Consider the following 461373-nt stretch of genomic DNA (forward strand, 5'->3'; position numbering starts at 1 on the left):
CTCTTCAATATTAGTAATTAAATAGCAGATATTAAAAAATAATCGCTAAAACAAACCTTAAAAACTCGCCATTAAAATACCGATTCAAAGGCGCCCAACTCTACTTGGATAGACTTAGTTTGAGTATAGTGCTCAAGGGTTTGCATGCCGTTCTCACGGCCGATTCCTGAATGTTTGTAGCCACCTACTGGCATTTGTGCTGCTGACTCACCCCAGGTATTTAACCAGCAGATACCCGCTTCAATCTGAGCAATCACACGATGCGCCCGCGTTAAATCAGCAGTCACTACCCCTGCTGCCAAACCATACTCGGTAGCATTAGCACGGCGAATGACTTCTTCTTCGGTCTCATAAGTCAATATCGACATGACCGGACCAAAGATTTCTTCTTTGACAATGCTCATGTCATCAGTGCAATCGCTAAAGACGGTCGGTGCAACGTAGGCTCCGTTAGCAAGTGCTCCTTCCGTTACTCGCTCGCCGCCACACAATAACCGAGCACCGCTAGCCTTACCTTGCTCCATATAGCCAAGCACTCTTTCCATATGCGGGAAGCTTACCAATGGCCCCATGGTGACGCTCTCATCCATAGGATCGCCTAACTTGATTCGCTGGACACGCTCTAGAATGGCTTGCTCAAATTTGGCTTGTAAAGTCTTGGGAACGAACACGCGCGTACCATTGGTACATACCTGACCAGTGCTATAGAAGTTTGCCATCATAGCGATATCAGCGGCAGTATCAAGGTCGGCATCGTCAAATATGATCAACGGCGACTTACCACCAAGCTCAAGCGTGACGTCTTTAAGCGATGATGTTGCCGCGCTAGACATGACTTTTTTACCAGTCGGTACGCCGCCAGTAAACGATACTTTAGCAATATCAGGATGCTGAGTAAGCGCTTCGCCCACCTCATAATTACCCTGTACGACGTTAAAGACCCCATCCGGTAAGCCAGCTTCAGTGAATATTTCTGCCAGTTTTAGGACTGATAAAGGCGTCATCTCAGAAGGTTTAAAAATCATTGCATTACCAGCGGCTAACGCAGGTGCCGCTTTCCACATGGCGATTTGAATCGGATAGTTCCAGGCGCCAATGCCTGCGATAACGCCTAATGGCTCCTGACGGGTATAAACAAAACTAGTATCCCGCAGTGGAATCTGACGGCCTTCAATAGTTGGCGCAAGCCCCGCATAATATTCAATGACATCGGCACCAGTGACAATATCGACATATTTAGTCTCAGAGATTGCTTTGCCGGTATCCATAGTTTCAAGCATCGCAAGCTCGTCATTACGTTCGCGTAATATTGCAACTGCTTGCAACAAAATGCGACTACGCTCAACAGGAGTCATGGCTGCCCATACTTTCTGACCTTTTTGCGCTGCTATGACGGCTTGGTCAATTTGCGCAGTAGTCGTCTGTTGAATGGTCGTTAATACTTCACCAGTCACAGGATTAATGCTATCAAATGTCGATGTCGCCTCGTCTACCGCAAGATAGCTGCCATTAATATAAGCAGTCTGTATTTGGTCAAAATCAATAGTGTTTTTCATATTAGTTGAATCAGTCATGATTGCTCCTTATGACAACCGGCAAAAAAAGGGCTATAGCAAGCCCTTTACACCTAATAAATTGTCGTTTTTATAAATGGTTAAAATGAATAAAGCTATATTTTACTGCTGCTCACTCTGGGTCATTTGTATTAAGCGGTGACGCAGTGACTTTTTATCAGGAATGCTAATACCCGAAAAATCAGAGAGCCAAATGCCATCAGCTACCAGACGCACCATACATAATGTTTCGGTATTGTCCGTTTGTTCATGCTTCCGTAATTGCTCATTAGACCAATGGGCCCAAACCTCGCGAAGGTCTCTATCCCCTAGCATCAGTACATACAAGGTTGCTTGGTGATTAAATTCTTCCTGCCCTTTTTCGCCTAGGCTGATGGTGGCATCTATATATGCGCGCGTAAAAGAACCATAACTCACTGGGTCTTTGGCCATTGCATCATTTACTTCTGATTCAAACTTTGCCATGGCATCGTTGAATACCGCAAGAACAAGCACGTCTTTAGTAGCAAAGTGATGCATCACCCCGCCTTTGGTCACCCCTACCACATCAGCGACTGCCTGAAAGGTAACTTTAGACAACCCTTGCTCTACCGTAATTCGTGACGCTTGCTCAAGCAGAGCACGGCGAACCAGCTCCGGCTGTTTTTTGCGTTTATAAGCATTATCTATCATTTAATGTCCCACAGAATTGGAGAGTACATTCATTACCACCACACCACCGACGATCATAGCAATGCCGACCACTGCGGGAGTATCCAGATTTTGTTTAAATACTATGATGCCAATAATAGAGGTTAGAACAATACCCAGTCCTCCCCACATGGCATAAGCAATGCCCAATGGCAACGTTTTTAGCGTGTGCGTTAGCAGGTAAAACGATAATACATACAGCACACCCATAATAAGGGTCGGAACTAAGCGGGTAAACTGTTCTGACTTGACCAAAAACGTCGTGCCAATCACCTCACAGATAATAGCCATGCCAAGATAAAAGTAAGCAATAGTGGTAGGACTCATAGTTAAGGGGCTCATGTTAGTTACAGCGCTATCAATTAAAACGCTATTAGCTGAAGCGATATTAATAAATGATTATAAAGAAACCATACGGAAGGTATCTTATAGCCTTTCATGGAAGATTGGAAGAGATAGTTTGTCCCTGTATCATTATAGGCTAACAAGATATTTTCTTATTGACTTGTAACATATGCATGTTAATCTAAGCGTTCTTTGGGGAGTAGCCTGCTTTCGTTCTACGAAAGAGTTCGTGTCAACATGCTTGGCCATATGCCATGGTGCGAACACCTCTCGGTTGGCGAGACCATCGATATATTCACACTGCAGGTCGGGGGTGTGAGTATGTCGTGGACTCTATACTCGACCTGAGAAAATAAAAATGAACCCTGTAGCCCTTCTGTTACTTGCTCTCTCTATGTCTACTGATGCCTTCTCTGTGGCAATTAGTAAAGGCGCAAGCCTTAAAAACCCCCGTTTTACCGAAGCCTTAAGAATAGGCCTTATTTTTGGCACTGTTGAAGCTATCACGCCCATTATTGGTTGGTTCATCGGCCATTCAGCAGCCTCTTTTGTCGAATCATGGGATCATTGGATAGCGTTCACTATACTCGTCGTTCTCGGTCTGCATATGATTTATGAAGGTTTAAAGCCAAGCAGTGAGAGGGAAGAAGCGCCGTCGAGACATTCTTTCTTCAAACTTGCTTTGACTGCATTCGGTACCAGCATTGATGCGATGGCTATAGGTATTAGCCTGGCGTTTATAGAGGTCAATATTTTACTGGCGGCGGGTCTTATTGGCCTAGCTACTACAATAATGGTCACTTTAGGTGTCATGCTGGGGAAAGTATTGGGTTCACTACTCGGTCATAAGACTGAAATATTTGGTGGCTTAACTCTAATTGCTATCGGTGCGTGGATTCTGTCAAACCATCTTTAATCGGTAGGTTGGTGCTTCTATATATAGGCACTGTATAGCATAGCTATTCATTCTACAGTGCCTACCAAACATTATTAACAGGCATAAAAAAAGCCTTATTTAGGCTTTAATTTTTAAAGTAGTTTTCGTCCAAATAGATTAGATAAGATGCTAGACAGCATCGAGTTAAATTGAAGTATAATTTCAGCTGCCAGTCCAACAATCAAAATGCAGGTTGCTATTGCTCGTAGTATAAATCTATTAATTTTCATAGATTACTTCTCAAGTCGTCCGTCAACTATAACAATTCTTGCGTCTTAATGTTTTTTAACTATCGTCTGTCACTAATCAACGTCATGTCACCTAATGGTTAAACTTTCAAATCAGCTCGAAAACTCCCTCACAAGTACACTATTAAGTACACTTAGCAAAGTCTGTTATCTAAAATATGCCTGTGATCATTAATATGCCTGTGATCATTGATGTCATTAGGTTTTAATGTTTGACCATGGTACCTCACTAGGAGACCAAACCACAGGAGCAACGTTATTACCCATAAGTATTTGGTCAGCTAGAATCTCCTTCTGAATAATCCAGATTGATTGTGCCACTACAGCGTCGAATTAGGCGTGTTTTATTTACAAGAACAACAACCCTAAACCAATCACAACGCCACTGACAACCAACACAATGAGACAAAAGCCCATGATGTCTTTGGCTTTCAGTCCAGCGATTGCCAGTGCTGGTAATGCCCAGAATGGCTGAATCATGTTTGTCCAAGCATCGCCCCATGCAACACCCATGGCAACTTTCGCCGGGTCACTGCCAAGCATTTCCGCAGCTTCTAACATAATCGGCGCTTGAACTGCCCATTGTCCACCACCTGAAGGGACGAAGAAGTTGACAAGTCCTGCACTTAGGAATGCGAAAAGTGGGAGCGTGTCCGCTGTCGAAACGCTGACGAATGCTTCTGACATAACTCCTGCCAAACCGGATGCCGTCATCATTCCCATAATTCCTGCATAAAACGGAAATTGAACGATGATGGCGCCTGCTCCTTTGACGGCTTCTTGAACGGCAATCAAATAGTTGCGAGGCGTTCCGTGGAATATAATTCCAAGGAACAAGAACATGAAGTTAACCAAGTCGAGCGTTAACGCAAATCCATTTTGTACGAAATAATAAACGACAAAGGCAATCCCCATTGCGCCAATGACCATCGATAAAATCCAGCTGTTTTCCAAACGCTCTGCTGGTGTCATATTCGATTTTGCCGGAAGTTCCTCAATGACCGGATCAACTAGAACTTTTGGATCCACTGTGACCGTATCTTCTTTGCTCGGCATCATCAAACGGTTTAACAAAGGCACAATAATAACTAATGCCGCAATGATGATTAAGTTATAACTAGCAAAAATGGTTGCACTGGTTGGAATGATACCAATTTTATCAACGAACGGATGTCCTTCTGTCGCAATTGACAGCGGAATCGATCCAGAAAATCCGGCATGCCAAATTATAAATCCAGAATAAGCACTGGCAATCAGCAAACGGTAATCGACATGTTGAACACGCTTCGCTAATTCTTTTGCGAATAACGCACCGATAACCAGCCCAAATCCCCAGTTGATCCAGCTTGCTGCAAGTGACACTACGGTTACCCATATAATCGCACTACCTGGCGAATTTGCGAAACTCGCAAGTTTGCCTAACCCTTTTTTAAATATTGGGCTGCTTGCCAATACAAAACCAGTTACTAGCACCAACACCATTTGCATCGAGAACGCGAGTAACGCCCAGAACCCTTCACCCCAAAACGCCACCATCTGTACAGGTGAAGAATCCGTTAAACCTAAGCCCAGCCCAAAAATGACTACTGTTAAGATAATGACGAATAAAAACGGGTCCGGTAAATACTTCTCCATCAAGTTATTCGAAAAACGTGTGATTCCTTTCATTTTCTAACTCCCTTTTTATCTAAATTTGTACTTCATTTCTGATGCTACCTCATTCTTCCTTTTTTATTCTTATTTCTTTTCCCAGAGATAGCTTATAAAACCGTGCTAGGTACGCGATTAGTATATAGTTAAACAGAGAGATAAATTCCGTAAAAAGGAAGTTACTACTGCCTCATCAATCTATCCAACCTGAGGTTGTATCCTTTGTACACCGACCATTAGCTATATCGGGAGTTTAGAATTATGAACAGAGGTACTCGAACTCGCAACGCTTTTAGCTTTGGTGTTTTGGTTGCCCATGTTACCCAGCGTTTAAATCACTCTCATCTCACATAAAACTGGGCTAATAATATCAGAACTCTTGGTAGAAGCTCGATAAAATTAACCCAGTGTTTTTTTACTATATTTACTCAATAAATATACCGTTCTAGCAATTAACCAGTATTACGTAGACCTGCTGCTAAAGCATTGATACTACGGATTAATGGATCTTCAACTTCAAGGTCACCATGGCTGACATCGCCTGTAACGTCTTGTTGTCTGGCACGTTTTAACAGCTCTATTTGAATATAGTTAATCGGATCTAAATAAGCGTTTCGCCATTGAAGGGAAGCGGCAAGATTTTGCTGATTAGACAATAAGGATTTTTGATTAAGCAAAGAATTTAAGCCTGAATAAGTCAGTTTGTGTTCATCAGTCACCGCTGTCATAATTTTTTCACGTAACGTGTCATCTTCACATAATTGGCTATAGGCATGAGCTATACTCATTTCAGATTTGGTGAAAGCCATTTCGATATTGCTAATAAACACGCTAAAAAATGGCCAGCAGCTGTTCATTTCCTTCATCAAATCTTCGTCTTCTTTAACACTATGCAAAGCACTACCTACACCATACCAAGCAGGTAAGGTAAAGCGTGCTAGTGACCAGCCAAATACCCAAGGAATCGCACGCAAAGTGGATTTGCTTGGTAAGCCTTTTTTACGATGCGCTGGGCGTGAGCCAATGTTCAATAAAGAGATTTCTTCCACAGGGGTCGCTTGTGAGTAGAACTTATAAAACCCTTCAGTACGATCAGTAAGTTCGCGATAACGCTCCTCACCGGCATCTGCTAAACGCGCAAAGAGCGCTTCGTAATTTGGCAACTCGGGCGGTTGTACCACGAATCTTGAAGAGCAGGCTTTAAGGGTACCCGTGATGCCCATGGTGAGCTCAAACACAGCAGTATCAGTGTTGGCATATTTGGCATAAAGTACTTCACCTTGTTCGGTTACTTTAATCTGTCCATGCAGTGTACCCGCTGGCTGAGCCGCGATTGCTTTATGGGTTGACCCACCGCCACGACTCACTGACCCACCACGCCCATGAAACAACCGGGTTTTGATACCATATTGCTCAGCGATACGGTTAATGGTTTGCTGCGCGCTATAAAGCTGCCATGCAGAAGTAATAATGCCGCCATCTTTCGATGAATCTGAATAGCCTAGCATGATTTCTTGCGTGTTATCTGAGTGCTGTAGCAAGCCTCGATAAAGCGGGTTATCCAAAACCGCAGGTAGGATCTTGTCTATATTTTTAAGGTCTTCGATGGTTTCAAACAAGGGGGCTACGGGTAAATCAGCAGACAATTGACCCTTATCATTGATCTTGCATAAGCCCGCGAACCGCATTAATAGCAACACTTCCAATAATTGACTGGCGTTGTTGGTCATCGAAATAACATAGCTGCCGAAAGTATCTTGCCCAACCAGTTTCCGCAAGGTCGCCACAGAGTTCATCAAGGCTAATTGTTCGCGGGTTTTATCCGTTAAGTTGTCGGTATAAATTAGTGGTGTACCGGGCTTTTCAAGCAAGCGCGTGAGCCACTCTTGCCGCTCTATTTCATTGAGCGTTTGGTAATCTGGCAAATTAGAGGCACTGGCAAAAATATCGGCAATTACTTCGCTATGGTAAGACGACTCTTGACGAATATCGAGCGCTGCCAAATGAAAGCCACAAGTTTTTACCAGGCGAATCATATCAAGCAATAATCCTTCTGCATGTACCGTATCATGGGCATTCACACTATGACGGATAATGCGTAAATCTTCCAACAGCTCTTGTGGATTGGGGTAAGCATCTTTTTCAGCCTCACTATCACTGCCTTTACTTTGAATAAGGCGGTTAGTGGCTTTGACTTTATTAAGAATTAAGGAAAGTAATCTACGATAAGGCTCATTGCCGTAATCATCGAGATTGTAATCAAATACCCGTTGATCAAGTTCATCGTAGCTTTTAATTTTTGCATAAACTTCGGGTGCGACATTAACCGTCGTATCGCTATGAATGAGCTGGCGGCGCAACTTTTTGAGTAGTACTTGATAATGACGCAACACGGTATCAGCATGCATTAATACGGCAAGTTCTGTGGTCTCAAAAGTCACAAAAGGGTTGCCGTCTCTATCGCCACCTATCCAAGAACCAAAACTCATAAATGCCGGTAATGGATACTCTGCTAACTCTGGGTAAATATCGACAATGGCCGCTTTGATATTGCGATAGACCTTGGGAATGGCATCAAATAAACTGGCATTAAAATAGTGCAGACCATTATTTATCTCGTCGTAGACCAGAGGCTTACGCGTACGCACTTCATCAGATGACCATAACAAATCAATCGTTTGCGCTGTATGTTCTTTAGCTTGCTCGTAGGCAAAACTGTTTTCAGTAAGGTTGTTTAAGGCGTCGCTATCAGCAAATAGACTTTGCAAGATATTCATCGTCGTACGGCGGCGCGCTTCAGTAGGATGCGCAGTAAATACAGGAATAAATTTCAGTTGCTCAATGAGCTCTTGCATTTGGGCAGGCTCAATATTGCGTTCACGACACTCAAGCAAGGTGCGGCGAAATGATCCTTCCCAGCTCTGTTCAGACTGCACACGCAAGGCATGACGTTGCTCACGTAAGTAATTTTCTTCACTTAAATTGGCAAGGAAAAAGTAGATAGAAAAGCCACGTATGACATTCTTTAATGTTTGATTGTCTAAAGAGGCAATGAAGTCAATGAGCTGCTGCTTGTGTGTTTCGTTAGGCTCGCGGCGTTGTTGAATAAAACCTTTACGCAGGGTCTCAATAGTATGGACCGTTTGTTCACCAGATTGGCGAGAAATCGCATCGCCTAAAAATGAACCCAATAAGCTGATGCGTTCACGTAATACGTCGTTATCTATAGTCATCCTTAACCTTCTCATCAAATTAGTTGGCAAAATAGTGGTACTATTTAAGGATAGTCTATCTACAGCTTTTTGCAACAAAAGTCTGATACTATATTCAGCAGCAGCAATGTATCAAATTGTGGGTGGTTTACATCAGATAATGGACAAAATATGCGCAGCATTAAGTATTAATGTCGGTGATTTATAGACTTACATTGCCAATAAATAACATAAAAAAAGCACTCTAAAATGGATTTCTAGAGTGCTTTTTTTATGTGTTTAAGAGTGATAAATAGTTTTAGTTGTCTCCACTGGTGTAAGTACAATACTTTCTGTGACAGTGATGATGTCGACAGCAGGGCAACATGTCATCGTATTGTCATCTTTCCTTAATCAAAATGTAATAATTGCTAGCTACACTGCTGACCCATGCAAGACAAGTAATTAAATTTTCAATTATAAGTGATTGGGTTGGTTGATATGTTGGAGCTCAGAGGTGTTACCAAAAAATATGATGATAAAGTTATATTCGAGGATATTTCACTCAAAATTAATAAGGGTGAGATTGTCTCAATATTAGGCCCCTCTGGGTGTGGTAAAACCACTTTATTACATATTATTTTAGGTTTAACTGATATCAATGAGGGTCGGCTGGCTTATAACGGGGAAGATATTACCCGAGTACCCATGAAGAAAAGAGGCTTTAATATCGTTTTTCAGGATTATGCCTTATTTCCAAATCTCAATGTCAAAAAAAATATCGAGTACGGTCTGCGTAACAATCCTAATATCAGCACTCAAAAAGAAGTCGATGAATTAGTTGATTTACTTGATATTAAAGCCCACCTATATAAGCGCATCAGCCAGCTGTCTGGTGGCCAAAAGCAGCGGGTAGCATTGGCTCGTACCTTAGTAATGAAACCTAAAATCCTATTACTAGATGAACCATTATCTGCCCTAGATGGTGTCCTTAAAGAGACCATCAAAGAACGCATTCGCGAGATTGCCGTTCGCTATCAGCTGACCACCTTAATTGTGACTCACGATCCAGAAGAGGCCATGACCCTATCTGATCGTATCTTACTGTTATCGGATGGCAAAGTAGCACAATTCGCCAAACCCACTGAGATCATTCGCAACCCTGCCAACGATTTTGTCAAAAACTTCATTCTCGATCAGCTCAACATTAAGCGTCGCAATATTTTAGGGCTGTTTGAAGACGCCGCGCCTCACGTTGATCCAATAAGTAAGTATACCCAAATCCAACCTTATGGGCAGGATGACGCCATTACCAGCCATGGTTACGCTGATACCTGTGATAGCAGTGTTCCCAATAATAGCGGTGATACTAATAAGGAAAAACAAAAAGATGTGGCCATAGGGTGATCTTGACTTAAAGCGTGTTGACTTAAAATACAGTGAATTAAAAAAGTGAATTATTTGATAGTCTTGGGTATTTATGAAACTTAGCAATCTCTCACAAGTAAAAGCAATCTGGTTATTCGTCACCATTTTATTCATCGCCTTTATGTTTGTGCCATTAGTGAAAATGTTGGCACTATCCTTTAATGTCGGTGACGGGTTGGGATTGGGAAACTACACCAGTATCGTCATGAGTAATGACTTTAAGCAAGTCATGCTGAACAGCTTCTTTGTAGCGACGCTCAGTGCGCTCAGCGCCACACTGCTCGCATTCATTTTGGCTTATACCGTGCACTGGACTAATTTACCCAAAGGTTTTAAACAAGTTATTAAGCTGGCTTCTTTATTCCCCATGTTATTACCAACGGTGACCTACGGTTTTGCAATCATTTATACTTTTGGTAAACAAGGTTTGCTGACACAGATTCTCGGTTTTCAGCTCTTTGAAAGTATCTATGGCTTCTATGGTATGTGGCTTGGCTATACCATCTACACCTTGCCCATTGCCTTTTTATTACTCAATAACACCTTCCAGTATTTAGATAAAAAATTCGTCATTGTCTCAGAACTGATGGGCGATTCTCATCTTCGCCAATTTGATATGACAGTGATTCGTCCTTTAATTGGCACCTTTGCCGCAGCATTAATCCAATGCTTCTTTTTAGCGTTTACTGATTTTGGTATTCCAGCTTCAATAGGCGGGCAATACAAGGTAATCGCAACCGAGCTATATACCCAGATACTAGGCGCCTCCCCTTCATTTGAAAAAGGGGCAGTAATCGCTCTATTCATGCTCATTCCATCAGTATTAAGTATTTTACTATTATGGTATGTATCACGTTTTAACATCCGCTACGATTCGGTTGAAAACATTAATATACCCACCTCAAAAATAAAAGACCGCATCTTAGCTCTATTATCGAGCGTTATTTTATTCTCAATATTATTAGTATTCGCTGTCATATTTATCATCCCTTGGATTAAAGCATGGCCCTACCAGATGGAATTCAGCACTGAAACGGTGAGCAATGTATTAGAGTCTACTAATCTTATGAGAGTTTATAAAAACTCCTTAATCGTTGCGCTATTAACCGCTGTCTTCGGCACCCTAATTACCTATTTCTCTGCCCTACTATACGAGCGCTCCAGCTTATTTAAAATCGGCAAGTTCAGTATCGAAAGCTCGGCATTGGTAACTAATACTGTGCCAGGAATGGTCGTGGGTATTGCCTACCTCATGATATTTTCGGGCTCAGCAATAGCCAATACTATTTTTATTATCGTGATAAGTAACATCATTCATTATTTCTCTACCCCCTATCTCATGAGTAAAAATGCGCTGTCTAAAATGAACTTAGGCTGGGAGACCACAGCGGGTTTACTGGGCGATTCATGGTTTACAGCATTGCGCCGTATTGTGATTCCTAATTCATTTTTTACTTTAATTGAAGTCGCTTCTTTCTACTTCATTAGTGCCATGGTCACTATTAGCGCGGTCATCTTTATCTCTGGTGCGAGAACCATGGTATTAACGACCAAAATTGTCGAATTACAGCATTTTGCGCGCTTTGATGAGATTTTTATCTTATCGCTCATGATATTGGTGACCAATATTTGCGCGCTGATAGTGTTTGCCATCATTCGTCACATCCATAGCAAACGGCTCTACGGGTCCAAAAAGGCAACAAATGAGACATTTATTGCACCAACGGCCGCTTAAGAATAGCGATAGATAACAACCGATTATATAAGTAACTTTCTAATAGCCAGATTTCTAATAGCTAATTTTTCAATGATTGGCTTTCTAACAGCCAGCTTTTTAATGATTAAAACATCAACACAATAAATAGGATAAATAATGTTTTCATTCAAAACGTTAATGATTGGTCTTACCTGCGGGTTTATGTTGGCAGGGTGCAGTTCGGCTTCTTCAGACGGAAGTAATAGCAGTAATGTGGAAGAAGTCGTCATTTATAGTAATGCCGACCAAGAAGCTGTCCAAGTCATCCAGGATGTCTTAAATGAAGCAGGATATGAAGGACAGTATGTCTTTCAGTCCTTTGGAACCGGCCAGCTGGGTGGTCGTTTATTGGCCGAAAGCAATAGTATAGAAGCAGATCTGGTTACTATGAGCTCGTTTTATCTAGAAAGTGCTCAGGCCAAGCATCCGATGTTTAAAGAATTAACCTTTGAGGTAACACCACAAATAGCCGTTCCAAATTACTATGCGCCAATATTAGGTTTCACTGGGGCAATCATCTTAAATACTAAAGAGATGGCCGCCCAAAATCTACCTAAACCTACCAGTGCCAAAGATCTAGGAAACCCAGTTTATAAAAATAAAATTGCCATGGTGGATCCCAATGGCTCATCGACTGGTTGGTTGTTCATTCAGGATATCGCCGCTGAATACGGGATGGATGCTGAAGGTCAAAAAATAATGAACCGTATTCGTACCAATGCGGGGCCAAACTTAGAGTTGTCAGGGTCCGGTCCGATAAAAAAAGTCATGGCGGGTGAAGTGGCGATTGGTTTTGGCTTGCGTCATCAAGCAATAGCCAGCAAGGCCGAAGGGTTACCCATTGATTATGTCGATCCTAGTGAAGGCAACTACACGTTAACTGAGTCGATTGCGGTGATCGATAAAGGCACTAAAACCAATCCAAATGCTATGAAAATGGCTGAAATTATCGTTAAGAATGCGCGATCCAATCTGCTAAAAATATATCCAAACGTGGTCTATGATGGCGAAACCGTCTCAGCTGAGAACCAAATTACAAACAGTAAAACTTACGACGAACCGCTAACGGTTGAATTACTGGATAAGCACCGGGCGTTCTTTCATGGGCAAACGGTTCAGTAAAACCCGCTATTAGAAATTACTGTTTAAGTAAGATATTTACTCCTATTTATATATCCTTTTTAAGCACTTTATAAATAACGCTTACCCTTACAACATAACTTTCAAGAAGAATATTTGCTATGAAATTAATGACTGAACTATCGGACAAACATTATGATGTGGTCGTCGTCGGTGGCGGCATTGTCGGTCTTGCCAGTGCCTATGCGGCGGTTAAAAAAGGGCTTAGCGTGGCGCTAGTAGAGCGTGAGTCACAAAATAAAGATGCGTCAGTTCGCAACTTTGGTTTTGTAACCATCAGTGGCCAACGCAGTGGCGAGCATTGGCAACGGGCCATATATTCACGCAATATTTGGGCAGATATTGCCCCAAAAGCAGGTATCGAGGTCGAGCATACCGGCCTACATATGCTCATCCAGCGCCCTGAAGCCATGAACGTCGCTGAAGCGTTTTTAAAGACAGAAATGGGCGAATCGTGCCACTTATTGAGCCAAGCAGAGATAAATGAACAAGCCCCTTATCTCAAAGATAGCTTGGGCGTTCTGTATAGTCCTCATGAGCTTAGAGTCGAGTCCAATACTGCTATTGGTAAATTAGCCCACTGGTTAAACCAATCGCAAGGTGTTGATTTTTATAATAAAACAGCCGTTCATTCTATCGAGTTACCCTCGGTCCATACCAGTCGCGGTACGCTGCATGCCGAGCATTGTGTCGTCTGCCCGGGATCTGATTTAAATAGCTTATATCCGGATACCTTAGCGCAGGCCAATGCTCAACTCTGCACCCTCAATATGATGCGCGTTATGCCTAAGACATCCTTTAAATTAAATGCTGCAGTCATGTCAGACTTAAGTTTTGCTCGTTATGATGGCTTTGCACAGCTACCAGAAGCGCAGGAGCTCATTACACTGCTTGATAAAGTCCAATCAGCCGAGCGTAACTCTGGCGTGCATTTAATCGTGGTTCAATCAAATGACGGATCACTTATCATTGGTGACAGCCACGACTATAGCGATAAAGAACTGCCTTTTAGAGACACTTATCAGAACGATTTAATTATCAAAGAGTTTCATCAAGTAATGAATGTTGATGAGGTAGACATCATTCAGCATTGGTCAGGGGTCTACCCCAGTGCAGAAAACGTAGTATTTAAAGCCTCTCCAGAAAAAGGCGTCGTCGTCGGTAGCATCACTAGCGGCACAGGCGCATCGACGGGATTCGCCTTTGGTGAAGAGTTAATCAACTTAGTATTGGAGTCAAAACAATGAGCACAGATATTAAAAGTATTAAAGAACCATTCGACACTATAAAGCTATGTGTCTTTGACATGGCAGGCACTACCGTCAATGAAGACAACCTAGTCTACAAGACCGTACGTGATGCCATCAATCACACCTTAAAAGAATTGGGTCAAACGGACACTCAAGTGGATCTTGATGTGTGCCTAGAGTTTGGCGCTGGCAAAGAAAAGCGGCAAGCGATTAACGATATACTGAGTGAAATACTAAAAAACAAAAATACGGCTGATCTCCCTATAGAAGAATGGATTGATTCTGCTTTTCAGACATTTAAAGAAGCGTTGTCAAAAGCCTATCATCAAGACACCGTAGCAACTTTCGATGGCATGCTGGATTTCTTTGCCAAGTTAAAAGACTCTGGTAGAAAAGTCGTTCTTAACACAGGCTATGATACCAAAACCGCCAATAAAATTTTGGCGATTTTAGGGTGGTCAGTGGGTAATGAAATTGATGCGTTAATTACAGCAGATGATGTCAACAATGCGCGTCCTGCACCAGATATGATTACCCTTGCAATGGCCAAGTGTGGCATTGAAAATCCACAGCACGTGTTAAAAGCAGGTGATAGTGGTATCGATATCGAGGAAGGCAAAAATGCCAACTGTAGTCTATGTATTGGGGTGCTAACAGGAGCTCAAACCAAAGAGCAACTTGAGAAATATGCACCCGATATCGTATTAGACAAACTGACGGATTTGGCTGAATTAATTTAAAAGTAGCAAGATTTAGTTTACTTTACTGAACTCACTACATAACGGCTGATTTTTTAAAAGATTCTGAACGGAACATAAACAATGAAGGGTTACACGCTGATGTAACCCTTTTTGTATTTTAGGTTTATTGTTTTATGGGTTTTTAGTCTTTTTTGTATTCCTTGCTGACATTGAATAAGCTGGTTAATCAAACTCAAATGGAGCTACTCCAATATTGTCGCAGATTCATTAATCTGAGAAAGTAAAGAAACAGGTATACGCTGAAGCATATTAATCGAACTTATCAAGCGATTACTCTATGGAAATTGATGCTTATAGCTTATTAAATAATACCTACTACAGCTACCATATATTTGACTTCCTCCCCTCCCTAAAAGCGAAGGGGATTCCTACTAAAGACGGTCAAGCCCGACCGCGAGTATGTTCTTTGCTCCATTAACATCTCTGCTATGGGTAGTTTTACAAGAACTACAGAACCACACTCTTATACCAAGACCCGCTCTACCTTTCGGACTGTCTTGGCGAGAGCCGCAACACGAGCAGGTTTGGGTGGTGTACGCTTCATTAACTTCAATATAGTGGCAACCTGCGTTCGCGCATTTGTAATCAACTGGGGCATAGCCCTACGCCTTGCACTCGGGCAAAGCAGTGCTTTGCTTTATCCTCGCTCATGCCGCTTAATTTCAAACCAACCAGCGTCATAGACGGATTTGGCTAGATTTGTTGAAGTAAATGATTTAGATTTTATTTTTCCAACAACGATTAGACTGTTAGCTTTGACCAGTTTATTGGTGAATTTATGAATGAGGTCTTGGCGAGTGTTTTTTATTTTGGCATGAATCGCCTTAACCCTATTTTTATTCTTAGCGCGCCCCGCAATGGCTAATTTTTCAGCGTATTTATAGGTCAGCTTAGTGGTCAGTACATCGCCATCACTGGTGACTGCTGAATCTTTACAGCCCAAATCAATACCAATTTTACCGTCACCACAAACTGTTTTTGGAAATTCTTTAACCGTAATACAGGCGTACCAATGACCGCGAGAATCCTGTACCAATTCACAGGTGTTAATGGTGTAAAGCGGATTGATTACACAATAGGTCTAGGAGGGTGACTACTGACTGTCCTAGACTTAACTGTACTAGGGCGTGTCATCATTTAACAAAATTAACGTCTAATGGGCTAAAAATGGCTATATTTCCGCCACTCTTGGAAAATTTATAGACAATATGTTCATATTCTCTGCAAAATTTACTTTGATTGACGAAAATCTATCTCATTTTTATCCTCATTACTTAATTGATGACACGCCCTAGAGAAACTTTCGATAAATCTACGAAAAAAATTCTCAAGTCAAATGATAGCCAGCAGCCCATGAGGAATACTATGAAAAATTCAGACAAACCACTACAAATAGACATCGTATCGGATGTTGTTTGCCCTTGGTGCATTATCGGCTATCGGCAGCTGGCCAAGGCATTGAAGGACACCAATACCGCGCATGAGATACATTGGCACCCGTTCGAGCTGAACCCTAACATGCCAGCCGAGGGACAAAATCTACGTGAGCATATCATCGAAAAATATGGCAGCAGCGTACAAGAGTCGAATGATAGCCGAACTAGGATGACCGAAGCAGGAGCAGACGTTGGGTTCGAATTTCACTTCACTGATGATACGAGAATGCACAACACCTTTAATTTGCACCAACTGCTACATTGGGCCGATCAACAAGATCGCATGCACGATTTAAAACAGGCTTTATTCACCGCCCATTTTACCAATAATCGGAATATTTCTGATAACGGTGTGCTCGCGGATATAGCATCGGAAATCGGCTTAGATCGTGCCGAAGCGTTAGCGGTTCTTGAAGATCAGCGCTTTGCCAAAGACGTTCGCGAGGCAGAACAGCGTTCAGCGGAACAAGGTATTCAAGGTGTACCAGCAGTTATCTTTAATGGTCGTCATCTGGTCAGCGGTGCCCAAGGTGTAGAAAACTTTACCAGAATTCTGGAACAGCTGGCCGAAAATCCCGACTAAACGACCTTTTTAAATCAGTTTTCTAACTCCCCTATCTGTTGGGCTTCAGTTGAGCACTCTATAAAGTGCTCTTCCAGATTTAGTGGTATCAGATCTGACCTCATGTACTGAGCAAATTGTTTTCAGTAGTTAAGCTTGAGGGATAGGATACACTTTGTCATAGACTAAGTTATAGACAAAGGCATATACCACATAGAAGCAGGCCATAGCGATATCTATTATAAAGGCTTCCCATATCGTGATACCCAGGTACCAAGCGATCATCGGCATGAATAATAACAGCAGCCCGCCCTCGAATAACAGGGCATGAAACACTCGTATCAACATTGTCTTATGGACATCTCCACGCAGTTTTAGCATAGCATGATCGAAAAAAAGGTTATAAAAATAGTTCCATACCGTGGCGATAGTGGAGGCGGCGATAGCTATGACCCCCATCATACTTAGGTCGTAGCCGAATACCAAGCTTGCCAACGGGGCTAAGATGATCAAACCTATTACCTCAAAGCCTAAGGTATGGCGAATACGATCTTTAGTGGTGCGCATTAAGCTCCCTAATTAATTTATTCATTTATTTATTTATTTATTGACCAATTTTATCTTTTAAACTCTCGTGTCAAAGTTAGATCTGCTGTTTCTGCTGATAAAAACAAGCAGTTGGGCAACTAAAAAATTATGATTTGTCTAAAAATAGTTTATTAGCTAAATCCCGTACGAAATAATGTGCCAACAATGACGAAGCTTACTGACAATAGAGTCACCAAAATAATATTTATCGAAAACGCGTTAAGCGTCTTGGCTGATAAGGTTGGGATAACCCGAAAGCGGGCGTGTAATGCTACTATAATAGTCGCTAGCAACAGCAATAACTTAAGACTGATTAGGATGCTAAGGTCATTATCAAATGTGAACCAGGCGCTTATATCCGGGATTAATCTGTATGACATCCACAGCCCCGTTATTATTTGAACCGCTAAAGCTGGCATACCGACCTTTTCAAAATGCTGCTCGAACTGTAGCAGCACATCGATATCACGCGATGACAGTACTTTGGGCAAAATAACTAGCGCTAAGATTAAATGACCACCTGTCCAGATAGTCGCCCCTAATAAATGCGCGATTAGTATATAGTTGAGCATAACACTGAATTCCGTAACGTTGAATTCTATAAAAAAGGAGATTAAGTATGAAACGTGCCAATCAATTACAGCCATTATCTCGCCAGCATCATCTTGGACTACATGTGGGCCATCACGCTAAAGAATGCGCTGACAATCCGCAAGAGATTACCGAACATTGGCAAGCGCTGTCCTCTTATATGAGTGATATGCGCAACCATTTCCAAATTGAAGACAATCTAATCGTTGATGCCCTACTTGCTCATCAATCTACCCAGCCTGACGTGGCGTCCGCACTTGAAACATTGGAAGAGCAGCATAAGCAGCTGAACGCACTAACGGCAGAAATTAAAGCCTCTCAAGAAAATAAAAATGTGGTCACTGTAGACCAAGTCAGACAACTTGCTAATCTGCTATATGATCATGTTCGTTTTGAAGAACGCGAGCTCTTTCCTATCGTTGAAAAGTATCTGACAGAGGATGAGCTGAATGCTGTTTATAATGCGAGCCCAGATAATATTAAACATTTAGATGAGCAGCGCTAGATTGCACGATGCTTGAATACTATAATCGATTCAAAATAAAAGAAATGCTCTTGTAGCAACGTGCTACTGGTATAAGTTTCTCTAGCGTGCTGTTAGCCAGCGTGACAGAGGCTGTAAAAATTCATTCCAGTAGTACTGTGTTTTTTTAAATTGGATTAAATATATCTCACATAAACTATTTTATGGGCGTTGATTTAGCTTATTAACGCTGGCGATTAAAGCGACCATTATCATGCCCATTACAATCAGAATAATGGACATCGTATGGGCAGCCTCATAATTAAGGGCCTCTACTTGCTCATAGATAGCAATGGAGACCACTTTGGTTTCACCTGAGATGCTGCCCCCTATCATTAATACCACGCCAAACTCGCCAATAGTATGCGCAAAGCTAATTAGACTGCCAAGAACAATACCAACCCTAGCTTGCGGTAACGCCACTCTTATAAAACGTTTCAGTCGATTGGGCTCTAATAATTCAGCGACTTCCATCACGCTTCTTGGAATGCGTAAAAACTGTGCATAGACAGGCTGCACATAAAAAGGCAGCGAATAAATAATAGACCCTATCACTAAGCCTTCAAAAGTAAATATAAATGGGCTGATGTTATGCTCGGCAAGCCATTTTCCGATGCCGAAATTTGGACTCATGAGTAGTAATAAATAAAAACCAATCACCGTAGGCGGTAACACCAGTGGCATGGCAATGACGCCCATTAATAATATCTTAAGACGCCCGACGACGTTGCCTCGGCTGGGCTTAGCCAACCAGTAAGCCAAAGGTGTCGCAAACAATAACAAACACAAGGTTGTCACACCGGCAAGCTTAATACTTACCCAGATTGGGCTGAGCATGTCTGATACAAGGGTTTCAGATATCATAGCGTCACTGTTTACTCACCGTTATCTAGCGTGTTATTCATCATACCGTTCATTATGCAATCTACAATAACCCTAAAGCTTGTTAATAATAAGGCGTGCCAGCAACGATATTTAAAATCTCATTGCTAACACGCCCTAGTCTATAGAACTAACAGAAAGATTATCCATTAATTATTTAACAGCTAAATAACCTGCTTTTGAAAAGTACGCTTGGCCTGCAGGAGAGCGCAGATAATCCGTGAAGTCTGTCGCGGTAGCACTAGCAGTGATTACCATACCGTCTTGTAAGATAGGGGGATAAGAATCCGGTGGTAAAATATAAAATTGTTCAGGTATGGCCTCAATCGCTGTGACTTGTGATTGCGCGACGAACCCATAATCGACACTCCCAGTATGAGCGTACTGAAAGGCTTGGCCAATATTCTCAGCTTGTATTATACGTTTTTGCTCATTTAGTGAATCATAGATATTTTGTGATTGTAGATACGCTTTTGCAGACTCGCCATAAGGGGCAAGCTCGGGATTGGCTATCGTTATTTTACTATTCGGGTTGGTCGTAAACAAATCTACCAATGTCGCTTGGTTAAAGCCATTCATAGGCTTAGTGACACTGTATAGCGCCAATTGACCTTGAGTATAAGTGAATGGTTTATAAGTCTTTTCACTTTCAGGGCTTTTATTAGCTAACTCGTCCGCCAACTTTGCAGGGAACGTTTGGTTGGCGGATAAGAATATATCATAAGGGGCGCCTGCCGTTATTTGCGCATATAGCTTACCAGAAGAAGCAAAAGTGACCTCTATGTCTTGGGCAGGCAATTTTCTATCTACTTTATAAGCTTCAACAATATCAGGCAATACATCAGATAAATTAGCAGCAGCGGCAATCCGTAGCGTTTCGGTCTGCGCGGTCGTATCATTAGTCCCAGCTTGCGCCGTATTCGTGGTACTTTCTTTAGTACAAGACGTTAGTGTTAACGCTAGACAAGTAAACGCACTAACCATTGATAAGGCTTTAGATACGGTTGTAAAATGCTGCATTAAAGTTTTAGTACCGCGACCACTTAACGTATTAATTTTCATAGCCTACCATCTGTAGAAGCCAATTTTTATTTGGCATATCTTGCTAAAACGACTAAGCAAAAACAGTCCTATGACCCTTCTTATTTAGCCGTTATTACTTGATCATTTTTTACTTAGCTACTGTCACTCAACCATTGCTACTTAACCATTGTTACTTAACCATTTAGAGGAGTCATCCTCGTAGTATTCTTGCTTCCAAACGGGAATATCAGCCTTAATAGTATCCAGTATCCAACGACAGGCATCAAATGCCGGATAGCGATGCGCAGAAACCACTCCAATCCATACGGCTATATCACCTATCTCTAATTCCCCGATGCGATGAATAGCAATAGCATGGGTGATATCAAATTTATTTTTTGCCTTTTCGATGATTTGCCGGCCTTGATTAACGGCTAATTCTTCGTAGCCGTAATAACTTAAGCGATCGACGCTACTGGCATTATTGTGATTACGCACGCGTCCTTCAAAGCTTACGAAAGCGCCGCAACTGTCATCATCAAGCATATTCCTGAGTCTACTCTCATCAATGGCAATATCTAGTAAAGCAAAGCCATCACGCTCAGCGACCATATAGGCCTCATCGACGCTACGGCTTATGTGCATTGATTGGCTATGCACCTCTTTTTTATCGTTCTCTACTTTATGGTTCTCTACGTCAGCATCTGTATTATTATTCACGCTATCTTTCATTTCTAATCTCTACTTATATAGTCTCTATTTATACGTTCTTTATTTATATGCTCTTTATTTATACAGTCTCTGATTGTCGTATTCATTCTATCCATTCACGCATTAAACGCGCTATCAGCCACCGGCTACCGGTAGGATAAAGACTACATTATCGCCATCATAAATGGCTTCATTCCATTTAACGAAATAATCATTTACCGCGACCCGCAATTGGGACTGAGGTCGGCTGAAACGATGCTTTTGACTTAAGTGTTCATACAAACCAGTGAGTGACAGTGACTGCTGAACGGTGACCTTTTCCTCATGACACTTGGCTTCATCAGCCAAACCAGCAAAGTATAAAATATTAATAGCCATAGTGGCATCTGTAGTGCTCATAGAGGTCTCCCTGATTGGCTGACTGTCTAACTAAATATCTAAATATTGAATCGAACTAAGGATTAAATCGAAGGACCGTTATAATCCGATTTGCCACCCGTTTTAGTAATAAGGCGAATATCATCAATAACAATGTCATGCGACAATGCTTTGGTCATATCATATAGGGTTAAACAGGCAATACTAACCGCGGTTAAGGCTTCCATTTCTACGCCTGTTTTATGAGTCACTTTCACCGTTGCCGTTACTGTAATCGCATGAATGCTATCATCATAATCAAAGGTTAAACCAATTTTATCTAAAGGTAGCGGATGGCAAAGCGGAATAAGCTCATGAGTACGCTTGGCCGCCATAATACCGGCAATATGCGCGGTTTGAGTAATACTACCCTTCTTGGTCATGCCATCGGCAGCTTTGATTTGCGTATAGATACCTTCTGGAAAACGTACTTGCCCTGTGGCGTGGGCCTCCCTAGTAGTTACTGTTTTGCCACTCACATCGACCATGTTAATATCGCCATCACTGTCTAGATGGGATAAACCAGATGCGGTTGAATCAGTTTGCGTGTTCTGTTCAATATTGTTGTTGGCATTCATCGGCATAGTCTCGTTACTCTATTAACAGTCTCGTTATTTTATAAATCATATAAAGCGACACAGGCGCGTTTAAAGTCTTCAGGGGTATTAAAGTTGGTTAGTGGCTGCCATTCTTTTACAATTGGAATAGCCTGAGTCATAGGTTTAATAAACGCCATAACTTGCCGTTCTCCACTATCAATATAAGTCTTTAAATCAGGCTCAATACTCAAATCATAAAGCCCTAACAGCGGATATAGATGCGTCTCATCTGTTAAACAAATTACTTTTTTATCTGGCATTTGACCAGTCTGCTGAGCTTTTTTTATATCGTTATCGGTTAATGCTCTAGTATACGGTTGTAGCTTTTGCCATAAATCAGAGGCTGGAATTAAGCTATCACAACTAATGACCATCAACCATGATGATTGCTCATTCTTTAGCGTGCCTGCGTCAGTTGTGTTTGCTAACGGCTGTTTTACTAATGATTGCTTTACTAATAGCTGTTTTTTTAATGACTGGAGCGCTGACTCAATCGCGACTAATGCCCCACCTGTAACTGTATCGCTATCATCGCCAATCGTCGTTGTAGAGCCATAATCAGCAACATAAGAAATAGACGACTCTGAACTATTTAAAAGCAATTCTGGCGTTACGGTAAAACCGCGCTCATTATCTGCAATGATGATAGGCACTTTTAAACCAATAGCGTATCGCACATGATAATCCAGTAGGCTCTCGTTAGTAGGCAGCGTCAGCTTGGCTTTGGGAGTACCCATACGCCTGGACGCCCCTCCCGCCAAAATCACGACACCGGCTAAGCCAGTCAAGCTATCTAAGCTATTCAAACCCTGTAAGCTATCCAAACCATCAGTCATGGCTAGGATTGGTACGCATAAAATGGGGTACAAAATTGCAAGGACGGGTGCGGCTATCGAACTGATCTTTTAATATGCCTTCCCAACCAGTACGGCAAGCCCCTGATGATCCAGGCAAGCAGAAAATACCGGTGCCGTTTGCCATTCCTGCAACCGCCCGCGACTGTACGGTAGACATGCCAATATCGTCTTTTGAAATCAAGCGAAACATCTCGCCGAAACCATCAATAGACTTATCAAATAACACATTAACCGCTTCTGGCATGCTGTCTCTAATATAAAAACCAGTACCGCCGGTGGTGATAATCGCATGGACATTGGGATCTGCAATCCAGCCACTGATAACAGCTCGAATACGATAAATATCATCAGTAATAAGCTGGCGATCTGCTAACTGATGCCCCGCTGCCGTTAGTTGATCGACCAGATATTGACCTGAAGTGTCTTGTGCTAAGGTGCGAGAGTCAGAAACAGTTAAGACAGCAATATTAAGCGGGATAAATTCTGCAGCGGGCTTGGACATAAATTTTCCTTAACGAAAGCAAATATATAAAAGGTTTAGGATTGGTTATAAAAGAGGCTAACCACCAATCATTGATAAATTGTTCATCATGCCACTATTAGAGTCATGCAAGTGATGATGCTCAGGCTTAATAGGCATAAAGCTTTGTAGCGTGGCCATCAGACCTTCCACATCATTCTGACGTAGGTGCTCACGAATGTCATAGTTACCTTCGTCAAATAAGCACAGATGTACCTTGCCTAGGCTACTGACCCGCAGACGGTTACAGTTGTCACAAAAGTGCGCCGCATACGGGGCAATCATACCAATACGTCCAAGATATTCTGGATGACTGTATTCGATTGCTGGGCCATCAGCGCTACCACGATCGTTGGTCTGCCAGCCATGCTCCAATAGATAATCAGTAATGGTGCCGGCATGGGCATGCTGAGCAAAAAACAAATCGCTGTTGTCACTGGTCTGCATAAACTCGATAAAGCGGTAAGTCACCGGACGATTTTTCACATAGTCCATCGCCGTTATCAGATTTTGAAAAGCGGTTTCTGCCATCAAGACACTGTTTATTTTCAGCTTAATATCCGTGGTTTCTAACAGCTGATCCATATCCGCCATTAACTGCGGCAACATATTAAAGCCGGTCATCTTATGAAAGGTATCGGGATCGAAGCTATCCATACTGATATTAATCTGATTCAGTCCAGCAGCTTGCCAATTGGCCAAATGCTTGCCGAGCTTGTAACCATTACTGGTCATCGCTACGGTTTCAATGCCAGGCGTTTGCTTTATAGTCTGGATAATGTCCACGACATCACGGCGAATAGAAGGCTCACCGCCTGTGATCCGCACCTTTCGTGTCCCTACTTGGGCAAAGCCACGAATCAACGTAGCAATCTCAGACACACTCAATTCATTATCAGGACGCTTGCCCTGATAGCCATTAGGCAAACAGTATTCACAACGGAAGTTACAAAAATCAGTGATGGATAAACGCAGGTAAGTTAATTGGCGTGCAAAATTATCTGTTAAGGGCTGATAGAGGCTGATAGAGGAATCATTAGGCATAGTTACTACCGACGTTGCTGTGTGATCACCAATATCAAGGCTAGCAGGTGTTGAGACAGGTGAATACAATTGAGCATTCCCTATTGTGGGGCTGTGATTAGTCATATGTCGTTACCGCCAATATTGTGGTCTGTAAGCGTTGCCTCAGGTTATGAGTTGATAAAGGTCTATTGTCTATTTATTATGACAGATTGAGGTCAGATAGCAATTAACCCTAGGAGCCCTAATATCTACCACTTTAGTAGTACATATTAAGGCGCTTAGGGTTAAATTAATAGGGTTAAATTAACTATTAGATAGTTTTACTACGTATGCAGCCAAGGAAAGGGTTGGACGTTTACGATATCACCTGATGTCACGTTACCACTATCTTGGTCTAAAACGATAAAGCAGTTGGCGTGGCTCAGCTGCTTTATTCTATGAGAGTCTTGTTTAGAGGAACACTCAACTTGATAGCTACCATGTGTGTCCTGTGACAATACGCCGCGTTGAAAATCAGTACGACCGACTGATTTTTTTATGTCATTTATGAGCGTGGCTTTTACGGTCAGTTGCATGGGCTGCTCTGATACTGAAACCCCTGACATCTGCCATAATGCTGGAATCACAAATTGCAAAGCCCCTACTACCGTTGATAAAGGATTGCCTGGTAAGCCAAAGAACAATACAGGCTTGTCGATACCTTTATTCAATTCACCAAAAACAAAAGGTTTGCCAGGTTTCATCGCTACTTTATAGTGGTTTATTTGCCCTAAATCTTCAATCACTGTAGTCAGGAAATCATAATCTCCGACAGAGACCCCAGCAGTAGAAATCAGCACATCACACTCTTTCATGGCTTTAGTAACGGCTTTGGTGGTCTTATTTAGGTCGTCAGGTATGATGCCATAGTCATTAATAACGATCGGTAACGACTCTAACAAGCTCTTCATAGTGGGTGTATTAGAGTTATATATTTGCGCCAAACTTTTTAATTTACCACCAAGCGCCACCAGTTCATCACCGGTCGCTACAAGGCCTACCGTAAGCGGCTTAAATACTTTTACTTTATCAATACCTAGATTGGCAAGCAAGCTAATATCAGCAGGGTTTATGCGTTTGCCTTGTTGTAAGACCAGCTCGTTGTGTTGTATCTCTTCGCCTTGCTTACGGATATTGGCATCTACATCTGCCGCCTTTGCTAAAATAATCTCATAAGGCTGCGTTTTATCGATATTGTCTTTTATATAAGCAAAATTGGTGTTTTCTTGCATAATAACCGTATCACAACTGTCCGGCACCACAGCACCGGTAAATATACGGATACCTTGGCCTTTTTTAACAGCGCTCGTGTAAGGACTTCCTGCTTGCGACTCACCAATAATCTCAATAATGCTGCCTTTTGAGAGTGTGCTACCCTTAGCAATAGCGTAACCATCCATCGCCGATATATTCTGTCTTGGCACCGCAAAGGGCGAAATAATATATTCAGCCAGTATGTGGTTACGGCTGTCTAATAGCGCGCAAGTTTGCGTCGCTCTTTTTTGCAAGGGCGAATCGATTTGATTGTAGCTGTCTACACGTTTTGTAATTGCAGACCGCAACTGCTCTGTAGTAATCATAAGCGTACACTCGTTTTATTAATGATAAATGTTCAGTTTATTTACCAGTGATAAGTTTATTAGTGCTAAGTTAATCAATGACTGGCATTCAGTCAACGAAAAAATAGACGGCTGCTCATTTAGTTGGCAACAGCGTCTACTTGCTAGGGTGTGTTGAACATTCACAAATAAGCACTGCTGATAGCTAAAACTGTTCCAGACAAGAGGCAAATTGACGATAATGCAGATGCCTTAGCTAGATTTGCTACACACTGCTCATGAATAGCTGGGGGGGCAGTTTTAGCATCAGCCCTGAGGACGGAGTAAGCAAAGCACTGCTTTGCCCGTCCGCAAGACAAGAGCTATGCTCGCAGTTGGACAGGACTCTTTTTTGCCGTTACTTTGCCAAAACTATCCGCTTAGAATGACTAAACTAGATACTTTTGACTCTGAATCGCCTAAAAAATAGTCGCTGTCAGTGCTATGGTCGAATGTTCAACACGCCCTAACATCATATACCTTTACTAGCCGCGATATATATTTTCTTGTGCCAGCACCATCTCGATCCCTTCTATCTGTGCTTCATCAGCTAAGGTAAATAAGTAATCACAAAGCGACTGATGAAAGGCTTGTTGACTCAGCTTATTGGCTATCGCAGCGCCTACTTGCTCATAACTCATTTGTATTCCGGGCTGTTTATTTAGCACCTCAACAACGTGAAAGCCATATCTGCTTTCGATAGGACTAGGGGCTATACCAGTCTCTAACTTAAATAACACGCTTTCAAACTCTGGTACGGTTTGTCCTTTACTGATGACACCCAGACCGCCCCCTTCTTCTTTTGAGGGACAAGCAGAGTGCTGACGCGCTAACTCAATAAATGCCGCAGTAGGATTGCTATCGGCCTTAATTTGCTCAATCATGTCGTAAGCGGTCTTTTTGAGTTTCAGTCTTTCGTCACCATCTTCAGGCAAGCAAGCCAATAATATATGGCGAGCAGTCATAATAGGATCAGTCTTAAAGTCATTTATATTCTGATCATAATAACGCTCGCAGGTTGCACTGTTCGGTGTGGTCGCTTTTACGTTTTTATCGATCAAGCTAGAGATGGCTTTTTCTTCATCCTCTTCCCATACCGATTCGCCTAAATCGCTGTCACTTAAAACGGCAAGCCTTAACAATTCACGAACCACCAACGCCTGAGTCGCTAAGAATACTGCGTCCTCTTTAGTTTCTGCGGGATGATATTGTAGCTCTTGAGCGATAGCGGTCCTATCGATCATCACGCCGTTGACCAGTACAGAGGGCAGCTCATCACGGCTAGAGGCGATTAGGTTCTTATGGTTGCTTCGCTCTTCTGCCATTGCTTTTTCGATGAACTCTTGATCAGAATGCGGCTTTTTTAGATCCGTTAAGGTTGGCATAAAATGAACGATATCATCCTTGTTTTTTGTTGTCGCAGTTTCTATTACCCTCTCATCTGCTACAGTAGAAGAATTAGGGGCATGATTATCACAATTAACGTGGTCGGCGGGGTTATAGGTACTGACTGTCATAGTTAGTGCTCCGCTAAGAATTCGTGTAATAGACATTTAGAAAATGCTGTGTTTAAAAAGATGGTATTTAAATACAGCATTGAGATCATTAATTTAAGTCGGGCTAAATGTTGCAAAAGACCTCTTATTGAGAGCTCTTTTGCCTGACAATCTGATAGCGGCGGCCAAGATACCAAACAGGTGCACTGACAATATGGATGAGTCGAGTAAACGGAAAAATCATAATAAGGGTAATACCTAGTGCCATATGCAGCTGATATATTAGATCAGCCTGCTCGATACGTGCTGCTGCTTGTATAGGTCTCAAGAGTGTAATGTCTTGTGCCCAACCTGCATAGTTCAACATAGTCAACCCATCTAAATGCTGCACAGAAGTAAAGATAGACGCTAAACCCAAGTTAAGCTGAATAAATAACAGTACCAGTATGAGCTTGTCTGAGAACGATGAGGTATTGGAGATACGATCATCAGTGAAACGTCGCCACATGAGCATGACCAAACCAATCCAGCAAAAGACCCCCGCGATACCGCCAACGACTACCGCTACCACTTGTTTGCGTCCCGCACTGATAAAGGATTCATAAAGAAAGTGCGGGGTTAACATGCCGAATAAATGTCCCAGTAGCACGACGATAATACCCACATGGAATAGATTACTGGCCCAGCGCATATTCTTGCTTCTTAGCATCTGCGTAGATCCGGTCTTCCACGAGTACTGAGACAAGTCAAAACGTACCCAGGTACCAACGATAGCGACGGTCAATGCAATGTAGGGATAAATACCGAAAGTGAATATTTGCAGCCAATTTAGATTGGCTAAAGTCTGTATACCAGGATCTGCAATATTCATATCTTCTCTCCTTGTTATTGTTTGACCGAGGGGTTTTGTTTAAAGTCCACCCAGTGCACAGGGGCATCAACAGCATTTTTTGTTTTGACAGGTCTAACGCCAGCTTTTGCAGCTAGATTCTGAGTACTGGTCTCTGAAGGACAGCGCTCTTCTTGCTGGGCACCCAAGAAGTCGACTACTTCTTCTTCCCACTCTTTATCTAACGCTTCAAAGCTATCATCTCGCGTCTCTTTACTGATTTTTTCCTGAAAGTCGTCAACCATCTCAAGGGTTTTTCCGGCAATCTGTAATAGCGCATTGAAACAACCTTGATATAAGCTTTTTCGGTCACCGAGTCGGGCGGCCAGTAACGCAATAATATGACTCACATCGGCAATATCCATACGAATCTGAATATCATCTTCAATAACAGTGGCTTGATAGGCCAAGAATTCTAGATATAAAGGCAGAAAGTCTGGTAACTCTTTAACACCAATCTCAAAACCCGCTTCTTCATACTGACCCATCAGATCGACCATAGCTTGACCACGGTCACGAGACTCGCCATGGACATGTTCAAACAACCATAGCGACAATGAACGACCACGCTCAAACAGACCATCATAACGAGATTGCGCCTCAAGAGCTCCGGTCTCAATTAAGTCGTCAATTAAGTCAACTATTTGGCCACGCACTTGTGGACTAATCAATGTTGATGTCGTCACGATCTGCTTACACTGAGCAAAAACATCGTCTTCAAAGAGCTCGTTACTCGGATAATCTATAAGTAAGCTCAACACTTTTAATAACTTTAATTCTGAATCGCCAATTTTAGGTAGCGGGTCCAAATGACTGGTTGGATCTGGATTATAAGACTGAGAGGTTTGCATATTATGATTCCCACTTTTGGACAGTATCAATAAAGTCGCGACGGTTGGTTTTACGTTGGCCGAACATACTATTATCAGTAGACCCTGAACAGCCGTCACCAAAGGTGAAGCCACAGCCACCACGCTCAGCAAAAGCATCACTCAACGCTTCTTCGCGATGTGCGGTTGGGATGACAAAGCGGTCTTCATAGTTGGCAATCGCCAGATAACGATACATCTCTTCAACCTGAAGTTTGGTCAGACCCACATCGTCCAATATGCTTTGAACTTCTTGCTTTTCGACCAGCTGCATGCGTTTGTAGCTACGCATAGCAAGCAGACGTTTTAGAGCAAGACGAACGGGCTCTTCATCACCGGCGGTCAGTAGATTGGCTAAATAACGCAGCGGTATACGTAAGCTGTCCACATCTGGAATAAGTCCATCCATGCCTACCTTGCCGGCTTCAGCCGCATTTTGAATGGGAGAAAGTGGCGGCACATACCAAACCATCGGTAAGGTGCGATACTCAGGATGTAGCGGTAAAGCAAGCTTCCAATCCACGGCAAGCTTATATACCGGTGAGCGCTGCGCAGAATCGATAACTGATTGCGGTACGCCATCTTTTAATGCTTGTTCAATCACTAGCGGATCATTAGGATCTAAAAATAAATCCAATTGCGCCGGGTAGATATCTTTTTCGTTTGGCGTACTGGCTGCCTCGGCGATTTTGTCAGCGTCATATAACAGCACACCTAGATAGCGGATACGGCCTACACAGGTTTCTGAACAGACTGTCGGTAAACCGGCTTCAATACGCGGATAGCAGAAGGTACATTTTTCAGATTTTCCTGACTTCCAGTTATAGTAAATCTTTTTATACGGGCAGCCGGAGATACACATCCGCCAGCCGCGACATTTGTCTTGATCAATCAGTACAATACCGTCTTCTTCACGCTTGTAGATAGCACCACTAGGGCACGCCGCCACACAGGTAGGGTTCAAGCAATGCTCACAAAGACGCGGTAGATACATCATGAATGTATTCTCGTACTCTCCGTAAATATCCGCTTGGATATTATCGAAGTTTTTGTCTTTGCGTCTTTTTTCAAACTCTGTGCCTAGAATTTCTTCCCAGTTAGGGCCCCATTCTATCTTTTGCATGCGCTTGCCAGAAATCAATGAGCGCGGGCGAGCAATAGGCTGGTGGTTACTGATAGGCGCGGTATGAAGATGCTGATAATCAAAATCAAACGGTTCATAATAATCATCAATCTCTGGTAAATCAGGGTTGGCAAAAATATTAGCCAACACTCTGAACTTACCACCAATGCGTGGGTTGATAGTGCCGTTAGCGTTGCGTATCCAACCGCCATTCCATTTGTTTTGGTTTTCCCACTCTTTGGGATAACCAATACCGGGCTTGGACTCAACGTTATTAAACCACGCATATTCCATGCCTTCACGGCTGGTCCAAACGTTTTTACAGGTGACTGAACAGGTGTGACAACCGATGCATTTATCAAGGTTAAGCACCATGCCGACTTGCGAACGAATTTTCATGGGTGTGCTCCGAGTATGGATAGAAAGAAGTGACTTTACCCTTCAATGCTGGTGGGCAATGGACGAGGTAATGAATCATCTGGCTTGTCTTCTAACCAGTCAATTTTTGACATTTTACGGATAACAACAAACTCATCACGGTTACAACCCACCGTTCCATAATAGTTGAAGCCATAAGATTGCTGAGCATAGCTGCCAATCATATGGGTAGGCTTCAAGATAGTACGAGTCATTGAGTTGTGAATGCCGCCACGAGTACCGGTCTGCTCAGAACCAGGGATATTGACCAGTTTTTCCTGAGCGTGATACATCATGGTCATACCTTCTTTGACCCGCTGACTGACGATGGCACGAGCGGTGAGAGCGCCGTTAGCATTGAACAGCTCAATCCAATCGTTATCGACGATACCTGCTTTTGCCGCATCAACTTCTGACATCCAGACACAGGGACCACCACGGCTCAAGGTCAGCATCAATAAGTTGTCAGAATACGTACTATGGATACCCCACTTTTGATGCGGTGTTAAAAAGTTAAGGACAATTTCTTTATTACCATTGGGCTTAGCGTTTTTGACTATTTCAGTGGTTTTGGTATCAATCGGGGGACGATACTGTTGCATTTGTTCCCCAAATGCCTGCATCCAAGGATGATCTTGATAAAACTGCTGACGGCCGGTAAGCGTACGCCAAGGAATGAGCTCATGAACGTTGGTATAACCGGCGTTATAGCTCACTTCATCGGACTCGATACCCGACCACGTTGGACTTGAGATAATTTTACGCGGTTGCGCCACGATGTCTTTAAAGCGAATTTTTGTATGCTCACTAGATTTGGCAAGATGCTCATGTTCGCGACCGGTAAACTCAGATAATGCCTGCCAGCCTTTAACAGCAACATGACCGTTGGTTTCTGGGGCGAGCATTAAGATAGTTTCGGACGCATGGACTGCCGTACTGATACGTGGTCGACCTTCAGAAACGCCGGGTTCAGTCACGCGGTAATTGAGATCACCAAGTTGTTTGACTTCGGTTTTGACGTCCCAATTTAGACCTTTTGAGCCATTGCCTAGTTTTTCTAAAGCAGGGCCTAGAGAGATGAACTTAGCATAGGTACTTGGATAATCACGCTCAACAATCTTAATCATTGGACAGTTCTTACCCGGAACGGGTTTTTCGCCAGCGGTTTTCCAGTCTGTGCCGCCAAATGGCTGAGCCAATTCGCCCGGGGTGTCATGTTGCATCGGATAAGTCACGACGTCAGTCTCAACCCCTAGATGGCCTTTTGATACTTCAGAGAAGCTCTTAGCGATACCTTTATAGATTTCCCAATCCGTTTTAGATTCCCAAGCAGGGTCTGTTGCTGCCGTTAGAGGATGGATAAAAGGATGCATATCTGAGGTATTCATGTCATCTTTTTCATACCAAGTCGCAGTCGGCAGCACGATATCAGAATACATACAAGTAGAAGACATACGGAAGTCTAAAGTAACCACCAGATCCAGCTTGCCAGTCGGGCCTTTTTCTACCCAATCGACTTCTTTGGGTTGCAGATGACCCGCAGGGTTTTCTTCGTTTAATAGGCCGTTTTTGGTACCCAAGAAATACTTGAGCATATATTCATGCCCTTTACCTGATGAGCCTAAAAGGTTTGAGCGCCAGATAAACATATTACGCGGGAAGTTGACGGGGTTGTCCGGTGCTTCACAGGCAAAACGCATACTGCCGTCTTCCAGAGAATCCACCACATAATCCTCAATCTCTTTGCCACTCGCTTTTGCTTGCTCAGCAATGATTAGCGGGTTGCGATCGAGTTGCGGCGCTGAAGGTAACCAGCCGGCGCGTTCCGCCTGAATATTGTAATCAAGCATATGCTCAGGGAAATGGGTTTTATTGGCATGCGGTGAGAGAATCTCATGTGCAGAAATGGTCTCATGACGCCACTGCGAGCTATGATTATAGAAGAAGCTAGTACCGGCCATTTGGCGTGGTGGGCGATGCCAATCAAGCGCAAAGGCTAATGGCAACCAACCGGTCTGTGGGCGTAGTTTTTCTTGACCCACATAATGCGCCCAGCCGCCACCTGATTTGCCGATACAACCGCACAGCATGAGCATGTTAATCGCACCACGATAGTTCATGTCGAGGTGATACCAGTGGTTCATACCCGCACCGATGATAATCATCGATTTGCCTTTAGTCTTATGCGCGTTTTCTGCAAACTCACGGCCCACTTGGATGACACGCTCACGACTGAGTCCAGTGATCACTTCCTGCCACGCCGGCGTACCTGGGACACTAGCATCGTTATAGTCATCGGTGACGTGATCGCCTCCAACCCCATTATCGACCCCAAGATTGGCAACCGTTAAGTCAAATACGGTCGCTACTATAGCGGTGGTGCCGTCGGCAAGGGTAACGGTTTTACAAGGGACGGTCTTTTGCTGTAACGCTTCGCCTGGTACGCATTCAAAGTGTGGATGTTTAACATGACCAAAGTAGTCAAATGCGACTATGCAAGTCTCAGCGCTGTCTTTTAAGGTTAGCGTCAGGTCAATCGCTTCGCCTGTTGTACCGTTCTTTTGCTCAATGTTCCACTTACCCTTTTCGCCCCAGCGATAACCAATAGAGCCTTGTGGAGAAACCAACTCGCCATCATTATTCAGGCCGATGGTTTTCCATTCTGGATTGTTTTCTTGACCTAAGTTATCAACCAAGTCAGAAGCACGAAGGTAGCGACCAGGGCGACGCGAGCCTTCTGCGCCTTCTATCATGACCAAGATTGGCATATCGGTATAGCGCTTGGCGTAGTCTAGAAAATACTCGCTAGGATGCTTTAGGTAAAACTCTTTAATAATGACATGACAAAAAGCTTGAGCTACTGCCGCATCCGTCCCTTGCTTGGGATTCAGCCATAAATCAGTTAACTTGGATATCTCCGCATAATCGGGAGTAATAGAAACGGTTTTAGTGCCTTTATAACGGACTTCAGTGAAGAAATGCGCATCGGGTGTGCGAGTTTGCGGGACGTTTGAACCCCAAGCGATAATATAATCAGAGTTATACCAATCGGCGGATTCAGGAACATCCGTTTGCTCACCCCAAGTCATTGGAGACGCAGGCGGCAGGTCACAGTACCAATCGTAGAAAGATAAGTTAGCGCCACCAATCAAGGACAAATAACGACTACCAGCAGCGTAGCTGACCATCGACATGGCCGGAATAGGAGAGAAACCGACAATACGGTCAGGGCCATAAACTTTGGCAGTATAGACGTTACTCGCGGCAATAATCTCGTTGACCTCTGCCCAAGTTGAGCGGATAAAGCCCCCTAAACCGCGCTTAGATTTATACTGTTCCGCTTTGATTGGATCTTCGACGATACTTCCCCAAGCATCGACTGGGTCTGGAAATTCTCCCTTGGCTTCGCGCCATAATTTTAATAAAGGCTTACGTACTTTAGGATATTTTACCCGGTTGGCAGAATACATATACCAGCTGTAGCTTGCGCCACGAGGACAGCCTCGAGGTTCGTGGTTGGGTAAGTCTGGACGAGTTTCTGGATAGTCAGTTTGCTGAGTTTCCCAAGTTACCAGTCCGTTTTTAACATAGATTTTCCATGAGCAAGAACCCGTACAGTTAACGCCATGGGTTGAGCGCACGACTTTGTCATACTGCCAACGGCTGCGATAAGCATTTTCCCACTCACGCGACTCATCACGGGTCTCGCCGTGTCCATCAGCGAACTCACCTTTTTTGCGTTTAAAAAAACGGAATTGATCGAGTAAATGGCTCATTTCACTATCCCTTATGTTGCTGCCTATGGTGTATTTAGAACTGGGCTTAGAGTGATTTAAGGAGTGCTTTGAGTAGCTTTTCTATGCCCAAAAATTAGTAACTACTGTTTCGATATCATCATTTTAAGTAAACTACAAAGGTCTTACTATTATCTAACATGAGCACAGCACTACTCCCTTAGTAGTAGCGGTTATAAAAATACTGTCGTCAAAAACCAATCAATAAGAGAGAAAACAGGCGACAGAAGACTACACAAGATTGAATAAGCAAAAAAAATACTACTCACCTAAGTAAGTAGCACGATTGAAAAGCTTTGATATTGTAGTTTTAACACCGATATATTCTTAGTACGGATTACAGCTAGCAAGGATATTCAGCATTTCCGCGACTGTAATACCACCAGGTCAATACGATACAAATGATATAGAAAACAATCAAAGCGATAAAAGTACCGAAGACCCCTAAGCCCGACCCAAACATTTTAGGTATAAAGAAAGCACCGTAAGCCGCGATAGCCGAGGTAAAGCCAACGACCGCTGCTGACTCTTTACGTATTTTTACGAACAGTCCTTCTTGCCCAATTTTCTCTGGTTCAAGTCTCTCATGCAACGTTCTAAAAATAACCGGAATCATGGTAAAAGTAGAGCCATTACCAATGCCCGTGGTAATAAATAACACCATAAATGAGATAAAGTACCCAACAAAACTGCCTTCAGTGCTCTCATTGGGTAAAAAGTACATGACAGCCAGTACAGCCAACACCATCACAATATAATTCCAAAACGTCACTCTAGCGCCGCCCACTTTGTCAGATATCCAACCGCCTAATGGACGAAACAGGGCGCCTACTAAGGGGCCTAAAAAGGCAAACTTCAGGGCATCTATTGCTGGGAATGAATTCTTAATCAACATAGGAAATGCGGCAGAGAAACCAATAAATGAACCAAAGGTTGCCATATAAAGAATACACATAATCCAGTTGTGCTTACGCTTAAAGATAATGGATTGATCTTTAAAAGAGGCTTTAGAAGTCGCGATATCATTCATTCCAAACCAAGCCAACACTGAGAATAAAAGGATAAAAGGCACCCAAATAAAGCCCGCATTTTGTAGATAAAACAGTTGGCCCGAACCAGAAATCTGTGGATCGCCACCTAAGCTACCGAATGCCGCGAACAGGATGACCACCGGCACGACGAACTGCATGACAGATACGCCTAAATTACCGAGACCGGCGTTGAGGCCAAGGGCGGTACCTTGTTCAGATTTTGGAAAAAAGAATGAGATATTGGACATAGAAGAGGCAAAGTTGCCCCCACCGAAGCCGCAAAGTAACGCAATAATGGCGAATATAATGAACGGGGTATCAGGGTTTTGAACCGCAAACCCCATCCATAATGCTGGAATTAATAATGATGCAGTCGAAATAGCGGTCCAGCGCCGACCACCAAAAATAGGCACCATAAAAGAATAAAAAATCCGCAGCGTCGCCCCTGATAAACCGGGCAAAGCGGCCAACCAAAACAGCTGCCCACTATCAAAATCAAAACCTATCTCTGGCAGGCGAACAATGACTGCACTCCATACCATCCATACCGCAAAAGCCAGTAGTAAGGCGGGTATAGATATCCATAAATTGCGACGGGCGACTTTTTTGCCGCTACTTTCCCAAAATTCTTCTATTTCGGGACGCCAGTCAGTGATGAGCTTACCACCTTTAAAATCGTCATTACTGCCCATGCTGTTCCTCACTTAATATCGTCTATACAGTTAAGCCGTTATAAAAATAGGCAGTAGGAAGTAAGCGTTTAGAAGTATTTACAGACCTTAAACAGCGTACTACCCTTGCTTGTTGGCTTTATTATTCACTTGAGACACTAATAACAAATGATAACTAACGGTACTTGGTTATCACCGTTATTAGTATTAATACATAGTGGTATACTGATGGCTTAAAGAGGTATATTGAAGACCGACTCATTGATGGCAGTAATGACAGGTTTGCATTTTGGTTTACACGCTGAAATTTTTTAAATCTGCAGTTGCCAATAAAGTGAAGTTCCTGAAGTTGAATTTCTTGATAGGTAAAAGCTTATTAATTATGAATAGTAACCGACGACATTCTCTACCCCTTCATGCTTGGGGCGCTATCTTCACTATTTCTATCCTATGCTTTATATCTGCATTGGGTAGTGGCATGCTAGCTTGGGTATCAGAATCAGATGCGCAAGCCATTAACACCGCAGGCTCGATACGGATGGCCACTTACCGTATTAGCTTTCAGCTGGCGACTGACTTTGCTGAAGAACATCCTTTTGATTTAAACATTGGTCTTAATCAAAAGAACTTAGAAGGTCAGAATAATGTTGAGAATGAGAAAAAGATTAGAGAACAGGATGAATTAAATTCTGTCTCTCTAAGAGAGTCTGAAGAAGTACGCCTCCTCGTTGAAGACATGCAAAATAGGCTCACAAAATTAAATGAATATTTATCAGAGAATGCAAACCAGAGTAAGATAATTAGCGATCAGTTCCAAGGCATTGAGACAACATGGCTTCAAGATTTAAAGCCTTCATTATTGGCACAGGACAAACAAACATTTTATAATGACTCACTGCAATTTGTTAAAGATGTAGATGAACTGGTCAATGAGTTGCAATATCGGAATGAGCAGCGACAACTATGGCAACAGATATTACAAATCTCTTTTTTGATTCTGACCATTGTTATTATGCTTATTGGTATGCATGAGCTGCGTCAAAATGTACTGACACCCGTACAACAACTTATTAAAGCCAATTATAAATTTAAGCAGGGCAAACGCAATACGAGAGTGTCTATATCAGGCTATACAGAGTTCAATAAACTTGGGGATTCTTTTAATGATATGGCCAGTACCATTGAGACTCATCAGCGTTCACTTGAGAGTGAGGTACAGATAAAAACCCAACATCTAGTGAAAGCCAACCAAGTGCTGTCGCTGTTTTATGATTTTTCTAAATCCCTAACCACCAGTCAAGTGAGTTTATATAGGCTTGATACTTTAATTACAGATTTTGGCAAAATCCTTCCGCATTTAGAGTTCACTTTATGCATCCAGAATAAATTTATAAATAATAAGAACGCCATCATCTTACACGGTGAAAAAATGAAAGAGCTGTGTAAGAAGCTAAACTGTGATAATTGTTTAACTAAAGAAGGCGCATATACCAAATCCTACCCTATCGCCCACCAAAAAATCGAATTCGGCGAGTTAAAAGTCAGACCAAAATCGGTGCTACTTATCAATAGCATACTGTCGCCAGATGATAATGACGGCAGTACGAAATCCTCACAGCGTATTCAGATTGCAAAAGAAGGTAGAAACTTTTTCGAGTCTGAAATAGGTTCTGAGCTAGATTTTGAAAACAATGAGCTGATTGTAGCGCTCACTAACCTCATCAGTACTGCTCTGTCACTACGTAAACAAAGACAACAGGAGCATCAGCTCATCTTGTTTGAAGAGAGATCCACTATTGCTAGAGAGTTGCATGATTCTTTGGCTCAGTCCCTGTCTTATCTAAAAATTCAAGTCAGTGTGTTAGAACGGCATCTTAAAAATGGGTCTGACGAACAAAATGAAGCCTCCGTCCGGCAGCATATTGATCAAATAAAGCTAGGCCTTAGCTCCGCCTATCAACAGCTAAGAGATTTATTAATTACCTTTCGGCTTACTATTGATAATGATAATTTTGATGAAGCATTACACGAAGCTGCCAATGAATTTGCCTTAAAGGGTAAGTTTGATATTACGGTGAGTAATCGAGTGATGACTCTGAATTTAAGTGCCACTGAACAAATTGATTTGATCCAAATTGCCAGAGAGGCGTTGTCAAATATTAGCAGGCATGCCCAAGCTGAAAGTGTAGACATTGAACTGGGATATGATGATGAGGACAAATATATTGTTATGACCATCGTAGATGATGGTGTTGGTATATCAGGCACCGTAGATCAGACTCAGCATCATGGTTTAATGATTATGAAAGAGCGCGCCCATAACTTAGGTGGGGAATTGATCGTCTCTAATAATCAGCCACAGGGCACTACAATAACCGCTAAGTTTGCGCCCAATTTCTTTGACGAAAGCACCATCGAAGAAGCTTATCTATAATTTAGTAAAAATAACCCGTGTAACCTGTTAGCTTGTCGTTTTTTAAGATTTAGAACGCTTATTTTGTAGCATTTTTAATATGTGAGTATGTTATGAGTACCAAAGTTTATACCTCCGCTTCTCCCGCTCGGTTGTTATTAGTAGATGATCATCCTATGTTACGTCGAGGTGTAGCAGAATTACTGAATCTTGAGAGCGATGTCAAAGTCGTTGGTGAAGCGAGTAATGGACAAGAGGCGCTAGAATTCTTAGCAAATAATGAGGTCGATTTGGTCATTCTAGATCATAAGATGCCTGTACTAACCGGTATGGAAACTTTAAAAGAAATTAAAGCGAGAAACATTAAGACCAAAACCGTATTATTTACGGTTTCTGATAGCGGTGAAGATGTACAAGATGCCTTAAAGTTGGGCGTAGATGGCTATCTATTAAAAGATATGGAACCTGATTTAATCATTATTGATATTAGAAAAATATTGCGCGGCGAACTGGTTATCAGTCCAAACCTAGCGTCAATATTGGCTCAAACCTTACGTACCCCCAGTATTCAAGATATTGCAGGCAATCTGACGGGTAGGGAGTTACAAGTGATTCAAATGATAGCGGAAGGGCTCAGTAATAAAATGATCGCCAATAAGCTCGATATTGCAGAGTCAACGGTAAAAGTACACGTGAAGCATATCCTTAACAAGACCGGTCTGCGTACGCGGGTAGATGCTGCCGTTTGGACAGTCAATCATTTGTCGAAATAACTTGTTATCAAGACTGATAAATGAAAAGCCACCTAACTATAAAATTAGGTGGCTTTTTTTATAGGAAGAACAGTTATAAGAAAGACAATATCGTCAATGCTAAATAAAAGCGATACGTAGATAAATGCGTGCAGCTGGTAAAAATTTTCTAGCGTGCTGTGCGCTTCGCCAGACAGAGGCTGCAAAAATTTCTACCAGCCACACTGTCTCTTTTTTAAAGTGTACCGACTATACTAACCGTTATATTCTTTGGCAATCTGAATATCTACAGATGACATTTTATACTCATCACCAAAGGCGTCTTCAGGTTCTTTTAACCAGAAGAAACAAAGTACCCAAGCAATAAAGGCGCCTATAGCAATAATAAAAAAGAACTGGTTGGGCTCAACTAAGGTAAATACAAACAAGTAGAATACTGCACCTACGTTGCCATAAGCGCCTGCCAAACCTGATATCTGACCAGTGAGACGCCGCTTAATGGATGGAATAACGCCAAAGGTCGCCCCTTCTGCGCCTTGTACAAACACTGAGCATAAAATAGTAAAGACCACCGCAATAAACAACGGCCACTCTGCATTCAATAATCCCATTAGCGCAAATCCGATACCAATGCCGAACATATATACCAACATAACCAGACGGCGATTGCCTACTCGATCGGAGATATATCCTCCTAGCGGGCGCGCCCATAAGTTAACAAAAGCAAAAGTTGAGGCAACCAGCCCGGCTACCGTAGGATCAAGGGTCCAGGTCGCGGCAAAGAACATCGGTAGCATAGATACCACTGCCAGCTCTGCGCCAAAATTAGCAAAGTAAGTCACGTTTAGAGCAGCAACGGAGGTAAACGGATACTTATCATCTTCAGGAATCCCCGCCTTAATAATAGGAACGTTAACCCTAATGGCTTTATAGATTTGATACAGCACCATTAACCCGATAACGCCATAGCATACCCAAGCGCCAGTAGCGCCTAAAAACCCCATTCCTTGAGTACGATAGACTAGTAATGACAGTACTCCGTATAAAGGAATAATAAACAAACAGTATAATAAAAGATCTTTCCAAGTAGACACCTCTAAAGCGCCAGCCGAGCGTGCTTTTTTATGGGTATCAGCCGTTGGACCATCGGTAATAAGAAACCAATAGGCCACACCGTAAACGGCCATAATTAAGCCAGACAATGCAATGGCCCAGCGCCAACCATCATCGCCACCGAAGAACTGTAAGGCAATGGTTGGAATAGTAATAGCCGCTGCTGCTGAGCCAAAATTGCCCCATCCTGCGTAAAAGCCTTCAGCAAAGCCAATATCTTTCGGTTTAAACCATAGCGCGGTCATATGTATACCGACTACAAAACCGGCACCAACGATAGACATAAATAATCGCGCAACGAACAGTTGCATGGCAGAAGTACCAAAGGCAAAAAACCAGGTCGGTATCGCCATAACCACCATTAATATCGAGAATACCCGTCTGGGTCCAAAACGATCTAAAGCCATTCCTACGACCACTCGCCCAGGAATCGTTAAAGCCACGTTTGCAATTAGGAACAACTTAATATGATCTGGCGTCAAATAGCTTTCTGTCTGTAGCATAGAAGTGGCTAGCGGCGCCATATTGAACCAAACATAGAAGGTAAGAAAAAAAGCGATCCACGTATAGTGAAGCGCTTTTATTTCCCGGCGTTCCAGCTCAAGTAGCTCTTTTGCTTGCATAGTAAATACCCCTACCGTAAATTTTCACAGTTGTAATAGGGGCAATATACCAATAAATAATGAAGCTAACTATTGAGCGAAAGCAGTATAAATTTTGCTTTCAATACTACTTAATAGGCACTAATTAATAGGCACTAAAAAGTGGTATTAACGGGAGTAGTAGGATGATATTAAACAGCGGCTAAACATGATTTTATCTTGTGCAAAGCTTATTTGTTTACAAAAGCAATCTTAGTCAAACCCGCATTACTCGCGGCAGCCAGCACTTGTGCGACCATGTCGTAACGGGTGTCTTTATCCGCCCGCAGGTGAATATTCGGATTACGCCCCTCTTTTGCTGCTTGCTCAAACCGTACTTGCAATTGCTCTAACGTCAGCGCCTCTTCATCCCAGAATAAGCCACTGTCTTTATCAATACTGACTTGCAACACCTCATCAGGCAAGTCACTAACCGTGGCACTGGTCTCGGGTAGCTCCAAAGGTACAGTTGGATTCATCACTGTGGCCGTGACCAAAAAGATAATCATCAGCACCAGCATAATATCGATGAGTGGAATTAGATTCATCCCGCTTATGCCTTGGGTCTCTTCATCGCCTAGATGAAACGCCATAACTGCCTCCTTCTTTTTTTCTTTATTAGGGCGTGGATTGCCATTGCTTATACTTTAATATCAGCTACTTTGTCATCGGTTGCTTTAATTTCTGTTGTCATGGCCGGTCGCATTGATTCGCCCAATAGACCATGCGCGATATCGTTGGCCATGTGCAAAATCCGGCGATTCATACGCGTAATAATGTTGTAAAAGATCACCGCGGGAATTGCTACCGCAAGACCGAGACCAGTCATAATAAGCGCTTCTCCTACCGGACCCGCCACTTGCGCCAGTCCCGCCTGCCCGCTTTCGCCTATGCTACGCAGCGCATGGAATATTCCCCACACTGTCCCGAATAGCCCAATAAAGGGCGCAATAGCAGCGGTCGTGCCAAGCAGTGGCAACCCTTGCTCGCTCTGATAACGGTAGCGACCGATCTGCTGTAACAACGTCTGTTCGGTGAGGAGCCTGCGCTCTTCTGGGCTGGCTTGCAAAGTATGCGGTACCTGACTGCGTACTTGCTGCGCTAAGTCAGCAACGACCGTTTTAGCCAACTGGCGGCTATAATGCAGTCGCAAGATACCCGTAACCCAAGAAGCGATCGATAACACAAATAGCGCAAAAAACAAAAACTTAGTAATAATATCTGTGTATTGCCAATAATCGGTAAAATCCATATAGACTCCTTAGAGCAGTTGAGTAGCACTATAGGCTGTGTTTTCCCTTAAGTGATCAGCTGCTTTATTCGTTTTTTTACTGGTGCCTAGTTGCTTAAGTTAAGGCCGCTCATACGTTAATGACATTGGTACAATGCCATTAACGGTCAGCCCGTTTTTTTGGAACGGCTTGAGTTGTCGCTTCGAGATCTGGCTTTGCTGGTAGATATAGACCCAAACCGAGACAGTCAGGTCAGTTGGGCGGAGGTTAAGTCACAGACAACGCTCATAAAACAGCTAATCGCAGCCCAAGTGACATTAGAGGCGGGTACCCAATCTTGCCAAATGACAAATTTTGCGCCACTGGCAATCAATACGCGTGGTGGGTTTAATTATTTATATACAAATTTTAAGCTGGAGTGCGCAACACCTATCTCCGGGCTGAACTACCAGATACTAGCAGGTATCGATGCCAACCACCGCTTGATCCTGACTCAAGTCGATGATGACTTGCCTGTTCAAGTGTTGGCCGTAGGACAAAGTCCGCTAGGTGCAGATGCAGACTCCAGCTTGCTCGCCACTTCGCTAAACTTCTTAAAAAGTGGGATACATCACTTGCTGATTGGCTGGGATCATCTATTGTTTTTGTTTGTCCTTCTGATCCCTGCCGTTTACATACGCAAGCAAAAACAGTTGGTTGCCGTTGCCAAACCGCGAGCCGCACTGCTTGAAGTCTTTTGGATCGCAACCTCGTTCACGCTAGCGCACTCAGTTACCTTAAGTTTAGCGGCCCTCGGGATCGTCAGTATCCCTGCCCGCTTTATCGAATCCTTAATTGCCTAGTCCATAGCATTCGCGGCACTAAATAACTTAGTACCAATGCTACGGGTACGAGCCGTCTATCTGGCTTTTATTTTTGGACTGATTCACGGTTTTGGCTTTGCCAACGTGCTAGTAGATTTACCATTAGCGACCAGTGAGCGCGTGCTAGCACTATTGAGCTTCAACGTAGGGATTGAGCTGGGACAGCTGGTATTTATCGTCTTAGTATTTCCGATAGCGCTGTTGCTACGTCACACGCGTTTTTACAAATCAGTCATATTTTATGCAGGTTCTCTGATCAGTATTGTCATTGCCTTGTGGTGGTTTTTTGAGCGGATAATGTGATCCCGCTTTAGAGCTTAATAACAGTCCTTTAGCAAATAGGTCGCTGTTTATACCTCTCAAACCTACAAAAAAGCAGCCTCCTAAATGATATCTAGGAGGCTGCTTTTTTATTATTATTGATATTTTAAAGGTCTAGGTACTGTGAGTTTTATTACGCTTAACTGCACTGACAGCATTTCGAACACATATCACATTTTTCACAAGTTGAAGGACTGGTACAGCCACATTTTGTACAGCTACAACTAGAATTATAATGGATAGAAGATACCAATGAGTGCCGTTTATTTTTAGAAATACATTTCATAATAAATCCTTATTCATGACAATAGATGACTTATTGTTGCAATTATTAGTAAAGTATTCAGTTACTTTATTGTCAATTAGTAGTATCAGGCTTGTGGAAATCAGACAGCTATACAATCAGACTATGACTATTTATCTAGTTACGATAACAAACTTTGACTCTCATTCTAAAGAACGCTATTGAAAGTATGCGATGTTTGAGTCTATTAAGTAGTTTTGAATAGATCTTGAACAAAAAATAGAAGTCATTAAAATCCAGTTATTCAATAACCTCAACATTAATGGCTTGAGCCCAATCGTCACATTCACAACGTGCACAAGTCTGATTCGGCTTAGAGATATTATCGATATAGCCGCAATGCATACAAGCATAGCAAGTTCCCGAATCTATCTGCTTGACTGCCTGATACTGATGGGGAAACAAGGGTAGGCTCATCCATGGTCATCTTTTTGGTAGGTTCTGGCTGAGATATTGACTGAAATAATACCATGATTATGCTCCCTTGCCCGCTAATGCGCGCTGAATGACTTGTTTTAGTAGGCGACGTGTTAACGGTATTTTGAAGTCGTTTTGGCCGCTGCCTTTGGCATCTTTCAATAATAAATCTGCTGCTTGCGTGATAACGTCGTTGTTACCATCAGTATCCGTCAATAACACCTCAACGTCTTCGTTACGCCACGGCTCGGTACCGATACCACCAAACGCCAAGCGCACTGTCGTCAAGCTTCCATTATTATCAATATCTATTATCGCGGCACAAGATACCAATGCAAACGCATAAGAGGCGCGGTCACGGACTTTGTCATAAGTATGCATCCCTTTGATAGGGGCAGGTAAGAAGACATGAGTAATCAGCTCGCCGGTCTCTAGGACAGTCTCAATATGCGGAGTGTCTTTTGGCAAACAATAAAAGTATTCAATCGCAATCTTGCGAGTAGAACCATCGGCCTTTATAGTCTCAACAGTGGCACCTAGCAAACGCATAGCGACCGCCATGTCAGAGGGATGCTGGGCAATACAAGCTTCACTCGTTCCTAAGATAGCAAGCGTACGGTTTTCACCATTAATGGCTGGACAGCCAGAACCCGGCTCGCGCTTATTACAAGGGCTGTCCGTCTGATAAAAATAATAGCAACGGGTCCGCTGTAATAGATTACCGCCTGTCGTGGCTCTGTTACGCAGCTGTCTAGTTGCCCCTGCCAAAATCGCCCGTGATAACACGGAATAATTTTTAATAACGTCAGGGTGCGCCGCCAAATCACTGTTGGTCACGAGCGTACCGATACGTAGACCACCATCAGCGGCCGTTTCAACTTGTTGTAATTCTAATCGAGTAACATCAACCAGTTTGAGTGGGGTTTCAATCTCCAACTTCATCAAATCTAGTAAATTGGTGCCACCAGCAATAAATGAGGCATCGGTAGGGCTGGCAGAAGTCGCTGCTTGCTCTGGTGTACTGGCACGGCTATATTCAAAGCACTTCATGAGCGACCTCCTGATGTACTACTGGCAGTGTTATTTTTATTTTTTGCTGATTGACTACCCAGCTGCGTCTCACTCGGGGGTGGCGACCAAATCCCGCTTACGGTTGACTGTTGTGTTAATTGCTCAGTAGATGTCGTAGCCTGCTCTGTTATTTGACTCTCTAGTACTTGTGAGATGGCTTTAATGATGTTGGGATAGGCTGAGCAACGACAGATATTACCGCTCATGCGCTCAGCAATTGCTTGTACTAGCAGTCCATTAGGATTCTGCAAATCAGTAGTTACATGACTGGGCCACTGTTGTTTGACCTCTTCTATCAATGCCGTCGCTGAACAAATCTGTCCGGGCGTGCAATAACCACACTGAAACGCATCAGGCTCCTTAAAGGCTTGTTGCAGCTCCGATAGCGATTCAGGCATACCAATGCCTTCGATCGTCGTAATCTCATCACCATCGTGCATGACTGCTAGTGTCAAACAAGAATTGACTCGCCGTCCGTTGATGAGCATATAGTTGAGCCACTTTAAAACGAACACCGTATGGCTGGGAGAAATTTTCGAAGCCTCTGGAGTGACGCAGTCACACAGCAAGCTAGAAAAATTTCTGCCAGTTATACGAAACCATGTTTGTATCTATTTTATTTGGTACTGACTATAGTACAAGCCCCACACTGCCCATGGTCGCAGCCCTTTTTTGGTCCGGTAATGTGTAGATGGTGACGACAGACATCAAGCAGGGTCGTTCGCGTATCAAGAGTATCAAATTCATAATCCTGCTGATTGATTGTTAACGTCAAGGTAGACATGCTGGCTTCTCCCTGGCAGATGATAATAAAATTTTAGATGAGGTGTTATGGCTAGTCTGTAGATTAAATGTTAATTAATTTCTTCTGACTTATAAAAGGGTTTTATTGTATTTTTCTTGGTCGCTCTTAGCTTTTAACTTTTAAAATAAGACGTCAAATCAATGAATTGAAGTAGCATATATCATTTGTGACTACTCAATACGTCCTCTACTTCTATCAACATCATTTTTATTTGATATAAATAATATACCTAGCAAAGGTATTCGATTAAATAGCTTTTTAAGTCCATAAAAGAGTTTTTCTATGATGTTATGTAATTTATCGGTTCTGCTAGTAGTAGAACGCAAATCAAAAATAGCGGAGGTAATACGTATGACAGGAATCAGTCCACCAAATAAAGCGCAAAAAAAAGGCAGTCAAAGTTAGAGTAACTTGACTGCCTTTCGTATTTAACTGCTTCTCGTGTTTAACTGCTTTTAGTTATGCTACCCAATAAGAGTGACGTTCCCATAAAAGAAACTTAGAGAGTTAAAAGGGTTAAAAAGTATTAACTGTTAACTTCTTGCTTAACTGGATCGGCCTTACTAATAGTAATCCCAGTAAAGCCAAATAGTAAAGTCAGTAGTAGCGACAGATAACAGAAGAAGGCATAAGGTAGATACTCAAGTACTGGCACGCCTAAAGCTTGACTGATAAACACACCGCACACACTCCAAGGTACCAATGGGTTGATTACTGTGCCCGCATCTTCGATAGTGCGAGATAAGTTTTTGGGGTGTAAGTTCAAGCGCTCAAAGGTTGGACGGAATGCTGTACCTGATAGCAAGATACTCAAATACTGCTCGCCGATTAGCACGTTGATACTTAGTGCCGACATGGCAGCGACAAAGATTGCTCGCCCTGAAGTGGTCAACGACTCTCTTATTCCGGATAGTAACGCCGGCAAAACACCTAAAGCTCTAAGCAGTCCACCGAGGCTTAATGCCAATATCACAATAGCTTGAGTAAAGAACATGCTTTGCATGCCGCCACGAGATATCAGACCACCAACTTCGCCTAAATCTAAGGTCTCGGCTGGCTTGTAGCCTCCGAATAAATAGCCACCCAATTGCTCAATGCTTGGTGTGCTATGCAGATAAGTGACTATCAAGGCTGTGACGATGGTGCAAATGATAGTGTAAACGGCATTGACCCGAAACACTGCTAAGCCCACCAATACCACAAAAGGCAACACCGCATAACCATGTACCAAGCCACTGTCAATAAGCTGTGCTTGCAAAGCGGTTACTTGGCTTAAGTCAGAATTGACCGTATCCCCAGTAAAGAACCAAAACAGTATGACTGTCAGTATCCACGCTGGTACCGTGGTGTACATCATATTGCGAATGTGCTCAAACAAATCAATGCCCACGACCGATGAAGCAAGCGTACAAGTATCGGATAAAGGTGACATCTTATCAGCAAAGAACGCGCCTGAGACTATAGCACCTGCAGCGATAGCGACGTTGGCATCGAAGGCATTACTCATGCCAATAAAGGCCACGCCTATAGTCGCTGCCGTGGTCAAACTACTGCCCAGCGCTACCCCGATAATTGAGGTCAAGACAAAGGCAGAGATATAATAAAACTGCGGAGATATCAGCTCAAAGCCGAAATACATCAGTGTCGGTATGGCGCCCGACATCATTAAGGCGGCGACTAGCAAACCAATAAAGAAAAACAGATATATCGCACTGATACCCAACATCACACCGGAGGCCATTTGCGATTGCATATCGTCAAAGGTAAGACCTTTAAAAATACCAATGGCCAGTAGCACACAGATAGCGAGTATTAAAGATATATGAGGCACCCAACCGAAGCCAATCATGGTAATTCCCATAATGGCGATGATAATGGCAGAAATGATAAACGCCAGTTTGGGGGAAAACTGGGTAAGTATTTGTGGAGGCATAACACATCCTTATGTTGCCAATTTGGTTTGGATTCTTAGAATTTTATTTAGTTGTTATAATTCAGGAGCTATATTTTACGGACTATATTTTACAGGCTCTAATTGATTTAGAGCCTGTAAAATATAATTTAGAGACTAGGATTATCTATCAAGCAATTTATCTGTCTTTGCTGCCATGATAAAGTCGTTGCTATGCAGGCCTTTGATGCTGTGCGACCACCACGTAACCGTCACTTTGCCCCATTCCACTAACATGCCAGGGTGATGCCCTTCCTCTTCGGCAATATCTCCCAGTCGATTGGCAAATGCCATAGCCGTAACAAAGTTTTTAAATTTATATTTACGTTGTAGTTGGTTGATACCATCCACCTTAAGTAATGACCAATCAGGGATTTGTTGTAATAACTCGTTTGCTTCTGCATCGCTGACTTTTGGCGCGCCAATACGGCAGACTTCACAGCTGGCTTGCGATAATTCGGACATAATAATCTCCTTGGTTTAAATTTATTCTATTGATAATTTATTTGATGACTAATTTATAGAAGCAATGTTTTAAGTGATAGACAACGATAGGCACAAAGTAGCTCAAAAACGTACTAATGCTTATGGTCTTTATTGTATGCGGTATCAATACTCATGCCAGTTAAGCCAATGACAGCTAGGCTAATAAAAGCCAGAATTTCTATATATATAAATAGCTTTATGCATAAGTAGCGTCAAATAGCCCAAGGCTCATAGCCTTTTTGACATAACCCATGATGTCGCTATTCAAGATATCAAACAGCGTGTCTAAATCGTCGATGGCGTAATAGATGGGCTGGATGTGATCAATACGATAAGGGGTGCGTAAAACATCCAACAAATCAAATTCCCGGCACTCTGGTTGATGTTGGGGCTCATCACTTAGGGCATAGACGGTCTCAGAGGGAGAGCTTAATATACCGCCGCCATAAATTCTACGGGATTCCTTGCCTTGGTCACTGCTTTGTCCAACCAAACCAAACTCGATGGTAAACCAGTATAACCGGGCCAGACACATCCGCTCTTCTTTACTGGCATTTAATCCCAGCTTGCCATAAGTCTCGTTAAAGGCAGCAAAAGCAGGGTGGGTAAGCAGCGGACAGTGCCCGACGATTTCATGAAAAATATCAGGCTCTTCGATATAGTTCATGTCCTCAGAACGACGGATAAAGGTGGCTACCGGGAAGCGTTTATTTGCTAAAAGTTTAAAAAACTTGCCAAAGCTAATCAATGCAGGCACAGCGGCAGTCTGCCAGTCAGTGGTGTCTTGTAGTACCGTGTCAATATCATAAAGTTGCGGGATCTGAGTCTTAGGAAGGTTTAGCTTGTCCAGCCCTATTAGATACTCTGAGCAAGCACGATTGGGTATTTTTGTGGCTTGACGAGCAAGCAGCGCTTGCCACATAGCATGTTCATCGTCACTATAATCAATGTGACCATGGGCATCGATTTGATGCGACACATAGGGTTGCTTTTCGTTGCTAGTCTGGTCGCTGCTAATCTTGGCGCTATTAGTCTTGACGCTATTAACATTGAGGGTTTGAGTAGTAGAAGCTGTGCTTTCCATGCCTGCTTTCCTTCTGAAGTAAGTCCACTGTAGTGGTACTACGGTGTCATCCTCGCTAGACGTATGAGTGCTACCGTCTTCGTTTGGTTTCCTTGCCGTAGTTCTATATTGGACTCATTATTATTTTGTTCTGAATTTGGGGGTGTTTATTAGCGATGCTTTATTCGCAATATTTTGATAGTGATACCTTAATAGTGGCAGGACAAACTCCTTTCTGTCCTGCCCATTACTGTTACTGTTACTGACTGATCTATTTACTGTGCTTCAGTTTCAACTTGACCAATGACTCCGCGGTTGATTTGGTCTCGTTCTATCGATTCAAATAGTGCTTTAAAGTTACCTTCACCAAAGCCGTCTTCATAATCGCCTTTACGCTGGATAAATTCGAAGAATACTGGGCTACCAAGGATGGTTTCAGAGAAAATCTGTAGCAGTAGCCGTGGCGTACCACCTTCTGTTGTGCCATCTAGCAAGATACCGCGCATCTGTAGGTCAGAGATATTCTCACCATGACCCGGTAGACGCTCATCAAGCATTTTATAATAAGTATCGGTTGGCGCTGTCATTAACGGAATACCGGCGTCTCTAAGCTTATCAATACTGGCAAATAAGTCGTCACTTGCTAAGGCAATGTGCTGAATACCTTCGCCATTAAAGTGCATCAAATACTCTTCGATTTGTCCACCGCCTTGCTTGGATTCTTCATTCAATGGAATACGGATTTTGCCATCAGGAGCGGTCATCGCTTTACTGGTCAGCCCGGTGTGTTCCCCTTTTATATCGAAAAAGCGGATTTCACGGAAGTTGAATATGCGCTCGTAAAAAGTGGCCCAATAGGCCATACGACCACGGTAAACGTTGTGCGTGAGATGATCGATGACTTTAAAACCATGGCCAATCGGACGTCTATCAACTTCTGGAAGAAACTCAAAATCGACATCGTAAATAGATTCACCATCTTTAAAACGATCTATCAGATAAATCAGTGAGCCACCGATACCTTTGATAGCGGGTAGTCTAAGCTCCATAACACCAGTCGGTACGTCTACTGGCTGGGCACCGTTTTCAACAGCTAACTCGTAGGCTTTTTTGGCATCTTTAACTCGAAATCCCATGCTACTAGCCCCAGCTCCATGCTCTTCAACAAAATAACTGGCTTGGCTTTTAGGTTCACGGTTTAGTATGAGGTTGATGTCACCTTGACGGTATAAAGCAACATCTTTAGATCTATGGTTGGCAACATGAGTAAAACCCAGCTGCTCAAAAAGCGCGGATACCGCTTCAGGTTCAGGTGAGGCGAATTCAACGAAATCAAACCCGTTTAGACCCATTGGGTTTTCAAATAAATCTGCCATTGCAATCATCCTTAATTTCAATTGGTGGTATAAAAGTGTTATGAATCAATAATTCTTATTGACGATGCGTTCATATTAGATTAGCTTGATTTATAAGACTAATTGTTTTTTATGATTTATTTATCAGGTTTACTTATGAATATTAGTATTCGCCAACTAGATGCTTTTATCAAAGTCGCTGACAACGGTAGCTTTACCCGTGCCAGTGAGCAGATGCATTTGACCCAGTCTGCCGTCAGCGGATTGATTAAAGAGTTAGAGACCAACCTCGAAATAGTATTTTTTGATCGCACTACCCGGCAGCTGTCGTTGTCTACAGTGGGACGAAATCTGCTGCCGCAAGCTCGTAGAGTGCTCAATGAAATGCACTTGTTTGTCAATGAAGCAAGCAGTTTGACTAGCCTTGCGCAAGGACAAGTACGCTTGGCGGTATCGCAATTTGCCGCTTCATCCATGCCTGCGGTGGTAGCACAATTTACTAAAGAGTATCCCGATATTAGCGTGTCGTTGTTAGATTGCTCAGCAGAGAACGTGCTTGAATACATTCAAAACATTGAAGTAGATTTGGGTGTAGGAGCAGAGCTTAGCTTTATGGAGGCAGACGATGACGTCAGTGCTGATTTGTTATATCAGTTGCCGTTTTGCGTGGTGATGCCTGATAATCATGAACTGGCGCATCAAAGCGAGGTCACTTGGCAGCAGCTGCTAGGAACCCCGCTCATTACTCTAAACGGTCCTATCAACGAGCAAGTAACGGCTGAGCTGGATGAGGCCGTTGCCACCCATATACAGCAGGCACGCTATAAAGTGAACTTTATGTCCACTGCGCTTGAGATGACCCGCCAAGGCTTTGGTATTACCTTGTGTCTACCCTATATGCCTGAGGTTATTGATTGGGTGAGCGCAAATGGGTTACAAATGCGACCGCTATCACGACCCGTGAAAATGCGACGGTTTTTTATCTATCAGCGCTCCTCTCGAGGGTTATCGCCTGCCAGTATTATTTTTAAACAGTTTTTGCAGACCTATTTTGATAGCTATTCTTTTGAAAACCACTTTAACGATTTACAGAGTTTTTAAGAAAGGTTTAAAAAGTATTTTAATAGTTAAATGAATGAATTAACGGGTTGCGGGGAAATCTAACGTTGAGTTAATAATCAAACTGGTCTATGCTTTTTGGCGGCTCGATTTATATTTTGTTGTATAAAGAAGATAAGGAAAATAACATGTTTGAACGTATCGACTATTACGCTGGTGACCCGATTTTAGGGCTTATGGAAAAATTTTTGGCAGATAGTAATCCTAAAAAAGTAAATTTAGGCATTGGTATTTATTACGATGAAGCCGGTGAATTACCGGTACTCGACTGTGTAAAAACGGCCGAACAGCGCATTGCCGATCCTATTTCCCCTAGACCTTACTTACCTATGGCAGGACTGCCTGGGCATCGCAAAGGTTGTCAGGAGCTATTATTTGGTAAAGACGCTCCCGTCTTGCAAGAAAATCGCGTTGCTACCATCGCCACCATTGGTGGTTCTGGCGCATTAAAAGTAGGCGCTGAGTTTATTCATCGATGGTTCCCGCAGTCCAAGTGCTATGTTAGTGATCCTACCTGGGGCAATCACATTGCCATCTTTGAAGGGTCAGATGTCGAAGTGGGCACTTACCCTTACTACGACAAAGCCACCAGTAGTGTCAGATTCGATGATATGGTCAGCTTTATTGAAAAGCTAAATAAAAATGATGTGGTGTTATTACACCCTTGCTGTCATAACCCAACCGGCTTGGACTTGACCCAAACGCAATGGGACACAGTACTGGAGGTCATTAAGCAACGTGAACTGATCCCATTTATGGACATCGCTTATCAAGGTTTTGGCGAAGATATGGACAGCGATGCTTATGCTATTCGTAAAGCCGTTGATATGGGTTTGCCAGTATTTGTCAGTAACTCATTTTCTAAAAACTTATCGTTATATGGCGAGCGTGTCGGCGGTCTCTCAGTCGTTTGTCCTACCGCAGATGAGGCCGAGCGAGTCTTCGGTCAGCTTAACTTTATAGTCCGTTGTATCTACTCAAGCCCACCATCGCATGGTGGACGTGTGGTCGATATTGTTATGAATGACGAGCAATTACACCAGCAGTGGGTTGGCGAAGTTTATGGCATGCGTGACCGTATCAAAGCCATGCGTATCAAGCTCAAATCAGTGCTAGAAGCCAATCTTCCTGAACACGACTTTGACTACATCACCCGTCAAAACGGCATGTTTAGCTTTACCGGATTGACGCCTGAGCAAGTCGAACGGCTACAAAGCGAGTTTGGCATCTACATGGTATCCAACTCACGTATGTGTGTGGCAGGCCTCAATGTCAGTAACATTGATTATGTTGCTAATGCGATGGTAAAAGTCTTAAAAGACTGATTGTCGATTGATTTAAATAAACAAACTGATGTTAAAAAGAGCTGGGCGATTGCTCAGCTTTTTTATTTAAAAAGACTTTCTATTCTGAGGCAATTTATTCCGGGATAAGTCATGCTAAAGCAACCTATTATGAAATAAGCTGACGGAAACAAGACTGATTTATACGACGCCAGATAGCAAACCAGATAGCAAAACAGTTACCAAAACTCCTTGCAATATGACTGGTTATAAATTACATTATTCGTAAGCAGTTAACTATAGCGTAATTTATTGCACTGTTTTTTATTATACTAACTAAGCAACTATTACCTTAATTAAGCCACTTATACTAATTTAGCAAGGAGCATTTCATGTCAACGATTGACAAAAACCTCACTTCATTTATCGATATCGCTAGCGATTCTGATTTCTCAATTCATAACCTTCCTTATGGCATCTTCAGTGAGACTGAAGACACTACTGGCAATAACAAGCGCCGTGCCGGTGTCGCTATTGGCGATCAAGTGTTGGACTTATCAGTACTTGAAACTGAAGGTCTGCTAACGCTAGAGGGTGGCCCCTATTTTGATCAGTCCACGCTAAATCCTTTTATCGAATCCGGTCGTGACAACTGGACAAAAGCGCGCAACACTATCCAAACCCTACTCTCTACCAACAGCAAAGATTTAGGTGACAACCAAGAGTTGCAGAAAAAAGCGCTGTTTAAGCAAGCAGACGTCACCATGCATTTGCCAGTACGCGTTCCCGGCTACACTGACTTTTATTCTTCTAAAGAACATGCCACCAACGTCGGCACCATGTTCCGCGATCCTGACAATGCCTTATTGCCTAACTGGAAAGAGATGCCTGTGGCTTATAACGGTCGCGCCAGCACCGTCATCGTCAGTGGTACCGACATTGTCCGTCCTTCAGGCCAGCTAAAACCTAGCCCTGATGAGCGTCCTATTTTCTCACCTTGTAAGCGTCTCGATTTCGAACTTGAGACCGCATTTATCGTCGGTCAACCTAACAAAATTGGTCAACCTATCGCTATCGAAAACGCCTGGGATCATATCTTTGGCATGGTGTTATTTAACGACTGGTCAGCTCGTGATATTCAAAAATGGGAATATGTGCCCTTAGGTCCGTTTAATGCCAAAACCTTTGCTTCTGAGATTTCACCTTGGATTGTTACTTTAGACGCCCTGCAACCTTTTAAAACTTCAATCCCTACTCAAGATCCTCAGCCGCTGGCCTACTTACGTGAAAAAACGAGCGATAACAGCTTCGATATTAACTTGTCAGTAGAGCTGCTACCAGCAAATGCTGCCAGTACTGATAGTGCAACGGTTCTTTGTGAAAGTAACTTTAAATATATGTATTGGTCAATGACCCAGCAACTTACCCACCACACCATCTCTGGCTGTAAGGTAGAAGTTGGTGACATGATGGGTTCAGGTACGATTTCAGGGCCAACGCCAGACACTTTCGGCTCAATGCTAGAGCTGGCTTGGAACGCAACCAAACCAGTTAAACTTAATAATGGTGAAACGCGCAGCTTTATTGAAGATGGTGACACCGTAATCCTAAAAGGCCATGCCAAAAAAGAGGGCATTCGTGTGGGCTTCGGTGAGGTACGCAGTAAGGTATTACCCGCTTTAGACTTTAATTTTTCTGACTAACAGTCCTTTAGATAACAGTCGTCTAAATAAAAGCTCTAGATAACAGCTAAAGCACCGTATGAATCGTCATCCAGCTCAGTTTAGCTTAGTTCAGTTCAACCCAGTCACGGTAAAGCAGCCATTTTATTTTTATGGTGGTTAAACCACTTTTACTGTGACTGCCCTCTTTTAACTATTTATCAGAAGGATATTGATAATGACTTTTAAAATAGAACAAATCCATCACGTCGCTTATCGTTGTAAAGACACGAAAGAGACCGTCGAATGGTATAAAAAACACCTTCATATGGACTTCATCTTGGCATTTGCTGAAGATCATGTGCCCTCTACTCATGCCTTTGATCCGTATATGCACGTCTTTTTAGATGCCGGTAACGGTAACGTATTGGCATTTTTTGAAGTGCCCAATCAACCTGAGATGGGCTTTGACCCCAACACCCCAGACTGGGTGCAGCATCTAGCGATGAAAGTAAAAGACCGTGATACCTTAATAGCTGCTAAAAAGCATTTAGAAGAAGGCGGTATTGAGGTTATCGGGGTTACCAATCATGGTATTTTCCATTCTATCTATTTCTTCGATCCTAATGGTCATCGCATGGAACTGACCTACGATGATATTACTTCAGAAGAAAAAGTCTCGATGATTACTGAAGAAATAAAGAAAGATATGCTTGATGAATGGACGCGTACCAAACGTGCCCCAGGCCATACTCACTTTTTGCATGCTGAAGAGCTTGCCGAAGCAAAAGAGCAGGTTCCTGTTGGAGAGTAATGAAAAATAAGGCGTGCTTTATTAAATGAGCTAGCATTTAATAAGGCGGCTAAAGATTGCCATCAACTAGATTATGAAGCTCAAAATAAGTATATGGTCTAATTGATGACATTCATACTTATGCAATTTGATAACGTTGAGCTATCGCCCGTACTTTGTCAGCCACTTCATGCTGCTGACTCATTGGTAGCTGTTCTGAAGTACCGATAATAGTAATGGCATAGTCTAATGGCACCTCTTTAATAAGGGCATCTGTAGCATGAGTAAGTTTCGGCAAAAGTACCGGGATAGTAATAGCGTTGATGCCCATTAACATATCACCGGTGACCGTCGCATAACCTTGTGTGCGGATATCGGTTTGTAGCTGGGTAAAGTGTAGCCATTTATCTGATATTTCAGCGCTGCTTAGTGGCTTAGTGCTATCAGCTTTGCTCTGCCATTCTGCCATTACCAAAGGTTCGATGACCGCATCTGGTTGATAGCTGGCAAATAACTGCCCTGTGGCAGAAGTTGTCAGTGGCATGCGTGAGCCGATACGCGTGATGATACTTATCGGGCTATCCGGCTCAACGGATTGAATAATAATAGGTCCTTCACTAAACCACTTGGCGATTTGCACCCCGCAGTTTAGAGCATCTTTAATGTCATTGGCAGCCGTAGTCAGTCGCTGTAAGATGTTATTTTGGTTGAGACCTGTATGACCTAAAGCTGCTAATGCTCCTAGAGCATCAACTCGCTCTCCCAGTCCATAGCGTCCATCATCGAGCTTACGGGCATAGCCTTTACGAATCAGGCTAACCAAGTAACGATGGGATTTGGCTGGATGCATCTGCATCGCTTGTGCAATGTCTTTTAGCATCATAGGCTCGTTATAAGCTATGAGGACATCTAATATCGATAATCCAATCTCAAGTGACTGCACGCCCCCTTGGTTCTTGTTCGATGTTAAAGAATTATTTAAGGTTGAAGCGTTATCTGATGATGACATTATTTGCTCAGTGGCCTGTTTTTTGCTCAGTTAAATAAAGATACGACTTGATGCTTATATCTAACCGTTTGAAATAAGCTAGATTTCACTTTTAAGGTTATCAGTTTAAGCGCATTGGTCTAAAAAAATTAGCTTGCGACGACTCATAACACCTTATTAAGTTTAGCAGATTTATGATTGTGACTGATTATATACATAATGATGAGCGTTTGATACCTGCCCAAAAAGGAGAATAATGATGATGCAGCTTTATAATTACTTTCGCAGTAGTACCTCTTACCGTACTCGTATTGCCATGAATCTTAAAGGTTTGGATTATGACTATATCGCGGTTAATTTGGCCCAAGACAAACAGTTGGAGTCGGCATTTAAATCTATCAATCCGCAAGGATTGGTGCCCGTCCTACAGACCGATGACTTATTGCTCTATCAAAGTCCGGCTATTTTAGAATGGTTAGAGGAAACTTATATACAAAATCCTCTATTGCCTAAAGATGCGGCGGGCCGTATGCAAGTACGCGCACTTAGCGCCATGATTGGCTGTGATATCCATCCCCTTAATAATCGTCGCATCTTACAGTATCTGCGCAATGAGTTAACAATTGGCAAAAATGAGGTCATGACCTGGTGCCAGCACTGGATGGACGAGGGCTTTGCTGCTTTAGAAAAACTATTGGCAGAAGACAAATCACGTGGAAAGTTTTGCTATGGCGACAGTCCAACGTTTGCAGATTGCTATTTAATACCGCAGGTCTCCTCCGCCCGTCGTTTCAAAGTAGACTTAACCCCTTATCCCAATATCGTCGCTATTGATGAGCATTGCCGATCGCTTAAAGCCTTTGATGATGCTGACCCTTCAAAACAACCCGATGCACCAGAAGCTTAATCTATATGATTGAAAGTTATCAAAAGCTGTCAAAAGTTATTAAATGAAGTGGAATTGAAGTAAAACTCTGATTTTCACTTTATTTTAGCTAAATAAAAATGATAGAAGCGGCAACCCAGACATATAGCTGGTCTAAAAATATTTGAGGCCTAATAATTTCTTACATAAAAGAAAAAATAGTTTTAACACTTTGATAATAATAACTTTATTACAGGAAATTAAGCACATAATTGATAGTTTAAAGCGCATCGTAGGCTGGTAATTGTAAAATCAGTGTGCAACTGTGCACAGATAATGTTACATTTGGTTTGCAAGCTAGAAATACTCTTAGTTTGTAAAGGAACAAAATCAGGTAGCCTCAGGTAAGTACCCTATACCAGTGGGTTCGAGATTGCGAAATGACGTGATTTCCGCTGTCTAGCACGATAAATGCACAGTATTTATTCGATTGCTGCCCTTTAAATCACCTAAATGCTAAAAAATCCAAACCTATGGAGAATTACCATGACATTTAACAAAAACCTACTTACCGCTGCGCTACTAACTGTTGGTGGCTTTGCCGCTATGTCTAGTGCCAATGCGGCGGAGCCTAACCCTGCCACTAGCAGTTTTGACACTACGCTTGAAGTCCAGTCTATATGTACCATAAGCGCAGCTCCTATAGATGTCGATCTTTCGAACATTCAGGCAGGCTTGGCGACTACGGCTGTAACAGGAACCACTAACCTCACTGTGAACTGCTCTAAGAGTGACGTTGCTACTATTAGCTTGACACCTGTATCAACCACCAGCCCCGACGGCACTGGCACCCTGCTCGGAGGAGTTGACACACTCGAAGAAGTTGCTTATAAATTGACTTCCGGCTCAGCTAGTGGCAGCGCTTGGGGTTCTACTACGGGCACTGAGGGCACGGGCAACACTGTGTCCACAGCAGCAGCAACTGATTACGCTACCGATATTACCACTGCTATATATCTCACAGTGACTGATGACGCCGATGTTACACCTGGTACTTATAACGATACCATTACCGTTTCTGTAGCTTACTAATATCTATGTTAAGTCTCTGGTTACGCCGTGTTGCGAGACCTGCTATTATCTTTAGCTTGCTCTTATCTAGTAGTGGAGCAATGGCGAGTGGCCTACAGGTCTCTCCCATCTCCTTAAACTTACAAGCTAGAGAAAACGCCAGTGGCCTGACCCTTAGTAACTCGAGTGACGAAGTGATAAACGCGCAAGTGCGCGTTTATCAGTGGTCACAGGACGAAAACGGCGATCAGCTCACCCCATCACGAGGGTTATTGGCCAGTCCGCCAATAATTAAGCTTAACTCCGGTGAAAAACAACTGGTCCGAATTATCCGCGCTAAGGCACCGCAGCAAGGCGCAGCAGCTGTGGAAGATACCTACCGAATTTTGGTTAACGAACTGCCTGTTAAGTCTACTGATCAAAAAAGTGGTTTACAGTTTGCAATAAGCTACTCTCTACCGGTATTTGTGCAACCGATTGGTGTTGTCAAGACCAGCCCAAAGTTACAATGGCGATATAACTTGCTACCAGATAGTAAGCAGATGAAATTAAGTATCAGCAATAGCGGCAATGGCCATGCTAAATTAGTTGGTCTGAGCATTATGGACGCTGCGGATAATAGCATTGATATACATCAAGGTTTACTGGGTTATGTTTTACCAGGCGCTACCATGCACTGGACACTGAAAATACCGCCCTCCGCCCTACCGATAGGGACAACAACCGGTAAATTCAAGGTAACAATCAATGGAACTCAGACGACACAGGACGTCACACTGGACAATTCCATTCGCTAAAGTAATTTTACTGCAGAGTATGACGGTATCGGTCAGCCATGCCGTGGAACTGAATGACGTTGCTGCTACAAATGTCGTTGCTAAAGACGTTACTTCTACAGTCATTGATGATACTAGACTTGCCCAGCTCGACCTAGACAGCTACAACCCTGACAATGATACTGGCCTCGATTTGTATCTGGACGTCACTCTAAATGGCGCCAGTGCGGGCTTGGTTCACTTCGTCTACCGTGAAGATCAACTTTGGGCAAGTCCTGCCATACTGCAACAGCTCGGTTTTATATTACCTCCTGATACCATCGAACCAATCCCACTAAGTAGCCTACTCGACGTCAAGATTAATTATGACGCCCGTCGACAAACGGTAAGCATTATTGCCCCGCTAAATCTACTCAATCTAGACACCACCATACGTAGCACTCGTAGTAATAAACGCCCGAAACCTACCGCATCGCCCGGCATGTTATTAAACTATGATCTCTATGGCACGCAAACAGAAAATAATGCCACCAGTCTAAGTGCCTATACGGAACTTCGTGCGTTTAACTCCCTTGGCGTAATAAGCTCCACTGCACTGACAACCGGAAATCGCCTTTCTGACAGCGGCAATAACAGCAGTGACTGGGACGGTCGTACGGTACGGCTGGATACCAGCTGGAGCAAATCATTCCCTGACAAGCTGCTTACGGTTCGTGCGGGCGACATCCTCACAGGCGCGCTGTCATGGACACGTTCCACGCGCTTAGGAGGTCTACAGTTTGGCACTAATTTTGATCTGCAACCCTATCTAACCACCGCCCCATTGCCTTCGTTTTTTGGCTCTGCCACCTTGCCCTCAGCAGTAGAGCTGTATGTGAATGGCCTCAAGCAATACAGCGGCGATGTACCCGCCGGCCCATTTGAGCTCAATACCGCTCCTAGCTTCAGTGGCGCAGGCACAGCTCAACTCGTGCTGACCGATGCACTAGGACAAAGCTCTACCGTCAATTTTTCACTTTACGACGCCCATCGTTTGCTACAGCCAGGGCTTTCCGACTGGTCAGTAGAGCTCGGCGCCGTGCGCGAAAACTATGGCATCAAATCCTTTGATTACGGCAACGATATCGCCGCCAGTGGCACTTGGCGTTATGGGGTTAGCGACCGCTTTACCGCAGAAACCCATGCCGAAGTGACCAATGGTCTCAGTAATGCCGGAGTCGGTGGTACTTGGTTGCTAGGTAGCGCAGGTGGTATCTTGTTCGCATCATTGGCCGGCAGCGAGAGCCAAGGTCAGAGCGGCGCGCAATATAGCGCCAGCTACTCTTGGAATAATAGCCGTTTCAATGTCGGCCTCAGTGCTAGGGGCACCCACGGTGATTACCGTGACGTCGGCACACAGTACGGATCTGCCCCTACCAGTCGAAGTGAGCAATTCTCAACCGGTTACAGTACTCAGTCTCTAGGCCGTTTTGGCGTGAGCTATAACCAAGTGGCTTATGCGGAGCAGGAGACTACCCAGTTTGCCAGTGCCTATTGGTCTAAGTCTTTTGGGCGGCGCTTGAGACTGAACGCCAATTATAATCACGATATCAACGACTCTGCTAATAACAGTGTCTCTATTGGCGCATCCCTATCGCTGGATGGTAATATGTCAGTTAGCAGTAGTTTAAGACACACAGAAGCCCGCGACGTCTTGGTAGCTGATGTGTCGCAGTCCGCTCCCAGTGCAGGTGGCATAGGTTGGCGCGCACAGGCACAACACAGCGTAGATAATACTGCGAATAAAAATGACAGCACGGGCGGCATGGCGGAAATTAATTACCTCGGTCGCTATGGACAAGGTCAAGTGGGTATCAGAGGCAATGATGGTAATTACAGCACCTCTGCCAGTGTCACAGGCGCGCTGGTCAAGATGGGCGGCGGAATATTTGCCGCCCGCCAAATCAATAATGGTTTTGCCGTGGTTTCCACTGACGGTATCGCCAATGTGCCGGTGTTACTGCAAAACAGTGCCATCGGTACCACCAATAGCCGGGGGCTGTTGCTGGTGTCACCGCTGAACGCTTACCAAGATAACAAGGTCAGCATCGACCCCATGGACTTACCGGCGGATCTGCGTATTGATAAAATCAACATTGAAGCCACGCCCACAGACCGCGCGGGTGTACTGATCGCCTTTGGCATCACACCGGTGCGCTCTGCCTCTATTATTCTGACAGACAGCGACAACCAACCAATAGAGTTGGGCAGTCAGGTAAGGTTGCTCACCAACCAGAATCTGCCATCAACAATCGTTGGTTTTGATGGCATGGTGTATCTGGACACACTGGATGAGCGTAATGTGCTAGAGGTAATTACCCCCTCTGGTGATATTTGCAATGTTAGCTTTGACTATGCCAAGCAAGGTGATGGCATCCCACTAATTGGCCCCCTCATCTGTCAGAAGGTACGGAAATAATGACACTATTTAAAACGATATTTAAAACAATATTTAAAATGAAACTGTTCCAGTGGCGTTACAGCCTATTGCTGCTGCCTATAGCGTTGTGGTTACCGATGGGTAATGCGCAAGCGCTTACTTGCAAAGTGGATAGCTTTGTTTCACCCAATCTTGGTACCATTACCCTCGCCAATGCTGACAATGCTAGCGTTGAGCAATTGCTGACCTATAGTTGCACAAACACCTCTGATACTACCGAGTGGGCATCCGTGTGCATTGGAGCCGATGGTGGCAATAATAATCCTTCCCAAATCAATCCCCGTTATCTACCTCTATTTGGTAGTGGTAGTTCTGAATTAAATTTCAACATGACACTTAATGACAGAAGTGGTGCTACATGGGGCCCACGCAACGGCAAGGGAACAGAAGAGTTCATAGATTTCGTTAGTGTAACTCCAGGTCTTACCACAACCAAATCCACGATTATTAAAGTATCTTTGGTACCTGATAATCACGCTGCCACAGCAGGCGACTACACTACTAACTTCACAAGTGTCAATACAGCATTGACGTTTATAACAGTCGGTTCCAATACTGACAATCAACAATGCTCTTCACCAGAAATTCAAGGAACCAGTCCACTCTCGTTTACTGTCCAAGCTACCGTTGACCCCCAGTGTACAATCAACACTACTTCCGACGTCAACTTGGGCCATTATTCAGCAAGCCAGACCGATATCACTGGTAGCAATAACAATGCAATTGGTGTGACCTGCACAAATGACGCATCCTATAATATTGGTTTGACCCCTTCCAACGACAACACTAATGGTGCGGGCGTTATGAAGGGTTCCGGTAGCAATACTGACAAGGTGCCTTATCAATTATTTTCTGATATTAGTAGAACCACTAAATGGGGCAATAATGGCAGCACCTATGACACTTTAACCAACGGCTTTATTGGTAAAGGCAGTGGAACCAGTGAAGCACAGACTGTATATGTCACTGTCCCTAACGCTGACTTCAAACCAGACAACTATTCCGACACCGTGACTATTAGAGTGAATTACTGACAGCCTCGCTATTTCCATCATACCTAAATGCTTGTTGGATGACTTATTATCCAAACGGGGTAACGAGTATTCAACCATTTACCAACAACCAATCTATCCATTATCAATGAAATTATTATTAATTTAGTACCGACAACCGCTCGCGATCATGCGGTGCGTTAAAGTCGATATCAGGACCAACAGGTATTATAAATGTTGGATTAATGGTGTCATGGCTGCCGTAATAATGCATTTTTATATACTCTATTGCCACTGTGTCGGCGATACCCGGCACCTGATATAAATCGCGTAAATAGCCCCAAAGGTTGGGGTAATCTACGATACGATGTAAGTTGCATTTAAAATGACCCACGTAAACGGCATCAAAACGTACTAAAGTGGTAAACAGTCGCCAATCCGCTTCGGTAAGAGTGCTACCAAGCAAATAACGACTATTTCCCAAACGTCTTTCTAAGGTATCCAGCGCATTAAACACCTCACCCACCGCTTCTTCGTAAGCGTCTTGGGTAGTGGCAAAACCAGCTCGATACACACCGTTATTAATCGCCGGATAAATGAACTCATTTAATGCATCGATTTCTGCCAACAACTCTGGCGGTGAAAAATCTCCTGCTAATGCGCCAACTTCATCAAATGCCGTATTAAACATGCGAATAATCTCAGACGATTCATTACTGACAATGGTGTTGGTTTTTTTATCCCATAAAATGGGCACGGTAACGCGTCCGGTATAATCGGCTTGAGCGGCAGTATAAATATTATATAAATGAGTGGCATTAAAAATCGGATCAGCTACAACGCCTTTGCCAGGATTAAATGTCCAGCCTTCATCACCCATAAAGGCATTGACTACCGACATGGTAATCATATCTTCTAAGCCTTTTAGCTTACGATAGATAAGAGTACGGTGCGCCCAAGGACACGCTAAAGAGACATATAAGTGATAACGATTAGGCTCAGCTTTAAACCCGCCAATACCTGAGGGTCCGGCGCTACCGTCTGTGGTTACCCAATTTCTAAAGCTAGAATCTTTACGTTCAAAACGGCCGCCGCTCGATTTTGTGTCATACCATTTATTTTGCCATTGACCGTCAACTAATAAGCCCACGTTGTTCTCCTGTTTATTTTAGTTTTGATTGCTGGTTTGATCCAAAAATTACCGCGATTAAAATCGTTGAAAGCCGGTAATAAGTCAGTTTTGGTGTTAGTCAAAAAGAGTCTACCACATGGGGCAGATTCATCTATGAGTGTTCGGCAATCAACAAGAAACACGCACTATCATCAGCGCTAGATGCCAAAATCCAGTTACCCTTTGTTAGTACCACCATATTTTTTGCTTTTAGGATGAGTCGCTGCGTCTATTAGAATAATAACTCATCATTCTAATAAAAAAGACTTGCAAAGTTGTAAAAACTTGCTAAAATGCATGTCCTAAATAGGCGTATAGCTCAGTTGGTTAGAGCGCTACCTTGACATGGTAGAGGTCAGCAGTTCGAGTCTGCTTATGCCTACCAGATTCTAAAAGCCCCAGTTTAACGACTGGGGCTTTTTTTGTCTGTTTTTCAGGGAGTTACGTTGACAGATATGTAGGATGATTAAGAAGATGTCAAACTGTTAGCTACGCCCTTAAATTCCTTGTGCCCAACTTGTGCCTCACATTAATTTTGAGACTGTAAAAAGATATTAGACCTCTTTCCAAACTAAGCTAACTCTAAGTTATAAATAGCAGCAATCAAATTAAACCGCAGCCCGAAACGCTTTCTTCGATTGCGATTGCGACAAGATAAGATTCTAAAACGTTTTAAGACACCGATAACATGCTCATTAGTAATGCGTTCAGCCGCAAGCTTCCTATTTTCTCTCTTCTGCTCTTGCGTTAATGGATGCTTCTTACTGTTTTTTTGAGGTGATACGCTGTTGCTATGCTGTTTTTGGATGCCTTGATAGCCTGAGTCTACTTTAATCGTTATGTCTTCGTTTATGGTTAGTTTTGAGTGACGAAAGAGTGTGAAATCATGACATCTACCGGTACTGAAATGAGTGCAGATAATACTTTTATCCGCTTTGTTGACCACTATCTGAGCCTTTAGGGTATGTCGTTTCTTTTTACCGGAGTAGCCTTGTTTTTGCTTTTTTTGGGACGCTCTATGGCCACTTCGGTGGCATCAATGAGTACGGTGTCCATGTGAGGGTCTTGCCATAGGGCTTTTTTACTCGGTAATGCAAAGTCTGGATGTTTTATAAGCGCGGGCTCTACCCAGTGAATACTTTTACATACCGCACTTTCTGATATACCAAAGTCTTGAGCAATATGAAACTGGGTTCGGTATTCTCGATAATAAGTAAGTGTTATGAGTAGTTTGTTTTCTACGCTGATGCTACTGTGACGCCCACCTTTTTTATGCTTGACTTGATAGCTTTGATGACATATTTGGATCATTTTATCGAAGGTGTCTTTGTTGACGCCTATGTACCGTTTGAAGTGGTGCGCTGGTAGTTTGATAAGTTCGTTGTATGTCATGATGAGGGCGTCTGTTAGTTAATTTGTTGGTTAATTTAACATGTTTTCTGGTTTGGAAAGAGGTCTATTATAGGACAGAATTGATTTTTAGAACTATCCATTAATTTTAATTTAAATATATTTTAAGTTACTTAAAGCCAGATAATCTTCGGAATATCTGGCTTTTGTTTGTTATATTAACGACAGCTGTTGTCGTCGTAACTCATATCTATGTCATATCTATATTGTTACTTTGGTTAGATTACGATATGGTTAAGTGAGCAAATATAAAAACTTTGTTTGGAGTAATAACCAATAGTGAAAAGCGTAGATCAGCAAAATGAGCCACTAAATACAGCTAATCAAAATTTTATTGCGCATGTTCGTGCCAGCGACGGCAGTGAGCAGTTATTGTATGACCATTTAACCGGCACAGCGCAAATATCTAAAGCATTGGCGACCAAGATTGGTTTGCCATTAGCGGGTGAGTTGATCGGCTTGGTACATGATTTAGGTAAGTATAGCCAAGCATTTCAGGAGTATATTAGAGCATGTGTCGCTCATGATAAAGCTAAGGCAGGGAATAGAACGGTAGATGATGATTGTGAAGCTTTAGAGCTACAAGGAAAGCCTGCAAGGGGATCTGTGGATCACTCTACCGCTGGAGCAATTTATCTGTACAAACGGTTTAAAGAGTTAAGCAGCAGTCAAGTAGATAATCAAAGTAAGAAAAAGACAAAAGTAGAGCAAGGCCAATTACTTGCCGATATTTTATTTATTTGTATCGCATCACATCATAGTGGTTTGGTGAATGTGGTGGATAAATCAGGAAAAGCTTATCTTAGCCAACGTAAACAAAAACCAGAAGACGCTAGCCATTATGTAGAAGCTGGTAAAAATGCTCTAGCGAATGATTTGTTCAATCACTTAGATAAAAATATAATATCAGCAACGCTAAAAGAATTTATACGAGCCTATCAGCCGATTAAAAACAATTCATCCTTAGAGAATAAACAAAAAGACTTTTATATTGGTTTCTATACTCGTTTGCTATTTAGTTGTTTAATTGATGCCGACCGTAGCAACAGCATTGCCTTTGAACACCCTAATCAAGCATGCCTTTTAACCTATCATCAGCCAAATTGGCAGACGGCCATTGATAAGCTAGAGGCTGTTTATAAAGCGTTTAGTGATAAATCTCAAAGTAATCCTTCCAATCCTATTAACGAGCAACGCGACCGTATCGCTCAAACTTGTTTTGATACTGGGCAGAAAAACCAAGGGATATATTCACTGACCGTGCCTACAGGTGGCGGTAAGACCCTAGCTAGCCTGCGTTTCGCTCTCCAACATGCCAAGCGGCATAACCTCGACCGAATCATTTATATTATTCCTTTTACCAGTATCATTGAGCAAAATGCTGCTGAGATTCGAAAAATTTTAGAAGAAAAACTGACTGATGGTAGTTATGTAGGCGATTGGGTATTAGAGCAGCATTCTAATTTAGAGCCTGATGTACAGACATGGCAAAGCAAGCTAATAATGGACAACTGGAACGCTCCTATTGTATTTACTACCATGGTGCAGTTTTTGGAAAGCTGCTTCGGTGGAGGCACTAAAGGTGTCAGACGGCTACATCAACTGAGTCGAGCCGTACTCATCTTTGATGAAATTCAAACCCTACCTATTAACTGCTATTACCTTTTTTGCAATACCATTAATTTCTTAACTGGCTACGCTAATAGCACCGCCGTGCTTTGTACAGCTACACAGCCTGTGTTAGATAACCTACCTAATAAAAAAAATGGGACGTTAAACACTCCTACGGAAATCATCGGTGAGCGGCAAGATTTGAGCCTATTATTTGATACATTAAAGCGAGTAGATATTCACGACCATACTCAACCTGATAAAGATTTGGATAGTCTAACCAGCTATATAATAGATAACTTTACAACGTTTGAGAGCACACTCGTTATTGTTAATACCAAAGTATGGGCAAGCCAGCTGTATCAAACTTTGTCAGAACAGTTTAAAAATACAGCAACAGAATTATCAGCACTATTTCATCTAAGTACGGGGCAATGTGCTAGGCATCGAAAAGATTTATTGTCTGAGATTAGAAGCCGATTAAAGCAAGGACTACCTACCCTAGTCATCTCAACGCAATTAATTGAGGCCGGTGTAGATGTCTCATTTAAGTCAGTTATTCGGTTTTTGGCAGGGCTTGATAGTATTGCACAAGCAGCAGGGCGCTGTAACCGTCATGGTGAGATGGTTGATGATACGGGCGAACCAGTTAAAGGACAGGTATTTATCGTAAGACCTGATAAGGAAAATCTAAGCAAACTGCCTACCATCGAGCTGGGTAGAAATAAAATGGTCGATATCCTTTACAGTTTAAGCTTACCTGAGAATCAGGACAAGCATCTGCTCGACCCCGATATTATGACCAGCTATTTTGAATACTTTTATACCGAGTCTACTATTGAGCAGCAGATGGCATATCCCGTGAAAGGTTTGGATTCAAAACAGAGCGGCGGTGATACGATTTACGGTTGGCTTAGTAGCAATCCTACTAATGAATATGTTGCTAATGATAATTCTACAAGATTAAAAAATAAGCAGTTTCCGAAACTATGGCAGTCATTTATGGATGCAGGACGAGCGTTTAAGGCTATTGATGCGCCTACTCAGGCCATTGTCGTGCCGTATGGTGAAGCAGGTCGTGAGTTAATTAATGATTTACACGGTACAGAGGTGAGCGATAAAGACTTTTATAAGCTAGTCCGCGAAGCGCAGCAATATAGCGTGAATGTATTTCCTTATATGCTACAACAATTACAGGATGTTAAGGCAATTGCTATGGTCAGAGACACAGGTATTTTGACGTTAGATGAACAGTTTTATGATGACAAGATGGGACTGGATATTTCGGGAAGTGGGGAATTAGATTTTTTAGGTGGGTTTTAAGCCAAAGTAACTATTTTTAAGAAATAGCTTTAATAAAATAAAATGGCAATGACTGTGGTTAGATAGCCATTGCCGAGTCAATATACTCATCTTTTCCTTTACATTTCAATCCACAGCAGACTTGTTTATAAAAATAGCTTGCTGAAGTCAATTATTATACGCTATGATTAACTTAAAATATATTTAACCATATTTTCATCTTTTCCTTTACGAAAAAATTTATTAAATATATAAATAAAACTCTTAGATGGATAGACGTTAGACTAAAAAGGGACAACTTATGACAGAAAATATAAAACCAAAAAATTCTATCGAATTTCTACTCACAGGTCGTAACGCTTTATTTACTGACCCCATCACGCGTATCGGTGGTGAGAAGACTAGCTACCATCTGCCAACTTATGAGGCACTAAAAGGAATATGTAAAAGCATTTATTGGAAACCTACTATTATTTGGTACATTGATAAAGTTCGTGTAATCAATCCCATTCGTACGCAGACTAAGGGAATGAAGCCAATTAAATTCCATAAAGATGGAAATGACTTAGCCTATTATACCTATCTTCATGATGTTGCTTATCAAGTCCAAGCACATTTTGAGTGGAATATGCACCGTCCTGAACTAAAAGCTGACCGCATTGATGGTAAGCACTACAGCATCGCTCAGCGTATGGTTGATAAGGGTGGACGGCAAGATATATTCTTAGGTGCTAGAGAGTGCCAAGGTTATATCGAACCTTGCGAATACGGTAGCGGACAAGGTTTTTATGATGAAATTGATCAGCTTAGCTATGGCCTCATGTTTCATAGCTTTGCTTATCCTGATGAAACGGGTATAGATGAGCTGCACAGTCGCTTTTGGCAGGCAGTCATGCGTTATGGCGTTTTGGAATTTCCCAAACCCACAGATGATCTTGCAGCCGATGCTAATAACGGTATGCCAAATCGTTTTGTACGGGAGATGACGGCTAAAGTATTTGAGCTTGATGACAATATACAGCCGGTCACTCAAACGGAGGATATGCTATGAGTTGGTTACAACGACTATATCAAACCTATGAGCAGGCCAGCCAAAATGAGGAAGTCCAGTCTCAAGAAACTCAGTTGATGCCTTATTATCATGTTAATCAGAACGTTCAAATTATCGTTACTATTAATGATAAAGGTGACTTCGTCAAAGCCGAGATATGTAGAGACAATGGTGAGCGCGGAACAGGCAAAGTAAAATCAAGCTATCTAGCTATTCCTGCAACTAATGATTCCGCAACTCGTGCAGGCCAAATACCACCTCCACATCCATTATCAGATAAGGTTCAGTATTTAGCTAAAGACTATTTTGAACATTATGCAGTCGACCCTAAACGCAACTTCTATGAACCTTACATTGAAATACTAAGTTTTTGGTGTAATTCAGAGTATGCCCATCCAAAAGCACAGGCAGTGCTCAGATACGTACAGAAAGGCACAGTAGTAAAAGACTTATTAAAAGCCAATGTCCTTATTGCTGACCCTATTGATAATGACAAACTGGCTTATCCCACGCAGGCAGGAGACTATCCGGACAGTATTTTATCTTCATTAAATAAACATCCAGATAAAGGGACCTTTGATCAAGGAGCTGCATTTATAGCATGGAAAATAACGCTCAGTGATATCACTAATATGGCAAAAGGTGGCCCTGCTGAAACATGGAAAGATACTAGTTTGTTTGAATCATGGCAACAGTTTTATGCGACGCTTGATAGCACCGATGGCTTTTGTTATGTCACAGGAGAGACGCGTCCTCTTGCCAGTAAACATCCGAACCGTATTTTACGTAGTGCTACCAATGCCAAGCTGATTTCTGCCAATGATATGTCCAGCTTTACCTTTTTGGGTCGGTTTACTGATGATAAAAAATCCATTGCGGCCAATGGTCTGCAAGGCGCAAATATCAGTGCGGTGGTCACTGAAAAAGCGCATGCGGCGTTGTCATGGTTATTAGCTCGCCAAGGACGTGAAGATGCAGGGCAAGCAGTGGTAGCTTGGGCAATATCTGCTCAAAAAGTTATTCAACCTACGCAAGATATGGCAGAGGCTGTAGGGTTTAATGTAGCAGATAATATCGATAGCCAAAATGACGGTATTGATATCAATAATGACAACAACAGGGAATCTATCGATGATGAGGATTTCGGTTTAGAGAATAGCACTGGCTTTGATAATACTGAGTTTGAGAATGATAATTATGACGACGATGACGATAGTATAGCTTCTACCGACAGCCTTGCCTCAACCGTTGAATCTAAGCCTTTCTCGCCTCGTCCTAACCATGATAAAAATCTAGGTATTAACTTTGCCAAGTGTTTAAACAATACCATGCAAGGTTACCGTCAGAATCTCGATGCTCACGACCAGATTTCCGTCATTACTCTAGATGCTGCTACCCCTGGGAGAATGGCCGTTACCTACTATCATGAAAGCATGCCCGATGCGTATATTGATGCGCTAGAGTCGTGGTATCGCCAGTTCTCATGGTACTTCTATTACAAAGACCAAGAGAGTAATGAGTCTAAACTCACCATTAAAGCGCCAACACCTAAGCAAATTGCCCAAGTGGCTTACGGGTCTCGTCTCTCCGACACCTTAAAAAAGCAGGTCGTCTCGCAAGTCCTGCCCTGTATCGTTGAGGGAGAAGTAAGGCAGCTACCGTGGCAACTGGTTGAGCTAACTATCAAACGTGCCTGCAATCCATTAGTGTTAGAAAATTGGGAATGGGATCAAGCCATTAGCGTGGCTTGCGCATTATTCCGTGGTTATTATCAGCGTCATTCAAAACAAAGGAGCTACACCGTGGCACTACAAACCGATTATACCAGCCGTGACTATTTATATGGACGCTTGCTAGCTATTGCAGATGATATCGAAAGTCTGGCGTTATATATTGCAGGCGAAAAGCGTAACACGACTGCCCAGCGTTATATGCAACAGTTCGCCAATCGTCCCTTTAGTACTTGGCGTAATATCGAGCTGGCACTCAAACCGTATGAGAATCGTCTAAAGTCTAAACGTGGTGGTTATCTAGCCAACATGCAGTCTATGATTGATCAAATTATGAGTTCATTTGAAATAGAAGACTTTAATAATGACTCAGCCTTGTCAGGCGAATTTTTATTAGGTTATCACAGCCAAAAAATGCAATTGAAACTAGATAAACAACAAGCCAAAAAAGTTCGTGAAAATGAAAAAGTAACAGAGCAGCAAGACAACTCTGCGGACGAATAAAGCTATAAATTGTAGGACAGCTATTGTCTTCCTAATATACTTATTAATATTCTGAATTTAAAACAAGGAAATAATTATGACTGCTACTACTCACAATTCTATCAATAATAAAATCGACTTCGCCATCATTATGGGCGTAAGCAATGCCAATCCCAATGGTGACCCGCTAAATGGCAACCGTCCCCGTACTGACTTCGAAGGTAACGGTGAAATCACCGACGTTTGCCTCAAGCGTAAAATTCGTGATCGTCTGCAAGAATCAGGCGAAGAGATATTCATCCAGTCTGATGAGAAAAAAACCGATAGCATGACCAGCCTAAAAAACCGTGCTTATGATGAAGAAGTAGGCTTGGGTAAAAATGCCTTTGAAGCCAATAAAAAAGAGAATATCGAAGCCAAACGTGATGAGACCGCTAAAAAGGCCTGTGATAAATGGTTTGATGTGCGTGCGTTTGGTCAGGTATTTGCTTTTAAAGCCGATACCAAAGGCGCAGATGGCGTGTCTATTCCTATTCGCGGCCCTGTCACGATTCAGTCGGCTTTTAGCCTGCAACCTGTCGATATTACCAGTACGCAAATTACCAAAAGTGTTAGCGGTGAAGGCGATGGCAGCAAAAAGGGTAGCGATACGATGGGTATGAAGCACCGTGTAGACGAAGGTATTTACGTGACTTATGGCGCTATCACACCACAATTAGCCGAGCGGACAGGCTTTAGTGATGCTGATGCTGAAAAGATAAAGGAAATTCTACCTAAATTGTTTGAAGGTGATGCCTCATCGGCACGTCCTGAAGGCAGTATGCAAGTTAAGAAGGTAGTTTGGTGGCCACACAGCAGTAAGTCAGGACAGTACTCATCAGCGAAAGTACATCGTAGCTTAAAAGAGCTGTTGGATGATAATGGGCAGTTTGATGAGTCAGCGTTAAAGTTGGCACTTAAAGGATTAACACCTGAGATTATTGAAGGGTTCTAAACTTTAATTAATTTTTCATTATTTGAGCAAATTTTACCTATTAAGGTTTGCTCAAACCTTATTATTTAATGAAGAGTAACCACTATGCAAACTCTCTACCTATCCCGCTTACAGCATTATTTATTTTGTCCGCGTCAGTTCGCCCTGATAGAGCTGGAATGCGCGTGGGAGGAGAACTTGTTCACCGCCGAAGGCCAAGTCATGCATGAAAAGGTCAACTCTGGTGGGCATGATACGCGCGGCAATATCAAAACCGTTCGCACCTTAGCATTGGGTCATAAAGCGTTAGGCTTGGAAGGTATCGCTGATGTCGTTGAATATCATACTGATGAAGATGGTACTCAAGTACCCTTCCCCATTGAATATAAGCGTGGTAAACCGAAATCGCACCGCGCCGATGAGGTACAGCTGTGCGCCCAAGCTTTATGCTTGGAAGATATGCACGATTGCGTCGTACCGAGAGGGGCACTGTTTTATGGTAAGACTCGTCGCCGTCACGCGATAGATTTTGACACTGAACTTCGGCAAATTACCTTAGATGCTATTGACGACTGCCGACATATTATAGAAAGTGGACAGACGCCAAAGCCTGTCTATAGCACTAGCAAATGCCGCAATTGCTCACTCAAAGACCACTGCCATCCCAAGATATTTAATAAGAATGCCAAGGCATGGCTTACTAAACATATTGTTGCTAGCTTAGATGAGCCCAATCATTAATTAACAGGCTAATCAATGGAAAATATTAGTCTTCTTTTTGAGTCTGGGCATCATTTTTAGGCTCTTGTGAATTTAGCTGCTTGCCTTTATTACCTTGATTCTGATCGTAAGCGTCATTGGTACCTGAAGTACCTTTATTTGCATTTTCTGTATCCGCTTCATGATTACTCATATTACTACTCCTTTATCGATATTGAATAGTAGTGATTTAATTTAGCATAATTTAAAGTTATCTTCAAAAAGGATTTTCAATCCAATCGTCAGAGTTACCTACCTTTATTAGGAATTAATATGCGCCCGTTAAAAAACACTCTATTCGTTCAGACTCAAGGCGCATGGATGAATAAACAAGGTGAGAATGTGGTCATGAATATTGATCATGAAGTCAAAGGTCGTGTGCCTATTCATAAGTTGGATGCTATCGTTTGCTTTGGACAAGTTTCTATATCACCAGCGCTGATGGCGCATTGTACGGATAACGCCATCACTATCACTCACCTGAATCGCTATGGTAAGTTTCAAGCCCGTATTGAGGGCGCGGTCAGTGGCAACGTGCTATTACGCCGTGAGCAATATCGAATCAGCGATGACCCTGAGCGGGTTCAGCCGATTTGTCATAGTATTATTTTGGGTAAAGTCCACAATCAGCGCCAAGTCATTCGTCGTTACCTTCGTGATTATAAAGATCAGCTTGATGACGCGACTATCAATAGTTTAGACTCCGCGCAAAAACGCTTGGAGCATGGTCTTGGTAAAATTCTTGCCACTCAAAACCTGCCAGATTTGCTAGGCCGTGAAGGTGAGATGGCAAGCACTTACTTTAGCGTGTTTCCGCATCTCATTCGTAATCCTGATTTTCATTTTGCTAAACGCACCCGTAATCCGCCGACTGACGCTATGAATGCGCTGTTGTCTTTTACTTATACACTGATGACCCATGATTGCCGAAGTGCGCTTGAAACGGTTGGGCTTGATCCTGCTTGCGGAGTGTTTCATCAATTGCGTCCCGGTCGCCCTTCTCTAGCCCTTGATTTGGTAGAAGAATTTAGACCTATCGTTGATCGTTTTGTCCTCGCGCTGGTAAATAAAAAGCAACTGAGTAGATCAGACTTTAAGCAAGAGCCTAATGGGGCCGTTTGGCTCAAAGACGATGCGCGTCAGACATTTTTTAAGGCATGGCATGACCGCAAGCAGCAAACCATCTATCATGACTGGTTTGAGGAAACCGTACCGTTCGGCTTACTCCCGCATTTACAGGCTACTATTATGGCACGTCACATTAGAGGTGATATTGATGCTTATATTCCCTTTTTGTGGAAGTAGATAGCGCTTATCATTAATCTTAATTAATAACGCGATAGAAGAAAATAAGCTTGCATTAAAAAATGATAGCTAGATTAGCAATTAAGGATTTATATCATGATGGTACTGGTCACTTATGACATTAGCTCAGAGGGCGCGTCAAGTGCCAAACGTCTGCGTCACGTTGCTAAGCACTGCCTGAATTATGGGCAACGGGTGCAATACTCTGTGTTCGAAATCGAAGTCAATCCGGCTCAGTGGACGACACTCAAAGCCACGCTTGAGGATATCATTAATCATGATATTGACAGTTTGCGCTATTATCACCTCGGTAAAAATTGGCAGCATAAAGTGGAACACGTCGGCGCAAAACCTGTGATAGACTTGAATGATGTATTGCTATTTTAGACATTATAATAAACCGTAAAATGTATTATTCGACTGTAAAAGGTCGTTGCGAGCCTGTAGCATACATAAAATCTCTAGGAGATTCGCAAAGGGGACGCAATGCTATTTAACAAATTGATTTTATTACTTTTATTTTTTAGAAATAAAACTCTGGTGAGTGCCCTACTTGCCAGATTCGCTCATGGTTTAGACGTTCGCAAATTCCAAGGTTTTTTCTCAACCTTATTAGTGACTTAAACTATGGGCTGTCGCACCTTTCACGGGTGCGTGGATTGAAACCTCTTGATAGGCGCTGTTATCGCGGTCGTTATGTCGCACCTTTCACGGGTGCGTGGATTGAAACATGGCAACACTGGCAACAATAGCGCCTAGTATGTCGCACCTTTCACGGGTGCGTGGATTGAAACAATGTTGGTTATGTTAACTTTAATATTTTCCATTGTCGCACCTTTCACGGGTGCGTGGATTGAAACGCATACAATGAGTCAATGATTATTTGTAATTTAGTCGCACCTTTCACGGGTGCGTGGATTGAAACATCTTCTTCAGCGTCTGTTAAGTCAATCATATAGTCGCACCTTTCACGGGTGCGTGGATTGAAACTTTTCAACCGCCTTTGGAGGTTGGGTTAAGTCGGTCGCACCTTTCACGGGTGCGTGGATTGAAACTTTGCTGGCGCGTGTACTAGCATAGTAGCCATCTAGTCGCACCTTTCACGGGTGCGTGGATTGAAACGTGTATAAAATTATTCATCTTTACCCACTCAGCAGTCGCACCTTTCACGGGTGCGTGGATTGAAACAACATAATACTGTTGTCTATTTTAAAAACAAGGTCGCACCTTTCACGGGTGCGTGGATTGAAACTGTGACCACATCGGCAATATTGAGCGCATACAGTCGCACCTTTCACGGGTGCGTGGATTGAAACAACTCCACTTGGATCACTTGTGTAATGGCTGGGGGTCGCACCTTTCACGGGTGCGTGGATTGAAACAATATCACTCATCACCCTCTCCTTGCTCAAATCGTCGCACCTTTCACGGGTGCGTGGATTGAAACTGTACCGTTGATGCTATGTACAGATTTAATAAGGTCGCACCTTTCACGGGTGCGTGGATTGAAACTAGTTTGGGTGATAATAGTCAGACAACAATAAGGTCGCACCTTTCACGGGTGCGTGGATTGAAACGGCTATGATTTGGCGGGTGGCCATTAACCATAACGTCGCACCTTTCACGGGTGCGTGGATTGAAACCGGGCAGCGAGTTTATGTTCTACGGCTTATGGGTCGCACCTTTCACGGGTGCGTGGATTGAAACTTGCATTTTAAATAAGACGATTAGCACAAGCGGTCGCACCTTTCACGGGTGCGTGGATTGAAACTTATTGTCCTGAATAGTCTTGATGGCTTGCTTGTCGCACCTTTCACGGGTGCGTGGATTGAAACCATGCGTTAGACTTGGCTTGTGCTGCCTGTGCGTCGCACCTTTCACGGGTGCGTGGATTGAAACAATATGGGTATAGCGGCCATTAGTGCTTGGTGGTGTCGCACCTTTCACGGGTGCGTGGATTGAAACTGCTAGCTCATCTAAATCCGCAGTAGATTCAGGTCGCACCTTTCACGGGTGCGTGGATTGAAACATTTAGCACAGAAACGCTTATTAAAAATGCGCTGGTCGCACCTTTCACGGGTGCGTGGATTGAAACTAACATGGGTATTTCTGGTATGACTGACGCTCACGTCGCACCTTTCACGGGTGCGTGGATTGAAACGTTGGATGACCTGAAAGGATTGGATGATAACGGTCGCACCTTTCACGGGTGCGTGGATTGAAACATCATAATTGATATGTCTGACAATCGTGTCAGGTGTCGCACCTTTCACGGGTGCGTGGATTGAAACCATGGGTAACGCAAAATGATAATCCATAACTTGGTCGCACCTTTCACGGGTGCGTGGATTGAAACTATCACAAATGCAATGCGGAAAAATACCAATGGTCGCACCTTTCACGGGTGCGTGGATTGAAACGGCCTAATGCGGTATGGCTGATTAATCAATCAAGTCGCACCTTTCACGGGTGCGTGGATTGAAACAAAACCGAATTGTCTGCAATAGATGTAATGAGGAGTCGCACCTTTCACGGGTGCGTGGATTGAAACCCCATGCAATGGTAGCTTAATGGGTTACATGATGTCGCACCTTTCACGGGTGCGTGGATTGAAACACCTTTACTTTGCATAAGAGTAATGTGAGATATGTCGCACCTTTCACGGGTGCGTGGATTGAAACACTTAATTCGTGGGCTTGAGTAAAAACTAGCTTGTCGCACCTTTCACGGGTGCGTGGATTGAAACAATGCTAGGCTTATAAGCGCAGTTAAGATAAATAGTCGCACCTTTCACGGGTGCGTGGATTGAAACACCTTATTTAGTTATACTTTTTGTGCATAGTCTGTCGCACCTTTCACGGGTGCGTGGATTGAAACACAGAGTGGGTTTTGAGCCAAGAGTTTTATAAGGTCGCACCTTTCACGGGTGCGTGGATTGAAACTATGAGCATCGTTAAATAGTTTACTGTTAGTCAGTCGCACCTTTCACGGGTGCGTGGATTGAAACATTCTATAACTGGATGTCATTTATTAAAAAGCCGTCGCACCTTTCACGGGTGCGTGGATTGAAACTTTTGCGTTGATTGAAATAGTCATAATCTTATCGTCGCACCTTTCACGGGTGCGTGGATTGAAACAAAAAGTATGAAGTATTAAAAAACATTATTAACGTCGCACCTTTCACGGGTGCGTGGATTGAAACTTGCCACTGCGTACAGTGGTCAAAGACTAAGAAGTCGCACCTTTCACGGGTGCGTGGATTGAAACCTGTGGCTTGGGTAATTTGTGCTGATACATTGAGTCGCACCTTTCACGGGTGCGTGGATTGAAACTTTATCAGTGATATCGACAGTGCGCGAGTTGACAGTCGCACCTTTCACGGGTGCGTGGATTGAAACCTCAAGTATCGCTACTAGGTCTAGCTTCTGTCCGTCGCACCTTTCACGGGTGCGTGGATTGAAACAAGCAAGGTGAGTTGTGAGGTGTGCGCGCTAATGTCGCACCTTTCACGGGTGCGTGGATTGAAACAAAAAAAGAAGATGTAAAAATGGTCAGGACGGTGTCGCACCTTTCACGGGTGCGTGGATTGAAACACGATAGCAACTTAATCCTTTGCGCAGTATCAGAGTCGCACCTTTCACGGGTGCGTGGATTGAAACATCATCAAGATATATAGGCCACTTATTGCTCGTGTCGCACCTTTCACGGGTGCGTGGATTGAAACTTTTACTGGTGACGACTGGTGGTTTTTGGGTTTGTCGCACCTTTCACGGGTGCGTGGATTGAAACTATCCATGCCAGCTCACTATCGGAATAGGCGATGTCGCACCTTTCACGGGTGCGTGGATTGAAACTTAAATATTTAGGTGGGTTACATGGATATTACGTCGCACCTTTCACGGGTGCGTGGATTGAAACGAAAGTTGACACCCTCATCAATAACATGAGGGTAGTCGCACCTTTCACGGGTGCGTGGATTGAAACATAGACATAGAGGTTTCGATTTTTATTTCATTGTCGCACCTTTCACGGGTGCGTGGATTGAAACTTGTCCTGCAAATTTTGAAGTCAATAGCTCCATTGTCGCACCTTTCACGGGTGCGTGGATTGAAACAATTAAAAGTAATAATTTAAGGCCACGAGACCAGTCGCACCTTTCACGGGTGCGTGGATTGAAACATAGCAACACTGGCAACAATAGCGCCTAGTATTAGTCGCACCTTTCACGGGTGCGTGGATTGAAACATGGCAGTAGAACCCGAACCTTTAAACGCGGTAATGTCGCACCTTTCACGGGTGCGTGGATTGAAACAATTAAAAGTAATAATTTAAGGCCACGAGACCAGTCGCACCTTTCACGGGTGCGTGGATTGAAACTTTTGGTTTTCTGTCGCCCCATAAGTAATGGAGGTCGCACCTTTCACGGGTGCGTGGATTGAAACTAAGAATACTTTTTACCGCTATCGTAGAAAGTGTCGCACCTTTCACGGGTGCGTGGATTGAAACTAGAAAGGTGGTACAAAAGGGATGGGGGGGGGTAAGTCGCACCTTTCACGGGTGCGTGGATTGAAACTCGGCAAGTCTTGTCTGGTTGCCTGCTTTTTTTGTCGCACCTTTCACGGGTGCGTGGATTGAAACAGGCCATGATTTAAAACAAGTTATAACTATTCGTCGCACCTTTCACGGGTGCGTGGATTGAAACTGGTCAAAACACTAACAACAATACCCGTGTTTTTGTCGCACCTTTCACGGGTGCGTGGATTGAAACAACCATGTCTGACTGAACATCATATCTGTCTAGTCGCACCTTTCACGGGTGCGTGGATTGAAACAAAAGAGTGGCACAATCGGAAGAACTGATATTGTCGCACCTTTCACGGGTGCGTGGATTGAAACTCAGAATATCGATCAGACTCAGAAGCAGCATGGTCGCACCTTTCACGGGTGCGTGGATTGAAACAAATCTTGCATATGCTTAGCGTTATCATTGTCGTCGCACCTTTCACGGGTGCGTGGATTGAAACCTCAAAGTCAAGTCATATATACAATCAATAGACAGTCGCACCTTTCACGGGTGCGTGGATTGAAACACCATTAACAGGAATACGCATGGAAACCTCGCGTCGCACCTTTCACGGGTGCGTGGATTGAAACATGATCTATCAGGGCATTGGCTCTTTTAAATCTGTCGCACCTTTCACGGGTGCGTGGATTGAAACTAATAAATCGATCATAACCACCCGTCTCGCTGTGTCGCACCTTTCACGGGTGCGTGGATTGAAACTATAGAAAGCAGGGCGTAATGCTCGTCACTGGTGTCGCACCTTTCACGGGTGCGTGGATTGAAACGGTAGTGATAGCTAGCTCATCGAGCACGGACGGTGTCGCACCTTTCACGGGTGCGTGGATTGAAACATGACGCTTCCAGTCGCCTAAATGTTGCACATTGGTCGCACCTTTCACGGGTGCGTGGATTGAAACGGAACTGATGATTTAGAGCTTTGCGTTACAGAAGTCGCACCTTTCACGGGTGCGTGGATTGAAACTCCTGTTGTGTCTACCTTACAAACAAATAAATAAGTCGCACCTTTCACGGGTGCGTGGATTGAAACTCGGGCAATAAGTCGTGGCTCGCTCAAGTTTTAGGTCGCACCTTTCACGGGTGCGTGGATTGAAACATGACATATTGACTTTTACCGTGTCTTGGCTGGTCGCACCTTTCACGGGTGCGTGGATTGAAACCATCCGTTGAGCTAAGGGGTGTTACGGTAATAGGTCGCACCTTTCACGGGTGCGTGGATTGAAACTAGCTATCTATTTCGCGTCTACCGCCATACATAGTCGCACCTTTCACGGGTGCGTGGATTGAAACATATTTGGATAGCATCCCTGTGGTGTCTTTTATGTCGCACCTTTCACGGGTGCGTGGATTGAAACGTGAGCTTTGCACCGATAGCATCATGCTTTAAGTCGCACCTTTCACGGGTGCGTGGATTGAAACCAGCCGTAAGAGGTCCCGCTATCAACAGGGTCAGTCGCACCTTTCACGGGTGCGTGGATTGAAACTTCGACAGTGAAGTCGGGTAGCATAGGCGTGGGGTCGCACCTTTCACGGGTGCGTGGATTGAAACAATGTCATCATGTGCTAGGTCAATGCGTGTGAGTCGCACCTTTCACGGGTGCGTGGATTGAAACCAGTAACAAGTGACCACACCCATGTAAGCGCAGTCGCACCTTTCACGGGTGCGTGGATTGAAACTTTTGTCTACACAGCAGTCATAGTTCTTGAAGGTCGCACATTTCACGGGTGCGTGGATTGAAACATTAACATCATGCATAATAATTTCCTAAAAATAGTCGCACCTTTCACGGGTGCGTGGATTGAAACAATGTCGTCAGCTCGTTGGCTGCAGATTTGTTGTCGCACCTTTCACGGGTGCGTGGATTGAAACGTGATGACATGGCGACGCATGATGTGCAAGAGGGTCTGTAGTGGTCAACTAATTTAGGACACCTGACAAGAGGTTTTGGTTAAAGTAGCGTCTCTCTTTTTCAGCTGGTGACAGATGATCATTGAAGCTGTGCGGTCTCACGGTTTGATAGTAGCCCCAAATATAATTACTAATGGCGCTCGATGCTTCAGCGATATCCTCGTAACCACCCTTTGGCATCCACTCGGTTTTGAAACTTCTAAAGAACCTTTCAGTAGGTGCGTTATCCCAACAGTTACCTTTTCGGCTCATACTCTGCGTCATACCCTTACAGTCAGCTATGGCTTCAGCGAATTTCTCACTGGTGTAGTGCGTGCCTTGGTCTGAATGGAACAGTATGTTGCTCGGTTTAAATCTGGTGTGATACGCCATCTGTAGTGCTGAGCTTGTCAATATGCTATCAGGAGAGTCTGATATGCTAAAGCCTACGATACGACGCGCAAACAGATCTAGAACCACAGCCAAATAGCACCAGCCCCCTTTGATACGAATATAAGTCACGTCCCCCGTCCATACTTGGTTCGGTGCTGCTGGGCTAAAGTTGCGATCTAAGATATTGTCATGGATTCTATGTATTTGATCACAGTGCTTGTACTTGTGTGTCTTTAACTGGCAACTGATGAGCCCCATTTGCTTCATAAGCTTAGCAGTTAGGTAACGTGTCAGCTTAATACCATGCTCATTAACCAATATAGCGATAACAGTGCGAGCCCCTGCTGATTGCTTTGAGTCGTTGAATATTTGACGTATCAAAGCCTTTAGTTTGACACGTTCTACATCAATGGGCTTAGTCTGTATGCCATAGTAGTAGCTGCTTCTCACTACATCAAACAAATCACACAGCTTACGCTTGCTTAATCGTTTGTCCTGCTCTGCAAGCTTGCTTATCAGTAGTAGCCTTTTAGACTGTCCGATGCCAACAGAGCTGAAGCCTTTTTTAAAATATCACGCTCCATTCTTAGACGCTTATTCTCTTTGCGCAGCTGTTGCAACTCTCGCTGCTCATCTGTTAAAGCCAAGCCTTGGGTTGGGGCAACGCCTCGCTGCTCTAGTCGATACTTTCGTACCCAGTTGTCTAGGGTCGATACACCAATCCCTAGCGACTCTGCCACTTCTGCAACCTTGCGCTTGTGATCAATCACTAAGCTGATGGCTTCTAATTTGAATTCTCGGGTGTATTCTCTGCGTTTGGTAGTCATACTAATGTCCTCTTTGAGTTAGTATAACCTCTTAAACACTGTCCAATTTTATTATGCCACTACAGTCGCACCTTTCACGGGTGCGTGGATTGAAACTTTATCGATGCGGTGGTGGTGATGGCGCTTACCAGTCGCACCTTTCACGGGTGCGTGGATTGAAACTCGGCTGGACTTATTAAGCGCAGCTCGATAGCTTGTCGCACCTTTCACGGGTGCGTGGATTGAAACTAAATACAGATAAACATAATACCCAACAGGTATAGTCGCACCTTTCACGGGTGCGTGGATTGAAACAGATAAGGTGGCTGGAATAACTGGGGCGTTGGTGTCGCACCTTTCACGGGTGCGTGGATTGAAACTTCATAAGCTCGTCACTTTTTACGGAGAGCTAAGTCGCACCTTTCACGGGTGCGTGGATTGAAACAATCCCGATATGTCACCCTTTGTTAGCTTGTAGGTCGCACCTTTCACGGGTGCGTGGATTGAAACCTTGGTGGACAACGTACTGTCATCGTCATTAAGGTCGCACCTTTCACGGGTGCGTGGATTGAAACAGCTGTGTTCAGTGGCACAACCAACAGTCCAGACGTCGCACCTTTCACGGGTGCGTGGATTGAAACAATACCGCAGTCTAATGAAGCCAATGCCTTTTGGAGTCGCACCTTTCACGGGTGCGTGGATTGAAACCAAAACTATCTCCTTTGTTAATTTGATAAATAGTCGCACCTTTCACGGGTGCGTGGATTGAAACTCGGGCAATAAGTCGTGGCTCGCTCAAGTTTTGTCGCACCTTTCACGGGTGCGTGGATTGAAACAAAAAATTTTAGCTGGAGGGTGAAGGGGTTCAGGTGTCGCACCTTTCACGGGTGCGTGGATTGAAACCCAGTTTGGGTCAAAAGAAACTACTTTTCAATAGTCGCACCTTTCACGGGTGCGTGGATTGAAACTCTATCGGCATTGGTGCTGTTGATGTACCAATGGGTCGCACCTTTCACGGGTGCGTGGATTGAAACTGATGGTATGGATGGTTCAGATGGTGCAATTGGGTCGCACCTTTCACGGGTGCGTGGATTGAAACAAAAAGGGGTTGGCATTTATACTATTAAGGATTTGTCGCACCTTTCACGGGTGCGTGGATTGAAACCTGTCTTTTGTTCTTGGGCATCTAAAGTTTGCGAGTCGCACCTTTCACGGGTGCGTGGATTGAAACATCGCAAGCAAGCAGTAATGGTAGGCCTAACAATGTCGCACCTTTCACGGGTGCGTGGATTGAAACAGCTACAAGTGGGTAGGTAACTTATTTAAAGGGTCGCACCTTTCACGGGTGCGTGGATTGAAACTAAAAAGAAGGTAATGCAGAAAGCATTAAACGCTGGTCGCACCTTTCACGGGTGCGTGGATTGAAACTAGTTTATACAGTATTAAATACTAACCCTGTAAGTCGCACCTTTCACGGGTGCGTGGATTGAAACTTTAAAAGTAGCTGGTAATTTTGAATCAGCTATGTCGCACCTTTCACGGGTGCGTGGATTGAAACTATAGAATATGATTTAGCTATGACAAATAATAAGTCGCACCTTTCACGGGTGCGTGGATTGAAACAGACCGTTGCTGATGATCCATGCAATAGCTGTAGTCGCACCTTTCACGGGTGCGTGGATTGAAACCGTCACCGATAAATACTGCTGCGTGGTTCACAGTCGCACCTTTCACGGGTGCGTGGATTGAAACATCTTCCCTAGATTGTTCATTGGCTTTGATTATGTCGCACCTTTCACGGGTGCGTGGATTGAAACACTTTGTCAGCGTCCATCAAGGCGTATGTTGTAGTCGCACCTTTCACGGGTGCGTGGATTGAAACGGGTAACTCCTCCAAACATTTACACGCCATATCTGTCGCACCTTTCACGGGTGCGTGGATTGAAACCTTATCTTTGCGAAAACCGCCATTTGCCGGATGGTCGCACCTTTCACGGGTGCGTGGATTGAAACTGAGCAATCATCCACAAGTTGACCTCTATTGCTGTCGCACCTTTCACGGGTGCGTGGATTGAAACTGCTGCGAGCTGTGCGTCGATGTTGTTGGCGTGTCGCACCTTTCACGGGTGCGTGGATTGAAACTTGAAATAAGACGCCATCAGATACGATGACGCGTCGCACCTTTCACGGGTGCGTGGATTGAAACTGTTGCATTAAACTGATAACCCTCAGCTTGCAATGTCGCACCTTTCACGGGTGCGTGGATTGAAACTTATCGCTTGCACTACCGAACGCGACAACGGCAGTCGCACCTTTCACGGGTGCGTGGATTGAAACAAGTAAAGTCGATGCTATTATTGAATCGTTAAATGTCGCACCTTTCACGGGTGCGTGGATTGAAACACTACCTGATGGTGAATTTACCAATGTTATTATCGTCGCACCTTTCACGGGTGCGTGGATTGAAACAGAATCAAAATGTCGTGATATTGAAAAACCAACCAGTCGCACCTTTCACGGGTGCGTGGATTGAAACTGCCAGGGCCGCCGGGTCTAATTCCGTCAGGTGTCGCACCTTTCACGGGTGCGTGGATTGAAACTTTTGGAACAATGATACCGACAAAGGCAGTGGTGTCGCACCTTTCACGGGTGCGTGGATTGAAACTTGACAAACCATAGTCATGTTATTGCCGCCTGTCGTCGCACCTTTCACGGGTGCGTGGATTGAAACTCGGCTCGGCGCAGAATCCCCGCGCAAGCTTTGGTCGCACCTTTCACGGGTGCGTGGATTGAAACATTAAAGAAAACACCTTCACCCATAAGCTGATTGTCGCACCTTTCACGGGTGCGTGGATTGAAACAAAGGAGCGCGTAACGTATGACAAAATACTATTGTCGCACCTTTCACGGGTGCGTGGATTGAAACTTTTGTGGTTTGGTCTGCTGCATCACGCCCACCGTCGCACCTTTCACGGGTGCGTGGATTGAAACAATCTATTAGAATCAATAGAACCATCGTTAATGTCGCACCTTTCACGGGTGCGTGGATTGAAACAAAGACAAAAGAAACAATATAAATCAGTTGAATGTCGCACCTTTCACGGGTGCGTGGATTGAAACGCTCCTACATCAGGGAACGGAATCCAACCGCCTGGTCGCACCTTTCACGGGTGCGTGGATTGAAACGCAGTGGCAGCGTTATCATTACGGACGAGGGGGAGGTCGCACCTTTCACGGGTGCGTGGATTGAAACCTGTGGGGCTCCGACTATGACCGTCAAGCGGAGGGTCGCACCTTTCACGGGTGCGTGGATTGAAACGAGCCTAACGAGCGCTTTGGAGCTAAACAGCTGTCGCACCTTTCACGGGTGCGTGGATTGAAACGCAATACGTTGTGTATCATCTTTTACCTCACTAGTCGCACCTTTCACGGGTGCGTGGATTGAAACACAGAGGGGCGTCATATCAAAAGACATGGGCAGTCGCACCTTTCACGGGTGCGTGGATTGAAACCGTCCCGTACCAGGTCGGCGGCGGATTGCTGGGCGGGTCGCACCTTTCACGGGTGCGTGGATTGAAACTAAGCCTGGCTTACAATCTTAAAGATGGCCTAGTCGCACCTTTCACGGGTGCGTGGATTGAAACAGTAGATGCGATATTTAGAGCAGTGGACCGCATCGTCGCACCTTTCACGGGTGCGTGGATTGAAACGCCCGCCAGCGCCGCAAGTACCACCGCCTCGAGTCGCACCTTTCACGGGTGCGTGGATTGAAACTCACCCACCCCCAGCGTATATATGTCCACAGTGGTCGCACCTTTCACGGGTGCGTGGATTGAAACAAGTTCAGCTATGGTCGCAATACCACCCATTCGTCGCACCTTTCACGGGTGCGTGGATTGAAACATGCCCTCGCTTATTACCGTCAATGTCAAAGATGTCGCACCTTTCACGGGTGCGTGGATTGAAACATTGCTACCAAATGAATCACTGCGACTAGTGTGGTCGCACCTTTCACGGGTGCGTGGATTGAAACTTGCTCTTGGTTGTCGCAATCCCAATCAACATCGTCGCACCTTTCACGGGTGCGTGGATTGAAACGCAAGAAGGTTTGAACCAAACTGGTAACTTTGAAGTCGCACCTTTCACGGGTGCGTGGATTGAAACAGTACCAGCGCCATCAACTCAAAAATAGAAGAGGTCGCACCTTTCACGGGTGCGTGGATTGAAACCTCACTTGGCACTTGTGGCGCTTGAGCTGCTTGAGTCGCACCTTTCACGGGTGCGTGGATTGAAACACAAATGGCTTACGTTCGCAGATGGAAAGAAGGTCGCACCTTTCACGGGTGCGTGGATTGAAACTAAGAACTTACCAACACGTCCACCGGTAGTAAGTCGCACCTTTCACGGGTGCGTGGATTGAAACTTGTACTGAGCGCTCGACCTCTTGGCTGATACGTCGCACCTTTCACGGGTGCGTGGATTGAAACAAACCGATAGTAATGATATGGGAGAACTAGCAGTCGCACCTTTCACGGGTGCGTGGATTGAAACCCTGACCATAAAGAGATGATAATGACGATTGGGTCGCACCTTTCACGGGTGCGTGGATTGAAACGTGACATGAAGTATGCGCAAGACTCATTGAATAGTCGCACCTTTCACGGGTGCGTGGATTGAAACTAGTATTAGCGACAAGAAATCCAACGGACTACGGTCTGTAGTGGTCAACTAATTTAGGACACCTGATAAGAGGTTTTTGTTAAAGTATCGTTTCTCTTTTTCTGCTGGTGGTAAATAATCATTGAAAGTATGCGGTCTCACGGTTTGATAGTAGCCCCAAATATAATCAATAATGGCGGTCGATGCTTCAGCGATATCCTTGTAGCCGCCCTTTAGCATCCATTCAGTTTTAAAACTCCTGAAGAAGCGCTCAGTGGGTGCATTGTCCCAACAATTTCCACGACGGCTCATACTCTGCTTCATACCCTCACAATCAGCTACTGATTCAGCAAATGTATGACTGGTGTAATGTGATCCTTGATCAGAATGGAATAGCACACCGCTTGGCATTAAGCGCGTGTGATACGCCATTTGTAGAGCACTAGCGGTCAGCACACTATCAGGGGAATCTGATACAGCAAAGCCCACCACACGACGGGCATATAGATCTAGTACAACAGCAAGGTAACACCAGCCGCCTTTGATGCGGACATAAGTCACATCACCCGTCCAAACTTGGTTCGGTGCTGATGGGCTAAAGTTGCGATCTAAAAGGTTGTCATGCGTTCTATGTTCTTGATCAGCGTGCTTATACTTGTGTGTCTTTTGCTGACAGCTTTTAAGTCCCATTTGCTTCATAAGTTTACCTGCCAGATAGCGGGTCAGCTTGATGTTATGCTCATTCATTAGTATGGCAACGATGCTGCGAGCGCCAGCCGATTGATTGGAGTCATTGAATATTTGACGAATCAAAGCTTTGAGTGTCACCCTCTCAAGGCTAATTGGCTTTGGCTTCAAGCCATAGTAGTAACTGCTTCTGACCGCGCCAAATAGGTCACATAACTTACGCTTACTCAATCGTTTGTCCTGCTCTGCAAGCTTGCTTATCAGTAGTAGCCTTTTAGACTGTCCGATGCCAACAGAGCTGAAGCCTTTTTTAGGATGTCGCGCTCCATTCTTAGACGCTTATTCTCTTTGCGTAAGTGTTGCAACTCTCGCTGCTCATCAGTTAACGCCAGTCCTTGAGTTGGTGCAACGCCTTGTTGCTCTAATCGATACTTGCGTACCCAGTTGTCTAGGGTAGATGTGCCAATCCCTAAAGACTCTGCTACTTCAGCTATTTTTCGCTTGTGATCAATCACTAAGCTGATGGCCTCTAACTTAAATTCTCGGGTATATTCTCTACGTTTGTTAGTCATACTAGTTTCCTTCTTTGAGTTAGTATAACCTCTTAAACACTGTCCAATTTAATTATGCCACTACAGTCGCACCTTTCACGGGTGCGTGGATTGAAACTTGGTGGGCATCACTATGTCAGTGATAGTGGGTGGTCGCACCTTTCACGGGTGCGTGGATTGAAACGCATATATAGTTTTGAACGTCTGCATATCATGGGTCGCACCTTTCACGGGTGCGTGGATTGAAACTCAATGTGATTTACAGACCATCGGCCGGACTCTTGTCGCACCTTTCACGGGTGCGTGGATTGAAACCCGCTACGAACGTGCTGCTCAATTACTTGCGCGTCGCACCTTTCACGGGTGCGTGGATTGAAACCCTGAGACCCGGACCCATCGCCCCCGGACTGGTCGTCGCACCTTTCACGGGTGCGTGGATTGAAACTGCTAGGACAATCTCAGCGGCGTGCAGGCGCATGTCGCACCTTTCACGGGTGCGTGGATTGAAACAGTGCCTAATGTTTGCATCATATAGCGGGGTGTGTCGCACCTTTCACGGGTGCGTGGATTGAAACAAATCAGGCGGGTACACTGGCAACGGTGGTGCAGGTCGCACCTTTCACGGGTGCGTGGATTGAAACCTTTATTCCATGTGTCGCTCATTTTGTCCGGCAGTCGCACCTTTCACGGGTGCGTGGATTGAAACGACAGTGTAGATATCAGTACTGAAGAGATGATCGTCGCACCTTTCACGGGTGCGTGGATTGAAACTTAATGCGTTTTGTGCGTAGTCAGCAGCAGCGTGTGGTCGCACCTTTCACGGGTGCGTGGATTGAAACTACGGTGCCGTGAATAACGATGCCGAGATTGATGAGTCGCACCTTTCACGGGTGCGTGGATTGAAACCTGCTCCCGCATTGCACTTAATCCTACCAATCTAGTCGCACCTTTCACGGGTGCGTGGATTGAAACGTCTAACGGTTCGTTCGATATTTCGACTACATCGTCGCACCTTTCACGGGTGCGTGGATTGAAACGGTTGCCTGGTGTGCCGCCCATATTTGCAGTAGTCGCACCTTTCACGGGTGCGTGGATTGAAACTATTTGCATATTTACGATTTATAATATGAACGTTGTCGCACCTTTCACGGGTGCGTGGATTGAAACTGACAACTGCAAGCGCTTCGGAATGTTCCATTGTCGCACCTTTCACGGGTGCGTGGATTGAAACCTTTATTCCATGTGTCGCTCATTTTGTCCGGCAGTCGCACCTTTCACGGGTGCGTGGATTGAAACAGTGCCTAATGTTTGCATCATATAGCGGGGTGTGTCGCACCTTTCACGGGTGCGTGGATTGAAACAAATCAGGCGGGTACACTGGCAACGGTGGTGCAGGTCGCACCTTTCACGGGTGCGTGGATTGAAACCAACGTCCATGCGTGGAAATAAAGTGCTTTGCGGTCGCACCTTTCACGGGTGCGTGGATTGAAACACATAGGGGCAGAATATCCCTAACCGTTTGAAGTCGCACCTTTCACGGGTGCGTGGATTGAAACTGTATAGTCATTTTATTAATCCTTATGCGGTTGTCGCACCTTTCACGGGTGCGTGGATTGAAACCGTTGTCTTGATAATGCACGTAACGGTTATCGAGTCGCACCTTTCACGGGTGCGTGGATTGAAACAAGTTTTCATAGCGTTGATGGAAAGAAAGGGGGTGTCGCACCTTTCACGGGTGCGTGGATTGAAACTTACGGTGTGGATATACCCGCTGGGGATTATGCGGTCGCACCTTTCACGGGTGCGTGGATTGAAACTTCTGAACAATATGATCTTTATATGGCCTAGATTAACACACCAAGTGCAACGCTAAGTAATGGAATAGAACACCTGGTTTGGTGTCCTAAATCCCAATCGTTTTCTTGGTCTGTTGTTTATTCTATCCTCAATAGCCTGTACCTCATCATCGGATACTTGTCTGAAGTCACAGCCTTTAGGCAGGTACTCTCTGATTAAACCATTGGTATTCTCGTTTGTTTCTCGTTGCCATGAGGCATAAGCATCAGCAAAGTAGAACTTACTATAAAGCCTCTGTTTAACGGTTTTGTGCTCAGCAAACTCCTTACCATTGTCGGAGGTAATCGTCTTAACTTGTAGTCTAACTGGGGTCAGTAGATTTACCATAGCATCCGCCACCAGATGAGCGCTCTTTTTAGTGACCCGTTTCATCTTAACCAAACCTGTCTTTCGTTCTACTAGTGTCACGATAGCCTGTTTGTGGTTTTGACCGATAATGGTATCCGCTTCCCAGTCACCGATGCGTGATCGATCTTCTACCATTTGAGGACGCTCATGAATAGAGACCCTGTCATTGATGCGTCCCCGGGTCTCAGCGGTAAGCCTTTGACGATAAGGTTTGGCTTTGCGTCTTAAGTGTTGCCATAACCCGCCGCCTTGTTTCTTGTCTGTCCATAGGTATCGATAGATGCTCATGTGGCTGATACCACCATGGACGCCTGCTATTTGTTCCGGACTCCACTGTAGCTTTAGCTTAGCAACGACCCAGTCCCAGACGCTTGAGACAATAGTGAAGGCGTTGTTTGCATGCCTCGCTTTAGCCTCTGTGTGGGCATGCTTTGCTCGATAGCCGCGCAGGCTTCTATTACGCCTGATCTCTCTTGATATGGTGCTAGGACTTCTATTTAATTTGCCTGCTATAAATTTAATGCGGTGGTTTGCCCCTTTAAGAGCATAAATCTGATATCGTTCCCCTAGGCTTAGATGTGTATAGCTCATGGTTGCAATCTCACTTTGGTGGTGGATAGTGGCTTTGATGCTAGCGCATCTAGGCTTCTTTTTCACCTGCTCTTCGAAATTGCACTTCACGTGTTAATCTAAGTTTTCTAACATCACCCAATAGTTATCTTTACTATATTCAGCACCTAGAATAGGTACATACTTATCAGCTACTACATGTTCAGAATCTATGTAAAACTGAGCCGCTTGAGCAAAGTTTAATACAAACCTATACTTTTATAGAAGACGATATTAATCAAGACAACTTCTCCGCCCCTTACTTTACTTGCAATTCAATGAATACTTTATTGTCAAAACCTTCCATTTATGAAGAAATTTTCTCCTGAATGGTTGATGTAGCCAAGTCCAATAACTATTATGGTTAAGCATAATTCTTAAAGAATAAAGGTATGGTTGTAATTTTTTAAAATCCTCCTACTTTCAAGTCAGAACTTTGGTATGGTGGAATACTATTTTAAAGCTGTTTTCGTTTGCTTTTTTTATGCGCAGTTAGTTCTTAAATACTGATACTTAAATACCGACAAGGATGTTGTCTATGTCTCACACTGAGCATTCAAATACTTCAAATACTGTCCAACAAATCACGTTTCGCCTCATGCGTGAACTCAATATGACCAAGGTGTTTGGTAATCCCGGCTCAACTGAGCTTAATTTTTTAAATGATTTCCCCGAAGATTTTGACTATGTCTTAGCACTGCAGGAGGCGTCTGCTGTAGCTATGGCAGATGGATATGCTCAAGCCACTGGCAATGCCGCGTTTGTTAATTTACATTCAGCTGCAGGGGTAGGACATGCTTTGGGTAATATATTCACTGCCTTTCGTAATCATGCTCCACTGGTAATTACTGCGGGACAACAATCTCGAAGTATATTACCCTTTGCTCCCTATTTAGGAGCAGAACGCGCGGCGGAATTTCCAAAGCCTTACGTCAAATGGAGCATTGAACCGGCTCGTCCCGAAGATGTGCCATTGGCAATAGCCCAAGCCTATCATATCGCTATGCAACACCCACGCGGCCCAACCTTTGTGTCTATTCCATCGGATGATTGGGATAAAGTGACTGTAATGCCACACTATTCAAAGGTGATTGAGGGTACTACGCCAAGTCCAGCTGCCATTGATCAATTATTAAAAGCTTTGCAACCCAGTCAAAATTTAGCCTTAGTAGTGGGATCAGATGTTGATCGACAAGGAGCATTTGAGACAATAATTACTCTTGCCGAACGCTTGCAAGCGCAAGTTTGGGAAGCCCCGTACTCTAGCCGAGCTAGCTTTCCTCAAAATCATCCGCAGTTTGCAGGATTTCTGTCCGCTCTACCAGAGCATCTCTCACAAAAACTTGCCGAATATGATGTTATTTTGGTGATTGGTGCGCCTGTATTTACGCTGCATCTGCCAGGCGATATGCCATTATTTAATTCGGATGTGGCAATTTATCAAATTACAGATGATCCGATGTATGCCGCGTCTGCTTCGGCAACAACAACTTTGTTTGGCACTATAGCGCATAGTATACAAGCCCTACTAGACCGACTCGATCCATTACCAAGTAACAATGCTGACATATCAGCTACGCCGATTCGTCCCGCTGCTCCACAAGTAAACGCAGCTACACCAATTCCAGTTGAATATGCCATTGATGTACTCTCACATGCGCGACCCGCTGATGCTATAATTGTGGAAGAAGCACCCTCCCATCGCCCTGCCATTCAACGTTTTTTACCCATTATCCAAGCCAATGGTTTTTATACTATGGCTAGCGGTGGGTTAGGTTATGCTCTCCCTGCAGCAGTCGGGGTGGCGTTGGCCACGGATAAACGAGTGATTTGTGTTATTGGTGATGGCTCATCGATGTACTCGATTCAAGCGATTTGGACAGCGGTACAATTAAACTTACCGGTAACTGTGATTGTGTTTAATAACAGTGGATATGGGGCAATGCACTCATTTAGTAAGATCATGAAAAATAAATCGATACCAGGGCTTGATTTACCTGATATTGATTTTGTGCAATTAGCCAAAAGCATGGGCTGTAACGGTTCTCGCGTTAGTCAGCACGAACAATTAGCCGAGGCGATAAATACTGCCCTAGATGCGCCCAGCAGTTATCTGTTAGAAATAATTGTGGATCCAAATACAAGAGCTATTTACTAACCGTTTGTTGAATTAATGATGGCTAAAACCCAAGGTTTTAAAAAAGGCTTATCGTATGGCTGAACTGACCCCATAAGTTGGACAAACTTATAGGGGTGAACTTGTGAAATACGATATAAATTTCAAACTAAGCGTCATTGCTCATTATCGACAAGGTCGCTCAGGGATCGCACATCAAAGAGACGTTTACAAATAGGTCAATCAGTACCAGACAGGCGGCATACTTGCTATCAAACCTAAAACCAGTAAAGCGATCTATAGTAACGAGTTTAAGCGCCATGTCATCACCACCATGGCAAGTGAAGACTTAAGACTCTCCGAACTACCTTTAGATTTAGCATCAACTCACCAGATTTAATCGATGTCTGGCGCATAAACTATAACACTCATGGTATGCTTAGCTTAACATCTAAAGGCAAAGGTAGGTATGGATATCGCCGTATTACTGGAGTGCTTAAAAACGAAGGATTGAATCACAACCATAAACTGATTGCTAGACTGATGAGTGAGCTTGGATTTAATGCAAGAAACAGAAGACAGGAATATCGCTCTTACAAAGGTCGGCATGGCACAATTGCCAAGAATATATTCAAGCGCAGGTTTCATGCCAAAGCACCAAACAAACGATGGCTGACTGATGTTACTGAGTTCAAGGTTGGTGAAGATAGGCTGTACTTGTCGCCGATACTCGATTGTTATAACAATGAAATTATAAGCTATCAAGGCGATCGGTATATGACTTAGTCAAACAGACGCTAGATAAAGCAGTAAATCGTCTACCTGTTAAGCGCTCAAAAAATCTGGTATTACACTCAGACCACGGATGGCATTATCAGATGAAGGTATTTAACAAAGCACTTAAGGATAATAAGATTAAGCAGAGTATGAGCCGTAAAGGCAATTGCTTAGATAATGCACTGATGGAGAGCTTTTTTGGGACGCTCAAGTGTGAGACGATTTATATGATGAAGCGTAAGTCTATTAAGGCATTAGAACAACAGATTCATGAGTATATGCATTATTATAATTATGAGACAATTCAGATAAAATTGAAAGGACTGAGTCCTGTAAAGTACAGAACTCAGTCCTTTCATTAACTAACTGCCCAAGCTTCGAATTTCAGTTCAGAATGCACCTTTTTATTTTAAGGTTAATTATGAAATATCATAAGTTAAGACTTACAAGCAGCGCTAGCTTCTTGAGCTTTTTGATAAACCGTTTGTGCATCTAATCCAAGCGCTTCAGTATCTTTTAAGTACTTTTGAGTACCTGCTTCTAATGGAGCTTTCCAGTCAGGATCACTCAATGGATTAGGAATGTCTATCATAGTATCGCCTTTAGCTTTTGCCTCGGCTATAAACTTGGCATCTTGTGCATCGAACACTTTTCCAGCAACCGCAGCCATGGCCTTACCAGAATTATCGTCGATAACTTTTTTAAGGTCATCAGGAAGACTTGCATACTTGTCTTTGTTCATTGTCACTACGATAGGAGAACTATAAAAAGGAATATTTGTGTGGGTATTAGTAAGCTCAGTGAGTTTAAATGAACCCATTGCATCCCATGGAAGACTTATGCCATCTAGAACGCCGCGCTGGAGAGAAGTATAAAGATCAGTGACTGGTAAACCTACAGGTGTTCCCCCAGCAGCTTCAATAATATTACCCGTAATAGCTGAAGGCCCGCGAATACGCATGCCTTTTAAGTCTTCTGGTTTACGAATAGGCTTATCAACGGTATGTAATCCTCCAGGACCAGTTCCCATCATAAATAATAAGTGCGTATCTTCATATTCGCTCGATATTACCCCATCGTCATATAGGGTTTGTAGCATACAGTTCATTTGAGTTGCCGAGTTGGAGAGACCTGGTAATTCTGCAATTTGAGTCAATGGAAAACGACCAGTGGTATAGCCTTGAAGTGTAGAGCCGATATCAACAACACCTTTAGCAACATTATCATAAGTAGCATCAGGTTTGCTAAGTGTCGCTGAAGGATAAATCTCAACTTTAATTCTACCCTTTGACTCTTCTTCAACCTTTTTTGCCCAATAGTCAAAGATATCTTTATGCGTTGATGAAGTCGCTGGCCAAAAATGTGCAAAGCGTAATATAGTAGTCTCTTCAGAGCTTACAGCAGCATTGTCACCAGTGGCAGTATCGCTTGATTGCGAGCAGCCAGTAAAACCAATCAAGGCTGCTAGCGCCAAACTAATCGGGAGCGTCTTTCTCATCATAAATTCCTTTTTTTGATGGTTACAAATAGTTCCAATATAAAACCAGGCATAGCTGCCAATCCATACCAATAGTAAAGCTTAATTTGTTCTACACTAAAATCTATGTTCGTATAGTGAACTAAATTATACCTTTTCTATTCTTCTGTCAATCTAGTTGTTCTTCTAAGATTAGAATTAATTTATCTATCGCTTCTAATGTCTTTAGACGTTGTCTATCCGCTGCACCACAGTACGTTAGGGGAGATAGAATTTCCTCAATTTCAGCAAACATCAAAGAAAAGTAGATATATGGTTGTCCATCAAGAGTTTGCTATCTTTTGTACTTCCGAGCTACAAATCAAACAATGAGTTAATTGGCGCCATTAATATTAGCACTAGTTCTCTACGTATTTCCCATAAGGCTTTAATTGAAAATTTTTTGCCAATACTACGTGATTGTGCTGCACAAATCCAAACCTACTATACCTAAAACTGATTATGTCTAACTGACAACTGATTTAGTGTTTGAATAACTTATTGCCTATAAACCCAAAAGCCATGGCGACCTTATCATAGGGTACCATGGCTTCCTTTTATTAAATTAACATCTACTATACATGTGTACAATAGATGATTAGTTAAACCGGATACGGACGCTGTTCAGTTTGCAGCGATACCCACTGATAAGTCGTGAACTCATCAAAGGTGATATGGCGTCCGAAGCGGCCCACACCTGAAGCCTTCTCACCACCAAAGGCAATGCGTGGCTCATCATTGACACTCTGATCATTGATATGAACCATGCCAGTCTTCCAACCAGCGGCAAACTTTTGCGCACGTGCAATATCAGCAGAGTGCACCGCGCCACTTAAGCCTGCACTGGTGTCATTGGCCAGGCGTAGTGCATCTTCATCGCCTGTATGCGAAATCAAGGTGGCGACTGGACCAAACATTTCTGTACGAGCAGAGTACACATCATTACTGCCTTTTAAGACATACGGATAGACTACAGCGCCTTCGCGTTTGCCTTCAAGCAGCACTTCCGCACCCTCTTCGACTGCACGTTGAACCGCCTCTTCGACACGAATCGCTTCTCGCTCTTCGATTAAAGGGCCAACTAATACATCCGGTCGTGATGGATCACCAACGTTAAGCCCTTTAGTATATTTGACGAACTTCTCAGCAAACTCATCAAAAATAGACTCATGGACGATAATGCGGTTCACTGACATGCAAATTTGACCACTGTGTAGGAAACGACCGAAGACAGCAGAACGCGCAGCATAATCAACATCGGCATCTTCTAGGACGACAAACGCATTATTGCCACCAAGCTCTAAGATGGAACGTTTAATTTCTCGACCTGCCATTTCTCCTATGCGCTGTCCGACTTCAGTAGATCCAGTAAAAGAGATGATATTGGGAATTGGATGCGTATAGAGAGCATCTCCAATCTCAGACGTCTTGGGTACAACCACTGATAGCGCACCTGCTGGCAACCCTGCTTCTTCAAATATTTTAGCCAGTAAGATACCACCGGTAATCGGAGTAGTAGAAGCAGGTTTTAGTAATACTGTATTGCCACTGGCTAAGGCTGTTACGACTGAGCGCATAGCTAGGAACATTGGAAAGTTGAAGGGACCGATGACTGTCACTACTCCGGCAGGTTTGCGGATGATGTGATTTATTTTATTGGGAATGGCCGAGCGCGCAATAGTGGTTTCCAATAAAAATGGATATTCTGCTGCGACTTTAATCACGCCAATACAAGCATCAACCTCGACATTGGCTTTTATGATGGTAGAACCAGACTCTCTCACCAATAAATCAATGAGCTCTTCACGGCGGTTGATCATTACTTGCGCTGCTTGCTCAATAATTTGGCTCATGGCATATGGGTTAGTCTCACGCCACTGTTGTTGCACTTTTGCCAGTGCTTCATAAGAAGCGTTAAGATCGTCTAAGCTGGCTGCTTTGAAAGTTGCAATCTTTTCTCCATTAAATGGATTGCTAGTTACGATTTCATGGCTAGACGTACCATCACGCCACTCACCATCAATATAGTTAAAATTTAGATCATTATAGTTAGACATATAAATTCCTTTTTATTAATAATATCCTACTGAATGGCTCTAACGATATCTTAATCTTAGAGTATTTTATTTGACTGAGACTACTTAGATTTGACGTGATACCTCACTTCAATTTTAAAAATGTTACATAATTAATCCATTCAATTGACGAATATAAATATGCGCTTACTGATGTACTAGCCATGAAAAGGCCATACTCACACCAATATAGCCATTAGAACTCACAACAACACACTAACTATTATTGTCTACACATCTATTAGCTTAATAGCCCAACCGATATCACCGGGAAAGCAACCAAAATAACCAATCGAATCAAGTCAGAGACAATGAAGGGCGCCACCCCGCGAAACATATCGGCAAGCTTAATATGCGGTGCCACCGCTTTAATCACAAAGATATTCATGCCCATTGGCGGGGTAATAAGCCCAAGTTCTACGGTTAATACCGTAATAATACCAAACCAAACGGGATCAAAGCCTAATGCTAGAATAATTGGGTATACCACAGGAATGGTAATCACCAACATCGCTAAGGCATCCATAAACAGCCCAAGCAAAAAGTACATGATCAAGATGCAGATTAAAACGATCATTGGACTAACGTCCAAACCACCAATCCATGCTGCGAGCGTATTAGACATTCGCGATACAGAAATGAAGTAGCCAAGGGCTTCTGCGCCTAACAGCATAAAGAATACGACCGCAGATAATGCTAAGGTCTCAATTAATGAGCGCTTTAGGCCATCCATTCTCATACCTTTAACAACAGCATAGCCCCAAGAAGCAAACGCCCCTACTGCGGCACCTTCAGTGGGGGTGAATAATCCAAAGAAAATACCAGCAATAATAACAATAAAAATAAAGCTAAAAGGGATAAGACCTGTCAAAGACACTATTTTAGCTTTCCACGGGGTTCGCTCGCCGCGCGGCGCCAGATGTGGCTTCCAGCGCACCATGATCATAACGGTAATAGAGTACATGACTATGCCTAAAATACCCGGTAAAAACCCAGCAATAAACATATCGCCAACTGATTGTTGGGTCAAGATAGCATAGACAAGAAGCGCGATACTCGGTGGAATCATGATCCCTAAGGTACCACCTGCGGCTAAAGCCCCACAGGCAAAACCCGGCTGGTAACCATGTTTTTCCATTTGTGGCAATGCCACTCGCGCCATAGTAGAAGCAGTCGCTAACGAGGATCCTGAAATAGAAGCAAAGATACCTGATGAGCCAATGCCAGCAATACCAAGGCTGCCTCTAACACCACCAAAAATAGTACGGGTAGAATCGAATAGTTTGGTCGCCATACCAGAATGAGTAGCAAAAACCCCCATTAATATAAACAAAGGAATGGCACTAAAATCATACTTTGCTAAGACATCTACCGGAATATCTTTTAGCATTTGTACAGCGCCACTAGGCGAGGTTACTGCCCCAAAGCCCACTAACCCTACCCCTAACATCGCCAAAGCAACAGGTACCCTGCCGACGACTAATAAAATCATGCATACTAAACCGATAGCACCAATAATTTCTGAACTCATGCGCCGGTCTCCTCGGCGTCAAAGAACTCGCCCGTTTTGAAAATATTAATGGATTCGATAAGGGCGCGAATAGCGAGCAAGGCACTTAAGAACGAACTTAGGGCATAAATGGGCATCATTGAGATTCTAAGATCTTGAGTCACTTTACCGAAATGAACGGCATCGACTGCACTCTCATATAGGCCCCATGTGAACACGATACCTATTAAGAAAAACCCCATCATAAAGGTACCCATCATGTAGCCTTTAATAGACTGCGGCATCTTTTGGGTAAAAACGTCTACTATAATCTGGGAACGTTCCACAAAGGCGGCAAATGCAGCCAGTAGCGCAAAAAGCATGAAATAAGAGACAATCTCCACGCCTCCTTTAATAGTGAACCCAAGCTCACCACCAGTGAGCTTGAATAAATAACGAGTGGCAACATCTGCAATAGTGGCGACAACAATGATGATTAAGCTGACACCACCAATGAACTGACATAATCTTGAAATAAAATTACTGACTTTGACTAAAAATACCATGTGACAACTCCTACCTTATCAAAAGCTGATGAAATGCTATTGAAGCAGCTAGATATGGTAAGCAGAGCAGCTTGCACTGCTCCAAAAGATAGATTTCTTTTCATCTTAGAATCCTTTCTTGATGGTTAGAGATTTTACTGCTTTTAGGTCGTGTTCTAAATCATTGTTGTATTAGCTTAGCACCCGTATTGGCTTGTAACTCATCAAAAGTTAAACCAGCGACCCTCTTACGAACCACCAATCCCTGATCGGTAACATCAATCACCGCTAAATCAGTATAGATTCGATCAACACATCTTTCACCAGTGATAGGTAAATTGAGTGTCTCAACAATTTTAGGCGCACCATTCTTGCTGACATGGTCCATCATTACGTAAACTTCCTTAGCACCAACGGCTAGATCCATTGCGCCACCCACTGCTGGAATGTCTTGTGGTCGACCTAAAAACCAGTTAGCAATATCTCCGTTTTCAGCAACTTCAAAGGCACCAAGGACACATAAATCAATATGGCCACCGCGAATCATAGTGAAAGAATCGCCATGGTGAAAGTAACTACCGCCTTTAAGCAAAGTAATGTACTGTTTACCAGCATTAGTTAAATCGCCGTCCTCTTCACCTTCGGCAGGTTCAGGTCCCATCCCTAAAACACCATTTTCACTGTGTAAAAAAATGTCTTTATCTTCAGGCAAGAAGCCAGCGACCTTCGTTGGCTGACCAATACCTAAATTAACATACATGCCTTCTTCAATATCTTGAGCGACCCACTTGGCAATCTCATCAACTGACCAGGGTGTATAATTATTCATTATGTCTTTGCTCCCATACACACGACTTCATGGACGAAAATACCCGGCGTAACAATATGCTCAGGATCTAAAGTGCCTAACGCGACCACTTCGCTGACTTGGGCAATCGTGTGCTTCGATGCTGTGGCCATAATGGGCCCAAAGTTGCGTGCAGCTTTACGATAAGTTAAGTTACCCCAGCGATCACCCTTAAATGCTTTAATGAGGGCAAAATCACCTTTAATCGGATATTCCAATACATAATTCACACCATCAATGGTGCGTGTTTCCTTACCCTCAGCAAGCAGAGTCCCATACGCGGTCGGCGTATAAATGGCGCCAAGACCACTCCCACCCGCTTCAAGTCGTGCCGTCAAAGACCCTTGCGGCACCACTTCAAGTTCAATCTTTCCAGCTCGGTATAAATCATCAAAGATATGCGAATCATGTTGGCGGGGGAAAGAACAAATAATTTTACGCACACACCCTGCTTTTAATAACAAAGCCAGTCCCGTATCACCATTACCCGCATTATTACTAACAATCGTTAGATCCTTAGCATTATGCTCGATTAGCGCGTCGATCAATTCTGCTGGTTGACCTGCCAATCCAAAACCGCCTATCAAGATGGTCGCCCCATCATGGATATTACTCACGGCTTTGGCGGCAGACTCTGTCACTTTATTTAACATTGAATCATCCTATATAAACAGGGGTACACCTCCTCATACGCCCGATTAAGATAACTGGCCATAATGAATTATGGCATTTAATATATCGAGCGGATAAGTAGGAGATACCCAGTAATTGCCATGCTTAGACTGGCTAGATCTAAGTTGACTAATCTAACTCATTTAGATCACTCTAACTTCTCAAGTGGTAACCCGACATAGTTCTCAGCAATGTTTGTCTTCCCTGCTTCCGAATTAATGAAGTAGTCAAATTCCGCCTGTTGTACCCGAAAATCAAAACGACTGGCACTTGGGAAACGATGTAAGAGCGTGGTCATCCACCAAGAGAAGCGTACCGATTTCCAAACACGTGCTAGGCATACTTCTTGATAGCGGGGAATTAGATCGGTACGGCCTTCTTCATATATTTTTACAAATAAACGGAATGCGGTTTCCACATCACTCGCGGCAAGGTTCAGTCCTTTAGCGCCGGTTGGTGGTACGATATGTGCAGAATCCCCTATTAAAAACATCTTGCCATATTGCATGGTTTCACAGACATAAGAACGCAATGGCGCGATACTCATTTCTAGTGCGGGGCCAGTGACTAAGCGTTCAGCCATTTCTGCTGGAATACGGAGTTTTAACTCATCCCAAAACTTTTCTTCAGTCCAGTCTTCAATTTTATCGGTATCAGGCACTTGTATGTAATAGCGACTTCTAGTTGCGGAACGCATTGAACATAAGGCAAAACCACGCTCATGGGCACAATAAACCAGCTCATCATTAACTGGCGGTGTGTCACTCATCAAACCCAACCAGCCAAATGGATAAACTTTCTCATATTCTTCTATCTTGTCTGCAGGGATAGATTTTCGTGACACACCATGAAAACCATCACACCCTGCAATATAATCACAATCTAAACGCAGTGACTCACCATTATGTTCATAAGTAATATAAGGCTTGTCTGATTCAATATCGTGTGGCTTCACGTTATCTGCTTTATAAATAGTGACGCCACCGTCTTTTTTACGCTCAGCTATCAAATCACGAGTGACTTCAGTTTGACCATAGACGATCACATGTTTGCCATCACTATATTTTTCAATATCTAGATGATGGTGCTCGCCTTGGAAACTAAAGTCAGTCCCCGTATGGATTAATCCATCTTCATCCATGCGCGCACCCGCACCCGCTTCACGAATTAAATCTACGGTACCTTGTTCTAAAACACCCGCACGGATACGTCCTAAGACATATTCTGCGGTTTGGCGCTCTAAAACAATATTGTCTATTCCAGCTTTAGTCAGTAACTGACCGAGCAATAAGCCAGACGGACCTGCACCAATAATGGCCACTTTAGTTTTGTTAGTCATGAAATCCCTCTCATTGTCTAATTAAATGTGATTGCTAATTAAGTGTGTTCACTGCTTATGAAACGCTTTGATATTAAAAGTCAAAAAAGACAGTTTCGCTATCACCTTGTAGGCATATATCAAAACGATAACGAGGTTTACCCTCACCTTCTTCTTTGACTGCTATCAAGGTCTTACGACGTTCTGGCGACGGAACACCAGTTAAGATTGGGCAGTTTTTATTGCTTTCTTGCTCGTCATTAAAGTATGCTCTGGTTTGAAGATGCAGATTAATACCACGGGCAAAAACAGCGATATTGACGTGAGGCGCCATTGTCTTACCATCAAAGTCGACTTGACCTGGTTTGACGGTATTAAAATGGAACTCACCATCTAAAGCACAGGCGCTACGACCAAAACTACGAAATGGTTTTTTATTGTCAAAATCAGTCAGATAATCACCTTGACTGTCCGCTTGCCAGATTTCAATTAGGGCATCACGCACCAAATCACCATTGCCGTCATAGACGTAACCTACCAATTCAATATGCTCACCTTCAGCATCATCACTGGCCAAATCTTGCCATATCTCGTCTGCACGCGCCTCAAAACCAGCAATTTCTAACGCTAAGCCGATATGAACAAAAGGGCCTGACGTTTGTGAGGCTGTTTCACGCAATAAACCGGTTTCATCTTGTAATTTGTATTGGCTATACATGTCTTACTCCTCAAAATAGGTTTGTAATGCGCCGCGAACGACAATATCAAAACGATACGCCAAGTAATCCATAGGTTTACTCATAGACATATCGAAACGTGCAATCATCGTTTCAACAGCTTCAGGATCTTTTAATACTTGCACGATTGGACACTGTGGAATCAAAGGATCCCCTTCAAAATACAGTTGCGTGATCAAGCGTGTTGAGATTGAGGCTCCCATGACTGACACGTGAATATGAGCAGGACGCCAAGTATTGACCCCATTTGGCCATGGATATGGACCCGGGCGCACCGTGCGGAAACGATAGCGACCATCCGCATCGGTAATACAACGACCTACACCACCAAAATTAGGATCAAGGGGCGCAAGATAGCTGTCTTTTTTATGCCGATAACGACCACCAGCATTAGCTTGCCACATCTCAATTAGGGTATTAGGTACGGGTTTACCGAATTGGTCAATCACCCGACCATGTATAATAATGCGCTCACCAATGGGCAAGCCTGCTTGATCACCTTCTGCGCGTAAATTCATCAATAAATCATTGTCGTATTGACCGATTTCTAAACCGTTAAAAACAGGGCCACTGCGCTCTGACGGACTGGCATTTTGGATACTGACCAAGGCTTGATTTGGCGAACGGGCTACTGAGGTTTTATAACCTGGCGTATATTGTGCCGGTTGCCATGCCCGATCACGAGCAAGGAAATAAGGGTAGTTATGACTCATTATGGTTATCTCCATTTTTATAAAGCGAACTTTATTTATAGAATATTTTTAATGTATACACTATTAAGAAATTGATTCACCCCAACCATTATCCTTGGCTAAAGAAAATGCATGATTGGCTGCTGGTACGCCAGCATAAATGGCCACATGAATCAGTACCTGACGCAGCTGTGCTTCACTAATGCCCAAGCGGTGCGCGGTGCGCAAATGTAGTCCTAACTCACCATCACGTCCAAGCGCAGCTAATATAGCAGTGGTCACCATACTGCGTTGTTGTACAGTTAAACTGCTATCTCCCCACAACTCTCCCCAAGCACTGCGCGTGATAAATTGTTGGAATGGGTTGTCTAATGTGGTGGCATTTTTAGTCGCTTGTTCGACATGCGCTTCACCAAGAATACGCTTGCGTTGCACTAGCCCTTGCTCGTAGGTAATGCCTGTTTCACCGACAGTCGCGCGCGCAGCATTGGTTTGAATATAATCGGTTAATTGACTTGGCATTTCAATCGATGGCACGTGACCTGAACCTTCAAATACGGTTAACTGTGCATCAGGAAAAGCAGCTTGCAAGCCTTCTAAAGCTGCTAGTGGCGTAGACACATCTTCTGAACCGGCCAGTAAAGCAATACTATCGGCATAATCTGCTAATTTTTCACTATTATCGACTTGTGCTAAGGCTTCGCAGAGTTTGGCATAGCTTTCATTATCACTGCGTGCTAATTGTATTTTCCAGCCTTGTAACACTTCAGGATACTGCTTGACATAGTCTGGCGAAAACCAACGCGGCACAATCATTTCAGCCATTTCAGCTAAGCCCAAACGACGCACATTCTCAGCGCGCTCTGCCCATGCTTCCTTAGTACCGATTACAGCACCAGTGTTGGTGAGGCAAACTTGCTGTAAACGTTGCGGCGCTATCTGACACAAGCTCTGGCCAATGACGCCACCGATTGACGTACCGATAAAATTAAAGCTTTGAATCTCTAAAGTATCTGCCAAATGAAGGACATCACGGGCGAGTATTTCTGCTGATACCCCTTGTTGTGCTACTCCGCTGCTACCGTGTCCCGGTAAGTCCCAGCGAATACAACGATAATGTCCGTGTAATTGATCACATACCTCATCCCAAACATCACGACTCATCCCTAATGGATGCGCCATGAATAGAGCTGGCAAATAGGTCTCGCCGCTATCTTGATACGCCATAAAATGGGCGTCTGTTGCTAAAAATGTCATTGTTATTCTCCTACTCGTGAAACTATCAAGGCAATTCCCTGCCCAACGCCGATACACATGGTACAGAGCGCCCGATCTTTTTTAGTGCGTTGTAATTCATGAATGGCAGAAATCAAGATACGTGTCCCAGAGGCGCCAAGCGGGTGACCTAACGCAATAGCGCCACCTTTAGGGTTAATGCGTGGATCACGATCCTCTAGCCCCAACTCTCGTGAACAAGCCAATGCTTGTGCCGCAAAGGCTTCATTGAGTTCAATAATGTCAATGTCATCTAAATGGAGGTTGAGACGCTTTAATAATTTCTGAGTTGCGGGTACCGGACCAATACCCATAATCGTTGGTAGCACTCCAGCAGTGGCCATGCCTTCGATTTTTGCCATAGGCGTTAAACCATACTTCTTTACGGCTGCGGCACTGGCAATTAACATGGCTGCAGCGCCATCATTTATGCCAGAAGCATTACCAGCGGTCACACTACCGTTTTCATATAAGGGGCGTAGTTTTGCTAAGGCCGCCATATCCGCTTCTGGACGTGGATGTTCGTCTTTATCAACGATAAGCGGTTCTTTTTTACGCCTTTCAATGCTAATGGGCGTAATCTCAGCGGCTAAGCGACCGTCATTTTGTGCTTGTGCAGCTTTTTGTTGCGACCATAACGCAAAAGTATCTTGATCTTCGCGAGAGATATTGAATTTTTCTGCTAGATTTTCCGCTGTGCGTGGCATCGCTTCTGTGCCATACATTGCATCCAATTTTTTATTGATAAAACGCCAGCCCATAGTAGTGTCTTGCAATGTTTGACGGCGATCATAAGCCTTTTCTGCCTTACTTATGACAAATGGAGCACGGGTCATTGATTCAACGCCACCAGCCAGTGCTAATTCCATTTCGCCACTAACAATGGCACGAAAAGCAGTTCCTACTGAATCCAAACCAGAACCACACAAACGATTAATAGTCGTTGCCGGCACTTTTTCTGTTAAACCAGATAACAAGCTACTCATGCGTGCCACATTACGATTGTCTTCACCACTTTGGTTCGCGCATCCCATGAAAACGTCTTCAATCGCATTGTGATCAAAGTCAGGCGCATCGTCCAGTACGGCTTTGATGACTTGTGCAAGCAAATCGTCAGGACGAATATCGGCTAGAGAGCCACCATAGCGGCCTACTGCTGATCGTTTTGGATGACAAATATAGACTGCTGTCATGTTTCTCTCCTAGTGGCTCTATTAGCATGGTTTAGTTTGATTGGTATCGCTTAACTGGCGTCACTTAATTTGTTCTTCATTAGAATTATTGTTCGTATAGTGAATTAAATTATACCTTTTCCATTCCTCTGTCAACCTAATTGTTCCTTTTTATTACCTAAGACTGGTTTGGTACCGATTTGAAATATAGTAACTATTCTAAAATATAGTAAAAAACTTTATTACTACTACAAGGCAAATGAGTGCCGATAGTACAACAGGTACAGCAAGCGAGTCTAACACCGTAGCAGTTTTACATTTCGCTGACTATAGAACTGGCACCCATAGCCTGTAGTATTTTTGCGATAAAAAAAACCCAAGTCTGGGTCTTTTTTCACTACATTAACGTCACCACGTCAAAAAATAAGCGTGCTTACTTTAAAAATATACGCCCTTCTTCTGCCTTACTTATCCCAGTTTGGATCAAGTCTGTTCATCAATCGGTAGTAAGCCGGCCATTCAGGAAGTCTAACTTGAGCACCCGCTTGAGCATCACCGCCTTCAAACTGCTCTCTTGTTAGTTTCATAGCCTCTTCACTGATTTCATTTAACTCTCCACCTGAGGCCATGGTCTTAAGCTGTACGGCACAACCTTGAATCATTTGGTACATTCTCATAAATGCCCATGCAACATCGGGACCAGTGGTTATCACACCGTGATTTTTAAGCATCAAAGTATGATTCGTAGGTCCAATTGAAGATACTAACCTTTGCTGTTCATTGGCATCTAAAACAATGCCTTCAAAATCATGATATCCGATTCTGTCATAGAACATGAAAGCTTCTTGAAATAATGGAATGAAACCACATTTCAAAGAACTCACCGCTTGAACATCAATGCTATGTGTATGCATGACACAATGTATATCTGGCCGGCCTTGATGAATGGCCGTGTGAATAACATTACCCGCTTTATTTATGGGATAGGGCGAATCATCAACCTTGTTTCCATCAAAATCGATTTTTACTAAATTTGACGGTTTTATTTCACTATATAAAAGTCCAAATGCATTAATTAATAAATGCTCAGTTCCCGGTATCCTGTATGAAATATGATTATAAACTTGTGTTGTCCAACCATAATAATCAACCATCCTATAGCATAATGCCAAGTCTACTCTGGCTTTCCATTCAACATCACTATACCCGGGAGGGGTGACTGTGGATTCAAAAATATCTTCCATGGTATTATCCTTTTATTCTGGTTTCTCGCCCATTACCACTGCACGATACATTTCTCTTCTGTAGCCGTCATAGTCATTAAAAGCTTGATGTAGACAGATTCTGTTGTCCCACATGATTAATGTATTGTTATGCCATTTTAGCCTACAGACAAAAGATTCTTGGGTGGCAAAACTAGATAAAAAATCAAGTAGAGGTCGTGACTCTTCCTCTGTCATCCCTTCTATACCACAGGCATAAGTTTTATCGACATATAATGACTTCTCACCTGAGACGGGGTGTGTCCTAACCAATGGATGATATGAGCCTTCTATCATCTTTTGGGTATCTACATCAAGTTCCAGACTTCCTAACTCACCATCTTTTCTTGGTTTTTTGGATTGTTTTTCAGCTTGCATAGAGGCAACAACATGCTTAGCGCTCATCCATACTTTAAGAGGGTCTATCATCTCTTTCATTGCTGGGCTTAAACTATTATAAGCTAGAACAGAGTTTGCAAATAACGTATCTCCGCCATAAGGAGGCATGTCTATTCCGTAGTTGATAGCCACTGAAGGCGGACACTCTAAAAATGCTGAATCTGTGTGCCAGCCACTACCAAACACCATTTTTGTTTCAGTACTAGCTTCTTTAATGACCGGTTGAATGTTCTCATGACCAACGACACCTTTAGTGTATGCATCAGTTCCGAACTCACCAAACTTAAGGGTTAAATTTTCATGGTCCGTAAAAGATATGTCTTGGTCTCTAAAAAAGATAAGTTTGTGCCTATATAATGCATTTTGAATCTCAGCCATGGCGTCATCACTTACATTACTTAGATCCACCCCTTGTATTTCTGCTCCCATAGCTGATGCTAAGGGAAGAGCAGTGATATGCTTATAGTCTCTAGCACTATTATCAAAGAGTCCCGTTGGGTGCGTAATATTTCTCATAATTTTAATCCTTTAAAATTTATTAAAAATTAACAATAGATTATATCTTTTAGTGTCAAATCAGTTTGAAATTTTACAGCTTAGGACTCACATGCAGTACTAGCTTCTTTAGCTTTTTGATAAACAGTTTGTGCATCTAATCCAAGATCTTCAACATCTTTTAAGTATTTTTTAGTTCCTGCTTCCAATGGACCTTTCCATGCAGGGTCGTTCAATGGATCAGGAATGTCTATCATAATGTCACCTTTAGCTTTTGCCTCAGCCATAAACTTGTCATCCTCCCCATCAAAAACTTTACCCGCAACAGCAGCCATCTCTTTACCGGAGTTGTCGTCGATGACTTTTTTAAGGTCGTCAGGTAGGCTCTCATACTTATCTTTGTTCATAGTAACCAAGATAGCAGAACTATAAAAAGGCATATTTGTGTGTGTATTTACAAGTTCATTGAGTTTAAATGCACCTACAGCATCCCATGGAAGACTTAAGCCATCTAAAACGCCACGTTGAAGAGAGGTATAAAGATCAGTGACAGGTAAACCGACAGGCGTTCCCCCTGCAGATTCAATAATATCACCAGCAATAGCCGAAGGACGACGCATACGCAAGCCTTTTAAGTCTTCTGGTTTGCGAATAGGATTATCAATAGTATGGATTCCTCCAGGACCAGTCCCCATCATAAATAGTAAATGCGTATCTTCATATTCGCTTGATATAACCCCATCATCATACAAAGTCTGTAACATACAATTCATTTGCGTTGCTGAATTAGAGAGACCTGGGAGTTCTGCGATTTGAGTCAGTGGAAAACGGCCGTTTGAATAACCTTGAACTTGTGAGCCTATATCAATAGTTCCGTTAGCAGTTGATTCATATGTACTATCAGCTGAACTGAGAGTCGCTGAAGGGTAAATCTCAACCTTAAGCCTACCATCTGACTCTTCTTCAACCTTTCTTGCCCAAGGTTCAAAAATATCTTTATGGGTTGCAGAAGTAGCTGGCCAAAAATGTGAAAAACGTAATACTGTCTCATTCTCAGAGTTCACAGCTGAATTATCACCAACGGCTGTATCGTTCGATTGCGAGCAGCCAGTAAGAGCAATTAAAGCTGCCAATACCATACTAGCTAGGGGAGTTTTCTTCATCATAAATTCCTTTTTTGATGGTTACAAATGATTCTAATATAAAGTTAGGCACATTTTAAAACACTGCTTTGATGACTTCTGAAAGCAAATCATCAGGACAAATTTTAGCTGAAAAGCTATTGTAGTGGTTTACTGCTGATATTTTTTGATGACAAATACAGATTGTCATCGTATTTCGCTCTTAATAGCTTTAGTAACTCGGTACTATTTGTTCTACATTAGAATTACTGTTCGTATAATGAACTAAATTATACCTTTTCTATTCTTCTGTCAACACAGTTATATAGCTAAAAGCAGAATTAATTTATCAATCGCTTCCAGTGTTACTTGGCATTGCCTATCCGCTGCACCACAGTATGTTAGAGGAGATAGAATTGTTTCAAGTTCGCCACTGTTACCGTCCAGATTTATCGGTTGTTTTGCTAGTAAGGCTAGAAAGATTCGTGAAAACCCCTGGTGATTGACATGCGCTTCTTGACTGGCTTGCTCTATCAAAGGATAGAGTTGATCCTGATCGGTTGAAAAATGCTGCTTCAAGTTTTCAACCAGATAAGCATCGCTATTTAAATCAAGATTAGCTGCCATGCGCTCAGGGTAGACTTGCAGTCCATGTAACAAAGTTTTTAAATAGGCTGTGGCGCCAGCGACTAAAGCCACACCTTCAGTTAAAGGTACCCAAGTCGCATGCCATTGACCTAGCGCGCGCTCAAAAGGTTGAGCCGTTGTGTTGCTAATCACGCTCAAGTGCCCATGCATTCTCAAAGTAGCTGTTTTAATTAAGGCACATAACACAGGGTTGCGTTTATGGGGCATTGATGATGAGCCACCCATACCTTTAATAGCTGGCTCAGCTACTTCGCCCAACTCAGATTGGCACATTAAGGCGATATCTTCGACGATGTTTTCCATCGCGCCAGCACAGGCATCTAATGTAGAAGCTATCGCATGAATAGGTTGTCTATTAGTATGCCAGGGGAGTAACGGCGTTGATAATCCAAGCAATTCTGCGACTTGTTGAGGCAATTCATAATTTTCATTATCTACATTACTAACTCCAACAGGACCACCCCATTGTAAATAAAATCCTGAGCGCTCTAATTTTGCTAAATTTGGTATGACAGCGATTAACGATGATGCCCACTGTGAGATTTTCGCTCCAAAGGTAATCGGTAGAGCTTGTTGCATTAAGGTTCTACCCGCCATTGGAGTAGCGCGATGATTTTCAATCAATATTCCACAGGCTTTTAGCACATCAATTAAGTCTTGGTTGATATGTTTTAGTGCTGGTTTGAGCATCAGCATCATCGCTGTATCAATTACATCCTGACTGGTCACCGTCTGATGAAAATACGGTTTTATTTCTTGAGGTAACAAGGCTTTGGCTTGTGCCACAAAAGGAATGGCTGCATTGCCACCAAGATAAGTTTCTGCCCCAATCGCATCAATATCAAACAAATCTAACGTTAACGCTTGTTTAGATTTTTGTAGCGTTTTATCAGGAACAAGGCCGTTATTTTCTCTGACTTCTATGATGGCCAGTTCAAAATCCAACATAGCTTTAACAAAAAAGCGAGCCGAAAAGTCTTGAGCAATATCAGGGTGTACAAAAGGTTGATTGATTAATTGAGCAACTTTCATTTAGAATCCCTAGTTTTAGTAAATATTAAATAGTGTGGATAACGAAGTATGGACAACGAACAAGATAAGAAAATACTCTTCGATAGCCCAGATTTTGTTGCCTCTCTTGCGGGAGGTCTGAGCGTATTACTGACCTTTGATGAAAATCACTCTGTTATGACTCTAAGCGAAGTGGCCGAACGCACCAAGATGGGTAGAGCAAAAGCTCGACGTTATCTATTGACATTGCACGCACTCGGTTACGTTCATAAAAATAAGCGTCAGTTTAGTTTGTCACCCAAAACCCTAAGCCTAGGCGCAAGTTATTTAAATAGTGTGCATCATCACGATATAATTCAATTTTACTTAGAACGCGTGACCGAAAAGACAGGGGAATCCTGTTCATTTGGAGTGTTGAATGGTGATGAAGTGGTTTATATAGCACGCTCTGCAGCTGAACATCGCTTATTATCTATAACCTTGTCTATTGGCACGAGACTACCAGCTGTCTATACCTCTATGGGCCGTGCTATCCTTGCTAACCTTCCTAGCAACCAGCTCGAAAACTATATTGATAAAGTTGAGCTAACACCGCACACACCATATAGTATTACCGACCGTAAGCAATTTCGTCAGATGCTAAGACAGGTTAAAGAACAACAGTATGTCGTTGTAGATCAAGAGTTAGATACAGGTTTACGATCGCTTGCTCTTCCAGTCTATAAATCAAACAACGAATTAATTGGTGCGATTAATATTAGCACCAATGCCATGCGTATTTCTAATGAAGTTTTAATTGGAGAGTTCTTGCCAATCTTACATGATTGTGCCGCAAAAATTCAAACCTACTATATCTGATTGGCAGCTGTTGAGTGCCATTTATCTAGTTTTAAATGTAATACTGATCAAAGTAGTAGATGGTTCTTAATTTTATGCCGTGTTGATTTTTCAGTTTATATTATCCATCAATATTTAAAACTTAGCCCATGAGCCTGACAAAATATTGAGATCTGACCTAGATAATTTAGGTTAGATCTACGAGAAAAATCAAACTAAATTGACATACCTTTCAGAATCTGCATTTACTGAATTGATAATACATAGTCAGAATTTTTTATAATAATTATGATTATTTATATAATTAAGCTCTTTAGATAATGTTGTTATCAGCTAACGAAAGCAATTTGTGATTTTTTGAATATCCGTAACTATTATTAAGCAAGTTTGCAACGATCTCGCTTTTCTCATTGTTAACCTTACGCCCCGCTTATTTGCTTTCCGCTTTAGCAATACCCTGCTGCTGTATATTACGTTGTTCCTCATAATATTTTTATCGATAGCTACCAGCATATCAAACAACATTGAATTAATTGTTTATAGGATACTACTCATAAACTCAGTACTACCTTCACTTTACAGAGCTATATATAAGGTAGGAAGCTCTTTTAATACTACATATAATCTTTTCTTCGGAAGCATGTTTTTTAAGACGTCCCAATCTGTTTGGTTCAAACACGTCAGTTATCCAATCTGTTCTACTAAGCTCACATAACACTCATGGGCGTATTCAATCAGTTAAATCAGTTTTGAACGAACTAGAGTCGTTATTATTCTTCAGATATTAAGCTTGTTGAATGGAGATAATTCAACCGAATTAATAAAAATGAAGTTTAAAAAATGTATATGTTAATGAAAGTTATAAACATTTTATTGAAGATCAACTGTTTATTGGTGAGCATCAGTCTTAAGGTAGAGGTCAAAAACACTGTTAATTGATGGTTACTGAATTACGAGTTATACTTTGTTTGACGTTGTGAGATAAAGAAAAATGGTGCCTCAGTATTGATATGGTAGAGGTCGCTAGTTCGAATCTAGTTATGCCTACCGGATTCAAAAATCCCCAGTTTAACGACTGGGAATTTTTTTGTCTGTTTTTCAGGGAGTTACGTTGACAGATATGTAGGATGATTAAGAAGATGTCAAACTGTTAGCTACGCCCTTAAATTCCTTGTGCCCAACTTGTGCCTCACATTAATTTTGAGACTGTAAAAAGATAATGAAATGACCACTACTCTATTTTCTACATTATTTCCTTTATAATCATTAATTTTCACTCTGATTTGTCTTCATGCTCATCAACATACTCAAATATGTCGCCTACTTTTACTTCTAAAAACCTGCATAAACTATCGATGGTATCGAAGTTAATCCTTGTAGATTGTTCATTATAAATCTTATGCATCGTTGACTTACTTATACCTGTCGCCCTAACTGCATCGTTTCACACACTTATCCGGATCAGATGGCTGGATAGTATTTCTAAGCCAGTTGCTTGCCCAGTATTCTCAAACGACTTTTGAATTCTGAGCGGTCAACATAGCACCCTCTGAGACGACGTTCGCCAACATTTTCATCAAATGCGTTACGGCCGTGCAATACCCGTCGATTATCGAATACCACCATTTGACCAGCAGTCAACTTCAGCTCAATTTTATAGCGAGCATCTTTTAGCCGCCCCATGAGCTCACGATAAGCGATGTAGTAGTCATACATAACCTCGCCAGGCAGATCAAAGATATCCGCGATATGAGCGTTGTATTTGATTTCAACAATATTGCCAAAGTTGTCTAGGTTAATTACTCGATGGTGTTGACGAATATCATGGGCTTGGTCGTGAAAGCGGAATGGAATTGCATACTCAGCAAGCAGCCGGAAATACTCAGGCTGATCTTCTCGCAGCCTTTCCAGTACTTTTAGACCATCCACAAAAGTAGATTCGCCACCCACACTTTCATTGCTCAAGAAATGTAAGAACTGATATCCTGGAGGTAATTCCTGATTTGGTAGGTCAGTATGTAATGGCAATGAGAGAGACGTGTAAGCCACATTAATCGGTGATTTTTCTGATACCACATCAAAAGTCATTCCAAAATTAGTCTGACGCAGATAATCGATTCGCTTTGCCGTCTGCACAACGGCTTCAGAGTCATCCGGCATACCGTTAATAATAGTTAGCCCATATTTATCCAAAGCGCTCATCCACTCATATAGAGCGCTGTCACTGGTCATGATGTCCTGCTGGTTGTACACCGGAATTCGGTCAATAAATTCGCAGCCCCAACTTTGATAACTACTGCTATGATCTTTGGCCAATTCACCAGAATAACAGAACTGACGCAACCAGCTTTGCTCAAAGCAGCTGATATGTTGTTGTTCAGACCACTCGATAGTAAGCGTCCCTGCATCAAAAGAGACTGATAACGGATGGATGTCTTGCGAGATGCTCAGCAGATCAAAGCTGCGCTCGCCTGTCTGTGGATGGAAGGCTGATGGGCAGTTGTCACGCAGCCAGATGTAATGATAGGCCGTATCAATGCCGTCACTCCAGCGTACTTGAATGGCGCGGTCAATTAGCTTAACCGATTCTATATGAAGATCGGTTACTGCTGAGATATCTGTGGATAGTTCTGATTGGAGCATTTTCATTTAAGCGGACCTTGCATATACATAGCGTAAAAATCTACTCCATGGTATATTTCTAAGATTACTTATTCAAACAATGAATTATGACCCACTTGATAAGCAAAGCTAATGAATAAACGCGCTGATCTTCCCCCACTAAACTGGCTAAAAACATTTGAAGCAGCAGCAAGACTGCTCAATTTTAGTGCTGCAGGGAGAGAGTTGCATCTCACTCAGTCTGCGGTGAGCCAACAGATACGGCTTTTAGAGTATCACTTAGGTGAGCCGTTGTTTGTCCGAGAACATCGCACCGTATATTTAACCAACAGTGGCATGGCCTATTTACCCGTTGTACAGAGTGCAATCAGCAACTTGCAACGTCATACCTCTGATATCTTCTCTCCACTGGGTAAAGGTCGTCTGGTGATTGAAGTAAATATCGCCTTTTCAATAATGTGGCTCTCCCCTAGACTAAGCCGTTTTTGCGCGCAGTATCCCGGACTTAAATTACAGCTTGTCCATGCCAACTGGGACAATGAGTTTAATCGCAGTCCGGCTGATATCACTATAATACATGGCAACGGTGACTGGTCTGGCATGCAGCTACATCCGTTATTTACACCCGAACTGACACCTTACTGCGCACCCAAACTTGCTCATCAGCTAAGTGACCCTAGTGACCTATTATGCCTACCGCTTCTAGAAGTTTTAGGTAACCGTCAGGGCTGGCAAGGTTGGTTTCAACAAGCTGAGGTTGAAACGGCTAATGCCGATATTCTCTATCATAAGATTGATAATCTAGCAGCAGGAATGTCGATGGGTGAATCGGGATTGGGTGTTTTTCTGAGCTATCCGGACTTCTTTACAGATCAAGCAGACAGTCGAAAACTACTGGCACCTTTTGATATCTGTCTTGAAACGGAAGAAAACTATTATTTGGCCTACCCAAAAGGAATGCCTCTGTCCAAGTCTGCAACCGTCTTCAAGGAATGGTTATTGAATGAATTGGGATTACACTCTGTCATAAAACAGCCTCTGATATAGTCGAGGCGGTTCACAGATTGGTGCTTTGAGTCTTTGCTGTTATATTTTATCGTTTAGCCAATACTATTCCTAAACTGCAGATAAGCAGCTGTAATAGCGATGGCATCTTCTATTTGCGGGTAATGGCCTAACTCAGGCATTACGGTAATATTGGCATTAGGGATCAATTTACGATAATTGTCGATCATATGCTGGCCCGAGATGGGATCTTTGGCACCGGCAATCAGTTTAACGGGTACCGTGCTATTAATAATTGCACCCACCCAGCGTTCACGGTGCTGCTTACGTTGGGGGATGTAGTTAATCAATTTGTGACTCACTGCTAAACCATTATTGTGAGTTAGCAGTTGCCATAGAGCGTCGATGACCTCCGGGGTTGGTGGTGTCGCAATATCGAGGGTAATCACGTAATAATGTTGCGTGAGCTCATCCCACATGCCTTCCCAATCCCAACTGGCACTAGGAAACCCATGAATTAACAATAATACTGGCGCATTTTTATCCCCCGCCTGACGAGTAAAAATTTGCTGACCGTTAATGGACTCGAATTGTCCCTGCTGTTGCCATTCACTCAAGGTTTTCATAACTAGAGTATCCTAACTGGATTATTCCTCAAATGAGGGATCGGTTCGGCGCAATTTTCTTAATAAGGCAGGCCAAGCAATATCACCATTTGCGCCTTTGGTCACTTCATCTGACGCGGCTTGGATACCCGCTAATATTTGTGCTGGTATGGGTGTCAATTCATTGCCACTACTTTGCGCTTTGATTTGGATCTCGCATGCTTTTTGCATGATATACATGTATAAAAATGCATCCGCGACGCTGCTGGCACAAGTGAGTAAGCCATGATTGCGTAAAATCATAAAGTGGGCATTGCCCAAGTCAGCGACTAGACGCACCTTTTCTTCAGGGTTTAATGCGATCCCTTCGTAGTCGTGGTACGCCAAGTTAGATAACGGAAATAACGATTGCTGAGATATAGGCAGTAAGCCTTGCTTCTGAGTAGACACAGCGACGCCATCACTGGTATGCAAATGGAGCACACAATGAGCATCGCTACGAGCCTCGTGCACAGCACTATGAATGGTAAATCCCGCCGGATTAACGTCATATTCTGATGGCGACACCTTTTCACCCGCTTGATTCACTTTAACTAAGTTAGAGGCGGTAATCTCTTCAAACAATAAGCCATAAGGGTTAATTAAAAATTCATCCTCAGTATCTGGCACTCGTGCAGAGATATGAGTGAATACTAAATCATCCCAACCATATGAGGCAATCAGTCGATAACAAGCGGCAAGATTTACTCTCATTTGCCACTCTTGTTCGGTTACATTATGTTGTACACTCGGCACTGAATCAGTTTGCATTACGTTATCCCTAACTGTTTTAGTTGTTGTGATTTAGATACTATGAATATACCTTAGATTTACCATAACGTCTGCACATTTTTCTTAAGCTGCTGTAGCGCTTGTTGATACTTGCGGTCATTGGTCTTAAGTGTACTTATACGTCCATAACGCAGCTGGCGGTAGTCTTGTTTAATCTTATCAATACTTTTTTGTTGAGCAGACTCTGTATTGCCTTTATCTAACATAGTAGTGTCGCGTTTACTGTCTTTACCCGCTTCACTCTTTAAATCAGCTGAATTTAGAGTAGCCGAGTTTAGAGAGAGTGATAAACGCTCAAGCCAAGCCAACTGCCCTTCGTTATCATAACGGCTTAGCGACTCTTCACGTTTGCCAAGACGTTTAGATAGCCGAACTAAGGGTAGATCTGCTGGATGCCAACGCTTACGCCGGCGCTGCCAAATCATAAGCGCCAAAATACTCATCACGGTAATAGCGCTGCCCGCCAGCCAAACGATTTGCTGCATGACTGAGCTAATGTTAAGCCACTTTAACAGCGCGCTAGCTTGTTTGTCCTGATCATAACCGACGATGTCTTTTTGCCAATAATAGCTGGCTTGATCCGATAAGCGGCGCAAGGTTTGCAACATTTGATACTGCTGATAGCTGATTTGTGCACTAGCACCGTCGCCGAACATGGCCGCACCTTGCGTCTGAGTCAGCGCATCCATTCCCTGCTCGACTCGTTCAGGCGCAACAAAAGCAGTCGGATCAACACGTACCCATCCTTGTCCATCGAGCCATACTTCAGTCCACGCGTGGGCATCCATTTGCCGCACTTCCCACACGTTACCGCCGCGACTCAGCTCACCGCCTTGATAACCAGCAACCACTCGCGCCGGAATACCGGCAGCTCGTAGCATAAAGGTAAAGCTTGACGAATAATGCTCACAAAATCCTGCTTTGGTAACGAATAAAAACTCATCGATACGGTTAGTGTTGAGTCTAGGTGGTGATAGTGTGTAGCGGAACTCAGTTTGATTGATCCAGCGTTCAATCGCCTGCATATAGCGCACTGGATCTGAGCCTGACTGCGCAAACAGCTGCTTGGCAAGCGTACGAGCTTGTGGATTACCTTGGCTTGGTAGCGCCAGATTAATACGCCGAGAAGCCGCATCGAGGATAGGGTCAATACGCATAGGCGCAAAACGCAATACCTCATAGCGTAGCTGCTGAGTAACGGGCTGATTTTTAAGTAAAGTAAAGTTGGAGGTAAGACTAATATCTTGCTGCTGCGTAAAAGGATAATCAAGACCAAATAACCAGCGCTGCTGAGTCGGCTCTAAGATAACTTCATAGCTAATAGGGTCAAGTCTCACTTCATCAGGCGCGGTAGCCAGGGAGCGCTCTACCCATTGAGGCCTTTGCTGTTCAGAATCCCATTGCTGCTGTTGCTCACGATTAGGCCGCCATGTCACCCCATCAAAGTCACTAAATACCAAGCCGCGCCAGTAAAGTTGTTCTTGTGGTGGCCGGTTGTTCTCAAACTCGACGCGAAAAGCAAGCGCAGTTGATTGACTTAGATTGGCAAAGTCGCCAGGTGACATGCTATCAGAAACGCCGGTCGTTGCTTGCTGTCCTGATAGCTGCACTGACCACAAGGGTGGCAGACGTGGAAAGAATAAGAACAGCACCACCAATAATGGCAATGCCCCAATTCCCAACACACCTAAGGTACGCAAGCGTCCATCACCGCGGATATTGCCGTCATCATTGAGCGCGATAAATGCCAATAAAATAACGACTGCGCCCACAATTACTTCTAAAGTGGTAAGCAATCCTTGATCCATCAAAAACAGCGCAGCAAGCACAAACAGCGATAAATTCAACACCACATACGCATCACGGCGCTTATACAACTCCCACAGCTTACTGATAAGGCATAACACTAAGAATGCCACGCCCATATCGAGGCCAAATGCAGTGTTATAGGTCAGCCATAAACCTGCCAGCCCCAATAAAAATCCGAGCATTTGCATGCCTTGATAAAGCCGCTTGAGATGACGCACTTGTTTAAATTTAGCTTTGATACGGGGCAATTGCGCAATAATGCTGACCAGTGCAAACCCCATTAGCCAGAGTGGCAAATGAGCCGCATGAGGCAGAATGACGATAAATTGTGTGATCAGTACCCAATAATAGGCTGGTAGTGCCAATAACTTGTTATACCACCTTGATTTGACTGCCAAATTGATTGACAAGTTATCTATGACACCATCTAATGTCGAAATATCTGATGTTGAATGGTCTACAGCATTATCAATACCAGATCGCTGACCTAGCGCCAATTTCTCAAAAGATGGCTCACAAAGGACATTGGTTGTAGAAGAGGGTTGTTTTGAAAAGGCTGGTTTAGAGGGTTTAGAAGATTTTATGGTCATAGTGTTTTTGCCAGCCTTAGTAAACATGCTTGTGCAAACGGGTCACCTTGACCAATAGCTGCGGCCGATTGTGCTTCATTAGGCAGTTGCATTTGAAAAGGCACGCCAAGCTGACCGAGAGTACGTACGCCATAAGCCAATTGTGCCAGTTTTTGTTCGTGATGCGCCGCTGGCATATCTGCATAATCTAAGGTTTGTTCATGACCCACAGGGTCGGCAAAATGCTTGGTAAACATACCCTGACCCCGTGCGACATGAGCCCAAGAGACGCGCGCCAGCGACTCGCCTTCAATGTAATTATCAAGACGTTCAAAGTCATCTTGACCTTGAGTATACTGACCGCCTGTTGGCAAATCCTCGGTACTGGCTGCTAAATACTGTGCCTGCCAGTCAAACGTTAATGGTTTGGGATAAACCCACGCTGTGCGCTCAAAATATACATAAGACCATGCGCGCATAATGCCTAGCGGATAAACCGTCTTAATTTGTAGACGTGGCAGCTCAAACTGACCACGATGATTGGTAGGCACAGACAGACGAATAATTTGCTGTTCTTGCAAGCGCGGTAGCAATACTGGTCTATTATCGTCACCGCTCAATTTACTGTCATCTTGTCTATTATTGGTTTGCTGAGACAAGTTTTTATCAACACGCTGCTCAAAACTAAAAGCCAGCTGGCGTCTGGGTTGCCGACTCTCACTGCGCAGCTGTAGCGTTACCCAGATGGGTTCCCCTGCCTCTGCCAGCGTGACTTCAAGCAAGCGCACTTGCAGGCCAGAAATATGCGCAAAGGTCACATGAAAGCTTATCAGCCAGACACTCACTAAGTAAAAGCACAAGCCCAGCACCAAATTATTACCATAGTTGATACCAGCAATAAAGGTAATCACTAATAGCAAAGCAAAGAGCATGCCTTCGCGGCTAAAAAAGATATAAACATTGCGCAAGTTAAGGGTTGCGCTGTCGCTTTTGGGAGCACGCTTGGCAAACCAACGGGCTAGCGCAGCTGTTAGTGGTTGGGTTAAATTGCGTGGTAAAATCTTCATGACCACCCTATCTATGCTTAAACAATAACCGACACTTCTGCCATGATTCGCTGAGCGATCGTCTGCGGTGCTTGTCCACCGGCCACATGCGCCGGTACAAACCGTTGTCCTAACCGATGATCAGTGACCGCTGCAAATACTGCTTGAATATCCTCAGGTGTTACCTCTGAATGCCCTGATACATAGGCATAAGCTTGTGCTGCACGCTGTAGCGACAACACGCCGCGCGGTGACAGACCGTGATACTCTTGACTTGCGCGAGTTTTAGCGACCAGCCGCTGTAAATAATCTAACACCACATCCGCGACATAAACCTGCTGTACGCCTTGCTGCGCTAGCATTACTGCTTCAGTATCCAGCACCGCATCTAAGCTTTTTAGTAGCTCACGGCGATCTTGTCCTTGTAGTAGCGCACGCTCTGCAGCAGGCGATGGATAGCCTAGTGACAAACACAATAAAAAACGATCCAGCTGTGATTCAGGAAGCGGATAAACGCCCGCTTGCTGCAATGGGTTTTGGGTTGCTATCACAAAAAATGGCTGCGGTAAGCGGTATGATTGACCATCTTGGGTGACTTGCCGCTCCTCCATCGCTTCCAATAAAGCACTTTGAGTCTTAGGGCTGGAGCGGTTAATCTCATCAGCGAGTAATAGCTGAGTAAATATAGGGCCTTTGCGAAACTCAAAACCGAGCGTGGCTTGATTGTAGATACTCATACCCAAAATATCTGCGGGTAGCATATCATTGGTGAACTGTACTCTGCTAAACGTTAGCCCTAATAGCTGAGCCAACCCTTGCGCTAGGGTGGTTTTGCCCATACCGGGCAGATCTTGTAGTAACAGATGCCCACCTGCCAGTATACCGCTGAGCGCCAACTTTATCACTTGCGATTTATCCAAAACAATCTGATTTAACTGGGCTAATAATTGCGCAATTTGCTGTTGATTGCGGCCATAATCATCTGTGATTGGCAAAGTTTGGTCTTTTGCGGCGATAGATAGATTGTTTGTTGACGTAGAGGCATTAATGGAATCGTCAAAAGATTGGGATTGAGAGTGGCGCATCATAAACTACCGGTTCGTTTGATTATTATGAGAGTTAATTAAAGTAAGTTCATTGAAAATCTGCCGCCGGTTTTTGTGCCGGATCTGTTGACACCTCGATTGGCTCATTGCTCATCTGCGTGTGCTCGGTATTGTCATTTGTATTAGTGCCTTTGTTAGCATCGACAGCTACTGGATAGCCTTCGGCATCAAGAATCGGAATTGCGGCGCGCAAGGTGGACAAATAAGCGATAACATCGGCACGTTCGCTGGCATCTGGTATCGGATCGGCTAACATCTTTGAATCAGTCATTGCCTTTTCGGCATCGGCAATGTATGGGTCAAGGGTTTCGGCATCCCATACCCAACCTGATGCTGCTAACCCTTCGCTATAGTCGTAATCAGCTAAACTTGCCGCCGACGCACCGTATATATTCATCAATTGCGGGCCTTTTTTATTGCTTCCGGGATTCAACTGATGACACTGTCCGCAGGCCTCTTCAAAAATTATCGCCCCACGGTCAGCATCGCCTTCGGTGTATACTGGTAGCGTCACAGGTACAGGAGTACGATAGTCAGGCGGTGTGCGCTCACAAGCTGTGAGTAAAAATGCTGTGATCAATATACTGCTAAGTTGGACTTTAAAGTTAATAGGCATGTTTACTCATTCTTTAGTTGAGTTCTTTAGTTGAGTTCTGTAGTGGAAGAGGCTTTTACTAGCTTATGAGAATGTTGACATACTCCCCCCACTTTCACATGGCTCAAGTGGGGGATTCTAAAAGCCGAAGCTCTTAGGTGACATCCTCACGGTTGTCACAAGTTTTCTGTTTCAACGGGCGACCTTTACTGCATCCTCCCTCCACAGACAAAACGGCATGTCCTGCCGCCAATACATTACGTGCCGCATTAAAATCTGCGTTCGCAACATACATACATTTAACGCACTCAAATTTTGCCTGAGTACGCCTATTTTCTTTCGCCACATGCTTGCATTTAGAGCAGGTTTGGCTGGTGTATCTTGGGTTTACCTTAATGAGTAACCCACCGCGCCATTGCTGCTTATACTCAAGCATCACGGTCATCATATGCCAACCTTGATCCAAAATTGATTTATTCAATCCTGACTTAGCTTTGACATTACACCCTTTTTGAGCGGTTGTACCGCTTGCGGATTTCGACATATTGGCTACTTTTAAATCTTCAACAACGATCATGGCGTGGCTTTTGCTGAGCGTGGTGGTGACTTTATGCAAGTAGTCATGGCGAATATTGGCAATATGATGATGTAGCTTTTGAATCTTACGATTTTGCTTTTTCCAGTTTTCGCTAAATTTTACTTTCTTACTTAATCGACGCTGTAATTTGGCAATTTTGATTTGATTGGCTTTAAAGCTGTTTTTGGGCTTGATGTACTGACCGCTTGAGGTGGTGAGTAGTTTTGTGATCCCCATATCCAAACCTAACGCACTTTTAGAAGGATGGATTGGGTTTTCCAGTAACGCTTTCTCAGTGCCAAATGACACGTACCAGTGACCTGATTTCTTGCTAAGGGTGACATTTTTGATTGTGCCGATAATGGCTTGAGATTTTCTAAACTTCACCAAACCAATGCCATTAGGTAGTTTCACCCGATTGCCCTCGACACGGCAGTATTTATCAAACTGAACCAAGCGAATTGAATCGCAGCCATCTGATTTATGCTTGAATCTTGGCATCAGCGCCCGTAACTGGATTTCTGACCCATCAGCCCGTTTAAAAAACTTGGGTTTTCTAGGTTTCTTTTTATTTTCTTTTAATCGTGCATGTACTTTAGGGTCAAAAAATCGTGACCAAGCAGCCGCAAGATCGCGTACCTTTTGTTGCAAAGACACCGCATTAGAATGGGTTTTTAAAAAGCCAAAATCAGGATTGTTCTTTAAATTCATGATTTTATTAACGAGATTAGTGGCGTTGATAAACTCATTTTTGGCAAACATCTCAAGCGATATTGCCAGCATTTGATTCCAAACAAAACGTGCAGAGCCGACCAGATTATTTAAAATAACCTCTTGCTCCGAATTAGGCTCAAGCCTAAATTTATACGCTTTGTTGATTTTCATAAATGCTTTCTTTATTAATGAGTGTGTATTTGATAATATGTAGATAATACTAGCACTTAAGAGTTTTTATTACAATGAGTGAGATATATAAAAATCGCCATGCGGCCTTTAATCTCCATGTTCACTTGGTTTTTATTACCAAGTATCGAAGAAAGGTATTGGGCGGGGTGCATCACAAGTATTTCAGTGAGTGTGTTGCTGAGGTATGCAAGAGCTTTGATGCTGAGTTAAAAGAATGTAACGGTGGAGCAGATCACATCCACATGCTTATCCAGTACCCGCCAACGGTGCAATTAAGCAAATTGGTCAATAACTTAAAATCAGTCACCAGTAGACGAATGAGGGGTGATTTCATTGACTTGAGAGCTGCTTATGCCAAACCTGTGCTTTGGTCACGATCATATTTTGCAAGCTCTTGTGGTGGCGCTCCATTAGAAATTATTAAGCAATACATTCAGAACCAGCAAGGCTAACAAGCGATGCGAAATTCACCTCCACCCTGATGTCGGGTGGAGTCCTCTTTCGCTTTTTTGATAGCAGGCGTGCAAAGAAAGGTTTTGCAGCGGTTATGATATAGCACTTAGGGCTGGCTTAAAAGCTTGCTGAGTATAATTTCATCAATAGTTGCTATTGAGTTAGGGAGCTGTTTAAACGCTTTAATAACAGATAGCTTCATAGCGCATTATGGGCGCTTTAAACAACGTTCATCGCGTCGCTCAGCTCCTCAAGATAATAACCTTGCAAATAACGTGCACCAATACTCCATGCGACAGACATCGTTGCAGCCTCTTCAATATAAGGTATTAGTACGTCAATATCGAGCTTATTAGTGCGTATAATCAGTGATTTAATGGTTTCTAAATTATCCGCTTTATTGATGTCTTGTATATAGCTACGGGCCAGCCTAACCATATCAGGTTGTAAAAAGTTGGCGCTTTCAATCGATTTTGCGAAGGTACCAAAATTACGGATACCTGTTTGACAATTAACTTGGCTCAACGCGGCAAACTGAGACTTAGCAACGGTCAAATGATTGACGACATCTTGCTCATTAAACTGTAGCATCAATGCCCCTGATACCCCACCCACGGCTTTAATCAATTGGCTGACCACATTTGGTAGTTTGTTATCCACCAATGAAGCACTGGTTAACTGCACCAGTATCCGTGCTTCAGGGTGAGTTCTACGGACATCGTTTAGCTTTTTGCAGGCGTTAACCAGCACCCAAAGATCTATTTTTTCACGTAGTTTGTGGGTTTTGGCGACCGCCATAAATTGATTGGGGGTTAACACCGTATTTTCGGCATCTGCCAATGGCAAACGCAGATATACCTCAAAAAAGTCACTACGGTCATTATTGATGTCGTACATGGGCTGAAATAACAGCTCAAAGCGATTATTAGCAATAGCATCAACCAAGGACTCAGCGAGCGCGCTATCATCGCTGTTGGCATGCTCACTAGGGTCATATAAATGATAAGTACCCCCATGATTAGCCGTCTCAACCATAATATGAGTGATGGCATCCATGGCGCGCTCAAGCAGTATTTTTGGCTCAGCTGTATTCTGCTCGATCTTCACAATACCGATACTAACCGTAGTGTTGGTAGTACGCTTATCCACTTCAATGAGCATCTCACTTATACGCTCACCTATACGTTCGGCGAGCTCTTTGAGCGCTGTGGTTGGCATATTTTCTACTAATATAGTAAATGCCTTATCGCTAAAGCGGCTGACATGACCATCCGGCACCATCTCACCGAGTACATGAGCGACCTGCTGGATGGTGGTATCTACCCCTTGCAAACCCAAACTGCTTCTAATTTTGCCAATATTATCCAGCTGAAGGTACAACAGTCCCGCTGTGAGTACGCCCTTTATTGCTTGCTGGTGTATGGCGGCAAGCTGCTCTTCAAAGCCGTGGCGGTTATTAAGCCCCGTCAAGCTATCTTTACGCTCCGCTGCAGCCAATCGTTTGGCAAGCTCAGTGCTATTATTACTGTTTGGTTGGATAATAATCTGGGTAACGGGTTCGCCCTCTAAAGTCGCTACCGCTAACTGTAGTTTGGCTTCAAAGGTGTTGCCATCCGCACGTAGACTTTCAAAATTAAACTCGACTTGGTCACGATTGCCCTTGTCAAACTGACGTAAAAACTGCTTAAATCCTTTAACGTTATCACCGCCTGCGATCAAATCAATGATAGGTATGCCAATGACGTCATTCATGGAATCAAAGCCAAACAACTTAAGATAAGGGTCATTGGCAAAGATATGAATACCTTGATCAATATAAGCGACGGCGCTTTTGGAGTTTTTAATTAAGATATTGGCGCGCTGCTCCGCCTCAGACAGGACATAACGTAAGGTCTTAAGCTGGCGGCGGCTACGTAAATTATCGTGTTGTAAACAAATAGCCATCACCACTGACGTTTCTTCATCTACCAATAGCGCTTTGACCATTGTGCCACTGATAACAGCAGGTAGCCCTTCCTCATTATGATCGGTAGCGGCTGCTTCTTTACTCATCAGGCAAATCATGGGTAAATCAATACTTTGCTCTTGGACAATACCCACCACATCAGTAAAGTCCATGTCATACGCTTGACCGAATACCAAAATATCCCACGGTTGCCGTAGCGATTTTAGCAGCTCATCTTTATCATCTAAGAAGCCTAAATTAACGTTATCATAATAAGCGCCCAATAACTGCACCAAGCGCTCAGCATAGAGCTGGTCATCATCGATAACTAATAAATTCAGGACGGAATGGGTACGCATGGAAGCCTTTTAACTTTATGGTCGTATTTTTATTGTTTGCTTTTCAGCCATATGAAACTGAAATACAAGCACAAACTATTATAAGCAATAAGTTAGATGGCTGCTCATTTACTTACAAACACAATTAGTTGACCTTACTCTTTATTTATACTTCTTACTTATATTCTTTTTACTTATATTCTTTAATTAAGGCCTTATTATCTCCTACCGATATGAGCTTAGCAACTAAAGTCGCACTATTTCATATTGGCTGAAGCCCTCAGTACTGAGTAAACTACGCTGCAAGCGCAAAGGCTGCTGTTTGTCACCCAGACGCATTATTACTCTATCATTACTATGAAAGTGATAAGCAGTTAACTCATGACCCAATACCTGCCATTCCACCTTTGAAGTCTGATTATCAGTGCTTTGGCTACTGGGGTTTTGACTATCAAGACCTTGATCATAGACAGCTTGATGGTCAGTTTTTTGAGTATCAAGAGTAAGCCAACGTACTATTCCTATTGACCAACTGGGTGTGGTCGTACTGTTCCTATTAATATCAGTCTCAGGACGACATAACAAAAACAGGCTCATGGTTCGTAATAACGGCGGTGCGGTAGGACCCTGGTTATCGGCACTCACAACAGCTGCCATTTGTTGGTCAGCATCCGCCATTAACTTTGTTGACTGTGCTATCGACTGCAATGAAGGCCTACCTTTGATAGCGACAGTTAAATTATCTAAGTCTGGCTTCGGTAGCAGTTGCAGCGTCCGAAAATGTGACAAGGCATCCTTACTATCGAAGGTTTCAACTTCTAATACTTTGCTTAGAGCGTATTTTTTTGGCACAGTATCATAACGAGGTTGCTGCTCAGGTGACAGCTCTTTAACAGCTATCAGGCTCAACAAGCTTTGCGAGCCTGCAACATGGTAATGAATGTCATTGAAACCAGTAATGACAGTCGCGCGTTGTTTGGTGCTATATTTTGTCGGCATCGTTAGTGGCGGTTGAATATAACGATACGTTATCGCCATCCATACCTTAGTCATCAGACAGCACACCACGGCCTCATTGTCATCAGAAGCTACGACTTGCCCGCGCATTTTTAAATACGCCACTAAGGGTGCAAGCTCTATAAACAAGCACTCATGCCGCTCGTCATAGGGATTAATCGCAGAATGAGCGGTCAAATAAGCAGGTGAGTTGTCGCTATGTAAGTCAACAAAGACGCGCGTATCGGTTTGCGGCTCTATGGTAGCGACCATATGGTCTGCCCACACAGGTAGCAAGCGCTGGGCCAGCAGAATACTAGAACGTTGCATGGCATAGACATTCAATAAATGATGCAAGCATATCTGACAATATAGCTGATGAATATTATTAGCGTGGCGGACTACCACTACTGAACTCAAATCTATATGAGCAATATGACGCTGGCAGGCAAGATAGTACAGCTGATTGAGCGTGAACCATAGTGAGGGCGGCGGCTTTTGGTAGCAAATAGCCTTTTCGTTCAATAGCTTCTGGTAACTGAGCAGTGATTGATAGATCGCCACTGCTAAAGTAGACGGCGGCGGTTTTATGAAGGTGAAATAGCGTTTCCAATGACCGATCGAAGGCTCGTACTGCCGTTGATAATCTAGGGACAGACTATTACGGCGTACGATGCCGTCATAGACTAAAATACTTAAATAGTACAGCGACTTAACCTGAGCAATATCGCTCAATTGACTGTCGGTAAACGTTCCAGATTCATAGAGGTAACGCTTACGTAAAGCAGCAATTAATTGTTCCGATGCGGTCATTACGATACTGATTGACTTAAGGCGAAGCTGGTCATTTAAGTGAGCCACCGTCAACTCAGTAAGTACCTTTTCTATCTGATCCGCTTGCTCTGCTTCGGTCTGTAGCGGCAAGAGCGCTGCCCATTTGGACAGTTGCTGTTCTTGACCGTCGATATACCGATCTGGCGGCTGCGGTAGCGGTAGCGGAACCTTAGAAGACAGATATTCTTGAAAAGTCAATAAAGTTATCATCACTGTCCTTAGTGATTGCACAAGAGTAACGGCACAAGTCATCAATCGCTATACGAATACCTTGTGTCGATAGTATCTGTTGACAACATATATTAATAGCAGTTGACCTTATTGATGGCAACTGACCTATCAAAATATTATTAGTCAACCTTTGTTACTATTAATCCTAGCTTATCATAATGCCTATTTTAAACGCCATTGTAAATGTCAATCGGCACCTTGAATGGTCTATTGGGCAACTCTCTCACCAGTTTAGGTACCAAGTATCCGGGTAATTCGGATAATAATCGCCAGTAAAGCTCGATAGCCGACCGCTCGTCGCTATCAAAATGGGCAGCACCGGCCACTTTATCTAAAATATGCAGATAATAAGGCAACACCCCAGCGGCAAATAAGCGCTGACTTAACGCCACTTGGCTAGCAACGCTATCGTTGATACCCTTTAATAACACCGTTTGGTTTAATAAGGTGATGCCCGCTACTCGAGCGCGCTGTAAGTATTCCAAAGTGAGGGTATCGATTTCATTGGCATGGTTACAATGAATTACCATCACAATATGACACCGACTTTGCGCCATTCTGTCCAATAGCGCGTCATCTAGCCGCGCTGGAATGACCACAGGCAAGCGAGTATGCAAGCGAATGGTGGTTAATTGCGGGATAGCGTCTAAGGTATCGAACCACGCAAACAAACGCCGATTAGTAACGTTTAAGGGGTCGCCGCCACTTAGGATGACTTCATTAATCTCAGGATGTGCTGTGATGTAATCGATGATATCTGCTTGTGCAGAGGCAGTTGGCATATTGGCACTATAATCAAAATGCTGACGAAAACAGTACCGACAATGAATCGCACAAGCCCCCGTAATCGTTAACAACACTCTTGATTGATATTTATGAAGCAGCCCTTTAACCGGATTATGCGCGTTCTCGTCTAGCGGATCATTAACATAGCCCGTTACCGTGATTTGTTCTTGTTGGTCTGGTAGTACCTGTTTTAATAAGGGATCATCGCTATCACCGATGGTCATCTTTGCCACAAAAGCGCGCGGGACTCGCAGCTCAAAATAAGCAGGTAGATAAATTCTTGCTTTTAGCGACTCAAGCTCTAGGATGCTCAGTAGCTCATCAACTGAGGTAATAGCTTCGGATAATTGCGTTTGCCAGTTTTTTTGTGTGATTAAATGGTTTATCATGACAACCTACTACCTGTACCTAAAAGCCGACATTATACGCTGTTAGTGGGCATCCTATCAAAGCATAGGAATCGACACTTAAACGCTTAGCATGACAGCAGATTTTAGCGCAGCATGTTCCAAATCCAACTACTAATCATGATTATTGCTAATAATCGTTTATTATGACTGTTGATAACAATTAGCAACCCTTAGGAGTCTCTTGTGGCAAGTTTTTCTACCAATGAATTCAAAGCCGGTCTAAAAGTGATGCTCGATGGCAACCCTTATTCCATCATTGAAAACGAGTTTGTCAAACCCGGAAAGGGCCAAGCATTCAACCGCGTGAAAATGCGCAATCTACGCAGTGGTAGAATGTTAGAGCAAACGTTTAAATCAGGCGATAGCCTAGAGGCGGCTGATGTCATAGATACTGAAATGAACTATCTGTATAACGATGGTGAGTTTTGGCACTTTATGCATCCTGAAAGCTTTGAGCAACTACAAGCGGATAAAGTCGCAGTCGGCGATGCTCTGAAATGGCTAAAAGAAAACAGCAATGCCCTGTGCGTGATTACCTTATTCAATGGTGTGCCGTTAACAATTACCGCGCCTAACTTTGTCGAATTACAAATTACTGAAACCGATCCTGGCCTACGCGGCGATACTTCAGGTGGCGGCGGCAAACCGGCCACTTTAGAGACTGGTGCTGTAGTACGTGTGCCGTTATTTGTGCAACAAGGGGAAGTGGTGCGTGTTGATACCCGTACCGGCGATTACCAAACTCGAGTCAGCTCATAATCAGCCTTTATATAGCTAGCCTCTACATAACTAGTCCCTAATAGTAGGGTATTGATACTAGCATTAGACTAAAAGCCTAACCGTCAAATAAACGGCTAGGCTTTTTTATGAAGTGAATTATGAGAAAATAAGCAAGCAAGCGTTGAAAAAACCAGTAGAAAGACAGCCGTCAAAAAATATATAAGGTTACTTTTAAAGCGTTATTTTGATGACGACTGTTTATGCATAAGCCAATATTGTACTAAGGCATTCAGTTGTTCTTTTTTAAACGGCTTAGTGCAATAATCTTGCATGCCAACCTGTAGATACTTTTCGCACTCACCGTCCATGGCGTTAGCGGTCAGAGCGATAATAGGCGGTAGCACTTGAGGATCATACAACTCATGCAGTTTGATTGTCGCTTGTACACCGTCCATAATCGGCATGTGATGATCCATCAAAATCACGTCATAACGCTCAGGATGCAAGCTAAAGTGTTCGATAGCTTATTGTCCATCAATGACATGAGTGACCGTATGACCACTATTCTGGAGCGCTTTTTTGGCAATGATGGCGTTCACATTGTCATCTTCAACTAACAGTATATGACCGGCAAGCTGCGGGCTGGGGCTGCTAATTGTATTATCATTTGAAGATTGCCACGTCTCGTATTGCGACTCATCAATAGTGACTAACGGCAATAATACCTTAAATGTGGTGCCCGTACCGACCACACTGTCTACTATAATTTGACCACCCATCAGCGTCACTAAGGACTTACATACGGACAATCCAAGACCAGTGCCACCATAGAGACGATGGGTGGACTTATCTGCTTGATTGTAGGCATCAAATATCGCCTCTAGCGATTCTGATTTAATGCCGACGCCAGTATCCGTTACCTCGATACATAACGTCATCGCACCGTAATCCACCAAGTTATAGGGTGTTCTATCTGGATCATTTACATCGACGTATTCAGAACAGTGACAATTGGGCTGGTGCTTAACGTCGATACTGACACGCCCACCTTCGCGCGTAAACTTGATAGCATTATTGACCAAGTTTGACAGAATCTGTTTGAGCCGTACCGGGTCGCCTTTTACATAAGGCGATAACGTCTCAGTATAATGATAGTCTAAAATCAGTTTGCGCTGTCTTGCCTTGCCGGCAAATAGGCTGACAACTTCATTACATAAAGTAGATAAGTTCATCGGAATAACATCAATGGTCATTTTTCCGGACTCAACTTTTGATAAGTCCAAAATACCATTGATAATCGCCAATAGATGCTCATTTGAGACTTTTATATTGTCCACATACTCTTTTTGCTCATGACTAAGCTCAGTATCACTCAGCATCTCTACCATGCCAATGATACCGTTCATTGGTGTTCGTATTTCGTGGCTCATATTGGCTAAAAACTCTGACTTCATCTCATTAGCGTGCTTTGCCTGACTCTGCTTTTCCTGTAGTTGTAAGGAATCTGCAGCCATCACCGCAAACTGAGCTAATAATTTAGCTTGCTTATCATCAAAGCTGTGGTTGGGCTGCATATCCATCAGGCACAGAGAGCCTAAGCGATAGGTTTTATTACCTTCGTGTAAGATAATCGGTGCGCCAGCGTAAAAGCGCAGATAAAGATCATCTGTTACTAATGGATTATGAATAAATCGGCTATCACATGACAAATCCGGTACCACGAACACCTCATCAGACAGCATAGTATAATTACAGATGGCTGACTCACGCGCGGTCGTACAGATATCATCGAGTCCATGAGGAGATTTTAGGTATTGCGTCTGCTCATCCATAAAAGTAATGGTCACTACTGGCACATTAAAAAACAACTTTACCAGCTCAGTCAGACGCTCAAATGCAGGCTCGTTCTTGTTATTGAGTACTTGGTAGTGATAAAGCTTGTCGATACGAGCTTCTTCATCTACCGTTACTGGATAACTATATATAGACAAGATGCTCTCCATAAATCAATATTAATATTAACACTAACGTCAATATCAAACGCTAGACTTAGTGCCTATCTGCTTGGTCAATAACTGTAGCGCTTCGCTGACCATAATCATTGCTACGACCGAAGTTACCACCACCGCTGAGCCATAACCACCGCACTGTAAACCGCCTGTTTGGCAGCTTTTATCCACACGTGGCGGCTCTGTTGAATACACGCACTTGATACCAAATTTCTCTTTAAGCGTACTATTGATGCCTTTTTCATGGCGTAACTTACTGCGCAGCTTAGCGAGTAGTGGATCTTGATAGCTGTCCCGCAAGTCGCTGACGGTGATCTGGCGTGGGTCGGTTTTACCCCCAGCACCGCCTGCACAAATCAGCTTTAGTTTATTAAAGCGACAGTGTAATGCAATTGCAAGCTTCGCATTTATATCGTCAACACAGTCTAAGATAACCACAGGCCTGCCTTCCACAGCTGCGGCTTTCGCAGCTAGCCGACTGGGCAGTAGTGCTGCTACATTATCGACGCTCAAGAAGTCATCGATAAGGTGTAGCGTTACTTTTGGATTAATCTCACGGATACGGGTCGCCATCGCCGCAATTTTGCTTTGCCCAAAAGTACTGTCCAAAGCAGGCAGTTGTCGATTGACATTGGAAGCGACCAACACATCCAAATCAATTAAGGTAATTGTCCCAACTGCCGTTCGTGCCAGTGCTTCTGCCGCCCAAGACCCAACGCCCCCTACCCCAATAATATAGATATGAGCGGCAGCAAAGGTGTCAACTGCCTCCTCGCCATAAAGAGTTTGTGTTCCTTTAAAGCGACGGCCATATTGCTCAGACGCTACATTTGGCTCATCATGACTTAATGGCTCATGGCCTGATAATAAGTCAGTTACGTCCGGTTGAGTGGCCGATGATTGCAATTGTCGTTGTTGATTCATAACAGATTAAAAGCTCTTTGAATTGGTTACGGTTGTTATTTATAGTTGCTACTGCTAATTGCTATCTACAGTTACTGTTTATAATGACTATATCGGATAAGTCCATTTGGTTTGCAAAGCGTCGCAACTGTTTTGCCATAATTGCCGAGCAAGTTCAGCTGGAGACGTATCAAGCAATTCACTCAAACTTAGCAGTACCCATGATAAATTAGCCGGTACGTTTCTATTGTGCGCTGGCGCGTCACCCCACTCATCAAGTGGACTTTGCCCAAGCGCTGACTGGCTGTTGTCTGAAGTTTGACACATAATAGGCGTCATGTCGGGGCAGTCAGTCTCTATTACCAAGCAACCAATACCATGACTATCAACGGCTGCTTGAATAGCACGGCGTAGTTTCTTAGCATTAGGATTGGTCACTTGACCAGTAACACCCAGCTTAAAACCCAAGTTCACAAAAGCCTTAGCCTCTTGTACGCCACCACTAAAACTATGGGCAATACCGCCCAGCTTATGAGCATCGTAATCGTGTGCTTTTAATAGCGCTAAAGCTTCAGCATGAGCTTTACGGATATGCAGCATAACTGGCAGCTGATGGGTCACCGCCATATCCAGCTGAGCATTAAAAAAACGCTGCTGTTTGGCGAAAATCTCAGGCTGTTTCATTGTGTCAGTATAAGTATCTAGCCCAATCTCTCCAACTGCCAGCGGACGGTGTTCTTCCATCATCTTCGCCATGGCAGTCAAATGAGCCTCAGTATGCTGCTCAATATAAAACGGATGCAGCCCTAGTGCAATATGTGCTTTAGGGTACAAGTCTGACTGACCTGCTACATCCGTCACAACAGACGACGGCATAACATCAAATGCTTGTTGGGTATCATATAATCGGTCAAAATGTCGATACAAATAGCCCACCAATACTAAGTGACGGACACCGCGTTTGTAGGCTTGCTGCGCCTGAGTCTGTCTATCGCTATCAAATACTGGCGCATCGAAATGAGTATGCGTATCAACTAGAGGAAAGGTGACGGGCAATGGCTTATCAGCGATAAGCGGTGAGTCGATGGCGGTCATTAACGGACTCCACGGTTGGTAGCTGGTTTATTAGTAATTTTTTTATTAGTAACGGTATTGTTCTTAACTACTTTGTTAGCAGCATCTACTTTGTCAGTAACCCATTTATTAGTAACCATATTAAAGTTTAGAATCTATCGGTGGCTGCACGATATAACGCGGTTTAATCAATCCTTGCAACAACGCATAAGGGACCATCAAGTCCACGGCACCGGTCTTCGCGGTGAGCAGTTCCCCTGACTGGTAGACCAAATGTAATCCCTGCTGGTCTAAATACCATTGCCGCGATAAATGCAAGGGCCAGTCTTCATGGTATTTTTGCTCAACATCTTGCAAAGTCAGCCATTCTTTTTTAGCTGTTTGAAAGGTCAATAGCAGCTCATCGGTGCTCACTTTTGGTAGCAAAATATCCTCAATAGTCAGCTGTAGCTTTTTTTGCATATCAAGCATCACATAAGTGACTTGCTGCTAGTGCTAATGCGCGGGCAATAGTTTGCCAAATAATGTTAGTTAGCCACGGCTGCGCTGGGCTAGATTCTAAAAATTTAGACTCAAAGTACTGACAGCGCGTCTGCAAGAAATTGAAATTTGACTGCCGAGCAATAGCATGCTGAGTATTAAAGGCGATATACCGCATGGCGACCTATAAAAATTAGAGTACATAGTTTTGGCTACGACTTTAACCATTTTGGTGACAAAGAAAAAATAGAAACCATTGGGCTATATCTTCAAACAAACATATGTTCTTAAATTAACATGTTTTTCACCACTTAGATATTCTTTTAAGCAAATATTAGTTTAAGAGTTAGGGCGCTCTGATTTCCGGCTACTACGCTGTGGTATCAGTAATAAAGCCGTACTGACTACTCCCAACACCAGCCACTTTTTTTTATTTGTCTTTTTTTTACTGTTGTTATTCATAGTTTTTCACTTTTGCGGCATTCATTACTGTAAACCTCATTATTTATCTTAACTCGATTATACTTAGGTATAAAAAGGGCGATGTGTATTTGTGTTATGAATACGCAAGACAATGTACAGCGTCACTTTTATTGTGGACACCGTAAATTGTTTACTTCAAATGTTATTTAAAACTTATATAACTGATTAGCACTAGCGATTTAATGGATAAGTAGTCATATCGCCGCTGGGGCTATCTAGTTTGGTAAAACCTTGTCTCGCAGAACCTGATTGCTGATTGCTCTTAGGTACTAGCGGGTTGAGCGGCATTAATTCATAATCGGCACTTATCTTACCATTCCAGCCTTCAGTACCACTTAATGGCAACTGTTTGATGGTGCCGTTTTTATCGATGACTAACTGTAAGACGCGCATTTGATTGTATTTGCGCTCAGTCACGCTCGCGACTGCCCCGCCATCACGTAAAATAGTGGGCTGTAAAAATATGATTAAATTGCTCTTCTGGGTATTGTCATTATCGGAGCGAAACAGTCGACCAATCAGAGGTACATTGCCCAAACCGGGGACTTTTTGTTGACTGGTAGTGCTGTTATCACGCATTAAACCACCAAGAGCGATAGTCTGTTGGTCGTCTGCTAAAATGGTGGTATTAATAAGGCTTTTATTGGTAATCAAACCACTGGCATTACCAATACTACTCGGCACAACTGAAGACACCTCTTGCGAGACCTCTAAGCGCACAGTACCGTTGTCGCCAATATGCGGGATGACATTAAGGTTGATGCCGATATCTTGGCGGTCAATAGTCTGAAACGGGTTGGTTGAGGAGTTGCCGCCAGTAGTAAAAGAGCCCGTGACAAAGGGAACGTTTTGACCCACTAAGATGCTGGCCTTTTCATTATCTAGGGTCAAGATAGACGGCATAGATAATAGGTTAGCACTGGTACTAGAGTCCAGCGCTTGCAAAATAGCCCCATAAAACTGGGTGTTGCCATCGCTGTCTTTACTGCTATTACCAATACCCAACAAGGCACCGGCAATAGAGCCAGCGGCCGCGCTAATGCCAGCGCCACCTGATAAAGCCGCTGCCGCAAGGGTTGTCGCACTAGCACCGGCATTACTAAAGTTCACTACCCCATAGCCACTGTTGGCATTGCCCAGCGCCCATTGGACGCCAAGCTGGGTGGCATCATCCCCTGAAACCTCAACGATGGCCGCTTGAATTAGTACTTGTGCGCGGCGATTATCAAGCTGATTGACGGCAGCTTCAATCTCAAACATCAGATCAGGCGATGCATTTACGATGACCGCATTTTGGGTTTCGTCAGCAATAATGCTAAAGGGTCGACCGTCAATTCCAGTACCTGACCCGCCCGCACTGGCAGGGGATGCAGCTGCTGAATTACTACCACTAAGCGCATTACTAGCGTCATTATTTAAGGCGGCACCCGTACTGCTAGCATCAGTTAAAGAGGCTGACTCTAAAGTAGAGCTGGCACCCGTACTATTGATCGACTGGTTGGCAAGTAAACCGCGTAGCATTTCTGCAATATGTCCGGCGCTCGCATATTTTAACCGAAACACCCGCAGACCGCTCAACCGCCGCGTGGGCGTAGTATCCAGCTGATTGACCATTTCTTGAACTTTGGCAATCATTTCAGGACTGCCTTTGACCAATAGCCTATCACTAGAGGTATCAGCAATGACTTTGAGCTGATTACTACCTTGGGCCTGTGTCCCGCCTACGCTCGTAACAAGGGCGCTGATCAAGTCCATCATACGTTCGGCATCGACATGGCGTAGCGGTATCACTCGCAAGCTGTCATTGACATTGCTGTCTAAATCACGGATTAAGGCAGTCAATTGATTGAGACTATCGGCGCGATCGGACAATACTAAAGCATTGACCCCAGGGACGGCAGCCGCATGGGCGGACTGCGGCATCAGTGGTCGGATAACGCCCAGCACTTCGGCAGCTTGGGTGTTGGTCAAATAAATGACCCGGGTTGCTAATGCCTCACCGACACTATCGCCACGCAAATCAACCGCAATGCCAGACTGCTTGGCAACGTTATCCGGCACCAGCTTAATAGTCATGCCCGAGTCAATCGCGGCAATACCATTGACCTGCATCACACTCAAAAACAGCTGATAAATCTCATCGCGGGATAGGGCACGATTGGAAATGACAGTCACGTTGCCATTGATACGCGGATCAAGGACAAAGTTTTGATCGGTAATAGTTGCCACTTCATTAATAAAGGCTTTGATGTCAGCGTCTTGTAAGTTGACTTTCCAGCTTTCAGCGCTAGCAAAACCTGCGGTTGCCGCCCATAGGGGTAACGCTAAGCATAGCGGACGGCACACCCGCATTATACGATGCAACATATAGTGCAAAGGAGTTTCTGAAAATTTATGCGAACTTACTATGGTCATAATTACCTACTGTGATGTCACTCAGTATAAGATGAAATATTGCTAAAAATAGCGCTACCGAGCTCTAATTATTAAATCCTAATAAGCGCTCTAAAATTGCTGGCGAATAGTAATCACTTGCTCACCGCGCTGTACTTCGATTTGTGCTTCGCCTGCTTGCTGTATTTGTTGTAATACGCTGGCATCTTGTCCTGGATTGTTTCCGACACTTTGACCATTCACAGTCATTACCCGATCGCCCGGCTCAAGTCCTAAGCGGTTGCGTAACCCTGCGGGCATGGCAGCAGTGACCTGATAGCCATCACCTGATGCCATCACACCCATACGGCTCAAATAACTGGCTGGATTCTCCTGCAAGGCTGTTACCGCCTCACCAATAGCAGACTGTGGGTTGCTCTCGTTAGCGGTATCAGCCGCAGAATTAGTGTTATTGTCAAGCGTCGGCGCAGCAGGAAGCATATTATTGTCCGGTAGACGCTGATTGCTTACCGCACCTAGTGTCTTATCGCTTTGATCAAGCAGTAGCGCATCTGCCATTCTGATCACTGTTTGCTTATCGGCAGCGTCAGCAATGATGACCGCATTCCAATCTACTGCGATGAGGGTATAGCCACTGTCTTTTAGACTGTCACCAATTCGGTAGTTTTTGACCTCACCATCTACATCTAATAACGCTGAAGACAGACTTTCTAGCGTTGCTAATAGTACGCCTTTTAATCCTACATTAGGCGGTGGTAGTACGGCCGCAGCAATAGGATCAGGATCAGCAAAAATGGCAAACAGACTACTGTTATCAGTGCTGGATCCAGTGGTATCCTGTAAAGGTAATAACGGTAATTCAGGCGCGACCGGTGCTGCCAATAACAGCCACAATAGCCGCGCCGCTGTCCAACATAACCAGCCAATCGCTAATAATAAAAGCCAACCTGATGCGCGATTGAGGGTATTGACGACTGGTTTTAGGCGTGTGGTTACACTCATCATCTAACGCCCCCCTAATCCTGATAGCAATGGCTGGCGCACACTGACCACTGGGGTATCTTGCGGCGCTTGCCCACTATACTCTGGCATATTTTCTAATAAACGCTGGGTCAAACTCACATCTAGCATATTATCGCCATCGATATACAGATCCCCTAAGCGCTTGTCTTGATTATTTAACAAGTTGATGTGCAGCAAGTTTTGACTATTTTTTTGCTCTTGGCTCAGCTGAGCGCGCATCGCCGGCATAGTGATATAAAATATTTTACCACCGCTGGGATAACCCACTTCGCCACCGACCCAAGTCAATTGACCATCCGCTTGAGTGAATCCGGAGGCGTTGTTATCTGAGCCTTTGTCTGATCCTGACTGCCGCTGTAATGACACGTCGTTGACTTGAATGGGTGTATTTGGCAATTGCCAATCGACCACATTGGCCAAGGTCTCCGGAGCAATTTTACCGCTCATGTCATTAACTTGCCATGAGCTGCGACCTATTTTGACCTGCCCGTTAAGCCTAGTCTGACCCGTACTCATATCAACCTCTGCGCCGAGCTTCCCTAATAATAGCTGCCACGGCTGCCACGACCACTCAGCGGCACCAGTAAGTGGCGTAGCGGATATCGGTATCTGCCAAATAGCAGAGCCTTGCCATAAGTTACCTGACACGTGCTGTATATAAGGCGACTGTGGCGCATACTTTTCCACCACCCATGCTGCTGGCATCTGCAGCAAAGCAAATAGCGCAAATAAAACCAATCCAAGCAGCCACCACAGCTTACGGGGACGCTTAACAGACGACGCAGATACTTGTGGCACAGTTATATAACTCTTATAACAGACAAAAACGTCATTATCATAACAAACAATGACCTAAAGATGACAGAAAAAAAAGCCAGTATCTTTTAACCAAAATATTGGCAACAAAGATACTGACTTTTGGGTGCTTGCGCTTGCATTTAATTAAACGGCTTAATGCCTATTGTTATAGGCAAAAAATACTATAAGTAATAGGCTTTGTAGTCAGCCGTATAAATAAGAGCATTTAAGGTACTGAAATTAAGGTGTCCAACTAAAACTATTCAAATAAAATAGAGTTACAATAATCTTGTATGGCTATATTGCAAAATCTTCAATATTGCGACCCGCGGCTAGAGCTTCAACCAACCATGTCGGCTTACGACCGCGACCGGTCCACGTCTCTTCGTTATTATCAGTGTTGCGGTACTTAATACTGCGTTTTTTCTCCAGCTTTTCACCGGCCGCTAATATCTCACTGATCGTACTGTTGCTCTCTTCTGCAATTTTTTCAAACTGCACATAAGCGTCATATAAATTTTGATGCTGTTTTTTGGCAATCAGCTGCTGGGCATTTTCAGTAATAGCAAGCAGCTCGTCTACGTTTAAGCTGTCTAAATCAATTGCATTATTCTTAGTCATGATAACCTCGGTCTCAAAGTAAGGGGTATAAAGCTCAATAGGTTTTTATAACTTATCAAGGGTTGAATAGCTGATTAGACTTCTTGCAGAAGCAGAACTTACATCTAGTCAGCTCATAATAAAAGAAATACGCTTATAACAACGTGCCACTAGTATAAATTTCTCTTGCGTGATGTTCGCAAGCATGACAGAGGCTACAAAAAAATTGTCCCAATAGCACAGTATCGTTTTTAAATTGAATTGACTGTAGCCTTCAACGGTTAGTGATAACTCATGCAAGAGATCTATTCATAGTCCTGCTTTATCACTATCGATAATTATCAATTTTAATAATTAAAACGATCTCAATAAGGATTGATTCAATCTAGTCTATAAATTTTATTATCTTATAAAACATCTTTAGTAAAGATCGCAGATTACCATAATATTTATCTTTAATGAATAATTAAATACAAATAATGATATTTAAATTTTTGAATGTTTCGCCTATTAATCTAGATAATATGACTTTGTATCTATTCTATAAATATCTGATAATTATTCATAGTTTTATAAGTACTACTACGGACAGAATATTATAAAATAAAATCATTAAATAGTTATAATTTTTATATAGTTAATACAAGACAAAATAGATACTCTGATATTTAAGTGCGGCTGACAGAAAATTTCTTACTTACTATGCAGCTGTGCCATTCGAGAGGCTATAAAAATTTTTCTCAGACACACTGTATCCGTTTTAAAATAATCAACTATACGTCATAAAACATTAGTAATTTGGCTTCGCTTTATTTCTTAAAAAGGGATAATCACATAAAGAAAAACCCTGCTATTGCAGGGTTCTATAGAATATTCTTTACACTTCCTTTCTTATATAAGTTAGAACGGAATGTCATCATCTACTGGGCCATCGGGCATAGCATTAGGCTTACTTGCTGAACCAGAATTTGCATTCGGTGCTTGAGCAGGTGGATTAGAATTATTAAACGAATTTTGCTGGTTGGGTGAGCTTTGACTGTTGTCGCTATTAGCAAAGCTATTTTGATTATGGCCACCTTGTGGGTTGTTTGACTGCTGACCAGAGTTGTTCTGGTTGTTCTGGTTATTTTGACCACCTTGATAGCCCTGACCGCCCTGGCTGTCTTGACCACTTCCACTCGCGCCATCTAGCATTTGCATTTGTTCGGCTCGAATTTCAGTAATATAGCGATCTTGTCCACTTTGGTCTTGATATTTGCGCGTCCGCAGACTGCCTTCGATATAGACTTTACTGCCTTTACGCAAGTACTGCGCGGCAATTTCACCCAGACGATTGAATAACGCGATGCGGTGCCACTCAGTAGCTTCTTTTTTCTCACCGCTTTGTTTATCTGTCCATTGCTCTGAGGTCGCAACCGAGATATTGGTCACGCTACCACCGTTATTAAACTGACGTGCCTCAGGATCTGCACCGAGGTTACCAATGATGATGACTTTATTAACACCGCGCATAATACCGTCCTTTTACTTATGAATAATCTAGTGAATAGTTTTAATAAGACTAACTAATACTATCAGTAATACCGTTTTACTTTATACAAGTTTTACCTAAATATCTAGGGAACTTTGCCTAACATGCGACACTCTTTGTCGTGCACCATCAAGTCTTCTGATTTTATAGCTACGAACAAAAGAGATTCATTCTTTCGGCGTGTTAACTGGCCTGCCAACTGTACTTTGATAAACTTTATAGAGGTAAAATACTGTTATCAGCCACAGACGGAAAACGATGTATAATCAATTCAAAATAAAAGAAATACGTTCATATCAACGTGCCACTGGTATAAATTTTTTTGGCGTGCTGTTCGCAAGCGGGACAGAGGCTGCAAAAAATTAATTCCAGTAGCACTGTATCATTTTTAAATTGGATCGACTATATTTCTTGATAAAGCCCATGTTTATTTATTATTGCGATGCATACTCAAGGTCACGCTACCTAACTCAACCCCATATTTTTTCATTACCGAGCGATTTAGCATGACATCTTTATCGATTAAATACATCCAATCATCGAAATTTACATTATAAGTTTTACCCTCGACTGGCAGCTCTAATAAATACTGCCAATGCAAAGTATTACCGACCACCTCTCCTGTCGCCTCACCAATAACGTCGCCTGCTACCCCTTTCCATTGCCCATCAGCTTGCTGAGTCAGCCGCCATATACGCTGTGACTTTGTTCCATCCGCCCAAGAAAATTTTTCATCTAAAACGATGACATTATCACCTTCATGAGTCGCATCAATATCGACATAAAATCTTTTTTTGACCTCGCCATTGCGCCCTTGAAACATTCCCCAGCCATCAATTTGACCTGAGAAAAACTGATGCATATCAAGCGTTGGCGCTGTATTTTGATAGGCCTGAATATTTTGCGTGGCACAGCCAGAGGTCAGTAACGTTATTGATACTCCTAAACCTATGCCAAGCTTAGCTATCGATTTAGTTATTGTTGTTGGTGATTTTTTAACCGGGAGATTCTTAGCAGTCAGTTGTTTAGTAGGCGACTCTTTAATACATAAATTTTTAGCGACAAACATACCGGACAACTTATTAAATTTACTCATCTTAATTCCTTTTTAGATTGAGAATAAAAGTTATATTTTACTTGTTAGTTGCCATGATTATAACTTAGGTTGTCTCTTAAATATCTAGGGGGCTTTGTGCAAGATGCGACAGCTCTTGTCGTGTCGCATCGGTCAGTTTGGTTTTGTCGAGCTTTAAGTAAGCCACTTGTTCTTTGGCCATGACCATCAGCTCATCAACCCCCTCTATCGCCATCATTTGCCGCGACCAATCTTGGATATTAATATTTTTAGGAATGGTTACGGTGGTGCTTGACAAATACGGTGGCTGCGCAATAGGAATAATAAGCAGTAGTGCGGCAGCCATTATGACCGCTAGTAGTCCCCATGCAAATACATTAGGCTGGTTCAATAACAGCCCACCCATGGCTCCGCCGACAAATGCACCGAAGAACTGACTGGATGAGTTGAGGCCCATTGCCGTCGCTTTGTTAGCAACTGGGGCACGTTTAGATATCCATGAAGGAATGGTGGCCTCAAGTAAGTTAAAGCCCATAAAATACAGTAATAGGCCCAAGATTATACCAATGCCCACGTGACTGCCAAGCGCCAGCAAGACAAGCGAAGCCGTCATTAAAGCAATCGCCCCTAAGAATACCTGGCGCATCTTGCGTTTTTTTTCGGCGATAATAATAAAAGGAATGGCCACGGCAAAACCAATAAATAGTAGCGGTAAATATACTAAGCCTTGCTGGCGCACGGACAAATCCATCACATCTGAGAGTTGATGCGGTAAGATGACAAATATAGCGGTCATAGTCAGATGAAGCGCAAAAATACCGATATGCAAACGGTTGAGGTCACCTATTTTCAACACATCAGATAGCTGCTCACCAATCGACTTATTGTCTAGATTGTGCTTAAGCACACGCATAGGTGATGGCACCACCCATAGCAGTAGCATTGCCAGAAATGCAAAGCCAGCGGTCAACCAAAACAGCCCTGACATACCAAGCGAGCCTACTAACAGCGGCCCAAAAGCAAAGGCCAGCATAATAGAGGTAGCAATAGTCAATCCCATGGTCGCCATCGCTTTAGTACGCATCTCCTCACGGGTAACATCGGCCAGTAGTGCCATTAATACCGCAGAGACCGCGCCACTACCTGCCAGCGCCCGACCGATAATAACTTGATAGATATCAGTGGCGTTTGCCGCTATGATACCGCCTAGCGCGAATAATACTAAACCGAGCATAATAATCGGCTTGCGCGGAAACTTGTCAGCAGCCAGGCTCATCGGTATCTGAAAGATGGCCTGCCCTAGCCCATAAATGCCGACTGCCAAACCGATTAAAAATGGCGTGGCATGTGCATAATTGTTACCGTACACAGAAAATACTGGCACAATCATAAATAAGCCAATCATACGCAAGGCAAAAATACCACCGACTCCAAGGATTGCCCGTTTTTCTACGCTATTCATACTTGCCTCACTGGTTCAACATGGAACGATTGACTTCTACACTTTATCGCAAGGTAAAACGGCGCTATCTTCGCGTCTGTTGATCGATAATATCCAGAACGATATCAAGAAAGAAGCATGATACACATTGACCACACTATCAGCCCAACCCTAAATCAAGCCCCATAGTATAAAACATTCACCGGTTGGTTGCCGAGACTTTTGTCTCAAAGTTCTATTAAGTCCCATCTATCCTGAGTCTTTCATTTAGCTCTATAATTTTGTTACTAAGTGCATCTGATAAGCACTGATACCTTGAATAATGCGTCTAGCATGACAATAAAGTAAGACGTTGCTAAGAGCCTTAGACTGCAAAATTTCGTCAATATAGTCGATTCAAAATAAAAGAGAGTCACTTATAGCAACGCGCTCCTGGTATAAATTTTTCTTGCGGGCGGTTCGCAAGCGTGACAAAGGCTGCAAAAAATTCATCCCAGTAGCACTGTACGGTTTCCAAATTGGATTAACTATAGTGGTTTATAACTGCAAAGCTTCTGAACTCAAAACAACAACTTCTCGAATTTATAACAATAACTAATAATCTTATTTCATTATCAACGTTAACGTATTCAACATGCAATAAACTGCAATATGACCCGTTGCTCAAAACATAACAATCATTATTCAGTGTATGGTTGAGAAGGCACTTCAAAACTAGACCTCTGATAGCCATTGAAAATCTATAATTTTTTATTTACCTGTTGTTTATTTTAAAATTTTATTGATGACAATTAATGCAAAAATATTGCTTTTATTAGAGTATCTTTTATTGAAACAAAGTTATTGAAATAACGACAACCTTATTCATAGATATACTGCTATATCTAAATTCTTATTAAAATCTTTAATAATATTTAGAATTTATTGGCTTTTTAACTGCTTACTTAACTGACTTTTTTATATTTATAACCACATACCTATTAACCACATACCTATGTTGGTCTTAATAACCCTTTTAGCAAATAGGAAACTTGTAAACGATGGCACATGATCATATCGCAGTACGCGGCGCACGCACTCATAATCTAAAAAACATTGACTTAGACATTCCGCGAGATAAATTCGTGGTGATTACTGGCTTATCTGGCTCAGGTAAGTCTTCTTTGGCATTTGATACCCTTTATGCTGAGGGGCAACGCCGTTATGTCGAAAGTTTATCGGCTTATGCACGCCAGTTCCTGTCCCAGATGGAAAAGCCGGATGTCGATAGTATCGAAGGACTATCACCGGCGATTTCTATTGAGCAAAAGTCAACCAACCATAATCCACGCTCAACGGTCGGTACGATCACCGAGATTTATGACTACTTACGCCTACTTTATGCGCGTATTGGTACGCCGTATTGTCCAGAGCATGGCGAACCTATGGTGGCGCAGTCTGTTACCGAGATGGTCGATCAAGTCATGGCGCTACCGGAAGAGACTAAGCTAATGATCTTAGCGCCCGTTATCCGTGAGCGTAAGGGTGAACATACCGTACTGCTTGAACAACTGGTCGGGCAAGGCTTCGTACGCGTGCGCCTTGATGGTAATGTCTATGATATGGATGAATTGCCAGCACTCGAAAAAAATAAAAAGCATACCATTGAAGTGGTCGTTGACCGTTTTAAAGTACGGGATGATTTGGGCAACCGGGTTGCAGAAAGTTTGGAAACCGCGCTACGTTTGGGTCAAGGATTGGTCACTCTACATTATATGGATGGTAATCCCAAGCCTGATGGTAGCGACAATCAAGTCATGTCAGCAAAGCATAGCTGCCCCGTTTGTGATCGCGCGGTCTCTGAGCTTGAACCGCGCATGTTTAGTTTTAACAACCCTTATGGTGCTTGCCCTGCCTGTGATGGCTTGGGTAAACGTCAATATTTTTCAGCTGAAAAACTGATTACTCTTCATGAAAAAAGCCTGAACCAAGGCGCAATCAATGGTTGGGATAAGCGTCATGCTTATTACTTTGGTTTGCTGTCTACGGTATGTCATCATTTCAAAGTTGACATGGATAGCCCGTGGCAAGAGCTACCAAAAGAGCAGCAAGATTTAATCATGCATGGCTCAGGTAAAGAAAAGCTAACCTTTAACTTTACTGATGAGCGCGGCCGTAAGACTAATAAAACCATTCCTTTTGAAGGCGTACTACCCTATCTAGAGCGCCGTTATGCAAAAACCCAAAGCAATCTAGTACGTGACGAGCTGGCCAAATATCTAGCAGATACCACTTGTAACGTTTGTGATGGCGCACGTCTAAATGAGATTTCGCGTAATGTGCGAGTGGATGACCAAACCATCGCTGAGATTGTCAAACTGTCTATCGGTGATGCTGCTGACTATTATAAAACGCTCAAAATTGGTGGTCATAAAGGTGAAGTGGCTGAAAAAATCTTTAAAGAGATTAATGAGCGTCTGAACTTCTTAGTCAGTGTCGGTTTGGATTATCTGTCATTAGCACGTTCAGCTGAAACCTTATCTGGCGGTGAAGCACAACGTATTCGACTTGCCAGCCAAATTGGTGCCGGTCTGATGGGTGTCATGTATGTGCTTGATGAGCCGTCGATTGGCCTACATCAACGCGATAACGACCGCTTACTTAAAACCTTGATGCGTTTGCGTGACTTAGGCAATACGGTGCTGGTGGTTGAGCATGACGAAGATGCCATTCGCCACGCCGATCATGTCATTGACATTGGGGTTGGTGCTGGCGTCCATGGCGGTGAAATTATCGCTCAAGGAACAGTAGATGACATCATGGCATCCAAAGAGTCACTCACTGGCCAGTATATGTCTGGCAAGATGAAAATCGATATTCCTAAAGTTCGTCATCAACCAAAAATGATCGAGGTTGAAGTTGAAGGTAAGGCAAAACCCAAAAAAGTACCGATGACCATTGAGCTAAAAGGCGCAATCGGTAACAACTTACAAAACGTTGATTTGAGCTTACCCATTGGCATCATGACTTGTATTACTGGGGTTTCAGGCTCTGGCAAATCAACGCTGATCAATCGTACTTTAATGCCCTTGGCAGCGACCCAGCTGAATAACGCATCAACGCTTATCGCTGATAAATTTGACAGTATTAGTGGTCTTGAGCATTTGGATAAAATGGTCGATATTGATCAAAGCCCGATTGGCCGTACTCCGCGCTCAAATCCAGCGACTTATACCGGCGTATTTACCCCAGTACGTGAAATGTTCGCCCAAACTGAAGAGGCGCGAGCACGTGGTTATAAACCAGGACGCTTTAGCTTTAACGTCAAAGGCGGTCGCTGTGAGACTTGCCAAGGTGATGGTCTCATCAAAGTTGAGATGCATTTCTTACCCGATATGTATGTGCCGTGCGATAGCTGTGAGGGTAAGCGCTATAACCGCGAGACCTTAGAGATTCGCTATAAAGGCAAAAGCATCGCTGAAGTGCTTGATATGACTGTTGAAGACGCTACTGAATTCTTCTCCGCTATCCCCTCTATTCATCGTCGCCTGCAAGCGTTGGTAGAAGTCGGTCTCAGTTATATTCGCCTTGGTCAATCCGCTCCAACACTATCCGGCGGTGAAGCTCAGCGGGTTAAACTAGCCCGTGAGCTAGCCAAGCGTGACACAGGACAGACGCTATATATCTTGGATGAACCAACCACTGGTTTGCATTTCCATGATATCGCTAAGCTGCTCAATATCTTGCATGCGCTACGTGACAAAGGTAATACTATCGTAGTCATTGAGCATAACTTGGATGTTATCAAAACCGCGGATTGGGTGATTGATCTTGGCCCCGAAGGTGGTAAAGGTGGTGGTTTGATTATCGCTGAAGGCACACCTGAAGAAGTTGCTAATACCAAAGGCTCGCATACCGGTGAGTTCTTGAAGCCGATGCTTGAGTCACAGCAAGCAAGCTAATAGATGTTAGTTAATCTTTGATAAAAGGCTGTTCTTTAGGGAATGGCCTTTTTTGTTGGGTGGGGTTTAGGTTCAATGGTAGTATAACTATTAACTTAAGAACATCTACAAGGTAGTTAATAATGGCAAATGTGATAAATATTGAAGAGCGACTTTCAGATATTATTAGGTCAGGAAACTCTTTTGCTGTAGCGCTAACAGGTGAATGGGGTGTTGGTAAAACCTATCTTTGGAAAAATTTTCGTGATAAAAATAGAGATCTCTTTTCGGGTAAGAAATATGCTTATATCTCCTTATTTGGTTTAGATTCGTTAGAGAGCCTTAAATTAGCAATCGCTACTGAAGTGCAAACAGATGCAACTGGCGACTCACCTTTAAATGTTGATATTTCAAAGCACTTTAAGAAATTATTTGGTTTCATAGGTGGTGGCAGTATTGGTGCATCAGGAGATATGCGCTTCGGTATCAATATTGGTAACAAACTCATTACTAATATCATTATGCTGCATCTCAAAGACACTCTAGTTTGTTTAGATGATATAGAAAGAAAATCTGATAGCTTGCCGATGTCAGAAATATTGGGTTTGGTAAATTACTTAAGAAATGAGCGTAATTGTCAGGTTGTTACGATACTTCATGATGAAGAATCAGAAGATAAAATCTATTTTGACAAACACAAAGAAAAGGTTTTTGATGAAGTCCTAATTTTAGACGACTCATTGTCAATTATTAAAGATCCAATTAGTAACATTGAGACATTTCCTATCTACGAAAAATTCTATCAAACTATGGGTGTTAGAAACCTTAGATTTTATCAGCGCGTTCAAAAAATATATTGTCAGATAATTGAACACTCATCATCTTTATCAAAATTAAGCAAAGAAGAGATTCTAAGACAAATTCTTATTATCAAGCTTGTTAATGATATTCCTAAAGTTCTTGATGTTGATATGAAAGAGTTAGAAACGTATTTTTCTGAAGATGGTCTCGATGACCGATTGGATATATTTTTAGAAAATGATGATGAAGCATTAAAAGCAACTGTTAGAACCAAAAAAGACGATGTGGAGAAAAAGCTTTCAAAATTCTACCCTAACTTCCGTATGGAGGGGTGGACTGAGGTTGTTGTCGAACTGATTAAAAATATTGAAATAGATAATGAAAAATTCGAAAAAATTCTTAGCCAAGACTTGATTAATGAACAGACTTTAGAAAGTGATAGAGAAAAGCGAAATTTGATGGCTGAATATCATAGCTTAAGCCCAGAACATGGGTTCAACCAAAGATTTTTTGATAATATTAAACATAGAGTAGATAGAGAAATGCTACCTAATTTAAGCTTCTGCTGTAATATATTGAGAAAAAATGGAGCTTCTGATCTATCTAACCAGCTTGAGCAGCTAGTAGAAAAGCATATTGAAACAAGAGTTGTAGAAGGTTCAGAACAAGATCTTATAGAAAGCTACTATCTTAATCATTCAAATATTAATGATATCTTTTATGATTTTCTCCAAAGAACTATCAAAAAGCATAAGAGAGAGCTTAATTTAAATAGCAACGCTGATACTATGTCTAGACTTTTTATGCGATTTTACAAACATGGGAATGACAGTGAGGATTTTTTTGAGGCTATACAAAATATTAGCAAAGAAATCTTTAGTCATGTTATTTGGCAGCCAATTATTGATGGCTCAAGTAGAATGCTATATATTCGAGAGGTATTGAAACACCCTGCATTTAGAGTCGATATTGCTAAATTTAAAAACAGAAATAAGATTGATACAGCATTTTGGCATTATAAAAATCTTATAGGTACTCAAAAGCTATCTCCTTTTTCTTATCAGCCATTTCTTGTTGAAAGCAAATTAAATGAAGTTAAGGAGTGGACTTTAGAGTTACTTCAAGAGAGAATTGTAGAAAAGCCAAATAGTAAAGCGGCTATCGAACAATTATTAGAGTTAACGAATAACTTGGAGAGTATTTAATAGCTAAGCATAGATATTTTCGCTTCGTATTAGGCGTCGCACGCTTCACTCAACTTGCCATTTACTTAATTCATGCTCGATTCTAAATAGTCGCCTTGAGACGCGGTTTAGCCCCGATTGCAGTGGTTATCCTTGGATGACCCAGAAAATCACAGATTTTCTCTTGCGTCGGAGTAACTGTCTCCCAGACACTTGCTTTTCCCCCTCCTCATGCGGTGACTTAGCTAGGAGCGATATCGAGACAACAGGAACGCTACTAGCTATTAGTCATCGCTCTAGTGGGCGACTAATATATGAATGATATGAGCGAGACAGAAAATTTTCTTTAAGGAATTTTCACTTGCGAAGCTAAAATTGCAGTGCAATTTTTTAACGCTTCTCAGGATTAGCTCCAAACATAAAAAATCTCACCTAAACAAACTCCCGCATCACATTCATCACCCGCGCGTCTACCGTACGTTGTATTTTGTCTTCGATTTGACTGCACTGTGACTCGACCTCACGTTTAGACAGCCCTACTACAACGAACGTCCACTCACTGGCGTCATGCCGATCACGCTCGCCGCTTTCACATACCGCGACGCTTGGAGTATTGCCGAAGCGTGCGTGCAAACCACCCATGCGCTGGCGTTTTTCTTTTAGCGAGCTGCATCCAGGCAGAGAAAAAGTCAGAGTTAAGATGGCAATATGCATGGTATTCTCCCTGCTACAGTGGTCTACGCTCTATATTAGCATCAAATACGATGCGTACGCTTCACTGAGAGATCAGACTGAGATAATGTCAATAAAGCGAGCTTCTACTAAGACCGTAGTTTTATCTTTTGTACTTATAAGTTTACCAAAGTAAAAAACACCGCAATTCATGCTATCGTTATGTTACTCCGATCTATGGTATATCCGTATCAGTACCCCATAATCACTCATACTGTTTATATCAATGAATCAATAGCCAACATGCGTATTTAACCAATGACTCCTATCAGCTACGTACAGCAACAGCGCATTACTCGATTATGCGTGCGCTGCGGATTACTCCTTATGCAATATGGTGCTGAGTCTGCCATTGTGGTTGACTTATCCAAACGCTTGGGCATCGCCTTGGGGATGAACAGCGTAGAATGTTCGCTCAACTTTAATGCCATTACCTTGACAACTATTTGTGATGAACGCTGTATCACTACCACTAGGGACACCATAAATCAGAGCATTAATGTCAATTTATTGGTACAAATCCAGAAAATTGTCAATAAAACCGAAGCCAATGCAAGTAATGACAAGCTGAATCATGAGCTGACTGAGCTCACCACGCTTGCTTTTGATGAGTTAGATAAGACGGTTTACCCAACGTGGCTAGTGTGCCTATTTGTTGGCGCCTCTTGTGCCGCATTTGCTTATCTTAACGGCGGCAGTTGGTTGATTACCGCCGTGACCTTTACCGCAGGTATGGTGGCGATGCTTACCCGTATCTATCTGTCCAAACATCACTTCAATCCCTTTATCACGGTCATTGTGACGGCTTTTATCGCCTCTTTAATTGGGGCGACGACCTATTATTTTGATATTGGTAATAATGCGGATATTGCAGTTGCCTCTAGCGTTCTGCTATTAGTGCCAAGCTTTCCCCTAATCAACTCTTTATCAGACATCTTAAAAGGCTATGTCAATATTGGGGTTGGGCGTGCCGTTTTTACCTATATGTTGACCTTTTCAGCTGGCGTTGGCATTGTTATGGCCCTTGTTCTACTTAGAATACAGCACTGGGGATTTTGATATGTGGTTCATTAAAGCCGTTGTGCTGTCCTGCATTATTACCCTTGGTTGGACGCTCATGTTCACCGTACCCAAAAGGTATATTCTGCCCTGTTTGCTCATGACCGCTTTTGGATTTGGACTAAAAACAGTCCTTGTCTATCAGCACATACATATCGTGGTTGCCAGCTTTTTTGGGGCGATGCTCGCCAGCTTTTTGGGGGTTTATTTTTCTAGAAAATATACCCTACCACCCAAGGCCCTTATCTCGCCAAGTGTCATTTGTATGATGCCAGGCATCGCCGCGTACAAGGCGATGGTCAGTATGGTACAGATTGGTTATTTTGGCTTTTCAGACGAGTTATTTAGTCAAATGATGGTTTATTTGTTTGAGGCCTTGTTTGTGACCTCAGGATTGGTGCTGGGCTTGTCCATTCCTGGGCTGTTGTTTTATAGACGTCGTGCCATTGTTTAAATGGGTTTAGATGGCGGGCTATTTCTACCTAGATACTAGCGTTCAAAATTATGCCAACAACAACTTAATAAAGGGACAGTAACTATGACAAAGCATTATGATTATATCGCCATTGGCGGCGGTAGCGGCGGCATTGCCTCAATCAACCGAGCGGCGAGCTATGGCAAAAAATGTGCCATTATTGAAGCCAACCAATTGGGTGGCACCTGCGTGAACTTGGGCTGCGTACCCAAAAAGGTAATGTGGTATGGCGCGCAAGTTGCCGAAGCCATTCATAAGTATGCGTCAGACTATGGGTTCGATATCGATGTCAAAGGCTTCGACTTTCAAAAGCTGGTACAGAGCCGCCAACAATATATCGAAAACATTCACCGCTCTTATGATAACAATTTGGCAAAAAACGGCGTCGAGGTGATAAAAGGCTTTGCTAAGTTTGTCGATACCAATACGGTAGAGGTCAATGGTGAACACATTACGGCTGACCATATTTTGATCGCTACTGGCGGTCACCCGATTCAACCAGATATCAAAGGCGCAGAATACGGCATCGATTCTGATGGTTTTTTTGCCTTGAATCACCTGCCAAAACGTGTGGCTATTGTAGGTGCAGGCTATATCGCCGTTGAAATTGCAGGGGTGATGAATAGCCTGGGCGCTGAGGTACATCTGTATGTGCGTCAGCACTCGCCGCTGCGCTCATTTGACCATAGTATTGTTGAAACCTTGCTGATAGAGATGGAGCAAGACGGCATTCAATTACACACCAACACCACGCTAACTGAAGTCAATAAAAATGACGATGGTAGCCTGACCTTGTGTACCAAAGACGGCAGTCTTGATACAGTAGATTGTTTGATTTGGGCCATTGGTCGCGCGCCCTCCACGGAAAATATCAATTTGCAAGTGACGGGTGTGGAGACTAGCGACATTGGCAAAATTAAAGTCGATAAGTTCCAAAATACTAATGTCGATAGCATTTATGCGGTAGGCGATATTATCGAGAATAGTGTTGATTTGACGCCGGTGGCTATCGCGGCAGGTCGACGATTATCAGAGCGCTTATTTAATAATAAGCCTAATGAGCATTTAGACTATGAATTGATACCGACGGTTATATTTACCCACCCTGCTATCGGTACTATTGGATTGTCTGAAATCGATGCCGTTAATCACTATGGCAAGGACAATATTAAATGCTATAGCTCGACATTTACCTCAATGTATAGCGCGGTAACCCAGCATCGCCAAAAGTGTACGATGAAACTGGTGTGCTTAGGCGATGATGAAAAAGTCATTGGTCTGCACGGTATTGGCTTTGGCATAGATGAGATGATTCAAGGCTTTGCGGTAGCCATCAAAATGGGTGCTACTAAGGCTGACTTTGACAATACTGTTGCCATTCACCCAACCGGTTCAGAAGAATTCGTGACGATGCGCTAGTTTTTATAAATTGAGCAATACTAGGGCGTGCCATCAATCAGCCTCTGCATACATTTAATTTATGCAGAGGCTCTGATAAATATGGTTTGAAGGTATTTAGATATGTCTCATACTGACAGCACAATCACAATACTGCTATGATATGAATATTAAGAACTGTTGAGAGATGACTGTGTGGCAGGCGTACTTTTTTATTTTACCAATTGGTCTAGGTATCATGACCTTAGTGGCAAGCTTAATGTGCTTGTTCGCTTATCTTATGTCTGATGATAACGCCACGCGCCTGCCCGCTTTTAACTGGTTCAAGCGCTTGATTATCGTGGCATTTATATTGCTTAGCATCGGATTGTTTATGACTTTTAGAAACTTTTGGCGTTAACTCAAACACGTTTTTTTATCTGTTACTCATTAACTACCGACTGTCTTTTCTAACTCTAATAATTGTAAATCTTGTCGCTTTGGTTCACCATTATTACCATCTTCTGGGAACGGCATAGTCACTCCTGTCAGCTTATAGCCGCGACGCTCATAATAAGCCAGTAGCTCAGGGCGATGGCTTAAAATAGACATCGTTAGACAGCTGGGCTGGTCGCGAGATTGTAAATGTCGTGTGGCAAAGGTTTCTGCTGCTTGTAATATCTCATGACCAACGCCGTGCCCTTGCAGCTCCGGATGTACCGCAAACATGCCTATATAAGCCCTGCTTTTATCGGTATTTTCTTGCATATCAACAGCAATACAGCCGAGCAGCTCACCCGTCTCTTGCCCCTCACGATTACCTGTCTCAGTCTGTGGATAAAGAAAAACATAGTGCTTAGGGTCAGCGATAACACTGGTAAGCTCGGAGTCAGTAATACGAATACCACCGACTAAATCAGCTTCATTGGTCCAGCCTTCATCTTGTCGATAACAGCGATCCAACAGCTGCTTAAGGGCATCAACATCATCAGATTTGGCTTGCCGTAAAAATAAAGCATTTTTATTCATAATATTATCTCGCTTTTGATTGTATTCAATCCACAATAAAATAAGAGGCTGTCCTCAATAATGAGTTCAGCCTCTATAATAAACCTTAAAATGCTCACACTCTAGCGCGACAAGGCATGTGCTTGGTCAATAATATCAAACCCAGCATTGATCTGCGCGCGGGTTGGCGCATGACCACGCCGCAACAGCTCGCCAAAAGCCACTAACTCTTTATCACGGCCCAACGTACTGGCAGCACTTGCGCGGGTATTTTCGCCATCATCATCAAAATAATACTCGATATAATTAAGCGTATCTGGTGTTCCAATCAAGATATTATGATCGGGCGTATTGGCATGACCGCTGTAACGTAGACTTTTACCATACTGCATTGTCCAGAAGAAAGGTACGCGCTCCTCAAGCGAATTGACATCATCGTCCTTCAAAATCGCAGCAGCAGTCACCAAGCCATGTTGTAACGCCACCCGCCAATGCTCAATACGCATGCGCCCCATTTGCCCAGAAGCCTTAGCAATATCTCCCAGCGCATAGACTCCATCGCGTAGCTGTAGATGACTATCAACTTGTACACCGTCCGGATCATTTACTTCTTTTAATAAATCAGTTCGCGGCGATACGCCTGTGCCTAAGATCACGATATCTGCGTCTATCTGCTCACCATTTGCAAGCGTCACACCACCAACTTGTGAGAATGTATCGTTTTTCGTACTGTCAGTATTTTCATCAGCACTGCTATCAACACCTGTAATCTCATTCACCGTCGCATCTAATACGAACTTAATGCCATTATCTTCGTGCAGTTTGATTAAGGCGTTGCTGACTGTTTCAGAGACAATGTTACCCATCACCCGATTGTCCTGACCAATCACGGTTATAGATGCGGTCGTGCCCGCTTGCGATAGGGCTGAAGCAACTTCCATACCGATAAAGCCGGTACCGATTATGACCACACGCTGATCGTGTGTGGCCGCTTTGATTAATTTGGCATCATCCATACTACGTAAGGTGTAGACACCATCAAGATTAGCCCCTTTTATAGGCGGTACGATAGGAGAAGCACCCGTAGCGACCACTAAGAAATCTGCACTTAGTTTTTTATCTTCCTCTGCTTCACTGCTAACAATAATGGTGCACTCGTTGGGCAATACTTCGCTGACCGTTTGACTTAAGCACAAATCAATATTATTTTTCTGCGCCCAGTCGCTACCACCAAGTAGGAGTTTTTCCTCAGGCATATTTCCTGCCAAGAATGCCTTAGATAGCAGCGGACGGTTATAAGGGGCTTTATCATCTTTACTGATTAACGTAATCTTACCGCCGTAGCCAGTATTGCGTAGATGATGTGCGGTCATAAATCCAGCTGCACCGCCGCCAACAATGACTGTATGAGTCTCTTTCAACTGATCATTAGCAATAATATGATCTATTTTCGCCGCCGTATCGACCGTTAAACTATCACCATTATCGGTAAACTGGTATTGAGTCAATCCTTCGGTTGCTACGGGTTCTAACAGGGTCCCATCACTGCTATCAAAGGTTGCATGATGCCAAGGGCAAACCACACGATTGCCACAGCGCAGACCTTCGCCTAAATCTGCCCCAGCATGCGGGCACTTGCCATCGAAAGCATGGAATGTGTTGTCGTCACGAGTGATTAAAATGATACTATCGTCATCTTGTTTATACGATTTCATGCCGCCACTGGGTATGTCAGCTTTATGAATAGTAACGGTGCTAATAGTTGAGTTGCTCATGGGTCATCCTTAACGGTGGCAGTTGCTGCCTGATTATTATGTTTGATTGAAACTTCATTCAATGAAAAATCACATCCATTGATAGTAACAAGTACGCCACTCGCGAGATGTTTTATTGTATGTCTCCCTCGTTGCAAAACGTAACTTTCCAATCAATGATATAGTTTTTATATCCCTTTATTAAATCCTACTTTAAACCTGATAACAATAATAGATGACTATTTTATGACTTCTCAAGACATTAATCTTACTGACGCCACCTCTCTACTAACAACCGATAAAGAATCCGTTAATAAAAAATCAACGAATCAAGAATCAGTCGATATCGCAAGCTTTGATATGGCTGCAATAACGGATACCGCTCAGCTGCCACAGCCAGCGCTAGCGCTAGCGCCGCTGATGCAAGCCACTTATAAGACCAACGCAGAAGACTTTGTGGTTAATGAAGTGCTACCCCTTGACTTGACTGGGGAAGGTGAACACTTATGGCTGCATATCCAAAAATCAGGTATGAATACTGCGTTCCTCGCCAAACTATTAGCAGAGTGGGCAGATATTCCCCTACGCGATGTGGGTTATTCCGGATTAAAAGACCGTCATGCGATCACGACTCAGTGGTTTAGCTTACGCTTGCCAAAGAAGCAATTACCGACAACCGATTTTTTGCCCACAGACTTAGGTGAAAACGAAACCGTACAGATACTTACCCAGCATTGGCATAATAAGAAGCTTAATCGCGGGGCGCACCGAGCCAATCAATTTATCATTACTTTACGTGATATAAAGTTTGAGGCGGAAACTTCAGTGGTGGAGTATCAACAACAAATACAGCAGCATTTAGAATACATAAGCCAAAATGGCGTGCCCAATTACTTTGGCCCGCAGCGCTTTGGTCATGGTGGTAACAATATTAGAGAGGCACTTAGATTGTTTACTCAGCCTCCGCAAACGAGCAGTCGTACGCACAAGAAAGATAAAAGTAAGCGCAAACGTGTCCCACGAGAGCAGAATACAATGGCATTGTCTGCTGCTCGCAGCCTGATATTCAATCATATCTTAGCCGCACGCGTGCATGATGGCAGTTGGGACAAAGGACTGGCAGGTGAAGTATTTAACCTTGCAGGTTCAGGCTCGATATTTTCTAGTGAGCAGTTAGATGAGACCTTGCGCGCACGACTTTCTGACGGCGATATTCATCCAACAGGTGTGTTATGGGGCGTTGGTAATGACAAAGTAAGCGGGACAGCGGCCAAAATTGAAGAAGATATCGTGCAACAAAGCTGGTTATTAACACAGCTAGCAGTCGGTTTAGAACAGCGCGATATCAAGGCACAACGGCGGGCATTGCGCTTACCAATTGAGGAAATGACTTGGGAATGGATTGACGAGCAGGTGCTGGTATTGAGCTTTAGCCTACCAACTGGCAGCTTTGCCACTAGCGTCCTAGCAAGCTTAGTACAGCAACTACAGACGCCAGCAGTAAGATAAAATACTAGGTTAATTAATTACTTTGTTTATTAAGTGGTTTGCTTGTCAATTGGTTTATTCATTAGCTAGCTTTTGTCAGGTACCATAGCGTGACTTAGTAGCATTAGTAGCACTAGTGGCATTAACCATATGGCCTTCTGCTAATAAATCATTGGCACTCACCACTTGATTGCGACCTCTATCTTTGGCTTTATATAACGCTTTATCGGCAGTGCTGATTAAATACTGACAAATGTTACTGGGCAATTGTATTGGCAGCATATCTAGATTGTGTGCGGTCGTTGGTTTATTTTTCTGTGACTTGGAACGCTTTAGTTTGGCTGATTTAGAGTTATTTGTATGAGCCGTAGTCATACATCCCTGCTTAATACGTGCCAGCTCAACATAAGTGAGGGTGTATAAACCAAGACTGGCGGTAACTTGAAAGCTAAGTTCAGTATCAACTTTTATCACACGTTGAGCAATATTTTGCCGCAGTTGCTCAGTAATAACCATGGCGCTATCATGCTTAGTATCCGGCAGGACAATCAAAAACTCTTCGCCGCCATAGCGACTAACAATAGCTTTATCCGTCAGAGCACTTGATAACGACTGTCCCACTTCTCGCAAAACCTGATCGCCTACTTCATGACCATAATTGTCATTGACACCTTTGAACAGATCCAAATCTAATAAGATAACACTAAAATCTTGCTTGTCAGTCGCTGTCATGATTGCTTGCTTCATTTGCGTCAAACCATAGCGACGGCTGTTAAGTTGGGTCAGCTCATCTTGATTGGCATGTTTTAAGATCTCATTCTTACCATTATCTAATATCAACAACAAAGTACGGAACATGTAAACGATAAAAATAGCTTTAGGCAATGCTAAATATAGGTGGGTTGAACGCCAAAAAAATGCCGAAGATAGGCGCAGCTGATCTAAATTTTCCCAGTTCAGCGTACCATTTTGAAAAATAGAAGTGGCCATGGCATTTTCAATGGAGATCGTCTCGCTATAGGTCAGATAACTATAGGTATCAAGAGGAATAGAGATAAATGTCAGTTGCCGTAAATTGGGTAAATCAATCCCTAAGTAAGGGACAAGGCTCACCAAAACAATTACCGTAATATGCCCTATAAAAGCTTTCCAAATATAGCGCCGACGCACCAACATCATTCCCAGCATCGCACCTCCTACCAGCGATACGCCAGATACAAAGCTGCTATGCCCCATCACCAAAATCACTACCGCAATATAAACACTATAGAGCGTAATTAACACAATCTGCCATTGATGTAGATACTTATCGTCGTTTTTGATGTGCGCTAGATGACCCACCATCCACCAAAAAAACAGCCCTATCAGTGTCACGCCTATCCACATAGGATACAGCAATCCCATATCGACATAAGTACCATAGGTATCTTGCCACAACCAGACAAATAAACACCATAGCCAATGTAATGAGACTTCCATCACCATAAACAAGGCCAACAGCGATGCTCTATCCGCTGCACGCCACTCAAAAATGATTTCAGAGAGGCTTTTATAATCTAATCGGTGTATCGACACAGCCATGTATGCGCTACCACGTGATGAGTTGTTAAGGTCGAGTCAAGACTCTATCTATTTAGGGCTCTCTCGGATTCTGGCTTACTTTAAACAGTGCATTTACTATCGCAAGTTTTATGGTAACTATCAATCCGCTTTACTGTCTTATGCGTCAACCTGCACATTAAATAGTGAGGCATATTTTTAAATTAATTAATTAGTAAGATTTAACGTTAACTAAATCTTATCACCTTTTAGATTATAAAAATTTTAAATTACGACAGCAGATTAAAGGACTGCCAGACCCCTTGCTGTTCGGGGGCCAAAGTCGGTACATCGCCAATACGTCGCCACGGCATATTACTACCATGAAAATCACTACCAATCGACGTAACCAGCTCATGCTCAGCAATAGTGCGATCAACCATTCTGCGGGTGCTAAGCGGCTCACTATTGGCAGGCAGCTCACAAGCATCGCCACCCAGCTGGGCAAATTCTTCGATAAGCTTACGTACCCGTGTTGCTGAAAGCTGATAGCGTGTCGGATGCGCCAACACTGCCTTACCACCACAAGCATGAATCAGCTCAATACCACGTTGCATACTTAACGCTTCAATCGCCACATACGCAGGCTTATTATCGGCCAAATATTTATCAAAAGCTTTTTGAACGGTTTTGACCAACCCACGCTCGTATAACACTTGACCAATATGAGCGCGCCCAACCGCTTGCGGATTGTTGCTTGCCTTCGCGCAAATTTCTTGCCACAGCTCATCATAATCAAGCTCTAGCAACTCACTGAGCTTTTCAGCAATACGTTGGCCGCGATTCGCACGACTGTCTTGCAATTGTTGTAAGGTTTCATGCATCTGTGCGCGGTCGGTAAAATCCAGTCCCAACACATGGATAATTTTATTGGTAGATTTATTTTTACCATAGCCGCCACTAAGGGTATGCTCACAGCTAATCTCAACCCCGTTGACGAGCTGCATATTGCACGCTTCGGCAGCAGCTCTTGCCTCATCAATACCTAATAAAGTATCGTGATCGGTCAGTGCCAATACAGTGACTCCTGCTGCATGTGCGCGCTGCACCACTTCCGTCGGCGCATAAGTCCCATCAGAGCGAGTACTGTGGCAATGTAAGTCAATTTTCATAAAGTTGGCCTTAAGGTTTTTGAGCATGGTATAACAGCTGATAATACTGGTAACGATAAAATGAAGAAAAATAGCCGTCTAGTAAATATTAGAGACCATGATTATAGGTAGTAATTATAAGATTTTTTATATAAGCCTGTTATATAAAGCGATTATAGTACTGATTGCTTTTTTTCGGCGCAGTAGACGTGTAAACTACCCCATACGTTTGTGTTGGACATCCCATTTGCTATGAAAGCCTTACTAGACTTCATTCCCTTAATTGCTTTTTTTATTGCTGCCCGTACCCACGGTATTTTGGCAGCGGCAGGCGCATTATTGGTTGCCACTATCATCATTTATGCCATTCATTTCGTGCGTCAAAAAGGTAAATTTGATAAGCAACAATGGGTCGTACTGTTATTAACCATCGTCTTTTGCGGCGGTACGTTGCTACTGCGTGATGACATTTACTTGCGTTGGAAATCACCGATTATTAACGGTATCTTTGCCGTAACACTATTGGTCAGTGCCGCTATCAATAAACCACTCATGCAACTGGCAATGAAAGAGGTATTCAGCCTATCGCTGAGCGGCTGGAAAAAGCTAACGGTCGTTTGGGCACTGTTTTTTGCATTCATGGGTGTGCTACATTATATCACGGCATTTACCATGTCGGACGAAGCATGGATTAACTTCAAAACCTATGGCTGGATTCCAATTATGCTGGTGTTCGTTGTTGTCCAATTCGCACTATTGAAAAAGCATCTAAATCCGGCGCTGACTGATAAAACAGCCAAGTAACAGTTGGTAGCTTTGCTTCCAATATTTTATATAAGAAAGAAGATGTTTTTGATACGCTAATAGCGATAATAATTAAGCGCTAAATGATGTTATTTTTACTAAGCGTGATTGTTTATTCTTTATTTTTACTACTTATTAAGGAAGTATGATGTCTTTATTTGCCATCATTGGTCATGACGTTGCAAATAGCAGCGCGCAGCGGAAGATCACGCGCTCCGAACACCTTGAGCGTCTACAAGTATTGAGTCGCGAGCAACGGCTGGTTATCGCAGGGCCAAACCCCATCAAGCATGATCAAGGCGCTATGACAGAAATGTCAGGTAGTATTGTCATTGCTGATTTTGAGTCTCTTGATGCGGCGCAAGCGTGGGCAAACGCTGAGCCTTACTTGCGCGACGGGGTATACAGTCATGTGGATATCAAGCCATTTATACAAGTATTACCCACACCTACTGACCAAATTTCAAACCAGACCTCAAGTGAAACATCAGATAAGGTCGCGGCATCGTGAATCAGCTGTCATCGTTATTAAAAACATCAAAGCTGTTAAAGAACCAAAGCTATAAACGCAGCCTGGTTAGTGTGATTCTAATGGCAGCTATGTCAGTGCAAGCAGCGCCAACAGTGACGGCTACTGACCCAGTAGCAACACCACCTGTCGCGGGTCAAACTAATAGCTCTCAATCATTGCCATATTCAACGCTAAACGCAACAATGCCAGCTACCAACACTTTAGCGGCACAGTTGCAACCGTCAAACAAAGCGTTATCAGCCGCCAATCAAGATCTTCTCAGTCGCAATGCGCAGCTACAGCGACAAGTTAATGACTTACAAACACAAACGAATGTTTTGGTATACGAAAGCAAAGGCCAACTGTTTTTGTACGGTGCTTTTACAGTACTGATTAGTCTATTGGTCGGTATTTTTATCTCGTGGCTGGTTTTTGTCCGCCGTGAACGCTGGTAGAAACGCTATTATTTATTACTTATTTATTTATCGGGCGTGACTGTCTATGTCTAAACCCACTCCTGCACTTGTCAATGCTCGCCGCATTCCCAGCCAGCCAGCTGCTCAGTTAAAGACCGCTGAGCCTCCCCATATCAACAAATCTGCTGCGATCAAACCTGCTAAAATTGATTGGCAAACAGATGATACCGGTAATATGGTGCCGGTATCCGGTGAGTTTGGTGATGTGTACTTTTCTCATGCTGACGGTTTAGCAGAGTCGCGTTATGTCTTTCTTCAATGCAACCAACTACCAGAGCGCTTGGCAAATTTAGCCCCGCAGCAGTGCTTTACTATTGCTGAGCTGGGGTTTGGTACTGGACTTAACTTATTGGCAGTATGGCAACTCTGGCGACAACTGCGCGCGACGCATCCGCAGTTAGCCACGGCACGTTTGCATCTCATTACCACTGAAAAATATCCTATAGCGCGTGAAGATTTAACACAGATATTAACGTTATGGGCACAGCGGGCGCCTGAATTGGCAGATATTATTCAGCAACTGTTGGCCGCTTATCCAACCCTTATCGCAGGCTGTCATCGACTTAACTTTATTAACGATAACTTAACCGTTGATATTTGGCTCGGTGATGCCACTAACAGTTTGGCTAAATTAAACCCAATAATATCCAACCAAAAAATCGCCTACATTGATGCCTGGTTCTTAGATGGGTTTGCACCCTCTTGTAATAGTGCATTGTGGGGGGATTCGATATTCACACAAATACAGCGCCTATCAATATCTGGTACTACGGCAGCGACCTATAGCTGTGCTGGTATCGTCAAGCGCGCATTGCAAAATAGTGGCTTTGAGATCAAAAAAGTAGCAGGTTTTGGCCCTAAGAACGAGATGCTAACTGCGGTTATGAGGGATACTATAACGCCAGATGCTTTAACTGCCGCTAATGATTCGGTTAAAGCCGAAGCTGAAAATAATGCTAAGCCGTCAGTATCAGACAAGCCCAATCATACGGTGATCATCGGTGCTGGCGTCTCTGGATTATTAACCGCATGGTCACTTGCTAACCGTGGTATTAAAGTGACGCTACTGGATAAAACAGCCCCACTATCAGGGGCCTCCGGCAATCCACGCGCCCTCCTCGCACCAAAAATGACCCCTATTCATCATGTCGATGACCATCTACATACCATAGGCTATCTTTATAGCAGCAGACTATATCGCCAGCTCAATGATAACGCTATAAAAGGAAACATGCCGCCCGTACTTGAACCAACTGGCGCGCTCGATTTATTGGTAAAAGCCAATATCGGTACTGAGCAGATTGCGGACTATCCTAATGAGATGGCAACCACACTATCGGACGCACAAGCACAAAAAACGACAGGTTTAGTCCAGCAAGACTTGTCTGAAAATTTATATCTGCCGCAATCAGGATTAGTCAATCCGCAAGCGCTGAAAGAGGTGATACTTGAACATCCCATGATTACCTTTGAGCAATTGGCTGTCACACAGATCGATGAAACTGAGGCGCAGGTTTCTGTTTCCGGTCATAAATATATGGTTAGTCATAAATCTACTATTAGCCACAACGATGTAGAAAATGATGTCTCACAAGAGGCTGAGGTTATTACTATCCAAGCTGATAGCTTAGTCATCTGTGCAGCCTATGAAAGCCACCAATTAGATGGTCGTATTTTTGATTGCCGTAAAATTCGTGGTCAATTGTCTTGGTTCACCCCGACCGCTGAGCAACGTACTAATTTGCCTAAATTACCAATCAAATATGGCGGTTACTGCGCCCCATTTATGGGTCAAATCGGTGATGCTAAATTAAACAACGTCTTCGAGGGTCAACAGCAGATTTTACTCGGTGCAAGCTTCGTGCGTAATGACACTGATACCGATATCCGCAGTCATGAACACCAGCAGAACCGGGATAAGCTGGTTATGGATATCCCTGAGTTGGATGCAGTTATTCCAACGGATACTAACTTATGGCAAGGACGTGCCGGCATCCGGACACAAACGCCTGATTATCATCCAATGGTCGGTCGGTTAGCGCAAAGCAAACGAATATGGACACTGTCTGCAATGGGTGCGAAAGGTTATGCCTTTGCCCCTATTTGTGCAGAAGCGCTGGCTGATATGATAATAGGAGACTTTGCACCGTTGTCTGCTGCGATGCTGGCACGACTTTCACCAAATCGTGCGCTTTTACAAACGCCACTGGTCTAACTCTTTAAAGCTAACTTATAGGTTTACTCTAGCCAACAGTGAGAACTATCTGATGCCTTATCAGCAAATCACCTTAACTCTCCCTCCCCACACGCGCGGTATTCACGTCATCACCCCACTGATTCGAGATGCCATTCGCGAGCTAATACCTAGTAAAACAGAAGCTGGCTTAGTGCATCTATTCTTACAGCATACCTCGGCAAGTCTGGCTATCAATGAAAATGCAGATCCCGATGTGAGATTGGATACTGAAGACTGGCTAAATAAGATCGCGCCCGCCAATCAGCCAGAATATCGCCATACGTTTGAAGGCTCCGATGATCTGCCAGCTCATTTCAAAAGTATGATGTTTGGAGTGAGTTTAACCGTACCACTTGTGGATGGCGTGTTGGGACTCGGGACTTGGCAAGGTATTTACTTATGTGAGCATAGAGATCATGGCGGTCAACGAAAGCTGATCATTACCGTCAGCACTTAAAGGTAGATAGATGGAAAGATAGATAGATAGATGGAAAGATAAAAGGATAGATTGTTCCTCTCTCTCGATTGTGCTTAAATAAAAGCCTCTTAATCACTAACCGTTTCTTTATGAAAACCAAGCTTCTCATTTCATCCAAATTTAAGCGCTCCAAGTCCTGTTTTCGCATTCTTCCAGTTGTTTTCTTAAGCCTATGCAGCTTTTTTACTTTGAATGCTTGCCAAAAAACACCCGACTCCGAGACTGCTGCTGAAACGGAGACAGACATCCAAAGTACCTCTGTTACGACCAGCGTTAGTGATCCCCAAAATGCAGATGCGGTGGCAAGAACTGAAAAAAGAGCTGAGGAACTAGCGGCAGAGAATGAGCGAGAGATTAATCTGGCTGAACTTGAAAATAACATTGGTGCGGGAGGTGTAACCCCAAATGCTGAAACTACCAAGCCCAGTCCAGAGCAAGCCATAAAAGACACACAAATCACCGACGTTAAATATCGAAGTGCCACAGGTAATGCTTTATCTGTAGTCTTTGAAACCTCAGCGACAGGCGTACTTAACGCTATCGTGACCTTACCTAATAAACCAAAAATGATCCTCAGCGCCCCAGAAGGACAAGGTAACAACCCAACTTATGGTTCAAAAGATGGCAGTATTGAGCTTATCAGTCATGGTGGTGGCAGTACTATAGACCTAATGCAAAATAATAAAGTGACCAGCTTCGATGCCATTAGTGCCGAAGCTGAAGTCGTCACTCAGCCTTAACCAAACCCCGTCAATCTGCCAAAAGCGCCAATCAACCAACTAATCGCTGCCCAAAGCCCCCAACCGATAATCGCGATGACTATCAGACCTAAAATATCAGGTATGTGCAGATACAACCAAGCAACGATAGGATAACGCCAAAAGCGACTGCTACGCTGCTCATCCTCTAACTGTTGATGCAAAAAGGGACGATCCATATGCGTCGTTTCAGTGATGCCATATTCATCCTGTATATGCTGATGGACAATGCTAAGGGTTTTACGACTGGGGCGAATAAAAATATCCAGCAACGTGCCAATTCCCGGAATAACGCCAACCACCATATCAATTAATGCCAGTCGTACCGCAGGGGTCATCTTGCTTACTGGCACACCCAATTGACGACCTAATATAAAGGCATAGCTTGTCAGAGCAAGTCCTGCTAAGTCACCCGCTAATGGTATCGTTGACAAGGCCGCATCTGCACCGATGCCTTGTTTGGTAAAGGGAATACGTACTACTGAATCCATCGCGTTGGCAAACTTGGCTAATTTGCGCTCAGTCGTAATAACCTGCTCACGCGTCAAACCTTGCTCATTAAGGTTAAGCTGATAACTGACTGATCGCTCATTTAATGATGTCTGGGTGGACTGTCGCTTTGGTGGTTTACGTAATTTATCCATTAAAAGTTGTCCATAAACAGGATATAGCGACCAAGGCAAAAACATAACGTCCTACCCAGATATTGGCTAAAAATGCTTGAAAACAGGCTGGAGCTTGGCGACTGGCACAGGCGCTATTTTGCTTGGCAAACATCATTGCTACTAAGGCCAATCCAAATACAGGCGTAATACCTAAACGGGTTGGCGCAAAGTAATGCCACAATACCACTCCCATTATTAGTAGAAATAAACTTTGTAATACTGAGACAATCACCACATCGAAACGGCCAAATAATATCGCTGTGGACTTAACCCCGATTTTTAGATCATCATCCCGATCTGCCATTGCATACTGAGTATCATAAGCTACTGTCCAGCACATATAGGCCAAAAATAATAACCAGCACCAGATATCAGTGGCACCGGTTATCGCCACATAGGCCATCGGTATCGCCCAGCCAAAGGCGGCCGCTAAAAACACTTGCGGCAAATGGGTGAAACGTTTCATAAAGGGATAAATAAAGGCTAGAACCACCGCTCCAAGTGACCAATAAAAAACTTGAATCGGTAGGAACAGTAATAAACTGGCGCTTAGTGCGACTAAGACTAAAAATGTCGCAATAGCTTCTTTCCCAGACAAGCGACCATCTGCTAACGGTCGACCTTTAGTACGAGTCACATAACCGTCTACTTTACGATCCGCAAAATCATTAATCGCGCAACCTGCTGCTCGCATCAAAATCGCACCTAACGCAAAAATTACAAATATCTTTAGACTGGGTAGACCCGCACTTGAGCCTTGCAGCTGGGATTGACCCATCGCTGCGAGTAATACTCCCCATAGCGTCGGCCACAGTAGCAGCTCAATCCCGACAGGCTTATCAAAGCGCGTCAACTGCATATAGGCGTAGAGTTTTTCTTTACGTGTGATGGGGGACGTTGTAGTGGTCATAGCGTTGTTGTCATAATGAGGCATTAACTTATGTTAAAGCTAAAAGTAAAAGCATACTGAAAATAAAAGAGAATCGTTCATACTAACGTGCTACTGCTATAAATAGGTAGAACCATCGACTACACAAAATAGCCATCAAAACGTACGGCTTCATTTTGCCAGCTATCATTAGGCGTTTGATGAGCAAATAATGGCGCATGCTGTGGACGCTTAACGATAACGCGGCCCTGCTGTTTAATATTATCAATCACATTGCTACTGACCAGCATCTGAGCACTTTTTAGCAATTGCTGCTCTTGAGCTAACGTTGGTGGACAAGCTAAATAGTGTAACGCTTGCATATGCTTACCAACTTTGGCACCTTTACCCGTTTTACTGTCTTGATAGCTGTCCTCTGGAAACATCGGATCTAAATACACCACATCGATGCTCTTTTTATCAAAATTATTAACCGCATCTGTAGTTTTAAGCGTAGTAGTATCTTGGCGATGCGCAAAATAACTGAGCGCATCGATATTAATAATATGCAAACGTGACATCAGCTTTTGCCAATTCGGCTGGGTACTCATACGCTCACGTTCAGCGAGCAATAATAATGCGATCAAAGGTTGCTGCTCAAGCATAATCACTTGCGCACCGGTACTGGCCAATATTAAGCTGTCATGACCAAAACCTGCTGTCGCATCAATCACATAACTATCAGCGCTAATTTTTGTCGCTTGTAATAAGAGTTCGGATTTACGACCCGCGCTGACCACGCGGCGTTGTAGCTTGTCCCATTCAGGCGCGACACTTAGACCGTTACTGAGCCATGACAGCTTGTTTTTATCATCTAATAATAGAATAGGCTGAGTAGCCTCCGCACTCAATTGCTCTCGATATTTTTGGTTGAGCTTACCGGATATCAGCTCGGTATTTAAACTTAAGGACAGCTGATGCTTGCTCACTAGCGCTTGCAAAAATTCAACTTGCGGCTGCTGCACCTCGGAAGTATAAAGTAATTTACACTTACTGAACGAAACAGCGTTGTTAGCCGTAAGTTGAGCGGTCATGAATATTATTCCTCAAACACCAAGCCAAAAACCTGAAAATCTAGCAAGTCTACTCTTATAAAAAACAGCAACTAGCCGGCGAATTGATAGCCAAAGCCCCAAGCTGCTACTAATACTACGATACCAGTAATAATACGCAGCCAGGCAAAAATCTTAAAGTCGCGGCGACTGACCCAAGCTACCAGCCAGCGAATACACAACAGCGCCACGATAAATGACACTACTGTGCCTACGCCCAACACCAACCAATCTTCGCTATTGGTCAATACCTCATGATGCTTGAGCAAATCTAATAACCCAGCACCAATAATGACCGGAATACCTAAGAAAAAAGAGAATTCTGCCGATGCCTTACGTGAGACCCCAAGCCATAGCGCACCAATAATGGTGGCGCCGGAGCGTGACGTGCCCGGTATTAACGCCAAACACTGAAACAGGCCAATTTTTAATGCGGTCTTGAAGCTGACATCTTCTGCTTCGTTAGCAATAATAGTCTTTGGGCGATTTTCTACATAAAATATCAGCAAACCACCGATAATCAGCATAATCGCCACAGTAATAGGGTTAAATAAATAGGTTTTAATTTCGTCGGCAAAGGTAAAGCCGATGAGCATCACTGGAATGGTAGCAATAATCAAACTCAGTCCCAACTGTCTTGGGTTACTCATAACATCCGACTTTCCGGTGACTAGCCCTGTGAGCGCTTGCCACAATCGTCCCCAATAGTCATAAATGACTGCCAGAATAGCCCCCAGTTGAACCACTACTATGAACAAATCGACCTTGTCTTTAGTCCAAAAGCCCATCAAGTCTGCTGACAAGATGAGATAACCAGTACTGGAAATGGGTAAAAACTCAGTAATACCCTCAACGATACCCATGATGACGGCTTGAATTAATAAAAGTATATCCACAATCGCTTTCCTAAAAACAGACTTGCTGGTTGTTTTATATTGTCGTGATATGGTTGATATTAGACATTCAACGATGAGGTCTTTAGCCGTTATAAACAATGCCTAATGCGATATAATAAAACTACGCTTTGCCTTGTTCTTTCAGGGTTTTCCAAGCTTGATTGCGTAAGTATTTTGGCAGTGCAAGCGCCGCATCGGTACCCCCCAAAGTCATAAATTGCGCAATACCCAATTGTCCTATGACCACCGCATCGGGGCAGACATCTTCATGGTATATCTGCCCATCATAGTGGCTCAGTAAGCCAGCGCCATTACCAACGATAGGAATATTAAGCAGCGTTTGACGCTCATAATCTAACAGCTGCTCTGTACTATCGCTTTCTTCTATACTCACTGGCTGCATGATAGCAATTTTTGATGGGTTATCTGACTGGTTATCCAATCGCTGCTCTTGTAATAAATAATGCCCGAAATACACTTGCTGCATGCGGGCATCAAGGGCACTATAAACCTCTGTTAAGCCATATTGCTGATAAGCACACTGCGCAATTGCTTGTAGGCTTGAGATACCCACACAAGGCAAATCATGCGCCACCGATAATGCTTGCACCACTGCCGTATTAATACGAATACCGCTAAACGCACCTGGACCGCGGTTAAATATTAATGCTTGTATATCAGAGAGGCTTAACTGACTTTTGGTTAAGGCAGCGTCAATCATCGGCAATATTTGCTGAGTCTGCTGGCGTTTACCGGTTTCAGTTTGGCTTGATATGACCTTACCGCTGTCATCAAGTATCGCGATCGAACACTGATCGAACACGGTATCCATTGCTAAAAACATCATGACCTCGGCTTAAGCTACTGGTGTTATCAAATAGCGCCTATCATAGCATTTAGGGTCAGTAAGTTTTATCACTTTCTACGTTATTCATACTTTATTCATTGAGTCATTTTTTAACATTTGAAATTATTCTGTCAATTGTTAGATGTTCTAGACTGACTAAACGATATGTCCATAAAAAATCCCAAAACTACCATTAGCTTTGGGATTTTTGCCTAGCAACCACTATTAAAAAATATTAAAAAGCTAGCGATGACTTAAAAGCGTTTTTTAAAATCCTTAGTGGGTTCGTTTTGCATTTCTTGCATCTGCTTTTGCATCTCTTCAGTGCTGGGCATATTATTAGGATCCAGTCCCATTTGTTTGGCCATTTGCGCTTGGTTCACATCTTTCATACCACCTTTTGACTGACCACCGCCACCAAACAAGGGACCACCGCCACCGCCACCAGAGGCACCGCCGCCGCCCATCAATCCTTGCATAGATTTCATCATTTTACCCATACCTTCAGGCTTAGAGATCATTTTCATCATTTTTGCCATTTGCTTATGTTGCTTTAGCAAACGATTAATATCTTGGACTTCTTTACCCGAACCAGCAGCAATACGGCGCTTACGACTCGGATTAATCTTATCCGGATTTTGGCGCTCAAAGGGGGTCATCGAATTAATAAGCGACTCCATCTCGCGAACTTTTTCTTCTGGCTTGGCATCTTCAACCGCCTTTTGCATATCGGATCCGCCCATGCCCGGCATTTTATCAAGGAAGCCTGACATGCCGCCCATACTCTTCATTTGCTGAAACTGAGTCAGTAGATCTTCAAGGTCGAATGCGCCGCCCTTTTGCATCTTTTTCGCCATTTTTTCGGCTTTATCACGGTCAATCTTTTGTTCAACTTCTTCAACTAAGCTCAGTACGTCACCCATACCAAGGATACGCTGGGCGATACGTTCTGGATGGAAGAGTTCTAACGCGTCTAATTTTTCGCCGCGACCTAAGAACTTAATCGGCTTGCCCGTAATGGCACGTACCGATAACGCTGCACCGCCGCGAGCATCACCGTCGGTCTTGGTTAAGATAACACCCGTCAATGGCAATGCATCGTTAAAGGCTTTGGCAGTATTGGCGGCATCTTGACCGGTCATCGCATCCACGACGAACAAAGTCTCAGAAGGATTAACCGCTGCAGTTAACGCCTTGATCTCATCCATCATGGTTTCGTCAATAGCCAGACGACCAGCCGTATCAATAATCAAGATATCTTGATATTGAATTTGGGCTTCTTCGATCGCACGTAAGGCAATATCAATCGGATTTTCATCAGTGCTTGAATTAACAAACTTAGCATCAACTTGTGAGGCGACTTGTTCAAGCTGCTGAATGGCTGCTGGACGATAGACGTCAGCTGAGACCAGCATGACCTTCTTTTTATGGCGCTCTTGTAAATATTTAGCCAATTTACCAGCGGTGGTGGTTTTACCTGCACCTTGTAAGCCCGCTAATAAATAGATGATAGGTGGCTTGCCGGTCATTTCCAGCTGCTGATTGGCACTGCCCATCATCTCGGTCAGCTCATCGTGGACAATTTTTACAAACGCCTGGCCTGGTGCTAATTCTTTGAGTACTTCCTCGCCTAGCGCTTGCTCTTTAACGCGTTTGACAAAATCACGAGTCACAGGTAGCGCGACATCGGCCTCTAGCAATGCCATACGCACTTCACGCAAGGTATCTTTAATATTGTCTTCGGTCAGCTGCCCAGTACCGACAACATTGCGTAAACTCGACGATAGGCGTTCGGTTAAGGTATCAAACATAAATAACTCTCATTTAGTAATCAATTAGTAATTTTCAGTCAGTGGTTTTTTGGCCAGTAGTTCTTTGGCTAGTAACCTTCTGGTCAATAATCTTCTGGTCAATAATGTTGTAGTCAACAATCAGTGTGGCGATCAATTAGAGAGGCTTTTTACTCACTAGCTTTCTATTTATTTGAGCTATTTATTTGTGCTATTCGCAAATTTTCTATCTAAGCTCTGAAATTAACGCTTTTAATGAATAACTTTTCTTCAGTAAAAGCGTAGATATAGATTTTAATACAGGCTTAGTCAAATAATAATAGCGACGATTCTCAATTGGCCTCTATTTTATGATAAATTGAAGGATTATTCTAATCATACCATTTTAGCATTAACTTGAGCGGCCCTAAGTGACAATAGTGACAATGGCGCGCTCCTGATTTTCAATGAGGCTTGCCTGTGTTACTTGCGTTTGTGATAGCCAGTATGGCTTATATCGTGGTCAGTATCCATATCGGTTGGGCATTGACGACAGATAGGCCCATCAATAAAGGCGCCAGTCTTGGCTTATTACTGGTGGGTATGCTGGCGCACGCAGCGCTGTTATATCCCTACATTGTCACTTTATACGGGCTAAATTTTAATCTATTTAATGTGTTCAGTCTGACCAGTTTACTTTTCTTATTCTTCTACGTGCTATTTTCTCTATATCGTCCCATTGTCAGCCTAGGGATTTTGGCTGCACCTACGGCCCTGATTGGTATGGCTATTGGCTATATTGGCCGCGCTCCTTATCAGCCGCTCACCGATGTCAGTATGGGTCTTGAAGCGCATATCTTATTGTCATTTGCCGCCTATTGTGTGCTGCTGATGGCAGCGGTGCAAGCGCTATTTTTACGTCTACAAATCCGTGAGCTTAAGCATCATACCATTCACCGCTTTTGGGTCAATAAGCTACCGTCACTACAAACTATGGAAGGCTTACTGTTCGATATGATCTTAGTCGGCTTTGTCCTGCTCAGCATTGCGTTGGGACTCGGGTTTGTTTATGTACAAGACTTAATGGCGCAGCATATCGCTCACAAAACGGTATTTAGCATCTTATCGTGGTTGATGTTCGGTGCATTACTGCTGGGGAATTGGTGCGCTGGCTGGCGAGGCAAACTTGCCGCCAACATCACCATCTATGCCTTTATCTTATTAGCACTTGGCTTTGTTGGCAGCAAGTTTGTGTTAGAGTTGGTGCTATAAGATAAAGTAAGATGACTTAGCCTATTGTTTACGAGCCGTTATTCACAATTAGTGCTTAGCACCTGCTTAGATAATTTTATTAAGAAATTGCCTTTTTAATTAAATACCACCGTCTTATTACCTGCCACGATCACCCGATTTTGCACATGCCAATTGACTGCCCTTGCCAGCACATTGCGCTCTATATCACGTCCAATCGCCCGCAACTCAGCAACGCCTTGCCGATGGGTCACCCGGTGCACATCTTGCTCGATGATAGGTCCTTGATCCAGATCAGCGGTAACATAATGAGCAGTCGCGCCAATAAGTTTCACGCCTTTATCATACGCTTGCCGATAAGGATCTGCTCCTACAAACGCTGGCAAGAATGAATGATGAATATTGATAATTTGCATCGGCCAGCGCTTAACAAAGTCTGATGACAATATTTGCATATAGCGCGCCAATACCAGTAAATCATTCCCTGCCATCAGCTCATGAATCTGTGCTTCTGCGTCTGCTTTATTGTTCTTAGTCACAGGAATATGATGAAAAGGGATACCAAAGTTTTCGACCGCTTGGCGTAAGTCAGAATGGTTACTGATTACGGAAGTAATCTCACAATCGAGCAAGCCGCGTTGATGCCGCCATAGTAAATCCAATAAGGCATGGTCAAACTTGGATACCAAAATACCAACTTTGGTCTTTATCCCATTGTCATGTAGACGCCATGTCATGTTATGCCGCTTGGCAACGGTATGCGCAAAGCTGGCCTCAAAATTGTCTATAATATCGCTCAGACCTTCTAAAACAAACTCTAAACGCATAAAGTATTGCCCGCCTTCATGAGCCGTCGAATACTGATCCAAACTAATAATATTAGCGCCATAGCGATGAATGAACTCTGATACGGCCTGTACGATACCGGCTTGGTCGCGGCACTTAATCAATAGCGTGGCGGTATCAATAGTCGTTGTGTTAGGAGAAGTATCCGATGAAGCATTAGTTGAAGTAATATTTGCGGTGTCTGACATAGTGCGCCCAATTCAAAATAAAATGATAGCCATCTACCGTGCTTAGAACTCTATCGGTAGCAGGGTAAGTCGACTATTTTAATCTTTTTTGGATAATTTTGCTTGCTGGGTTAGTTGTTTTTAGTTATTTAGAGCAATAATGTAAAAACCCCCAACGCTACTTATTAGCCATTAAAATAACCCCCGTAAGTTGTGTCCAACTTATGGGGGTCAGTTCACATTGGGAGTTTTGGTATTGGCTTATTAAAAGTTGAAAAATAATCGGTAGTTAAACGGACTCAATGATTATTGAACCTTAATTTCCTGTTTAAAACTAAAGCCGTTATTGCTCACATTAACAATAGCGCCTATAGCATAAGCTTTATCAAAGTCTACTACAAAAGAGTTAAAGCCCTGTGACGTTGTAGTAGGTTTTTCACCATTAATGTTGACAGAAAAATCTTGCGAAGGCGTTAACATCACTCTAGTAGTCTTTTCCTCTTCATCAACGTTGATACTTATGCTATCTACACATTGTGCACCGCCGGCACCAAAGGCACTGGCATTGTTCTCCCATGGTGTTTTCAAAGTACCATTAACGATATCTATATCTTCCGGTAGGAATGGCAGCTCAAAGTTCAGACTTTGCGTATTTTCACTACCATTCACAAATGTAGAGGCATCAAAGCGCACTTTCACCCAATTGGCATAACGTATCGGATAGCGAATGCTAAAGTCAGCACGTCCTTCTTCATCCGTCATAAAGGTGTAACCATCGTCCGATACTGTCCCACCGATAATAGATACAGGATTGATAGCATCAAGACGATTGTTGCCATTCAGATCATCATCTTTTTCTAAAGTATAGTTATAATCTGGATCCTCAGTATTAAACCAACCAGATTTCATTGGTATCGTTAGTTGCTCAGAATAACGTTCTAGATTATCAGCGGTTTGATAGCTAACTTTACTGTCCAACAGACACACTGTACCTTGCGCATACTCAATGGCGTACGATTTAATCGATACATCTTGGTTTGGCACTGCGCGGCCTGAGCCATCCATGACAGAAATCGAACCTTCTAAGGTGTAATAAATGTTATCAGAGGTCAAATCGTTACTAAATGCTAATGTGGTATATACCGCCTCTTTTGATACCGTAATATTAACAGTTTGCTTGATAGTCTTATTGTTCAGGACTTCTGCATTAATGACGACACCGTTAACAGCGGTACTGGCATTGGCTTGATACACCACTCGCGCCTCACCTTTATTATTCGTTACCGCTGTGGCGGCTGATAGGCGACCCGCTGATGCATCAGCAATACGGCTAAATACTACTGTCTCACCTTCTACGGGCACATCATTTTGATCTTTAATCAAAGCAACAACTTCGGTGCTCCCTTGTGGCACAATTGTAGAACGAACGGCCTGCAGTGACATAGTCGCCGGTGTGGTTGCCCTAAAGCGCGTGTCGACTGACGTTCGGTATTTAGGGTTACCATTATTAGTCTCAGCTAGTACGGTCGCTTGTAGTACCGCCGTACCAGCAAGTCTAGAAGTTAATATCACAGGCACAGTAATAATACTACCATCAACATTGGTCGCATTAATCGCTTGAGTCGTAATCACATCATTATTATTAAAATTACCAAGCGTTGTCTGGACTTCTATTTGTTTACCAATAAGCGCGTTAGCTTGTGCTGCAGAGTCAGTTCGGACTTCTATAGTAATAGTATGGGACTCATTAGCGTTATAAAAGTCTTTAATATCAATAAAACTGATACCCGCTTGCGAGACTTTTACTAAGTTCACACTGTTAGTGCTGCGTTGGGTAAATACTGCGCGCTCACCGATTGCTCTCGCAAAGACACGAAGATTACCGTTGTCATCAAAATCCAAATTATCTGCTTCCAAGTTGAATTCCGCTACGCCATCAGCATTGGTTTTAATAGCGGTAGCAATGCTATTACCTTCAGCATCTATCAGCTCCATATCTGCATTCGCAATCGCTCGCTCAGCGCCATCTTTTAGCGTCGTAGTAACTGTCGTTACATCGCCAGAATTCAAATTATTAAGTGACGCATTGAGAGTGACTTTAGTACCCACTGCTGATAAAGTTTCTGTGCTTTGTGCCCGTACTTGCATGATGCTATTTCCATCGGCATCATACTGCGGAGTAACGACCTTCGCATTAATCACAACACTGTGATTAAGTCGGGCATTGATAGTATTTGCAGCGAGCAGTACACCAGCTGCAACTTTGCCCTGCTCATCGGTAATGACGACACTTGAGGTGGCCAACGCCGCACCACTGGCTTCTAAGTTTTCGATACTGAGCTGCACAGGGACACCTGCCAAAACCCCTCCATTAACATCAGTGACTATAAATGTCGTGGTGGTCTGATCACCGCCTGTGTTTAAGGTGGTTTTATCCGAACGTCCGACAATTCTATAATTCTCTAAAATGCCGTTATCGACTGCTACGATATAATTTTGTTCTAATTTAACATCCTCGGCAGTCGTTGTCGTCGCAGTTAACTTGATACCTGCTGCTAAAAGCGCGTCGTTAACATTCGCACCTGTTTCAAGTGTTAGCTCAAAGGTAGCGACACCATCACTGTTGGTTGTAGCGGTGCCATTGGTCACACTGACACCAGTTTTGATGGGGTCGTCAACGTTTAAGCGCACGTCACGATTGGTAATGCTGCCCTCATTATCAGCAACTCGCACAAAGACTTTAAAGGTATCACCTTTCGTATTGACGACTTTGTTTGCGCCTATACTTAAGTTCTCTTGCGTACCATTCGCAGCCGGAGTAGTCGTGGTTACAATACTGGTCTTAGTAGCAATATTGCCATTAGCATCAGCTGCCGATAGCGCAATTATAAAGCTATTACCAATAGCCGCTTTTTGCGCATCAGTTAGACCACCTGATACAGCGATTGTAAAGGTCGCTTTACCTGAATCATTAGTGGTTTGCGTGCCACTTGTTGCCAAGATAACACCTTGACTGGCAATAGCTGCTGGTAGCGCAAGGAACACCTTTTGCCCCGCTATGACATTATCTTTACTGTCTTGGGCTATTACTTCAATCTGAGTCTCACCACCATTTAGGTTTAGTGCTTTTGGTGTTATAGCTATTAGATCAATAGCGGCTTTTGTAGACTGTATATTAAACTGTATCTCTTGCTTTTTGCCTGTCAATGTTTCCTTCAGTGTGGCTGTCAGCTTCTGATTTTTTAGCTTATTCTTTTGCTCCTGAGTCAAATTACTTGGCACGATAACCGTAAAGCTGACCACGCCATCAGCATTTGTGCTGACAATATTTGCGGCTGAGCCGAGTTTTCCATTCACATTTAATAGTGCTGCCAGCTCTGCATTCTCGAACGCTAACTCAATGGGTTGGCCAGCGATTTGGAAGCTGGTCATTTGCGTGCTCAACCCTGCTTGAATAACAGCCGTATCCCCTTCGCCATTTAAGGTATAGAAAGGACGGTTGTTAATAAGGTTAGGTGGATTTAGAACCGTTAAATCAACATCTGGGGTGGTAATATTAACTTCTTGGGTTTTAGAAGTATAAGTGTTGTCTTTTTCGACATAAGACAGCTGATAATCAATCCCTACATCTTTCAGCTCAATACGCTGCTCAGAGGTTAAACCTTTTGGTATATCAACAATGAATGTCACTTCACCACTAAAGTCTGTAGTCGCTGACTCTTTATTGACACTAACACCATAATCAAGCGCTACTTTGCCTAACTGAATGGCAACTGCTTGCCCTTCAACAGCTTGGGGATTAGCATCTTTGGTTAGTAGCTTGACAGTGACACTGCCACTACCACCAAGCTCACTAATATTTGGCGTTAAGATTGAGGCAAAATTAATACTAGTCGCTGGTTGCTCAACGTTGATTTTTTGATCAGCGATAGTGGCTTCAGTACCGTCATCATCAGTAATCATAGCGGTATAAGTAATACCTGAAGCCACTAATGCCTCACGTTGGGTTACTGTTAAGTCTTGGCTAAGGTTAACCGTAAATACCGCATTACCGGCAGCATTGGTGGTTTGCTCGCTACCTTGAATGCTAATCCCTTCCACATTTTCAATAACTAGTTTCACTACATTACCCACCACCGCACTACTATCCGGACGCTTAGCAGATACTTGGATGGTAAACTGGCTATCTAATACAGTGACCACTTTAGGGTTACTAGTAGATACTAGTTTAATATCACTTTGACCAATAGCCGAACCGATGTTAATAGGTGTGCTACTGATAACGCTGCTTGCACCTGAGGTTTCAATGGCTTTAGCCGTTAATACAAATTTACCCGCAGTCTCTAACGCTTCTTTTTGACCATCATTCAGACCTGTTGGAACGCGTACGGTATAACTGACCATACCTGTTGCATCAGTGACTTGCTCAGCACTCCCTTCAATAGCCAGTAGGCCTTGATCAATCAAGTTGCTAGGCAAACTTGCAATGACTGTTTGCTTATCTACCCCTCCACCGTTCGTGTCATTCACGCGGAAGCTGATGATAGCGCTGCCACCTGAGCTCGATAGCTGTACTTTGCTACTAGTACCAAAATTAATCTGATACTCAGCAGCTGGTATAGCCGCTTGTGCCTTGTCCTCTATAGTAGCAATACCGTCCTCATCAGTAAGGATGGCGTTGTAAGCAATGCCAGAGTCGACCAACGCTTCACGCTGCGTCAAAGTGAGGCTTGGATCTATGTTAATGGTAAACACGGCATTACCCGCCGCATTAGTGGTTTGCTCACTATCTTGAACACTAATCCCTGTTACGTTATTAATGGCCAGTTTCACTACTTTACCCGTAGCAGCACCATCTTTGCGTTTGCCAGATACTTGAATTTGGAACTGGTCTTTGAGGACGTTGACCACACTAGGGATACTTTTTGAGCTAAGGACAGTTGCGCTTTTTTGTACTTCACTGCTAATACTAATTTCACCACTGTCAACAGTACTGGTTGCGCCTGAATCTTCTATTACAGTTGCCGTCAATACAAACTTACCTTTTCCTGCTGCTTCTAATATGTCTTTTTGCGCTTGCAGCAATTCTGCTGGAACACGTACGCTATAACTGACCATGCCTTTACTGTCGGTGAGTTGAGTGGCGTCACCATCTAAGGTTAACAATCCCGCATCGGTCAGCTCTTTTGGTAGCACAGCAGTGACGGATTGATTAGCGGTAACACCGCCGTTTTTGTCATTCACACGGAAGCTAATAACAGTGCTACCGCCTGAGCTCGATAGCTTCGGGCTACTTATAGTACCAAAGTTAATTTGATACTGTGCTACGGGTAGCATTACAGGTGCATTGTATTGTCGAGTAGCCATACCGTCGTCATCGGTGATGATGGTAGTGTAAGTAATTCCTGAAGCAACCAACCCTTTACGCTGGTCATCCATTAGGTCTTGGCTAAGATTAACCATAAACACTACATTACCATCGGTATCAGTAATCTGCTCGTTGTTATCAATACTAATGCCGGGCACACCATCAATAACCAGCTTCACCACTTTATTGGCAGCAGCACCACCATCTGGACGCTTACCCGATACTTGTATCTGGAATTGCTCTTTGAGGACGTTAACTACACCTGGGATGCTCTTAGAGCTAAGTATTGTCTCACTCACGCTTGTAAAGCTGACACGCTCACTATCAACTTGAGTGGTTGCCCCTGAGGCTTCGGTTAAGACAGCAGTCAGTGAAAAGTCTTTTGCTGCTGCTTCTAGTTCTTTTCTTTGATCATCATTTAATCCTGCTGGCACACGAACTAAGTAATTAACAACACCTTTATCATTGGTCACTTGTTCAGTGTTACCGTCTAAGGTTAATAGTCCGGCGTCAGTCAGCTCTTTTGGTAAGCTTGCAGTGACGGTTTGATTGGCAATAGCACCGCCTTTGCTGTCATTAACGCGGAAGCTTAAGATGGCAGTACCACCGAAGACAGATATCTTCTCTTTATTCCCCGGATTAAAGTTAATTTTGTATTCAGCAGCCGGTTTTTCTACTTTTGCATTCACATTTTCTATGGTGGCAATACCGTCATCGTCAGTAAGGATGGCGGTGTAGGTAATGCCTGAAGCAATCAAGGCGTTACGTTGGTCATCGGTTAGGTCTTGGCTAAGATTAACCGTAAATACCGCATTACCCGCGGCATTAGTCGTTTGCTCATTGCCTTCAACGCTAACGCCTGGTACACCTTCAATAAACAGCTTTACCACTTTATTAGCGGCAGCAGCACCATTTGAACGCTTACCGGATACTTGAATCTGAAATTGGTCCTTAAGGACGTTAATAACGCCTGGTATGGTTTTTGAGCTGAGGACGGTAGCACTGACTTTAACTTCGTCGCTAATAATAATCTTACCACTGTCAACATCAGTCGTTGCACCTGAGGCTTCTGTTAAGACAGCATTCAGTACAAAGTCTTCGGCTGCTTCTAATATCTCTTTTTGTGCTTGCAACAATCCTGCTGGAACACGAACGGTGTAGCTGACCATACCTTTAGCATTGGTCACTTGCGCGGCAGTACTATCTAAGGTGAGCAGTCCAGCATCAATTAAGCCTTGTGGTAGCTTGGCGGTAATATTCTGGTTGGCAATGACGCCACCGTTTTTGTCATTGACGCGGAAGCTAATCACTGTGCTGCCACCAGAGCTTGACAGCTGCGAGTTGCTAATCGTACCAACGCTAATTTTGTATTCAGCAGCCGGTTTTTCTACTTTTGCATTCACATTTTCTATGGTGGCAATACCGTCATCGTCAGTAAGGATGGCGGTGTAGGTAATGCCTGAAGCAATCAAGGCGTTACGTTGGTCATCGGTTAGGTCTTGGCTAAGATTAACCGTAAATACCGCATTACCCGCGGCATTAGTCGTTTGCTCATTGCCTTCAACGCTAACGCCTGGTACACCTTCAATAAACAGCTTTACCACTTTATTAGCGGCAGCAGCACCATTTGAACGCTTACCGGATACTTGAATCTGAAATTGGTCCTTAAGGACGTTAATAACGCCTGGTATGGTTTTTGAGCTGAGGACGGTAGCACTGACTTTAACTTCGTCGCTAATAATAATCTTACCACTGTCAACATCAGTCGTTGCACCTGAGGCTTCTGTTAAGACAGCATTCAGTACAAAGTCTTCGGCTGCTTCTAATATCTCTTTTTGTGCTTGCAACAATCCTGCTGGAACACGAACGGTGTAGCTGACCATACCTTTAGCATTGGTCACTTGCGCGGCAGTACTATCTAAGGTGAGCAGTCCAGCATCAATTAAGCCTTGTGGTAGCTTGGCGGTAATATTCTGGTTGGCAATGACGCCACCGTTTTTGTCATTGACGCGGAAGCTAATCACTGTGCTGCCACCAGAGCTTGACAGCTGCGAGTTGCTAATCGTACCAACGCTAATTTTGTATTCAGCAGCCGGTTTTTCTACTTTTGCATTCACATTTTCTATGGTGGCAATACCGTCATCGTCAGTAAGGATGGCGGTGTAGGTAATGCCTGAAGCAATCAAGGCGTTACGTTGGTCATCGGTTAGGTCTTGGCTAAGATTAACCGTAAATACCGCATTACCCGCGGCATTAGTCGTTTGCTCATTGCCTTCAACGCTAACGCCTGGTACACCTTCAATAAACAGCTTTACCACTTTATTAGCGGCAGCAGCACCATTTGAACGCTTACCGGATACTTGAATCTGAAATTGGTCCTTAAGGACGTTAATAACGCCTGGTATGGTTTTTGAGCTGAGGACGGTAGCACTGACTTTAACTTCGTCGCTAATTTTTACACGCTCACTGACTGCTGTGCTGCTTGCACCAGAAGTTTCTGTCATGGCAACTGCCAACGCAAAGCTACCTGCTGTTTCTAGTAGCTCTTTTTGATCGCCATTTAGACCTGCTGAAACACGAACCGTGTAACTAACCATGCCTTTATCGTTAGTCACTTGCTCAGCAGTACTGTCTAAGGTTAATAGCCCAGCATCGGTAAAGCTCTTTGATAGCCCAGCGGTGACTTTTTGGCCAGCGATAATACCCCCGTTTTTATCATTCACGCGGAAGCTAATAACGGTGCTACCACCGGAGCTTGATAGCTGGGGATTACTAATCGTACCGAAGTTAATCTGATACTCAGCAGCAGGAACAGCTGCTTGTGCGGTGTACTTTTGAGTGGCAATACCATCATCATCCGTAAGGATAGCGGTATAAGTAATACCTGAAGCCGCTAAAGCTTCACGTTGTACCAAACTTAAACTGGACTCTATATTAATGGTGAACACGGCATTACCCGCAGTATCGGTAGTCTGCTCATTGCCTTCAACACTAACGCCTGGTACACCTTCAATAAACAGCTTTACCACTTTATTAGCGGCAGCAGCACCATTTGAACGCTTACCGGATACTTGAATCTGAAATTGGTTCTTAAGGACGTTAATAACGCCTGGTATGGTTTTTGATGTAATTACGGTATCACTTTTACCAGGTTGAGCTTTGACAACTACACGCTTACTGACTGCTGTGCTGGCCACCCCTGAGGTTTCTATGATAGCTGTCGTTAATACAAAGCCGCCTTCTCCTTCTAACGCGTCTCTTTGAGTATTTGATAGTCCAAATGGAACTCGAACCGTGTAGCTGACCATACCTTTAGTATCGGTCACTTGGGTAGCAGCACTGTCTAGGGTTAGCAGTCCAGAATCAGTTAAGGCTTTTGGTAGTACAGCAGTGACTCTCTGATTGGCAACGATACCGCCGTTTATGTCATTCACGCGGAAGCTGATGATAGCGCTGCCACCTGAGCTCGATAGCTGTACTTTGCTACTAGTACCAAAATTAATCTGATACTCAGCAGCTGGTATAGCCGCTTGTGCCTTGTCCTCTATAGTAGCAATACCGTCCTCATCAGTAAGGATGGCGTTGTAAGCAATGCCAGAGTCGACCAACGCTTCACGCTGCGTCAAAGTGAGGCTTGGATCTATGTTAATGGTAAACACGGCATTACCCGCCGCATTAGTGGTTTGCTCACTATCTTCAACGCTAACGCCTGACACACCATCAATATCCAGTTTCATCACCTTACTGGCTGCTGCGCTGCCATCTGCGCGCTTGCCTGATACTTGAATCTGAAATTGGTCTTTTAAAACGTTAACAACACTTGGGATACTCTTAGAGCTTAGAGTGGTAGCACTTTGTTGTACTTTATTACTGAAACCTATTTGCTCACTCACTCCCGTACTGCTTGCACCTGAAGTTTCTATGGTAGCAGTCGTCAATACAAAGTTACCTGCGTCTTCTAAATCGCCTTTTTGCTCGCCATTCAATCCTGCTGGAACTCGGACGGTATAGCTGACCATGCCTTGATTATTGGTGATTTGAGTCGCCTCACCATCTAAGGTTAATAGCCCAGCTTCGGTTAAGGCTTTTGGTAATACCGCGGTGACTCTTTGATTGGCAACAATGCCACCGTTTTTATCATTTACACGGAAGCTGATGACGGTGCTGCCGCCTGAGCTTGATAACTGCACTTTACTGCTAGTACCAAAGTTAATTTGATACTCAGCGGTTGGCACTTCTGCTGGTACATTCCCATCATCTAAAGTGGCAATACCATCCTCATCAGTAAGGATGGCGCTATAAGTAATGCCATCGTCAACTAACGCTTGACGTTGGGTTAAAGTGAGGGTTTTATCTATGTTAACGGTGAATACCGCATCACCGGCAGCATTGGTGGTTTGCTCGTTACCTTCAACACTAACGCCTGTCACGTCATTAAGCGTCAGTTTGACGACTTTACCAGCAGTTGCACCACCATTCGGACGCTTGCTCGATACTTGAATCTGAAATTGGTCTTTTAAAACGTTAACAACATTTGGAATACTCTTAGAGCTGAGAACGGTTGCGCTTTTTTGTACTTCACTACTAATTTCAATCTTACCACTCTCAGCAGTGCTGGTCGCCCCTGAAGTTTCTATGGTAGCAGTCGTCAATACAAAGTTACCTGCGTCTTCTAAATCGCCTTTTTGCTCGCCATTCAATCCTGCTGGAACTCGGACGGTATAGCTGACCATGCCTTGATTATTGGTGATTTGAGTCGCCTCACCATCTAAGGTTAATAGCCCAGCTTCGGTTAAGGCTTTTGGTAATACCGCGGTGACTCTTTGATTGGCAACGATACCGCCGTTTATGTCATTCACCCGGAAGCTAATAACGGTGCTGCCACCAGAGCTTGATAGCTGCTGGTTACTAATCATACCAAAGTTAATTTTATATTCAGCAGCAGGAACAGCTGCTTGTGCAGTGTATTTTTGGGTGGCAATACCATCATCATCCGTAAGGATAGCGGTATAAGTAATACCTGAAGCCGCTAAAGCTTCACGTTGTGCCAAACTTAAACTGGACTCTATATTAATGGTGAACACGGCATTACCCGCAGTATCGGTAGTCTGCTCATTGCCTTCAACGCTAACGCCTGGTACACCTTCAATAAACAGCTTTACCACTTTATTAGCGGCAGCAGCACCATTTGAACGCTTACCGGATACTTGAATCTGGAATTGGTCCTTGAGGACGTTAATAACGCCTGGTATGGTTTTTGAGCTGAGGACGGTAGCGCTGACTTTAACTTCGTCGCTAATTTTTACACGCTCACTGACTGCTGTGCTGCTTGCACCAGAAGTTTCTGTCATGGCAACTGCCAACGCAAAGCTACCTGCTGTTTCTAGTAGCTCTTTTTGATCGCCATTTAGACCTGCTGAAACACGAACCGTGTAACTAACCATGCCTTTATCGTTAGTCACTTGCTCAGCAGTACTGTCTAAGGTTAATAGCCCAGCATCGGTAAAGCTCTTTGATAGCCCAGCGGTGACTTTTTGGCCAGCGATAATACCCCCGTTTTTATCATTCACGCGGAAGCTAATAACGGTGCTACCACCGGAGCTTGATAGCTGGGGATTACTAATCGTACCAACGCTAATTTTATATTCAGCAGCCGGTTTTTCTACTTTTGCATTCACATTTTCTATGGTGGCAATACCGTCATCGTCAGTAAGGATGGCGGTGTAGGTAATGCCTGAAGCAATCAAGGCGTTACGTTGGTCATCGGTTAGGTCTTGGCTAAGATTAACCGTAAATACCGCATTACCCGCGGCATTAGTCGTTTGCTCATTGCCTTCAACGCTAACGCCTGGTACACCTTCAATAAACAGCTTTACCACTTTATTAGCGGCAGCAGCACCATTTGAACGCTTACCGGATACTTGAATCTGAAATTGGTCCTTAAGGACGTTAATAACGCCTGGTATGGTTTTTGAGCTGAGGACGGTGGCGCTTTCAGAAGTAATACTCATACGCTCACTGTTGACTGTGCTGGTCGCTCCTGAGCCTTCAGTCAAGGTTGCAGTCAATGCAAAGCCGCTAATACGCTCAAGTTCAGCCTTGCGCGCCGCCGACAATCCGGCTGGGACACGCACCGTGTAGTTAACCACGCCATTGATATCCGTGACTTTTTCAGCCCCACCCTCAATGATAAGCAATCCTTGTTCCGTTAGATTACTTGGTAAGCTTGCAACGACTGATTGGTTGGTAATTGCCCCACCACGGCTATCGTTGACTCGAAAACTAAGCACAGCGCTACCGCCAAAGCTTGATAGCCGAGAGTTGCTGCTGGTGCCAAAATTAATGTTGTACTGAGCGACTGGTAGAGTCACAGGGGCTTTATAATTTTGAGTAGCAACACCATCATCATCAGTAAGGATAGCAGTATAGGTAATACCGGAGGCGACCAAGGTTTTACGCTGCTCCGTTGTTAAATCTTGGCTGAGATTGACGGTAAATACGGCGTTACCCGCTGCATCGGTGGTCTGCTCATTACCTTGAACACTAACACCTACCACGCCATCAATGGTGAGTTTCATCATTTTGTCAGCTGCCGCGCTACCATTCAGACGCTTACCGGATACTTGTATCTGAAACTGGTCGTTAAGAACATTAATGACGCTTGGAATGCTTTTTGAGCTGAGGACGGTTTCACTTCGTTGTGCTTCGTTGCTGATGCGTACACGCTCACTGACGGCGGTGCTGGTTGCCCCTGAAGCTTCTATTATAGCAGTCGTCAATGTAAAGCCACCGATGCCCTCTAATTCTGTTTTGCGCTCTGCTGATAGTCCTACAGGGACGCGGACGGTATAGTTGACCATACCTTTGCTATCGGTCAATTGGGTCGCAGCACTGTCTAAAGTTAACAGCCCAGCATCGGCTAAGCGTTTTGGTAGTACAGCAGTGACTTTTTGGTTGGCAATGATACCACCATTAATGTCATTCACTCGGAAACTGATGACGGTGCTGCCACCTGAGCTAGATAGCTGAGGGTTGCTGCTAGTACCAAAGTTGATATTATACTCAGCGGTAGGAATAGCCGCTTGTGCTGTGTATTTTTGGGTAGCAATGCCGTCTTCATCGGTGAGGATTGCGGTGTAGGAAATACCAGAGGTGGCTAAGACTTTACGCTGCGCTAAGGTTAAGCTTGGTTCAATATTAACGGTAAACACGGCATTACCTGCCGCATCAGTAGTCTGCTCACTACCTCGAATGCTAACCCCTGCCACCTCATTGAGAATAAGTTTCACATCTTTCCCAGCAGCAGCGCTACCATCAGGACGACGACCAGATACTTGAATCTGAAACTGATCTTTTAAGATGTTGATGACACTAGGAATACTATTGGAGCTAAGAATTGTCTCACTTTCAGCCGTAATGCTGACACGTTCACTATTAACACGACTGCTCACACCAGAGGCTTCAGTCATACTAGCGGTCAACGCAAAACCGCCAGCTTTTTCTAATACAGCTCGTTTGGTTGCATTCAGCCCAGCAGGAACACGCACAGTATAGCTAACGATACCTTTGGCGTCGGTCGGTTGGGTGGCAGCACTGTCTAATGTTAACAGTCCAGCATCTCTGAGCTCTTTTGGTAAGATAGCAGTAACCGCTTGATTCGCAATGATACCGCCATTGTTCTGATCATTAACGCGAAAGCTAATAACCGCACTGCTGCCATAACTTGATATTTTACTTTTACTATTGATGCCGAATGTGATTTGATATTGAGCCTGAGGAATATACACGTTGTTGGTATAGGTTTGGGTAGTCACCGAGCGGTTCGGCTCAGACAACATGACCGTATAGCTGACACCCTCTTTTGCAAGCTTGGCGCGAGACGCTTCACTCAAGTTGTCGGGTATAATTAAATCTACCGTTGCTTGACCCTTATTGTCTAAAATTAGCGCTTCACGGCTTAATCTCACACCTTGAATCACGTTATTGAGCCTCACACTCACTTTAGCCTCGTTAATTTGGGTCGGTACGTCGTCATTCGTAGGTTTGGCAGTGATAACCAGCTGCTGCGTATCGCCATAGGCATTGAGCTTATTGGTCATACCTTCTATCTCAAGCTTATAATCAGAGATAGGGGGCGCAACTACGAACTTATCAGAAACCTCTTTAGTAGCACCACTTTTTTCTTTAATATTGATAACATAAAAAATACCTTGCTGAATAAGAGCGTCGCGTTCAACTTTTGTCAGCTTACTATCGACTTCAATATTAAAAGTCGCGATACCATTAGAGTCGGTCTCTTTACTATTACCACCAGTAATAGCGACCCCTTTAACACTGGTAATCCCTAAACCTACGGTCACACCGATGGCACGTGCGCCATTCTTATTTTTTACAATGACACTAAATACTGCAGTGTCACCATAAGCATTTAAAACATTGTTAGACACTGAGCTGGTATTTAATACGGGCTGAATATCAAGGGTGCTGACTTCTACCTGTGTGCCATCGCCGCTGCCTTTTTTGAATACAGCGACTTTATTTACCTGCGTGATAACAGCACCATCATTTTTAGTAGCAGAAGCAGTTAGATTAAAGCCGTTCGCTAACAATGCAGCTTTATCAGTGACAGCTCCTGGATTTAGTTGAAGCGTGTAGGTGACATACCCATCACTATCAGTGGCAATCGTACTTTTCCCATCAATGGTAATGCCATTATTTTCAGAATTCTCAATTTTTAAGCTGATGTTTTTATCGATGACCGCACCGCCACTGGCCTTTTCAGCTGCTTTTATCGTAACGGTAAAAGCTGTGGGTTCATCGGATAACTCAATACTATTTGGACTAACTGCAATGGGTTGTAAGAAAAAGTCAGGCTCAATATCACCATCTGGTGTATCTTCATCACTCTTAACGGGCTGTTCACCTAGAGGAGGCACCGGGTCAATAGAATCTACCGTATCACCCTCTCCACCACCACCACAACCAGCTAAAGCTAAGGCGCAAGTTAAAGAGGTAAGTTGAAACAACTTAGAAGTAAGAGGTAGTGAGCTATAGGACATATTTCGAACTCCGCATCAGCAAGATTCTGATCAAGCAAAAAAACGTAAATCGTTGCCTTCTTTTCGGGAAAATATCTAAAAGAAAGGCAACGATACATAGATTTACAGTAAGGTTAACTGTACTAACAGTTTGTATGAAATTTATAACAGCAACTTTACTGACTTTTGTTATAACTTACAACTAAAGATTAAAACTTTGCATTAAGTAATCAACAACATAGCGCATGAAATTCAGGGTATAATAGCTGACTTACATGACGACAATTATCATAAAATAGTTTGAGTATTTATTGATTTTATGGTATAAATGTCGACTTTAAAATTTTCTGAATTGGTCTGCCTGTTATTTGCCTTTAGATGACAGAAATACCAGCTCAACCTTCATATAGTTTTGTTTGGTGCAATGGTGCCGCTTGCTGTGTCCATGCCGCAAATGCGCGCAACTTGCCCAGACTGGTATGAGAATGACTCATACTTCATAGATCAGGAGTTCGCCATGTCTAGAGTTTGCCAAGTGACTGGAAAGCGCCCTATGGTGGGTAATAATGTTTCGCACGCAAACAACAAAACCCGTCGTCGCTTTCTACCAAACCTTCAACGCCATCGTTTTTGGGTAGAATCTGAAAATCGTTTTGTGCGTCTACGTATATCTACTAAAGGTATGCGCATCATTGACAAACTAGGTATCGATAAAGTGTTAGCAGATTTGCGCGCACAAGGTCAAAAAGTTTAAGCTTAGTGCTTGCACGCTATCATTTAAAGGAAAACTATCATGAGAGATAAAATCAAGTTGGTATCAACTGCTGGTACTGGGTATTATTACACCACTACCAAAAACAAGCGCACGATGCCTGGCAAAATGGAAATCAAAAAGTTTGATCCAAAAATTCGCCAGCATGTGATCTTTAAAGAAGCAAAAATCAAATAATATTTATTTACGGATAACTATTATTAGACTGTCGTTTTTCACTGGAGTTATTTGGTGCTAAACAAAAAAAGGGTTTATCAATTGATAAACCCTTTTTTATTGTCTGCTGTTTTGATCGCTAATAGTTAATTCTAGCTGTCTATCAATGTATTAGCTAACATTGCTATTAGTTGGCATGGGAAAAATTTCGTTCGTATTAGCTGTAGTTCGTTGGCTCTTTATCATAAACATGTGCATGCCACTGGCTCATTTGCTTTTGCATTATGACCTGAATGGCCGCATGAATCATGTGCTGCCCGATTGGTTGAGTATCACTACCAAGCAACTCTTTGAGCTTGTCAGAGAAATCAATAGTCATTAGCGGCTCATCATCACCCTCAGCGTCGCGTAATAATAACCTGCCATTATCTGCTTCTACTAGCTCAAGGGTGGTCTCTTTGGCAAGTCCGGCAAACTGGTCGGTACTGTCAATATCCACTTCTATCTCATTATCAATATCGTATGGCATTTGGCTTTTTCCTCATTATCCCGTCTTATACTTGCACGGAGATTATAATCTAGCAAAGCTAGCATCTCTCAACATCTCATAGTAACGCGGGCAAATATCTCTTATTCATACAATGGACGCTTTAACTCTATAATTCAAGGGGTCTCACATAAGTCTTATGAAGGATTCGATATAAAACGCATAAGAGAATCGGCAAACTACTACCAATAGCGCAGTTTTGCTAAAGTGAATAGAAACGCCACAAACATACCAAGATAATAAACCAACTTTAGCTCAAAGGTAGGATCGCGGTATTTAAACGGTAGCGCAACAGTTGCGGTCGCGGTTGGCAATATTAATAACATCAGTAGCCAGTTTTCGATGACATTAAGCCAGCCTTGTAAATCATTACCTATGCGTAGCGATGCCAATCCTAATAACAGACAGCCGATGATTAGGGCAATAATTAAACCGTTTGGAATGTCTTTGGGAAAAATAATATCAGTAATTTTGGTAGGTGATGTTTGCATGCAAGGATCCAGTCACGGTTGAAAGGGGTGACTTATTGATTTAAAGAGAGGTTTATTTAGCATAACTGTTATTCAATGAAATTGTTGATTGAAAGCGATATCGACATCTATAAGTAACGCGACTCTCAACTTAATATGGGCTATCGTAGGCTGGCGCTTTTAGCCCAGTCAATCGTAACAATTTGCCAAAAACGCTGGGCTAAAGCCACAGCCTACGCCAAAAATTATGATAGTTGAGAGTGGAGTATAAGTAGTAAGACAGAACGCCTAGCTATAAGTGCCCATCAGCCACAATAGAGAGATGCAAGACGTTAGGTAGCCCAGACTAATAGCATTCCAGCTCGCAATATGCATGCCTTTAACCTTATTAAGCACGCGCGACCCCAGCCAAAAAAATAGCGGAATACCAAGCATAAACGCGGGTACTACTACCATAGCATGCTGTAATACTTCTCCGACATCATCGCCGACCATTAAGCGAAAGCCATAACCGGCTAAGCTTAGGATTAATGCAAAGACTGCCAAGCCAATGGTAATGCCTTTTGGAACCAAGCTGCGTTTGCCAGAGTCGGAACTATTACCCTGTACTTGGTTGGACGGCGCTGACGGGGCAAACGATTTTTGAGTATCCATATTTCACCTCTCTATAGCTATAATTACGAGTAGTCTGAAACTTTTAACCTGATTTTTAAATTTAGTTTTTAAATCGAACCGTTATTTGCTAATGCTAACTCTTCGCGCATGGCGGTAATAGCAGCGCTATAGTCCTGTTGGTTGAAAATAGCAGAACCGGCAACGAACATATCAGCACCCGCTTCGGCAATAGCGCGAATGTTATTGGATTTAATACCCCCATCCACCTCTAATCTAATGTCGCGGCCACTGTCGTCGATAAGCTTACGGACTTCACGTACCTTATCTAAGGTGCTGTCAATAAATGATTGGCCACCAAACCCCGGGTTCACGCTCATCAATAAGATTTGATCGACTTTGTCCATCACATAATCTAGATAATGTAACGGGGTAGCAGGATTGAATACCAACCCACATTTCGCACCGCCATCTTTAATAAGTTGTAGCGAGCGATCGACGTGGCCACTGGCTTCTGGATGGAAGGTAATGATGCTGGCCCCTGCTTCTAAGAACTGTTCAATCATGCCGTCTACTGGGGACACCATCAAATGCACGTCAATAGGAGCATCTATGCCGTAATCGCGCAGCGCCTTACATATCATACTACCAAAGGTGAGGTTCGGTACATAGTGATTGTCCATCACATCAAAATGAATCACGTCAGCACCGGATGCCAATACCCGCTCAACTTCCTCACCTAGGCGCGCAAAGTCAGCAGATAAGATAGAGGGGGCAATCAGATATCGCTTAGAGGGACAAATCATAATTGAGCTACCTAGTTAAAGTTTGCTTAAAATATCAATGAAAGTGCAATAAAATATTCGGATGACTTTATTATAACATAGGGCAGACGCTAAGCATTTTGCATCACGAGTCAGTAACTATGAGGAGTTATGCGTCGATATTAAAAACTCGCTATTGCAACCTCACTATTAAATTATTGGATCAACCAATAATATTACTATCGTGGCTTATATTGAGTTTTACAATAGGCACGGCCTACCATAAATGTACGTTTCGCTTGATGCTTAGTAGCACGACCCGTCACCCGCTGCCGCCATAACCGAAAAGAAGAGGGTTTTAACTGCTGACGCATTAAGGTAATGACATTAGTTTCAGTGAGTCCGTAGCTATACTCTATCGCTGCAAACGGCGTTCTATCTTCCCATGCCATCTCTATCACCCGTGACATTTGCACGGTGTCCAGTGCTTTATCATCTGCCACATCTGTTGCTTTTGATACCCGCTCAGCTGAATCAATAATATCTGAATTAACAGAGTCTGACTTGTTATTATTTAACCCGTTAGCGCTGGTTTGCTGCTTTACTTTTTGCTTTTCTTGTAGCGCTGTATCTATGTCGGCCTGCATCATAGCAAGCGACGATTGAGCAGTTTGTTGCTGATGCTGTTTGGTGTCTAAGCGGTCAGCTATTGATGATGTTTGAGAGTTTGTCATAATAATCTATCCTTTAAGGCGTTTATATGCCTTGCTATCTACTTCTTTCTGTATGAAATACAACTCTATTGATTTCGTAAAGCCAAAGTTTAGCTCATTTGTGCCATGCGCCAATGATGTTCGATATGATCGTTAATTACGGTCTGAATAAAATAATAGCTGTGGTCATGACCCGCTTGATAACGTAGCGTCAATGGCTGTTGTGCCTTCTCGCAAGCCTGTTGTAACTTAGGCGTCTGTAATTGCCCATCCGCTAAGAAGCCGTCTGCGGCACCTTGGTCAACCAATATAGTTGAGTATTGACGTCCGACAGACTCAATCGTCTGCGACGCATCGGACTCGGTCCACAAAGCCTTATCATCGCCAAAATATTCGGTATAGGCCGCCTGCCCCCATGCTGATTCACTAGCCGAACATACCGGTGATAGCGCTGAGACGCTGACAAACTTACTGGGAAATTTAAAACCTAATAGTAGCGCGCCGTGACCACCCATAGAGTGCCCCATGACACCGATACTATTAATTGCAAACTCAACATGCAGCAAATCATATAGCTCATCGACGATATAGGTTTGCATATTAAAATGTTCTGACCACGGCGCGCAAGTGGCATCGACATAATAGCTCGCCCCTTGTCCGACAAAATAGCGCTCATCGTTTGGCACGCTATCATTTTCATTATTATCGCTACGTGGCGCACTTCGAGGAGAGCTATCTGGCGCAATAAATATCATGCCAAGCTCGCTACATTTTTGTTGAAAATGAGCCTTATGAGTCACGTTATCCGCATTACAAGTGAGGCCTGATAGATACAAAATCGCAGGGCAACTATGGCCTGCCAGCGCCTCATCAGGCAAATAGATACTAAAAGTCATAGAGGTCTTGGTTGCCTCTGAGGCATGACTATAATAATGTTGCTCACCATCAAAGCAGCGATTGACACTTTTTTGCGTCAGCTTTGAGCTAGCCGGTAGACTGTGGGCGTAATAATCATTCATGGTTAATATCCCTTTCTTTTGCTATTTCATAAATATTTAATACTTTTCTTTATAACAATCATCCTAACCATTATACAAACTCTAAAGGTCTGCATCGTTGGCTTTATATAGATCGTTATTAAGCTGATGTTACGCTTCCTACCATATTATTTGTTATCACTCATTAGTTACTGCTACATTAGATGCGGTATTAGATATCGTATCAGCCCCAATATTGATCGTAGCGTCACTAATTTCATTAGCATTAGTTATATTCGCTACAGAGGGCCGCGAACTATCGAACAATACTTGCTCAAAAGCAGGTAGCGCAGTTTCCATCAGACTGCCCACGACCATCTGCGGCTCAGAGGGCTCAAAACCCATAAAACCTTCGCGCTCACTGACTCGCAAGCTAGCGTCTTTAAAAGCGGCCGCAAAACTAGTGTTCTCACGCAAGCTCTCAGCAAAAAACGCTTGACCAAAATAAGTCATCTCTGCAGTATTGGTACAGCCAAACGACATCTTATCAGCTGCTGAAGCCGTGATAACGACGGTAGTTGGCGAAGCCAGCTCATCAATAAATGATCCTGAGTAACAGGCAGATACCACAATCACCCGCCAGCGAATACCCGAAGCGTCTAATGCTTCACGTAACCACTCTGCATCTAAATTATCCATCTCAAGAGGCGGGTTCGCCAGTTGAATGATGTCCTGATCTCCATGCGACGATAGGGTCAGTAATAACACATCTTCATCGGTATCCATCTGCTGGCCAATCTTTTTTAGCCCACGCAGAATACTCCTTTTGCTAGCAATTGGTTCATCTAGCCAACTATAAGTATTATTAATCAAAGCGAGCGAATTACCGCTGGTGCCAAAACGCACATCAAACAACTGCCGCACCTTATTAATCTCCGAGCGAAACACGTTCTGGTCTGCAAACCCTGCCACACCCATAAAGTACCAGTCAGTTTTGCCAGATACGCTTGGATTAATGCTATCTAAAGCTTGCTGTAGCAGGCGTGGCTGCTCGTACAATGCCGCTTCTGCTAATACGGGTTGTACGGGAATTTGCTTAAAGATAGGTTGGTCTGCGACATTACGTTGCCAGATGGTTAATAGCGCCACCGCCCCTACCAATACTATAATGCGCTCCCACCAAGGAGTACGCAGGCGGCGAGAAAAGACCCACAATAGCGCCAGCGTCTGCCATAAAAACAGTATTAGAAATAATATTGGTAAGAACGAGTAGCTCCAGTCCGGCAGCCAGCCATAACTACCCAAAAACTGCACCATGCTTTGTAGTAGCGCTGATAACGTATCGGCAACCAACCACAGCACTACCGGTACAAATACTAGCGTTTGATTGCCAGAGCGCCGTGCAAGAATAATACCGCTCAATAGGATCATCATCGGCCAGATCAAATAGCTGACCATTCCTTGCTCGTTAAATACGCTACCGTTTTCGGCTGCCAACCAAGAAAACAGCACGTTGCTACCGAGCGCCAATAGCGCAAATAGTGCAAACTGTATAAAAGTTGGTTTAACCCAAGAGAACGCGCGCGTTGACCCTACCAACATCCATAGAGCGGCAATGATATTGGCAGCGAAATTAAGCGAAAAGCGCTGAAGAGAGATGGTTTTAAGTGACGAGAGTGACAAAGACTTAGACCTCTATCCAGTCAAGAGAAATGAAGAAGTAGCGAGAAGCACAGCCAATTAGTTTAGCCTGCCAATCTAACGCGATTGTAACGGATTGTCAGTCAAGACGGTAAGGCTGATTTGTAAAAAATCACATTATTATTAAAGATTAGTGTTGCAAGTCATCCTGAAAAATCACCATAAAAACATCATTATACCGTGGTCAAAACCTCAGCTAACTTTAATGTACCAAAACGTGCTAAAAAAAAGTTAAAAAACCATTAATCTTAACGAACGTCCATAAAAAAGGAGGCCTTAACATAAGGCCTCCTTTTTATTGAAATGAAATTTTACTACTTACTTCTCGATAGCTTTTTTACTATAGACTATCTCATCAATAGCTCATTGACACGCTTTAGATAAGCAGCTGGGTCTTCAAGCTGGCCACCGTCTGCTAATAACGCTTGATCAAAAATTACTTGTGCTAAGTCATTAAAATCGGCGCTACTTTCAAGCTTTTGAATCAAGGGATGCTCAGGGTTAATTTCAAGTGTGGGCTTACTTTCTGGTACTTCCTGTCCCATTTGCTTGAGCATTTGAATCATCTGTGGTGACAACTCACCTTCACCAACCACGAGACAGGCAGGACTATCCACTAATCGCGTTGAGACTTTAACGTCTTTGGCGCGCTCGCCTAATGCCGCTTTGAGCTTATCAACCACTGGTTTAAGTGTTTCTTCCGCCTTTTCAGCTTCGGCCTTTTCAGCGTCATCTTGCAAGTCGCCTAAGTCAACCGCACCCTTTGCAATGTTCTGAAACGGTGTTCCATCAAACTCAGTTAAGAAGTTCATCGCCCATTCATCGACACGGCCGGTCATAAAGATAACTTCGATGCCTTTTTTCTTAAATAGCTCCAACTGTGGGCTATTTTTTGCAGCAACAAGAGTATCAGCAGTCAGATAGTAAATAGATTTTTGACCCTCTTTCATCCGTGCTTTATAGTCTTCAAAGCTGGTCTCTAGACCACTTTGAGTACTGGTTGTATAGCGTAATAACTTGGCAATACGTTCTTGATTGCCGGTATCTTCGCCAACCCCTTCTTTGATAACATCCCCAAATTCAGCGTAGAACTGAGCAAATTTTTCTTGCTTGACACTGTCTTCGCTATTAGCAAGGCTTGCCAGCATCGTTAGAATACGACGGGCATTACCTTCACGAATCGACTTCACATCACGCGACTCTTGTAAAATTTCGCGGCTGACGTTGAGTGGCAAATCTGCTGAATCGATAATCCCTTTAACAAAACGCAGGTACATCGGAAGCAATTGCTCAGCGTCGTCCATGATAAAAACACGCTTAATATAAAGCTTTAAGCCATGCTGCTGCTCACGAGTATATAAATCGACCGGTGCGGTTTTAGGAATATATAGCATCTGGGTATATTGTACGCGACCTTCAACCCGGTTATGCGTCCAAGCCAGCGGCTCATCCGTGTCATAAGCGATGTTTTTATAAAAGTCGATATACTCTTCATCATCAATCTCAGAAGCTGAGCGCGTCCATAAGGCGCTGGCCTTATTGATGGTTTCCCACTCATCGGTGAGTACCATCTCACCACCAGCTGGCGTATTTTCATCAGCTCCGTCGTCTTCATTTTCTTTTACATCTTCTTGCCAAATTTCTTTACGCATTTGAATGGGCAAGCTGATATGGTCTGAGTACTTATTAACCAAACTCTTAATTCTACTGCGATCTAAATAGCTGTCTTCGCCTTCTCTATATTCTTCTTTAAGATGCAAGGTGATGGTTGTGCCGCGCGTGGCTTTATCGATAGTTTCAATGGTAAAGACGCCTGTGCCATCGGATACCCAACGCACGCCATTGTCTGCTGCATCGCCCGCTTTGCGTGATTCAACGCTGATGGTATCAGAGACGATAAAGCCTGAATAAAAACCCACCCCAAACTGACCAATCAGCTGACCATCTTGTTTTTGTGATTCAGATAATTTATCCAAAAAGGCTTTGGTACCTGATTTGGCAATGGTACCTAAATTCTCAATGGCATCGGCTTCATTCATACCAATACCGTTATCGATAAAGGTAATAGTTTTGGCGGCTTCATCAACAGCAATACGAATACGCAACTCGCCGTCATCTTCATACAGAGTGTCATCATTGGTGGCTTCAAAACGCAATTTATCACAGGCGTCCGAAGCGTTTGAGACCAACTCACGCACAAAAATATCGGCATTAGAATAAAGCGAATGAGTCACCAAATGTAATAATTGGGCAACTTCCGCTTCAAAAGTATGTTTTTTTAATTCTGGGTTCATACCATTCACTGGGGTCGATTCGCTCATAAAAAATCCTTTAAATTTTATATAAAACTTATTATAAAGTAGCAGTATTCAAGCTAAATCTGTTTATACGAATAAACACAGCTATAAACAAAATTCTTAAGGTTAAATACCGCCACACTGGTTATACAAATAGGGGCGCTGAAAAAAAATTCAAGCGCCCCTAGTGTTTTAAATGTTTTTTAAGTGGTCTTTCTTATCATTATTACCTTATCTACCCGCCATTTATTATTGATAATAATAGAATTAACGCGGCATCGGACGGATAGTAAGAATTTGTTCACTACGCCCAAAGGGGCCATGCACATCATGCAATACGGCACTGGTCACGCCTATGCCATCAGTACCGTACTGTTGTACCGCTTCAATACCCAACCAGCGACCTTGTGGTGAGCGGTGCATATGGATTTGTAAGTCAGTGTTAGGGAACATCCAGCCAGCCTCTGCCAATCCTAGCCCTAGCCTTGGCACCACACCATTGGCGGTATCAACCATGCCTAAGAGATGCACTACATCCTCCGTTGACTCGTCAGCTACCATCTCGACATCGGTGGTTATCCATACCATACCTTTGCCAGAACGACGATCTGCCTCAGCGACCAGACGCACACTTTTAATAAAGCCGCCCGGCCAATTTTTCATGTCTTCCCAAACGGGCAACTCATCAGGCTGATGCGCTGCTGCATTATCTTCAAGCCCTGCAATGGCGCTAGTGTCTTGAGTTAATAGCCGCCACGCACGTGCGATAATACAATCGCGACCCCGACTGCTCATTACTGATTCTATCAGCTCAATCGTTTTGCCAGGGCGAATACAGCGCGTGGTAATGATAAAGTCGTCAAGCGGTATAAGCCCTAATATATCAAGACTAATACGAGCAATACGCGTGTTATCTTGCGGCGCAAACTGGCTCAGCTCACGGGTAAGAACCCCAGTCGCCGGAGCCATATGCTGTTCGTGCTCGTTCCACGCTCCTTGCGCATGCTCGGTAGGCTGATAATGCGCCACACAGACACCATCTGCTTGCTGTTCGCGTTCTATACATTGATAATAAGCTGACATCGTTATCCTTAATTTTTTTATTCATAGTTTTTGGCATCACCCTTCTTTTTTACGAGAAGTTATATGATGGATAGACTACTTAAGGTTTGGCTTGCTTCTATATTTGATTGGTAAGCTCTTGTTTTCTTAATTTAAGAAGTTTACGACTTTTAATAATAAAGAATAGTAAAAAGATCATAAGTGCGACTAATGCGGCATAAAAAAGACTTTTTTCTCTGAAAAAATGTATGGTATTTATACCAAGCAGAAATATAACTACTGCAATAACAAACATATTTATCTTCAACTGCTTGTTGGTCTCATCAATATTAGCCTCTGCCAATAAAAATTTTGACTTTAATTTTTTCATTGTATCTTCTTTTTGAGGGTTAATTTTGAGGTTCACTCACCATTTTTCCAACTTCGGTGACTGGAATACGTAAGGCCTTAGGCAAACTAAAAGTAACATTTTCCTCAATTCCTGCTAGCTCATTGGGCAACCGACCACCCCAATCCTGTAGCTGCTGTAGCACTTCTTGAATCAGTACTTCAGGGGCTGAGGCACCAGCGGTGACACCAACACTCTGCACGCCATCGAACCAACGGTGGTCCATTTCACTGGCGTTATCAATCAGATAAGCTTGACAGTTCATACGCTCAGCCAGCTCGCGCAGACGGTTAGAGTTTGATGAGTTTGGAGAACCAACGACTAGAACTACTTCGCAGCGGCCTGCTAAGTCTTTGACCGCATCTTGGCGGTTTTGAGTGGCATAACAGATGTCGTCTTTACGCGGACCTTGGATGCTGGGAAACTTCTCCCGCAGCGCATCAATGACACGGGCAGTATCATCCATGGATAAAGTAGTTTGAGTCACAAACGCTAAGCGTTCCCCATTTTGCACTATAAGATCAGCAACATCGGCTTCATCTTCGACCAAATGGATTTGTCCACCATGACGCCGACTAAAGCGCCCCATCGTGCCCTCAACTTCAGGATGACCTGCATGACCAATCAGCACCGCATCCATGCCATCATGGGCGAATTTCGCCACTTCCATATGTACTTTAGTAACCAAAGGACAGGTGGCGTCAAACACAGTAAGATCGCGGCGTGTGGCTTCATCTTCAACCGCTTTTGAGACCCCGTGCGCGGAGAAAATGACAATCGAGCCATCAGGCACTTCATCAAGCTCCTCGACGAACACGGCCCCGCGATTGGCTAAGTCTGAGACCACAAACTTATTATGCACGACTTCATGACGAACATAGATTGGTGGCTCAAAACGCGTTAAGGCTTGATTGACTATCGCAATCGCGCGATCCACACCAGCACAAAATCCACGGGGATTGGCAAGATAAATTTGCATAAGGCGGCCTATCATTGGATAATTTAGGTTAAAAAGGAATACCCTACTTTAACATAATTTGCTTTTATTGCCCTTAAAATAGCGGTTACTGCCTTTTAAAAAGCTACTACTCCAGTCTTATAAGGGCATGAAAGCGCGAGCATTGTTAGTTATTCGTTATTTCTAACCTTCTAAGTGATGGTATTTTCTTTTTTTTACCAGCTATTTTTTGACGGGCGACTTTTTGACGATCAGTTTCTAAGCTGTTTTTTATTCTTTAACCTCGTCTATTTTCATCTTTATATAGTCAATTTATAATAATATCTTTACAAGGAAACCAAGCGCAAGCGATACATTATTATGCTTAGCGAGGTTGACGCCGTAGCGGTTTTATTATGGGCAGACTACAACATCATCAGGACATACGGTATGACAGGTTCATTGTTTATTATTACCGCCGCCTCCGGCACAGGCAAGACCTCACTGGTGAAGCAGTTACTTGCCACCACCAATGACTTGACAGTGAGTGTCTCTCACACCACCCGCACCCCTCGCCCCGGTGAAATTGACGGTCATGATTATCATTTTACCGAAGTAGAAGCTTTTGTTACCGCTATCGGTGAGTCTAAATTTTTGGAGCACGCCGAAGTTTTTGGTAATTACTATGGTACCTCAGAACAGAGCGTACGCGCACAGTTAGACGCGGGCGTGGATGTGATTTTGGAGATTGATTGGCAAGGCGCCTTACAAGTCAAAAAAATATTCACTGAGGCCACCATGATTTTTATCCTGCCGCCCAGTATTTCAACCTTACGTCAACGTTTATCTACCCGCGCTCAAGACAGTGTAGAGGTGATAGAACGGCGTCTTGCTGGTGCGGTCACGGAGATGGCGCAATATGTCCACTTTGATTTTGTTATTATTAATGACAGTTTTGAGGTCGCGCTGACTGAGTTAAAAGCTATTATTGTTGCAAATAGACAAACCTTAAAGCGTCAACAGCAGCGCTATCACCGTACCATTACCACTTTACTTAATAATAAATCAAACGATTAAGTAGAAAATTGAGAACTGGAATTAGCCCTCATCTTATTCAGGTAGATCAGGTATAAAAATCAACTGCGCAGCTAGACAAAAAATGCTATAATGGTTGGTTATTTACTCCTATACATTTTTATATTATTAATATACTTTTTATTAAGTTGCGGTCAATATTCGCCACTGATAAAAACAACCGAGGTAGCTATCTATGGCACGAGTGACGATTGAAGATTGTTTGGATAATGTTGATAATCGCTTTGAGTTAGTTTTGGTCGCCAGCAAACGCGCCCGTCAGTTGGCCAAAGGTCTCGCTGAGCCGTTGGTTGAGGTCGATAACGACAAGCCTACGGTATTGGCGCTACGCGAGATTGCCGCTGGCAAAATAACCCGTGATATCCTAAATCAGCCAGAGCATAACTTTGCTACCAGCTCAATGGATTTAGCCTTGTCAGGTGATCATGGCTTTTAAGGTATAAAGCTACTTTTAGCTTGTTAAAATACAGCTCAGATAAAACTTTTAAGACAAAACCACAGTGTAACGCTGTGGTTTTTGCTGTTTATAGCAGTAGCTCCTTAATTGTAATAAACCTTCACACTAAAAATTACGCCATTCTAGGCAACTATTTTTAATTTTTGCACAATCTGTTTGCTTAACAGTTGACATTGAGTTCAATTTGCGATTAATTAGAGGGTGGTTTACTGACTATTTTTTGGGTTGAGTTAGCATTGATTCAGCCCTCATTTAACTCAAAAACTATCATATATTGGTTAGATACGTAATAATTATTCAAATATCAACAACTATAAATTAAATATCAATAACTATCAGATAAGCAATAAGCAGATAGGTAACGAAAAATAGGATAGCCACTCTATGAGCCAAACCTTGCCCAAACTCAGTCACCATATGGTTGACGACGCTCAATATAACTTGCTACGCGCGGTAGGCTATCTAAATGCCGCCGAACGCCGTGATATTATTGATGCCTGTAAGTTTGGGGATATTGCGCACATCAAAGACAAGCGCAAGTCAGGGGAGCCTTATATCACCCACCCGATTGCGGTCGCTGAAATATTAGCCGGCTTTCGTTTAGATCGAGATACCATCATTGCGGCGATTTTGCACGATACGGTTGAGGATACTGAGGTTAGCGATGACCAGCTTGAGCAGCGTTATGGTCAGGTGGTTGCCAAGCTGGTCGATGGCGTTACCAAATTGAAATCCTCTAATCATAATAAACAACAAAACAAAGCAGCCACTTTTCATAAAATTCTGACCGCCACGCTTGCTGATCCGCGTGTACTGATTATTAAGCTTGCTGACCGCTTACATAACATGTCCACGCTTGATGCCGTACGCCCCGAAAAACAGCGCGCTACTGCTCAAGAGACCCTAGATTTTTACGTGCCGTTTGCGCGTCTAATGGGTCTTAATGATATTGCTGATTATATTGAGGTGCTATGTTACCGCAACCTTGATTCTGACATGTATAACAAACTGTCTGATAAGCTACTGCAACACGGGCTTGGACGCAATTTTCAAAGAGAGGCCATTTATCGTTATCTGACTATTGTATTGAATAATTTAGAGCTTGGTGGACACGTCAAAGTGTTAGACAATCGAGTGGCTATCTATCGGCAGTTTTTCCGTAATCGTGGTGAGATTAGCGCGTTGCTACGGCATTACTCTTTTGAGATCGTGCTCGATAATATTGAGGCCTGCGACAAGCTGGCTTACTATCTGATTAAAAAATATCAGATTGATGACGCCCATATTGGAGACAATATCCGCCGTCCCCTGCCAGGTGGCAATCAGTCGCTCACTCTCATCTATGAGCGTGATAACGACTTTGTTAAAGTGACAATTTTGACCACAAAAATGCAACAAGCCGCACGACTTGGGGTCATCGGCGCAGAGCATGCTTCCGATGTCAGCCAATCTGTCATTCAAGCCTCGCTACGCAATATGAAAGACTTAATTGACGAAGATAACTTAGACAAAAATAGTCCTGACTTCACAGCGGCAGTCTCTACTATCAACGAGCTGATGGATTATCTACATTCCAGTAAGATTCTCTGTTATAGCCCCCAAGGCCGCGCTTATGAGCTGCCGCAAGGCGCCACCGCGCTAGACTTTGCCTATGCCGTTGGGCCTATGGTCGGTAATGTGGCCATCGGGGCGAACGTCGATGGCAAACATGCTAAGCTTGGCACCGTGGTCACAAACGGACAGCTGATTGAGATTGAAGTAGACAGCAACTCTGAGCCTAAAGCTGAATGGCTAGGCTTTGTGGTCACCAATAAGGCTCGTGAACAGATTCTACGCTGGTTTAAAGACTTATCCGCAGCCGATAAGCAGCGTCATGGCAAACAAGCATTAGATCGCGCTTTAAAACCTTATCATAAAAGTCTCGATGACTTGACGGACAATGACTGGATTCAATTACTTGAATGGCGTGGTCTGCTCGAAAAAGACGCGTTATTTGAGCAAATCAGCTCTGGCACTTTGCTACCGCAATTGGTGGTATCGCGCTTGTTTAGTGATGAAATGACCAATCTTCATACTCAAAAAAATGGTAACGAGATGGCACAGCCTCAGCAATTAGTTGCGAATGCGGCAGGGGTTGAGCTTGACTTTGCTAATTGCTGCCATCCTATCTATGGGGATCCTATCATTGGCCATCTATCGCGTCATGGCTTAGTTGTCCATCGCCACAAGTGTTTTTCGCTTGATGATATTCGTAAAGACAATCCCTATCAGATTATACAGCTACGCTGGCGTAACGATAAGGCGATACAACAAAGTGAATCGGGTGATTATGGTGGAAAAATTCGTTTCCCAGCTTACCTAAAACTTTCTATAGCGCTCAGTGATGAGCAAATTAGTGAAGTCATCTATAATCTACGCCAACTGAATATGGGCGTTGAAACTGTCGATGTGCGTAGTAGTGATACTATCATCCATATCATCGTCCGTAGTCGCAATCACTTAGCACAAGGTATTCGTGAGTTGCGCTCGCTGTTAGGTTTTCCTAATATCATACGGCTATATCAGCTGTAAGTTTTACACGCTTATAAAAACAACGAAAAACTTAATCATAAAACAATGATTTCTCTTGCTAAATATTTAGCATATTACAGTACCAAAAACATAATAAGGATACATTATGACCCGTGAGACCATACAAACCGATAAAGCAGCTGCTGCCGTTGGCACCTATTCACAAGCGGTAAAAGTAGGCAATACCGTATATATTTCAGGACAGCTGGGTTTTGACCCTGAGACCATGGAACTACGAGATGGTTTTGAGGCGCAAGCCAAGCAAGTATTTGCTAATATCAAAGCTATTTGTGAAGCAGCAGGCGGCACTCTGAATGATGTGGTTAAATTTAATGTCTCACTAACCGATTTAAGTGACTTTGCTACTCTTAATGAGCTGTTTGCCGCCAACTTGAGTGAGCCTTATCCTGCACGCGCTGCGGTACAAGTTGCTGCCTTGCCTAAAGGCGGTGTGGTCGAAATTGAGTCTATTTTATATCTTGAATAGCTTTGATAAAGTATTATCGTCAAGTCTATAATCGTTCAATATAAAACTATTTAATGTAAAAACATTTAATATAAAACTATTAAGCCCAAATGGTTCTAGTCCAACGACAGACATTTGGGCTTAATTTTATTATCCCTACGGGTTTTCTCATATAAGGCTGCGAGCGCGGATGATGTTGGTACAAGTTGCTCTACCCGTCCCCCTTTATCGGGTGTTTGACTATAGCGTACCGGTAGATAGCATTAGCATGCCTAAGCCTGTCTTACCTCAGATTGGTAGCCGCGTGGAAGTGTCATTTGGTCGGCAGACCTTAATCGGTATTGTCGTTGCCCATATCGCCCAAACTGACAGCACTGTGCCGAGTAATAAGCTCAAACCAATTAACCACTGTTTAGATGATACGCCTATCTTAGATGAGCGCATGCTAGCGTTGGCTTATTGGCTAGTACGTTATTATCATTATCCACTTGGTGAGGTGTTGTCGGTTATGTTGCCAAGCTTAGTACGCCAAGGTAAACCACTAGATTTACTCATCACTCATTGGCGTATTTTGCCACATATCAGTGACGATGATTTTCGCGCTAACGCCAACAAGCAAAAACAACAGTTCGATATGCTTAAATTGCATGGCGAGCGCGGCGCAAGTGAAGATGTACTGTTACTGGAAGGTATGCAGCGGGCGTTTTTAAAGACGCTGGAAGAAAAAGGTTTAATTGAGCGCTATATTGAGCCTAAAACTGCGCCTACTGCAGTGAGATTAGCCAAAATGCCGCTCGATATGAATACGGAGCAAAAGCAAGCCGTTGAAGCAATTATTGCTGCGCATAGTGCTAATAAATATACCGGTTTCTTATTAAACGGGATCACCGGTAGCGGCAAGACTGAAGTGTATTTGCAAGCCATGCAAACGGTATTAGAAGCTGGCCAGCAGGTGCTAATCTTAGTACCAGAGATTGGTCTAACCCCGCAAACACGGGCGCGATTTGCCAGTCGTTTCGCCGCGCAGATTGTACTATTGCACTCAGGAATGACCAATACTTACCGCATGCAAGGCTGGCAAGATTGCCGTACGGGTCATGCGCAAATTATTATTGGTACGCGCTCAGCGGTGCTTTATCCTTTTGCAAATCTAGGGCTGATTATCGTTGATGAAGCCCATGACGCTTCCTATAAACAGCAAGACACCTTACGTTATCATGCCGCTGACATCGCACTATACCGCGGACTACAAGGTAATATTCCAGTGGTACTCGGTACGGCAACCCCCACCCTTGAACACTTAAAGCTGGTCGATGACGGCAAGCTAGTCGAATGTCTACTGAGTACCCGTCCTGGCAATGCCAAGCCCGCCACTATGCAACTTATCGATGCGCGTATGCAAAGTACCCATCAGCAAATACAAGACGATGGCGCACGCTACGATACGGGGCTGACAGATAAACTGATTGGAGCCATTCGCCAAACGTTAGAAGCCGGCGATCAAGTGTTGATATTCTTAAACCGTCGCGGCTATGCGCCTGTCTTATTGTGTGGGGCTTGTGGTTGGCAAGCCGACTGCCCGCGCTGTGATGCTCATTTGACCGTACACTATAGCAGCCAATCGCAAAGTAGCTCTTATTCGAACAACTATCTAAAATGCCATCATTGCGACTGGCAAGCTTACATACCTGCCGCTTGTCCTGATTGCGGCAGCCAAAATATAGATGCTAAAGGCATGGGGACGACACGGCTGAGCGAAAACTTACAGGCTATCTTTGCCAATCCGCAAACCAGCAAAGACCTCTATCCTATTATTCAGATTGACCGTGATACCACGCGGCGAAAGGACAGTTGGGAGAAGATTTATCAGCGCATCAATCAAGGCACGCCAGCGATACTAGTCGGCACCCAGATGGTTGCAAAAGGCCATCATTTCCCCAATGTGACGCTGGTCTGCTTGCCCAATGCCGATCGTGGTTTTTTATCGGCAGATTTTCGCTCGCCTGAACATACGGCCCAACTGATGATTCAAGTTGCTGGCCGAGCCGGACGTGGTGACAAGTCAGGGCGCGTGCTCATTCAAACACTACAGCCTGACAACCCACTACTACTAAAACTGGTCAAAGACGGCTATTTACCATTCGCTCGCGAGCTATTACAAGAGCGCAAAATGATGGGGCTACCTCCTTATAGTTATGCCGCTTTAATACGCTGTGAAGGTAAAACGCTGGCGGCAACCACGCAAGCTCTTAACGATGCTATTGCAGGCTTACCGAAACCCCATAATTTGGCAGTACTCGGTCCTATTGATGCGCCGATGAGTAAAAAGAACAGTCGCTATCACTCGCAGCTTTTATTATTAGCAAAAGATCGCAAGCAATTGCATGGTATTTTAAATCAATGGTGGCAGCCGGTACTTGCTATGCCAAGCGCTAAATATCTTAAGCTAACCTTAGATATCGACCCGGTGGGTTGGTAACGCAGTCAAGGCCATATAAATAGATTCCATCCTCAGACTTAATTACTGTATTCGCTGTACTGTATTCGCTCTTTTTCCTCCTGTTCTACTCATCTGGTTTCGATTCGATACTAGCGCTCAGTAGTCGAATTAGGCCGTGTCAAATTTTTATTTATCCCCGCTATTTTTACCTCTCCGTAACAGCTTCCAAGCCTTAAATATGCTAAATTCTTTGTGTCTTTCTACTTATATTTGTCTAGCTGTGAATAGCATTAGATCATGGCGTTCATCCATAGCATCAAACCCTACCATGGCACGCTATTCTGTATAGCCCAGCATCTATAATTCTAAGTATTTGATTTAACTTTTTGTAATTTCGAGTTTGAGTATTCTTATGAGTCCAAAAAACCCCAATCTCAAAAAAAATAACGGTCTTAATAGTAATAGTACCGCCAAACACGCATCAGCTGCTGCTGATACCTCTGAGCATTTCAATCAAGGTAGCACTTCAGTAAATAACTCGGGCCCGCAAGATACCAAAGGCTATCAGCGCACCTTATTAATTAGCTTTATCATTATTACCGGCTATATGTTTATCGAAGCAATTGGTGGCTGGCTGACGGGTAGTTTGGCGCTATTGTCTGATGCAGGTCATATGCTCAGTGACGCCGTGGCACTTGGCGCCACTTTAATGGCTTTCAAAATTGGTGAAAAAGCCGCGACCCATCAAAAGACCTATGGCTATAAGCGCTTTGAGATCTTAGTCGCCAGCGTCAATGGTATAACCCTCATCCTGATCGCCCTAATAATCTTTTATGAAGCCATTAAACGCTTTAACTCGCCGCCTGATGTTGCTACTCAAGGCATGCTTATTATTGCCACTGTTGGTCTACTGGTCAATATCTTGGTTGCGTGGTTGATGCATCGCAGTAGCAATGATGGAGATGGGCACAGTCATGGCGCAGATACAGATGAGACAGCCTCAGATAATACTGAAAAGACTGACGCTAAGAAACCCGTTAATCTAAATATGCAAAGCGCCTACTTGCATGTGTTAAGTGACTTAATGGGTTCAGTTGCTGCCATTATTGCCGCTTTATTAATGATGGGATTTGGTTGGGTATGGGCGGATGCGGCCGCCTCAGTTATCGTTGCTGTGCTGATACTATTTAGCGGCTACCGTGTGGTGCGTGATTCGGTACATATACTCATGGAAGGTACTCCTGAAGGCATCTCTTTAGTGGCTATTGAGCAGCGCTTGGTTGACCATTCTCAGGTAAAAAAAGTATATGATCTGCACGCTTGGAGCATCACTAGTGGCTTCAATGCGTTATCTTGTCATGTGGTGGTTGATGGTGACATGAGCATTTGTGAGGCAAGTTTATTAATTGCTGATCTGGAACAGCGCTTAACAGAGTTGGGTATCAACCATGCAACTATGCAAGTTGAAAGCCTATCGCATCAACAAGCTCAAGGCCACAGTGATGCCTTAGTCTGCAGTGTAGCGGATCGACCAATGAATAACGCGGGCAGTCATCATGGCCATTCGCATTAATACCTATTTTTAGGTACAGCTGCTTTTAAAGTTACAGATACGCCTAACTTTTTACGGCGTATCGAATTTTCCGAAAAATATATCGACATAGTGGCCAGCCTAACCAAACTGTAGCGACAATTCAAATAATAATGCCAACACCTAACATTAATAATCTAACCTAAATATCTAATTCTCTTTTTTTATATCAGGTAGATAAGCAAATCCTATTCTAGAGGCTATCATTGGCCAAAATTTGCCAGCTATTTGGCGCTCGCAAATATTAGTAATGCTCTTGTTGTTGCTTAAAAGCCCAAATGAAATTGAGAATAAAAAAAACGCCAATAGTGTGGCATAAAAATGAATGGTAAATAAAAAACATGCGCCATTAACTCAAAAAGAGACAATTATGATGTTACCTACCGAAAATAATGAGACACTCTTGCTGTTCTTTCATGGTCTTGATTCAAGCTGTGAGACCAGTAAATATACTTGTATAGAGCACCAGCCAAAGTACTGCCAAACAGTCAATTACCGCGAGGACTTTAAAGGCGTATTTGAGATTTATGATGCCCTGATTCAGGAAAAGAGGCAGGAATATTCTCGAGTAGTACTGGCAGGACATTCGCTCGGTGGCTGGTTTGCCAATCACTTTGCCCACGAGTACGGACTACGAGCATTGTTGATTGCCCCCTGTATCGATCCTAGTGTCGTACTCTTTAATAGAGCCCCTATTGCAGGCGAAACGGATTTACCTTTTCCTACCAGTAATGTTGAGCTGACTAAGGTAATGATTGAGGTAAACGATGAAATATTAGACGTTGCAACCGCTCGCGAAGCCCTAATAAATTTACCTAAGAGCTGGGAGGTAGAATATTATGAGGATGGTCATCATAGAATCGCGCGCGAGTATGAGATTTGGGATTACGTTAATAGCTTGTGTAATGACCCGATATAACGACGGCAGCACCATCATACACATCAAAGCCACCAGCAGTCTGATGTTAATATTTTTAAGCATATTTAATTTAAATGACAAATTTTAGAAGTGTACTTTTAGTAGACCCAAGAGTAATTTCCAACAAATTAACCTCACGCTGATTTATTACGTTGTGTTAGCATGTTAAAAATAGTAAAAACCTAGCCTAACAGTTATACCATCATTAGGCATACTATGCTTTTGAATGATTTATTCACGACCACTTGATGAAACTCCGCCATGTCTAGACGCTCAGCGCCATTTGTTGCCCCTAGTGATATTAACAGCCCTATAAACGGCTATATCGACGACCCTATCTCAAAAGAGGGTAAAAAACAGGCCAAAATATTACTGTCAACGCTGCAAGAGGATATTACCAGCTTTCGTGACCAGCAGTTCCCGCCTGATATCCTACGGCAAATCCGTGATATGCCCATTTATGAAGGTAACTTAGCCGAAGTGCAAGCCTATCAGCAGCGCTGGCAAAACTTAATTGAACGCGCCATGGCCTTTTATCCTGCCGCTTATCTACCGCCTGATCACCTACCTCTGCCTGCCAGCCTTGAGATTCCCCAATTTATCTATCATGTTCAGCGTTTGCATCTGACCAAAACCCGAGCCAAAGAATCTAAAAGCTTTGGCTCAGTTGGCGCACTGACGGACAAATGCGGTAACTATACCCCGCAAGAGCTTGAGCGAATGGCAGCCGTATTCGACAATGACGATGAGGCACGATTAGTCGCGCATCGTGAATTTATTGACTTACGAGCTTATGTGTTTTGCCGAGACCAAAAAGGTGAAATGCTAGAGCCTGAGCGCATACGCTTTTATCGTACCGGACTGATTGTCCATGCTTTGCCTGATTTCAAAATTGTCGATAGTCGGCAAACACCACGAAAACGCCGTAATGATGCTTACAATAATCCGCTGGCGGACAATGATGTGTGGAAGATTTATCGTAAAAAATAGCCTTTTCTAATGGCTGATTTATCATTGTTGTGTTGTACTGATTTTTATATTACTTGTTATCGTAAATGCTGAGGATCTCATATGTTCGCTGCCGCTGCCGGCTCACCAAATTTAATGTTACAAGCTACGATCTTTTTGGGTGCGGCGCTGCTCTTTGTACCACTGGGTAAACGCTTCGGTATTGCTACGGTTCTAGGCTATCTAATAACAGGACTAATCTTAGGTCCAAGTGCGCTAGATGTGGCAGGCGATGCCGAAAGCTTGCTACACTTTTCTGAGTTTGGTGTGGTGATGCTACTGTTCATCATTGGGCTTGAGCTCCAGCCTTCGCGCTTATGGGCACTGCGCCGTTCGATATTTGTACTGGGTGGCTTGCAAGTGGGTCTCACTGGCACGCTGTTAATGGGGATTTTATATCAGTTTTTCTCCCTACATTTAGATACGGCCTTTATCGTCGGGTTTGGCTTAGCGCTCTCCTCCACCGCTTTTGTTCTGCAAATTCTTAACGAAAAACAGCAGCTATCCAGCACGCACGGTCGCGAAGCGTTTACCATTCTATTATTTCAAGATATCGCCGTTATTCCTCTATTAGCCGTCATTCCATTTTTATCTGGGGTGCGCGAACAAAGCTACGATTTAATTTATTTTGGCAAGGTTTTTGCTGTTTTTGCAGGTTTAATTTTTGCCAGCCGCTATGTTGTCCGGCCATTTTTTAAGTTTGTCGCCTCAAGTGGGGCAACAGAATTGCTAACCGCTGTGGCATTATTTATTGTCATGGGCGTGTCTATCTTAATGGAACAGATTGGTCTGTCGATGGCATTAGGGGCGTTTTTGACCGGCGTATTGCTTGCTGACTCAGAGTATCGTCATGAGCTAGAGGCCAGTATTGAACCCTTTAAAGGGTTACTATTGGGACTGTTTTTTATGTCGGTAGGTATGCTTACCGATGTCAAACTTATTATAGCGCAGCCACTATTTATTATAGGCTGTGCAGTGGCCTTGATGTTTATCAAGTTTGCCGTAATTACTGCCATTGCCAAAGTCTCAGGCAATCGTTGGCCGACCAGTATTCGGTTGGGGGTCACTTTAGCCCAAGGCGGCGAGTTTGCATTTGTGTTGTTCAGTGTGGCCACCGTGCAAAATGTCTTGCGCCCTGATCTAGCAAATATGCTCACGCTTATTGTGACCATTTCTATGGCGCTGACACCAGTGGCCTTTTTGTTGTTAGAAAAAGTGGGTGAGCCTTTTTTTGCTAAAGGTAAACCCAGTCCTGAATATGATACGATTCCTGATCATGAGCATCCGGTAATTATTGCTGGTTTTGGGCGGGTTGGACAGATTATTGGCCGCGTACTACGGATGCACAATATCGAATTTACCGCTATTGAACGCTCTGCGAATCGAGTTGATTTTGTCCGTAAGTTTGGTAACCAAGTTTATTATGGTGACCCAAAAAACCCTGAAATCTTACGGGCAGCGGGTATCAGTAAAGCTCGAATATTTATCATCGCGGTTGATGATTTAGAGCGTTCTATTACTACGGCTGAGTACCTCCGTAAAAACTATCCTGATTTGATCGTGCTGGCACGCGCCCGGGATCGTCAACATTATTATCGGCTACGTGAGGTCGGTGTTCGCCATATTTGGCGTGAGACTTATTTATCATCTTTAGATATGTCACGTGAGTCATTACAGCTATTAGGTATCTCGCCTGAAAGAGCCCATGAAACCATTCAAACGTTCCGTGACTATGACGATGACTTGATTGAGCGCCAACAAGCCATCTATGATGATGAAGCGCGAATGATTGAATCCGCGCAGTCAGCAATGGCAGAGCTCGAAAGTTTATTTGATGAGGATATCGATAAAGCGCGTAAGATGGATTTGAGCGATTTTTATGCGGTACTAAAAAACCAAGCAACACCCGTTGAAGATACGCCAAATGGCAGTACAAAAAACGATAATATTCCTGACCCTGGCCCTAAAAATTAATCGTCAACGCAGTATGCAGGTGCTTGTTTTTTATTAAGCGAGCTCGTACAGCGCCAGCTATTATCATCAACATTGTGATAAAACATCAAGGTCTGCCCATTCAGATAGCGCGTTGGGAATTTGACGTCTTGAATGGTAGCCAATATTGCACAGTCTGTTTCAGGCGCGCCAGCTGCTTGGGTAGTAATTTGGATACGCACCTGCTGCTCATCGATATTCAGTGGTAAGTCAACAGGACACTGCCCTGTCTGCTGGTAGACTATTGCTACCTTGTTTTGCGTGGTTTTGGCGATGTCATAAGTATTGAATAGCACCTCATTCTCTTTTGGTTTAGCTATAATGGGTAAAAACTGTACGTTGATTACCATAAGCGTGAAGGCAAAAAACCCAAAACCCAGTCCTAAGCCATACAAACTAACCCCACCTTCCCGTTTTAGGTGCGCTTTTTGCGCCGCTTCATCGCGTGGATGATCATCAATAGCATCCGCAATTTCACGCCGCGCCATACGGTAATAATAAGCATCGGTCCAGCGCGCCACCATGAACGACCAGAACAACCAAATAACCGCTGCAATACCTATTCGCGTTACCATCTGATAAGTATCAGGAATATACGACATTGCTGCAAACTCAAAAAACACCAACACAAGGGTAATGTTCAGCTGAATAAACGACCAACCAGCAACGCTATAAACAAGCGCATCCATGTAACGTTTACGATATAGCAGCCAAGGAAAGGTAATAAAAAACGCCGCCCAATGCCATTTTGGGGATAGGTATCCTTGCTTATCAAACTGCTCAAAGCGCTTGAGATAATAACTCTGCGTGCGATGGCCAATAAACCATTGGTCTAACTTTTTGCGCCTAGCAGGCGTTAGCCGTTCTTGATAAAACGGTGGCGGCGAGTCCGTCTCAATAAATAACATGGCAGTAGGCTCTATGGACAATTAAAATTTTGATAAACGATTAATAATAAATAGCATTAAACGGTTATCACAGCACGTTATTTAGACTAAATTATTTTCATGATACTTACACATTTATGTTTAAACATTAGTATAAGCTTATGCAAAAATCAATCATAGATAACTTATGCGCCTATCGCCACATCTTTCACAAACAAAGGCTGATAACGATAAGCAGACGAGGATTCGATGTCTAAGCTAAAACGTAACCTATTAATAGCTACCCTAGCTACTATTATCCTCTGTACTCTAGCGTTGATCGCTATTGTTACTCATGTCGGCTCAATATGACCACAGTCGTTCTAGACGCCAATAATGCCAAAAACATAAAGGTGCCTATGAGCGATATAATCACAGCAGGCTTAACATTATGTGATATCAAATAATGTAATATCACATAATTAAGATTATCTCCACTCACCCTTAAACGATATAGTGAACCCAAAACTCTAACTTAACCTTATGTTAGGTGATTGCACGTTCACACTGGTATAAAATTAACATATAATACGCTCATATTCCTCACTTTATGAAACCCTAGTAATCTTATGAGTCAACATCCTGATAGCAACGATAACGTCGATACTGCGGACGACCAAACGCTTAGCGCATCTAATGCTAATACTACAGATATAAATATGGAGGCTGGTACTGTTGCCAGTACTGTAACTGGAATTGACCCTAGTAAGCGTATCCGCATCGTCAATACCTTTATGAAACGGCGTACGCATATGAATAAAAATGCCGAGCAAGCACTGACTGATCCAGAATTTGCCCAGTATTTGGTTAATAATAGCTCCGGCGATGGCAATCTTGATGAGATTCATGATCTACGGGCGCTGTTCGCGGATACGCCCAATGGGTGCGATGCACCGCTTACCCTAGAGATAGGTTTCGGGCTTGGTGACTCGTTTATAGAAATGGCGGCGGCTGACCCAGCACGCAACTTCGTAGGTGTCGAAGTGCATGAGCCGGGTATTGGTAAATGCGCCTATATGGCGGGCACACAAAATCTGACTAATATAAAAATCATTAACGGGGATGCCATTCAACTGCTCAAGCAGCTACCAGAAAACCATATTGACCGCATCCAACTCTACTTCCCTGATCCGTGGCAAAAAAAGCGTCATTATAAACGCCGTTTTGTCAGTCCGGAGCGCATGGCAATCCTTACTCGCAGCCTCAAACAAGGTGGCTGGTTCCATACCGCAACTGATTGGGAGCATTATGCCTTTTGGATGGTCGAAGTGTTAGACGACCTCTCAGGGCTGAGCAATCAAGCTGGCAGTGGCAACTTTACCCCGCGTCCTGACTTTCGTTCCATGACCAAATTTGAGCGTCGTGGCTTGGAGCGTGGTCATGGTGTCTGGGATTTAATCTATACCAAAGACTAAAGCTTATATTTTGACTCTCGATAATACTTAAACATAGCGGCCGATAGTTCAGCCGCTTTTTTATGCCTCGTATTTTCTTAACGATTATTTTATTGCACTTACCGACTCATTATTGACTGATTAGCACATACAGATCACTTGCTATTTTTAGTAAACACCACAACCATAGGAGCCAGTCGCTACCTCAACGGGTTTAGTAATATTTTTTACTAAAACTAAAAAGCTGATAAGTTGTGAAACATGGCTACTGCTTCATATTTCACTGAAAAATACTCTTAAGGTGGACGCGAAATCAACCTTATACATGGCTTCGACCATTTTACTCATTTACGCAAACGTTGGTAATATAAGGGATGCATGAGTTCTCCCCATAAACTGTGGATAACACTGTGGATAAGTCGGGGCTTGACACGCATCTGCCTTGATAACTTAAAGGTTAAGGTAAAATCGGTTACTTTTTATACAATAATTAATAGCAATTGAATCAATTACTTATGTCACAATCATAAACATAATAATTTATTTTTAATTTTTTAAAAAAAATTTTTAAGGATGGGGATGTTTCACAACTGGCAAATAAAGACTATTTATTTTCTGTGGACAACTCATAATCTTATTGACAAATAGCTTTAATAGCTGTTCCAAAACAGCAGGATAAAAATAAACTCTTTAGGCCTTCCTCTGCCCCAACAACTAGATTGCATGCGACAATCGTTGTCGCTTAGCATACGCTTACCCCTAACCTTGTCCTTGGTTTTTGCTATAATTACCTCATCTAATTAAATAGAGGCTAGCGGATAAAATCTCTATTAACTCACTAAAAAAACTATCGTAATGCAATATTATTCCGAACTTTATTTTACTCCTCTTATCATTTAATTTTACTGTATAGTAGAATCACCTACTCGGTATAACCTGTTAAAACACTTATGCCACAACTTACCTCATAGCTTCTTAATTACTGTTTTTACCTTATACTTTAAGGTAGAAACAGCCGAAGATAATTACCCTTTAATAGGTACTATGTAATAAGCCTTATTCAATACGAAGGTTATTATAGATTTATATTTGCAAATGACTCATTGATGACAAGGATTCCATTATGGACGACAACAAGGCCAAAGCACTCAAAGCGGCACTCGGTCAAATCGAAAAGCAGTTTGGCAAAAACACTATCATGCACCTAGGCGATGATGCGACCGCGCTTGATGTAGATGTGGTCTCAACCGGCTCACTTGGCTTAGATATCGCGCTCGGTGTTGGCGGCTTACCTAAAGGTCGTATTGTTGAGATTTATGGCCCTGAAAGCTCAGGGAAAACCACCATGACCTTACAGGCGATTGCAGAATGCCAAAAGCAAGGTGGCACCTGTGCCTTTATCGATGCGGAGCATGCGCTAGACCCTGTCTACGCTCGTGCTCTTGGGGTACAGACCGATGACCTATTGGTCTCCCAGCCTGATAATGGTGAGCAAGCGCTTGAGATTACCGACATGTTGGTACGTTCGGGCGCTATCGACATGGTTGTGATTGACTCAGTGGCGGCCTTAACCCCGCGCGCCGAAATTGAGGGTGAGATGGGCGACTCGCACATGGGTCTACAAGCACGTTTGATGAGCCAAGCCCTTCGTAAAATAACGGGTAACGCCAAGCGCTCTAATTGTATGGTGGTATTTATTAACCAAATCCGTATGAAAATTGGCGTCATGTTTGGTAGTCCAGAGACCACCACCGGTGGTAATGCACTGAAGTTCTACGCTTCTATACGCATGGATATTCGCCGTATTGGTGCTATCAAAAATGGTGATGAAATCATCGGCAACCAAACCCGTGTTAAAGTCATCAAAAACAAAATGGCAGCCCCATTCCGTCAAGCAGAATTTGAAATCACTTATGGCCAGGGTACCAATCATTTAGCCGAAGTCATTGATTTAGGTGTCGAAGTTGGCGCAGTGGGTAAAGCCGGATCATGGTATAGCTATGGCGATGAAAAAATCGGCCAAGGTAAAGCCAATTCAGTGATATTTTTAAAAGAGAATCCTGAAATTGCGCAAGCAATTGAAGCTACTATTCGCGCTGAAAAACTGGGTGTGCTTAATGATAGCAAAGAACCAGAAGCAGCTAAGACTAATAAGGAATTAAAAGCTGATAAAGAGTTAGAAGCAGCACCGGTACAATAACTATTTACCATCTACCCTTTATTGACTATTGATTGACTGTTATGAAGATTAAAACATTAGCCGAAATCCTAGCCGAGTCAGATTCTGACTCGGCTAGCTCGTCTGATTCCAAACAAAAAAGCTCAAAGCTAAAAAAATCCTCCAAAGCTACTAACTACGCGAATAAAATCCCTACCCAATCAAATATAGAATATCTAGATTCCAAACGACATCGCTCTTCTAAAGCTACTGATATTGATGATTCTTCTACGTATGAGTCTTTTACCTCTCATGACTCTTCTACTACCCCTTCTTCAGCTGAACCTTCTACGGAAAAAGCTAAAAAACGCAAAAAACGGTTTCACCCCGCAGCTAATTTTACCCCTGAGCCTATTGACGCCTCTACCTATCAATCCCCTGAGCCACAAAGTATTAAAGAGATGCTGGCTGAGGTAAAACATGAGGTTAATGAAGAACAAGATCAAGATAATGCCAGTGCTACCAGTGCTACGATGACATTATTAGAGTCAAATTCTGCAACGTCCTCAGACAATGAGACTGACAACCTACCCTCCGCGCTGAAAGCTTACCTGCGTACTCCCGAACAACGGCAGGCGGAAGTAGATGCTATCAAAGCCGAAAGCCGTTTGCGTTGGCTGGCATTTTATTATTTATCACGGCGTGAATATGGTAAGGCTGAGCTTAAGCAGAAGCTGCTCGATAAAGAACAAGATCCCGACAAGATTGACGCGTTGCTGGAGGAATTTGAGAGTAAGGGTTATCAAAGTGATTACCGTACCACTCTAATGCTAATACGTGAGAGCATTCGCAAAGGTCGGGGACGAGGTCGTATTAAGCAGGAGTTTTATCGTAAAAAAATAGCCATGCCCAGCAATATTGATGATCTGATTGACATGGCCAATTCAGAATCCGATGAGTTTAGCGAGTTTGTGGATGACAACAGCGATAGCTTAGTGGAAGGTGTGGATTGGCTTAAACTGGCAGTTAGTGCTCGTATTAAAAAATATGGTGACGACATCCCTACTGAACAGAAAGAAAAAGCTAAGCAACTACGGTTCTTACAATATCGCGGCTTCAATACTGATATTTGCTTTCAAGCGCTCAACTATACATTAGATAACTTAGATGAGCGATTTTAACTTAAATTCCTATAATTTTTGCAAAAGCTATCATATATTGATAGCAATTAATAATAACCGAGCAGCTTCCACCAAATCAATCCGGCTCCTATCCAAACGACTAAATTGACCACACTCATTATCGCTCCAATACCCCACCACTCCCCCAACGTTACATAGCCTGAGTTAAAAATAACTGGCGCGGTACCGGTCGCATAATGGGTTAAAGTCATCATAATATTACCTGCCGCCGCTAGTATCAGCGCATACAACATCGGCGGCGCACCTAAGGTTAAACCTACGGCATAAAAAGCGGCAAACAAAGCGGTAATATGCGCGGTGGTACTGGCAAAAAAGTAATGGATATATAAATAGACCAAGGTCAAAATGACTACTGCACCTACCCAACCGACACCAGTCATACCAATCATAGTTTCAATGTTACCTGAGAACCAGCTGATCAAGCCCAGTTTATTGAGATAAGACGCCATCATAATCAGCGCACCGAACCAAATAATGGTATCCCATGCCGATTTTTCTTTGAGTATGTCATCCCAAGTCAGCACACCCGTTAATATCAACGTGGTCAAACCAATGAAAGCCGTCGTAGTGGCATCAACGCTAAATGCGTCGCCAAAGATAAGCGCAGGAATATTTGCCCACAGTAGCAACATCAGGGCAAAGACGCCAAGCATGATTTTTTCTTGAGTACTGATCTGCCCCATTTCCACTAAGTTGTCTTTAGCGAAATTTTTCGCATCGGGTGTCACCTTTACGTCAGGTGGGTAAATCATATAGATAACCAGCGGCATTAATATCAGACAGAGCATTCCCGGTAAAAACATTGCCACGGCCCACGTCGTCCACGATAATTGAAGGTCACCACCGGTCGCCTTATTGATTAAATCAACCACTAATGGATTGGGTGCAGTGGCGGTAATAAACATGCCTGAGGTAATCGGATTGGCGTGATAGTTGACCATCGCTAGATAACGACCTATCTTTTTTTGCGTGCCTTCTTCCGGCGTTGAATGAAAGCTTTGGGCAATGGACTTCATAATGGGGTGAATAATACCCCCGCCACGAGCAGTATTAGAAGGCGTAATAGGCGCAATCATCAGCTCCGCTGCGGCTAATGAATAAGCAACGCCAATGGTTTTTTTGCCAAAAATAGAGATGAAATAATAAGCAATACGGCGACCCAAACCGGTTTTTATCAAGCCCCGTGAAATCATTATCGCGATACCAATGAGCCAAATCAGTGGGCTTGAATAGCTTGATAGCGCATCATTTATGGCTTCTCTGGGACTCTCGTTAGTGACTCCTGTGAGCGCTACTAACGTCACCGCAATAATGGCAAGCGCGCCAATTGGCAACACTTTACCGATAATGGCAACAATGGTCGCGATAAATAAGGCTAGCATATGCCACGCGTCGGGCGTGACGCCTTCAGGTACAGGAATGACAAACCAGATAATCAAACCAACTAAGACAGCGATAGCAGCAGGGATAGGCTTGAATGGCATGAGCGACAAATCCTTATAAAATGTTTATATCATATAATGAAAATGTTCTTGAAGTAAATTGCCTTCAAAGCAAAAAAATCTTAAAGTAAAAATACTCTTAAAGTAGAAACATTCATGAAGTAATATTAAATTAATTATATAGCCATGATATAACGATTGAATGAATCCTGCTGTACCGCTCACTGTTTTTAACATATCTGTTTAAAGGGCAGGATGGGTACTAAGAGGTAAAATAACTATAAACGACCAATAGTGCAGACACTCTACAAAACAGCTGTATTTAAACTAGACTATTTATTTTAGCGTGCCTAGACGGCTTGATAATTGGCTGATGATTTGATCAATTTCTTGATTGGCCTCTGCTTCGCTATTTAAGTTGCCCTGGGGTCTCAACTGATTCATAACCTCAGGCAGTAGCTGAGACCTTGACGCACTTCCATCTCATTAGCACCCGTACGCGCTGCCACTTGTTGAATTTCTTGTTCATCAAATAGGCGATTGACCTCATTGGGATCAAGATTATCATTGAGCTCATGATTACTCATCCAAGAGCGTGCTTGCTTGTCATGACCCATGCCGGTTATTTTTGATAACGCGCCACTCAAACCCCCATTACGTTGGATCCAGCTGAGTACCATAGGCATAAATAAGTGCGGCAATTAGCATGCCTTTACCCCCAAACCCACTTTTGTTACGCTGACCGCCCAATACACTACCTAGAATATAACCCAATCCACCAGAACTCATACTGCCACGTTGGCTGCCACCGCTATTACCGCTATTACCGCTATTACCGCTATTACCGCCAACTAGACTACCCAAGATATCATCGAGACCAAAGCCATTATCTGACTGACGGTCGTATTGCTGCGGATTGTAATCACGTGGTTGATTGCGGCCTCCTGTTAGCACACCACCCAAAATATCACCCAGTCCGCCCATACGACGCGGAGTGATACGTTGGTTGATAGGATTACGCTGAGCGTCTTCTGGATCAATAGCACTACGCGCCACTTGTGAAACTAAATTCCCTAATAAGCTCATAATTCCGTCCTTTTATTATCATATCGTTGATTGTTTTAAACCTTTTTTCTACATATGGCTGTTATTGGATAAGCAGTAAATAGGCTTTCAACTTTACCTTTCAATATAGCAAATACCTTTTACTACCCAGATAGGTATTTTGTTATGACATGTGGGACTTCGTTAGCATACAGAAGGTAACTTCAATACTGATAATAAGAGATTAATATAGTCGATCTAATTTAAAAACGATACAGTGCTGCTGGTATGAATTTTTTGCAGCCTCTGTCACGTATGCGAACAGCAAGCAAGAAAAATTTATACCAGTAGCACGTTGATATGAACGACTCTCTTTTATTTTAAACTGACTATAGCGATTGTAGACAGTTTTTATTTGAGTAATATCTAGGTAGATTTCACAGGAATCACATTGGCTAATATATTCAACTCTCGCCATTGCTCAGCGCTGACTTGATCGCGAAATATAGTCACTGATAATGCACGTTGGTAAGGCTCCATAATAATAAACTCAAAACTTATCAGCCAGTGATAAGGGTGCACAGCAACCAATCCAGCTTGCCATAGCTCATCACCGCGACCCGTACGCATTAATAGCTGCCAATTTCGATCGATACGTTGACTAAGGGGTGGCTGAGTTAAGTGCAATAACATCGGTCGTGACAAGGCTAGATAACTAACTACCGCCACGCTTATTATTAGTATCAGCACATATTGCCATAATGCTAACGAAGCCAGCCACGCCAGCAGTATTAGTGCGCTGGCTAGGCTGATATGTAGCAGTAGTCGTAAACGGCTGGAAGGTGTAATAGGCGTATCAATACGTAGCGTTGCCGTCTTTGTCATATTTTTAGCACTGCAAAATCCTCTCGCTAGTTAGAGGTTAGGGAAGCAGCTGATGGTTATCATTTATTTCCTATAGCGATGGGACAAATGACTACAGCAGGTCTTTGGTATGACGCCAGGTTTTAATCTTATTGACTAATGCCCATATCCTCTCATCCTCAGGCTTACTCTGATTGGTAAAATAATCTAATAAATCAGGATCTTCATGAGTCAGCATCTGGGCAAAAGTTTCTTGCTCAGTAGGATCTGCGGTCAAGTACAGCTCTTTTACGTATGGACCGATATAAAAATCTAATTCCTTTAGTCCACGGCGAGCTTGATAAATAATACGCCGTTGCTCGTTAGTAGGTTCTGGCTGGGCTGCTGGTGTCTGGGTTGCTTGTGTCATAAAGGCAATCTCATAAGTTAAAGTTATAATTAAATTAGAATAGCAATATAAGGCATTGGTATAGCAGGATATTAATGATCGATATTAAATGCTGCGTAAAAGGTATTAAGTGTTAGAGATTAGCTATTAAGTATTAAATATCAGGCATTAAGCTTCGCGATGGCGATGATCATACGCGGATAACTGCCGCCATAATGCTACCGCTTGCTGCATCATCGCCACATTATGGGTTCGGATAATACTGGCCCCTTGCTGTAGCGCAAATAGCCCAGCGGCAGTACCAATAGTATCTCGCTCTACCGCTTCGGTCTCCACAACTGCTTGTACGCCACTTTTGGTCAGTACTTCGGATAAAAAGCGCTTACGCGAAATGCCAAACATTATTGGTAAATTAAGCGTTTGTAGTTTATCCAGCTGGGTTAATAGTTCGCAGTGATGCTCATAGTTCTTAGCAAAACCAAAGCCAGGGTCGATAATTATCTTGTCACTCTTTACGCCAAAGCCAATCACTTCAGCAATACGAGTAGCTAGCTCAGCGCTGACCTCGCTCACCACCTTGTCATACTGCGCCAGATTACTCATAGTGGTGGGCTCACCGCGCATATGCATCAGCATGACCGGTATGTCAAGTTTAGCCGCCATGACTGCTGCACCCTCACGCTTGAGCGCACGGACGTCATTCCAGATATCAGCGCCTGCTCCAAATGCGGCCTGCATGACAATTGGATTGCTAGTATCAATAGACAACCAAACCTCATCGCCAAGTTGCTGGCGAATTGCTTCAACCACTGGCACCACACGTTGGATTTCTTCAGTAGTGGCAACAGCCTCGGCATTGGGGCGCGTAGACTCACCGCCAACATCAATGATGGTTGCACCCGCCTCTAGCATCTGCTGGCAATGAGCAACGGCGGCATCAACAGTATTAAACTGCCCGCCATCTGAAAACGAATCTGGAGTTACGTTTAAGATGCCCATAATATGCGGTTGAGATAAATCGAGGACTTTACCGCGGCTGGTGACGGTATAAGCAGGTAAAGGCTGAAACAATGACATAACTTATCCATCATAATTAAAAATTTATAAATAGCCGTCTAAAAATATCTTAGCTTATCATACCAGTAAACCTTATCCTGTCCTAAACTTATGCCGTACTAAAGTGGCGACCATAAAAAAGCCCTTTATCAAAAAGGGCTTTTTGTACTCTATATTAATATCAATATTGTCTAAATAATACCGTCTAACTACTGATTTTACATCGCCGGTAATGGTGGTGGCGTTGCTCCAGTCGTTTTAATATTATCTTTTGCTAGATTAACTTCTGTGTGCTGATAAACCTTAGGCGGACGAGGCTCTTCACCAGCTAAGATATCTTGCAATTGATCGCGGTCAAGGGTTTCCCATTTCATCAAAGCATCGACCATCGCATGCACCTTATCTTGATTGCCTTCAATCAGCTCACGCGCGATATCGTATTGCTCCTCTAGCATCCGGCGGACTTCTTCATCGACCTTTTGCTGAGTGGCTTCTGATATGGTACGACTGCCCCCAAAGTAACCTTGTGAGCTGTCATCATCTTCATAGACCATGATACCAAGAGCCTCGGACATACCGTATTTAGTAACCATAGCGCGGGCCATTTTGGTCGCACGTTCAAAGTCGTTCGACGCACCCGTTGATTGCTGATTGATAAACACTTCTTCTGCAATACGTCCACCAAATAAGATGGCGAGATCACTAAGCATTTTTGACTTATAAAGACTGGTCTGGTCATGCTCAGGCAACTGCCAGGTCACCCCAAGGGCAAATCCGCGTGGCATGATAGTCACTTTATGCACCGGATCGGTACCCGGTAGCAGTTCAGCGACTAAAGCATGGCCTGACTCATGGTAAGCGGTAGCACGGCGTTCTTCTTCCCGTATTACCATTGATTTACGTTCAGGACCCATGTAGAGCTTATCTTTTGCATCTTCAAAGTCATTCATATCGACGCTTCTCTTGTTACGACGTGCCGCAAAAAGGGCCGCTTCGTTAACAAGGTTAGCAAGCTGCGCACCAGTGAACCCAGGGGTACCACGAGCAAGTGAATTAGAATCAACCCCCGTAGTATTCGGTAGTTTTCTCAAATGCACTTTTAGAATTTGCTCGCGACCTTTAATATCTGGCAAACCTACTTGTACCTGACGGTCAAAACGACCGGGACGTAGGAGTGCTTTATCAAGGACATCAGCACGGTTAGTCGCTGCAATGACAATAACGCCTTCATTGCCTTCAAAACCATCCATTTCGACCAGTAGCTGGTTGAGTGTCTGTTCACGCTCATCGTTACCGCCGCCGGTACCAGAGCCACGATGACGGCCGACCGCATCAATCTCATCAATAAAGATAATACAAGGCGCGCTCTTCTTAGCTTGTTCGAACATATCGCGTACCCGTGAGGCACCGACACCAACGAACATTTCGACAAAATCAGAACCTGAGATCGAGAAGAACGGTACTTTGGCTTCACCAGCAATGGCTCGTGCTAATAGCGTTTTACCAGTACCAGGTGGACCAACCATCAAGATACCACGTGGAATAGTCGCACCAAGCTTAGTAAACCTATCCGGATCACGTAGGAACTCGACAACTTCTACCACCTCTTCTTTGGCTTCTTCACAGCCCGCAACATCATCAAAGCTAGCCTTGATTTGATCTTCAGTCAGCATCTTGGCTTTTGATTTACCAAAGCTCATCGGGCTGCCGCCTTTACCACCGGCGCCACCTTGCATGTTACGCATAAAGAACAGGAATAGACCAATAATCAGCAGAATGGGGAAGCTAGCAATCAACAGCTGCATCAGCACACTTTGACGTTTAGGCGCCGTTCCTTCGATATTGACTTGGTTCTCACGCAGTAAGGGCATCAGCTGGTCATCGGACACAGCTGGTCTAATGGTCTCAAATGCTGAGCCATTTTTCTTCTCGCCGGTGATCTGCTCGCCGTCAATTTCAATACTGGCTACCTGACTTTCTGACACAGCGGTCACAAATTCAGAGTAGTTAAGGCTATCCGGCTCTGTAGATTGATCAAAGCCGCTAAACACCAGCACCAAAACGCCGATTACCACCAGCCACAATAAGGTATTTTTCACCATGTCGCTCACTAGTTATTCCCATCCCTTACTTATTGGTGTGTTTACTAAACACGTGACGTCTATAAACGTACTTCCCATTATCTAAAAGGCATCTGCCCTTTACATTTACAGCTTCTCTCATTACTAAAATCGTAGCCATTCTGAGCTTAACACTATAGAAATAGCGATAAGTCTTGGATCAAAGAATAATGAAAATTAATGACCTGCAAACTGCTAATCAATGTTTGAGCTTATGGAACGTTTATCATCAGACGACTTTGTTTAAAAGATACTTCTTTAAAATATTTAAAACAAAGTTAATATACCATGATATGTGGATCTAACCTGAATAATTCAAGCAGGACTTGCCCTTATTCAGTTAACAAATGTAGCAGTTTCTGTAATGTCGTGAGTTCATTTATTTAGACTGATCAAAAAATAAGAGATTGGCATAACCTGTTGAATTTGTAGTCTATTTAATTGCAATCCAAAACATCTCTTTTGACCGTGGCCGTGAGGCAGCTGGTTTAATACTACGAATTTTACTAAATTTAGGCTGCATCTGCTTGCGTAATTCTTGTGAGCCCTCTCCTTGAAACACTTTCATAATCAGCGCGCCACCTTCTGGTAAGGTTGCCAAGGAAAAATCCACAGCGAGCTCACACAAATACATCATTCGCGGCTGATCTACGGCACTATTACCTGCAGTATTGGGCGCCATATCAGACAACACCACATCCACTTGCCGATCACCGACCTCTGCCATAATACTGTCAAAAACTTCCGCTTCCCGAAAGTCACCTTGAATAAAAGTGACATCTGGCAGTTTGTCCATTGGCAAAATATCAGAAGCAATTAATGTTCCTGTCTCACCTACCAACCTGCCTGCCACTTGTGACCAGCTGCCAGGCGTACTGCCCAAATCGACCACTGTCATCCCTGGGCGTATCAATTTAGTCTTCTCATTTATCTCTAACAGTTTGTAAGCTGCACGCGCACGGTAACCCTCTTTTTGGGCTTGCTTCACATAATAGTCGTCAATGTGTTCTTTCATCCAAGCGCTACTGCTTTTTGACAATTTTTTATTTTCAATACGCGTGGCCAAAATACTTGCTCCTATTACTTTATTATTACTTTACAAAGCTTAAATACCCGACTATTTACTCTTTACGTCTTTTATTACAGCTGTGAGTACCGGCTGATTTATTTAACTGTCTAAATTCTCTTAGTTTAATCACTGCTTTATAGGACTGTAGCGTTTATAATGTGATAAGAGATTCAGTTTAACATTTTCATCACGTAAAATCGTGCAAAATCCTGCTGATTTCATGCAAGATGGGCACATATTATTTATAATGATCATTAATTTTTTAACAATACTGTCTTTTATTTTTACTAACGTCTAGGAATCTTATGGAACTCGATAACGCTACGATTAAACGCCTAAAAGGTATCGGTCATGAGCTCAAACCTGTGGTCATGATTGGCAACAATGGTATCACCCCTGCTATTACTGAAGAGATTGACCGTGCTTTAACCGATCATGAACTAATCAAAGTAAAACTACCTGCTGGTAGCAAGCATGATCGTGATATCGTCAGCACTGAGCTTGCAACTACTGCCAAGGCTAATGTCATTCATACCATCGGTCGTATGGCATTATTACTACGCAAAAACCCCAATGCCAACCCTAAGCTATCAAACTTGGTACGCCACGCGCAGTAGTATGGATTTACAAGCTTAAGTGCTGCAATGTAAACCAATAAACCTGATAATGTATAAAAGCCGCGACGCATGCTTGCTCGCGGCTTTTATATTGTCTTCTCCATGGCCATCCATTATGAATACGCCCTATGAGCCAAATTTTTAACTTACGCTTAGCAACTGAAACCAGTGCTATCGACGCGCAGCAGCTTGGCGTGACTATAGAACAACTGCAACGTATCCGTGTCGATGTCAGCGCAACGATTATTCAGCAGCCAAAGCCGTATTTATGGTTAACGTATCAAATCAAGCTGCCCCATCCTTCTTTAGCTGCTAAATTAAACTGGCCAGTATGGGAGCAAGAGCAGGTTGGTTTTAGCGATTATTTATGGGAGCAGACCTGCCTTGAGTGTTTTATAGAGACTGGTTTTATAGCCGCTGACAGTTCCGTCAACAACAACCCTGTAAATGATAGCTCTATAAATGACAGTAAAGCAAAGGGTTATATTGAGGTCAATGCTAGCCCAAACGGTCGTTATGCCCTGTATCAGTTTAACAGCTATCGTAATCCCTCAACACTACCGCCGAATCCCCTATTAAGAACAGATGGGAGAACTCGCGCGCATATTGATTGGAATGACAGCACCTTTACGCCGCATAGCCATTATGAGCATGATCCATGCTTTTATGAGCGTAGCTTTGGTTTACCTTTAAATCAACTGTCTAATCAGCCTTTTGCCATTAAACCAATTGCTATTGAGCGATTACACCCTTGCGTTATTTTATGGTTTGGCGAGATCGTTTTATATTTTGCGCCCAACCATGCCTCTCCGCCTGACTTTCATCAACAACAATACTGGTCGCGCTTTGACTATAAATCCGCGCTGGCTAAGTAGCTGTTTAAGATAGCTATTAATACGCAGAATTTACAAATAACGATTAATAGCACCCACAGCATAAGTAGAACAAATAGCTATAAATAAAAATGGGCTGTGTTGAAGACTTGACCATAACATTTACTTAAACTCATAACCCAAAAAGCAAAAAACTCAGTAAGACCATCAAGATCATTACTGAGTTTGGATAAAGCTTTAAACTTAAGCTTTAAATTTATGATCTAACGGTTGCTTAGTCAGACTTTATTTATCAGCCATAGCAAGGTAGATGCCACGGTCTGATGCATCATCAACGTATTGTGAATCGCGCCATGTCGTATAAGCATAGACACCACTGTATGGGCTGATTCCGTTTTGACGGAAGTCAGAAATCCAATCTGTACCATCAAAAATTTGGATGTGGCCGTGTGGACGCTTTGAGCTACGGTCATAGACGATAACGTCACCAACTTGAGTCGGCATATCATTACTTATTTTGCTAAAGCCTGCGCCTGCAAGCGTGCCACGAGAGGCATACTGGTATGCTGATGGGTTAGGTGTAAACTCGTAACCGGCAGATTGTAGTGCTTTACGTACATAACGGGCACAATATCCAGAGCTTCCAGATAAAGCAACTTTTGAGGCGCGAGCAGCTGCAATAGCAGGCGCTGAATTACGATCTGGGACTGAGCTTGCTTGCTGACGACGCTCATAAGACAAACGGCTGGTCAGTGAGGCAAGCTGATATTCTTTTTGTTTGGCATGAGCACTTAAGTTATCGATAGCTTGACTAATTTCATCATTGCTAGACACGTATGCGCCGCTATTAGTACTATAGATATTACGGCTAGAACCATAGTTGGTAGAAGCTGAAATATTAGTGATGGTATGAGTCAAGGTATTATTCGGTTGAAAGGTCGTTTCGACAGCACCACTCGATTGTGCTATGCCCATTCCCAATACTGACAAAATTAATAAAGCTTGTTTCATAAATTTACTACCTATTGTTAATACAAGATTACTCGTCATCCATGACGAAGTATCAATTAATTTAGTGAACATTATCATCAAATAAACATGATAAAATCCTAAGTACAACAGCTCACTCTTTGGTCTACAGTAACTAACGTTGGCATCATTGCCCGTTCAATCACCTCGTAAATCGCTTGCTATCCATCTTATGTATATCAGTGTTGATCATATTTACTGTGACTGTCGCCTTTATCACCTAATAGATGAGTCATTTCGATGTCAAAAAAACAGCCCAATCGGCTCGCCAAGCTTATCGATCATCAAGCTTTCGCTGGTAGTGCGCTACCACAAACCCTTGCTGATAATATGCGTCTCTATACACAGGCAACCCATGAGGTAAAAATGCTTCTGGTAGAGTGTCTACCTGAGGAAATACTTAATACCTGTTGGGTCGTGGGCCTAACGACTGAGCAATTGACCCTAAGTGTGGGCTCAATGACCGCAGCCAATCATATTCGCTACTTACAAAACGCCTATCTGCGAGTGTTAACAGAGCAGTCAATTACATTTCAACAACTCAAGCAGATTAGGGTCGTGGTAGCACAGAATCTTGCTGACAACCTATTATGTAAAGAACAATCAGCGTTTTCGACGACCTTATCAAAGCCTTATAAAGCCAATGAGAATAAGGCCTTTAGCCAAAACACAAAGCGGACTATATCACAGGCTGCAAAGCATGTCACCACTGATAATAATCTTCAAAAAGCACTTTTGCGCTTGGTTGATGAGTAAAATTCCTTACCTTACAATGTAATCTTATGTAAGTAAATTAAGAATTTCTGACTAATATCTCACGAATTTTCTGATTTCATAAACAAAAAAATCGTCTGGTGGTGACATCCAAAATATGAATGCCACCACCAGACGATTTTTTATGACCTAAAGTAACGGTACTATCTAGCTTTCCACTTCTTTATCAATCTTTTGCCATATTATTCTTCGATAATCGTCCTAATAAATACGGCCAACTTTGTAATCTTACGTAAATGTTGCGATACATCGTGTATGTTCGTGTGTTCATACGTCAACAGTTAACTCTGCTACAGACAAATACTCAATAGGACAGTTTACATTGTCATCAAAAGTTACAATTTCAAAGTTACTTTGGTCTGATAATATTTCACGTACCAATAAATTGTTTAAGGCATGACCAGATTTATAAGCATTAAAACGACCTAAAATGGGATAGCCAATCAAATATAAGTCTCCTAATGCATCTAAAATCTTATGACGGACGAACTCATCGGCAAAACGTAGACCCTCAGCATTAAGAATATGCTCATCATCGATAACAATCGCATTATCCATACTGCCACCTAAAGCAAGATTATTCTGTCGTAGCGCCTCAATATCACGTAAAAAACCAAAAGTACGCGCCGAGCTTAACTCCTCAATAAAGCTTTGAGTAGAAAAACGCAGCTGTGCATGTTGAAAGTCTTTATCAAAGGCAGGATGATCAAAATCAATTTCGAAGTTCAGTTCAAACCCTTCATAAGGACGTAGCTCTGCCCATTTATCATCAACTTTTACCCGTACTGGCTTTACGATTTTCAAAAACTTTTTTAAACCTTCTTGTTCACACAAGCCTGCTTGTAGTAGTAGGCCGACGAATGGTGAGGCACTACCATCCATAATCGGAATCTCTGAGGCAGAAACGCGAATTAATAAGTTATCAATGCCAAGTCCCGCAATCGCACTCAACAGATGCTCAACGGTGCCAACACGCGTACCACCAAATACTAGATTCGATGACATCATGGTATCTTGTACCAAAAAAGCACTAGCAGGAATCGGTGAGCTGCCGTTAATATCGGAGCGTTCAAAGACTACCCCCGTATCAACAGGCTGTGGATGAAACTCTAAGTCAACAGGTTCGCCACTATGCAGACCGATACCTGTGAGGGCTATAGCTGTTTTTATGGTTCGTTGGTTCATGGCTTCTTTCCCACATATCTTGTTACAATTGCCCTAGTGTACCATTACTTGACTCCAATTCGCTATAATTAAAACAGGCTAATTACTTATCTCTCTGATTGATATAGCTCATCATGAATAATTTTCTGGTAAAATTTACTCACTATGAGGGTAGAAAGATAACAGAATATAAGAAAAATTTTAATAAATCCCTATGTTTTACTACATTTATAGTCGATAGCCACCAAAAAACCAGCGTCAATGCGCTGGTTTTTTATTTATACGAAGGTATCTAAAGACTATGTAAGAATGGTAATAAAGAATAAGACTAAAAACTATTCATAGCTCTAACACCCATTCAAATAATTGAATTATTTATTCTGCTGACGTTTTAGATAATCTTGGATACTGTTGGTCTTGGTCTGCGGTTGCTCTTGGGTAGGCGAGCGCGTAATACTGTCTTGATACATTTGAGTTTGTGACTGCTTTTGACTGTTTAACGCACTGGTATGCAGATTAGGATCAACCGGTTGTGTGCTGGTAACAGAAGGAACTGGCTGCGGAGCCTCAGGTTCTGCATACTCATCTAAGGTCAGACCTGTGGCAATAACGGTAACGTGTAACTCATCGCCCATATCCTCATCAACCACTGAGCCATAGAAAATATTAGCGTCATCGGTGTCAGTAATGCCCTCAACGATTTCACTAATTTTGCTAAACTCATCTAGTGATAAGCTTTGCGAAGAGATGACGTTAACCAACAAACCTTTAGCATTCTCTAAACGCAAATCATCAAGTAATGGCGACTTAATGGCTTTTTCAGTCGCTTCACGAGCACGGTCATCACCGCTAGCACGGCCAACACCCATCATCGCATGACCTTTAGCAGTCATAGCGGTACGGATATCGTTAAAATCAATATTCACTAGACCTGAACGAGCGATAGTCTCAGCAATACCTTGCACCGCATGCATGAGTACATCATCTGCTTTTTTGAAAGCGTCTTGCATTGAAAGATTGCCGTAGACACTCATTAGCTTGTCATTCGGGATAGTAATAATAGAGTCCACAAAATTAGTCAGTTGCTCAATGCCAGCCTTAGCGGCTTTAATACGCTTACCACCTTCAAACTTGAATGGCGTGGTCACTACTGCAACGGTCAATACTTCCATTTCTTTAGCGATACGCGCGACCACAGGAGCAGCGCCGGTACCTGTACCACCGCCCATTCCGGCAGTAATAAAGACCATATCTGCGTTTTCGAGTAAGGCACGGATAGATTCTTCTTCACTTTCGGCGGACTCGCGTCCCACTTCTGGATTTGCACCTGCGCCAAGACCACGATTACTCTTTGCACCCAGTTGTAGCTTATGAGGAGCGGTTAGACGATCAAGGGCCTGTTTATCAGTATTGGCACAAACAAACGTCACACCTTTAATACCTTGTTGCACCATGTGTTCAACTGCATTGCCGCCGCCGCCGCCCACACCAAATACGATGAAGCGAGCCTGACCGTTGTTTTGAAGTTGATTATCATCTGGCATAGTGTATTTTGACATAAAAAAGATTCTCCAGTTGCAGATAGCATGATGAGCGATACGTGGTAACACACTCGCATGGCGTACTATCAACTTACTATATATAAATGTTTCTAAATAAAATAGGGTTTCGGCTTAAACAATCCATTTTAAGCTTAAAAGTAAATATATCATTGTTGCTTGTAACCTTGATTTTGACATCGCTCTTCACACTGTTGCATGATCTGAATGTCATAACCTGAGTACATCTCGTAAAGTGCTGTCTTCATTATCAAAGCACTTTTGAAGATATTATTACAATATTTTTTTGAGTACCCGAGTAAAACGCTGCCCTGCACTTTGAAACACACCTTTTACTCGGCCTTTCTGAATGGCTTCAGGCTCGCTTTTTTCACTGTGGCGAAACTGCTCGCTTTGGCTATATAATAAGGTACCAAAAGCCGTATAGTAGGCACGGTCATTAACCTGATTATTGAGTTGCTTAAACGATTCATCATTATCAAAATGGTTGTAAGCACTAATGTCAGGATGAGTATTGGTCAATACTACTGACATTTTAAGCAGTTTTTTGGCAAACGGCACCATACCTTTAATGCTACTGCCACCGCCAGTAAGTACGATACCGCGATCAATATAACTTAGCAGATCGGCCTCATGCAACTGGCGAGCCACTTCAGTAAAAATTCGGATATAACGCGCTTCAATGATTCGTGCCAAATTATACACATTGACATTAATCTCATCGCTTAAGCCTTGTGGTCTAAATATAAAAAACGAGCTGGGATCTACGCTATGGACATCAACGGTACCATGAGACTTTTTAAGTTTCTCAGCTTCTATCATCGAAATACCGATATCTGCTGAGATATCCATTGTCACTTCATGACTACCCGTTGCCACACAATGGGTAAAGATCAGTTTATTCTCTTTATAAACACAGATACTGGTACTACTGGCGCCAATATCTACCAAGCAAACACCTTGCTGACGTTCTTCTGCCATAAGGCTATATTCGGCGCTGGTAACGGCATCGAAAACAATATGATCAATTCCGACATCACAGCTTTGTAATAGTTTTTGTATATTTTGACGGCTGGCGACAGGCAGCATCATCATGTGATACATCACAGTGATATTGTGCGCCACTGTTTCAATCGCATCATCAACCATGAACTCTTGGTCATCAACATAAATGCCTTGCTGACAACAATGCATCAAATAATAATCAGAAGGTAGATCTTGCAACTTAGCATTAGATAAGGCTTGTACCATATCTTGAGCGCGCACCACTTCATCCTCTACGTCCACATGACCGGCACTATTTTTACTAGATAATTCAGGCGTTGCTAAGGTCAGCCAAACGCTGTGCACACGGCAATTTGCAGTATCTTCCGCTTCTTGGATGGCTTGTTTGATCGCGCCTTGTAAGCGTTCACGATGTTTGATTTGACCTTGATAAAAGTCACTGTTTTTAACTTGTCCCACACCCATAATACGAATGTCTTTTGCAGAGACAACACTGCCAATGACGGCATAGACTGCCGTGGCACTTAGATGAACAACAACCAGATTTTCAGTATTTTTCATGGTACCAAACAAATTATCGCTAAACAGGAGGCTGGATGACGTCCCTGTTAAGTCATTAGAATGAACGCTATAAAACGCTGTGATATCGAAAGCAAGATTCTTATGTTAAATAATTAATCTATACTATCAACCTATACTATTTATTTAGACTATCTACATAAATTAGGGTGCTGGCTACTCATCAGAAGTTTCCGTCTGCGGCGCTTTAATATTCCAAGCAATAGTGAAACCATTTTTATAACGTAAATCTATCGATTGCATATCATCGCGACGAGTATTTAATTGGTTACCGAGCAGCTGACTTAAATTCAGCAACTTTTGCGCGGTATTTTCATTATCAACGATAACACGAAGTCCATTATCAAAGCGAATTAGCCAAGTCATCCGTGGGGATAAAATAATGTCTTCAACCCGCATATCAAGTGGCGCATACCAACCATTTATTTGCTGCATTTGTTGCATAATAACTGGCGCTTGGGTCATCTCGCCTTGCAAGGTAGCAAACTGAACTTGGGTCAGCTCTCGGTCATCAGCGGGTACAAATACTGTCCCCTTAGCATCAACCAGCCGCTCTGTGCCAAAATTAGCCACTGCTTGCTTGGGCAAGGCCCTAACCACAATGCCGCTTTGCCAATCACGGGTTATACTAACTTGATCGACCCAAGAAAGACCCATAGTGATGTCTCTTAACACCTGCAAATCAGAGGTAAAGAAACTACTCACTCTCTGCTGGCCCATTACCCGCTGTAGGGCTTGGTATTGAGTGGCGGTCAGGCCTTGAGTGCTAACATGAATAGCTGCAGGCGGCGCATCACGTAACGCTTTACCGCCCATTATCAATATTAACAACAACATTCCTACTACCAACATCATAAAAAAATATTTAATGGCAATTGGTATTTGGAAACTGGCTTTCGGACGACGGGTCTTATCACTCATCAAGTCAGTTACGTCGTTGACAGTTTGAGCCATAGTGACCTTTATTCCTATATTCGCCTATGCTTGATAGGCACTATTTGCTTATATTTGTCTATTTATCTTTAACAGACGCCAGTATGTTGCTACTATTTTTATTTAAGATTCTGATTTCTTGATCATTTGATAGTTTAGTTATTTGATAGCTTAATCATTAAATAACTTAGTCATTAAATATTACTGAGAAAGCATTATTAGTCCAACTAATGAGTTTCATTAAAATTTTTTACTTGTCTATCTTGTAAGAAAAACTTACAAATTAATATAAATGCCACCAAAGTAGACCAATCATTACAATATTAACGTATTTTACAGTGAAACAATAGCTTAACCCATACTATGACTAACGAATTTACACAAGATTACATGACGCTGTGGTATAGCAGGGCTAGCGATACATTAAACGTCTTTCTTATCCATTTTCGTTCCGCTAAATATTTAGTTTTTTGAACAATCGCTACTGGTTCTTGCAACTGCCATTTTCTCATTGCGCTGACCTAGTCACTATAGTAATTGCTATAAGCCGTTTTAGATTACTATAGAGTCTGCGCTAGGATATGCCAGCATAAGGTGTCAAAATCCATACCACGAGCTTTGGCTGCCATAGGGACTAAGCTATGGCTAGTCATGCCTGGTACGGTATTAATCTCGAGCAGCCAAAAGTTGCCAGCCTCGTCTTGCATCGCATCGATACGTCCCCAGCCTTTGGCATCAACAGCGCGAAAAGCGGCAAGGCTCAAGTCTTGTAGATGTTTTTCGTCAGCGGTGCTTAAGCCGCAAGGGATATAGTAGCTGGTATCATCACGATTATACTTAGCTTCAAAATCATAAAAGTTGGTAATGTCAGCAGGTTCTAGACGAATGACCGGATAAGCCTCATCATCAACAATAACGATGGTAAATTCGCGTCCGGTAATCCAGCGCTCTGCCATCACCGCATCGCCGCATTGAACCGCAGTTGCATAGGCGGCAGGAAGCTCATCAAGATGATTAACCTTAGTCATGCCAATACTTGAGCCTTCATGTACTGGCTTGATAATCAGCGGCAGCCCCAGCATATTAACCACTTGCTGCCAATCGGTGTTGGCAGTAAGCAATGAAAACGGCGCGGTCGATAAGCCGCACCCTTGCCATAGCTGCTTGGTACGTATTTTATCCATACCCAGTGCCGATGCTAAGATACCTGATCCTGTCTGCGGAATATCCAGCCACTGCAATACCCCTTGTAGCAAGCCATCTTCACCGCCGCGACCATGCAAGACGTTAAACACACGATCATAATCGCGCAGCTCAGCAATATCTTGATGCTTCGGATCATAATGGGTGGCATCAACGCCTTGATTTTGGAGAGCTTGCAATACAGCCGCGCCGCTATCTAAGGACACGCTACGCTCGTTACTGTTACCACCATAAACAACGGCTACTTTGCCAAACACACTAGCATCTAACGCTGGCTTAGAAGCTACTACTGTATTTTGACTCTGCTCATCACTTGGTACTTTCTTATCATCTTGCTCAGTTTGAGCAGCAGCAGCCAGTGCGGACTCTGGGTTGATAATATTAACCGCACCCCAATCCTGATTGTTATCAGTTAGATCTTTGCCAGTTAGATCATTAGAAGCTTCATTATTTGTTTTATTATTGCTGTTGCTATTACTGGTCATGACGATGGTTCCTAATGTAGTTCCTAATATTTTCTTGATGCTTTGCCTGATATCTTAATGGGCACCATTAATAGGCACAATATTATCAAGCTACGAATAATTTTATGGGTATAACTCTGTATATAGCTATTAGGATATAATTTATTTTAAGTAGTTATTTAATATATAAAGCATTGGCGGCCAAGTCAGTCGCAATTTGACCTATATTTCCAGCACCTTGGGTAAGAAGCATATCATTCGCTTGTAACAAACGTTGCATGACTGGCGCAATATTGTCTTTATCAATAATAGTGGGCTCAACCACGCCGCGTAAGCGAATACTACGTGCCAGTGATTTAGTATCTGCACCGGCAATGGGGCTTTCGCCTGCTGAATAGACGTCTAATAACAAGAGCTCATCGACACTAGAAAGCACTTCGACAAAGTCATCAAAGCAATCGCGGGTACGGCTATAGCGGTGCGGCTGAAATAGCATCACTAAACGGCGCTCAGGGAAACTTTGACGCGCTGCCTTAATGGTGGCATCGACTTCTCTAGGATGATGACCGTAATCATCAATTAATAATATGTCGCCACCATCGATGGCAACTGAAGGATGCTGTTCAAAGCGTCGACCGACGCCTTCAAATTTTTGTAACGCGCGCTTAATGGCCTCATCATCAACACCTTCGTCAGTTGCCATGGTAATGGCAGCCAGCGCATTATAAACGTTATGAATCCCAGGAATATTTAAGGTCAGGCGCAGAGGCTCATGATCGCGGCGCAGAACGGTAAAGTGGGTTTTGGTACCTTCGACGATCACATCAATCGCCTGTACATCGTTGAAAGGCTCAAGTCCAAAGGTCAATACCGGACGTGCGATATCATCAATCATCGCATACAGTTCCGGGTCATCACCGCAGACTACAGCGAGACCGTAAAATGGCATGTTTTGTAAAAACTGGATATAAGCCGCTTTCAACTTCTCAAAGCTGTTCTCATAAGTTTCCATATGGTCTTGGTCAATATTGGTCACAATCGCTGCCATCGGATGCAGCGATAAAAATGACGCGTCTGACTCGTCTGCTTCAGCGACTAAAAACCGGCTACTACCCAGCGCCGCATTTTTACCGGAAGCATTAAGCTTACCGCCAATCACATAGGTTGGGTCCAGCTGTCCTTCAGCAAGCATGGTAGTCAACAAACTGGTGGTGGTGGTTTTACCATGCGCGCCAGCCACTGCAATGCCGTGGCGATAGCGCATTAGTTCACCAAGCATATCAGCGCGGCGTACTACCGGCAGACGCGCTTTAAGCGCCGCTTTAATTTCCGGATTGCTGCGATCAATTGCGGATGACACTACTATCACGTCAGCATGCTCGATATTTTTAGAGTCATGTCCGATAAATATCTCGATACCAATGTCCTGTAAACGCTTGGTCACTGGGCTTTCGGTAATATCTGAGCCACTTACTTGATAGCCTTGATTGCTCATCACCTCAGCAATACCGCACATTCCTGAACCACCAATACCTACAAAGTGCAAATGCTGAATGCGGCGCATCTCTGGAATCTCAATCAGACGTTTAGGCAAAGCTTTCGTGATGGGCGCAGCAGATACGGCATTAGCAGAAGTGGTTGGGGACATAGAATTCTCTCTTTATTAAGGAATAATAAATACGGGTGCATCGAATATAAAAACAAACAGTCATGACAATGGACGCTCAACTCATCACGTTTGCTACAGCGCTTGCCAAATAATATTCGCGACTTGTTGACTGGCGCTACGATTGGCAATAGCATGACCTTTCTCTGCCATCTCCAAGCAAGTACGCCGATCAAAAGCAGCAAGCTCATTACTTAAACGCTGAGGTGTCAGCTCAGCTTGCGGTAATAAAATGGCGGCATCATGCAATGTTAGAGTGCGAGCGTTAGCCGTTTGGTGATCATCGACGGCACTTGGCAGTGGTACAAAAATTGCCGCTATACCGACGTTTTGAATTTCGGTAACCGTCAACGCGCCAGCACGGCAGACAATGACATCTGCCCAATTATAAGCGACTGCCATATCATCGATAAAAGGTTGCACAGTGATCTGGTGTTGGCTTAAATCTTCGCTGTCATAAGTCGCTTGCGTTTGCGTTTCATTATTACGCCCACATTGATGACGTACCTCAAATGGGCGAGCTGTCAACGCTAATGCTTTGGGAACGGTGTCATTTAAAACTTGCGCACCCAATGAGCCACCTACAACTAATAATCGTAGTGGAGACTTATCCATGACATCATAACGAGCAGATGGCGCAGCAACGCCAGTAATAGCATTGCGCACCGGATTGCCAACAGTTTCAAGCTTAGTACTAAACTTAGCATCAAGCTGACTATTGGCAAAGGTATTCTCAAAAGCTTGCAACACCTTAGTAGATATTTTAGCCAAGTAACGATTGCTCATACCCGCAATCGCATTTTGCTCATGAATAATCAGCGGCGTGCCCGTCATGCGCGCAGCAATCCCGCCAGGCGCGGTCACATAACCACCAAAACCTACTACCATATCAATCTTATTACTGCGAATAATTTTAATGACGGCCATAGTTGCTGATAATAAAGTCACTGGCATTTTGAGCAGTCGCCCTACCCCTTTACCACGCAAACCTTGCATAGCAATAGCATGAAACGTATAGCCAGCTGGTTCGACCAAGCCATTTTCCATACCATTTTCTGTACCAAGCCAATGAATGACCGCACCGCGCTGAGTCAACGCCTCACTAACCGCAAGCGCTGGAAAGACATGCCCGCCCGTGCCAGCGGCCATCATTAATATATGCGGTGTTTTCATTACCCTCTGCCTTTCTTATCTTTATTCATTAATATTAGATTTTAAGCGCATCACTTTGCGCCATTAACTTTACGCCATTAACTTTACGAAATTGAGTAGTCACGTTAAGGCTTATGAAACCCAGTAAGCAACCACAATGTCAAATCCCGCATAGTATAGAGGAAATCATCCTCATATATACAGTGTTTTATAGATTAAATGACAGAATAATTGATGCTTAAGTGACTGTATTGACAGACAATAAAAAACATCCTACTTCTACTCTAACAACCTCTCTTCTTTCAAAATACGTCTCTAACAGCGTGCCTCTATCGCAACTATCAAGTCGGTCGCAATATCAGTGTCGCATTGATCATCAATCTCACGTACACAAGTAGGACTGGTGACATTAATCTCGGTAATACGGCCACCGATTAAATCTAATCCAACAAACATCAAACCCTTTTCTTTAACAATTGGCGCGACTGCTTGTGCTACTTGGCGCTCAACTTCGGTTAATGGCATTGCCACCCCGCTGCCACCTGCTGCTAAATTACCGCGGGTCTCACCTTTAACCGGAATACGCGCTAGGCAATAATCTACTACCACCCCATCGACAATCAATACGCGCTTGTCACCTTCTTTAATCTCTGGCAAATAACGTTGGGCCATAATCGGTAAGGTCTCAAGTTCGGTCAATATCTCCAGCGTTACTCCGATATTTGGGCTGTCTGCGGTCAGACGAAATATTCCTGTGCCGCCCATACCATCAAGTGGCTTAACGATTACGTCTCGCTGATCAGTGATAAATTGACGAATATGTGCTTGTTTACTGGTCACAATCGTTGGGCTCATATAGTCACTAAACCAAGTCGCAAACAGCTTTTCATTACAATCCCTAATGGCTTGCGGGTCATTGACGACTAGTACGCCTGCGGCCTTGGCATGATCAAGCATATAAGTGGCATAAATAAAGCGCATATCAAACGGCGGATCTTTACGCATTAAGATCACATCATAGTCGCTAACCGGACCAGTGCCTTTTTCACCTAAAGCATAGAAATCCTGAGGATCACGCTGCACCGTTACTGGTTGCGAGTCTGTCATCAACTGACCACGATCAAGCCATAAGTCATGAATTTGACAATAGCCCAACGTGTGCCCACGATCTTGAGCCGACCACATCATCGCCAAGCTGGTATCTTTTTTATAATTGACCTGCTCGATAGGATCCATAATGACTAAGATATTCAAAGAGCGGCTAGGCAAAGATTTTTTAGTGTTTAATTGGCTCATGATAAGACTCGCTTACTTGATGTTGTTGTTATTAATAATACGACACGTATACAAAGACGTCAGCAATACGCCATATGTTTACGGCAATTTATACGCCGTATTGCGCACGATAATGCTGCATTCTTGCAAGTTGGGTCGCGTCTTTATACTGACTACTCCCATCAGCAAGATAACCGATTAAATCATCCATATTTACTAGGGCGCGTACCGGTACTTGCAAGGTTGCTACTAACTCTTGAATAGCAGAATGCTCAGCCAAACCTTTTTCTTTACGATCTAAAGCAACGATAATGCCGGCAACACTGGCGCCTGCTTGCTCTAAAATATCGATGACTTCACGCATAGCCGTCCCAGCAGTGATGACGTCATCAAGTATCCACACCGATTTATTACTGACATCAGCACCGACTAAATTACCGCCCTCACCGTGGATTTTGACTTCTTTGCGGTTATAACCCCATTCGGCATTGATACCATGATGTAGCCACAATGCTTGCGCGGTGGCAGCCACAAACGGAATGCCTTTATAGGCAGCGCCAAAGATGACTAATTCTTTATTACTAGCACTATCAGCGTCATTATTATTAGCAGTCATTTGTTCAGCTAACGCTTCAGCATAACCGCGTGCCAATAGCGATAGCATCTCACCAGTCGCTAATAAGCCTGCGTTAAAGAAATAAGGACTAATACGTCCAGACTTTAGAATAAACTCGCCAAACTTAAGCACCTTATTGTCTAAAGCCAACTGGATAAAGTCATGAGATGAAAACGAAGTGGGATGCATGAGCCTTCCTTATAAACAAAAAGTTGATCAGCCAATCGAGAAATAGATCAGCAAAAAATTTGCGTTATTGTACGCATTATTATTCAGATTGACCAACCATTGATATGGTAATCGGGCATATTGGCATAGCGGGTCAGCAGACCACAACGTGATGAGATATTAAAGTAACATTCTCCATCAGCGCGTATTTGAACATCCCAGCCCAAATGATAAGCGGCAACAATGATGTGCCCTGCAAACAGTCGAATTTGTCGATATTGATTGCGCTGCATCGGTGCTATAGATAACTGACTAAGCAAATAGCTGCGAACGTATTCACAGATTTGTCCCGCGCTATAACTTTGATTGATGCTTTTTCGGGTAGGACATTGCTTCAATGCATGGACCGCCACACTACAAGCCATAATATCGGTTGCTAAGCTGCCCTCACCGCCTTCAAACTGTTGTGGCTGCAATATCACTTGCCAATCATCTGCATACAAACTACTGAGCAACTCATCAGGGTCATAGCTATTGGCTGTTTTTTGTAGTTTATTTTTTTTGTCATCGACCGTAGTTTCAGATTCCGTAAAACCATAACGGTTAAGATTGGGATAATGTCTGACAGCGCGCTGAATATCTGCCATATCCAGCAAGGTCATGTGCTCAAGCGAAGACAATAAGGGCTGCTCGCTATAATTACGATAAAAACTATCGGGCAGCGTAATCAGCTTAGCAGCATTCAACAGCGCTAAATGCTCAGCCAATGCCTCAGAGCCGATCAGTCGCCACTTAGATAGCGAATCCTCATTCGGCTGAGTAAAACGCACTGATTTACCATAAAGGCGGCGCAGCTGACCATTGCCACGGCGCGTTGGCTCTGGAATGTCTCGAAGCGGACGAGCGGGATCGAGGGGCGTTTGGTTGGGATCAAAGTTAGGGTGCACAATAGCAGGCTGCTCGCTATCCGGCAGATTAGATAATCGCCCAACGCTGCCTTCTGCACCCTTACCCTGCCCTGATAATAACGGGGCGCTAGATAAACGATCTTCAGAAGTAAATGGCTGGGTCATGAAATCTCCATAGGCTATAAAATATAAAACTAAAACTAAAACTAAAACTGAAAAGCAGTTATAAAAACAAAACAGACAAAATAAAGGTCAAATACAATAATCAACCTTTAATAGCATTAAGTAGTAGCATTAAAGCGACTAATTATACCAGTCTGCTATCTCATTCTTGCTGCTGCAAGATATCACGATAACCTGCCTGCCAATCAGGATAATTTAGCCAAGCTAGCGGAATATTGCTGTGTAGACGTTTACCTGTAACTGATATTTTCTTACTATCAACTTCTGGCGGTGTCTCACCTACTTGCTTACTGAGCCAAGTAGTCAGCTCAAACGTGGTCACCGGCAGATAATCAGTGGCAAGATAGATGGGCTTTGGTGCATCTATCATTAGCACTTTGGTAACAATCGTCACCAAATCGCGATCCATAATACGGTTGCTCCAGCTCTCAGCTGCTATAGGATCTTTTTGTGACTCTTTGGCTTTACGCAGACGCATCAACCGCTCCCGGCCATAAATACCACTCGGACGAATGACAATAGCCTTTTCACCAAACCCTTGTTGCAACGCTTGTTCTGCTTGCAATATCACCTTTGACGCATCACGTTCAGGGGTAACAGGCGCGGTATGCTCATCGATCCATTGCCCATCGTCTTGCCCATAAACACCGGTTGAGGAGATAAACACTACCCGTTCAAGCGCTTCTAATGTATTCGCAAGCGTTGCTAAGTGCTGACAAATACTTAAATAGCTGTCGTTATAACCGCTAGTCGAATACTCATCAGGAGTCACAATAATGGCAATACGCGTAAAACTCTGTAATTGCTCGGCGCTAAGTGTTAGTGCATCCGCTTGGATAAAGTCAGCTTCATTATCTAGGGCATAATGTTCACGTTCACTACGTGCCAATCCCGTGACTGCCACCTTATCTTGAGCCAGCATATTGGTTACCGGTAGGCCAATATCGCCTTGACCAATAATGAGTAATTTTTGAGTGGACATAATCTATCCTTATTTATAACTGTGTTTTCAGGCTGTTTTTAAAAAGGTGTCTTCTTTACAAGCCGTTGATTAGGCAACGTAAAATATTATTTTTTATACTTAGGACTGCTTAAAAATAACGTCTATATGAGAGCTGTATATCGTCATTAGCATCGACACGATCTTGCCAATCATAATTGGCATTAAGGCGTAGCGCCTACTTTTTATCAATATCATATTGTAGACCAAGCGTGGTAATCGGCTGCCAATAATGACCGCGGACATCAGGCTGGTTGCTGTCGCCATGATACCAATATGGCAATTGTAATTCAGCTTGCGCACGTAACTGATTGTTAATCTGATAGCGGCAACCAGCGTTCACCCCTGCCCCAACCCGAAAGCCTTTATTGATTCCACGACCTGCTTGTGCCGCGCCAGTAGCAAAGGTATAGCACAGCTGCGGCGGCATCTCGCCGGTAACTAGTCCCGATGAGCCAACGCGCGGGGTACCAAATGCCCATGACCAGCCTGTCTCATACTCTATACTGCCCACCAAGTGCGACTGACCCTTGTCTTGTGAGCCGTCATCGATACGGGTCGCCTCAATACTCACGCCCCATGTTTTGCCTTTTTTGGCAGAATTGACAGGGTTAAAAGAACGCCCACGAATCAAGGTAAAATTCTGCAAAACCACACTTTTTGGTTTGCTATTGCTCTTTCCTTCATCAGTATCATAAAAACGTAACGTGGCGGCCAGACCTTCTAAACCAAAAAACTGTGGAAACCCTGACGCGCGATCAAGGCTGTCATGGTAGCCAGCACGCAGTCCGAGATCGATATAGCTATTATCACCGCGATGCCCAACACCGATATGACCGAGCTGTAGCGGATGGCGATCTAACGGATTATTATCCGCCACACTAATAGGACGCGTCAGTAGCGATTGACCATCGGCTGACATACTTGATGCTGGATTAATATCCGCTGATTTAATATTATTTAACGCTGCTTTTGTTGTCTTTTGATAGCCTAACTGCTGGCGAGACTGTTTGGCTTCATTAAGCTGTGCTTGGCGTACGGTGCTATCGGCTGGCGTATAGTTATTATTTTCTAGCAGATTTTCATCACTTAACAGCTGAATCACATCAGAAGGAATGACCGCATAAGGCAGCTGGCTCAACAAATGCTTTTGCGGGCGTACCACATCAATTAAGCGCAGAATTTCAGAAGCACAATTATCAGTGGTGAAGTAATACGGTAGTGCCAAGTCTTTGGTTTCCCAGACGTGAGACATAATTTGTCGGACTTCCGCTGGCGTCAAAGCCAACTGATACGTCCAGGTATCACGCTCATCGTCTTGTAAGTATTTGGCCAGCTTTTTTGGATAAGGGTCAATTTCGATCTTATTATTGTAAAGACCCGTCATCGACTTGATTGCATAAATCACAAAAGGGTCATCAGGATTACCATCGACCGTATCGTTGAGTGCATAAGCATGATGGATTTGGCTGGGGTCTGCCGCACTGGTGGGTGAATCAATGCGCAATAAGGTATGGGCAAAAGCAGAGAGCGGATTGTCTAAATACTCTTGAGCAAACATGACTGACAGTTGCTCAGGGGCTAGAGTTGCCATCCAGTTATCAAGCTCTGGACAATCAGCTTGTAGGCGCGAATCATCGATGTTTAAAGTATCTGTCAGCCATTGCACCCGCGCAGGGAAACGGCACAATACAGAGTTATTATTGGTCTGAATATTGCTACTATTATTAGTAACGGACTTTGTCAATTCTTTAGCAAGCGTGACCAGCATGGCGTCAAGTTCAGCGCCTGAGTCTTGTTGACCCTTGGTACTTAAAAAAAAGTCTTCGTCATCGACGAGACTTTTAGTTTTACCTTTACCAAAAAGGCTTTTTTTGTCATCAATAAAATATAATAATCGTCGCCATGTTGTATGCTGGGCAAGGTTGTTTTGTTGTACTTGCTGACGCCATGTTGTTAGTAGCTGTTCAGCCTCAGTATTTTGCAAAGGCATTGTGTCGTTATTATTATCAGTATTATTGTTAGCATCGCTAGTCGCTGTCGTTATTGCAGCATTTGGTTTTGCCACAGCTGGCTGTAAAGTAGGCGCTAATTCACCTGTGGTTACTACCGATTGCGGTGTCGGCAAAAATGCCTGGGCCTGCGCAGTTAAAAGCAGCCCTGCAATTGCTAAAGGCAATCGTGCGCTCTGACCTATCGTGGTTAGCACACAATCTACGGATAGGGATTTAAGATTCATCGACATGAGGTAAAATCTCGCATTGTATAATTCATACGTTAGTAGCGCTATTAGGATATGTTTAACTGTCACGAATAAATGCTACGAATAACTAACTTTGAATTCGCCATGCTTATCATTAACATTGTATATAAAATAAAGAAGATACGCTGATATTCATGTGTGGCTGGTATCCGTTTTAAAATGAACCAACTATATCTTATATAAAGTCTTATTATAAAAATGACTCGATGCCCACTTATAGCAGATCTATAAAAACCATTATAAAAGAGAATATTATGCCAAAATCGTCTCAGACTGACTCATTAATGACCATTAATGACGGTCGCCTGTCGGCAGCCACGTGGCTGTGCTCACCGAATAGTGACTCGCGTCCGGATGGCATCAGTATCGACGCTATTATCGTCCATAATATCAGCTTACCACCGAACGAGTTTGGCGCCTGTGACGCTAATGGCTTGCACTACGTCAAAGCATTATTTACCAATCAATTAGAGTGGCAGGCGCATCCCTATTTTCAGACTATTCAGGGCGCAGAAGTTTCAGCGCATCTTTTTATTGAGCGTGATGGTGCAATTACCCAATTTGTGAACTTTAATAAGCGCGCATGGCATGCAGGCAAATCAAGCTACCTTGGTCGTCCTGAGTGTAATGATTATAGCATTGGTATTGAGCTTGAAGGCTCAGATTTTGTGCCATTTACCGCCGCCCAATATGAGGTACTGGCGCAAGTGGTCGCAGAATTATATAAAGCTTATCCTAAGACCCATCGGCATCTAACCGGTCATAGTGATATTGCCCCCGGTCGTAAGACCGATCCAGGTGATTATTTTGAATGGACAAGGTTGCGTGAGAGGGTGTCTCAACAGCTCATCACATCTCAACAATTTAGCTATAGTAAATACTAAATCAAATAGATGTGGAATATCAACTGGTATGGTTGGCAAAATTTTCTCGCTTGCTGTGCGGCTCCGCCACTCTAGAGGCTTCGGAATTTTCTCCAGCTAGGGTATGTCTGTTTTAGAGTGGACCAACTATATTTATTAACACTCTACACTCTAAATTCCATACCTAATTCATTTATCCACCGTGTTATGAAAATGCTATAATCCGTCAGTTTTTTTAACCTTAGTAAATTAATAGACAACTTAGCAAACCAATAGGCACAATAGGCTCTCATGGCAAAAAGTCGGTTATTTCGTTCAACTATGGTTGTCAGCAGTATGACCATGTTGTCGCGTGTTTTAGGATTGGTACGTGACATCGTTTTATTAGGAGTCTTCGGGGCAGGTGGCCTGATGGATGCCTTTTTGGTCGCTTTTAAGATACCCAACTTTTTACGGCGTCTGTTTGCCGAAGGCGCTTTTAGCCAAGCCTTTGTGCCGGTGTTATCAGAATATAAAGAAAAGTATAGCTTACAGCAGGTACAAATTTTAGTTAGTCGTACCTCAGGGGCGTTATTGCTAATCTTATCGATGCTCACCGTAGTGGTGATTTTGATGGCACCCTGGGTAGTGACTTTATTTGCCCCTGGCTTTGCCGATCAGCCCGATAAGTTTGCTATTACCGCTGAACTATTACGCCTGACCTTCCCTTACCTATTATTTATCTCCATGACCGCTTTTGCCAGTGGTATTTTACAAAGCTACGGACGTTTTGCTGCACCTGCTTTTGCGCCGGTATTATTAAACCTCTGTATGATTGGCGCGGCGCTGGTCTTTGCACCTATGTTTGAGACGCCCATTATGGCGCTCGGCTATGCAGTGGCCATTGCAGGATTATTGCAATTATTGATTCAATTGCCGCAGTTGTCGAAACAAAAGCTGTTGGTGCTACCTAAAATTGATTTCCAGCATGAAGGCGTCAAACGCATTTTAAAGCTGATGCTACCTGCTATTTTTGGGGTATCCGTTACTCAGATTAACTTGCTACTCAACACCATATTTGCCTCGCTTATGATTGGTGGTTCGGTCTCGTGGTTATATGCTGCTGAGCGTATGAGCGAGCTGCCGTTGGGCCTAATTGGGGTGGCGATTGGTACGGTTATTCTGCCAAGTTTATCAAAAAGTGAAGCCCAAAAAGATGATATCACTTTTAAAAAGACCATCGATTGGGCCGCACGGCTGATTGTTGTGGTCGGTCTACCCGCTGCAGCAGCATTGTTCATACTCTCTGATGTGCTGATGCAAGCGCTATTCTTACGTGGTGAATTTACCTTACGTGATGCGCAAATGAGTTCGCTCGCGCTACGTAGCATGGCGGGTGGTATTTTAGGCTTTATGCTGATTAAAGTATTTGCCCCAGCATTTTTTGCGCGTCAAGATATTAGAACGCCAGTGAAAATCGGTATTATTTCGGTCTTTGCCAACATGATTTTTAGTGTGATTTTTATTGGTATATTTTATTTACTTGAGATTCCGTTACATGGTGGTTTGGCACTGGCGACTACTGGTGCCTCTTTTGTCAATGCTGGCTTGTTGTATTATTTCTTACACAAACGCGATATTTTCCGTTTTGGTGCGCATTGGAAAAAGCTCTTTGCTCAGTTTTTAATTGCCACAAGTGCCATGGTGGGCGTACTTTATGTGATGCTGCCTTACTTCCCTACCGACGAGGCACAGTGGCAACGTCTAATTGCGCTGCTCATTATGTGCGGCGTTGGTGCAGCGGTGTATGGGGCGGTATTATTGGCGACTGGTTTTCGTCCGCATCAGCTCAAGCATGGTTAAATGGGTTATGGCTGTTTAGCGACGCTTTACTAACTGGCGACGCTTTACCAAACAGGCACAAGGTTCAATGAATTATTGACTGTTAATAACGCTAAGAGTTGTCATAATTGCTTATTAATAGATAAAATAATTTTGAGGTTTGATATGACAACTAAACAGTCAACGTTTCAACGGTTGCCAATGATGCTCGCCACAGGTGTATTGAGTACAGGACTACTATTAAGTGGTTGTAGTAACAATGATAGCGTAGAAACAGAGGTTGCTATGGATGAAACCGCTGACGTCACCTCTCAGGACTCAGTGACGACGGACCAAACGACAGCGATTAGTACTACTGATAATAAAAACGATGCAGAACAACAAACCATTACCCCCGATGATAATGAGACCACGACGGACACCGCTACGGTTAGCGACGTTACCAATCCAGCAGCAGATGATGATAAGCAGCCAAGTCTAGTAAAAAATCCTACCCAAGCAGGTACGCCAGAGGACACGGTCAAGCAAGCACTTGATACTCTATATTATGGCGATGTTAAACAGGCCGCGAGCTATTATAAAGTTGATATGGCAAATTTCGTTGATGAGCTTGCCAAGACTCAATATGCTTTCCAGCAGACAGTCGAAGGCGTTAGCATTACGGATACTAAATACAATAGCGATAAAACCCGTGCCACTATCTCAGGTGAGCTGAGGCTAAAAGACCAAAGTGAGCCTGCACCCTTGACCTATGAGCTACAAAAAATAAATGGCGAATGGAAAATTTTGGGCTAAAAGCATTACGCGTAAAGGATGAGCAGCAGTAGCAATAAGGCTAATTTTTGTCTTACTCTGCAAACTCATTCATCCGATGTTATCGTTTTGCCTAGCATGACCACGTCAGCGATAAAGCCTTGCATATCACAGACTTGTGGCATGTAGCCCCACTGCTCAAAACCAAGCTTATAAAACAAACCTAGGCTTGGTTGGTTATGAGCAAAGACAAGCGCTACTACGTTTTTAATACCTAAGCTTGGCGCTTGAGTTAGCATCCAGCGGGTTAATAAGCTGCCAAGCCCTCTTCCCTGATAGTCTTGGTGCAAATAAACACTAATTTCACTACTGATGTGGTAGGCAATACGCTCATATAAATCACTAAAACTACCCCAAGCTATAATAGTAGGTGATGGTTTTGTCTGATCAATTTGAACGCTTTGATCACTTTGATCACTTTCAAAAATAGTATTTATTGTTTTAATCACATAAATCGGACGGCTAGGATTGTTAAGGTGATCATCAAACCACGCAGCGCGTTCCTCAGTAGTGACCGGCACTAAATTGGCCGTGGCCTGTTTGCCAGCGATACTTTGGTTATAAATGGCCAAAATAGCTGATAAATCCTCAATACCTGCACGCTGCACTACAAATTGATCATTAAGCTTATCTATCATTAATATAGGCGGCGCAGCGTTAATATCAGACATAATAGTTCTCATTATTAGTGATTTATAGTTATACCAAACCTAAAAAGCAGGCTAGCTTTGTCAGACTCTCTAAGCTTACTACTGTAGTGCTTGCATCTGTCGTCCTCGTTATCTTTAGCTTTTGGGGATGGTATTAGTAAGGGAACGTTAGAAATGGGGTGTTAAAGATGGGCCTTTAGTAATGTCAGCATTGCTATTTTACTTTATAATGGCTGGCTTTAGACACCTCAACTTTTATTAATGATGTGTTTTTCATTTTTTATTTGGTCTAATCATAGCTGTAAATTTATGAATACCTATTTTCTTGAGCAACTGATTGCGTTACCAAGCACGGCGCCTACGGATACCAGCCTAATAGAGTTAGCGCCTTGTGTGCTTACTATTGGCAACTTCGATGGTGTCCATCTGGGTCATCAAGCGATGCTCGCCCAAGTGCGCACATTGGCGAATGAGCAAAAGCTGAGCGCGGCGGTAATGATATTCGAACCACAGCCACGCGAATTTTTTGCACCGGCTACCGCCCCTGCGCGCCTGACTAATTTAGCAGAAAAACAAGCCTTGCTAGCCGAGTACGGGGTCGAAACCTTGATCGTAGCAGGTTTCGATACTGATTTTCGTTCATTGTCTGCACAAGCTTTCGCTGATCTTTTGGCACTGCGCTTAAACGTACAGGCATTAGTATTAGGCGATGATTTCCGTTTTGGCCATGATCGTACCGGTGACAGTCAATTTTTGCGTAACTATGGCTTGCACGTGACCAACCTACATACGGTCACTGACGACAACCCTATTAATAACAATACGGCTGAGCGTATCAGCTCTACCCGCGTTCGTGATTTATTATTAGCAGGTGATATCTCCGCTGCCAATCAGCTACTTGGCCGTGATTACGCTATCACTGGCTTAGTGATTGGGGGTGATAAAATTGGCCGTACCCTGGACTTCCCAACTGCTAATATCGACTTGGCGCGGCTAAAACCCGCCTTACACGGTATCTTTGCGGTCGACGTGGTGGGTCTTGATAAGTATGGACAAATCATACCTAACGGACTAACTACATTAGCAGAAAATGAACAGACAGGGGTAGCCGGTCTGCGCTCGCATAGCTTATTTGGTACGGCTAGTGTTGGTATCAGACCGTCCGTCGATAAAGGACATGACTGGCGCCTAGAAGTACATTTCCCGCAGTTCCACGCGGACTTATATGAACAAACATTACACGTTCGATTTTTGCATTTTTTACACGGTGAACGTCATTATGACGGTCTTGAGGCGCTAAAATCTGGCATCAATAACGATGTCACAGATTTACTTGAATGGCGTGCGCAGCAGCCTGATTAGCAAACTGCATATAATACGAAAACAAAACCCACAAGCGCGAGCGTTGTGGGTTTTTTATTACTAATTTTTATTAATTTAGAATATTTCAGCCAATAATGAGCAATTAGGCGTCTGGGTGCATACGTACATTCAGATCGTCAATAATCTCGACCCACGCCGCATCTTTGGTCCATTCTTCTTGTAAAAACATACGTTGATTGTCATTCCAAACGTTAGACTCTATCAATTTTTCACTTTTTGCCAGCTGGTGTTTTTCAACGAAATTGTCGATAGCTTCATCTGAACTGTCCAATCCTAACTGGGCAAATAAGTCATTAATAGTATAATCTGGTTCACCTAACATCGTCTTTCTCCTCGAAGGTTGTTGATTAGTCGTGCTGGTTTATTTTTTATGGCTTGTTGTTTATCTGCTTTTTTATATCTAAGTTAGATCTAGACTTTTAAATACGTATTTATTGTAGCAAAGCTTATTTTAAAAGCTGTTATTCAACGTTACCAGTTATGTTAACGTCTTTTATATTAGCGTCCAGGTAATGGCAAAAGTTGAAAATACAAAAAGGCCCTCAAACTTAGGAGGGCCTTTTCACTTCAAATTGCTGGCTTTTTTAATAACAAGCCAGAAAATTAACAATTTATCTAGCTGTTTATCTACTTATGGTAGTAGATGTGATACTGCGTCACGCTCTTCGCTAAGCTCTTGCTCAGTGGCAGCCATCTTCTCTTTTGAGAAGTCTGATGACACATCAACGTCAGCAACGATAGACCAGTCGCCGTTTTTGCAAGTACATGGGAATGAGTAAATCAAGCCTTCAGAGATACCGTATTCGCCATTAGAATAAACGCCCATTGAGACCCAATCGTTGTCTTCAGTACCCGTTACCCACGTACGCACGTGTGCAATAGCAGCATTGGCAGCAGAGGCCGCAGAAGAGGCGCCACGTGCTTTAATAATTGCCGCACCGCGTTGTTGTACTTCTGGGATATAAGTGTTTTCGTACCAATCACGATCTACTAAATCTAGCGCAGGCTTACCGTTTACTGTGCAAGCAGTCAGATCAGGATACTGAGTTGAGGAATGGTTGCCCCAGATGATCATCTTTTTCACATCATTAATGGTGCTGTCAGTTTTGCCAGCCAATTGTGCCATTGCGCGGTTATGATCCAAACGAGTCATCGCAGTGAAATTGCGTGGGTCTAGATCTGGTGCGTTACGCTGAGCGATAACGGCGTTGGTATTAGCAGGGTTACCTACTACCAGAACTTTAACATCACGGCTTGCGACATCATTAAGTGCTTTACCTTGTGCTGAGAAAATCGCAGCGTTGGCCTCTAACAGGTCTTTACGTTCCATACCTGGGCCACGAGGACGTGAGCCTACTAGTAATGCATAGTCAATATCTTTAAAAGCGATATTAGCATCATCAGTTTGCACGATACCTGCTAATAAAGGAAATGCACAGTCTTCTAATTCCATGACCACACCTTTAAGTGCGTCAAGTGCTGGAGCGATTTCAAGTAATTGCAAAATTATTGGCTGATCTTTACCTAGCATCTCACCAGATGCAATACGAAAAAGCATGGCATAGCTGATATTACCAGCGGCACCAGTTACGGCAACACGTACAGGCTGTTTCATAGAATATTCCCTAATTGATTATTAGATAATTTTGTCATATTTTCAGACACAGGCATTTTAGACTTTCATTACCATTTTAGACATAGTCATGTTGAATATAGTCATTTTCAATATGGATATAGTCTTACTACAGGGTAATGGTCGTAAACCGAAAGCTAGTGTAGCACTTCGTTTGGTGAATCGTCTAGGGACAATACCGCGCTTGCTGGCGTCTATATTGTTACAATTTATACAGTCAGAAGTTTGTGACTATGAGGAAATTCATAAAGACAAGTCAGGAGAAAGGATTAAAAAACGATCAAAGGGCAACTTTATTGAGTGAGACTCTTTTAATGAAGACTCTCATAAAAGGAATGTTGGAGGCCGTATTATTTACCACCTGAGATGATAAAATTTGAGCCGCAATTATCTACTATATTGTTACAGCTGCCAAATTCGCTGCCTTCATAACAAACGTGAACATCAGTAAGTATCGTCTGGCGACGAGTGCCAGGTTGGCAAATTAAGTCAATACTAGAGGGCGTCATACCACTGTTTAGACGGGTCATTTGCCCAATAAAGCGCGATTTGGAGACGGTATAACTATTGCCTGTGTTCAACTCACTGGGTAGTTTTAATTGTCCGGCAAGATTGACGATTTGACGAAAGTAACTGCTCGCACTCAGCGGACTACAAGCACCGTAATACTGCCAAACTTGGGTACGAACAGTAATATCCGGCATGATGCGATTAACCACTTTTAACTGTAGGGGCGTTAGGCGTGTCTCGCTACCTCGTCCACAGCGCTCACCATAACCGAGATCAAGACCAGATACTGTCAAAGAATAACCCTCTAAACACTGGCGCATACGGGCGCGCGAGGGTTGAATATTACACAATGCGGGCGTCATCTCAATCATCAATACCCGTTGTCCAGTCTTAACCGCACTAGCGGCATGTGCGGGTAGAGCAAACACAGGCAGCAATACCAAACCGACAACACTAAGTAAAGTATGACATATATACTTAGGTTTTTTACCCGTTAGGCTGTCACCTATTTTTTCTGGTAGCTTTGCTTCTAACGCACGCCACGTTCGTGTGTGCACAGATAACTGACGTCTGTTCTGTAATAATATCGGCAAATTTAAATGTTTTTTTATCATAAGTAACTTTTGTTGTAAATAACAAGTGTCATAAGTAATACAGCATTTAGCAGTTATCAAACAGGGTCTATAAGCTCAGATTATAGAATTCATAATTTATAGCGCTCAAAATTTACAGTGCTTAAGATACAAAAACCAAATAATCTAAGAACAAGGCCGTTTTAGAAAAGCATGGACGTTAACTTACTCAATGGTAGCAAAACGCTTTTTTTAATCTACAGCAAAAACGTAAATTCAACGTTAATCACTTGATGATGCCAACCTCGAAGTTGTCATTATTAAAAAAGCTCTAAAAATTAGCCAGTTGTTTTAAAACGCAGCGGGAATCGTACCCATACGCTGACTGATGGGCTCAGGACGACCCAATAAACTACTATAAATAGTAGCATTTTCCATCACATGCTTGACGTAATCGCGAGTCTCAGGGTAAGCAATCGATTCGACATACTGATCGGCGGCAAGCGCGCCATAAGTTGGCTGCCAGCGCTTAGCCTTATTAGGACCAGCATTATAGCCCGCAGTTGCAAGTACCGGCTGGTAGTTCAGCTTCCCTAAGATATCACTCATGTACCAAGTACCATAGCGAATATTAGTATCGCCGCTGTTTGCACCGCTAGCACTATACGACTCACCTAAGTTACGGGCAATGTATTTTGCTGTATCGGGCATGATTTGCATCAAACCACTGGCTCCTACATTAGAGCGCGCTGAGGTTACAAAACGACTCTCTTGGCGCATGATGCCATAGGCCCAAGCAGGATCAATCCCTGCTGACTGACTATAGCGCACAACCGCATCTTGGTGCGGCATTGGATGCGATAGCGCCAAACTATTGGCATTATCAGTATTATCAATTGCGTAGATAGCGCGATCGAGCCAGCCCATGTCATGCGCTTGGCGAGCAGCAGCAATAATCAGATTGTCATCACGATTATCACGCGCCACCTTCACCGCCCAGTTCCACTCTCGATTGGCATAAGCACGGCTAGCCTCTGCGTTGTATAACGCAAATGCACGAGCGAAGCTTGGGTCTTGCATGACACGCGCGCGATCCCTACCACTCACACTTGGTAAATTGTTACCGCCTAAGCGACCAGCGTCAAAACGTTGACCGACTTTATCTTTTGCCATCAACCCGTAATATTCATTACTCTTAGCCAAATGCTGATACATCTTTTTGGCAATATTACGCTTGTTACCATCACTTGATTGCTCATAAGCTCGCGCTAGCCAATACTGCCATTGACCAGACTTTTGAGTTTCCGCATCCATCCGTGATATAGCTTCAATGACATCATCCCAGCGGCCAAACCGAATAGCGGCCTTAGCATAGTCTTCAGCTTCTTCAAAGTTAAAGTCATCATCTAAGCTGCTACGAAACCAATCAACGGCCTCAGAGTTAAAGCCATCATCGGTGGTGTGGCTCATACGCTGAACCCCAAGAATACGATACGCATAGCGGCGGGTGTCCTCATTTAACAATCGTGCTGAGCGCTGATTGTCTTGCTTGATATCAAAATCTAACTGTAATGCCGCCTCGCGATAGGACTTATCAGCAATGCGACCAAGTGCATATAGGTACAGATATTGATTGGTCTGGCTATGCGGTTGCATGCCAAAGCGACTAAAAAATGAGCTTGTGTTCAGCTGAATATCACTTAATGCAGAATAGGCAATCGGTGTGCCAAGGCGTGATGATAGCGCCATAATGTCGCCGGTCTTACCTTTACGTAGCATACGCTTGAGACGGGCTGCACGATCTTGATTGCTAATCAGCGCGTTATTATTCATCTCCGTTGCCAGCTGTTCGCACAAAGCTGGCTGCTTTAAGGTAGTCAACCAAACGTCTGACTTCTCGGCCAGCGCACGCATGGTATCGCCGCCGTTATTAAAGCCAAGCCCAATCGCACAGCGCTCACTACTATCCGCATTGGTGATTAAGTTCGCCACTTGCCGTACAGAGGCGTAATCACCTGATGCCGCTTTGGTCTCAGCAAAATCTGCTACTAGTTTTTCTGCCATAACGGTATTGGGGTATTGACGTACAAACTGCGATACCGCCGCCGAGCTTTGCGAATTCAAATCTAAGTTCATGCGCCAGTAAGTAGAATACATGGCAAATAAACCGCCGCTCATCAACTGCTCATAGTTATATAGCGCACTAATATCGCCGCGATCTGCTGCCTGTGCTGCAGCGGTGAAGGAGTCGATGCTATTGTCCTGCTGGTAGCTACCACCATAAGGCGCCGGCTCTGCACAGGCCACCTGTGATAATCCGAGCACGCTCATCGCTGTTGCCAAGTTCAGCGCACCAACGCGTAGCGAGCTAACATTAAAAGGCTTAGAGCTACTGCTTGCGGTAGATTTAAGCATGACGTTGTGGTCATAACTGTTGCCATGAATGTTTTTGGCAGCACGGTGCTTAATCATACTTAACTCTCTTTATTATTTTAGGGGTTATTTATTATTTGGCTTTTTGGTAGCTGATTTTTTAATAGCTGGCTTAGTAATGGGGATTTTTAATCTTAGGTGCTAATACTAGCTCTTCGTATTGTATAGTTAATACTCAATAAAGTAGATACGCTAATAGTTACGTGCGGCTGGTAAATCAATAAGACGCGCTAGCAAGGTAACGCTTATCATACTATATTCGTTCAACTTTCAACCAGCTTCCTTACCATTTATAAATAAATAGGACAGCGACGCGTAACACGGAGGTGATATGACAGTAAGATATACCTATAAGCCGTCGGTACCATCCAAACGCATACTGAATCATTGATAAGCAGTTGATACTATTATAAATAAGTTATCCTAATTATAATTGATAGCGCCCATTAGTATGACAGTTACTTTTCACATTAGGTGATGGTTATGATAAAATACGCCACCCATAATGGCCTTGTGCCGCTATATTTTATAGCTCTGTTTTACAATTCTGGATTTTGCTTATGAGTGTTTCTGTATTTGACCCCCGTATTGAGACTGCTACCAACACGTCTGCTGTCAATGCACTCGTAGCGCCTCTTTTAGAACCAGCATCAGCGGAAGCGCCAGTATCAATGACCAAAAAAGTCTTTATCACCACCCAAGGCTGTCAGATGAATGTTTATGATTCTGGCAAGATGCTTGACGTGCTGGGCGAATCGCACGGTATGGAAGTGACGCATAATATTGATGAAGCCGATGTGCTGCTAATGAATACCTGCTCAATCCGCGAAAAAGCACAAGAAAAAGTCTTTTCGGAATTAGGACGCTGGCGCAAACTAAAGGAAAAACGCCCTGATTTGGTCATTGGCGTTGGTGGCTGCGTGGCCTCGCAAGAAGGTGATAACATCCAGAAGCGTGCGCCCTATGTCGATATGGTATTTGGGCCACAAACCTTGCACCGCCTACCTGAGCTGTATGATCAATCAAACGAGCAGCGTGATATTGCGCCTAAGAATCGTATTGGCACGATTGATATTTCGTTCCCCAGTATTGAAAAGTTTGATTTCTTACCGGAACCTAGAGTGGAAGGTTATAAAGCCTTTGTTTCTATCATGGAAGGCTGCTCAAAATATTGCTCATTTTGCGTGGTACCTTATACGCGCGGTGAAGAATTATCACGTCCACTCGATGATGTATTGGCCGAAATTGATAGTTTAGCAGCTCAAGGTATTCGCGAGATTAACCTGTTGGGTCAAAACGTCAATGGCTATCGCGGCGAAAAAGACGATAGCAGTATTTGCCGCTTTGCCGAGCTACTGCATTATGTGTCGCACGTGGACGGTATTGAGCGTATTCGTTATACCACCAGTCATCCGCTAGAGTTCACTGACGATATTATTGATGCTTATGCTCAACTGCCACAACTAGTATCACATTTACATCTGCCAGTACAAAGTGGTTCAAATACGATATTGGCAGCGATGAAACGCAACCATACTATTGACGTTTACATCAATCAAATTAACAAACTTAGAGCCATCCGCCCTGATATTTACTTGTCGAGTGACTTTATCATTGGCTTCCCTGGTGAGACCGATGAAGACTATCAACAGACCTTACAGTTGGCGAAAGACTTAGACTTTGATCATTCTTATAGCTTTATTTACTCTAAGCGTCCCGGCACGCCAGCGGCAGAATTGCCTGATGACGTCAGCTTTACTACTAAAAAGCAGCGCTTAGCTGAGTTCCAGAAGGTCATTATAGACTCTACCCTACAAAAATCGCATGACATGGTGGGTACGACGGCACGGGTATTGGTCGAGCAAGTGGCCAATCGCCATCCTGACTGTCTAATAGGTACTGCGGACAATACGCGCACTGTGATGTTTGAATATGACCCTGAAAAAATGGATGAGCTACTGGGCAAAATCGTTAGCGTCCGCATCACTAGCTTTGTCAGTCCGCATATGGTGAAAGGTGAGCTTATAGATGTATTGGCTTAGGTTGGCTTACACCCAATTGAACACGTATTATAGCTAAAACTATAAATATAAAAAAGCTGCTAAGACCTTGCTCTTAGCAGCTTTTTTTATCTATTATATTTCTGTATTTTCAAATACTTAGAGTTAATAACTGTTATTAAGCAAAACTCAAACCCTCAAATACCCGCTCAAGCCATAAAACCACTCACAACATCAACCAATAAGGCGGCGGCAATTAGAATAAATATCACCCCACAACCCCGATTGAGCCATGCCAAGCGCTCACCGACATCTAACCATCCCGCTAGCTTTTTGCCACCAAGGGTATAGATAAGCTGCCATGTCGTCTCACTTAAAAACAGTCCTAAAGTTAGTAGGATATATTGTGGCCATAGTGGCGCACTGAAATTAATGAATTTAGGAAAAAAGGCGGCAAAAAATAAAATTGCCTTCGGATTAGATAGCGATACCCACATACCTGTTCGAAATAGTATCCAATCACTGGGAGCCGACTTGACTGCGGCACTAGATAACGAGCGCGGTGAAGGAATATCAGACTTACCAGAGTTCACTGTCAGCTCAGCGTTAACCTCTGCACTCATGGCACTGGCATCGTCCATCAAACTGCTATTGTCTGCCGCATCGCGCCATGAGCTGACACCCAAATATACTAGATACAACGCCCCGATGGTCTTAATCACAGTCAGCAGCCACGGTGACTGTCGACTGATGACATCCAGACCCAGTAGCGTAGAGAGTAGCAGGATAAACAAACCTAGGCTCAGCCCGGCAAGCGTCCATAGCGTGCGCTTGACCCCGTAGTTCAAACCATATTGAAACGCCAGCAACATATTTGGGCCAGGGGTTGCTGAAATAAAGAACGTACTTGCAAAAAATACTGCCAACAGATGCCAAGACATCAACCAACCCCTAGGTTATCATTTGAGAACATTAAATTTAAAACCGTGCTACTTGATCTAGAACCGTACTACGGCAAACACTTTGGTTATAAAAAATAAACACCGCCATGAAGACGGTGTTTTTTATTTCTAATGAGCATGCAATTTAATCAATCTTATACATCATTCAATCCTACATAAACCTTGTCTCAAATGCAATTTAGCAGAAATAAACCAGCGCATCTAATCGCCTGCAAATAACCGAATCAAAATCTAATTAACAGCAGCTTTGTAATAAGCGCTGTAAGAAGCCATTACAGCGCTCAATCTCGCTCAGCTCCACATACTCATCTGCTTTGTGCGCCTGCTCAATGCTGCCAGGTCCACAGATAATCGTGGGAATGCCCGCATTAGTAAACTGCCCACCTTCAGTTGCATAGGCAACCTTATGACGCTTATCATCTGCCACCAGTGACGATATCAGCTGTTGTAGCTCAGCGCTGTCATCATCAGTCATCGCTGGCACACCTACTTCTTGAAATAGCTCAATACCGGTCTCAGGCGCACGTGCTTGCATCTGCGCGGTTAGCTCAGCGACTTTAGCTTGAATCGGCGCTAAGATATCCTCTTGGGTCATGTGCGGCAAGTTACGATAATCAAAGGTAAACTCACACAAATTGGGCACGATATTGGTTGCTGTACCGCCATGTATGGTGCCTACTGATAAGGTTGAATATGGCACATCAAACAGCGCGTCCCCATCATTAAGATCGCCGTCACGGCCACTTAACTCTTCAGCTAAGGTATCAACATAGCCAACCAAACGGCTGGCATAACTGATGGCATTGACACCTTGCGCAATCAATGACGAATGCGCCGATTTCCCATGTACGCGGCAGCGATATACGGCGATGCCTTTGTGTGCCACTACCATAGTCATATTAGTTGGTTCACCAACGATACAATACTCCGGTGTGATACCACGCGCTTTTAGGTCTGCCAATATTAATGGTGCACCTAAGCAGCCGACTTCTTCATCAAACGATAATGCCAAATGTAGCGGACGACGCAACCGACCATTTTTAGACAACAGGGCTGCTTGTGGTAATAAAGTCAACGCGCAAGCAATAAAGCCTTTCATATCGCAAGCGCCACGCCCATATAGCCGAGTCCCACGAATCTGAGCGGTGAATGGCTCAGACGTCCATTCTTGACCATCAACTGGCACCACATCGGTATGACCAGACAGCACTAAGCCGCCATTAACTATTTCAGCGTTTTCCCCTGCTGGTACCGTGACAAATAAATTGGCCTTATTTTTTGCCTTATTAAAGGTCACTGCTACTGTCAACCCTAGGTGCTCACAATAAGCTTGAACATCATTAATTAACGCCAAGTTTGAATGTCGACTGACAGTATCAAAACCAATCAAACGTGTGATCCAGTCAATACTTCGCTCGGGATAAGACGTGATGGATTTGGGTTGATTGTCGCTATTTTTGAAAGCCATTGAACATCCTTATTAAATAAAAGTGACGTTAAGATTGCGGTCATTAATCTTTTTGATGCAAACGCTTATGCAATTGCTTAATTTCATCATCTAAGCCTGCAATCGGACCTTCGACTGGCACATTAGGCGCTACTTCTTGAATTGACAAACTGTTAATAGGCGAAGACGATTCTATGCCCATCTCTTCCATCCATGCGCCCAACTGTTTTGAGGAGCTGATATAGACAATACGACCAAGACCTGCCCAAGCATGAGCCGCTGAGCACATCGCACAATGCTCTCCCGAGGTATATACCATAGCTTTAGCACGCGCTTCTGGAGTCATATTCTTTGCGGCCCATCATGCGACTGCAATCTCAGGATGATAAGTCGCATCGACCGTATTATCACGGTTACGGTCTTCATGTAGTACTTTGCCATCTGCATTTACCAGTACACTACCAAACGGCTGATCACCGGCGGCTAAGGCTTCAGCGGCCAACTCAACACAGCGGCGCAAATGTTGCATATCAGTATCGGTTGTCATTACTCTACTCTCCCTGTTATTTTTTTAATCAAAACATCAGTCTAAACGCTAAACACAGCGCTCGCAACACGGTACCCATAGGCCTAATGTTGCGAGCGGCATAAATCATCATAAATACTGTTCAAAAAGGCTAATATATAATCAGCCTCTTTTAATCATTGTGACTACGATGGATTGTTTTGATTCATTACATCAACCACTGGTGGCATGGGTTTTGGCATTTTACCTTGCGCTTGACGCTCTTTGGTGGTTTTTGCATCCATTTTTAGCCCTGAAATCAATGCTAAATCTTTGACATGCTTACGCTGACGGGTAGCAAAACTAACGGGTACCATGCGTGCAAACTCATAAATATAAAGATAAGACTCTTCACCGCCTTCAAAATCCTCATCATCTTCAAGACGGATAGCACCAATCTTGGCTAAATCCATGAGCATCTCGTTTTCTTCAGCAGTCAGACCGCAATCAGTAATACCAAAGCCAGTCATAAAGCCATTAGCCCACTGTTTCAATGCCATCACACGCTCGTATAAGTCATGTTCGTCATCCGGTATCAGCGGCATAAAGGAATAGGCGTCCTCTTTATCTTTTAGCTGAAACACCGTATCTTCGGCTTCTTCAGTCAGTAATGTGAGCGCAGGCTCCGGAAGTGGCGCAAAGCTGAGTTCATCAAAAACCGTTACCCAGCCTTGCTCATCAGGGGCATTACAGGCGGTCATAAGACCTGTCATCAAGCCGTGCACCTCACTAATAGACACATCAGTCCACTCATCAAACGCCTCAGCCCATGTGTTCCAGCCAGAGATATTATCATTCATAAAGGTTATCCTAGTCGTTAATTAATGGTTGTTGATTAAAGCTTATTAATTAGCGGTAGTCGCAGCCCTACGATATAGGCAGCGCTACCATCAATAAAAGTGAAAAAAAAGAAGCACAATACGTGCAATTACTTTGTTGATATAGATATTATGCGGTCACCTATGGCATTATTAAACGCACAGACCAAAATTCATTCACGCTCACTGGTTAAGGATAAAAACTGACTATGTATGATCAACTTAAATTATTAGAAAAAATGATACTCGACATTAAGAAGCAGTATCAGCTTGTCAGTGCTGAACTAAGCAACCTCAAACAACAACCCAATACTGATCCAAAAGAATTATCCGCGCTTAAGACCAAACTTGATAGCAGCTACACAGAGCGTGATAGCGCTAAAAAACAGCTGGGCGATCTCGACAAGCGCTATCAAAGCCTGGCCGAAGCGCATCATATGATTGGAGAAGAACAAGACAAATTACAAAAGCAGCTGATCGACTTGCAACAACAAAACAGTGAGCTACAGCAGTACAATAAGGACCTTCAACAGCAAAGCCGTGAGATGGAACAACAGAACAGCGATCTCAAGCAGCAAAATAGCGATATCAAACAACAGAACCATGACCTACAAGAAAAAAATCAGTTGGCAGCCGAGCGTACACAAGTGGTGTTAAAACGGTTAACGCACATTGATCAAATAGAAGGCTGATGAAGGTTTGCCGAAAGATTAATAGTGTTTTAAGATTATTAGTGCTTTAAACTTAATAGCACCTTTGCCTCTCAAAAAACGAGTTTATACTTTTAGCGCTTTGATTATTTACCCTAATTAACTATTCACTTTCATGACGATACTTTGTAGGACTTATTATGACCGACAACAATAGCAACTCTGATCAAAACTCGCCGCTTGAAAACAAAAAAGCGGCCGCACCCGCGGATCAAACTAAGCGCACCCTGCCCCAAAATGTCACTCCCAACAAGATAAACGCCGAACAAGCAACAACGGGTAGCAGCACACCAGCTACTAAAACCCCTGAACCACAAATGAAAAAAGTCGATATTGCCATTGCTGGGATAACTTATGCAATTTTCTGTCCTATTAATGAAGAAGAGGAACTACGTTCAGCCGTCTATTACATTAATAACTTTGTTCTGGATATCAAAAGAGAAGCGCCAAACTTAGGCCAAGAAAATCTACTGGTATTATGCTGCTTAAACTTATATGAAAAAATAAATGCTCATAAAAAGACCAATGAAGATCAGCGTCATGAGAGCAAGGAAGCTGATGCATTATTAAGCAAAATCATGAAAGATGCACAGTCTGTTTTATAAGCTTAACGCGACTCTCAACTTAATAGGGGCTATCGTAGGCTGGCGCTTTTAGCCCAGTCAATCGTAACCATTTGCCAAAAACGCTGGGCTAAAGCCACAGCCTTGTATCTTGACTAGATGCTAAATTTAATCAAATCTTGATATACTTTATCATCTACTCACGAGCATTGTGAGCGTGACCACAGCCTTAGTGCTTAGACACTGTAACGTAGATTACGCCCAATGCTCATCCTTTCATCTTCACAATCTGAATGGTATCCAAGTGCCTTAGTATAAGTGACACTGAATGAACAAGGGAAGATAATAAGATGACACAGTATATTGGAATAGACATCAGCAAAGCCAAACTTGATCTTGCTTGGCTTAAAGATATCGAAAAACCTAAAGTTAAAACCAAAGTCTTTAAGAACGACAGTACCGACTTCTTAAAGTTGATTGACTGGCTCAAATCCAACGTGACTGAAGATTTGAGCGACATTCATATCATCTTAGAGGCCACTGGCGTCTATCATGAGAACATCGCCTACTACCTGTATGACCAAGGGCTATCCGTTAGTATCGTTAATCCTGCCTTTGTCAGAAGCTATGCGGATAGCTTAGGCTCTCGTCATAAAACAGACAAACAAGACAGTATTCTACTAGCGCGTTACGCCCATAGTGCCAAACCTAATCTATGGACACCGCCGCCGGCTGAAGCCCGTCATTTAAAGTCCCTGCTATCTCGCCTAGATGCTTTGCAACAAGACCTAATGCGTGAGCAGAACCGTCAAGAGAAAGCGGATGCCACGGATACTGCTGTTATCGTTAAAACCTCTATTGAACAGATGATTAGTGCCCTAAAAGAGGCTATAGCTAATCTCAACGATGACATTGATACTCATATAGAGGATCATCCTAACCTTAAACAAGACCAAGTACTGCTTCAGACAATTAAAGGCGTTGGTCCTGCCACCTCAAGACAGATGCTGTCCTTAATGCACAATAAAAGCTTTACTAAAGCCTCGCAAGCGGCAGCATTCTTAGGACTGATACCCAAGCAAGTGCAGTCCGGTCAGTTTAGAGGTAAAACCCGCTTGGCTAAAAATGGTTCTAGTGCTATTAGAGCTAAGTTGTACATGGCAGCAGTAGTCTCAACCAGATGGAATCCTGATATAAAAGCTCAATATGAGCGCCTCTTAGCTAATGGTAAGTGTAAGATGCAAGCCATTTGTGCTGCCATGCGAAAACTTGTCCATATCTGCTTTGGTGTGTTAAAACACCAGATGCCTTATCAGCCTCAAATAGCCAAAACTGCTGCTTGATTATGATTTGGCAAGATGGTATCTACGCCAAAAATTATGATAGTTGAGAGTGGGGTTAGCTTAGATAAAAATCTTTGTTTAAACTTAGTAGTTTAAACCTCTTACGAGTATTTCTTACCGGCATGAAAGTCAGCTTGATGCTCGTAATTGCAAAAGAATAGCTCGTTGCTAGCATTATTGTTAGCGTCGTTGCTATTTTCGTTGTTGCCATCAAGGGTAGTATCTGTCGCTGCGGTGGGTTTGGTCTCAACAACACCGCGATACTCAGCTAAGCTATGACCACAAAAATTGCAATCACGCAGAGTAGTCACATCGCCTTCTTTTGGCATCATGCTTCTCGGCGCTCGTGGATACATGAACTTATAAAAACCCCACATCGAAATCCAAACTATAATTATAATAATGATAATGGCAGCCACGGCAGTGCTCCTTCTAGTAATGGTGATTGAACTATAAGTAATGCATATTGTATAAAGTCTACTGTAAATCGCACCCGTAGCACAATCATTGGGCTATTTAATTACTGGCAAGCTTAGCAAACTGTTATTTATGAATTATATTTGCACAAAAAAACTGGCTTAGCATGGCCAGTTTTTTTGTGTTCAAAGTAATGGTTGCTTACTCATGAAAATACAATTACAACTGTAATTCACTAATATCAGCTACCGTTAGGAACAACGCACGTAGCTGTTTCAGTAACGCTAAGCGGTTATTCTTAAGCGCGGCATCATCACTATTCACCATGACACTATCAAAGAATTGCGTTAATGGCTCATCTAAGCTAACCAAGGTTTGCAATACTTGGGTGTAATTGGCTTTTTCAAGTAACGGCGTGACGTCAGTCTGTGCTTGACGAACAGCACTATATAACGCCTGTTCAGCAGGTTCAGACAGCAGCGACTCATCGACGCTATCAACAACTTCTCCCTCAGATTTGGCTAAAATATTGGCTACACGCTTGTTAGAGTCCGCAAGCTGTTCTGCTTGTGGCAACTCACTAAACGCTTGCACCGCACGAATACGCTGATCAAAATCAAGTGGCATATGCGGATTGATCGCTTGTACTGCCTGAATGGTATCGACACTGACACCTTGCTCAGTATACATCGCGCGATAGCGTGAGTTTAAGAACGCCATCACTTTAGTGAAGGTATCGCCCATCTTACTGATTTTGCTGCCTTCAGCGCTGACGTAGTTCTTTATCGCTTGCTCAACTAAGGCCACTAAATTAATCGGTAGCTGCTTTTCAATCAAAATACGCAAGATACCAATTGCTGAACGACGTAAGCTGAACGGATCTTTTGAACCGGTAGGTGCTTGATCTATCGCAAAAATACCGACTAAAGTATCCAAGCGATCGGCGAGTGCTAGACATATTCCGATAGGCGTTTGCGGCAGTACATCACCACTGAATTTCGGTAGATACTGCTCCTCTAAGCTTGCGGCAACCGCTTCAGGCTCATTATTAAGGCGCGCATAATAGGTGCCAGCAATACCTTGCAGTTCAGGATACTCACCAACCAGCGAGCTTGCCAAATCCGCTTTGGATAACATGGCAGCACGGGCGGTCTCATCAATATCAATCTGCTGACCTTGCTGTTGCAAAAGCGCGGCGATAAAGGCAGAAAGCTTAGCGATACGTTCAGACTTCTCCCAAATAGTACCCAATTGATCTTGGAACACACGGGTTTTTAGGCTTTCAGTCAACGCAAACAAAGGCTGCTTTTGATCTTGTAAGAAAAAGAACTCAGCATCCGCCAGACGCGGACGAACGACCTTTTCATTGCCTTCAATAATTTGATTGGGATCTTTGGATTCAATATTAGTAATAAAGATAAAATAAGGCTGCAACTTACCGTCTTTATCAGTGAGACAAAAGTACTTTTGATCCGCTTGCATGGTTGAGATCAGCGCTTCTTGCGGTACTTGTAAAAAGCGCGGCTCAAAGCTTGCTCGTAATGCAATCGGAAAATCAACCAACGCCGTAACTTCATCTAATAAATCTTGCGGCACAATCGCATCAGCATTAACTTGGTCTGACAGTGCTTTGACTTGGTTTTTGATCAGCATTTGACGCTTATCAAAATCAGCGATGACTTTTAGACTGTCTAATAGTGACTCATAGTCGTCAGCGTGATTGATAGTATGATAGTCCGGGCTATGGAAACGATGTCCACGTGTCTGTTGGTCTGTCTGATGACCTTGAATAACACCATCGATGACTGTGTCGTCTTGCATTAATACTACCCACTGGACAGGACGCACAAACTCATCTCGGCTCGCACCAGAACGCATACGCTTAGCAATTGGTAGGTTATCGAGGGCCGTTTGGAAGATAGCAGGTAGCAACTCAGCGGTCGCCTTACCATGAACGGTTTGCTCATAGCCGACATAATCGCCTTTGTCGGTATTAAGAGTAATCAGCTGACTCGCTTCAATACCCAACCCTTTAGCAAAACCCATTGCAGCACGAGAAGGATTGCCTTCAGCATCGAAGGCAGCTTTAATCGCAGGGCCACGTTTTTGCTCGGCGCGATCTGGCTGCTTATCAGCAATACCTTGAATCTGTAATGCCAAACGGCGCGGCGCGGCAAAGGCTTTCATACTATCAAAGCTGATATCAGCTTCAATTAATTGTGCGGTGACGCTCGCTTGTAACGCATCACGTAAGGTTTTTAGACTCTTTGGGGGCAACTCTTCACACCCCAGTTCAAATAAAATGCTACTCATGGGATGCTCCTATTTATCGTTGTTATTTTTGATGGTTTTGATGGTTTTGTTCTCGACAGAGTTACCTTTATCAACAGCGCTATCGGTTACTATTTCACTATCTTCTTTAGGCAAATACTTATCCAAAGCCGCTTGGCGATGGTCATCATCCGCCAATGGGAAGCCCAGTTTTGCCCGCGCCTCAACGTAACCGAAAGCAACCTTCCGCGCCAATGTACGTACCCGCAGAATAAAGCGCTGACGCTCAGTAACCGAAATAGCACCGCGAGCATCTAACAAGTTAAAGGCATGTGAAGCTTTTAACACCATCTCATACGCTGGCAACGGTAGCCCGGCATCAACCAATTTATCCGCTTGCTGCTCGTAGAAATCAAACAGCTCGCCCATCTTAGGTACATCAGCGTGTTCAAAATTATAGGTGGACTGCTCTACTTCGTTCTGATGGAACACGTCGCCATAGGTCACACGGCCGAATTCGCCATCTGCCCACACTAAGTCATAAACGCTGTCTACGCCTTGCACATACATGGCTAGACGCTCAAGACCGTAAGTAATCTCACCCGTGACTGGGAAGCACTCAATGCCACCCACTTGCTGGAAATAGGTAAACTGGGTGACTTCCATACCATTCAGCCAAATCTCCCAACCAAGACCCCACGCGCCTAGCGTTGGCGACTCCCAGTTGTCTTCAACGAAACGCACATCATGCACTAAGGTATCAATACCAATAGCTTTTAGTGAGCCTAAATATAGCTCTTGAATATTAGGTGGGTTGGGCTTGAGTACCACTTGAAACTGATAATAATGTTGTAAGCGGTTGGGGTTATCACCATAGCGACCATCAGTTGGACGGCGTGACGGCTGCACATAAGCAGCATTCCAGCGCTCAGGACCTAAAGAACGCAAGAAAGTAGCGGTATGAAAAGTACCCGCGCCTACTTCCATATCGTAAGGCTGCAATATCACACAGCCTTTATCCGCCCAGTAATTTTGTAAGGTTAGAATTAAATCTTGGAAAGTCATCGGTTCAGAATTCATAGCTTGGGAAGTCATAAGAAAATCACTGTGGAATTAGTATTATTAGCCATAACTTGATAGCGTTCAGGCACAACGTTCGTACAGCACATTTGGCTACGTATGTATTTACTTGCTCACCTTACTAAAAAATGGCTATTTTATCTATATTTACAGTAACTAAATTTACATCTCAATTAGATGCCTACTTAAAACTGCGAATATAGATGCCTATAAGAACCTAAGAAAACCTCAAACGACAAAAAAAATACCCAGATGAATTAACATCTGGGCAGGAGGAAAGGTATATCACGGTATCCTGTGTAGACAGGCTTTTTGTTTTTTATGGGCCATTGTTTTTCTATGAAGCTTTTTTTATTGAACTTAGACTTTTGCTTTCTTTGTCGAACTTAACTTTTATTAAGTATTTACTGGTAAGACTGACTGGTAGCCTTTGGCATAATAATCCACAAGATAATATAGATAAGAATGCCTGGTACTGCTGCACTTAATACAGATACAGCCACAAATAAGAGTCGCACCCACATCGGTGACCAACCTACATATTCTGCGATACCGCCCATCACACCTGCTATCATGCGATTATTCTTTGAGCGATGTAATTTTGCTAATTTAGCCAAACCTTATACCTCTTTCTTTAATTGTTCTGTTCAGAATTTACTAGACTTATTTTTTAGATTTTTCGTTAACGTTTTAATCATTTATTGCTCTTGTTAACTTACAAGTAAGTATAGCAACTATTAATGATTTATCTGTTGGCAGTGTAGGCGTGCTTTGTGAGTTTATGCTACCCAAACTTGCCCTAATCTGTCATAAACGCCTGTAACTAGCTGATTTTAAATAATTATTTCAAAATGTTTCAAATATTATTTTGTTGCTGATTTATTGCTATCACTTTGCTACTGATGTGCTAGTAACATTATTTTGAAATATGAGGTGGCAAAAGTAAAGGGCTTGGCTTGATTTAAGTTTATCTGATTAATTGACGAGAGAATTACCTACATGGTGACATTATCGGTAATTAAAAATCGTCTTCCTCTTTACATCACCTCATCATAATAACGCGGCTATTTACAATAACCTACCTACATCTACGCGCAATAATTTATACCATGCTGATAGACCTATGATAAAGACATACCAAGAAATATAAGGGATATTATGTACGATACTGGCTTGATGATTGGGCATTTAGCATCGCGTATTCATCATCTGATTGCTCAGATAACTCATTAAAAACTGCTCCCATACGCCTTTTATTGACCAGCGAGTAAAACGAGTATCAACCACTTTAAATTCGCCAAAGCGTTTAGGTAGGTCACGCCAAAGTTTGCCAGCCTTATAGCGGTACAGAACTGCTTCTATGAATAATCGGTTATCTGTTGCAATAACACCAACGTCACCTGGTTGACCTGATAGGATATCTTTAATTCTCTCCCATTGGTCATTACGTAGGGCATGTGATCTTGTCACGAGGGTTGAGTTCAGTTTGCTAAATATAGAATTAGTGTAGCTTATTCTAAAATAACTGTTCTAATTGATGACACGCCCTAATAAGCTGTAAATTTAACTATTCAACTTAAAAATTATACTTAGCCATTACTTCAATTTCTTGGCCTTTTTGTCTCCATGGGAGCGTTGTTTCACTACGATTATGCCATTCAACACCAATATCAAGATCTGGTAAATAGCTGTAAATAAGGTTAGCACTCTTTATATTAGTTGAAGTGTCTGCATCATTATCTACATTGATTTCGCCATAACGCATATTACCTCGCAGTTTTGGCGTAAAAACGTGTCGAAGACCTAGAGTGAAGCCAGTTTGCGAAACAAGGTCGCCATTTTCAGCATCACAGCTTACCGTATTCCCAGGATTTAAGGCTCCTGTTGTACACAATCCAGAGTAGACTCCCATGCCCTCACCAGTATATATACTGCCATGTAATGAGCTATTACCCAGAGTTAGCTTGGTCGCTAATGAAACCCCTAACCCCAGCTCCGTATCTAAATCACTATTTATTCCAGTGTCGGCGTCGCGTGCAGTCGCAGCAAGGGTATAACCGAAATTAGGTATATCATCGCTATAGCTAACTACCATGTCAGGTAAATTAGCATCATCAGATATAGGGTCTTGCGCTGTAACACGAAGTCCTTTATTAGCATAGTGCAGAGTCAAATCTGGACGAACATAAAGCCCACTACCCGCTATAGTACCGAAACCTAAACCGTAAAAATCAAGCTGTTCGGTTAAGCGAGGAGCGACGGCAAAAAACTGTCCACTCCAAGTCTTACCCGCAGTAACATTATCTACCTGCAAAAAAGCATGGCGTAGCCTTAACTCTGGGGTGCCACTATCGTAGCCCGTATACTCTCCATAGAAATCGCCTTCAATAAACCCTGTCAGTTTTTTATCATCAACGAGTGTAGTGGCTTTGAAATTAATTCTTGATTCTCGTATATTGCCTTCGAATTTAGAGGTAACTCTTATCTACGTATCAACTGAGTTTAGATAAAGCTATCTATCGTTATTCAACTCCTTTTGTCATCGGGATAATATAAGCCCACCATGAAGTAACTAATGTACTTTTAAGAAATATTATTTACTCACCGCATTAAGAATGCTTGTTTTTAGGGGGGATTACCAATCCTTACAACTCTCAACTTAATAACACCAGGGAAATGGCTGGGAAAGACACCAAAACAATCAATCGAATCAAGTCAGAGACAATGAAGGGCGCCACCCCGCGAAACATATCGGCAAGCTTAATATGCGGTGCCACCGCTTTAATCACAAAGATATTCATGCCCATTGGCGGGGTAATAAGCCCAAGTTCTACGGTTAATACCGTAATAATACCAAACCAAACGGGATCAAAGCCTAATGCTAGAATAATTGGGTATACCACAGGAATGGTAATCACCAACATCGCTAAGGCATCCATAAACAGCCCAAGCAAAAAGTACATGATCAAGATGCAGATTAAAACGATCATTGGACTAACGTCCAAACCACCAATCCATGCTGCGAGCGTATTAGACATTCGCGATACAGAAATGAAGTAGCCAAGGGCTTCTGCGCCTAACAGCATAAAGAATACGACCGCAGATAATGCTAAGGTCTCAATTAATGAGCGCTTTAGGCCATCCATTCTCATACCTTTAACAACAGCATAGCCCCAAGAAGCAAACGCCCCTACTGCGGCACCTTCAGTGGGGGTGAATAATCCAAAGAAAATACCAGCAATAATAACAATAAAAATAAAGCTAAAAGGTATCAGCCCTGTTAAAGACACTATTTTAGCTTTCCACGGGGTTCGCTCGCCGCGCGGCGCCAGATGTGGCTTCCAGCGCACCATGATCATAACGGTAATAGAGTACATGACTATGCCTAAAATACCCGGTAAAAACCCAGCAATAAACATATCGCCAACTGATTGTTGGGTCAAGATAGCATAGACAAGAAGCGCGATACTCGGTGGAATCATGATCCCTAAGGTACCACCTGCGGCTAAAGCCCCACAGGCAAAACCCGGCTGGTAACCATGTTTTTCCATTTGTGGCAATGCCACTCGCGCCATAGTAGAAGCAGTCGCTAACGAGGATCCTGAAATAGAAGCAAAGATACCTGATGAGCCAATACCAGCAATACCAAGGCTGCCTCTAACACCACCAAAAATAGTACGGGTAGAATCGAATAGTTTGGTCGCCATACCAGAATGAGTAGCAAAAACCCCCATTAATATAAACAAAGGAATGGCACTAAAATCATACTTTGCTAAGACATCTACCGGAATATCTTTTAGCATTTGTACAGCGCCACTAGGTGAGGTTACTGCCCCAAAGCCCACTAACCCTACCCCTAACATCGCCAAAGCAACAGGTACCCTGCCGACGACTAATAAAATCATGCATACTAAACCGATAGCACCAATAATTTCTGAACTCATGCGCCTGTCTCCTCGGCGTCAAAGAACTCGCCCGTTTTGAAAATATTAATGGATTCGATAAGGGCGCGAATAGCGAGCAAGGCACTTAAGAACGAACTTAGGGCATAAATGGGCATCATTGAGATTCTAAGATCTTGAGTCACTTTACCGAAATGAACGGCATCGACTGCACTCTCATATAGGCCCCATGTGAACACGATACCTATTAAGAAAAACCCCATCATAAAGGTACCCATCATGTAGCCTTTAATAGACTGCGGCATCTTTTGGGTAAAAACGTCTACTATAATCTGGGAACGTTCCACAAAGGCGGCAAATGCAGCCAGTAGCGCAAAAAGCATGAAATAAGAGACAATCTCCACGCCCCCTTTAATAGTGAACCCAAGCTCACCACCAGTGAGCTTGAATAAATAACGAGTGGCAACATCTGCAATAGTGGCGACAACAATGATGATTAAGCTGACACCACCAATGAATTGACATAACCTTGAAATAAAGCGACTGACTCTAACCAAAAATACCATGTGACAACTCCAATAAGTTAAACCTTGCAGGCAGCACTAGCCACTTTGGCTTTTTCGTAAACGGCATCTGCATCTAAACCTAGAGCCTTGACATCAGTAAGGTATTTTTGGATTCCTTTTTCAAGAGGTCCTTTCCAGTCTGGGTCATTGAGAGGATCAGGAATCTCGATGATAGTATCTCCTTTTGCACGGGCCTGTTCCATAACTCTAGCATCTTCTCTGTCAAACATTTGTCCTGCGATGTCTGCCATTACTTTACCTGAATTATCATCAATTATTTTTTTCAAATCATCAGATAAGCTTTCGTATTTATCTTTATTCATCGTTACCAATAAAGCTGAACTGTAGAAAGGTATATTAGTATGTGCGTTAGTTAATTCCGTAATTCTAAAATCACCAGTAGGACTCCAAGCAAAGCTCAATCCATCAATAACACCACGTTGTAATGAAGTATAAATATCAGTAGCAGGTAATCCTACAGGAGAGGCGCCAGTAGCTTCGATAATATCACCCGCAATTGCTGAAGGCCTACGAATACGCATACCTTTCATATCTTCTGGGGTACGAATAACTTTATCTACTGTATGGAATGCTCCAGGGCCTGCACCCATCATAAATAGTAGGTGAGTATCTTCATATTCGCTAGAAATATCGCCATCATCATAAAGTTTTTGTAACATACAACTCATCTGACTGGCTGAACTTGATAAGCCTGGCAACTCGGCAATTTGGGTTAATGGGAAGCGCCCAGCATCATAACCCTGAACCTGTGCTCCAATATCAACAATTCCTTTAGCGGTAGCATCATAAGTATTCTCGGGTTCACTTAGAGTTGCTGAAGGATAGATTTCAACTTTCAATCTTCCATTTGATTCTGTTTCGAGCTTTTTAGCCCAAGGTTCAAACACGTCAGTTTGCATTGCAGAAGTTGCAGGCCAAAAGTGTGAAAACCGTAGAGTAGTTGTTTCTTGAGAGGAAGTAGCAGAAGCGCCACTATCTGATTGGTTAGAGCAACCTGACATTCCTAGTGCTAGTGCCATGAATAAAGACAAAGCACCAACTTTGAGTTTGATAGACATTTTTATCTCTTCCTTGTAGATAAATTAAAGATTGTGATTCTCACAACATGTTACACATAATTTACAATAATGTAATCATTTTAATTGATTAATTATTAGTTGAGTTGATATGTACTATCAACTCTAGCCAGTTATATAATAAAAACCTCATGAATATCATAACGAAAAACATTATTTTGTTCCAAGTACTTATTTACTAAGAACAAAATAATTACTTTTTGGCTATTCATGAGGTTTTTTAGTGGTAATTGGCTACTTAGGTTTAGACAGACTCTATTGCCATGGCAATACCTTGACCAACACCGATACACATAGTAACTAGAGCCTTGCAGCCAGGGTGACCTGCGATATCTGTCATTGCACTACCAGCAATACGTGCACCTGAAGCGCCAAGAGGGTGACCTAAAGCAATAGCGCCTCCATTTGGGTTTAGTCGAGTATCCGTAGGTTCAATACCGAAGTGGTTGAGTATCGCCAAGCTTTGACTGGCGAATGCCTCATTCAGCTCAATGATATCAAAATCAGACATCTTAAGCCCTGTTCGCTTTAATAATGTTTCAACAGCTGCTATAGGTCCAATACCCATTATGCGTGGTTCAACACCACGAGCAGCAGTAGCAATAACGCGAACTTTAGGTATAAGATTATGTTGTTTGCAAGCATCTTCTGAGGCAAGAAGTAAAGCCGCTGCCCCATCATTTACTCCTGAGGCATTACCTGCAGTTACTGTGCCACCAGCAAAAATAGGTCTGAGTTTCGATAGACTTTCTATAGTAGTGTCAGCACGAGGATGCTCATCAGTATCTACTGTAATCAGGCCTTTTTTACGATCAGTATAAGTAACAGGCACAATCTCTTTTGCTAAACGCTCAGTAGCATTAGCAGCTTTCATTTGTGATTGATAGGCAAACTCATCTTGTGTTTCACGTGAGATACTGAATTCTTGAGCGACATTTTCTGCAGTTTGTGGCATAGAGTCGCTACCATATTGTGCCTCAAGCGCTTTATTGGTAAAGCGCCAGCCAATCGTTGTATCATAAATCTCGGGACTGCGGTCAAATGCCTTAGTCGGTTTATTCATCACGAAAGGAGCTCGTGACATAGACTCAACACCACCTGCTAACATGATATCGGTTTCACCCGATTTGATACTCCTAGCCGCTAAACTAATACAATCAACACCTGACCCACAAAGCCGATTAAGCGTAGTGCCTGGTACTTCAACAGGGTATCCGGCTAATAGTAGTGACATTCGTGTAACGTTCCGATTGTCTTCACCTGCTTGGTTGGCACATCCAAACAAACAGTCATCAATCAGTTTAGTATCAAAATCATTGTTTTCACGAATATGCTTAAGCACAACAGCTGCCAAGTCATCCGGTCGGATAGATGATAAGCTACCACCATATCGACCGAAAGGAGTGCGACAGTAATCTACTATATATACATCTCTCATAATACTTACCCTGTTTAATCTTGATTTAATCGTCTACTTACAAGCTACGTCTAAGCAGTTCTAAAAGAATCTGAAAGCAAGACGCTAATAATACTTTTAAACATCGAAATCAACTATAGCCGTTTCAGACTCTATATGTGCCTGACAAGTTAGCACATACCCAAGTTCTACTTCATAATCTTCAAGTCCGTAGTTAACATCCATTGTAGCTGAACCACTAACCAATTTTGCCTTACAAGTCGCACATACGCCACCTTTACAAGCAAAAGGTACGTTTGTACCGGCATCAATTGCTGCATCAAGAACACTTTGACCTTCCGCCAAACCAATTACTTGTTCACGACCACCAGATATTATAGTTATTTGTTTATCAGATTCACTATATACAACAGGACGACGTACCGTTTGGCTAGTTGGGGTACCAAATAGTTCAAGATGAATGTTCTTTTTGTTGATACCTTTATCAATTAAAGCTTCTCTAAAGCCCTCAATAATAGGAAGTGGTCCACATAAGTAAGTATGATCCAAGGTATCAGTATTAATAAAAGCAGAGAGCAGTTGCTCAAATCTTTCACCTTCAGGGCGAGCTGATAAAATATTTAAATCTCTAGGCTCTCGTGTCAAAATGTGAATAATAGACAGTCTTCCCATGTATCTATTTTTTAAAGCTTCTAGCTGCTCAAAAAACATTACACTTTGGCGTTTAGCATTGATATATATAAAATCTATATGGGCATGCTCAGTGTTCTCGAGTAAATATGTTGTCATCGCAAGAATAGGAGTGACACCACTACCTGCCCCCACAAATAAGTACTGCTCTGCTTGTTGCATAGCCTCAAGATCTTCAAGAGGTAAGCAGAAATCTCCTTGGGGTGCCATGACTTCAAGGATATCGCCTGCTTTCACGGTATTACAGATATGCTGAGAAAAAACACCTTCAGTTACACTTTTAATACCTACACGCAGATAATCCTCACCCATTTGACATATAGAATAAAAGCGTTCAACTTCTTTATCAGCAATTTGGGTTTTAAGTTTCAAGTGTTGCCCAGGAAAGGCTTTAAAATGACTTGATAAATATTTTGGGATATCAAATTTCAATGTCACCGCTTCATTAGTTTCAGGGAGTACCTCTACTACCTTTAAAGCATGAAAAACAGACATAATTATTCCTTTAAAATTTGTCTTAAATTATTAATAATTAAGTAAATAGGCACATTTAACTAGCAGGTATCGTTTATCGTAAAATAAAACGCATTACTAGAAACCATTTTTAATGGCACTTAAAATATTCAAATGGTTCCGTACATTCAAGGCATCGATATAGAGACTTACAGGCAGTAGCACCAAAATGACTAACTACTTGATAGTCATTGCTTCCACAGTTTGGGCAACGCTTAGGTTCGTTGCTATCACCTGAACCTGGTGGTGCAATACCATAAGTTTCAAGCTTAACGATTGCTTCAGGAGACATCCAGTCTGTTGACCAAGCTGGAACCAGCTGCTCTTTTAAAATAGGTTCAGGATAGCCTGCATCTATTAATGCATCACTCACCATCTTTCTAATCGCTGCTGTAGCAGGACAGCCGATATATGTAGGGGTAAGCGTCACAGTAATAGTGCCAGCTTTCTGATCGATATTGACATCTCTAATAATACCTAAATCATCTAACGTCAATACTGGTACCTCAGGATCAGGTACCTCAGCCAATATCTGCATTATCTCATCAATATCAAGCATCGGTGTTAGCTGAATTTTAGTCATATTAGTTTCTACCATTTAGCGTTAGGAAATTCACGACGTAAAGATTGCATTTCAGCCAGTAAAGGCCCGAGTGTTTCGGTATGTAACCCTTTTGTACCACCACTATGATGATATCTATCTTGTGGCATAGCAAGGCCAGCTTCTTCGATAAGAGCAAGAACATCCCTGCGCCACTGTAACTTTACAGTTGCCATTGACTCTATGATTCCCAATTCTTGGGCCGATTTAATAGTATCATCTTCTTCAAAAAGCTCATTAGTATAAGCCCAAATATCATTTAAAGCCGACTGCAGTCTACGATGACTCTCATCAGTGCCATTGCCAAGACGTATCAGCCAAGCACGTTGATGAATGTAATGATATTGAACTTCTTTTGAAGATTTAACAGCGATAGATTTAAAAGCATCAATACTACTACTCTGCATATCTTGATACAGATATTTAAAGTAGGTGCTTATAAAAAATCCCCGTAACGTAGTAACAGCAAAGTCACCTTTTTCTAGTTCAGCTAGCAAGTAATTAGTATATTCACGCTCGTTACGAAAATATGCTAATTCGTCAGCATCCCTTTTTTGCTCATCATTATCTGCCGCTACTTCAAGCCAAGCCATAGTTTGTCCTAAAGTGTCCAGACCAATATTAGCAAGCGCCAGTTCTTCTTCGATAATGGGTGCATGACCTACCCATTCGCAATGACGTTGCGCTAATATTAAGGTTGTGTCACCCAAGCGCAGTGCATAATCAAACATAGTTTTTTCATGATTTATAACAGTAGTGTTCATAACGGTATCCATTGGTAAAAAACGTCAATTACATGTGGCCAACTTCATCTGGAATCGTATAAAATGTTGGGTGACGATAAATTTTATCCATAGATGGTTCTAAATAGGCATCTCGATCATCATAGTCTAATGAAGTTAGACTATTAGATTTGACTACCCATATAGAAGTACCTTCACTGCGACGAGTGTATAAATCACGAGCATTTTGTAATGCCATCTCGTCATCAGTCGCATGTAGTGACCCGACATGTTGGTGAGACAAACCAGCTTTGGCTCTAATAAATACTTCGTATAATAGTTGAGACTTACTCATTGCTAACTCCTTTAGCATTAGGCATGGATTGAACTTACTTTGTGATACTGCTAGATGATTGGATGAGAAATAATTAATTATAAAAAGGTATGATGCTCTATATAAATTAGAACAAGTTTTTAGGCTTACAAAGAAATGCATTCTAAGTTAGCTATAATAAATAGCGATGGCATTTAGCCATCACTATTTATGTATTAGCTTTCGAATGTTTAAAAAGAGATACAACTAAGCTGCTTTCTTCACGCTTTGTTTGTTCTCATAGGCCATTGCTGCTTCAACTATCCACTTACCATCTTCTTGAGCTTGGCGACGGGCATCCATACGTTCTTTATTACATGGGCCATAACCACTAACGACTTGTTTAAACTCTTTCCAGTCTATTGGACCATGATCATAATGACCAGTTTCTTCATTCCATTTTAAGTCAGGATCAGGAATAGTAATATCTAAGTATTCTGCTTGACGAACAGTTATGTCAATGAATTTTTGGCGTAGTTCATCATTACCGAGACGTTTAATCTTCCAAGCCATTGATTGCTCACTATTGGCTGAATCACTGTCATGTGGACCAAACATCATCAAAGAAGGCCACCAGAAGCGATTAATGGAATCTTGTACCATTGCTTTTTGTTCAGCGTTACCTTCTTTAACTAGTTCAGTTAACAGTTCATAACCTTGACGTTGATGGAATGACTCTTCTTTACAAATACGCACCATGGCTCGAGCATACGGACCATATGAAGTACGTTGCAATGCTACTTGGTTAACGATAGCTGCACCGTCAACTAACCAGCCGATCATGCCCATATCTGCCCAGCTTCTTGTAGGATAGTTAAATATAGAAGAATACTTCAGCTTCCCTTCAAGCATCGCATCAATAGTCGCTTGTCTTTCTGCGCCTAGTGTTTCCGCTGCGCAGTATAGATATAGACCATGGCCAGCTTCATCCTGGATTTTAGCCATCAAAATAGATTTACGGCGTAATGTTGGAGCACGAGCTAACCAGTTTGCTTCTGGTAGCATACCAACAATTTCGGAGTGGGCATGTTGTGATATTTGACGAATCAAACTTTCACGATAAGCCTCTGGCATCCAGTCTCTAGGCTCTATCTTGACATCACGTGCGACTTTGTCTTCAAACTTATCGAGTTCAGCGTTACTCATGATCTGCTCCTTGTTATGTATTCCTTTTAGAATATTAGGATATCTAATATTTTAATAACATAGTCTCTAGAAAAATCTAAAATCCATATTACATTCAAACACTTATAGTGAATTAAACTATAGTTAAATATAAATGTAACACATTGTTGATAACGTGCACAGTTTATTATCTGTATCAAACATGTTTACTTGACCGCGTATCACTTTAGTGGCTGCTCGTATCACTTTAGCTTCAATAGTAACCTTTCCAGCTTTTATCGGTCTCAAAAATTCGGTACTTGCATTTAGGGTGACCATTTCTCGTGTCTGACCCTCTTGGGCTAACACTGGGAAAACTAATAGAGAATCTGCTAAGGCCATAATCGCCTGTCCTGATAGAATTTCAGATGCTTTTGGCGCAGGAATTTTTCTGTACAAATCAGGGTTATATGCCAATTCATATATGGCTTTACCTGCAGTAAGTTCTATAATCTCAACAGAGAAATTATTAAGTACCCATGCAGGAAATACTTCATCAATTTGTTTTTTTATAATGTGACCGTACTTCGACATAATATCTGGATTTGCATTGATCATAGATGGATGTTTCCATTGAAGATAAATATTTTATTTTAGTTAGCGATTTTAAGAATAAGAAACGCAGGTTTCTCATTTATGAGCTTTAAATCAATTACTGTCTTTATAAAAAACAGCAGGGCGTTTTTCTAAAAAAGCAGTAACCCCTTCTTTATAGTCATCGCTATAACCCGCTTTTTGCTGATAGCTAGCTTCAAGCTCTAGCTGATCTTCTAAAGAGTTGTCAGTTGCCTGATTTAAAGCTTGTATTGTAAGAGACGTACCAAGGGCTGGACCATAGGCTAAGGTAGTGGCGAGTTTGATGGCTTCGTCCATGAGTCTATCGGACTCATAAACTTTCCAAATCAAACCATACTCTAACGCTTGCTCTGCGGTTAGAGTCGCATTAGTTAGCACCAAAGCCTTAGCACGTGCAAGCCCAACCAGTTGTACGAGTGACCAAGTCAGGCCTGAATCTGGTACCAACCCAATTTTGCCAAAGGCCATGGCAAACTTGGCTTTGTCTGAGCATAAGACAATATCGCAAACCAATGCAATACCAATGCCAGCGCCAGCGGCTACACCATTGACGACAGCTATAGTGGGCTTGCCTAGGTTTTTTAAGCGTTTCATTAGTGGGTTGTAAAAGTCAGTGATGGTTTGACCCAAGTCATAAGTTTGTTTGCGGGGGTCTCTATTACCTAAGTCTTGTCCTGCACAAAAGCCTTTGCCTGCACCAGTAATAATAACAGCACGTACTTGTTCGTTGGCCGCTACTTCATCTAGTACTGATGCCAATGCGTTGTGCATCTCTTCAGTAAATGAATTTAGTTGTTTAGGGCGGTTTAAACTGATGGTTGCAACACCATCTTGAGTTGTCAGTTTTATAGTATCTGATGTGATAATTTCAGCAGTCATTATAATCCTCAGTCCATTGAGCTTTTCAATAAGTATTGTAGAGAGTAAGGTGGGTTATCCTTATCGTTCAATGGTAGTTAAAATTATTAGAATTAACAAGCGAAAGAAGAAGAATTGACTAAGAAAAACAAAAAACAAATAAAAATTATTATTTGTTTTTTGGTTAAGGTGTTGATACAGAAGACCATAATATGATTTTTAAGTAGGTTTTTCTTTGTGTACTAGTATGCACTCTGTTGCATCATAAACCTTAATGTAGTATGGTTTTTCAGTTCACTAGGACGTGTCCACAAGAAAAGTCAGGTCTGAAAAGCAAAAGATTAGATTAATAAAGAGTCGGGAAATACTAATTCTCACAAGGAGCACCAAATGTCAGATTTATATGAAAAGCATAAAGAAAAGCTACTAAAAGCCAGAGAAGTTATCAAAAGTAGAGAAGAGTGGGCAGCTTATCCAGAAATGCCAAGTGAAAAGCATTACGGAGAAGGCGCTAAACAAAAAGGTGAGGATGATTTCAATGCTTTGTTAGGTGGTAAATACGAATTCAAGGTGCCAATGGAGGGTGCCGAGTACGTTCAGTGCGACGCTACCTCTCCTTATGGCATCGATATGAGCATGCAGTATCCAAAACTTGATAAAGATACATTACTCACACGTTCAGAGCAGGCGCAAAAAGAGTGGCGTAAGCTTGATAACGATACCCGTTTTGGTATCTGTATGGAAATACTTGATAGATTATCAAAGCAGTCGTTTTTGATGGTACATAGTATTATGCATACCACTGGCCAGCCTTATATGATGTCGTTTCAGGCAGGTAGTGCGCATGCATTAGAGCGTGGTCTCGAAACCATCGCTTATGCTGCCAATGCAATGGAAGCTTCTGCCTCAACCGCCAAATGGGATAAAGTCACGGGCAAGGATAAAGAAGGTAACCTAGTATCAGTAAAAATGGATAAGACTTTTAAGACACGTGGTAAAGGTGTTGGCGTTATGATTGGCTGCGCAACTTTCCCAACATGGAATGGTTACCCTGGATTATTTGCCAGTCTATCGACAGGTAACAGCGTTATTGTCAAGCCTGCAGACAGAGCCATTCTGCCTTTAGCCATTACTGTTGATATCATCCGTGAAGTCTTACAAGAGTCTAATGTCAACCCTGATGTTATCCAAATTGCTGTTGCTAATAGCGATCGTGCCTATACGCAAGATATCGTGCAAGATAAACGTATTAAAATGATTGACTTCACTGGTGGTACTGCCTTTGGTGATTGGCTCAGAGAGAATACCAATGGTGTTCAGCTGTATTTAGAGCAAGCGGGACTGAATAACATCCTTATTGAGTCAACCGATAACTTTAGAGCCATGACCAGCAACATTGCTTTTTCACTATCGTTATATTCAGGTCAAATGTGTACAGCTCCGCAAAATATTTATATTCCTAAAGACGGCATTGACACCAATGACGGACATAAAAGCTTCGATGAGGTAGCTGGAGGTATTGCGTCTGCAGTTGAAAAACTTTTAGGCGATGATAAACGTGCTTTTGCTTTATTGGGCGCCTTAAATAGCGAGGATGTAGATAAGCGGGTGAATGAAAGTGCAAATAGTGACAAAACATTCGTACTTGGCATGCAAACAGTAAATTATGACGCTTTCCCTGACGCTAAGACTGCCAAGCCGCAACTTATTAAAGTTACCCAAAATGATGCAGAAATATATGAAGAACAGTTCGGTCCAATAGCATATGTAATTGCTACTGATGATGCACAAAATGCACTTGAGTTGGTTTGTAATAGCATTGAGCAACATGGCGCTATGACAACTTCTTTATACAGCAAAGAGGAAGAGTTTAAGAACAAAGCAATGGATGATATTTCTGATGCCGGATCTCCGCTTTCTGTTAATCTCACTGGGATGGTATATGTGAATCAATCTAATGCTTATTCAGATTTTCATGGTTCAGGTCTCAACCCTGCAGCTAACGTTTGCTTGACTGACTTGGGCTTTGTAGCACCTCGTTTCGGTTGGGTAACGGTACGTGAACAGACCAACTAATCATTGATAGATAGTTAATTTATCTTTAGTTCTTTGATGGCATGAGATAATATTAATAATACCCTTGGTGTATAAACCATAAGTATTGATTTACTATCATATTAAATGCTGTACTGAGTCCTACATTCAATATTAGATAAATTATCCTAGGCTTATCTTAAAATAACGATAGAGCCTTCTGTCAATAAGCAGAGGGCTTTATTTTTTACCTAATTAAAAAATTATTAGTATATATAAATATTGGTTTTATGATATACAAGGAAGTTGCATGAGTATTGAAAATTTTACAGTTGGTGTCATCGGTGCAGGCACTATGGGTCAAGGGATAGTGCAACTGGCGCTACAAGCTGGTCATAATGTTGTATTAGTTGATCAATCAAGCGAACAATTACAATCCGCACAGTCATCACTCGATGATTTATTTACTAAATTTGTCAAAAAAGAAAAAATTACTCAGCAAGATAAAGACAGCTGGTTAAGTGCACTCGTACTTAGCGAAAATAGCAGTCAATTGACTGATGCCAAGCTGGTTATTGAAGCTATTGTAGAGCGATTAGATATCAAGCAACAAGTCTTTAGTGGGCTTGAAGCTATCGTTAGTTCTGATGCTATTTTAGCTACTAACACGTCTTCTCTCTCTGTGACTGCCATTGCTTCATGTCTGAAAAATCCGCAGCGTTTTATTGGTTTACATTTCTTTAACCCTCCAGGTATTATGCCTTTAGTTGAAGTTATTGACGCGCTGCAAACGCATAAAGAAACCACTCACACTAGTATTGAATTGATGCAAAGTTGGGGTAAGTCGCCAGTACGTTGTAAAAATACACCAGGTTTCATTGTTAACCGTGTTGCCCGTCCCTTTTATGTTGAAAGCTTCCGTTTACTTGAAGACCAAATTACAACACCCGCTAACCTTGATGCTAGTATGCGTAGTGCAGGGTTTAAAATGGGTCCTTGTGAATTGACGGACTTTATAGGACAAGATATCAACTATGCAGTTAGCTGCTCTGTGTTTGATAGCTTGTTTTATCCCACACACTTGCGACCAAGTTATATACAAGGCAGCCTAGTTGAGGCAGGTTTTCTTGGTCGTAAAACAGGTAAAGGTTTCTATAACTATAGTAATGAAGACTCTAGACAAAACCAAAATGTTCATGAGAACTCTTTAAAGACTGATAAAAAATCGATTAGTTTTTCGGCTTATGGTCGTCAATCTTGGGTAAATGAGCAAGATAGTCAAAGTATCGATAATAATTCAAGAGTAGAAAGTGCTCCACTGCTAGATAATTTAATTGGAGTGTTAGAAAATAATGTGCACATGTATGCCTCAGATGGTAGGTTGGCTGCCGACTGGGAAGACTCGCTTCAAGTACCTATTATATTAGTAGATATCAAACATCCTAATAAGCAATCTGCAACAGTTGCGATAGCAGCAGGCCCTAAAGCTTGTATTATAATGGATGGCAGATTGCCTCAATCTTTGGGAGGTATAGACTGGATTCTAGTAACAGATTGCCCCGGCTTAATAAATCTGCGCGTCATTAGTATGATTATCAACGAAGCAGCCATTTGTGCCACTCAAGGTATAGCTACACCCGAAGGTATTGATACCGCCCTCAAAGGTGGTGTTAATTATCCTTTAGGTGCCTTTGAATGGCTTGAATTTATTGGTGTTAGTACCGTTGTTAGCACATTAAGTGCGCTGCGCCGTATGTACGGTAGTGGCAGTTATGTTGTTCCGCACATGCTCGAAACGCAATTGCATAAGGAGCGTAGCAATGTTTAACGATAACCTTAAAACTAAAAGCTCTGCAACTGACAATCCTTCTGACGTTGGCTTTTCGACACGAGCGCCTAGTTTCAATCGCTCATTGACATTAAGTAGGGATTCAAGTGAGTTCATTGAAAATAATACGAGCCATAAAGATCAGCAATCAGCTGACAATCAAGCATTAATAATTGCAAATAAAATGCTCGCTGAAGATTATTATTCACAGCATTTAGGCATCGACATTGTGGCCGCTAGAGCAGGTTATTCAGTTTGCAAAATGCTGGTTCAGCGTATTCATTCAAATGGTCATGGTAACTGTCATGGCGGTGCTATATTCAGTTTAGCCGACACCACATTTGCTCATATTTGTAATGCACACAATCAAATTGCTGTTGGACAAATTTGCACTATCGCCTACTGGCGACCAGCCAACATAGGCGACGAGCTCTATGCTTATGCTTATGAGTCAGGGGTTCATGGTCGTTCAGGCTCTTATCGCATAGAGATAACTTATGGCGAAAACGGAGAATTAGTGGCTGAATTCCAAGGATTTAGTCGGTCATTAAAAGGTCAAAGTCATCTCTAACAGCATTACTTGGCTTTATACTACTTAACTTTATATAGTTTGATTATTATCTATTTTGAAAAGGAATTTAAAATGAGTTTAGAATTTTACAATCGTATTGAAGTGGCCTCTCGTGATGAGATATCTGCCCTACAACTAAAACGCCTTAAGCAAACAATCAAGCATGCCTATGAGAATAATAGTTTTTGGAAAAATCAGATGGCAACTGCTGATGTACATCCAGACGATATCAAGTCACTTGAAGATTTAAGCAAGTTCCCTTTTATGGAAAAAAATAATTTTAGAGACAATTATCCTTTAAAGTTATTATGTACTGATCGTAGTGATGTTGTAAGACTACATGGTTCATCAGGTACGACCGGCAAACCTACTATTGTGGCTTACACTCGCAATGATATAGATATGTGGTCAGAAGCAATGGCTCGTTCTTTAGTACTTGCTGGTGTTACTCCTAATGATACCGTACAAGTAGCTTATGGTTATGGCTTGTTTACTGGTGGTATGGGTGCTCATTATGGTGCTGAAAAGCTAGGATCAGCGGTGATTCCTATATCAGGTGGTATGACCAGTCGTCAGATTCAAATTATTGAAGAGCTTGAGCCAGAAGCTATGATGGTAACGCCCTCTTATATGATCAATATCGCAGAGGCGATGGAAAAACTGGGTAAAGACCCTCGAAAGACCAGCTTACGTGTGGGTATATTTGGTGCTGAGCCATGGACAAATGAGATGCGCAGTCATATTGAAGAGCGCTTCGATATCGACGCTGTTGATATTTACGGGCTTTCTGAAGTGGTCGGTCCAGGTGTTGCACAAGAGGCAGTCGCTAGCAAAGGCGGACTTACTTTTTGGGAGGATTTGTTTTATCCTGAAATCATTGATCCTGAAACTGGTGAGGTATTGCCTGATGGTGAGCAAGGTGAGCTGGTTATTACCACACTTATGAAAGAGGCGATGCCAGTTATCCGTTATCGTACGGGTGATATCACTCGTATTCTTCCAGGGGATGTACGCTCAATGCGTCGTATTGAAAAAATTACTGCCCGTAATGATGATATGATTATCTTGCGTGGAGTAAATATATATCCCTCATTGTTAGAAGAGCAAATCATGAAAGTATCTGGTCTATCTTCTAACTATCTAATAGAGCGCTATCGTATGGGTGCTATGGATCAGTTGCGTATACGTGTAGAACCTGTTGATGAGGGTCAAAGTGCTTTGCGTCTGAAAAAAGAGCTTATCTATAATATTAAATCAACCATTGGTGCTAGTGTAGAGGTTATTATTGAGCCTGTAGGTATCTTACCGCGCTCTGAAGGTAAAGCTACACGTGTTATGGACTTACGCCGAAAAACATAATAGCTAAGTATATTGTTAATCAAGTTGAAAAGGCTTATGGGGCAACCTTTAAGCCTTTTTTATAATAATTCTAAAGTTGTTGATTCTAATATTTTAATTTTTAGAATACCAAATATATAAGTAGGTCATTGGCCTTAATAATATAAATATTAATAAAAAGAGAAGGAACTTATGGAACATAAATCATTTTTACAAGTTACTGAGCTAGATAGTAGTGTTTTTCAACTAGGCATTAATCGTCCTGAGCGCAAGAATGCACTCAATACCGAACTCGTTATACATCTAGCGGATACTTTAGAGTTTTTGGTAAATATAAAATCAGCTAGAGTTGTTATTATACATGGGCTAGCAGGCGATTTTGCTGCTGGTGCTGATATTGATGAAATAGCTACCTTAAGCCCGAAGCAAGCGTTGTTAGATGCGAGAGTGAGTGCATGGCGCCGTATCAGACAGTGTCCTATTCCTTTGATTGCGGCTGTTGATGGCTATTGTCTCGGTGGTGGTATGGAGCTGTTGTTGTCTTGTGACTTTGCATTAGCTCATAAAAACGCTAAGTTTGGTTTACCAGAAGTAAAGCTAGGACTGATGCCTGGGGCTGGCGGTACACAAATTCTACCTAGGCTGATAGGTAAAAACAGAGCCGCGAGAATGATATATTCAGGTGAAATCATGCCAGCATCTACCATGGTAGAATGGGGTGTGGTTACTGATTTGGCTGATGAAGATGTGCTAACTGCTGCGGTTTCAGTCGCAACGAAGATAGCAAGAAATGCCCCATTTGCCATCAGACAAGCAAAGCAATCGTTAAATAACTCAGTAGAAATGGGACTTGAGTCAGCAATGAGTTTTGAGCGTCAGACTTTCTCAATTTTGGCCTCTACTACCGATAAAACAGAAGGTATTGCTGCTTTTAAAGAAAAAAGACATGCCAAATTTACAGGAAACTAAATACATTTAAAATCATTCGTAAAATTAATTGTATATTTTTAAGCAGTCCTACTATTATTATCAATCATAAGAGAAATAATTATGAAAAAGGGTATCACAGTAGATTCAAATAAATTGACAAACGATATAAAGTCTGTTTTAGAAAAATATGAGTATATAAATGTTACACACTATAACCTTGGTGTTTATAAGCTGTCCTTAAACAGACCCGAAGTTTTTAATGCACTAAACGATGAATTGATGCTCCAGCTGAGTGAAGTCGTTTCTTTATTACAAGATTATGGCGCTCGTTGCTTAGTTTTGACTGGTAACAAAAAGGCATTTGCTGCCGGAGGTGATATTGATGAGATGAGCGGTAAGAGTTATGCTCAAGTCGTAGAGGAACAATATGTCACATCAGTATGGTCAAAACTAGAACGACGTGATATTCCCATTGTAGCCGCAGTAAACGGTTTGGCCCTAGGCGGCGGCTGTGAGTTAGCTATGCTGTGTGATATTATAGTGGCAGGTTACAGCGCGACGTTTGGGTTACCTGAGGTAAGTTTAGGCATCATACCTGGAGCGGGCGGGACGCAACGATTGATTCGTGCTATAGGTAAAGCTAAAGCAATGGACGTCATATTGAGTGGAAAGATATTGACGGCTATAGAGGCTGAGCGTAGCGGTTTGGCTTCAAGAGTAGTTGAAGATGACAAGGTGGTCGAAGAAGCACTTTATGTTGCACATCATATAGCTAAGCGTTCCAAGCCTGTAGTTAATATGGCAAAAAGAGTAGTAGATTATGCTAATGAGTCCAGTTTGCAGAATGGTATGCAGTATGAGCAACAAAACTTTTATGCTACATTTGCATTAAGTGACCAAAAAGAGGGTATGCAGTCTTTTTTAGAAAAGCGTCAACCAAATTGGCAAGATAAGTAAGATAAATTTTTGCTTTATTATAATAAAGGGTCATTATTTAATAAAATTAGGAGCTCTATCAAGGCTTGTGAGGGTTGCTAGTTCAAATATCGTTCTCTGCTTTAGATATTACTCGCATGACGTGAAAAGCCACACTATAAATAAACTGACCTCCATAAGTTGGACAAACTCACGGGGGTTATTTTATGAAGTATGACATAGACTCTAAATTGGCAGTGCTAGCATAATATCAGCAAGGTCACTCATGTATAGCAACAGAAAAGCACTTTAGCATCGATAAGAGAGGCGTATACAAATTGGTAGATTGGTATGTAGCAGGTGGCGTTGTTGCTATCAGACTTAAGACAAGAAAAACGGTTTACAGCACTGATTATAAATCACTACATCATCGCAGAGGAAGGCTTAAGCCTATTACAGGCGGCCCTTAAATTTAACATCAGCACAAAGGTAAACATAGCTACCGTTGAGTAACCTTAACACTTGAAGATGATGAGCTGTACTTATCACCCATACTTGAGTGCTTCAATAACGAGATTATAAGCTACCAATTTCTCGAGGTCCTGTATTTAACTTAGTCAAGCAGATGTTAGAAAATGCCACAAACCACTTAACATCGAAACGGAAGAAAAATCTGGTTCTGTATTCAGATCCAGGCTGACATTATCAGATGTGTCAGTTTGGAGAGCTTCTTTGCAATACTTGAGTGCGAGACTATTTATATTGATAAACCTAAAACTATTGATACACTAGAACAGCAGATTCATGAGTATATTACTTATTATAATTATGAAAGAACTCAGTTAAAATTGAGAGGACTGAGTCTTGTGCAATATATATCTCTGTCCTTAGCTTAACTAAACCGTCCAAGTTTCAGGGGTCAGTTTACACAGCGCAATTGGTTGTGCGTCACCTTTTGAGTTCGAATCAATGTATTATAAAATACTTAATCCCATCAGGTTTATAAGCCCGACTCCAATAACGTTGCAATCTCACTTTGGTCAGTGGATAGAAATTATAATACTAGCGCATCTATGCTTCTTGTTCACCTTACTTTTGAAATTGCTCTTCATATGCTAATCTAAAAAATATCCATTAAGATTTAAAAATTTGCACCGTTTGTATAGAAGTATACTCTTTGAGACCCGCTTCTCCGAATTCTACTCCAAACCCTGAGTCCTTAACGCCACCAAATGGTGCATCAGGTTGAACCATTGCATGATTGTTTATCCAAACTGTGCCACATTCTAAACGTGAAGCAATAATTTGCGCTTTTTCCAAATCTTTAGACCATACTGAGCCACCAAGTCCAACTTGCAACCGATTTGCACTGACAATCGCATCTTCTACATTGCTAAATTTAATAATGGGTAAAATTGGACCGAACTGTTCCTCATCGACTAATCTTGAGCCATCATTGATATCGTTTACTAGGGTTATGGGATAAAAGTAACCATTATCATTAGAAACTTTACCACCACATAAGAAATTTGCACCCCGATCTTTAGCATCCTCTGCAAGCGCTTTTACGATATTCAGTTGCTCCTGATTTTGTAGAGGCCCAAAGTCAGTATCTTCATCAAACCCATTACCCGTCTTCATACTGGTCGCTATGTTGGTCAATGCTTTACAGAGCTGGTCATGCACTGATTCATGAACATAAAGACGTTTTAGTGCTGCACAAGTTTGTCCGTTATTAATAAAAGAGGTTGCAAAAATTTTAGGGGCGCAAGCGTCAATATCGGCATCGGCTAAGACAATACCTGCATCATTGCCGCCCAATTCAAGAGTCAAGCGTTTTAAGTTATCAGCAGCACTCCTCATAATGGCTTTGCCTGTGGGTGTGGAGCCCGTAAAAACAACTTTGCGAATATCTTCATGTGAAGAAATAGCCGCGCCAATATCGCCTGCACCAGTCACCACATTCAACACGCCTTTTGGTAAAATTTCTTTAGCAATTTCACCAAAGTATAATATGGTCAATGGTGTCATTTCAGATGGCTTCATGACTACTGTGTTGCCAGTTAGCAAAGCAGGAATTATGTGCCAAACGCCTATTAGTAATGGATAATTCCACGGTGTAATTGAACCCACAACACCAAGTGGCTTGCGATGCAGCTCTATACGAGCGACATCGTTATCCTGAATAGTTTCTGGAGTCAACTCCATGCTGGCTGTGCCACGTATCCATGCTAGTGCACCGTTAAGTTCAAATCCTGAACCTAAATCAGCAAATCCTTTCATAGGTTTGCCTTGTTCTTTAGTAAGTAGCGTCATGATATCCTTACCATGAGCTTCCACCGCATCAGCAAGTTGCATTAACTTGTCTCGCCGTTCTGCGTAAGTTAGTGCTGACCAATCAGGGAATGCCGCTTTGGCAGCAGCTACTGCGTCATTCAATTGTTCGACACTGGCCTTTGGACAGCGAGCGACCACAGATTTATCTGCAGGATTGATAACATCGAAATAATTGGTAGCTGCGATACTTTTACCGTTGATAATTAAGTTAAAATCTTTCATTACCTTACCTCTATATTGGTAGGATTATTATTTGTATGGTTAAACGACAAGACTGAAGCTAAACCATAAAACTAAATGAGTTGGCTTTTTAGTCTTCGCAAAAATATCTGAAATTAACGTGAAGACTAAATAATTGCCAAATTTACAATGCAATACCACGAACGCTTCTATTTATCTTCACTTTGATTGTTCTGTAGCGATGGTGTTTGGTCAAAGAAATTCCACGGTTTTAATAGTACATTCACCCATTCTGTAGGCATGATAGGCCACTCTTCAGCTCGTGCGATATGGGTTGTACCTGTAGTGAGCCATGTCACTAGATCTTTATTATGGATGCCTTCGTCATTTGCAGTAAACATGCCTAATCCCGTATCTCGGTCAGAACGATTGGGATATTTTCCTTCTGGATACAGCTCATCTGGGTTATATTTGGTCACCCAAATCTGCTTATCCATAAAGCTGAGACGCTTAAACAACCACTCATCATCCGCAAAGTTAGCGCCTTTCGCGATGGGGTGAGTAGCTCCTGCAAACGGTATCATTTGATAAGACACAGGATTACCCATCCGGTTTTCCTTACTGGCATTACTGATTAGGCGGATGGTAGTAGGGTCGAAGTTTTCTATAGCTGCCTTCTCGGTCAACACCGTGGTTTCTCGAGTCTCCATTGCACTGGTACGCGGACCACCGCGAGTATTTACTGCTACCACTGGATCTACCCGTGTTATATGATTGGACTTTCCGTCGATATCTAAATCCAAGCGGAAGTTATAAATATGCTGGTGAGTAGGACCGACGATATTATGATCAATTAGCGTACCGTAGCGAGTATCTTCTTCAGCAGTCGGGGAATGCATGGTGTCTGCAAGTACGGCTTTGACTGCTTCAATGCCCGTGGCGCCAGCGTCGATACCAATCGTCCCGTTTGTCTGAAATACCCAGTCAAATATATAATCATAATTACCTATGGTGCTCACCCAGCGTACCACTAACTCACGACGTACGGTACTGACATTTTTTTGTCCCATTTCTTGGTGTTTAAACTCGGGACCAGCATAACGTTCAAATACTGCGATGGCGTTAGGAATGGTAGTTGGATTGCCTTTATAATCTGGAATGACCGCTTCAAGAAATACAGCGTTTTCTGGTGCGTCGACGTTCCTTTCTAGTGGGGAGGTCAACGTTCCCATACCGTATTCGCCGGCATCTAGATAAGACTTAAAGTACCAGCCCATGTCAGGATCACCATAAGGCACAACCATACCTGCCAAACTGCCTTGATACATGATTTTGCGATCATCGCCTTTATCATTAAATGTGACTGTATTGATTTGTAAGCCAGTACGACTATCGAAACCAATATGAAACTTCCAGTTATTCCATTCAACATCTCGACCAGTGATGGTATAGTTTTTCCCTTCTGGCTCAATAATATTTAACGGTTTACTGGTGACAACGTCCAAACCACGACCGTCGATCGGGCGCGGGGTCATCGGTACAGGAATAATACTGCCCTCTTCGATTTTGATAATCTTTTTCTTATCTAAATCAACGACTGCAACTAGATTTTCAATTGGATGCGCCCAATAGTTGCCATCTCCCACATCTAGGTAAGATACGACCTTAAGAATTCGCTGCTGCTGATCTAGAAGACCGTCTTGCCCCCCAAAATAGCCAACTGTCAGCGGTGTTCCCACGACTTTAGTCACATCGTCAATACCATGTTTTTTTAACGCTACTTTATATTCTGGACTACTTTGAATAATATCTTGAACCGCGATAAAATCATCTAGCAACACCATGCCAAATGTATTTTCTATAGTTTTCCAGCCGGTCAGCGCTTTTTTGCTTAAATTCACTTCTCCTTCAGTGACAGTGCTTCCCTTCAAAAGCGTAAAAGTTGCAATACGATCGCCAGTATAAGGGATATCTTCGATCACATTGCGCCACACCTTATCTTTGTCAGGCGGTTTTAGGCGGATATCAGAAAATCGTAAATTGGTCTCGGTAGGTTTGGCCTTTTTTATAATAGCCACTGTTTGTTTGATCTCATCGCTGCTCAAAGCATTTAACGGATGCGGGATTTGCTCTATCTTGAAGGTTTGATCTAAGCCTGATTGTAATATCTCATTAGCCAAAGTTTCGGGTGCTAATATCTGCCCCTGCTGTACTAATAAAGGATTGGTGATTTCTAAAGGCTTCCCATTAATCATGGCGGTACGGCTACCAGGTTTGAGTTGTACGCGTGTGGAATTCTTGGTAATGGTATACACATCAACGTAGCTATCGTATTCAACATCTGCCCCTGCTGTACTCATTGCCTCTTCGATCGGAATCATATTTACCTTTCCGCCATGAGCAAGCGCCTGACTGCCATAAGCAAGGGCTAAGCTAGCTACTAAAGCCGTTAAAGTAGACTTAAATGCGGTATTGTAAGCAGACTTTATGTTAGTTTTAGTATTGATACTTTGCTGACGATGGGAGCTAGGCTGGTAATGTGTCATAGATAACTTCCTTGTTGTTTAAAAAAGATAGAGATAGCATACAATTTTGATAAAAAATTAGTAATAATCGTTATTCTTGGGTTTGAACTTACCAAAATACAATATTGTAAACCAATTAATGTAACGCGCTAACTCTGTGACGAATTCCATTTCGTGCTAGAGGAATGTTGCGACTAATGGGCAAATATAGTAAAGACCTAATAAAGAGTGTAAACATAATTTAATCCATAGTAGCTGCCTTACTTATATACCTCGACTTGGTTAAATTATCTCTTTATTATCTCAAATATTTGTGAGTGAGTTTTTAGGTCAATTTGCAGATCTATGCTAATTGACTTAAAAACATAATTAATTTGAAGTAATTAAGCAGAAATAATTTGTCTTTAACGTTGAAAAACGAATGTTACAGTAGATTACATCTCACAGAAATTTACCCTATTTTTCAAAATTTCTATAATTGAATTAATTTGTACAAGTCACGGCTATGCACCTGGCTATATGCTATAGCAAATACTCTATAATCATTTTAGTATAATCATACTGCACAGAACCAATATAACAATAGTTCTATTATTATACAATACTATATTTCTGATACATTTCTGATATATTTCTGATATATTTCTGCTTGTTACTATCATCTATAAATTAACTTTATTTAGTTTAAATAGGATGTTCACTAGCCTTAAACAGAATTGATTGCTTATTTGAGTTGTCAGAAGTAAAAATTTAATATATTCCCAACATAACGAATATGAAGAATATGAAGAATCACAAAACAAAAAACCTAGGATTATCACAATTAACTCGCTTCGACCATGCCGGAGATTACTTTACTGAAGTCAAGCCGTTAAACTTGACTGGATTAATTTTTTGGTGGTGTATCAAAAAGTATGCTGAGGCATTGAGGAAGGGTGACAGCCGGAGCAAGATGTTATATTTGAGGTTATGAAGACACAAATAAATATCAATTGCCCCGACTGTCACAGCACCAGTTTAAAGAAAAACGGTATAAAAAGCTATGGCAAGCAAAACTACCAATGCAAAGACTGTAAACGTCAATTCATTGGCGACCATGCCATTACTTATCAAGGCTGCCACTCTAAAATAGAGCATAAGATACGACTGATGATTGTACGTGGCTGCGGTGTTAGAGACATCGCCACTATCACCTCTGTCAGTATTGGTAAGATCCTAAGCACCATAGGCTCATCAACCCATAAGATTCTACCAAAGAAACCCCACTCTCAACTTGAAACAAGCAGCTCAAACTGAAGTGGTGGGTTTCCAAGTTGTTTATTGAGCACAAAGCACAGATTATGCGACAGAATCTTACGAATAAATCGATGAGATAGATGCCATAAGTCTTTAGCCCGTACCTTTTGCATATTAAATCGTTCTGACAACTGACCAATCACGGTTTCAACCGTACGGCGGACTTTCATTAACCGTCTTAGTAGGGGTTTGGGTCTGTCATCTTTCATATTACGTCTCAATGGTGTTTGTAGATCTATCCCTTGAGAGTGATAGTAGTCATTGAGCTTAGGGCTGATATACCCTTTATCAGCGCCAAGCAGACCATGAATGTTATCAGTGATATCAGGTGCAACGTCTCTTTCATCAACATTGGCAGGAGCGATAGTAAAACCTTTAATCATGCCCGATAAGTTAATCAGCAGATGACCCTCAAAGCCATAATACTTTTCTTGCTTGGCGGCACAGTAACTGAAAGCGGCATGGTCTTGATAATTCTTATGCCGATAAGCTCGCCCATAATGACAGACAGGTATGGGAAAGCCATCAATGAGATGAATGTTGTCACGGCCTTCTATATCACTGACTTTATCGTGTATCCGTTGTTTGACTTGCCATAGATTGGCGCAGTGCTTAGCAAAGTTAGGGTATGAGCCTATCGCTGGAAACCATGCTTGCCAATGCTGCTTAAAATATTGCCAAATCTGTTTGTCTTGGTCCCTATTTAAAAACTCACCCACCACTTCCATACAAATAATCTCAGGATCACTGAGTTTAGGTGAGTAACCACCCGTTCTTAATGGTTCGGTGACGATTGTTTTGTAGTTATGCTCTACCATTAAATAGATATTGATGATAAATTCTTCTATGGGCATCTCATGACTCCGTTGTATTCTTGGTCGAAAACAATAGATTAATGAGGTGCTCTTCTTTTTTCAATACCTTTCGAAGTTGAGAGTGGGGTCAAAGAAGCATTACTACGAGCGTTTAGAGGTTGATGAGTTCTGGACATACGTGGGTCGCAAGAAACGTAAAGTATGGTTAATCTATGCTTATGACCGTGATACCAATGAGATTGTCGCCCATGTTTGGGGCAAGCGTGATTTAGCCACGGCTAAAAAGCTTCGAGCTCGTCTTAAGAAACTTAAAGTGAGCTATGGCTCAATCAGTATGGATAACTGGGATAGCTTTAAAACTGCCTTTAAAGCAGACCTTAAGCAGATTGGTAAAAGGCATACCGTTGGTATAGAAGGCAATAACTGCCGTTTAAGACACCGATTGAAACGCGCTTTTAGAAAGACCTGTGCTTTTTCTAAGAAGCTTGATAATCATTTTAAGACGTTCAATATGGTGTTCTTTTATATCAACTATGGCTTCGTCTAATGCCAGCATACTTTTTGAAACACCACCAATTTTTTTATAATGCATCGATCCAAACTCAAAAGGAGATACACAACTAATCGCCCTGTGCATGCGCTTATCATTATAGCTTGGATACTACTTTCATCACCCATCTCAAAGAGCTCAAAATTAGCGTTTAGCAAATGGATCTTAGCGTAACCTTTTATCGTAGGTGAAATAGTTAGGTTGAAGTTACTTATACAGTTGGAGCTTTAGAACTTGGGCACAAAATGGTCACATTGCTGTTTTCTATATTTTTTATATATTAGATAATTTTGACAATAAGAGTGATCGCTTAATGCAAAAAACAGCTGTAACCTTTGAAAATTAGACATAAAAAAAGCCTCACAATGAAGTGAGGCTTTAGTGCTTTTGCAAGCCATATTTGGAGCGGGAAAAGAGATTCGAACTCTCGACCCCAACCTTGGCAAGGTTATGCTCTACCACTGAGCTATTCCCGCTTAATCAAGTCGTACTGTGCTGCCATTAAGATACTATTAATAATAAATAGTAATATTGAACAACAACGTCGTCTCGCTCGATAGGCTGGCTATTTTAGCAATTCTGCTGCTGCTGTCAACCTCTTTTTTTAATCTTTATCAGAATCGTCTCTAGATTAAGAATTTTTTTAACCTATTATTTAATGCATGACTTTGATTATATGACCAATTTTACTATTATTTACCCTTTGGATTCTTTTGTACTTATCCGACTGTTTCGTACCTATAGAATATAGGTTAACCTTATTTTATTGATGCTATAACTCTTAAAACCACTTAGGCGCTATTCAACCGCTCTTTTTGAATCGTGAAATTTGAATCATAAAAATATAGAGCTCTAAATTTATCAAACTATTTAACACCTCTACTTATTTTACCTAAATTATTAGTATAATAGTTAATATGAGAGTTACGTAGACCTTACTCTTCACAAGCTCACTTACAATGATGCGTAGTATTGTTACTTTTGTTGCACTGGTTTTATGTGACTATCCTTATTATACTAATAATCTATTTTGAGCCTTATACAATCCTGATTAAAGACAAGTCACTAATAACAGCTTTCTACAGCTTGAGATTATTTAAGTGACTATTATCTAAGTGACCCCTTATTATAGAAAATGATAGGAATCGGCAGTCGATCAATAGATAATTAATAGAATTTTAATCATGTCTTATCTTTTTTATCGATAGCTTTTGCTTTATCTAAACCATTATTTTTTTGTTCAATTTTACTTTTACAGCGAGGATTTTTGTTATGAAAAAATTGCTTACTACTACGGTTATGGCGGCATCGCTATCGGTGCTAAGCCTTACCGGTTGTACCAGTACTACTAATAGTGGTGCGATCGGGGTTGATCGCCAACAGCTGCTACTAGTCTCTAGCGAGCAAGTCTTAGAGATGTCTGCGCAGAGCTACAATAAAAATATCCAACAAGCGCGTGCGAGTGGTGTTCTTGACACTAATAGCGCTCAGCTGAACCGTCTCAAGAATGTTGCAAATCGTTTGGTAGGTCAAGTCGGTGTTTATCGTCCCGATGCCGCAAAATGGAAATGGGAAGTACATACTATTAACTCAAAAGAGCTGAATGCTTTTGTCATGCCCGGTGGCAAAATAATGTTTTATAGTGGCATCGTTGACCGTCTAAACTTAACGGATGATGAGATCGCCGCTATTATGGGTCATGAGATGTCACACGCGCTGCGCGAACACTCGCGCGAACGTCTCTCACGTCAGTATGCCACCCAAACTGGTATCGGTGTTGCAGCTAGCGTCTTTGGTCTATCACAAGGTCAGGCAGATCTTGCAAACTTGGCGGGTGACTTTGGGATTAGCCGTCCACACAGCCGTACCCAAGAAAGCGAAGCGGATCAAATGGGTCTAGAACTGATGGCGCGTGCTGGCTATAATCCACAAGCCGCCATTACCTTATGGCAGAAAATGCAACGTGCCAGCCAAGGTGAGCCACCCCAATTCTTAAGCACTCACCCAACCAGTAGCAACCGTATTGCCCAGTTGCAATCGTTGATGCCCAAAGTGATGCCGCTGTATCAAAGATCACGCCGTTAAGAGCTGCCCTGTAGACCATAAAAAGCAGAGTGCAACCCATCAGTTGCGCTCTGCTTTTTTATATTCTTTAATCCTATAATCTTTAATCCGATAACCCCTGTTTGGTTTACACGCATTTGATGGGTGTCGCAGCGTTTTCTCTATGTCAGTTCACGTCTGCTACAATGGTGCCAACAACTTCTTTGTTTACTATTAGCTATCATCCTAACTATTTTCCTAGTTATTACCCCATAAGGATCGCCATGAGCCATTCTAACGCCACTTCTCATTCTACTCCGACTGCTGTTGCTCTTAAAGAAGCCCTACAAGCTTTGCAGCCGCAACATCTTACCTTAGTCAATGAATCAATGAATCATGCCGGCTATTTTGAAGGTAAGGAAAGCCATTTTAAGCTTACTATCGTCAGTGACGCTTTTACCAGTAAGCGCTTGGTGGGACGCCATCAGATGATTTATGAGTTGGTAACCGCACTACTAACCTCACAAGGCGGCAATGTGCATGCCTTGGCAATCCACGCCTACGCTCCGCAAGAATGGCAAGGACAAGGACAGAGTCCTGATAGTCCATTATGTGCGGGTCAAAATGCAGGTTGAAACTATCTGAAATTAATGAGCAATTTACTATAGTTCAGATAGACCTCTGTACTTATGTTTACACTTATAAAGTCCTATCCAGCCAGCAATTATTTCTTTTTCTGCGTATACTCAACACCATATTCTAGTCTACGGACTACAACAGTAAACGGTAAAAGGAACGTCATTTCATGAAACACTTACACATGTTGATGGCAGCACTAGTAATTGTGTTGTTTTTATACCAAAGCTATTTGGTCTTAAGCACTAATAAACGCGCACCGCGTGTGGTAAAAATCTCTACTCATGTCGTCTATGCATGGCTCATTTTCTCAGGTGCTTGGATGTTAGTGCAACTGATGGGTGCCAATGCACCAGTACAGTGGGTGTTTGCTAAGATTATATTACTTATTGCTGCCATTAGCGCTAGCATTAAAGCGTTTAGTCCCAATGCCACTCGAGAAGAAAGTAAGGTTGGCCTTATCATCGCTGCGGTCGCTTATGTTGGTATCTTAATCTTGGCGTTTGTGAAGCCCGATAACTTATTCTAACCTCTATTCCAAAACTAGGCCGTGTTGATATTTAGTAACTCTTTAGCATCGTTTTTGTCGCTTAAATGGCGTTTTATTACCGTGATTGGTTTATTTTTGCTATCTTAAATAAACACACTATCTTTTCAAGTAGATATCACGCCTTTTTCAACTGAGAAAGCACCTTGTTTTTCAATAAGTGTTTTTCAATAGAGAAATACCTTAGCCTCACGGAGTCATTATGAAAACTCTTACTACAGCAACGTTATTGGCAGCGGCCGGCGTATTTGGTCTCTCAGGTTGCGCCTCTACAGGTAGTTTAACACCGCAATACGTGCCACCAAGTACTTATCAAAACTATGATTGCCAAGCACTGAGCCAAGAATACGTGCGAGTAAATCGCTACGTTGACGCCACTCGTAATGAGCAGTCGACTTTGTCCACCTCAGGTGTGGGTGTGGGCGTATCTGCAGGCCGTTGGGGCATCTCCCCGAATATTAGCTTTGGCGTAGGCAAAAGCAACGATACCAAAAGTCGTGATGCTAAGCTGTCACGGCTTTACGGTGAACGTGATGCGATTATTCAATCAGCACGTATCCAGCGCTGTAGCTTTGCCAATGGCATTAAAATTTACGGTGAGTAATGTTAAATAGAACATATTTTATTCCATAAAATTTCAGTTTAAAAAAGCCAATACGCGATAAACGTATTGGCTTTTTTTATGACTCACTTTAGGTAGTTTACTTTGGCTCAAAAAATACTTAGGTTAACAAAGACTGCTATTGCAAGCTTTGCACCCACTGTGCAATTTGGTTGCTTGGTAGCGCGCCCGACTGACGTGCAACTTCCTTGCCATTTCTAAAGGCTACCATCGTCGGTAGACTACGGATATTATAAGGCGCAGCGGCTTGCTCATACTTATCAGTCTGTATCTTAGCAAATATCACTTGCGGCAATTGACTGGCCGCGGTTTTAAATTCCGGTGCCATCATTAGACAAGGCTGACACCAGCTCGCCCAAAAATCTACGATGGTTAACACATCATTTTTTTGAATGACTTTACTGACTGTTTGCGCATTTAGCTCATGAGGACTGCCGGTTAATAACGGCTTACCACATTTACCGCAATTGGGTGACGCACTTAAACGAGTAGCTGGCACATGATTGGTCGCTTGGCAATGTGGACATACCACATGACACCCTGGTAGCTTCTCTTCACTCATATTATGACTCCTATACTAACGATGACAGTCTTGTTTTTTTGATAGGTTTGCTTGATAGATAATCTTGCTTAATAGATTTACCTAATAGATAGTAATGTTTGCTATTAACTTCCTGTTGCTCAATCCGCGCAGTCGTTCGCCCTTTACCGAATGTTTGGCGAAAGAGCCGGAGAGTGGCTTCCGTGTCTAGACTGCTTGCTGCGCCCAACCACTGTATACATAAGTCATCGGCCGTGGCCCGGGCAAATACTCTGTGCTCAGCTCTTCGACGATGAAACCACCTTCTTCGATAAGCGCTGGAATGTCACGGTTCAGATAACAGCCACCCGCCATAGGTTTCCACAAAGGTGTTAATCGATGTTGCCAACGCTCGACCGAGGGGTCCGGTGCTAAGCCGTGTTCACAGAATAACAGCCGACCTCTAGGCTTGAGCACACGTTTCATTTCTTGAAGTGCCGATATAGGGTCGTTGATGCTGCATAGGGTAAAAGTCATGACAATGGTGTCGAAGCGATCTGTCTCAGCATCAATACCATGCACATCAACGGCCACTATCTCAACGGGGATACTGATAGCGTCCGCTCGCCTGCGTCCGAGGGCCTGCATCTGGGCGGCTGGGTCAACACCAACAACAGAAGACACCTTTTTTGGGTCGTAAAACTGCAAATTGAGACCACTGCCGATTCCAATTTCTAGTACCTCTCCTGTCGCCTGAGGTACGATTTTGGATCGTGCCTTCATCACATTACCCATGCCACAGGCAATATCGATCATTTTTGGCAATACATAGCGCTCGTATGGATTCATTGCTTTCTCCATTTATCGTAATTGGACGCTGCACTTAGACTTTTAACTGGCACGCGATTGGTTGCTTGGCAATACGAGCATACCACGTAATAGCTTTGTAGCTTTATGATACCTTTGTAGCTTCTCTTCCCTCATATTAGGACTGCTATAGTCGATTCAAAATAAAAAAGAGTCATTTATAGCAACGTGCTACTAACTTCCTATTAGCATTACTTATCAAAGTCAGTATTTTCACATTACTTATGTCGCTCAGTAATGGTCTTTTTTATTAACTAATACTATTACCAGCTACTTAGCGTTTACAGGTGTTCATACCTAACATCGCATAAAGTGGGCAAAAACGGAATAGTCCCGTCAATAAAGGAATCAGACCGACCACGCCCCACCAGCTTTCATAATAAACACCCACTCCAATAATGATTATACCGGCGATAATACGTAGTAATCTTTCAGTGTTTCCGACATTAATTTTCATAACTGATTCCTTAATCTCAATCGCTTAATGCGAATAGGGTAAATAGATAAGTCAGTCATGTCTTTACAACATAGACCAACATTCTTAAAAGTAGTGATCGTGCTTTGCTTACTTATTGTCCAAGGACGTTAATGGGTACTTTTAAATAACGAGTACCATTGTCTTCAGGCTCAGGAAGATGACCGGCATCAATGTTGACTTGTACCGCGGGAATAATGAGCCGAGGCATCTCAAGCGTAGCATCACGGCGCTCACGCATCTCTACAAACTCAGCTTCGTTGATGCCATCTTTGACATGAATATTGCCTAGTTTTTGCGCAGCTACAGTGGTGGTTGGACAATACTTGCGGCCTTGACTGGGATAGTCGTGACATAAATACATCACGGTATCATCGTCAAGCGCCAGTAATTTTTTGATTGAGCCATACAAGGTCTTGGCATCCCCACCTGGAAAATCACAACGGGCAGTTCCTACGTCAGGGGCAAATAAGGTATCGCCCACGAAGACCGCTGTTTTTTCATCATCAGCGGCGATGTAAGCCATATCGGCTGGCGTATGCCCGGGCACATGCATGGCAGTAATGGTAATCTTACCAAGTGCTAGAGTGTCACCCTCGTCCGTTAAAATATCAAACTGACTGGCATCGGTACGAAAGCTAGTATCAAAGTTATAAATTTGCTTGAATATTTTTTGTACTTCAGTGATATGTCGCCCCATTACTAGCTCACCGCCTAACGTCTCTTTTAGATGGATAGCCCCTGATAAATGGTCGGCATGGGCGTGGGTCTCAATAATATAAACCAGCTGCCAGTTCTGACTACGAACAAAATCAATAACCTCATCAACGCCAGTCGTGCCCGTGCTACCTGACTTAGGATCAAAATCTAATACAGGATCGATAACGGCGCATAATTTCTGCTCTACGTCCGCCAATACGTGAGTATAAGTCTCTGTATCGCTATGTAGGAAAGAATGTACTTGCATGGCTGCCTCGCTACTGTCTAATAATTGGTTTGATAGGTGACTTAATTTTCAACTATATCTATCGGTTATATAAAGCGTCTAATCTGTATTTAGTCTTCTGTTGTCTTTTAACTGATGTCTCTTAACTATTATTAATATAACAACACCCTAATAATTTATCAATTTATATAATGTAAATAACAATAACTTGATATAATGGGTTAAATAATTGATAATTAACCCTGCATTAATCTTTGAATATTTTATTTATTTTTAAATGATGTATTGTCACAGCACGCTACTATGTTGAATGCTAAAATGACCGTAGTCAATACATCTACCCCTATCGTGACCACGGTCGCCGCCCTATACCTTTATAAGGAGCCTACTCTGAAGACTTCTACCCGTTCAACTCATCACACCGATAACAATGCAAATAGCAATGTAGGTCACAGTACAGATAAATTAGATTCAAATACTCCCGATTTTGCACCGATTGATTTAGCCAAACAAATGCAAGAGGCATCATTACAAGCCAGCAAGCTATTAAAATCGCTGTCGCACCCTGATCGATTAATATTGTTATGCCAGCTGACCCAAGGTGAATACTGCGTCGGTGAGCTCGAAACCCTAGTTGGGGTCGGACAGCCGAGCTTATCGCAGCAGCTGGGCATTTTACGTAAAGACCAGCTGGTAACTACCCGCCGAGAAGGTAAGCAGATTTATTATAGTATTGCTAGTGACGATGCTTTAGCCGTATTACAGCTGCTGTATCAACGCTTTTGTGCTAAAACAGAGTAATAACAGCTTAGCCGTAATTTTTAGTAATAATTAATATGACGCTATTGTTCAATGTGATGCTTTTTAATACGATGATAAGTTGATATGCATTCTATCGCCGCTCGTCTGATTCCCGCTTGGCTGCGCCACTATCAGCTTGCCGCCTTACCGACTGACGTGATCGCGGGGCTGGTAGTAGGCGCGCTAGTCATCCCGCAAAGCTTAGGCTACGCGGTATTGGCAGGATTGCCTCCTGTTTATGGTTTATATGCCGCGATTGTGCCTGTCATCGTTTATGCGTGGCTTGGCTCTAGCAATGTGCAAGCAGTCGGACCGGTTGCCATTACTGCCATCATGACTGCCAGCGCCTTACTTGATTATGCAGATCAAGGCGCCGAGCAGTATGTGTTGATGGCCAGCCTACTCGCGTTGATGGTCGGGGCGCTGTTATGGATTGCTGGACGATTAAAACTCGGCTGGATTATGCAATTTATCAGCCGCGGGGTTTCGGCAGGATTTATTAGTGGCGCAGCCGTCTTAATTTTTGTCAGTCAGCTTAAATATCTAACGGATATTCCAATAGCGGGCAACAGCTTAGTCGGTTATTTATCAAGTATGCAGATGTACGTACGCCAGCTACACCTACCAACATTACTCATTGGTGTGAGTGCCTTTGCGCTATTAGCTATGAACCGCTACGGTAGCAGATGGGTATGGCAGTCGTGGTTATCGCCATCATATGCTAAGTGGGCAGAACGGCTATTTCCGCTTATCCTACTTGGCATCGCGATTGTCCTTAGTATGATATTGCATTGGTCGACGTATGGGGTGGCAACCATCGGTAGTATTCCGCAAGGGCTACCAAGCTTAACGCTGCCTTATGTGCCGGACTTTCACGAAGCACTCAACCTATTACCTACCGCTGGTCTTATGGCATTGATTATCTTTGTCTCAAGCAGTTCAGTCGCTAGCACTTATGCCCGCCTACGCGGTGAGACCTTTGATGCCAACCGTGAACTGACAGGATTAGGTCTGGCTAACCTTGCCGGTGGCTTATTTCAAAGCTTTACAGTCGCTGGTGGATTTTCGCGTACGGCTATTAATGCCGATTCAGGGGCAAAGACCCCGCTTGCCAGTCTAGTGACCGTACTGGTAATGGTCATCGCCTTGATAGCATTTGGCAATGCGCTTGCTCCGCTACCCTATGCTATTTTGGGCGCAACCATTATGGCCTCTATTATTGGTCTAATAGATATAGCGACCTTAAAATCAGCATGGCAGCGTGACCGCTTAGATGCTGCCAGCTTTATAGCAGCGTTCGCTGGGGTCCTTGTATTTGGGCTTAATACGGGGCTGGTTATTGGCTTGATGGTGTCATTTGCCAGTTTAATTTGGCAATCCAGTCAGCCACACGTAGCCATCGTTGGACAACTGGCAGGTACAGGACATTTTCGCAATATCAATCGTCATGATGTGGTGACTTTTCATAATTTATTGATGTTACGTATCGATGAGAGTTTGTTCTTTGGCAATAGCGAGTCCGTCCATCGCCGTGTATTACAAGCCACGCAACAATATCCAGAAGCTCGTGAAATCATCATCATCATGGCAGCAGTCAACCATATCGATCTGACCGCACAAGAAATGTTAAGTACGCTGAATCAAGAGCTTGCTATTCAAAACAAGCACTTAAACTTTAGTTTTATCAAAGGGCCAGTGATGGATATCATAGAATACACCCCACTGATTACTGAGCTGTCAGGACAGGTTTATCTAAGTACTATGGATGCGGTCAATGCGTTACAAGAGCGTTAGCTGCCCTAAACAGACAATGGCTATTGCTGTCTGCCACAAAATACCGTTATGATAGGCTGTTGTTGTGTTAACGGGCTGTCATGATAAATATGTCATAATAAATATGCCACGATAAATACGAATTTGACAATGCCTATGCAACACCAATGCAACTTGTCCCCTTTTAAGTTCTCTAACGAAAGCAACCGACATTATTTATGACTGATAATCTAACGATTTATAAGCAAATTTACCCAATACAATGCTCTAAACTCGCTGAGCTTGGCTATCGCTCAGTGATTAATATACGTCCAGATGACGAAACTGATACTCAACCCAGCAGCCATGAGCTAGCTACTGCCACCAAGCAAGCAAATTTGGCCTATCATCATCTACCTTTTGATGATGAGCATCTAAGCCTTGTCACCGTTGAGCAGTTTGCGCTCTATTATCATGCGATACCCAAACCTATATTGATGTTTTGTGGTACGGGTGCACGTGCTAAATTACTTTATCAAAGCGCTTTGATGCAAGGGCTGTTATAAAACCATCTTTCTATAAAAATATGACAGTCAAAGCTCTACTTACATTCCCTGTCTTTAAAAATAAGCTTAATCGGCCTAGGCTTGGGCATCGTCAAAGTTAGCATCAATTGTGCTAACTACTTTACGCAAACGATAGGTTTGTTAGTTACTAACACTCAAGTTAATAGCCCTCAAGTTAATACCACTTACTTTAAATGAATAACTCTAAAAAAGGAGCTCTTATGAGCCATGAAATCAGTATTACTGGACAAATTACCCCTGACCAAGTTCCTATGATTGCCGAAAATGGTTTTAAAGCTATCATCAATAACCGTCCCGATGGCGAAGAAGCTGGACAACCAACTAGCGCTGAGATTGCGGCGGCGGCTGAAAAGGCAGGCCTTGCTTATAAAGAAGTGTCTTTTGCGGGCAATGAGCTAAACCAAACTCACGTAGAAGAGTTTGCTGACTTTTTTAACCAAGCAGAACAGCCAGTATTGATATTTTGCCGAACTGGTAATCGCTCAACGGGTATCTATGAAGCGGCGAAGCAAATGGACCTGTTGGACGACTGATAAATTAGCTGTCTTATATGCTATTGATACTTAGATGCTTAAATAATTAGATACTTAGGCAATTGAACCCACATAAACATGTGGGTTTTTATAGCATCTGAGATCATATTTTAGATCATATTTAAAATTATATCGCCACAAGGAATGTGAGCTACTTGAAAAGACATTCTAATATGACTTTCAATTTTACAAGGAATGTTTCATGAGTAATAATGCGCTAGCTTTACTTCCTCTAGCACTTGCCTACATTATGTTTACCTTAGGGACAGGGCTAAAACCCAGTGATTTTAAGGTTATCGCCAATCACCCCAAAGCATTTTTTATAGGCTTAGTGAACCAAGTCATTTTCGTACCTTTGGTTGCCTTAGCAGTAGTGTTGATGACGGCTCCGCCACCAGCCATTGCCTTTGGTATCATGCTGATTAGTTTTTGCCCAGGCGGCGTGACTAGTAATATGCTGACCTATTATGCCAAAGGTAATGTGGCGCTCACTGGCGTGGTTAGTCTATTATCGGTTATTACTTTACCTATCTTGATCACTCTAGCTTTTAACCACTTCATGAAAGACCAAGCGGGCTCTATTAGTGCCGTAAAAATCGGCGTAGTGATGTTTTTATTGACGGCTCTGCCCGTTACCCTCGGTATGCTCGCTCGCTATAAGTTCACCGATTTTATGGTACGTAGGAGCGGTATTCTTAATGGCTTAGCCAGTATCTTTTTTGTATTGATCGTCTTTGCGGCTATTGCTTCTAACTGGCAGTTGCTACAATCACAGTTCACCCAAATTGGGCTAGAGCTAGTCTTTATCATTATGATCTTATTTGCTTTGAGCATGCTGGTTTCTAGAGTGTTTAAGCTTAGCTGGTTTGATACCAAAACGATCTCAATAGAGACCAGTGTTCAAAACAGCACTACTGCGATTACCTTAGCTCCTATTATTATGGGAGTAAGTACTTTGCCAGTCATTGCCCTACCCGCTGCTTTATATGGCGTGTTGATGTATGTTATTACGCTCCCCATTATTTTTCTAATTAGGAATAAGAACTGATTATAGGGGATATAAAAAAACCACCTCAAAAAATGAGATGGTTTTTTTGTTAAAGATAAGACGATTTAATGAGTCAAATTGGTTTAGGCTTATTGCATAACCAAGTATTCAAAAGCACTCAAAGCAGCCTTACTACCTTCGCCATGAGAGCCGTGTAAACTTCTTACATAAGCAGGCATGTCAATTTTAGGCTCGCAAGGGAATTTCTTTAAATAGAAATTCCGATGGGCTTAGAGACATTTAACTTAACCTCTACTGCATTACCAAATACTCAAACGCTGATAATGCCGCTTTCGAGCCTTCGCCCATAGCAATATTGATCTGCTTAAAAGGCACAGTGGTCACGTCACCACAAGCGAAGATACCTTTGCGATCGGTATGGCAGCGCTCGTCAATCTCAATCTCACCAAAGCGGTTCATATCAACGAAGCCTTTGACAAAGTTAGTATTAGGTATTAAGCCAATCTGAATAAATACTGCTGCCAAGTCCAGTTCTTTAGTCTCGCCCGAATTACGATCTTCATAAACGATAGAGCTTACTTTGTCATCAGTCGCTTTAATCTCTTTAGTCGCTGCACTGGTGATAATATCGATATTACCTTTTTCTTTGGCTTTATTAATCAATATTTGATCAGCTTTTAGATTGTCAGCAAATTCAAACACTGTGACATGTTTGACAATACCGGATAGGTCGATTGCCGCCTCAATACCTGAGTTACCGCCACCGATGACTGACACGTCCTTACCTTTAAAGAACGGACCATCACAGTGTGGGCAGTAGGCCACGCCTTTACCGATGTTTTCTTCTTCGCCCGGTACACCAAGTTTACGCCATTGAGCGCCGGTCGCTAGGATAATACTGCGACTCTCAAACACTTCACCAGTACTCAAATGGATACTATAGTTTCCTTCTTCAGTCTCACCAATTTCTTTGACACTAACATGCTGTTTTAAGGTGATATTGTATTCGTGCATATGCTTTTCGAAATTTGTTGTCAATTCAGTACCCGTAGTTAATGGCACTGAGATTAAGTTTTCAATATCTTGAGTATCTTTCACCTGCCCACCAATACGGTCAGCAACCATAGTCACTTTTAAGCCTTTACGAGCAGTATAAATAGCTGCAGCAATCCCTGCAGGTCCTGCACCAATAATGGTCACATCTTGTTGCTCTAACTGTTCAGCATCTTCTGCACTGCCACCTGCTAACAAATCAGGGAACTGCTCTTGTAATTTTCCAATTAGTTTGGCCGTATCAATCATACCATTAGCGAATGGTTTACCATTTAAGAATACAGCGGGTACGCCTTGGATATTGTTGGCATCTACTTGCTCTTGGAATAGAGCGCCATCAATCATCTCATTGCTGATACCGTCATTTAATAGCGCAAATTGGTTTAGCGCTTGCACCACTTCTGGGCAGCTATGGCAAGATAATGACACATAGGTTTGAAACTGTAATGGCTTATTAAAACGCTTAACCAGTTTTTGAATACCCTCGTCAAGTTTTAAGGTATGACCACCGGCCTGCAAAATCGCCAAAATCAGCGAAGTAAATTCATGACCACCAGGAATACCACTAAACACGATACCCGTATCGGTTAATGCGCCGTCAATATGACTACGAACCGCAAAGCTAATTGGGCTTGGTAAGCTGTCATCATTGGCTGCCGCATCAAAGTTAATTTTATCTGTGGTGTCTGCGATTTTAGTTAAGAAATCAATCAGTTCGGCACGCTTATCATGTTCACCGCTGCCTAATACAAAGGTAATAGGGCGAGTCATCTTCTCACTGTAGCTTTTAACTGCATCTAACAAGCCTTGGTCTATCATAATTGTTCCTCATTATTATTGAATATGTAACGTCAGCACTGTTTTTAGACTTAGGCTGATTATATAAATATTAAGAGTCAGTACCAGTTAATAAATTTAAAAGTGCTTTAACAACGGTGTGTGTGACTTTGAATACGTCTATTATCGGGCGTTTCAGCATTTTGAGCAAGCTGAGAAATCCGAATTCTATGTTTTATAAAACCAATCGTACAACAGTAATCGTTTTGCATTTTAAACCTAAGTACAGATATTAACCGTAGTATAAGCTCGATTATTTCGCTACAATCGAGAATAGGTCATAAGTCTAATCGCTTATTTTCCTAATGATAATCTCATCTTTATGATGAGTGATATCATTTCCTCTTAATAAAATTTTATTTTCATAACAACAGCCTTCTAACAGCAAGCCTTATAACAATAGGGCTTCATAATAAATAAGTTTCATAATCATAATCCGTCTTAACCACAACGCGTTAGTGTTTGAGTGCTTTCGCTAAATAACAAGGATGACAACATGACAATGACTGATAAATGGCAAGAAGATAACGAAATAATCGCTGAGTTAAAACAAAAAGACGTCCATTTCGAAAGTATCTTTGATGAACACACTCAACTTGATCGACAAATTAATAAGCTTGAAAATGATGTGGTCAAACATGCCAGTCGTGACGAAGAAATCGAAAAAATGAAGCGGCGGAAGCTCCAGCTTAAAGACGATATTTGTAAAATAATTGATAAAAATAAAATTCAGTCTCGCGCCTAACCGTCCGTTCTTTGCGGTTTTTGGTAGGCAACCTTTATAAATACTAAAAACTACAAGACATAAAAAGACCCCATCAACCATTGTTGATGGGGTCTTTTTTAAGTCATTATTTAATATATTTATTGCGACATATTAAACTTTGTACCTATTAATCATTATTTATCTAAGCAAATACTTAGATTTTACCAACAAGGTCAAGGCTTGGTTTTAGAGTCGCTTGACCGGCTTCCCAAGCTGCTGGGCACACTTCGCCGTCGTTTTCACGTACATATTGTGCTGCTTTTACTTTACGAAGTATATCTTTTGCACTACGACCAATACCTAGATCATGAATCTCAGCAACTTTAATCAGACCATCTGGATCAACTAGGAACGTACCACGAAGGGCAGCGTTGTCTTCTTCGATCATGATGTTAAAACCACGGGTTATTTTACCAGTACCGTCGCCAAGCATTGGGTAAGTTACTTTGCCAATCGCTTCTGAAGAATCATGCCATGCTTTATGCACGAAATGAGTATCAGTTGATACTGCATATACTTCAACGCCTAAGCCTTGTAGCTCTTCGTAATGATTGGCCATGTCTTCAAGTTCTGTTGGGCATACAAACGTGAAATCATGTGGATAGAACATGAAGATTGCCCAGCTGCCTTTAACGTCGTCTGAAGTAATGGTTTTGAATTCACCGTTTACGAAAGCTTCTGTTGAGAATTCTGGAATTTCTTGGTTAATAATAGCGGCCATGATTGGCTCCTTTATCGTTAAATTGATTGGTGATTATTTATCTGATCGTTTTAATTAAGCCTTTAGTTAACTGGGCCACCTGACAAACTATACGTGAATTCTATGGTTAATCCAGTTAAAAGATTTTAATGTGATGTTTTGTTTTATTAAACTTGTTAAACTATTCTAACGGTTGTTTTTCAACCTGTCACTATTCGTAAACTACCTTAGTAGTTGAGAAGTACATAAAATTGATAACTATCAAAATTATATTAGAAACCAATTAAAAGTCAATCAAAAGAGAGCCTTTATGATTACCTTACGTCAACTCGAATTTGCCTTAGCCGTCGCCAAACACCGCCATTTTAAACGTGCTGCGGAAGACTGTAATATCTCACAATCGGCACTTAGTTTAGGGATAGCAGAGTTAGAGAAGCAGCTGGATACCCAGATTTTTGAGCGTAACAATAAGCAAGTATTGATTACCCCTATTGGACAAGATATTCTGACGCGGGCGCAACGAGTCTTTTCTGAGATCAATGATTTGACCACCCGCGCTCAAAGTCATCAAATACCGCTTACCTACCCGATGACCGTCGGTATCATTCCAACTATTGCCCCTTACCTACTGCCAAAAGTACTGCCAGCGCTTCGCACCCACTATCCAGAATTTCGTATGACCATTGTTGAGCAGCAAACGGAACGCTTGCTCGAACAAGTACGTTACGGTCATATTGACACTGCCATTATTGCTCTACCTTATGCGGTAGATGGGCTACATAGTTTTGAGTTTTGGGATGAAGACTTCTTTGCAGTATTTCCACAAGATGATGTTCATGCCAAGCTCGATACCATCAATTCCGATGAGTTAGCGACTGCTAATTTGATGCTACTCGGTGAAGGTCACTGTCTAACGGATCAAACGCTATCGGTCTGTCATTTCGATCGTGAGCAGATGAAGTCTAGCTTTTCAGATGCCAGCTTAAATACTTTAATTCAGATGGCATTGGCTAATATGGGCACCACATTGGTACCGGAGATGGCTCTAAACCAGCTACATCTACAAAACCAAAATGCCGTCGCCGTAACCTTGGCAGAGAAAGGGCCGCATCGGCATATTGCTTTTGTCACTCGTCTAAATTACGCTCGTGTTGATGATGTGAATCTACTCGGTGATGTGTTTAAAAAAGCGCTTGAAAATGATGCCAAAACTGCTGATTAGTGATTTAGTGTAGATAGCATAACTAACTGCTCGCTATTTAATGCTGACGTTGGTTATGCATCATAACAAACAACTCACTACCTTGGCGTGCGGGATGCGAATTATAGCAAGGCTCCATTATCTCAATATCAAAATATGGGGCAAAATGCTGGCGGTATTCATTCGTACTGCCACCAAACGGGGGCTCGGCGCGCCCAAAATTCTTATCAAATAACAGCCCAACCAGTCTGCCTTTAGGCTTAAGTAGCGCAGCCATTTGCTTTACATAATCATCACGGCGTATAGGATCTATCGCACAAAAAAAGGTCTGCTCAAGTACCCAGTCAAATTGATAATTGCTCGGTGATAAATCGAAAAAATCTGCGCATATCAAATGCTCAGGTGGAAAGCTTGGATAACGCTCAGCAAAGGCTTTAATCGGTGCAGGGGCAAAATCTACTAACGTAACGTTGGTAAATCCTTGCTCATGTAAGTAGCCAACCTCATAGGCATTGCCAGCCCCAGCTACTAGAATTGCCTGATTCTTAGCAGACTCAGGCAACTGATCAATATAAGCTTTAAGTGGCGGTGATATCTCGCCCATGTCCCAGTTGATACTATCCTGCTCATAACGCTGCTGCCAAAATTCCGCTTGATTAACGCTGTCCATACGTTACCCTTCCTTTATATGCGACTAGGTCATTTAAACGTTACGCCTAGCAATATTTATAAATTATCTATCATATCAGTATTTCGAGACGTTTTGTATCGAAATAATCCATTTAATATAAAATTGACTTACTTTATCCAGCCAAGCCTAAACTCAATCTAGACCTTGTTATCGATTACTCCTAATTTGCCCGCCAGCATATCATGCCATTGTCGGTATTCTGGCATCGCCGTCGCTACTGTTTGCCAAAATGCGCGGCTATGGTTGGCATGATGTAGATGACATAACTCATGGACAATCACATATTCTGTGCATTCTATAGGATAGGCAGGAAGGTGAACTGATAGCCAAATACGACCAGCGCGCGTATTACAACTGCCCCATCGCGTGTGCATTTTTTTAATCCGCATCTCGCGAGCTTCGGCACCAACAATCGGTTGCCACTTATCAAATAATGCTGGCATAACGATGGATAATTGCTGCCGATAATAGGCGATTTTTTCATTGTCATTAAGTATAAAAGATTGTGACTCGCCCCATAACATGATGGCAGTAGACACTGTTGGTGAACCAGATGATGGACTATGTCTCTGTCTGCGTTTATGCTGCTCTAGAACTTGGTCATGACATGCTAATGCCCATGACACCCGCTTAGTAACCGCTTGTGCGACTTGAAGCGCATTGATAGATAAAGGTATTGATACCCTTAATTGATAAGGCTTGAGGCGAAAATTGATATTTTTAACGTGCTTTGGAGTAATTTGTAAGGTGATGCCAGCTTGAGCAAGACATTGCGCGGCACTTTCTAATAAGGGATGAACGTACTTTTGTGGCAGGCTCAAGGGTTCCATAGATTATTTGCTACCTTTATCATTACGCTCTCACTATAAAGCTTGCAAGTGATTGTCAAAAGACATCGTATGTAGCTTGCTGTCTTTAGTCACACGCTGGTTCGACTGTTTTTCGCTATCTAAAGCAGTTGTCTTTAACCCAGTTGCATTTAAGCCAGTCACTCGCAAAGTAGTCAATTGACCTAGACCATCACTAATAATAAAACCAGCTTGCTTACCACTATCTGTATTTTTACCAGTTTCAATGTTGTCAAAGTTAAGGTCTTTATTTTTAGGATCACTATTTTTATTGTGATTGGCTTTAGGGTAATTGGTTTGAGTATTATAACTCTCACTACTGCGTAACACAGATGCCCCTGCACAGTCCGGTAAACTCATATCGCTAATAAGCTTGCGGGTGTTTAAGTCATACACTACCGCACAGCCCCCAAACGGTGTGGTCACACACAATAAGTTGTGTTGGCTGTCAACGACGACACTGGCAATATACTGATGAAAGCGTTGCCATTGATTGTCTGGCATGATTAAAGGACTAAAGTCGATATCACCACGATTATGGGTCAGTACTAAAGGAGCATTGATATGCTTCTCGCCTTGAAATTGGATGCCAATCATCACTGTTCCGTCATTATGGACGGCTAAATGACGCACGCTCATTTGATTGTGCTTAGGAAAAACTTGTTCAAGAAGCTGGCCGTCTTGGCGGTTAATATAAACCAATGAGGGATGCATAGTATCTAAGTTCAACTCCTCGCGTGAGGCTCGTTCGGTCTTAATACCACCATTAGCAATAATTAATGTCTCACCATCAGGGTACATAATAAGCTCATGTGGCCCAATACCATGCGAGTCAAATTCAGCGACTTTTTTATAGTCACAACTGACATCATAGATACCAATTTTACCTGCTAAACTTACAGTATCATTTTCAGTCACATAGAGTAATTGACCGTCTAGGTTATAGCAGGCATGACCATAAAAATGTCTATCAGTAGCTGATTTAATAGCATGCTTTACTTGTCCTGTAGCCGTATCTAATACCCAAAACCCTTCGCTTGGACGTCGACCCATGACCACGACATCGCGGCAAGCAGCCTTCTTATTGCCATTACTGATTGGATTACCGGCTTTATCAGCATCAGGCTGCACGACAATATCATGAACGCGCTCTGGCATAGTAGTCTGCCAGACAATCTGGCGATCGGCATCAATCCCCACCACACCAAAACCATTATCGCTACCATTATCATCTGTAGTCGCAGCCGCTTGAGGCATGGACGCTACCCCGCTGACCCAACATACGGGACGTGCCAGCATGGTAGTAGTGTGTATGGCTAACAGCTTAGCTGTAGCCTCGTCAGCATCAGTTTTATCCTTATGATAGTTAGGATAGCTTTTATTAGAATAACTGCCATTCGGATAGCTTTGATAAGCCTGTATAGCTTGCTGACCAACATACTTTAAGCGATTAAGATGCTCAGAACGCGATAAATCATTCAGCTGTGCATTAATATTAGAATGCGCGTGGTTCAACCCAGTCAAATAATCTTGCAAACGCGCCTCTGGTTGCTGCTGCTTACGATAGCGATGATGTAGCCCAACTAAAGCCGTTGTGCCTATCAAAGTTCCTAAAGTAGTGCCAAGCGCAGTTAATGCTGAAGCGGTCAGCAGCTCATAGGTAGTACGCTTATCCATAGTACGCTTATCCATAGTATTAAGACCTTTAGTTGCTATAGCTTTTATCTGCTTGTCGATCACTTAATAATTATTATTCGATATCGGTCATCCAATACCAACTATTTAATCGCCATCAGTACTGTTAAAGCCCACACGAACGCCTAATGTCGGAATCAATTGGCGCTTAATCAGCCGCGTGACGGTCGTTAGATGATCATACAACGCTTGCTGTGTTGCCTTGTCTGCGGTTGCTAAGTCTTCCGGCATCTGTGCTAGCAAGGTGGTCGTTTCAGCAAGTGCAGTCGATAGATTATTACCAATTTCACTCTTGCTGTTACTACTAAGCATGGCCGTTAGTACCGGATCAGTAAGTGCTTTATTTAAAGTGGCTAATTTAGTATTGATAATGGCGCGACTTTGCCCAGCAGTTGTTGCTGGCAGATGACCTTTCGCTTTGCCAGTCAGACCTAGCGGCTGATCTATCGCAATATTTTTCATATTCTCAATCGATGACAGCAGGGAGTTAAACCATTGGTTTAATCCTTGATCGCTATCTGCGGTTTGATTGATAACCAATAAATCTGTCGCATTCTTTTGCCAATCGTTTTCAATATCTTTTAGGCGTGTGCTTAGTGCGCTACTGGCGCTAATAACATAGGCACATTGACCAGCGTCTAGACTATCATTACCGTATAGCGCTTCCTCTAAGCCGGGTACACCTTGAACAATAGCGCTTTGGTTGGCCAGCTGCTTAGGCGTCAGTGTGGGATTGGCAGCGATGAGCTCAGCGACACCGCTATGCACCAAGCCGCGCTCGTCTGGATAGTAGTTAATATATAGATTGCTCATGCTGGCGGTCGCTGGACCAAAATCGATTATCTCTGCGCTGGCCCATACTTGGGCTAAAACTAACCACTGAGCGCGTAATGCTTGTAACTCATCACCGCTAACAGGCGCTTTCTGACAGTGTTTTTGTGCTAAATCATGTAGCACTTCACTTTGTTTCGCTGCGTCCGCATAAGCTGGAATGATCATAGTATCGGTAACGTGGGTCAGATACCTTTTCTCAGTCGCAGGTCTAATATCTACCGGAGTGATAACAGTATTTTGCTCACTACTATTGCTTTCATTAGCGGCTGCATTGTTAGTATCATTGGTCGCTGTAGACTCTTGCGCAACCGTTTGGCTGTCATTATCAGCCGCTTTATTGTCATCAGCAGGTTTAACACAGCTGATTAGTAAACCAGCACTCAGTGCGGATAACGCCATAGCTAAAGCGTGGTTCTTTTTCATAAGTTTCTCGGTATTGTCTCAATGTTTGCATCAATTAGTAAATGAGGTGGCTAATCTCATCAATGTGTTTAGCGATATGTTTATCGATTGATCATGAATCTGTCTTAATAGTAAGTCTGTCTCAATAGTGAATCTGTCCCGCTATTACAATGACTTTAAAAAGGCATTGAGTTCAGCCCGACCTTGCTTGTCCAGTTTTAGCACTTTTTGTTGCTGCTTAGCGGCTTCCCCACCATGCCACAATACTGCTTCCATCAAAGTACGAGCGCGTCCATCATGCAAAAAGGTAGCTTGAGGATCAACGGTTTGCGCCAAGCCAATACCCCATAGTGCCGGCGTACGCCATTCATAAGAGTTGGCTAAAAATTCCACTTGTGCGTCTTTTGGCGGTAGCTTGCCCGCGATAGTACGATCCGCTAAGTCATCGCCCATATCATGTAGCAGCAAATCAGTATAAGGATAAATCACTTGTCCATGCTGCTCAATATGATCGTCATTAGTCTTTGGCAGCTGATATCTTGGGGTATGGCAACTTTGGCAACCCATATCATAAAAACGCTTTTTACCGGCTAATACCATTGCATCATCAGCATTACGTCGATTTGGGACTGCTAAATTACGAGTATAAAACTCTACGAACTTAGCGATTTCATCATTCACTTCAACGGGTGGCTTACCGTTGCCTTGCTCATCGGCACCAGTCGTCGCATTCATACAAGCCGTTTGCGCGGGCATACAAGACTCATGAGGCCGAATATTTGAGGTCAGACCCATGTCTTCACTAAAGGCGCTTTGGTTTTGAGTAATCAGTTTCGTTTGGCCCGCCTTCCAGCCAAAGCGGCCCAGTGCGTGCTTGCCTGTTTGTGGGTCCATGACCCAATTAAACTTACCGCGGATACTGTTTGCATTTTTATCAGCATTTTTATTGTTGCTGACCGCTTGTTTTTTGATGTCTTCATCAGGAATTTGCTCCAGTAAACCAAGTCCAATCATCGGTAGTGCAATACGCGGTGACACCATCAGCTCATCATCAAAGGCACCATAGCCAGGTTTGGTCAAATTAAAGGTCGGCGCACGCAAGGTTTCAGTATAACCATCAGCAAAAGTGACCGGCATAACCATCAGCAAAAGTGACCGGCTTATCCGTCCACTGCACTGCAATTCGCGCTTCCGCCGGTACGCCCTGAATGCCACGATCTTGCAGTTGACCACCATATACTGGATGAGCGACTTTTTCTATCAGCGAGCTTTGTAATTGCTGACGCTGCTCATCCGTGGTTGCTGGCATAGCAAGACGAATCAATAAACTATCCGCATCATCTTCAGTATTCATTGGAGCATGACCACGTCCGTCTTTCACATGACACGACTGACAAGCCGCAACGTTAAAGAGCCCCCCGAGTCCATCACGGCTATCAGTGCTGGCAGGGGCCATCACCCACGGTTGGCTAAAAAAGGCATTGCCAATAAAGAAATCCCCCTTTCGCGAGGCAGTCAGATTTGAGGAAGGTTTAGAATAACTCTCAGCGCTGGTAACGGTAACGCCCGTATCGCCGCCCTGCTTAATCTCTTGCGGATCAAAGGTGGCTAGTCGTTGCATCGGTACGCCAGCCAGTGCTTCAATGGTTTGTGTGCGCTCAGCTGATGGCGCTTGAATTTGTTTGGTATCCGTCACACTGTCTGACGGTTGACAGGCACTTACGGATAACGCACACAGCACGCTTAGCGCAAGCTTGAAGGGCGCCATACGTAGTGTTGAAAGGGGATGAAAAGAAGCAGTTAGTATCGCTTTGGTGGCGTTCATAGCTTTCATGGTGTTCATAAAGAATTACCTTAGCTCTAATATAGAACTATTAAAATCGCATGCTATAAAGTTTTTCACTTTTAGTCGATACACCAGAGCTATCTATGCCCTGAGCTATCAGGCTATTTTAATATGGTATAAAAAACACGCTGCCAACCATTATTGACAACGTGCATATTATACCTAAGTTTTACTGACATGAAAATCATTCTCATTAGACTGATATGACTCATTAGGCATTCAAATTTAGTACAGACTAGATACCATAGAACCGATCTTATACCGCCAAGCCTATAGTTGTTAGATAACAAACAGTCGCTAGATAACAAATAGCCTTCAGATAATAAAAAATCAGCTTAAGACTGTTAGCCAGCATCGGCATCTAGGTTGTCAATACCGACCGCTTTTGCCGCATTCTCAATCCCAGAAGTTAGCTCTTGCAAGCTAGTGATACCGTTCTCAATCCAGCCGCGACGAATATTTTGTTCTTTAGCAGAGATACCTTTCTCACTTACTTGTCCGACGGTAGCGATCATTTGATCGACCTTGATATTTTCTTTTTCGCCTTTGGCAACGATTATATTAAAGGCATCTTCTACTTTTTTAAAGTCCGCAGCAAGTTTGTCAGCAGCGTCTTTATGGTTAGTATCTATCAAATAGTTATTGATACCATAGCCACCGACTGATTTACCAGCGACCGTTTTATAGCTACCTTTAAAAACATTTTGAATACCAAGGGCATTATTAGCGTAGCTTAAATGAGTCAAATCACTAAAGCACTCATGCTCATCTTCTGTTGAACCCGTAACAAAGGCGACTTGCATACGCTGAGAAGCCAACTCTCCTAATGCTAAGCTACCCATTTGATACATAATTTGGTGCAGGCCGTTATTATCTTTACGCGCCAACATATCGCTACGCAAGGTATTTTCACTTTCAGGCTGCCACTCAGCTTCCATTGCGGCTAAATCATCAACCAACAATTGGGTAACTGCTTTTAGATACTGACCGCGACGATTACAAACACTCGCATCTGTATTTACACTTTCACCGCTGGTACATTGACCGGCCTCATTGGTAGAGTTAGTGATATAGTCGCTGACTGGACGATTACCAGCACCTTCGGCAACGCCATTGGTGTCTTGACCCCATAACAAAAACTCAATCGCATGATAACCGGTAGTGACATTGGATTCGCTGCCACCAATTTCATTCATTTCTGCCAATAGCTCAGGAGTAATGGTTTTGGTATCTTGCTTCGAGCTACTAACGGTGATGCTATCACTATTGATAATATTATCTCTGCTATTATACTCGCCCGCATAGCTGTCATCGACGTAATCGATTAATGCCTCGTCAAGTGGCCATGCATTCACTTGTGCTTCCCAAGCATCAATGCTGCTAATAGCACGTTTGTCATCAGCGGTGACAAAACCTTCGTCAAAACGAAAAGTTTCAGTTTGCGAATACGGTTGACGCGCTGCTTTATAAGCCGCTTTTGCCGCATCAAGGTTCGCTTGTGTGGGCGTATCTACATAGGCATCCACTGCTGTTTGCAGTATTTTAGTGGTGTCTAATGAGTCCTTATAAGCGGCGTGTACGATGTCTACATGGCTTAGAACCAATCTATCGATACTGGCCTGTTCAGCAGTTGACTTTTGGACACTATCACCAGCTTTGTCAGTTTGAACGGCTGTTTGCGTATCGGTGGCGACAGTGTCCTCGGCAGTCTGCTTAGTGCAACCTGTCATCATTAATAATCCTGCAAGTGCAGCAGCTAAAGTAGTAGGTAGAATCTTGCGGCTCGTCACTGTGGTGATATTCATACGCGTCCTCAGAGGAATTATCAAACAAAAAAAAGCAAAAAAAAGACAAAGAAGCAGTCAATAGCTATATAATATTTAGGCCGATACAAATTATAATGTTATTGATAACTATTATCAATTCCTAAATTAACTCTCTTCTATTAAATATTTAATCTGATTTATCGTTAGTACTAGCTGAATTGCTCTATATTTTCACTTTGCTATTATTTTGGCTTCTTATCGTTTTCATAAAGACATAAAAAAAGGCCAGCTTATCACCGACCCTTTTACATTGATTGATCTAGTATTTTTTAATGTTGGAACTTTTACATTAAAAGTCTCTTCATTGATTAACGAACACTGTTTGTTGGCGCATTGATAGTTAGTTCAACACGACGGTTTTGCTGACGACCATAATCAGTGTTGTTGTCAGCGACTGGACGTGATTCACCATAAGCGACTACTTGAATACGGCTAGATGACACACCGCGAGCGCTTAAGTAGTTTGCCACAGCATATGCACGATCACGTGATAGACCTTGGTTATAAGACGCTGAACCTCTGCTATCGGTGTGACCAGCAATAGTGATTGAGTTTTGATTGTACTCGCTCATAGTCGCTGCCAATTTATCAAGTGTTGGCTTGAAACCTGAGCTTAATGTTGCATCATCAAACGAGAACGTAATATTGGCTGGCATAACTAAATCAATGTTACCATTAGCATTCGGGGTAACAGTGACACCACTGCCGGCCATTTGTTGCTCAAGCTGCTTAGCCTGACGCTCCATGTAATAACCAACACCAGCACCTAGTGCTGCGCCAATAGCGGCGTCACGACCGGTTTTGTCCCCGCCAGTTGCTTTTGAAATAACAGCGCCACCAGCAGCACCAGCTAAAGTACCGATAGCTGTTTTGTTCAAACGTTGCTGTCCGGTGTTGGGATCAGTAGTACAACCGCTCAGTGCTAGACCTGATGCTACTGCTACAATCATTAATTGGTTACGCATGATATTTTCCTCTGAAGTTAAAAATTATAAACAAAGTATGCTTTTAGATTCTACGCTTTTTGTGAAGCTTATCGATTAGATCTTATTGACTAATATTTTATAGGGTGTCACTAATACTAACCATTAGTATGTCAAGAGCAACCTAACTATGTGTAATATTTTGTCACATCTATGTATAGGAAGTGCATGATGCTTTGCGCTCATTTTTGCGCTCAGTAACGGTGACCCCTTTTATGTTTCATAGAATTTTTATATAAAACAAAGTAGGTATTATAGTGTTTCGCTTAAAGCAAACTATTGTTAATAAAAATAAAATAGATATGCTGAAAATTGATACACTGATGGTCACGTTAACACTCGTACACTGTTATTGATTTCTGCTAAAATCATGCCCTAATCATAGCTAAATGGTATTAATATTGCGGTGCTACTAGCTGCTATCGCTCTAAAGATCACTGTCCTAAAAAAAGATAACTTAGAAACTAATAATATCGAAACTCAAGGATTGAACATGAAATTGACATCTGCCATACAAAAATTACATGACCGCGCGCCTAAAGTGGGTAAAGCGGTTTCTCTGGTCACGGCTACGAGTGCTATCACTGCCACCAGTCTCGCCGCAGGGCTACCCGTATGGCTAATGGGTGCAACCAAAATGATTACAGGCGCGGCTATTGCCGATAAGACGGTGATCCAAGTTACCAATGCTTGGATCAACAGCAATAATGCCTTAATTGATAATATTTTGCCACGCAAAGACTGGCGCATCAGCCTACCTGAGGATGTGGATACCCAGGGTAAATACTTGCTTATCAGTAACCATCAGTCGTGGGTAGATACCAGTATCGTGCAATATATCAGTGAAAAACGCTTGCCTTTGACGCGATTTTTTACCAAATTTGAGCTGATATACATTCCTGTAATAGGACAAGCCTTTTATTTTTTAGACTTTCCAATGATGCGTCGGCATTCTAAAGACGCCATCGCTAAGAACCCTGCTCTGCAAGGCAAAGATATCGAAGAGGCAAAACGCGCCTGCGCCCTACTAAAAAACAAGCCTTTTACCCTCCTCAATTATTTGGAAGGTACGCGTTTTACGCCAGCCAAACGCGATAAGCAGCAATCGCCTTATCAGCATTTGCTCAAGCCACGTGCTGGTGGATTGGCCTTAGCCATTAGTGCCTTAGGCGAGGAAGTCGATGCCATCTTAGACATGACCATTGTCTATCCTGATGGCATACCGACTTATAGTGATTTATGGAAAGGCAATATTAAGCGCTTGGGCGTTGATGTTCGACATATCAAGATGCCAGACGCTTTATTTACTGCTATTCAAAATGGTGGTTACGAGAGTGATGAGGCTATCAAGGCGCAAATGTTCGACTGGGTGGAGCAAGTATGGCATCAAAAAGATCAGCTGATTACTAAGATGCTTGCCGAATTTGATACCGTCTAACACCTTGTGATAATACGACCCTGAGGCTAAAAACCGCTTGATTGACGGATTAAGATAACGAGTTAGATGGTAGTAGTGACTGCTATGGCATTAAGTCAAAATGGTGATAACATCGCCTTTCGCTATTTTTTATTTATAATGTCCGATTATAATGGCTGACGGGTTGTTTTTAGGTATTATTCATTGATAATGTTAGTGAATATTAAAGCTTACCGTTTACTTAATAGCCACTCACTATATATATAAGGTATGACTGTGTCCGCCTCTCCTGCTGCTAACCCGCCTACAAACTCAAAGCCATTGCCCAACCAGTCTAAAAATCCTCTAGATACTCGGTCGCAACAACCTCAGCGTCCCATGCGTCCAAAGCCAAACCGTCTAAAGCTCACCTATGATATTGTGATGATTATCGCTATCAGTATTGATTTATTACTGATCAGTGTTGATGCTATTTTGATGAGTAACTTCAGTAGCAATGTCGCAGGGTGGCTGGCGCTCAGCGATGGACTGAGCTGGTATCAAAGCACCTTACACGATCCATTACGTACGGCTGGTGGGTTTTTTACCCTATTCTTGATTGGTGAGCTAATATTACGCTGGGCTATTGCCATTAAAGAGCAAGTCTATTATCGCTGGTTCTTCTTTCCCTTTGTGCATTGGTATGAAGTGCTGGGCTGTTTTCCGCAGCTACGTGCATTACGGTTGTTTCGAGCAGTAGTCATCGGTCGGCGTCTATATCAGCTGGGTTATCAAGTTCTACCGCAGCCGTGGCTCAACCGTATTAAGTTTTATATTAACTTAGTTTTAGAAGAGCTGTCCGATCGCGTTGTTCTGACCACCATTCATAATTATCGGCAACAGCTAACCGATCCTGAAATGCAACAGTCATTGATTGAATCAACCATTGGCCGTAATCGTGAAGAAATTGAGTCAGTACTGCTGTCTTTATTACGTAAAGAGTTGGCGCCACAATTACAAAAATTGACTGACACCTCAGAGGGTGGCAATTTAATAGCGAGCGAAGTCGGTAAGGCGATCCAAAACGGGCTGGCCAACACTCCCGAGCTGCGCCGCTATCTACGCCTGATACCGATCGCTGGCAGCTTGATTGAGTCGCAACTACAGCATGTCGGACAGAATATTGGTGAAAATGTCGTCCATGCGCTTAATGAGCGTCTCTTAGATGCCGAGCGTATTGACGCCTTAATGGTTGCGATTGCCCACGGTGTTGCTCATATTGATACCAATAATACAGCGCTTGATGGCCTAATAGCGCGTATCATCGCTGACAGTTTGTCAGAATTTGAAGCACAAATAAAAGTCCAGCAATGGAAGCACCAGGATATGCTTAAATTTTAGCTATTTTATGAATTGATGCCTACCAACAAATTGTAGTTATGATTATAAGTATATTAGGCGCTGGATTATATTCTCTAGGCTAATGGGCTTGTTAAGCCCTAGTCTTCCTTAGTACACTGACCCCAATAAGAACGCTGCCTAATAGTGTGCTGATAACTGACCTATAATAACAACTGCACCGTGATCGCAGCGATATGACTATCTCTTGAGGATTAACAGTATGACGATTTCGGATACCGACAACCAAGCCCTCTCTCCCGCCGCGCCTGCTATGACTTTTTATGGCAAGATGCTGACCTTTTCGCGCTTGCAATTGAGTACTAATGATCTGTCTGCTATTGAGACCCAGCTTGCTGGTATGCTGAGTAATAAGACCAGCAATATTCCGGTCATTATCGATAGCGATATTGAACAAGATTTGGCGGGTTTAGTAACGCTACTGTGGTCATGGGGCCTACAACCTATCGGTGTAATTACCGGTCTGCTTGACTCACAAGCGCGCGCCCAACAATTAGCGATATTCCCAGCAGAGGGCAAGCGTATTGAGCGCATGTTACCCAGCAAAAAATCTGTACCCCCCGTCAACCAAGCAGCTGTTGATAACCGTGCAGAAAAGCCATCTGATAATAGCATTAGCGCCGCAGCAAACAACGAAGCTGCTGAAGCGACTACCGCTACCAAACAATCAGCAGAGGCCCTACTCAGCGCCGAGCACATTACCAGCCTAATCTATGATCAAATGCTACGCTCAGGACAAACCCTTAACCATGTCGGTGGTGATTTGATTTTGACCAATAGCGTCAATAGTGGTGCTGAAGCGATTACTGATAATAGCTTACACGTATATGGCCGCGCACAAGGGCGCTTGGTCGCAGGAGCTACAGGTGATCGAGATGCGCGTATTTTCTGTCAAGTCTTTAATCCCTCATTAGTGTCGGTTGCTGGCACTTATTGCTTACGAGATAATTTACCTGAGAATGTGATTGATAAACCAGTACAAGTACGCTTTATAGAAGGTCAAGGCTTAGTATTTACCATTATGGATAATGCCTGAGGGCTTGTATAAGCTAGGGCTTGTATAAGCTATAGGGATTATATCTTTATTGCTTTTAACACTCGCTTTGGACAATTGCTTTGTTAATTGATTGTTGGTTAATTCGGGCTCAACACTTTTTCTAAGCGTGCAGTTAGTATTTGGTTGAGCCGTTACTCAATAATGTAATAGGTTAAAAAAAGGTTGAGCATTAGAGTAAGTTTATTTAACAAAATTGCGCTACTATAAATCTTTAATTCAGCCACTATCTAGACTATTAGTAGGCGCTGCTGTAATGTAGCAACAAGTTACCACTTATCTAGTAGGTTTCTGTTCTTTAGTACGGACTTGCTATAAGTTTTTGTTTATTTATGCTAGGCTTACGCTCGCACGTAGCACATATATTAAAAATAAATGCGCTATTTTAGCTATTAGACATCCCATTGATTCATAGGAGTGTGCCATTGTGGCAAAGATTGTTGTAATCACTTCAGGCAAAGGCGGTGTGGGTAAAACCACGACCAGCGCTTCTTTTGCTGCCGGTTTGGCATTACGTGGCTATAAGACAGTGGTCATCGATTTTGATGTGGGCCTCCGTAATCTAGACTTGATTATGGGCTGTGAGAACCGTATCGTTTATGACTTTGTTGATGTCATCAGTGGTAATGCTCGTCTGTCACAAGCACTCGTCAAAGACAAACGGTTAGAGAACTTATATATCCTACCTGCCAGTCAAACGCGTGATAAAGACGCGCTCACAGACGAAGGTGTGGCAGAGGTCATGGCTGAGCTGTCCAAGCAATTCGACTATATTATTTGCGATTCGCCAGCGGGTATTGAGCGCGGCGCGCAGCTAGCCATGTATCATGCAGATGAGGCGATTATTGTCACTAATCCTGAGATATCTTCAGTACGTGACTCAGATCGTATCATCGGTATTTTGCAAAGCCGAACTAAAAAAGTTAAAGAAGACCAAGGCTCTATCCGTGAGCATTTAATTATTACTCGCTATAATGCGGAACGTGCAGCAGCTAATGAGATGATGGATATTGAGACTATCTCTAACGATATCTTAAAGGTGCCATTATTAGGGGTCATCCCTGAGAGTCATTCGGTACTTGAAGCGTCTAACCATGGTGAACCGGTTATTCATTATACCGACTCAATCGCAGGCCAATGTTATGATGATATTGTCGCCCGTTTCCTAGGGGAAGAACGTCCTCTACGTCATATTGACGTGAAGAAAAAAAGTTTATTACAGCGCTGGTTTGGGGGTTAATGATGAATAAGAAAAAAGGATTTTGGAGTAACTTATTCGGTTCAGATGACCGTAATAGTGCTGGTAGTGCCAATATGGCAACTGAACGCCTAAAAGTTATCGTGGCTAGCGAAAACCGTCTAAACAATCGTCTGACTGCCGACCGTATTGAGAAGATGAAACGCGAAATACTTGAAGTGGTCAATAAATATGTTAATGGTGTACAGATTGACGATGTGAACATTAATCATCGTCATGAAGATACCCTTGATGTGCTAGAGATGAATATCAGCTTACCTGAGAACAAGAAATAAACTTTTTGAGTATCTACGTGTTATAAGATCGACGCGTTAGCAATTTAATAACATAGAAATCCAAATAAAAAAAAGCCCTCAGCAGCGTACTGAGGGCTTTTTTTTATTCAGTTTGTTACGGCTAAACCATTACTTCATCCGGTTGATTAGCTTATCTTTTAAGATAAACTGATGATATAAGGCCGCGCTAATATGCAATAGCGTAAAGGCTATAATCATCGGCCAAATAATATCAGTATGTACGTCATTATAAAAACGTGCCGCAGTACGATCAGGAGTGACAAAAACTGGAATTTGAAACAAACCAAATATATCCACTGGTCTGCCCCCATAAACGGTCATTAATAATCCAGCCATTGGCATAGCAATCAGTAACGCATACAAGCCAAAATGAGACAATTTCGACATAACAAATTGCCATTTTGGCATCAGCGCAGCGGGCGGCGATTTAGTAAGTACGCGATTAAGCACTCGCGCAATCATCCAGCATAATAGACTGATACCAAAGGCTTTATGCAGGCCAATGTACACTTTTTCATCCATATTTTGATACAGTAGCATTAATATCCACGTGACTAGTAATAAAATAGCGCTGATCCAGTGAAATATCCGGCTACTAACTGGCCACTTGTTGACGCTTGGATTGACATTATTCATAGATTATCCTGCTAATCAGCTCTCTAGCTGATATGACGCAACGGGTATTAATAGCAATCGATATTGATAGATTGATAGAGTAGTTACCGGATAGCCGATTGTGACTGAGTTGCCATACTCCACCTCAGTCTTGACGCATCAGCTATCCGAATCAACCAACTGGTGCGCAATTTTATCCAAATCCGGTACCAGATAAGGAGTGTTTTCAATAATGACCGTTTGAAATAGATAGGATAGCACGTCATTTTCTCTAAAGGGTTCTTCAATGACATCGATCTTGTTATCAGTTCTATTATCAATAGTACTAACATTGTTTTGCTGATAAATACTATTATCGTCTTTGGCTTTATTGTCGTCGATATTGCTAGCAGCAACGTCAACGAAATGCTCAGGTAATTGGCCATCTTTAACTTCAGAGATGCGAACTTTTATTTGACGCAGCTCGCCTGTGGTCTGTAAAGCAAAGCGATGCAACGCGGTATTTCCTTCTATTACTACTATTTTATCTGGAACCTGATCGCGCGGTAGCATATGAAATACGGCAACTTCTTGCTGTTGCCACAGATAAGTCCAAATATGCTCATCATAGTCATCCACACTCAAAATCAAACTGCTTGGGATAATCCAGTCAGGTTGATTGAGCGCTGGGACGATAGTAACATCAAGCATGCCATTGTCAGTGGTCAGCAAGCTTACTGCTTCAAACGAATGTTTTAGGATTTTTTTCATACGTCGCTCACAATGAATTAAGCCGAAGGGGCAGTAGCCATCATTTCACCAATGTAGTCGGTGAGTTTTTGTGCCAAAACTTCAGGACTACCTATGAACTGGCAGTGACCTGAATCAATAATGGCTTGAGGTTGGCTAGGACAGGTACTCAAACTGGGGTCTTGCGCCCATAATTGGCTATGATTATCTTGAATTGAATCTACATACTGAGTACCATCGTTGCCCATACCAGAGAATATGATACTCACCAGATCGGTGCCATAGACATCGCTGGTATTTTTGAGCAGCTGACCGATAGCAGGCTTATACCCTCCATCCCAAGCATGCTCTGATAGGATCACCCTGCCCGTCGAATCACAGACGATCTGTCGGTCAATAGGTGCAATTAGGCATTGACCTGTCTGTAGCCGCTGCGAAGTGGTAATCACTTGGCAGCGCCACTTATTATGGCGATTAAGTATTCGTGGTAGTTTTCCAATCATAGCTTGGTTAAAGTGTTGTGCCAGTAAGATGCAAATCGGTAGCGTGGGCGATATATTATCCAAAAATGCTTTTATTGCAGTAGGTCCGCCCATAGAAGCACCTAAAAAAACCACATAACGCCAAGAATCAGGATTACCTATATAAGCAGGGCTATCTAACAGCGTTGGCAACCCAAGCATTTTCGACAACTTCCGCTTTAACTGGCGTTGCCATTTAGCGTAATGCTGTGCTTCGTTTAAATAGGGTGCTTGAATAAAGCCTACTAACACCGCGCTCGACTTAGACGCGGTAATAGCGGCGGCAACATTGTCATCATAGTCGCTGTCAATCAACCAAATATCGATAGCAGCTTTATAGGGTTCAAGCTTACCTTTTAACTGTGCTCGTGACACACAATCAACGAGAGTAAAGCCACAACTACGCACAGTATCACAAAACGCCACACGCTGATGATGACTCTCCGCCACCACCATCACTTGGATTTGATCCTTAGTTCTATTTACAAGCGCTGAGGCGCACGCTTTATCCCTCATAAGTCAGACTAACTTGTTTACCCAATAAGCGCTGTATTTTATTGAGAAGTTCTTGCTCTTGGAATGGTTTGCCCATATAGTCGTTCACGCCAATCTCAAGCGCACGCTCACGATGTTTTTCACCCGTACGTGAGGTAATCATGATAATCGGAATATGCTGCAAGCGTTTGTTATGACGTACTTGAATGGCGACCTCGAAGCCATCCATACGCGGCATCTCAATATCCAATAATATTAAGTCTGGTGTGGTCTCTTGCAATATCTCAATCGCATCGATACCGTCTTTGGCTAGAGCAACATTAATTCCTTGACGCTCTAAGAAGTGAGAGGTTACTTTGCGGACGGTGACTGAGTCATCAACCACTAAAATAGTAGGCTGAGATTTTGAACGACTGCGCTCAGAATTGGGGGATTGCGGCACATCTTTGAGTGCCGGCGCATTACGCATCAAGGTGATAAGATCCAAGATTAACATCACTGAACCGTCACCCATAATGGTAGCCGCTGAAATACCGGCTAGATGCGCCAGCTGTCGGCCCAGAGGCTTAACCACCACTTCAATACGTGACCCAGCAATTTGATCGACTTGGAGAGCGATATTTTGTCCGGTACGATTTTTTATAAGGATAAGGGGTAAGCTGGTATTGGTATTGGTATTGGTATTGACCATCAGCTCATTGAGCTTGTTACCCGATAAAATCTCGTTTAAATAACGCACACGATAATCAGCGCCTTCAAGACGTAAAGTCCCCTCACCTGATTGATAGTAGTCATAAAGTTTTTCTGGGTTGATACGTACCACACGCTCAATCTGTACCAAGGGAATAGCATAATAACGATCGGCAGCGCGTACAACCAAAGCATCAGATACGGCTACAGTAAGCGGTAGCCGTATGATGAAGCGTGACCCTTGTTCAGGCTCTGACATTACCGAAACCACGCCGCCTAACTGACGAATTTCACTGATCACGACATCCATGCCCACACCGCGTCCCGATATTTGGGTCACTTGCTCGGTAGTGGACAAGCCAGCGTTGAAGATATATTGCATGATATCAATATCCGTTAAACTGGTATCTTCTACATCAATCAAACCTTGAGAAATGGCTTTATCACGTACGGCTTCGACATCAATGCCACGGCCATCGTCCGATAAATTAATGACGATTTCACTCCCTTCGCGCAGTACCTCTAAGGTGATATGTCCGCTACGATCTTTACCTGCTTTTAAACGTGTGGGAGTGTTTTCAATACCGTGATCCACCGCGTTACGTAGCATGTGCTCAAGCGGCGAGGTAATACGCTCCAGAATGGTTCTGTCCATCTCATCGTCAGCATTGATGATCGTCAACTCAACTGACTTATTGAGCTCATTGGCGGTTTGCCTCACAACCCGCTCAAGGCGCGGTGTTAAGTGCGTAAAAGGCACCATTCGCGAGTTCATTAGCCCATCTTGTAGCTCAGTTTGCGTCCGTGACAGTTGTAGCAATAGACTTTCACTATCACGTGTTTTTTCAAGTAGAGTACTATTAATATCAATCAAGTCGGAAGCGGACTCTGTCAAAGATTTTGATAATTGGTTTAAAGAAGAATATTGATCCATCTCTAAAGGGTCAAAACCTTCATGACTAATCAGCTCCTCATCAATTTGCGATAAAATCTGCGCTTCAAGCTCAATCTCCATCCGGCGCAGCTGATCTGCCAAACGTTGTACCGTAGTTCCCATATCCTCAATGCTATTGGTTAAGCTACTCATACCCATATCAATACGCGCACGGTTAATCGCCGACTCGCCGGATAGGTTAATCATATGCTCAATCAGACCGCCTGAGATACGGATCATCTCATTACTACCTGCACTCTGTTCCTGCTCAGTGAAATTGCCAGTCATAGGCGGCATCTCACTAATATCTTCTTCTATATGTTCTGACTTTTGCTTGGCTTTAGCCGTCAAAATCGTCGTCCGCTGCGCTTGGAGTGACTCGTTAGGTATCTGGATTAAACTATCAGGATTTTTAACAAATTGCTCGAGCGCGTCTATCAGTAACGTAGGAGTTGGTGGATTCACTTGCTGTTCGAGAATAAACACCGCGTCTGCGAGCCAATCATGACAAGTTACCAGTAACTCTAATATCTTTTTGGTGGCGGGACGGCGGCGACTGGCAAGATCTTCATAGACAGTCTCCATTTCATGCGCTAAATCAGCAATACCATTGGCCGCGACCATCCGCGCGCCACCTTTTATGGTATGTAAGTCACGCTGTAGAGATTGTAGTGCTACCGTATCGCTGACATTATTCAAAAATTGCTGCAAATACTTGTTACGGTTGGTAAGCTCTTGTGCTTCTTCTAAGAACACCTCTAAAATATCAGGATCAGGCAACCCATTTGACCACGATTCCTTAATCAATCTATCCAGACTAAGGCTGTCTGGGGCTTTATCTATTCCGCGATCACTTTCATCTGCAACGGATTGAGGTTCAGTACCAACACGCTTGTGTGGCGCTGGCAAGATAAGGGTAACAGTTGCCGGTAGCGTATCTGTTTGCTCAAATTGCCGTAATTGCTCAATGAGTTCAGGGGCAAAAAACGAGGTTTGATAATTTAGAATATGTGTAATCTGTAGCGACAAGGTATCCTGTACTATTTGCATAATAGCCAACCACTGCGCTGTTGGCACCCGTCTATCTTCTACAAAGGCTTCGTAAATACTTTCGGCTTCATGAGTCATATCTCCAATACTACGAATACCTGCCATTCGTGCGCCACCTTTGATGGTATGAAGATGACGTTGTAATATTTTTAAAGTCTTAGTATTGGTGATATCTGCTCGCCATTTACTAAAACTTTCGGCGATAGCCGTATCGAGTTCTTGCGCTTCTTCTAAGAAGATTTCTAATAGCTCAGCGTCGGTATCAATCGACTCAAGTTGGAATTCTGGTGCTGGTGTAACTTTAACGTTATTTACGCTACTGTCAGTAACGTCTTCATCAGTATCGAACTCGTCACTACTATTATCATTATAAGAATCATTGTTATAATAGGAGTCATCGTTATGAGACAAGCCGTGCAACTCTTCAATAACTTGCTCATTGACTTTTAATGACATGCTACCAGCCAATGCATCAAATAGGCCGACCAGCTGGGCGTGGCCAGCAAGCAGTGTGGTTTGAATATCAGCATTTCTTGCCTGTTGAGGATGCTTGTTCAGGTAAGCATAAGCGCCACCTAACGCACTAAGTATCGAAGTGAATTTTGGCGACTCTAAAACTTTAGCAGCTAAGTATTTTATTTGTAGGATTTGCTGCTGTATATAGGTTTGAACGTGTTCAAGATCAGAATAACTAAGCGCGGCATTTAATTGCCATTCAGCATCTAACAACTCATCGATGTTTTTATCTAATAGCTGCGAGATACTTAGATGGCTATCAGCTACGTTGATAGTATCGTCTGACTCTCCAAGCATCGCTTGTAGTGAGGCTAAATCTTGCTGGCTTTGGTTGTCTTCCCCTGACAGATTTTGCTGCTGGAGGTTTTGTTTATAATTACTCAGATAGCCATCAATAAGTTCAACGGATTGGGTTAGCGCTTGGAGATGCTGAGCGCTCATCAGCGTATCTTGCTGTTGTAATTGCTCTAAGCTTTGCTCTATTGTCGCGCTGACATCACTGATAGCAGCTAAGGCGTTAGAGCCAGAAGCCGCTCGCAGAGTATGAAAGGCACGAACAATCTCATCACTGACTTCAATATGAGCCTGGTCTTGGTGCGCGCCGACAAAGTCATTGATATCTTGCAACAACTCCTCTGCCTCTTCAATAAATATTTCACAAAAAGCTTGTTCCTCTTCACTTTGCGGGGTGAGAACGACTGGCGCTTCTGCCATGATTTCATTAACAGAATAAATCGTTTGTAGCATGCTATCAACATGATCACTGTTGTTAATATCAACACTATCAGTATCACTATTATCAAAAGCACTACTACCAATAGTACTGCTATTGCCACGATCAATGCTACGAACATTCATATGACTATCAGACGGTACCACCCAGTTATTAGTAGGTTGCTGTTGAGACGTGTTTAGTAATTTATCACGTAAAGCGGAGTAGCTGAACTCATCACCATATTGTTTACTATACGCATCGGCACAGGCTATCCATAGCGGCACAGCAGCCGGATAATCACGGCTGTCACTTTCAAACGTTGCCATCAGCGCTGGATACGCCGTTAAGACATCAGCGATAAGCTGTCTTATATCTGCTGAAACGGTAATGCTATGATCTAAAGTACGCTTGAGCATGTTCTCTATAGACCATGCCAGCGCAGCCGTATAATTAGCGCCAACCATACGACCTGAGCCTTTTAGGGTATGGAAGCCGCGGCGAATATCTGCCAAATTGGTTAAGTCAGCAGGTTTCTGTTGCCATTGTTCATATAAGGGTACAATCTCGGCTAATACTTCATGAGCCTCTTCTATAAATATCTCTTTGATATCAGGATCTGCGTCATTAGCATCAGTTGGGAGTGGCGGCGTCTCTTGCATAAAGGGCACAAGTACCGCTGGTATTTCTAGACCAGAGATAGAGACAGGCAAGCCCTGCTCATTACTAACACCGTCATTGCCAGAATTCTCACTAGTATCATCATTGACATCGTTACTATTATTTACAGACCGATGAGCGTCATCTATAGCGTCTACTAGATCAAGGTGATCAGGAATTGCTCTCTGCTCTTCTGAGCTCAGATCGTTTTCTGTTTCTGATATAGACTTCTCTATGTCGGCTTCCGTTTGTATAAATACAGACGTAGCTAAACCAGCATTCAGCGGTTGATTGGTTCGTAAATTATTACTTTGTAAGATAGTGATAGCAGGGTCAAAGCTTGGCGCTTGTAAAGACTCAAAGTCCGTTACCAACAACGATAAGCGCTTTGTGGTCTGTATTACTAGCGCGACAACCTCTTCAGAGATCGGCATCGTTTTATTTAAGAGATGATTAAGTAAGTCTTCAATCGACCACGCCATCTCGCTGATGCTAAAAGCACCAACCATACGACCCGAGCCTTTTAAAGTATGAAAACCGCGGCGTACTTCAGTTAACGGCGTTAAATCCTGTGCATCTTGCTCCCAAATGGGTAAAAAGTCTTCTAAGTCAGCGATAACCTCCGTCGCCTCTTCAATAAAGATGTCACGGATCTCTTCATCCATATCAAAATTATCAGGCTTTACTTGAGCGCAAGCGCTTAATAAGGCTTCGCTGTCGGTTTCATCTATAAGGCTATGAGCGTTAGGCTCTAATGTAGTATCACCGTCTAAGGTTGACGAGATGGTGGTTTCATTAACAAGAGTTTGGTCAACCGGAGGCTGATTAATACTAGGAGCAATCTCACCACTATCGTCGTAGCGAATCACATCAGTTGCTGCTATTTTTTTGGGGAGGTACGTATCATTGTCATTGGCCGTATCAGAAATTTGCAGGCGCGCATTGAGTAGTTCGGCAGCTTTTTCAATATGTTTATTTGCCTGAGCTAATAATTGCTGATCAAAAATCTGCTGCGCCAAACAGTCTAATAATAACTCAATAGCGGTTAAACCCTCAGCCAATGCTTGAGTAAGCTCCCAGTTGAGTGTTCTAATATCATGAGCTGTCAGCTGTGCAAATACGGTTGCCATGCTATCGGTAGCTTGGCAAACTGTTGGTAAGCCCATATTTTCAAAAGCATTGCTAATCTTAGTAAAGTCTTTAGCATCCGGTAATAAATGAGTCTGCTGACGCTGTATGTACTCATTGAAATGATGCTTCACCTCTTCGACCGTAATTCGCAATTCGCGTAAACGTTTGTCAGAAGGAATCACATTCGTACTAGCGTCTGTCTGCTGATTTTCACTATTAGGCGTTATAGATTTTGGAAAAAGGGAAGCGATATCCCCTATTTTAATATGGATAACCTGTTCTGTATTATAAATGGCACTGTATAGCTCTTGGAGTTGCAGCTCAACCTGAGCAAAATCCGTCTCAGATGAGAAGATATGTTGCTCTACATCTGTCATGATGAGCTTAGTTTGTGACGCATATAACGTCCATCCTCGCCGCTCAAGCTGCGTTTTAATTTGCTGTAAAGGCTTTAGCAAAGTATGAGGTTTATCAAGGGCAAATATTACCGTCTCAATGTCACTTAGTATGCACGGTAAAAAACGCAACGCGGTATCGGGGCTGTCAGCACTATCATCTTTATCAGTGCTTTGCGATAAACGGCCTAGACTTGATTGAGTATGCTCGTTGCTCTGGACAAGAGCATTTAATTCAGTATAGATATCTGTCATCAGTTTTTTGATGACGTCCTTTGATAAGGCTGCCGAATAGCCGTCAGTGACATCATTGCCAGCGAGCGACTGCCCATCTTCGACCTGAGTGTGATGCGCGCAAGCTTCTATTACACGGTCAAGCTGCGCCAGTAACGGGGCATAGTACTCAGGTAGCGGCGTCTCATTGAGCGCAAGTTCATTTAACCATCGTTCAGCTAAGTACCAAAGACGCTGCTGAACATTTATGCTAGAAGTTTGCCACAAATACTGGCTGACTTTTTCTAACACCGTTAATACAGGCGGTTGGTTAGCATTAACCACCAGCAATTGTTGCACTTTCTGACGCCAGACCATTAATAATTGTTGATATTGCTGAGAGGTTAAAGCCCCTGTCGTTATGCTGTTCGGTAATGCCTTATTGATATTATAGACAGTATTATCTATAGCTATTGAGGTCGAATCTTTAACTGATTCTGTTACTATACCCAGCTGTGACAACGTTTGGGTAAGTTCATCAACAGCTTTCTTTACTAACGCTACGTAGTAGGTGCCTGTTCGCACATATTGTGCCAATTCGTGCTGCAATAGCTGGTGAGAAAACTGTGCCGTTCGACAGTGATCAGCACTAATATCAGCACTAATATTAGTACTAAGTTTCTCGCTATTGCCTACGCCTGCTAATAAACTCAGTTTAGTAGCTAAGCTTGCCAACAAAGGCAGATTGATCATAATTAGCGCACCACTAACCTGATGATAGTACGGTGCCATTCGTTCGTAATCAGGACTGCTAGAGCCTACTTGCCAGCCATCGGCTACCTGTGATAGTTGCTGATTAAGCAGTGGCAATAGCCACTCAAGCGTCACCATTTCATTGGGCTGGTTTTTCATAGGTTAATCCTAACTCGTCTAGACACTAATTTAGGCACTAATTTTTTGCCACGCATTAATCTGTGGGTGCGCAATACGGCGCATGTTCGAAGGACGCCAAAACAACGCCTCACCTGGAGCTAATATAATATAACCACCTAACACACACTGCGCTGACAATCGGGTCAAAATATCACGTTGATCAAATTTGCGAAAATATAACAGCATATTCTGGCAGATAATCACCTGTTGTAGAGACGGTGTGGCCAACTCTTGAGTAAAAATATTGTGCCAAGTAAAGCTGACATGCTGTTGTAACGTTGCCGCAATTTGCCATTGCGGCTGAATGGTTTTTGACGTTTGATTAATCGTAGACAAATCATAAAGATTTGGTTTGCAAGCTGCATGTTCAGGCGATAAAGGTTGAATAAACTGCTGGCAATCCTGCGGGATTAAGTGCCGCTGCCGGTCATCATAACGTCCCAAGCGCGCTTTGGTCAGAGCTCGCTGGCTGACATCAGTACCCAATATGGCATAATTTGTCATCTGCTTCGAGGCTAGACTCATGGCAAGCGTCCAAACCTCCTGACCGTGAGCGCAACCAACGCTCCAAATACGAAATAAGTTATCAGTATTGAGACCGTTCAAATGAGCTTGCTGCTGATATTGTAATGCGCGTTCTGTGACGAACTGTATTGAAGGTATATGCCGAAAAAAACGACTTTCGGGAATGAGTACGGCATCCAATAATTTCTGACGCAGCTCACTATTAAACGGTAATGCAGTCCATAGTTGCGCAACTGTCAATTGATGTACCGCTGCTGTGTGATCAACGGCATTCACTAACCACTGTAATTGCATATCTGGTAAAACAAAGCCAATCTCTTGCTCTATATAACATCGCCATTGCTGCGCATTTAAGAAGTCTTCTTTCACTAAAACAGTTACCGCCATAGATCTAGTTTTAGCCTTGCTTATCGCTCTGATATTTTACTGAGTACGATTATTCACATGACCTGCTGTTGTTATTACAGTCGCACGCTACAATGACTAGCGCCGCGCTTTAAGTAGTAGCTCAATACAAAAAACCACACTTTGTTAATAGCGATTGAGTAAAAGTAAACGATAGGATTTAAGGTCGCTCGTTTATTTTTACTCAATTTTTATTATTAGCACTGGTGTTAAGTACTCGATACATTTGACAGACTTTTCATCTCAAAACTATCATGATCACTATCCAAATCATAATTACTATTTAAGTCATGATCATTGTTTAGGTCATGATCATGATCTAATTGTTCATCATCATTAGATACTTTAAAGCCCGTTACCGATTCTTGTAGTGCTGCTGCCATTTCGCTCAGCTCACCAATAGAGCGCGCCGTTGCCATCGTACCGGACGAAGTTTGCGAGGTAATATCTTGAATAATATTCATAGTATGAGAGATGTGCCCGGCAGAGTCAGCTTGCTGCTGCGCGGCGTTTGAGATGCTTTGAATCAAATCGGCCAAAGTGTTAGAAACACTTTGCACTTCCTCTAGTGCTTCACCAGCATCTTTTGCTAAGCGCGCACCGCGGACGACTTCAGAGGTAGTGGACTCCATCGACATGACCGCCTCATTGGTATCTGCCTGGATGGTCTTCACCAAAGTTTCGATCTGCTTGGTCGCATTGGCTGAACGCTCAGCGAGACGTTGAACCTCATCAGCAACTACCGCGAATCCTCGACCCGCCTCGCCTGCCATCGATGCCTGAATAGCGGCGTTCAATGCCAAAACGTTGGTCTGATCAGCAATATCATTAATCAAGCCAACGATATCACCAATCTCTTGAGAGGATTCACCAAGGCGTTTGATACGCTTTGAGGTTTCTTGAATTTGATCACGAATGACGTTCATACCTTCAATCGAGCGCTGTACGACTTCTGCCCCATTATAAGAGATAGCAACTGAGCGCTGAGCAACCGTTGCGGACTCCGTGGCGTTATTCGAAACTTGGTCAATCGATACCGTCATCTCATTAATCGCGGCTGACACACCAGCGATTTCTTGCGCTTGGTGCTCAGATGCTTCAGCAAGCTCAACGGCGTTCATCTGCGTTTGCTCTGAGGATTGTGAGACACGGTCAGCGGTACTGTTAATAACCAATACCAGCTGACGTAATTGGTCAATCGCAAAGTTCACTGAGTCAGCAATTGCCCCAGTAAAATCTTCTGATACCGTCGCATTAACAGTCAAGTCACCTTCTGCCAAATCTCCTAGCTCATCAAGTAAGCGTAAAATCGCTATCTGGTTACGTTCGTTTTCTTCCTGAATCTGGCGAGCACGTTCAGACTCTGCATCTGCTTCTTGCCGGCGACGCAAGGTTTCTTTTTCAATAAGTAAGCGTTCCTTTCCACCGCGATTTTTTAGTAGCTGGTATAAGGCAAATAAGGTACCCAGTACCCCTAACACGAATACAATCATTGGCAATACTATTGATTGATTGAAATCGTTCAAGTATTGACTCAATGATGATAATGAGTTGATTAACCAAACCAAGCAGGCCACACTCACTAAGGCAAAAAACCCTAATAAAACCTTCCATTTATTATTGGAATCTTTAACATCTGGCGTTTTTTTGACCGTGCCAGCTACAGGGTTTTTCATAACTTCACTCATCGTGCATATTCCTTCCAAACAGTGGTCCAAGTCGTCTCTTGACTGACTTTATCAATCACTGTTATACCAATAACAGCCATCAGCAAAGCCTTTATGAATACTGACATACAGCAGTATCATGTCAGTCGTTACTACTTTGTCATAATTCTATTTGTCATTGATTTAGCAGACAAATTTTTTATTATAGTTTATTACAAATAGTTATATCGCAGCATCAATATAGCGCGAGTCTTGCGCCAGTAAACTGGGCATAAAAACAAACCAATCTTGCTCGTCTTTAAAGAACTTACCGTGATTATAAGGGGCAAATGGTGACTTACTATCAATAGCTTCTGATCGGTACTGACTTCGATTAAAATGCTCAATACCCAGCACTTGATCTACGAGTATTCCTGAAAAAACGCTATCATGATCGATAACAATCACTTTGCGCTGACTCATTTGCGACAAACGACTAGGAACATGCAAAAACTGAGACAGATCCGTCAACGGTAATAAACGTCCACGAATATTAGCAATACCTAGCATCCAGGGCTGGACTAGGGGCATACTGGTATATTCAGGCATCGTCAGCACCTCTGACACTTCACCCATAGGGGCAACCAGTCGCTGCCCGCCAATCTCAAATACAATACCTTGCCAGTCGGATTCTTGCCCGCCTTGGCGACCATTTTTGCGCGCGCGTGCCATGTCCGCTAAGCGCAGAAGCTCAATAAATCCTCTGGAAGCCACAAGTTACTCCATTACTTTACGAATAATGTTAATCAACCCTATCTCGTCAACCGGTTTAGACACATACTCTTTAGCGCCTTGACGCTTACCCCAAACCCGATCAGTTTCTTGATTCTTGGTACTGATCATGATGACGGGAATATGAGCGGTGGTCTTACCACGTGTTATTTTACGAGTGGCATGAAAACCATTCATCTCCGGCATAACCACATCCATCAAAATGATGTCTGGCAAATGTTCAGCTGCCATCTGACAACCTTGTTCACCATTGATTGCCTCTAACACTTGATAATTATTCTTCGCAAGCATGTCGCGAAATTTCGCCATCTCAGATGGCGAATCGTCAATGACTAAAACAGTAGTCATGGGTATTTCCTTTATTTTTAAAGATATCCGTCAGGATGTGTAGTATGAACTACCCACCACCTTAGAGGTAGGGGTTTCTTAGGTAATACCCATACTTGATACGATATTCTGTATCAGAGGTTAGACAAATTCACTAAGCTAACCCTGTCGCACCGACAGTTTTGAGCGTTACCAGTGTCAATCCTTGATTTAGGATGTTGATACTGGCATTGATATCTCTATCGTTATTTCGCAAGCAGCAAGGGCAAACCCATGATCTCAATGACAAGGGTAATTCATCCTTGCTAAGCAAATGACCACAGCCTGAGCAGGTTTTAGAGGATGGATACCATCGGTCTATTTTGACAAGCTCTTTACCATACCATTCTGCTTTATAGGCAAGCATGGTGGTAAAAGTAGACCATGAGCTGTCTAATATGGCTTTTGCAAGTTTACGGTTCTTAACCATGCCTTTTACGTTCAAATCCTCAATGGCAATAACATCGTGGTTTTTGATGATATTGAATGAGAGCTTGTGTAGGAAGTCTTTGCGGGTGTTGGTGATTTTCTCGTAAACCTTGGCAACTTTTAGGCGCTGCTTTTGGTAATTACGGCTTTCAGACAGCTTGCGCTGCTGAGTTTTAGCAACCAACCTGCGTTTGGCTAGTATCTTTTGTTCGCGCCCTAATTTATCTTGCAACCTCGATAAAAACTTAGGGTTAGCAACTTTACTCCCGTCCGATAGGACGATAAAGTCTGTTACTCCTAAATCAATGCCGATATTTGATTGAGTTTTAGGCATGTCATCAACCACTGTTTCAACCAATAAGCTGACGTAGTATTTACCCGATGGGCTTTTGCTGATGGTGGCACTTTTAATCAATCCATTGATAGAACGGTGTATCTTCGCCTTGATGTGACCAATTTTAGGCAACTTAACGGTGTTGTTTGTGACCGCTACCGTACCTTTTTGATTGTTGGTGGTGTAACTGTCTTTTAAGCCTTTTTTCTTGAATTTAGGAAAGCCTGAGCCTTGTTTGAAGAATTTATTATAAGTACTGCGTAGGTTTTGCTGGACATTAGCCAGAGCCAAACTATCCACCTCTTTTAGCCATTCAAACTCAGTCTTGTACTGAGCTGGGGTGTTTTTTAGTTCGGTTTTGGTTTCTTTGTAATACTCAATCTTATCATTAAGCATCCTATTCCAAATAAAGCGCGTACAACCAAATGACTTAGCAAAGAATATTTGCTGTCCATCGGTTGGGTACAGTCTGCACTTATAGGCTTTAAGGATTTGCTTGGTCATTATTTTCCCTGATCTATAATATATTGCTTAATTACGTCAAGAGGTGCGCCCCCTGTCGTAATCAAACAAAATGATTGTGACCAAAATTTATCTTCCCAAAGTGTTTCTTTGATTTGAGGAAATTCTTTTTTGAGTAAGCGACTGCTTGCTGATTTGTAAGTATTAATAAACTTACTGATCTCGCTCTTGGGATGGGCTTTGAATAAAATATGAACATGATCTTTATCGTGATTCCACTCAATGACCTCAAGTTTATAGTCAGGGGCGATACGCTCAAATATTGCTTTAGCTCTATCTGATACAGCGTCATCAAAAACCTCTCTGCGATACTTAGTAACCAGTATTAGGTGATAGTTTAGCAAAAATACTGAGTGTGAATTATTATCTAAGAGCATTTGTTATCAACACCTTTAATATTTTAGACTGAATCCTATAACACTAACAATTTATTTGGATTTAGTCAATAACGCCTTCATCCCACTACCTAAGAGGTAGGGGATTTCTGCGCGAGGTTTGTTAAAACGCCTTGGTATCAGCAAAAAAAAAGACCTTGGAGCATCCAAAAGCTTGCCCAGTAAAGAGAGCTGACTATCTAAGCAAACTTAACGACTTCCTTGCTCAAGGTTTTGCTATCGTATACATGGATGAGAGCGGTTTTGAAAATGAAACCCTGCGTCCTTTTGGTTATGCACCTATCGGCATTCTTCGCATTGATAGCTATAGCTGGCAAGCCAAAAGTAGAACCAATGTCATTGGTGCGTTATATGACAAAACCCTATTGAGAAAAAGTGGGCACAGGCTAAGTTTCTACGACAAGGTTGGATGGAGAATGATTTAAATAAACTGTTCCATGATATGAGATGTACTAATTTTATTATGGATTGACTATATCTATATCTATATCTATATCTATATCTATTAACGGTACTGGTTAATAGCTTCGAACAACTCATCTTTGCTAAATGGCTTAGTCAAATACTCATCAGAACCGACAATACGTCCACGCGCTTTATCAAACAAACCATCTTTTGATGACAGCATAATCACAGGCTTACCAGCATAATCGGGATTGTTTTTGATCAATGCGCATGTCTGATAGCCGTCTAGACGTGGCATCATAATATCGACAAAGATAATGTCTGGGTTATTATCTACAATCTTAGCCAACGCATCAAAGCCATCAATAGCCGTAACCACTTCGCAGCCAGCTTTTTGTAATAAGGTCTCTGCTGTACGACGAATGGTTTTTGAGTCATCGATAACCATGACTTTTAAGCCATCAAAATTATTTTCCATTATAATTGTCCTATGAACGACTGTTTATTCGTATCGCTGTTTTTCAATGCAAACTTTTGGCTGCTATTTTTTTTCATGAAATAGCTTATATTTAGGTTTATAGCGATTACCAACTTTACATTATTAGCTTGATAACGATTAACTTTATCTGCAGCTATTATATATGGTGCTAACCGCCTATTAAATATCGCGCTATCATAAGCTAATATACGTACTTTATCATTAGTTATCTGAGTAAATTCGGCTATTAATATCACAACGATGCTCGACAACAGTATGGAATGATAGCTAGGTAACAGATTTTTAAGCATTGCCTTAATCTTTGTTATGTATAAAATTGCTACATAACTTACCCGATAATCTTAGTTTGTGACAAAAATGTATCAATTAATTCTACTGTGCCTGTTTTAGCATAATTGATTGCACTTTCCCAGTTATTTAATTGACTGGCGGTTACTTTAACGGTACTAATTGCATTTACTACCCTACTAAACCAGTGATTATAGTATTACTCTTTACAGTAGCTAGTAGCTAGTAGCTCTTTGATGGTTAACTAGGGCGCACTAGTTCCTCCTTGTTTGATTTCACTATATAATAAAACGACGTTTATGATGGTGATTGGTATGACATTCTTTATGTGCTCCGAATCTGTATGCTTTAAGAATAGCGTTTGCTTATTAATCGCCTTACTTCTTGTCGCGTGCCAACCGCCGGCACCTAATGATGAACTTCGTGTTGGCGATAAAAGTGAGATCGTAGATACACCACTCATTATCGGTGCAGATAGTGTCACTATGACGCCTAAACATATTCTGAATATAAAATCATCACGTTACCAGCCAAGCCTCGGACTACAAGGCAACATTGAACCCACTAAGCAGACACAGCTCACTTCAGCCTATGCGCTTAGGGTAGAAAAAGTACTGGTTACCACAGGTCAATGGGTAGAAAAAGGCACGCCATTATTGCTTGTCCAGCGTCAAGTTGATACCAGCAAACCGACAAATCCATCCAATCAGAAAGACGCCGAAAATTCAGGTTCTACAAACTTAAGCTCCATTAATTTAGGCAGTGCTGCGACTGCTAATAATGAAGCCAAAAACCAAAACGCTATAAACAGGGCTACAAATAAGGACGCTTCATTAGAGCCATTGCCCAACAATCAGCAACACAGTAAAGAAGCCAATGATCTTGAATCAAAAAGTCAACTATCCCCAAAGGATGATGCCAGCAATAGCGATGTAGATAGCAGTCAAGGTTCTGTAAACTCCAAAAAAATCTCTCAGCTGATTGCCATACGTGCCAATTTTTCAGGGCGCGTGAATGCTTTATATGTTCAACCTAAAGAACAAATTGACGCTCGTAAGCCGCTGTTACACCTTAGTGATGAGAGTGATCTACGCTTTATCGCTACCTTGCCCATTAAAGTCAAGCCTCAATTATCAGTGGGACAAACGGTAAACTTCACTACTCAAGGTCTGTCAGAAAAATTTACGGGTCAAGTCAGTAACTTGGTTGCCAGTGACCAGCCTAACCAGCTATTGGTCTATGTCCATGTCATCAAAAACGACGCCAGCCGCAGTACCCTCAAGCCAGGTATGTTCGTCACCGGCCGAGTCGATTATGGTCAAATAGAGGTGGGTACAGTAGTCCCTAAGCGCGCGCTTCACGATGTCGATTTAAAAGCTCTAGAGACGCCTCCATATCAGTCTCTTACGCCCTTGACCGCTAATGTATGGACTATTAAACAAGACCAACTTCTGACCCGTCAGCCTGTTGAGGTTATCAAGTATGATCCAAGTACGGGACAATACCTGATTGCAGGTATTAGCAATGATAGCTTGATTTGTTTGGCTGACTTGCCGGTAGAGTCCGCTGGCAAAAAAGTAGTTATTTCATAGCCAGTTATGATATAAGTCAATTATGATATAGATTATCTTAATATAAGTTACATGGTGTAGAAACATTAACAAAGCATGTCTTGTTTAACAACGCCTTACTTAGGCAATATAGTCGTATCGTCTAATCATCGACTGATTTATTAACCGTATTTTTAATCATTGTGATTTAATTATTGAAAATAACTAATTTAAAATGACGATAACTATTAGCAGGTTTTTATAAAAACAACTAGAGGACAACCCATGAGTAAGCAGATTTTATTAATTGAAGATGATCCAGATTTGGCAGAATTAATTAGCGATTATCTGACTATGAATTATTACGATGTCCATCATGCAGGACTCGGTCAGGAAGGTCTTGATACATTAGATACCAAAGAACGCGATATTGATTTAGTAGTGCTTGATTTAATGCTCCCTGATATGGATGGAATGCAGGTCTGCCAAAAAATTCGTGGCAATAAAAATAATATGACCAATAAAGTTCCGATTATTATGCTTACGGCTAAAGGAGATACTACAGATCGCGTATTGGGACTGGAGATGGGCGCTGATGACTATATCTCAAAGCCTTTTGAGCCGCGAGAACTATTGGCACGTATTCGATCGGTCATTCGTCGTCACGAGCAACCCAATCAAGCGGATAGCCAATCGGATAGTTTGACGTTTGGGCGTTTAAGTGTCTTTCCCGATAGTCATGAAGTGACTATTGATGAGCAGTCAGTGCGCTTGACAACCCATCAGTTTCAACTGCTCCATTACTTTGCTACTCATTCCGGTAAAGTGCTCAACCGTGAGCAGCTGTGGCAAGCGATGCCAAACGACGACAGCTCAGACAATATAGACCGTGCCATTGATGTCCATATTTCACGTTTACGTGCTTTAATTGAGGACAATCCGCGGCAACCAAAACGTATCATTACGGTACGCGGTGTGGGTTATCAATTCGCCACTGATCAGGTTTGATCGAGAATAAACTACTGATTAACAAGGGTTATAGTAGGTATGATTGCCACTTTTGTAACTAATAGCTATAACCAATATTTACCAGTATCAGTATGAATCGATATGAGCATATGATAATAGAGACTGTTTAATGCAGCAGCTGGGTTTTCGCTCCGTATTTGCTAAGTTATTTGCCAGTGTGATGCTGGCACTTATCTTATTTGCGGTTGCGATGGTGCTATTGACGCAACTGGTCCATGATAAAGATGCTGGCATACGCTCAGAGGTAGTCGCGACGCAGATTTTGGGGCAGATAGACCCTTATTTACATGAGCTTAATATCTCTGTCAGTAAAGACAATCGCTTACAATCGCGTTTTATGCTGGCGGTCGTCAAAAAAAGCTTCGATATCTTTGATGAGTCATTGCAAGCAAAAATGGGCTTGTATGACAGTCATGGTCGCTTACTGATGCAGACGGACAGCAGCGATCTACCATTAGAGCTGCCAGCAACTCCGTCTTTATTATCGCGCGTTTTCCCCTCATTTTCAGACACCCCGCCTACCCAGCAAGCACAAGTGTATAGTAGTACCGGCTACACACTGCTTTATGAATCACGCTTGCCGCCCAAAAAGCCAGTACTTTCTGCTGCGCTGAATTTATTTACTGGTACTTTGCTGTTACTTATGATTATGGCAGGCGCGCTATGGTGGATCGCTCGTACCATGACGTGGCGGATCAATCAGCTGAGTCAGCAAATAACTCAGCTTGGGGATGGCGACTTTACAGTACGTGTGAATGCGCGCGGTAATGATGAAATTGCTTCGCTATCACGAGGATTTAACCAAGCGGCTCAAAAGATTGAACAGCTTATTAACGCTAATAACTTGCTGTTGGCACATGCCTCTCACGAGCTGCGCACTCCCATCACCCGCATTCGCTTGCAAATTGAGATGATGGATATGCTTGCTGGCGCCATGTCCATCGACATCAAAGCCAAGTTCGATAAGCGTGCCCAAGCCATCAATCGCGATTTATCAGGACTTAATGACTTGGTTGAAAGTATCTTGCTGGTCAGTCGTTTAGATGCCGGTCATGTGATGCAGCAAGTTGAGCGATTAGATTTATACGATTTGGTCAATCAAGAGCGCCAACATTATTCTGAGGCGACCTTAATCGGTGAGCATATAATCATTGATGGTCAGCCATCTATGTTGACCCACTTAATTCGTAATTTATTAAATAACGCGATGTTACACGGCATACCGCCTGTGACTGTATTACTCTATGGCGTACAAACTATTGATGAGGCAGATATCGTGCCTGACTATCTGTTGCAATCAGTACTATGCAGCAGCTTTGCCGATCACAGTGACTCAGATTATAATTATTATGCTGAGCAGTTTGACGATAGCGAGTACCCTCTTAATGATAGTAATCAGTATGAAATCAACAAAGATGGCCAGCGTGTCAATATACAGTCTGACCGCAAATCGGATCGTTCAGGCACTGCTAGTTCAGAAAATTCAGATGAAATAGCCGCCCTACCTGCGCCTATTATTTATAGGAATGGCGAAACACTGACTCCTATTAATAGTACGAATGACGACAAACAAGAAAATGCGGATCTTGAGACCACCGATGAAAATTCTGCAGTGATAGACAAACGACCCCTATCAGTGACTGAAACAGTCGGTACCGATCTATTAGTTACTAAACCGTCAGTTGCTCAATCGCTCAGTAGCGAAACAGGTATTTCACTTAGCAACAATGACAATAAAATGTCTACAGAGCTAATAGATAAAATTAAAAAAGTTGTTTGGAATATAGTACCGGACGCGCCAGCCGATGCTCGTAACAATGTTAGGAACGACAACGCTCATACTGAGCCTGAACACCCTGATAATGTTAATGCTAATACCATCAACGCTACTAGCAAACACACAGACGATAGCCTTGATAGTAATGAGCCAATTAGTAAAACCAATAATAAAAAAGACAGTAAGGATAAAAACGAGACGCCTACTTCCTCGCGTAAAGAAAATTTATTTACCAAGCATTTAAAAAAATCCAAAGCCGACCCGACGCGTCCCCTACCAAAATATGCTGTGCTCGCTGTCATTGATGAAGGTGCCGGTATACCTAAAAACAAACGTGAAGAAATCTTTAGTCCATTTGTACGTTTGCAGCAAAAAAATAAAGGCTCTGGGTTAGGCTTATCTTTGGTAGCACAAATTGTCACTGCTCATCAAGGTCATATTATTACTGATACCATCAATGGTCATACTCGATTTTTGGTGGTGATTCCGGTCAAATACGACCCTCATCATAGCTATAAAGACCCTAATGATTAGCGTGTCATTGGACTGTCTTTCAGCTTTTAAGTCTTTTTATTGTGCTCAGTTAAAGCCAATTAGATTAGATATGCCCTATAATGGCTCTCCTACTTTAATATTGGTTTTTATTACAGCAATAATGACTCTCTATTGCCTGCCGCTTTATGGTGTCATGTTATCCATATCCGCCCCATTATACTTATTGCAGCTAATGGCTATATTGTCATAAGCCAAATACGGATGTGCATATCCAAAGCGCTCAATAATATGCTATATTACTGCCCCTTAATTATATTGTTATTAACAGCGCTTATTGACCACGAGACTGTCATTACGCAATAGCATACTGACTTATATGACCGTAACTATATCTATTAATATTTTGAGCATTCCATGAGTGACATGATCGTCCTAAATGATGTGACTAAGAGCTTTTTAAGCGATCGATCAATAAAAAACAAAGACGGCAAACCGCATTGGTTTACTGCCGTTGAGCCGACGTCGCTATCTATACAGCAAGGTGAAATCTTCGGTCTAATGGGCTATTCAGGAGCGGGAAAGTCTACCTTGCTACGGTTGATTAATCTGCTTGAGCGGCCTGATAGCGGACAAGTTATTATTGACGGCACTGATTTGACCCAGTTGTCCGCCAGTGATTTGCGTATCGCACGCCATAATATGGGCATGATTTTTCAACAATTTAATCTTATGTCGAATCGCACGGTATTTGATAACGTGGCTTTTAATTTGACGGTCTCAGGCTATCCCAGCCGTGATATTCATAAGCGGGTAATGGACTGTCTGAACATTGTTGACTTGACCGATCGCGCCAGTCACTATCCGGCGCAACTTTCAGGGGGACAAATGCAGCGAGTAGGTATTGCCCGCGCCATTGCACCGAGCCCCAAAGTGTTGCTCGCCGATGAGCCAACCAGTGCTCTTGATCCTGCCACTACCCGCAGTTTGTTGACTTGTCTGCGTGATATTAATGAGCAGCTCGGGGTGACTATTGTTATTGTGACCCATGAGATGAGTGTGATTCGTAGGCTGTGTCACCGCGCCGCATTGCTACATCAAGGGCAACTGCTCGAGGTCGCCGATATTCGCGATGGCCTGATTCAGGCTACCACCCCTATTGGCCAAGGCTTAGTGCACGAAGACTAATGAGGCAGGAGAGATAAATATGTTGACTGGTGCTGAATTATCCGCCTCAATAGACAAGCTGTTTGAACTGCGCAAAGAGATTTTGAAATCGTTCGTAGATACCTTTATTATGCTAGGCATTTCCACCACGGTAGCGATACTTATCGGCGGACTGTTTGGTATATTCTTATTCTTATCTAGCGATCGGCAGTTTTTGCAAAATAAAACTTTGTATGGCGTGTTGGGTGGTATCACCAACTTTATGCGTGCTTTCCCGTTTGTAATTTTGATGATTGCCATGAGTCCCTTTACCAAAGCCATCGTTGGCACCGGCATCGGACCTATCGCTGCCTCTGTAGTGCTAGCGATTGCCGGCTCATTCTATTTTGCACGTTTGGTGGAACAAAATCTACGAGAAGTGCCGCGCGGTATCATTGAAGCCACCGAATCTATGGGTGCCAGTCCCTTTACTATCATTAAAGTACTGCTCAATGAAGCACGTTCAGGGTTGGTGCTGTCTGTGACTATTCTTAGTATCAGCTTACTGTCCTACTCAGCAGCGGCAGGTATGATTGGTGGTGGCGGGCTTGGTGATTTGGCCATTCGTTATGGTTACTATCGCTATCAGACTGAGGTAATGGTGTTTATTGTGATTATGCTATCGATCATGGTTATCTCCATCCAAGGCCTTGGTAATTTGCTAGCAACTCGGCTGGATAAACGTTGAGTTATCGGATAAATACCAAACACTATAATGAATATTCGATCGTTTACGGTTTTAAAGAGTACTACTAATGAATAAAACTCAGGATTTGGCGCGTATTAATCCTGGGTATAATGCTTGACTTTGTAACTGAGTAAGTTTGATTTTAATGCTAATTTAGCACCAATTGGTATCGCATTACATAACATAGCAGCATGACTCATGTTGCTTTTTTGATGACTACGTTGAACCTAACGCGTTTATTATTTTTATTATTGAGGAAATCCCATGAAATTAACAGATATCAGCCGTCAATTAGCGACCGCATTTGCCGCCGTTGGTGTATCAAGCTTGGTATTGGTTGGTTGTAGCAACTCATCAGCCCCAGAAGCCACGCAAGAGCCAGTTACTGAAAACGCCGTCAATAGCGATATCGACCCTGACCATACCAAAATCGTTATCGGTACCACCGAAGGCGACTTTGCAGATATGGTACGTAACCAAGTCAAAAGCTCACTTGAAGCTCAAGGCTATGAAGTTGAACTGATTCCTTTCACTGACTACGTACGCCCGAACCTCGCATTGGCCGATGGCGATTTAGACATCAACATCTTTCAGCACAAGCCTTATCTAGATACCTTCAAATCAGAAAACGATCTTGATTTGATAGAAGTGTTCCAAGTCCCAACCGCGCCACTTGGTATCTATTCAGGCAAAAAAACCGACCTTAATGATGTTTATAAAGGCATGAGTGTCTCTGCGCCTAATGACCCAAGTAACTTTGCTCGTGCTTTGGTAATGATGAGTGATCTGGGTTGGATCACCTTAAAAGACGATATCGATCCATTAACGGCCTCAAAAACAGATATCGCTGACAACAGCAAATACGACATCGAAATCGTTGAGCTAGAAGCGGCCCAACTACCACGCGCGCGTGATGAAGTGGACTTTGCGGTTATCAATGGTAACTATGCGACTGACGCTGGCATCGAGCTGACCGAAGCGCTATTCCAAGAGCCCAGCTTTAACTATATCAACTGGTCGGCAATCAAATCTGCCGATGTCGGGGAAAAATGGGTCCAAGACGTTACTAACGCTTATAACTCAGACGCCTTTAAAAAATATGCGCATGATACTTTCCCAGGTTATAAATATCCAAAAATTTGGGCCGCTGATGGTAGTGCAGCGACTACCGATGCGACCCCTACTGCACCGGTCGTAGAAGAAGCAGCCCAATAGCTTATACGGTATAATCGGTACACTTCAAAAAAGATATAGTGTGGCTGGTAGCAATTTTTACAGCTTCTATCTGGCAAAGTGCACAGCATGTTAGAAAAATTTTACCAGCTGTACGCCTTTATCTACACATCGCTTTTATTTAGCATTGACTATATAAGTATCCAAAACGTCCATTATCCTCTGATAATGGACGTTTTTTATTGTCTGTGTCTTATAACGAGTAATTTGTTCTAGTTACTAAAAATGACGTTAAAGCCTGTGTACCCTTTGTAAAAAAGCGTCATCTCCCCTTACACTTAGGGTTAAAGGCTCTTATAGTGAGTGAAGTAAATTGATGCTGATGGCTGTAGAAACATAAGCCATATTATTAATAAAGACCAATTAAAAACCTACAAACTAATAATAAGGACAATGCTATGAGTTCAAAAAACTATAACATTCGAACAGCTGGGAAAGCTAATATTCCTGTACTGGGTCTTGGTACGTGGCAGTCAACGGGACAAGACTGTATTGACGTGGTTAGCCAAGGTCTAAAAATGGGCTATGAGCATATTGATACCGCTCAAGCGTATGGCAATGAGAAGGAAGTGGGACAAGGTATTAAGCAATCAGGAGTGGCTCGTGATAAGTTTTTTCTTACAACCAAAATATTTCCTGATGACTTAAAGTTCCAGCCTGAAAAACTGATTGCAGCAGCTAAGCGCTCTTTGGGGGATTTAGATACCGATTACGTTGATCTGTTGTTATTACACTGGCCTGATGATCGTGTTCCTTTATCTGAGACCATTCCTGCGCTATGCGAGCTACAGAAACAAGGCTTGACGCGTCATATCGGGGTGTCAAACTTTAATATCGCTAATTTAACTGAAGCAGAAAAATACGCTGATGTACCGATTGTGGTTAACCAAGTTGAGTTCCATCCGTTCATCAAACAACATACTTTACAGACTTTCTTAAACAATCATCATATCTTGTTAGAGGCCTACTCGCCGTTAGCGCGTGGTGACGTGTTTGATAATGAAATCATTAAAAACATTGCTGAAAACCATGGCATTACCCCCGCCCAAGTATCGCTTGCATGGATTCTGTCGGATAAAGACCGCGTCGCTATTCCAAAGACCTCTAACCCTGCTCATTTGCAAGGCAATTTAGACGCTATCGATATACAGTTGAGCGCGGACGAACTAGAACAGATCGGTAACTTAGCACGTAGCGATGGTCGTAAAATTGAGCATCCAGACTATACCCCTGAATGGGATGATTGATTTTTTGAAAGCTGATAAAAAGCGTTGCTTAGAACGTTAGTTTCAACGTTGCCTAGAAAGTACAATATCTCAAAAATCATCGCCTTAAACACAAAAAAATCCACTGACATATTCAGTGGATTTTTTTATGCTCTTGCCTATCACCCTAAAAATCAAGCACCATTATTGTTGCAGCGTTTGGGTCTCATTAATAGGGTCAGCAGGATTATACTGCTCGGATGACGGAGTTGTACCAAGACGGTTGTTTTCTTTTAACGACTTTGCAACTTCAGGTGGCATGTAGTTTTCATCGTGCTTGGCCAATACTTCACCAGCGACAAAGGTTTCACCTTGCATTTTACCCGTAGCCACGATGCCTGAGTTTTCAGCGAACAAGTCTGGCAAGATACCTTGGTAAGTCACGGGAACCGACGATTTAAAGTCAGTAATAGCAAACTCAATGCTGAGTGGATCGTCTGGCGCACGCTGTACACTACCAGCAACCACCATACCACCAGCGCGTATACGTTTGTCTTGCGGGGCTTCACCTTGAGCAATGGCAGTAGGGTCAAAATAATAGTCAGTCTTTTGCCCAATAGCATAGACGACCAGCACCACCGCTACCGCTGCGCCTGCCAGCGTAAACAAGACCCACATCAGTTTTTTGCGACGAACTGCGTTCATACCCCTACCTCATTATCGAGTGACTGCTGTACAAAATAGAGAAAATATCGAAGGACACCCTTGTCGTCATGAATCAGACAAGATAATCTTATAACACCTATATGGTAGCACTGTTCACACAAATCAATAAGCCATTTAGGTATGAGAAAACTGATGGGTATTGGCATTAAAAAATATCCTGCTACCGTAAAGGATCGATATTATGGTGATTTTAAAGTAAAGCTATCTACGACGCGGAGGGTTTATTAGCCTTAGGATTGCGCTGAGCTTGCCGCGCCTGCTGAATGATGAGCTGCTTTATCAGTGCTTGTCTTTGCCGGCGGCTATAAATAACAAAAATAAGCATCATACCAAACGTAATCGCCCAGCATGACCAGACAAAAACACCATGATCACCCATGGCAACAAACTCAGATACGCTATAAAAGTAAGGCTGCATGGTCTTCTCCTCTCTAAATGGTATCTTCCTAGCCGTTATTTATATTGTCCACGAATATATTCTTTCACCCAAGCTTTGCCTTGATCTCGGTACAAGATCAAAGTATTGGTACGATAAATCGCTAATGTCGCCACTAATAAGTAACTACCAATAATCATCATCAATAATGGCATCCACATATCAGCAGACATTTTGGGTGCTTCGGTCAAGCTAAAGGTCGAGCCTTGATGCAAGGTATTCCACCACTGCACAGAATACTTAATAATCGGCAGGTTTACTGCACCGATAAGGGACAAAATAGCGGCAGCCTTTCCGCGATTGGCAGTATGTTCAAAGGCGGCAAACAGCGCCATCACCCCAGCATACAAAAACGCCAAAATCAGCATCGAGGTCAGTCGCGCATCCCAAACCCAGTAAGTGCCCCACGTTGGTTTTGCCCAGATAGAGCCAGTCAACAGGCTAATCACACACAGCAAAAACCCAATAGGCGCAAGCGCTTGCGCCACAAGGTTGGCTGTCTTTATTTTCCATACCAGATAAATCACACCCAATATAGCAAGCGCAAAATAAATTGAGATGGCAAGACTGGCAGCCGGCACGTGGATAAAGATAATGCGGTAGCTGTTGCCTTGTAGATAATCAGGCGGCGCAAAGGCCAAACCCCAGACACTACCAATCAGCAGAAAAATACCGGCTAATATCGCAAGCCACTTGACCCATGGCGCAAAGATACGGAAGAACTGCTTGGTACCCACCGTGGCTAAGAAGCCTTGCCAAATGCGCTGCCACAGACTGGGAGATGAGACGTTATTCAGGTTGGGCATGGGGATAAACCTATTGCTCAGCATATTGATTATGGCTGATAGGCGCACGATTATATTATTTGCGAGCGCTACTATCTGCTAACCTGTCAGTGTTAAACACTGGACAGAATCTACAAATGACTTTTTATTCAATTAATTGACTATTATAGCAAAATTGCTGCATCTCACCACGATGTTAATTCAAAAGGGCTACGCGGCACGGTTACACAAGACCTAAAAGCAAAGTGCCGTTTTTTTAAATTTTTCATTCAAGCTGTTAGTTGAGCCATGCCAGTCTTAAGGTCAGTGAAATGACCCAAGGCATGACCAATACAGAGACAATACTACCCGCTAGCAATAACGCTAAAATAGGCAGACCATTAAGACCTGAAGCAAACAAATCAACTGCCCCAGTCGCAAAAATCAACACGGGCAATTGCATCGGTAGTGCAATCAAGGGCACGAGTACTGCGCCATTTTTAAGCGATAGCGTCAGACTGCTGGCGACTGCTGACAACATCAGCAGCATCGGACTACCGGTGACGATTGACGCCATTAATATACCCGCCTCAAACCAGCTCAACTGGAATAACGGCACCGCAAGCAAACTGAGCACCGCCACAATACCACTGCTAAATACCCAGTGGATAATCAAACGAATAAGCACCCACAGCGGCAGCGAAGCCCTTGCCACCACCAATTGCGCCAAGGTCCCATTATCAAGCGCAGGCTTAAACAAGCCATCCACACCCATTACCAACGACAATAAAGCAGCAATCCACACCGCTGACACCCCAAGGCGTTGTAGCAATTGCGGTTCACTACCAACGGCTAAGGGAAACAAGGTAATAATGACTAAGAACAGTACCAAGGGATATAGCCATTGTATCGCCCCCTGCTGCTTAACCTGCCATTCGCGGCGCCATAATTGACCAAAGGTAATACTGGGAATAGCAAGAATCTCTGCAGAATGCACGTTAGCAATGTTATTAGCACTCTTGTTAACACTGGTAGAGTTATCACTTGCTGCTTGCACTCGGTTGTCGGTCATTGTCTGCCCCTTATACCATATAATCTGATAAATCGAGCACTTGATTGGCAACGCCCACTGGCTGATGGCTGGTCATCACTATCGCCCCGCCCATGCCTGCAAACTCGCACAATCTAGTCTCCATTCGCGCCATCATATCCACATCCAGCGCCGTGAATGGTTCATCAAGTAACCACAATGGCGTCACCTGAGGGGTTAATAAATACAGGCGAGCAAGCGTGATTCGCCGCGTTTGTCCAGCAGACAGATGGCTTGAGCTAATAGTCTCAAAACCTTGTAGCCCTACCCATGCCAACGCCTCATCAATATCGGTACTACTTGGCGTAATACCATATAAATTCAGTAAAAACGTTAGGTTTTGCGCCACGGTCAGACTCGGATGTATGCCCAGTTGATGTGATACATATAACGGCTGTACGGGTACGCCAGTTGTCCCTTGGTAATGAATCTCGCCCGTTATTATTGGCAATAATCCAGCAAGCTGCATAAGTAACGTGGTCTTACCTGTACCATTAGCACCAATCAAATGGCAAATACTACCAGCAGATAAGCTCAGCGTCACCCTCTCACACAAAGGTATTTCGCCGCGCTGAACGGTCAGATCGTCAAGTTTAAGCATAGGTGTAGGTATAGATAAAGGTGGCGCGGTCATCAAAACCTCTTATTATGATTTGAGCGGGCGATAAATATTCACCACAAACAGATATTGCGTTCATGGCATAATACGTTATGCTCACTACCACATCACAGTATATCAAATTGTCGATTGTCATTATCTTAAAACAGAAGTAGACTTCAAAAAATATGCAGAATTCGAAAGACAGCCAAAACCTAGCACTTGATTCAGATACTACTCATGCTGATGTGCCAAATTCTCCTTTGAACGCCGCGTTCACAACAGATGGCCTAATCGATGCACAAGTGGCATTCATTCAGCAATGGCTACGGCAAAAGGCGGAACCGCTCGCTAATGAGGCGTGGCAATGGTTAGGGGCGCAGCCGCTCAGTCAATACGTCCGCGTGGAAGACTTACAACGCTTAATCAATGACTGGTTACTTAGCCAACCGATGAGTGAGGTCATGCGCGCAGACATTCGCGCTATTCTGCATACGCTGATTTATCATCCGGCCAATGATACGGTACCCCTTTCTGAGCTCATTGATGACGTTCAAGTTGAGACCCTTGCAACCTATATTGGCAGTCACGAACAGCAGCGCAACATACTGATTCATGCGCTCATTGGTAATGAGACTTTCGCCAATCTGCTGACCCAAACACTGTACCACGCTATTAACGACTTTATGGAAAGTACACTCGATAAAGCAGGTGGCGTGGGTAAATTGATGAAACTGGGGCGCAGCTCTTTTGAGAAAGCCACCAATAAAAACCTTGATGAAAAGCTGCAAACTTACTTACATCGCAATATCAAAGATCTGACCCAGCGTGCAGAAACCAACGCTAAGGCGCACTTGTCTAACGAAGAAGTCTCGCGTCTGTTAGTGACTGGCTGGGCAGGTATCAAAGATCAGCCAATTAGCCATCTACAAATGTACTTAAATGATGAGCCTGATGACAGCAGTATTGACCATATCGAAGCCAGTATGCAAAACAGCTATAACCGGTTACGGCTTTCCCCTTACGTCCATAGTTTAGTCGCGGCTGCAGTAGAGACTTGGTATGCCAATCATCAGTCTGATACGATTGCTACTGTGGCGGAAAGCTTAGCCATTGATGAACAGGCGATGAAAAAATTAAGCATTGCCCTACTTCCTATTGCTCATGATGCTATCAGCAGTCAGTGGCTGACCGCTCATATTCGCGAAATGCTAGAAGCTTTTTATGACCAGAATAATATTAGGGCGTGTTGAACATTCACAAATAAGCACTGCTGATAGCTAAAAGTGTTCCAGACAAGAGGCAAATCGACGATAATGCAGATGCCTTAGCTAGACTTGCTACACACTGCTCATGAATAGCTGGGGGGGCAGTTTTAGCATCAGCCCTGAGGACGGAGTAAGCAAAGCACTGCTTTGCCCGTCCGCAAGACAAGAGCTATGCTCGCAGTTGGACAGGACTCTTTTTTGCCGCTACTTCATTAAAACTATCCGCTTAGAATGACTAAACTAGATATTTTTAATCTTGAATCGACTAAAAAATAGTCTCTGTCAGTGCCATGGTCGAATGTTCAACACGCCCTAAAGACCGTTTGGCATTTAATAGCGTCTAACTATGATAAACCAGCTATAATTTTCACTGGTCTTTGTTGTATCGGCCGCATATTTAATTCATTATAGTGACAGGTTTATGTATTCATCCTTATTCTTTCAACCTTACCCCTTTATCAATTAGCATAATATCTATGAGTCACAATAATAAACGTCGTCTATGGCAAAAAATTAAGCAGCTGTTGAATAAATCAGCACCATATTCTAATGATGCCGCAAAAACGCCGCAAGCTGATACTGATACTGATACTGATACTGATACTGATACTGATACTGATACTGATAAGAATAGCGCTCAAGATGACAACATTAAAGCGCCTATTATTAAAGCGAACCATAACACTAATGGCGACACATCTATTACCGATTATCTCAAACAATATTTTCACGATAAACAATGGCATTATACCTATTACCGCCCAAGAACGAATGATAGCCAGCGATCACATCACTTATCCTTACGTATGAGAAATAAAAAACTGGACTGTGGCTACCTATTTCGTATTCAGGAAGACAATAGCTTACTGGCGGTCTATGGTATTTTGCCGTTTTTGATACCAGAAAGTCATCAAAGCGCTGCGATGCTGCTCATCACCCAAATTAACTATGACATGCTTATTGGTAATTTGGAGATGGATGTCAACGATGGCGAAATACGCTATAAAAATGCCATCGATGTTGAGGCGTTCGGAATAGATGACGATATTATCGAACACTTACTGCAAAGTGTCATTGCGATGACCACCGTTGCCTATGAGATATTTAATGATCTAATAAACACCCAAGAGCCCGCCCAAGATATGCCGACTTTACTCGGCGAGCTACGTCAGCGATCCGATGACCGAACATTTTTTTTACCAACCCAATTCGTGCAATAAGCACCATACCCAAAAGTATAAAAACCCCTTAATACTTTTACTAAAATAGAATTCTTAGAAGCCGTTAAAACTATGCTAAAAATTGCCTACTCTGAGATTTTTCGTTACTCAGTACCCGAAAAACACCGCTTTCCCATGCAAAAATACACTATGATTCCTGAGCGTTTACTGGCTGAAGGTACGATTAGCAAAGCCAATTTTTTTGCGCCATCACAACTAACGGAAGATGAGATTTTAACCACTCATACCGCGGAATACTGGCATAAGCTCAAGACTCAAACTTTAACGACAAGGGAAGCTCGACCGATTGGCTTTGAGATGACACCTGCTTTGGTTGAGCGCGGTCGTCACATTGCTCATGCAACATACGAATGTGCTTTGTATGCCCAGCAATACGGGGTATCCATGAATGTTGCTGGTGGTACGCACCATGCTTTTGCCGATCATGGCGAAGGTTTTTGTGTGTTTAATGATGTCTGTATCGCCAGCAATTTATTATTAGCACGCGGACAGGCACAAAAAGTCTTAGTGGTTGATTTGGATGTGCATCAAGGTAATGGCAATGCTAGCCTTATGCTGGATGAGCCACGGGTCTTTATATTTAGTTTGCATGGCGCAAAGAACTACCCTTTTCGCAAGCAAGTATCTGACCTTGATATTGAGCTGGCCAATGACACCGGTGACGAAGAGTATTTACGAATTTTAGCAGAGACCTTACCGCGATTAATAACTGAGGTTGCCCCTGACATTATTTTCTATCAGTCCGCCGTGGACGTATTAGCGACTGATAAATTGGGCAAGCTAGCATTGACGCAAGAAGGCTGTAAGGCGCGTGATGAGTATGTATTACGGCAAGCAAAAGAAGCGAATATTCCAGTAGCCATTGTGATGGGTGGCGGCTATTCGGAGAATATCGAAGATGTGGTTGAGGCGCACTGTAATACTTTTCGTCTTGCCCAGCAGATATTTTTTGATAAATCTAACTGATTGGGAGTTATGGATATTATTGTTTATAAAGCTCAACATTTATAACGCTAATAATGCTGTAATCCCTTGCCAGCCAACGCGTACACCAAGTAGCGTCAAAATCAGTAGAATAAGCTGACGAAAGCGCGCTTGCGGTAAATAGCGACGTAGGCGGATACCAATTAATAAGGCAACAACAGACAGCCCACTTAATAACGCAATCAACTGCCACTCACTACCACTCAGCGCCATGATAGGCTCGCGCAAAACGATAATTTGTGCCACTTTTCCTAAAAAATAACACATATTACCGACCTTAGCGATGGTATTTTTATCGTCACTGGCTGACAGTAGATACATCATTAAAATCGTCGACATGGCATTGGTCGCACCACCAATAACACCAGCGCTAAACCCTACCATAATCAGTACCGGTTTGGTATTTGGTAGGCGAAGTTGCTTACCCAGTAGCGCGCTTATGACATAAACTCCAATCACCACTGCCAGTACTAATAGAATATAAGCGCTATCTACCCACAGCAATAGCTTGGCACCCAAAATACTACCCAGCAGACTGGTCAATGCCAATAACCAATAGCGTCGGCCATAATAACTGAAGTTCTGCCAAATACTACGCCCACCACCGTTCAACCAAGTCATGGCATTAAGTAACAATGAAGGGAAAATCACCAATACAATGGCGTGCGGTAGTGGGTATATACTTGCCAAAGCAGTGGTAGTAACTAAAGTTACCCCCAGCCCGCTAATACCGTGCAATAGTGAGGCCAGCGCAAAGATTACGAGCAGTATCACTGTCTGAGTGGTGTCGTTATCCGTCATGGCATTTGCAGCTTAACCCTTAGTATTTCATATTTGTTATGCATTGCTTACTCTTACTGCTGGCAGTATTGTCACCATTAAGACTATTAATATTGCCATAATATCTCACCAATAATCGCCACTAACTGCTTTGCAATCTTATCTTTGCTGGTCTTCTCAAGCGTGACCGTATCCTGTTCATAATTCTTAGCGAAAAATACCTGCATGGCATTATCATCGCTGGCAAAGCCGATATCAGCGCGTGAGACATCATTGCAAGCAATCATATCTAAATCTTTTGCGACCAATTTACCGCGGGCATAATGTTCAACATCTTGCGTTTCTGCGGCAAAGCCCACAACGAACAATTCTGGATGCGCAAGAGAGACTGTTGCTAAGATATCAGGGTTTTTCACCAAATCAAGACTCATAGTATCTTGGGTTTTTTTGATTTTTTGCGGTGCGGCCTGCTCAGTACGATAGTCAGCGACCGCAGCGGTGGCAATAAAGATATCAGCTGGACGTGCGCTGCTATGGCTAGCATCTATAGCTGAGCTGTTATGTTCTATATGGTCATGCGGCTCGCTATGACCATCACCGCAATCGCCATGTTCATGAGAATAGAGGTGCTCATGCTCAACAGCAATTATAGATGGTAAAGCGACGTGCGTACCCGCCACACATTGCTGGGCGGCGATTAGCATTTCTTTAGCAGACAATACATCAATACGGGTGACGTTCAGCGGGGTCGGCAATGCCACTTTTCCGCCAGCAATCAAAATCACTTCTGCTCCACCTTCAACGCAGGCACGCGCTAAGGCAAAGCCCATTTTTCCTGAAGAATGGTTGGATAAATAGCGTACTGGATCAATCGCTTCAATAGTCGGTCCTGCAGTGATAACCACTCGTTTTCCAGTCAATAGCTGCGGAATCGTTTGCTGAGCGCTAAATAAACTTACCTCAGCCAATAACTGCTCAGGCTCAGGAAGGCGCCCTGCTCCCACATCACCGCAAGCCTGTTCACCACTTGCCGGCATGATAATTTGATAATTCATATCTCGCAAGGTTTGCACATTAAGAGTAACCGCCGGATGTGCCCACATTTGCTGATTCATTGCTGGTGCAATGATCACCGGAGCTGTGGTTGCCAGACAAACCGTTGTTAATAGATCATCTGCCATCCCCATCGCCAGCCGTGCTAAAGTATTGGCTGATGCCGGCGCAATGACCACCAGGTTTGCCCACTTGGCAAGTTCAATGTGACCCATACCCGCCTCGGCATGTTCATCAAGTAAAGAGGTATGCACCTCATTACCGGTCAAGGCTTGCAGCGTTAACGGCGTGATAAACGCTTGTGCGCCTGCGGTCATAATGACCCGCACCTCAAACCCAGCCTTGATCAAAAGACGGGCAAAAATAGCAGATTTATAAGCGGCAATACCGCCAGTGATAGCAAGCACAATATTTGACATAAGCAGGACATCATTAACAGAAGAAGTTGAAAGATGAAAATTGCGCTTATAGTAACAATTATGAGATAAGTTAGGTAAAGTTTTCCGTACTTATCTAAGGTTGATCCGTAACTAACCCATTATCAAGGAATAATAATGGCCATTAAAGACTGGCACGAAGATGACAGACCACGCGAAAAACTGCTGAAATTTGGCGCGGCTTCTCTTACTGACCCCGAAATCTTAGCCATATTTTTACGTACTGGCACTCAATCGCAATCAGCTATTGAGCTTGCTCGTCATTTAATTGAACAATTCGGCAGTCTGGCTGAGCTATTAGCCGCCCCCAAAGAGATTGTTCTTGCCTGTCACGGTATCGGCCCTGCCAAATATGCGCAGATGTTGGCCTCACTTGAGATGGGTACTCGCTATCTGGACAGTGAGCTCAAAACCGGTCAGGCCCTTGGACGCTCACAAGTAGTCAAGGATTATATCAGTACCCAATTGCGCGGTGAGCACCGTGAGGTTTTTGCCGTACTCTGTTTGGACAATGCGCTGAACCTGCTTAACTTCGAGATATTATTTACTGGCGGCATCTCATCGTGCTCAGTCTGTATCAAGCATGTGCTACGCCATGCCATCAGTCACGCTGCCAGTCAGTTGATTGTCGCTCATAATCATCCGCATACTGATTCTCAGCCATCAACGGCAGACAATTTATTGACCTACGAGCTAAGAAAAGCCTGTGATTTACTAGATTTATCGCTGGTTGATCATATTATTGTTGGACGTAACGATACCTTATCTTATGCTGAAAACGGCCTAGCTCCTTTTAATTGATGAGGGATCGTTAATAGGGTGCGCCCTAGTAGCTGATACATATCATCGACACAGCGTAGCATTTTCGCTCTTGATAGTTATTGAGACACATTCCATATTAGTAGATAGTTTTATGTCTATGATTTATAGTAAAATTTAAGTTGTAGTTACCTTTTCTTACTGTTGCTTAACTTATTATTATTTAATAAATTACAGTCTCAGTTTTTTGAAACTTATTTATTTAACTTAAAATTCATTCTTTTACATTTTGCTAAGGAGACAGCCATGGCGATTGGCTTATTTATTTTGGCAGTACTCATTCAGTTAGCTGTCATCTTGGCCATCTTTTTAATGTCGTTATCACGGGTCAGTGGTAGCATCGTTGCTATTATTACCGTAATAGTAACCGCCATTATAAGTCCATGGTCATTGATTTTAGGCATCCCGATAGCCCTGTTATGCCTAGTGCTGCTTATCACACCTATTCGCCAAGCGCTGCTTACCAAACCAGTATACAAAGCTTTAGGCGATGCGATGCCCAGTATGAGTGACACTGAACGTGAAGCTCTCGATGCTGGTACTAGCTGGTGGGAAAAAGAGCTGTTTATGGGCGCACCGAACTGGGATACCTTTGCTGATTATCCTTATCCGCAGCTATCAGAAGAAGAACAGAGCTTTATTGATAATGAAGTTGAGCAACTATGCACTATGCTCGATGAATGGAAAATTCATCACGAAGAAAAGGATCTATCACCTAAAGCATGGCAATTTATCAAAGATAAGGGCATTTTGGGTTTAATTATTCCCAAAGAATACGGCGGCCTACAATTTACCTCTTATGCTCAAAGTCGTGTTATGAGTAAGATTGCATCGCGTTCACCGACCGCAGCAGTCAGCTGTATGGTGCCAAACTCGCTCGGTCCTGGCGAATTACTCATGCATTACGGTACGGACGCGCAAAAAGAGCGCTGGTTGCCGGGGCTTGCCAAAGGTGACGAGATTCCCTGCTTTGGTCTGACTGGCCCTGAAGCCGGTTCGGATGCTGGTGCAATTCCTGATACTGGAGTAGTGTGTTACGGCATCCATGATGGCGAGCAGACGCTTGGTCTACGTATGAATTTCTCTAAACGTTGGATTACCTTGGCCCCTATCGCTACGGTAGTCGGTTTGGCATTTAAAATGCATGACCCAGAAGGGCTGCTCGGTGATGCTAGCAAAGTCGATTATGGCATTACTTGTGCCTTGGTTCCTGCCGATCACAAGGGGGTTGTCATAGGCCCACGGCATTATCCAAGTGGCTCGCCGTTTATGAACGGTACAGTTGATGGCAAGGATGTTTTTATCCCTCTAGACTACATCATTGGTGGCGTTGAGAACGCGGGTCGCGGTTGGCGCATGCTGATGGAATGCCTTGGCGTTGGTCGCGGTATTTCATTACCAGCGCTATCGACCTCAGCTAGCGGGATGACTTACTTGTCGGTTGGTGCGTTTGCCAAAGTTCGCGAGCAATTTAAAATATCCGTTGGTAAATTCGAAGGCGTGCAAGATGCTACTAGTCGTATTGCCAGCCAAACCTATATGTTGGAGGCCTTCCGCCACTTAGTCAACTGCGGATTGAACCAAGGTGGTACGCCATCGGTTATGACCGCGATGGCAAAATATTACGCCACCGAAACCATGCGTGAAGTCGTAAACGATGGTATGGATGTGGTTGGTGGCCGCGCCATTCAAATGGGTCCGCGGAACTTTTTAGCCATTCCTTATCAAGCCATTCCGGTTTCCATTACCGTTGAGGGCGCGAATATTCTAACCCGTTCTTTGATGATCTTTGGCCAAGGCGCGATGCGTTGCCATCCGTATCTATTCGATGAATTGCAACTGCTGCAAAGCGAAGATAAAGCGGGCGCACTTAAGGAATTTGATGTTTTATTCTTTAAACATCTAGGCTATACCTTTAATCGCGGTGCCAAAGCCTTTATCGCAGGTTATGTCGGTGGTAGCAACGATGCGCCAAGCTTTGCTGATAAATTTACTCGTCCTTACTATAAACATATCAACCGCTTAAGTGCCAGTTTTGCCCTCACGGCCGACATGGCATTAGGCTTACTTGCGGGTGATTTGAAGCGTAAAGAGATGCTCTCTGGCCGCTTAGCTGACATTCATAGCCATTTATTTATTGCAACGGCTATCCTACAGTTTTATGAGCATGGCAGTAAATCAGAAGCCGAACGCTTGCATGCTGAAGTTGCGCTACAAAGCAGTCTTTATACTATTCAAGAAGCGTTTGTGTCCTTCTTTGCCAACTTCCCCAATCGCATGGCAGCCAATGTGGTCAGCTTTGTGACCTTCCCTAGTGGTCGTATCTTTACCCCAGCCAGTGATGAGCTTAAACGCCAATTGGGGGATACTTTTATGGATGACTTTGCAGCCAACCCATTCCGCGATTATCTCAAAACTATGGTGTACTACAATACCGATCCTGAAGATGTTACTGGACGCATGGAGCATGCTTATCAAACGCTACTTGAGGTGGAACCCTTGTGGCAGAAGTTTAAAAAAGCCGAGCATAAAGGTAGCTTTGAAGGGTTAACCTTTGAAGATCATGTGGTGCAGGCCAGCCAAGATGGTGATATCACCGAAGAAGAAGCTGAACAACTGATTAGATATAATGCGCTACGTTTTGATTCATTATTGACCGATGTTTTCGATGAGCACTTGCTAAATGCTCAAAAACGCACCAATCCGCATAGTTTAGAGAATGCCGTTCATAAATTGACTGATTATGCTCAGCTCAAAAATGATGCGCAAATTAAGAACGGCACGCCAGCAAAAGACGACGCGATAACTGACAATGTAGAAGCAACCACAAATATCCATGAACAAACTGGCGATGCCAATCCCGACCATGGTTATGAAACGGATGGCGACGTCAAAATGGTAGACGAGCAAGACACGACGCAAGAGATTAAGGCACAAACTAACTTTGGCGAGGTCAATCCTGATGCAGAAGCGCTAAATCCTCGCCATCGTGACGCTGAGTCAACTCTGAGTGAACGTATGAGCTACAACCACAGTAAAGCTAAGGCTGACTCTGATAGACTAAATAACTTAGAGTCAAACTCTACAGAGTCTAAAACAGATGTCTTCGAGGATGACAAAATAGACCAAGATATGTCTGACAATTCTAAATAGCATGACGGATTAAGCCGTGAAAAAGATGACAAAGCATAAGATTTAAACCATCTTGTAGGCTCAAAATCTACCCGCGTAAAAGCGACAAGAACCAAAACGACGACCATAAAATAACAAGCAAGATTGCCGACCTTGGCAATCTTGCTTTTTTATGGCTGATTTTTTCTCTTTTATGGGGTAAAATTTCTTAATTTATAAAAAAATCTTGCAGCGTCCCTAACAATTATTTTATATTGTCCTCGAAAATGTGACACTAAGTGACAGACCAAAAATTTATGAACATAGCAAGAGCAGTAATGGGGCAAAAACTCATAATCGCATTGATTTAAGGTTTGAGCCTGCTACTGAGAGTTATGTAACCAAAGGATATCTTTATGTGGAAAAATATGGGACTGACGGGCAAGATTATTGTTGCCATGGCGCTCGGTATCATACTGGGTTTATTTTTGAATTATTCCGGATTAAATAGCGTCGGCGGTTTTGTTAATACTTATATAACCGATGGATTTTTTGCCATTATCGGTAAGTTATTTGTCAACTCTCTCAAAATGCTGGTCGTACCCTTAGTGCTAATCTCGCTGATTTGCGGGGTGTGCGGCATCGGTGATATCCGCTTATTAGGACGTATTGGCGGCAAGACTTTTTTAATCTACATGATGACTACCGCCTTAGCAATTGCGACCGCGATTGGCCTTGGGATACTATTTGGTATCGGTAAAGGTATGAATATCGAAACCGAAGCAGCATTCGAAGCAGCATCAGCGCCACCCCTTCTCGATGTATTTTCTAATATTATCCCCTCCAATCCCATCAGTGCGATGGCAAATGGCGATATGTTGTCGATTATCTTCTTTGCTATCTTAGTCGGCGTCAGTATTTTGATGGTCGGTAAGCCAGCTAAAGGCTTAGTGCAAAGCTTAGAGCTCATCAATGAAGTCATCTTAAAGATGGTGACTATTATTATGAACCTAGCACCCTACGGTGTATTTGCGCTATTAACCACAGCAATGGCTGAATTGGGATTAGACTTGATTTGGTCATTACTCGGTTATGTGGCGGTATTGGTCGGCTCGCTTGCTTTCCATTTCTTTATTACTATGATGATAGTTCTCAAGCTGTTTTCAGGGTTATCCATCAGAACCTTTTTGACCAAAATGCGTGAAGTACAGATTTTTGCATTTAGTACCTCAAGCTCGAACGCCACTATTCCTATTACCTTGCGCACGGTTACTAAACGCATGGGCGTTGATAACTCAGTAGCTTCGTTTACCGTTCCTTTTGGTGCAACCATCAACATGGATGGTACGGCTATCATGCAAGGTACGGCGACTATTTTCATTGCCAATATCTATGGTATCGACTTAGGCATTGCTGAATATCTAACCGTTATTTTAATGTCAGTACTTGCCTCTGTCGGTACGGCTGGTGTCCCAGGTGTTGGTCTCATTATGCTATCGATGGTGTTTGCGCAAGTCGGCTTACCCATCGAAGGTATCGGCCTTATCTTAGGTGTGGATCGTATTCTTGACATGTTACGTACCGCAGTGAACGTTGGCGGCGATGCGGCTGTCACGACCATTGTGGCAAAATCAGAAGGTAAAATGGATTTGGCAATTTATAACGATCCAGATGCTGGTTCAAAAGAAGTATTCGATGGTCATATTGATGAAGATAACGAGCGTGAATTCTCGGAAGTCTTTAGCGATGGTGTGATGGGCAGTGAATACGATGATATTGATCGACATAAATAGGTAACGCTCAATACCTATTTGTCAGAAATTAAACAAAACCCCCAGCCGATATGACTGGGGGTTTTTATTGAGATAAGGGTTTATAAAGAGTGTTTTACTTACCAATAATTTTATTGTCTTAACCAAAGACGTATTTAGTCACCATCGCTAGGCACACCAATACAATCATAGGACGAATCAGCTTGCTGCCACCCTTTACCACCATATGCGAGCCAAAGTACGCGCCTATCGTCTGACCGACCATCATCGCCAAACCTACTTTCCAAAGTACATTACCGCCTAAAATAAAAAATATCAGTGAACCAATATTAGTAGATAAGTTCAGCACCTTTGCTGCACCCGTGGCTTCAATAATTTGCCGACCACGCAAAGCCACATTACCCAGCGCAAAGAACATACCCGTGCCTGGACCCATATAGCCATCGTAAAAACCAATTAAAGGCGCAGCAACCTTTTGCCACACGCCTTCACTGATACGAGGCGCTGCTTCTACTTCGCCAAGTTTGGGTGCAAATAAAGTATAAATACCGATAGCCGCAATCAAAAATGGAATCAGTTTTTCCAAAAAATCAGGTGGCGATAATTGCACTGCGATTGAGCCGATAATAGAACCAATAAAAGCGGCGATGATGGCCATTTTAATGCGCTTGGGCTTGACGACGCCTTTTCTAATCATGGTAATGGACGCCGCCAATGCCCCTGATGCGGCTTGTAGCTTATTGGTGCCCAAAGTCAAAACTGGCGGAATATTAGCAAGCAGCATCGCTGGAATGGTAAGCAATCCGCCACCGCCAGCAATGGCGTCGATAAAACCAGCGAGCGCTGCCACTGCGGTAAGCATTAAAATAATCTCTAAAGAGAGCGATACATCCATGAAGCTGGCCTTAAAAAAATTTTGAGGATAATAATCTTAACAAACAGTGCAAAGATGCCGTAGAATATAGTCAATCAACACGTCTCAATAGCAATGATACTCGTAAAAATAATGTCACATTATAAACACTCAGAGGCTATAGTGAATCCAATTCGGAAACGGTCAGTGCTACTGGGATGCTACTGTAACAAACGTTTTGCAGCCTCTGTCCCGCTAGCAGCAGCACGCAAGAAAAATTTATACCAGTAGCACGCTGCTATAAGTGACTCTTACTTTAAGTGACTCTCTTTTATTTTTACTCGACTATATGTGCTAAAAGAAGTGGTAAACAAAATAACAAACCAAATGAAAGACAAAAGCGGTCAATTATAAAGATGAACTCGTAAAAACAACTAAAAATTTAATAAAGTCTGCTAAATTTGTCGTATCGTTACTTTAATATAAAAGTGCTACAAGCATATCGAGTGTAAGCTATACCATAGCAAGTTCAAATGACACAGTAGTGTAAATATAGAACGATGACTATAGATTTTTTATACTGTCCTTTAGCATCATCATATTATCGCTTTGTGTTCCATAACGAGGGTTATTGGCTACTTTTCCAAACGTACCAGCAGACGCTATCGGCTTTTACCCTATTAGATCGCTTTACGACAATCATATAGCTTGTAGGAAAGAAGAGATAAATATTAAAGATGTTGAATAGGATATAACCGTTCTATTCCTAATTTTATCTTTGTAATAACGCCATTTTTAGCAAGCCACCGTGCGCCGCTTACGGTGCCGATTTAACGCATTTTATTGTCTATATTGATAATACTATGAGAAACTGAGACAAATATTCGGTGACGTTGCAAAACGTTAGTAGAAGACCGCTTGAGTTTACAGTATATATTTAACCAATGAGGATGACATGGCAATACGAAGAGTTAAGGCATTTTTTGAATTTGAGTCGGCAGGCGGAATCGTCTTAGCATTGGTTGCCATTGCCGCCATGATCATTGCCAATACCCCCCTCAATGTGTGGTACGAGTCCTTTATTCACGCGCCAGTCGCCATTCGTATCGGTGATTTTGAGATTGCCAAAGACGCCAGTCACTGGATTAACGATGGCTTAATGGCGATTTTCTTTTTTTTGGTGGGACTTGAGCTCAAGCGGGAAGTTTTAATCGGTGAGCTGTCTAACGTCAAGCAGATTATCTTACCTGCCGGCGCGGCACTTGGCGGCATGATCATGCCTGCGATCGTCTACATACTCTTTAACTATAACAACCCTGAATATTGGAAAGGTTGGGCGATTCCAGCAGCGACTGATATTGCCTTTGCGATAGGTATTCTAAGCTTACTTGGCAACCGCGTACCAAACTCGTTAAAAGTATTTTTAGTCTCGATTGCGATTTTTGATGATATTGGTGCGATTTTAATTATCGCTTTGTTTTATACCAGTGACTTATCGTTGGGCTCACTTGCCCTCGCAGGTCTATGTCTACCGTTGTTATATCTACTCAACCGCCGCAACGTCACCAGCATCACCCCCTATCTGCTTATTGGCGTCATCATGTGGATTGCGGTGCTCAAATCCGGTATTCATGCGACTTTAGCAGGCGTGGTATTGGCACTATTTATCCCTATGTTTGATCGTACCGATCCTGAGCACTCACCGCTTGAGGAACTGGAACATGACCTACAAAACACCGTGTCCTTTGGTATTCTGCCGCTGTTTGCTTTTGCTAATGCTGGTATTTCATTAAAAGGTGCAGGCGTTGCTGAATTGTTCCATTCCGTACCACTTGGTATTGCCGCCGGTCTATTCCTCGGTAAGCAAATAGGCGTGATGTTGATGTGCTGGCTCATCTTTAAGCTCGGCATCTCAAAAATGCCCAATGGTATGAACTTTAAACAAATCTATGGTGCGGCATTATTATGCGGTGTGGGCTTTACCATGAGTTTGTTCATTGGCGGCTTAGCGTTTGGCGGTGCTACCCTACTATTTGATGAACGTTTGGGTATCATTATGGGCTCAATCGTGTCTGGTATTGCCGGCTATATCATGCTCAAAGTAACGCTAAAAGATAATGTTACCAACACCTCAGTAGACTTAACGCGTCATTAATAGCGATTCGTCATTTTTGGCTTAGCGTTTTTAGCTTAGGACTTTTTAGCTTAGGACTTTTAAATTGTTTAGACTGTCGTAGGAGACGATTATGTGGCTATTTGCGCGACTGCCTACATTGAGCTTATCTATCCTTGGCAGTACCTTCTACTCTCAGGCTGTGCAACCTTATCTAAACAAGAATGCGTGGTCGTGAGCTAAACAGTGTGTGTCCAGCAGCGATGACCAACACCCTACAAAAATTAAACCAGCGAGGCCGAGAATACTACACCTCAAACAGTCAGTTGAATGAAGATAGAGGTCTTTTAGAAAAATATCAAACCGAATATATTAAGCTTCGTGATGGTGAGATGCTAAATTTCGACAATGAAAAACAAGCACGCGCGCGCCTATTGTCTCTACCGACAGAGCTTCGAAGAGTCAGATATCGAATCGGTAATACCGAGGCACAATTAAAATTATTGAGCCAAAAATAATCGTTGAGCCGGATGAATAAATACTGATGTTATGCTGGAAATACAATATTAAAAATACAGTTATGAGGATGCTTGATAAACATGAATAAAAAGACCTCAAATGTCTCGGACAGCAGTGACTCTCCTCTAATAGCCTCATCATACCAACGTCACGGGCGCACTACTGACATCAATGATCACAGTGACTTACAAGTCCTACGTCGTATCAAGCGCTATTTATTACCGAAAGACTTTACTATCTCACCGACGTTATTAGCTGAGATGGTAGAGGGCTACGATATTGGTGATCCACTGGCAGATGCGCTCGCTACTGACAGTTTGCGTTTTGCAAAACCTTTGCAAAACGCGATTATTGATGATGAAGTTGACAGTGATCTAGCTAATAACCCATCATTTATAGCATTAACTGAGCAATTTGGCAGCCATCCGGATTGGTTCGACCCCAAGCTTGCGCAAATTGGGGCTATCGCCTACCGTCGTTATCCGTTGATGTTAATTTGGCTACTACGTAATGTCGCGCTCATGGCAGGCTACAGTATCCCGGCCCTATCACTTCCGCTTATCCAAACCGGCGCGCTGATGCACGATGCCTTACCGCGTTTGATGCGTACTTATGCTTATATTCTAGCGGTATCTGAGCACCCACAGCTTGACGGCAGCGCCTATCATCAACGCCAACCCATCTCTCAAGTATTAGAGATCGGCTCTGAAGGCTGGCGGCAGTCTATCAAAGTCCGCCAAGTTCATACACTGGTGCGCAAAAACTTACTAAAAGGCAAACTATCTGCGGCAAATGGTGTCATAGCGCCTACCGATCAACATCATAATCCGGATGGCAGCTGGAACACCGCCTATTGGGGTCTCCCCATTAACCAGACCGACATGATCGCCACTCATTTACAGTTTTCATTACTGATTATGCGCGGGCTACGACTGCTCGGCGCGCGTATTAGTAGCGAGGAAGCTGAAGGCATCCTGCATCTATGGAATCTTGCCAGCTATTGGATGGGGGTTGATTTACAGCGCTTACCTAAAGATGAAACCGCCTGTTGGGAGTGGCTTTATACTTACTTATCTATCCAGCAACTCGATTTTAGGATGGGGCGACCACTAGCAAAAGCCTTACATGACTTACCGCGCCAACTGATGGGTGAGGACAATCGTCGTGGACGCTTTGTAGAGATGGTCAATGCCAGCGTCACACGCACCTTAGTTGGCGATGATATTGGTGATGGTTTAGAACTGCCTAAGTCAAAAATACGCTTTGGGGTATTGTCTTCAGTACCTATCTTGTTTGCGCTAGATACGGCGCGCCAGCATAATAGTGCCGTTGCCGATAAGCTGGAAGCCTTCCGTGCTAAGCGCCAAGATAATATGAACTGGTGGCTTAAGAAAAATGATGACTATTATAAATAGCGTCTGTGAATAAGCCCAATTAACAATAAGTATGGCTGGTGATAAGTCCGACTATCAATAAGTGCGACTATGATAAGTAGTAAATGAAATACTGTAAGGGATCATTAACTATACCCCACTCTCAACTTAAAATAAGCAGCTCAAATTGAAGTGGTGGGTTTCCAAGTTGTTTATTGAGCACAAAGCACAGATTATGCGACAGAATCTTACGAATAAATCGATGAGATAGATGCCATAAGTCTTTAGCCCGTACCTTTTGCATATTAAATCGTTCTGACAACTGACCAATCACGGTTTCAACCGTACGGCGGACTTTCATTAACCGTCTTAGTAGGGGTTTGGGTCTGTCATCTTTCATATTACGTCTCAATGGTGTTTGTAGATCTATCCCTTGAGAGTGATAGTAGTCATTGAGCTTAGGGCTGATATACCCTTTATCAGCGCCAAGCAGACCATGAATGTTATCAGTGATATCAGGTGCAACGTCTCTTTCATCAACATTGGCAGGAGCGATAGTAAAACCTTTAATCATGCCCGATAAGTTAATCAGCAGATGACCCTCAAAGCCATAATACTTTTCTTGCTTGGCGGCACAGTAACTGAAAGCGGCATGGTCTTGATAGTTTTTATGCCGATAAGCTCGCCCATAATGACAGACAGGTATGGGAAAGCCATCAATGAGATGAATGTTGTCACGGCCTTCTATATCACTGACTTTATCGTGTATCCGTTGTTTGACTTGCCATAGATTGGCGCAGTGCTTAGCAAAGTTAGGGTATGAGCCTATCGCTGGAAACCATGCTTGCCAATGCTGCTTAAAATATTGCCAAATCTGTTTGTCTTGGTCCATATTTAAAAACTCACCCACCACTTCCATACAAATAATCTCAGGATCACTGAGTTTAGGCGAATAACCACCCGTTCGTAACGGTTCGGTGACGATTGTTTTGTAGTAATGCTCTACCATTAAATAGATATTGATGATAAATTCTTCTATGGGCATCTCATGACTCCGTTGTATTCTTGGTCGAAAACAATAGATTAATGAGGTGCTCTTCTTTTTTCAATACCTTTCGAAGTTGAGAGTGGGGTTAACTATCCTAAAAATTACTACAATCAAGACCATTAAAGACGTTCTAAAAAATGGTCTTGTTTTGTAAATTACCAAATAATTAAATTACCAAACAATAGATATTAACGTTCTAGGTTTTGGATGGGCGCGTTTTGGTCATGCGCGTTTTGGATACGATAGTACCATTCAAGCTGTCGGTCGAACCCAGTTTGTAGCAAGCTTGCAAGTACCTTCCCTGTCAAACCCCAAACGGTCTCACCATCAATCTGCCAACTGGGGGTTAATAAGGTCACCATCTGCTCTTGTAAAGCGTCTTGCATATTATATTTTATAGAATATTCTACGGTAGGTTGAGTGATTAAGGTCTCAAAATCTGCCCAAAAAATACGCGATATCTCCCCAAGCTCAGGCACTAATATGAGATCCGGTGCAATCAATGCCACAATTGGACGCACACTCATGCCGCTTTTTGAGGTTTGGATAGGTAGCTGGCCGAGTAGCTGAACTTTATTGGGTGGGAGCGCGGTCTCCTCAAGGGCCTCACGTAAGGCGGTGAACACATTATTGCCATCCCCTTCTTCATATTTGCCACCAGCACAGGATACCTCGCCGGCATGACTGTTTAAGTGCACGGCGCGCCGAGTCAGTAGCAGTTTAGGACGTGGCTCATTGGTAATAGCCACTAATACTGAGGCATCAGCAATCGGTGTCTGATATAAGCTATCTAAAATACGTGCGCTGTGGGAAACCTCATCAAAGTTGCCTAAGTTATCAAGGTTGGAAACGAGTGGGGATTTTATTGCGTCCAACAGTAATTCATTCTGCATCCGTTCAGCCAACTGCCTAAGCATTGGCTGATGAATATAAGACGGCAATGCGACTTTCAATTGGTCAAAATGTTCAAAGTGCCATGGTCTTGTCATTATAATTATCCTATATTTTGGTCGGTGCTAATTTTCTCAGTACTAAACATCAGTGTTAAACAACAGTGCTGAAAGTTACCCATACAATAAAAACATCAATATAAAAATTAACAACAGAGAAAGACAGTTATCGTCAAGCAAATATATAGTCATGCTCGGTGGCGTAAAATGGCACTTCTGATTCACACCAACCTTAATAGGCGCTATCGCATTGGTAGTGGCCTTAATTTATAATGATGTCGGCAGAGGGCGGCACTATCCTAGGTATAAGTGATGTTGTGAGTAATCTCGCTAAAACCTACATTTTTTTATCATAACCTAGGTTAGCTCAATCTAGCCGTGGCTGCATGTTCTTTATGTGACTGCTTATTACTTGATAGCGTCGCTAGTTGTTATTAAATAGAGTGGCTACTTAATGACAGTTTTATACTAAAACGATTATATGGCTAGCATTTTCTAAACCCACTAACGTGTATTTTGTTGCTAATAAATGACGTGTTCATGTTATCAGTGCTTAGTCCTGCGCAAATTTATGCTATCTTAAAGTACTTATTTTAAGGTATATGTATTTTTGAGATGGTCTTACATCTCACGTTTTTTATAACGCCATACTTTCCGATAAAATATAAACTAGTGTTTAAAAGTAAAATCTATAAAAGTAACACCCTGAAAAAATTATACTTTCCATAACATCTACATAGCTTCTATTTATTTATTCCTTCTCACTAAACGAGGCAGTTGATATGCGCTATTGCTTAGAATGCGGTCACGAAGCTGAACGTAAAATTCCAGCTACTGATAATATGCCGCGCTTGGTATGCCCAAATTGTAATTATATTCATTATGAAAATCCAAAAGTGATTTGTGGCTCATTAGTAGTATATAAGGATAGAGTCTTATTGTGCCGTCGCGCCATTGAGCCACAGTATGGCTTGTGGACAGTGCCAGCGGGCTTTATGGAAAACGGCGAAACTATCGCTGAAGGTGCCGCGCGGGAGAGCTTTGAAGAGGCTGACGCCGTCGTCATCAATCCAAATTTATACTGCATTTATGACATTCCCGATATTGGGCAAATTTATGTCATTTATTTGACGGATCTGAAAGATGGTACTTATGGTATAGGGTCTGAAAGTCTTGATTGCGCCTTGTTTAGTGAAGAAGATATCCCGTGGGATAAAATTGCCTTTGAAGCGGTACGACGTACGCTGACCAGTTATTTTGCCGATCGTAAACGGTTCGATAGTCATGATAAGTTCCCGATTCATCAAGATCAGATTAATAAAGATAAAAGCATTAAGCGCTATTAAGCTGAGCGGTAAACACAAAAAAGCCAGGCATCACGCCTGGCTTTTTTTGCATTATAAACGGTCTTGCTGTTTATAATGCTTAGCTGACAAGTCTTTAAATACTTAGCTTTTGACTTTACACACCGCAAAGCCAAGATTCTTGACCGTATCTTCTTTGTCATAAGGCGCCAGCACAGCACGCACATGTGACTGACCTTGCAAGTATTGCTTGGTCACTCGCTGTAAGTCATCAACAGTGACCGCTAAAATTGCGGCACGCATTTTGCGCTGCCATGTTGCGCCGCGATGATGCAAGTTCGTAAAGCAGGCTTTGATTGCCTCGCCAGCAGGAGAGCCCGGTTTATCCATACCTGAGATAATCCCTAAGATAGCTTCCTCTAACTGCTCATCAGTTTGGGGCTCATTAAGTAGCCATTCAATACTGGCATCAAAATGCTCAAAGGTCTCAGCGCAATGCGGGTCACGGTAGCTAAAGAACTTAAAGGCACAAGCATTGGCATCGTAGCCGGCTCCGCCACCATAAGCACCACCGCGCTCACGGATTGCACTATGTAGATAGCCGTTGCGTAAATAAGGCGCTAGCACCATCAGCGGTGCCGTGTCAGGATGATCAGCAGCAGGAACCGTATAAGCACTGGCATTATGATAGACGTTGGTCGCAACCAGCCAGGCTAAATCTTCAACCTCAATCGTTGCCCCGCTTTCAATAGCTTTAGTGGCACTTTCTTCACCGTTTAAGGCTGGATTTAACGTTAAATCAGCAAACTCACTAGGAATGTTAGATTCGGTAGTGATGACTTTTTCAGCCAGCTCTGGTGTACGGCTGTCTTTCCAACTATCAACAATCAAATCACTCAAGCGCTCGGTTTGCTCCGCTTCACAGATAATAACTGCATGTTTCGGCAAGCTGATCAGACGTTGATGCAAGTCCATTAGACTGGTCGCCAATTGGTCCCACAGCGCATCATCAGTACTAGCATGAGTCAAAAAGTCTTTGAGCGCGTTTAATGCGGGTAAGCCGCTACGCACATATTCTAGCTGCGATTGGCGACTCATACCACGACTGGCGGTTTGCATGGCATAAGCATGCCCTGAACCAGCAAGATTTGATTGCCATCCTGACTGACGCTGCTGCAATATCTCTTTGATACGGTCATGCTCAGTAAAGACGCTATGCTCCATCACTTCTTTGACTAAGTCGATAGCTTCAGGTTTACGATTGAGCGCGCGCGTTGCGACCACAAAATAGCTGCTGATTGCTTGGCTGTCATCAATATTGGTACGTTGGCTGACACGTGCGGTCACACCAGATGAATGAGCCGCTTGCTTGGCCTGCAATTCGTGCGCGCTTAAAGAGTCCGTACCCAGCTCAGACAACAAGCTCAAATAGATAGGCAATAGCGGATGATTAATGACGTCATTAGCTGGCAGATCATTGGTACTTGTATCACCAATTGCGTCAGTTAATGGCACAACCACTTGATAATAATATAGGCCATTGGTACCCGCTTCGTATTCAAATAGCGTGCTGTCTTGACCACTTAGGCGTACTTGTTTTTGTGATCCTTGCTTAAAGCTAATATCAGTAGGCACATCTTCTAAACCGACTTTTGGCAATAAGCTGACATCATCAGGGGCCGTTTGGCGCGCTGCTAAATCAAGTGCTTGCTTATGCAAGATGTCTTTATCATCAGCGGTCATGTCCATCGCAATGGTATCGAGACGGGTCTGTTCGGCAGCAACCAAACGCGCTGATTTTTCACTATCAGGCGTTAGGGTCACACGCACACGGTGGTTGTTATCCAGCAGATGAATTTTGATTAAGTTGGGCAGCCACTGCGGGTCTTTTACCTGCTCACGTAGCCATACGAGATGCTCGTCGACTTCCCAAATATCAATAGGATTGCCATCATGAATCGCGGTACTGAAGCCCTCTAACATCAAGTTAAGACCATAAGGAATACTATCACCGCCGATATGACGTTGGTCAATCTCGATTTGATGCAAAATGGTCTCAATGGTCTCGTCAGCAATTGGGTTACTGGCAACCTCAGCGAGCAAGTCCATAATGCCCTGCTCTACAGCCTCAGCATGTTCAGGCTCTGAGCCGCGCAGACCCGTATAAAACACCATTTCGTAATGGCTGTCATCAAGACCTAGCAACGGACTTGGCGCTTTCCCCAATGGATGGCTGTCTAGATAGGCACGTAATGGCGAGCCTGAATGCTCAATCAATACGCCTTCTAGTAGACGCAGGGCAAGACGCTGCTTAGGATCGGTAATAGTCGGTAATAACCAAGCAATTACATGATGGGTTTGATCCGGACCTTCCTCATCAGCGGTATAGGTATCAGTCGCACTAATCGGTGCAGACAAACGTTGCTCTGGACGCGACACGTGCTTTTTACCGGTCTCAAAACGCGTGAGCGCATCGTCATGTATCTTCGCTTGGGTCTCTGCTACCGGAATATTACCGAAGCTCATAATGACACTGTTGGACGGGTGATAATGGCTTTTCTGAAACGCTACCAGCTCAGTATGAGTCAAATCAGGGATATCTGCAGGGTCACCGCCTGAATTATAATGATAGGTAGTCGTTGGGAATACATGATGAGCAACCGCATGATACAGCTGATCAATCTCGCCACTCATCGCGCCTTTCATCTCGTTAAAGACAATGCCCTTAAATTGCGGCTTATCATCAGCGTCCAACTCAACACGAATGCCTTCTTGAGCGAAATCCAGCGGATGAATATTAGGGAAAAATGACGCATCAAGATAAACGGCCAATAAGTTAAAGTAGTCGTTCTTATTTTGGGTCGCATACGGGAACGCGGTCCAATCAGCGGCAGTCATCGCATTCATAAAGGTATTAAGTGAGCGCTTGATCATCGAAAAGAACGGATCACGTACCGGAAACTTCTCAGAACCGCACAGTGCCACGTGCTCTAAAATATGAGCTTCACCTTTTGAATCCATTGGCTGAGTACGAAAACCTACCAAAAAGGCATTTTCATCACTCGGTTGCGCCAAGTGATAATGCATTGCGCCGGTTTTGACATGCTGACTGATCAGCACATCCATCGATAGCGCCTCAATATGGCGATGCTCAATCAGCTCAAATGCGGGGTGCAACGTTAAATCAGCAGTAAATGGCGTGTCAGTCATAGTTGTCCTTACAGATTGCCCTTAATATAAGGGTAATTAATAAATAAATAGCAGAAATTATGCTTATAAAATCAGTTGTTTTATAACAAAAATAGTGAAGAAACCTTGCGGATGGCCTTCGTATTCAATGGCATGTTCAGTGAATTAAAAAACTTGCCTAACGGTGATAGATGGGGCTAGCATTCTGATAAGTCAAGGTAACAGGTTCTGAATTTAACCCCTTTAAAGTTCCTAATTACTATAAATAAGGCGATACTTCTTATAGATAAAGAGATAGCAGGTACGGACACTTGGTATCTTAACAAAGCCTATCCGTAATGTTACTATGAAGTAATACACTATCAAGAGTACCTTATGAGTTATAAACATATTCTATTGGTTACTGACTTATTGTCCGATGCTGATGTGGTCGCTCAAAAAGCCAAATATATCGTTGCCAATAGTCCTGAATCTCAGAAGCTATCAATACTGCACATCGTCGAAGACGACATGGTTCGTTTTGGCTATGAGCTGGTTCCCGCTTCTAGTCTTTCCGGTGAGACCGATGGTGAAATCTGGCAAGAAGCACGGGCAAATCTGGCGCAATTTATTGAGCGTAATGAGCTACAGGCGGTCAACTCAGAGGTTACTGCTGCCATCTCTAACAGTAAAGGTATCATTAACTACTGCCATAAGAACGATGTTGATCTACTAATCATTGGGCGCCATGAACGTCATGGCATCGCAGCATGGTTAGTTGGGGCAACAGCAGATGATATTTTGCCGAATGTGCCTTGTGATAGCCTAGTCGTCAAGATCGACACACCGGTACCAAAATAAGATTGGCGTCACTACAAATTCGATCAAAAAACTGCTAAAAAATGCATCGTATCTCTCTACGGTGCATTTTTTATAAACCACATAGAACTTACAAAAACTGCTGGTAGATGAGATTAAGGTAATGAGAAGCCAATGGGGCTCACGAAAGTTAAAGGCCGACATAGAGGGGAGATACCAAAGCTATTGCAGTTATCAAAGATAATGCGCATTTAACAAAGCCAACTTAACAGCAGGCGTTAGTAGTGCTATAGTTAAGACTACCTGCTACGAGGAATGCCTCATGAGTTACCAACATATTTTACTAGTCACCGACTTATTATCCGATGCCGATGTGGTGGCACAAAAAGCCAAACGTATCGTCGATAACCGTCCTAACTCCAAATTATCGGTACTACATATTGTCAAAGATACGATGGTTGGCTTTGGCTATGAGCTAGTGCCCGCCTCCAGCCTATATGATGAGATTGATGATGAACGCTGCCAAGAAGCACGGGCAAAACTCGCGCAATTCTTGGATCGGAATCAATTAAACGCGGTAAATTCTGAAGTAACCACCGCTATCTCTAGCAGTGAAGGCATCGTTAATTATTGTGAAAAGAATAACGTCGACCTTTTAGTTATCGGACGCCATGAGCGCCATGGTATCGCCGCGTGGCTCAGTGGTGCGACTGCAGATAATATCTTACCTAATGTTCCTTGCGATAGCTTAGTAGTAAAGCTCGATAAGCCAGTGTCAAAACGCAATTAAGGTCATTGTTAATTTATTAAGTAAATTAAAGTATTAGAACAGCGCAGTGTAGAGAAAATTCTATGCTGCGCTTTTTTACTTTTGATATTAAGACTGACGACATAACGGATATAAATTAGAGCTGAACTATAAGCTTTAAACATCAGGCTTTAAACGTCCTGAATAATATCGATAAAGGTCTGCCAAATCGGACTTTGATGACGTGCCTTATGCCAGACTAGCCACCACGTGCGGGTCAAATCTATCCCTACTACTTTTATCTGCACCAACTTATCGCTGGCTAATTCTGCTTGGATAACATGCTGCGATAGACAGCCCAGCCCAATATCAGCACTGACCATATGCTTAATCGCCTCCGACTGCTGAATTGCCATGATGACTTCGGCATCGGGCATGTGTTGTAATAATTGTTCATCGATAATTTGCCGTGTCCCCGAACCGGCCTCACGTACTAACAAAGGTAGCTTTGCCAACTGCGCAGTGGTTAGCCGATAGCAGTTATCATCATTGTCATACGCTGCGATATCTATTAGCCATTTACTATCACGTTTGGCAAATACCATCAAAGTATCGGTTCGCCATGAGCGCTGCTCAATAACCTTAGTATCCGATGGGCGCGGCATGCCCTCCACCAGTGCAATATCAATATTTAACTGCTCAACCTCACTGACCACTTCTTGGGTATTGGCAATATACATATCAACGTTCGAATCAGGGAGCACGGCGTATAGCTTGGCCAACAATGGCGGCAATACATAATTACCTATGGTAGTGCTGGCTCCGATATGAATTTGCTCGGCATGATGCTTATGGTAATGCTCAAGTGTTAATGACTGCCCCAAGATTGCCTGTGCTTGGATATAGACCGGATGAGCATTCGCATGTTGGTTGAGTCTGCGTCCGACCCGCTCAAACAAAGGCATTTGCAATCGAGATTCTAACTCGGTTAAGGCACTACTGACCGCAGATTGCGATAAATGCAGCTCCTCACTCGCACGGCTAGTGCTACCCGTTTGGTAAATACTAACAAATACCGCCAGCTGCTTCAGGGTAATCTTCGGTAAGGTTTGAATTGGCTTTTTCATTATTGTCTGCCCCCTCTCGCTACTAAAATTTCTGCAATTATCTTCATCTATTAACTCGAATACATCATTTTAAACATATTAACCTAAAAAATCGATATTTTATATCTTATTAATCTGTTTTTATTATAGAATAGCCTGCTTTATAATGTCTACTCATAAGCTTATTCTAATTCCGATTATGGAATAATTTATATAAGCGATGATTATTGGCTTGGTTTGCATATCAATTTATATTGTCGCTGCCCTGCCAGTCGACAGCCGAACAGACGCGTTAATAGGATCGTTAGTAATGAATGCCTTTACCCAATCAGTCGCCAGCTATCTTCCGAAAGGTCGCCATCTTGCAGGGCTTATCGTCGTGCTCATCGGTAGCTTATTTTGCTTATGGCTGAATACCGGCTTGGACACATGGACCAATGGACGCATCGTTGGGCTATCGTCATTAACGTTAGCTATTTTGGTTGGTATGGTGCTGGGCAACACTATTTACCCAAGGGTCGCCGAGCGCTTAAATGAAGGCGTTAACTTTGCTAAAGGTCAGATTTTACGTTTGGCAATTATGTTTTACGGCTTTAAACTGACCTTTACTCAAGTCGCTAGCGTTGGACTGCCTGCCGTTATGAGTGATGCGTTGGTGCTGACCTCGACGTTTCTATTAACCTACTGGTTGGGCACTAAATGGCTAAAAGTTGATAAGCAAACCACTTTACTAATTGGCTCAGGGGCAAGTATTTGCGGCGCGGCAGCGGTCATTGCAGCGGAACCAGTGGTCAAAGCAGAAGCGCATAAAGTCACTATCGCGGTGGCAACGGTAGTGGTATTCGGTACTATCGCTATGCTGCTCTATCCATTTTTATATCATCTCGGCTGGTTGCAACCCTGGCTCAGCGCCCAAGATTACGGCGTTTATACGGGCTCAACTATTCATGAAGTCGCTCAAGTCGTAGTAGCCGGTAATACGATTAGTCCTGAAGTTGGCGATACGGCGGTCGTGACCAAAATGATTCGGGTCATGATGCTTGCGCCGTTCTTACTTATTTTGTCTTTTGCCTTGACCAAAGGCAGCAGCGAGAATGGTGAAAAACCGTCATTTATGAACCGTGTCCAGCAAGTCAAAGTACCTTGGTTTGCCTTTATTTTTATTCTTATCGTACTACTACACACTTGGTTAGATATGTCTGAAGGCTTAGAGAACGCCATGGTAATGTTAGATAACCTTCTTTTGAGTATGGCCATGTTTGCCTTAGGCTTAACCACCCATCTGAGTGCCATCAAACAAGCGGGAGTAAAACCTCTCATCCTAGGCGCGATCATGTTTGGCTGGTTAATCATTGGTGGCGGTCTGATTAATATTGGTATTAGCTTTCTATAATTGGTTTTATTTCTAAAGCTTTGGCAACATCATCAGTACTTTGATAGCGCTAACTAAAAAAACGCCTACGTCTATTTCAGTGATAACGTAGGCGTTTTGCTGTAACCCATTATTGATCTTAAATTTAGTATTCAAACGTAAAACTCAGTATTCAAACTCAAACTACAGACGAAAAAAAACGAACCCGAAAGTCCGTTTTTTGTGCATTATGTTGTCATCAGTTACTTGTTGTAGTAAGCGATAACCACATTTTGCTAATTATACAGCAACGATGTTATGTGCTTGTGGGCCTTTTTGGCCTTGAGTTACAGTGAACTCAACTTCTTGGCCTTCAGCTAAGGTTTTGAAACCTGAGCCAGTGATTTCGCTGTAATGAGCAAAAACGTCAGCGCCGCTTTCTGGAGCGATGAAACCAAAGCCTTTAGCTTCGTTGAACCATTTAACTGTACCTTTCATAGTATCTGACATATCTATAATCCTAATTTTTAATCTAAAAATGGTCTAATGACCGGTAACGCTTGCAAATAGCTACTGAACGATAAATATTAAAACGAAGGATTATAACTAATACTACGAGGTAATGATTTGGTGCAGAACTGCTCTTAAGCTTGAACGTATTATAAGCGCCTTTTCGCATTAGCGCAAGCATTATCTGGTATTTTACGTGAAAACATACAAATATGTCGCTATTTTCATCCTTTTTGCTCAGTTTTACGTCTTATACCGCAGACGACCTATAGGTTTGTTGATCAGACTAAGCATTAGGTAATCGGAACAAATAAATGGCCACGCTGCTACATATGACCGCCACTATCCATGCCATCCACAGCATATCAGCTGGCAGGCGATAAAATAACATAGTCGTCGATAACGCCATCATGATACTCGCCAGCCACTTGGCGTAATGTGGCACCGCATGATTCGCTTCCCAATCACGGACAAACTTACCAAAATACCGATGGTTAATCAGCCAAAAGTGAAAACGTCGTGAACTACGCGCCCAGCAGCCTGCTGCCAATAATACAAACGGTGCAGTCGGCATCACTGGCAGTAACACGCCAATAATTCCTAATACAAAAAATATCCAACCAAGCGTCAAAAACGTCCAACGCACTGTAGGGCTAGCGGACTGGTTGGTGTTAGGACGGTAATAAAACGCGCGTTTCTTTTCAGGCATGTCAGTCATGTCAGTCGTGGGTTCAGTAGTAAAAGTAATGTCGATGGGTGATAAATATCAGGTAGCAATAGTTACTTATGTAAGTGATTCAGCATGCAGTAATTGATAAGGCCGTTCAAGACTGGTTTTGAGTCGTTTTGCTATTGATACGTATGATTGTTTAGCAATTGAGTAAACGCAACCTCACACGAGGCAGCTGATAAAACAGTTTTTTAATAAGCTTAGTTAAACGAAAAAACCGCTCACAGTGTGGGCTGGAGCAGTTTTTTGTAGCAAAAATAAAGCGGTTATAAATACATATTATAATAACGAAAACACGAAAACAATAAAAGATAAAAAGTAACTGAGCATTATGACGATAACGTACTTTTCATTCATCTGTTTGTCGTTGACCTCACGTTTTCCTAGGGTAATACCAAGCTTTTCAAGAGATACCCCAAAAAAATAAACGGCCAACGAAAATAATATAACTTGGAAAAGAATAGCAAGGAAACTATTGATATCAGGAAATAAAACACTAATCTTAAAAACTAACAAGAGTAAAAAGGCAATTAAACCTGATATAGAGCCATGAAAAAATATAATATCATGCCAAGTTGCATTAGTTTTATGGAAACTGGTTTCGATATCAAAGCTACTAGGCATGGATTCTCTAGTAATAGCATCTCTTCTAAGCACGCCCCTATGTACATTTATCTTGCTTACCGTAATGACAAGTACAGAAGATGTAAGAATAACCCACAAGAAAACGTATAGATTTAAGATGATGGTTGCTCCATGATTCGATGAAAGAACGGCTCGAATATACTACCTATATTATCGCCCTGCATACTGACAAAATTCAATGCTTGAGTTCTAATTTGAGTAGACTCAGACGTCACAAATATAAGGGCTTACCTGTCTTATCAATCCAAATTTTTTGTTGATAAAAGAGTGCTTTTTGGATGCTTTTACTGTAGTGCTGCTATTGCTTGTTGTAAGAGCTACTACTGCATTCCTCAACTTGTTTGTGACAGTTGTCTGTATAGTCTAACTGATACAAAGCTATTAATCTGTACCTCTATTGGACTTTTACTTCTGAATTTCAATATTATTGGTGCCGCATCATCACAATTAGCCTGACTCAACAGTGAGCATTGCTCGATAATAAGATAATTAATGGTCATTCTATGCCAGTTAAAATATTTAAGAAAGAGTCCTTTGTTTATTGCTATAAAAAATCCGCTCACGTTAGTATCCGGAACGGCTTTCTTTTGTGCAAATAGCTAACTTAACTTGATAAGTTTAATATGAATTAAATATTCCTCATGCCATTTTTCTTAAGGATAACTCTGCCAATAATTCGCAATTACCTTTGGGAAGCAATATTCTCTTGGCATCACGGTGATGGCTATCGGAACCAGTACAGATTTGGACACTCCGCCAATACCGTCACACGTTGCCGTCTCAGGAACGTCGTAATGGACAATTCGCACGGTGTTTTCGGGACAAAGGTCTGAGCAGTGAAATTCTTCTATCACTTTCGTGCCATTATGGACACCAATCACGAGATTGGACTGCCCTTCTACTGGTTTGCGATTGTCTTGTTGGGCAATACTAATTAGCTGCGCATCAGATAGCGTGTTTTCGTTGGTTGGCAATGAGACACAAGCTACTAAGCTGATTATAAGTGGGCTTAGGGTAAACACTTTAGTCTTTGAAGTCATTGGCGTTGTGTCCCTTACTATTTAGTGCAAATCAGCTGATATCTATTTCTATCGGACTTTGACAGGTAAATTTCAGTGCGATTGATGCAGTGTTGTCAATATTGAGTTAGCTTAAAGGTAAGCGTTGTCCAACGGTGAGAAGGGTCATGGTTTTTCTATACACAGTTAAGATTCTTAATAGATACTAGCTTAGTTACTGGTATAAAAAATCGCGTGTAGCATAGGCTAGAACGGTTTTCTTTTTAACTGTGATAATAGCAATTCACCAATATTCAGGCTTTAAAATTGGCTTTTTGGATGTTGGGATTTTATCAGGTAACTGACTGTTCGCTAACTCTTCATCAGTAATATAAGAACGTGTCCAGTCCGCGTATTTGCTTAGTTTTTGATTTGGTGGACGTCTGCTATTAGCACGTATAGGGATGACAATACCTATAATAATAGTGTCGCCCATATCTTCTCTCAATGCTTTTAGCGCTGGCTCTAAATCTGTGTCATTTGAGACAAATACTATTTGCTCGGCTTCGCTCTTCAACGCGTCTCTATAAGCGGTCAATGTAATGTTTACATCAGTTTGCTTTTCTTCTAACCGCCAAACTTCAACCCTATCGTTTTTGTCAGGTGGAGTTTTATACTTTAATAGATTCCCTTTTTCCAAGGCATAATATCCCTTTATAATCTCTATTCTTTCAGGATGCATTTTTAATAATGCTCTATGGTAAGATTGCTGAGCTTTCTGTGCCAATAGTCCTTGCGTAGATATCCTAGATTTGATATCTGCTGTAAAAAAGTACACTTTATCTACAATAGACTCTGGATTTTGTTGGTGAATGATATGAGTCGCAAACAAATGATATATATCTATCCATTTGTCATCACTATGCTTCAAACATCCATAGAACAGGTTATAGCCGTCGATATACACTCTCGTTCTCAAATTCACCGCCTAATTATTGTTTCAAAAATGAAAAAACCGCTACAGCATAATACTGTAACGGTTTTTTCGCCCTAGGCAAACTAAAAACTTAATTTTAGATACTAAGGGTGAGTTGTAAGTTAATTATAGGCATACCTATAATATATTGCAAGTGCCCATAATATAACTTTACTTATTTCTGCTAACCTTAGTTAATTCAAACAATACTTTTTCCTCCAAAAATACTCTATCCCAAATCTTGCTTCATGAGAATTACAATCGTAAACGGTTTGGCATAGTGTACATTGACATTCATAGTAGGCTTCAAAGTAAGGACGATACTGGATCGTTTGCAATATTTTCATCAGTCCCAAGTTTTCTTCTCGCTGCGGATCTAATTTGAGGTAACGATATTTTGAACATCGACAAGAACCACGCGCAATCCCTTTTAAGAAAGAGTTTAATTTATCAATGTCGCCTAAAATGTATTGTCTTACATCGTCTTTTTTCCATTGCTAAGTTTCTAATAATATTTGAAACTTAGCTATATTGTCTGCTAATACATTAAGTATTCTCATGTCAGAAATATTCATAATCTCAAAGGTATTTACCTCATTTGGAATAATCGACTATTTATCAAATGTTCTATTCTCGACCGACTTGATGATTTCATCAGTTTTCATATTGGACCCTATGAAATCTAGACTTACCTCTATTTTTAAAACCTATAGATTCTTCAACTCTTCCATCTGCGCCGTCATCGCAACCAACTGCCCTTCAATCTCAGTCAATTTCGCCTTCTCAGCTTCTACTACTTCCACAGGCGCTTTACTGACAAAGCCTTCATTACCCAGTTTACGCGAGATACCTTCGGCTTGCTTTTGCAACTTTTCGTGCGCCTTACCGAGACGCGTTAGCTCAGCAGTCGGATCAATTAATCCTTTCATCGGTACCAGGACGCGCAGCTGTCCAACCATACTTGATGACGATAATGGCACCTCATCGCCTTCTTTTAGAATGGTTAAGCTTTCCACTTTTGCCAATGCTTTGAACTGATTGGCGATACGCGATAGACGCTCGTCCTCAGCTAGCGAGATATTTTGTAGTAGTACTGGCAGACGTACCGCGTTGCCCAGTTTCATCTCGCCACGAATATTACGCACGCTAGCAATCAACTGTTGTAGCCACTCCATATCCGCTTCAATTTGCTCACTGATTTGCGCGTCATTCACTTCTGGATAAGTAGCGATAACGATACTGTCAGTATTTTTACGATCTAGTAGCGGCGCAATAGTCTGCCAAATCTGCTCAGTCAAATACGGCATGATTGGATGAGTAAAGCGTAGCGCGGTCTCAAGCACATGTAATAGCACGTAGCGAATTTGCGCTTTGCGTTCTTCCGATACCGAGTCGTCATTGAGGCTGGCCTTAGCAAGCTCGACATACCAGTCACAGTATTCATTCCAGATAAACTCATAAATGTCTTTGCTGACCATATCGAAGCGATACTGAGTAAAATGCTGACGAATATCTTTGATGCTAGAGTTTAGACGACTGATAATCCAGCGTTCAGGCAACTCCCAAACATCAGGCTTGGCCGTTTGGTCGATAGGTAGCGCATTACCTTGCCCTTCTTCAGAACTATCGACACAGTTCATGAGTACAAAGCGGCTGGCGTTCCAGATTTTATTACAGAAGTTGCGATAGCCTTCCACCCGTTTTAGATCAAAGTTGATATCGCGACCCGTACTGGCAAGCGAGGTAAAGGTAAAGCGCAGCGCGTCAGTACCATAGGCTGGGATGCCATCAGGGAACTCTTTACGGGTTTGTTTTTCGATTTTAGCCGCGTCTTTGGGATTCATCATATTGCTGGTGCGTTTGTCCACCAGTGCTTCAAGCTCAATACCATCGATAAGGTCGATAGGATCAAGCACGTTACCTTTTGATTTAGACATTTTCTGACCGTTACCATCACGTACTAGGCCATGCACGTAGACGGTCTTAAACGGAACTTGTGGGGTGCCATCTTTGTTCTTGATGAAATGCATGGTCATCATAATCATGCGAGCGACCCAGAAGAAAACGATGTCAAATCCAGTAACCAATACGCTGGTTGGGTGGAAGGTGTCCATCACTCGTGGATCAGCGCTGTCATCTGACCAGCCTAAAGTGCTGAACGTCCATAGACCAGAGCTAAACCAAGTATCGAGCACGTCATCATCTTGACGCAGGTTCACGCTGTCAGCGAGTTGGTATTTGCTGCGCACTTCAGCTTCATCACGCGCGACGTAGATACTACCTTCGTCGTCGTACCAGGCTGGGATACGATGTCCCCACCACAATTGACGGCTGATACACCAGTCTTGTATATTGCGCATCCACGCCATGTATTCGTTTTTATACTGGGAAGGGACGAACTCAATGTGACCGTCTTCTACGGCGTCAATTGCAGGCTTAGCCAGCTTTTCAACCGCCACATACCATTGATCTGTCAACCACGGCTCAACAATCTCGCCACCTCGTTCGGCACGCGGCGCTTTTAGTGCATAGTCTTCAATTGCTTCTAGCCAGCCCTCGGTTTTGGCTTGCTCAACCAACTGCTTACGGGCCGCAAAACGTTCCACGCCAGCATAAGTAACACTTATATGGTCGCTTGGGGTGGTCTCTAAGCTTGGCTCACGTGTCTGCAAGTTTGGATAAATTTCCATCTCTGGTAAAATATGCGCATGTCCATCAAAGATATTGATCAACGGTAAGTCATGACGACGGCCAAGCTCATAGTCGTTAAAGTCATGGGCTGGGGTAATTTTTACGCAACCCGTTCCAAAATCTTTTTCAACATAATCATCGGTAACGATAGGTACGACGCGACCCGTAATTGGCAAGGTAATGGTCTTGCCAACTAAATGCTCGTAACGCTCGTCTTTTGGATTGACCGCGACCGCGGTATCACCGAGTAAAGTTTCAGGACGGGTAGTCGCAACGACTAGATAATTTTTGCCGTCTTGAGTTTGCAAGTCTTTATCAGTGAAGTAATAGCGGAAATGCCATAGCGAGCCTTTTTCGTCATGGTTTTCGACTTCTAAATCGGATAGCGCGGTTTGGAATTTAGGGTCCCAATTCACCAAACGTTTACCACGATAAATTAAGCCATCGTCAAACAGGCGTACAAACACCTCTTTTACGGTATTTGATAGACCATCGTCCATGGTGAAGCGCTCACGCGACCAATCGACCGAGCTGCCCAAACGGCGAATTTGACGCGTGATATTGCCACCCGACTCTTCTTTCCATTCCCAAACCTTATCGATGAAATCTTCGCGGCGCATATCACGGCGTTTAATGCCTTCTGATTCCAGACGGCGCTCGACGACCATTTGGGTGGCGATACCAGCATGATCGGTGCCCGGTTGCCATAAGGTATTGTCACCATCCATCCGGTGAAAGCGAGTCAGTGCATCCATAATTGCATTGTTAAAACCATGCCCCATGTGCAAGCTGCCAGTGACGTTAGGTGGTGGTAGCGCGATAGAGAACGACTCGTCACGGTCAAAGGTTGGCTGAAAATAGCCACTCTCTTCCCAACCTTGATACATGCCCGCCTCGACTTCCGCAGGGTTATAAGCGTGCTCGAGTTGGCTTAAGGCAGCTTGGATAGATGGGGTAAGGCTGGTCTTAGTATTAGCATTGCTCATAATAAAATGGTCTTATTGTTGATAATGAATGTGGGCAAAAAATGGATGTAAAAAGTAGGCAAAATAGTTGATAGAATGATTTTAACGCAGATGGCAGGATTTTGTTAGATGGCAAGGTGATTTAGGGGTAGAGATTGGGTGAATACTTTTAATTGGCCCTGTAATTTAGTTAAACGCACTTCATTAAACAATTAACAATACCAATTTGTTTGGCTCTCAATATAATAGGTTATAGCCATACTCTAAAATAGGCACTCTGTGTACCTCTTGAAATTATCACCTTACAAACAGCGAGCTACCCTTGTCAAAAAATAATGAGTCAAAAAACAAATCTCAAGCGCCCGAATCAATAGAGGATCGCAGCACAACTGTTTTTTCCAGCAACGACAACGAGAAAGAAAATAATGACATCCATGCCACCGAAGAATTAGATGATGACGATTTTTCGGAAGTTGTCAGTGACGAGGATAAAAAAACCATCAAAGAAGTCGCAGGCGATGATAATCTCAGTGCATCCAAAAGCTACGCCAGCATCTTGGTCGAGCAATTCATGGATGCCAAAGAAACCTTTAACCGCTCGCTCGGTTCGTTATTTACCAGCGCTTTTACCGCAGGACTTGAGATTGGTATTAGCTTGTTTATGATTTTAACGGCATTTGCACTGCTCAACGACGTGCTACCCAATCAATACGCCATCGTTTTAGCATCACTGCTCTATCCACTAGGCTTTATCATCGTGGTCATTGGTCAGTCGTTGCTGTTCACGGAGCAAACCTCCCTTTTAAGTTTACCCGTCCTCAATAAAATCGAACCCGTCAGTAAGCTGCTGCGCCTGTGGAGTATTGTCATTGCCGGTAATATCGTCGGCGGCTGTCTGTTTGCAGCGCTGATGATTGGCTTAGGTATTAATATGAAGTTGTTCAGCGTTGCAGATGTTGATGCTTATGCACAGCATGTTTTGGGCTATGAATGGTGGGTGATATTCGGTAGCTCAATCTTAGCGGGCTGGCTGATGGGGATAGCGGCGTGGCTAGTGACTTCGGCGCGCGATACTATTAGCCGTATTGTGCTGATATCAATGATGACGGGTAGTATTGGATTTTTGGGATTACATCACAGTATCGTGGGCAATATTGAGGTATTTTCTGCCTTGCTGTATGGCAATACGGTCAGCTTGATAGTTTATTTATGGTTTTTGGTGGTGGTGCTGGTGGGCAATACGATTGGAGGGGTGGTGTTTGTGGCGGTACTTAAAAATCGAACCTTTTTGTTTGAAATTAAAAAGGTTAAACAACAAACCAAGGAGGATAAGAATGATAAAACAACGTGAATAAATGCTCGCTAGCGTTAATGCGTGGCTTTTAATTACGTGGCTTTTAATTACGTGGCTTTTAATTACGTGATATTTACTTTACGTGACAGTTAATTAATGCAAAAGACATTTATGCAAAAGGGCGTGATATCAGAGGTGCTTTAGCAAACATTAAAGATGTATACCATAACAAACGCCGAGATGATGCGTTTATTATGGAATGACGTTTATGCTTGATCAGTGTTTAGCGCGCGCGTGCTGCCAAAATACCACTCTCTGCTTGAGCTTTCTTGCTCTTGGCGCTGAATATTCTTACCAAAATACCGGCCGTTAAGAACATGACTAAAGTATAAATAGCGGGCGTCATCGACATGTCATAGTTAGACAACAACGTCAATGCCATAAATACGGACAACGTGCTGTTTTGCAGACCGACTTCCATAGTGATTGAGGTTCTTTGTGCCAAGTTTAAGCCGAACCATTTACTGCTGTAATAACCAAGCGCCATGGTTGAGACGTTTAGGATTAACGACACAGGTCCGGTCTCGATAAAGGCATCAACGATAATATCTCTTTGAACATAGCTTAAAAAGACTACTAACATAGCTAAAAATATAACACCAAATCTAGACACTAGTACTTGCGAGCTGTCGGCTACTCTTGGCGCAAAACGTTTGATCACCATACCAATACTAATAGGAACGATGGTAATCACTACTAATGAAACCATTGTCTTTACAATAGGTAACTGAAATTCGCTACCTGTGCCCATAAAGTGAATCAATGAAAAGCTCAGAACAATAGGAATAGTAAAGACGGTTATAACACTAGCAATCGCCGTCATAGTCACTGATAGCGCGACATCGCCTTTGGCTAAATAGGTAAACAGGTTTGAGGTGGTGCCACCAGGACAAAGCACCAATAACATGACACCTACTGCATATTCGGGTCGTAGTGGCATGAAGTTTGCCAGTGCAAAACCAATAAGCGGTAACATGATCAACTGATTGGTTAACCCAATGCCAACCGCTTTGGGGTATTTTAAGACCCGTTTAAAGCCGTTTACAACGAGGGACAGTCCCATGCCCATCATAATTAAAAATAGACAAATGGGAATAATTATTGAATTTACTAAGGTGACTAACTGAACACTTTCCATAACTACGTCCATGTAGATAGGACCCGTCTACGGGTCAATAAATAAAATATTAGTTAAAGTACGTAACTAAGATTTTAATTTGAGTACTCATTTGTAACTTATAGTAAAATTATTGGTCCTACAAATGTTTTTCGTGGGCTCTATAGTTTTTACCAAACGATAGAGAACAATAGCTCGAGATATGGAAGTATTAGTTTGCGTAATTGCTCCACTCAATCGGCAGTCAAACTTGAGTTTTTATTATTAAGTGGCGGCAAAAAAACTTGAGGCTTAGCACTAGGTAGATTTTAGTGCTGACAGGTTTGTTGATATGGTTATTTAGTCGATTCAAAATAAAAGAGACTGTGCGATATTAAGCTGAATAACGCTCGTAAGTACCGTTACGAATGTTGCGCGATGTCTAAAGCGCTACTTGGAATTTTCAGTACTTATGACCGCCGTACCGTAAGCGATGGCTTCTACCATACTGCCCAGTTGATTGATATTGCTGACCTCTAAACGTAGACCATAGATGTGATTGTAGCCTTTGGCCTGCGCTTGGGCACGCATTCGTACTAACGCTTCACGGCGTGCGCGATCCAATAAGGTTTCATAAGTGGTCAGGTTTTTGCCAAATAAGCTTAACGCTTTTGCAATCACCATCTTAAAATAATCTTGGGCGATGACCACACTTCCAAGCACCATCTCGCTATCACTATTAACAGCAAGCTGAGGCTGATAAAAGCGTTCACTTGAAACTAGGATATGACCTAATTCTTGTTCTGAGATAACTAATTGCGCTAAATGCTGACGCTCATGGCGCGCCCCAAAAAACCAACCGACCACAAATAATATAATAAGTGGTGCGTAGTTGAATAGCATTTGGGTAATGGAATCGTTCATGGCGTGTCTCTTATCATGACAAACTTAAAAGCTTAGCCAAAAGGATTAAAACGTGGCAAGTCTGCAGCAGGCGTTTGGCTATGATCAGGCTGGTTTTGACTTGATTGATTGGCCGTGCCACTTGGCGGTTGATTATAAGGCGATTGTGGTTGGTTTGATGATTGTGCCATCGGAATTGCCTTGACCGCCGTCCCATATACAAACAGCTCAGAGGCACCTTGAGCAATACTAGAAGTCGAAAACCGTAAGCCAATGACCGCATCAGCTCCTAATGCTTCAGCCTTTAGCACCATACGGTCTATCGCTTCTTGCCGCGATTCCTCTAATAGCTCAGTATAAGCGGTCAGCTCACCACCAACGATATTTTTGAGACCGGCAAATAAGTCCTTACCGACGTGCTTTGAGCGCACCGTACTACCGTAAACCACGTCTAAGCGCTCAGTGATCTGATAGTTGGGCAAGTGCTCAAGATTGGATAGTTGCACAGTCATGGTATTACCTTATAGGAATGATAGGCGGTGTTTATAAACAACATTGCCCTTTGGCATTATTGGCGCTAAGCACTATTATTCGAACTAATCACTGTTCGAACTAATCACTGTTCAAACTAATCTTTAGTATGGAACAATAAAAACAGTTCCGTTAAATTACCTTCGATGCTGTTGGCCATCTGTGCCAGCTTATCTTGGTCAGCGCGCATTTGAGCAAGCTCAGGATCTTCATCGTCAATACCGCTCAGCACAATCATTGGTAAGGTTAACACGGCCACATCTTCGGCAGTATCTTCAGCTTCAAACCAATCGTCAGCCTCATCACCATACATGGCATCAACAAAGCCAATCGACCATGCTACGATATCTGATTCATCTGAAAAGTCGACTGCCACTTCTTCGTTGCCAGCGTCTTCACCAAATGGTAGCTCAATTGGCGTCTCATTTTTGAGCTCGTCCATGATTGAGGCGCGCCAGCGATGAATACCGTCAATGACGTTTTCTGGAATTTCGCTAACATGCCCTTCAAACAGCGCATCTATCCAGTTAGGTAGTGGACGCCCAATAACAGTAGCAGTCAAAAAGCCATGGGTGGCGACACTATCGAGCACAAATTGGCTCTCTTGATTGTCTAAAAAATCCAGTAATTCATCAAAGCTCAGCTGGTTGCTCATAGTGAGGTGTCCTTAATCGATAGCTGGCGTCATACGCAACAGACCATCTGTTAAATGCAATATAGTAATAAAAGTAATCTTGGTCAAACAAATAAGATGAAATCATGATGATGAAATAGCTCTTGTTAAAAATTAGCAATAGAATTCAGCCAGCTTAGCACAGTTAGCTAGTAACAAGCTGTCGGGGACATTCTGAGCCCTAGGCTAAGAGTTAAGTATTGGCTTAAGTCTTAAATATCGTCATCATCCCAATCGTCGCCATCTTCATCAAAGTCATCTAAATCGTCTAGCTCATCTTTTAATTCTTTGGCCAGACGCTTCTCTTCTAGCAAGTTATCGATTAAACGGCGTTTCTCAAGGCTACTTAAGCGTGTACGCACGCTGATTTCTGCTTCTTCCACCATCTTGGCATCATCGTCGTCTACGAAATCATCTTCAAAATCATCTTCAATATCAGCGTCACTCATGACAAACTCCTATCATTTAGGCATTAGTGTAAAAATACGTCTGTATATATATGCCTTATAAAGTCTCTAACGAGCCTTGTCAATCATTTTTATACCTATAGTAATTTTAAACTCAGTTATAGGGTAATTATAGACAGTATTATTGGTCTTCGTTTTCGGTCATTAGCACCGCATTACGGACATCAGTTAAGCGCTGAATCATAGCGTCATTACCGCCATCAAATACCGCACATTCACGCTCATAAACGGTTGTCGGACGTTCCAAACTTTGTACTTGGATATGGTTACTGATTTGTTTGAGACCCGCATTGGGCAGTAAAATAAGCATCTGCTCTTTTTTGCCCACACTCTGTAGCAGTTGCGTGATTGCCTCAGTTTGAGCGCTATCACTGACCCCAACTTTAGCCGGTAACGCAAAGCGTGACAGCTCAATATGCTTATCATGGATAATCTTATTGAGCATCAAATACAGCTTACCCAGCATGACACCCGCTAACGCCACTTTGGCATGGCCGTTATCGGCTTTAAGTTCTGCAAAAGCACCTCTTTCGTTAAACTGTGGCTCATTGACAGCACTTACGCCCAGTAGCAATGGCTGCTTGAGCAATTCGATTAGCGCTTGATTGAGTAGCTGAGTACAGAGTGCCAGATAAGGCATACGCATCTCAGGTGCTAAGCGCTCCAGCATATTATATTCATCATGAAACATAATCTGTACGTTAACACTATCAAAAGCGCGGGCAGCAGACAGCTTGGACCCGCTACTACTCACCTTATGGCTACTGCTGTCATCACTACGGCTATTCGCCTGATTTTGCATGCTACTTGTCGCATTATGGTTAGTAGCGTTTACAGCGTTAGAGTCAGTCGTAGTGCCCTGAGTTTGTTGCGTCCTTAAGTAGGCGTTAAGTTCATCATGAATAGCGGCCGTGCTGACGGTAGTTTTACTGTCGTTAACTTGGTCATTAGCCTGATCGTTAGTTTGCTCATTAGTTTGCTCAGATGACTGACGATTATTAGCGCGTTGCCCCACTTGTAAGTACTGCTCACGGTGCAGATCTTGAATATCATGGCTCAGTGCATTGATTTGCTCTTTGGTTGGGCGCGCAATATAACCATAAAGTAACCATAATAATAAGTGCAAAAACAGTGAGCCGATGACGAATGGCCACTGCATAGTGATTATTTCACCTTTACTGATGTCCTTTAGCGTCAATGCAACACTACCAATTACCGCATCGCCTTTAGTAGCGATTTGGCTAATAGTATCCCCTTGCTGCATGGGCGCATTACCGACAGGCACCAATAAATCATCATTGTTATCCTTAATCAGTATCCGCGCGACATCTTGCTCGCTGGTATAACGATTGGCAATAACACTGAGACTGACACGGTCTTTATTCTCTAAAGACAGGCGTGACTCATCAATCAGCTGGGCAACCATTTGCTCGCCTTTTTGCGCACGGCTTTTAGTCAGCTGTTGATCGGTGCTAATTACCAGTAATAGGGTCTGCAAACAAAAACTAACCAGAATAATAATGGCAAACAACCCTTGCCGCGGCGCTAAATACATCATGATATGGTAAACTTTTTTAGGGAAAGGAAATTAAAAAACGAGGCTATTGCTCATTATTTGGAAGAGTATGCTGCTATATTAGCTTGGTCTGATGCGGCTTCGTTTAAGTTAATAGATCATGGCTTAGGTGAGGCGCGCTCAAACTAGATTTTTTCGACCTCATTGCGCTGTGAACAAACGGCCAGCTCGTACTATCTACTATATCACCATAGTGGTCATCATAGGTTTAGCGGTTATCATAAATTTAATCTAATGGCTGTTTTTAAGCGTTTTATTTTAAAGACTTTATTTTGAAGATCTTATTCTAATGGATTTGTTTCAAAAGCTCTGTTTAAAAAGCTTCATTCCAGTAGATTTTAGCTGTGATACGCGCTTTTATCCAACTGTTGTACTTTGCGTGCCATCTATAGGCGCTGCCCAGTAAAGCTGTTATTATTCCTAATCTTATCTGAGCATACAAGGGACAATTGAGCCATGCCAAAAAATACACCTTATTCGTTACCAAAAGACAGCAAAGCATGGCAACAAGCCGTCGATTCTGTAGCTTCACTATTACCTGACAATACCAATTTGCAAGATTTTGACGCGCTACAGTCTCTGCCCGTCTTTGCCCTAATTGTGGTACTGCCTGCGCATGTTCATGCACTTGATATTCATCAATACGTTCAGTCGTGGGTTGATGAGCAGCCAAGCTGGCATTTAGTGACGGTAGCAGAAGATACCGAGGCGAGCTTTGTTAACATTACTATTGATGCTAGTGGCATTAATGACATCGAACCTGCTTATGTATCTAACACCCTCTCCAACAGTGCCGCTCACGCTAATACAACTAACACCTCGTCTACTACCAAAGCCAAACCGCCGTTTGTCCCTGCGCAAGTGTTTCGTTATTTGCTAGTGCCCGTTACCGATACCCTCATGCATCCTGGCAAAAAAACAGCGGCCGCTCATATCATTGATGATCAGCTGACCACTCGTCTACGCCAAGATTTAGAAAAAAAATACTTAGCAGAAAGCAACAATAGCGCACAAACTATTAATGAAACAAAAAGCACAGAGCCTAATAGCTTAGACGTGGTCGATTGTCACATTCTATCTATCGGTCATATGCTGCGCACCCACAAACTGGCTTGCTTTGATATGGATTCAACCTTGATTGAACAAGAAGTCATCGTTGAGTTGGCAAAAACGGCTGGTATTGGTGAAGAAGTTGAGATTATTACTGAAGCCGCTATGCGTGGCGAAATTGATTTTGATGAATCTTTTGCTCAGCGTGTGGCGTTATTACAAGGCATTCCTACTACTGTACTTGATGAGATTTGCGCCCGCCTAACTTTATCGACAGGGGCTCGGACGACTATAAGCGCCCTTAAAACTTTAGGTTATCATACGGTATTGGTTTCAGGCGGCTTTACTTATTTTGCCCGCTATATCGCTGAACAGTTGGGCATTGATGAGGTACACGCGAACCATTTGGATATCGAAGATGGCGAGGTAACCGGACATGTGCAACTGCCTATCATCAATGGCGCCAAAAAAGCGGCTATTGTCGCGCATACTGCTGAGCGCTTGGGCATTGAGATGTCACAAGTCATCTGTATTGGCGACGGCGCCAATGATTTGCCGATGATGGCCAATGCTGACTTAGGCATCGCCTATCATGCCAAACCGATTGTGCAAGCGCGTGCGGATGCGGCCGTCAATGTCACGGGACTTGAAGGCGTCCTCTATGCCCTTGGCTACCCAGCGCTGATCCCTGCGCAATAAAGATTGGCTAGAGCTGTTTCTTTATTTAGGTATCCATCTAAAAAAAAAGCTAGGTTAATGCTTCTATCGTTGGCCTAGCTTTTATGATTTATACAACTTTTTACGCTGATCTTTAAAGCTAGTTTTTCTTATTGAACTTATTAGTCTTGAATATATTAGCATTGAACATTAACGCTCATTTTACGACTTTTAAACAAGTTATGACTTCAAACAACAAAGGAATGTCCATGACGGCATCGCCATCACCACGCCCAGAGTCGCCGTCGCCGAGTCCACAAGTAGAGACCGCTCCCGTGCACAACGATAGCCTGAAAAAACGTAGCCCGCAAAAAGACAGCCCGCAAAAAGACAGCCCAAAGCAACTATTTGGCGTTTATATTAAAGGTATCGCGATGGGCGCCGCTGATATCGTACCCGGCGTCTCTGGCGGTACGATTGCGCTGATTGCTGGTATTTATGAGCGCTTGATTAATGCCCTTGGTAGCATTGGCCCTAGTCTTTGGCGCGTGTTTCGTCAAGAGAGCGGTATCAAAGGTCTGCTTGCTGTTTGGCGACACGTCGATGCAACATTTTTATTATTCCTGTTACTAGGTATAGCGACTAGTTTTGCTACCTTAGCCGGTATTATCAAGCACCTGCTAGATAATCAACCGCTATTGATTTGGTCATTTTTCTTCGGCCTCGTGGTCGCTACGGTGGTTATTTTATTAGCCGAGATTAAACGCTGGAATGTTGTTCGCGCTGGGTTGTTTATTACAGGTTTGGTGGTGGCAGTGGTCATCAGTAGTCTGCCCTTGCTGACCACTACCCCGAGCTTGCCGTATTTGTTTTTTGCAGGGGCGATTGCGATTTGCGCGATGATATTACCCGGAATTTCAGGGTCGTTTATCTTATTGTTGATGGGCGCTTATGACACGGTATTAGAAGCGGTACATACTTTTAACCTGACTGTTATTTTGACCGTCATGGCGGGTATGGCAAGTGGACTATTGCTATTTACCCATATGCTCAAGTGGCTACTATCACGCTATTATCAAGGAACGTTAGCGCTATTGACGGGCTTTATTGCGGGCTCGTTAGTCAAAGTATGGCCGTGGAAAACAGATGCCTTAGGCATGCTAAACAGTGATGCGATAAATAACGTTGCCCCATGGCAATATCCTACTGGGGCTCACTGGCTTACCACCTTAAGTCTAATGCTATTGGGCGCCATTTTAGTCTCGTTGCTATCATGGTGGGGGCACCGTAGCAATCGCACTTAAACTATCGCTATAGGTAATCCAATTTAGAAACGGCACAAAACCATACTAAACCAAACGTCAACTGTTGTCGCAAAGTCGCCCTTACCCCCTTTAGCTTTGCACGCCTTGCTCTCATAATAGTTCTATTGGAATTCACCTTATGATTAGCGAGATGAATGATGTTTTCAACTGTATTTTCTATGGTAGGTATAAGCACATTAGATTTAGGCACATGGAGCGCTGGGGCGCTACTTGGTTATGGTCTATTAGCAGGCTCGATTGCGGCGCTCGCTCTATCCTCACAGCGCTGGCTGCTGTGGTATCTGTTCGGAGGCATGGTGTACTGGGTAGCCGTTGAAGTCATCCAGAGTCTATTATTACATTGGTTCGTACTATCAGAATGGCACAGCTATGTGGCAGCGATGGGTATCAGCTGGCTGCCCTTAGGGGCCTGGGTATTATATCGGGCGCTACGTTACGATGATCTCAGTCAGTCCGTACAGCAACAGCGCGAACTAGAAGCCGCCCGCTATATTGAGCATACGCCTGTTTATGATGCTGATTATCAGCCGCGCTTTTATTAGACCTATCACAAGCAAGTCATGGACGCGCGAATGTTACAAGATACTCAACGCTCTCTACGTAATTACTAAAGAATTAAGGCCCGTCTATGGTTTATAATGTAGTTATATAATTGTAGTAAAAATTGCTATAAAGTACGCTTTATTTCATTTCTTATTCTTTAGGAGTTTAACTATGTTTACTGTTCCTGTTTTAGATGTAAAATCCGATCCATTAGATGTGCTATTGACGGCAATTGGCTATAGATTATCAATGCTGGCTGATAGCGATAGCGATAGCGAAGAGTTCGAATCACTACTGGCTGATCGTAAAGTCATCATCGAGTTTGCCAGTAAAGAGGCTGACATTGCGCGTTATTTTAGCTTTGATAATGGGGATTTTACCCAACACAGCGGCCACGCTGATAATGCGGATCTAACGATTAGTTTTAAAGATTCAATCACTGGCGTCAAGCTGTTGACTAAGGGCAGTCTTCCCGCTTTTATGACGGCGGTTCAAGAAGGCAATCTAAGTATAGAGGGCGACTATAGCTTAATGATGTGGTTTAATAAGTTGGCCAAACATATCGTGCCGACTATTCCTGAAGAGCTAAAACCTTATATTACCCGTGCCAAACCTTATGCTTATAAGGCGCAGCAGTTTGCTGGTCACTGGATTGGTGTGGCTAAACATAAGCTCGGCAAATAAGTAACTTGGTGATAATTGTTTAGATAATTAGTGGTACGGATAGCACATGACATTTTAATTGCCTACCAGTACAATAACTATTGGTCAGCGCATCCCTGCTATTGTTATTAAGGTTGCGGTATACTACGGTTACCGCAACCTTTTTTATGAATTAAATTTAGAGTTTATCTGAATTTAATTTTTTAAACTTCAATTTACATCGTTTTCCTTATCTATCATTTATTCATATTTTCTGCTTTTCACGGCACTTATGATACATAGCACTTATTATAAAAGGACTTCACTCATGGCAGGATTGCTTTCAATCACAGAACCTACCGCCAATACTACCAGCACCACAGCCGACTTCTTCGCTACCTCTACGTTAGCAACAGACGCAACATCACCTAGCAAACACAGCCGCGAACAGATTGCGCAGCTGTTTGATTTGCCATTAATGGATTTGTTGTTACAAGCACAAACCATTCATCGCCAGAACTTTAAGGCCAATGAAGTACAAATCAGCACCTTATTGTCAATTAAAACCGGTAACTGCCCTGAGGATTGTGGCTATTGTGCACAATCCGGTCATCACCGTGATAAGACCAAACTACAGGCAGAAAAGCGCATAGACGTTGATAAAGTGATTGCTGCTGCTAAACGCGCAAAATCTAGTGGCTCATCAAGATTTTGTATGGGAGCCGCATGGAAACATCCGAGCGCCAAAGACATGCCCTATGTAGTCGAGCTGGTCAAGGAAGTTAAGGCGTTAGGGCTGGAGACTTGTATGACCCTAGGCATGCTTGATACCAATCAAGCTACCCAGTTGGCCGATGCAGGATTAGACTATTACAATCACAATCTGGACACCTCACGCCGTTACTATGAGCAAGTAGTCAGTACCCGCAGCTATGATGAGCGACTAGATACCATCACCAACGTGCGCAACTCGGGTATGAATGTCTGTAGCGGTAATATCGTCGGCATGGGCGAGAGCCGTGATGACCGTATTGACTGGGTACATGAGTTACTTAAAATGCCCAAAGCGCCTGAGTCCATTCCCGTTAACTTACTGGTTCCTGTTTCAGGTACGCCCATTGGCGACAAAATATTAGCAGAGGGTGAGCTTTCAGTCCTTGAGTGGATTCGCACTATTGCAGTGACGCGTATTTGTTGCCCGAGCAGCTATGTAAGACTGTCCGCTGGGCGTGAGAGCTTATCGGATGCCGAGCAAGCTTTAGCCTTTATGGGAGGTGCTAACTCGTTCTTCTATGGTGATAAGCTGCTAACCACCGGTAACGCCAGCCAATCAGGCGATGATAGATTGATGCGTGAGCTGGGATTAACCAAACAGTTTGCTGCGCCAAGAGCACCCAAGCACTTGCCAGTAGTTGATGCTATGAGCGGTCATCAATCACAGGTGATGATGGCAGAGTAATTTAATCGCGTGCTGCTACCATTATCCTTCGGTTGTCTACGCTAATTTTGCCAGCGTTGCAAATGTTATAATCTAGGTTTGGGCTTGTCAGCGTTTATCGATAGTAAGAAATAGAACATTAAAAGACCAAATAATAAAAGACTGATAACAAAGGATTAGGCCATGGCGGATTATTTTAACTGGATTAAAGCGGCCCACATTATCTCAATGGTCACTTGGTTTGCGGCAATTTTTTATCTGCCGCGCCTGTATGTTTATCATGCAATGAGCGATGATAAGATCAGTCATGAGCGCTTTATCATTATGGAGCGCAAACTATACCGCGGTATCATGACCCCATCGATGATAGCAACTTGGGCTTTTGGTTTGTGGATGGTATTTTTGGGTTGGGACGTGTACAAAACCCAAGGCTGGCTACACGTCAAGCTACTATTAGTGGTTCTACTTTCCGCTTATCATGGTGCATGTGGTTTTTATCGTAAGAAGCTCGTCGACAATCCACAATACAAGTCACATGTTTTTTGGCGCTGGTTCAACGAAGTGCCAGTCTTTGCCTTAGTCATTATCGTCATTTTAGTGGTGGTTAAACCCTTCTAGAGTTGGTACCCCTCTAAGCTGACTTTGAAGCAATTCTAAAATAAAAAGCGTCCGCAACCTTGATAAGTTGCGGACGCTTTTTTATGTTTAAATAAACGGGCTTTGTTAAACAATCTATATTAAACAGTCGGGCGCATGATTTGATAGACGTTGCTTAAATCATAAACTCGATAGCGCGCGGGCTCACGGCGACTTTCTCCGGCATAACTTAATATTAGCGCTTGTTTGTCAGCTTCATCGACCCAGCCAACAAACAGCCCGCTATGCTCGACACCATTGTAGCCGTGATTGATGTAATACAGCCAGTCACCCACCTCAATCTCACTACTATTAGCATAAGGCCCTTGGCTATAAGCGCCTTTATGTACCGTGTCTCGCGTTACCCCTGCCCGATTAAAAACGGCATTAAGATAATCCCAACAGCCACCTTGAATAATGGTACGCTCATTTAAAGCCATAGCACGCGCTGTACTAATAACTTCTCGGGCAGCGGTGCTACTTTGGGTCTCAGCCCTGCTTAGCAGCGGTAAGTATTCACTATCCACATTGTCATAACTACCAGATAAAAACGTAGGTAGTACGGCTGGCGATTGTCGTTGCACGTCAGGATAACGATAAGAAGTAGTAGCAATAGGTTTGCTTAAAACCTGATTATTAAAGTTATTAAAACTGTTAAGACTAGAAGCAGGTCTAGGATTAACAGCGTTCGTTCGATCGGTACGAACACGTTGAATGGTTGAGCGGGTGCTAATCTTGGCAGCAGGTACTGCTACTGATGATCGTGTGTAGCGAGCCATTAATTCAGGCTGGGCTGATTTTTGTGCAATAAGCGCGCTCATACTATCGGCATGGACGTAACTTGTGCATCCTAAGAATAATGTTAGCAACGCGGCAGCAGGGGCTTTTTTTATAGTGGTGAGTTTGGTTATAGCAGATTTAGCAAATAATACGTTATGCGAGGCAACAGCCAACAATGGTGGCATGACCAGCTCCTTGTCAATAGGGTATGTGATGAACAGGTTATCAGCTTGTAGCTATAAACCATTTAGACCAGAGACTGCAAGCACTATTAATTACGGTCAGGCGATAAAAGGAGGACAAATCAAGATAAAAGGTAGGAAAAAAAACCGGAAGAATTAAAACAAAAAAGGAAAGAGGGACAAAAAACAGGATTAAGCGTTGCTAATTTTAATCGCTGTTCATCTTAATATTGGCATGACGTTTGTTCATCGCCTGCCCTTCTAATATGGCTTTGGTTGCCTGAGCTTCTTTTTCATTATCAAAGCCGTTAATATGGTATTTACGTACACTGTCAGCACCAACGATCTGTAGCTGCTCACCATCTAGGGTGATTTTATCACCTTCTACCAGATGGATATGATTGCGTTTACCTTGATTGTCATGTACCAGTTCACCATCTTTCACCCATAAGATACCGCTACTAATATGACCGCTCATGGCTTTTTTACGCTGTTGTCGCTGCCGATTAAAAACAAAACTACCAACAATCAATAATGCAAGCGCGCCAATAGACCATCTCACAGGTAACAGGCTCATTGCCATTGCTACGGCAACTGCGCCTACTAATAACGCCGCACCAAACCAAAACAGCCCATTGTCTAATGCTTGGGGCTGTCCTTGTAAGGTAATCTTTGCGCCGTCATCAGTCAGCTTAAGCATGCATTACTACCTATTGCGAGATCATTAAATAAAAATTAGAAGGCAGCTAAAAGTTAATTGAAATAGCAATTAGCGATGAAAACTATTAATCTAACGAAGTTACCAGCCTAAAGCAGTCTTTTGCATAGTGATAAGCTCAGCAATACCTTTTTCGGCTAGGATTAGCATGTCATCAGCTTGAGCGCGGGTGAATGGTTTTTCTTCGGCAGTTCCCTGCAGCTCGATAAATTCGCCTTTTTGGGTCATAACCACGTTCAAATCGGTATCACAGCTGGCATCTTCTTCATAATTTAAGTCTAGATAAGCTTCGCCATCTTTCATGCCTACAGAGACCGCAGCGACTAAGCCAATGAGTGGATCAGCTTTGAGCTTTTTGGTTTTTTGAATACTTTCAAGCGCATCGATTAACGCAATAGCAGCACCGGTAACACTGGCAGTACGAGTGCCGCCATCTGCTTGCAACACATCACAATCGAGATAAATGGTATTTTCGCCCAGCTTGCTTAGGTCAATCATCGCGCGCAGGCTACGACCGATTAAGCGTTGAATCTCTTGGGTGCGACCCGATTGCTTACCGCGCGCCGCTTCGCGTTGGTTACGAGTATTAGTCGCGCGAGGCAACATACCGTACTCAGCAGTAATCCAGCCTTTGCCCTTGCCTTTTAACCAGCGTGGGACACCGGATTCAACACTGGCGGTACACAATACTTTGGTATCACCAAAGCTGACCAACACTGACCCTTCGGCATGCTTGGTATAGTGGCGCTCGAAGCTAATCGAACGAAGTTGGTCGAGCTCACGGTTATTAATACGCATAAAAATTCCTAATACAAGGTTATAAAAGCAGTCTGTCTATAGTTTTTGAATCTATAGTTTTTGAATCGGTGTTTATTTGATCAACAAGCAGTTAATCAGTAAATATTTAATCAATAAGTAACCTATTAAAACATATGATAACAAATAATTATCAGGCAGCCTAGCAGGCTTAAATTATGAGATATCCTAACGTGACAATGGCCTAATAGCAAGATAGGTGTCAGCTCTCAACCTATCAGTTTGACCAAGATCATAGGCAAAATGAAGGCAGAACTGCCTTTGTTTTGCCTAATTTTAGTATCGAAAAACGTCTGTTTTTCCGACTATATTCTACGTTAGTCTAAACCTTCCATTTTACGCAACTCTTTACGAAGGATTTTACCAACGTTTGATTTTGGTAGTTCATCAACGAACTGTACGTGACGAGGACGCTTATAGCCGGTCATGTTCTTTTTGCCAAAGTCGAGCAATTCTTGTTCAGTTACGTTGCCTTTTTTGACCACAAAAATCTTGGGATCTTCGCCGCGCTCCTCACTTGGTATACCAATCGCGCCGCACTCCACAACCGCTGGATGTTCACTCATGATCTCTTCAATTTCATTGGGATAGACGTTAAATCCAGAAACTAAAATCATGTCTTTTTTGCGATCGACGATTTTGATAAAGCCTTTTTCATCCATGATACCGATGTCACCCGTTTTCAGATAACCAGTCGCCGTAAAAGTTTCCGCTGTTTCGTCAGGACGGTTCTGGTAACCAATCATCACTTGCGGGCCTTTCACACAAATCTCACCGCGCTCACCGATGGCGACTTCACTTTCGTCATCATCAGTCAATACAACGTCGGTGCTAGACGCTGGAATACCAATTTTTCCAGTGAATTCAGCAATGGTCATCGGATTAAAGGCTACAACTGGTGAGGTTTCAGACAAGCCGTACCCTTCGACGATAGGTAAACCTGTAATTTTATGCCACTCTTTTGCAACGCTAGGTAGTACTGACGTGCCGCCACCAATAGCTGCCTTTAAATTGGAAAAATCTAGTTCCGCAAAGCTGTCTTTATGTACCAAACCATTAAATAAAGTATTTACTGCTGGGATAAATGATGGCTTATATTTAGCCATTTCTTTAATCAAACCATCTAAGTCACGCGGATTGGGAATCAATAACCCTGTATAGCCTTCATACATGCCATACATACCGCAAACCATAAATGAGAACACATGATACAGTGGCAACGCGGTTAAAATCACATCGTCAGCGTTAGCATCGTCTTCAAAAGCGCTGTTCATCAAGGCGCTAATCTGCAGCATATTAGCGACCAAGTTACCGTGAGACAGCATTGCGCCTTTGGCCACACCTGTCGTACCACCGGTATATTGTAACAAAGCCACATCGCTTAAGTTTAGATCAGGACGCTGATACTTGCTGGCCGATACCGCGTTTAGCGCCTGCTTAAAGTCAATGCTTTTAGGCAAACTATAAGAGGGAATTATTTTTTTGATATGGCGCGCAACTAGATTGACCACAGTGCCTTTAACCAGTCCTAGCATATCACCAAGATTACAAACAACGACGTGCTCAACTTGGCCCTTATTTTCAGCTTCTTGATAAGTCTTAGCGAAGTTTTCAACAATGAATAAGGCCTTTGTACCGCTATCACGCAACTGATGAGATAGCTCACGGCTGGTATATAACGGGTTGACGTTGACCAAAACCATGCCCGCACGGATGATACCGAGGGCAGCAATAGGGTACTGCAAAATGTTAGGCATCATTACGCCAACTTTGTCGCCTTTAACCAATCCTAGCGACTGTAAATAGCTGGCGATCTGACGGCTATATAGATCGAGTTGCTTATAGCTTATCGACGCACCCATGCAGATATAGGCAGGTTTTTTCCCATAACGCTGAAAGTTACGCTCAAAGACCTCAAGCAAAGAGGTACTGTCATCTGGCATATCAATAGTGGGGCTAATACCATAGCGCTCATAAGCGTTGAGCCACGGTCTATCGCTGGGGATGGTCGGCATAGTCGGAAATGCGGTCATCTCAGCTATCGACTGGGCATCATTCACACCCGCTTCTTTGCCTTTGCTTGGCTTATGGTCAGGCGTTGATTTATTGATACTGTCCGTCATAACTTTCCCTAAATGTTACCATTAAAAATATAGAATAATCTAATGAAGATGCAAATATAGTGTTCGTTGGTGACTGTTCGTTAAACAAAAATCCTGTTATAGATAATATCCAGATAAACAGTCATTTGCTGAACCAGCAGCCATTGTAACAGTCGCCAATCTAGTTATTAATCGGTCACTAAATTTAAAACGCTAAAATATCTTTGTAAGATTTGTAGAGCCTAAACCTATGATCTTTTAGAGCTAAATAGAGGGTGATATTAACGGGCACTATAGCAGTTTTGCCAAAAATTCTCTATGTGTACCGTCTATCCTCCACCAAAAACGTTACTAAAAAAAAGATAAGGCCGCACATAGGCAACCTTATCATTTTTTTGTTATTGATTAGCACTTAACTCATGGTAAAAATAACCTTAGCTTCGATTTTGACACCAGCTCTAGCTATTATTTAGCTTGTCTATCTTCTTCAAGTTTGCGCAAATCTTTATGTAAGATTTTACCGACGTTTGTCTTTGGTAACTCATCGATAAACTCAACATGACGTGGGCGCTTATAGCCAGTCAAATGCTCTTTACCATAGTCAATGACCTCTTCAGCGGTAAGGCTAGTATCTTTACGTACCACAAAAATTTTCGGAGATTCACCGCTTTTTTCGTCTGCGACACCAATGACACCGCATTCTAAAATCTTTGGATGACCGGCCATGACCTCTTCAACTTCATTCGGATAAACGTTAAAGCCAGAAACCAAAATCATGTTCTTCTTGCGGTCGACAATAGTCACATAACCATCTTCAGACATAATGCCGATGTCGCCAGTACGGAAAAATCCGTCCGCCGTCATAGCCTCAGCCGTGGCATCTTCACGATTCCAGTAGCCTTTCATCACCTGTGGGCCACGAACCCCGATCTCCCCACGCTCGCCAAGTGGCACCTCATTACCCGCTTCATCTAGGATCGCGATGTCGGTAGCAGGCATAGGTACACCAATCGTGCCGGTAAACGTCGGACTATTATAAGGGTTGGCAGTCGCGACCGGAGATGTTTCAGACAGACCATAACCTTGAACAACAATATTACCCGTTACCTGACGCCATTTTTCTGCGGTTGCACTTAGCACTGCCATCCCGCCACCCATCGACATACGCAACTTACTATGGTCCATGGCTTTAAATTCTTCATTATTGGCAAGCGCATTAAATAAGGTGTTTACCGCTGGGAAGAATGCCGGTGGAGTGGCTTTATATGCTTTTAACAAGCTGTCAAGGTCGCGTGGGTTGGGCACTAATAGCACGACGCAACCGCGATACAGACCGAACATACCACAAACCGTGAATGAGAAAATATGATACAACGGCAAAGCCGTCATAATCACGGGCTGCTCACCCCTGCGATCAAAATCATCAAAGGCGGTGCCCAAAAAGGTATTAGACTGAATTAAGTTTGCTACCAAGTTTTTGTGAGTTAGCATCGCGCCTTTCGCCACACCAGTAGTACCACCAGTATATTGCAGGACAGCGATATCATCGAGCACAATATTGCTGGGACGCTTGTACTTACTGGCAGTGACTTGCTTAAGCGCATCTTTGAAGCTCACGCTATTGGCAATCTTGTAGTCTGGTACTAGTTTTTTGACATGACGGACGACCGTGTTGACCATGAAGCCTTTGAGCGTGCCCATCAAGTCGCCCATACCCGTAATAACCACATGATCCACTACTTTACGGCCAATATCTTGATAGGTTTTGGCGAAATTTTCGACCATAATCAGCGCTTTGGAATCAGAATCGGTCAGTTGATGTTCAAGCTCTCGGGTCGTGTATAACGGATTAACGTTAACTAAAGTGAGACCTGCACGCAGTACGCCAATGACGGCTACGGGCAATTGTAAAATATTGGGCATCATCACCGCGACTTTATCACCTTTGACCAGTCCTAATGACTGTAGATAAGCGGCAAATTGGCGGCTATATAAATCCACTTCTTGGAAGCTTAGCGAAGAACCCATGCATATATATGCCGTTTTATCGCCATTTTGAGCAAAGCTTTGCTCAAAAATATCGATAAGCGAGGTATTGTCAGCCGGTAAATCGATATCGTAGGTCAGTCCAAGCTCTTCATAAGTTTTTAGCCAGACTTTATCATCACGACGGGTTAAATTGCCTTGGCCTTGATTGTCCATAATCTTGTTTCTCCTAATAAATTTTGTGCAATTAGCGGTGAATACCCCTTTGTTCTTTAACATACACACTTTGCTTAAACTACTCAATACAAAAAATTGGCACTTGAGTCCACGAAGTTACTTGACGGCCAATAAAATCATTTATATCAACATCTTGTAAAGATATTGACAAGGTTTTTAACAGTCATTAGCTAAACACCAATAAATGTTTACTATATACTATTTTATGCTTACTTCCTGTTTAGAAAGGCGCATATTTTCATTTACCGCAGGTTGGAGGGCATCGGCAAGCTCCGTTAACTGTACAAAGCCACGACGCAAACCGTTAGTGTCACTCACGGTCTGATAGCTTAAGCTTTGATTTGCAAGCTGTTTACTGTCGCTATATTGCCAGTTGTTGATATAAGGACTTTGCTGTAAGCGCTGACCAAAACCGGCGACTGCCACCGCAAACTGAGTGTCAGGATGTGCGTTGTTTAATGGCGCGGCCTTGCCAACGGATTTAATCGGTAAATCAATTAACTGGGAACTTGATTGCGGCTCGGTTTTATAGCGTATTTTTAAAAAACCTAATTCTGTACTGTTGGCATTCTTTGCTGACTTACGCATGGTCTGTGCGGTGACATTTTCTGCATAGCGACGCGGGGCAAAAGTACCCGTTTGACCTTTGGGAGTAATCTCAAACAATGCCACTACTGCCTTGCCTGCACCTAATTCTCCGGCATCAACTTTATCATTATTAAAGTCTTGCTCAGCGAGCACGCGGTTTTCGTAGCCAATCAAACGCCACTCTTCAACTTGCTCTGGATTAAATTCAATTTGAATTTTGACGTCACTAGCAACGGTATTGAAGGTGGAGGCAAGCTCGTCACTCAGTACTTTTTTAGCTTCCGTTAAGCTGTCAATATAGCTGTAATTGCCATTACCGTTATCGGCCATTTGTTCCATCATATAATCGTTCAGATTGCCACGACCAAAGCCAATAGTTGATAGCGAAATGCCACGATTGCGATTGGCTTTGACCAAATCTAGCATCTCGTCAACATCGCTAATACCAACGTTAAAATCACCATCAGTCAGCATCAAGATACGGTTGATACTGTCTTTTTTTAGTGATTTTCTGGCCTCGTTATAAGCAAGCTTTAGCGCATCCTCGCCGTTGGTACTGCCGGCAGCTTGCAGACCATTAATCGCGGCTTGGATGGCGACGCGCTTATTTCCGCGTGTCGTTGGCAAGACCACCTTCGTGCTGCCTGAATAAGTGACGATACTGATACTGTCTTCGGCGCGGAGCTGCTTGGATAATAGATTCAATGTTGACTTGGCAAGTGGTAATTTATCTTGCGATTGCATCGACCCTGACACATCGACCAAAAACACTAAGTTAGCAGGGGGCAGCTGGACGCTTGTACTGTCAGTTTTGCCAAATTGCCCCAAATACGTGGTGTCAATTGCTTTAATACCGACTTTTAGAATTTGATTGCCTTGCTCTACCTTATCCCATGGCGAGTCGACAAGCTCAGTCTCAACCATAAAAGGAGCGCGACCAAGACGACGACTGTTCGAGAAGTCATAAGGAAAATAATTAATCATCTCCTCAACTCGTACTGCTGCGGCAGGTGGCAATTGGCCTTCATTCAGGTAGCGGCGTATATTGGCATAGCTGCCAGTGTCGGTATCAATAGATAAAGTGGCGACTGGCATATCGGCCGTACGATGAACGGGATTTGCTGCGTTCTTTTGATAGTTATCGCGTGCTTCTGGTGCGACTCTTATTGGTGATGGTGATGGCATAACCATAGACTGAGATACTGAACGCGTGAGCATATTGGGACTGTTGGTATTATTGCTGGCATAGTCAGCACTTACCATTTCAACGACTGGGGTAGCACCTGAGACCACCACAGGCGCTAACTGCTCTTTATTCTTTAAAGGCTCTTTATTAGTTATAGGCTGTTGGCTTACGGTGCTGCTATTCGTTTCCACTACAGACTTACTCATCTGCTGTGTACTACAGGCACTCAGACCGATACTGGTTATAGCACTTATCAGCAAAGCGGTACGGTTAAGCTTGTAAGTACGCGTTCGGATTGAATGGGTTAATAACATAAGCAGATTCCTTGTACTTTATAAGCAGAGAATTGAGCGGAATTTAAATAATCATTAAACAGCCATTAAGCCAAGCAAAAAAAATGAATAACTTGTCTATATTTCTACTGATATTTAGCGCTATCATTACCACTTAAACTATCATCACCAACTAAACTATTGGTTAACAACCAAAAACAATTAGATTAACTATACTTAACTTAGTTTATAAAATCTATCAATAAAATAGCAATCGCCGCGTCATGACCTGTCGTCTATTACGGCAGACACCTTTTTAATTGTCGCGATTTCCTTTACGATAGCGCTATCTTATTTTTATTTTCAGCAAAGCTTTTAAGCATGTCATCATGCGTCAAGTTAAAAGCAGAGTAGCCGTTATTTTTAGAACGATTGGCCAATATGATTTGACAAAAATAAACGGGTGACTTTGGGAGCTTGCAAACAGTTAAGAACGATGAAGAACAACTTATTCGAGTGTTCTTTAACAAGTCATTATAAAAATAACGTACTATTTTTGCTCTGGATGAACGATACCCCATCGCATAACCCAACTGAACGACCCTATTTAAAAAACAATATTTAAAATTGATAAGCGAACCCTATTTTATGCCTGATGTCATTGATAACACCATTAATCCCGTCGTACCTAACGATGCAATGGACACCCGTTCTGTAGCGGAGTTCACCGAGCAAGCCTATTTAAATTATGCCATGTACGTCATCATGGATCGGGCGCTACCTAATATCGCTGATGGTTTGAAACCCGTTCAGCGACGCATTATTTTTGCCATGAGCGAGCTGGGTCTTAAGTCTACGGCTAAGCCCAAAAAGTCTGCTCGTACGGTTGGTGACGTACTGGGTAAATATCATCCACATGGTGACAGCGCCTGTTATGAGGCCATGGTGTTGATGGCACAGCCGTTCAGCTATCGCTATCCGCTGATTACTGGTCAAGGTAACTGGGGCAGCCCTGATGACCCCAAATCCTTTGCCGCCATGCGTTATACCGAAGCAAAAATGTCAGCCTATGCCAATACGTTATTAGCAGAATTGGGTCAAGGAACCGTCGATTGGCAAGATAACTTCGATGGTACGATGCAAGAGCCAACGACTCTACCAGCACGTCTACCCAATATCTTATTAAATGGTACGACTGGTATTGCCGTAGGTATGGCAACCGATATTCCGCCGCATAATCTTAACGAAGTAGTACGTGCGGCTATTCGCTTGCTTAAAAATCCTGAGCTATCAGTCAAGCAATTGACTCAGTCGATACCAGCGCCTGACTTGCCCACCAGCGCTGAAATCATTACCAGCAAAAAAGACCTACAAGCTATCTACGAGAGTGGACGCGGCAGCTATAAAATGCGTGCCACTTATCATATCGACGATAAAGAGAAGAATTTAGTTATTATCGATGCGTTACCCCATCAAGTATCAGGTAATAAAATCCAAGAGCAAATCGCTAAGCTGATGACGGATAAAAAACTACCTTGGGTCGTCGATATTCATGATGAATCGGATCACGAAAACCCGTGCCGTATCGTCTTGGAATTGCGCTCAACTCGGGTCGATGTCCAGCGAGTCATGAGCCATCTATTTGCTAGCACTGATCTTGAAAACAATTACCGCATTAACATGAATATGATTGGGCTAAACGGTAAGCCGCAAGTCAAAAACCTAAAAGAGATATTAGAAGAATGGCTCATCAGTCGCCGTTCAGTGGTCATGCGTAGATTGCAATATCGTCTCGATAAAATTGATAAACGCCTGCATATTTTAGCGGGACTGTTGGTTGCTTATCTAAATATCGACGAAGTCATTCGTATTATTCGGGAAGAGGATGATCCAAAATTAGCCTTGATGCAAGATTATGATTTAACTGACATTCAGGCTAATGCGATTTTAGATATTCGTCTGCGCCAACTGGCAAAGCTACAGGAGATTGAGCTCAGACGTGAGCAAGACGAACTGGCAGCTGAGCGCGCTATTCTTCAAGAGTATCTCGATAATCCGGAAAGCCTTACAGGCTTAATCATAGATGAGCTGACCGAGGATATGAAAGCACACGGTGACAATCGCATGTCGCCACTAGCAGAACGCGAAGAAGCGCAAGCTTTAAAAGAGTCAGACTTAGTCCCTAGCGAACCAATTACTGCGGTATTATCCAAAGCAGGCTGGATTCGCGCGGCCAAAGGCCATGAGGTCGATCCCGCTGGTATGAGCTATCGCTCAGGCGATGCTTACCAAGCATACGTCCGAGGTAAATCGAATGAGAAAATCTACGTACTCGATAGCACCGGACGCAGTTATAGTATTGATGCGCACAATCTTGCCTCGGCTCGTGGTCAAGGGGATCCGCTCACTAGCGTATTGAAACCGCCTTCAGGGGCAACTTTTGAGCAGCTACTCACCGGTGACAATGACCAGCGTATTATCTTAGCAAGCTCGCAAGGTTATGGATTTATCAACACTATTGGTAATCTAGACAGCACCCAAAAAGCAGGCAAAAAAATCATTAACCTGGCTACTAATAGCCGATTATTACCTATCGCGCGTATTGACGGTCAAGCCGAGGTGAATGTAAATTCAGAAAATAGCGGCATATCTGCTACTGAAAAAGACTCTACTCCTGATCATATCGCCGTCGTGACTAATGCTGGATATTTATTAATCTTTGCGCTTGATGATTTACCTGAGCAAGCTCGCGGTAAAGGCAATAAAATGATCAATCTAAAAGATAAAGAAGAAGTGCTGGCTATCACGCCATTACGTCAGCAAGACAGTCTGATTATTACGGCTGGCAAGCGTCATGTCACCTTAAAGCCGATGGACTTAGTCAACTATACGGCCAAACGTGGTAGTCGTGGTAGTCAGTTGCCAAGAGGCTTTCAGAATGTGAGTTCGGTTGAGGTGGTTAGGTAAAGTTTTGCCTTTATTCATACCTTAATTGTTTTAGATAGCTGGGCTAGAATCCTAGCTTATGTATACTGTAAGATAAAATGCATAATAACAAATATCAACAACATCTAAATAACGTTAAGCAGTTTGTGGCAGAGCTTAATAGTTGTTTTTACAAGAATAAAGAATAATCACATTTACTATAGATAGGACTGCCAAAGCCATTATGAACAATAAAGCACCCGCCCCTAAAATCATATTTTTTGATATCGATGATACCTTAAGCCGTAACGGCATTATTGCCGAACATAATAAGGCAACTCTTGAAGCACTCGCGAAGACTGATATTAAATTGGTGATTTCGACGGGACGTTCAAAAGCTATCCTGCCTGCTGATATTCTAGCTTTACTTGAGGCTGATGTATTAGATGCCATTATTTGTATGAATGGACAATATAGCTTTAATAACGATGGCATGATCAGTCATTATCCATTATCAGATGCGCAGACTAATAAGATTGTGCTTCTGTGCCAGCAAAGTGAACTTATTCATAAGTTTGACTCGGCGACTCATATTGCATGGTCAGATGAAAACGAGCGACTGCGTGAATACAACGCTATAACGCCAAACTCTATTCTTGACCCAGATTATTATAAGTCAAATCCTGTCTATCAATGTTCCGTATTCTTTAACAACCAAGAAGACAAAATGCAGGATGTTAATTTTGCCCAAGATGATTTAAAACTGGTGCATTGGCATCAAATTGGCGCAGATATATTACCAGCAGAGGCGTCAAAAGCACGAGGTATCATAGATTTATGTCAGCATTACGCCGTAGATGTTAGCGATTGCATGGCGTTTGGTGATGGTATGAATGACTTAGAAATGTTTGACTTGGTCGGGTTTGCCGTGGCAATGGGTGATAGTCAACCGGCTCTTATAGAGCGTGCGGATTTTGTCACCGGTACTATTGAGGAATACGGTATACAAGCGGTGCTCGATCACTTACATATAGACCAGAAAGCTTAAATCAGTAATTAGCCCAGAAGTCATAAAAAAACCCCTGCTACTATCTAGCAAGGATTTTTTTATTTTCTGAAATTCAACATCAACCTGCAACCAATCCATAAAACCAACTGCCCAACTTATAACAGGCTATAGCAATCAAAATAAATATCAATGCAGCGATTAAATAAGCCAAAAATGTTGGCATGCTGGTCAACCAGCCAATAGTAAAAGCCACGCCAAGATACGCTTCCAGTGGCCAGCTTAGAACTGATGTGCCCATGCCCGCATTGAAGAAGGTAATAATGGCAGATAAGCCTACCACAGCTGTGATAATGCCAGCAGTTTTACGGTTATTCATTTTGTCTCTCTTGTACCATTACATCAAACTTGGTTAGCGAATGGTAAAAATACTAAGGCATAGTCAACCCACCATCAACCGCGATCGATTGACCAGTGATAGCCGCGCTCAAGTCAGACGACATTAGTAATACTGAATTGGCAAAGTCCGCAACCGAGGTTGCTTGGCGCAATGGCGTGGTGGTAGCGATATAATCAAACACTTCTTCAGTGGTCAAGCTACTGGCGTCAGTAGTTTTCAGTAATCCACCTGCCAGCAAGTTGACCCGAATACCGTATTGTCCCAGCTCCGCCGCTAGATTGCGCGTCAAACCAATCAAGGCAGATTTTGCCGTAGTATAGTCGTAGTAAGTCACTACCGGATTATATACAAGGTTGGTAGAGATATTGATAATCTTACCCATCTGCTGGGTTTTCATTTGGGGTAATACCGCTTGTACTGTATTGACCGCGCCTTTGACGATACCATCTATTTGCTGGGAGAAATGCGCCCATTTGACGGTCTCAATACTGGTGTAATCGGCGCTTGGATTGAACTGATAGCTGGGCAAGGCATTATTGACTAGTATATCAATACGTCCGAAACGTTTGATGACCTCAGTTGCCATCGCTTGCATTTGTGCTAAATCGGTCACATCACCTTGATAGGCAATGGCTCGCCCGCCTGCCGCTATAATAGTAGCGACCACCGCTTCGGCACTGTCTCTACTGTTGAGATAATTCACACAAACAATGGCACCTGCTGCTGCCATTTGCTGCGCAATTTGTGCACCAAGGCCTCGACTGCTTCCTGTGACGATTGCGACTTTATCTGTTAGTAGTGCTGGTATGGTGGCGTGGGACTGAGTCATGCTGTTTAATCCTTTATTATGTTATATTTATAAAAATTAATATTTATTCTAATGGTGTTATCAACCGAACTGCACCAATCATAGCATGCTTACACCTCGTTATCGGATGCGGTACAATCTGCCTTGTGCTGATTATATTATGATTGTTTTTATGGCAATCGATTAAGACAAGCAAATTCAACTCGTTACCCTTTAAATCACTGTATTCAATAACCATAACAGTAAAATCGTGGTCATTACCGTAGCTGTTTACATAGCTGTTATCTATTTATTATGCCTCGATTTTTTGTGTATTTGACTGACTTTAGGAGAGATATTTTGACCCATTTATCATCGTCACACCGGTCTACCAGCACCGCTGCTCGCGCCTCTACTCAAATGCTACCCAAAGCACTATTGTGCGCAGCTATTGGATTTACGCTCGCAAGCTGTAGCAATTCTGATAACGCTGCTACCGATAGTGCTGCTACCAGTGATGTCACGCTCAATCTGTATAACTGGTCAGAATATATGCCACAAGAGATTCTTGATGGCTTTGAAAAAGAGACCGGTATTAATGTCAATTACACTACTTTTGACTCCAATGAGGCGATGTATGCCAAGCTAAAACTGCTCGATGATTCTAGCCAATATGACCTTGCAATTCCATCAACTTATTATGTCGAAAAAATGGCCAAAGAAGGCTTGCTGCAAGAGCTAGACAAATCAAAACTAAGCAACTTTAAGAATTTGGATACCTCATTTACCAATACCAAGGTTGACCCTGAGAATAAATACTCGATTCCGTATATGTGGGGTAGCACGGGTCTAGCCATTAATGGCGATGTGATCGACCCTGCGACCGTCAATAGCTGGAATGATCTATGGCGTCCTGAGTATAAAGGTCAGGTGATGCTGATGAATGATATGCGCGAAGTGTTTGGCATGTCGCTACTGACGCTTGGCTACTCAGGTAATAGCAGAAATCCTGATGAAATCAAAGCCGCTTATGAAAAGCTCACTACCTTAATGCCAAATGTCAAAACCTTTAATTCAGATGCCTCGCGCATGCCCTATATCGAAGGTGAAACCAATCTTGGTATGACCTGGAATGGTGAAGCCGTGATAGCCAACGACGAAGGTCTGACTAGCTTAGTTTATAAATACCCAAGTGAAGGTGCAATATTATGGATGGACAACTTTGTCATCCCTAAAAATGCCAAACAGGTAGACGCGGCGCACAAATTTATTGATTATCTGCTACGCCCAGAGAACTCTAAAATTGTGAGTGAGGAGATTGGTTATGCCTCACCTAACCTTGCGGCACGTGAGCTAATGACTGAGGATGTCAGAAATAATCCGATTATTTATCCCAGCAAAGAAGTACTGGCGAACGCTGAGTTCCAAGAAGATGTTGGCGATGATGCGCTACAAGTTTATCAACAGTATTGGAATAAGCTTAAAACTGGCCGTTAATCGTAATCACTTAAAGCTGATAGCCTAAAAGTTTATTGTGAAAACATCCCTGTTGAAAACTCATTGATAAAGACTCATCAATAAAAAAACGCTGATCCTTGCCGGTCAGCGTTTTTTTATATTTATAAATGCAAATCGGTCTCGCCACCATGCTCATCAATTCGGCGCCGTTCGCGGCGCTGATAACGGAGACCAGAGGCAGAAAACCATTTCGGCTTGGTGGTTTGTAATAAATCACTCAGCAGCTGCAACTGTGCTTGCAAGGTTTGGGTTAGCCAAAAATACCCCTGCCACTCAAATGACAAATGCTGCACGCTCGGATATTCAGATACAGCAATACGGGTAATAGGGCGAAACACTTCATCGCTAGGACTGCGCAGAACTGCCGCCATATGCTGCATGGCTTGCGTCAATTCATGCTGATAGTGGATTAGCAAAATATGATTGTCTTCATCAATCTCAATAGTAGCCAAGCGCGGTGCGGCACTTAATAGTAAATCGATTGTACCGATAATATTGCGATGGGCGCGCTGAATAGTCTCTAATGTCTCTTTGTTAATCCCCGATTCGCTTGCTGTAGCAGCGATATGCGGGCGCACTGCTAATAGCCGCTTATTAATCTTTTGTAGCGCTTTAACCAAGGATTTATTAACGGGCACGTCAGGTATAGAGCTGCTCGCAGGATAAGTCAGACTTGATAAGCTCGTGGATTTAGTATATTTAAAAGGCTTCGGAATAAGAACTTCAGCATCAATATGACTGCCTACGCTAGCATATAGATTACTACAAGTCTCAAGATTGCTTGCTAGTAAAAAGCGCCACATCAAGGTCGACTTGAGCGGCAAGATTAAAGTCGCAGCCACTGCCACCCCAGTGCCGAGCAAAATATTGAACGCGCGGTAAAGACCATCTTGACCGATACTGCTTTGGCCTAGATTTGAGACGATCATTAACATGGTAATACCGGTCAGCAACCCTGTATAACCTAAATTCTTAACCGCAAGATAGCCAATGATGCCACTTATCAGGCCAATGAGCGCATAATCTACCCACAACCATGCGCCCACATTTTGGCTAAACCACAAAATACCAAGCGCGGCACCAATACCTAGTAACGTGCCAAGTACGCGCTCTTTCGCCTTGGTATAGATGGCACCTTGATATTGTAATAGGCCCAAAATGATAAAAACAGTAATGGTCGTCCATTCGCCATGCGGGAAGTTAGTAACTTTATTGACCAATAGCGCGAGTATAACGGCTATACCCAAACGTATGGCATGCAAAACATCAGCGTGCTGATAGCGCGCATAAGGCTCAGTAAGCGGGGCAGTAAATCGCTGCCAACGGGTGGATTTCACGCAGGGGTACTCTTTTTTAAATGGGTTTTAAGTGAGCATTTTTTAGTAAAAGATAGCTTAAAAAAATAACGCCTTTTACCTATTAAAGGATAAAAGACGTTAAAGGTCAAAGCATGCTAGCACACAATACAAAAAACTTGCTTATTGGCTAGTGTTTAGCTAACGATAGCGCCAAACGATAGCTTGAGAGAATCAGACTTCTAAAAAGTCTAATATCCCTTCGGCCGCTTCACGACCTTCCCAAATGGCAGTTACGACCAAATCAGAACCACGTACCATATCACCACCGGCAAAGATTTTGGGGTTCTTAGTTTGGAACTTAAAGGTCTGCTCTTCCGCGGCTAATACCCGACCCGAGCTGTCCATTGCTACTTGCTGCGCATCAAACCAGTCAGCAGGACTTGGTCTGAAACCAAAGGCCATAATCACCGCATCACAAGGGATAATCTCCTCAGAGTTTGCAATCGGTTCAGGACGGCGGCGGCCGCGGTTATCAGGGGCACCTAAATGGGTAGTGACCACTTTCACCGCATTAACTTTACCGTTTAAACCAATAATTTCAGTGGGTTGACGATTAAATAAGAACTCGACTCCTTCTTCGCGAGCATTGACCACTTCACGACGTGAGCCGGGCATATTTTCTTCATCACGGCGATAAGCACAGAATACTCGCTCAGCACCTTGACGAATACTAGTACGGTTACAGTCCATCGCTGTATCTCCGCCGCCCAGCACCACGACTTTTTTGCCTTTTAAGTCAATATACTCTTCTGGATTCGTTTCCCAGTCATTACAGCGATTAACATTGGCAATCAAGTAATCTAGTGCATCATAGACGCCCTCTAGCTCTTCACCAGCGAAACCGCCACGCATATAAGTATAAGTACCCATACCCATAAACACTGCATCGTAATCAGTTAGCAGCTCATCGATACTAACGTCAGTACCGATTTCTGTCTCTAGACGAAACTCCATACCCATGCCTTCAAAAATCACACGACGGTTACGCATGACATCTTTTTCCATTTTGAATTCAGGAATACCGAAGGTGAGTAAGCCACCAATCTCAGGGCGCTTATCAAAAACAACAGGCGTCACGCCATTTCTGACCAAAATATCGGCACAGCCTAAACCAGCAGGCCCTGCGCCGATAATAGCGACTTTTTTGTCTGTCCAAACCACATCGGACATGTCTGGACGCCAGCCGAGGGCAAAGGCAGTATCGTTAATGTATTTTTCCACATTACCAATAGTGACTGCGCCAAAGCCATCATTGAGGGTACAGGCACCTTCACACAAACGGTCTTGGGGGCACACACGTCCGCACACTTCAGGTAGTGTATTGGTACTGTGGCACAGTTCTGCCGCCTGAAATATCTGCCCTTCTGTTGCCATTTTTAGCCAATTAGGGATGTAATTATGTACTGGACATTTCCATTCACAGTAAGGGTTACCGCATTGGAGGCAACGATGTGATTGCTGGGCAACCGACTCACTCTCGGAAGGTTTATAAATCTCAACAAACTCTGTCGCACGGGTGACGATAGCTTTTTTAACTGGCTCAAGCCGCGGCACATCTAAAAATTGAAAATTATTATCTAAGCGTTTTGCCATGATCAAACTCTCTTTTATCGTGGGCGGTGACAGCGGTTACGTGCCGATTTTATTAAAGTGGTACGGCGCAATAGATGCTGTCACTTGCCTGCTTAACACATGTGAACTGAAAAATTAACTCAAAACCTGTGGCCTACGACCCTTATTGTGGGTCTGCCATCGTGGTTTTAAGCAAGCTTGCAATGTTCGCCGCTTTGGGCTTAACCAAGTAAAACTTACGGGCATAATGCTCAAAGTCAGCTAGTATAGCTTGACCCCATACGCTGCCGGTTTTGTCCACATGGTTCTCAATCACTTGTTGTAAGTAGATACGATGCCCTTCGGTCTGCTCACTAGAGATACGGTTGAGATCGATCAGCTCATGATTACAGCGATCAAAGAAGTCGCCTTCCATATCGAGCACGTAAGCGAAACCACCGGTCATCCCAGCACCAAAGTTGAGACCGGTACGCCCGAGGATGGTCACTATTCCGCCAGTCATATATTCGCAGCAGTGATCGCCTGTGCCTTCAATGACCGCATGCGCACCAGAGTTCCGCACTCCGAAGCGCTCGCCCGCGGTACCAGCAGCGTACAGCTTGCCACCAGTGGCACCATATAAACAGGTATTACCAATAATCGCGGTGTTCTGGGCAACAAAGCTCGAACCTTCGGGTGGGTAGATGACAATTTCGCCGCCTGCCATACCTTTACCCACATAATCATTGGCGTCGCCTTCTAGCTCAATATGTAAGCCACCTGCGTTCCATACGCCCAAACTTTGCCCTGCGGAACCGGTAAGGTGCAGCTTAATAGGCATATCGTTCATGCCCAGATTGCCCCATACTTGGGCAATCTCACCTGAGATACGCGCGCCAATAGAGCGATCACAGTTACCAACTTCATAGCTATAATCACCGCCGTTACCTTGACGAATATTAAGCAGCATATCGCTAATCATTTGCTCAGCCAGCAACCCTTTATCAAACGGCTCGTTACGCGCTACTTGACAAGTTTGCGGGGCGCCCGTGCTTGCGGGATGACTATACAATAAAGGTGTTAAATCAAGATGGCGCTGCTTATCGGTTGTGCCTTCTAATATCTCGAGCAAATCGGTACGTCCGACCAACTCTTCCACACTACGTACGCCTAATGCAGCCAGCCATTCACGAGTTTCAGTCGCAACAAACTTAAAGAAGTTAATCAACATCTCAGCTTCACCAATGAAGTGCTTGTCACGTAGCTCAGCTTTTTGAGTAGCAACCCCAGTCGGACAGTTGTTAAGGTGACAAATACGCAGATATTTACAGCCGACAGCAATCATCGGAGTCGTGCCAAAACCAAAGCTTTCGGCGCCGAGTATTGCCGCTTTTACCACATCAAGGCCAGTCTTAAGACCGCCATCAGTTTGGATACGCACTTTATGACGTAGACCATTGACCCGTAGCGACTGATGGGTCTCAGCGAGCCCCAACTCCCACGGAGAGCCTGCATGATGGATAGAAGACAGCGGAGAGGCTGCGGTACCGCCATCGTAGCCTGAGATGGTAATTAGATCGGCAAAGGCTTTTGCCACGCCCGTTGCAATGGTACCAACACCTGGACGTGAGACCAGTTTAACCGAAACTAAAGCATCAGGATTGACTTGTTTTAAATCAAAAATCAGCTGTGCCAAATCTTCGATAGAATAAATATCGTGATGCGGTGGCGGTGAAATCAAGGTCACCCCTGGTACAGAATAGCGTAAGCGGGCAATCAAGGCATTAACCTTGCCACCGGGCAGCTGACCACCTTCACCAGGCTTGGCACCTTGAGCCACTTTAATTTGCATGACTTCTGCCGAGCGTAGATAAGCGGGTGTTACCCCAAAGCGACCAGAGGCCACTTGTTTGATTTTTGAGTTACGCAAGGTGCCGTAACGTACTGGGTCTTCGCCGCCCTCACCAGAGTTTGAGCGACCGCCGATGGTGTTCATCGCCATAGCTATCGACTCATGTGCCTCAGGGGACAGTGCCCCTAACGACATACCAGCCGAGTCAAAGCGCGTTAAAATATTCGCAATGTCTTCGACCTCATTCACGTCAATGCTGTTGTCCGTTTTTAACTGTAATAAGTCACGTAACGTGGCGACCGGACGACTATTAACCAAATCGGCATAGTGGCGATAATTGTCATAATCGCCAGTACGTACCGCTGTATGTAAGCTGTTAATCACATCAGGGTTGAAGGCGTGATATTCCTTATTAAAGACAAACTTGAGCAGACCACCTTGATCGAGCGGTGCACGGCGCTTAAAGGCATTGGCCGCTAGTTGTGCTTGATCAGCAGCCAAATCAGCAAAGGTTGCGCCTTTAATACGACTTTGAACGCCTTTAAAGCACATATCAACCACAGGCTCAGACAGACCAACTGCTTCAAATAACTGGGCACCGCGATAAGAAACAACGGTAGAAATACCCATTTTTGATAAAATTTTCAGTAAGCCTTTGTCCAAGCCTTTACGGAAATTAACCCGCGCTTGAATAGGATCACCAAGCAACTCACCGGTCGCCACTAAGTCATCAATGACATCATAAGCTAAATAGGGATAAACACAGGTCGCGCCGAAGCCAATCAGTACTGCTATTTGGTGCGAATCACGTGCCAGACCAGTTTCGATAATTAAGTTAGCATCAGTGCGAATGCCTTCAGCAATCAAATAATGATGTACTGCACCCGTCACCATAATGGCATTGGCAGGTACTTTTTCGGCGTCAATATCTTTGTCGGACAATACAATCAAGGTATTTCCCGCACGAATAGCACTCGCCACTTGCTCACAGATAGTCACAATCGCATCAGAAAGCTCTAAAGTACAATCGTAGTTTAGATCAATACGAGACATCTTAAATGCAGGATCATCTAACGTCTCAATTTGCTGCATTTTACTGGCAGACAACACCGGCGACGACAAAATAATACGATGGGCATCTTTGGCAGAAGGCGAAAACACATTAGTCTCAGCGCCCAAACAGGTTTGTAGCGACATGACGATGGACTCACGCAGCGGATCAATCGGTGGATTGGTCACCTGGGCAAACTGCTGGCGAAAAAAGTCACCCACATGGCGAATCTGCTGTGACAGTACGGCCATCGGGGTATCATCCCCCATTGAACCGACCGGCTCTTGACCATTTTCAGCATTGGGACGAATGATTTCCGTACGCTCTTCATTGGTAATGTGATACATTTTTTGCAGGGTTTTGAGCTTATCACCGCGACATGATTGCGCTGCCAATTCTTCTTCTAAGCGTTCATCATCACGAATACGCGTGGCCTCTTCGCGCAGCCATTTACGATACGGATGGGCTTCTTTGAGCAAGGTAGCGATAGCTTGGGTGTCTAGGATCTGTCCGGTCAAGGTATCAATGACCAGCATCTGACCAGGACCTACGCGGCCTTTGGCGAGCACATCTTTTGGCTCATAATCCCAAACGCCAATTTCAGAGGCGACGGTGATGTAGCCGTTCGTAGTCGTGACCCAGCGCGATGGACGCAGACCATTGCGGTCAAGCATACATACTGCATGGCGGCCATCTTGGAGAACCAGACCTGCTGGCCCATCCCATGCTTCCATATGCTGTGAGTAAAACTCATAAAACGCCCGTAAGTCCACATCCATGCTATCAACATTCTGCCACGCTGGCGGCACAAGGATGGACATAGCATGGAACAAGTTCATACCGCCTGACATGAGTACTTCAAGCATATTATCCAAACTTGATGAGTCTGATCCAGTGCTATTGACTAGCGGACGTAGCTCATTTAAGTTCGGTAGTTTATCTGATTTTAATTTTGGCGTACGCGCCTCAGACCAGTTACGGTTACCCGTAATGGTATTGAGCTCACCATTATGAGCCAGATAACGGAACGGTTGTGCCAGTGGCCAGCGTGGTAAGGTGTTGGTCGAAAAACGTTGGTGGAATACCACAATGTGTGAGGCCAAACGCCCATCTTGTAAGTCCAAGAAAAACGCTGGTAAATCTGACGGCATCACCAAGCCTTTATAAATAATGGTCTGACAATTCAGTGAGCAGACATAAAACAGCTCATCATCACTCAAACGTTGCTCTGCTTTTTTACGCGCGACAAACAGCTTACGATTAAAGTCATCAGCCTCGAGGCTGGCAGGACCATTAACAAAAATCTGCTTAAAGTCCGGTAGCGTCTCACGCCCAATCTCGCCAACAATACTCAAATCAAGCGGCACATCACGCCAGCCAGCCACTTCCAAACCTTGGGCAGTGACTTCTTCAGCCAATACCTGCTGGCTGTGCTGGGCCTTAATATCGTCGAGATTAACGAACACCATCCCGACAGCAAAGTTATCACTAACATCTAACTGTTGCTCGGTGGCAATTTCTTTAAAGAATGCAGTGGGCATCGCAAGAAGCAGGCCACAACCGTCGCCAGTCTTGCCATCAGACGCAACACCGCCGCGATGAGTCATACAGCTTAGACTATGAATGGCTGTTTTTACCAAATCATGGCTGGCTTGTCCCTCAATATGAGCAATTAAACCAAAACCACAGTTATCAGAGAAGTCATCTGGCGTGGCCAAATGCGTATGGGAGGAGATCATTGACATGGCTAGTCCTTTTAAGTGAGCGGGCAGCATATGCATCCAATGCGGATTATAAGCTGAGTCCCGCAAGCAGAACGGGCTGATGGTCGATATTCGTAACACCGAATGAAAAATGGCACGACACGTTCAGCGAACGATAATCGATTGGTTGAGTACCTAATAATATGGCGCTTGACTACGTTTGAATATCAGACGCTCTGTATTCAAGCACCTTGATAACCCTGAAAAGGGAGATCATATGAAGGATTGTGCTACTTGCAATACGCTTGATATAAATAACCGTTATTACTATGATTGCAATCGTCAAGACAATAATAACACTTAAAATCATGCTTATTATGTTAGTAGCAGCGCTTGAGGCTACGAAGCTATAATAGAAATGATAATAAAGGGTATCATACGATTTCTAATCAAATGATAGTTTACCATAACTATACAGAGTGTCGACTACCATTATCTTAGTGAATGCTTGGCGAAAAATCTAGTCTTTTCTGTCACTTGACCAGCCAGTTTTTATGGCTGTCCCTTTTGATTTTAATGGTTTAAAAATTGATAAATCACAGTAATGGCTTTTTTGATCAAGCCATATAAGAATGATATGGCTTGATCAGGATATAATCAGTTCACAATAAAAGAGAGTCGTGTATAGCAACGTGCTCCTAGTATGAATTTTTCTTGCGTGCTGTTTGCAAGCGGGACAGAGGTTGCAAAAAATTCATCCCAGTAGCACTGTATCGTTTTTAAATTGAATCGACTGTAGTATATGAGCACAATCATCGACGAGTAATTCGTAACAAAAACAGAATCTAATACTTATTCACCCATAAAAAACCCACCAAACAAAGCGTCTGGCGGGTTCATGATAAGCGACTGTCATAATCCAAAATTAATCACTTTGTTTCTTCTATCAGCTCTTTGATACTGTCGTTATTGCTCTTGGCAGCGCCTGAGTTTGCATTCCTACTACCAGAATTTGAGCTGGCGTTTGAGCTACTGCTAGCAGCACTGGGCGGTTTAGGCGTAAGGACAATTGGTGGCTTTTTAAGCGAGCTGTTATCAGTTCCTGTTCCTGTTGATCTTTTGCTTTCTGGTTCAGATTTGCGCGGGTTATCATCATTTTGAGCAGGTGAGCCAGACAAACTTTGGTCTTCAGTGGCCACGGTACGCTCTTCAGTAACCGATAAGGTGGCCGAGGTATCCTCTGATTGACGAATACTTTCAGCATTGCGACTATTATCATTTGCCTCTTGACTGCTAAAGTTACCGCTATTGTTGGTCGCTGAGTTACTGACGCTATTCTCAGTAGCGGCTTGTGCCTGCTGACGAACCGGCACTTCACGCTTGGTCGGTCTCAAATTAACAGAACGGGCGCGTCTAGCACTTAAGTCTTTTATAGGGTCAGGGCGTTCATAATTGTCTATAATACTAACGTAGCGGCTGATTTCTTCGGGCAGTACACGCACATCGTCAGGCAGCCTAAAGTCTATCAATTTAGCGGCACCAACCGCTTCTTGCGGACTGCTCATCAATCCATAAGTAAGCATATAACGCAGCTGATTGTCATCATCAAGGTAACGGAAGTAAGAGAACTTTTTACGATCTTTGCGACCTTCTAGATAGCTGACAATAACATCGTTTTCAGCGACATTCATCACCTGTACGGTCCATTTACCTTTATTAGCAAGCAGATAGCGCTTGTCTTTAAATTCATCAGGATAACTGCGCAGATCGCGTATCGTGTCTTCAAAATTAATTGGCTGTACATCAGTATCAAGCTCATGCAGCGCTTCAATCGATAAAGGCTGTTCCAGCTCAGTACCTAGCGTTTGTGGTGCTGAGATCGGTTCATTTTCGATTTTGGCACCCATCGCTGGAGTCTGACTAAACATCCAAATTAGGGCAGTGATAACCCCTAATAGCAAAGTCATTACAAGCCAAATCAGGGCTTGACGGCGATATGACTGGCGAGCGGGATGAATCGTCGAGCTTGAGGCTGCCATGAGTGTATCCTTGGTAAAATATAATTAAACTCACTGATAAGAAATGCAAATAAGTATAACGATATTAATATCGCTAATAGATCTATGTTACACCCTTAATTTACATAACTGATTGACATAACCAGCTTTCTGACGCTTTATGAAGTGTGTTGTGACAATACGTCAGTGAGTAGTTGGTCATCGAAGTCGTTCGTTAATACCGCTTGTCCTAGTGATTTTAACAAAATCAGACGGATTTGTCCGTTTTTCACTTTTTTATCATGACCCATTAGACTTAAAGCAGTCTGGACAGCGATAGGTGGCGGTGTGGTGGGTAAATTAGCTAACGCCAAGACATTCTTAATACGTGCCACTTCATTAACGCTCAACCAGCCCATTTTCTGTGACAATTCAGCGGCTTGTACCATGCCGGCAGCAATCGCCTCGCCATGTAGCCAATTGCCATAGCCTTCATGGGTTTCAATCACATGACCAAAGGTATGACCAAAGTTTAATAGCGCCCGCAAGCCAGCCTCTCTTTCATCTTGCGCCACGACAGCGGCTTTATGCTCACAGCAGCGTTTCACCGCCTCGCCTAATATGGCAAGATCTAGTGCCATCATCGCTGGTAAATTATGCTCAAGCCACGTTAAAAAATCCACATCCATAATCAGTGCGTATTTGATGACTTCAGCCAGCCCTGCCGATAGCTCACGTGCAGGCAGGGTTTGTAAGGTACTCATATCAGCCAATACCATTTGCGGCTGCCAAAACGCACCAATCATGTTTTTGCCTTGCGGATGATTGATACCCGTTTTGCCACCCACGCTCGAGTCGACTTGCGACAGTAACGTGGTTGGAATTTGAATAAAATTAACCCCACGCATAAAACTTGCTGCCGCAAACCCCGTCATATCACCGACCACCCCGCCACCCAGTGCGATTAAGGTGACATCACGGTTAAAGTGCTGCGCCATCAACTCATCATATATCTGGTTGATACTGGCTTGGTTTTTGTATTGTTCGCCATCTGGCAGCACACAAACTCTCACTGTGAATTGCTCTGCCAGTTGCTCTTGTAGTGGCTGTAAGTATAAAGGGGCAACCGTCTCGTTAGTAACAATCAATACCTGTTGACCACTAATATAGGGCGCAACTTGCTCTGCCATGGTGATTGTTGCGCTGGCATTTTTTTCAGTAGTCGTTTTTTCAGTAGCCGTTTTTTCAGTAATGACAATAGGATAATCATGATTTTGAGTATGTACTGTTAAGCCATCATGAAACAGTGACGTTGCCATGAAATACTCCTTAAGTATCTTTAATAGGTTAACTTTCTCTAAACGTCTTTATTGATACATTCTGTGATTAATCCAATCTCACGTCTTTTTATAATTATTCGTCTTCAGACGTTGGTAAGTCCTTCACAATAGAGATAGACACAGAAAACGATTCGAGCTGCTGCAAGAGTTGGTTGACCATATGCCGTGGATAAGTATGACCCGTAGGCAGGATTATATGCGCCACCTGTCGATATAGTGGATCGCGGGCGCTATATAGTTCTTGTAATATTTTTCTAGGATTAGGCTGCTGTAATAGTGGCCGCGACTTGTCTTTAGCAGTGCGTGCCATTTGCACATCAACTGGCGCATTGAGATAAACGACTATACCGCGTTGCTGCAAGAACTCACGGTTGTCAGCACACATCACTGCGCCGCCACCAGTCGCCAATACAATTTGCTTTTTTTGCGTCAGCTCATCTATTGCCCGGGTCTCACGTTCGCGAAAACCCGCCTCGCCTTCTTTAGCAAAAATCCAAGCAATATCAGCGCCGGTTTGTGACTCGATATACCAGTCACTATCCACAAACGCGCGTCCTAACTGTTTGGCGAGCAACCGGCCAATGGTGGTCTTCCCTGCTCCCATCGGTCCCACTAAAAATACCGACGGCAATTCCTCAACCATAATACTCACTCAGTTAAATTAGCTATCATACAACGTCATCGATATTCTGGCTAGTAACGAGCCGCGATTATTATCGATAAAACCCAACCAATCGTAAAGATCAGACCATAAAAAAGCAAGCGCTTAGGCTTGCTTTTTTATGGTCTGATCTCAATACAGCAACATTAATCCAACCGGCTAATGCCATCATTAATGAGCTTGGTAGTTATAAATATCAGCAGCTCTTGCTTATTATTTCTTTGCAAATCCCGGCGGAACGCTTTACCAATATACGGCAAATCTCCTAAGAATGGTACTTTTTCCACCTCATTATCTCTTTGATTTTTAAAGACCCCACCAAGCACGATGGTTTGACCGTCTTCGACGATGATGTTGGTTGAGAGAGAGTCCTCAGAGATCGCTATATTACCATTAATAATCGTTGGTGTCCCATTGGTAATGTTCAGTTGTAGACCAATTTTGCCATCAGGGGTAATGTTCGGTGTGGCCTCTAAGCTGAGGGCTGCTTCTTTAAAGCTGGTGGTGGTTGCGCCACTTGCCGATGCTTCTTGATACGGAATTTGGGTACCCGATGAGATTTTTGCCGTTTGTTTATCCACGGTCAAAATCTTAGGCGTAGAGATCACCTCACCGCGATTATCTGCTTGCATGGCAGATAGCTCCAGATCAAGCATAAAATCTGACAAGCCAAGCAAACCAAAAGCGATACGCCCAGCAGGGTTGGCGACGCCAAGATCCACGTTTAAATTATCAGGACTCGTGATATCGTATGAAGGATAGGAGACCGTTTGCCCATTGACGGTGGTGGTCTCTACATCAAAGTCTTTAAGGTCCGCTAAGGTCTGATTGCTACCGCCAACCAGTAAGTTACGATTAGTAGCAGCGCCGTTAGATAAGAGACCCCAACGTACGCCGATCTCTTTACTAAAGCTGTCAGTAGCGCTAACAATACGTGCCTCAATCATGACTTGACGCACTGGAATATCGATCTTGCTGATGAGCTTATGAATGTTCTCGATGCTTGCTGCCACATCTTTAATAATCAAAGTGTTGGTACGATCATCAATGGTTACCGTACCACGATTCGACAGTAACGTATTGTTATCATCAACACGATTGGTAGTAATACCACCACTATTACCTGTAGGCCCACTACCATCAGAGATGAGGTTCAGCACATCTGCCGCCTTAGCGTAGCTTAGACGAATATACTCTGTTCTTAGCGGCTCAAAAGCTTGCACCACTTGCTGGGCTTCGAGCTCTTGAGCTTCTTGTTGCGCAAGCTCAACAGTTGGCGCGACTAAAATAACGTTACCATTTTCACGTTTACCCAAGTTCTTGCTTTTCAGGATAATATCAAGCGCTTGATCCCAAGGTACATTAATAAGGCGCAAGGTGATACTACCAGTCACCGAATCACTGGCGACGATATTTATATTAGTGAACTGGGCTAAAATATCTAAGACACTACGAACTTCAACGTCTTGGAATTCCATCGACAGCGCTTCACCGCTATAGACTTTTTCTTCTAGCGTCGGCTCGCGTAGCAGCGCAGGCTTACTGATAGCAATATTAAGTTGGTTGCCCGACTGGTACGCTTGATACTCATAATCACCGGTCATATTAATGGTGATAACCCCATTTTGTCCTTGGTTTTTGGTATCAACGCTATCGACAAGACCACCATTGATATCCAGGCGGCGCAATAAACTTCTAGGCACCGTACTGCCCGTCAGGCGTACTACCAGCTTGTTACCTTGGCGCTGGACATCAACTGGTATAGCTTCGTTGGCAAGAGCGATACTGATATTACCGCCACCATTGCTCCCTGCTGAAAAATTAAGCGCCGTCAGACCATTATAACTATACTGCTTACTCACTTGTGAGGCCGCAAGACTTGGATCTAATAAAGGATTAACCCGTACCACCATAGTATCAGCAGGTACTTGATTCTTAACACCCGTAGAGCTAGTGATAATAGGAGCAACGGCCACGCTGTTACGCTCAACAATAGGTGTGACGACTGCCGTAGTCGTTATCGCTGCGTTATCGGTTGCTCTCACCATAGGCGCTGATATAACAGAGTTAGTGCTAGCACGGTTGGTGGTAACCATAGGACTGTTAGGATCAGTGACAGTCAGCAGTAGATCATTACCATCAATAGCAGTAGTGTAACTGCCAGATTGTTTTAAGCCGACAATAAGACGAGTGGTGCTGTCATTACTTAAGGTAGTGACATCATTGATCATACCGATATTATAATCATTAAAGCGGCTGGCAAGTCCGTTCTGTACCTGCTCAAAATCTAATACTAAACGGCTAGGATCATCAAGCTGGTAAGCAGCAGGAAGCACTGGCACGCTTGAAAATCCCAAGCGCATCTGTGTGATTGCTGGTGCTGTCTGTATCACAGAGACGTTATTGATGCGCTGATCAGCATGGGCGCTACTGCTAATCGCCACCATGCTGATTGCTAATGCAGGTATGGCAAAGGTAGAAGATACGCGATTGCTCATCGTCATTACCTTGTTATTGCGTACGGTCATTATTTATTCCTCAAAAAATCTGCCGACTTAACTTATAGGAGAAACCAGCGACTGGGGTCTTTCAACGAACCCTGCGCGGCTGTCTGGCACAATTTCAATCAAATTAATCTGGGTCGGCGTGATTTCAACAATACGGCCGTCATTTAATCCAAGATAATCCCCCACTTTGACACTAGCAACCGAGCCGTCAGGACGCTGCACCAACGCATACTGCTGGCCCTCGGGTGAGATTATCATACCGCTAAAGGTCAGTTGCGTTAGCTCATATTGTTCGAGTGGTTCTTTTGTCCGCGTGATATCAGGTCGCACACCATCAATAGCGGCAGTAGGGCTTTGTGCATTGACTAAGCTTGGTGGCAAGAATGGACTGCGTAGCATATTAGCACTATAGACGAAATCCTCTACCAGCTCAGCTTTTGGCGGCGGCTCAATAGCCTGCGCCGGCTGGTTACGTACCTCAGCCATCGCTTGCTCCGCCATCCCAATACGATCGCTACAGCCAGTCAGCCATAAGACAGTGACACTTAACATCAGCAGCGTAGGCAGTTTTTTGATAATCATCAGTTGCCTCCTGCATTGGCATCAGCCGTAGCGAAGGTCTCGTCAACTTCAGTCGCCGTTTCTTTTGAGCGATAGGTTTTAGTCTGTAATACCAAATTAAGCTCCGGTAAGACATCTAAGCTGGGTTGGGGATTACTAACTTCAAAATCGTGCATAGTAATAATGCGAGGTAAGGCGGCAAGACCACTGATAAAGCTGCCAAACTGATGGTATTCCCCTAACGCAGCGATACGGATAGGCTGTTCAATAAAGAACTCGTTTTCGATTTCAGCTTCCACCGAGATGTCTTGAAAGCGTATGTTACTACCTACCCCAGTCATATTAATACCCTCTACCAGCTCTGACACGCGGGTGTCTTTTGGTAGCTGATCGAGCAAGGTGTTAAACTCAGTTTCCATCTGAATGACTTGTGCTTTATAAGCTTCTAAATGGCGGGCACGCGATTCTTTTTCGCGGTAGCTATCGAGCAAGGTTTGCTGCTCACTTTCAGCAGCTTTAATATCATCGATTTTACTGCTAATCGGTAACGCCCATGATAGAGCAGCAATAAGAGCGACAATAAATCCAATCACCGTTACTTTAACAGGCAAGGGCCAGCTGCCATAGTTTTCAGAATCTAATGACTCAAAGCTACGCCGAAATTCATTAAGATTGAACTGTTTTTTAGGGCGTACAGCGGCTTTTTTGGTTTTGATTAGGCTTTTTTTGCGGCTAAATTTCATAACTCACCTCCAAGCCCAGTGCTGCTATCAGTTTCAGCGGGTGCGGCGGTCTCTGACTGCACTTTTGTGGTCACCACAAACTGCACATAACTGTCCTCAGGGTAAATTGGACGTGGCTGTTCACCCGTAGTAGTGGTTTGATTAAGGGCAGGTGCGGTTTCATAAGCGCTAATATTTTGCTGAATGTTACGAACAGCTGAGTCACCCATCCACTTACTACTATCAAGATTACGAATCAAACTTGATACTATGTTCGGATTGTCTGCAAGACCGGTTAGCGTCAGCAGGTCACCTTCGCGCTTGAGATTATTTAGATAGAGCGCTGCAGGTATAGCTTTGGCTAAATCATCCCATAAACGGACAGGGACGGGACGCCGACCTTGTAGATCTTGAATAACTTGCATACGTGAGATAATATTTTCGCGGCGCTGCTCTAGACTATCAATATCTGTCAGCACAGTATCTAAGCGGCTGTTCTCTTGTACAATGAGCGCATTGGCATTGCGTTGTTCATCAAGCTGATTTTTAAAATAGCTCCACGAAGCAAATGCGGCCAATAACGCGAGTAGAGTCACTGCGACGACTAAGGTGATGAATTCTTTGTTGCGGTGTTCGCGCTCTTCTTGCCGCCATGGCAATAGGTTAATACGAGCCATTAGTCAAAGTTCCTTAACGCCAGACCGCAAGCGGCTATTAAAATTGGCGCATCAATTGCAAGCTGCTCACTATCCACATACGGATCAATGGTCATATTTATAAATGGATTGGCTACGCTGACAGGTACGCCAAGCTTCTGTTGTATCATGCCCGCAAAACCGGGAATAGAGCTGCTACCACCGGCGATCACCACATGGTCAATACTACTGTACTGACTCGAGGAAAAATAAAACTGTAAAGATCGGGTAATTTGTTGAATGGCGTTTTCCATAAAAGGAGTTAGCACTTCAGGATGGTAATCATCAGGCAAAGTGCGTTCACGCTTACTGATGGTTGCCTCTTCAGATGATAAGCCATAGCGGTTTTGTATTGCCTCGGTCAGCTGACTACCACCGAACAACTGCTCTCGGCTATAAACAAATTCGCCATTTTTAGCGACATATAAAGTGGTTTGATTGTGTCCAATATCGACTAAAGCAACCAGCTCTGGCATATTGGGCAAATTGTCTACCATAAGACCAAAAGCACGCTCAATAGCATGCGTTTCAATATCTATAATTTTAGTTTGTAAACCACCAAAGGTTAGGGCATCGACCCGTTGATCTACGTTTTCTGAGCGTGAGGCCGCCAGCAAGACTTGTACCATGTTATCGTCTATTAAAGATGGACCTAGTACCTCAAAGTCTAAATTGACATCTTCTAGCGGATAAGGGATATATTGATCGGCATCTAAACGAATTTGAGCTTCACGTTCAATGTCATTAAGCACCATATCCATATCAATAACTTTAGTGATCACTGCTGACCCTGAGACTGCGGTTGCGGCATCGCTGCCAGCTACCTGACAGCGACGTGCTAAACTGGCGATGATATTTCCGACCGCTTCGGTATCTACAATAAGTTTATCAACTACTACGCCTAAAGGTAATCTTTCGATACCATATGATTTTAGGTGAAATATTCCTTGCTGGCGCTGTATATCAACTAGCTTTACTGAAGTAGCACAAACATCTACCCCAATCAAATGTCGATTTTTAGAAGAAAATAGCCTCAAAAGCTCCATACCTTATGTGAAATATAAAATCTAATAATTATATATAATATTTGTAATAATTAAATACAATACGTTACTTAATAGACAGATTCAAGCATTTAAAAAACAATTCAGGACCAATTACACATTTAGTATCACCTGTCTATTTTGTTCAAGGTATAATAGTTCATTTGTTGCAAATTTTAACCAATAAGTCTTATTATGACCAAAAAAAATGCTACCGCTCGTCTCATTCGCTCTTTGGCGGGGCTAGTCATTGCCTGTCTGGCATTGGCCGTCGTCTTAGCACTTGCTGTGCCTATTGGCTTTTATGGTATGGCCATGTATATATCGCCAACCTTGCCCAGCATTCAAGAGATTAAGACCGTAAATTTGGAGATGCCCCTACAGATCTACAGCCGCGATGACAAATTAATTGGTCAATATGGCCATCGCTTATCTTTACCTGTTACTTTTGAAGATATTCCTGAAGACCTAACCCATGCCTTTTTGGCGGCTGAAGATTCCTCTTTCTTTCAACATAGTGGTATTAGTATCACCGGCCTTGGTCGTGCGGTTACTGAAGTAGTTACTGATGATGACAGTCAAACCGGTGGCTCAACCATTACTATGCAGGTTGCCAAAAACTACTTTTTGAGCCCAGAGCGTACCTTAAATCGCAAACTTACTGAGCTGTTTTTAGCACGTAAAATAGAGGACGAGCTAAGCAAAAATGACATTTTGACTCTCTATGTCAATAAAATCTATTTAGGCGAAGGCGCTTATGGTATCCGCGCTGCTGCCAAAAAATATTATAGCAAATCATTAGATCACCTCACTATTTCTGAGATGGCAATGTTAGCAGGTTTGCCAAAAGCGCCTTCGAAGTATAACCCCGTTGCCAATCCTAGCCGCGCCCTTACTCGGCGTAATTGGATCATTGGCCGTATGCATGAGTTGGGCTATATCAATAAGTCTCAATATGACGAGGCCATTAACTCACCAGTTGACCTTAATTTGTACCAAGAAAAACTTGATGTCAACATGCCGTATTTGGCAGAAATGACCCGCTATGCACTGGTTAATCGCTACGGTGCGCAAGTGGTAAATGGGGGTTGGCGTGTGCGTCTTACCGTGGATAGCGAAGCACAAGCTGATGCCGAATCGGCCATATTAACCGGTCTAGTCGCCTATGATCATCGGCATGGCTGGCGTGGTGCCGAGGCTAAAGATGAGCCACTTGAAGATTTCCGCCGTTACAGCAACATGTCTCCTGCCAAAGTCACTAAAGTCAGCTCACGTAGTTTTGAGGCGCAGATGCCCTCCGGTGAAAGTGTAACGGTTAATTGGTCTGATATGAGCTGGGCGCGCAAATACTTTTCAGCAGACCGTATTGGCTACGCTCCTGATAATGCACAACAAATCGTTAGCAAAAATGATATTGTTCGACTGATACCCACCGCTAACAGCGATTGGCAGCTGGCACAGATACCTAGTATACAAGGCAGCATGGTGTCTTTAAACCCTGAGACCGGCGCAGTAAATGCCTTAGTCGGCGGTTTTGATTTTAACCATAGTAAATTTAACCGCGCGCTGCAAGGTTGGCGGCAACCGGGTTCGATCATTAAACCTCTTATTTATACGGCCGCTCTGGAAAAAGGCTATCGTCCTGATAGTATTGTCTCAGACCGGCCTATTCAAGTAGGAGATTGGGAGCCTCAGAACTCTGATGGACGCTTTTTAGGGGACATCACCTTACGCCGTGGTCTATACCTATCGCGTAACTTAGTGTCGATCCGCCTGCTACAGGCCATCGGTATCTCAGACGCTCGCAATTTATTAGATCAGTTTGGTTTGGATAAAGAAAAGTTACCAACAACACTGTCCCTGGCTCTTGGTACTGGGCAAGCAACACCCTTACAAATGGCCACCGCTTATGCGACCTTTGCCAATGGTGGTCACCGCATTCAACCTTATTTTATCGAACAAATCTATAACTATAATAATAAACTGTTATACCAAGCCAATCCTCAGCAAGCCTGTGCCTTATGTTATAATGAGCAAGTCGATGAGCTCAATAAAAAACTAATTGAAGAACACAATAAACCGACTGAAGATGAAGAAGCGGCTACTAATTCTAATAATGAGCAAGCAGCTACTGAAGGGCAAACTTCAGAAAATGGTGAAAATATAGAACAAAGCAATGCTATAAAACAAAGCAACGCTCAACAAAAGGGTATTGCTACCCATTTAAGTGTCTATAATGCCAGTCCAGCAGCAGATCGTCTAAAAGCGCCTGCGGTTCAGCATCTACGTGCCATACAAGCACCGCGAATCATAAATCCACAGGTTGCTTATGATATGGCAGATATCTTACGAGATGTGGTGCAGCGTGGCACTGCTGTTCGCGCCAAGGCTTTAGGCCGTAGTGATATTGGTGGCAAAACTGGTACGACCAACGAAGCTAAAGATGCGTGGTTTGCAGGATTTCATCCGACCAATGCTACCGTAGTATGGATGGGCTTTGATCAGCCATCAACCTTAGGTCGCCGTGAATATGGCGGGGTAGCAGCGTTACCGGTATGGATGGACTTTATGAAAGCACAGCTTAAAGACACCCCTACCCAATGGGTATCTATTAATAACCGTGCTAAATCCCAGAAACAAAAGCAGCGAGTGATAGAGATGTCTGATGACGGCATTATCGCTCCTGATGGTGAGGATGCAGATACCCGCACAGTGGCAAAACCGGTTAAGCCCAAAACTCAGCAGCGTAAAACGCCTGAGCCTGAACCCATTGAACCGTCAGACAACCCATCAGATAAACCAGCAACGCCAAAACGTAATAGCGGTAGTGTGCCGCAAAACCAACTATCAGTAACACCCGCTGAGCGTATGCCGCCGCTGCCAGAATAAAACAATAGGCCTAGCTATTAAAAGCTCCTTAGATTAGAAGCTCCTTAGATTAAAAAGCCGCTATTGATATTTAACGCGTAAAAAATGCTTGTTCAGTTATTACTGAGCAAGCATTTTTATTGATTCTATTAACAGCAGATAAACCCGACCCTACTTACTCCTATTGTTTAAATAATTATATTATGAGTATTTATTAACTGGCTGTTTATGCTACCTTCGATATCACGTCTAAAATTCTACCATCCCCGCACGTAATTGCTCGATGAGCTCTAAAAACTGCTGTCGCCATTCACGTATTGTCGCTTCATCCGGTAACCATTGATTCGATAAAGTAACCACATTGACGATGATGTCCCGTGATTGTGTCTCAGTAGTACTTGCGCTGTCATCAGCTGAGTTATCAGAGGGCACGGCATACAAGCAGCGTTGATAAGCGCGCTCGATATTCGCTAAAAACCCTTGTTGTTGCAACTGCTGTAGACGCTGTACTTCTGGTGAGATTTGCGTACGATCGCTCAACGCTTGTTCGATATCTGCCAATGTTGGTGCCGTCATGGTCAAGCCATAAAAATGACTCAGCTCCTGCAATAATGCCAAAAAAGTGCCGTGCAAATGAAAGATAGCCGTCTCACAGTGTGCTTGATAGTGCTGTTTATCATTACTGCTACCCGCAGCTTGACAGGCCAGACGACAAAAATATAACTTTTGATTGGTGCGATCTGCTTGATATTTGGCAACGCGACTTTTACCTGCCATACGCTTCTTATCCTTATATTAATAATGAACTAATGGTAATCAAAATGAACACGGCTAATAAAGCTGCTTTTCCAGTGTACTATCTTCTTGAGTAAGTTTCTTAAAAAAAGCAACCATCCATTTTTCACTTTCTTTAAAGGCATAAAAAAGCCAGCTACGCGGCTGGCTTTTTTACTTTAATAATAATGTTTCGTTAAACGCTATTAAGACTGACTGTCTTGATTCAGCTCTTGAGCAAAAGCTTCATCAAAGCTAGTAAAGTCTTTGCTATCACTACTGGCAGTGGTCATATCAAATGCCGCATTACGATCTTTATCGATAACTTTTTGCTCTGCTTTATCTTTGCGAGCTTTGTGATACGCAAGCCCGGTACCAGCAGGAATCAAGCGACCAACAACTACGTTTTCTTTGAGACCGCGTAGTTCATCAATCTTACCAGTAACCGCAGCAGCCGTTAGGACGCGTGTGGTTTCTTGGAACGAGGCCGCTGAGATAAAGCTCTCAGTCGCAAGACTCGCTTTAGTGATACCAAGTAATTGACGCTCATACTGGACTGGGAATTTATCTTCTTCAGCCAACTTAGCGTTAACGGCTTTGATATCAGCAAACTCAACCTGATCACCTTTGAAGTGACTTGAATCGCCGCCATCCGTGATCTCAACTTTGCGTAGCATCTGACGAATAATAACTTCGATATGCTTGTCGTTGATTTTTACGCCTTGCAAGCGATAAACATCTTGCACTTCGTTCACGATATAGTCAGCAAGTGCCGTTTGGCCTTTTAGACGCAAGATATCATGCGGGTTTTGTGGACCATCAGCGATCACTTCGCCGCGCGCTACGGTCTCGTTTTCAAAGACGTTAATTTGACGCCATTTTGGAATCAGCTCTTCATGAACTTCACCGTCTTCGTTAGTAATGATAAAGCGGTTTTTACCTTTGGTTTCTTTACCGAAGCTCACCACACCAGTCATCTCTGCCATGATGGCATGATCTTTTGGACGACGGGCTTCGAACAAATCAGCTACTCGTGGTAGACCACCAGTAATATCTTTAGTTCCTGAAGACGCTTGTGGTACACGGCCCAGAATTGAACCAGCAGCAACTTCTTCACCATCGCCAACACGAATGATGGTTTCAGCAGGTAAGAAGTAAACCACTTCTTTACCAGCATCGGTATTCAAGATGATGGCAGGACGTAAGTCTTTAGCCGAGCTTGAACGGTCACGATTAGCAAGAATCTCAAATGAGCTCATACCAGTAGCATCGTCAACTTTCACAGTCGCTGTTAGACCATCGGTAATATCACTAAAGCGCGCTTTACCAGCAAACTCAGTAATAATAGGATGCGTGTGCGGATCCCACTTAGCGATAGTCTGACCGCCTTCGACCTGATCTTCATTTTTCACCAGTACGCTTGAACCGTAAGGTACTTTATAGCGTTCACGCTCACGGCCTAGCTCATCAGTTAAAGCAATTTCAGCTGAACGCGATACGATAACCAAATGGCCATCAGTATGCTCAACAGTTTTCATGTTTTCGAAATGCGCTTGACCGGCATTACGTACAGAGATGCTATTGTCCACAGAGGCTGAGCTTGCTGCCCCGCCCACGTGGAAGGTACGCATCGTTAACTGAGTACCCGGCTCACCGATAGACTGCGCGGCCATAACACCGACTGACTCACCGATATTGACTTTATGACCACGGGCAAGGTCACGACCATAACACTGCGAACAAACGCCATGTGCTACGTTACAAGTAATGACTGAGCGTACCCAAATATCATCGATTGCATTTTCGTCAAGAACATTGACCCAATGCTCATCAATCAAGGTGCCAACTGGAATCAAGATTTTCGATTCATCATCGTTATAGGTCACATCACGAGCAGTCACACGACCAAGCACTAGATCACCAAGTTTTTCAATGATCTCGCCACCTTGAATATGCGGCTTCATGAGCAAGCCTTGATCCGTGCCACAATCATCACCGGTAATGACCAAATCTTGTGCGACATCAACCAAACGGCGAGTCAGATAACCTGAGTTGGCCGTTTTTAGAGCCGTATCTGCCAAGCCTTTACGTGCACCATGCGTTGAGATGAAGTACTGAAGTACGGTCAAACCCTCACGGAAGTTGGCTTTAATCGGGGTCTCAATAATTGAGCCATCCGGCTTAGCCATCAAACCACGCATACCTGCAAGCTGTCGAATCTGTGCAGCACTACCACGAGCACCAGAATCTGACATGATAAAGATTGAGTTGAACGATTTTTGCTCTTCCTCTTTACCTTGCGCATTAATGACTTTATCAGTTGCTAAGTTGTCCATCATTGCTTTGGCGACTTTGTCATTGGTACGTGACCAGATATCAACCACTTTATTGTAGCGCTCACCAGCGGTCACAAAACCTTGCTCAAATTGATCTTCAATTTCGCGAACTTCGGCTTCCGCAACTTCAATGATTTGCTTTTTATTTGGCGGAATGACCATGTCATCCAAGCCAATAGACACACCAGATAGCGTCGCTTGTGCGAAACCAAGATACATCAATTGGTCAGCGAACATAACGCTGTCCTTCACACCCACTTTACGATAGCAAGAGTTGATCAAACCCGAGATGTTTTTCTTAGTCATCTCTTGGTTACACTCTTCAAACGCCATACCCAAAGGCATGATGTTCCAGATAAGCAAGCGACCGGCAACGGTATCTTTGATACTGATTTCTTTGATGTGATTGCCATCGTCATCGATATGGGTTTCAGTAACCCGCACTTTAATCTTGGCATTCACATGCAAATCATTAGAGCCAATCGCGCGCAATGCCTCATTGACGGTGGCAAAAACCATGCCCTCGCCTTGCGCATTGATTGATGAGCGACTAATGTAATATAAACCTAAGACCACATCTTGTGACGGTACGATGATTGGATCACCGTTAGCAGGCGACAAGATGTTGTTAGTTGACATCATCAAGGCACGTGATTCAAGCTGTGCTTCTAAGGTCAATGGCACGTGTACCGCCATTTGGTCACCATCAAAATCAGCGTTAAACGCAGTACAGACGAGCGGATGTAGCTGGATGGCTTTACCTTCGATCAATACCGGCTCAAATGCTTGTAGACCTAGACGATGAAGCGTTGGCGCACGGTTAAGGAGTACTGGATGCTCACGGATAACCATGGCCAGCATGTCCCACACTTGTGGCTCTTCACGTTCGACCATTTTCTTGGCCGCTTTAATCGTAGTCGCCAAACCATGTGATAATAGTTTGTTATAAGTGAATGGCTTGAATAATTCAAGTGCCATTTTCTTAGGCAAACCACACTGATGCAAACGCAGCGTTGGACCTACCACAATGACCGAACGGCCAGAGTAATCCACACGTTTACCCAGTAGATTCTGACGGAAACGACCTTGCTTACCTTTGATCATATCAGCCAAAGATTTTAACGGACGCTTATTACTACCGGTAATTGCACGACCACGGCGGCCGTTATCAAGCAACGCATCAACTGATTCTTGCAACATACGCTTTTCGTTACGCACGATGATATCAGGGGCGCTCAGCTCAAGCAAACGCTTAAGACGGTTGTTACGGTTAATGACGCGGCGATAAAGATCGTTAAGATCTGAAGTCGCAAAACGTCCGCCTTCTAGCGGTACTAGTGGGCGCAAATCTGGCGGCAATACTGGCAAGATGGTCATGACCATCCATTCAGGCTTGTTATTAGAGTCACGGAAAGCTTCTAATAATTTTAGACGCTTAGACATTTTTTTAAGCTTAGTTTCAGAGCCAGTTTGGGGAATGGCTTCGCGCAGCTCATCAATATCAAGATCTAAATCAATATCTTTCAATAGATCACGAACGGCTTCAGCACCCATCTTAGCAATGAACTCGTCGCCAAATTCTTCCAGCGCTCTGAAATAATCTTCATCATCAAGCAATTGATACTTCTCTAAGCTGGTCAAACCTGGCTCAGTAACGATGTAGCTTTCAAAATATAAAACACGTTCAATATCACGCAAGGTCATATCAAGTAACAAACCAATGCGGCTTGGTAATGATTTTAAGAACCAAATGTGTGCAACTGGACTGGCAAGATCAATATGACCCATGCGATCACGGCGCACTTTAGCAGTCGTAACTTCAACGCCACATTTTTCGCAGATAACGCCTTGGAATTTACGACGCTTATATTTACCACAAAGACATTCAAAGTCTTTTACTGGGCCAAAAATTTTGGCACAAAATAGACCGTCACGCTCAGGTTTGAACGTACGGTAATTAATCGTTTCAGGCTTTTTGACTTCGCCATGCGACCATGACTTAATAACGTCAGGTGAGGCCAAAGTAATTTGAATACTATCAAACTCATGGTTACCATTACTGGTAGGGCTTTGCATGATATCGAGTAAATCTTTCAAGTTGCTTCTCCGTTATCTTTATAATCATCTGACAGCGTGCTATTAACACGGATAAGATGAATGAAGGCAATGAATAGGGTTGAGATAAATCACTAAAAGCAGCAGCAATAGAGCATGCTGCTTTTAGCTAACCACTAAGGTTAATAACTGACTGCAATAACGTTAACTCAGTCAGCCAGTCGTTCTTAATGGGTTTGTTTTAACTCAATATTGATACCCAATGATTTGATTTCTTTGGTCAGTACGTTAAATGACTCTGGCATACCAGGATCCATATACTGTTCGCCATCGACAATGTTTTTATACATGCGAGTACGACCTTCAACGTCATCCGATTTCACCGTTAGCATCTCTTGCAAGGTGTAAGTAGCTCCATAAGCTTCTAGTGCCCACACTTCCATCTCACCAAAGCGCTGACCACCGAACTGAGCTTTACCACCAAGCGGCTGCTGCGTCACTAGTGAGTATGACCCTGTAGAACGTGCATGCATCTTGTCATCAACCAAATGGTTGAGTTTGAGCATGTACATATAGCCGACCGTTACTTGACGGTCAAACTTCTGACCCGTACGACCATCATATAAGGTTTGTTGACCGTTTCTAGCGAGGCCTGCAAGCTCTAGCAAGTCTTTGACTTGATGCTCATGCGCCCCATCAAATACCGCCGTACCCATTGGCACACCACCACGCAGATTATCTGATAAAGTCATGATTTCATCATCAGTTAAGCTATCAAGATCAACGCTTTCGCCGCCAACTTTATTGTAGATTTGATCTAAGAAATCACGTAGGTCAGTCATCGCCGCTTTCGCTTTGAGCATACCTTCGATTTTCTCACCTAAGCCTTTCGCAGCCATACCCAAATGGGTCTCTAGTACCTGACCGATGTTCATACGCGAGGGTACGCCAAGCGGATTCAGTACGATATCTACGGTGTTACCATGCTCATCATAAGGCATATCTTCGACTGGCATGATACGTGATACCACCCCTTTGTTACCATGACGACCGGCCATTTTATCACCAGACTGGATACGACGTTTGACTGCTAGATAAACCTTGACGATCTTTTGCACGCCATGTTGCAAATCATCACCTGAAGTCAATTTGCGTTTTTTCTCAGCAAACTTGCTATCGATATCTTTTTGCTTATCAACTAAGTATTCGGCGATTTGTGTTAGACGCTCAGAAATTTCTTCTTCGACCGGCTGGATATCAAGTAAAGTCTCAAGGCTCATATCTTTCATATCAGCGGCTGCCATAACGGTACCCGCTTTTAGTCCAGAACCACCACTGACTTTTTGGCCATCAAGTAATGTACCAATACGTCCACGTGCCGCTTCTTCAAAAATACGCAACTCTTCTTTTAAATCTTTACGATAGCTGTCGAGCTGTGATTTTTCAATCGCTCTGGCACGTGCATCTTTTTCGACGCCGTCACGGGTAAAGACTTGTACGTCAATAACCGTCCCTTTGCTTGATGTTGGTACACGTAAAGACGTGTCTTTAACATCAGCGGCTTTTTCACCAAAGATTGCCCGTAGTAGTTTCTCTTCTGGGGTCAGCTGGGTCTCACCTTTTGGCGTGACTTTACCAACTAAAATATCACCAGAATCTACTTCAGCACCGATATAGACGATACCTGCTTCATCAAGACTTGATAAAGCGGCTTCACCAACGTTTGGAATATCGCCAGTGATTTCTTCGGTACCAAGCTTGGTATCACGTGCCACACAAGTCAATTCTTGAATATGAATGGTGGTAAAACGATCTTCTTTAACCACTTTTTCAGACAGCAAGATTGAATCTTCGAAGTTATAACCATTCCACGGCATAAATGCGATGCGAATGTTTTGACCCAATGCCAACTCACCTAAGTCAGTTGATGGACCATCGGCTAAGATGTCACCTGTGGCAATATCATCACCTTGGTTGACAATAATACGTTGGTTAATACAAGTATTTTGGTTTGAGCGCGTGTATTTGATTAAGTTATAGATATCAATACCCGCTTCACCAGCAGTCATCTCATCTTCGTTGACCCGTACCACGATACGTGAGGCATCAACATCTTCAATCACACCGCCACGTTTAGCGATCACGCAAACACCAGAGTCACGCGCAACGTGACGCTCCATACCAGTACCTACTAACGGCTTATCAGCACGTAGTGTAGGAACAGCCTGACGCTGCATGTTCGAGCCCATCAAGGCACGGTTGGCATCATCATGTTCTAGGAACGGAATTAAGCCTGCCGCTACCGATACCACTTGGCTTGGTGACACATCCATATGAGTCACTTTCTCGGGTGGCATACGGGCAAATTCGCCATAGCTACGGACGCTAACCATCTCATCGCTCAACGCACCATCTGCGGTCATCGGTGAGTCAGCCTGTGCAATCACAGTGCCCACTTCTTCAATCGCTGACAGATATTCGATCGTATCAGTTACTTGACCATTAACCACTTGACGATAAGGCGTTTCTAAGAAGCCAAAGCTATTGGTTTTAGCAAATATAGCTAGCGAGTTAATCAAACCAATGTTTGGACCTTCAGGAGTCTCAATGGGGCATACGCGGCCATAATGGGTATCATGAACGTCACGTACTTCAAAACCAGCACGTTCACGGGTCAGACCACCCGGTCCTAAAGCAGAAACACGGCGTTTATGGGTAACTTCAGACAACGGATTGTTCTGATCCATAAACTGTGATAATTGGCTTGAGCCAAAGAATTCTTTTACCGCAGCCGCAACGGGCTTCGAGTTAATCAAATCTTGTGGTGATAAGTTATCAGACTCAGCTGAGCTCAAACGCTCTTTGACCGCTCGCTCAACCCGTACTAGACCGACGCGAAATTGGTTTTCTGCCATCTCGCCAACTGAACGAATACGGCGGTTGCCCAAATGGTCAATATCATCGACTTCGCCGCGACCATTACGAATCTCGACCAGCTCTTTAAGCACATTGACGATGTCACCATTGGTTAAAACACTACGTGAACGCTGGATATCAGGATCAGCAGTATCGTCAAAATCTAAACCCAAACGGCGGTTAAATTTCATACGACCGACGTTCGATAAATCATAACGATCAGCGTTAAAGAACATGCTGTCAAATAATTTCTCAGCGGTATCAACCGTTGGTGGCTCACCTGGACGCATGACTTTATAAATTTCGATCAAGGCTTCTTCACGGCTTGACGTGCTATCAGCACGTAGCGTGTCAGCGATATAACTGCCTTGATCAATATCGTTGGTAAACAAGATACTGATTTCTTTGATAGATTCACTGGCTTCAAACGAGCTTAATTTCACCAATAATTCATGGTCAATTAGCGTGTTAGCTTTAGCGATTACTTCATCATTAACGATAATATCTTCTGCTAAAATACGCTCATATAGGTATTCATCAGGTACCGAAATTTTGGTCATACCCGCTTCTTCAAGCTGACGGATACGGCGGGCATTAATACGTTTGCCCTGCTCGACGACCACATCACCTTCAGGTGATAAGATATCAAACTGTGCCATCTCACCGCGCAGGCGATCAGCAACCAGATCAATCTCAAACTGCTCTTCGCCTCTATAAACAGCTACTTTTTCAAAGAATAGATCTAGAATCTCAGAGGTGCTCAGACCTAGTGCGCGTAGAATGATAGAAGCCAATAGCTTACGGCGACGATCAATACGAGCAAATACTAAATCTTTGGCATCAAATTCAAAATCTAACCAAGAACCACGGTAAGGAATAATGCGCGCGTTATACAGCACTTTACCACTTGAGTGCGACTTGCCTTTATCATGGTCAAAGAACACACCAGGTGAGCGATGTAATTGCGATACGATAACCCGTTCAGTACCATTAATAATAAAGGTACCGTTATTGGTCATTAATGGCATCTCGCCCATATAAACGCTTTGCTCACGAATATCTTTAATGGCCGCTTTGCTGTCTTTATCTTTGCTGTCTTTATCTTTGATAATTAAGCGAATTTTGACCCGCATCGGTGCTGCGAAAGTTGAGCCGCGTAGGATACATTCACGCTCATCAAACTCAGGCGTACCTAAATAGTATTCAACGAATTGTAGCTCTGCGTTACCAGAGTGACTTTCGATAGGGAAAATAGAGGAATACGCAGCTTGCAGACCGGTATTCTCACGAGCTTTTGGCTTTTTGTGCTCTTGCAAAAAGTGCTCGTAGGAATCTACTTGGATAGACAATAAATAGGGAATGTCCATCACAGTGGGCAATTCAGCAAAACTTTTGCGAATACGCTTTTTTTCAGTATAAGAATATGCCATCGAGAGTCCTTACAGTAAACGTGAAAACAAATGAAAAGCGTGGCCAGCGTGCATCGATACTATTTGATATTAATACTATGCAAACTTAGCGACGTAAACGATAATAATAAAAACGGTTCTTACTACAACTATTCTTAATAATGTGCTGTACCTGTTTATAATAAACAAATACTTATTTTAATTTAGCTGAAATTCAACTGTCATATCACTATGACACTTTGCAGCTTTCTAAAATTGATATTAGGATATGACTACTTTCGCTTAAGATTTCAATAGTGGATTGTGACAATAATAAACAATCTATCTTCAAGCGCTTTATTTTTGAGTCATATCAAATATATATATATGACATGAACGGTATCGTCACTGATATCTACCGTCTATGAACCCTATACTGACAGTAAAACCATGCTAGACTATTTAGAAGCAAAATAAATCGGAATCAATACAAACGTTGTTAGTAGTTGGAAAGCATGCAGACGCAAAAAAACACCAAACATCCATCTATTGATGTTTAGCTTATATAAAACTATTTTTAAAAACTGACAGGTTTGCGTGCATGTATATCGTCTGTCCTTTTGATGGGTATCCACCGTGTTAATGCATACGTATGTTGGCAGACACAAAAGGTCAAGCTGAAAATTATAATAAAAAAAAGCTGGCAATGCAAGGCATCACCAGCTTTTTTTGTAAAGCGTTAAACTTATTTTAGTTCAACAGTTGCACCAGCTTCTTCAAGTTTCTTTTTCAACTCTTCACCATCAGCTTTAGAAACAGCTTCTTTGATTGGTGCTGGAGCACTTTCAACCAAATCTTTCGCTTCTTTTAGACCAAGGCCAGTAGCTTCACGTACGGCTTTAATAACCGCAACTTTCTTCTCGCCAAAGCTGGCAAGAACAACGTCAAACTCGTCTTGCTCTTCAGCAGCAGGACCGGCATCAGCAGCAGCAGCAGGTGCAGCAGCAACAGCAGCAGTTACGCCGAATTTTTCTTCCATGTCGCTGATAAGCTCAACGATATCCATTACTGACATTTCAGCGATTGCGTTTAACACATCATCTTTAGATAGTGCCATGAGAACTCTCCGTTATCTGATAAAATTAATTGATTCTAATATTGCTTAGGCTGCTTGCCAAATTTTAAAATAGGTATGACAATGAAATGCAACCGGCAATGTTAAAGTTACGTTAAAACAAGCAATTAAGCAGCTTCTTTTGCGTCTTTGATTGCTGCTACGGTGCGAACAAATTTGCCAGGGACTGCATTCATAGTCTGGACAAGCTTGGTCACTGGTGCATTCATGGTAGCCATCAAGATAGATAGCGCTTCGTCGCGAGTTGGCAGCTTCGATACGCGTTCTAGCTCTTCTGGACCAAATAATTTACCACTAACTGATACCAATTTGGTCTCAAGGGCACTGTTATCTTTACTAAAGTCAAAAATGACTTTAGCTGCAGATCCCAAATCATCCATTGAGAAAGCCAAAAGTAATGGACCAGTCAGACTGTCTGACATGCACTCAAAGCTAGTACCTTCAAAAGCGCGTTTTGCTAGGGTATTTTTTACCACTTTCAAAACTACGCCTTTATCACGAGCTTGTTCGCGAAGCTTAGTAAGCTTCGCAACACCAATACCGTGATACTCGGCAGCTACCGCTGAGTACGCATTAGCAGCAACTTCAGACACTTCAGCCACAACTTGTTGTTTTTGCTCTAGCGTTAATGCCATAAGTTGACTCCTTAATCTTATCAATCGTCTTACCATTTAAATTTTTAAAAACCGAAGTTTTCAATCCGTTAAACCATAAGCTAAGACTGACTTGATACGACACATTATCAATAAGCCCAAAAAAACAGTGCTTATTGATAACGACTGATTACGGCACCGTTATCAGAATGACGTTGAGTGATAGGTTAATGCTAATATTTTGATAGCTAGTATCTTAATAAAAGCACTGCCCTATCCGCTCTTGTCTTAAACTGTGTGGGCCACCGTCTGCGTAGGCCAACTAAGATTTTCATCTATCGTCGATTAATAAAACCAGCTTATTGGTATTAAAAGCAACTTTAGAAATTGAAAACAATTTTAAAAGATAGCTAACAATGTAACGAACTGATCTCTACCTACGGTCTTAGACAGCGTAGCGACTGCTACGCTGACCTAATCTTTTAGAATTGTTTTGGACCTATTACTACAATATTTCATTTAAAATATTAAGATAATAGGTCCATATAGTTTTTACTTATCTTACTTAGCAACGCGGTAAGGAACAGGATCAATAGTGATACCTGGACCCATGGTGCTAGACAAAGTAATTTTCTTAATGAAAATACCTTTAGAGGTTGCAGGCTTAGCACGTTTTAAATCTGCTAGTAGCGCTTGCGCATTTTGCATTACTTGTTCAGCAGTAAAGCCAACTTGACCAATAGTGGTATGAATAATACCCGCTTTGTCAACACGATACTGTGCTTGACCGGCTTTAGCATTGGTTACAGCTTCTGCAACGTTAGGCGTTACGGTACCAACTTTAGGGTTAGGCATTAAACCACGTGGGCCTAAGATTGTACCTAATTGACCAACAACGCGCATAGCGTCAGGAGCAGCAATAACCACGTCAAAGTCCAGGTTACCGGCTTTGATTGATTCTGCTAGGTCTTCAAAACCAACGATGTCCGCGCCCGCTTCTTTAGCGGCTTCAGCAGCAGCGCCTTGAGCGAATACAGCAACGCGTTTGGTTTTACCAGTACCCGAAGGAAGGTTAGTTGCACCACGAACGACTTGGTCCGATTTACGTGGATCAACACCCAAGTTTACCGCAATATCGATAGACTCTTTGAATTTTAAAGCGGGTAAATCATTTAAGATCTGTACCGCTTCTTCAATAGTGTATAGTTTTTCATTTTCGATACGGCTATTGATCTCTTTTTGACGTTTGGTTAGCTTAGACATTATATACCCTCCACGGTAATACCCATTGAACGGGCAGTACCAGCAACGGTACGAACAGCAGCATCAAGATCGGCAGCGGTTAAGTCTGCATTCTTGGTTTTAACGATCTCTTCAAGTTGTTCACGGTTCACTTTACCGACTTTAGCAGTATTTGGTGTGCCAGAACCTTTAGTAACGCCAGCGGCTTTACGTAGTAAGAACGCAGCTGGTGGTGACTTCATGATGAAAGTAAAAGACTTATCGCTATATACCGTGATCACAGTTGGGATCGGTAGACCTGGCTCTTGGCTTGAGGTCGCAGCGTTAAATTCTTTACAGAACGCCATGATGTTCACGCCTTTTTGACCCAAGGCTGGACCAATCGGTGGTGAAGGATTTGCTTTGCCCGCAGGCACTTGTAGTTTGATATAGCCATCAATCTTCTTAGCCATAACTGTCTCCTAAATGGGTGATAACGCTAAACCAATATTCTATGCTATATATATAAACACTATAAAAATAACACGGTACTGATTAATAGCTCCCCGGTTTATGAATGTTTAGTCTAGTTTTTCAACTTTACTAAACTCAAGTTCGACCTGAGTGGGTCGGTTAAATACGTTTACGGTTAAATGCAGTTTAGACTTTTCGTAATCCACTTTTTCTACCAAGCCTTTAAAGTCGGTAAAGGGACCATCGATAACCAACAACTCTTCACCCGGCTCAAATAAAGTTTTCGGACGTGGATCAGCTTCAGTCTGATTTAAACGGTTTAAAATACGATCTGCTTCTACTTCAGTAATGGGCGCAGGAGTCTCAGGCGTACCGCCAATGAAGCTCATAATACGGGGGCATTCTTTAACGATGTGCCAAGTGTCATCATTCATATCCATTTGGATCAATACATATCCTGGAAAGAACTTACGCTCGCTTTTACGCTTTTTGCCGTCTTTCATTTCGACGACTTCTTCAGTAGGAACTAACACGTCACCGAACGACTCAGCAAAGTCACTACGGTTAATACGATCAGTTAATGAACGTTGTACTTGTTTTTCATATCCTGAAAACGCTTGGACAATATACCAACGCATATCACGCTCCTGATCTTTATAAATAAGTCGTTATAAGTAAAATTTGAGTTAAATGGTAGCAATTGAGACGGCTCGCAATATGCGAGTTGGCGCTCAAGTTTATGCTTTTTAACCAATAAATAAGCCGACGAACCAATTAAAAAAGTTATCCAATAACCAAATAAAAAACCCAACAATCCCGATCACGACAATCGTTTGCCATGTGTATTGAAAGGTTTCGTCTTTACCAGGCCAAGTAACGCGACGTAGTTCTACAGTAGCGTCTTTTAACAAAGTTTTAAAAGCTCGACCCTGATGAGTTAATGCTAAGCATACTAGCGCGAACACAAAAAGAGTGACAATAAGGCCAATACGTGTCCAGACATCATTAGCAGGCTGCCAATAACCCGGCAGATACTGATTGACGAATGTAGCGCCAATTAAAAGCGCAATGGCCAGTAGCCATAACATTATATCTTTTGCTGAACCAGTTTTAGCTACTTCAACAGCAGACGTATTGGTCGCTGATATGTGCTTATTTTTAGTCAGCATTCCACTAGCCGTCGCCTTGGCATCAGATAACTTAGAATCGAGGTTATCTTGATTGTTGCTCATAAAGGACTCGCTTTGGAGATGGTGAAATACAGCAAAGATATAACAAAAAGATGGCAGGCGATGTAGGACTCGAACCTACAACCCTCGGTTTTGGAGACCGATGCTCTACCAATTGAGCCAATCGCCTATGGGTGTTAAGGCTGACAATTATACAAGCTTTTAGTTAGAATGCAAGTTCTAAGGTGCTATTTAGTCATATTAATCTAATTAACAGATTAAAATCGATAAAAGCTTGTAAAAATTAAGCAAATAAATTCGTGCCAGATTTTAATCATCTTTAGTAGTATTCTACTTGGTTGAACATCTATAAAAAAAGCCACCCTCGATTAAGAGAGCAGCTTTTTAGTCAAACACTTAAGTACTGCAATCAGTAACTAAGTATTAGTCCTTAACAGTAGCAACAACACCAGCGCCTACCGTACGGCCGCCTTCACGAATAGCGAAGCGAAGACCTTTGTCCATAGCGATTGGGTGGATAAGCTCTACGCCCATCTCAACGTTATCACCAGGCATGACCATTTCAGTACCGTCTTGTAATTGGATTGCGCCAGTTACGTCAGTGGTACGGAAGTAGAACTGGGGACGATAGCCGTTTAGGAATGGGGTATGACGACCACCTTCTTCTTTGCTTAGTACGTATACTTCAGCATCAAACTTGGTATGCGGGGTGATTGAACCTGGTTTGGCCAATACTTGTCCGCGCTGTACGTCTTCACGTTTAGTACCACGTAGCAATACGCCACAGTTTTCGCCTGCACGACCTTCGTCAAGCAGTTTACGGAACATCTCTACACCAGTACAAGTCGTCTTTTGGGTCTTTTTGATACCGACGATTTCAATCTCGTCACCGATTTTAACAATGCCTGATTCAACACGGCCAGTAACAACGGTACCACGACCTGAGATTGAGAAGACGTCTTCGATTGGCATTAAGAATGCTTTGTCGACGTCACGCTCAGGCTCTGGGATGTAGGTGTCTAAAATGTTTAGTAGTTCAACAATAGCAGGTGCGCCGTATGGACCTTCGCTGCCTTTTAGGGCTTCGGTAGCAGACCCTTTAACGATTGGGGTGTCATCACCTGGGAAGTCGTAGTCACTAAGAAGTTCGCGAACTTCCATTTCTACTAGCTCAAGCAATTCTTCGTCATCAACCATGTCGCATTTGTTCATGAATACGACGATGTACGGTACGCCAACCTGACGTGAAAGCAGGATGTGCTCACGGGTTTGTGGCATTGGGCCGTCAGTCGCTGATACGACTAGGATTGCGCCGTCCATTTGGGCGGCACCAGTGATCATGTTTTTAACATAATCGGCGTGACCTGGGCAATCAACGTGAGCATAATGACGGGCTTCGGTGTCATATTCTACGTGACTGGTGTTGATGGTGATGCCACGTGCTTTTTCTTCAGGGGCTGAGTCAATAGACGCGTAGTCTTTGGCTTCGCCACCTGAGGTTTTAGCAGCTACTGTTGCAATAGCAGCAGTAAGGGTGGTTTTACCATGGTCAACGTGTCCAATAGTACCGACGTTGACGTGTGGTTTGTTGCGTTCAAACTTGGCCTTTGCCATGAGTTATTCCTCTTTATTTGGGATTCAGCGCTTAATCAGCGTTAATACTTTTAGTATTTATACAAATATTAAGCCAATACTGACCACATTAAGACAGTTGTTAAAAGGGTGCACATGCAGTGTGCAGATATTATAAGAAAATTACGGCCAATAACAAGTCTTTTAACAAGTTATTGCCGTATTCTCAAATGACAATACAAAGATATACTCTATATTGCCATAATTAATTGGCTTTTAATTATTCGTCGCCATCTTTAGTGTTGAACTTAGAGATGATATCAGCAGCAACTGATTTTGGAATTTCAGCGTACTTTTGGAATTCCATTGAGTAGGTTGCACGGCCTTGTGACATTGAGCGCATCTGAGTAGCATAACCAAACATTTCTGCTAATGGTACTTCAGCGCGGATATGCTTAGTACCACCAGGCAGATCTTCCATACCTTGAACCATACCACGACGGCGGTTTAGATCGCCCATGATATCGCCCATGTAGTCTTCAGGGGTTTCAACTTCAACTTTCATGACTGGCTCAAGTAGTGCTGGATTAGCAGCTAAGAAGCCTTTTCTGAAAGCGATAGAACCAGCCATCTTAAATGACAACTCATCCGAGTCAACGTCATGATAAGAACCATCATATAAAGTGGCTTTTACGCCAACGATTGGATAGCCAGCTAGGACGCCGTTTTTCATGCGCTCTTGAATTCCTTTATCAACCGCACTATGGAATTCTTTTGGTACCGTACCACCAACCACTTCTTCAGCGAATTCATATAACACTTCGCCTGCTGGATCCATAGGTTCAAGACGTAGCCAAACATGACCGAATTTACCACGACCACCGGTTTGACGTACGAATTTGCCTTCTTGTTGGACAGTCTCACGAATCGTTTCGCGATAAGCAACCTGTGGTGCACCAATGTTGGCTTCAACACCAAATTCACGCTTCATACGGTCAACAAGAATTTCTAAATGCAGCTCACCCATACCACTGATGATAGTCTGGCCAGATTCTTCGTCAGTATGCACACGGAACGATGGATCTTCTTTCGCCAAACGACCTAAAGCAATTGACATTCTTTCTTGGTCAGCTTTGGTCTTAGGTTCAACCGCTAGACTAATAACTGGATCTGGGAATTCCATACGCTCAAGGGTGATCACGTTGCTTTCGTCGCATAGTGTGTCACCAGTCGTCACATCTTTCATGCCGACTAAAGCGGCGATATCACCGGTACGAATTTCTGAAAGCTCTTCTTGAGTGTTCGCCATCATCTGTACGATACGACCAACGCGCTCACGTTTCATTTTAACGGGATTATAAACGCTGCTGCCTTGCTTTAGAACACCTGAATAAACACGAACGAAGGTTAAGTTACCGACGAACTTATCATTCATAATTTTAAAAGCAAGTGCTGAGAAAGGGGTGTCATCTGAAGCTTCACGGAAGCCTTCGCTTTCTTCTTTATCGTTAAGAATACCTTTAATAGCAGGTACGTCTATTGGCGCTGGTAGATATTGAATAACTGCATCCAACATCTTCTGTACGCCTTTGTTTTTAAAGGCAGTACCACAAAGTAGCGGAATGATTTCGTTATCAATAGTCAACTGACGAATAGCGCCATTAATTTGCTCTATAGACAACTCACCATTGTCTAAGTACAAGTTCATAAGCTCTTCTGATGCTTCCGCAGCATTTTCTACGAGATATTCGCGATACTCTTCCGCTTTTTCTTGAAGTTCAGCTGGAATTTCACGCTCTTCGTATTCCATACCTTGAGACGCTTCGTCCCAATAAAGAGCTTTCATAGTGACTAAATCAACCACGCCTTCGAAATCATCTTCTTTACCAATTGGGATAACCAAAGGTACTGGCTTGCCGCCTAGACGGGTTTTGATTTGTTCAATAACGCGATAAAAATCAGCACCGACGCGATCCATTTTGTTCACGAAGGCAAGACGCGGTACTTTATATTTGTTTGCCTGACGCCATACGGTCTCAGACTGTGGCTGTACACCGCCTACTGCACAGTAAACCATGCACGCACCATCAAGTACCCGCATAGAACGTTCAACTTCAATCGTGAAGTCAACGTGACCTGGGGTGTCAATGATATTGATACGATGTTCATCAAACTGCTTAGCCATACCTGACCAAAAGCAGGTAGTCGCCGCTGACGTAATGGTAATACCGCGCTCTTGTTCTTGCTCCATCCAGTCCATGGTGGCTGCGCCATCATGTACTTCGCCAATTTTGTGACTGACACCGGTATAGAACAAAACACGCTCAGTAGTCGTCGTCTTACCAGCATCAATGTGCGCAGAGATACCAATATTGCGATAGCGCTTTAGGGGGGTTATACGAGCCATAGTGTTTTCCTAAGGAAAGTCGTGTATGTATTAATGTTTTTGGGGTCTCTACCTTATATCCTTCAAAAGCAATCGGCTTTGGCGTCTTACTGATTAATGAACCTAATACGGACAAAAAAGAGTAAATACTAAGAATATAGTGGCATTGGATTTGAGACAAAATGATCATGATAGATGTCCGCCATCTCAGCTGGTTGATGACATAAGTCACTCAGCAGCTAAATTAACGATGGCGGCAACCAATAGAATAAATAAACAATAGTGTTGTAAATTACAAATGGGCGCTGGTCAACCAAATCCACAACTAATTGCGTCTGATTGACCAAGGCTTAAAGTCTTAAGCGACCTTAGAAGCGGTAATGTGAGAATGCTTTGTTAGCATCTGCCATGCGGTGAACTTCATCACGTTTTTTCATAGCATTACCTTTGCCTTCTGATGCATCACTCAATTCGCCTGCAAGACGTAGAGCCATTGATTTCTCAGAACGCTTAGCGGCGGCTTCAGCCAACCAACGCATAGCCAATGCAGTACGACGGGAGGGGCGTACTTCCATTGGTACTTGATAGGTAGCACCACCGACGCGGCGAGCTTTTACTTCTACCATTGGGCGAACATTTTCGAGCACTTCTTCGAAAAAAGATACTGGATCTTCGATGTTACGCTTTTGGCTTACTGTCTCAAGAGCACCGTAAACGATACGCTCAGCAGTAGATTTTTTGCCATCACTCATTATGTGGTTAATGAATTTGGCGATGATTTGGCTACCAAACTTAGGATCCGGTAGGATCTCACGGGTAGCTACGACGCGACGTCTTGGCATAATAAATTTCCTTATCTTCAGGAGAGTCTGACATTCATAATCTCATACTGGCATCAATATATTATGAGCGTAGTAAAGAATTATCAGTCAGCCTTACTGCATGGTGGTGTGTTATGGCGGCAGCTTAATTAAATAAAATGCTCAAACCGCTAACATCAAACCCATGCACAGTTAATAGGTAGTACAAAAATAGACACTAAGTTAATATTATTGCTAATATTAAACTTTAGGTTTCTTCGCACCATATTTAGAGCGACCTTGCTTACGGTCTTTTACGCCAGCGCAATCTAGTGCACCGCGAACAGTGTGATAACGTACACCTGGTAGATCTTTTACACGACCACCACGGATTAGAACAACACTGTGCTCTTGTAAGTTATGACCTTCGCCGCCGATGTAGCTTGATACTTCATAACCTGAAGTCAAACGTACACGACATACTTTACGCATGGCCGAGTTAGGTTTTTTAGGCGTAGTAGTATATACACGAGTACATACACCGCGACGTTGTGGGCACGCTTGCAACGCAGGAACTTTTGACTTTTCCTTGATTGTTTTGCGACCCTTGCGAATCAATTGATTAGTTGTTGCCATAAGGCATGCTTCTCCCGTTTGGTATAAAACAAAAAAATGGGCCAATCCACCAGCCATCTAACGTTATACGTAGATTTTTGGGGTACCCATTTTTAGGACAGTGTATTATAAAGATATGTTGTTGCAATTTCAACCACTTATAGGCATTTTTACTTTACAACGTTCAATATATATGCATTAAGTATACGCTAATATTGACTAGCAATACAGCTAAGCCTGAGCAGTTGCAATAAGCAGCTAACGATATAAACCCATAATTTCTTTAAAGTTATCAATCATTATGCGTTAAATGGTGATATTGTCTTATTTTTCAAGATATTATTGAAGATTATTAGAAACTATCTTCCCCAACAAGTCTTTTCTTAAGACAACACCACTTATAGTCAATATTATTTATTAATTTTTGATAGTTATTTCTTTGAACCTACCTTTTGCTCATTATTAGCAGTTTTTTTGCTATCTGATTTTTTGTTATCATTAGACTCGTCAATTTGATTTGATTGCTTATCAGCTGCTTTGTCCGAGTTTCTTTCTGACTGTTCGTTGGTCTTGCTGTCTGATGATTTATCGGCCTTTTTTTCCGTACTGCTTTTTGAGTCTTTTTGCTGAGCATCTGTGGTTTTGCTAACTTCTGCTTCGCTACTGCTATCATCAGTAATTGCCCGATTAGCAAGCTTGGGTTCTGGTGCAAAGGTAGCTTGTGCGACCCCAATGACTTCATCAATTAAGCCACTGTTATAACGCATGCCTACTGCAACGGCAGTTACCGGTAACAGGCGGCGTATCCAAGTTAAATCAATTTGATCCAAATCGATACCTACTTGTCCCGCAATGTTATCTACTTGTTCAGCATAGAAGTTGACGTTCTTATTTTTAAGTCCCAAGTTTCTAAGCTCACTGTGTAGGCCACGGCTTTGCGCATTATCAAGTAAGCCCTTACCCATTCCAATACCCGCTAACAGTGCTTGTTTTTCTTGCATTTTACTCAAATCAGCATTAGCAAGTAACTCATAAGCCATTTTTATACCTTGTTTACCGGTCAGTGGTTTATTATAAACCGCCGCCAACTGATAGACAGTACGTAAAGATACCAATAGTAACCATAAAGTATCCGCCAATAGACCTGGCAGACCTGCTAAACCGGTCAAGCCACCTAGAGTTGCTAGGGCTCGATTTTGATTGGCAATATCGGTCGCTAACGCATAACGTTGCTCGTCGTCTAATGTAGTAATATTAGCGAAACGGTGCTCGTTTGGCAAATCTAGCTGGCTCCAATTAGCGGCCAATTTTGCTACTTGTACAAAGGCGCTATCGAGCACTGTCTGGAACAAACTGTCAGGGACTACTTTTTTAGCATACTTACCATAAGTGGCAAAGCGAGTACCCAATAGCTGCTGAGTAGTCTTCAGAGTTTGCTCACGGAATAAGTCTTGCTGATAATCCTCATCTCCTAAGTTTACTGCTTTATATTGACGCGGCTTGCCGGTTTTGGCATTGACGCTATCAATCAACGAACCGACACGCTCAAGATTATTGCGGGTAAAGTGACCAACTGAACTAATACCTTGAAAAAGAGTGCTACGCTTTGCCATTGTTATATCCTTAATATGATGATTGTTGTCATTGAAGTACGGTAATTAAAAAACTTAAAATCAAATAATTGTAAACTTTTCTTATGCACTGCTGCTAGTTAGCTTTTAATGTTTTATCAAAAATATCCTAATAAATTCAAATTTAGTCTGGCTCATTGTGATGTTCAACTTATGACTTTGGCTGTTTTTTGACCGCAATGTCAGTGCGAACAATGTTATTACTCTCATGAAATTTGTATCTAAAAGTATGACTTATTTGTAATTACAGACATCACGCCTATCATCTCATTCTCCTGTATCTCTAGTCTATTTACTGTCTTTTTGAGAATAATTATAACTGATAGCGTATTTATCTGAATCAATTAAAGAAACCTCTTCGGATTACCTGAAAAACTTGGCAATATTTTTACCATTATTTTACACTTGAACAAGGTTTTTGAATCTTTGATACGTTATCATACCGTGAATTGAGGTATGATTGACTTCTCTTTAGACAATTTTTAATCTTATTCTTATAAAATAAAAGGATTAAAAAAGCATTTATAAAAAATGTTTATATTTAACTATCTATAGACAGGTATCTATAAATAGGCGTTAAAAGCAACCAACAGAAAATCGTTATTATAAGGAATAGAATATGCGCCGAGTTGTTATCACTGGAGCAGGGATTGTCTCTTGTGTCGGACATGATTTAGACACCGTTACTACTGCCCTAAAACAAGGGCAATCTGGTATTACCTTTAATGAATCTTATGCTGAGCATGGGTTTAAATCGCAAGTCAGCGGTAGTATCAATAAATCAGAGCTTGATACTACGGGTATTGACCGGAAACTCAAGCGTTTTTTTAGTGATGCCAGTCTCTATGCTTATGTGAGCGCACTAGCCGCTATTAAGCAATCTGGATTAGCACTTGAGACCATCAATAATAACCCGCGCGTGGGTGTAATTGCAGGCTCGGGCGGCGCATCAACAGAGGGTGTGGTCACCGCAGTAGATGCCATGCGTGAAAAAGGTCTGCGCGGTGTCGGAGCTATGGCGGTACCAAAAACCATGAGCAGCTCAGTATCCGCAGCGCTAGCGACTGGCCTTAAAATCCAAGGTGTCTCCTACTCTATCTCTTCTGCTTGCGCAACTTCAACTCATTGTATCGGTCATGCCGCTGAGTTGATCCAGCTGGGCAAAGCAGACGTGGT

Annotated in this window: 365 protein-coding genes, 3 tRNA genes, 8 pseudogenes, 3 CRISPR repeat arrays and 1 riboswitch (1 of these 380 running past the window's edge); of the genes and pseudogenes, 134 read left to right on the top strand and 242 right to left on the bottom strand. The window is 43.0% G+C overall.

Going from position 1 to position 461373, the window contains the following annotated elements:
- Positions 1–71: 71 nt before the first annotated feature.
- The 3 genes from betB to U1P77_RS07685 form a co-directional block, all read right to left on the bottom strand.
- Positions 72–1556 (bottom strand): betaine-aldehyde dehydrogenase, encoded by a 1485-nt coding sequence (betB, locus tag U1P77_RS07675; RefSeq protein ID WP_414479077.1) that lies wholly within the window; start codon positions 1554–1556, stop codon positions 72–74.
- Between the two features lie 120 nt (positions 1557–1676).
- Entirely contained in the window at positions 1677–2246 is a 570-nt protein-coding gene (locus U1P77_RS07680; protein WP_321154453.1) for a TetR/AcrR family transcriptional regulator, read from the bottom strand.
- Positions 2247–2591, bottom strand: a complete 345-nt coding sequence (locus U1P77_RS07685) for a DMT family transporter (RefSeq protein WP_321154454.1) — start codon at positions 2589–2591, stop codon at positions 2247–2249.
- Positions 2592–2791: 200 nt separating this feature from the next.
- Positions 2792–2959: riboswitch (yybP-ykoY riboswitch) on the top strand.
- An 8-nt stretch (positions 2960–2967) separates the two neighbouring features.
- Here U1P77_RS07685 and U1P77_RS07690 point away from each other — a divergent pair.
- Positions 2968–3525 carry a manganese efflux pump MntP gene (locus U1P77_RS07690; RefSeq protein ID WP_321154455.1) on the top strand — a complete coding sequence of 186 codons (558 nt, stop codon included), beginning with the start codon at positions 2968–2970 and terminating at the stop codon, positions 3523–3525.
- Positions 3526–4142: 617 nt separating this feature from the next.
- Here the strand turns inward: U1P77_RS07690 and U1P77_RS07695 are convergent.
- Complete coding sequence (locus tag U1P77_RS07695) at positions 4143–5462, bottom strand: short-chain fatty acid transporter (RefSeq protein ID WP_321154456.1); 1320 nt, start codon at positions 5460–5462, stop codon at positions 4143–4145.
- Positions 5463–5896: 434 nt separating this feature from the next.
- The gene (ppc, locus tag U1P77_RS07700) at positions 5897–8677 is read right to left on the bottom strand and encodes a phosphoenolpyruvate carboxylase (RefSeq protein WP_321154457.1); all 2781 of its coding nucleotides are present in this window, start codon (positions 8675–8677) and stop codon (positions 5897–5899) included.
- Between the two features lie 459 nt (positions 8678–9136).
- Here ppc and U1P77_RS07705 point away from each other — a divergent pair, with 459 nt between their 5' ends.
- From U1P77_RS07705 to U1P77_RS07725, 5 genes are all read left to right on the top strand, one after another.
- Positions 9137–10042, top strand: a complete 906-nt coding sequence (locus U1P77_RS07705; RefSeq protein ID WP_321154458.1) for an ABC transporter ATP-binding protein — start codon at positions 9137–9139, stop codon at positions 10040–10042.
- 73 nt (positions 10043–10115) lie between these two features.
- Positions 10116–11798, top strand: a complete 1683-nt coding sequence (locus U1P77_RS07710) for an ABC transporter permease family protein (protein WP_321154459.1) — start codon at positions 10116–10118, stop codon at positions 11796–11798.
- A 138-nt stretch (positions 11799–11936) separates the two neighbouring features.
- On the top strand, positions 11937–12941 hold the full coding sequence (locus U1P77_RS07715) for an ABC transporter substrate-binding protein (RefSeq protein WP_321154460.1): 1005 nt from the start codon (positions 11937–11939) through the stop codon (positions 12939–12941).
- Positions 12942–13060: 119 nt separating this feature from the next.
- A complete protein-coding gene (locus U1P77_RS07720; RefSeq protein WP_321154461.1) occupies positions 13061–14206 on the top strand; it encodes a TIGR03364 family FAD-dependent oxidoreductase in 1146 nt (381 codons plus the stop codon).
- The gene (locus U1P77_RS07725; protein WP_321154462.1) at positions 14203–14949 is read left to right on the top strand and encodes an HAD family hydrolase; all 747 of its coding nucleotides are present in this window, start codon (positions 14203–14205) and stop codon (positions 14947–14949) included. The genes U1P77_RS07720 and U1P77_RS07725 overlap by 4 nt, the downstream gene beginning before the upstream one ends.
- Before the next feature lie 342 nt (positions 14950–15291).
- Here the strand turns inward: U1P77_RS07725 and U1P77_RS07730 are convergent.
- Positions 15292–16030, bottom strand: a pseudogene (locus U1P77_RS07730) (RNA-guided endonuclease InsQ/TnpB family protein); the annotation flags it as partial.
- A gap of 305 nt (positions 16031–16335) precedes the next feature.
- On the opposite strand from U1P77_RS07730, the gene U1P77_RS07735 reads away from it, so the two are divergent.
- Entirely contained in the window at positions 16336–16989 is a 654-nt protein-coding gene (locus U1P77_RS07735; protein ID WP_321154463.1) for a DsbA family oxidoreductase, read from the top strand.
- Positions 16990–17118: 129 nt separating this feature from the next.
- Here U1P77_RS07735 and U1P77_RS07740 read toward each other — a convergent pair whose 3' ends face one another.
- Both U1P77_RS07740 and U1P77_RS07745 read right to left on the bottom strand, forming a co-directional pair.
- Positions 17119–17535 (bottom strand): PACE efflux transporter, encoded by a 417-nt coding sequence (locus U1P77_RS07740; RefSeq protein ID WP_321154464.1) that lies wholly within the window; start codon positions 17533–17535, stop codon positions 17119–17121.
- Between the two features lie 152 nt (positions 17536–17687).
- Positions 17688–18128 carry a CopD family protein gene (locus tag U1P77_RS07745; protein ID WP_321154465.1) on the bottom strand — a complete coding sequence of 147 codons (441 nt, stop codon included), beginning with the start codon at positions 18126–18128 and terminating at the stop codon, positions 17688–17690.
- 47 nt (positions 18129–18175) lie between these two features.
- Here U1P77_RS07745 and U1P77_RS07750 point away from each other — a divergent pair, with 47 nt between their 5' ends.
- Positions 18176–18652, top strand: coding sequence for a hemerythrin domain-containing protein (locus U1P77_RS07750; RefSeq protein WP_321154466.1), 477 nt, complete (start codon positions 18176–18178; stop codon positions 18650–18652).
- 180 nt (positions 18653–18832) lie between these two features.
- On the opposite strand, the gene modB is transcribed toward U1P77_RS07750, so the two are convergent.
- The 15 genes from modB to U1P77_RS07825 all read right to left on the bottom strand — a co-directional run bounded on the left by modB (position 18833) and on the right by U1P77_RS07825 (position 36653).
- Complete coding sequence (modB, locus tag U1P77_RS07755; protein ID WP_321154467.1) at positions 18833–19534, bottom strand: molybdate ABC transporter permease subunit; 702 nt, start codon at positions 19532–19534, stop codon at positions 18833–18835.
- Positions 19535–19705: 171 nt separating this feature from the next.
- Complete coding sequence (gene modA / locus U1P77_RS07760) at positions 19706–20614, bottom strand: molybdate ABC transporter substrate-binding protein (protein ID WP_321154468.1); 909 nt, start codon at positions 20612–20614, stop codon at positions 19706–19708.
- A 141-nt stretch (positions 20615–20755) separates the two neighbouring features.
- Positions 20756–21220, bottom strand: coding sequence for a molybdopterin synthase catalytic subunit (locus U1P77_RS07765; protein WP_321156657.1), 465 nt, complete (start codon positions 21218–21220; stop codon positions 20756–20758).
- A 201-nt stretch (positions 21221–21421) separates the two neighbouring features.
- Entirely contained in the window at positions 21422–21685 is a 264-nt protein-coding gene (locus U1P77_RS07770) for a MoaD/ThiS family protein (RefSeq protein ID WP_321154469.1), read from the bottom strand.
- A 62-nt stretch (positions 21686–21747) separates the two neighbouring features.
- Entirely contained in the window at positions 21748–22281 is a 534-nt protein-coding gene (gene moaC / locus U1P77_RS07775) for a cyclic pyranopterin monophosphate synthase MoaC (RefSeq protein WP_321156658.1), read from the bottom strand.
- 38 nt (positions 22282–22319) lie between these two features.
- On the bottom strand, positions 22320–23138 hold the full coding sequence (locus U1P77_RS07780) for a molybdenum cofactor guanylyltransferase (RefSeq protein WP_321154470.1): 819 nt from the start codon (positions 23136–23138) through the stop codon (positions 22320–22322).
- Complete coding sequence (gene moaB, locus U1P77_RS07785; RefSeq protein WP_321154471.1) at positions 23131–23661, bottom strand: molybdenum cofactor biosynthesis protein B; 531 nt, start codon at positions 23659–23661, stop codon at positions 23131–23133. The genes U1P77_RS07780 and moaB overlap by 8 nt, the downstream gene beginning before the upstream one ends.
- A 57-nt stretch (positions 23662–23718) precedes the next feature.
- Positions 23719–24723: a GTP 3',8-cyclase MoaA gene (moaA, locus tag U1P77_RS07790; RefSeq protein ID WP_414479078.1), complete on the bottom strand. Its 1005-nt coding sequence runs from the start codon at positions 24721–24723 to the stop codon at positions 23719–23721.
- Between the two features lie 305 nt (positions 24724–25028).
- Positions 25029–26324 (bottom strand): molybdopterin molybdotransferase MoeA, encoded by a 1296-nt coding sequence (glp, locus tag U1P77_RS07795; protein WP_321154473.1) that lies wholly within the window; start codon positions 26322–26324, stop codon positions 25029–25031.
- A 503-nt stretch (positions 26325–26827) separates the two neighbouring features.
- Positions 26828–27859 carry a peptidylprolyl isomerase gene (locus tag U1P77_RS07800; protein ID WP_321154474.1) on the bottom strand — a complete coding sequence of 344 codons (1032 nt, stop codon included), beginning with the start codon at positions 27857–27859 and terminating at the stop codon, positions 26828–26830.
- 124 nt (positions 27860–27983) lie between these two features.
- Positions 27984–28709: a respiratory nitrate reductase subunit gamma gene (gene narI / locus U1P77_RS07805; RefSeq protein WP_321154475.1), complete on the bottom strand. Its 726-nt coding sequence runs from the start codon at positions 28707–28709 to the stop codon at positions 27984–27986.
- Between the two features lie 14 nt (positions 28710–28723).
- Positions 28724–29578 (bottom strand): nitrate reductase molybdenum cofactor assembly chaperone, encoded by an 855-nt coding sequence (narJ, locus tag U1P77_RS07810; RefSeq protein WP_321154476.1) that lies wholly within the window; start codon positions 29576–29578, stop codon positions 28724–28726.
- A gap of 1 nt (position 29579) precedes the next feature.
- The gene (gene narH, locus U1P77_RS07815) at positions 29580–31118 is read right to left on the bottom strand and encodes a nitrate reductase subunit beta (protein ID WP_321154477.1); all 1539 of its coding nucleotides are present in this window, start codon (positions 31116–31118) and stop codon (positions 29580–29582) included.
- A gap of 35 nt (positions 31119–31153) precedes the next feature.
- Positions 31154–34912, bottom strand: a complete 3759-nt coding sequence (locus U1P77_RS07820; protein WP_321154478.1) for a nitrate reductase subunit alpha — start codon at positions 34910–34912, stop codon at positions 31154–31156.
- 361 nt (positions 34913–35273) lie between these two features.
- Positions 35274–36653, bottom strand: coding sequence for a NarK family nitrate/nitrite MFS transporter (locus U1P77_RS07825; RefSeq protein ID WP_321154479.1), 1380 nt, complete (start codon positions 36651–36653; stop codon positions 35274–35276).
- 361 nt (positions 36654–37014) lie between these two features.
- Between U1P77_RS07825 and U1P77_RS07830 the strand changes: the two genes are divergently transcribed.
- Both U1P77_RS07830 and narL read left to right on the top strand, forming a co-directional pair.
- Positions 37015–39066, top strand: a complete 2052-nt coding sequence (locus tag U1P77_RS07830; protein ID WP_321154480.1) for a histidine kinase — start codon at positions 37015–37017, stop codon at positions 39064–39066.
- A 92-nt stretch (positions 39067–39158) separates the two neighbouring features.
- Entirely contained in the window at positions 39159–39818 is a 660-nt protein-coding gene (gene narL / locus U1P77_RS07835) for a two-component system response regulator NarL (protein ID WP_321154481.1), read from the top strand.
- 233 nt (positions 39819–40051) lie between these two features.
- Here narL and U1P77_RS07840 read toward each other — a convergent pair whose 3' ends face one another.
- The 3 genes from U1P77_RS07840 to U1P77_RS07850 all read right to left on the bottom strand — a co-directional run bounded on the left by U1P77_RS07840 (position 40052) and on the right by U1P77_RS07850 (position 42803).
- Complete coding sequence (locus tag U1P77_RS07840) at positions 40052–41533, bottom strand: MFS transporter (protein ID WP_321154482.1); 1482 nt, start codon at positions 41531–41533, stop codon at positions 40052–40054.
- Between the two features lie 209 nt (positions 41534–41742).
- The gene (locus U1P77_RS07845; RefSeq protein WP_321154483.1) at positions 41743–42144 is read right to left on the bottom strand and encodes an ExbD/TolR family protein; all 402 of its coding nucleotides are present in this window, start codon (positions 42142–42144) and stop codon (positions 41743–41745) included.
- 47 nt (positions 42145–42191) lie between these two features.
- Positions 42192–42803: a MotA/TolQ/ExbB proton channel family protein gene (locus U1P77_RS07850; protein ID WP_321154484.1), complete on the bottom strand. Its 612-nt coding sequence runs from the start codon at positions 42801–42803 to the stop codon at positions 42192–42194.
- Between the two features lie 324 nt (positions 42804–43127).
- Here U1P77_RS07850 and U1P77_RS07855 point away from each other — a divergent pair.
- Positions 43128–43949 (top strand): annotated as a pseudogene (locus U1P77_RS07855) (HupE/UreJ family protein).
- A gap of 562 nt (positions 43950–44511) precedes the next feature.
- Here the strand turns inward: U1P77_RS07855 and U1P77_RS07860 are convergent.
- From U1P77_RS07860 to U1P77_RS07875, 4 genes are all read right to left on the bottom strand, one after another.
- Complete coding sequence (locus U1P77_RS07860; protein ID WP_321154485.1) at positions 44512–44688, bottom strand: hypothetical protein; 177 nt, start codon at positions 44686–44688, stop codon at positions 44512–44514.
- Between the two features lie 57 nt (positions 44689–44745).
- A complete protein-coding gene (locus U1P77_RS07865; RefSeq protein ID WP_321154486.1) occupies positions 44746–45738 on the bottom strand; it encodes an FAD binding domain-containing protein in 993 nt (330 codons plus the stop codon).
- Complete coding sequence (locus U1P77_RS07870; protein WP_321154487.1) at positions 45735–46247, bottom strand: 2Fe-2S iron-sulfur cluster-binding protein; 513 nt, start codon at positions 46245–46247, stop codon at positions 45735–45737. Before U1P77_RS07870 ends, U1P77_RS07865 begins: the two co-directional genes overlap by 4 nt.
- Before the next feature lie 128 nt (positions 46248–46375).
- Positions 46376–46543: a 2Fe-2S iron-sulfur cluster-binding protein gene (locus U1P77_RS07875; protein WP_321154488.1), complete on the bottom strand. Its 168-nt coding sequence runs from the start codon at positions 46541–46543 to the stop codon at positions 46376–46378.
- A gap of 303 nt (positions 46544–46846) precedes the next feature.
- Between U1P77_RS07875 and U1P77_RS07880 the strand changes: the two genes are divergently transcribed.
- Positions 46847–46969 carry a hypothetical protein gene (locus tag U1P77_RS07880; RefSeq protein ID WP_321154489.1) on the top strand — a complete coding sequence of 41 codons (123 nt, stop codon included), beginning with the start codon at positions 46847–46849 and terminating at the stop codon, positions 46967–46969.
- 121 nt (positions 46970–47090) lie between these two features.
- Here the strand turns inward: U1P77_RS07880 and nhaC are convergent, their stop codons facing one another.
- The 4 genes from nhaC to hppD form a co-directional block, all read right to left on the bottom strand.
- Complete coding sequence (gene nhaC, locus U1P77_RS07885; RefSeq protein ID WP_321154490.1) at positions 47091–48497, bottom strand: Na+/H+ antiporter NhaC; 1407 nt, start codon at positions 48495–48497, stop codon at positions 47091–47093.
- A gap of 141 nt (positions 48498–48638) precedes the next feature.
- Positions 48639–48980 (bottom strand): 4a-hydroxytetrahydrobiopterin dehydratase, encoded by a 342-nt coding sequence (locus U1P77_RS07890; RefSeq protein WP_321154491.1) that lies wholly within the window; start codon positions 48978–48980, stop codon positions 48639–48641.
- Positions 48981–49197: 217 nt separating this feature from the next.
- Positions 49198–50085 carry a phenylalanine 4-monooxygenase gene (gene phhA / locus U1P77_RS07895; RefSeq protein ID WP_321154492.1) on the bottom strand — a complete coding sequence of 296 codons (888 nt, stop codon included), beginning with the start codon at positions 50083–50085 and terminating at the stop codon, positions 49198–49200.
- 254 nt (positions 50086–50339) lie between these two features.
- Positions 50340–51440: a 4-hydroxyphenylpyruvate dioxygenase gene (hppD, locus tag U1P77_RS07900; protein ID WP_321154493.1), complete on the bottom strand. Its 1101-nt coding sequence runs from the start codon at positions 51438–51440 to the stop codon at positions 50340–50342.
- 135 nt (positions 51441–51575) lie between these two features.
- Here hppD and U1P77_RS07905 point away from each other — a divergent pair, with 135 nt between their 5' ends.
- From U1P77_RS07905 to U1P77_RS07920, 4 genes are all read left to right on the top strand, one after another.
- Positions 51576–52520, top strand: a complete 945-nt coding sequence (locus U1P77_RS07905) for a LysR family transcriptional regulator (protein WP_321154494.1) — start codon at positions 51576–51578, stop codon at positions 52518–52520.
- Positions 52521–52666: 146 nt separating this feature from the next.
- Positions 52667–53863, top strand: coding sequence for an amino acid aminotransferase (locus U1P77_RS07910; protein WP_321154495.1), 1197 nt, complete (start codon positions 52667–52669; stop codon positions 53861–53863).
- A 350-nt stretch (positions 53864–54213) separates the two neighbouring features.
- Complete coding sequence (fahA, locus tag U1P77_RS07915) at positions 54214–55524, top strand: fumarylacetoacetase (RefSeq protein WP_414478997.1); 1311 nt, start codon at positions 54214–54216, stop codon at positions 55522–55524.
- 196 nt (positions 55525–55720) lie between these two features.
- Positions 55721–56296, top strand: coding sequence for a VOC family protein (locus U1P77_RS07920; RefSeq protein WP_321154496.1), 576 nt, complete (start codon positions 55721–55723; stop codon positions 56294–56296).
- 118 nt (positions 56297–56414) lie between these two features.
- Here the strand turns inward: U1P77_RS07920 and U1P77_RS07925 are convergent, their stop codons facing one another.
- Positions 56415–57284 carry an IclR family transcriptional regulator gene (locus U1P77_RS07925; RefSeq protein WP_321154497.1) on the bottom strand — a complete coding sequence of 290 codons (870 nt, stop codon included), beginning with the start codon at positions 57282–57284 and terminating at the stop codon, positions 56415–56417.
- 238 nt (positions 57285–57522) lie between these two features.
- Here U1P77_RS07925 and maiA point away from each other — a divergent pair, with 238 nt between their 5' ends.
- The 5 genes from maiA (at position 57523) to U1P77_RS07950 (ending at position 63488) form a co-directional block, all read left to right on the top strand.
- Entirely contained in the window at positions 57523–58170 is a 648-nt protein-coding gene (maiA, locus tag U1P77_RS07930; protein WP_321154498.1) for a maleylacetoacetate isomerase, read from the top strand.
- Between the two features lie 504 nt (positions 58171–58674).
- Positions 58675–59220, top strand: coding sequence for a spore coat protein U domain-containing protein (locus U1P77_RS07935; protein ID WP_321154499.1), 546 nt, complete (start codon positions 58675–58677; stop codon positions 59218–59220).
- A 5-nt stretch (positions 59221–59225) separates the two neighbouring features.
- On the top strand, positions 59226–59996 hold the full coding sequence (locus U1P77_RS07940) for a fimbrial biogenesis chaperone (RefSeq protein ID WP_321154500.1): 771 nt from the start codon (positions 59226–59228) through the stop codon (positions 59994–59996).
- Complete coding sequence (locus U1P77_RS07945) at positions 59947–62433, top strand: fimbria/pilus outer membrane usher protein (protein ID WP_321154501.1); 2487 nt, start codon at positions 59947–59949, stop codon at positions 62431–62433. Before U1P77_RS07940 ends, U1P77_RS07945 begins: the two co-directional genes overlap by 50 nt.
- Positions 62433–63488 (top strand): Csu type fimbrial protein, encoded by a 1056-nt coding sequence (locus U1P77_RS07950; protein WP_321154502.1) that lies wholly within the window; start codon positions 62433–62435, stop codon positions 63486–63488. Before U1P77_RS07945 ends, U1P77_RS07950 begins: the two co-directional genes overlap by 1 nt.
- Positions 63489–63606: 118 nt before the next feature.
- On the opposite strand, the gene U1P77_RS07955 is transcribed toward U1P77_RS07950, so the two are convergent.
- Positions 63607–64596 (bottom strand): glutathione S-transferase family protein, encoded by a 990-nt coding sequence (locus U1P77_RS07955; protein ID WP_321154503.1) that lies wholly within the window; start codon positions 64594–64596, stop codon positions 63607–63609.
- Between the two features lie 329 nt (positions 64597–64925).
- On the opposite strand from U1P77_RS07955, the gene U1P77_RS07960 reads away from it, so the two are divergent.
- Positions 64926–65002, top strand: a tRNA-Val gene (locus tag U1P77_RS07960).
- A 186-nt stretch (positions 65003–65188) separates the two neighbouring features.
- Here U1P77_RS07960 and U1P77_RS07965 read toward each other — a convergent pair.
- Positions 65189–66009, bottom strand: a protein-coding gene (locus U1P77_RS07965; protein WP_321154504.1) for an IS5 family transposase whose coding sequence is annotated in 2 segments (ribosomal slippage) — positions 65189–65625 and positions 65625–66009 — 822 coding nt in all. Because the reading frame shifts where the segments join, the coding sequence is not laid out codon by codon here.
- 297 nt (positions 66010–66306) lie between these two features.
- Here U1P77_RS07965 and cas3 point away from each other — a divergent pair.
- The 5 genes from cas3 to cas4 all read left to right on the top strand — a co-directional run bounded on the left by cas3 (position 66307) and on the right by cas4 (position 73918).
- A complete protein-coding gene (cas3, locus tag U1P77_RS07970; protein ID WP_321154505.1) occupies positions 66307–68961 on the top strand; it encodes a CRISPR-associated helicase Cas3' in 2655 nt (884 codons plus the stop codon).
- A 280-nt stretch (positions 68962–69241) separates the two neighbouring features.
- The gene (gene cas5c, locus U1P77_RS07975) at positions 69242–69991 is read left to right on the top strand and encodes a type I-C CRISPR-associated protein Cas5c (protein WP_321154506.1); all 750 of its coding nucleotides are present in this window, start codon (positions 69242–69244) and stop codon (positions 69989–69991) included.
- Complete coding sequence (locus U1P77_RS07980) at positions 69988–72225, top strand: type I-C CRISPR-associated protein Cas8c/Csd1 (protein ID WP_321154507.1); 2238 nt, start codon at positions 69988–69990, stop codon at positions 72223–72225. The genes cas5c and U1P77_RS07980 overlap by 4 nt, the downstream gene beginning before the upstream one ends.
- A gap of 76 nt (positions 72226–72301) precedes the next feature.
- Positions 72302–73198, top strand: coding sequence for a type I-C CRISPR-associated protein Cas7/Csd2 (cas7c, locus tag U1P77_RS07985; protein ID WP_321154508.1), 897 nt, complete (start codon positions 72302–72304; stop codon positions 73196–73198).
- A gap of 84 nt (positions 73199–73282) precedes the next feature.
- The gene (cas4, locus tag U1P77_RS07990) at positions 73283–73918 is read left to right on the top strand and encodes a CRISPR-associated protein Cas4 (protein ID WP_321154509.1); all 636 of its coding nucleotides are present in this window, start codon (positions 73283–73285) and stop codon (positions 73916–73918) included.
- Positions 73919–73943: 25 nt separating this feature from the next.
- Here the strand turns inward: cas4 and U1P77_RS07995 are convergent, their stop codons facing one another.
- Positions 73944–74090, bottom strand: coding sequence for a hypothetical protein (locus tag U1P77_RS07995; protein ID WP_321154510.1), 147 nt, complete (start codon positions 74088–74090; stop codon positions 73944–73946).
- A 119-nt stretch (positions 74091–74209) separates the two neighbouring features.
- Here U1P77_RS07995 and cas1c point away from each other — a divergent pair, with 119 nt between their 5' ends.
- Together cas1c and cas2 are read left to right on the top strand one after the other, a co-directional pair.
- Positions 74210–75241 carry a type I-C CRISPR-associated endonuclease Cas1c gene (cas1c, locus tag U1P77_RS08000; RefSeq protein ID WP_321154511.1) on the top strand — a complete coding sequence of 344 codons (1032 nt, stop codon included), beginning with the start codon at positions 74210–74212 and terminating at the stop codon, positions 75239–75241.
- 96 nt (positions 75242–75337) lie between these two features.
- Positions 75338–75628 carry a CRISPR-associated endonuclease Cas2 gene (gene cas2, locus U1P77_RS08005; RefSeq protein WP_321154512.1) on the top strand — a complete coding sequence of 97 codons (291 nt, stop codon included), beginning with the start codon at positions 75338–75340 and terminating at the stop codon, positions 75626–75628.
- 247 nt (positions 75629–75875) lie between these two features.
- Positions 75876–81694: a CRISPR direct-repeat array (repeat unit 32 nt; unit sequence GTCGCACCTTTCACGGGTGCGTGGATTGAAAC).
- 47 nt (positions 81695–81741) lie between these two features.
- On the opposite strand, the gene U1P77_RS08010 is transcribed toward cas2, so the two are convergent.
- From U1P77_RS08010 to U1P77_RS08025, 5 genes are all read right to left on the bottom strand, one after another.
- Positions 81742–82647 carry an IS3 family transposase gene (locus U1P77_RS08010; protein ID WP_321156660.1) on the bottom strand — a complete coding sequence of 302 codons (906 nt, stop codon included), beginning with the start codon at positions 82645–82647 and terminating at the stop codon, positions 81742–81744.
- A complete protein-coding gene (locus U1P77_RS08015; RefSeq protein ID WP_321154513.1) occupies positions 82620–82931 on the bottom strand; it encodes a transposase in 312 nt (103 codons plus the stop codon). The genes U1P77_RS08010 and U1P77_RS08015 overlap by 28 nt, the downstream gene beginning before the upstream one ends.
- Before the next feature lie 64 nt (positions 82932–82995).
- Positions 82996–87591: direct repeats of the CRISPR family, unit length 32 nt; unit sequence GTCGCACCTTTCACGGGTGCGTGGATTGAAAC.
- Positions 87592–87638: 47 nt separating this feature from the next.
- A complete protein-coding gene (locus U1P77_RS08020; RefSeq protein ID WP_414479079.1) occupies positions 87639–88544 on the bottom strand; it encodes an IS3 family transposase in 906 nt (301 codons plus the stop codon).
- Complete coding sequence (locus U1P77_RS13560) at positions 88517–88828, bottom strand: transposase (RefSeq protein WP_414478998.1); 312 nt, start codon at positions 88826–88828, stop codon at positions 88517–88519. Before U1P77_RS13560 ends, U1P77_RS08020 begins: the two co-directional genes overlap by 28 nt.
- Before the next feature lie 65 nt (positions 88829–88893).
- Positions 88894–90624: a CRISPR direct-repeat array (repeat unit 32 nt; unit sequence GTCGCACCTTTCACGGGTGCGTGGATTGAAAC).
- A 52-nt stretch (positions 90625–90676) separates the two neighbouring features.
- Complete coding sequence (locus U1P77_RS08025) at positions 90677–91603, bottom strand: IS30 family transposase (RefSeq protein WP_321154515.1); 927 nt, start codon at positions 91601–91603, stop codon at positions 90677–90679.
- Positions 91604–92159: 556 nt separating this feature from the next.
- Here U1P77_RS08025 and mdlC point away from each other — a divergent pair.
- From mdlC to U1P77_RS13570, 3 genes and pseudogenes are all read left to right on the top strand, one after another.
- Positions 92160–93779 carry a benzoylformate decarboxylase gene (gene mdlC / locus U1P77_RS08030; RefSeq protein WP_321154516.1) on the top strand — a complete coding sequence of 540 codons (1620 nt, stop codon included), beginning with the start codon at positions 92160–92162 and terminating at the stop codon, positions 93777–93779.
- A gap of 393 nt (positions 93780–94172) precedes the next feature.
- A complete protein-coding gene (locus U1P77_RS13565) occupies positions 94173–94523 on the top strand; it encodes an IS3 family transposase (protein WP_414478999.1) in 351 nt (116 codons plus the stop codon).
- Positions 94502–94876, top strand: a pseudogene (locus tag U1P77_RS13570) (transposase); the annotation flags it as partial. The gene U1P77_RS13565 and the pseudogene U1P77_RS13570, both read left to right, overlap by 22 nt.
- Positions 94877–94950: 74 nt before the next feature.
- Here the strand turns inward: U1P77_RS13570 and dctP (U1P77_RS08035) are convergent.
- Positions 94951–96012, bottom strand: coding sequence for a TRAP transporter substrate-binding protein (dctP, locus tag U1P77_RS08035; protein WP_321154517.1), 1062 nt, complete (start codon positions 96010–96012; stop codon positions 94951–94953).
- 310 nt (positions 96013–96322) lie between these two features.
- On the opposite strand from dctP (U1P77_RS08035), the gene U1P77_RS13575 reads away from it, so the two are divergent.
- Positions 96323–96484: an IclR family transcriptional regulator domain-containing protein gene (locus U1P77_RS13575; protein WP_414479080.1), complete on the top strand. Its 162-nt coding sequence runs from the start codon at positions 96323–96325 to the stop codon at positions 96482–96484.
- A gap of 148 nt (positions 96485–96632) precedes the next feature.
- Here U1P77_RS13575 and U1P77_RS08040 read toward each other — a convergent pair whose 3' ends face one another.
- The 14 genes from U1P77_RS08040 to U1P77_RS08105 all read right to left on the bottom strand — a co-directional run bounded on the left by U1P77_RS08040 (position 96633) and on the right by U1P77_RS08105 (position 111809).
- Positions 96633–98087, bottom strand: coding sequence for an aldehyde dehydrogenase family protein (locus U1P77_RS08040; protein ID WP_321154518.1), 1455 nt, complete (start codon positions 98085–98087; stop codon positions 96633–96635).
- Positions 98088–98346: 259 nt separating this feature from the next.
- Positions 98347–99636 (bottom strand): TRAP transporter large permease, encoded by a 1290-nt coding sequence (locus tag U1P77_RS08045; RefSeq protein ID WP_321154519.1) that lies wholly within the window; start codon positions 99634–99636, stop codon positions 98347–98349.
- Complete coding sequence (locus tag U1P77_RS08050) at positions 99633–100160, bottom strand: TRAP transporter small permease (RefSeq protein WP_321154520.1); 528 nt, start codon at positions 100158–100160, stop codon at positions 99633–99635. The genes U1P77_RS08045 and U1P77_RS08050 overlap by 4 nt, the downstream gene beginning before the upstream one ends.
- A gap of 160 nt (positions 100161–100320) precedes the next feature.
- Complete coding sequence (locus U1P77_RS08055) at positions 100321–100968, bottom strand: 3-oxoacid CoA-transferase subunit B (RefSeq protein ID WP_321154521.1); 648 nt, start codon at positions 100966–100968, stop codon at positions 100321–100323.
- Positions 100968–101639 carry a 3-oxoacid CoA-transferase subunit A gene (locus tag U1P77_RS08060; protein ID WP_321154522.1) on the bottom strand — a complete coding sequence of 224 codons (672 nt, stop codon included), beginning with the start codon at positions 101637–101639 and terminating at the stop codon, positions 100968–100970. Before U1P77_RS08060 ends, U1P77_RS08055 begins: the two co-directional genes overlap by 1 nt.
- Positions 101640–101806: 167 nt before the next feature.
- A complete protein-coding gene (gene pobA / locus U1P77_RS08065; RefSeq protein ID WP_321154523.1) occupies positions 101807–102997 on the bottom strand; it encodes a 4-hydroxybenzoate 3-monooxygenase in 1191 nt (396 codons plus the stop codon).
- A 73-nt stretch (positions 102998–103070) separates the two neighbouring features.
- The gene (pcaG, locus tag U1P77_RS08070; RefSeq protein ID WP_321154524.1) at positions 103071–103694 is read right to left on the bottom strand and encodes a protocatechuate 3,4-dioxygenase subunit alpha; all 624 of its coding nucleotides are present in this window, start codon (positions 103692–103694) and stop codon (positions 103071–103073) included.
- A gap of 3 nt (positions 103695–103697) precedes the next feature.
- The gene (gene pcaH, locus U1P77_RS08075; RefSeq protein ID WP_321154525.1) at positions 103698–104426 is read right to left on the bottom strand and encodes a protocatechuate 3,4-dioxygenase subunit beta; all 729 of its coding nucleotides are present in this window, start codon (positions 104424–104426) and stop codon (positions 103698–103700) included.
- Between the two features lie 63 nt (positions 104427–104489).
- Positions 104490–105662 (bottom strand): alpha/beta fold hydrolase, encoded by a 1173-nt coding sequence (locus tag U1P77_RS08080; protein ID WP_321154526.1) that lies wholly within the window; start codon positions 105660–105662, stop codon positions 104490–104492.
- Between the two features lie 2 nt (positions 105663–105664).
- Entirely contained in the window at positions 105665–106873 is a 1209-nt protein-coding gene (pcaF, locus tag U1P77_RS08085; protein WP_321154527.1) for a 3-oxoadipyl-CoA thiolase, read from the bottom strand.
- A 443-nt stretch (positions 106874–107316) separates the two neighbouring features.
- A complete protein-coding gene (locus U1P77_RS08090; protein ID WP_321154528.1) occupies positions 107317–108096 on the bottom strand; it encodes a class II aldolase/adducin family protein in 780 nt (259 codons plus the stop codon).
- 12 nt (positions 108097–108108) lie between these two features.
- Positions 108109–109029, bottom strand: coding sequence for a TauD/TfdA dioxygenase family protein (locus U1P77_RS08095; protein WP_321154529.1), 921 nt, complete (start codon positions 109027–109029; stop codon positions 108109–108111).
- Between the two features lie 80 nt (positions 109030–109109).
- Positions 109110–110171 (bottom strand): TRAP transporter substrate-binding protein, encoded by a 1062-nt coding sequence (gene dctP / locus U1P77_RS08100; RefSeq protein ID WP_321156661.1) that lies wholly within the window; start codon positions 110169–110171, stop codon positions 109110–109112.
- Between the two features lie 279 nt (positions 110172–110450).
- Positions 110451–111809: a lyase family protein gene (locus U1P77_RS08105; RefSeq protein WP_321154530.1), complete on the bottom strand. Its 1359-nt coding sequence runs from the start codon at positions 111807–111809 to the stop codon at positions 110451–110453.
- A 48-nt stretch (positions 111810–111857) separates the two neighbouring features.
- Between U1P77_RS08105 and U1P77_RS08110 the strand changes: the two genes are divergently transcribed.
- Complete coding sequence (locus U1P77_RS08110) at positions 111858–112646, top strand: IclR family transcriptional regulator domain-containing protein (protein WP_321154531.1); 789 nt, start codon at positions 111858–111860, stop codon at positions 112644–112646.
- Between the two features lie 1252 nt (positions 112647–113898).
- Here U1P77_RS08110 and U1P77_RS08115 read toward each other — a convergent pair.
- A pseudogene (locus U1P77_RS08115) lies at positions 113899–114048 on the bottom strand (helix-turn-helix domain-containing protein); the annotation flags it as partial.
- 59 nt (positions 114049–114107) lie between these two features.
- A complete protein-coding gene (locus U1P77_RS08120; protein WP_321154532.1) occupies positions 114108–115274 on the bottom strand; it encodes a TauD/TfdA family dioxygenase in 1167 nt (388 codons plus the stop codon).
- Between the two features lie 105 nt (positions 115275–115379).
- Here U1P77_RS08120 and U1P77_RS08125 point away from each other — a divergent pair, with 105 nt between their 5' ends.
- Positions 115380–116294: a LysR substrate-binding domain-containing protein gene (locus tag U1P77_RS08125; protein WP_321154533.1), complete on the top strand. Its 915-nt coding sequence runs from the start codon at positions 115380–115382 to the stop codon at positions 116292–116294.
- A 53-nt stretch (positions 116295–116347) separates the two neighbouring features.
- Here U1P77_RS08125 and U1P77_RS08130 read toward each other — a convergent pair whose 3' ends face one another.
- The 7 genes from U1P77_RS08130 to U1P77_RS08160 all read right to left on the bottom strand — a co-directional run bounded on the left by U1P77_RS08130 (position 116348) and on the right by U1P77_RS08160 (position 124275).
- On the bottom strand, positions 116348–116878 hold the full coding sequence (locus U1P77_RS08130; protein WP_321154534.1) for an alpha/beta fold hydrolase: 531 nt from the start codon (positions 116876–116878) through the stop codon (positions 116348–116350).
- Between the two features lie 21 nt (positions 116879–116899).
- A complete protein-coding gene (locus tag U1P77_RS08135; RefSeq protein ID WP_321154535.1) occupies positions 116900–117667 on the bottom strand; it encodes a class II aldolase/adducin family protein in 768 nt (255 codons plus the stop codon).
- A gap of 59 nt (positions 117668–117726) precedes the next feature.
- Positions 117727–120087: a transglutaminase TgpA family protein gene (locus U1P77_RS08140; RefSeq protein WP_321154536.1), complete on the bottom strand. Its 2361-nt coding sequence runs from the start codon at positions 120085–120087 to the stop codon at positions 117727–117729.
- Complete coding sequence (locus U1P77_RS08145; protein WP_321154537.1) at positions 120084–121133, bottom strand: DUF58 domain-containing protein; 1050 nt, start codon at positions 121131–121133, stop codon at positions 120084–120086. The genes U1P77_RS08140 and U1P77_RS08145 overlap by 4 nt, the downstream gene beginning before the upstream one ends.
- 17 nt (positions 121134–121150) lie before the next feature.
- Entirely contained in the window at positions 121151–122200 is a 1050-nt protein-coding gene (locus U1P77_RS08150) for an AAA family ATPase (RefSeq protein WP_321154538.1), read from the bottom strand.
- Between the two features lie 46 nt (positions 122201–122246).
- Positions 122247–122834, bottom strand: coding sequence for a c-type cytochrome (locus U1P77_RS08155; RefSeq protein ID WP_321154539.1), 588 nt, complete (start codon positions 122832–122834; stop codon positions 122247–122249).
- A 133-nt stretch (positions 122835–122967) separates the two neighbouring features.
- The gene (locus U1P77_RS08160; protein ID WP_321154540.1) at positions 122968–124275 is read right to left on the bottom strand and encodes an RNA-guided endonuclease InsQ/TnpB family protein; all 1308 of its coding nucleotides are present in this window, start codon (positions 124273–124275) and stop codon (positions 122968–122970) included.
- 74 nt (positions 124276–124349) lie between these two features.
- Here U1P77_RS08160 and tnpA (U1P77_RS08165) point away from each other — a divergent pair, with 74 nt between their 5' ends.
- A complete protein-coding gene (tnpA, locus tag U1P77_RS08165; protein ID WP_321154541.1) occupies positions 124350–124748 on the top strand; it encodes an IS200/IS605 family transposase in 399 nt (132 codons plus the stop codon).
- Positions 124749–124968: 220 nt separating this feature from the next.
- On the opposite strand, the gene U1P77_RS08170 is transcribed toward tnpA (U1P77_RS08165), so the two are convergent.
- The 3 genes from U1P77_RS08170 to epmB form a co-directional block, all read right to left on the bottom strand.
- Positions 124969–127053 (bottom strand): EAL domain-containing protein, encoded by a 2085-nt coding sequence (locus U1P77_RS08170; protein WP_321154542.1) that lies wholly within the window; start codon positions 127051–127053, stop codon positions 124969–124971.
- Between the two features lie 225 nt (positions 127054–127278).
- Complete coding sequence (locus U1P77_RS08175; RefSeq protein ID WP_321154543.1) at positions 127279–129072, bottom strand: cyclic-di-GMP receptor FimW-related protein; 1794 nt, start codon at positions 129070–129072, stop codon at positions 127279–127281.
- A gap of 188 nt (positions 129073–129260) precedes the next feature.
- Positions 129261–130268, bottom strand: a complete 1008-nt coding sequence (gene epmB, locus U1P77_RS08180; protein ID WP_321154544.1) for an EF-P beta-lysylation protein EpmB — start codon at positions 130266–130268, stop codon at positions 129261–129263.
- Between the two features lie 204 nt (positions 130269–130472).
- Between epmB and efp the strand changes: the two genes are divergently transcribed.
- Positions 130473–131048 carry an elongation factor P gene (gene efp, locus U1P77_RS08185; RefSeq protein WP_321154545.1) on the top strand — a complete coding sequence of 192 codons (576 nt, stop codon included), beginning with the start codon at positions 130473–130475 and terminating at the stop codon, positions 131046–131048.
- A 200-nt stretch (positions 131049–131248) separates the two neighbouring features.
- Here the strand turns inward: efp and U1P77_RS08190 are convergent, their stop codons facing one another.
- The 13 genes from U1P77_RS08190 to U1P77_RS08250 all read right to left on the bottom strand — a co-directional run bounded on the left by U1P77_RS08190 (position 131249) and on the right by U1P77_RS08250 (position 144841).
- A complete protein-coding gene (locus tag U1P77_RS08190) occupies positions 131249–131515 on the bottom strand; it encodes a response regulator (protein ID WP_321154546.1) in 267 nt (88 codons plus the stop codon).
- 18 nt (positions 131516–131533) lie between these two features.
- Complete coding sequence (locus tag U1P77_RS08195) at positions 131534–133000, bottom strand: hybrid sensor histidine kinase/response regulator (RefSeq protein WP_321154547.1); 1467 nt, start codon at positions 132998–133000, stop codon at positions 131534–131536.
- A gap of 45 nt (positions 133001–133045) precedes the next feature.
- Complete coding sequence (locus U1P77_RS08200) at positions 133046–133942, bottom strand: tRNA threonylcarbamoyladenosine dehydratase (RefSeq protein ID WP_321154548.1); 897 nt, start codon at positions 133940–133942, stop codon at positions 133046–133048.
- An 87-nt stretch (positions 133943–134029) separates the two neighbouring features.
- Entirely contained in the window at positions 134030–135016 is a 987-nt protein-coding gene (locus U1P77_RS08205; RefSeq protein ID WP_321154549.1) for a TatD family hydrolase, read from the bottom strand.
- A 120-nt stretch (positions 135017–135136) separates the two neighbouring features.
- The gene (locus U1P77_RS08210; protein WP_321154550.1) at positions 135137–135457 is read right to left on the bottom strand and encodes a hypothetical protein; all 321 of its coding nucleotides are present in this window, start codon (positions 135455–135457) and stop codon (positions 135137–135139) included.
- 1 nt (position 135458) lies between these two features.
- Positions 135459–135653 (bottom strand): hypothetical protein, encoded by a 195-nt coding sequence (locus U1P77_RS08215; protein WP_321154551.1) that lies wholly within the window; start codon positions 135651–135653, stop codon positions 135459–135461.
- A 476-nt stretch (positions 135654–136129) separates the two neighbouring features.
- Positions 136130–138367 (bottom strand): type II secretion system secretin GspD, encoded by a 2238-nt coding sequence (gspD, locus tag U1P77_RS08220; RefSeq protein ID WP_414479081.1) that lies wholly within the window; start codon positions 138365–138367, stop codon positions 136130–136132.
- A 96-nt stretch (positions 138368–138463) separates the two neighbouring features.
- The gene (locus tag U1P77_RS08225) at positions 138464–139357 is read right to left on the bottom strand and encodes a type II secretion system protein N (RefSeq protein ID WP_321154553.1); all 894 of its coding nucleotides are present in this window, start codon (positions 139355–139357) and stop codon (positions 138464–138466) included.
- Positions 139358–140173: a type II secretion system protein N gene (gene gspN / locus U1P77_RS08230; RefSeq protein ID WP_321154554.1), complete on the bottom strand. Its 816-nt coding sequence runs from the start codon at positions 140171–140173 to the stop codon at positions 139358–139360. It lies immediately after the preceding gene.
- A 297-nt stretch (positions 140174–140470) separates the two neighbouring features.
- Positions 140471–140794, bottom strand: a complete 324-nt coding sequence (locus U1P77_RS08235; RefSeq protein ID WP_321154555.1) for an H-NS histone family protein — start codon at positions 140792–140794, stop codon at positions 140471–140473.
- Between the two features lie 879 nt (positions 140795–141673).
- Positions 141674–142285, bottom strand: a complete 612-nt coding sequence (gene ssb, locus U1P77_RS08240) for a single-stranded DNA-binding protein (protein WP_321154556.1) — start codon at positions 142283–142285, stop codon at positions 141674–141676.
- 446 nt (positions 142286–142731) lie between these two features.
- A complete protein-coding gene (locus U1P77_RS08245; RefSeq protein ID WP_321154557.1) occupies positions 142732–143400 on the bottom strand; it encodes a DUF3833 domain-containing protein in 669 nt (222 codons plus the stop codon).
- Positions 143401–143476: 76 nt separating this feature from the next.
- Positions 143477–144841, bottom strand: a complete 1365-nt coding sequence (locus U1P77_RS08250) for an MFS transporter (protein WP_321154558.1) — start codon at positions 144839–144841, stop codon at positions 143477–143479.
- Positions 144842–145860: 1019 nt separating this feature from the next.
- On the opposite strand from U1P77_RS08250, the gene uvrA reads away from it, so the two are divergent.
- A complete protein-coding gene (gene uvrA, locus U1P77_RS08255) occupies positions 145861–148761 on the top strand; it encodes an excinuclease ABC subunit UvrA (protein WP_321154559.1) in 2901 nt (966 codons plus the stop codon).
- A 122-nt stretch (positions 148762–148883) separates the two neighbouring features.
- Entirely contained in the window at positions 148884–150746 is a 1863-nt protein-coding gene (locus U1P77_RS08260; RefSeq protein WP_321154560.1) for a P-loop NTPase fold protein, read from the top strand.
- A gap of 411 nt (positions 150747–151157) precedes the next feature.
- Here U1P77_RS08260 and U1P77_RS08265 read toward each other — a convergent pair whose 3' ends face one another.
- The gene (locus U1P77_RS08265; RefSeq protein WP_321154561.1) at positions 151158–151439 is read right to left on the bottom strand and encodes a DUF503 domain-containing protein; all 282 of its coding nucleotides are present in this window, start codon (positions 151437–151439) and stop codon (positions 151158–151160) included.
- 276 nt (positions 151440–151715) lie between these two features.
- On the opposite strand from U1P77_RS08265, the gene U1P77_RS08270 reads away from it, so the two are divergent.
- The 4 genes from U1P77_RS08270 to U1P77_RS08285 all read left to right on the top strand — a co-directional run bounded on the left by U1P77_RS08270 (position 151716) and on the right by U1P77_RS08285 (position 154789).
- Complete coding sequence (locus U1P77_RS08270) at positions 151716–152516, top strand: threonine/serine exporter family protein (RefSeq protein ID WP_321154562.1); 801 nt, start codon at positions 151716–151718, stop codon at positions 152514–152516.
- Position 152517: 1 nt separating this feature from the next.
- Positions 152518–152970, top strand: a complete 453-nt coding sequence (locus tag U1P77_RS08275; protein ID WP_201556392.1) for a threonine/serine exporter family protein — start codon at positions 152518–152520, stop codon at positions 152968–152970.
- 84 nt (positions 152971–153054) lie between these two features.
- Positions 153055–154410 (top strand): glutathione-disulfide reductase, encoded by a 1356-nt coding sequence (gene gorA, locus U1P77_RS08280; protein WP_321154563.1) that lies wholly within the window; start codon positions 153055–153057, stop codon positions 154408–154410.
- A 166-nt stretch (positions 154411–154576) separates the two neighbouring features.
- Entirely contained in the window at positions 154577–154789 is a 213-nt protein-coding gene (locus U1P77_RS08285; protein WP_321154564.1) for a hypothetical protein, read from the top strand.
- 29 nt (positions 154790–154818) lie between these two features.
- Here the strand turns inward: U1P77_RS08285 and U1P77_RS08290 are convergent, their stop codons facing one another.
- Both U1P77_RS08290 and U1P77_RS08295 read right to left on the bottom strand, forming a co-directional pair.
- A complete protein-coding gene (locus U1P77_RS08290; RefSeq protein WP_321154565.1) occupies positions 154819–155397 on the bottom strand; it encodes a GNAT family N-acetyltransferase in 579 nt (192 codons plus the stop codon).
- Positions 155398–155498: 101 nt separating this feature from the next.
- Positions 155499–157151: an FAD-dependent oxidoreductase gene (locus U1P77_RS08295; RefSeq protein WP_321154566.1), complete on the bottom strand. Its 1653-nt coding sequence runs from the start codon at positions 157149–157151 to the stop codon at positions 155499–155501.
- Positions 157152–157490: 339 nt separating this feature from the next.
- Between U1P77_RS08295 and truD the strand changes: the two genes are divergently transcribed.
- Positions 157491–158639 (top strand): tRNA pseudouridine(13) synthase TruD, encoded by a 1149-nt coding sequence (gene truD / locus U1P77_RS08300; protein ID WP_414479082.1) that lies wholly within the window; start codon positions 157491–157493, stop codon positions 158637–158639.
- A 75-nt stretch (positions 158640–158714) separates the two neighbouring features.
- Here the strand turns inward: truD and U1P77_RS08305 are convergent, their stop codons facing one another.
- Together U1P77_RS08305 and U1P77_RS08310 are read right to left on the bottom strand one after the other, a co-directional pair.
- Complete coding sequence (locus U1P77_RS08305; protein ID WP_321154568.1) at positions 158715–160199, bottom strand: GGDEF domain-containing protein; 1485 nt, start codon at positions 160197–160199, stop codon at positions 158715–158717.
- A 248-nt stretch (positions 160200–160447) separates the two neighbouring features.
- Positions 160448–161329: a PHP domain-containing protein gene (locus U1P77_RS08310; RefSeq protein WP_321154569.1), complete on the bottom strand. Its 882-nt coding sequence runs from the start codon at positions 161327–161329 to the stop codon at positions 160448–160450.
- A gap of 231 nt (positions 161330–161560) precedes the next feature.
- On the opposite strand from U1P77_RS08310, the gene ispZ reads away from it, so the two are divergent.
- The 6 genes from ispZ to U1P77_RS08340 all read left to right on the top strand — a co-directional run bounded on the left by ispZ (position 161561) and on the right by U1P77_RS08340 (position 166553).
- Positions 161561–162112: a septation protein IspZ gene (ispZ, locus tag U1P77_RS08315; protein ID WP_321154570.1), complete on the top strand. Its 552-nt coding sequence runs from the start codon at positions 161561–161563 to the stop codon at positions 162110–162112.
- A 148-nt stretch (positions 162113–162260) separates the two neighbouring features.
- Entirely contained in the window at positions 162261–162623 is a 363-nt protein-coding gene (locus U1P77_RS08320) for a YciI family protein (RefSeq protein ID WP_321154571.1), read from the top strand.
- The gene (locus U1P77_RS08325) at positions 162620–163078 is read left to right on the top strand and encodes a hypothetical protein (RefSeq protein ID WP_321154572.1); all 459 of its coding nucleotides are present in this window, start codon (positions 162620–162622) and stop codon (positions 163076–163078) included. Before U1P77_RS08320 ends, U1P77_RS08325 begins: the two co-directional genes overlap by 4 nt.
- Before the next feature lie 46 nt (positions 163079–163124).
- Positions 163125–165314 (top strand): FAD-dependent 5-carboxymethylaminomethyl-2-thiouridine(34) oxidoreductase MnmC1, encoded by a 2190-nt coding sequence (gene mnmC, locus U1P77_RS08330; RefSeq protein ID WP_414479000.1) that lies wholly within the window; start codon positions 163125–163127, stop codon positions 165312–165314.
- A gap of 52 nt (positions 165315–165366) precedes the next feature.
- Positions 165367–165792 carry a secondary thiamine-phosphate synthase enzyme YjbQ gene (locus U1P77_RS08335; RefSeq protein ID WP_321154573.1) on the top strand — a complete coding sequence of 142 codons (426 nt, stop codon included), beginning with the start codon at positions 165367–165369 and terminating at the stop codon, positions 165790–165792.
- 209 nt (positions 165793–166001) lie between these two features.
- On the top strand, positions 166002–166553 hold the full coding sequence (locus U1P77_RS08340; protein WP_321154574.1) for a hypothetical protein: 552 nt from the start codon (positions 166002–166004) through the stop codon (positions 166551–166553).
- Here U1P77_RS08340 and U1P77_RS08345 read toward each other — a convergent pair.
- The 6 genes from U1P77_RS08345 to ffh all read right to left on the bottom strand — a co-directional run bounded on the left by U1P77_RS08345 (position 166550) and on the right by ffh (position 172770).
- A complete protein-coding gene (locus tag U1P77_RS08345) occupies positions 166550–167215 on the bottom strand; it encodes a DUF4112 domain-containing protein (RefSeq protein WP_321154575.1) in 666 nt (221 codons plus the stop codon). The genes U1P77_RS08340 and U1P77_RS08345 overlap by 4 nt on opposite strands.
- Positions 167208–168146 (bottom strand): 4-hydroxybenzoate octaprenyltransferase, encoded by a 939-nt coding sequence (ubiA, locus tag U1P77_RS08350; RefSeq protein ID WP_321154576.1) that lies wholly within the window; start codon positions 168144–168146, stop codon positions 167208–167210. Before ubiA ends, U1P77_RS08345 begins: the two co-directional genes overlap by 8 nt.
- 119 nt (positions 168147–168265) lie before the next feature.
- Positions 168266–169198, bottom strand: coding sequence for a class I SAM-dependent methyltransferase (locus U1P77_RS08355; protein WP_321154577.1), 933 nt, complete (start codon positions 169196–169198; stop codon positions 168266–168268).
- 71 nt (positions 169199–169269) lie between these two features.
- On the bottom strand, positions 169270–170112 hold the full coding sequence (locus U1P77_RS08360; RefSeq protein ID WP_321154578.1) for an undecaprenyl-diphosphate phosphatase: 843 nt from the start codon (positions 170110–170112) through the stop codon (positions 169270–169272).
- A gap of 121 nt (positions 170113–170233) precedes the next feature.
- Positions 170234–170956 (bottom strand): tRNA (adenosine(37)-N6)-threonylcarbamoyltransferase complex dimerization subunit type 1 TsaB, encoded by a 723-nt coding sequence (gene tsaB, locus U1P77_RS08365; protein ID WP_321156663.1) that lies wholly within the window; start codon positions 170954–170956, stop codon positions 170234–170236.
- A gap of 257 nt (positions 170957–171213) precedes the next feature.
- Positions 171214–172770, bottom strand: a complete 1557-nt coding sequence (gene ffh, locus U1P77_RS08370; protein ID WP_321154579.1) for a signal recognition particle protein — start codon at positions 172768–172770, stop codon at positions 171214–171216.
- A 438-nt stretch (positions 172771–173208) separates the two neighbouring features.
- Between ffh and U1P77_RS08375 the strand changes: the two genes are divergently transcribed.
- On the top strand, positions 173209–174000 hold the full coding sequence (locus U1P77_RS08375) for a cytochrome C assembly family protein (protein ID WP_321154580.1): 792 nt from the start codon (positions 173209–173211) through the stop codon (positions 173998–174000).
- 95 nt (positions 174001–174095) lie between these two features.
- On the opposite strand, the gene purU is transcribed toward U1P77_RS08375, so the two are convergent.
- Both purU and U1P77_RS08385 read right to left on the bottom strand, forming a co-directional pair.
- Positions 174096–175013, bottom strand: a complete 918-nt coding sequence (purU, locus tag U1P77_RS08380; protein ID WP_321154581.1) for a formyltetrahydrofolate deformylase — start codon at positions 175011–175013, stop codon at positions 174096–174098.
- A gap of 285 nt (positions 175014–175298) precedes the next feature.
- A complete protein-coding gene (locus U1P77_RS08385; RefSeq protein ID WP_321154582.1) occupies positions 175299–189419 on the bottom strand; it encodes a beta strand repeat-containing protein in 14121 nt (4706 codons plus the stop codon).
- Between the two features lie 496 nt (positions 189420–189915).
- Between U1P77_RS08385 and rpmB the strand changes: the two genes are divergently transcribed.
- Positions 189916–190152, top strand: coding sequence for a 50S ribosomal protein L28 (gene rpmB, locus U1P77_RS08390; protein WP_147224075.1), 237 nt, complete (start codon positions 189916–189918; stop codon positions 190150–190152).
- A 39-nt stretch (positions 190153–190191) separates the two neighbouring features.
- Positions 190192–190347 carry a 50S ribosomal protein L33 gene (gene rpmG / locus U1P77_RS08395; RefSeq protein ID WP_068037488.1) on the top strand — a complete coding sequence of 52 codons (156 nt, stop codon included), beginning with the start codon at positions 190192–190194 and terminating at the stop codon, positions 190345–190347.
- A 196-nt stretch (positions 190348–190543) separates the two neighbouring features.
- Here the strand turns inward: rpmG and U1P77_RS08400 are convergent, their stop codons facing one another.
- The 11 genes from U1P77_RS08400 to ispH all read right to left on the bottom strand — a co-directional run bounded on the left by U1P77_RS08400 (position 190544) and on the right by ispH (position 200836).
- Complete coding sequence (locus U1P77_RS08400) at positions 190544–190855, bottom strand: hypothetical protein (protein ID WP_201556372.1); 312 nt, start codon at positions 190853–190855, stop codon at positions 190544–190546.
- A 200-nt stretch (positions 190856–191055) separates the two neighbouring features.
- Positions 191056–191364 (bottom strand): hypothetical protein, encoded by a 309-nt coding sequence (locus U1P77_RS08405; protein ID WP_321154583.1) that lies wholly within the window; start codon positions 191362–191364, stop codon positions 191056–191058.
- Positions 191365–191631: 267 nt separating this feature from the next.
- Positions 191632–191997 carry a hypothetical protein gene (locus U1P77_RS08410; RefSeq protein ID WP_321154584.1) on the bottom strand — a complete coding sequence of 122 codons (366 nt, stop codon included), beginning with the start codon at positions 191995–191997 and terminating at the stop codon, positions 191632–191634.
- A gap of 68 nt (positions 191998–192065) precedes the next feature.
- Positions 192066–192761, bottom strand: coding sequence for a ribulose-phosphate 3-epimerase (gene rpe / locus U1P77_RS08415; RefSeq protein ID WP_321154585.1), 696 nt, complete (start codon positions 192759–192761; stop codon positions 192066–192068).
- A gap of 197 nt (positions 192762–192958) precedes the next feature.
- A complete protein-coding gene (locus U1P77_RS08420) occupies positions 192959–193189 on the bottom strand; it encodes a TIGR03643 family protein (RefSeq protein ID WP_321156664.1) in 231 nt (76 codons plus the stop codon).
- A 353-nt stretch (positions 193190–193542) separates the two neighbouring features.
- Entirely contained in the window at positions 193543–194451 is a 909-nt protein-coding gene (gene fghA, locus U1P77_RS08425; protein ID WP_321154586.1) for an S-formylglutathione hydrolase, read from the bottom strand.
- Between the two features lie 156 nt (positions 194452–194607).
- Positions 194608–196092: a C13 family peptidase gene (locus U1P77_RS08430; protein ID WP_321154587.1), complete on the bottom strand. Its 1485-nt coding sequence runs from the start codon at positions 196090–196092 to the stop codon at positions 194608–194610.
- A 365-nt stretch (positions 196093–196457) separates the two neighbouring features.
- Positions 196458–198431 carry a molecular chaperone HtpG gene (gene htpG / locus U1P77_RS08435; protein ID WP_321154588.1) on the bottom strand — a complete coding sequence of 658 codons (1974 nt, stop codon included), beginning with the start codon at positions 198429–198431 and terminating at the stop codon, positions 196458–196460.
- 243 nt (positions 198432–198674) lie between these two features.
- Positions 198675–199490 carry a thioesterase family protein gene (locus U1P77_RS08440; RefSeq protein ID WP_321154589.1) on the bottom strand — a complete coding sequence of 272 codons (816 nt, stop codon included), beginning with the start codon at positions 199488–199490 and terminating at the stop codon, positions 198675–198677.
- A gap of 97 nt (positions 199491–199587) precedes the next feature.
- Positions 199588–199839, bottom strand: a complete 252-nt coding sequence (locus U1P77_RS08445; protein ID WP_321154590.1) for a hypothetical protein — start codon at positions 199837–199839, stop codon at positions 199588–199590.
- A gap of 19 nt (positions 199840–199858) precedes the next feature.
- Positions 199859–200836, bottom strand: coding sequence for a 4-hydroxy-3-methylbut-2-enyl diphosphate reductase (gene ispH / locus U1P77_RS08450; protein WP_321154591.1), 978 nt, complete (start codon positions 200834–200836; stop codon positions 199859–199861).
- Positions 200837–201244: 408 nt separating this feature from the next.
- Here ispH and gmk point away from each other — a divergent pair, with 408 nt between their 5' ends.
- From gmk to U1P77_RS08495, 9 genes are all read left to right on the top strand, one after another.
- Positions 201245–201871 (top strand): guanylate kinase, encoded by a 627-nt coding sequence (gene gmk / locus U1P77_RS08455; RefSeq protein WP_321154592.1) that lies wholly within the window; start codon positions 201245–201247, stop codon positions 201869–201871.
- Between the two features lie 193 nt (positions 201872–202064).
- Complete coding sequence (rpoZ, locus tag U1P77_RS08460) at positions 202065–202325, top strand: DNA-directed RNA polymerase subunit omega (RefSeq protein WP_321154593.1); 261 nt, start codon at positions 202065–202067, stop codon at positions 202323–202325.
- Between the two features lie 405 nt (positions 202326–202730).
- Positions 202731–204917 (top strand): RelA/SpoT family protein, encoded by a 2187-nt coding sequence (locus U1P77_RS08465; RefSeq protein ID WP_321154594.1) that lies wholly within the window; start codon positions 202731–202733, stop codon positions 204915–204917.
- Between the two features lie 106 nt (positions 204918–205023).
- Complete coding sequence (locus U1P77_RS08470) at positions 205024–205404, top strand: Rid family detoxifying hydrolase (RefSeq protein WP_321154595.1); 381 nt, start codon at positions 205024–205026, stop codon at positions 205402–205404.
- A 172-nt stretch (positions 205405–205576) separates the two neighbouring features.
- The gene (locus tag U1P77_RS08475) at positions 205577–207862 is read left to right on the top strand and encodes a primosomal protein N' (RefSeq protein ID WP_321156665.1); all 2286 of its coding nucleotides are present in this window, start codon (positions 205577–205579) and stop codon (positions 207860–207862) included.
- Positions 207863–208235: 373 nt separating this feature from the next.
- On the top strand, positions 208236–209396 hold the full coding sequence (locus U1P77_RS08480; RefSeq protein WP_321154596.1) for a cation diffusion facilitator family transporter: 1161 nt from the start codon (positions 208236–208238) through the stop codon (positions 209394–209396).
- A 388-nt stretch (positions 209397–209784) separates the two neighbouring features.
- Positions 209785–210333: a YqiA/YcfP family alpha/beta fold hydrolase gene (locus tag U1P77_RS08485; protein WP_321154597.1), complete on the top strand. Its 549-nt coding sequence runs from the start codon at positions 209785–209787 to the stop codon at positions 210331–210333.
- A 261-nt stretch (positions 210334–210594) separates the two neighbouring features.
- Positions 210595–211323, top strand: a complete 729-nt coding sequence (locus U1P77_RS08490) for a hypothetical protein (protein WP_321154598.1) — start codon at positions 210595–210597, stop codon at positions 211321–211323.
- Positions 211324–211404: 81 nt separating this feature from the next.
- Positions 211405–213315 carry a monovalent cation:proton antiporter-2 (CPA2) family protein gene (locus tag U1P77_RS08495; RefSeq protein WP_321154599.1) on the top strand — a complete coding sequence of 637 codons (1911 nt, stop codon included), beginning with the start codon at positions 211405–211407 and terminating at the stop codon, positions 213313–213315.
- Here U1P77_RS08495 and U1P77_RS08500 read toward each other — a convergent pair.
- On the bottom strand, positions 213312–214241 hold the full coding sequence (locus U1P77_RS08500) for a DUF2628 domain-containing protein (RefSeq protein ID WP_321154600.1): 930 nt from the start codon (positions 214239–214241) through the stop codon (positions 213312–213314). The genes U1P77_RS08495 and U1P77_RS08500 overlap by 4 nt on opposite strands.
- A gap of 587 nt (positions 214242–214828) precedes the next feature.
- Between U1P77_RS08500 and trmB the strand changes: the two genes are divergently transcribed.
- The 3 genes from trmB to U1P77_RS08515 all read left to right on the top strand — a co-directional run bounded on the left by trmB (position 214829) and on the right by U1P77_RS08515 (position 218992).
- On the top strand, positions 214829–215674 hold the full coding sequence (gene trmB / locus U1P77_RS08505) for a tRNA (guanosine(46)-N7)-methyltransferase TrmB (RefSeq protein ID WP_321154601.1): 846 nt from the start codon (positions 214829–214831) through the stop codon (positions 215672–215674).
- Positions 215675–216776: 1102 nt separating this feature from the next.
- Positions 216777–217853 (top strand): recombinase RecA, encoded by a 1077-nt coding sequence (gene recA / locus U1P77_RS08510; RefSeq protein ID WP_321154602.1) that lies wholly within the window; start codon positions 216777–216779, stop codon positions 217851–217853.
- A 41-nt stretch (positions 217854–217894) separates the two neighbouring features.
- Complete coding sequence (locus tag U1P77_RS08515; protein ID WP_321154603.1) at positions 217895–218992, top strand: regulatory protein RecX; 1098 nt, start codon at positions 217895–217897, stop codon at positions 218990–218992.
- A 47-nt stretch (positions 218993–219039) separates the two neighbouring features.
- Here the strand turns inward: U1P77_RS08515 and U1P77_RS08520 are convergent, their stop codons facing one another.
- The 8 genes from U1P77_RS08520 to U1P77_RS08555 form a co-directional block, all read right to left on the bottom strand.
- A complete protein-coding gene (locus U1P77_RS08520; RefSeq protein WP_321154604.1) occupies positions 219040–220497 on the bottom strand; it encodes an anion permease in 1458 nt (485 codons plus the stop codon).
- Between the two features lie 398 nt (positions 220498–220895).
- Complete coding sequence (locus U1P77_RS08525; RefSeq protein WP_321154605.1) at positions 220896–221141, bottom strand: YidB family protein; 246 nt, start codon at positions 221139–221141, stop codon at positions 220896–220898.
- Complete coding sequence (locus U1P77_RS08530) at positions 221110–221541, bottom strand: hypothetical protein (RefSeq protein WP_321154606.1); 432 nt, start codon at positions 221539–221541, stop codon at positions 221110–221112. Before U1P77_RS08530 ends, U1P77_RS08525 begins: the two co-directional genes overlap by 32 nt.
- A gap of 384 nt (positions 221542–221925) precedes the next feature.
- On the bottom strand, positions 221926–222384 hold the full coding sequence (locus U1P77_RS08535) for a hypothetical protein (protein ID WP_321154607.1): 459 nt from the start codon (positions 222382–222384) through the stop codon (positions 221926–221928).
- Between the two features lie 91 nt (positions 222385–222475).
- A complete protein-coding gene (locus U1P77_RS08540; protein WP_321154608.1) occupies positions 222476–222772 on the bottom strand; it encodes an FAD assembly factor SdhE in 297 nt (98 codons plus the stop codon).
- Between the two features lie 147 nt (positions 222773–222919).
- Complete coding sequence (folP, locus tag U1P77_RS08545; protein WP_321154609.1) at positions 222920–223828, bottom strand: dihydropteroate synthase; 909 nt, start codon at positions 223826–223828, stop codon at positions 222920–222922.
- Positions 223829–224025: 197 nt separating this feature from the next.
- Entirely contained in the window at positions 224026–225918 is a 1893-nt protein-coding gene (ftsH, locus tag U1P77_RS08550; protein ID WP_321154610.1) for an ATP-dependent zinc metalloprotease FtsH, read from the bottom strand.
- Between the two features lie 442 nt (positions 225919–226360).
- Positions 226361–226993 carry an RlmE family RNA methyltransferase gene (locus U1P77_RS08555; protein ID WP_321154611.1) on the bottom strand — a complete coding sequence of 211 codons (633 nt, stop codon included), beginning with the start codon at positions 226991–226993 and terminating at the stop codon, positions 226361–226363.
- Positions 226994–227301: 308 nt separating this feature from the next.
- Here U1P77_RS08555 and U1P77_RS08560 point away from each other — a divergent pair, with 308 nt between their 5' ends.
- On the top strand, positions 227302–227613 hold the full coding sequence (locus tag U1P77_RS08560) for a YhbY family RNA-binding protein (RefSeq protein ID WP_201557308.1): 312 nt from the start codon (positions 227302–227304) through the stop codon (positions 227611–227613).
- A gap of 128 nt (positions 227614–227741) precedes the next feature.
- Entirely contained in the window at positions 227742–228488 is a 747-nt protein-coding gene (locus U1P77_RS08565; RefSeq protein WP_321154612.1) for a DOMON domain-containing protein, read from the top strand.
- A gap of 243 nt (positions 228489–228731) precedes the next feature.
- Here U1P77_RS08565 and U1P77_RS08570 read toward each other — a convergent pair whose 3' ends face one another.
- Positions 228732–229457, bottom strand: a complete 726-nt coding sequence (locus U1P77_RS08570) for a CHAP domain-containing protein (RefSeq protein ID WP_321154613.1) — start codon at positions 229455–229457, stop codon at positions 228732–228734.
- 258 nt (positions 229458–229715) lie between these two features.
- On the opposite strand from U1P77_RS08570, the gene U1P77_RS08575 reads away from it, so the two are divergent.
- Positions 229716–230231, top strand: a complete 516-nt coding sequence (locus tag U1P77_RS08575; protein ID WP_321154614.1) for a hypothetical protein — start codon at positions 229716–229718, stop codon at positions 230229–230231.
- A gap of 285 nt (positions 230232–230516) precedes the next feature.
- Here U1P77_RS08575 and lpxC read toward each other — a convergent pair whose 3' ends face one another.
- The 12 genes from lpxC to U1P77_RS08635 all read right to left on the bottom strand — a co-directional run bounded on the left by lpxC (position 230517) and on the right by U1P77_RS08635 (position 246369).
- Positions 230517–231434, bottom strand: coding sequence for a UDP-3-O-acyl-N-acetylglucosamine deacetylase (gene lpxC / locus U1P77_RS08580; protein WP_321154615.1), 918 nt, complete (start codon positions 231432–231434; stop codon positions 230517–230519).
- Between the two features lie 350 nt (positions 231435–231784).
- A complete protein-coding gene (ftsZ, locus tag U1P77_RS08585; RefSeq protein WP_321154616.1) occupies positions 231785–232972 on the bottom strand; it encodes a cell division protein FtsZ in 1188 nt (395 codons plus the stop codon).
- A gap of 273 nt (positions 232973–233245) precedes the next feature.
- Positions 233246–234538, bottom strand: coding sequence for a cell division protein FtsA (gene ftsA, locus U1P77_RS08590; protein WP_321154617.1), 1293 nt, complete (start codon positions 234536–234538; stop codon positions 233246–233248).
- A 174-nt stretch (positions 234539–234712) separates the two neighbouring features.
- Positions 234713–235510 (bottom strand): cell division protein FtsQ/DivIB, encoded by a 798-nt coding sequence (locus U1P77_RS08595; protein WP_321154618.1) that lies wholly within the window; start codon positions 235508–235510, stop codon positions 234713–234715.
- Between the two features lie 539 nt (positions 235511–236049).
- Complete coding sequence (locus U1P77_RS08600) at positions 236050–237177, bottom strand: D-alanine--D-alanine ligase (protein WP_321154619.1); 1128 nt, start codon at positions 237175–237177, stop codon at positions 236050–236052.
- A 154-nt stretch (positions 237178–237331) separates the two neighbouring features.
- Positions 237332–238804 carry a UDP-N-acetylmuramate--L-alanine ligase gene (murC, locus tag U1P77_RS08605; protein WP_321154620.1) on the bottom strand — a complete coding sequence of 491 codons (1473 nt, stop codon included), beginning with the start codon at positions 238802–238804 and terminating at the stop codon, positions 237332–237334.
- A 93-nt stretch (positions 238805–238897) separates the two neighbouring features.
- Positions 238898–239995 carry an undecaprenyldiphospho-muramoylpentapeptide beta-N-acetylglucosaminyltransferase gene (gene murG / locus U1P77_RS08610; protein ID WP_321154621.1) on the bottom strand — a complete coding sequence of 366 codons (1098 nt, stop codon included), beginning with the start codon at positions 239993–239995 and terminating at the stop codon, positions 238898–238900.
- Between the two features lie 294 nt (positions 239996–240289).
- Positions 240290–241270 (bottom strand): glutathione synthase, encoded by a 981-nt coding sequence (gene gshB / locus U1P77_RS08615; RefSeq protein ID WP_321154622.1) that lies wholly within the window; start codon positions 241268–241270, stop codon positions 240290–240292.
- An 88-nt stretch (positions 241271–241358) separates the two neighbouring features.
- On the bottom strand, positions 241359–242054 hold the full coding sequence (gene pyrE, locus U1P77_RS08620; RefSeq protein WP_321154623.1) for an orotate phosphoribosyltransferase: 696 nt from the start codon (positions 242052–242054) through the stop codon (positions 241359–241361).
- A gap of 83 nt (positions 242055–242137) precedes the next feature.
- Complete coding sequence (locus tag U1P77_RS08625) at positions 242138–243106, bottom strand: hypothetical protein (protein ID WP_321154624.1); 969 nt, start codon at positions 243104–243106, stop codon at positions 242138–242140.
- A gap of 160 nt (positions 243107–243266) precedes the next feature.
- Positions 243267–244106 (bottom strand): SDR family oxidoreductase, encoded by an 840-nt coding sequence (locus U1P77_RS08630; RefSeq protein WP_321154625.1) that lies wholly within the window; start codon positions 244104–244106, stop codon positions 243267–243269.
- Between the two features lie 196 nt (positions 244107–244302).
- Positions 244303–246369, bottom strand: a complete 2067-nt coding sequence (locus tag U1P77_RS08635; protein ID WP_321154626.1) for an Lnb N-terminal periplasmic domain-containing protein — start codon at positions 246367–246369, stop codon at positions 244303–244305.
- A 272-nt stretch (positions 246370–246641) separates the two neighbouring features.
- On the opposite strand from U1P77_RS08635, the gene ampD reads away from it, so the two are divergent.
- The 3 genes from ampD to U1P77_RS08650 all read left to right on the top strand — a co-directional run bounded on the left by ampD (position 246642) and on the right by U1P77_RS08650 (position 249866).
- Positions 246642–247271 (top strand): 1,6-anhydro-N-acetylmuramyl-L-alanine amidase AmpD, encoded by a 630-nt coding sequence (gene ampD, locus U1P77_RS08640; protein WP_321154627.1) that lies wholly within the window; start codon positions 246642–246644, stop codon positions 247269–247271.
- A 270-nt stretch (positions 247272–247541) separates the two neighbouring features.
- Entirely contained in the window at positions 247542–249092 is a 1551-nt protein-coding gene (gene murJ, locus U1P77_RS08645) for a murein biosynthesis integral membrane protein MurJ (protein WP_321154628.1), read from the top strand.
- Positions 249093–249236: 144 nt separating this feature from the next.
- On the top strand, positions 249237–249866 hold the full coding sequence (locus tag U1P77_RS08650; protein ID WP_321154629.1) for a hypothetical protein: 630 nt from the start codon (positions 249237–249239) through the stop codon (positions 249864–249866).
- A gap of 65 nt (positions 249867–249931) precedes the next feature.
- On the opposite strand, the gene U1P77_RS08655 is transcribed toward U1P77_RS08650, so the two are convergent.
- Complete coding sequence (locus U1P77_RS08655) at positions 249932–250555, bottom strand: GNAT family N-acetyltransferase (RefSeq protein WP_321154630.1); 624 nt, start codon at positions 250553–250555, stop codon at positions 249932–249934.
- Positions 250556–250843: 288 nt separating this feature from the next.
- Between U1P77_RS08655 and ribF the strand changes: the two genes are divergently transcribed.
- Complete coding sequence (gene ribF, locus U1P77_RS08660; protein ID WP_321154631.1) at positions 250844–251896, top strand: riboflavin biosynthesis protein RibF; 1053 nt, start codon at positions 250844–250846, stop codon at positions 251894–251896.
- A gap of 103 nt (positions 251897–251999) precedes the next feature.
- On the opposite strand, the gene U1P77_RS08665 is transcribed toward ribF, so the two are convergent.
- From U1P77_RS08665 to U1P77_RS08680, 4 genes are all read right to left on the bottom strand, one after another.
- Positions 252000–252239: a DUF2789 family protein gene (locus tag U1P77_RS08665; RefSeq protein ID WP_321154632.1), complete on the bottom strand. Its 240-nt coding sequence runs from the start codon at positions 252237–252239 to the stop codon at positions 252000–252002.
- 309 nt (positions 252240–252548) lie between these two features.
- Positions 252549–253532 (bottom strand): malate dehydrogenase, encoded by a 984-nt coding sequence (locus tag U1P77_RS08670; protein WP_321154633.1) that lies wholly within the window; start codon positions 253530–253532, stop codon positions 252549–252551.
- A 368-nt stretch (positions 253533–253900) separates the two neighbouring features.
- A complete protein-coding gene (locus tag U1P77_RS08675; RefSeq protein ID WP_321154634.1) occupies positions 253901–254674 on the bottom strand; it encodes a T2 family ribonuclease in 774 nt (257 codons plus the stop codon).
- A gap of 309 nt (positions 254675–254983) precedes the next feature.
- A complete protein-coding gene (locus U1P77_RS08680) occupies positions 254984–257104 on the bottom strand; it encodes a lytic transglycosylase domain-containing protein (protein ID WP_414479001.1) in 2121 nt (706 codons plus the stop codon).
- 521 nt (positions 257105–257625) lie between these two features.
- On the opposite strand from U1P77_RS08680, the gene miaB reads away from it, so the two are divergent.
- Positions 257626–259107: a tRNA (N6-isopentenyl adenosine(37)-C2)-methylthiotransferase MiaB gene (miaB, locus tag U1P77_RS08685; protein WP_321154635.1), complete on the top strand. Its 1482-nt coding sequence runs from the start codon at positions 257626–257628 to the stop codon at positions 259105–259107.
- Positions 259108–259274: 167 nt separating this feature from the next.
- On the opposite strand, the gene U1P77_RS08690 is transcribed toward miaB, so the two are convergent.
- The 5 genes from U1P77_RS08690 to U1P77_RS08710 all read right to left on the bottom strand — a co-directional run bounded on the left by U1P77_RS08690 (position 259275) and on the right by U1P77_RS08710 (position 262839).
- Entirely contained in the window at positions 259275–260006 is a 732-nt protein-coding gene (locus U1P77_RS08690; protein ID WP_321154636.1) for a LysE family translocator, read from the bottom strand.
- A gap of 256 nt (positions 260007–260262) precedes the next feature.
- Entirely contained in the window at positions 260263–261495 is a 1233-nt protein-coding gene (gene argE, locus U1P77_RS08695; protein WP_321154637.1) for an acetylornithine deacetylase, read from the bottom strand.
- Positions 261496–261538: 43 nt separating this feature from the next.
- Positions 261539–261820, bottom strand: coding sequence for a tRNA-specific adenosine deaminase (locus U1P77_RS08700; RefSeq protein WP_321154638.1), 282 nt, complete (start codon positions 261818–261820; stop codon positions 261539–261541).
- Between the two features lie 15 nt (positions 261821–261835).
- Positions 261836–262021 carry a cytidine/deoxycytidylate deaminase family protein gene (locus U1P77_RS08705; protein ID WP_321154639.1) on the bottom strand — a complete coding sequence of 62 codons (186 nt, stop codon included), beginning with the start codon at positions 262019–262021 and terminating at the stop codon, positions 261836–261838.
- A 164-nt stretch (positions 262022–262185) separates the two neighbouring features.
- Entirely contained in the window at positions 262186–262839 is a 654-nt protein-coding gene (locus U1P77_RS08710; RefSeq protein ID WP_321154640.1) for a UPF0149 family protein, read from the bottom strand.
- A gap of 227 nt (positions 262840–263066) precedes the next feature.
- On the opposite strand from U1P77_RS08710, the gene U1P77_RS08715 reads away from it, so the two are divergent.
- The 3 genes from U1P77_RS08715 (at position 263067) to U1P77_RS08725 (ending at position 265473) form a co-directional block, all read left to right on the top strand.
- Entirely contained in the window at positions 263067–263549 is a 483-nt protein-coding gene (locus tag U1P77_RS08715; RefSeq protein ID WP_321154641.1) for a hypothetical protein, read from the top strand.
- A gap of 158 nt (positions 263550–263707) precedes the next feature.
- Positions 263708–264172, top strand: a complete 465-nt coding sequence (zapA, locus tag U1P77_RS08720; RefSeq protein ID WP_321154642.1) for a cell division protein ZapA — start codon at positions 263708–263710, stop codon at positions 264170–264172.
- A gap of 308 nt (positions 264173–264480) precedes the next feature.
- Positions 264481–265473 (top strand): IS110 family RNA-guided transposase, encoded by a 993-nt coding sequence (locus U1P77_RS08725; protein ID WP_321154300.1) that lies wholly within the window; start codon positions 264481–264483, stop codon positions 265471–265473.
- A gap of 101 nt (positions 265474–265574) precedes the next feature.
- Here U1P77_RS08725 and U1P77_RS08730 read toward each other — a convergent pair whose 3' ends face one another.
- The 17 genes and pseudogenes from U1P77_RS08730 to U1P77_RS08810 all read right to left on the bottom strand — a co-directional run bounded on the left by U1P77_RS08730 (position 265575) and on the right by U1P77_RS08810 (position 281741).
- Positions 265575–265892: a hypothetical protein gene (locus U1P77_RS08730; RefSeq protein WP_321154643.1), complete on the bottom strand. Its 318-nt coding sequence runs from the start codon at positions 265890–265892 to the stop codon at positions 265575–265577.
- A 217-nt stretch (positions 265893–266109) separates the two neighbouring features.
- A complete protein-coding gene (glyS, locus tag U1P77_RS08735) occupies positions 266110–268203 on the bottom strand; it encodes a glycine--tRNA ligase subunit beta (RefSeq protein ID WP_321154644.1) in 2094 nt (697 codons plus the stop codon).
- Between the two features lie 9 nt (positions 268204–268212).
- Entirely contained in the window at positions 268213–269226 is a 1014-nt protein-coding gene (gene glyQ, locus U1P77_RS08740) for a glycine--tRNA ligase subunit alpha (protein WP_414479083.1), read from the bottom strand.
- Positions 269227–269645: 419 nt separating this feature from the next.
- Entirely contained in the window at positions 269646–269858 is a 213-nt protein-coding gene (locus U1P77_RS08745) for a PspC domain-containing protein (RefSeq protein ID WP_201558805.1), read from the bottom strand.
- Between the two features lie 643 nt (positions 269859–270501).
- Positions 270502–270711: pseudogene (locus U1P77_RS08750) on the bottom strand (transposase); the annotation flags it as partial.
- 106 nt (positions 270712–270817) lie between these two features.
- A complete protein-coding gene (locus U1P77_RS08755) occupies positions 270818–271555 on the bottom strand; it encodes a hypothetical protein (RefSeq protein ID WP_321154645.1) in 738 nt (245 codons plus the stop codon).
- 340 nt (positions 271556–271895) lie between these two features.
- Complete coding sequence (locus tag U1P77_RS08760; RefSeq protein ID WP_321154646.1) at positions 271896–273185, bottom strand: TRAP transporter large permease; 1290 nt, start codon at positions 273183–273185, stop codon at positions 271896–271898.
- Positions 273182–273709, bottom strand: a complete 528-nt coding sequence (locus U1P77_RS08765; protein ID WP_321154647.1) for a TRAP transporter small permease — start codon at positions 273707–273709, stop codon at positions 273182–273184. Before U1P77_RS08765 ends, U1P77_RS08760 begins: the two co-directional genes overlap by 4 nt.
- Positions 273710–273726: 17 nt before the next feature.
- On the bottom strand, positions 273727–274794 hold the full coding sequence (locus U1P77_RS08770; RefSeq protein WP_321156668.1) for a TRAP transporter substrate-binding protein: 1068 nt from the start codon (positions 274792–274794) through the stop codon (positions 273727–273729).
- 256 nt (positions 274795–275050) lie between these two features.
- Positions 275051–276244, bottom strand: coding sequence for a 3-oxoadipyl-CoA thiolase (locus tag U1P77_RS08775; protein ID WP_321154648.1), 1194 nt, complete (start codon positions 276242–276244; stop codon positions 275051–275053).
- Between the two features lie 96 nt (positions 276245–276340).
- Positions 276341–277408 (bottom strand): 2Fe-2S iron-sulfur cluster-binding protein, encoded by a 1068-nt coding sequence (locus tag U1P77_RS08780; RefSeq protein ID WP_321154649.1) that lies wholly within the window; start codon positions 277406–277408, stop codon positions 276341–276343.
- A gap of 109 nt (positions 277409–277517) precedes the next feature.
- Positions 277518–278009 (bottom strand): 1,2-phenylacetyl-CoA epoxidase subunit PaaD, encoded by a 492-nt coding sequence (paaD, locus tag U1P77_RS08785; protein WP_321154650.1) that lies wholly within the window; start codon positions 278007–278009, stop codon positions 277518–277520.
- Positions 278010–278017: 8 nt separating this feature from the next.
- Positions 278018–278791, bottom strand: a complete 774-nt coding sequence (gene paaC / locus U1P77_RS08790; RefSeq protein WP_321154651.1) for a 1,2-phenylacetyl-CoA epoxidase subunit PaaC — start codon at positions 278789–278791, stop codon at positions 278018–278020.
- Positions 278792–278819: 28 nt separating this feature from the next.
- Entirely contained in the window at positions 278820–279104 is a 285-nt protein-coding gene (paaB, locus tag U1P77_RS08795) for a 1,2-phenylacetyl-CoA epoxidase subunit PaaB (protein WP_321154652.1), read from the bottom strand.
- A gap of 225 nt (positions 279105–279329) precedes the next feature.
- Complete coding sequence (paaA, locus tag U1P77_RS08800) at positions 279330–280268, bottom strand: 1,2-phenylacetyl-CoA epoxidase subunit PaaA (protein ID WP_321154653.1); 939 nt, start codon at positions 280266–280268, stop codon at positions 279330–279332.
- Positions 280269–280391: 123 nt separating this feature from the next.
- On the bottom strand, positions 280392–280844 hold the full coding sequence (locus U1P77_RS08805) for a PaaI family thioesterase (RefSeq protein WP_321154654.1): 453 nt from the start codon (positions 280842–280844) through the stop codon (positions 280392–280394).
- Between the two features lie 90 nt (positions 280845–280934).
- On the bottom strand, positions 280935–281741 hold the full coding sequence (locus tag U1P77_RS08810; RefSeq protein WP_321154655.1) for an enoyl-CoA hydratase-related protein: 807 nt from the start codon (positions 281739–281741) through the stop codon (positions 280935–280937).
- A gap of 369 nt (positions 281742–282110) precedes the next feature.
- On the opposite strand from U1P77_RS08810, the gene paaN reads away from it, so the two are divergent.
- From paaN to U1P77_RS13580, 7 genes are all read left to right on the top strand, one after another.
- Positions 282111–283796, top strand: a complete 1686-nt coding sequence (gene paaN, locus U1P77_RS08815; RefSeq protein ID WP_321154656.1) for a phenylacetic acid degradation protein PaaN — start codon at positions 282111–282113, stop codon at positions 283794–283796.
- A gap of 268 nt (positions 283797–284064) precedes the next feature.
- The gene (locus U1P77_RS08820; RefSeq protein WP_321154657.1) at positions 284065–285582 is read left to right on the top strand and encodes a 3-hydroxyacyl-CoA dehydrogenase NAD-binding domain-containing protein; all 1518 of its coding nucleotides are present in this window, start codon (positions 284065–284067) and stop codon (positions 285580–285582) included.
- Positions 285575–286153, top strand: coding sequence for a hotdog fold thioesterase (locus U1P77_RS08825; RefSeq protein WP_321154658.1), 579 nt, complete (start codon positions 285575–285577; stop codon positions 286151–286153). Before U1P77_RS08820 ends, U1P77_RS08825 begins: the two co-directional genes overlap by 8 nt.
- A gap of 72 nt (positions 286154–286225) precedes the next feature.
- Complete coding sequence (locus U1P77_RS08830; RefSeq protein ID WP_321154659.1) at positions 286226–287512, top strand: phenylacetate--CoA ligase family protein; 1287 nt, start codon at positions 286226–286228, stop codon at positions 287510–287512.
- Between the two features lie 171 nt (positions 287513–287683).
- Positions 287684–288460 (top strand): enoyl-CoA hydratase/isomerase family protein, encoded by a 777-nt coding sequence (locus U1P77_RS08835; protein WP_321154660.1) that lies wholly within the window; start codon positions 287684–287686, stop codon positions 288458–288460.
- Between the two features lie 81 nt (positions 288461–288541).
- Positions 288542–289378 (top strand): enoyl-CoA hydratase-related protein, encoded by an 837-nt coding sequence (locus tag U1P77_RS08840; protein WP_321154661.1) that lies wholly within the window; start codon positions 288542–288544, stop codon positions 289376–289378.
- Positions 289379–290055: 677 nt separating this feature from the next.
- Positions 290056–290232 (top strand): IS3 family transposase, encoded by a 177-nt coding sequence (locus tag U1P77_RS13580; protein WP_414479002.1) that lies wholly within the window; start codon positions 290056–290058, stop codon positions 290230–290232.
- A 238-nt stretch (positions 290233–290470) separates the two neighbouring features.
- Here the strand turns inward: U1P77_RS13580 and U1P77_RS08845 are convergent, their stop codons facing one another.
- Positions 290471–291895, bottom strand: coding sequence for an aldehyde dehydrogenase family protein (locus U1P77_RS08845; protein WP_321154662.1), 1425 nt, complete (start codon positions 291893–291895; stop codon positions 290471–290473).
- Positions 291896–292062: 167 nt separating this feature from the next.
- A complete protein-coding gene (locus U1P77_RS08850; RefSeq protein WP_321154663.1) occupies positions 292063–294399 on the bottom strand; it encodes a copper amine oxidase in 2337 nt (778 codons plus the stop codon).
- Positions 294400–295347: 948 nt separating this feature from the next.
- Between U1P77_RS08850 and U1P77_RS08855 the strand changes: the two are divergent.
- Positions 295348–295644: pseudogene (locus U1P77_RS08855) on the top strand (IS1 family transposase); the annotation flags it as partial.
- A 2-nt stretch (positions 295645–295646) separates the two neighbouring features.
- On the opposite strand, the gene U1P77_RS08860 reads toward U1P77_RS08855, so the two are convergent.
- The gene (locus U1P77_RS08860; protein WP_321154664.1) at positions 295647–296528 is read right to left on the bottom strand and encodes an IS982 family transposase; all 882 of its coding nucleotides are present in this window, start codon (positions 296526–296528) and stop codon (positions 295647–295649) included.
- Between the two features lie 70 nt (positions 296529–296598).
- Here U1P77_RS08860 and U1P77_RS08865 point away from each other — a divergent pair.
- Positions 296599–297036 (top strand): annotated as a pseudogene (locus U1P77_RS08865) (IS1 family transposase); the annotation flags it as partial.
- A gap of 404 nt (positions 297037–297440) precedes the next feature.
- On the opposite strand, the gene U1P77_RS08870 reads toward U1P77_RS08865, so the two are convergent.
- Positions 297441–297515 (bottom strand) — tRNA-Gly (locus tag U1P77_RS08870).
- Between the two features lie 796 nt (positions 297516–298311).
- Between U1P77_RS08870 and U1P77_RS08875 the strand changes: the two genes are divergently transcribed.
- The 4 genes from U1P77_RS08875 to U1P77_RS08890 all read left to right on the top strand — a co-directional run bounded on the left by U1P77_RS08875 (position 298312) and on the right by U1P77_RS08890 (position 300869).
- Positions 298312–299124, top strand: coding sequence for a M48 family metallopeptidase (locus tag U1P77_RS08875; protein ID WP_321154665.1), 813 nt, complete (start codon positions 298312–298314; stop codon positions 299122–299124).
- Between the two features lie 242 nt (positions 299125–299366).
- The gene (locus U1P77_RS08880) at positions 299367–299717 is read left to right on the top strand and encodes a BolA family protein (RefSeq protein ID WP_321154666.1); all 351 of its coding nucleotides are present in this window, start codon (positions 299367–299369) and stop codon (positions 299715–299717) included.
- Between the two features lie 170 nt (positions 299718–299887).
- The gene (locus U1P77_RS08885; RefSeq protein ID WP_201556440.1) at positions 299888–300247 is read left to right on the top strand and encodes a SirB2 family protein; all 360 of its coding nucleotides are present in this window, start codon (positions 299888–299890) and stop codon (positions 300245–300247) included.
- 220 nt (positions 300248–300467) lie between these two features.
- Positions 300468–300869 (top strand): hypothetical protein, encoded by a 402-nt coding sequence (locus U1P77_RS08890; protein ID WP_321154667.1) that lies wholly within the window; start codon positions 300468–300470, stop codon positions 300867–300869.
- Positions 300870–301005: 136 nt separating this feature from the next.
- Here U1P77_RS08890 and trxC read toward each other — a convergent pair whose 3' ends face one another.
- From trxC to U1P77_RS08910, 4 genes are all read right to left on the bottom strand, one after another.
- Positions 301006–301449 carry a thioredoxin TrxC gene (gene trxC / locus U1P77_RS08895; protein ID WP_321154668.1) on the bottom strand — a complete coding sequence of 148 codons (444 nt, stop codon included), beginning with the start codon at positions 301447–301449 and terminating at the stop codon, positions 301006–301008.
- A gap of 186 nt (positions 301450–301635) precedes the next feature.
- A complete protein-coding gene (locus U1P77_RS08900) occupies positions 301636–302256 on the bottom strand; it encodes a class I SAM-dependent methyltransferase (protein WP_321154669.1) in 621 nt (206 codons plus the stop codon).
- Positions 302257–302548: 292 nt separating this feature from the next.
- Complete coding sequence (locus tag U1P77_RS08905) at positions 302549–302731, bottom strand: YgaP family membrane protein (protein WP_321154670.1); 183 nt, start codon at positions 302729–302731, stop codon at positions 302549–302551.
- 112 nt (positions 302732–302843) lie between these two features.
- Positions 302844–303716 (bottom strand): MBL fold metallo-hydrolase, encoded by an 873-nt coding sequence (locus U1P77_RS08910; protein ID WP_321154671.1) that lies wholly within the window; start codon positions 303714–303716, stop codon positions 302844–302846.
- Between the two features lie 282 nt (positions 303717–303998).
- Between U1P77_RS08910 and U1P77_RS08915 the strand changes: the two genes are divergently transcribed.
- The 5 genes from U1P77_RS08915 to U1P77_RS08935 all read left to right on the top strand — a co-directional run bounded on the left by U1P77_RS08915 (position 303999) and on the right by U1P77_RS08935 (position 308416).
- Positions 303999–304496, top strand: a complete 498-nt coding sequence (locus tag U1P77_RS08915) for an ArsR/SmtB family transcription factor (protein WP_321154672.1) — start codon at positions 303999–304001, stop codon at positions 304494–304496.
- Between the two features lie 84 nt (positions 304497–304580).
- Positions 304581–306290 (top strand): SulP family inorganic anion transporter, encoded by a 1710-nt coding sequence (locus U1P77_RS08920; RefSeq protein ID WP_321154673.1) that lies wholly within the window; start codon positions 304581–304583, stop codon positions 306288–306290.
- Between the two features lie 197 nt (positions 306291–306487).
- Positions 306488–306814, top strand: a complete 327-nt coding sequence (locus U1P77_RS08925) for a protein tyrosine phosphatase family protein (protein WP_321154674.1) — start codon at positions 306488–306490, stop codon at positions 306812–306814.
- A gap of 221 nt (positions 306815–307035) precedes the next feature.
- The gene (locus U1P77_RS08930; RefSeq protein ID WP_321154675.1) at positions 307036–307368 is read left to right on the top strand and encodes a protein tyrosine phosphatase family protein; all 333 of its coding nucleotides are present in this window, start codon (positions 307036–307038) and stop codon (positions 307366–307368) included.
- A gap of 202 nt (positions 307369–307570) precedes the next feature.
- Positions 307571–308416: a bile acid:sodium symporter family protein gene (locus U1P77_RS08935; protein WP_321154676.1), complete on the top strand. Its 846-nt coding sequence runs from the start codon at positions 307571–307573 to the stop codon at positions 308414–308416.
- 252 nt (positions 308417–308668) lie between these two features.
- On the opposite strand, the gene ahpF is transcribed toward U1P77_RS08935, so the two are convergent.
- Positions 308669–310249, bottom strand: coding sequence for an alkyl hydroperoxide reductase subunit F (ahpF, locus tag U1P77_RS08940; RefSeq protein WP_321154677.1), 1581 nt, complete (start codon positions 310247–310249; stop codon positions 308669–308671).
- Positions 310250–310763: 514 nt separating this feature from the next.
- On the opposite strand from ahpF, the gene U1P77_RS08945 reads away from it, so the two are divergent.
- Positions 310764–311012 (top strand): HP1242/YdcH family protein, encoded by a 249-nt coding sequence (locus U1P77_RS08945; protein WP_321154678.1) that lies wholly within the window; start codon positions 310764–310766, stop codon positions 311010–311012.
- Between the two features lie 175 nt (positions 311013–311187).
- Here U1P77_RS08945 and ahpC read toward each other — a convergent pair whose 3' ends face one another.
- Positions 311188–311754, bottom strand: coding sequence for an alkyl hydroperoxide reductase subunit C (gene ahpC / locus U1P77_RS08950; RefSeq protein ID WP_321154679.1), 567 nt, complete (start codon positions 311752–311754; stop codon positions 311188–311190).
- A 289-nt stretch (positions 311755–312043) separates the two neighbouring features.
- On the opposite strand from ahpC, the gene U1P77_RS08955 reads away from it, so the two are divergent.
- Positions 312044–312955 carry a hydrogen peroxide-inducible genes activator gene (locus U1P77_RS08955; protein ID WP_321154680.1) on the top strand — a complete coding sequence of 304 codons (912 nt, stop codon included), beginning with the start codon at positions 312044–312046 and terminating at the stop codon, positions 312953–312955.
- Between the two features lie 37 nt (positions 312956–312992).
- Here the strand turns inward: U1P77_RS08955 and U1P77_RS08960 are convergent, their stop codons facing one another.
- The 8 genes from U1P77_RS08960 to U1P77_RS08990 form a co-directional block, all read right to left on the bottom strand.
- A complete protein-coding gene (locus U1P77_RS08960) occupies positions 312993–313604 on the bottom strand; it encodes a methyltransferase domain-containing protein (RefSeq protein WP_321154681.1) in 612 nt (203 codons plus the stop codon).
- Positions 313605–313762: 158 nt separating this feature from the next.
- Positions 313763–314455, bottom strand: coding sequence for a M48 family metallopeptidase (locus tag U1P77_RS08965; protein ID WP_321154682.1), 693 nt, complete (start codon positions 314453–314455; stop codon positions 313763–313765).
- Between the two features lie 33 nt (positions 314456–314488).
- The gene (locus tag U1P77_RS08970; protein WP_321154683.1) at positions 314489–316165 is read right to left on the bottom strand and encodes a DUF1513 domain-containing protein; all 1677 of its coding nucleotides are present in this window, start codon (positions 316163–316165) and stop codon (positions 314489–314491) included.
- A 90-nt stretch (positions 316166–316255) separates the two neighbouring features.
- On the bottom strand, positions 316256–317425 hold the full coding sequence (locus U1P77_RS08975; protein ID WP_321154684.1) for an imelysin family protein: 1170 nt from the start codon (positions 317423–317425) through the stop codon (positions 316256–316258).
- A gap of 144 nt (positions 317426–317569) precedes the next feature.
- A complete protein-coding gene (locus U1P77_RS13585; protein WP_414479003.1) occupies positions 317570–318541 on the bottom strand; it encodes a di-heme oxidoredictase family protein in 972 nt (323 codons plus the stop codon).
- Positions 318522–319247, bottom strand: coding sequence for a di-heme oxidoredictase family protein (locus U1P77_RS13590; protein WP_414479004.1), 726 nt, complete (start codon positions 319245–319247; stop codon positions 318522–318524). Before U1P77_RS13590 ends, U1P77_RS13585 begins: the two co-directional genes overlap by 20 nt.
- Before the next feature lie 347 nt (positions 319248–319594).
- Entirely contained in the window at positions 319595–321055 is a 1461-nt protein-coding gene (locus tag U1P77_RS08985) for an imelysin family protein (protein WP_321154685.1), read from the bottom strand.
- A gap of 329 nt (positions 321056–321384) precedes the next feature.
- A complete protein-coding gene (locus U1P77_RS08990) occupies positions 321385–322041 on the bottom strand; it encodes a YiaD family glycine zipper/OmpA-like lipoprotein (RefSeq protein WP_321154686.1) in 657 nt (218 codons plus the stop codon).
- A gap of 511 nt (positions 322042–322552) precedes the next feature.
- Between U1P77_RS08990 and U1P77_RS08995 the strand changes: the two genes are divergently transcribed.
- From U1P77_RS08995 to minE, 5 genes are all read left to right on the top strand, one after another.
- Entirely contained in the window at positions 322553–323497 is a 945-nt protein-coding gene (locus tag U1P77_RS08995; protein WP_321154687.1) for a 1-acylglycerol-3-phosphate O-acyltransferase, YihG family, read from the top strand.
- Between the two features lie 249 nt (positions 323498–323746).
- Positions 323747–324856, top strand: coding sequence for a hypothetical protein (locus U1P77_RS09000; RefSeq protein WP_414479005.1), 1110 nt, complete (start codon positions 323747–323749; stop codon positions 324854–324856).
- 220 nt (positions 324857–325076) lie between these two features.
- On the top strand, positions 325077–325910 hold the full coding sequence (gene minC, locus U1P77_RS09005) for a septum site-determining protein MinC (protein WP_321154689.1): 834 nt from the start codon (positions 325077–325079) through the stop codon (positions 325908–325910).
- Between the two features lie 445 nt (positions 325911–326355).
- Complete coding sequence (minD, locus tag U1P77_RS09010) at positions 326356–327168, top strand: septum site-determining protein MinD (protein ID WP_321154690.1); 813 nt, start codon at positions 326356–326358, stop codon at positions 327166–327168.
- Positions 327169–327170: 2 nt separating this feature from the next.
- Positions 327171–327461: a cell division topological specificity factor MinE gene (gene minE / locus U1P77_RS09015; protein WP_321154691.1), complete on the top strand. Its 291-nt coding sequence runs from the start codon at positions 327171–327173 to the stop codon at positions 327459–327461.
- Between the two features lie 129 nt (positions 327462–327590).
- Here the strand turns inward: minE and U1P77_RS09020 are convergent, their stop codons facing one another.
- The 10 genes and pseudogenes from U1P77_RS09020 to tnpA (U1P77_RS09065) form a co-directional block, all read right to left on the bottom strand.
- Entirely contained in the window at positions 327591–328118 is a 528-nt protein-coding gene (locus tag U1P77_RS09020) for a cytochrome b (RefSeq protein WP_321154692.1), read from the bottom strand.
- Between the two features lie 138 nt (positions 328119–328256).
- The gene (locus U1P77_RS09025) at positions 328257–328847 is read right to left on the bottom strand and encodes a hypothetical protein (protein ID WP_321154693.1); all 591 of its coding nucleotides are present in this window, start codon (positions 328845–328847) and stop codon (positions 328257–328259) included.
- 17 nt (positions 328848–328864) lie between these two features.
- Positions 328865–329863, bottom strand: a complete 999-nt coding sequence (locus tag U1P77_RS09030; protein WP_321154694.1) for a chemotaxis protein CheB — start codon at positions 329861–329863, stop codon at positions 328865–328867.
- Positions 329853–337055, bottom strand: a complete 7203-nt coding sequence (locus U1P77_RS09035) for an Hpt domain-containing protein (protein ID WP_321154695.1) — start codon at positions 337053–337055, stop codon at positions 329853–329855. The genes U1P77_RS09030 and U1P77_RS09035 overlap by 11 nt, the downstream gene beginning before the upstream one ends.
- A gap of 30 nt (positions 337056–337085) precedes the next feature.
- Positions 337086–337988 carry a CheR family methyltransferase gene (locus tag U1P77_RS09040; RefSeq protein ID WP_321154696.1) on the bottom strand — a complete coding sequence of 301 codons (903 nt, stop codon included), beginning with the start codon at positions 337986–337988 and terminating at the stop codon, positions 337086–337088.
- 359 nt (positions 337989–338347) lie between these two features.
- Positions 338348–339565: pseudogene (locus U1P77_RS09045) on the bottom strand (methyl-accepting chemotaxis protein); the annotation flags it as partial.
- 330 nt (positions 339566–339895) lie between these two features.
- Positions 339896–340426, bottom strand: coding sequence for a chemotaxis protein CheW (locus U1P77_RS09050; RefSeq protein WP_321154697.1), 531 nt, complete (start codon positions 340424–340426; stop codon positions 339896–339898).
- A gap of 3 nt (positions 340427–340429) precedes the next feature.
- A complete protein-coding gene (locus tag U1P77_RS09055) occupies positions 340430–340792 on the bottom strand; it encodes a response regulator (RefSeq protein ID WP_321154698.1) in 363 nt (120 codons plus the stop codon).
- Positions 340793–340925: 133 nt separating this feature from the next.
- Complete coding sequence (gene tnpB, locus U1P77_RS09060; protein WP_321154699.1) at positions 340926–342077, bottom strand: IS200/IS605 family element RNA-guided endonuclease TnpB; 1152 nt, start codon at positions 342075–342077, stop codon at positions 340926–340928.
- Positions 342077–342472 carry an IS200/IS605 family transposase gene (gene tnpA, locus U1P77_RS09065; protein ID WP_321154700.1) on the bottom strand — a complete coding sequence of 132 codons (396 nt, stop codon included), beginning with the start codon at positions 342470–342472 and terminating at the stop codon, positions 342077–342079. The genes tnpB and tnpA (U1P77_RS09065) overlap by 1 nt, the downstream gene beginning before the upstream one ends.
- A 131-nt stretch (positions 342473–342603) precedes the next feature.
- On the opposite strand from tnpA (U1P77_RS09065), the gene U1P77_RS09070 reads away from it, so the two are divergent.
- Positions 342604–342915: a hypothetical protein gene (locus U1P77_RS09070; RefSeq protein ID WP_321154701.1), complete on the top strand. Its 312-nt coding sequence runs from the start codon at positions 342604–342606 to the stop codon at positions 342913–342915.
- Positions 342916–342995: 80 nt separating this feature from the next.
- On the opposite strand, the gene pilG is transcribed toward U1P77_RS09070, so the two are convergent.
- Positions 342996–343373: a twitching motility response regulator PilG gene (gene pilG / locus U1P77_RS09075; RefSeq protein ID WP_201556471.1), complete on the bottom strand. Its 378-nt coding sequence runs from the start codon at positions 343371–343373 to the stop codon at positions 342996–342998.
- Between the two features lie 635 nt (positions 343374–344008).
- Here pilG and U1P77_RS09080 point away from each other — a divergent pair.
- The 7 genes from U1P77_RS09080 to U1P77_RS09110 all read left to right on the top strand — a co-directional run bounded on the left by U1P77_RS09080 (position 344009) and on the right by U1P77_RS09110 (position 352904).
- The gene (locus U1P77_RS09080; protein WP_321154702.1) at positions 344009–345274 is read left to right on the top strand and encodes an efflux RND transporter periplasmic adaptor subunit; all 1266 of its coding nucleotides are present in this window, start codon (positions 344009–344011) and stop codon (positions 345272–345274) included.
- Between the two features lie 243 nt (positions 345275–345517).
- The gene (locus U1P77_RS09085; protein WP_201556472.1) at positions 345518–346240 is read left to right on the top strand and encodes a response regulator transcription factor; all 723 of its coding nucleotides are present in this window, start codon (positions 345518–345520) and stop codon (positions 346238–346240) included.
- A gap of 130 nt (positions 346241–346370) precedes the next feature.
- A complete protein-coding gene (locus U1P77_RS09090) occupies positions 346371–348572 on the top strand; it encodes an ATP-binding protein (RefSeq protein WP_321154703.1) in 2202 nt (733 codons plus the stop codon).
- Positions 348573–348947: 375 nt separating this feature from the next.
- On the top strand, positions 348948–349718 hold the full coding sequence (locus U1P77_RS09095) for a methionine ABC transporter ATP-binding protein (protein ID WP_201556474.1): 771 nt from the start codon (positions 348948–348950) through the stop codon (positions 349716–349718).
- A 19-nt stretch (positions 349719–349737) separates the two neighbouring features.
- A complete protein-coding gene (locus U1P77_RS09100; protein WP_414479006.1) occupies positions 349738–350424 on the top strand; it encodes a methionine ABC transporter permease in 687 nt (228 codons plus the stop codon).
- A 264-nt stretch (positions 350425–350688) separates the two neighbouring features.
- The gene (locus U1P77_RS09105) at positions 350689–351639 is read left to right on the top strand and encodes a MetQ/NlpA family ABC transporter substrate-binding protein (protein ID WP_321154704.1); all 951 of its coding nucleotides are present in this window, start codon (positions 350689–350691) and stop codon (positions 351637–351639) included.
- Between the two features lie 416 nt (positions 351640–352055).
- Positions 352056–352904, top strand: a complete 849-nt coding sequence (locus U1P77_RS09110; protein WP_321154705.1) for an aldo/keto reductase — start codon at positions 352056–352058, stop codon at positions 352902–352904.
- A gap of 162 nt (positions 352905–353066) precedes the next feature.
- Here U1P77_RS09110 and ccmE read toward each other — a convergent pair whose 3' ends face one another.
- The 5 genes from ccmE to ccmA form a co-directional block, all read right to left on the bottom strand.
- Positions 353067–353567: a cytochrome c maturation protein CcmE gene (ccmE, locus tag U1P77_RS09115; protein ID WP_321154706.1), complete on the bottom strand. Its 501-nt coding sequence runs from the start codon at positions 353565–353567 to the stop codon at positions 353067–353069.
- A gap of 226 nt (positions 353568–353793) precedes the next feature.
- A complete protein-coding gene (gene ccmD, locus U1P77_RS09120) occupies positions 353794–354006 on the bottom strand; it encodes a heme exporter protein CcmD (RefSeq protein ID WP_321154707.1) in 213 nt (70 codons plus the stop codon).
- 35 nt (positions 354007–354041) lie between these two features.
- A complete protein-coding gene (gene ccmC, locus U1P77_RS09125; protein ID WP_321154708.1) occupies positions 354042–354830 on the bottom strand; it encodes a heme ABC transporter permease CcmC in 789 nt (262 codons plus the stop codon).
- A 256-nt stretch (positions 354831–355086) separates the two neighbouring features.
- Complete coding sequence (locus U1P77_RS09130) at positions 355087–355761, bottom strand: heme exporter protein CcmB (protein WP_414479084.1); 675 nt, start codon at positions 355759–355761, stop codon at positions 355087–355089.
- A 109-nt stretch (positions 355762–355870) separates the two neighbouring features.
- Complete coding sequence (gene ccmA, locus U1P77_RS09135; RefSeq protein WP_321154710.1) at positions 355871–356512, bottom strand: heme ABC exporter ATP-binding protein CcmA; 642 nt, start codon at positions 356510–356512, stop codon at positions 355871–355873.
- Between the two features lie 152 nt (positions 356513–356664).
- Between ccmA and U1P77_RS09140 the strand changes: the two genes are divergently transcribed.
- The 3 genes from U1P77_RS09140 to U1P77_RS09150 all read left to right on the top strand — a co-directional run bounded on the left by U1P77_RS09140 (position 356665) and on the right by U1P77_RS09150 (position 359951).
- A complete protein-coding gene (locus tag U1P77_RS09140) occupies positions 356665–357729 on the top strand; it encodes a hypothetical protein (RefSeq protein ID WP_321154711.1) in 1065 nt (354 codons plus the stop codon).
- Between the two features lie 491 nt (positions 357730–358220).
- Positions 358221–358964 carry a YbjN domain-containing protein gene (locus U1P77_RS09145; RefSeq protein WP_321154712.1) on the top strand — a complete coding sequence of 248 codons (744 nt, stop codon included), beginning with the start codon at positions 358221–358223 and terminating at the stop codon, positions 358962–358964.
- Positions 358965–359036: 72 nt separating this feature from the next.
- Positions 359037–359951, top strand: a complete 915-nt coding sequence (locus U1P77_RS09150; protein WP_321154713.1) for a histone deacetylase family protein — start codon at positions 359037–359039, stop codon at positions 359949–359951.
- A gap of 39 nt (positions 359952–359990) precedes the next feature.
- On the opposite strand, the gene U1P77_RS09155 is transcribed toward U1P77_RS09150, so the two are convergent.
- Positions 359991–360770, bottom strand: coding sequence for a sulfite exporter TauE/SafE family protein (locus U1P77_RS09155; protein WP_321154714.1), 780 nt, complete (start codon positions 360768–360770; stop codon positions 359991–359993).
- A gap of 86 nt (positions 360771–360856) precedes the next feature.
- Complete coding sequence (coaBC, locus tag U1P77_RS09160; RefSeq protein WP_321154715.1) at positions 360857–362221, bottom strand: bifunctional phosphopantothenoylcysteine decarboxylase/phosphopantothenate--cysteine ligase CoaBC; 1365 nt, start codon at positions 362219–362221, stop codon at positions 360857–360859.
- Positions 362222–362356: 135 nt separating this feature from the next.
- On the opposite strand from coaBC, the gene radC reads away from it, so the two are divergent.
- From radC to U1P77_RS09175, 3 genes are all read left to right on the top strand, one after another.
- Positions 362357–363040, top strand: a complete 684-nt coding sequence (radC, locus tag U1P77_RS09165) for a RadC family protein (protein ID WP_321154716.1) — start codon at positions 362357–362359, stop codon at positions 363038–363040.
- A 264-nt stretch (positions 363041–363304) separates the two neighbouring features.
- Positions 363305–366211 (top strand): acyl-CoA dehydrogenase, encoded by a 2907-nt coding sequence (locus U1P77_RS09170; protein WP_321154717.1) that lies wholly within the window; start codon positions 363305–363307, stop codon positions 366209–366211.
- Positions 366212–366585: 374 nt separating this feature from the next.
- A complete protein-coding gene (locus U1P77_RS09175) occupies positions 366586–367962 on the top strand; it encodes a dicarboxylate/amino acid:cation symporter (RefSeq protein WP_321154718.1) in 1377 nt (458 codons plus the stop codon).
- Positions 367963–368080: 118 nt separating this feature from the next.
- On the opposite strand, the gene U1P77_RS09180 is transcribed toward U1P77_RS09175, so the two are convergent.
- On the bottom strand, positions 368081–368836 hold the full coding sequence (locus U1P77_RS09180; protein WP_321154719.1) for a TSUP family transporter: 756 nt from the start codon (positions 368834–368836) through the stop codon (positions 368081–368083).
- 913 nt (positions 368837–369749) lie between these two features.
- On the opposite strand from U1P77_RS09180, the gene nhaA reads away from it, so the two are divergent.
- The 3 genes from nhaA (at position 369750) to U1P77_RS09195 (ending at position 372841) form a co-directional block, all read left to right on the top strand.
- Positions 369750–370949 (top strand): Na+/H+ antiporter NhaA, encoded by a 1200-nt coding sequence (nhaA, locus tag U1P77_RS09185; protein WP_321154720.1) that lies wholly within the window; start codon positions 369750–369752, stop codon positions 370947–370949.
- A 182-nt stretch (positions 370950–371131) separates the two neighbouring features.
- The gene (locus tag U1P77_RS09190; RefSeq protein ID WP_321154721.1) at positions 371132–371425 is read left to right on the top strand and encodes a hypothetical protein; all 294 of its coding nucleotides are present in this window, start codon (positions 371132–371134) and stop codon (positions 371423–371425) included.
- 81 nt (positions 371426–371506) lie between these two features.
- Positions 371507–372841, top strand: a complete 1335-nt coding sequence (locus U1P77_RS09195; RefSeq protein ID WP_321154722.1) for an oxygenase MpaB family protein — start codon at positions 371507–371509, stop codon at positions 372839–372841.
- 121 nt (positions 372842–372962) lie between these two features.
- On the opposite strand, the gene U1P77_RS09200 is transcribed toward U1P77_RS09195, so the two are convergent.
- Together U1P77_RS09200 and U1P77_RS09205 are read right to left on the bottom strand one after the other, a co-directional pair.
- The gene (locus U1P77_RS09200; protein WP_321154723.1) at positions 372963–373844 is read right to left on the bottom strand and encodes an IS982 family transposase; all 882 of its coding nucleotides are present in this window, start codon (positions 373842–373844) and stop codon (positions 372963–372965) included.
- Positions 373845–374035: 191 nt separating this feature from the next.
- The gene (locus U1P77_RS09205) at positions 374036–374836 is read right to left on the bottom strand and encodes an NUDIX hydrolase (RefSeq protein WP_321154724.1); all 801 of its coding nucleotides are present in this window, start codon (positions 374834–374836) and stop codon (positions 374036–374038) included.
- 743 nt (positions 374837–375579) lie between these two features.
- On the opposite strand from U1P77_RS09205, the gene U1P77_RS09210 reads away from it, so the two are divergent.
- The gene (locus U1P77_RS09210; protein WP_321154725.1) at positions 375580–376143 is read left to right on the top strand and encodes an NUDIX hydrolase; all 564 of its coding nucleotides are present in this window, start codon (positions 375580–375582) and stop codon (positions 376141–376143) included.
- Between the two features lie 102 nt (positions 376144–376245).
- Here the strand turns inward: U1P77_RS09210 and U1P77_RS09215 are convergent, their stop codons facing one another.
- The gene (locus tag U1P77_RS09215) at positions 376246–379311 is read right to left on the bottom strand and encodes an insulinase family protein (RefSeq protein WP_321154726.1); all 3066 of its coding nucleotides are present in this window, start codon (positions 379309–379311) and stop codon (positions 376246–376248) included.
- 354 nt (positions 379312–379665) lie between these two features.
- Between U1P77_RS09215 and U1P77_RS09220 the strand changes: the two genes are divergently transcribed.
- Positions 379666–380130: a universal stress protein gene (locus tag U1P77_RS09220; protein WP_321154727.1), complete on the top strand. Its 465-nt coding sequence runs from the start codon at positions 379666–379668 to the stop codon at positions 380128–380130.
- Between the two features lie 280 nt (positions 380131–380410).
- Positions 380411–380878: a universal stress protein gene (locus tag U1P77_RS09225; protein ID WP_321154728.1), complete on the top strand. Its 468-nt coding sequence runs from the start codon at positions 380411–380413 to the stop codon at positions 380876–380878.
- Between the two features lie 149 nt (positions 380879–381027).
- On the opposite strand, the gene U1P77_RS09230 is transcribed toward U1P77_RS09225, so the two are convergent.
- Positions 381028–381963 carry a LysR substrate-binding domain-containing protein gene (locus U1P77_RS09230; RefSeq protein WP_321154729.1) on the bottom strand — a complete coding sequence of 312 codons (936 nt, stop codon included), beginning with the start codon at positions 381961–381963 and terminating at the stop codon, positions 381028–381030.
- 289 nt (positions 381964–382252) lie between these two features.
- Between U1P77_RS09230 and U1P77_RS09235 the strand changes: the two genes are divergently transcribed.
- Positions 382253–383335, top strand: coding sequence for a YeiH family protein (locus U1P77_RS09235; RefSeq protein ID WP_321154730.1), 1083 nt, complete (start codon positions 382253–382255; stop codon positions 383333–383335).
- 258 nt (positions 383336–383593) lie between these two features.
- Here U1P77_RS09235 and U1P77_RS09240 read toward each other — a convergent pair whose 3' ends face one another.
- From U1P77_RS09240 to U1P77_RS09260, 5 genes are all read right to left on the bottom strand, one after another.
- Positions 383594–383803, bottom strand: coding sequence for a cold-shock protein (locus U1P77_RS09240; protein WP_320157741.1), 210 nt, complete (start codon positions 383801–383803; stop codon positions 383594–383596).
- 286 nt (positions 383804–384089) lie between these two features.
- The gene (locus U1P77_RS09245) at positions 384090–384521 is read right to left on the bottom strand and encodes a YbaN family protein (RefSeq protein WP_321154731.1); all 432 of its coding nucleotides are present in this window, start codon (positions 384519–384521) and stop codon (positions 384090–384092) included.
- A 1310-nt stretch (positions 384522–385831) separates the two neighbouring features.
- Entirely contained in the window at positions 385832–386218 is a 387-nt protein-coding gene (locus tag U1P77_RS09250) for a hypothetical protein (RefSeq protein ID WP_321154732.1), read from the bottom strand.
- A 262-nt stretch (positions 386219–386480) separates the two neighbouring features.
- The gene (locus U1P77_RS09255; RefSeq protein ID WP_414479007.1) at positions 386481–387107 is read right to left on the bottom strand and encodes an NYN domain-containing protein; all 627 of its coding nucleotides are present in this window, start codon (positions 387105–387107) and stop codon (positions 386481–386483) included.
- A 752-nt stretch (positions 387108–387859) separates the two neighbouring features.
- Entirely contained in the window at positions 387860–390829 is a 2970-nt protein-coding gene (locus U1P77_RS09260) for a valine--tRNA ligase (protein ID WP_321154734.1), read from the bottom strand.
- A gap of 301 nt (positions 390830–391130) precedes the next feature.
- Between U1P77_RS09260 and U1P77_RS09265 the strand changes: the two genes are divergently transcribed.
- Entirely contained in the window at positions 391131–392159 is a 1029-nt protein-coding gene (locus tag U1P77_RS09265) for a formate/nitrite transporter family protein (protein WP_321154735.1), read from the top strand.
- Between the two features lie 226 nt (positions 392160–392385).
- Here U1P77_RS09265 and U1P77_RS09270 read toward each other — a convergent pair whose 3' ends face one another.
- The 6 genes from U1P77_RS09270 to U1P77_RS09295 all read right to left on the bottom strand — a co-directional run bounded on the left by U1P77_RS09270 (position 392386) and on the right by U1P77_RS09295 (position 397390).
- Positions 392386–393300 (bottom strand): bile acid:sodium symporter family protein, encoded by a 915-nt coding sequence (locus U1P77_RS09270; protein WP_321154736.1) that lies wholly within the window; start codon positions 393298–393300, stop codon positions 392386–392388.
- 408 nt (positions 393301–393708) lie between these two features.
- Positions 393709–394182 carry a YbjQ family protein gene (locus U1P77_RS09275; protein WP_321154737.1) on the bottom strand — a complete coding sequence of 158 codons (474 nt, stop codon included), beginning with the start codon at positions 394180–394182 and terminating at the stop codon, positions 393709–393711.
- Between the two features lie 32 nt (positions 394183–394214).
- Positions 394215–394673 carry a YbjQ family protein gene (locus tag U1P77_RS09280; protein ID WP_201556626.1) on the bottom strand — a complete coding sequence of 153 codons (459 nt, stop codon included), beginning with the start codon at positions 394671–394673 and terminating at the stop codon, positions 394215–394217.
- Between the two features lie 116 nt (positions 394674–394789).
- Positions 394790–395347: a UPF0149 family protein gene (locus tag U1P77_RS09285; protein WP_321154738.1), complete on the bottom strand. Its 558-nt coding sequence runs from the start codon at positions 395345–395347 to the stop codon at positions 394790–394792.
- A gap of 230 nt (positions 395348–395577) precedes the next feature.
- The gene (locus U1P77_RS09290) at positions 395578–395814 is read right to left on the bottom strand and encodes a PA3496 family putative envelope integrity protein (protein ID WP_201556622.1); all 237 of its coding nucleotides are present in this window, start codon (positions 395812–395814) and stop codon (positions 395578–395580) included.
- A 139-nt stretch (positions 395815–395953) separates the two neighbouring features.
- On the bottom strand, positions 395954–397390 hold the full coding sequence (locus tag U1P77_RS09295; protein ID WP_321154739.1) for a hypothetical protein: 1437 nt from the start codon (positions 397388–397390) through the stop codon (positions 395954–395956).
- A gap of 474 nt (positions 397391–397864) precedes the next feature.
- On the opposite strand from U1P77_RS09295, the gene serB reads away from it, so the two are divergent.
- From serB to hemJ, 6 genes are all read left to right on the top strand, one after another.
- On the top strand, positions 397865–399157 hold the full coding sequence (serB, locus tag U1P77_RS09300) for a phosphoserine phosphatase SerB (protein ID WP_321154740.1): 1293 nt from the start codon (positions 397865–397867) through the stop codon (positions 399155–399157).
- Between the two features lie 227 nt (positions 399158–399384).
- Positions 399385–400419, top strand: coding sequence for a DUF368 domain-containing protein (locus tag U1P77_RS09305; RefSeq protein ID WP_321154741.1), 1035 nt, complete (start codon positions 399385–399387; stop codon positions 400417–400419).
- Positions 400420–400574: 155 nt separating this feature from the next.
- A complete protein-coding gene (gene aciT / locus U1P77_RS09310) occupies positions 400575–400982 on the top strand; it encodes an AciT family ciprofloxacin tolerance protein (protein ID WP_321154742.1) in 408 nt (135 codons plus the stop codon).
- Positions 400983–401154: 172 nt separating this feature from the next.
- Entirely contained in the window at positions 401155–401667 is a 513-nt protein-coding gene (locus U1P77_RS09315) for an SCP2 sterol-binding domain-containing protein (protein ID WP_321154743.1), read from the top strand.
- A 286-nt stretch (positions 401668–401953) separates the two neighbouring features.
- On the top strand, positions 401954–403084 hold the full coding sequence (gene bioB / locus U1P77_RS09320) for a biotin synthase BioB (protein WP_321154744.1): 1131 nt from the start codon (positions 401954–401956) through the stop codon (positions 403082–403084).
- A 162-nt stretch (positions 403085–403246) separates the two neighbouring features.
- Positions 403247–403681, top strand: coding sequence for a protoporphyrinogen oxidase HemJ (gene hemJ, locus U1P77_RS09325; RefSeq protein WP_201556612.1), 435 nt, complete (start codon positions 403247–403249; stop codon positions 403679–403681).
- A 119-nt stretch (positions 403682–403800) separates the two neighbouring features.
- Here hemJ and U1P77_RS09330 read toward each other — a convergent pair whose 3' ends face one another.
- From U1P77_RS09330 to U1P77_RS09355, 6 genes are all read right to left on the bottom strand, one after another.
- Positions 403801–404520 (bottom strand): hypothetical protein, encoded by a 720-nt coding sequence (locus tag U1P77_RS09330; RefSeq protein WP_414479085.1) that lies wholly within the window; start codon positions 404518–404520, stop codon positions 403801–403803.
- Positions 404521–404869: 349 nt separating this feature from the next.
- The gene (locus U1P77_RS09335) at positions 404870–405361 is read right to left on the bottom strand and encodes a hypothetical protein (protein ID WP_321154746.1); all 492 of its coding nucleotides are present in this window, start codon (positions 405359–405361) and stop codon (positions 404870–404872) included.
- Positions 405362–405460: 99 nt separating this feature from the next.
- Positions 405461–406177 (bottom strand): ribonuclease PH, encoded by a 717-nt coding sequence (rph, locus tag U1P77_RS09340; RefSeq protein ID WP_321154747.1) that lies wholly within the window; start codon positions 406175–406177, stop codon positions 405461–405463.
- 335 nt (positions 406178–406512) lie between these two features.
- Positions 406513–408318 carry an AMP-binding protein gene (locus U1P77_RS09345; protein WP_321154748.1) on the bottom strand — a complete coding sequence of 602 codons (1806 nt, stop codon included), beginning with the start codon at positions 408316–408318 and terminating at the stop codon, positions 406513–406515.
- A gap of 444 nt (positions 408319–408762) precedes the next feature.
- Entirely contained in the window at positions 408763–410499 is a 1737-nt protein-coding gene (locus U1P77_RS09350; protein ID WP_321154749.1) for an AMP-binding protein, read from the bottom strand.
- A gap of 219 nt (positions 410500–410718) precedes the next feature.
- The gene (locus U1P77_RS09355) at positions 410719–412608 is read right to left on the bottom strand and encodes a vWA domain-containing protein (protein ID WP_321154750.1); all 1890 of its coding nucleotides are present in this window, start codon (positions 412606–412608) and stop codon (positions 410719–410721) included.
- Between the two features lie 606 nt (positions 412609–413214).
- Between U1P77_RS09355 and parC the strand changes: the two genes are divergently transcribed.
- Together parC and U1P77_RS09365 are read left to right on the top strand one after the other, a co-directional pair.
- Positions 413215–415533: a DNA topoisomerase IV subunit A gene (gene parC / locus U1P77_RS09360; RefSeq protein ID WP_321154751.1), complete on the top strand. Its 2319-nt coding sequence runs from the start codon at positions 413215–413217 to the stop codon at positions 415531–415533.
- Between the two features lie 202 nt (positions 415534–415735).
- Positions 415736–416539 carry a Cof-type HAD-IIB family hydrolase gene (locus tag U1P77_RS09365; protein WP_321154752.1) on the top strand — a complete coding sequence of 268 codons (804 nt, stop codon included), beginning with the start codon at positions 415736–415738 and terminating at the stop codon, positions 416537–416539.
- A 79-nt stretch (positions 416540–416618) separates the two neighbouring features.
- On the opposite strand, the gene U1P77_RS09370 is transcribed toward U1P77_RS09365, so the two are convergent.
- Positions 416619–416876, bottom strand: coding sequence for a hypothetical protein (locus tag U1P77_RS09370; RefSeq protein ID WP_321154753.1), 258 nt, complete (start codon positions 416874–416876; stop codon positions 416619–416621).
- Positions 416877–416928: 52 nt separating this feature from the next.
- Entirely contained in the window at positions 416929–417726 is a 798-nt protein-coding gene (locus U1P77_RS09375) for a 3-oxoacyl-ACP reductase (RefSeq protein ID WP_321154754.1), read from the bottom strand.
- A gap of 318 nt (positions 417727–418044) precedes the next feature.
- On the opposite strand from U1P77_RS09375, the gene U1P77_RS09380 reads away from it, so the two are divergent.
- Positions 418045–419181, top strand: coding sequence for an ABC transporter substrate-binding protein (locus U1P77_RS09380; RefSeq protein ID WP_321154755.1), 1137 nt, complete (start codon positions 418045–418047; stop codon positions 419179–419181).
- A gap of 122 nt (positions 419182–419303) precedes the next feature.
- Here U1P77_RS09380 and U1P77_RS09385 read toward each other — a convergent pair whose 3' ends face one another.
- The 11 genes from U1P77_RS09385 to pilM all read right to left on the bottom strand — a co-directional run bounded on the left by U1P77_RS09385 (position 419304) and on the right by pilM (position 436246).
- A complete protein-coding gene (locus U1P77_RS09385; protein WP_321154756.1) occupies positions 419304–420539 on the bottom strand; it encodes an FUSC family protein in 1236 nt (411 codons plus the stop codon).
- A gap of 192 nt (positions 420540–420731) precedes the next feature.
- Positions 420732–422153, bottom strand: a complete 1422-nt coding sequence (locus U1P77_RS09390) for a glutamate synthase small subunit GltD family protein (protein ID WP_321154757.1) — start codon at positions 422151–422153, stop codon at positions 420732–420734.
- Between the two features lie 142 nt (positions 422154–422295).
- Positions 422296–426759: a glutamate synthase large subunit gene (gene gltB / locus U1P77_RS09395; RefSeq protein ID WP_321154758.1), complete on the bottom strand. Its 4464-nt coding sequence runs from the start codon at positions 426757–426759 to the stop codon at positions 422296–422298.
- Between the two features lie 887 nt (positions 426760–427646).
- Complete coding sequence (locus U1P77_RS09400; protein ID WP_321154759.1) at positions 427647–428756, bottom strand: hypothetical protein; 1110 nt, start codon at positions 428754–428756, stop codon at positions 427647–427649.
- Between the two features lie 137 nt (positions 428757–428893).
- Positions 428894–430033: a 3-dehydroquinate synthase gene (aroB, locus tag U1P77_RS09405; RefSeq protein ID WP_321154760.1), complete on the bottom strand. Its 1140-nt coding sequence runs from the start codon at positions 430031–430033 to the stop codon at positions 428894–428896.
- A gap of 94 nt (positions 430034–430127) precedes the next feature.
- Entirely contained in the window at positions 430128–430697 is a 570-nt protein-coding gene (gene aroK, locus U1P77_RS09410; protein ID WP_321154761.1) for a shikimate kinase AroK, read from the bottom strand.
- Between the two features lie 164 nt (positions 430698–430861).
- Positions 430862–433243 (bottom strand): type IV pilus secretin PilQ, encoded by a 2382-nt coding sequence (pilQ, locus tag U1P77_RS09415; RefSeq protein WP_321154762.1) that lies wholly within the window; start codon positions 433241–433243, stop codon positions 430862–430864.
- A 27-nt stretch (positions 433244–433270) separates the two neighbouring features.
- Positions 433271–433804 carry a pilus assembly protein PilP gene (locus U1P77_RS09420; RefSeq protein ID WP_321154763.1) on the bottom strand — a complete coding sequence of 178 codons (534 nt, stop codon included), beginning with the start codon at positions 433802–433804 and terminating at the stop codon, positions 433271–433273.
- On the bottom strand, positions 433804–434526 hold the full coding sequence (locus U1P77_RS09425) for a type IV pilus inner membrane component PilO (protein ID WP_321154764.1): 723 nt from the start codon (positions 434524–434526) through the stop codon (positions 433804–433806). The genes U1P77_RS09420 and U1P77_RS09425 overlap by 1 nt, the downstream gene beginning before the upstream one ends.
- Positions 434523–435182, bottom strand: a complete 660-nt coding sequence (locus U1P77_RS09430; protein WP_321154765.1) for a PilN domain-containing protein — start codon at positions 435180–435182, stop codon at positions 434523–434525. Before U1P77_RS09430 ends, U1P77_RS09425 begins: the two co-directional genes overlap by 4 nt.
- Positions 435182–436246 (bottom strand): type IV pilus assembly protein PilM, encoded by a 1065-nt coding sequence (gene pilM / locus U1P77_RS09435; protein ID WP_321154766.1) that lies wholly within the window; start codon positions 436244–436246, stop codon positions 435182–435184. Before pilM ends, U1P77_RS09430 begins: the two co-directional genes overlap by 1 nt.
- 192 nt (positions 436247–436438) lie before the next feature.
- Here pilM and U1P77_RS09440 point away from each other — a divergent pair, with 192 nt between their 5' ends.
- A complete protein-coding gene (locus U1P77_RS09440) occupies positions 436439–439132 on the top strand; it encodes a penicillin-binding protein 1A (RefSeq protein ID WP_321154767.1) in 2694 nt (897 codons plus the stop codon).
- Positions 439133–439360: 228 nt separating this feature from the next.
- Here U1P77_RS09440 and U1P77_RS09445 read toward each other — a convergent pair whose 3' ends face one another.
- From U1P77_RS09445 to U1P77_RS09515, 15 genes are all read right to left on the bottom strand, one after another.
- Positions 439361–439888, bottom strand: a complete 528-nt coding sequence (locus tag U1P77_RS09445) for a DUF6586 family protein (RefSeq protein ID WP_321154768.1) — start codon at positions 439886–439888, stop codon at positions 439361–439363.
- Between the two features lie 203 nt (positions 439889–440091).
- Positions 440092–444318, bottom strand: coding sequence for a DNA-directed RNA polymerase subunit beta' (gene rpoC / locus U1P77_RS09450; RefSeq protein ID WP_321154769.1), 4227 nt, complete (start codon positions 444316–444318; stop codon positions 440092–440094).
- A gap of 185 nt (positions 444319–444503) precedes the next feature.
- Positions 444504–448622: a DNA-directed RNA polymerase subunit beta gene (gene rpoB, locus U1P77_RS09455; RefSeq protein ID WP_321154770.1), complete on the bottom strand. Its 4119-nt coding sequence runs from the start codon at positions 448620–448622 to the stop codon at positions 444504–444506.
- Positions 448623–449325: 703 nt separating this feature from the next.
- Positions 449326–449697, bottom strand: a complete 372-nt coding sequence (gene rplL, locus U1P77_RS09460; protein WP_321154771.1) for a 50S ribosomal protein L7/L12 — start codon at positions 449695–449697, stop codon at positions 449326–449328.
- 125 nt (positions 449698–449822) lie between these two features.
- The gene (gene rplJ, locus U1P77_RS09465; protein ID WP_201556585.1) at positions 449823–450350 is read right to left on the bottom strand and encodes a 50S ribosomal protein L10; all 528 of its coding nucleotides are present in this window, start codon (positions 450348–450350) and stop codon (positions 449823–449825) included.
- A 519-nt stretch (positions 450351–450869) separates the two neighbouring features.
- Positions 450870–451571, bottom strand: a complete 702-nt coding sequence (rplA, locus tag U1P77_RS09470) for a 50S ribosomal protein L1 (RefSeq protein ID WP_321154772.1) — start codon at positions 451569–451571, stop codon at positions 450870–450872.
- A complete protein-coding gene (gene rplK / locus U1P77_RS09475; protein WP_201556583.1) occupies positions 451571–452002 on the bottom strand; it encodes a 50S ribosomal protein L11 in 432 nt (143 codons plus the stop codon). The genes rplA and rplK overlap by 1 nt, the downstream gene beginning before the upstream one ends.
- 108 nt (positions 452003–452110) lie before the next feature.
- Complete coding sequence (nusG, locus tag U1P77_RS09480; RefSeq protein ID WP_321154773.1) at positions 452111–452641, bottom strand: transcription termination/antitermination protein NusG; 531 nt, start codon at positions 452639–452641, stop codon at positions 452111–452113.
- A 108-nt stretch (positions 452642–452749) separates the two neighbouring features.
- Complete coding sequence (secE, locus tag U1P77_RS09485; protein WP_321154774.1) at positions 452750–453235, bottom strand: preprotein translocase subunit SecE; 486 nt, start codon at positions 453233–453235, stop codon at positions 452750–452752.
- 51 nt (positions 453236–453286) lie between these two features.
- Positions 453287–453362: transfer RNA gene (locus tag U1P77_RS09490), tRNA-Trp, on the bottom strand.
- Between the two features lie 254 nt (positions 453363–453616).
- Positions 453617–454807, bottom strand: coding sequence for an elongation factor Tu (tuf, locus tag U1P77_RS09495; RefSeq protein WP_321154775.1), 1191 nt, complete (start codon positions 454805–454807; stop codon positions 453617–453619).
- A 238-nt stretch (positions 454808–455045) separates the two neighbouring features.
- Entirely contained in the window at positions 455046–457172 is a 2127-nt protein-coding gene (fusA, locus tag U1P77_RS09500; RefSeq protein WP_321154776.1) for an elongation factor G, read from the bottom strand.
- A 347-nt stretch (positions 457173–457519) separates the two neighbouring features.
- Positions 457520–457993, bottom strand: coding sequence for a 30S ribosomal protein S7 (rpsG, locus tag U1P77_RS09505; RefSeq protein ID WP_321154777.1), 474 nt, complete (start codon positions 457991–457993; stop codon positions 457520–457522).
- Positions 457994–458212: 219 nt separating this feature from the next.
- A complete protein-coding gene (gene rpsL / locus U1P77_RS09510) occupies positions 458213–458587 on the bottom strand; it encodes a 30S ribosomal protein S12 (protein ID WP_201557636.1) in 375 nt (124 codons plus the stop codon).
- Between the two features lie 410 nt (positions 458588–458997).
- Positions 458998–460179, bottom strand: coding sequence for an EcsC family protein (locus U1P77_RS09515; protein WP_321154778.1), 1182 nt, complete (start codon positions 460177–460179; stop codon positions 458998–459000).
- A gap of 637 nt (positions 460180–460816) precedes the next feature.
- Here U1P77_RS09515 and U1P77_RS09520 point away from each other — a divergent pair.
- A protein-coding gene (locus U1P77_RS09520) for a beta-ketoacyl synthase N-terminal-like domain-containing protein (RefSeq protein ID WP_321154779.1) crosses the window boundary here: on the top strand, positions 460817–461373 show its beginning. Its footprint extends 694 nt past the window's final position; the window shows 557 of its 1251 coding nt (coding positions 1–557); the start codon lies at positions 460817–460819; the stop codon falls past the right edge of the window.

Origin of the sequence: Psychrobacter sp. LV10R520-6, assembly GCF_900182925.1 — a bacterium.
Classification (GTDB): domain Bacteria; phylum Pseudomonadota; class Gammaproteobacteria; order Pseudomonadales; family Moraxellaceae; genus Psychrobacter.

What these genes read in the sequence shown, in the direction of transcription:
- U1P77_RS08900 (WP_321154669.1), bottom strand. Translation starts at nt 302,256, where the DNA reads ATGAATCCATACGAGCGCTATGTATTGCCAAAAATGATCGATATTGCC.
- U1P77_RS07680 (WP_321154453.1), bottom strand. Translation starts at nt 2,246, where the DNA reads ATGATAGATAATGCTTATAAACGCAAAAAACAGCCGGAGCTGGTTCGC.
- U1P77_RS08130 (WP_321154534.1), bottom strand. Translation starts at nt 116,878, where the DNA reads ATGAAAACCTTGAGTGAATGGCAACAGCAGGGACAATTCGAGTCCATT.
- U1P77_RS08925 (WP_321154674.1), top strand. Translation starts at nt 306,488, where the DNA reads ATGACTGATAATCTAACGATTTATAAGCAAATTTACCCAATACAATGC.
- U1P77_RS07740 (WP_321154464.1), bottom strand. Translation starts at nt 17,535, where the DNA reads ATGCGCACCACTAAAGATCGTATTCGCCATACCTTAGGCTTTGAGGTA.
- ahpC (WP_321154679.1), bottom strand. Translation starts at nt 311,754, where the DNA reads ATGGCCGCTATTATTAACCAAGAAATTCCAGAATTCTCAACAGAAGCT.
- U1P77_RS09350 (WP_321154749.1), bottom strand. Translation starts at nt 410,499, where the DNA reads ATGGACAATCAAGGCCAAGGCAATTTAACCCGTCGTGATGATAAAGTC.
- U1P77_RS08970 (WP_321154683.1), bottom strand. Translation starts at nt 316,165, where the DNA reads ATGGATAAGCGTACTATGGATAAGCGTACTACCTATGAGCTGCTGACC.
- U1P77_RS08705 (WP_321154639.1), bottom strand. Translation starts at nt 262,021, where the DNA reads ATGACAACCGATACTGATATGCAACATTTGCGCCGCTGTGTTGAGTTG.
- U1P77_RS08600 (WP_321154619.1), bottom strand. Translation starts at nt 237,177, where the DNA reads ATGACCAGTAATAGCAACAGCAATAATAAAACAAATAATGAAGCTTCT.
- moaC (WP_321156658.1), bottom strand. Translation starts at nt 22,281, where the DNA reads ATGAATGCCAACAACAATATTGAACAGAACACGCAAACTGATTCAACC.
- U1P77_RS08860 (WP_321154664.1), bottom strand. Translation starts at nt 296,528, where the DNA reads ATGCCCATAGAAGAATTTATCATCAATATCTATTTAATGGTAGAGCAT.
- U1P77_RS08985 (WP_321154685.1), bottom strand. Translation starts at nt 321,055, where the DNA reads ATGAATATCACCACAGTGACGAGCCGCAAGATTCTACCTACTACTTTA.
- aroB (WP_321154760.1), bottom strand. Translation starts at nt 430,033, where the DNA reads ATGGCAACGTCACTGTTTCATGATGGCTTAACAGTACATACTCAAAAT.
- U1P77_RS08410 (WP_321154584.1), bottom strand. Translation starts at nt 191,997, where the DNA reads ATGGATACTCAAAAATCGTTTGCCCCGTCAGCGCCGTCCAACCAAGTA.
- U1P77_RS08480 (WP_321154596.1), top strand. Translation starts at nt 208,236, where the DNA reads ATGAGTCCAAAAAACCCCAATCTCAAAAAAAATAACGGTCTTAATAGT.
- U1P77_RS08650 (WP_321154629.1), top strand. Translation starts at nt 249,237, where the DNA reads ATGACAACTAAACAGTCAACGTTTCAACGGTTGCCAATGATGCTCGCC.
- U1P77_RS07865 (WP_321154486.1), bottom strand. Translation starts at nt 45,738, where the DNA reads ATGAAGTGCTTTGAATATAGCCGTGCCAGTACACCAGAGCAAGCAGCG.
- U1P77_RS07820 (WP_321154478.1), bottom strand. Translation starts at nt 34,912, where the DNA reads ATGAGCCATTTACTCGATCAATTCCGTTTTTTTAAACGCAAAAAAGGT.
- U1P77_RS08840 (WP_321154661.1), top strand. Translation starts at nt 288,542, where the DNA reads ATGAAAAAGGGTATCACAGTAGATTCAAATAAATTGACAAACGATATA.
- U1P77_RS08575 (WP_321154614.1), top strand. Translation starts at nt 229,716, where the DNA reads ATGTCAAAAAAACAGCCCAATCGGCTCGCCAAGCTTATCGATCATCAA.
- U1P77_RS08565 (WP_321154612.1), top strand. Translation starts at nt 227,742, where the DNA reads ATGAGCCAAATTTTTAACTTACGCTTAGCAACTGAAACCAGTGCTATC.
- U1P77_RS08170 (WP_321154542.1), bottom strand. Translation starts at nt 127,053, where the DNA reads ATGCGTACCCATTCCGTCCTGAATTTATTAGTTATCGATGATGACCAG.
- U1P77_RS08050 (WP_321154520.1), bottom strand. Translation starts at nt 100,160, where the DNA reads ATGGTATTTTTAGTCAAAGTCAGTAATTTTATTTCAAGATTATGTCAG.
- rplL (WP_321154771.1), bottom strand. Translation starts at nt 449,697, where the DNA reads ATGGCACTATCTAAAGATGATGTGTTAAACGCAATCGCTGAAATGTCA.
- U1P77_RS07920 (WP_321154496.1), top strand. Translation starts at nt 55,721, where the DNA reads ATGACTTTTAAAATAGAACAAATCCATCACGTCGCTTATCGTTGTAAA.
- U1P77_RS08810 (WP_321154655.1), bottom strand. Translation starts at nt 281,741, where the DNA reads ATGACTGCTGAAATTATCACATCAGATACTATAAAACTGACAACTCAA.
- pcaF (WP_321154527.1), bottom strand. Translation starts at nt 106,873, where the DNA reads ATGACAGCAGTCTATATTTGTCATCCAAAACGATCAGCAGTAGGCCGC.
- U1P77_RS09200 (WP_321154723.1), bottom strand. Translation starts at nt 373,844, where the DNA reads ATGCCCATAGAAGAATTTATCATCAATATCTATTTAATGGTAGAGCAT.
- U1P77_RS09175 (WP_321154718.1), top strand. Translation starts at nt 366,586, where the DNA reads ATGTGGAAAAATATGGGACTGACGGGCAAGATTATTGTTGCCATGGCG.
- ccmA (WP_321154710.1), bottom strand. Translation starts at nt 356,512, where the DNA reads ATGACCGCGCCACCTTTATCTATACCTACACCTATGCTTAAACTTGAC.
- U1P77_RS09170 (WP_321154717.1), top strand. Translation starts at nt 363,305, where the DNA reads ATGGCGATTGGCTTATTTATTTTGGCAGTACTCATTCAGTTAGCTGTC.
- U1P77_RS09020 (WP_321154692.1), bottom strand. Translation starts at nt 328,118, where the DNA reads ATGAATAATGTCAATCCAAGCGTCAACAAGTGGCCAGTTAGTAGCCGG.
- U1P77_RS08385 (WP_321154582.1), bottom strand. Translation starts at nt 189,419, where the DNA reads ATGTCCTATAGCTCACTACCTCTTACTTCTAAGTTGTTTCAACTTACC.
- narL (WP_321154481.1), top strand. Translation starts at nt 39,159, where the DNA reads ATGAGTACCAAAGTTTATACCTCCGCTTCTCCCGCTCGGTTGTTATTA.
- dctP (WP_321154517.1), bottom strand. Translation starts at nt 96,012, where the DNA reads ATGAGAAAGACGCTCCCGATTAGTTTGGCGCTAGCAGCCTTGATTGGT.
- U1P77_RS08225 (WP_321154553.1), bottom strand. Translation starts at nt 139,357, where the DNA reads ATGATGAGTGTAACCACACGCCTAAAACCAGTCGTCAATACCCTCAAT.
- narJ (WP_321154476.1), bottom strand. Translation starts at nt 29,578, where the DNA reads ATGCAAACCTCTCAGTCTTATAATCCAGATCCAACCAGTCATTTGGAC.
- gshB (WP_321154622.1), bottom strand. Translation starts at nt 241,270, where the DNA reads ATGAGCCAATTAAACACTAAAAAATCTTTGCCTAGCCGCTCTTTGAAT.
- U1P77_RS08110 (WP_321154531.1), top strand. Translation starts at nt 111,858, where the DNA reads ATGGACAACGAACAAGATAAGAAAATACTCTTCGATAGCCCAGATTTT.
- folP (WP_321154609.1), bottom strand. Translation starts at nt 223,828, where the DNA reads ATGTCATTGTTTCAGCCTTTACCTGCTTATACCGTCACCAGCCGCGGT.
- U1P77_RS08595 (WP_321154618.1), bottom strand. Translation starts at nt 235,510, where the DNA reads ATGGCTCAAACTGTCAACGACGTAACTGACTTGATGAGTGATAAGACC.
- U1P77_RS07950 (WP_321154502.1), top strand. Translation starts at nt 62,433, where the DNA reads ATGACACTATTTAAAACGATATTTAAAACAATATTTAAAATGAAACTG.
- U1P77_RS07880 (WP_321154489.1), top strand. Translation starts at nt 46,847, where the DNA reads ATGATGTTATGTAATTTATCGGTTCTGCTAGTAGTAGAACGCAAATCA.
- U1P77_RS09055 (WP_321154698.1), bottom strand. Translation starts at nt 340,792, where the DNA reads ATGACTACTGTTTTAGTCATTGACGATTCGCCATCTGAGATGGCGAAA.
- U1P77_RS09270 (WP_321154736.1), bottom strand. Translation starts at nt 393,300, where the DNA reads ATGGAAAGTGTTCAGTTAGTCACCTTAGTAAATTCAATAATTATTCCC.
- U1P77_RS08155 (WP_321154539.1), bottom strand. Translation starts at nt 122,834, where the DNA reads ATGCCTATTAACTTTAAAGTCCAACTTAGCAGTATATTGATCACAGCA.
- U1P77_RS09035 (WP_321154695.1), bottom strand. Translation starts at nt 337,055, where the DNA reads ATGAAAAACCAGCCCAATGAAATGGTGACGCTTGAGTGGCTATTGCCA.
- U1P77_RS08265 (WP_321154561.1), bottom strand. Translation starts at nt 151,439, where the DNA reads ATGCATATTGCCATCTTAACTCTGACTTTTTCTCTGCCTGGATGCAGC.
- U1P77_RS08675 (WP_321154634.1), bottom strand. Translation starts at nt 254,674, where the DNA reads ATGATAAAAAAACATTTAAATTTGCCGATATTATTACAGAACAGACGT.
- U1P77_RS09305 (WP_321154741.1), top strand. Translation starts at nt 399,385, where the DNA reads ATGACGGCATCGCCATCACCACGCCCAGAGTCGCCGTCGCCGAGTCCA.
- U1P77_RS07765 (WP_321156657.1), bottom strand. Translation starts at nt 21,220, where the DNA reads ATGCACATAAGCCGTAGCGTCGATGAGGCCTATATGGTCGCTGAGCGT.
- parC (WP_321154751.1), top strand. Translation starts at nt 413,215, where the DNA reads ATGCCTGATGTCATTGATAACACCATTAATCCCGTCGTACCTAACGAT.
- U1P77_RS08345 (WP_321154575.1), bottom strand. Translation starts at nt 167,215, where the DNA reads ATGGATAAATTACGTAAACCACCAAAGCGACAGTCCACCCAGACATCA.
- cas7c (WP_321154508.1), top strand. Translation starts at nt 72,302, where the DNA reads ATGACTGCTACTACTCACAATTCTATCAATAATAAAATCGACTTCGCC.
- U1P77_RS09040 (WP_321154696.1), bottom strand. Translation starts at nt 337,988, where the DNA reads ATGGCGGTAACTGTTTTAGTGAAAGAAGACTTCTTAAATGCGCAGCAA.
- U1P77_RS08055 (WP_321154521.1), bottom strand. Translation starts at nt 100,968, where the DNA reads ATGAATAATTATACACCCTGGTCAGTTGATGAGATTGCCAAGTGGGTC.
- U1P77_RS08040 (WP_321154518.1), bottom strand. Translation starts at nt 98,087, where the DNA reads ATGTCTAACTATAATGATCTAAATTTTAACTATATTGATGGTGAGTGG.
- rplK (WP_201556583.1), bottom strand. Translation starts at nt 452,002, where the DNA reads ATGGCTAAGAAGATTGATGGCTATATCAAACTACAAGTGCCTGCGGGC.
- U1P77_RS07705 (WP_321154458.1), top strand. Translation starts at nt 9,137, where the DNA reads ATGTTGGAGCTCAGAGGTGTTACCAAAAAATATGATGATAAAGTTATA.
- U1P77_RS08400 (WP_201556372.1), bottom strand. Translation starts at nt 190,855, where the DNA reads ATGCCATACGATATTGATAATGAGATAGAAGTGGATATTGACAGTACC.
- recA (WP_321154602.1), top strand. Translation starts at nt 216,777, where the DNA reads ATGGACGACAACAAGGCCAAAGCACTCAAAGCGGCACTCGGTCAAATC.
- U1P77_RS09290 (WP_201556622.1), bottom strand. Translation starts at nt 395,814, where the DNA reads ATGAGTGACGCTGATATTGAAGATGATTTTGAAGATGATTTCGTAGAC.
- U1P77_RS13590 (WP_414479004.1), bottom strand. Translation starts at nt 319,247, where the DNA reads ATGAACACCATGAAAGCTATGAACGCCACCAAAGCGATACTAACTGCT.
- minC (WP_321154689.1), top strand. Translation starts at nt 325,077, where the DNA reads ATGACGATTTCGGATACCGACAACCAAGCCCTCTCTCCCGCCGCGCCT.
- U1P77_RS08150 (WP_321154538.1), bottom strand. Translation starts at nt 122,200, where the DNA reads ATGATGCGCCACTCTCAATCCCAATCTTTTGACGATTCCATTAATGCC.
- U1P77_RS09095 (WP_201556474.1), top strand. Translation starts at nt 348,948, where the DNA reads ATGAGTGACATGATCGTCCTAAATGATGTGACTAAGAGCTTTTTAAGC.
- U1P77_RS08475 (WP_321156665.1), top strand. Translation starts at nt 205,577, where the DNA reads ATGTTGGTACAAGTTGCTCTACCCGTCCCCCTTTATCGGGTGTTTGAC.
- U1P77_RS08850 (WP_321154663.1), bottom strand. Translation starts at nt 294,399, where the DNA reads ATGACACATTACCAGCCTAGCTCCCATCGTCAGCAAAGTATCAATACT.
- narH (WP_321154477.1), bottom strand. Translation starts at nt 31,118, where the DNA reads ATGAAAATTCGTTCGCAAGTCGGCATGGTGCTTAACCTTGATAAATGC.
- modA (WP_321154468.1), bottom strand. Translation starts at nt 20,614, where the DNA reads ATGAAAATTAATACGTTAAGTGGTCGCGGTACTAAAACTTTAATGCAG.
- U1P77_RS08570 (WP_321154613.1), bottom strand. Translation starts at nt 229,457, where the DNA reads ATGAAACAAGCTTTATTAATTTTGTCAGTATTGGGAATGGGCATAGCA.
- U1P77_RS08760 (WP_321154646.1), bottom strand. Translation starts at nt 273,185, where the DNA reads ATGAGTTCAGAAATTATTGGTGCTATCGGTTTAGTATGCATGATTTTA.
- U1P77_RS08200 (WP_321154548.1), bottom strand. Translation starts at nt 133,942, where the DNA reads ATGAATCAACAACGACAATTGCAATCATCGGCCACTCAACCGGACGTA.
- U1P77_RS09420 (WP_321154763.1), bottom strand. Translation starts at nt 433,804, where the DNA reads ATGATTATCAAAAAACTGCCTACGCTGCTGATGTTAAGTGTCACTGTC.
- fahA (WP_414478997.1), top strand. Translation starts at nt 54,214, where the DNA reads ATGTCAACGATTGACAAAAACCTCACTTCATTTATCGATATCGCTAGC.
- ppc (WP_321154457.1), bottom strand. Translation starts at nt 8,677, where the DNA reads ATGACTATAGATAACGACGTATTACGTGAACGCATCAGCTTATTGGGT.
- U1P77_RS08990 (WP_321154686.1), bottom strand. Translation starts at nt 322,041, where the DNA reads ATGCGTAACCAATTAATGATTGTAGCAGTAGCATCAGGTCTAGCACTG.
- U1P77_RS09260 (WP_321154734.1), bottom strand. Translation starts at nt 390,829, where the DNA reads ATGAGCAATGCTAATACTAAGACCAGCCTTACCCCATCTATCCAAGCT.
- U1P77_RS09425 (WP_321154764.1), bottom strand. Translation starts at nt 434,526, where the DNA reads ATGAAATTTAGCCGCAAAAAAAGCCTAATCAAAACCAAAAAAGCCGCT.
- rph (WP_321154747.1), bottom strand. Translation starts at nt 406,177, where the DNA reads ATGCGTATTAATAACCGTGAGCTCGACCAACTTCGTTCGATTAGCTTC.
- paaC (WP_321154651.1), bottom strand. Translation starts at nt 278,791, where the DNA reads ATGAACACTACTGTTATAAATCATGAAAAAACTATGTTTGATTATGCA.
- U1P77_RS08090 (WP_321154528.1), bottom strand. Translation starts at nt 108,096, where the DNA reads ATGGAAGATATTTTTGAATCCACAGTCACCCCTCCCGGGTATAGTGAT.
- U1P77_RS08275 (WP_201556392.1), top strand. Translation starts at nt 152,518, where the DNA reads ATGTGGTTCATTAAAGCCGTTGTGCTGTCCTGCATTATTACCCTTGGT.
- U1P77_RS08920 (WP_321154673.1), top strand. Translation starts at nt 304,581, where the DNA reads ATGCATTCTATCGCCGCTCGTCTGATTCCCGCTTGGCTGCGCCACTAT.
- rpsG (WP_321154777.1), bottom strand. Translation starts at nt 457,993, where the DNA reads ATGCCAAGACGTCGCGTCGTAGCTACCCGTGAGATCCTACCGGATCCT.
- glp (WP_321154473.1), bottom strand. Translation starts at nt 26,324, where the DNA reads ATGATTACTACAGAGCAGTTGCGGTCTGCAATTACAAAACGTGTAGAC.
- tnpA (WP_321154541.1), top strand. Translation starts at nt 124,350, where the DNA reads ATGAGTGAGATATATAAAAATCGCCATGCGGCCTTTAATCTCCATGTT.
- U1P77_RS08310 (WP_321154569.1), bottom strand. Translation starts at nt 161,329, where the DNA reads ATGAAAATTGACTTACATTGCCACAGTACTCGCTCTGATGGGACTTAT.
- U1P77_RS09080 (WP_321154702.1), top strand. Translation starts at nt 344,009, where the DNA reads ATGTGCTCCGAATCTGTATGCTTTAAGAATAGCGTTTGCTTATTAATC.
- U1P77_RS08530 (WP_321154606.1), bottom strand. Translation starts at nt 221,541, where the DNA reads ATGAGCTTATTAGGGAATTTAGTTTCACAAGTGGCGCGTAGTGCTATT.
- fusA (WP_321154776.1), bottom strand. Translation starts at nt 457,172, where the DNA reads ATGGCTCGTATAACCCCCCTAAAGCGCTATCGCAATATTGGTATCTCT.
- miaB (WP_321154635.1), top strand. Translation starts at nt 257,626, where the DNA reads ATGAGTGTTTCTGTATTTGACCCCCGTATTGAGACTGCTACCAACACG.
- modB (WP_321154467.1), bottom strand. Translation starts at nt 19,534, where the DNA reads ATGATATCTGAAACCCTTGTATCAGACATGCTCAGCCCAATCTGGGTA.
- U1P77_RS09430 (WP_321154765.1), bottom strand. Translation starts at nt 435,182, where the DNA reads ATGGCTCGTATTAACCTATTGCCATGGCGGCAAGAAGAGCGCGAACAC.
- U1P77_RS07685 (WP_321154454.1), bottom strand. Translation starts at nt 2,591, where the DNA reads ATGAGTCCTACCACTATTGCTTACTTTTATCTTGGCATGGCTATTATC.
- U1P77_RS09295 (WP_321154739.1), bottom strand. Translation starts at nt 397,390, where the DNA reads ATGATGTATTTAGCGCCGCGGCAAGGGTTGTTTGCCATTATTATTCTG.
- U1P77_RS08630 (WP_321154625.1), bottom strand. Translation starts at nt 244,106, where the DNA reads ATGTCCACTCAAAAATTACTCATTATTGGTCAAGGCGATATTGGCCTA.
- U1P77_RS07925 (WP_321154497.1), bottom strand. Translation starts at nt 57,284, where the DNA reads ATGTCATCATCAGATAACGCTTCAACCTTAAATAATTCTTTAACATCG.
- U1P77_RS09275 (WP_321154737.1), bottom strand. Translation starts at nt 394,182, where the DNA reads ATGAACGATTCCATTACCCAAATGCTATTCAACTACGCACCACTTATT.
- U1P77_RS08270 (WP_321154562.1), top strand. Translation starts at nt 151,716, where the DNA reads ATGACTCCTATCAGCTACGTACAGCAACAGCGCATTACTCGATTATGC.
- U1P77_RS08825 (WP_321154658.1), top strand. Translation starts at nt 285,575, where the DNA reads ATGTTTAACGATAACCTTAAAACTAAAAGCTCTGCAACTGACAATCCT.
- serB (WP_321154740.1), top strand. Translation starts at nt 397,865, where the DNA reads ATGCCAAAAAATACACCTTATTCGTTACCAAAAGACAGCAAAGCATGG.
- argE (WP_321154637.1), bottom strand. Translation starts at nt 261,495, where the DNA reads ATGGCTTTCAAAAATAGCGACAATCAACCCAAATCCATCACGTCTTAT.
- U1P77_RS08700 (WP_321154638.1), bottom strand. Translation starts at nt 261,820, where the DNA reads ATGACTCCAGAAGCGCGTGCTAAAGCTATGGTATATACCTCGGGAGAG.
- rpoZ (WP_321154593.1), top strand. Translation starts at nt 202,065, where the DNA reads ATGGCACGAGTGACGATTGAAGATTGTTTGGATAATGTTGATAATCGC.
- ispZ (WP_321154570.1), top strand. Translation starts at nt 161,561, where the DNA reads ATGAAAGCCTTACTAGACTTCATTCCCTTAATTGCTTTTTTTATTGCT.
- U1P77_RS08725 (WP_321154300.1), top strand. Translation starts at nt 264,481, where the DNA reads ATGACACAGTATATTGGAATAGACATCAGCAAAGCCAAACTTGATCTT.
- aciT (WP_321154742.1), top strand. Translation starts at nt 400,575, where the DNA reads ATGATGTTTTCAACTGTATTTTCTATGGTAGGTATAAGCACATTAGAT.
- U1P77_RS09085 (WP_201556472.1), top strand. Translation starts at nt 345,518, where the DNA reads ATGAGTAAGCAGATTTTATTAATTGAAGATGATCCAGATTTGGCAGAA.
- rpsL (WP_201557636.1), bottom strand. Translation starts at nt 458,587, where the DNA reads ATGGCAACAACTAATCAATTGATTCGCAAGGGTCGCAAAACAATCAAG.
- U1P77_RS09205 (WP_321154724.1), bottom strand. Translation starts at nt 374,836, where the DNA reads ATGACAAGACCATGGCACTTTGAACATTTTGACCAATTGAAAGTCGCA.
- U1P77_RS09180 (WP_321154719.1), bottom strand. Translation starts at nt 368,836, where the DNA reads ATGGATGTATCGCTCTCTTTAGAGATTATTTTAATGCTTACCGCAGTG.
- U1P77_RS09240 (WP_320157741.1), bottom strand. Translation starts at nt 383,803, where the DNA reads ATGTCAGATACTATGAAAGGTACAGTTAAATGGTTCAACGAAGCTAAA.
- U1P77_RS08525 (WP_321154605.1), bottom strand. Translation starts at nt 221,141, where the DNA reads ATGCCTATGGTACTCAGCTGGATCCAACGTAATGGGGGTTTGAGTGGC.
- pilQ (WP_321154762.1), bottom strand. Translation starts at nt 433,243, where the DNA reads ATGACCGTACGCAATAACAAGGTAATGACGATGAGCAATCGCGTATCT.
- U1P77_RS08960 (WP_321154681.1), bottom strand. Translation starts at nt 313,604, where the DNA reads ATGGACAGCGTTAATCAAGCGGAATTTTGGCAGCAGCGTTATGAGCAG.
- U1P77_RS09225 (WP_321154728.1), top strand. Translation starts at nt 380,411, where the DNA reads ATGAGTTACCAACATATTTTACTAGTCACCGACTTATTATCCGATGCC.
- U1P77_RS09105 (WP_321154704.1), top strand. Translation starts at nt 350,689, where the DNA reads ATGAAATTAACAGATATCAGCCGTCAATTAGCGACCGCATTTGCCGCC.
- tuf (WP_321154775.1), bottom strand. Translation starts at nt 454,807, where the DNA reads ATGGCAAAGGCCAAGTTTGAACGCAACAAACCACACGTCAACGTCGGT.
- betB (WP_414479077.1), bottom strand. Translation starts at nt 1,556, where the DNA reads ATGAAAAACACTATTGATTTTGACCAAATACAGACTGCTTATATTAAT.
- U1P77_RS09335 (WP_321154746.1), bottom strand. Translation starts at nt 405,361, where the DNA reads ATGCTTAAGCTGACTGATGACGGCGCAAAGATTACCTTACAAGGACAG.
- gltB (WP_321154758.1), bottom strand. Translation starts at nt 426,759, where the DNA reads ATGTCAATGATCTCCTCCCATACGCATTTGGCCACGCCAGATGACTTC.
- ffh (WP_321154579.1), bottom strand. Translation starts at nt 172,770, where the DNA reads ATGTTTGATACCTTAACCGAACGCCTATCGTCGAGTTTACGCAATGTT.
- cas4 (WP_321154509.1), top strand. Translation starts at nt 73,283, where the DNA reads ATGCAAACTCTCTACCTATCCCGCTTACAGCATTATTTATTTTGTCCG.
- U1P77_RS09245 (WP_321154731.1), bottom strand. Translation starts at nt 384,521, where the DNA reads ATGACTGACATGCCTGAAAAGAAACGCGCGTTTTATTACCGTCCTAAC.
- tnpA (WP_321154700.1), bottom strand. Translation starts at nt 342,472, where the DNA reads ATGCTCTTAGATAATAATTCACACTCAGTATTTTTGCTAAACTATCAC.
- U1P77_RS07750 (WP_321154466.1), top strand. Translation starts at nt 18,176, where the DNA reads ATGAAACGTGCCAATCAATTACAGCCATTATCTCGCCAGCATCATCTT.
- U1P77_RS09155 (WP_321154714.1), bottom strand. Translation starts at nt 360,770, where the DNA reads ATGACGGATAACGACACCACTCAGACAGTGATACTGCTCGTAATCTTT.
- U1P77_RS09100 (WP_414479006.1), top strand. Translation starts at nt 349,738, where the DNA reads ATGTTGACTGGTGCTGAATTATCCGCCTCAATAGACAAGCTGTTTGAA.
- U1P77_RS08805 (WP_321154654.1), bottom strand. Translation starts at nt 280,844, where the DNA reads ATGATCAATGCAAATCCAGATATTATGTCGAAGTACGGTCACATTATA.
- U1P77_RS08915 (WP_321154672.1), top strand. Translation starts at nt 303,999, where the DNA reads ATGTTGAATGCTAAAATGACCGTAGTCAATACATCTACCCCTATCGTG.
- ssb (WP_321154556.1), bottom strand. Translation starts at nt 142,285, where the DNA reads ATGCGCGGTGTTAATAAAGTCATCATCATTGGTAACCTCGGTGCAGAT.
- U1P77_RS07725 (WP_321154462.1), top strand. Translation starts at nt 14,203, where the DNA reads ATGAGCACAGATATTAAAAGTATTAAAGAACCATTCGACACTATAAAG.
- U1P77_RS07995 (WP_321154510.1), bottom strand. Translation starts at nt 74,090, where the DNA reads ATGAGTAATCATGAAGCGGATACAGAAAATGCAAATAAAGGTACTTCA.
- mnmC (WP_414479000.1), top strand. Translation starts at nt 163,125, where the DNA reads ATGTCTAAACCCACTCCTGCACTTGTCAATGCTCGCCGCATTCCCAGC.
- cas5c (WP_321154506.1), top strand. Translation starts at nt 69,242, where the DNA reads ATGACAGAAAATATAAAACCAAAAAATTCTATCGAATTTCTACTCACA.
- U1P77_RS08015 (WP_321154513.1), bottom strand. Translation starts at nt 82,931, where the DNA reads ATGACTACCAAACGCAGAGAATACACCCGAGAATTCAAATTAGAAGCC.
- ribF (WP_321154631.1), top strand. Translation starts at nt 250,844, where the DNA reads ATGAATACCTATTTTCTTGAGCAACTGATTGCGTTACCAAGCACGGCG.
- tsaB (WP_321156663.1), bottom strand. Translation starts at nt 170,956, where the DNA reads ATGTTTTTAGCAATGGATACCGTGTTCGATCAGTGTTCGATCGCGATA.
- U1P77_RS09355 (WP_321154750.1), bottom strand. Translation starts at nt 412,608, where the DNA reads ATGTTATTAACCCATTCAATCCGAACGCGTACTTACAAGCTTAACCGT.
- U1P77_RS08665 (WP_321154632.1), bottom strand. Translation starts at nt 252,239, where the DNA reads ATGTTAGGTGAACCAGATTATACTATTAATGACTTATTTGCCCAGTTA.
- U1P77_RS08405 (WP_321154583.1), bottom strand. Translation starts at nt 191,364, where the DNA reads ATGCAAACATCACCTACCAAAATTACTGATATTATTTTTCCCAAAGAC.
- U1P77_RS08625 (WP_321154624.1), bottom strand. Translation starts at nt 243,106, where the DNA reads ATGACCCAGCCATTTACTTCTGAAGATCGTTTATCTAGCGCCCCGTTA.
- rplA (WP_321154772.1), bottom strand. Translation starts at nt 451,571, where the DNA reads ATGTCTAAGCTAACCAAACGTCAAAAAGAGATCAATAGCCGTATCGAA.
- U1P77_RS07935 (WP_321154499.1), top strand. Translation starts at nt 58,675, where the DNA reads ATGACATTTAACAAAAACCTACTTACCGCTGCGCTACTAACTGTTGGT.
- epmB (WP_321154544.1), bottom strand. Translation starts at nt 130,268, where the DNA reads ATGATAAACCATTTAATCACACAAAAAAACTGGCAAACGCAATTATCC.
- U1P77_RS08260 (WP_321154560.1), top strand. Translation starts at nt 148,884, where the DNA reads ATGGCAAATGTGATAAATATTGAAGAGCGACTTTCAGATATTATTAGG.
- U1P77_RS08120 (WP_321154532.1), bottom strand. Translation starts at nt 115,274, where the DNA reads ATGAAAATGCTCCAATCAGAACTATCCACAGATATCTCAGCAGTAACC.
- U1P77_RS08285 (WP_321154564.1), top strand. Translation starts at nt 154,577, where the DNA reads ATGACTGTGTGGCAGGCGTACTTTTTTATTTTACCAATTGGTCTAGGT.
- U1P77_RS08235 (WP_321154555.1), bottom strand. Translation starts at nt 140,794, where the DNA reads ATGACTAAGAATAATGCAATTGATTTAGACAGCTTAAACGTAGACGAG.
- murG (WP_321154621.1), bottom strand. Translation starts at nt 239,995, where the DNA reads ATGAAAACACCGCATATATTAATGATGGCCGCTGGCACGGGCGGGCAT.
- hppD (WP_321154493.1), bottom strand. Translation starts at nt 51,440, where the DNA reads ATGGCAGATTTATTTGAAAACCCAATGGGTCTAAACGGGTTTGATTTC.
- U1P77_RS08250 (WP_321154558.1), bottom strand. Translation starts at nt 144,841, where the DNA reads ATGAATAGCGTAGAAAAACGGGCAATCCTTGGAGTCGGTGGTATTTTT.
- U1P77_RS08715 (WP_321154641.1), top strand. Translation starts at nt 263,067, where the DNA reads ATGTATGATCAACTTAAATTATTAGAAAAAATGATACTCGACATTAAG.
- U1P77_RS09365 (WP_321154752.1), top strand. Translation starts at nt 415,736, where the DNA reads ATGAACAATAAAGCACCCGCCCCTAAAATCATATTTTTTGATATCGAT.
- nusG (WP_321154773.1), bottom strand. Translation starts at nt 452,641, where the DNA reads ATGCGTTGGTATATTGTCCAAGCGTTTTCAGGATATGAAAAACAAGTA.
- U1P77_RS08355 (WP_321154577.1), bottom strand. Translation starts at nt 169,198, where the DNA reads ATGACCGCTCAACTTACGGCTAACAACGCTGTTTCGTTCAGTAAGTGT.
- U1P77_RS07720 (WP_321154461.1), top strand. Translation starts at nt 13,061, where the DNA reads ATGAAATTAATGACTGAACTATCGGACAAACATTATGATGTGGTCGTC.
- trxC (WP_321154668.1), bottom strand. Translation starts at nt 301,449, where the DNA reads ATGAGTGAAGAGAAGCTACCAGGGTGTCATGTGGTATGTCCACATTGC.
- gorA (WP_321154563.1), top strand. Translation starts at nt 153,055, where the DNA reads ATGACAAAGCATTATGATTATATCGCCATTGGCGGCGGTAGCGGCGGC.
- pyrE (WP_321154623.1), bottom strand. Translation starts at nt 242,054, where the DNA reads ATGCATCCCACTTCGTTTTCATCTCATGACTTTATCCAGTTGGCTTTA.
- minE (WP_321154691.1), top strand. Translation starts at nt 327,171, where the DNA reads ATGAATAAGAAAAAAGGATTTTGGAGTAACTTATTCGGTTCAGATGAC.
- U1P77_RS08945 (WP_321154678.1), top strand. Translation starts at nt 310,764, where the DNA reads ATGACAATGACTGATAAATGGCAAGAAGATAACGAAATAATCGCTGAG.
- narI (WP_321154475.1), bottom strand. Translation starts at nt 28,709, where the DNA reads ATGAATATTGCAGATCCTGGTATACAGACTTTAGCCAATCTAAATTGG.
- paaB (WP_321154652.1), bottom strand. Translation starts at nt 279,104, where the DNA reads ATGAGTAAGTCTCAACTATTATACGAAGTATTTATTAGAGCCAAAGCT.
- U1P77_RS09250 (WP_321154732.1), bottom strand. Translation starts at nt 386,218, where the DNA reads ATGACTTCAAAGACTAAAGTGTTTACCCTAAGCCCACTTATAATCAGC.
- rpmG (WP_068037488.1), top strand. Translation starts at nt 190,192, where the DNA reads ATGAGAGATAAAATCAAGTTGGTATCAACTGCTGGTACTGGGTATTAT.
- fghA (WP_321154586.1), bottom strand. Translation starts at nt 194,451, where the DNA reads ATGAATGATTATTACGCCCACAGTCTACCGGCTAGCTCAAAGCTGACG.
- U1P77_RS08765 (WP_321154647.1), bottom strand. Translation starts at nt 273,709, where the DNA reads ATGGTATTTTTGGTTAGAGTCAGTCGCTTTATTTCAAGGTTATGTCAA.
- U1P77_RS08830 (WP_321154659.1), top strand. Translation starts at nt 286,226, where the DNA reads ATGAGTTTAGAATTTTACAATCGTATTGAAGTGGCCTCTCGTGATGAG.
- U1P77_RS08210 (WP_321154550.1), bottom strand. Translation starts at nt 135,457, where the DNA reads ATGCAAAAAAAGCTACAGCTGACTATTGAGGATATTTTGCTACCAAAA.
- pilG (WP_201556471.1), bottom strand. Translation starts at nt 343,373, where the DNA reads ATGGAAAATAATTTTGATGGCTTAAAAGTCATGGTTATCGATGACTCA.
- U1P77_RS08470 (WP_321154595.1), top strand. Translation starts at nt 205,024, where the DNA reads ATGACCCGTGAGACCATACAAACCGATAAAGCAGCTGCTGCCGTTGGC.
- ahpF (WP_321154677.1), bottom strand. Translation starts at nt 310,249, where the DNA reads ATGATAGACCAAGGCTTGTTAGATGCAGTTAAAAGCTACAGTGAGAAG.
- U1P77_RS08335 (WP_321154573.1), top strand. Translation starts at nt 165,367, where the DNA reads ATGCCTTATCAGCAAATCACCTTAACTCTCCCTCCCCACACGCGCGGT.
- U1P77_RS08160 (WP_321154540.1), bottom strand. Translation starts at nt 124,275, where the DNA reads ATGAAAATCAACAAAGCGTATAAATTTAGGCTTGAGCCTAATTCGGAG.
- U1P77_RS09140 (WP_321154711.1), top strand. Translation starts at nt 356,665, where the DNA reads ATGCAGAATTCGAAAGACAGCCAAAACCTAGCACTTGATTCAGATACT.
- bioB (WP_321154744.1), top strand. Translation starts at nt 401,954, where the DNA reads ATGGCAGGATTGCTTTCAATCACAGAACCTACCGCCAATACTACCAGC.
- aroK (WP_321154761.1), bottom strand. Translation starts at nt 430,697, where the DNA reads ATGGTTGAGGAATTGCCGTCGGTATTTTTAGTGGGACCGATGGGAGCA.
- paaA (WP_321154653.1), bottom strand. Translation starts at nt 280,268, where the DNA reads ATGAGTAACGCTGAACTCGATAAGTTTGAAGACAAAGTCGCACGTGAT.
- phhA (WP_321154492.1), bottom strand. Translation starts at nt 50,085, where the DNA reads ATGGAAAGCACAGCTTCTACTACTCAAACCCTCAATGTTAATAGCGTC.
- U1P77_RS08140 (WP_321154536.1), bottom strand. Translation starts at nt 120,087, where the DNA reads ATGACCATAAAATCTTCTAAACCCTCTAAACCAGCCTTTTCAAAACAA.
- U1P77_RS08495 (WP_321154599.1), top strand. Translation starts at nt 211,405, where the DNA reads ATGTTCGCTGCCGCTGCCGGCTCACCAAATTTAATGTTACAAGCTACG.
- U1P77_RS09285 (WP_321154738.1), bottom strand. Translation starts at nt 395,347, where the DNA reads ATGAGCAACCAGCTGAGCTTTGATGAATTACTGGATTTTTTAGACAAT.
- U1P77_RS08955 (WP_321154680.1), top strand. Translation starts at nt 312,044, where the DNA reads ATGATTACCTTACGTCAACTCGAATTTGCCTTAGCCGTCGCCAAACAC.
- U1P77_RS08205 (WP_321154549.1), bottom strand. Translation starts at nt 135,016, where the DNA reads ATGACCGCCATCGACTCACCGCTTATCGCTGATAAGCCATTGCCCGTC.
- U1P77_RS13565 (WP_414478999.1), top strand. Translation starts at nt 94,173, where the DNA reads ATGCTTAGCTTAACATCTAAAGGCAAAGGTAGGTATGGATATCGCCGT.
- U1P77_RS09030 (WP_321154694.1), bottom strand. Translation starts at nt 329,863, where the DNA reads ATGAGGGATAAAGCGTGCGCCTCAGCGCTTGTAAATAGAACTAAGGAT.
- rpe (WP_321154585.1), bottom strand. Translation starts at nt 192,761, where the DNA reads ATGATTTGTCCCTCTAAGCGATATCTGATTGCCCCCTCTATCTTATCT.
- nhaC (WP_321154490.1), bottom strand. Translation starts at nt 48,497, where the DNA reads ATGCCTCCACAAATACTTACCCAGTTTTCCCCCAAACTGGCGTTTATC.
- U1P77_RS07745 (WP_321154465.1), bottom strand. Translation starts at nt 18,128, where the DNA reads ATGCTCAACTATATACTAATCGCGCATTTATTAGGGGCGACTATCTGG.
- U1P77_RS08670 (WP_321154633.1), bottom strand. Translation starts at nt 253,532, where the DNA reads ATGAAACAGCCTGTACGTGTTGCCGTAACTGGTGCCGCTGGTAATATC.
- secE (WP_321154774.1), bottom strand. Translation starts at nt 453,235, where the DNA reads ATGAGCAACAATCAAGATAACCTCGATTCTAAGTTATCTGATGCCAAG.
- U1P77_RS08175 (WP_321154543.1), bottom strand. Translation starts at nt 129,072, where the DNA reads ATGATAACTTTATTGACTTTTCAAGAATATCTGTCTTCTAAGGTTCCG.
- U1P77_RS08655 (WP_321154630.1), bottom strand. Translation starts at nt 250,555, where the DNA reads ATGTCTGATATTAACGCTGCGCCGCCTATATTAATGATAGATAAGCTT.
- U1P77_RS09190 (WP_321154721.1), top strand. Translation starts at nt 371,132, where the DNA reads ATGCGTGGTCGTGAGCTAAACAGTGTGTGTCCAGCAGCGATGACCAAC.
- U1P77_RS07870 (WP_321154487.1), bottom strand. Translation starts at nt 46,247, where the DNA reads ATGCTCATCAACGGACGGCGAGTCAATTCTTGTTTGACACTAGCAGTC.
- ubiA (WP_321154576.1), bottom strand. Translation starts at nt 168,146, where the DNA reads ATGACCACTACAACGTCCCCCATCACACGTAAAGAAAAACTCTACGCC.
- U1P77_RS08775 (WP_321154648.1), bottom strand. Translation starts at nt 276,244, where the DNA reads ATGAGAGATGTATATATAGTAGATTACTGTCGCACTCCTTTCGGTCGA.
- U1P77_RS08485 (WP_321154597.1), top strand. Translation starts at nt 209,785, where the DNA reads ATGATGTTACCTACCGAAAATAATGAGACACTCTTGCTGTTCTTTCAT.
- U1P77_RS07940 (WP_321154500.1), top strand. Translation starts at nt 59,226, where the DNA reads ATGTTAAGTCTCTGGTTACGCCGTGTTGCGAGACCTGCTATTATCTTT.
- U1P77_RS09440 (WP_321154767.1), top strand. Translation starts at nt 436,439, where the DNA reads ATGACCAAAAAAAATGCTACCGCTCGTCTCATTCGCTCTTTGGCGGGG.
- U1P77_RS09390 (WP_321154757.1), bottom strand. Translation starts at nt 422,153, where the DNA reads ATGGCAAAACGCTTAGATAATAATTTTCAATTTTTAGATGTGCCGCGG.
- U1P77_RS09280 (WP_201556626.1), bottom strand. Translation starts at nt 394,673, where the DNA reads ATGACTGTGCAACTATCCAATCTTGAGCACTTGCCCAACTATCAGATC.
- U1P77_RS07800 (WP_321154474.1), bottom strand. Translation starts at nt 27,859, where the DNA reads ATGACAGTCAGTACCTATAACCCCGCCGACCACGTTAATTGTGATAAT.
- ftsA (WP_321154617.1), bottom strand. Translation starts at nt 234,538, where the DNA reads ATGAAAAATACTGAAAATCTGGTTGTTGTTCATCTAAGTGCCACGGCA.
- U1P77_RS09445 (WP_321154768.1), bottom strand. Translation starts at nt 439,888, where the DNA reads ATGGCAGGTAAAAGTCGCGTTGCCAAATATCAAGCAGATCGCACCAAT.
- ccmE (WP_321154706.1), bottom strand. Translation starts at nt 353,567, where the DNA reads ATGAACGCAGTTCGTCGCAAAAAACTGATGTGGGTCTTGTTTACGCTG.
- U1P77_RS07710 (WP_321154459.1), top strand. Translation starts at nt 10,116, where the DNA reads ATGAAACTTAGCAATCTCTCACAAGTAAAAGCAATCTGGTTATTCGTC.
- ampD (WP_321154627.1), top strand. Translation starts at nt 246,642, where the DNA reads ATGCCAAAATCGTCTCAGACTGACTCATTAATGACCATTAATGACGGT.
- paaN (WP_321154656.1), top strand. Translation starts at nt 282,111, where the DNA reads ATGTCAGATTTATATGAAAAGCATAAAGAAAAGCTACTAAAAGCCAGA.
- U1P77_RS08295 (WP_321154566.1), bottom strand. Translation starts at nt 157,151, where the DNA reads ATGAGCAACTCAACTATTAGCACCGTTACTATTCATAAAGCTGACATA.
- cas2 (WP_321154512.1), top strand. Translation starts at nt 75,338, where the DNA reads ATGATGGTACTGGTCACTTATGACATTAGCTCAGAGGGCGCGTCAAGT.
- U1P77_RS07830 (WP_321154480.1), top strand. Translation starts at nt 37,015, where the DNA reads ATGAATAGTAACCGACGACATTCTCTACCCCTTCATGCTTGGGGCGCT.
- tnpB (WP_321154699.1), bottom strand. Translation starts at nt 342,077, where the DNA reads ATGACCAAGCAAATCCTTAAAGCCTATAAGTGCAGACTGTACCCAACC.
- mdlC (WP_321154516.1), top strand. Translation starts at nt 92,160, where the DNA reads ATGTCTCACACTGAGCATTCAAATACTTCAAATACTGTCCAACAAATC.
- ftsZ (WP_321154616.1), bottom strand. Translation starts at nt 232,972, where the DNA reads ATGTCAAAATACACTATGCCAGATGATAATCAACTTCAAAACAACGGT.
- U1P77_RS07860 (WP_321154485.1), bottom strand. Translation starts at nt 44,688, where the DNA reads ATGAGCCTACCCTTGTTTCCCCATCAGTATCAGGCAGTCAAGCAGATA.
- ccmD (WP_321154707.1), bottom strand. Translation starts at nt 354,006, where the DNA reads ATGCAGCCTTACTTTTATAGCGTATCTGAGTTTGTTGCCATGGGTGAT.
- U1P77_RS07980 (WP_321154507.1), top strand. Translation starts at nt 69,988, where the DNA reads ATGAGTTGGTTACAACGACTATATCAAACCTATGAGCAGGCCAGCCAA.
- U1P77_RS08145 (WP_321154537.1), bottom strand. Translation starts at nt 121,133, where the DNA reads ATGAAGATTTTACCACGCAATTTAACCCAACCACTAACAGCTGCGCTA.
- uvrA (WP_321154559.1), top strand. Translation starts at nt 145,861, where the DNA reads ATGGCACATGATCATATCGCAGTACGCGGCGCACGCACTCATAATCTA.
- U1P77_RS09235 (WP_321154730.1), top strand. Translation starts at nt 382,253, where the DNA reads ATGAATGCCTTTACCCAATCAGTCGCCAGCTATCTTCCGAAAGGTCGC.
- U1P77_RS08490 (WP_321154598.1), top strand. Translation starts at nt 210,595, where the DNA reads ATGTCTAGACGCTCAGCGCCATTTGTTGCCCCTAGTGATATTAACAGC.
- glyQ (WP_414479083.1), bottom strand. Translation starts at nt 269,226, where the DNA reads ATGACTTTCCAAGATTTAATTCTAACCTTACAAAATTACTGGGCGGAT.
- U1P77_RS09400 (WP_321154759.1), bottom strand. Translation starts at nt 428,756, where the DNA reads ATGGCAGCCTCAAGCTCGACGATTCATCCCGCTCGCCAGTCATATCGC.
- U1P77_RS08875 (WP_321154665.1), top strand. Translation starts at nt 298,312, where the DNA reads ATGAAAAAATTGCTTACTACTACGGTTATGGCGGCATCGCTATCGGTG.
- pilM (WP_321154766.1), bottom strand. Translation starts at nt 436,246, where the DNA reads ATGGAGCTTTTGAGGCTATTTTCTTCTAAAAATCGACATTTGATTGGG.
- ccmC (WP_321154708.1), bottom strand. Translation starts at nt 354,830, where the DNA reads ATGCCCAACCTGAATAACGTCTCATCTCCCAGTCTGTGGCAGCGCATT.
- U1P77_RS09330 (WP_414479085.1), bottom strand. Translation starts at nt 404,520, where the DNA reads ATGAGCGCGCTTATTGCACAAAAATCAGCCCAGCCTGAATTAATGGCT.
- U1P77_RS08500 (WP_321154600.1), bottom strand. Translation starts at nt 214,241, where the DNA reads ATGTTATTTATTGAGACGGACTCGCCGCCACCGTTTTATCAAGAACGG.
- U1P77_RS07910 (WP_321154495.1), top strand. Translation starts at nt 52,667, where the DNA reads ATGTTTGAACGTATCGACTATTACGCTGGTGACCCGATTTTAGGGCTT.
- U1P77_RS07695 (WP_321154456.1), bottom strand. Translation starts at nt 5,462, where the DNA reads ATGAAAGGAATCACACGTTTTTCGAATAACTTGATGGAGAAGTATTTA.
- pcaG (WP_321154524.1), bottom strand. Translation starts at nt 103,694, where the DNA reads ATGTATAGCCAATACAAATTACAAGATGAAACCGGTTTATTGCGTGAA.
- U1P77_RS08125 (WP_321154533.1), top strand. Translation starts at nt 115,380, where the DNA reads ATGAATAAACGCGCTGATCTTCCCCCACTAAACTGGCTAAAAACATTT.
- coaBC (WP_321154715.1), bottom strand. Translation starts at nt 362,221, where the DNA reads ATGTCAAATATTGTGCTTGCTATCACTGGCGGTATTGCCGCTTATAAA.
- U1P77_RS09145 (WP_321154712.1), top strand. Translation starts at nt 358,221, where the DNA reads ATGAGTCACAATAATAAACGTCGTCTATGGCAAAAAATTAAGCAGCTG.
- U1P77_RS08635 (WP_321154626.1), bottom strand. Translation starts at nt 246,369, where the DNA reads ATGTCGATGAATCTTAAATCCCTATCCGTAGATTGTGTGCTAACCACG.
- U1P77_RS07840 (WP_321154482.1), bottom strand. Translation starts at nt 41,533, where the DNA reads ATGCAAGCAAAAGAGCTACTTGAGCTGGAACGCCGGGAAATAAAAGCG.
- U1P77_RS08440 (WP_321154589.1), bottom strand. Translation starts at nt 199,490, where the DNA reads ATGTCAGCTTATTATCAATGTATAGAACGCGAACAGCAAGCAGATGGT.
- U1P77_RS08465 (WP_321154594.1), top strand. Translation starts at nt 202,731, where the DNA reads ATGAGCCAAACCTTGCCCAAACTCAGTCACCATATGGTTGACGACGCT.
- U1P77_RS08995 (WP_321154687.1), top strand. Translation starts at nt 322,553, where the DNA reads ATGAAATTGACATCTGCCATACAAAAATTACATGACCGCGCGCCTAAA.
- zapA (WP_321154642.1), top strand. Translation starts at nt 263,708, where the DNA reads ATGACCGACAACAATAGCAACTCTGATCAAAACTCGCCGCTTGAAAAC.
- U1P77_RS08690 (WP_321154636.1), bottom strand. Translation starts at nt 260,006, where the DNA reads ATGTCTTGGCATCTGTTGGCAGTATTTTTTGCAAGTACGTTCTTTATT.
- trmB (WP_321154601.1), top strand. Translation starts at nt 214,829, where the DNA reads ATGAGTCAACATCCTGATAGCAACGATAACGTCGATACTGCGGACGAC.
- U1P77_RS08105 (WP_321154530.1), bottom strand. Translation starts at nt 111,809, where the DNA reads ATGAAAGTTGCTCAATTAATCAATCAACCTTTTGTACACCCTGATATT.
- radC (WP_321154716.1), top strand. Translation starts at nt 362,357, where the DNA reads ATGGCCATTAAAGACTGGCACGAAGATGACAGACCACGCGAAAAACTG.
- purU (WP_321154581.1), bottom strand. Translation starts at nt 175,013, where the DNA reads ATGTCAGACACCGCAAATATTACTTCAACTAATGCTTCATCGGATACT.
- cas1c (WP_321154511.1), top strand. Translation starts at nt 74,210, where the DNA reads ATGCGCCCGTTAAAAAACACTCTATTCGTTCAGACTCAAGGCGCATGG.
- U1P77_RS07945 (WP_321154501.1), top strand. Translation starts at nt 59,947, where the DNA reads ATGGAACTCAGACGACACAGGACGTCACACTGGACAATTCCATTCGCT.
- U1P77_RS08420 (WP_321156664.1), bottom strand. Translation starts at nt 193,189, where the DNA reads ATGTCACGGGTGATAGAGATGGCATGGGAAGATAGAACGCCGTTTGCA.
- U1P77_RS08835 (WP_321154660.1), top strand. Translation starts at nt 287,684, where the DNA reads ATGGAACATAAATCATTTTTACAAGTTACTGAGCTAGATAGTAGTGTT.
- U1P77_RS08935 (WP_321154676.1), top strand. Translation starts at nt 307,571, where the DNA reads ATGAGTAATAATGCGCTAGCTTTACTTCCTCTAGCACTTGCCTACATT.
- U1P77_RS09230 (WP_321154729.1), bottom strand. Translation starts at nt 381,963, where the DNA reads ATGAAAAAGCCAATTCAAACCTTACCGAAGATTACCCTGAAGCAGCTG.
- hemJ (WP_201556612.1), top strand. Translation starts at nt 403,247, where the DNA reads ATGGCGGATTATTTTAACTGGATTAAAGCGGCCCACATTATCTCAATG.
- U1P77_RS07715 (WP_321154460.1), top strand. Translation starts at nt 11,937, where the DNA reads ATGTTTTCATTCAAAACGTTAATGATTGGTCTTACCTGCGGGTTTATG.
- U1P77_RS09370 (WP_321154753.1), bottom strand. Translation starts at nt 416,876, where the DNA reads ATGAATAACCGTAAAACTGCTGGCATTATCACAGCTGTGGTAGGCTTA.
- U1P77_RS08910 (WP_321154671.1), bottom strand. Translation starts at nt 303,716, where the DNA reads ATGCAAGTACATTCTTTCCTACATAGCGATACAGAGACTTATACTCAC.
- U1P77_RS09025 (WP_321154693.1), bottom strand. Translation starts at nt 328,847, where the DNA reads ATGAAAAAAATCCTAAAACATTCGTTTGAAGCAGTAAGCTTGCTGACC.
- gmk (WP_321154592.1), top strand. Translation starts at nt 201,245, where the DNA reads ATGACAGGTTCATTGTTTATTATTACCGCCGCCTCCGGCACAGGCAAG.
- U1P77_RS08930 (WP_321154675.1), top strand. Translation starts at nt 307,036, where the DNA reads ATGAGCCATGAAATCAGTATTACTGGACAAATTACCCCTGACCAAGTT.
- paaD (WP_321154650.1), bottom strand. Translation starts at nt 278,009, where the DNA reads ATGACTAAAATTCAGCTAACACCGATGCTTGATATTGATGAGATAATG.
- U1P77_RS08820 (WP_321154657.1), top strand. Translation starts at nt 284,065, where the DNA reads ATGAGTATTGAAAATTTTACAGTTGGTGTCATCGGTGCAGGCACTATG.
- U1P77_RS08245 (WP_321154557.1), bottom strand. Translation starts at nt 143,400, where the DNA reads ATGAGTAAATTTAATAAGTTGTCCGGTATGTTTGTCGCTAAAAATTTA.
- pcaH (WP_321154525.1), bottom strand. Translation starts at nt 104,426, where the DNA reads ATGAGTCATAACTACCCTTATTTCCTTGCTCGTGATCGGGCATGGCAA.
- U1P77_RS09220 (WP_321154727.1), top strand. Translation starts at nt 379,666, where the DNA reads ATGAGTTATAAACATATTCTATTGGTTACTGACTTATTGTCCGATGCT.
- U1P77_RS08885 (WP_201556440.1), top strand. Translation starts at nt 299,888, where the DNA reads ATGAAACACTTACACATGTTGATGGCAGCACTAGTAATTGTGTTGTTT.
- U1P77_RS08680 (WP_414479001.1), bottom strand. Translation starts at nt 257,104, where the DNA reads ATGATTAAGCACCGTGCTGCCAAAAACATTCATGGCAACAGTTATGAC.
- U1P77_RS08045 (WP_321154519.1), bottom strand. Translation starts at nt 99,636, where the DNA reads ATGAGTTCAGAAATTATTGGTGCTATCGGTTTAGTATGCATGATTTTA.
- U1P77_RS09090 (WP_321154703.1), top strand. Translation starts at nt 346,371, where the DNA reads ATGCAGCAGCTGGGTTTTCGCTCCGTATTTGCTAAGTTATTTGCCAGT.
- htpG (WP_321154588.1), bottom strand. Translation starts at nt 198,431, where the DNA reads ATGAGCGAATCGACCCCAGTGAATGGTATGAACCCAGAATTAAAAAAA.
- murJ (WP_321154628.1), top strand. Translation starts at nt 247,542, where the DNA reads ATGGCAAAAAGTCGGTTATTTCGTTCAACTATGGTTGTCAGCAGTATG.
- U1P77_RS08535 (WP_321154607.1), bottom strand. Translation starts at nt 222,384, where the DNA reads ATGACAAAGACGGCAACGCTACGTATTGATACGCCTATTACACCTTCC.
- U1P77_RS08905 (WP_321154670.1), bottom strand. Translation starts at nt 302,731, where the DNA reads ATGAAAATTAATGTCGGAAACACTGAAAGATTACTACGTATTATCGCC.
- U1P77_RS08975 (WP_321154684.1), bottom strand. Translation starts at nt 317,425, where the DNA reads ATGAAAAAGAACCACGCTTTAGCTATGGCGTTATCCGCACTGAGTGCT.
- U1P77_RS08710 (WP_321154640.1), bottom strand. Translation starts at nt 262,839, where the DNA reads ATGAATGATAATATCTCTGGCTGGAACACATGGGCTGAGGCGTTTGAT.
- U1P77_RS09195 (WP_321154722.1), top strand. Translation starts at nt 371,507, where the DNA reads ATGAATAAAAAGACCTCAAATGTCTCGGACAGCAGTGACTCTCCTCTA.
- U1P77_RS13585 (WP_414479003.1), bottom strand. Translation starts at nt 318,541, where the DNA reads ATGCCGGTCACTTTTGCTGATGGTTATACTGAAACCTTGCGTGCGCCG.
- U1P77_RS08445 (WP_321154590.1), bottom strand. Translation starts at nt 199,839, where the DNA reads ATGAAAAAATTAAAGTCAAAATTTTTATTGGCAGAGGCTAATATTGAT.
- U1P77_RS07780 (WP_321154470.1), bottom strand. Translation starts at nt 23,138, where the DNA reads ATGACTGATGGTTTGGATAGCTTACAGGGTTTGAATAGCTTAGATAGC.
- nhaA (WP_321154720.1), top strand. Translation starts at nt 369,750, where the DNA reads ATGGCAATACGAAGAGTTAAGGCATTTTTTGAATTTGAGTCGGCAGGC.
- pobA (WP_321154523.1), bottom strand. Translation starts at nt 102,997, where the DNA reads ATGACTAACAAAACTAAAGTGGCCATTATTGGTGCAGGTCCGTCTGGC.
- U1P77_RS08520 (WP_321154604.1), bottom strand. Translation starts at nt 220,497, where the DNA reads ATGCCATTCAAGCCTATCCCTGCTGCTATCGCTGTCTTAGTTGGTTTG.
- U1P77_RS08880 (WP_321154666.1), top strand. Translation starts at nt 299,367, where the DNA reads ATGAGCCATTCTAACGCCACTTCTCATTCTACTCCGACTGCTGTTGCT.
- U1P77_RS07850 (WP_321154484.1), bottom strand. Translation starts at nt 42,803, where the DNA reads ATGGATTTTACCGATTATTGGCAATACACAGATATTATTACTAAGTTT.
- U1P77_RS08080 (WP_321154526.1), bottom strand. Translation starts at nt 105,662, where the DNA reads ATGACATTTTTAGCAACAGACGCCCATTTTATGGCGTATCAAGATAGC.
- maiA (WP_321154498.1), top strand. Translation starts at nt 57,523, where the DNA reads ATGATGCAGCTTTATAATTACTTTCGCAGTAGTACCTCTTACCGTACT.
- glyS (WP_321154644.1), bottom strand. Translation starts at nt 268,203, where the DNA reads ATGAGTAGCATTTTATTTGAACTGGGGTGTGAAGAGTTGCCCCCAAAG.
- U1P77_RS08135 (WP_321154535.1), bottom strand. Translation starts at nt 117,667, where the DNA reads ATGCAAACTGATTCAGTGCCGAGTGTACAACATAATGTAACCGAACAA.
- U1P77_RS07845 (WP_321154483.1), bottom strand. Translation starts at nt 42,144, where the DNA reads ATGGCGTTTCATCTAGGCGATGAAGAGACCCAAGGCATAAGCGGGATG.
- moaA (WP_414479078.1), bottom strand. Translation starts at nt 24,723, where the DNA reads ATGCCTAATGATTCCTCTATCAGCCTCTATCAGCCCTTAACAGATAAT.
- U1P77_RS08320 (WP_321154571.1), top strand. Translation starts at nt 162,261, where the DNA reads ATGTCTTTATTTGCCATCATTGGTCATGACGTTGCAAATAGCAGCGCG.
- U1P77_RS08540 (WP_321154608.1), bottom strand. Translation starts at nt 222,772, where the DNA reads ATGACACAAGCAACCCAGACACCAGCAGCCCAGCCAGAACCTACTAAC.
- truD (WP_414479082.1), top strand. Translation starts at nt 157,491, where the DNA reads ATGGCTGCAATAACGGATACCGCTCAGCTGCCACAGCCAGCGCTAGCG.
- U1P77_RS09515 (WP_321154778.1), bottom strand. Translation starts at nt 460,179, where the DNA reads ATGGCAAAGCGTAGCACTCTTTTTCAAGGTATTAGTTCAGTTGGTCAC.
- rpoB (WP_321154770.1), bottom strand. Translation starts at nt 448,622, where the DNA reads ATGGCATATTCTTATACTGAAAAAAAGCGTATTCGCAAAAGTTTTGCT.
- murC (WP_321154620.1), bottom strand. Translation starts at nt 238,804, where the DNA reads ATGTCCCCAACCACTTCTGCTAATGCCGTATCTGCTGCGCCCATCACG.
- U1P77_RS08060 (WP_321154522.1), bottom strand. Translation starts at nt 101,639, where the DNA reads ATGTTAAATAAAGTGACAGAGTCTGCCGCCAAAGCCGTGAGTAATATC.
- U1P77_RS08515 (WP_321154603.1), top strand. Translation starts at nt 217,895, where the DNA reads ATGAAGATTAAAACATTAGCCGAAATCCTAGCCGAGTCAGATTCTGAC.
- U1P77_RS08890 (WP_321154667.1), top strand. Translation starts at nt 300,468, where the DNA reads ATGAAAACTCTTACTACAGCAACGTTATTGGCAGCGGCCGGCGTATTT.
- U1P77_RS08780 (WP_321154649.1), bottom strand. Translation starts at nt 277,408, where the DNA reads ATGTCTGTTTTTCATGCTTTAAAGGTAGTAGAGGTACTCCCTGAAACT.
- U1P77_RS07825 (WP_321154479.1), bottom strand. Translation starts at nt 36,653, where the DNA reads ATGGGCAGTAATGACGATTTTAAAGGTGGTAAGCTCATCACTGACTGG.
- U1P77_RS07690 (WP_321154455.1), top strand. Translation starts at nt 2,968, where the DNA reads ATGAACCCTGTAGCCCTTCTGTTACTTGCTCTCTCTATGTCTACTGAT.
- U1P77_RS09210 (WP_321154725.1), top strand. Translation starts at nt 375,580, where the DNA reads ATGCGCTATTGCTTAGAATGCGGTCACGAAGCTGAACGTAAAATTCCA.
- U1P77_RS08965 (WP_321154682.1), bottom strand. Translation starts at nt 314,455, where the DNA reads ATGGAACCCTTGAGCCTGCCACAAAAGTACGTTCATCCCTTATTAGAA.
- U1P77_RS09345 (WP_321154748.1), bottom strand. Translation starts at nt 408,318, where the DNA reads ATGACGGACAGTATCAATAAATCAACGCCTGACCATAAGCCAAGCAAA.
- U1P77_RS09110 (WP_321154705.1), top strand. Translation starts at nt 352,056, where the DNA reads ATGAGTTCAAAAAACTATAACATTCGAACAGCTGGGAAAGCTAATATT.
- U1P77_RS09375 (WP_321154754.1), bottom strand. Translation starts at nt 417,726, where the DNA reads ATGACTCAGTCCCACGCCACCATACCAGCACTACTAACAGATAAAGTC.
- dctP (WP_321156661.1), bottom strand. Translation starts at nt 110,171, where the DNA reads ATGAAGAAAACTCCCCTAGCTAGTATGGTATTGGCAGCTTTAATTGCT.
- U1P77_RS07875 (WP_321154488.1), bottom strand. Translation starts at nt 46,543, where the DNA reads ATGTCTACCTTGACGTTAACAATCAATCAGCAGGATTATGAATTTGAT.
- U1P77_RS09150 (WP_321154713.1), top strand. Translation starts at nt 359,037, where the DNA reads ATGCTAAAAATTGCCTACTCTGAGATTTTTCGTTACTCAGTACCCGAA.
- U1P77_RS08025 (WP_321154515.1), bottom strand. Translation starts at nt 91,603, where the DNA reads ATGAGCTATACACATCTAAGCCTAGGGGAACGATATCAGATTTATGCT.
- U1P77_RS07735 (WP_321154463.1), top strand. Translation starts at nt 16,336, where the DNA reads ATGAAAAATTCAGACAAACCACTACAAATAGACATCGTATCGGATGTT.
- U1P77_RS07770 (WP_321154469.1), bottom strand. Translation starts at nt 21,685, where the DNA reads ATGAGCACTACAGATGCCACTATGGCTATTAATATTTTATACTTTGCT.
- U1P77_RS08305 (WP_321154568.1), bottom strand. Translation starts at nt 160,199, where the DNA reads ATGGCTGTGTCGATACACCGATTAGATTATAAAAGCCTCTCTGAAATC.
- U1P77_RS08095 (WP_321154529.1), bottom strand. Translation starts at nt 109,029, where the DNA reads ATGAGAAATATTACGCACCCAACGGGACTCTTTGATAATAGTGCTAGA.
- U1P77_RS08845 (WP_321154662.1), bottom strand. Translation starts at nt 291,895, where the DNA reads ATGAAAGATTTTAACTTAATTATCAACGGTAAAAGTATCGCAGCTACC.
- rpmB (WP_147224075.1), top strand. Translation starts at nt 189,916, where the DNA reads ATGTCTAGAGTTTGCCAAGTGACTGGAAAGCGCCCTATGGTGGGTAAT.
- moaB (WP_321154471.1), bottom strand. Translation starts at nt 23,661, where the DNA reads ATGTCCAAGCCCGCTGCAGAATTTATCCCGCTTAATATTGCTGTCTTA.
- U1P77_RS08560 (WP_201557308.1), top strand. Translation starts at nt 227,302, where the DNA reads ATGGAACTCGATAACGCTACGATTAAACGCCTAAAAGGTATCGGTCAT.
- U1P77_RS09315 (WP_321154743.1), top strand. Translation starts at nt 401,155, where the DNA reads ATGTTTACTGTTCCTGTTTTAGATGTAAAATCCGATCCATTAGATGTG.
- U1P77_RS07905 (WP_321154494.1), top strand. Translation starts at nt 51,576, where the DNA reads ATGAATATTAGTATTCGCCAACTAGATGCTTTTATCAAAGTCGCTGAC.
- U1P77_RS09000 (WP_414479005.1), top strand. Translation starts at nt 323,747, where the DNA reads ATGACTGTGTCCGCCTCTCCTGCTGCTAACCCGCCTACAAACTCAAAG.
- U1P77_RS07890 (WP_321154491.1), bottom strand. Translation starts at nt 48,980, where the DNA reads ATGTCCGAATTATCGCAAGCCAGCTGTGAAGTCTGCCGTATTGGCGCG.
- rplJ (WP_201556585.1), bottom strand. Translation starts at nt 450,350, where the DNA reads ATGGCATTAACGCTAGAGCAAAAACAACAAGTTGTGGCTGAAGTGTCT.
- lpxC (WP_321154615.1), bottom strand. Translation starts at nt 231,434, where the DNA reads ATGAACCAACGAACCATAAAAACAGCTATAGCCCTCACAGGTATCGGT.
- U1P77_RS13560 (WP_414478998.1), bottom strand. Translation starts at nt 88,828, where the DNA reads ATGACTAACAAACGTAGAGAATATACCCGAGAATTTAAGTTAGAGGCC.
- ispH (WP_321154591.1), bottom strand. Translation starts at nt 200,836, where the DNA reads ATGCAAATTTATCTTGCCAATCCCCGTGGATTTTGTGCTGGTGTGGAT.
- U1P77_RS08215 (WP_321154551.1), bottom strand. Translation starts at nt 135,653, where the DNA reads ATGCGGTATATCGCCTTTAATACTCAGCATGCTATTGCTCGGCAGTCA.
- U1P77_RS09215 (WP_321154726.1), bottom strand. Translation starts at nt 379,311, where the DNA reads ATGACTGACACGCCATTTACTGCTGATTTAACGTTGCACCCCGCATTT.
- U1P77_RS08290 (WP_321154565.1), bottom strand. Translation starts at nt 155,397, where the DNA reads ATGAATAAAAATGCTTTATTTTTACGGCAAGCCAAATCTGATGATGTT.